Genomic DNA, 461,373 nt, shown 5'->3' with positions numbered 1-461,373 from the left:
TCGCTGCGGCACAGCATCGAACTGGCCCGCCTCGCGGACCGCCTGGGCTACGAACGCTTCTGGGTCGCCGAGCACCACGCCGAGATCTTCACCGCGGTCCCCGCCCCGGAGATCCTCGTCGCCCGGATCGCGGCGGAGACCTCCGGCATCCGCGTCGGCTCCGGCGGGGTGCTGCTGTCCCTGTACAGCCCGCTGAAGGTCGCCGAGGTGTTCCGCACCCTGCACGCCCTGTACCCCGGCCGGATCGACCTGGGCATCGGCCGCGCCAACCGGGTCAGGCCGCCGGTGTTCGCGGCGCTGCGCGACGACGGCGCCTCCCAGGAGCCGTCCTCGGACGACCTGTGGCGGCGCCTCGCCGAGCTGCGCGGCTACCTGGACCCGGCCGGCGAGCGCCCGTTCCCGGTCTCCCCCGCGATGCCGGGCGGCCCGGACCTGTGGCTGCTGGGGGCGAGCGTGTCCAGCGCCGAGGCGGCGGCCCGGCTCGGACTGCCGTACGCGTACGCGCACTTCATCGCACCGGCGTTCACCCGGGAGGCGCTGGACGCCTACCGGACCGCGTTCGTGCCGGGCCCCGACGCCGCCGCGCCCGCGCCGATCCTGTCGGTGGTGGTGTGCTGCGCGGAGACCGACGCCGAGGCGGAGCGGGTGTACGCGACGCACCGGCTGTTCCACCGCCGGATGTCGCAGGGCGACGTACGGCTGCTGCCGCCGGCGGACCTGTCCGTCGCGGAGATGGACCGGCCGGGGCCCGACCCGCTGGCCGAGGAGTCCTTCGAGTGGCCGCGCTACGTGGTCGGCTCCCCCGACCGGGTCCGTGACCAGCTCACCAAGATGGCCGACGCCACCGGCGCGGAGGAGCTGGGCGTCGTGTCGATGATCCACGACCAGCACGACCGGCTGCGCTCGTACCGGCTGCTCGCCGAGGCCTTCGAGCTGACCCCCCGGCACTGAACAGACCGGCACTGACAGACCGGCACTGACAGAGAGGCAACCCCCGTGCGTGTCATCCGCTACCACTCCTACGGCGGCCCCGAGGTCCTGTCCGTCGAGGAGGCCCCGATCCCCGAGCCGGGCCCGGCCGAGGTACTCATCGAGGCCGAGGCGATCGGCGTCAACTTCGTCGAGACCCAGCGCCGGCAGGGCACCGCGCCCTTCCCCACCCCGCTGCCCAACGCCCCGCACGGCGACGTCGTCGGCACGGTCGTCGCCGCCGGGGCCGAGGTGACCACCGTCGAGGTCGGCGACCGCGTGGCAGCCCCGGTCGCGGGCGAGGCGTACGCCGACTACGCCGTCCACGACGCCACGTTCCTCATGCCGATCCCGGCGGACCTCGGCCTCGCCGAGGCGAGCGTGCTGGCCTCCCCCGCGCAGACCGCGCTGTGCACCCTCAAGACCGCGCGCGTCGAACCCGGCGACACGGTCCTCGTGCACGCCGCGTCCGGCTCCATCGGACACCTGGCCCTCCAGATCGCCAGGCTCCTCGGCGCGGGCACGGTCATCGGTACGGCGGGCTCGGCCCACAAGCTCGACTTCGCCCGCGCGTACGGCGCCGACGTCGCCGTCGACTACTCGGCGCCCGACTGGGCCGACCAGGTCCGCGAGGCGACGGGCGGGCGCGGGGTCGACGCGATCGTCGACAGCGTCGGCGGGGACGTCCTGCGCCAGGGCATCGGCCTGCTCGCCCCCTTCGGCCGCCTCGTGTTCTACGGCGCGGCCAGCGGCGAGGTGCCGTCGGTCTCCCCGATGGAGCTGATCGGCCTCCAGTACGTGACCGGGTCGAGCCTGTGGGCGTGGTGGCGGCACCGGCCCGACGAGGTGCGCGCCGGACTCGGCCGGCTCGCCGGGCTGCTCGCCGCCGGCGAGCTGCGGGTGTCGCTCGGCACCACGCTGCCGCTCACCGAGGCGGCGAAGGCGCACCAGCTGATCGAGGAGCGCGGGCACCTCGGTCGCGTCCTGCTCATCCCGTGAAACCTGCCCCGCCGGACGACGGGGGAGCCGACCACTGTCCGAGGAGTCATCGCCGTATGGATCTGAACCTGGCCGGAAAGACGGCCGTCGTCACCGGTGGCAGCCGGGGTATCGGCCTCGCCATCGCGCGCGCCCTGGCCGACGAGGGGGCCCGGGTCGTGTGCGGAGCCCGCAGTCCCCTGCCCGAGCCGACCCGCCCCGGCCTGCTGGCCCTGGCGGTGGACCTGTCGACTCCCGAAGGGCCCCAGCGTCTGGCCGACCACGCGCTGGAGCAGCTCGGTGGCATCGATGTGCTGGTCAACAACCTCGGGGGCGACGGCTCCACCCCGGACCGGCCCTTCCCCGAGATGGACGACACGTTCTGGTACGACGCGCTCAAGGTGAGTTTCCTGAGCACGATGCGGATGACGCGGGCGGCGCTGCCCAGCCTGCTGGAGCGCCGGGGCAGCGTCATCCACATCAGCTCCGTCGCCGCGCGCACGCCCGACCCCGCGCACATGCCGTACAGCGCCGCGAAGAGCGCCGCCCTCAACTTCACCGCCGCGGTGGCACGGCAGTTCGCCGGCCGCGGTCTGCGGGTCAACACCATCGCTCCCGGTGTCGTGAACACCAGCCTCTGGACGTCTCCGGGTGGCGCGGGTGAGCGGCTCGCGAAGGATCTGGGCATTCCGCTGGCCGAGGTCATCAAGGAGGTCCCGAAGCTGGCCGGGATCCCCACCGGGCGGGTCACGGAACAGGGGGAGGTCGCCGCGCTCGCGCTGCTGCTCGCCTCGGATCTGGTGCCCAACGTGACCGGCGCGGAGTTCGTGGTGGACGGCGGTATGACATCGGCGCGCATCTGACGCGCGTCCGGCTTTCCGGAAGACACACACAAGGAGAAGGAGACAGCGGCATGACCAAGAAGGTGTTCAGCATCGACGACCTGAAGCGCATCCTCCTCGACGGAGCCGGTGAGCCGGAGGGCCCCGGGGTGGCGGCGGCGACCGTCGACCTCGGCTTCCAGGAGCTGGGCTACGACTCGCTGGCGGTCCTGGAGACCTGCACCCGCATCGAGCGCGAGTTCGGCGTCGCCCTCGACGAGGAGGTCCTCGGCGAGGCCGGCACTCCGCGCGCTCTCGTCGACATCGTCAACAACCATCTGTCCGTCGCCCATCTGTCCTGAACGGAAGGGGAGCACACCATGTCCGACAGGGACGCACGCACCGCCCTCGTCACCGGCGCGACCAGCGGCATCGGCCTCGCGGTGACCCGGAGCCTGGCCCGCGAGGGCTACCGCGTCTACTTCTGCGCCCGCACCGAGGACTCGGTGGCGGCGACGGTCAAGACCCTGCGCGACGAGGGCCTCGACGTCGACGGGAGGGCGTGCGACGTACGGTCCGGCGACGACGTACGCGCCGTCGTGGCCGCCGCCGTCGAGCGGTACGGCGCGATCGACACGCTCGTGAACAACGCCGGGCGCAGCGGCGGCGGAGTGACCGCGGAAATCCCCGACGAGCTGTGGGCGGATGTCCTGGACACCAACCTGACCAGCGTGTTCCGGATGACCCGCGAGGTGCTGACCACCGGCGGGATGCGGGGACGGGCCCGGGGCCGGGTGGTCAACATCGCGTCCACTGCGGGCAAGCAGGGCGTCGTCCTGGGCGCCCCCTACTCCGCCTCCAAGCACGGCGTCGTGGGCTTCACGAAGGCGCTCGGCAACGAGCTGGCGCCGACCGGGATCACCGTCAACGCGGTGTGCCCGGGGTACGTGGAGACGCCGATGGCGGAGCGGGTGCGGCAGGGGTACGCGCAGGCCTGGGACACCTCGGAGGGCACGGTCCTGGAGAAGTTCCAGGCGAAGATCCCGCTGGGCCGCTACTCGACCCCCGAGGAGGTGGCGGGCCTGGTCACCTACCTGACCTCGGACACGGCCGCCTCGATCACGGCCCAGGCCATCAACGTCTGCGGCGGCCTGGGCAATTTCTGAAACGCCGTACAGAAATACCGAACGGAAAGGCCGTGCGGAAATCCCGCACAGGAAGGGAGAGGGACCGGATGAGCGCGTCGGCACCGCGTGAGGTCGAGCACGAGATCACGGTGAAGGCTCCGGCGGCCACGGTGTACGGGCTGGTCGAGTCCGTCACGAGCTGGCCTCAAGTCTTCCCGCCCACAATCCATGTGGAACGGCTGGAGTACACGCAGAGCAGCGAGCGGATACGGATCTGGGCGACGGCCCGCGGCGAGGTGAAGACCTGGACCTCGCGCAGGGAGCTGGATCCGCAGGGCCTGCGGATCGGTTTCCGCCAGGAGGTGTCCGCGCCTCCGGTCGCGTCGATGGGAGGTGCCTGGGTGATCGAGCCACTGGCGGACGACGCCTGCCGGGTCCGTCTGCTGCACGACTACCGCGCGCTCGACGACTCCCCGCAGGGGCTGGCCTGGATCGACGAGGCGGTCGACCGCAACAGCCGCTCGGAGCTCGCGGCCCTGCGCGACGGCGCCGAACGGGCGAGCGGCGCGGGCGAGTTGCTGCTGACCTTCGACGACACCGTGCACGTCGACGGCTCGGCGCGGGACGTGTACGACTTCCTGAACGCGGCCGACCGCTGGCACGAGCGCCTGCCGCACGTCGACCGGGTGGAGCTGCGCGAGAGCGAGCCCGGCCTTCAGCTGCTGACCATGGACACGCTGACGAAGGACGGCTCCAAGCACACGACGCAGTCGGTGCGGGTGTGCTTCCCGGCCTCCCGGATCGTCTACAAGCAGACCCGGGTGCCCGCGCTGATGACCGTGCACACCGGCCGGTGGAGCCTGGCCGAGGAGTCCGGCGGGGTGGCGGTGACCTCGCGGCACACCGTGGTGCTGAATCCGGGGACCGTCCGTCAGGTACTGGGCGAGAGCGCCGGGATCGAGGACGCGCGGAAGTTCGTCCGCGGCGCCCTGAGCGCGAACAGTCTCGCCACCCTCGGATACGCGAAGGAATATGCCGAACGCAAAGCCTGACCGGAATTGCCCCGCGGCGGCGTGCTCGTCGCGGGGCGCCCGGGAATCAGGCACCCCCTACCCACCCCCCTATCCAGCCCCGGATGCGCGATGACGCAGCGTCCGGAGATTCGTTCACCGTGACCACCATAGGGGTTGGTAGCCCACCGGGCCCCACTTAAGATCATCGTCACATCCTTTCCGTAGTTCGACAGAAAAAGGACGTGGACCATGGTGGAAGTGAAGATACTGGGGTCGCTCGAATTCGCCGTGGGAGGGAATTCAGTGGTTCCCTCCGCACCGAAACTCCGGCAGATCATCGCCCTGCTGGCCATCCGCTCCAACGCCGTGGTGACCGTCTCCGATTTCACCGACGAGATGTGGGGCGACACACCGCCACGCAGTCTTTCCACGACGCTCCAGACCTACATCCTCCAGATCCGGAAGATCCTGAAGAAAGCGGAGCAGGAGGCCGTCGAGCGCAATCAGCCGGTCAGTTCGATCGTCACCCACCCGGGGGGCTATGTGCTCCAGACCCCGGAGTCGACGACCAAGGACTTCGAGGACTTCAACGCGGCCGTCGACAACGGCCACCGGAAGATGCAGGCCGGCCACTACGGCGAGGCCGTCGCCTTACTCACCGAGGCACTGAGTCTGTGGCGCGGTTCCGCCCTGGTCGACGTCCACCGCGGTTCCCTGCTGGACAGCTACGCCATGAAGCTGGAGGAGGCGCGGCTGGCCGCGCAGGTCCTGCGGGTGGACGCGTGTCTGGGCCAGGGCTGCGACCATCAGCTCCTGCCCGACCTGAACTCGCTGGCCGCGCTGCATCCGCTCAACGAGAAGCTCCAGTACCAGCGGATGCTGGCGCTGTACCGGTCGGGCCAGGTCGCCGACTCGCTCCAGAGCTACCGGGGTTTCTACTCCGCGCTGATGGACCAGGTAGGTATCGAGCCCTCGCCGCAACTGCGGGAGCTCCAGGAGGCGATCCTCCTGTCCCAGCCCGCCCTGTCCCAGCCCTTGCCTTCGGAGGAGACCCGGAAAGTGGTCTCCGAGCTGATCCGGCGCAGCCCGTGACGGTGTGACGTACGAGGAGAACCCGATGCCCTTACCGCAGCCGGCCGCAGGCATACGCCGGATCACGCTCGACGCCTCGGGTGTCGGGCTGTCCGCGCTGCTGAGCGAGCCCGCCGGTCCGCCGCGCGCTGTCGTCGTGGCGCTGCACGGCGGCGGAATGAACGCCGACTATTTCGCCGCCCCGGCCGACCCCTCGCTGTCCCTGCTGTCCTACGGCTGCGCCCTGGGGTTCACGGTCCTCGCCCTGGACCGCCCCGGCTACCGGGCCTCCGCCGCCCGGCTGCCGGACGGTCTGGGCCCCCGGGACCAGGCGCCGCTGATCACGGCGGCCCTGGCCGACTTCGCCGCCCGGCACCCGACGGGCGCCGGCTTCTTCCTGCTGGGGCACTCCTACGGCGGCAAGGTCGCGCTGGTCACCGCCGCCGAGCAGCCGCCGCCGGACCTGCTCGGCGTGGACGTCTCGGGCTGCGGGTACGCGTACGCGCTGGACCCCGCCGAGGTGGCGCGGGCGATGGAGCGCGGCCGGTCCTCGAAGAGCTGGGGTCCGCTGCGGTTCTACCCGCCGGGCACGTTCACCGCGATGCGGGACGTGGTCGAGCCCATGCCCCACGCGGAGCGGGAGGGGCTGGCGCGCTGGCCGGAGCTGCTGCGGGCGACGGCGCCCGAGGTGCGGGCGCCGGTGCGGTTCACGTTCGCCGAGCACGAGGCGCTGTGGCTGCACGACCCGGCGGCGCTGGCCGAGCTGACGGCCCTGTTCGGCGCCGACGCGCACATAGCCGTCGACCGGCAGGCCCAGGCCGGTCACAACATCGGCCTGGGCCGCTCGGCCCGCGCGTACCACCTGCGGGCCCTGGCCTTCCTGGAGAACTGCCTCGTCACCGCGCCCGTCCCGGTGCGGCCGTGAGCCCGGGCCGGGGCGTGTTCCGTTCCCTGAAGGTCAGGAACTTCCGGCTCTTCGCGACCGGCCAGATCCTGTCGGTGACCGGCACCTGGATGATGGTCACCGCACAGGACTGGCTGGTGCTGGGCCTGACCGACGACTCGGGGCTCGCCCTCGGCCTGGTCACCGCCGCCCAGTTCGGCCCGATGCTGCTGTTCACGCTGTACGGCGGGACACTCGCCGACCGGCACGACAAACGCATGCTGCTCACCGTGTGCAACACCGCTTCGGCCGCCGGGGCGCTCGGCCTGACGCTGCTGGTGTCCCTCGGCGCGGTACGGCTGTGGCACGTGTTCGCGTTCGCCCTCTTCCTCGGCGTCGTCAACTCGCTGGAGGTGCCGACGCGGATGTCGTTCGTCGGGGAGCTGGTCGGCGGTGACCTGCTGCCGAACGCGTCCGCGCTCAGCGCCGCCTACTTCAACCTCGCCCGCGTCGCGGGTCCCGCGCTGGCGGGGCTGGTGATCTCCGTGTTCGGGGTCGGTCCGGTGATGGCGTTCAACGCGGCGAGCTACACCGCCGTACTGCTGTGTCTGCGGCTGATGCGTACGGCCGAGATGCGGGCCCCCGTGGCGCGGCGGCGCGGGGGGATCCGGGACGGGCTGCGGCATGTGCGGGAGCGGCCGGATCTGGCGGCGCCGCTGCTGCTGGTGCTCGTCGTGAGCGTGTTCGCGCTGAACTTCCAGCTGACGCTGCCGCTGCTGGCGAAGGATGTCTTCAACACAGACGCCCGGTCGTTCGGGCTGCTCACGGCGGCGTTCTCGTTCGGTTCCCTGTGCGCGGCGCTGGCCACCGCGACGCGGACAGGGCGCCCGTCGGGCCGTACGGTCGTCGTGGCGGCGGCGGCCCTCGGGGTGCTGGAGACGGTCACGGGCTTCTCCCCCGGCTTCCTGGCCGGGATGCTGCTGCTGGCGGCGACCGGGTGCGCGTCGGTCTACTTCGGGCAGGCCGCCAACCACCGGGTGCAGCTGGGCGCGGAGCCCGGCTACCGGGGGCGGGTGCTGGCCGTGTACACGCTGATCATGCAGGGGTCCACGCCGGTGGGGGCGCTGCTGACGGGGTGGGTGATCTCGGGGCACGGGGTGCGGGTGAGCCTGTGGCTCGGGGGCGCGGTGGCGCTGCTCGCGGCGGTGGCGGCGGCTGCCCTGGAGCGGGCCCGGACCAGGGGCGTCAAAGAGTCATCCCGTCCGGCGGGATCGGGAACGCCAGCAGCAGATCGGCACGCTGCTTCAGACCCAGCTTCCGGTAGATCTTCGTGAGGTGCTGCTCGACCGTGCTCACCGTGACGCACAGGCGGTCGGCCATCTCCCGGTTGCTGTGGCCGATGCCGGCGAGCCACGCCACCCGCCGCTCGGCGGCGCTGAGGCCGTCGGCGCCGAGGATTCCCTCGGGCTCCTCCCAGAAGTCGTCGGCGAGGTCGGGGCCGCCGAAGGGCGCTCCTGGATCGTCCTGAGCCTGGGCGCTGAGGGCCAGCAAGAGGGGTTCGAACCCACCGTACCTGGCCATGCTCCAGGCCCGGCGCACGAGCACCCGTCCCACCTTCGTGTTGCCGAGGGCGTGCTGGGTGCGGCCGAGTTCGTAGAGGCCCAGCGCGAGGCCCGCCCGGTACGGCGTGTCCTCCAGGAGTCCGACCACGTCCCGCAGGAGGTCGGCCCTGCGGTCGATCGGCCGGGCCAGCGCGAGGACCCGCAGCGCGGTCGCCCTCCCCCAGGGGGCACCGGGCTCGGCGACCACGGCCTCGGCGGTCCGCACCGCCTCGTCCCTGCGGCCCAGCCGGAAGTGGGCCATCGCGGCCCACGCCTGCCAGGGGCAGACCGGCGAGGCGGGGACACCGAGGCGGCGCTCGATCTCGCCGCACCCGAGGAAGTCGCCCAGTGCCGAGGAGAGCATGCCGGTCACCAGCCGGTACACGCCGCGCATGTGCAGGTACAGGCGGCCGAACTCCGACGTGAAGAGGCTGTCGGGCACGGGGATGCGCAGCGTCGCCTTGGCCTCCTCGAACTTGCCTTGGTAGATCTGGGCCATGATCAGGACGCTGAGCGGGAGGCCGACGTAGATGCCCCAGTCGGCGGGGTCGGCGAGCGCGCTGCGTGCCTCCTCCTCGGCCTCGGCGGGGCGGCTGGCGTTCAGCGCGTTGACCGACTGGAGGCAGTGCAGGATCAGGCGCCGGAAGGGGCTCATGGTGTCGCGGCCCTCCTCGGCGAGGCCGTCGCAGGGCGTGGTCGGCATGAAGAGGCAGACGTGGTGCAGGAGCCGGCTCGTGAAGCGGCCGACGTCCATGATCCAGGCGGACTGGTCGGCGTCCAGGAAGTAGGAGCGGATGATCTCCCGGCTCACGCCGGACACGTCGGCCCGCTCCGCCCGTTCGTCGTGGCCGTCGTGGGCATCGTGGCCGTCGTGGGCGTCGCCCCACCACAGGCGGAAGGGCCCGTCGGTGTGCGGTGCCACCGGCCGCCGATCGCAGGCGGGGAACTCCAGCAGGCCGCAGGCCCGGTCGTACTCCTCACGGTCCCGGTCGCTCAGGAGGTCCAGGATCTCGTGGGCGACGGCGCGCTGACCGGCCCAGGCGAGCATCTCGGAGACCACGACGACGCCCTGGGACGGCAGCCGCCCCCGCCGGGCGTGGTCGACCAGGTCCGGCAGGTCGCTGAGGGCCGCCGAGACGTCCACCCGCCATTTCGCGCAGGCCAGTTCCATGAGGGTCTGAGCCTGTTCGTCCGTGCCGGAGGCGAAGTCGTACGCGAGTTCCAGGCAGCGCACCGCCTCGGCCCACTTCCCCTCGGCCTGGGCGTGCCGGGCCGCTTCCCGCAGCACCCCGCGCTCCCAGGCGTGCGCCGCGACGCCGGCCGTCTCCAGGCAGCGCGCCACGGCGCGGACCGGGGCGCCCTGCCGGTGCATCAGGCGCGCCGCCGAGCGGTGGAACTCCACACGGTCCGTGAAGTCGGGGTCCTCCAGGACCGCCGCGCGGATCGCCGGGTGCCGGAAGACGCCCCCGGCCGTCAGCCCCATCGCGTCCATCAGGTCCAGGGCGCTCCTCGTCTCGACGGCCCCCACTCCGCTCACGGCGCTGACCAGGGCCTGCGATCCGTCGGTGTCCACGACGGCGAGGGCGCGGGCGACCCGTTCGAGTCCGTCCACGAGCCCGCCCCCCAGCAGCAGCCGTACGGAGAGGGAGATCCGGAAGGACGACTGCCCGCGCGTCAGCTGGTCCGTGAGGTGCGGAAACGACTTGCTCTCCCTGCCGATGGCCGCCAGCAGCCGGACGTTGCCCCCGGTGAGTTCCATGGCCTTCCTCAGGAAAGCCACGCCGGGCCGTATCCCCGTCAGCTCCCTGAGGAACTGGGCGCTTTCGGGGAACCCGAGGGGCGACAGGCTGATCACCAGCAGCGAGGAGTGCTTGCCGACGGCGAACTGGAAGTCCCGGTACTGCCGGGTCGGGGACAGGCACCCGCCGGACACGACCAGGAGGACGGGCAGCTTGTGGAGCCGGTCCAGCAGGGAGCGCAGCACCCACAGCGAGGCGGAGTCGGCGAGGTGCGGGTCGTCCACGACGAGGACGACCCGGCCCGCGCCGGCGGCGGAGCGCAGGAACCGTTCGGCCATCGGCTGCGCGCGGGTCGCCAGGGACTGGCAGGGCGCGCACAGGCGGGACGCCGAGGAGTCACAGGAGTGTGCCGGTGCGGGGCCGGTGTCGCTCACCGGTACGTCGTCGCCGAAGAGCTGGTCGACCAGCCCCAGCGGGACGTCCTGGCCGGTCTGTGTCCCGGCGGCCTGGCGGACGACGGCTCCCTCGGCGCGCGCCTTGCGCGCGAACCGCTCGACGAGGTACGTCTTCCCGACTCCCGGCGGCCCCTGGACGGCGGCGACCCTGCCGCCCTCCTCGACCGGTGTCCGCATGACCTCCCACAAGGCGGACATCGCCGCTTCCCGGCTGGCCACCGGCATCTCACGCACTCCCTACGACGGACACAGAATCGTTCCTCCCCAGGACTCCAGGTACTTGAAACCCTAAGGTTCCCAGGTATCGGACAAAGGTCACCGCTGTTGCGCACGAACGCCCCCGCGCCGGCCGCTGGTTCAGGGCGGTCGGCGCGGGGGCGTGCGTACGGCGGCTGGTCAGCCGACGGGCCTGTGCCCTACACGGGGCGGCACTCGACGACGAAGACACCGGACGCGGTGGGAGAGACGGAGGTGACAGCGAGGCCCGCCGTCTCCGCCAGCCGCCCGTACTCGGACAGGGAACGCTCCTTGCCGCCGAAGAGCATCAGCATGAGGACGTCGATCTGGGCGAGGAGCCGCTGGTCGTCGAGGACGCCACCGCTCCCGCCGCCGGCCTCGCCGGCCTCCTCCGAGGGGAGCCCTTCGAGGACGAGCACCCGCCCCTGCGGTCCGACCGCCTCCGCGCACCGCCGCAGGATGCGGGCCGCCGCCTCGTCGTCCCAGTTGACGAGGACGTTGTGCAGGACGACCGTGTCGGCGCCCGCCGGGAGCGCGTCGAAGAAGCTGCCGGCCACCACGGAGACGGGGGCACCGCTGTCGGCGAGTTCCCGCACCGCTTCCTCGGCCGTGCCGGGCAGTTCCAGCAGGGTCCCGCGCACGCCGGGCATCCGCTCCAGGAGCGCGGCCAGCAGGGTGCCCCAGCCGCCGCCGACGTCCAGCACATGCCGTACGCCGCTCCAGTCGTAGCCCTCGGCGATCGAGGGGGCCAGCAGCGTCGTCTTGCGGCTCATCCACTCCTGGAAGGACGCCGAGAACGCCGGCTCGGCGGCGAAGTCCTCCCACATCGGCAGCCCGAACAGACGCTCGTACACCGGCTCCCCGGTACGCACCGAGTGCAGGATCCCCCGGGACACCTCGTCGATCCGCGCCTGCGCACTGCCCAGGTCCAGCGACGACGCCAGCCCCGACGCGTGCCCCTCCCGGAGCGCCTCGGACAACTCGGTCCCCCGGAACCTGCCGTCGGCGGTCTCCACGAGAACACCGTGCCGGGCCAGCAGCCTGAGCAACCGGTGCAACGCATCCGCATCGGCCCCCACCCGCTCCGCCGCCTCCACCGCGGACAACGCCGCGCCGGCCAGCAGATCGGGCAGCCGCAACGTCACCGCGGCGCGGATCGCCCACGGGGTGACGGTGTCGGTCCGGGCCAGCACCCGCGACACGAGCGCCTCGGCCGACACCTCCCGGAACTCGACGGCCACGCCGTACGGCCCGACGGCCCGCGCCCCCTCGGTCACCGCCACCCCCGCGGCCTCCGCCTCCGCCACAACCCGCCCCACGTCCCCGACCGGCACGGCCAGCACCCCGACGTCCAGCGGCACGCTCACCGAAACGCCCTCCGCCGACACCACGTACACCCCCGCCTCGGGCCGGAACACCACCTCCCCCGGCACATACCGCTCCCAGAACGAAGAGACGCCCCACGCCGTCTCCTCCGCCCCGAACTCCACGACGCAGTCCCTCGTGATCGACATGCCACTCCTCCCAGATCCCACGCCACGACCGCCCCGCCCACTACGGAGACAGGCCCTCGAACCAACACGTCGATCATGTGGCGGAACCCCTCAGAACCAACTCGGAGAGCACTCGGAACACGCCCTTCCACCACTTCCGGACACCGGGTGTCCCGGACTCGCCGGGCTGCTGGTGGGGTGCCCGCGCGCAGGCGCTCGGCTACGTCGCACTCGCGGTTCCGGCGGGGTTGCTGGATCTGACGCCGTGGCGACCGTGACTTACGGCTCCTGTCCTCCCCTTGCGGGAGGGCGGGGGCCGCTTCGTCATGCCCCGGACTGGACAGCGCGGCGGGCTCGCGCGATCACGGCGTGTGCATCTGCCCCGTAGACCGCCGACTCACGGAGCGTTCGCCAGATTCGCAGATAGGTGGCAAGGGAGTCAGCATCGTTCAGCCACACCTCGGCGTGCCAGTCCTCGGTGATCACCAGCCGCTCGTCGAAGATCCAGAAACCGTTGGCGGCTGGGATCTTCAGGGAGGCGCTGAGTGGAATGATCCCCAGCTCCACCGTGTCCATACCGATCACTCCCACCAGGCGGTCGAGTTGCGCGACCATGACGGAGGGCGAGCAGATCAGCGCGTGGAGGGCCGCTTCCCAGACCAGGACGTGCAGCCGATGCCGACCGTCGTACAGCCACCTTTGACGCAGATCCCGGGCGCGTACGGCTTCCTCGGTGTCACGTGTCGACCCGGAGAGATCGGCGTAGCGAATGAAGATCGCGCGGGCGTAGTCGGGGGTCTGGAGCATGCCGGGGATGACGGCTTCTTCCCAGGCATGGATGACGGCGGACCGGTCGACTTCCAGGTTCCAGGAGTCCTGTACCGGGCGGTGGCCTTCCGCCAGCTGGCGCCGCCAGGACCGGATGTGCAGCTCGAAGCCTCGTAGCTGAGTTTCCAGCTCGTCGTAGGCGTGCGGGGTTTCAACGGCGTCCGCCCAGGCGCGGAGGTCACTGGCGGACGCCGTCTGCTTACCGTTCTCCAGCTTGTAGATCTTCGAGTGCGGCCACCCGAGTCGTTGGGCGAGCTGCGGGCCGGTGAGCCGGCCTCCAGGCGCTGACAGCCGTAGTTCCCTGAGGCGGATGCCGAGGGCTTCCCGGGCCAGCTGGAAGTCGGTGCTCACCGGCGTGGCCTACCCCTTCGTGTGGAGCTGGGACCCGAACTCGTCGTACGGGATGGACGCGTGGACCGCAGCGTCACGGACCTGGCAGTACCGCAGCACCTCGGCAGGTTCGGTGATCACCTCGACGTGGAGGAGGACATCGTCGTCGTCCGGAAGGTGGACCCGGGCAGCGTCGTCGCGCCAGACGTTCCGAACGTCCTCGCCGGTCGCCGCGTTGCATTCCGCGTAGCTGAGCAGGAACAACTGCCCCTTGGTGGGCGGGCTGTCGACGACGCGAACGCGGCCGATGTACTTGCCCTGCGAAGTCTGTTCCCGGATGTTCACGCACCACTCGCTGTCCAGATCCATCGGAGCGGTGCCGGTCTCCAGGAAGACCTCGTAGGAGGAGTCCTCGCGGTCGGACGCGTATCCGCGCCGGGTCTCCAGGTGCCACGCCGAGTGCTCGATGTGGTGGAACAGCCGGCCGAACTCTTCGAGGTCGATGAGCTCGGGCACGCGGTCCATCTCCTTGGGGCCGTGATTGACCAGGAGCTCCCGAGGAACGACCACTGCCATTTCTCCGGGGCTGAAGTGCTGGAGCTGGGCGATGTCGTCGGGGTCCGTGAGGGGCTGGCCTTGTACGACGACCTCCTTCGAGTCGAGGTCCTCATGCACGGCAGGGCATCCGCCGTGCTTGCTGTCGGTCCCGTTGAACCGCAAGCGTCGGGCCATGTGATGCCTCCCTGAGCGTAGTTGGAGTTCCCGCGCCTTCAGCATGACCCCCGTAGCGGGGCAGTCATGCAGAGTTACGTCTCCTGCCTGAGACCATTCGGGAACATCCGGCTGCTCGTCGAGAACATTCGAGAACATCACGTGGTGCCCGTCAACAGGCGCTCCGTACGGTGCCGTTCATGGTCTCTGCTCCTGCGACTACGCCCATCGTCGACCCGGACCCGTTCTTGGCCATGGAGGTACTTCGCACGGCCAAGAACGCGCTGGGATCGTGCTGCCGTCGCTCGGAGTAGACCCCGCCTCGCCGAGTCTCGGGCTCGTGGACCTCGGCCGTGTCCGGTCGGACGTGGCCCTACGACTCGCGCACGCACTCCAGCAAGGGGAGTCCGCAGCATGACCGACACTTCCAACCCGCCACCCGACACACCCGCCACTGGCGTCATGATCTCCGCCGCCCCCGGGCTCCTCCCGGCCTCCGCCATCGGTGCCGACCGGGACCGCGAGCGGGCGATCCGGGGGGGCTCGCGAGCGCTCACGCCGAAACCGATCAGGCACACGCCGACTGGGCGAATCAGGGGGTTTCCCTTCTTCCCCTCGGCCGCCCGTTCTCCGCCGTACGCATCCCCGGAAGCCTCATCCATCTCGTCAGCGGCAGCACGGACCACAAGCCCGTGTCCGCCCTCCTGGCGAAGGAGTTGCGCGGTCCCGTCGTCCACGACCGGCACGAGATCGGGGTGTCGTACTACGCCCTCGTCCCGGCCGAGCCTCTCAAGTGGCCCTACCCCGACGAAGCCCCGTACCTCACGAGCGACACGAGTGACTCCTGGCTGGGGGTGCCGGACATCAGCCGCACCCGGCCTCCGGGGAGCCACTGGACGGTGCCGCCGCGCTTCGTCGGCGACCTCTGCCGGATGGAACGCCTCGCCGGCTTCATCCTCCGGAGCCTTCCCGTCCTCCGCGCCCACGAGGAAACCCTGGAGAAGGCCCGCGAGGAAGAAGGCGGGAAACAGTGAGGACGCCCGAGACGACGTGTTCCCCTGAGCCGTTCGACCTGTCGGTGTGGGGCCCGAAGTCGGACCCTGTGCCCGGCTGCGACCGCTGCGCCGAGCTGGACGGGTTGCGCACTCAGGCCCGCCGGGCAGGTGACGGGTCGCTGGTGTCGGACTACGCCGTGATGATCCGCACCCACGACACCGGCCACAACGGCACCCCCAGTACCCCGTGACCCCCCGCTCCCGGCCTGACACCGACGGCCGCCCGCACGCCCCCACGGCGAGGCGGCCGGGCCCGCCGCGCGTACCCCCACGCCGGCGGCGGGTCACTCGACTCACCCCTCTCCCCAACCCCCACGCGGACCAAGAGCTCCGCCCCACCCAGGCGCGGAACTCCCGCTAGGTTTGCCCCCATGAGCAACCTAGATCGGGCCCCGGCCCCCGCCGCCTGCGGCGGCCTGGGGTTCGTCGTAGCGGAACCGGTACGCGAACTCCTCACCCCCCGCCGGGTCCAGCTCGGAGGGTCCACCGAGGTACGCCGCCTGCTGCCGAACCTGGGCAGGAGGATGGTCGGCGCCTGGTGCTTCGTAGATCATTACGGCCCGGACGACATCGCCGACGAACCCGGCATGCAGGTCCCCCCGCACCCCCACATGGGTCTCCAGACCGTCAGTTGGCTGCACGAGGGCGAGGTCCTGCACCGCGACTCCATCGGCAGCCTCCAGACGATCCGCCCGCGTGAACTGGGCCTGATGACCTCGGGCCGGGCGATCAGCCACTCCGAGGAGAGCCCCCGCGACCACGCCCGCCTCCTGCACGGCGCCCAGCTCTGGGTCGCCCTCCCGGACGCGCACCGCCACACGGAACCGGCGTTCGAGCACCACGCGACGCTCCCCGAGGTGACGGCCCCCGGCCTCACCGCGACCCTGATCCTCGGCACCCTCGACGGCGCCACCTCCCCGGGCACCGCCTACACCCCGATCACCGGCGCGGACCTCACGCTGGCCGAGGGCACGGACGTACGCCTCCCCCTGGACCCCGACTTCGAGTACGCGGTCCTCGCGATGTCCGGCGAGACCCACGTGGACGGCGTCCCCGTCCTCCCCGGCTCGATGCTCTACCTCGGCTGCGGACGTACCGAACTCCCGCTGCGGGCGGGCTCGGACGCGAGCGTGATGCTCCTGGGCGGCGAGCCGTTCGAGGAGGAGCTGGTCATGTTCTGGAACTGGATCGGGCGGTCCCAGGAGGAGATCGCACAGGCGCGCGCCGACTGGGCGACCGGCACCCGCTTCGGCGACGTCAAGGGATACGACGGCGACCGCCTGCCCGCCCCTGAACTCCCCGCGACCCCGCTGAAACCCCGGGGCCGCGTGCGCTAGCCCACAACCCACAGCACAGCCGCCCCTACCTGAACGTCGCAGGTAGGGGCGTCTGTGCTGTGGACCAGTGGTCGACCGTCCGGCAACCCCGCCGAAACAGTAGCCATGGACATAGTAGCCATGTACAGTATCGATCCATGAGCACCGGGAACGAGAAGGCGACGCACGGCTCGCTGGTCTGGCGCCTCGCCAACAAGTGGCGGGTCGCGGTGGACCGCGCGCTGGCCCCGCTGGGTCTTACGCACGCGCAGTACGTCGTCCTCGCCTCGCTGCACGGAATGCGGCGGGCGGGGGTACAGCCGCCCAGTCAGCGCCGGCTCGCCGATCAGACGGGGCTCGAAGCGCTGTACGTCTCCAAGCTGGCGCGGGCGCTGGAGTCCGCGGGGTTCCTCGTACGGGAGAAGGACCCCCGGGATCCGCGCGCCATGCGGCTCACCCTCACGGAGGAGGGGAGTGCGGTGACCCGGCGGGCGATCGGGGTCGTACAGGGGCTGCTGGACCAGATGCTGGCACCGCTCGGGGGGCAGGACAGCGCACGGGCGGCGGCTTTCGCGGACGAGCTGCGGCTGCTGCTGGAGACACCACTCACGCTGCCCGGCGACGCCGGTTCCGTCGAGGCCAGTTCCACCGAGGCCGGGGGCTCACCCCGGCCCGACGACATCACTCGGGAGACGTCATGACCACTGTCGACGGCCGCATCATCGGCCTCGCCCACTACGCCGGACGCGCGGTCGTCGAGCAGGTTCTCGACCGGCACCGGCTCGGCTTCCTCGACCACCTCGCGCTGCGCGCCTCGCTCGCCGTCGGCGGCCCCTTCAGGCCGGACGACGTCGCGGACAAGCTCACCGCGGACCTCAAGAACGACTTCGCCGTGTCGAAGGAGGCGGTGACCAACCTCGCCGCGCGGGGGTACCTGGAGTTCTTCGACGGGCCTCACCTCCTGCGGCCCACCGACGCCGGGCGCGCGCTCTTCGCGGCGGCGAGTGCGGAGATCGCGGAGGTGTCGGCGCGGATCTACGCCGGGCTCACGGAGGAGGAGCTGACGGTCGCGGGGCGGGTGCTGGAGGTGGTGGCGGAGCGCGCCAACGCCGAACTCGTGGAGCAGGACGCGTAGTTGATCAACGCAGGGCCCGGTTCCGCGCGTGGAACCGGGCCCGTATCGTCAGACGGCCGCCTTCTTCTTGCGGTGCGCGATCTCCCCCAGCACCACGTCCACCACGATGAACCCGGCCAGCGGAATCCCCAGCAGCGGGACGAAGTAGCCCAGCGCCGCGACCAGCGCCATCCCGGGTACGAGGAGATACGGCGGGACCTCCGCCCACGCACCCCTCGGGACCGGCCGCCCGAACGCCCTGCCCCGCCCTCGCTGCCACCACATCCGGTAGCCCAGCAGGATCATCGCGACCAGCGCGAGCGCCAGCAGCGCCAGCGCGATCTGGTTGACCAGGCCGAAGAGGATGCCGGTGTGCAGGTCGATGCCCCAGCGGGTCAGCTTCGCCAGCACCGGGTAGTCCGCGAACCTCACCGTGTCCGTGACCTCGCCGCTCCCCGGGTCCACGGCCACCGCGTCCTGCTTCTCCGGCCAGCTCCGCTGGATCTGCCGGACCACGTACGCCGACTCCGCGTCGACCGGCGGCACGATCTCGACGGGGTCGCCGAGGCCCTTCGCCCGCGCCGCCGCGAGGACCTTGTCCAGGCCCACGCCGTGCTCGCCCGTACCGCCGGTCGCCGAGGCGGAACCGTGTCCGGCGTGCTCGCCGCCCGACGCCGCCGACGACACCGACGGGGTCGTCTGGCCGAGGGAGGTGCGCAGTTGCGTGACGCTCTCGCCCGCGTACTTGGACCAGGTGAGGCCCGTCGCGGACAGGAACACGAAGCCCAGCGCCACCCAGACGCCCAGCGCGCCGTGCAGGCCCAGGGTGCGGCGGCGGCCACTCGTGCCGCGTACCTTCCGCAGGGCCCTGCGCCGCGAGAACCACAGCGCGATGCCGCCCAGCGCGATGACCCACAGCCAGCTCGCCCCGAACTCGCTGTACAGGCGGCCGTTGTCGCCCAGTTTCAGGTCCCGGTGGAACTCGCTGAGCCACGTGCGGAGGGGGAGGGCGCCGGTCGAGCCGTACTGCTCCAGGTCGCCCTTCACCTGCGCCGTGTACGGGTCCACGAAGACGGCGAGCGTGTGGGTGGCCTCGACCCCCTTCACTCCGGACAGCAGTACGCGGGTCGTCGCGTCGTCCTCCGGCGAGACCCTGATCGCCGAGACCGTACCTTCCGGGTGCGCTTTCCTCGCCGCTGCGACCTGCTCCGATATCGGGAGCTTCGACTCGCCCACCGGGACGGTGAGTTCATCGGCGTACACGATCTTCTCCACCTGGAACGAGGCGGCGTAGACCAGGCCGGTGAGCGCGGAGACCAGCAGGAACGGGGCGATCAGGATTCCGGCGTAGAAGTGCAGCCGCAGGACGAGCGGACGCAGCGGCGCCCACGGACCCCGCTTCTTCGGCGCCGGGTCCGCCTTCGGGGCGTCGTCCGTGGTGATCGGGGGAGCAGTGGACATCGGCGGGGCTCTCCGGGGGCTGGGGACGGCTGTTGCGGTCCAGTAGTCGGAGGGAGGGGCGCGGAAGTTCCCGCCGATTTCAGTGACCTACGTCACACCCCGTCGCCCGCGTGGCATCCTGACCCGATGACACCCCCGAACACCCACCTCACGGACCGGATCGAACAACTCCTCTCCACGGAGGGCCCGTTGCCGATCGTCGCGGCGGGCGACCCGGTCCTTCGCGCGAGCACTCCCCGGTACGAGGGCCAGCTCGCCCCCACCCTGCTGGCCCGCTTCATCGAGGCCCTCCGCGTCACGATGCACGCGGCTCCCGGCGTGGGCCTCGCCGCCCCCCAGGTCGGCGTCCCCCTGCGCATCGCGGTGATCGAGGACCCGGCGACGGTCCCGGAGGAGATCAAGGCGGCGCGGAGCCGCGCCCCGCAGCCGTTCCGGGTCCTGATCAACCCCTCGTACGAAGGAGTGGGCCCCGGACGGGCCGCGTTCTACGAGGGCTGCCTGAGCGTCCCCGGCTACCAGGCGGTCGTGGCCCGCCACGCCGAGGTCCGTCTCAAGGGCGAGGACGAGACGGGCCGCATCCTCGACGAGGTGTTCTCGGGCTGGGCCGCGCGGATCGTCCAGCACGAGACGGACCACCTGGACGGGGGGCTGTACCTGGACCGGGCGGAGCTGAGGTCGCTGGCGGCGAGCGAGGTGCTGGCGGAGAGGTGGGGGCAGGGGACGCCGAGGGAGGCGGCGGAGGGGTTGGGGTTCGCGCTGCCCTAGGGACTGCCCTAAGGACTGCCCTAAGAGCTGTCCCAAGGGCTGCCCCAGGGGGCCGCCGCGAACCCCAGGGCCCTGCCTACCGATCCCGGTACGCCTCCAGCAGCCGCAACCACACCTCACTGACCGTCGGATAAGCCGGCACCGCATGCCACAGCCGGTCCACCGGCACGCGCCCGGCGACGGCGATCGTCGCCGCGTGGATCAGCTCCCCCACCCCGGGCCCCACGAAGGTCACCCCCCTGACGATCTCCTCCTCCAGGTCCACCACCATGCGCGCCCGCCCCCGGTACCCCTCGGCGTACAGCCCCGCCCCCGCCACCGACGAGAACTCCACGTCCACCGCGCGGACCCGGTGCCCCGCGGACTCCGCCTCCGCCAGGGTCAGCCCCGCCGAGGCCGCCTCCGGGTCCGTGAAGACCACCTGCGGGACCGCGTCATGGTCGGCGGTCGCGTGGTGGGCAGCGCCCAGCGGATCGCCCGACACCCTGGCCGCGATCGCCGCGCCCGCGATACGGGCCTGGTACTTGCCCTGGTGCGTCAGGAGCGCCCGGTGGTTCGCGTCGCCCACCGCGTAGAGCCAGTCCACGCCCGTCACCTGGAGCGTGTCGTCCACCTCCAGCCACGTACCCGGCGTCAGGCCGACCGTCTCCAGGCCCAGGTCGTCCGTACGCGGCGCACGCCCCGTCGCGAAGAGGATCTCGTCCGCCTCGATCACGTCACCGCTGTCCAGACCCACCCGCACCGCGCCGCCCTCGTCCCGCCGGACCGACGCGACGTTCACCCCCGTACGGATCTCCGCCCCCGCCTCCGTCAACGCCTCGGCGACCAGCTCCCCGGCGAACGGCTCCATCCTCGGCAGCAGCCCCCCGCTCCCCCGCACCAGCACCGTCACCCGGGACCCCAGCGCCTGATACGCCGTGGCCATCTCGACCGCGACCACTCCCCCACCGACGACGACCAGCCGCCCCGGCACACTCTGCGAACTCGTCGCCTCCCGGCTGGTCCAGGGCCGGACCTCGGCAAGCCCCTCCAGCCCGGGCAAGGCGGCCCGCGACCCCGTCGCGACGACCACCGCGTGCCGAGCGGTCAGCACCTGCCCGCCGACCGTCACCGTCCGCTCGCCGGAGATGCGCCCGTGCCCCCGGTACAGGTCCGCCCCGATCCCCTCGATCCACCCGACCTGCCCGTCGTCCTTCCAGTGGGACGTGAAGGAGTCCCGGTTGGCGAGAACGGCGGGAACGTCGAGGGGCCCGGCGACGGCGTCCCGCAGCCCCGGCACCCGGCGCGCGTCCGCACGCGCGATGACCGGCCGGAGCAGCGCCTTGCTCGGCATACAGGCCCAGTAGGAACACTCGCCCCCGACGAGCTCGCTCTCGACGATCGCGGTGCTGAGCCCCGCGGCCCGCGTACGGTCGGCGACATTCTCACCAACAGGCCCTGCGCCAATGACGATCACGTCGTAGATATCAGTCATGGGCCCAGTCTGGTGGGTGGCGTACGCGGGGGCCACAGGGGTAAGGGCCCGGAATACCCACGTCCCGGGCCGTGTTTGCCGGGACGGATGCCCACGAGATCCCCACGGAAGAGGTTGGACAGCATGAGCAGCACGGTGGAGCTCACCAAGGAGAACTTCGACACGACGGTCACCGAGAACGAGTTCGTGCTGATCGACTTCTGGGCGGCGTGGTGCGGCCCGTGCCGTTCGTTCGCGCCGGTCTACGAGAAGGCGGCGGAGGCGAACCCGGATCTGGTGTTCGGGAAGATCGACACGGAGGCCCAGCCGGAGCTGGCGGCGGCGTTCGGGATCCAGTCGATCCCGACGCTGATGATCGTCCGTGACCAGGTCGCGGTGTTCTCGCAGCCGGGCGCGCTGCCCGAGGCGGCCCTGGCGGACGTCATCGGACAGGCGCGCAAGCTGGACATGGACGAGGTCCGCAAGTCGATCGCGGAGCAGCAGAAGCAGGAGCAGGACAAGCCCGCCGAGAGCTAGAACGGGTACTGCGCCGCGTCCCCCCGTACGGTCGTCCACCGCAGGTCGGTGAACGCGTCGAGGTTCGCCTCGCCCCCGAACCGCGCCCCGTTCCCGGACGCGGCGAGCCCGCCGAAGGGCGCGACGGCCTCGTCGTTCACGGTCTGGTCGTTGATGTGGACGATGCCGGTGGGGATGCGGGAGGCGAGGTCGAGGCCCCGGCCGACGTCGGGGGTGACGATGCCGAGGGAGAGGCCGTATGTGCTCGCTGAGGCGAGGGCGACGGCCTCTTCGGCGGTGTCGAAGGGGCGTACGGGGGCGACGGGCCCGAAGACCTCCTCGGCGTACGCGGGGGTGTCGTCGGTGACGTCGGCGAGGACGGTGGGCCGGTAGTAGCGCCCTTCGTGGGTGCCGCCGGCGGCGACCTTGGCCCCGGCGGAGACGCTCGCGGTGACGAGCCCGTGGACCTTGGCGAGCTGCCCGTCGTCGATGAGCGGCCCGAGGTGGACCTGTTCGCGGTGGGGGTCGCCGACGGCGAGGGAGTCGGCCTTGGCGGCGAGCCGCGCGACGTACTCCTCGTAGAGCGAGCGGTGGACGAGGTGGCGGCCGGTGGTCATGCAGATCTGGCCCTGGTGGAAGAAGGACCCCCAGGCGGCGGTGGAGATGACGGTGTCGAGGTCGGCGTCGTCGAGGACGATCAGCGCGGAGTTCCCGCCGAGTTCGAGGTGGACCCGCTTGAGGTGGCGCCCGGCGAGTTCGCCGACGGCGCGTCCGGCGCCGGTGGACCCGGTGAACGACAGGACGGGCACCCGGGGGTCGGCGACGAGCGCGGCCCCGGTCTCGGCGCCGCCCGGCAGCACGTGCAGCAGCCCGTCCGGGAGCCCCGCCTCGGCGAATATCGCCGCGAGCGCGTGTCCCCCGCAGACGGCGGTACGCGGATCGGGCTTCAGCACGACGGCGTTCCCGAGCGCGAGCGCGGGGGCGACGGACCGGATGGAGAGGATCAGCGGCGCGTTGAAGGGCGCGATGACGCCGACGACGCCGACGGGCACCCGGCGGGTGTAGGAGAGCCGGGGCTGTTCGCTGGGCAGGAGCTGTCCCGTGGGCCGGGAGGCGAGGGCGGCGGCCTCGTAGCACTCCTGGGCGGCGACGTGGAGTTCGAAGTCGGCCTTGCCGGGGATCGAACCGGCCTCGCGGACGAGCCAGTCGCGGAGTTCGGGGGCGTGCGCGGTGAACAGGTCCCCTGCCTTGCGCAGGACGGCGGCGCGGACGAAGTGGGGTGCGGCGGCCCAGTCGCGCTGGGCGGCGTGGGCGGCCTCGGTGGCGGCGGCGACGTCCTCGGGCGCGGCGAGGGTGACACCGGCGAGCCGTTCACCGGTGGCGGCCTCGACGACGGGGTGTTCGCCGCCCGGGTGGGTCAGCCAGGTCGAGGGGTCGAGCAGCGGCATGTCGGCTCTCCGTTCGGCGGCTCTGTACGGCGGCCCGCGGGGATGGAGAGCGCGAGCCCCAATTGGTTGAGCGCGCAACAGCTTAGTCACGTCGAACAGAATTGCGACGGCCCTCGGCGCACATTCACAGCACCGAATTCACCGCACCGGATTCAGCTGGACTCCCGCGTCACCAGAGCGACTTGGATCGCGTCCGCGTACTCGGCCTCGGTCCCGGGCGCGTGCACCGCGCGGTCGACGAGGTCGGCGAGGTCGGGCCCGCCGGGAATCCGGATCGCGACGGAGGTGAGACGGGGCCGGGACAGCCGCGCGATGAGGAGGTCGTCGGCGCCGACGAGCGAGACGTCCTCGGGAACGCGGACTCCCGTGTCCTGGAGGGCGCGCAGCAGCGGAAGGGCGTACTCGTCGTTGTAGGCGAACACCCCGTCGAGCCCGAAGTCCGGCCAGCGGGCGGCGAGTTCGACGGCGGACTCCTCGGTGTGGGCCATCCGCAGCTCGGTGACCTCGGCGCCGGTCCCGGCCAACTCCGCGCGTACTCCGGCCAGTCGGGGCGTGGAGAACATGTCCATCCCTCGTTCGACGGGGACGACGACACCGATCCGGCGCCGCCCTCGCTCGTACAGGTGCCGGGCGGCGAGGCGGCCGACGTCGCTGTGGTCGAGGATCAACGTGTGGGCGCCCGGGACGTGTTCGGCGGCGAGAGCGACAACGGCCTTGGCCCCGGCGCGTTTCAGGACGGCGACGCCCTCCGCGCTGATGCCGTTGCCCGGCACCAGGACGGCGACCGGCCGCAGTTCGGCCCAGGCACGTACGGCTTCCTGGCCGCTCATGCCGCTGGCGCCGTACTGGACGACGGTGTAGCCGAGGTGGCTGAGCGACTGCTGGAGGTCGTGCACGAACTGGCTGTAGAGGGGGCCGGCGGCGACGGTCGGGGAGGGCATCAGCACCATGCGGCTGTGCCCGGCGCGCAGGCTGCGGGCGGCGGCGTGCGGGACGTACCCCAGTTCGCGGGCGGCCTCGTGGACGCGGTGGCGGGTGGGTTCGCTGATCCGGACGGCACTGGTGTTGTTCAGGACGTAGGAGACGGTCGCCCGGGAGACTCCGGCGAGGCGGGCGACATCGGCGCTGGTGGGCACGGACCGCGGCGCGGGCGGCACGGGCGTTCTGGGTATCTGCACCATGACGTACGGCATCTTGGCAGATGCGGGGCGCAGGACGGCCGGAGGGGGGCAAGGGGAATTCAGGACGACGTCTTTCCGGCTGGTCCAGACCCCTTGTGACCAGGGTCGCGGGAGGGTGACGAGACCTTCGTCACACAGCGTGCTCCCGGCCTCGGACGACACCCGCCTCAGGGGTCACAGGGGGTTCGCGTCACCCGGTCCACTAGGTCGCTCCACCCGGCTTCGAGCCGCTCCATGGGCTCGCCGCACTGGCGGACCATGTGGTTGACGAACGGCGGGCTCAGATAGCCCATGAGGGCGTGGGCCAGCAGGACGTGATCGGCGTCGGGGACGCACTGGCGCAGCAGCATCGCGACGTGGCTGTGCAGGAAGCGGCCCGCGCCGACGGCGTAGCGGCGGTCGGCCGCGGGTTCGGCGGCGAGCTGGAGGTCCATGTGGTCGACGGTGGTGCGCAGCAGTTCGTGCCCGAAGGCGTGCAGCCGCTCGACCGGCGGGGCGCCGGGCCCCAGCGGCGGGGGACCTGACATGAACGCGGTCTGGAACTTGTGCGCGGAGTGGTCGAGGAGTGCGGTGAGGAGGCCGGTGCGGTCGCCGAAGCGGCGGAAGACGGTGCCCTTCCCGACGTTCGCCTCGACGGCGACGGCCTCCATCGTGACACCGGCGGCGCCGTGCTCGGCGACGAGTCTGGCCGCGGCGTCGAGCAGCCGGGCGCGGTTGCGCGCGGCGTCCGCCCGCAGGCACGGCTCGTCGTCCGGCTGTTCGAGCTGGAGGAGTTCGGGGCCGGCGGAGGGGCCGGTGAAGGAGTCGTCCGAAGGGTTCACGAAGGGGGGCAGAAGGGCGGACATGAACTCAGCGTAAAGCACCGGGAATGAAACTGGACCGTGGTCCGGTTGTGGTGGTAGAACCTTAAACGGACCTCGGTCCGGATCCCCATACAGCTTTGTTCCGCACTCCTGGGAGTACCCATGTCTGTCCGTATCCTGGCGCTCGTAGGCAGCCTCCGCGCCGGCTCGACCAACCGTCAGCTCGCCGAGGCCGCTGTCAAGGTCGCTCCCGAGGGCGCCGAGGTCGTGCTGTTCGAGGGCCTCGGCGACGTGCCGTTCTACAACGAGGACATCGACGTCGAGGGCAGCGTCCCGGCCGCCGCCGCGAAGCTGCGCGAGGCCGCCGGCTCCGCCGACGCCTTCCTGCTCTTCTCCCCCGAGTACAACGGCACGATCCCGGCCGTCCTGAAGAACGCCATCGACTGGCTGTCCCGCCCGTACGGCGCCGGCGCCTTCACCGGCAAGCCCGCCGCCGTGGTCGGCACCGCCTTCGGCCAGTTCGGCGGCGTCTGGGCGCAGGACGAGGCCCGCAAGGCCGTCGGCATCGCCGGTGGCAAGGTCCTGGAGGACGCCAAGCTCTCCGTCCCCGGCTCCCTGACCCGCTTCGCCGAGACCCACCCGTCGGACGACGCCGAGGTCGCCGCGCAGCTGGCCGAGGTCGTCAACGCCCTGCACGGCCAGGCGACGGAGCCCGCCGCCGCCTGAGGCGCGCAGCAGCCGTACCAGGGCCGGAGCCTTTGAAGACCCCCGGCCCGTAAGTGGGGCCGGAGCTTTCCGGAAGAAGCTCCGGCCCCTCTCGCGTGCCCGCGCTCAGTCCAGCTCCGCCAGCCTCGGCGCGACCTGCCCCACGAACCCCTCGATCCACCCGGCCGGGTTCCCGACCGTCGGCCCGAGGATCACCGTCTCGATGCCGAGCTTGCCGTACCCGGCGATGTCCGCGAGGAACGCCTCGACGTCGCCTTCCCCGGCCGCGCCGCCCATGTACGTCATCGTCTTGGTGATCGTGTCGTAGTCCCGGCCCTCCGTCTCGCAGTGCCCGCGCAGCACCTCCAGCTTGTGGCGCACGGACTCCGGGGACGAGGCGAAGAGGTTGCAGGCGTCGCCGTACCGGGCCACCAGCCGCAGCGTCTTCTTCTCGCCCTCGCCGCCGATGAGGATCTCGGGGTGCGGGGCGCTGACCGGCGCCGGGACGCAGAGGGTCTCGGCGAGCTGGTAGTGCCGTCCCTCGAAGGGGCCGTTGTTCTCCGGGTCCCACATCTGGAGGGTGATCCGCAGCGTCTCCTCCAGCCGCTCGAAGCGCTCGGCGACCGCCGGGTACGGCACGCCGAGGCCCGCGTGCTCGCGGTCGTACCAGGCCGCGCCGATCCCGAGCCAGGCCCGGCCGCCGGAGAGGACGTCGAGGGTGGTGACGATCTTCGCGAGGAGGCCGGGGTGGCGGTAGGTGACGCCGGTGACGAGCGCGCCCAGCTTGACCGTGGAGGTGTTCGCCGCAAGGAAGCCGAGCGTCGTGTAGGCCTCCAGCATCGGGTCCTCGGCGCCGCCGTTGAACTCCATCTGGAAGTAGTGGTCCATCACCGACAGGCGGCTGACCCCGGCCGCTTCCGCCGCGGCCCCGGCGGCGGCGAGTTCGGCGCCGAGCGCGCCCCCGCCCTCGGGATGGTTGAACCGATTGATGTGCACACCGACGTGCATGGCCCGTCTCCGCTCACCGGACGATCACTGACACGTCCGACGCTATGACTTCGAGCGCTCTCGAAGTCAAGAGAGAAGTGAGGGCAGCAAAAAGGCAAGGAGCCGAACGGCTTTCCTTGCCATGCTCAAGTTATAACGCATGGGGGGCCTTGCGGCAAGGCCCCCTCCGTCCCGCACAATCACCGACCTGACCTGTTCCACCTGCGTAAATGGGGGCTGTGGGAATGCGTGTGCTGTTGATGTCGTACGGATCGCGCGGAGACGTCGAGCCGCTCGCCGCTCTTGCCGCGCGGCTGCGGGCGCGCGGCGCCGAGGTCCGCGTGTGTGTACCGCCGGACGAGGAGTTCGCGCGGCTGCTCGAAGCGGTCGGCGCGGAGGTCGTGCCGTTCGGGATGTCGGTGCGGGCGCTGGTGTCGGGTGCCACCAGGCCGGACCCTTTCGCGACGGCGAAGGCGCTGGTCGCCGAGCACTTCGAGACGGTCGGCGCGGCGGCCGAGGGCTGTGACGTGCTGCTCGCGACGGGGCTGCTGCCCGCCGGGGCGCGGTCGGTGGCCGGTCTGCTCGGGATCCCGTACGTGTTCGCGCTGTTCCAGCCGACCTCGATCCCGTCGCCGGACTACCCGCCGCTGTCGCGTCCGGGCAAGCCGTTCCCGCCGGACGAGAAGGACAACATGGTCCTGTGGGGCCTGGACGGCGAGAAGGTCGACGCCCTGTACGGCGAGGCCCTGAACACCCACCGCGCCAAGCGCGGCCTGCCGCCCCTGACGAACGTCCGCGACCACGTCTTCACCGACCGCCCCTGGCTCGCCGCCGACGAGACGCTCGCGCCGACGGACCGCGACGTCGTCCACACCGGCGCGTGGATCCTCCCCGACAGCCGCCCGCTGCCGGATGACGTGACGGCGTTCCTGGAGGCCGGGGAGCCGCCCGTGTACGTCGGTTTCGGCAGCATGGCCCTGAAGGACGCGTCCGCCGAGGTCGCCCGCGCGGCCATCGACGCGGTACGTTCCCAGGGCCGCCGGGTGCTGCTCGCGCGCGGCTGGGCCGAGCTGGCGCCGGTCGACGACCAGCCGGACTGCCACGTCGTCGGCGAGATCAACCACCAGGCCCTGTTCCGCCGGGTCGCCGCCGTCGTCCACCACGGGGGCGCCGGTACGACCACGACGGCCACGCTCGCCGGGGTGCCGCAGGTCGTCGTCCCGCAGATCGTGGACCAGCCCTACTGGGGGTCCCGGGTCGCGGCGCTGGGGATCGGGGTCGCGCACGACGGTCCCGTACCGACGTACGAGTCGCTGTCCGCGGCGCTCGCGGTGGCGCTCGCGCCGGAGACGGCCGTACGTGCGAAGGCCGTCGCCCCGACCGTGCGGGCGGACGGGGCGGACGTGGCTGCGAAACTGCTGATCGATGTGGCGGGCTGAGCCACGGAACGTACGGAGCTTTTGATGAACCCCCTGACCAGCAGCGCCTTCGCCCTGCCGGAGCGGCTGGCCGCGAAGGCGGACCCGGCGCTGATCGCCGAGGACGAGCGGCATTTCGCCGCCGTCGCCGAGAGCCTGAAGGCGTCGATCGCGGAGACCTCGCGGCTGCTCGACGCCGAGCTGAAGGCGCCCGGCGGGAGCGGGCAGGCCGCCATGGACCGGGACATCGAGGTGCACCGGCTCGGCGGACGGCTGCGCACGCTGCGCCGGTTCGGGCTCGACCTGTGCCTCGGGCGGATGGTCACCGACGAGGGGAACGTGTACGTCGGGCGGCTCGGGCTGACCGGCGAGGACGGGCAGCGGCTGCTGATCGACTGGCGCTCCCCCGCCGCCGAACCGTTCTTCGCGGCGACCCACGCGAACCCGATGGGCCTGGTCTCGCGGCGCCGCTACCGCTGGCACGGCGGGCGGGTCGGCGACTACTGGGACGAGGTGTTCACCAGCGACGGCCTCGAACAGGGCGTCGCGCTCGACGACCAGTCCGCGTTCGTCGCGAGCCTCGGCACCAACCGCTCGGAGCGGATGCGGGACGTCCTCGCGACGATCCAGGCCGACCAGGACGCGATCATCCGCGCCGGTTCGCGCGGCGCGCTCGTCGTGGACGGCGGTCCCGGCACCGGCAAGACCGTCGTCGCCCTGCACCGCACGGCGCACCTGCTGTACGCCGACCCCCGGCTCGGGCACCGGCGCGGCGGCGTCCTGTTCGTCGGCCCGCACCGGCCGTACCTGGACTACGTCTCCGACGTGCTGCCGAGCCTCGGCGAGGAGGGCGTGCAGACGTGCATCGTGCGCGACCTGGTCGCCGAGGGCGCCGCCGCGAAGCCCGAGGGCGACCCGGAGGTGGCCCGCCTCAAGGAGTCGGCGCGGCTGGTGAAGGCCGTCGAGCGGGCGGTGCGGTTCTACGAGGAGCCGCCCGCCGAGGGCATGACCCTCGCCCTCGATCGCGTCCTGCTGCCACTGACCGCCGCCGACTGGGCGGAGGCGTTCGACGCGCCCGAGCCCGGCACCCCGCACAACGAGGGCCGCGAGGAGGTCTGGGCGAAGCTCGTCGAGATCCTCTGGGACAAGTACGAGGGCGACCTCACGCCCCAGCTGTTCCAGCGGCTGCTGCGCCAGATCGAGCCGCTGACCTCGGCGCTCTCGCAGGCGTGGCCGCTGATCGAGGCGGCCGAGCTGGTCGGCGACCTGTGGACGGTCCCGGCGTACCTGCGGCTGGCCGCGCCCTGGCTCGCCCCCGACGACGTACGGCGCCTCCAGCGCGCGGACGCGCACGCGTGGACCGTGTCCGACCTGCCGTACCTCGACGCCGCCCGGCAGCGGCTCGGCGACCCGGGTGCCTCCCGGCGCAGGCGGCGTCAGGAGGCGGAGGCCGCCGCCGAGCGGGAGTACCGGGCGCAGGTCACCGAGAACCTCCAGCGCGGCGACGACGACTGGGAGGGGATGCTGATGTCCATGCTCACCGGCCAGGACCTCCAGAACTCCCTGGCCACCCCGCAGGCGCCGGTCGTCGAACCCGACCTGCTCGCCGGGCCCTTCGCGCACATCGTCGTCGACGAGGCGCAGGAACTCACCGACGCCGAGTGGCAGATGCTGCTCCTGCGGTGCCCGTCGCGCAGCTTCACCATCGTCGGGGACCGGGCGCAGACGCGGCGCGGGTTCACCGAGTCGTGGCAGGAGCGTCTTGAGCGGGTCGGGTTCGACCGGGTCGCGCTGGCCTCCCTCAGCGTCAACTACCGGACGCCGGAGGAGATCATGGCGGAGGCCGAGCCCGTGATCCGCGCGGTGCTGCCGGACGCGAACGTGCCGACGTCCGTGCGGAGTTCGGGGGTGCCGGTCGCGTACGGGCCGGTGTCCGAGCTGGAGTCGGTGGTCGGCGGGTGGCTCGCCGCGTACGACGAGGGGACGGCCTGCGTCATCGGGGCTCCCTCGTACGCCGGGGACGGCGGGCGGGTGCGGTCGCTGTCGCCGGAGCTGGTGAAGGGGCTGGAGTTCGACCTCGTCGTCCTCGTGGACCCCGAGCGGTTCGGGGCGGTCGACCACTACGTGGCGATGACGCGGGCGACCCGTCAGCTCGTCGTCCTCACTGGGTCGTCGTCTGATCCCGGGTCGCTCGCAGGCTCGTGAACGTCGTCACCGCGAGGACCAGGACGATGAACCCGAGGGAGAACGGGATGCTGATCTCGGGGACGTGGACGCCGGACTCGTGCAGCGCGTGCAGGAACAGCTTCACGCCGATGAAGCCGAGGATGATCGACAGGCCGTAGCTGAGGTGCACCAGCTTCTTCAGCAGGCCGCCGATCAGGAAGTACAGCTGGCGCAGGCCCATCAGCGCGAACGCGTTGGCGGTGAACACGATGTACGGGTCGTCGGTCAGGCCGTAGATCGCGGGGATGGAGTCGAGGGCGAACAGGATGTCCGTCGAGCCGATGGCGAGCATCACGACCAGCATCGGGGTCATGACCTTCTTGCCGTTCTGCTCGATCCACAGCTTGGTGCCGTGGTAGCGGTCGGCGACGCCGAAGCGCTCCTCGACCATCTTGAGCATCTTGCTCTCCTCGTACTCCCCCTCCCCGGGCTCCCCGTGCCCGCCCTTGCGGGCGTCCTGCACGAGCTTCCACGCGGTCCAGATCAGGAAGGCGCCGAAGATGTAGAAGACCCACGAGAACGCGGAGATGATCGCCGCGCCGGCCGCGATGAAGCCGGCGCGCAGGACCAGGGCGACCAGGACGCCGACCATCAGGACGCGTTGCTGGTACTGCGGCGGCACCGCGAACTTGGACATGATCAGGACGAAGACGAAGAGGTTGTCGACGCTGAGGGACTTCTCGGTGATGTATCCGGCGAAGAACTCGCCCGCGGACTGGCCGCCGCCGTAGATCCAGACGCCGACGCCGAACAGGATCGCGAGCACCACCCAGACGATCGTCCAGGTCCCGGCCTCCTTGAGGGAGACCTCGTGCGGCTTTCTGCCGATGAAGAAGTCGACGGCGACCAGGACGCACAGGGCGGCCACGGTCACCAGCCAGACGGTCAGGGTGACGTTCACGGGTTCGGTACTCCTGTTTGCCTGTGGGGGGTTGTGGGGGTCATGGGGGTTGTGGGGATTCGCCATGATCCTTCAACGGCTGGATTCTTTCCACTTCGGTTCGGTGAACAGAGGGTCACGGCGCGGCAATAAGGCCAGTTCAGGGTGGTTCCACCCGCCGGTCGGCGGGCAGGATCCGCCGTACGGCGGTGAGCCGGCAGGGTCCCGGTGGCCGGAACATGGCTCCAGCCCATCCACTTCAGGAGTAGCCATGACGACGATGTCACCGCCGCCCTTCGACCCCGAGCTGTCCGCCGCGCTGGAGGTGATCAAGGACGTCATCGGGCCCAGCATCACGATCGAGGACGTCCGGGCGCTGCGGCGGGGGGAACTGCCCGCGGTCCTGGTCCCGACCGACCTCACCCTCGGCGGCGCGTTCACCGTCGAGGACCGGGTGGTGCCCGGGCCCGAGGGCGCCCCGTCGATCTCACTCCTGATCTGTACGCCGACGACTCCCCCGCCGGCCCGGCCCCGCGCGGTGATCTACCACACGCACGGCGGCGGCATGGTCCTCGGCGACAATCGGACGGGGGTGGACGGGGTGCTGGAGTGGGCGCGTGAGCTGGACCTGGTCGTGGTCTCGGTGGAGTACCGCCTGGCTCCCGAGCATCCTCACCCGGCGCCGATCGAGGACGTCTACGCCGGGCTCCTGTGGACGGTGTCCAACGCGGAGGACCTGTACGTGGACCCCGAGCGCGTGGTGATCGCGGGCGCGAGCGCGGGCGGCGGCCTGACGGCGGCGCTGGCCCTCCTCCTCCGCGACCGCGAGGGCCCGCGCCCTCTCGGCCAGCTCCTCCTCTGCCCCATGCTGGACGACCGCAACGACACGCCGTCGGCGTACCAGATGGAGGGCCGGGGAGTCTGGGACCGCACATCGAACGACACGGGCTGGACGGCATTGCTGGGCCCCACCCGAGGCACCCCGTCCGTCTCCCCCTACGCCGCCCCGTCCCGCGCCACCGACCTCTCCGACCTCCCCCCGGCCTTCATCGACGTCGGCTCCGCCGAGACCTTCCGCGACGAGGACGTCACGTATGCGACGCGGATCTGGCAGGCGGGGGGTGTGGCGGAGCTCCACGTCTGGCCGGGAGGTTTCCACGGGTTCGACGGAATGGCACCACAGGCTGCGCTGTCGCAGGCGGCGAAGGGGGCGCAGGTGGGGTGGTTGCGGAGGTTGTTGGCGGAGTAGGGGGTGTGGGTGGGGTGGTTGCGGAGTAGGGGGCGTTGGGGTGGGCGGGGTGGGGGTGGCTGCGCGGGCTGCCGCCGGAGCGGGCGGTCGAGCGCATGGGCGCCCCGTCTTCCCGGGGACCGGTTCGCAGGGTTCCCCGCCGGCCCGGCGGGGCGTTGGGGTGGGCGAGGTGGGACGGCTGCGCGGGCTGCCGCCGGAGCGGGCGGTCGAGCGCGCGGGCTCCCTGTCTTCCCCGGAGCCGGTTCACGGGGTTCCCCGCCGGCCCAGCGGGGCGTTGGGGTGAGCGGGACGGGACGTCCGCGCGAGCTGCCGCCGGACGCGCGGGCTCCCCGTCTTCCCCGGAGCCAGTTCGCGGAGTTCCCCGCCGGCCCGGCAGGGCGTTGGGGTGGGCGAGGTGGGACGGCTGCGCGAGCTGCCGCCGGAGCGGGTAGTCGAACGCGCGGGCTCCCCGTCTTCCCAGAAGCCAGTTCACGGGGTTCCCCGCCGGCCCAGCGGGGCGTTGGGGTAGGCGGGGTGGAACAGCCGCGCGGACCGCCGCCGGAGCGGGTGGTCGAGCACGCGGGCTCCCCGTCTTCCCCTGAGCCGGTTCGCAGGGTTCCCCGCCGGCCCGGCGCCGCTCAGCCACGGCTGGGGGCGCGGTGCGCTCTGTTCCTCCCTTGAGGTGGGTGGGTCGTGAAGGGCGTACGGCTCTGCCGGTCCTCGGAGGGGTGGCGCATCATGGGCGTATGAAAGAGCTGGCCGGGCGGTTGAGTGCGGTGGATCCGGTGGCGGGGGCCGCTGTGGGGGTGATCGCGTACTTCGACCGGTTGGCGGAGGCTCGGGCAGGGGTGGAGGCGTTGGTGCGGGGGGCGGCCGTGTTGGCGGGGGTGCCGGTGCGGTTGGTGGACGAGGAGCGGCGGGTCCGGGTGCGGGTGGAGGCGGACGGGGTCCGCCGGGACGACGACACACCGCCCGACCCGGCCTGGCCCAGCGCTCCGCTTACGCCGGGCGGCCGTCCTGCGTTGTGGCTGGAGCGCGGGGGCGGTCCGCCTGGAGGTGGTACGGGCGGCCTGCCGGACGTCGGCGCAAACGGCTCGCCCGGTGTCGGCAACGCCCCGCCCGGCGCTGGTATGAGCGGCCTCCCCTGCGCCAGCGCAAGCGTCCTGCCGGGCACCGACGCAAACAGCTCACCCGCCGTCGACCACACCCCGTCCAACGCTGACACGAGCAGCCTCCCCGGCACCGGCACAAGCAGCCTGCCGAGCGCCGACGCGAACAGCTCACCCGGCGCCAGCGCAAGCAGCCTGCCGGGCACCGGCACGAACGGCTCGCCCGATATCGGCAACGCCCCGCCTGGCGCTGGCACCAACGGCTCACCCGACGCTGACACGACCAGTTCGCCCCGCGTCGGCGCGAACGACTCGCCCGGTAACCCCACCGCCGCCCCGTCCAGCGTCGTCGACGCCGTCATCCTGGAGCGTGCGGCAGGTGCCGTAAGTCGAGTTCTGGACCGTACCCGTGGCCGTGCCCCCTCCGACGATCCCGCCCTCGTGGAGACCCTTCTCGACGCCGGCGCCCCCGAGCAGGCCCGCCTGCACGCGGCCCGCAGGCTGGGGCTGGCCCCGGGTGTGCGGGCCCGTGTGGTCGTCCCGTTGGACGGTGCGCCGTATGTGGTCCCGGTGCCGGCCAGTCAGGAGAGCCGCCCCGCCCTTGTCTCCCGGGCCGGTGAAGGTCCCGCGCCGGTCCGGGCCGGTGAGAGCACCGCAGGTATCCGCACCGCAGGTGTCCGCGCCGGTGTCGGGCCCGCCCTCCCCCTCCTCTCCCTCCCCAACTCCTGCGCCGCCGCCCGTACCGCCCTGCGGTTCACCGCCGAGGGCACCTCAGCGGACCCTGGCCCGCGGGTCGTGTACACCGACGACCTCGGCGGCGTCGCGCTGCTCGCGGAGACGGTCGTGCCGGGGGGTGAACCGCCGCCGGACGTCAGGGCGTTGGAGCGTGCGGCGGTCGAGGCACCCTGGATGCTGGCGACGTTGCACGCGGTCGCGTTCACGCAGAGCCTGCGCGCCGCAGCGACCGAACTGACCGTTCATCATTCGACGTTGCAGGACAGGCTGGCGCACACGGAACAGTCCCTGGGCTGGCCGGTCCGCACCCCGCAGGGCCGCTTCAGACTCCAACTGGCACTGACGATGCGAAGGTTGGTGAGGCCGTGACCGTACCCGTCCGCTGACAGCCAGAACTCACAGGGCCCCTACAGCTGCCCGCTAGACTCGGCGCCCCTCCTCCACCGGATCAAGGGGTCTCCGTGTCCGACCACCATCCCCCCGCCCCCCGCCGGTCCCTGGACCACCTCTCGCACGGCGCGCTCGCGCTCATCGTCGTCGCGGGGCTGGTCCGAGCCGCCACGTACGGGGGCCCACTGTGCCGCGACATCGTGGTGCTCAGCACGCTGCTGGCGCTGGTGTACGGGGGTGGACTGGCGACCGGCGGCCGATGGGGCACGGCGGCGCGCCGCACCTGGGTGGCCGCGCTGGTCACACTGTGGACGGCGCTCGTGCTGCGCGCCCCGGTGACGCTGACCGACGCGTACGTGTGGGCGGCGATCCCACTGGCCTGCGCGGCGCTGCGGGCGCTGGACCGACGGGCGGCGAGCCTCGCCGTGGGCGTGGTCACCGTCTCGCTCGTCGGCCAACTGGTGCGCGGCAGCGGCGATTTCACGCCGGAGCTGCTGGTGCCCGTGGCGGCGGTGTGGGGGACGGTCGCGCTGTACGGCACGTTGCAGCGCGAGGCACACCGACGGCGGCTGCTGGTCGAGGAGTTGCGCGCCACGCGCGAGGAACTCGCCCAACAACAGCGCCAGGCCGGGGTGTTGACCGAGCGGGAGCGCATCGCGCGGGACCTGCACGACACGCTGGCGCAGGAACTCGCGGGCGGCGTCATGCTGTTGCAGGCGGCCGAGCGGGACTGGGAGGAGCGTCCGGACGTCGCGCTGACACGTGTCCGGGCGGCGGCGGACGGCCTGCACGCCAACCTCGCGGAGACCCGCCGCATCATCAGCGACCTCACGCCGTCGGCGGTCGCGGAGGCCGGACTCGCGGGCGCGCTGCGGCTGTTGTGCGAGCGCGCGGAGACGGAGGGCGCGGCGGCACGGGTCCGGTTCCGGACAACGGGCGCCGAGCGTACGGCACTTGACCAACAGGGCGCGGCGACCCTGTTCCGGGTCGCACAGGGCACCCTGGCGAACATCCGCGAGCACGCCCGCGCGGTGAACGTCCACGTCACGCTCCACCAGCGGCCGGACGGCGCGGAGTTGGAGATCCACGACGACGGCAGGGGGTTCTCACAGCTCCCCGACTGCCCCGGCCCGTCCCGGGGTTTCGGCCTGCCGGCGGCCCGTGCGCGACTGCGGGAGTGCGGGGGTTTCCTGGACGTGCACAGCGCGCCGGGCCACGGGACGCGGGTGTGCGCGTCGATCCCCGCTCCGACCGGGAAGGTTCTCGACGAGGTGGCCGGGTGACCGCACTGCGTCTGCTGCTCGCCGACGACCACACCGTCGTCCGGGCGGGCCTGCGTGCCCTGTTGGAGGGGGAGGCCGATCTCGTCGTCGCCGGGGAGGCGGAGAGCGGCGAGGAAGCGGTGCGGCTGGCCGCCGAGTTGGCGCCGGACGTGGCACTGATGGACCTGCGGTTCGCGGGGGCCGCCGGGATCGACGGGGTGGAGGCCGTACGCCGGTTGCGGGCGGCGGCTCCCGAGGTGGCCGTGGTGATGCTGACGAGTTACTCCGGACGCGCCGACGTCGTACGGGCGTTGGAGGCGGGGGCCCGTGGGTACGTCCTCAAGGCCGGGCCGCCGCAGGACCTGTTCCGGGCGGTGCGCGGCGCTGCCGCCGGGGCGCTGGGGCTCGCGCCGGAGCTGGTGGGGGCGCTCGTCGGGGAAGAGCCGGACAGGGAACGGGAGTTGACGGCGCGTGAGATCGGCGTCGTACGGCTGCTGGCGGAGGGGCGCGGGAACCGGGGGATCGCGGAGGCGCTGTTCCTGAGCGAGGCGACGGTGAAGACGCACCTGGTGCGGATCTACCGGAAGCTGGGCGTCGACAACCGGGCGTCGGCGGTGTCGGAGGCGGTACGGCGGGGTGTGCTGGACCTGACGTGAAGGTCACCCAGCACCAAAGTGGTTGAACACAAAGGTGGTTGAACACACCCCGCCGTCCGTGAATCAGACGCGGGCCTCTTCCGGCTCCTCCGCCGGGTCCGTCTTCTCCGTGTCGTCCGCCAGCGGCTTCGCCGCCGGGATGGCTGCCGCGATGCCGGCCGAGACGAGGGCGAGGGCGCCGCCGACCAGCAGCGCCGTACGGAAGCCGTCCTCGGAGGCGAAGGTGAAGCCGCCCAGCGTCGTCGTCATCTGGGAGAGGATCACGCCGATGACGGCCGAGCCGATCGAGGTGCCGAGAGCGCGCATCAGGGTGTTGAAGCCGTTCGCGGCGGCCGTCTCCGATGCCGGGACGCTGCTCATGATGAGCGCGGGCATCGCGCCGTAGGCGAGGCCGACGCCGCTGCTGGTGATGATCGTGACGACCATCAGGCCCGCCGCCGAACCCATCAGCGCGAGCGAGGCACCGTACCCGGCCGCGAGGACGAGCGCGCCGCAGACCAGCGTGAACTTGGGGCCGCGCGCGTTCGTGAGCTTTCCGCCGAGCGGCGAGACCAGCATCATCATGACGCCGCCGGGCGCCATCCACAGGCCCGCCGCCAGCATCGACTGGCCGAGCCCGTACCCGGTCTCCTTCGGGAACTGGAGGAGCTGCGGCAGGACCAGCATCGATGCGTACATGCCGAAGCCGATGAAGACGGACGCGGCGTTGGTGAGCAGGACGCGGGGGCGGGCCGTCGTCCGGAGGTCGACCAGCGGGTCCTTCGTACGGATCTCCCAGAAACCCCACGCGCCCAGCGCGACGACCGCCGCGGCGAACAGGCCGAGCACCGAACCGGAACTCCAGCCCCAGTCGCCGCCCTTCGAGACCGCGAGCAGCAGCGCGACGAGGCCGACGCCGAGGCCGATCGCGCCGGGCGCGTCGAAGCGCTGGCCCTTCGCGCCCGCCGGGACGTCCGGGATCAGGAACCAGATCAGTACGGCCACGGCCGCCGCCAGCGTCGCCGAGCCCCAGAACAGGACGCGCCAGCTCGCGTACTCCGCGACCGCAGCGGCGATCGGCAGACCGAGCGCGCCGCCGATCCCCATCGACGCGCTGACCAGGGCTATCGAGCCGCTCAGCTTCTCCGTCGGGACGACGTCCCGCAGCAGCGCGATGCCGAGGGGGACCACGCCCATGCCCATGCCCTGGAGGCCCCGGCCGACGATCATCGTGACCACGTCGGAGGCCAGCGCGCACACGATCGAGCCGACGACCAGCGGGATCGAGCAGGCCAGCAGCATCGGGCGTTTGCCGACGAGGTCGCCCAGGCGGCCGACCACCGGGACGCACACCGCCGAGACCAGCAGGGTGACCGTGATCACCCACGCCGCGTTCGACGACGTCGTGTCCAGGATCTTCGGCAGCTCCGCGATCAGCGGGGTGACCAGCGTCTGCATGATCGCCGCGGTCGTGCCGGCGAAGGCGAGTGTGGCGATCACGGCGCCCGAGCGGGCCGTGGGCCGGGCCTTGGGCTGGGCCGTGGGCTGGGGGGCGTCCATTCAGGACTCCGCTTTCTCTCAGGGGTGTCAGGGGTGAAGGATGTGCATCGTACATGTCGTATGTATCAAGCATGTGATCCGTTGTTCGCCGTGTGCCAGGATTGATCCATGGAGACGCCCACTCATCAGGTCGAGTACGAGCAGATGCTGCTCAGCCGCCACTCGTTCATGAGCAAGCGGGGTGGGCGGCGGACCGATGGGGTGATGGAGCGCAGCGCGTACATCATGCTGAGCCGGATCCGGATGCAGGGGCCCATGTCGATCGGGGAGTTGAGCGAGGCGTTCGCCTTGGACGCGTCGACGTTGAACCGGCAGACGGCTGCGGCGTCCCGTGCGGGGCTGTTGGAGCGGATTCCTGATCCGGCCGGGGGGATGGCTCGGAAGTTCCGGCTCACGGAGGAGGGTGAGCGACTGTTGGATCAGGAACGTGGGGGGATTGTCGAGGTGTTGGATCGGGTGATGGGGGATTGGTCGGATGAGGATATTGCTGCGTTCGCGGGGTATTTGAGGCGGTTCAACAACGGGATCGAGGCGATCGGGGGACGACCGTGGCCTCGGGAGGGGTAGTTCTTCGGCTGCGGGTCCGATGTGGCTGGTCGCGCAGTTCCCCGCGCCCCTGGAAAAACGGCGCAAGCGCCAGTTTTTCAGCACAACGCCCCGTGCTCCTGGGCGTGCAATAGATACAGCCCGCCCCCGGAAAAGACCGGCGCTCGCGCCGTCTTTTAGGGGCGCGGGGAACTGCGCGACCAGCCACATCGGACCCGCAGCCGGCCTCCTACATTGCCGCCGCTGCCGCCTTCCCCGCCTGGCGGCCCGAGAACAGGCAGCCTCCTAGGAACGTGCCCTCCAGTGAGCGGTAGCCGTGGACGCCGCCTCCGCCGAAGCCTGCTACCTCACCCGCCGCGTACAGGCCGGGAATTGGGGATCCGGCCGCGTTCAGGACCCGGCCCGAGAGGTCCGTCTGGAGGCCGCCCAGCGTCTTGCGCGTCAGGATGTTCAAGTGGACCGCGATCAGCGGACCCGCCGACGAGTCCAGGATCTTGTGCGCCGACGCCGTACGACTGAGGCTGTCCCCCGGGTAGTTGAGCGCGTTGCGGATGCCCATCACCTGGACGTCCTTCGTGTACGGGTTGTCGATCTCCCGGTCACGTGCCTCGATCTGGCGCTTCAGGTCCGCGAGGTCGATCAGGTTCTCGCCGGTCAACTTGTTCATCCCAGCGACCAGTTCGGGCAACGTCGACGCGACCACGAAGTCCGCCCCCTTCTCCTTGAACCGCTCGATCGGCTCGGGAGACTGCCAGATACGGGAGAGGAGTTTCCACACGTCCTTGTTCGTGAGGTCGGGATTCTGCTCCGAACCCGAGAGCGCGAACTCCTTCGCCAGGATCTTCTGCGTCGTCACGAACCAGGAGTAGTCGTACCCGGAGTCGGTGATGGACTTGAGCGTGTGGAGGGTGTCGTACCCGGGGATATCGGGCGTATCGAAACGCCGCCCCTTCGCGTCGAACCACATCGAGGACGGCCCGGGAAGGATACGGATACCGTGGCCGGGCCAGATGGGCGCGTAGTTGCGGAGCCCTTCCGTGTAGTGCCACATGCGGTCGGGATTGACGATGCGGCCCCCGGCCTTCTGGGTGATCCCGAGCATGCGGCCGTCGACGTGCGCGGGCACCCCCGTGATCATCGACTTCGGCGGATTCCCCATCCGCGTAGGCCAGTTGGCCCGTACGAGGTCATGATTCGCGCCGATCCCACCGGACGTGACGACGACAACAGGCGCACGCAGCTCGAAATCCCCGACGACGGTACGCGAACTGGCCGTCCCCCGGGCCGCGTTGGAGGGTTCCAGGAGAGCCCCTCGCACCCCGGTGACCGTACCGTTCGTGACGACGAGTTCATCGACCCGGTGCCGGAACTTGAACGTGACCTTCCCGGCGGAGACCCCCGCGCGGACCTTCTTCTCGAAGGGTTCGACGACGGCGGGCCCGGTACCCCACGTGACGTGGAAGCGGGGTACGGAGTTCCCGTGGCCGGTCGCGAGACCGCCCCCGCGTTCGGCCCACCCGACGATGGGGAACCACTGGACGCCGAGCCCGGCGAGCCAGGACCGCTTCTCGCCGGACGCGAAGTCCACGTACGCCTCGGCCCACTTGTACGCCCAGTGGTCCTGCCCGGCGGGGTCGGTGATCCCCCGGTCGAACCCGGCCGTACCGAGCCAGTCCTGCCACGCGAGATCGCGGCTGTCCTTGATGCCCATCAGCCGCTGTTCGTCGGAGTCGACGAGGAACAGCCCGCCGAACGACCAGAACGCCTGACCGCCGAGGCTCGCCTCGGGCTCCTGGTCGAGCAGCAGCACCTTCCGCCCGGCGGCGACGAGTTCGGACGTGGCGACGAGACCGGCGAGACCGTGCCCGACGACGATCGCGTCCGCGTCCTGCGCCTCGGCGGCGAACGACGGCGCGGCGAGGGACTGCGCGAGGGCGGCACCGGCGACGACACCGCCGGCCACGGTCATCACGCGACGGCGGGAGGGGTGCTCCACAGGCTCCATGTGCTTCCTTCCGGGTACGGCTCGCGGTGGGGGCGAGACGTGCGGGGACGGGGAGGGGTGCTGCGGGGTACGGCGGGTGCGGCTGGGGTGCCGCAGTGAGGGTGTTGCGGCCCGACCCACCCCTGTTACCTTCAGTAGCCCACAGGAAATCAAGTCGTCACCCTGATCCGGTAGTGGCCGGGCGGCAACAGGAACTCCCCTTCGTTGTGGCCCGGACACAGCGTCCGAACGAGCGAAGGGGGCCCATGAGCGTCCGCCACGGACCCGAACCGGTCGCCGGGATCCTGCGCGGCATGGCCGACGACACGGACGTATGCCGTGAACTCGTCACGGCGGCCCGCAGACGCTCCCCCGAACTGGCGCGCCTCACCGAGGAGGAGACCCGCTCGCACGCGACGGCGATGCTGCGGGCGGCGGGGGCGTGGTTCGCGGCGCTGGAACACCCGGACCCGCTCACGGCATCCGGCGCCCCCAACTCCCCTGGCTCGCCCGGCTCCTCAGGCTCCCCCGCGCCCTTCGACTCCCCCGACCCCTTCAGCTCACCCGGCCCCCTCGGTTCCTTCGATTTCCCCGACTCCCTCGATGAACAGGACTTCACCGCCGCCCTGTTGCTCGGCGCCGACCGTGCCGCCCAGGGTGTCCCGATGACCGTCGTCCTGCGCGGCGTCCAGGCGGCCCTCACGCGCGCGGCCGAGATCACCGTCGACCGCTGCCGCTCGGCCGGCATCCCGGACCGGGCCCAACTCCACGTCGTACTACGCCTGAAGGAGTACGGCGACGCGGTGGAACGCCAGGTCATCAACGGCTACCGCGCAGCCGAACGCGAGACTCCGCGCGGAACCGGCGCCGCCCGTACACGCCTCCTGCGCCAGGTGTTGCTGGGCGGCGCGCTCCCCCCGCTCTCCGAACTGACCCGTGCCGGTATACGACCCGGCGCCGACGGCCTCTACCACTGCCTGGCCGCGGACCACACCGCCCTCCCCGGTGTCCCCGCGGCAACAGCCCTCCTGGACGGCCGACTTGCCGCCCTCTCCCCCCTCCCCCCGACTCCGGACCAGCTCGAACCCGGCGCCTTGGTCGTCGTATCCCCGGCCGCCCCTCTGGCAGACCTCCCCGAGCTGTACCGCTTGTGCGTCAGGGCAGTTGACCTGCTCCGCCAGCAGAGCCGACCCGGCCTCCACGAACTCACCGACCTGGCAGCGGAGTTGGCCCTCTCCGAACAACCCCTGCTGGGCGCCTATGTGACGACCCGCCTCCTGGGCGCCCTCGACCCCACCGACGACTTCCACCGCCAACTCGCCCTGACCGCGCTGACGTTCCTGGATCTGGGCCGCCGCCTCGACCAGACCGCCGCCGCACTCTTCACCCACCCCAACACGATCCGCTACCGCCTGGCCCGCCTCCAGCAGATCACGGGAAGCTCCCTGGGCAGCGGACCGGGCGGCCACACGGAAACGCTGCACTGGTGGTGGGCGTTGACGACGTGGCTGGGCGAGGAGCAGACGGTGGACGCGTCGTACGAGGACGCCGGTTAGCTCAGCGGCGCTCCCACTCCCAATCCCACAGGGCGCTCCGGCGGTGGTCGATGTCGAAATCCTCGCCGAGCGGTCCGACGCGTTCGATCGCCTCGGGGATACGGGGTCGCCGTGCCGCAGGAGTCCGTAGGCGGCCTCCAACCGGACGTTGACGTCGTCGTCGCCGAGCAGGGTCCACAGGGCGGCGATGACGGCAGGGGAGGTGTCCTTCAGAGAGCCGAGCTGTTCAGCCGCCGTGCCGTGCATGGCGATGTCAGGAAGGACCAGCGCCTCCGTAGTCGGCGAGGACGTCGGGGACCGCTCGGCGTACGCGGACGTCGGGGTGGTCGGCGTAACTCAGCGCCATCAGGCCGTGGTTGGGGTCCGTGTACTCGCCGAAGGCCCTCACCACCTCGGCGAGTATCCCGTGATCCGTCTCCTCCGCCGCCCAGGCGGTCAGCAGAGCGAGGGTCTCCGGCACAGGGCCTGAGTCACTGATCCCGCGCGACCACAAGTGGTAGGCCACGAACCGGCGGTGGACCGGGTCCGGGTGGCGGTGGTGAGCCGCGAGAGCGGACCAGGTCTCCAGGTCGGGGCGGTTACGCAGGTGCCAGTTCACCGCCGTCCAGTCCACGTGGTCCTCGTCCGCGACCGCCACGGCGCGTGCGACCAGTTCGTCCACCGGGGTCGGTATCAGGAAGGCCCACTCCAGCAGCGTCAGCACCGCGCCGTGCCCCGCGCGTACGACGTGCTCACCGAGGCGGATCTCCTCGACCCAGTCGTACTCGTCGTCCAGCACCCGCACCGACTCGGCCGCCCCCGACTCCCCTGTCCTGCGCCGGAGTTCCTCCTCCGCGCCGGTCTCGTACCAGTGCCTGGCCAGGGTGAGGAGGCGGGTGCGTTCGGGTTCGGGGAGGTTCTCCTCGCGCAGCAGGGCCAGAACCAGCGCCGGGGAACCACTGTCGACGGCCCCCGACAACGGGCTGGTGCCGTCCGCGAGCACGAGGCGCGGATCGGCCCCCTCGTCCAGCAGTTTCCCGACGGCTTCCGTGTCGTACGCGGCGATGGCCGTACCCAGATCCATGGTGTGCGTCCCCCTACGATCAGGGTCCGACGATAGGACAGGAGACGGGACGGGTGAACGGGATTTCGGCGGAGCCGATCCGCACCGCGCGGCTGGACCTGCTGCCGCTGCGGGTCGAGTACGCCGAGGAGATGGCGGAGGTGCTGGCCGATCCGGCGTTGCACGCGTTCATCGGCGGGGCGCCGCAGACGGTGGACGAACTGCGGGCGCGGTACCGGCGGTTGGTCACGGGCTCTCCCGAGCCGGACGTCTCCTGGCTGAACTGGGTGATCCGGCTCCGGGAGGAAGGGTGTCTGGCGGGAACGGTTCAGGCAACGGTCACGAACTCCGCCGAAGGACTTCTCGCCGAGGTCGCGTGGGTCGTGGGGACGCCGTGGCAGGGACGGGGGATCGCGGGTGAGGCGGCTCGGGGGCTGGTGGGGTGGCTCGGTGGGGTGTCGGTGCGTACGGTCGTCGCGCATGTCCATCCCGAACACGCCGCGTCCGCGGCCGTCGCGGCGGGGGCGGGGCTCGTGGCCACCGGGGAGTGGCACGAGGGGGAGTTGCGGTGGCGGCGGAGGATGCCGGCCTAGGGGGATGCGTGAGCTGGAGTCCGTCGATCTATCGGTTCGCCGAGGGCGGGGACATACCCGTTCCGCCTGATCCGGCTGTCGTACGGGATGTGCTTGGGCCGTACGCGGTGGTGGAGCCCTCGGATGACGAGTACTGGGTGCGCGCGGAGGACGGCAGCGAGGCCGAGTTCTTCGTCGGCGAGTACGGAGTCACGGTGGGAGCGATCATCATCGAGATGACCGGGCCGGAGCTCCAAACCGCCCTCACCGGCGCCTGAGGAAAACCAGAAGCGCCGGTCACTCCCCAGGAGTTACGTTCCTCCGATGACCACCCTCACCACCGACCGCCTCCACCTCCGCCTCTTCACCCCGGACGACCTCGACGACCTGTACGCGTACCAAGGGCTGCCCGAGGTCGCGCGTTATCTGTACCGGCCTCCGCTCAGCCGGGAGCAGTGCGTCGAGAGCCTCGCCCGCCGTGCCAAGGGGTCGTCCTGGAGCGAGGACGGCGACAGTCTGGTCCTGGCGGTGTGCCGGCGGGGCGAACCCGGGGTCGTGGGGGAGATCGTGCTCAAGCTGGCGAGTGCGCGTGCCCGGCAGACCGAGATCGGCTGGGTCTTCAACCCCGTGCACAGCGGCCGGGGTTACGCCACGGAGGCGGCCCGCGCGGGAGCCGGCCTGGCCTTCGACGAGTTGCGCACCCACCGTCTGTACGCCCGCATGGACACCCTCAACACCGGTTCCGCACGCATCGCCGAACGCCTCGGCATGCGCCGCGAGGCCCACTTGATCGAGAACGACCTCAACGGGGAGAGCTGGGGCAGCGAGTACGTGTACGCGATGCTGGCGAGGGAGTGGGACTGAGCCCAGCGTGATAACTTCCCAAGGCCAGTCGAACCCACGTGCGTCCACGTGAACGCACAAGGTCAGGGAATCCGGTGGAACTCCGGAGCTGACGCGCAGCGGTGAGGGTGACGGGCGGGGCAGCAAGGCCACTGGACGGTTCGTCCGGGAAGGCGTCCCGGCTGGACGATCCCGAGTCCGAAGACCTGCTGGCGGCCTCCGGCCGGAGACGCGGTCGGGGGTGCGACCGTACGACCGGGCTTCGCGTACGAGCCCTCGACGCCGAAGGAAGCTCTGTGCGACTCGCACGTCCCGCCGTACTGGCTCTCGTGTCCACTGTTCTCATCGCCGGGTGCGGAACCTCCCCCTCCGACGAGAAAGCCTCGACAGCCGACGCCGTCACCCTCACCAACTGCGGCCGGAAGGTCACCGTCGACAGCCCGCCGAAGCGCGCGGTCTCCCTCAACCAGGGCACCACGGAGATCATGCTCTCCCTCGGCCTCGCGGACCGCATGGCCGGCACGGCGACCTGGACGGACCCGGTGTCCAAGGGCCTGGAGAAGGAGAACGCGAAGGTCGAGCGCCTCGCGGACAACGCCCCTGCACTGGAGACGGTCCTCGACGCGGAACCGGACTTCGTGGCGGCCTCGTTCGCGTCGACGCTCGGCAAGGGTGGCGTGGCCCCGAGGGACCAGTTCGAGAAGCTGGGCGTACCGACGTACCTGTCCCCCTCGGACTGCGTCGGCAAGGACAACGACAGGGACGGCGACGGCGCCCGCACGCAGCCGCTGTCGATCGACACGGTCTACGGCGAAGTCCTGGACCTGGCAAGGATCTTCGGCGTCGAGGAGCGCGGCGAGAAGCTGGTCGCGGACCTCAAGGCACGTGTACGGACGGCGACTTCGGGCCTGAAGGCCCAAGACGTCACCCTGCTCTACTGGTTCGCGAACTCCCAGTCCCCCTACCTCGCGGGCTGCTGCGGAGCCCCCGGCGTCATCACCCGCGCGCTGGGCGCGAAGAACGTCTTCGACGACACCAAGGACGAATGGCCGCAGGTGAGTTGGGAGACGGTGGCGGACCGCGACCCGGCGGTCCTGGTGATCGGCGACCTCACCCGCAAGCAGCAGACGGCGGAGACGGCCGCGAAGAAGATCGAGTTCCTGGAGTCGAACCCGGCGACGAAGAACATGACGGCGGTGAAGGAGAAGCGCTACGTCCTGCTGTCGGGCCAGGCCATGAACCCCACGATCCGTACGGTCGAGGGCATCGAGAAGGCCGCGGCGGCGCTGCGGACGTACGGCCTCGACAAGTGACCCGGGGTCTCCTGCTGGGCGCGGGCGGCCTGGCGCTGCTGGCCGCGTCGGTCGCGCTGGCGATCACGATCGGCCCGGCGGACATCGCGGTCGCGGACGTGTGGGCGTCGGTCGCGTCCCATCTCGGCTGGGGCCACACGGAGTTGAGCCCTCTGCGGGACGGCATCGTGTGGAACCTGCGCCTCCCGCGCACGCTCCTCGCGGCGGTGTGCGGCGCCGGGCTCGCGGTGTGCGGCGCGGTGATGCAGTCGCTGCTGCGCAACCCGCTCGCGGACCCCTTCGTCCTCGGCGTCTCCTCGGGCGCGTCGACGGGCGCGGTCGTCATCGTCGTCCTCGGCGCGGGCGGCGGCCTGATCTCGGTGTCGGGCGGCGCGTTCATCGGCGCGGTGCTGTCGTTCGGCCTGGTCCTGCTGCTGAGCCACACGCTGGGCGGTACGACGGACCGGGTGGTCCTCGCGGGGGTCGCGGCGATGCAGCTCTTCTCGGCGCTGACGTCGTTCATCGTGATGACGGCGGCGGACGCGGAGACCACACGGGGCATCCTGTTCTGGCTGCTGGGCTCGCTGAGCGGCGCGGACTGGACGGACGTCGCCGTCGGTACGGCGATCCTCGCGGCGGCGCTGCTGATCTGCGTCGGCCAGGCCCGCACGCTGGACGCGTTCGCGTTCGGCCAGGACGCGGCGATGTCGCTGGGCGTCTCGGTGGCCCGTACCCGCCTGATCCTGCTCTGTACGACGGCCCTGCTGACGGCGGCGCTGGTCAGCTCGGCGGGTGCGATCGGCTTCGTCGGCCTGGTCCTCCCGCACGCGACCCGCGCGCTCACCGGCCCCGGCCACACCCGCCTCCTCCCGGCGACGGCGCTGGCGGGCGCGGTGTTCCTGGTCTGGGTGGACACGCTGGCCCGCACGGTGCTGGCCCCGCAGGAGGTCCCGGTGGGGGTCGTGACGTCCCTGATCGGGGTCCCGGCGTTCGTGGCGGTGCTGTACCGGACGAAGGGCGCGCGATGAGCAACTCGGCGACGGACAAGGCGACTTACGACGGCCTGCGCGCCGACCGCGTGACCCGTACGGCCTCCGGCACCCTCATCCTCGACGGCGTCACCCTCACCCCCCGCCCCGGCCGGGTCACCGGTCTCCTCGGCCCGAACGGCTCCGGCAAGTCCACGCTCCTGCGCATCCTCGCGGGCGTCCTCACCCCCGACACCGGCACGGTCACCCTGGACGGCCGCGCCCTCGCCGAGGTGGGCCGCCGGCAGGTCGCCCGCCGGGTCGCCGTCGTCGAGCAACAGGCGGACACGCAGGTCGCGTTGACGGTCGTGGACGTCGTACGGCTCGGCCGGATCCCGCACCGCCGCGCGTGGACCCCGGCCGCGCCGGGCGACGAGGACGCGGTCCGTACGGCGCTGGAGCGCACCGGCCTCACCGACAAGGCGGACCGGCCGTGGCACTCCCTGTCGGGAGGCGAGCGCCAGCGGGTGCACATCGCCCGCGCGCTCGCGCAGGAACCTCGCGAACTCCTCCTCGACGAACCCACCAACCACCTGGACATCCAGCACCAGTTGGCCCTGATGTCCCTGATCACGGAGCTGAAGGTCACGACAATCGTCGCCCTGCACGACCTCAACCTCGCGGCGATGTACTGCGACCGCCTCGCCGTCCTCAAACAGGGCCGCGTCATCGCGACCGGCACCCCTCGCGAGGTCCTGACGGAGTCGCTCGTGGCGGACGTGTACGGGGTGCGCGCGGCGGTCACCGACGAGGCGCCGGACGGACGGCCGCACATCCGGTTCCTCGGGCCGGTGTGAACAGGGCCGGTGTGAACGGGTCTGTGTGAGCGGGGCGCACGCGCTGCGACCTTCGTGAAGTCCGGCGTGCGCGCCCTCGTCGCTCCCCTGTGCCGCCGCGCGCTCTGCCACCGCCGGGCGGCGCTGTGCTGAGGTCTCTCAGTGACACAGTCGGCCGAGTTGGGAGTCGCCGTGGTGAGCGATCGGATGGTGGTCCACGCCTTCGCCGGGCAGGGGGATTTCACGCTGGCGCCGCTGCTCAGAGCGCTGGACGCGCAGGACGTCGTGGAGGAGGCGCTGGAGGAGGTCGCCGCCGAAGGCGACCCGGTGGCCGGGGAGTTCGGGGTCGCGCCGGTCGTCTCCCGGCTGCTGAGCGGGGAGTTGAGGAGTTCGCGGGAACTGGCGGACGGCCCGGTGGGGACGCCGCAGTACGCGCTGTTCGCGTGCTCGGTCGCCGTACACAGGGCGCTGTGCCGTTCGGGTCTCGCGCCGGACCGGGTCGTCGGGATGAGCTTCGGCGACATCGCGGCCTGCGTCGCGGCGGGCATCCTGGACATCGCGGACGGCACGCGCGTCGCCTGCCTGGTGGCCCGCGCCCTGACCGGTCACCCCGGCGGCATGCTCCTGGTCGAACCCCCGGTGACGGACGGCGACCTGGAGGCCGAGGCGCACCGCCTCCTGGCCGCCCTCGACCTCCCCGGTCTGACGCTGGCCTGCGTCAACGACGACCGCCGCGTCATCCTCACCGGCCCCTCGGACGCGGTCGGCCTCGCCGAGCAACTCCTCCTCGGCCTCGCCCTGCCGGCCGTCCGGCTCCGGCTGCCGTTCCTGTGCCACCATCCCGAACTGGAGGACGACGCCCGGCAGTTCGTCGACGCCATCCGGGACGTCCGGGTCGAGATGGCTCAACTCCCCGTCTACTCGTCCCTGTTGGGCAGGGCGTACCGCCCGGACGACGACGTGCGCGAGGTCCTGTCGTACGGCCTGACGCGGCCCGCCCGGCTGCCGGGGGTGCTGCGGCAGTCGGTGGACGGCGGTCCGGCGATGCTGCTGGAGGCCGGTACGGGGAGCGCGCTCACCCGCAGCGCGCGGGAGTTGTTCGCGGAGGAGGACGTGGCGACGGTGGACGGGTTCGCGTGGGTCACGGGGGTGCCGCATGGCCGGTGAACATGACGTGGCATCAGCTCTGTTGCGGCGCGCGGCGGTTCTGGGCGATGCCGGGCAACTCCTGGGCGACATCGACCGGTTGGCCGAGGTCCAGGCCGAGGCGGCGGTCCGACAGCCCGCGCTGTACATGGCGTTGGTCAACCACTACGTCCTCTGCCTCAACGCGGTCGTCAGCTTCGGCATGGACGACGCCTGCCTCAAGCCGTACCGGGCTGCGCTGGAGGGGGGCGTGGCCAAGGGCGTGTTCCTGGTGACGGAGGTGGGCCGCGCCGGCAGTCACCTCGGGGCCCGGACGACCGCCGAATTCGACGTCACGACACGGGAGTTCGTGCTGGACACCCCGGACGCGGACGCCCTCAAGTTCTCCAGCGTCACGCCCGACGGGCCACCGACGTACGGGGCCGTCATCGCGCGGGCCCTCGTCGAGGGGGTGGACCGGGGGACGTTCGCGTTCCTCGTCGACCTCACCGACGGCGAGCGGGCGGCGCCGGGCGTGGAGATCTCGGGGCCGCTGACGGCGAGCGCGCTGCCGCTGGCGTACGGGCTGATCCGGTTCCGGAACTGCCGGGTGCCGTACGGGCGTTGGCTGTCCGACGGGGCGTGGATCGACCCGGACGGACGGTTCACCGACCCGGTGGGCTCACCCGGCGCGCGGCTGCGGCGGACCATGTCCGTCGGGCAGGCGCTGTGGGCGACGGTGCCCTCCGCGATGGCCGCGATGTCCCGGCGGGCGGCGGTCACCGCACTCCGGTTCGCGGAGCGCCGTACGACGCCGTCGGGGGCGGCGCTGCTGGACCATCTCACGCATCAGCGGGCCCTGTTGGGGGCGTTGTCGGGGGCGTACGCGCTGTCGTGCGCGGCGGACGCGGCGCTGACGGCGTGGCGGCGGAAGGCGTCGGGCTCCGCCGCGCCGGAGGCCGCGCTCTCGCCGTGGGTCGCCGTGGACGCGTCGCTCGCGCTGCTGAAGGCCGGGGCGACGGAGGAGGCCGTACGGGTCGTCGAGGTGTGCCGGCGGCACTGCGGACTCGCCGGGTTCCTCGACGTCAACCTGTTGGAGGGGTATCTCGGGGCCGCGCAGGCGTTCACCGTGGCGGGCGGGGACAACGCGCTGATCTTCGTGGACACGGGGCGGGCCGGGCTCGGCGGGGGTCGTGAAGAGCCGGTGATTCCAACGGAGTTGACCGACCCGGGGTGGTGGCCGAGTGTGGCCCGCGCGCAGGAACTCCGGCTCGCGGCCGACGCCGCACCCGGCGACCTCCCCCGCCTCAAGGACCTCGGCGAGGCGGCGGCGGCTTCGCTGCTGGCACGCGCGCTCACCGGTCACCCCCTCGCCGTCCTGTACGGCCTCCTCCAGGCCGACCGCACGGCGGGCCGCCTCGTCGCGACCGGCGTTCTCGGCCCGGACGACGTACGCGCGCTCCCGAAGGCGATCGACCGGCTCTGCGAGGAGCTGATGCCTCAACTACCCGCGCTGATCGACGAGTTCGACACCCAGCCCACCGAAGGTCCCCCGCTCGGCGCCCCCGACTACGCCACCGCCCTCTGGGATCACTTCGCGAACTCGTTGGCCCGAGGCTCCCGCACCACCACGTCGCACGGGAACTCCACCCTGAGCAGCACCTCCTTCAGCCGCCGCGTCACCTGATCCCGGATCGTCTGGCTGGCCTCGCGCGCGGTGACGTGCAGCCGGTACCGCTGCCGTCCGATCCCCCCACGGCCGGTGTCGGTCTGCACGATCTCGGTCCGCACGTGCAGCACCCCCGGCAGCGCGCCCACCAACTCCCGTACCCAGCGCAGGGATACGCGGTCCCCGTTGATGACGACGAAGTCGGCGATGCGTCCGCAGAAGAACAGGTGTCCGCTCTCGTCGACCCGGAAGACGTCCCCCGTGGCGACCGTGTCGGCCGCGACCAGCCCCCGCCGCCCGGCGGCCCCGTGGCCCACGCGTCGGACCATCGCGCTCGGCGTCGTGACCAGGAGTTCGCCCCTGACGCCCTCGCCGCGCACGGCGACCTCGACGCCGGGCAGGGGGAGGCCGACGGAGGTGTAGCGCTCGGGGGGTGCGCGGTGCGCGGCGAGAGTGGAGACGCGCGGGCCCGCCTCGGTGAGGCCGTACGTGAGGTACAGCTCGCCGCCCCGGTGCCGGGCCAGGAGTTCCTTGACGTGGGTGGCCTCCAGGGAGTCGCCGCCGACGGTCAACACACGTAAGGAGGAAGGGAGTTCGTAGGTGTCGTCGAGGAACGAGCGGACCAGGGACGGGGACAGCGAGGACACGGTCACGCCGTGCCTGCGCAGGCCCTCGCGGTAGGCGCCGGGCGCGAACGGGGGCCCGCTGAGCACGAGCCGCGCACCGGTCGCGATCCCGGCGAGGGCCTGCGCGACCAGTGCGAAGGAGTAGTGCATCGGCAGGTTGAGCCAGACGGTGTCGGTGCCGCGCAGCCCGATCGCGTCCGCGTGCCGGCGCGCGTTGTCGAACAGCGCGGCGACCCGGTGCAGACAGCCGCCGGCCGTCCCGGAGGTCGCGGAGGTCATGACGATCGCCTGGCCGGGTTCGTAGGCGTGGGGGTGGGCGGTGGCGATGCGGCGTACGACGAGGTCGGGGGTGGTCGTGGCGAGCGCGGCGGCGCCGAGCGCGTCGGCGATGATGCGGCGCCGGTGCTCGGGGCAGGCGCGGGGCAGCAGGACGGGCACGAGGCCCGCGTAGTGGGCGGCGAGGAACGCGGTGAGCTGGGTGTGCGGGTCGGGGACGGCGATGAGGACCGGGCTGCCGGGCGGGAGCGCGGCGGCCACGAACGCCTCCCGCACGTCCGTGAGCCGCCGCCGGCGCACCGGCTGCCCGGCGTCGGTGTCGACCCGGTCGCTGAGATAGTCGGCCACCTGGTCCTCGGGCGGGACGAGCATGAGGGTGCTCAACGTCAACTGCCTTTCGTGGTCGGCATGGTGAGACGCAGCAGTCGTACGCGGGTGACGCGTCCGCCGGGAACGCCTGGGACCGCCCGACGGGCAGGAGAGAGGTGGGGGAAGAAGAGGAGGTGGGGGAAGAAGAGATCGTCCCCAAGTCAAACCACCTGCTCGCCGCATGTAAAGGACGCACGGTCGGCATTGCGGCGCGCGCGGACGCCCCTGCGACCTCGGCCTCTGCGGGCGCCCCCGTCGGTGCGCCCTCGGCGCGTGGAGCAGGTGAAGTGAGCCGTACTGCTTCGCGTGTGCCTCGCCCGCCGTCGGGGTGCTGTGCGAGAACGAGGGGGCGGCGCCGGGCGGGTCGCCCCACCGACTCCCCGGCACCGTTCGCAAGGGGCCTGTCCGCGAGGCCCTGCTCCCGTTCGGCAAGCCCCCTCTTCGGAAGGCTGAATGATGAACGCCCCCATAGGCATCATCGGCACCGGCTCCTACCTCCCCGCCCGGCGCCGCACGAACGCCGAGGTCGCCGAGCTGGCCGGAGTCTCGGCGGAGTGGATCGCCGGCAGAACGGGCGTGCTCGCCCGGCACGCCGCCGCCCCGGACGAGGCCGCGTCGGACCTGGGCGCGGCGGCCCTCAAGTCGGCCCTCGCAGCGGCCGACCTGGAGGCCGAGCAGCTCGATGTGATCGTCGTCGCGACCTCCACGCCGGACGAGCTGGGCCCCGCGACGGCCTGCCGGGTGCAGGCCCTCACCGGCGCCCGGCACGCGGTCGCGCTGGACGTCACGGCGGCCTGTTCGGGCTGGCTGTTCGGAGCCCGGGTGGCCCGCGACTGGCTCACCTGCGACAGCTCGGCCAGGTACGCGGCGGTCGTCGGCGTGGAGGCGTACTCCAAGTTCGTCGACCCCACCGACCGCGCCACCGCCTCCCTGTTCGGGGACGGCGCGGCGGCGACGCTCCTCGGCCCAGTCGCCGAGGGCCAGGGTTTCGGCGCGTTCACGCTCGGCTCGGACGGCCGGTACGCGGACCACGCGATGATCGCGGCGGGCGGCAGCCGGCTTCCCGCGCCCCTGGAATCCCAGTACATCACCATGAACGGCAAGGGAGTTCGCGACTTCATCCTCGACGTGTTCCCCCGCATGCTCGCGCACGCGCTGGGCCAGGGCCGGGTCACCCTGGACGACGTCGCCCTCGTCGTCACCCACCAGCCGAACCCGGTCCTGCTCCAACAGGCGGCCCGCGACATGGGGGTGACGGATCGTCAACTCGTCGTCGTGGGGCACGAGGTGGGCAACATCGGCGCGGCGAACATCCCTTACGCGCTGGCGAAGGCGGCGTCCGAAGGGCGGCTGCACATCGGTGACTTGGTCGTCATCATCGCGTTCGGCGGCGGGGTGACGTGGGGGACGACGCTCCTGCGCTGGACGGGAGCGTCGGCCGTACGGGTCGCGCCGACCGTCAGTCGGGTTGTCCTGTCCCCGCCTGCGGCGTCGGCGCCGGGTGGGCGCGGCTGAGGGCCTCGCCCTCCACGTCGAGGTGCGGGAGGAGGCGGTCGAGCCACTTCGGCAGCCAGGCGACCCTGTCGCCGAGGAGGGCGAGGACGCCGGGGACGAAGGCCATGCGGACCACGAACGCGTCGAAGAGGACGGCGACGGCCAGCCCGAAGCCGATCATCTTGATCATGGACTCGTCGGCGGTGATGAACCCGGCGAACACCGAGATCATGATGAGCGCGGCGGCGGCCACGACCCGGGCGCTGTAGCGGAACCCGGTCGTGATGGACTCGCCGGCGCCCTGGCCGTGGACGTACGCCTCGCGGATGCGGGAGACGAGGAACACCTCGTAGTCCATGGCCAGGCCGAAGACGATGCCGACAAGGAAGATCGGCGTCATGCTCATGATCGGGCCGGTGGACTCGACGCCGAGGAGCGAGGCGCCCCAGCCCCACTGGAAGACGGCGACGACGCAGCCGAGCGCGGCGAGCACCGAGAGCAGGAAGCCCACCGCCGCCTTCAGCGGGATGAAGATCGACCGGAAGACCATCAGCAGCAGGAGGACCGCGAGCCCGACCACGACGACCAGGTACGGGATCAGGGCGCGCTGGACCTTCTGCGCGACGTCGATGTTGAGCGCGGTCGAGCCGGTGACCTCGAAGGTCGCGCCGGTCCCGGCGACCGCCTGCGAGCGGTGGTCGCGGATGGTGTGGACGAGGTCCTCGGTCTTCTTGTCGGTCGGCGACCAGGCGGAGACGGCGGAGAAGACGGCGGTGTCACCGGCCTTGTTGAAGCGCGGCTCGGTGACCGAGACGACACCCTTCGTCGCCTTGACCCGGTTCTCGATCGTCGTGACGGCGGTCTTCGCGTCGCTCGCCTTCTTCGCGTCGACGACGATCGTCAGCGGGCCGTTGAAGCCGGGGCCGAAGCCCCTGGCGAGGTCGTCGTAGGCGCGGCGTTCGCTGGTCGCGGTCGACTTGACCTCGTCGCCGGGCATCCCGAGCTGGAGGCTCAGCACGGGGATCGCCAGCACGATCAGGCTGACCATCGCGGTGAACCGGACCGGGAAGGGGTGGCGCTGCACGAACTCCGCCCACCGGCTGCCCCGGTTGCCGAACACGCCCTGCACGCGCCGCCCGGTGAGCCGGTAGCGCCGCGAGAGCACGGCGCGCGGCCAGAACCCGATCAGCGCCGGGGTCATCGTCAGGCAGACGAGGACGGCGAGGACGACCGCGCCCGCCGCGCACAGGCCCATCTTGGTGAGCATCGGGATGCCGACGACGGACAGGCCGGCCAGGGCGATGACGACGGTGAGGCCCGCGAAGACGACGGCGGAACCGGCGGTGCCGACGGCGAGTCCGGCCGCGTCCTGTTCGGTGTGGCCGTTGGCGCGTTCCTCGCGGTAGCGGGACAGGACGAACAGGGCGTAGTCGATGCCGCAGGCCAGGCCCAGCATCGTGGCGAGCGTGCTGCTCGTCGAGGTGAGGCCGAAGGGGCTGGCCAGGGTGGTGATCGCGGTCGCGCTGATCCCGACGCCGAGCACCGCCGTGAGCAGCGGGAGACCGGCGGCGGCCAGCGAGCCGAAGGTGACGAGCAGGACGACGGCGGCTACGACGATGCCGATGACCTCGCCGACGCCGCCCGGGCTCGGGGAGTCCGCGAGCGCCGTGCCGCCGGTCTCGACGGTCAAGCCCGCGTCCCTCGCGCCCTTCGCGGCGTTCCTGAGGGTGTCCTTCGCGGCGTCCGTGAGGTCCTCGGGGGTGACCGTGTAGGTGACCGTCGCGTACGCCGTCGAGCCGTCCTTGCTGACGGCTCCCGCCTGGAAGGGGCCCACCGCCGAGGCGACCTGCTGTCCGGCCGCCGCCCGGGTGACGGCCTTGTCGATCGCCGCCCTGTTCTCCTGCGACGTGACCTTCTCGCCCTTGGGCGCCACGAAGACGACGCGTGCGGTCGCGCCGTTCGCCTGGGCGCCGGGGAACCTCTTGTCCATCAGGTCGAAGGCGCGCTGCGCCTCGATGCCGGGGGCGGAGAAGGCGGTGTTCGGGGCCTCGGGTGCCTGCGCGGACGCCGCGCCGAGGCCCACCAGCACCAGGATCCAGAGCAGCGCCACGTACCAGCGCCGCCGGAATGCCAGTCTGCCCAGGCGGTAGAGCAACGAGGCCATGCGGAACGCTCCTCACGTGGGGCCCCCGGGCTCACAGTGTCGGGCAGCCCCCCGTGCCCCGCATGTCGTGATCCGGGGGTCGGTGTGCCGGTGCGCCGCACGTGGCGGGCAGGATGGGCGCATGAGCGTAGTCAAGATCAATGTACTGACGGTCCCGGCGGAACAGCGCGAGACCCTGGAGAAGCGCTTCGCGGGCCGCGCGCACGCGGTGGAGAACTCCGACGGCTTTGAGTGGTTCGAACTCCTGCGCCCGCTGGAGGGCACGGAGGAGTACCTCGTCTACACCCGCTGGCGGGACGAGGAGTCCTTCCAGGCGTGGATGGAGGGCCCGATGAAGCAGGCCCACCAGGGCGGGGCGGGCGCCGAACGCCCGAAGCCGGCGTCGTCGGCGTCGACGCTGTGGTCTTTCGAGGTGGTGCAGCAGGCGGGGCCGAAGGGCGAGTGATTCCGGGGGCCGGGGGCGCTTTTCGGGCGCCTCCGGTTCAAGGGTGGGGGCGCGGCGGACTCCGTTCAGGGCCGCGCGTGCGGTGACTCGGCCGTCTCCAGCATGATGTCCCGCATCGACCCCATCCCGTACTTGTCGACGCGGCTCGACATCTCGGCGACCTCCCTGAGCATCGGCTCCATCGCCACCCCGGCCTCGCGCGCCTCCCGGCACAGGGCCCACAGCGTGAGCAACTCGTCGCGGGTGTCCTCGCCGTGGTCCACGAGGGAGAGGTGCAGCAGCCGACGCCGGAACCCCTCGGGCGTACGGTCCCGGGGCAAGGTCGTGGCCCAACGGAACGCTCGATGCCGGTCCAGCAGGGCGCGCAGCGCGGCGCGCGTCCCGGCGTCACCCGTGTCGTACCGGTCGAGAACCTCCACGAGGACCGCGTCCGCGTCGTCCCAAGGCCCCAGGTCCTGACCGAGTTTCGACGCCCAGTCGGGGTCGTCGAAGTCCACCGGCTGCTCGGCGATGGGGCGCAACGCGGCGTCCATCAGGGCGACCCGTTCCTCCAACTCCCTCATGCCTTCCAGGTATTACCGGCAACGGAGGCCGCACACAAGGGGGTTGACCCCCGGGTGGATCGGCGGGATCGCCGGAGTGTTCGGGCTGTTCGCGGCCTCTAGCGTGAGGTCGCGTGACAACTTTTGCCGTACGAACCCGAGTTGCCCTCTGTTCCGCACTTGCCCTCGCCGCGCTTCCCCTGACCGCGTCGGCCGCCACCGACGCTCTGGCCCGCTTCCATGAGCAGCGGCTCGACTGGAAGAGCTGTGTGACGGGCCCGGACGACACCACCGGGAAGGAGTTGGAGCAGGCCGGGGCCAAGTGTGCTGATGTCACTGTGCCGTTGGACTACGCGAACCCCGGCGGGCGGACCATCACCGTCGCGATATCGCGTATCCGGGGCACCGACACCGCCCACCGCATCGGCCCGTTGCTGCTGAACGGCGGCGGTCCGGGCGGGTCCACGATCGGTGACGCGCCGTGGATCCACGGGGAGTTGAAGGAGGTCGCCGGTCGGTACGACGTCGTCGGCGTCGACCCCCGTTTCGTCGGCCGCAGTACGCCGCTGGACTGCAAGTGGCCAACGAGCACGTCCATTTGGAGCGCCCCGGCGACGTTCGACGCCGGCTTCGCGCGCAACCTCGCCGTCCTGTGCCACCAGAACGCCGGCGACGTCCTGCCGTACGCGACGACCCGCAACACCGCCCGCGACATGGACGTGATCCGCGCGGCGCTGGGCGAGCGCAAGGTCTCGTACTTGGGCTACTCGTACGGCAGTTACCTGGGCGAGGTGTACGCGACGATGTTCCCGGCCCGCGTCGACCGCATGGTCCTGGACGGCGTCATCGACCCGGCCCGCTACTCCCCGCGCCTCCTGCGCGTGGCCGAGCCGGAGAACCGGGCCGCGCTGAGGGACTGGGCGAAGTGGACGGCGACCCGGCACGCGACGTACGGACTGGGCGCCACAACCGACGCCGTACTCAGGACAGTTGACCGCATCCAGGCAGCGGCGACCCACAAGCCGCTGACCGTGGGCCCGTACCAGGTCGACGAACGTGTCGTCCCGATGATCCTGCTCACCGGCCTCTCCCAGGACAACGACCAGGCGTACGGCCAACTCGCGCGATCCGTACGGGACTTGACCCCGCAGGGCAACCCGGCCGACCCGTCCCCGGCGCTGCTGGAGACGCTGAAGTTCATCCTGACCGGCGACGAGTCGTCGTACGGAAGCGTCCAGTCGGCGATCCTCTGCGGCGACGTCCCCACGGAACGCGACCCGGAGGCGTACCGGCGCGACATCGAGCGCGGCCGGCTGACGGACCCCCTCTTCGCCCCCATGACCCGCAACATCGGCCCCTGCGCCTTCTGGCCCGCCCCGCGCGAGACCCCGACGGCGGTCCGGGACGACTTCCCGGCGCTCCTGGTGAACGCGACCGGCGACCCGCGCACCACGTACGCGGGCGCGGTGGCCCAGCGCCGCAACTGGCCGTCGTCGCGGCTGATCACGCTGGCCGGCCCGGCGCAGCACGCGGTGTTCGGGGTGTACGGGAACGCCTGCGCGGACGACGGGGTGCGCGCGTACCTGTCAAGCGGACGCCTCCCGGCCGGGGACGCGACCTGCCGCGCCTGACAACGAACAAGGGCCTCACTTCTGTTGAGAAGCGAGGCCCTTTCCAGAGCGCCGTCCAGGACTTTTCCCCCCACGCCCGAATGCCCTCACATCTCCTTCACTCCTACTTGAAGGTACAAGCTCCTTCGGCTGCTACTTTTCGGCCAGATCCATCCACTCCCCCCGCTAGGACCCCCACATGTCGAGCACCCCCCTCTCCGGCGCGCGTGGGCGTCACCGCAAGCCCCGCGAGATAAACCCGGCGGTCCGCCGCGCACTCCTGGTCGCGGCGGTGGCCCCGGTCGCCGGCACGATCCTGGCCGGCCCCTCCGCATTCGCCGCCGAGAAGGCCACCGCGACGAAGGCCGGCGCGACGGAACTCGACCCCGCCGAGCAGCAGATCGCGGACAACCTCAACACCCGCGTCCAGGACGCCCGCCTCGGCACGACGTTCAGCGGTGTCGTCATCGACGCCAAGTCCGACAAACAGGTCTGGGGCCACGACGCGGAGACCGCCCTCATGCCCGCGTCCAACGCGAAGCTCGCGACCTCGACCGCCGCCCTCACGGTCCTCGGCCCCAGCCACCGCTTCACCACGAAGGTCGTGTACGGCGACGGCGCGCTCACCCTCGTCGGCGGCGGCGACCGCACGCTGACCTCGGCCGACCTCCAGGAGCTGGCGAAGACCGCGGCGGCCGGCGTCAAGGCGGCGGGCCTGACCTCCGTCAAGGTCCACGTCGACGACAGCCTCTTCCCCGAGCCGTCCCTCGCGACCGGCTGGAACGACGGCTACTACCCGGACAACATCGCGCCCGTCCGCGCGCTGGTCGTCGACGGCCACGGCGTCATGGACACCTCGCTCGACGCCGGGCAGGTCTTCGCGAAGCTCCTCACCGAGCAGGGCGTCACCGTCGACGGCGACGTCGCGCACGCCACCGCCGCCCCCACGGACGTACCCGTCGCCCGCCACACCTCCGGCAAGCTGTCGGAGATCGTCAAGACGATGCTGAAGACCAGCGACAACAACATCGCCGAGACGCTGCTGCGCATGACCGCGCTCGGCGCCGGGCGCCCGGCGACCTTCGAGGACGGTACGGCCGTCGTCCGCGACGTCCTCGGCTACCGGTACGGCGTCTCCCTGGAGAACTTCGAGATCCACGACGGCAGCGGGCTCTCCCGCGCCGACCGGATCCCGGCGCAGACCCTCGCGGACATCCTCGACCTCACGACGGACCCGCGGTACAGCCACACGCTGAAGTACATCAAGGACGGGCTGCCGGTCGCCGGTGAGGCCGGCGCCACGCTCGGTCCCGAGTGGGGGCGCTTCGACACGCCCGACTCGTCGTGCGCCGTGGGCAAGGTGATGGCCAAGACGGGGACGCTGACCGGGGCCATCGCGCTGAGCGGGTTCACGCAGGCGCAGGACGGACGATGGAAGGTGTTCTCGTTCGTCGAGAACAACTCGACCGCCGCGCCGGGGGACATCAAGGACGCGATGGACGGGCTGGCGGCGACTGTGAACGGGTGCTGGGCGTAAGGGAGTTGCCCCTCCAAGAGGGCCCACCGGCGCCGGGTGATCTTTCGGCTCGGCGCCGGGGTGGGTACGCTCCGACGCGGTGTTTTTCGTACGTCGGAACGGAGACCCCGCATGTCCAGTGTTCCTCGCCGCCGCGTCGCCGTCGTCGGACTCGGCTCCCGCGCCCGGCTGTTCGTGAACGCGCTCGCCGGGCCCTACGCGGACCGGTACGAACTCGCCGGGTTCTGCGACACCAACTCCCGCCGGATGGCCGTCCACAACGAGTGGCTCGGCGGTGGGACACCCGTACCGGCCTACCCCGCCGGGGAGTTCGGCGAGATGCTGCGCCGCGAGCGGATCGACCTCGTCGTGGTGTGCAGCGTCGACCGGACCCACGACGAGTACATCGTGCGGGCGCTGGACGCCGGGTGCGACGTCGTCACCGAGAAGCCGATGACGACCGACGCGGACAAGGCCCGCCGCATCCTCGCGGCCCGCGAACGCACCGGGCGGGACGTCCGCGTCGCCTTCAACTACCGCTACAACCCGGCCCATTCGGCCGTACGGGAGCTGCTCGCGGACGGCGCGATCGGCGAGGTCGGGTCCGTGCACTTCGAGTGGCTGCTCGACCTGCGGCACGGCGCGGACTACTTCCGCCGCTGGCACCGGGAGAAGGCCAACTCCGGTGGCCTGATGGTCCACAAGGCCACGCACCACTTCGACCTGGTGAACTGGTGGCTGGACAGCTCACCCGAACTCGTCTACGCACAGGGCACGTTGTTCTTCTACGGCTCTGAAGCGGGCCAACGCCGAGGGTTGGCCCGGGAGTACGACCGCGCGCACGGCCGGCCCGCCGCCTCGGACGACCCCTTCGCCCTCCACCTCGCCGACGACCCCGACCTCACGTCCCTCTACCTGGACGCCGAGTCGGAGGACGGCTACCACCGCGACCAGAACGTCTTCGCGCCCGGCGTGACCATCGAGGACGACATGGCGGTCCTCGTCCGGTACGCCTCGGGCGCCTCCCTGACGTACCACCTCACCGCGTACTCCCCCTGGGAGGGGTACCGGATCGCCTTCAACGGCAGCGAGGGGCGGCTGGAGCTGCTCGTCGAGGAGACGACCTGGACCCCGCCCCGGGTGAGCGCCGCTTCGACCCACGGCGCCGAGGCGAACACCGGCCGTACGGAACTGCTGCTGCGCCGGTCCTGGGAGCGGCCCCGGGAGATCAAGGTGGCGAGCGGGGAGGGCGGGCACGGGGGTGGGGACGTGCGGATGCTGGAGGACTTGTTCGGGACGCGCGTGCCTGATCCGCTGGGGCGGGCGGCGGATGCGGTGGACGGGGCGCGGTCGTTGGTGACGGGGTTGGCGGCCAACCGGTCGTTCGAGACGGGGGCGGTGGTGCGGACGCGGGATGTGCTGGACCTCTGAGGCACGCGGCCTTCAGATAGGCGTGTCCGGGAGGGGGCGGTACGGCAATCTGCCTGTACGGCGTTGTCACCCCTTGCCCGGCAGCCTCATCGCCAGCCCGTCCAGCACCACGTCCAACCCGTACCGGAACTTGGCCTCCCTCGCCTCCTCCGGCCCCTGCTCCTCCGGCGCCCGGTACCCGTCCGCGAGGTGCGTGTACCCGGCCGCCGCCTCTTCCGCCGCCGGCATCAGGCGGGCCACGAACCCGGCCTCCGTGTCCCCGGACCGCGCGACCGTCCCGAGCCACGCGGCCTCCGTCGCGCTCATGCCGGTGACGTACGACAGGAGCGCGGAGATCGCGTTGCCGGGGTCGGGGAAACCGGCGCGGACGAAGAGCGCGGCCAGACTCTCCGTGCGGGACATGAGGTTGGGACCCAGATAGGCGAGGCCCGCCTGTCCGAGGACGGAGGCCAGCCACGGGTGGCGCAGGATCGTCGCCCGGAACGAGAACGCCGCGTCCGCCACGGCGCCCCGCCAGTCGTCACTGTCCGCCGGGGGTACGGCGATCTCGCCGAAGACCTCGTCGGCGGCCAGCTCCATCAGCTCGTCCTTGGTGGCGACGTGCCGGTACAACGAGGTCGCCCCCGCGTTCAGCCGCGCCCCCAACTTCCGCATGCTGAGCGCCTCGACACCCTCCGCGTCCAGCATCGCGACCGCCTCGCGCACGATCGCGGCCCGGCTGAGCGCGGGTTGGTCCGGTTCGCGCCGGGGGCGGGCCCATACCGAGGGGATCGGGTTCCGCTTGGCCGTCATGACGCTCCTGTTCCTCGCCGGTGCGTGAGTCCTGGCCAGCATACCCTGCGATGCGCACACCGTTCCCCTCGTGCGCACATTGTTCCCCAGACGCCCGGGGTGCTGCTCGCGGGGCGTACGCCGTCGGACGGGAGCGGTGGGTCGACGCACGAGTCCTCGTCGACTCCCGCGACCGTCCGGCGCGGTCGGTCGCGCGGCTCCCCGCACCCCCGGAAGGCGGCCCCTCACCGTCACACCACCGGCGGGTTCAGGCGGGCGAACCCCTCCTGGCGCTGGTACGGGAAGTGCGGGTACGGGCCGGTCCGGGCACTCACCCCGTCCAGGCGCGCCATCTGCTCGGGCGTCAGTTCCCAGCCCAACGCCCCCAGGTTCTCCCGGAGTTGACGTTCGTCCCTGGCGCCGATGATGACCGAGGACACCGTGGGGCGCCGGAGCAGCCAGTTGATGGCCACCTGGGGGATCGTCCGGCCGGTTTCCTGGGCCGTTTCGTCGAGCGCGTCCACCACGCGGTAGAGGTGCTCGTCCTCCACCGGGGGACCGTAGTCGGCCGTCCGGTGCAAGCGGCTCTGCTGCGGCAGGGGGCGGCCCCGGCGGACCTTTCCCGTGAGGCGGCCCCAGCCCAACGGGCTCCAGACCATCGCACCCAGCCCCTGGTCCAGGCCCAGCGGCATCAGGTCCCACTCGTAGTCGCGGCCGATCAGCGAGTAGTACACCTGCTGGGCCACGTACCGGGTCCGCCCGTGCCGGTCCGCCGCCGCCAGCGACTTCATCGTCTGCCAGCCGGAGAAGTTGGAGACGCCGAGGTAACGGATCTTCCCCGCCCGCACGAGGTCGTCGAGCGCCGCCACGACCTCCTCCACCGGCGTCGCGGCATCGAACGCGTGCAGTTGGAACAGGTCGATGTGGTCGGTGCCGAGTCTGCGCAGCGCGTTCTCGCAGGCGGCAATGAGGCGGGCGCGGGAGGTGCCGGCGTCGGCGGGCCCCTCGCCGGTCGGCAGGCCCGCCTTGGTCGAGACGAGCACCCGGTCCCTGCGGCCCTTGATCGCCTCGCCGAGCGTTTCCTCGGAGGCGCCGTCCGAGTAGACGTCCGCCGTGTCGAACATCGTGATCCCCACGTCGAGGCAGATGTCGACCAGCCGCCGCGCCTCCCGTACGTCCGTGCTGCCCCACTCGCCGAACAGCGGTCCCCGCCCGCCGAAGGTTCCGGCGCCGAAGCTCAGCGCGGGGACCTTGAGGCCGGACGCGCCCAGTTGCCTGTACTCCATGACCACTCCCCCTTAACGGGTCCTGCGTTCCCTTAAGATGTCCTCACCCTAACAAGCATCGACCGACTAACGGAACAGGAGTCCCGTTATGGAGACCGAGGGTGCCGACCCCGGAACCCTCCGGCCCGGTGGACGTACGGCCCGGGTCCGAGCCGCCGTCCTGCGAGCCGCCGGAGACGTCCTCGCCGAGGAGGGCTTCACCCACCTCGACCTCGCCGACGTCGCCCGCCGCGCCGAGGTCGGCAAGACCACCGTCTACCGGCGCTGGGGCACGGTCACCGGCCTGGTGGCCGACCTCCTCACCGACATGGCCGACCAGTCCCTCCCCCGCACCGACACCGGCTCCCTCCTCGGCGACCTCAAGGCCAACGCCCGACTCGTCCAACGCACCCTCACCGATCCTCGCCAGGGCGCCCTCTTCAAGGCCGTCATCGCCGCCGCCACCTGCGACCCCCGAACCGCCGAGGCCCTCCACCGCTTCTACGCCGTCCGCGTCGAGGAGTGGGCCCCCTGCGTCCGCCAGGCCGTCACCCGAGGCGAACTCCCGGCCGGCACCGACCCCCACGAGGTGATCCGCGCCGTCTCCGCTCCCCTCTACTACCGCCTCCTCACCACCCCCTCGCCCCTCACGGAATCCGACGCGGACCACGCGGCGGAAGCGGCGGCGACGTCCGCACGGGCGGGGGTGTTCGTGCGGGGCACGATCACACCCCCGTGACGCTCCTTATCCAGCTCCGGTGCGACGCCACACTGCTGTACTCGTTCGGGCCGAACAGCACCCCCACCTGCTTGCCCTTGTAGAACGCCGGGCCTCCCGAGTCGCCCGGCTCGCTGTCTCCCGTCAGTTTCTTCGTCCAGATCGCGCGGCCGATGATGTCGTCGTGCTTGACGGAGGTCACGCGGTTCGTGGCCTTGCGGAGATTCTTCGGGTGGGGGCCGAAGCTGCCGTAACCGTAGATGCCGACGACCGCTCCCTTGGGCGGGTCCGTCTTCGCCAGCTGTATGTGCGGCGCCTTGACCGGCTTCGCGAGGTGGAAGAGGGCCACGTCGTCCAGGCCGTCCGTGTCGGCCAGGTACCGGATGGCGGTGACTTCCGCTTTCGTGCCGTGGCCGATACGGGTGTCTCCGACGCGGACCGTCATCTTTCCCGGCTCGTCGTTGTAGCAGTGGTATGCGGTGAGCACCCAACGGTCCGTCAGCATCGTTCCGGTACAAGCGAACCGTCCGTTGCTGTAGACCTGCACGGCCCACGGCGCGGACGAGGCCTCCCTACCTCCGCTGATCGCGTGAGCGGAACCGGCGGGGATGGCGCAGGCCGCGGCGAGGCCAATGCCGGCGGCGAGGGCGAGCCGTTGGTTGTGTCGCATGAGAGGTGCTCCTCCACTGGTTCCGGCGTGGCCTCTGTCGGCCCTGCCGTCGTGGATCAACCTTCGCGGAAACCGGGCCGCCGCCGCCTCGGCCGTTCGGCCAGTACTCCCACCGCAAAAACCGCCCCGTCACCCGAACGGGGTCGGCCGTTCGGCCGAGGCGGCGGAGCGGAGAGCCGGGCCAGAATGGGGGCAAGCCGCCGACGAGGCCGAGGCCCAGCAACCGCAGAACCACCCCGCCCCATCAACTCGCCCCTCACTCCCCCAACTCACCCGCCGCTCAGCCCCTCACCCCTCGACCTCACCCACCACTCAGCCCCTCTGGCCCCCCAACCTCACCCACCTCAATCCCGCACCGCAACCACCTTCTCCGTACGAGCCGCGACCACCATCACCCCAAGCCCCACCATCACAATCCCCGCCCCCACAAAGAGAGGTGACCGATAGCCCAAGCCGACCGAGATCGCCACACCCCCCAGCCAAGCCCCCAACGCGTTCCCCACATTGGAGGCCGACACATTCGCACTCGCGGCCAGCGCCGCCCCGCCCGCCTGATCCGTGACCCGGGTGATCATCCCCGGCACGCTCGCGAACCCGGTCACCCCCATCAGGAACACCAGCACCACCGAGGCCCCCTCGCTCCCCGCCAGCGCCCCGAACACCGCCAACGTCACCGCGAGTCCCGCCAGCGCCCACACCAACGCCCGGTCCCGATCCCGGTCGGCCGCGCGACCGCCCACCAGATTCCCGACGACCAGACCGACCCCGTACACCATGAGCAGCCAGGCGACGTCCGCCGAGGAGAAGCCGCCGACCTCGGTGAAGGTGTACGCGATATAGCTGAACGCGCCGAACATGCCGCCGTAGCTCAGCGCGGTGGCGGCCAGAGTGAGCCAGACCTGAGAGGAGCGGAACGCGAGGAACTGTTCACGCAGACCCTGTGAAGCGGTCGGCGACGCCGTGGCCGGGACGAGGGCGGCGATGCCGGCCAGCGCGAGGACGCCGATCACGGTGACCGCCCAGAACGCGGCGCGCCAGCCCCACCGTTCACCGACGAGCGCCCCGAACGGCACGCCGAGCACGTTGGCGACGGTGAGACCGGCGAACATCACCGCGACGGCCTGGGACTTCTTCTCCGGTACGACGAGGGCGGTGGCGACGAGCGAACCGATGCCGAAGAAGGAACCGTGGCACAGGGCCGCGACGATGCGGCCCAGCATCATCACCCAGTAGTCGGAAGCTACAGCGGAGAGGAGATTGCCGATGACGAACAGGGCCACCAGGCCGACGAGGACCTGTTTGCGGGGGAGCCGGGCCGTAGCCGCGGTCAACGCGATCGCCCCGACCGCGACGCTCAGCGCGTACCCGGAGATCAGCCGGCCGGCAGCGGCCTCGGACACCGCGAAGTCGGCCGCGACCTGTGGCAGCAGTCCCGCGATGAGGAACTCGGTGAGCCCGATGCCGAACCCGCCGAGGGCCAGCGCGACTAGTCCGATCGGCATCCGTGACTCTCCGCTCGCGCGCCGGGACATCAACACCGGGAGATCACTATGCCATCCCTCGGTCGAGGAGCTTCTCCAATTCCGTTGCCGGCGGCGCCGGTTGCTCCTCGACGGTCACGTGACGAGCTGCCCGCCGAACATCTCGCGGGGCGGCGGGAAGTCGACGAGCTGCCTGTCGGCGTCGGCCGTCAGGTCCACGGCGAGCAGCGGCAGCGCGGACCGCAACCGCCCCACCCGCCACGCGACCCCCGCCCGCCGGGCACCCGGCGCCGGGACGATGAAGTCGAGCACGGGATGCGCGGACGGCACCGCGCCGAGCAGCCACGGATCGGCGGTGGCCCACCCCCGTGCGGTCGTGACGGCGGACAGCCGCCGCAGCCGGCGCCGGGACGCGGCGCCCACGATGCCGAGCGCGAGGGGCAAGCCCGTGGGACATGGGTCCGACCCAGAAGCCCTAACGGTCGTGACGGCGAGCAGCCACCACAGCCGGCGCCGGGACGCAGCGTCCGCGATGTCGAGCGCAAGGGGCAAGCCTGCGGGACATGGGTTCCGCCCAGAGGTCCTACTCCAGCGGCTGGAGGACGCCGGGCAGGGGCTCGGTGACCGGTCCGGGGTCCAGGAGTCGCGCGCCGGGGGCGGGCCGGGCGGCTGTCGCGGTGATCGGTCGGGCCTGGAGCAGCCACAGCTTCCCGTGGGCGTCGAACCCGAACTCCATGTCCTGCGGCCCGCCGAAGACCCGCTCGGCCTTCTTCGCGAGCTGCACGAGCCGGGCCCGCTGCCGGTGGGAGAGGATCCGCTCGCCAGGTGGTTCGGTACGGACGAGGCGGGCCATGCGGGTCAGCCGGTAGCGCACGCGCTGGGTGTTGCCGTCGACAAGTTGGTCGGGGCCGCCGCGTACGGCGCTGACGAGGATGTGGTCGGTACGTCCCTCGACGGGGTCGGCGCCGGACAGCACTCCGCCGACGGACGAGGTCAGCATGGGTTGCACGAGGACGGCTATCCCGTCGCCCTCCGGTGGCTGCGGGGGCCGTACTCCGCGCGCGGAGTCGAGGACGGTGCCGACGGCGGCCTTGAACTGCTCCCAGCCTCGGACGTCGGGCACGGACTCGATGCGGTCGGCCAGGGAGGAGTCCTCGGTGTCCTCGTACGCGGAGGACGACCGGACGACCAGGGGGATCCGGTCACCGCGGAGTTCGTGCCAGAGGGCTCGTACGGAGTACTCGCCGATCGGTGCGTCGGGTGCGCGGTCGACCGGTACGAGGACGAACCCCGGCAGCGTGGGGAGGCCCGCGGCGGCAGCCCGTGCCAGGTCGGCGGCCTTCACGCCCGTGACGGCCGGGTGCCGCGCCTGTTCGGAGTCGAGCGGTACGACGGCCAGTTCCGTGCCTTCGAATCCCATGGGTGTCCCCTCCAGCGAATGCGAATGAACGAATGCGGATGTACGAACATCGGTCTGCGCGCCAAGCCGGGTGGTCGCCCGCCCAACAGCACGCCCAGCAGCCCTCTCATTCGGCCCGCCCAGCAGCACGCTCAGGCGGCCATCTCAGCCAGGTCGCACAGCAACCCGCCGGGCAGCCCGCTGCACAGCCCTGAGCAGGCAGCCCGTTCAGCCGGATCGGCGCAGCGGCACGCTTCCGGTCAGTGCCCAGGCCGCGCCGGGCAGTGCCACGGCGAGGAGGGCGACGAGGAGGTGGTCGTCGGCCGTGAGGACAGCTCCGCCGCCGACGACCGCCGCGCCGAGCAGCGCTCCAGCGCGCGTCAGGGAGTGTTTCGCCCCGCCCGCCAGGGCCAGCGCCATGAGGACGTACCAGCTCGCGGCGGTGCCGGGGAGGTCCAGGTAGTCCTGGACGAGGGAGGTCTCGTGGGCGGGTACGCCGTGCCGGGCGACGAGGACGGCGAAGCCGCCGGCGCCGGTCAGCAGGAGGGCGACGGCGCCGCGTGCGTAGCGGTTCTGGTCGTGGCGGGCCAGCCACAGGAGGGTCAGCGCGGTCGCGGGCCAGCGGACGAAACCATCGGCGTCGGAGGCGAGGCGTACCGCGTCGTCGTGGAGTGCGAGGGCGGCGTACGTGGCGGCGGTGGCGAGGGCCGTACCGCCGGCGACGAGGCGCCAGTCGAGGTGGTGGCCGCGTATGGCCGGTGTGCTCACCGGACCGTTCCCTCGGCCATGGTGCCGGGACAGTCGTCCTTCACGGCAGTCTCCTGTTCCCACCGGCCGTACTGCGGTGTCCGGCCGTCCGGAGCTGTTGACACATCAACCGCCTTCCATCTCGCCCCCTTGAGATGTCAACAAGCCCCGGCGCGGAACATTCCCCGCCGGGCAACGCAGAAAGCGGGGGCGCCCGCAGCACCGCCACGGACACCCCCGCCCCTACGTCCCCTCACCCGCTCACGCGTCCTGCGGGAACTCCCCCGAGAACGCCCCGGCCATTCGCAGCCACGGCGCCGCCTCGGCCTCCCGGCCCTGCCGTTCCAGCGTGCGGCCCAGCATGAGGTGGGCGTAGTGCTCGACCGGGTCGCGCTCCACGACGATCCGCAACTGCTCCTCGGCTCGGCCGAGTTGGGCGGAGTGGTAGTAGGCGCGCGCCAGCAGCAGGCGGGGCGCGGTCTGCTCCGGGAACTCCTCGGTCACGCGGGCCAGGAGCTTCGCGGCGCCGATGTAGTCCTTCGCCTCGAAGAGCAGCCCGGCCCGCTCCCACAGTTCGCCGGGGGTCTCCTCGCGGACGGCGCCGGGGCCGTCGTCGAAGAGGTGCAGGGCGCTGGCCCAGCGGTCGGGGGCGACGCCGGCGTTGAACTCGGCGGTCATGGTGGTCTCCTTATCGGATCTGCGTCAGCGGGTCGCGAGCGGCGAACCGTGGGTGGGCGGCGCGTCCGGCACCCCCGCCGGGCGCCGGGCGGCGAACTCTTCGCGGAGTACGGGTACGACCAGTTCCCCGAGCATCTCGACCTGTTCCAGCGCGGTCTCCAGGGGGATGCCGCCGCCGTCCACGTTGAACAGCTGGCGCTGGTAGTCCCCGGCGTACTCCCGGAAGGTGAGCGTCTTCTCGATCACCTGGTCCGGCGTACCGACGGTCAGCGGTGTCTGCGCCATGTAGTCCTCCAGCGGGAGCCCGCCGCCCATGACCGGCGAGTGGTCGAACACGGGCCGGAACTCCCGGATCGCGTCCTGGGAGTTGGCCCGCATGTAGACCTGTCCGCCGAGTCCGACGATCGCCTGTTCCGGCGTGCCGTGTCCGTAGTGGGCGTACCGCTGCCGGTACAGGTCGACCATCCGTTTGGTGTGGTCGGCCGGCCAGAAGATGTTGTTGTGGAAGAACCCGTCACCGTAGTACGCGGCCTGCTCGGCGATCTCCGGCGACCGGATGGAGCCGTGCCAGACAAACAGGGGTACGCCGTCGAGCGGGCGCGGGGTGGAGGTGAAACCCTGGAGCGGCGTACGGAACCTGCCCTCCCAGTCGACGGTGTCCTCGCGCCACAGGCGGCGCAGCAGGGCGTAGTTCTCGATCGCGAGGTCGATGCCGTCGCGGATGTCCTTGCCGAACCAGGGGTAGACGGGCCCGGTGTTGCCGCGGCCCATCATGAGGTCGACGCGGCCGTCCGCGAGGTGCTGGAGCATCGCGTAGTCCTCGGCGATCTTCACCGGGTCGTTGGTGGTGATCAGCGTGGTGGAGGTGGAGAGGATCAGCCGCTCGGTGCGCGCGGCGATGTAGCCGAGCAGGGTGGTCGGCGAGGACGGGACGAAGGGCCGGTTGTGGTGCTCGCCGGTCGCGAAGACGTCGAGTCCGACCTCCTCGGCCTTGAGCGCCAGGGCGGTCATCGCCTTGATCCGCTCGTGCTCGGTCGGGGTGCGTCCCGTGGCCGGGTCCGTGCTCACGTCGCCGACGGTGAAGATGCCGAACTGCATCGCCCTCGGCCTCCCATCTGGTTGATGTGTCAACTCCGACGGGAAGAACGCACCCCGGCCGCGCCCTATTCCGGCGCCCCGGCAGCGCTCCATTCCGGCACCTTGGCCGCGCCCTATTCCGGCACCCCGGCCGCGCACCCCGCCCCGGCCCTCGCGGCCCTACTCCGCCCCGCTCCCGAGCCGCTCCTTCAGCCACCCCCGCACCTCGGGCGTCACGGGATCGACGAGGTCCGCGAACCCGTCGTGCCGCTCCAGATACCCCGCGACGTACGGGCAGATCGGCACGATCCGCTTCCCCGAGGCGCGTACGTCGGTGAGGGCGTCCAGCACGAGCCGCGCCGCCAGCCCCTGCCCGCCGTACTCCTCGCCCACCTCGGTGTGGAAGAAGACGCGCTGCTCGCCCCGGTCGCGGTAGGCGGTGAGACCGGCGCGCCGGCCGTCCACCACGATCTCGTACAGCTCCTCGGCGTCGACGCGCCTGACCAGCGGGGACTCACTCATCTCGGGGCCTTTCGTGGGGTTGCCGCGCGGGCGGATGACGGCGTTGGGCAGGGCGGGGGCGGGGAGGCGGGCGCCGGGGTAGCCGGTCACGGCACCGAAGCGGTCGCCCTCGGCCTCCCACTCCTCGCGGGCGCGGACGATGTCCTCGTGGGAGCGGCCGACGAAGTTCCACCACATGACGATCTCCTCCCCGAAGGGGGTGCCGCCGAGGAGGATCGTGCGGGCCGGTTCGCCGGACTCGTTGGCCAGCGTCAGGGTCCCGGCACCGCAGGGGACGTACCCGAGTTCCGCGCGCCGCAAGGTGGTCGTGGCGAGGCGGACGGTCCCGGTGTCGACCAGGACGCCGTGCTCGAAGGACGGGTCGACGGCCAAGGTGACCTCGGCGTGCGGGGCGAGGACGAGTTCCGCGCCGAGGAGCGGAGTGAAGGTGCGCACCGGGGAGGCGCTGCCGGCGAGGGTGCCGAGGAAGACGCGGAGTTCGGCGCCGTCGAGGTGGACCGGGTCGGGGACGTGGTGCTGGAAGTCCCGGGCGGCCGAGCGGTGTTCACCGGGCAGCGCGAGCCAGAGCTGGACGCCGTGCACGAGGGTGGTCGCCGGGGTGGTGACCTCCGAGTGGCAGATGCCATGGCCGCCGGTCATGAGGTTCAGCTCGCCGGGGCGGATCAGGGCGTGGGTGCCGAGGCTGTCGCGGTGCTCGATCTCGCCGCTGAACAGCCAGCTCACGGTCTGGAGGCCGGTGTGGGGGTGCGGGGCGACGTCCATGCCGCCGCGCCCGGCGACCTCGGTGGGGCCGTAGTGGTCGGCGAAGCAGAAGGCGCCGATCAGGGTGCGGGCGCGCTGCGGGAGCGTGCGCCGTACGGAGAGGGAGCGGGGGCCGCCCAGGGGGACCTCGCGGGGTGTCAGGACGTCGACGGTGTCCGGTGGGGAGTCGCCGCCGCACTTCAGCGCCTCGGGGTCGGTCTCGACGTTGCTCACCGGGGCCACCTCCCACAAGCTTTAGTTGGCATGTCAACTATCATGCCACGAGGGTGCCGCGCGGGACAGCGCCGCCCGAGCCTCAGTCCGCCTCCGCGGTGGGGCACTCCGGCGCCTCGTCGATCTTCCTCACGACCCGTTCCGACACCTCGGCGATCACCCGCAGCTCGGCCGGTGTCACATGGTCGAGGAACAGCCCGCGCACCGCCTCCACGTGCCGGGGAGCGGCGGCCTCGATCATCCGGCGCCCCTCGTCCGTGATCACCACGAACGCGCCCCGCCCGTCTTCGAGGCACTCGTCGCGCATCACGAGCCCGCGTTTGACCATGCGCGCGATGTGGTGGGACATCCGGCTCTTCTCCCACTCCAGCGCGCGGGCGAGGTCCAGGATGCGCCGACGCCCGTCGGGAAGGTCGGTCAGTTCGACGAGGACCGAGAAGTCGGCGGCCGAGACGTTCGCCTCCGTCTGGAGCTGGCGCGTCAGGTGCCCCCGGAGCCGGTCCTGGAGGCGGATGAAGCCGCGCCACGCCTGCTGCTCTTCCGCCGTCAACCACCGCACCTCTTGTTCCATGGGGGGAAGTGTAGACGTGGTTGATACTTCACCGACTGCTCAGCCCAGCACCCCGGGCACCCCCCTGACCACAGCCCCGTGCCCTGAAACCGCCGTGAAACCCCGCTGAACCCGCCCCGCCGCATCCTCTGCCGCATGACGACAGAACACATGCCGGCAGAACAACGGCTCGCCATCGCGGCGTACGGGCTGCGCAAGGCGTACGGCGACAAGACCGTGCTGGACGGCATCGACTTCGAGGTGCCGACGGGCACGGTGTTCTCCCTGCTGGGACCCAACGGCGCGGGCAAGACCACGGCCGTCGGCATCCTCTCCACCCTGCTGACGGCGGACGCCGGGGACGGGAAGGTCGGCGGGTACGGACTCCGTGCGCAGGCGCACGCCGTACGGACCGCGATCGGGGTCACCGGGCAGTTCTCGGCGGTGGACGGGCTGATCACCGGCGAGGAGAACATGCTCCTGATGGCCGACCTGAACCACCTGGCCAAGGACGAGGGCCGCAGGGTCGCCGCCGAGCTGCTGGAGCGGTTCGAGCTGACGGACGCCGCGAAGAAGCCCGCGTCCACGTACTCCGGCGGCATGAGGCGGCGTCTCGACCTCGCGATGACGCTGGTCGGCGGCCCGCGCATCATCTTCCTCGACGAGCCCACGACCGGCCTGGACCCCCGTTCCCGGCACACGATGTGGGGCATCGTCCGTGAACTGGTCGCCGCCGGGACGACCGTCTTCCTCACCACCCAGTACCTGGACGAGGCCGACGAACTCGCCGACCGCATCGCGGTCCTGGACGGCGGCCGGATCGTCGCGGAGGGCACCCCGGCGGAGCTGAAACGCCTGGTTCCGGGCGGCCACGTACGCCTGCGCTTCACGGACCCGACGGCGTACGAACACGCCGCGGCGACGCTGCGCGAGACGACGCGCGACGACGAGACCCTCACCCTCCAGATCCCGAGCACCGGCAGCCAGCGCGAACTCCGTGCAGTCCTGGACTGGCTGGACTCGGCCGGCATCGAGGCGGACGAACTCTCCGTGCACACACCGGACTTGGACGACGTGTTCTTCGCGCTGACTGCACAGCCAACGGCCACCACACCCGATACCACCATCAAGCCTGCCGTCACCGAGGAGCACGCCCGATGACCACCCCAGCCCCCACCCTCTCCCCCGCCCACGCCCTCCGCGACAACCTCACCATGCTCCGCCGCAACCTCCTCCACGCCCGCCGCTACCCCTCCCTCACCCTCAACATCCTCCTCACCCCCGTCATCCTCCTGCTCCTGTTCGTCTACCTCTTCGGCGACGTCATGAGCGCGGGCATCACCGGCGGCCCCGCAGACCGCTCCGCGTACGTCGCGTACATCGTCCCCGGCATCCTCCTGATGACGATCGGCGGCACGGCGCTCGGTACGGCGGTCGCGGTGTCGATGGACATGACGGAAGGGATCATGGCGAGATTCCGCACGCTGGCGATCTCCAGGGCGTCGGTCCTGACCGGCCACGTCCTCGGCAGCGTCCTGCAAACCCTCTTCGCGCTGGCCGCCCTGCTCCTGATCGGCGTCGCCATCGGCTTCCGCCCGAACGCGACCCCCCTGGAGTGGCTCGCGGCGGCCGGTCTCCTCACCCTGTTCAGCCTCGCCCTGATCTGGTTCGCGGTCGGCATCGGCCTCGCCTCCCCGAACCCGGAGGGCGCGAGCAACCTCGGCCTGCCGCTGATGATGCTGCCGATGGTGTCGAGCGCGTTCGTCCCGGTGGACGACATGCCGGGCTGGTTCCGCTGGTTCGCGGAGTACCAGCCGTTCTCCCCGGCGATCGAGACCCTGCGCGGCCTGCTGCTGGGCACGGCGATCGGTACGGCGAACGCGCTGCTGACGCTCGGCTGGGCGGTGGGCCTGTCGGTGCTGGGCTACGTCTGGTCGAAGGCGCTGTTCGTGAGGGAACCCAGGCACTGAAGCGCGGCGTCGCGCCCCAACTCCCCGTACTCGGCCCGCGCCCTCGCGTACCCCGCCGCGTCGACCCGCTCGGCGGCCTCACGGGCCCGGACGGAGGACAGTGCGGGGAAGTCCCGGGCCACCGGCACGAGTTCGCTCAACGCGACCAGCCGCACAGCCCCGGCATCCCCCTCGGCGAGCCCCGCCAGCGCGACGGCGAGCAGCACCGCCCCGTACGTGGAACCCGGCGGAAGGCCGGGCAGCAGCCCCCGCAACTCCCGCACCAGCCCGGCGACTTGGTCCACCCGCCCGTTCAGGGCGTGCGCCGCCACCGCCCCCGCGCGCACCTCCAGCGACCACTTCGCCATGAACGGGTCGGCGTCGCTCGGCCGCACCTCCTCGGCCGTCCGCCGCCACAGCCGCAGCCCCGCTTCAACTCGCCCGCGCGCCAGCGCGATCTCCGCGCGGGCGCCGAGGTCGGAGCTCAACGCCTCGACGGTCTCCGGGCGTTGGTCGAGGCTGGCGAGTCCGTACCAGTACTCGGCCTCGTCGACGCGGCCCAGTTGGAGGCAGGCGAGGGTCAGCGCCCAGCGCACGCCGACGGGGTCGAACCAGTCGTTGTGGGAGCTGCCGTACTCGCCGAGCGTGTCGTGGGCGGCGCGCAGATGCTCGTACGCCTCCTGGCCCCGCTCGGTGCGCAGACACAGTTCACTGATGCGGCCGTGGGCGAGCATCCGCAGGGCGGGGTTGCCGGAGGGCGCGAGCGAGGCGAGCATCCGGCGGGCGTGTTCGAGGGCGCGCTCGGTGTCCTGCGCGGCGTCCCACACATAGCTCGCGACGGTCGACGCGGTCCCGGCGAGCATCGGCTCGTCCGCCTCGCAGAGTTCCGTCAGCCGCTCGTACCCGGGCGGGTGGATGTCCGGCATGGCGCCCAGGACGACGGCGAGGGCGCGCGGCACGGTGTCCGGCGGGGCGGGCGGCAGCCGGCGCAGGGTCGCCAACTGGCGTACGGCGTGCGGGCCGTGGGCCATGAAGAGGGTGCCGGTGGCGACGACGGAGGCGCTGCGGAGGGTCTCGATGTCGCGGGGGTCGCCCGGGTGGTGGTGGGAGAGGGGGCCGCCGGTCTCCTCGATGAGCGCTGCGAGGCGGGCGTAGTGGGACTCGGTGGCCCACAGGGAGCCGAGGACGGCGGTGACGGCGGCGGTCGTGTCGCCGTCGGAGCGGGCCAGGGCGTGGCGCAGGGCGAGGACGAGGTTGTCCTGTTCGGCGCGGACGAGGTCCCAGGCGGGGACGGGGGCCGTACCGAACAGGACGTCGTGGTGGGTGCGGCCGAAGTCGCGGGCCCAGGTGAGGAACCGGCCGGTGACGGCCTCGTCCTCGGCCGCCTCGGCGCGGCGGGCGGCGCCGAACTCGCGGAGGGTCTCCAGCATCCGGAAGCGGGTGCCGTGGGGGGTGTCGGCGACCTTGAGGAGGGACTGTCCGGTGAGCTGTTCCAGCAGGTCGAGCGGGTCGGCGGGGGTGTCGAGGACGTACCCGGCGGCCTCGGCGTCGAAGCCGCCGGGAAACACCGACAGGGCGCGCAGGGCGGCGCGGCCGTCCGGGCCGAGGAGGTTCCAGCTCCAGTCGACGACGGCCCGCAGGGTGCGGTGGCGCTCAGGCGCGTCGCGGGCGCCGCCGGAGAGCAGGGCGAAGCGGTCGCGCAGGCGGCGGGAGACGTCAGCGACCGACAGGACGCGGACGCGGGCGGCGGCGAGTTCGACGGCGAGGGGGAGGCCGTCGAGGTGGGCGCAGATCTCGGCGACGGTGTCGGGCGGCAGGTCCACGCCGGGGCGGGCGGCGCGGGCGCGCTGGACGAAGAGTTCGGCGGCGGCCCGGTCGCCGAGTTCGGGCAGCGCGTACACGGACTCCGAGGTCAGGCCGAGCGGGGCGCGGCTGGTGGCGAGGATCCGCAGCTCCTTGAAGCGGGCGACGAGGGTCTGTACGAGGTCGGCGACGCCGGTGACGACGTGCTCGCAGTTGTCCAGCACCAGCAGCGTGGGCCGGGTGCCGAGCGCCACGAGAAGGGCGTCCGGCATGCCCGTGCCGACGGCCGCTGCGACCTCGGCCGCGACCTCGTCGTCCGTGGTGACCCCGGCGAGCGGCACGAAGTGCACGACCGGCTGTTCGGCGGCGTGGCTCACGGCGTGCGAGAGGCGCGTCTTGCCGAGCCCGCCGGGGCCTACGACGGTGACGACCCGCGCGGTGCGCAGCAGCCCGGCGACCGCGGCGACGTCGGCGTCCCGGCCGAGCAGGGGGTTGGGTTCGTACGGCACGCCGTGGCGGACGCGCGGCGTGTCGGCGCTCAGCAACTCCTCGTGCACGTCCCGCAGTTCGGGTCCCGGGTCGATGCCGAGGGTGTCGCGCAGGTCGCGCCGGTAGGCGTCGTACCGGGTCAGCGCGGCGGCGGCGCCCTCGCAGCGCAGGAGTTCCGCGAGCGCCTCCTCGTCCCGGGGAGCCTCCCTGACGACCTCGGCGAGCGGGGAGAGCGCCTCCTCACGACGGCCGAGCCTCGCGAGGGCGAGCGCGCGGGCCCGGACCAGCGCACGCCGGGTATGGGCGCGGTCGGCGCGCAGGGCGCCCAGCGGGTCGTACGGCGTCTCCTCGGCGCCGCCCTCCCACAGTGCGAGCCCGGCCTCGGCCCGCGCGAGCGCGCCCGCGTGGTCCCCGGTCCGCGCGCACCGCGTACTCGCCGCCTCGTGCAGGAGCAGCGCGGAGCTGTCCACCTGGGCGGGCTCGAAGGCGAGCCGGTAACCCGTCGGCGTACTGACGACCACCTCGGCGCCGAGTTGCGCCCGCAGCCGGGAGACGAGGATCTGTACGGCCTTCGCGGGGTGCTCCGGCAGCTCCTCCGGCCACAGCCCCTCGACGATCCGGGCCGTCCCGCAGCCGGTGGCCAGCTCCTCGGCGAGCAGGGCGAGGAGGCCGCGCAGCCGGGGCGCGGTGATCTCCCGGCCCCGGCAGGAGACTCGGGGCAGGAGGGTCAACTCGGTCGTCACTCCGGCAGGTTAGGTCACTTGTTGCCGAGCAGGACGTGCAGCTCTCGTTCCTGGTCGCCGGAGGACGTCGTCAGGTCGCGGACCGTGAACAGGGAGTCGAGGGTCGTGCGGAGGCGGTCGATCGCCCAGTAGCCGCCCTGGGCGTCGGCCTCGACCGTGGCGGAGAGGTGGGCCGGGGGCGGGCAGGTGTGGGTCTCGGCGACCTCGAAGGTGCCGAGCCAGACGGCGGGGCGCGTCTCGTGCAGCCGCTGGGGGACGTCGGCGGCCGTACGGTCGGACGCGTAGCAGGCACGCAGCGTGTCGAACACGATCCGGGCGTCGTCCTGGTGGCAGCCGCCGATCTCGACGGAGACGGATTCCTCACGCATCGCGATCACCTCCTGGGGGTGTGGAGTGGCTCGCGTACCACGCCACACCTCCAGGAAACCACCGATCGGATCGCTAGCTGCGGGTGAAGCGGTACGTCTTGCTGTCCGTGAGTACGCAGAAGCCCGGCGAGATCACGATCACCCGCAGGACGCCGCTGCGGCGGTCGTAGTCGATGCCCTCCGTCTCGAAGCTGCCGGTGCAGCCGCTGCGCAGGGGGAGCTGGCGCAGGGCGGTGACGTGTCCGGAGACGTTCGACGTGCCGTTCGGCTTCGCCGCGAGGTCGACTTGGAGGAGGGGCTTCGTGATGCCGAAGAGTGTGCCGGCCGGGTCGTCCGAGGAGCACAGGAGGGTCGTGGGGCCGGAGAAGTCGCAGCCCTGGACGTCCCGGACCGGGTGGTCGAGGGTGATCGTCGTGACCCAGGGGAGGTTGGTGCCCGGGGAGGTGGCCGGGTTGACGCCGGGGGTCGGGAAGACGAGGAAGCGGGTCATCGTGCCCCACTCCCCCGCGAGCATCCACTGACCGTCCGGCGAGATCGCCACCCACGAGTTGTTGAGGGCCTCGCCGGAGCCGAGCGCGTGCACGTACTCGGACCAGGCGCCGTTCGGGGACTGGACGCGGAACATCTTCGAGGTGCCCGCGTCCTGCTGGTACGGCTCGATGTACGTCCCGTCGGACGCGGCGTCCGGGTCCCCGACATGGTTCCAGCCCCGGATGCTGACACCGACCGGAATCGTCCCGATCCCGGTGTACCGGTTCGGACTGTTCGCCGGCACCTCCACGGACGTGAGCCCTTGGCTCTCGGTCAGCGGGTCGGCGCGGTCGGAGCCGACCTCGGTCCAGGTGTCGGCGGCCGAAGCGGGCGGCGCGGCCGAGAACGCGACGGCCGCGGCGGTGGCGAGGGTCACCAGGGCAGCACGGAGCCGACGGGTGGGGCGCAGAGGCATGGGGGCCTACTCCTCGGTAGGGAGGGGATCGGCGGAACAGTCTGTCGGGTGGTGCGGGACGTGTACAGCCCATGTACGGGGGCGAGTTGGGGAACGGGGGGCAACTCTTGGGGGCTCGGTGGGGGCGCCGGAAGAGGGGGCACCGGAGGTCAAGCGCCGAAAGCTGGCCGCCGCAGGCGGAGGGGGCGCCGCAGGCGGAGGGGGCGCCGCAGGCGGAGGGGGCGCCGCAGGCGGAGGGGGCGCCGCAGGCGGAGGGGGCGCCGCAGGCGGAGGGGGCGCCGCAGGCGGAGGGGGCGCCGCAGGCGGAGGGGGCGCCGCAGGCGGAGGGGGCGCCGCAGGCGGAGGGGGCGCCGCAGGCGGAGGGGGCGCCGCAGGCGGAGGGGGCGCCGCAGGCGGAGGGGGCGCGGTGCCCCGCACCGTCAGGCGGCCCGGCCTGACGGCGCGGGGCACCGGCGCCCGTCAGGCCTCCCGGCCCGGTCCTCTTATGCCGAGGACGACATGCGCGTACAGGTCCTCGTCATACTCCAGGCGCGGCGTCAGACCGCCCGCCGCAAAAGCGTCCAGCGCCCTCCGTGCCTGGTGTTCGCTCGTCTCCACGAGGAGGCAGCCGCCCGGGGCGAGCCAGTGGGTGGCCTCGGCGGCGACCCTGCGCAGGACGTCCAGGCCGTCGGTGCCGCCGTCGAGGGCGACGAGGGGTTCGTGGTCGCGGGCCTCGGTGGGGAGGAGGGCGACCTCGCCGGTGGGGACGTAGGGGACGTTCGCGGCGAGGATGTCGACGCGTCCGCGCAGGGTGTCCGGCAGGGCCGCGTACAGGTCGCCCTCGTGGACCCGGCCGCCGTACGGGGTGAGGTTGGTGCGGGCGCAGGCCACGGCGGCGGGGTCGACGTCGGCGGCGTGCAGTTCCGGCGGGGTCAGGGACGCGGCGAGGGCCGCGCCGACCGCGCCGGAGCCGCAGCACAGGTCGACGACGACCTTCGCGTGCGGGGCGGTGGCGAGGGCGCGGTCGACCAGGTACTCGGTGCGGCGGCGAGGGACGAAGACGCCGGGGGCGACGGCTATCCGCAGACCGGCGAACTCGGCCCAGCCGACGACCACTTCGAGGGGTTCACCGGCCGCCCGGCGGGCCACCAGGGCGGCGAGTTCGGCTTCCGTACGGGCCACGGAGAGGATCAGATCCGCCTCGTCCTCGGCGAAGACGCAGCCCGCTGTACGCAGGGCGATGATGACGGCAGGACGGGCGGAAAACAGGGGATTCATGGAGGTTTCGAGCACTTTCGGGGTGACGAAGGGCGCTCGTACGGTCGCCTACGGCCGGCGGTCCGCGCCGATACGGAGGGGGAGCACCCGTGCTGACACAGCGGTGATGGGTCCCACCTCCTCGTCTCCAGATCATCGCGGCTGTCGCGACCGGGCGTCACCCTACCCCACGGGTCCGACGAGACCGCCCCCCGTATCCGGTTGTACTCTGCAACCAGAGGCGCGGAGGGAGGTCCGGCATGGATTCCGAGGCCGTGGAGACCATCCAGCGGGAGATGACCGCGTTCGCCCGGCGGGCCAGGGCGAGCGCCGGACGGCTGCATCCCGAGCTGACGCTCGTGTCGTACACGCTGCTGGGATACCTGGAGGAGGCCGAGGGCGTACGGGCGACCGATCTCGCCGCGCACCACGGGCTCGACAAGTCGACGATCAGCCGCCAGGTGACGGCGCTGGAGCGGGCCGGGCTGATCGAGCGGCGCCCCGACCCCGCGGACCTGCGGGTGCAGGGGCTGTATCTCACCGACGCCGGGCGGCAGATCCTCGCGCAGGTCACCGAGAGCCGGCGCGAGGCGTTCCGGGAGCGGCTCGACGGGTGGGCTGTGGAGGATCTGGAGCGGTTCGCCGGGTATCTGGTGCGGTACAACGCTGCGGGCGAATCCTCCGTACGATGATCTGATTGCACCATCCCCACGCCTCTCGCCTCGCTGGAGTCCCCGTTGGCCCGCACCATCGACCACCCCGATCTGGCCGACGTCCCGCTCCAGCAGTTCCTGGAGGCCCTCGCCGATCCGGTACGGCGTGACATCGTCGCCCAACTCGCCCGCGCCGCAGAGGACTTGAGCTGCGGGACGTTCGTCACGCCGGTGTCGCTGTCCACGCGTACCCATCACTTCAACGTGCTGCGCGAGGCCGGGGTCATCCGGCAGTACTACGTGGGGACGACCAAGCTCAACTCCCTGCGCGCCGACGACGCCGACGGGCGCTTCCCCGGTCTCCTCGCCGCGCTGCTCGGCGCGCAGGAGCGGGAAGCCAACCCGGCGCCCCGGCAGTAGCGCCAACTGCCGTTCGCCGTAAGGGTCGTCGGGGCATGCTCGTGGCAACGCGCACCCGGCCGCCGGCAGCGAAGGGGAACGGAGATGGACCTGTGGACGCAGGAGGAGTTCGGGGAGTCCCACGGAGGGTACGCGGGGGCCGTGCTCGCGGACGGGAGTGAACCCAAGCCCGTCTACCTCGACTTCGGCTCCAGCGCCGCGAGCATCGTCCAGACGCGGGAGTGGTGGGCCTACGACGGGCGCCTGAACCGGCCGCTGACCGCCGGGTTCCGGGCCGCGTGCACGTGCGGGTGGCGGGGCACCACGTATCCCGTCGACCGCGCGTCGATGTCCTACGACGACCTCGCCGACGTCGACATCCTGTCCGCGTACGAGGACTGGGGCGAGCACATCGACGCCGTCGAGCGGCGCGCGATACCCGTGCCGGAGGACCTCGCCGACGCCATCGACCACCTCCATCTACGCCTCGCCCACCTCGCCGACCAGGCGCCGGTCGCCGCGCTGCGTGCGGTGGGGGCGCTGGAGCGGATGACCCGGGGGGTCGCCCGCGACGCGGCGTACTCGGTGAAGGACGAGGAGCCGGAGTGGGAGGTGATCGGGGTGGCGCTGGGGGTGGACGCGGAGCAGGCGCGGAGGCTGACGCTGCACTACCTGCTGCGGTCGTAGCTCAGGAGGGGACCCCTGCTTCTTGAGAGGCGCTCCTCCACTGCCGCAGCAGGCTGTTGACGGCCTGGCGGCCCGCCCGGTTGGACCCGACCGTGGACTGCGACGGCCCGAACCCGACCAGATGCACGCGTGGTTCGCCGGACGGCTGGGTGCCGACCAGGGTGATCCCGCCGGACTCGTTGCGCAGGTGCAGGGGGTCCAGATGCGCCAGCGCGGCCTTGAAGCCGGTGGCCCACAGGATCACGTCCACGGTCGTGAAGGAGCCGTCGGCCTCCCGGACCCCGTGCGGTTCGACGGCCGTGAACATGGGCCGGCGCTCCAGCGCCCCGCGCGCCTTGGCCGCCAGGGCGTACGGGGTCCAGGCGAGGCCCGTGTACGAGACGACGCTCCCGGTCGGCCGCCCCGCCTCGACGTCGGCGGCGACCTTGGAGATGATCTCGCGGCCCTCGACCTCCGGGTTGAACCCGCCGTCCCGGAAGACGGGTTCGCGGCGGGTGTACCAGAGCGTGGTGGCGACCCGGGAGATCTCCTCCAGCTGCTGGAGCGCGGAGATGCCGCCGCCGACGACGGCGACGCGCTGCCCGGTGAACCGCTCGGCGGAGACGTAGTCACGGGTGTGGAGCTGGACGCCGGTGAACGTCTCCTGGCCGGGGTAGTGCGGCAGGACGGGGTTGGTCCAGGTGCCGGTGGCGTTGATGACGGCGCGGGTGGTCCAGGTCCCGGCGCTGGACTCGACGGCCAGCTCGCCGTCGGGCCGGGCGTCCAGGGGGCGTACGGCGGTGACGGTCACCGGCCGCAGGATCGGCAGCGCCGTCGCCGCCTCGAACCCGGCGAAGTAGCGGGGGACCGCCGTACGGCTCGGCTCCTCGGGGTCGACCGGCGGTTGCGGGAAGTCGGGGAGGTCGAAGATGCCGTTGACGGTATTCATCCGCAGGGACTCCCAGCGGTGCCGCCAGGCTCCGCCGGGGGCGGGTTCGGCGTCCAGGACCACGAAGGTGCGTTCGCCGTCGGGGTCGGTGAGGGCGCTGGTGAAGCCGCGTCGCTTGAGGTGGTGCCCGGCGGAGAGGCCGGACTGTCCGCCGCCGATGACGACGACGCTCGCGCGGCGGGTACCGGCGGAGGGGGCCGTCGACGGGGTCGGGGGGCGCGTGTTCATGGGGTGTTCCTGCGGTGGGCGGTGGTGGCATGGCGTCGCATGCAGGTTCAACAGCATGACCGCGCACGCATTCCCCCGGGGCGGCGGGCAGGCCGGTGATCCACATCACCCCCTCCGGGCCGCCCGGGTTCGTCCGCCGTTCCTACTGCGCGTCCAGCGGGTGCACTCCCGTCCACCAGTTGCCCGGGGCCTCGGGGTCCCGGCTCGTCCAGTACTCCACGATCGCCGTGGTGAACTCCTCGCGGGACAGGGTGCCGTTGGAGTCCCGGTCCAGGCGGGCGAAGGCGCTGTCGGCCGTGGCGCGGTCGAGGGTGGGGAAGTGGCCGATCTGGAAGGCGTAGAACTCGTCGGGGTCGACGACGCCGTTGCCGTCCGTGTCGGCGATGGCCAGGAAGGCTTCGGCGAGGCGGCCGAGGGTGGCGGACGCGGCGTCGGGGTCGTCGGCGAGGCTGCGGGTCGAGGCGATGAAGTCGTCCCGGTCGATGGCGTCGGCGCCGCCCGCGAACGGCTGGTGCAGGTCGCGCCAGATCCCGACGTACGCGTCGACGACCGAGTCCTCGGCGGCGGAACCCTCCTCGTGCCCGAGGGCTCGGGCGGAACGCCGGCCCATGAGGACGTGGTCGTGTTCGGTGAGGCGGCCGTCGCCGTCGGCGTCGAGCTGGTCGAAGCCGCGGGCGATCTTGCGGGTGAGGAGGTCGTCGGCCACTGAAGTCCCCTTGTCCGTGCGGGCGTTGTGTGCGGGCTCTGTCAGGATCGCCCTGGCGGTGGGGGTCGCGCGGGGGTCTTGGGGGCGCGTCACCCCCGGGGAACGGGTGTGCGGGTGCGTTGCACAGGGGGGTGCGGGCGCTCGCGCGGCAGGCGTTCGGGAAGCGGCTCGACGCACTCGGCGCGAAGAGGGCGCTGTGCGTCGTGCGGTCACAGGGGCAGGCCGGGGAGTTGACGTACGCCGCCCTTACCCGCGCGGCTTCCCCGTCGTCCCCCGTACCACCAGCTTGGGGTCCACCACGGCCTCCCTGGGCTCCAGTTGCTCGTCCTCCAGCCGTTCCACCGCGAACCGCACCGCGTACTCCGCGAGCAGCAGCGCGTCCTGACGGACCGTCGTCAGCCCGAGCGGCATCAGGTGGGAGAGGTGGCTGTCGTCGTACCCGACGATCGAGACGTCGCGCGGAATGTCCAGCCCGCCCCGCGCGAGGGACATCATCAGCCCCATCGCGCACCGGTCGTTGCCCGCGAGGACGGCCGTGGGAAGCGGACGCCCCTCGCCGCGTTCGGCGAGGAGCAGCCGACCCGCCTCGATGCCGGACTGCTCCGTGTGGTCACCGGCGATGATCCGCGCCTCGGGCTGGAGGGAGTGCCGGCGCATCGCGGCCCGGTACGCGCGACGGCGTTCCGCGGAGCCGGGGCCCTTCCCCCCGTCGATGTGGACGATGTCGCGATGCCCGAGCTCGACGAGGTGGTCCATGGCGAGCCGGACCCCCTTGCCCTCGGCGGTGTGGACGCTGTCGACGCGGGCGTGCGGGACGCGCCGCCCGACGGAGACGGCGACGGTGCGGCGGCCGAGGGCGTCGAGGTCGGCGGGTTCGGCGTCGGAGCCGAAGAGGATGACGGCCTCGCAGCGGTGCGCGAGGAGCGCCTCGACGGCCTTGTCCTCGCCGCGTCCCCGCGCGGTCGCGGAGAGCAGGACGTCGTACCCGAGCCGCTCGGCCTCGGGGTAGATGCCCTCGATGAGGTCGGCGTGGAAGGGCTGGTGCGCGGCGATGAGGACGCCGATCGTGCGGCTGCGCCCGCGCGCGAGCAGGCGCGCGGCGTTGTCGAGCCGGTACCCGATCTCCCCGGCGACGCGCAGGACCCGTTCGCGGGTCTCCTGGCTCGCGCCGGGCTGATTGCGGAAGACGATCGACACGAGCGCCCGGGAGACCCCGGCGCGCTCGGCGACGTCCTCCATCGTCGGCCGCTTTCCCACCGTCACGTCCACCACCCTTCGCGGCCCACTGTACGTGGGGCCGGGAACCCCCAGACATCTCTTCGTAACGACCTATTGACATGACATTTGCACAGGCCCGATCGTACTCACATAGAGCGCTCCAGTAGAGCGCTCCAGGCCATCCGGAAGGACACGTCATGGCAAAGGCGCCTGCCTCCCTCCGCGCTACCGACGAACTGGCGGAGGCGGGCTACCAGTGGCTCGAACTCGGTCCGTACGGCTATCTCCCCACCGATCCACAGAAGTTGAGGGCGGAGCTGGAGGCGCGCGGCGCGTTCACGGAGCCCCCGGGGACACGGAGGCCGGTCGATGGCCGTTGAGACAGAGGGGGTCGGGGCTTCTCCCGGGGTCGCGCGGCGGCTGCGGGTCGTCACCGTCGTCGCCACGTTCGGCGGGCTGCTCTTCGGCTACGACACCGGCGTGATCAACGGCGCCCTGCCGTACATGAAGGACGACCTCGGGCTGACGCCGTTCACCGAGGGCATGGTCACCAGTTCGCTGCTGCTCGGCGCTGCGCTGGGCGCGGTCGTGGGCGGGCGGCTGTCCGACGCGCGCGGCAGGCGCCGGACGATCCTGGCGCTCGCGGTGCTGTTCTTCGTCGGCGCACTCGGGGCGACGCTCGCGCCGGACACGGCGTCGATGGTCGTGGCCCGGTTCGTGCTGGGGCTCGCGGTCGGCGGGGCGTCGGTGACCGTGCCGGTGTACCTCGCGGAGATCTCGCCCGCCGAGCGGCGCGGGGCGCTGGTCACCCGTAACGAACTGATGATCGTCAGCGGGCAGTTGCTGGCGTTCACGTCCAACGCGGTGATCGCCGACGTCGGGGACGAGTCGGGCGGCGTGTGGCGGTGGATGCTGGTCGTCGCGACGCTGCCGGCGGTCGTGCTGTGGTTCGGGATGCTCGTCATGCCGGAGAGCCCCCGGTGGCTCGCCTCGCGGACACGGTTCGCCGAGGCGCTCGACGTGCTGCGCCAAGTCCGGTCCCGGGAACGGGCCGAGAGCGAACTCGCCGAGGTGTCGGCGCTCGCCGTGAAAGACGCCGAGCAGCGGCTCGGGGGGTGGCGGGACGTCAAGTCCACGCCGTGGCTGCGGAAGTTGATGGTCGTCGGGTTCGGGATCGCGATCGTGCAGCAGATCACCGGGGTCAACACGATCATGTACTACGGGACGCAGATCCTCACCGACGCCGGGTTCGCCTCGGACAGCGCGCTCACCGCGAACATCGCCAACGGGGTGATCTCCGTGCTGGCGACGTTCGTCGGGATCTGGCTGCTGGGGCGGGTGCCGCGGCGGCCGATGCTGATGACCGGTCAAGTGGGCACGATCGTCGCGCTGTTCCTCATCGGGGTGTTCTCGCTGACGCTGCCCGCCGGGGACGGGCGCGCGTACGCCGTCCTCGCCATGACCGTCACCTTCCTCGCCTTCCAGCAGGGCGCGATCTCGCCGGTCACCTGGCTGATGCTGTCCGAGATCTTCCCGATGCGGATGCGCGGGTTCGGGATGGGCATCGCGGCCGTCGTGCTGTGGCTGACCAACTTCGTGATCGGGCTGGTCTTCCCGTCCCTCGTCGACGGGATCGGCGTCTCGGCCACCTTCTTCCTGTTCGTCGTCGCGGGCTTCTTCTCGCTCGCGTTCGTGAAGCGGTACGTCCCCGAGACCAAGGGGCGCACGCTCGAAACGCTGGAGGCGGAGCTTCGCGCCCGCTACTCCCGACCCTGATCGGAGCTGTTGGAATGACTGTACGCATCGGTGTCGTCGGCGCCGGGTGGATCGGCAAGGAACACATACGGCGGCTCACGCACACGGTGACGGGGGCGCGGGTCACCGCTGTCACCGACATCGATCCGGCGCGTGCCGCCGAGGCGGCGGGTCTTGTGGGGGCGCGGGTGCTGCCGGACGGCGCGGCTGTGATCGCCTTGGGTGACGTCGACGCCGTCCTCGTCACCTCCTGGGGGCCCACCCACGCCGAGCACGTCCTGAACGCGGTCGCCGCCGGGAAGCCCGTGTTCTGCGAGAAGCCTCTCGCCACCAGCGCCGAGGACTGTCTGCGCATCGTCGAGGCCGAACAGGCTTATGGGCGGCGGCTCGTGCAGGTCGGGTTCATGCGGCGGTACGACGCCGGGTACCGGCAGATGAAGGAGGTCATCGACGCCGGGCGGATCGGTGCGCCGCTCATCGTGCACTGCGCGCACCGCAATCCCGGTGTGCCGGACTCGTACACCTCCGACATGGCCGCGCTCGACACGGCCGTCCACGAAGTCGACGTCCTGCGCTGGCTGTTGGACGACGAGATCGTCTCCGCGCAGGTCGTCACGCCGCGTGCCACGCGGTATCGGGCCGCGCATCTCAAGGACCCGCAGATCATGCTGTTCGAGACGGCGAAGGGGGTGCGGATCGATCTGGAGGTCTTCGTCAACTGCCGGTACGGGTACGACATCCAGTGCGAGGCGGTCGGCGAGGAGGGGGTCGTGCGGCTGCCGGAGCCTTCCTCGGTGGCCCTGCGTGGTGCCGGTCAGCGTACGTCCGCCGTGCTCACGGACTGGGTGGAGCGGTTCCGGGGCGCGTTCGACACGGAGTTCCGGGAGTGGGTTGCGGGGGTCGGCGCCGGTTCCGCCCCTACCGGGCCCTCCGCGTGGGACGGGTACGCCGCGACCGTCATCACCTCGGCGACCGTCCAGGCCCTGGAGTCCGGCCTCGTCGTCCCGACCGACCTGAAGCCTCGTCCGGCTTTTTACGGAGGTGCTGCGTGAAGATCGCCCTCGACCCTTATATGTTCCGTGCGCTGTCGATCGACGCGATGGTCCGGACGGTGGCCGAACTCGGTTATGAGTACATCGAGTTGTCGCCGCGCGATGACTTCATGCCGTTCTTCGTGCACCCGCGTGCGGATGACGAGCGGATCGCGGAACTGAAGAACTCCCTTCGTACGCACGGGGTTCAGTTGTCCTCGGTGTTGCCGCTGTACAAGTGGTCGTCGCCGGACGAGTCCGAGCGGCAGGCCGCTGTGCGGTACTGGAAGCGGATGATCGAGATCACGGCCGAGCTCGAATGCCCGTTGATGAACAGCGAGTTCAACGGGCGTCCCGAGCGGGCCGCCGAGAGTGAGGCCGCGTTCTGGCGTTCGCTGGAGGAGCTGCTCCCCCTGTTCGAGCGGGAAGGCATCGCGCTGAATCTGGAGGCGCACCCGGACGACTTCTGCGAAGAGAACACGCCCGCGGTCGACTTGGTCCGCGCGATCAACAAACCGTGGGTGAACTACCTGTACTGCGCGCCGCACACGTTCCACCTGTCGGGCGCCGCAGAGGTAGGCGCCGACATCGCGCAAATGCTCCGCTACGCCGGCGACAAACTCCAACACGTCCACATAGCAGACTCGTTCAACCACAAAGGCTCGTCGGGCCTCCGCTACATCACAAACCCACCCGGCACCCCGACCCGCATCCACCAACACCTGGACATCGACCAGGGCGAGGTCGACTGGCCCACGTTCTTCACCACTCTCCGCAACCTGAACTTCGACGGCGTGGCAACGGCGTGCGTGTTCGCGTGGGAGGAACGGGCACGGGAGTCGTCGGCGCTCATGCTGGACCGCATCCGCAAGGAGCTGACGGCGTAGGCGTTGCCCGGGGCTGGGTCCTGTGTCGTCCTCCGGGAGGGCGGGCCAGCGGCAATGGGGAGCACCCCCGGCCCGGGGACGTCGGCGACCGCCGGGAACCTCGCTGGGCCCGGCGCCTGAGGGAACGCGTGACAGTCGTCGCCCGGCGGGCAAGAGCGTGACGGTGGGCCCCAGATCCGTGACAGGCCTCGCTCCGACCACGGGCGGGGCTCGTCACGGTTCGCGCAGGTCCGCAGTGCGGGGACAGGCGGTCTCGGGTATCGCCGGTCCTGAACCCGGCAAGCGTGCCCGGCACTTGTCGCCGGCCACGGCGCCGCGAGCCCCGACGCCAGCCCCTGCGGCACGGTAGGCGCTGACGTCCCCCTCGGCTCATCCCCCCGGCTCACAACTCCCCCACAGATCACCCCCGTTCGTGTCAGAACCATTGACCTCCCTTCCCCCACCCCCTACCTTCTGATCGATTTCCCGAACCTCGTTCGGGATTTCGGACGGCCAACTCCCCCCGCACCGGAGATCAGACGATGAGCGAACTGCCCCACCTTTCGCGCCGTGGGCTTCTTGCCATGGGTGCTGCTGTGCCTGCCGCGTTGATGCTGGGAGGTGGTACCGCGTACGCGGCGGATTCGGCGTACGCGATGTGTTACTTCACCGAGTCGACCAATCTCGGGGACGGTACGGATTACGGGCTGCATCTGGCCGTCAGTCCGGACGGGTTGAACTGGACGCCGCTCAACCAGAACAACCCCCTCGTCACGCCGACGGCGGGCGCGCTCGGGCTGCGGGACCCGTTCATCATGCGGAAGCAGAACGGGGCGTTCGTCGTGCTGGCGACGGATCTCAAGGGGACGGACTGGAGTTACAACAGCCAGTACATCCACGTGTGGGACTCGGCGGATCTGCGGAGTTTCACCGGGTACCGGCGGCTCAAGCTGCACGACATGACCACGCACAGCTGGGCCCCGGAGGCGTTCTGGGACGCGGGGCGGCAGCAGTACGCCGTGATCTACTCGGCCGTCAACTCCAGCGGCCACAACGTCATCATGGTCAACTACACGACGGACTTCGTGACGGCGTCGGCGCCACAGGTGTTCTTCGACCCCGGCTACGACGTGATCGACGGCGACATGGCCGTAGGGGTGAACGGCTACAACTACCTGTACTTCAAGAAGAACCAGACGTTGGTGAGCGCCCGCTCGACGACCCTGGACCCGGGCAGCTTCACGGAGTACAGCGCGGGCGTGGCCCACGGCGGCACGGAAGCCCCGACGATCGTCAAGTCCCTGACGAACAGCGGCCTTTGGTGGCTGTGGGGAGACACGTACACCCCCAACGGCGTGTTCTACGCCTGGCAGTCGACCAGCCCCGCGACCGGCACCTGGACCGCCCTCGACCAGAAGACGTACACCCAGCCGGTCAACTCCAAGCACTGCGGCATCGTCCCGATCACGACGGCGGAGTACGACAACCTCCTCGCGAGGTGGGGCGCACCCGCCTGGAACAGGCTCAAGTCGTACAACTTCCCGGCGCGTTACGTCCGCCACGCGAACTACGCGGGCCGGATCGACGAGTACCCGATCGAGCCGTACAAGGACTCGCTGTGGACCCTGGTCCCGGGCCTCGCGGACAGCTCGGGCGTCTCGCTGCGCTCCGTCAACTACCCGGACCGGTACCTGCGCCACTCCGACTACGTCCTCCAACTGGACGTGAACGACGGGACGTCGGCGTTCGCCGGGGACGCGACGTTCTACCGTACGGCGGGCCTCGCGGACGCGAGCTGGGCGTCGTTCCGGTCGTACAACAACCCGACCCGGTACATCCGGCACTACGACTACGCGCTGCGCATCGACCCGGTCTCGACGGCGACGGAGCGGCAGGACGCGACGTTCCGCGTGGGCTACTGAGGGCCGGGGCGGTGAGGGCCACGACAGGCGCGGTCCTCACCGACCGGTCAGGTCACCAGGTGTAGACGCCGTCCAGCGAGGCAGGGGCCGTCCCCGCGAGCGGCGAGAGCACGGTCAGGGGGCGGGACGTGCCGGAGACATGGCCGGAGACGTCGCCGGGCCACCAGCGGGCGGCGCCGGAGGAGTCGACGGCCGCGAAGTCGGTACGGCCGTCGGAGTCCACGTCACCTGTGAAGAAGCGGCTGTACGCGGCGAAGGACGTACCGGGCGCGAGCTCCTGGGCGGCGGACAGGCCCCCCTTGCCGTCGCCCTTCCACCACCAGAGGGTGCCGCCCGCGTCGACGGCGGAGACATCCGTGTTGCCGTTGTTGTCGAAGTCCCCGGTGGGGACGCCGGAGTAGCCGGAGAAGGCGGTGCCGGGGAACAGCTCCTGGCGGGCGCCGAAGGTACGGTCGCCGTTCCCGGGCCACCACCACAGGTGACCGTCGAAGCCCAGCCCGACGACGTCGGTGAGGCCGTCGGCGTTGAAGTCGCCGCCGGAGACCGCCTTGACGGTGCTGAACGAGGTGCCGGACATCAAGACCGTGGGGGCGGACAGGATGCCGTCGCCCTGTCCCAGCCAGAAGTTCAGCTGTCCCTGGCTGTTGATGGCGATGAGGTCGCCGAGGCCGTCGTTGTTGAAGTCGCCCCGGGCGGGGTGGAAGGACGAGCCGAAGGTGCCGCCGATCAGGGTGCGGTTCTCCAGGTGCCGTTCGCCGGTGGTGGCGTCGCCGAAGCCCCCGAAGTACCAGAGGTTGCCGTCATTGGTGCGGTTGAAGACGTCCATCTGCCCGTCGCCGTCGGTGTCGTCCCAGGCACGGGTGTCGGCCTCGCCGGTCTCGAAGGGCAGGCGGAGCAGCAGGGCGGCACCACCGGAGTAGGTGTCGTTGGTGGCCGCGGCGGAGATCTCCTGGGAGCTGAGCGCCCGGTTGTAGAGCACCACGCTGTCGATCGAACCGGCGAAGGGCTGCGCGCCGTCGAGCCGGTTGCCGACCTCGAGCGGCTGGGGGCGGGCCGGGGAGACGGCGCCGGCCGGCGCGGTGCCACTGTCGGCCTTGGCACCGTCGATCCACAGACTCAGTTCCTGGCCGGCGCGCACCAGAGCCACGTGGTGCCAGGCGTTGTCGTTGTAACTGGACGCCGAGACCAGGTTCTTGCTGCCGGAGGCCGTGGTGGCGTTGGCCACGATCCGGTTCTGCTCGGGTTCCGCGCGTATCCACAGCTGCGGCAGGCCCGCGCCGACGCCGAAGCCCCAGAGGATGGCCCGCAGCCCGGTGGTGGAGTTGTACTTGAAGTCGGCGGCGGCCGTGAAGTCACCGCTGAGACCGGCGTACGCGGGACTCGGTGTGACGTCGACGAAGCCCGCCGAGGTGTCCGGGGCGAGGGTCAGCGCACGGCCGAACTTGCCGGCGGTCAGCCGGGCGCTGCCGCGCAGGACGGCCGCGTTGCCTCCGGCGATGTCCGGGGTACGGGCGCCGGTCACCGGTCCGGTGATGACGGTCTGGCCGGCGGAGACGACGGTGAAGCGGACCGAGGTGCGGTCGTACAGGGTGGCGGGGTTCTGCCACGGGTCGGGCCCGGCCTCGTAGATCACTCCGAGACCGCCGGACGCGGTGCGGGTGAGGTCGGAGTAGCCGGCGCCGGCCTTGGCGATGGTCAGGCCCTGGGCGGGCGTCTGCCAGGTGGCGCCGTCGTCGAAGGAGGAGCGGAGTCTGAGGGTGCCCTGGAGCTTCGGACTCGCCGGGTCGTGGTAGACGGGTTCGGTGATCACCAGCTGGTTGAAGCTGTCTCCGCGCAGGACGTTGTTGAGGGACAGCACCGGGGCGAAGACCGTCGCGCCGGGCAGGTTGGCCTTGGTCGCCGGGTGCCAGTTCTCGCCGCCGTCGTCGCTGAAGGCCGTGGAGCGGTTGGTGCCCGCCGTGGCGGCGGCGTCGGTGTCGGCATCGTTGTTGCGGGAGGTCATGTAGAGCCGGCCGGTGGACAGTTGCGCGATGCTGGCCTCACCCACGGACAGGGCTGTGGCTGCGGGGTTGCTGTCGCTGATGATGGTGCTGTTGCTGGTTCTGTCGCCTCGATGCCAGGTGGCTCCGTGGTCGTCGGTGTAGATGGCGGAGGCGTGGTGTCCGTCGTTCACCCACGATCCGTTGTCCGCGATGCTGCCGTTCTGGTACGCGGGCGCCAGCAGCCGGCCGTCGTCGACGGCCGAGATCGGTCTCAACTGGATGCCGTGTCCCGGGCCGGGCTGGAGGAAGCGCATGCCCTGCAACTCGGCGGCGGGCTGGTTGTTCTGCCGGGGGTTCACCTGGTCGGTGATGTCCGTCCGGTTCACCCAGGTCTGGCCGTTGTCACGGCTGTACATGGCGAACGTCTGGATACGGTTCGCCTGGCCGTCCGGACCCGTGACTCCCCCGTTGGTGACCAGCCGCACGCTGTAGAGCAGCACCACCTGGCCTTCGACCTGTCCCGTGGCCGGGTTCTTGTAGGTGGCGTCGACGATCGGGGTGGGTTGAGCGTTGATGGCCGCCACACCCGGGTTCGCGGGGTCGCTGGTCAGACCGCGAGCGATGATCCGGGGTGCGGTCCAGGTGGCGCCGCCGTCCGTCGAGACCCGGCTCACGATGTCCATCTCCTGGGTGTCCAGGCAGGTGGCACCCAGCCGTGCTTCGGCGAAGGCGAGCAGCGTCCCGTTTCCGGTGCGGACCACCGAGGGGACCCGGAAGCAGGTGTAGGTCCGGCCGCCGATGGCCGTGTTGGAGGTGAACAGGGTCGTCTGGCTGGGCAGTTGTGGTGGCTGCGCGGTGATGACGGGTGCCGCGGCGGCGGGTGGCGGGGCCACCAGTGCGGCGGCGGCGATCAGCGGCAGCAGCAGACCCCGGACGACGGACGAGAGATTCATGGGGGGAAGCTAGGCGAGTGCGGGGGCAGGGTCCACCGAAATGTCGACCTGGACGCCGGTTCGCGTCGCGGATCTGTGCGGAACCCCTCTCGGATGTCGGATTTCCGGCGCCTGCCCCGCTGCGACTCGGTCTCTCCCGCTCGCGGGGCGGAAAGTTGCCCCCAGCGACAACAGGGCAAGGAGAGATCCCGTGAACGTCTCGACCACGACGGACACCCCGCGCGAGCGGCGGGCGGCGACGCTCGTGATGGCTTGTGTGGGGGTGTTCGTCGCCTATCTGCCGGTGACCACCGTGTCGGTGAGCCTCCCGGCGATCCAGCGGGCGCTGCACGCGTCGACGGCTGAACTGTCGTGGGTGAGCGACGCGTTCGTGCTGCCGATGGCGGCGCTGATCCTGACGGCGGGGGTGTTCGGCGACGTACACGGCCGTAAGAAAGTGTTCCTCGCCGGGCTCCTGTTCAGCGCGGTCGGCGCGGCGATCGCCCTGTCGGCGGGGTCGATAGAGGTGCTGTGGGCGGGGCAGGCGGTGTCCGGCCTCGGTGCGGCGGCGCTCCTGCCGACGACGCTCGCGCTGATCAGCCACGCGGTGCCGGATCCCCGGGAGCGCGGCAAGTTCGTCGGGCTGTGGGCGACGTCCCTGATGGGCGCGCTCGCGCTGGGGCCGGTGATCGCGGGGCTGATCCTGGAGCACTTCGCGTGGCGCTGGATCTACCTGCTGCCGATCCCGGCGTCGCTGCTCGCCCTGGTCATGGTGGCCCGCCTGGTCTCCGACTCCCGCGCGCCCGGCACCCGCCGCCTGGACTGGCCGGGCCAGATCAGCGCGGCGGTGACGATCACGGCGCTGGTGTACGGCGTCATCGAGGGCGGCGCGGGCTCGTTCGCGGAGGCGGAAGTCGTCGTCGCGCTGGTGCTGGCGGCGATCGGTGCCGTCGTCTTCGTGGTCGCCGAGCGGCGCAGCGAGAGCCCGATGCTGGACCTGAAGCTGTTCCGCTCCCCCGCGTTCACGGCGACGACGCTGGTCGCGATGATCAGCTTCCTCGGCCTGATCGGCTTCTTCTTCGCGCTGAGCCTGTACTTCGGGATGGTCCAGCAGCTGACGACGCTGGAGTCTGCGGGCCGGATGATCCTGGTGACGCTCGCGGCGATCGTCGTATCGCAACCGGCGTCGCGGCTGATGCACCGCTGGTCGCCGCGCGTCCTGATCACGGGCGGCCTGCTGGTGACGTCGGGTGCGCTGCTGTCCCTGACGTCGGTCGGCGTGGACACGTCGTACGGCTCGCTGTCCTGGCGGCTGATCCTGCTGGGCGTCGGCCTCGGCTTCGTCATCACGCCGATGACGGCCACGGCGGTCGCGTCGGTCCCGCATCAGCTCGCCGGCATGGCGGCGGCCGGAAACAACGCGTTCCGGCAGGTAGGCGGCGCACTGGGCCCCGCGGTACTGGGCGCGGTCCTGAGCACAAAGGCGACGAACGCCCTGCCGGGCCACCTCGCGGACGCGGGCATCTCGGCGACGGCCACGCGGCGGATCGGCGAGGCGGTGAACGAGGGCGGCCTAGGCGCGGTGGCCCGCCTCGACCTGGGCCCGGAACAGGGCCGGGCACTGGGCGCGATGTCGGAGGCGTTCCTGGACGGGCTGCACTTGTGCCTGGTGATCGCGGCGGGGTTGGCAGCGGTGGCGGCACTGGTGGCGGCGGTATTGCTGCGCAGGCCGCAGGGGGTGCCGGGGCCGACGAGGATCGCGGGGTCGGAGACGGGGTCCGCAGCGGAGTCCGAGGCGCGATCCGCAGCGGGCTCAAAGGCGGGGTCCGAGGCAGGCTCGGCGACGAGGGCCGCGGGCTCTACGGCCGGGGCTGAAGCGGGCTCTGTGGCCGGGGCCAAGGCGGGCGTCCCGGCGCAGCCCCCCGCGCAAACCTCAACGACCACCTGACCGACCCCCGGCAGACCGGTCGGGCCCAGCTGACCACCACCCGACCGGCCCCGGCGGGGCGCAGACCCCCGTACAGACCTCCGCAACCACCTGACCAACCGCCACCGGCAGACCGATTGGCCCGGCTGACCACCACCCGACCGGCCCCGGCGGGGCGCAGACCCCCGTACAGACCTCCGCGACCACCTGACGACCGACCACCTGACCAACCGGCCACCGGCAGACCGGTTGGCCCGGCTGACCACCGCCCGACGGGCCCCGCCCAGGCGCAGGGGCCCGTCACCGACCGGTCGTCGCCCCGCCGAACCTCGACCCACCATGCCCACCACGGACCAGCCGCCGGGGCAGCCCGTCACCAACCGGCCGCCGCCCCACCGAACCCCAACCCACCAAGCCCACCACCGGCCCACCGCCCCGACCGACCCCCGCCCCGGCACAGCCCGTCACCAACCAGCCGCCCCGACCAGCCCCGGCCCAAGGCAGCCCACCACGGACCAGCCGCCAGGGCAGCCCGTCACCAACCGGCCGCCGCCCCACCGAACCCCAACCCACCAAGCCCACCACCGACCAGCCGCCCCGGCCAGCCCCCACCCCGACACAGCCCACCACCGACCAGCCATCGACCCGCCGAACCCCCACCCGCCGGGCCCGTCCCCAAACGTCCGTCGGCCCACCGCCCCCCAACCCGCCGGCCCCGTCCCCGAACGCCCCTCGGCCGGCCACCCCCGACCAGCAGCCCCCTCCCCCACCCGCCCACAACAACGCACCCCCACACCACCCCCGTACCCTCCCCGCATGAGCCCCCACCCATCCCCCCGAAAAGCCCCCATGCCCCCACCCACATTCGACCCCCTCGACCTCAAACTCCTCCAAGCCCTCCAACTGGACGGCCGCGCCCCCTACACCCGCATCGCAGAAGTCCTCGGCGTCTCCGACCAGACCGTCGCCCGGCGGCTGCGCAAGCTGCGTCGCTCCACCCGGATGCGCGTCCTGGGCATCGTGGACGAGAACCGCCTGGGCCGCAGTGGCTGGATCGTGCGGATGCGGTGTACCCCGGACGCGGCGGAGCGCCTCGCGGAGGCGTTGGCGCGGCGGCCGGACACCGCGTACGTGGCGTTGGAGTCCGGCGGCACGGAGGTCGTCGCCTCGATGCGACCGCGCAGCCGCGAGGACCGTAACGAGCTGCTGCTCAACCAGTTGCAGCGCACCCCGCGCCTGCTGTCGGTGAGCGCGCACTGCATCCTGAACCACTTCTACGGCGGCGCCGCCGGCTGGCTCAGCAAGCTCCAGGCGCTCACCCCGGCGGAGGAAGAGGCCCTGCGCCCACCGCCGGTCACCCCGGAACCCGGCGTCGTACACATCGACGACACCGACGAGAACCTCCTCGCGGTCCTGCGCCAGGACGGCCGCGCCTCGCTCGGTGAACTCCAGTCCGCCACAGGCCAGTCGGAGTCGGTGGTCCGGCGCCGCCTGGAGCGGCTGCGCTCGTCCGGCGTCCTCTACTACGACGTGCAGTACGACCCCGAAGCGCTGGGCGGCACGGTCGACGCGATGCTGTGGCTCACCGTCGCACCGTCCGCACTGGCGTCGATCGGGCGGGCCCTCGCCGCACACCCGGAAGTGGCGTTCGCCGCGGCGATCACCGGCCCCGCGAACATCGTCGCCGCGACCCTGCACCGCAGCAGCGCTGACCTGTACACGTACCTCTCCGACAAGATCGGGGTGCTGGAAGGCGTCCACTCGGTGGAGACGGCGCTGACGCTGCGCCAGGTGAAGCAGCTCAACTACGAGCCGGTGCGCTGAACGTGCTGGTCAGGGACTCATCGGCCGCACATCTCGCGCTGCTAGGGTGCACCGCATGCAACCCCGCTGGCTCTCCGCGCAGGAGCAGCGCACCTGGCGCTCGTTCTCCGATCTCAGCCTCGTCATGGAGGACGCCCTCGACCAGCAGCTACGGCACGACTCGGGGATGAGCCACCTCAACTACTCGGTGCTGGTGATCCTCTCCGAACTGCCCGAACAACGGCTGCGGATGACGGACCTCGCGGAGAAGCTGCGGATCGCGAGGACCCGGCTGTCGTACACCATCGCCCGGATGGAGGAGGAGGGCTGGGTACGGCGCGAGGACTCCCCCGGCGACAAGCGGGCGCAGCTCGCGGTGCTGACGGAGGCGGGGGTGACCGCGCTGGCGGAGGCGGCGCCGGGCCATGTCGCCCTCGTACGGGCGACGGTCTTCGACCGGCTGACGCCGGAGCAGACGCGGGCGTTCGGGGAGGCGTGCGCGATCATCCTCGCGGGGATGACGGGCCCGGAGCGTCCGGCGCTCCCGGTGGACCTGCCCTGGCGACGCTGACCATCAAGCGCTGACCAAACAGGCCCTGACCAGGAACGATTCACTCGACTTCGATCACCGTCGAGCCAAGCCGCAGCCACATCTTGCAGATTTGCAACATCTCCGGCTATGGTCAAGGACAGTTGAAGCCTCAAGCAAGGAGCTGTCATGCGGATCTCCCGTACGGCCTGGGCCGGCGCCATCGCCCTGGGCGTCCTCGCCACAAGCGGCGCGGCAGTCGCGAACGCCGGTACAAAGCCGACGAGCGAGGACGCGCAATTGCAGAAGCTGTACGCACAGGCCGTGGCCGAGGGCGGCCGGCTCGTCGTCTACGCCGGCGGCGACAAGCCCGGCCAGGCCGACTACCTCAAGGACGCGTTCGTCAAGAAGTTCCCCAAGATGAAGGTCGACATCATCGTCGACTTCAGCAAGAACCACGACGCCCGCGTCGACAACCAGATAGACGAGCGGCACGTCGTCGCCGACGTCGTACACCTCCAGACCGTCGACGACTTCCCGCGCTGGAAGAAGGAAGGCGTGCTGGAGAAGTACAAGCCGGTCGGCTGGAACGCCGTGGACAAGCGCGTCAAGGACAAGGACGGCTACTACACGGGCCTGTTCTACTTCGCCTTCGCCAACGTCACCGCGACGAAGCTCGGTTCGAAGGCCCCGGTCGAGGCGAAGGACTTCCTGAAGCCGGAGTTCAAGAACAAGCTCGTCTTCACGTACCCGAACGACGACGACGCGGTCCTCTACTACTTCAAGCAGCTCACGGACGCGTACGGCTTCGACTACCTGAAGAAGCTGATGGCGCAGAACCCGAAGTTCGTGCGCGGCACCCAGGACTCCTCCGACCTCGTCGGCACCGGCGACTACGTCGCGAACTTCGGCAGCGGCGGCAGCGCGAACGGCGTCTCCCAGGTGACGCTCCCGAAGCAGTCGCCGTGGGTGGCGTGGCCGCAGACCGGCGCGATCCTGAAGAACGCCCCGCACAAGGCGGCGGCCAAGCTGTACCTGAGCTGGATCCTGTCGAAGAACGCCCAGACGAACGACATCGGCACGTGGAGCGCCCGTACGGACGTCCCCGCCCCGGCCGGCCGCAAGGGCATCTACGACTACAAGAACATGAACCCGCTGGGCCTCGGCGCGTTCATGAGCGACCGCACGGCGCTGGACCGCTACAAGGCGCGGATCAGCCTGTACGTCGGTGACGTCCAGGGCGTGAACCCGTCGGACCCGCAGGGCGTACTGGGCCTGCACCCGGTGAGCCAGAGCGGCAAGCAGGGCTGAGCGCCCGGTGGGGGTTCGATGTGCGGCGCGCCCGTACCCGTGCTGACCTGGTAACCATGACGCCCGAACCCCCACCCCCGGCCCGCCCGGTCCGTGCGTTCTCGCTGATCCGGCACCCGAAGCTGTGGATCCTGCCGACGCTGCTGAGCACGGTCCTCGCGTTCCTGCTCTCCCTGCTGTACATGGGCGGCATCGTCAGCCCGAACAAGCACCTGCACGACCTGCCGATCGCCCTGGTCAACATGGACCAGGGCAAGCCCCCGGCCGGGCAGCGGGCCAACCTGGGCACGCAGGTGGCCGAGGCGATCAGGAAGGCCCCCGGCGACCAGGCCGAATGGCGCCTACGCACCCGCGCGCAAGCACAGGACGAGCTGGACAGCGGCAAGGTCTATGGCGCCCTCGTGATCCCCGCCGACTTCACGGCCCGCACCCTCGCCCTCACCACCCAGGGCGCGACCACCCGCCCGACCCTGACGGTCCTGACGAACCCCGGCAAGGGCAGCCTCGGCTCCAGCCTCGCGAGCAGGATCTCGACGACGGCGGCGCAACAGGCGTCGAAGACGATCGGCGAGCAGCTGACGAAGGCCGACCCGGCGGCGACGGCAACCACGAAACTCCTGCTGGCGGACCCCGTACAGATCGCGACCGCGGTAGGCCACCCGATCGGCAACAACAGCGGCATCGGCCTGACCGCGTTCTACTACGCCCTCCTCCTGGTCCTGGCCGGTTTCATGGGCGGCAACGTCATCCACTCCGGCGTGGACGGCGCGCTCGGCTACGCGGACATCGAGATGGGCCCCCTGCACACCCGCCGCCCCACGATCGACGTCAACCGCACGCAGACCCTGCTCCTAAAAATGCTGATGACAGCGGGCATCACCCTGATCAGCTCGTCCCTAGTGATGCTGGCCTGCGTAACGATCCTCGGCATCGACGCCACCCACCTCCCCCTCCTATGGCTGTTCTCGTACTGCGCGACACTCGCCGTCGGCCTAGGAGTCCAAGCGATCAACGCGGCATTCGGCGGCATCGGCCAGCTCATCGCGATGTTCGTATTCATCGTGCTGGGCCTCCCATCATCCGGAACAACGGTCCCGTTGCAGGCGGTCCCCGGCTTCTACCGCTTCCTCTCCCACTTCGAGCCGATGCGCCAACTGGGCGACGGCGTCCGCGCGATCCTCTACTTCGACGCACGAGGCGACGCGGGCCTGACCCGAGCCTGGCTGATGATCGCGGTCGGCTTCGCACTCTCGCTGCTGTTCGGCTTCGCGATGACTCGCTACTACGACCGCAAGGGCCACAAACGCTTCACTCCACAACCCCCACTCGGTTCCTGAATTCCGTACGGCGGTAAGGGCACCGCCGACCTCACTGAACGGCATCCGCCTCACGGCGGCGCAGTCGGTCCGGTGCCCGAGAGGAACCGCCACTCCATGACACCGCCGCCTCACGCCAGGGCCTTCGTACCCGCGCGACCGCTGTCAGTGGGCGGTGCGAGACTCTGCGGCATGACTCGTAATGACCCCAAAGATGATCTGCACCGGTACCTCAAGGCGGCCCGTGAAGCTGTCGTATGGAAGCTCGATGGCCTGTCCGAGTACGACATCCGGCGGCCTCTCACGCCGACCGGTACCAATCTTCTCGGGCTCGTGAAGCATCTCGCCGGTGTCGAACTCGGGTACTTCGGGCCGACGTTCGGGCGGGCGCACGGTGAGGACCTCCCCTGGGAGGAGGAGGGGGCCGAGGCCAACGCGGACATGTGGGCGCGCGCCGACGAGTCGCGTGCGGAGGTGCTCGGGCTCTATCACCGCGCGTGGGCGCACACGGACGCGACCATCGGGGCGCTGCCGCTCGACGCGAAGGGCCACGTCGAGTGGTGGGGCGACAACGGTGACGTGACGCTCCAGTTGATCATGCTGCACGTGACGGCCGAGACGCACCGTCACGCCGGGCACGCCGACATCGTCCGCGAACTGATCGACGGCAAGGTCGGCATGCGGGAGACCAACAGCAACATGGACGGCGGCGACGAGTCCTGGTACGAGGAGTACCGGAACAAGCTGGAGGCGTCCGCCAAGGAGGCACAGGCCGACGCGGGCTGAACGGAGTCCGTTCGGGGCGGGCGGAACGTGTCAAGCATGGAAGCGGAATGTCCGCAGGCTGATCCTGACCTGCGGCTAATTGACCAGGAACGACACATCACTGCCATCCATCGAGCGAGACCTCTGGGCCTCCGTTCAGATACCGGGTCAGAGCACTGGCAGTGGTGTCGACAAAAGCTTCAGGGACGGCGTCGGCGTCGACCCAGCGGACCTGTGAGTGCTTGCGGGGTTCGCGGTTCTCGGGGTCGCCGGTCCATTCGTGGGTGGCGAAGACGACCGTGAGGAAGCCGTTGGGGGCTTCGACGCCCCGGGCGCCGTGGATGATGTGGGCGACCTTGAGGGACTCGGGCTTCACCGTGAGGCCCGTCTCCTCATACAGCTCGCGGACGGCTGTCTCCGTGATGGGCTCGCCCGGTTCGCTCTTGCCGACAGGGAGGTCCCACATGCCCTGGGCGAACTTCGCGTTCTCGCTGCGCTGGAGGAGGACGACGCGGTTGGTGGACTTGTCGTGGACGATGACGGCGGCGACCAGCAGAGTCATCGACTCGAGGGCGGGCGGCAGGGCTTTGGGCTGGTCGTCGGTTGTCCGCTGAGCCACGGCGTAAGTCCCTTCGTCGGCCGGATGGTGGCAGCTTAGGCCAGTGCTTCCCGTGCGCGGCGGGCGAGTTCGGCGGCTCCGGGAACACGGCGGCGCCGGTAGACCGCGAGCGTGGAGCGGATGGAGACGATCGCCTTGCGGGTGCGGTCGGAGGTCATGCCTTCCATGAGGACCAGGGCCTGGGTCCAGGCGGCGACGGCTTCGTCAGCGCGGGCCTGGGCGGCGAGGCTGTCGCCGAGGTCGGCGTGGGTGAGGGCGTGGACGCGCTTGTATTTCTCCGGGTCCCAGCGGGTGAGGGCGTCGCGGTGTTGTTGTTCGGTGCCGATGTGGTCGGCGAGGTCGGTCAGGGTGCGGGCGGTGTGGCTGGCCACGGTGCCTGCGGCCGGTCCGCTGACGCGGGAGTAGCTGGGTTGGGGGCTGTCGTCCCGGAGGAGGGCGTCTTCGGCGGCGAGCAGGGCGCGCGCGGCCAAAGGGTGCTCTTTCACGGCTGCGTAGGCGCGGGCGTGAGCGATGTGGAGGAGGGCTTCGGTCTGGCCGTCGACGTGGCCGAGGCCGCATCGCAGGGCGCCTTCGACAAGGTCGACGCAGTGGTGGGGCTGTTTGAGGCTCAACGCTTGGTGGGCGAGGGCGCGCATCATCCAGGCGGCGTGGCCGTGGGGGTCGGATTCGCAGGCGAGTTGGTAGCCGACCTGGTAGTAGCGCTGGGCGGCCCCCTCCTGGCCGAGGTCGTGGTGCTTCCAGCCCGCGAGGTAGGCGAGTTCGGCGACGGCGCCGAAGGCGGCCCGGCGTAAGGCTTCGCTGGGGAAGCGTCCGCGCAGCATGGGGGCGGCTGTGTCGGCGAGGTACGCGGTGACGGTGGTCAGGCCGTGGCCGCCGCCGAGGCGCTCGTCGGCGGCGCTGAAGGCTGCGGTGATCTGCCGTACGACGTCCATGTCCTCCGCGCCGACCAGGGACGTGCCGGTGCGGGCGCGGAGCATGCGGGCGGTGGCCTCGTGGTCGTGGGCGAGTGGCATGGCGACGCCAGCCGTGGTGAAGGCGGCCACAGCGAGGAAGCGGCGGCGCTCAACGTCTGCCCGGCCGAGGTCAGTTGCGGCGAGAACGGGATCCCCTTCGGCTGGCTCCTCGCCGTCAGGCGCGCGTAGGCCGATCTCGGTCTGGGTGATGATGCGGCCCGTTCGGCGTGACAGGGCTTCGGCGAGGTACTGGCCGGTCCGGCCGGTGGGCCGGCGGGTGCCGTTGGCCCAGTGGGAGACGGCCGACTTGTTGGTCTGGAGGATTTCGCCGTTCTCGGCCGCGATACGTCGTACGTCCCTGGCGAGGGCCTCGTAGGTACAGCCGGTCGCGGCAATGACGTCGCGCAGGCGGGAGTTGGGGTCTCTCGGCGCTGCCACGCTCTCCTCCGCTCCGGGGCTGTAAACCTCGTATACCGCTTCAACTCCCTCTCACCGTACCCACTGTGCGTGACGGAGGGTTCACTAATCATCAGCCGCCCGGCCCCGGTCCGACACCGCGACCAGGTTCCCCCTTCGGCCGGGCGGTCCCCGAAGTTCCCTGCGCCTACACCGGGTTCGGGCATTCCTGCGCCTTTGGACCTGGCCGATCAGAGACGGAGACACGGTGACCACCATCGACACCACGGCCATCACGGTCGTACTGCCCGAGGCGTTCGACCCGCGCTGGAGCCGCCTGCCCGGCATCCGCGTCGACGGCCCGCGCATCACCATCGACCCGGCCGAGTACTTCTTCCGCTTCGAGTCGAACACCTGGCTCGTCGCCGACTGGGAGCTGGTCAAGGCTCAGCTCCTGGACGTGGACGAGACCACCGAGAGCGCGGTCGAGCAGCTCGCGCTGGACTTCATCAAGGCCCACGCCGAGTCCACCCCGGACGCCGCCCGCGTCCTGGCCACCGCGTACGAGGTGTACGCGTACCTGTTCCGCGACGAGCACCTCGTCGGCCTCGGTCTGCCGCAGATCACCGGCGAGCACCTGCGGATGCTGCGCGAGGCGGCGACGCTGATGGCGCTCAACAAGGTCGAGCTGGACGGGCACATCTCCAACGTCGGTCCCTGCTGGTTCTTCCCCGCCGCCACCTCCGTCGTCTTCGACCTGGACGACGAGACGGGCGGGATGCTCGACGAGGTCTACCACGGCGGCTGGTTCAACGAGCACCGCCGCATCGAGTCCGTCAAGGCCCACGCCGCGCTCGGCGGACGGCTCGTGCACGGCTGCCAGTCCGTGCCGGACCAGACCGGCGGCGTGGTCGCGCCCTACGGTGCCTCGATGGCCGACTTCCGTGACGACCTCGCCGCGTTCAAGGCGGGCTGGATCGAGCAGGTCCACGCCCACCGCGTGAACCCCGCCGCGTAACCCCCCGCCCGATCAGGCTCCGGGGCAGGCCGGCATCCCCCGCCCGCCCCGGACGCCACCACTTCCCCGGAGACCTCACGTGACCACGAACCCCAGCGCCGAACTCCTGAACAACCTGCTCACCATGGTCGGCCAAGCCACCGGCACCCGGGAGGAGGTACGCGTATGGTCCATGTCCGGCGTCGAGCGCGTCACCTTCCCCGACAACACGACGGCCGTCTTCAAGTACGCCAAGAAGCCCTTCGACACCGAGGACCAGGCCCTGCGCCTGGCCCGCACCCTCGGCGTCCCCGTCCCCCAGGTCCACGCCTCCGCCGTCCTGGACGGCTGGCTCGGCATGCTCATGGAGGACCTCGGACCGTCCACCCGCGAGGCCGACGACCTCGACGGCACCGCTGCGGCCGTGGTCCTGCACAGCACACGTACGGCCGCCTCCCTGCCCGTCCTCGACCAGGAACGGCTGCGCATGCGCCCGGCCAGGGCACTGGAGCACCTCGAACGGCTCCGCAAGGCCGACCGGTGGCAGGACGCCGACGACGTCGAGGACGCGCTCGGCAGGATCGCCCGGGCCGCCGACGCCCGCTCGGCCGGAGCGACCCTGGAACCGTTCGGCTGGGTGCACTCCGAGTTCCACCCCACCAGCATCCACATCGGCCAACACGGCTGGCGGCTGCTCGACTTCGCCCGCGCCTTCACCGGCCCCGGCCTGCTCGACCTCGCCAGCTGGCACGGCACCCTCGACACCCCCGACCCCGTACGCCTGCGGGTCCTCCTGGAGCAGTACGTCACCGGCGGCGGGACCCCCGATGTCCTCACCGCGCGCGGCGGACTCACCGCCGAGAACTGGGCGTTGGGCTGGCAGCGCATGTGGGCCGTCGAGTGGTTCATGGAACAGGCCGTCCGCTGGATCGACGATCCAGCCACCGACCCCGCCTACACCAAGGCCGTACGCCGCCACCTCACCGACGTACTCCGCCTCCTGGAGATCTGACGTGCACGGCCAGGCATCCCCGTGGCACGCCCACGCACTCCAGCGCACCGCCACCGGCCCTCTCGCCGTACCTGCCCGGATGGAATGGACCACGAAGCCCGGCAGCGGACCCGGCGCCGAGATCCTCGGCCCCAGCCTGCACGGCAAGCGGCTGCTGGAACTCGGCTGCGGCCCCGGCCACAACGCCGCCCACCTCGCCTCCCGCCACGGCGCACACGTCACCGGCATCGACCTGGCCTGGCTCCAGATCCACCGCGCCCGCTCCCACTACGGACAGCTGGACAACCTCACCTTCATCACTGGTCACGCCCTGCACCAACTGCACGCCACCCACGTGCAGTTCGACGCGATCTACTCCGTCTTCGGCGCCGTCGGCCTCGTCGCCCCCGAACTCCTGCTCCCGGCCGTCGCCCAACACCTCGCGCCCGGCCGCCTGTTCGTCTTCTCCGTCCCCCACCCGCAACGCGACGGCCGAAACCCCGCCGACGACGACCGTCCCCGCCACGACCACGTCACCCTCCCCGACCACACCCAACTCCCCATCGAACGCTGGGACTTCGATGCCGACCGCTGGGACAGGCACCTCGGTGATGAGGGTCTCCTGCTCACCTCGGCCCAGGAGTTCCACGCCACCCTGCTCATCACCGCGTGCAAGTCCTGACACCAGGGAGAATCCCGTGCGTCTGCCTTACTTGCTCCTCGACATCGACGGTGTCCTCATTCCCTTTCCCCAGGCCAACGGCACCACTCCGGCCACCCACACACGCCACGACGTAGTCCCGACAGGCCGAACCTCCGACACCCCTGTCAGCATCTGGCTCAACCCCGCGCACGGTCCCTTGCTCACGCAAGTGCTCCGATCCGGCCTGATCACCCCTGTCTGGTGCACCAGTTGGCGCCAGGATGCCGCGACCCTCATCGGACCGCTCCCCGGTCTCCCGAACCTGCCACACATCGACCTCCCGCGCCCCCGGATCACCACCAGCCACCCCAACGGCTACCTCTGGAAACGCGACCACGTCGACACCTGGCTCGGCGACGCCCCCGCCGTCTGGATCGACGACGACTTCACCAGCCTTGACCACGACTGGGCCACAGAGCGCACAGCCAAGGGACCATCAACCCTCCTCGTTCAGCCCGACCCCCGTGCCGGGCTCCAAGCGGAACACCTGGCCGCAGCCTTGGAATGGGCGGCGTCATTGTTCTCTGCGGGGACCGCAAAGGCCGTCTGAGCCGGATCGCCACAGGTCAGACGGCTCTTCGCCGCACGTACTACGCGTTGAAGCGGTACTCCCCCGCCCGCACCCGGAAGACCTGGTACTCGGCGCCTCCGGAACTGTCCTTGCGAGCCGGTTTCAGGCCCTTCGGGGCGGTGACCGGCTTGCCTTGGGTCGGTATCCAGATCTCCGCGTCCGTGTTGAACGGGACCGTCGCCGTGAGGGCGATGCGGGCGTCGGGGAGTCGGTGCCATTCCGAAGTGACCTTGCCTCGGACCGTGTTGATGGTCGCGCTGACGTGGTCGAGGGGGGTGGGTGACAGGTCGATGTCGTCAACGTTCTCAGGGACTCGGCTGTTGACCGGAGTTGAGGGGATGTAGGGGCGGATGCGCAGGGTTTCGTACGCAGTTGAGGTCGGGCGGATACCTGCGAGGCTCTGGTAGAACCAGGTCGCCACGTTGGAGCGGTAGTGGTGGTTGACCGAGAGGCGGTCGGTCCACTGCTCCCAGAGGGAGGTGGCGCCCTTGGCGATCTGGTAGACGTAGCCGGGTGCGCCGGTTTGAGTGACGGCCTTGAGGGCGGTGTCCGTGTAGCCGTACTCGCTGAGGATGTTGAACTCGTAGCGGGAACCGTACATGTCGTTCTGGAGGTGGCCGCCGGATGCGGTGATGCGGTCGGCGAGGAGTTTGACCAGGGCTTTCTTGTTCTCCGCCTGGGGCTTCGTGTTCTTCAGGTAGCGGGGGTCGCTCGGCGGCAGGTCGGAGCCGGGGACGAGGTCGAAGGCGACGGCCATCGTGTTCTCGCTGGAGATGCTGCCCTTGGTGAACTGGGCCCCGTCCCAGTAGTTGGCGATGAACGCCTTGCGCAGGGTGCGGACCAACTCGCGGTAGTACGCGGCCCGTTGGCGGCGGCCGAGGAGGTCACCGACCTGGGTCATGTAGTCGCAGAAGTGGATGTAGAAGGCGAGGCTGATGACGGCGTTGCTGCCAGGGGCTTCAGCGCCGGAGTAGGCGCCGAGGGACGCCTCGAAGACGTAGTCGTTCGCCGGGGTGAACAGGGTCTCGTAGTACGCGAGAAGCCGGTCCTGGTGGTCGAACAGCTCCGCGAAGAGGCTGCTGTTGCCGTAGTACGTGTACAGCTCCCACGGCATCACGAAGTACGCGGAGTCCCAGGCGGGCACGGCCTTCCAGGCGGCGTTCCAGCCGGGTGTGCGGTCGTAGCCGTAGCCGCCCTTGGCGACGGGGACGATCATCGGGAGCTGGCCGGTGGAGATCTGGTTGTCGGGGAAGTGGCGCAGGAAGGTCGTGAAGACGCCGTTGACGTCCCAGGTCAGGGACTGGGACTCGGAGCTGGCCATGGCGTCGCCGGTCCAGCCGTTCTTCTCGCGGGAGGGCGTGTCGGTGGGCTTCTGGACGAGATTGTTCTGCTCGGCCCACTCCAGGTTGCGCTGAAGGCGGTTGAGGAGGGCGTTGCCGGTGGTGAAGGTGCCGGTGCGGGCGAAGCCGGTACGGGCGACGGATACGGTGAACAGGCCCTCATCCATAGGGAGTTGAGGAGTACGGCCGAGGACCGCTTCGAGGTTCCGCACCTCCAGGTAGCGGAAGCCGAAGTGGCTGAACTGCTGCTCCCACGTCTGCTCGGGGCGGGCGCCGACCGTGTAGTAGTGGGTCTGGAGGTTGGCGTCGTGCTGGAAGTTCTCCTCCTCGACCGTGCCGTCGGTGACGCGGTTGCCGCCCCGGATGCGCAGGGCGAGGCCCGCCTTGCCGGGGGTGACGCCGGTGAGGTGGACGCGGACGAAGCCGGTGAGGATCTGCCCGTAGTCGACGATCCAGGTTCCCGGGGTGCCCGGCGTGAGGGCGACGGGCTTCAACACCTCGCTGACCAGGACGGGTTCGGACTCGTGGGCGCGCAGGACGGCGGGCTTGAAGCCGGGCGGGGTCTTCGTCGCGGGGAGTCTGCCATGGGACTTGGGGTGAGGGCTGGAGCAACTGCCCGGTGGGATCAGATGAGTTGCGGACCGCCAGTCCGGTCCGGTGCGGTAGCCGCTCGTCCGCCACTCCCCCAGCTTCTCCGCACGCCGGGCGTCGTACTTCTCGCCGGAGTAGACGGAGTCGAAGGTGGTCGGACCGTCGGCGGTGAGCCAACTGCCGTCGGTGACCAGGGTGGTTGAGGTGCCGTCGGTGTAGGTGACGGCGAGTTTCGCGAGGAGGCGGGGCTGGCCGGAGTAGGGGGCGAGCTGCCAGTACCACTCCTGAGGGGTCGTCAACCCGTAGAAACCCCGGCCCAGTTCGGCGGCGAGGACGTTCTCGCGGCCGGGGCGCAGGAGGGCGGTGACGTCGAAGGTGTCGTAGAGGACCGTACGGTCGTAGGTGCTGTGGTCGGTGAGGAGGCGGGGCGTCCGGGTGCCGTCGACGGTGAGGGGGTCGCCGTTGACGGTGAAGGTGACGTTGCCCGCCGCGCCGAGGTGGAGGCGGGCCTTGGCGATACGGCGGTTGCCGCCCAGCTTGAAGGCGCGGCGCAGGAGGGGGGCCGGAGCGGCGATCGGGAGGACGCTGCCCCGGCCCGGGATGTACGGGTTCTTCGGCGGGAAGGTGAGGCCGTCGAGGGTGCCGATGCCGGCCTCGAAGGGGTTCGCGCCGGTGGTGAGGTCGGCGGCGAAGTCCCGGGCGCCGGTGCCCTTTACGGTGACGCTGCGGATGGTCGCCGAGGTGACGCCACCGAAGCCGAAGCTGCCGTGGCGCCGGATCTGGTCGCCGGTGAGGGTACGGGTGTCGACGTGGACGCCGTTCACGGTGGTCACGACGGTGAGGCCACGCACCTCGACGGCCACCGTGTGGTCGCGACTTGCCCAGGTACCCGGCGTGAGGCCGGTGGACACCGGCAGGGCGACCGTGCCGACGGGGACGCGGCGTGTGCCGGAGGTCGTGGGGTTGGTCTCACTCTGCGGGTCGTAGTGGTCGACACCCCAGTCCGGCTCCGAAGTGCCGTCGTCTATCCAGGTGTTGCCCGCATAGTGACTCGTCGCCATCACAAGTTGCATCGCGTCGCCGGAACGCTTCAGCGTCCAGTCCAGGGCCTCGCCCCAGGTCTTGCCGATGGGCTCGGCGCGCAGGAGCAGGGAGAGCCCGCTGTCGGGGTCGGCACCGCCCCGGAAGACGACGGTCGCGGTCAAGTCCCGCCAGTCGTGGTCCTGTTCGGTACGTCCGCCGATCCAGCGCGCGCCGGACCAGTCGCCGTCGAAGGGGCCGGTCTCCCAGGTCGCGGGCTTGCTCCAGGCGCCGGGGCGGCCCCGCTCGTCCCAGGAGCGGACCTGCCAGTGATAGGCGCGGTCGGCCTTCAACGCGCGGCCCTTGTAGGGGACTTCGACGGTGGCGGTGCTCTCGACGCGTCCGCTGGTCCAGATGTCGGCGGCGCCGGGGCGGGTCCCTACGCGGATCTCGTACGCGGACTGGCGGTCGACCGGGGGGATCCAGCTGAAGGAGGGGGTGGTCTGGGTGCCGAGGGGGGCGGTGCGGGAGTTGATCTGGAGGGCGTACGGCTGGCCCGTTTTGTGCGCGGCGGACGAGACGACTGCCGAGGCGGCGGCGTCAGGTGCGGACAGGGCAGTCCCCGCCGCCGTCGCCGTCATGATGCCGAGCAGGTGTCGGCGGCTCAACGTGCTCATGTGCTCAGGTTCCTTCGATCTCGCTGGTCAGCCGGGCCAGGTAGGCCTCGATGTCCGCGCCCTTCTCGCGCAGTTCGTCCGCCACGGCGGGGACGGTCAGGATGAGGAAGCGGTCCTCGGCGATGCCGTCGGCGACGAGTTCGCCGACCTGATCCGCTTCCAGGACAGGGGTGTTGGGGCCGCGCGGCGCGGACACCTCGCCGTAGAAGGCGACTTGTTCGGCGATGTTGGTGACGACCATCCCGGGGCACAGGCAGGAGACGCCGATCCCGCGCGGACGCAGGTAGAGGGCGAGGGACTCGGAGAGCCCGACGACCGCGTGTTTGCTTGCCGTGTACGGGAGTTGCTCGTACCCGTAGGGCATCAGGCCCGCGTTGGAGGCCGTGTTGACGATGTGTCCGCTGCCGCGTTCCAGCAGGTGCGGCAGGAAGACGAGGTTGCTGCGGACGACGCCGAGGAGGTTGACGTCGATGACCTTCTGCCAGGCGTCGAGGGGGATCGCCTCGACGGGGCCGACGGCGAGGACACCGGCGTTGTTCATGACGATGTCGACCCGGCCGTACGTGGTGAGCGCGAGGTCTCGTACCGCTTCCAGGTCGTCGAGGCTGGTGACGTCGCAGCGGGCGGCGACCGCCTGGCCGCCGAGTTCCCCGGCGACCGTGTCGGCGCGGGCGGCGTCGCGGTCGGTGACGACGACGAGGGCGCCCCGGCGGGCGAGGGAGTGGGCGGCGGCCCGGCCGATGCCGCTGCCCGCGCCGGTGACGACGGCTACGGCACCCTTCATTTCCACGGTCATCGCGACGCCGACCCTTCCTCCGTGGACGGCTTCTTGTGTCCCAACTCCAGCCACCGGGACCGGAGTTCGTACACGGCCGCCTTGGGTCGGCGGTCGCGCGTGAAGACGCCCTTGCGGTTGCCGTCGACGCGGTGGATGCCGTGGGAGGTCTGGAAGTCGGCGAAGTTCCAGATGTGTTCGCCGATGACCTCGGGGATGCGGTCGAAGGTGCGGTGGTGCAGGGCGAGAAGGTCGGCCTGGTACTCCTCGGTCCACGGCTGGTCCCACACCGAGTGCAGACCGGGGAGGGTGTCCGCGCCGTACTCGCTCATGAGGAGCGGCTTGCCGAACTTCGCGGCCCAGGCGCGCAGGTCGCCTTCCAAGTAGCGTGCTGCGGTGAGGAGATCGCCGGTCGCGACGTACCAGCCGTAGTAGCGGTTCACGCAGATCACGTCGAAGAGGTCGGCGATCCGGTCGTTCTCGGAGGTCGCGAACATCACGGCCGAGTAGGTGACCGGGCGGGTGGGGTCGAGCTTGCGGGTCAACTCGACCAGGGGCTCGAAGTATTCACGGGCGCCCTCCTCGTTGGAGGCGGGTTCGTTGGCGATGGACCACATGACGACGCTGGGGTGGTTCTTGTCGCGGGCGATCAGTTCGCGGATCGCCTGGGCGTGGGCGGCGCGGGTGGTGTCGTTGACGGTGTCCGGGGAGAAGGTCGGGCGGGGCGGGGTGCCCAACAGGCCCGCTTCCACAGCGAGGTTGAGGCCGACGGCGGCCGTCTCGTCGATGACGACGATGCCGTGCCGGTCGGCGAAGTCGAGCACCTCTTCGGCGTACGGGTAGTGGGACGTGCGGAAGGAGTTGGCGCCGACCCACTCCATGAGCTGGAAGTCGTGGACGAGGTAGGCGTTGTCGTGGCCCTTGCCGCGTACGGGGGTGTCCTCGTGCTTGCCGAAGCCGGTGAAGTAGAACTCCTCGCCGTTGATGAGGAATTGGCCTCCGCCGACCTCGACCGTGCGGACGCCGAAGGGTTGTTGGTAGACGTCCGTGCCGGGGATCTCGGCGACGAGGTCGTACAGGTATGCGGCGCCGGGTCGCCAGAGGGTGACGTCCGGGATCCGCAGCGTGCCGGTCGCGCCGTCGGCGGCGGCGACCTCCGTGCCGTCCGCGTCCAGGACACGGACCCTGACCTCGGCGGATTCGCTGGTGCTCACTTCGTAGGCGACCGTGCCGTCGAGGCCGGTGACGACGGTGACGTCCGTGATGTGGGTGGCGGGGACGCTGTGCAGCCACACCGAGCGGGCAAGGCCGGCGTAGTTGTAGAAGTCGTGCAGGTACGTCTGTCTGCGGGTGCCGTCGTGGTCGACGGTGATGCGGCCGGGCGGGACGGTGGTGTTGGTGAGTTCGTTGTTCACGCCGATCGTGAGGCGGAACTCGGCGCCGGGGGTGGCGTGTTGGGTGATGTCGGCTTCGAACGGGGTGTAGCCGCCGATGTGTTCGGCCACGAGGACGTCGTCGACGTACACGCAGCCCTCGTGCGTGGCCGCGTCGACGCGCACGAGCACCCGCTCGCCGGACCAGCCTCGCGGGACGCGGACCGTGCGCTGGTACCAGACCCAGCCGACGTGGTCGCGGATCGCGGGGTCGGTGAAGAGGTCGTTGTAGCTGGCGGGGACGGCTGCTTCGAGGCCGGTGTCGAGGGGGGCCGACCAGGGGGTGGGGCCCGCCTCGGCGTCGAGGGCGAACTTCCAGACGCCGTCGAGGTTCACCAGCTCTCGGGTGGCGGATGGACGGGGTTTCAGCATGGGGGTCCTCTCAGGTCAGGGAGCAGCTCACGCAAGGGCGCTTCGGGTCAGGTCAGCCGATTCCGGGTCGGCTCAAGAAGTTCGGCTCAGGCACTTCCGGCAGCCTTCTCCCGCCGCCGCGCCTCACGCCGGGCGCGCTGCTTCACCGGGTCGGCAACCGGCGCCGCCAGCAACAGGCGGCGCGTGTAGGGGTGTTCGGGAGTGGAGGTGACGTGTCCTGCGGGGCCCGTCTCGACGATGTCGCCGTGGTGAACGACCGCGACACGGTGGCTGACATGCCGGATGACGGCGAGGTCGTGCGAGACGAAAAGATAGGCGACACCGGTACGGCGCTGGATATCGACGAACAGATCGAGGACGCGGGCCTGCGTGGAGAGGTCCAGCGCGGAGACCGGTTCGTCGCAGACGATCAGCTTGGGGCCGGGCGCCAATGCCCGTGCGATGGCGACGCGTTGACGCTGGCCGCCACTGAACTCGCGGGGCAGCCGGTCGTACGCGTCCGCCGGAAGACCGACCTGGTCGAGAAGATCCAGCACCCGGGTCCGGGCGCCCTTCGGGGTCGCGCCCTGGACGACAAGGGGTTCACTGAGAATGTCGCCGACGGTCAGGGCGGGGTTGAGGGAGGTGTAGGGGTCCTGGAAGACGACCTGGAGATCACGGGCAAGCCCCCGGCGTTCCTTGGGAGTTGCGTGGGTGATGTCCTGGCCCAGGAAACGGATGCCACCACCGGCCGCTTTGACGAGACCGAGGACGGCACGGCCGATGGTGGTCTTGCCGGACCCTGACTCGCCGACGACACCGAGGGTCTCGCCTTTGCCGACGGTCAGGGAGACACCGTGGAGGACTTCCTTGGGGCGGGCCCGGAAGCCACGGCCGGGGTAGGTGACGCGAAGGCCGGAGACGTCGAGAAGAGGGTTCGTCATCGGGTCTCCCGAGAATCAACAGCCTGGCTGTCCTCCGCGCGGACCGTGTCCTCGTCGAGGATCGAGTCCAACAACATGCGCGTGTACGGGTGTTGAGGCGCCGCGAACAGCCCCTCCACCTCCCCCGTCTCGACGATCCGCCCCTCCCGCATGACCGCAACCCGGTCGCAAATGTCGGCTACGACACCGAAGTTGTGCGTCACCAGCAACACCGCCATGTCCAACTCCGCCTGAAGATCCCGGAGCAGATCGAGGATCTCCGCCTGCACCGTCACATCGAGCGCGGTGGTCGGCTCGTCGGCGATGAGCAGCGCGGGGCGAGTAGCAACAGCCCCTGCGATCAGAACGCGTTGGGCCATGCCCCCGGAGATCTGGTGAGGGTAGGAGGCGTAGGTACGGGCAGGGTCGGGGATGCCGACGCGGGTCAGCAGGGCCAGCGCCCGCGCTCGCGCTTCCTTACGGGGCAAGGGAGTTGCCGCGCGGATCGCCTCGACGAGCTGCGCGCCCACGGTCCAGTTGGGGTCCAGGTTGGACATCGGCTCCTGAGGGACGTACGCGATCGCCCGCCCCCGCACCTTCCTCAACTCCCCTTCACCCAGCCCGAGCAGCTCACGCCCGTCGAGCCGCACCGACCCCCGAACGACCACGGCCTCCGCAGGCAGCACCCCCAGCACCGCGAACGCGGTCTGTGTCTTGCCGGACCCCGACTCCCCCACGAGCCCGAGGGTCTCCCCGGCCTCCAGCGTGAGGCTCACCCCGGAGACGACCTCCCTCAACTCCCCGTCGGAGGTGGGGTAGGCGAGGGCGAGATCGTCGACGACGAGCAGTCCCGAAGAAGCGCTGTACGAGGAAGGCACCTGGAGTCGAGGTGTCGAGACAATGCGGGCCGGCTTGGGCCGCCCCCCTTCCAGCGCGTCCCGCAGCGAGTTGCCGAGCAGCACCAGACACGCCGTGATGAGCCCCAACGTCAGGCTGGGCCACACGAATTGGAGAGGTTCCTCGTAGAGGTTCGTGAACCCCTCGGAGATCATCGCCCCGAAGCTCGGCACCGCGCTGGACCCGAGTCCGAGGAACGCCAGCCCGGACTGTACGGAGATGGAGGACCCGGCGAGGAAGGCGGTGGCGATGATCACCGGCCCCCGGACGACGGTGAGGACGTGGCGGCGCAGGATCCGCAGGTCGGGCAGCCCGGAGACGCGCGCGGCGTCGACGTACAGCTCGTTCTTGACCCCGAGGACGAGGTTGCGGACGAGCCGGTAGATGCCCGGCGAGAGGAGGAACCCGAAGATGAGCATGGTCGCCCGGTAGTCGCCGCCGGTGACGGGCAGCAGGACGATGAGGAGCAGGAGTCCGGGGAACGTCATGACGAGGCTGAACACCCATTCGGTGACGCCCCGTACCCGTCGCCCGAAGTACCCGCCGATCAGCCCGAAGGTGACGCCGACGGCGAGGGCGATGCTGGTGCCGATGAGGGCGGAGACCATGCTGGTGTTGATGGACGCGAGGAGCCGGGCGAGGATGTCGCGCCCGCTCTTGTCGCCGCCGAGGAGGTAGCCGTCGGTGCCGGGCGCGGCGTTGACGGCGTCCAACGAGGCGTGGTTCGGGCCGTGTTCGCGGACGAGCGGGGAGATCAGGCCGAGCAGGACGATGGCCAGCAGCAGCCCCGCGCTGATGACGGCCTGCGGGTCGCGCAGCAGTCGGCGTACAGAGGGTGTGGTCAACTCAGCACTCTCGCCTTCGGGTTGAGCCAGCCGCCCACCAGGTCGACGGCGAGGTTGACGCCGATCACGAGGAGTACGCCGAAGAGGCTGATGCCCATGATGATCGGGACGTCTCCCTGGAGGGACGCGTTGAAGGCGTACTGTCCGTAGCCGGGGAGCGCGAAGACCTGCTCGATGACGAGCGCGCCGCCGAGCATCTGGACGAACTCCAGGGAGAGCACGGTGAGTGCGGGCCCGGCGGCGCCGCGCAGGGCGTGCCGCAGGACGACGGAGCGGGTCGGGACGCCTCGGGTGCGCAGCGTACGGACGTAGTCCTTGCGGAGTTCGCCGATCATCGCGCCTCTGATCTGGGCGGTGAGGTTCGCGACGCCGCCCATCATGAGCGCGGCGACGGGGATGGCGATGGTGGAGGCCCAGCCCGCCGGGTCCTCGGCGAGGGGCGTGTAGCCGGTGGCGGGGAACCAGCCGAGTTTCACGGCGAGTACGTAGGTGAGGGCGATCGCGATCAGCAGGTTGGGGACGAGGTGGCCGACCATGGAGACGCCTTGGGCGATGCGGTCGACGGCGCCGCCGCGTGCTGCGGCGAGGACGCCGAGGGTGACGCTGATCAGGGTGGTGAGGAGGAGGGCGGTGACGACGAGGGAGAGGGTGACGCCGAGGCGGGCGGTGACGGCGGCGCGGACGGGTTCGCTGGTGAACCAGGACAGGCCGAGGTCGCCGCGTACGGCGTGGCCGAGCCAGTCGCCGTACTGGACGAACAGGGGGCGGTCGAGGCCGAGTTGGGCTTTCTGCTGGTGGATCTGGTCGGGGGTGGCTCCGGTGCCGACGATGCTGCTGGCGACGTCGTCGAAAGAGGTGCTGAGGAGGAGGAAGGTGAGGAGGGTGACGAGAACGGCGAGGACCAGACCGGTGCCGAGGCGGCGCACCACGTAGAGGATCATGGGATGTTCCTAGGCGGTGGCGCCGAACTGGCGGACGGTGGCGAGAGTTGACGATCCGTCACCGAGGTAGGTGATGCCCTTCTTGGTGACCCAGTCGCTGCCGATCTGGAAGACGGGGCTGTACCAGGCGTTGTCGACGCCGAACTTGTTGATCTGCCGGTAGATTCCGGCGGCCTTGCCGGGGTCGAGTTCGCGGTCGGCCCGGTCGAGGAGTGAAGTGAGCGCCGGGTCGGTGGAGTTGAAGACGTTGCGGTAGCCGGTGGGGCTGTAGAAGTTGCGGGTCTCGGTGGGGGTGGCGGTGAGGCCGTCCACGACGAGGAACAGGGGGTACTTCTTGGACGCGAGCGCGGAGACGGCCTGTTGGGGCGGTACGGGCTGCCAGGTGACCTTGACGCCGATGTCGCCGAGGGCCTGGGTGAGGGTGGGCTCGAAGGTCTTGGTGAAGACGAGGCTCGGCATCGTGACGGAGAACCCGTTCGGGTAACCGGCTTCCGCGAGCAGGCGTTTGGCGCCTTGAGGGTCGTAACCGTAGGTCTGGTTCAGGGAGTTGTCGTACGCCGTGCCCTTGGGGTTGTAGATCTGGGTGGTGGGGCTGCCGGAGCCGCGCAGGAGCTGTTTGACCATCTTGGCGCGGTCGAAGGCCATGTTGATCGCCTTGCGGACCCGCAAGTCGCCCAGCGGCTTGAGGACTTGGCCCTCGCGGTCGGCGAGGACGAGGGTGGCTCCGGCGGTTGCGTCGACGTGCTTGTGCTCGAAGGCGGGGGCGGGGAAGCCGGAGAGCTGGGAGATGTCGACGGTTCCGGCGTTGGTCTGGCCGGCCTTGAGGGCGTTGGCGGCGGCCGTGGGGTCGGAGATGACGCGGACCTTGACCGTGGCGAAGGGGTAGGCGGCTTTGTTCCAGTAGTCGGCGCGGCGCTTGAGGACGTACACCGAGCCGTTGACGGTCTGACCCTTGTCGAGGGTGTAGGGGCCGGAGCCGACCGGTTCGAGGGCGGCGCTCCTGGTGGTCATGGTCTTCGGGTCGCCGATCACTCCGGCGGCCTGCGAGAGCGCGGTGAGCAGGGAGCCGTCCGGGCGCTTGAGGCGGACGACGACGGTGGTCGCGTCGGGGGCCTCGACGGCGGCGAGGGAGGCGAGCATGCCTTGGGAGGGGCCCGAGGTGGTGCGGATGCGGTCGAGGGTGGCGCGGACGGCGGCGGAGTCGACGGGTGAGCCGTCGCTGAACTTCATGCCGGTGCGCAGCTTGAGGGTCAGGGTGCGGGCGTCGGTGGAGTACTGCCAGCTCTGCGCGGCGCCCGGCTGGAGGCGGCCCTCGTTGTCCTGGAGGAGCAGGGTGTCGTAGACGGAGTCCCAGACGTACATCTGCTGGCCCTCCAACAGCTGTGTCGGGTCGAAGGAGTTGGGCGTCCCGAAGATCGAGAGGGCGAGGGTCGACGGGGAGGCGGAGGTGCTCGCCGGCCGGCTGTCGCAGGCCGCCGAGGCGAACAGCACCGCGCCGACGCCCAGGGCGGTGAGGGCTTGTCTGCGGGTGCGCGGATGGGGGTGTCGTATGCGCATGGCTGGATTCCTTCGTCCGGGAACCGTCCCCCTGGTCGGCTCTCCGGGGGAGCGATCACGCCACCACTTACCACGTGGTCTGTTTTCGGTGGGACGTTATGGGTCTGTGGCAAGCTCGTGAAGACGGCGATCACATTTCGTTATGCACTTGTTATCCAATCCAGCGCCCAGCGCTGGACGATTCCCGACCGGGCGGCATAATTTCGAGCTCCCACCGACCCCGTCGAGGAGAGTGAGCGGCACGTGGAGCAGTCGAAGGCGCGGGGCAGCTACGCGAAATCGCTGGCCCGCAGGGCGGAGATCGTGCAGGCCGCGCGCGAGAGCTTCGTCGAACACGGCTTCGCGAAGGCGTCGTTGCGCGATATCGCCGAGCGGGCCGGGATCACCCACACCGGGCTGCTCCACCACTTCCACAACAAGGACGAGATCCTCGCGGCCGTCCTCGCGGAGCGCGACGCCGAGGAGTGGCGCCAGGGCGCGGACTTCATCGAGAGCGCCGACCAACTCGGGCCGTACTTCGAGCAGTTGCTCCGCCACCACCAGCAGGCGCCCGAACTCATGCGCCTGTGGATCGAGTTGGCGGCAGCCGCGTCCCGCCCCGACCACTCCGCGCACGCGTACTTCGTCGAGCGCTACGAACGCTCGCGGGCCACCTTCACCGAGGGCGTCCACGAGGGCAGCACCGGCGTCGCGCTGCGCCTCGGCGTCAGCCCCGAGAGCGCCTCGATGCTCCTCAACGCGGTGCTGCACGGATTGCAGTTGCAGTGGCTGCTGGACCCGAGCCTCGACATCACCCGGCCCGTGCGGGACTTTGTGCGGCTACTGCTGGAAGAGGAGTGAGATATCGGCTTTTGCGGGCGCGGGCCGGGCGTCGGGCGGACAATGGACGCGAGCCGGTCCCGTACACCGTGACCGCCGACCGCTCCGGGAGGCTCCCATGCCCGACCGCCCCTTCGTCATCTGGAAAGGTCACGGCGCCGACCAGGGGATCTACTCCGCGCGCTGCGATCAGGGGACCGAGTTCCACGACGTCCGCAAGGTGAGCTGGTTCGCCAGCAGCCGGGGTCTCGCGGCGGTCGTCGTCCCCGGCGGGAACGGCATCCGGGCCGCCTGGCGCGGCGCCGGCGACGACAGCCGGCTGTGGACCGCCGCCGGGCACTTCACCGGCGACAGCTGGGACGACCAGGCGCTCCCGCCCGACGTACCGCGTACGGAGGACCGCCCGGCGCTCGGCGTCCTCGGCACCCAACCGGTCCTGGCCTGGCGCGGCGCGGGCGCCGACGAGCACATCTGGTACTCGGTCCTCGGCCCGCACGGCTGGACCCCGCAGCAGGTCACCAGCGACGGCACGGCGAGTTCCAGCCACGGCCCGGCGCTCGCTGAGCACAAGGGCCGCCTGTTCATGGCGTGGAAAGGGTCGGGAGGCAACCAGAACCTGTACTGGTGCGTGTACGACGGCTATTCGTGGACCCAGCCGACGGCCTTCCCCGGCGGCTCGACCCACGGACCGGCGCTCGCGTCGAACGGCTTCACCCTGACGATGGCCTGGAAGGGCTCCGGCAACGACGACTCCCTGTGGCGCGCCGCCTACGGCGACAACGGCTGGTCGGCGCAGCGGCTCGCCATCGGCCGCTCCAGCCACGGGCCGGCGCTGAGCCGCGTCGACAACCGGATCACCATGGTGTGGAAGGGCGCGGGCGGCGACGAACGCCTGTGGTGGACGCCGGACAACTTCGCCTCCCAGCGCCCACTCGGCGACGGACTCACCACCAGCGACACACCGGCGGTGATCCCGCTCAACTTCTCCGACCTGTGAGCCTCCACTCCTGAGAACCGTCAGCAACCGTTTTCTGCAACGTCAGCGGCGCACCCGCGCTCGCGCCCGTCAGATACAGCTCCGGGTTCTTGACGGACTGCAAGCGGTAGTAACCGTTTGTGGTGGCGACCAGGTTCCAGCTTCCCTTCGGGCTGTCGTCGACCCACTGCCCGATCCGCTGGCCCTCGGTCGCGTTGCCGGTCCAGACGGCGGCGGCCCGCCCGCCGGACCGGTTCAGGAGGGTTGTCCCGCCCTGCGGCTCGGTCACGACGTGCCAGTACTGCGTGTCCGGATTGCTCGCGGAGCCCACGGCTTCGAGGCGTACGTCGGGGACGTCGCCGTTGCCGAGGTTCGCGTCGTTGGTCCTGCCGCCCGTGCCGATGACCTGGCCCGTCGCGCGGTTCTGCAAACGGTAGTAAGCGCCTGCTGAACGCCCCAGGTCGACCTCCGCGTACGCGAGTGTCGACGTGCCCTGGTTGCGCAGGATCACGACCCGCCCGGTGTCCGCGTCGTACTGGAGATTACGGCTGTACCCGGCGCCCAGCGTCGTCTGGTACTCCTTCCACACTCCGTCGCTGCGCCCGCTCTCGTTGACCCACACGTCCCCGCTCCCGGCCGCGTTGTAGACGAGCCGCCCGTCGGGCAGGCGGATCAGTACGGGGCTCCCGCCCATCGCGAGCGGATGCGAACCGGCGTCCACGGGAAGGGAGTTGACGCCCTCGCCGACCGGCGAGCCCTTGAAGAACTCCAGCGGGCTGTCCGCAACGCGGTACCTCGTGTTGGCGCCGCCGCCCCAGTATTCGTACGTCAGCAGCCACTTGCCGTCGGTCGTGGGGACGACGTTCGTCATGCCGGGGCGTCCGCCGCCGATGCCCTGCGCTCCCGAGAGTCCGGCGATGTCGACGACCGGCTTCTCCCACGCCGCCGAACGGCCGTCCCACGTACGGTGGACAAGAATCTGGCCGTGTGCGTCCGGCGCCGTGTCGTTGGCGGGGTCGAGGGCCGGTACGCCGGTCGCCGGGTCGAAGCCGGTGTAGTCGTTCTCGTCGGAGTAGAAGCACACCAGCTTGCCCTGATGCACCATCAGGTACGGCTCCCAGAGCGGGTCCACCTGGCGGTGCGTGTTCGCGGCGGCGACGTTCTGGCCGACGGCGCCCGCGCTGCCGCCCTGCCAGCCGCCGGTGGCGATGATGTTGATGACCCGCCAGGTCACGCCGTCGTCGTTGCTGGCGTACAGGGCAATCGCCAGGTCGCTGCGGTCACCGTCGTTGGAGGGCGTCCAGTCGGGGTCGGCGGCCTTGTGCTCCTTGTAGTACGCGTCGTCGCCGGAGACGACGGTCGCCATGAGGAGGGTGCCGCGCTTCAGGGCGCCGACGTTCTGCGGGAGGACGTAGAGGTAGGGGTTGGTCCAATTGCTGGTGTACTTCGGGTAGTTGCCGAGGTACGCCGGGGCCTTCACCTCGGACAGGGGCTGCCAGGTCGTGCCGTGGTCGTCGCTCTTGTAGACGGGGATGGTCTGGCCGTCCGCGCTGCCGGACTTCGCGACGACGGTGGACTTCTCGAAGGCGGCGACCAGTCTGCCGCTGGGGAGTTGGGCCGACTTGGGGTAGATGGCGCAGTTGCCCCGGCCCTTGAGGCAGGGTTCCGAGCCGAGTTGGTAGAGGATGCCGCCGGTGGGGTTGTAGGCGTGGGCGGTGGCGGTCGGGATGGCGAGGAGGGCGGTGGCTGCTCCCAGGACGCCGAGTCTCTTCAGCATGGCTTGTCCTCCGCGAACACGCGGACGTCCCAGGCGTTCAAGTGGGCTTCCCGGCCGAGGGGTTCGCCGCTGAGGACGTCCGTCAGACCGGCGGGCGCTCGCAGACTCGCCTGCTCCCAGGACCAGTTGTGGACAACGTACACGCGTCGGCCGTCCGCCGAGGTGCCGCTCGTCACCGTCACCGACTCGGGCAACTCGCCCCAGCCGTGCCGGGGTTCGGGGGCGAGCCATTCGGCGAGGGCGCGGGCCAGCGTCTGGCCGGGGACGGTGCCGACGCAGGTGACGCGGCCTTCGCCGTGACGGCGGGTGGTGATGGCGGGCCAGCGGCCGAAGTGGGGGTGGTCGTAGCGGGCGAGGATCTCCACGGCGTCTGCCGCCGCGCCGCCGCCTTGCTCAACGCACTTTGAGACAGGGCCTGTTGATGTGCCGCCCGTTGCCGCGCCGCCGGCCACGGTCAGCCCGTCCGCCCACCGCGTCGCCGTCGCCCCCTCCGGAACACCGAGCGGCCCCCCGCCCGTGACCGGCACCTCCGCGACGAGGTTGCTGAACTCGTCGTACGAAACCCCCGCCGCCTCCGCCAGCCTCGCGGGCGCGCGGTCGGTGCGGGCGCGGGCCTCCTGGTCGGCGTACCCGGTGCGGGGGCCGAGGACGAGGTGGCCGCCCGCGTGGGCGTACGCGGCGAGCCACTCCAGGGTGGAGTCGGCGGCGAGGTAGAGCGCGGGGACGACCAGGACCGGGTGGGTCCGGGCCGCCGACTCCGGCTCCAGGCCCTCGCGTTCACCGGTCGGGTCGTGCAACTGGCGGGCGTGGACGATGCGTACCTGGCGGCGGGCCTCGAACGCGCCCCGGTAGAAGGGGTCGAGGATGCCGTGGTAGGCGGCCGGGTCGGGTTCGCCGTCCGGGGTCGCGAGGGGCGGGTACTTCTGCATGAGCCACTTGCTGGGCGTCGAGTAGACGATCGTGACGTCCGCGTCGGGTTCGAGTCCGGCGACGAGTTCCCCGGCCGTGTCGAACTCGGCGCCGAGGCGGGCGAGTTCGGCGTACGTGCGGCCGGGTCTGCCGGTGTGCGGGAGGACGCCGCCCCAGTAGGTCTCGGCGCCGAAGTGCAGGGTGTGCCAGTGCCAGTACTCGATCATGCGGGCACCCCGGGACACCAACGCCCAGGCGGCCTGGCGCCATTGGCCGTCGTACGCGGGACGGTTGTCCCAGGGGAAGCCGATCGAGGAGGCATTGGTCTCGGTGACGAGGAACGGGGACTGGCGGGAGGAGAACATCCAGTCGGCGGTCTGGTAGAGGGACCAGACACCGGCGGTCTGCCACTTCTGGGGACGGTCGACGGGGTCCGGGAGGGCCAGACCGTCCTGCATCGCGTAGTACGGGTTCCCGGAGGCGATGTCGAGGCGGTCGGTCAGCTCGTCGTCCTCGACCGCCGGGCGGGTGTAGGAGATACAGGTGGTGACGAACTGGTCGTCGCGCGCGTACTCGCGGACGATGTCGGCCTGCCAGCCGATGAACTCGGTGACCTGGCGGGCCTGGAACTCCCGCCAGGCGACGTCGTACTGAGGCTGGACGTTGCCGTCGGGGGTCCACAGGTCGGCCCACGTCGAGAGGCGGTGCGACCAGTAGACCAGGCCCCACTCGCGGTTGAGGGTCTCGACGTCGCCGTACTTCTGCCGGAGATGGTCGGTGAACCGCTCGAACACGCCCCGGTTGTGCAGGAGTTCGTTGCCGGGTTCGTTGTCGACCTGGAAGCCGATGACGGCCGGGTGGCTCGCGTAGCGGGCGGTGATACGGCGGATCACGCGCTCGGCGTGGAAGCGGAACGCCGGGTGGGTGAAGTCGACTTCCTGGCGGGCGCCCCAGCCGATGCGCTCGCCGGTCCTCCGCTCGCCGGTGATCTCGGGGTACTGGCGGGCGAGCCACGGGGGGACGGCGTAGGTGGGGGTGCCGAGGACGACGGAGATGCCGCGTTCGTGGGCGCCGTCCAGGACCGGCTGGAGCCAGTCGAGGTCGAAGACGTCGTTCTCCGGCTCCCAGGTGGACCAGACGGACTCGCCGACGCGGATGACGGTGAAGTGCGCCTCGGACATGAGGTCGAGGTCGGTCTTGAGGCGGTTCTCGGAGCGGGGGTAGGGCTGGTACTCGTGGTAGTAGGCGGCGCCGAACAGGACGCGGGCGGGGAGTTCCGCCATGAAATAGCCTCCAGACAAAGGGATTTACTGCTTGACGCCGCCGGTGGCCAGTCCGCTCTGCCAGTACCGCTGGAGCAGGAGGAAGGCCACGACGAGGGGCAGGATGGAGAGCAGGGAGCCGGTCACGACCAGCGCGAGCATGTCGCTGCTCGCGCCCGCGCCGCCGTTCTGCGCCTGCGCGGCCCAGGACGAGAGGCCGACGGTGACCGGGTAGAGATCGGGGTCGTTCAGCATGATCAGCGGCAGGAAGTAGTTGTTCCAGGTCGCGACGAGCGTGAACAGCAGGACGGTGACAAGGCCGGGGCCGAGCAGTCTGAGCGCGATGCGGAAGAAGATCCGCACCTCGCCGGCGCCGTCGATGCGGGCGGCCTCCAGGAGGCTGTCCGGGATCGCGTCGGCGGCGTAGATCCGCATCAGGTACAGGCCGAACGGGTTGACCAGCGAGGGCAGGATGATCGCCCACGGCGTGTTCACCAGGCCCGCCTTGGCGAACAGCAGGTACGTCGGGATCGCCAGCGCCGTCGTCGGGACCATCACCGCGCCGAGCACCAGGTTGAAGGCGGCGCGGTCACCCCGGAAGCGGAACTTCGCGAAGCCGTAGCCTCCGGCGGCGGCGAGGACGGCGGCGCCGATGGCGCTGACGCCCGCGTACAGCACGGTGTTGAGGAGCCAGGTGACGAAGACGCCGTCGTCCTGCGTGAACGTGTCCTTGATGTTGGTGAGGAGTTGGGGCGCGTCGGAGAACCAAAGGCCGAAGCTGTCGATCAGGTCGTGCGCGGACTTGGTGGACGCGATGAGGAGCCAGAGCAGCGGCAGCAGGAAGTAGGCGAGGGCCGCGAGCATGGCGATGGTGAGGGGCGTGCTGCGGCGGGGCCGCTTCGCCTTGCTAACTCCGGTGTGCTGTGCGGCCGTCGGCCTGTCGAGAAGGGTCGTCACGGGGTCCTCCTGCGGTTCGCGGTCAGCAGGACGGCGTAGGAGGCGATGACGATCACGAGGCCGAGGAGGAACGACACCGTCGCCGCGTAGTTGACCTGCTGGCCGGTGAACGCGAGGGAGTAGGCGTAGAGGTTGGCGGTGTAGTCGCTGGTGATGACGTCGGGGGCGATCTTCATCAGCAGGTTGGGTTCGTTGAAGAGCTGGAAGCTGCCGATCACCGAGAAGAGCAGGCAGAGCAGCAACGCGGGCCGCAGCGCGGGGAGTTTGACCGACCAGGCGGTCCGCCAGGCGCCCGCGCCGTCCATCGCGGCGGCCTCGTACAGCTCCGTCGGGATGGTACGCAGCGCCGCGTACAGGATGATCATGTTGTAGCCGGTGAACTCCCACGTGACGATGTTGGCGAGGCTGCCGAGCATCCAGGTTCCGCTGAGGAAGTCCGGTACGGGCAGGCTGAGTTCACGCGCGAACTGGGCGAACGGGCCGAAGTCCGGGCCGTACAGGTAGCCCCACATGAGTGCGGCGACGACGCTGGGGACGGCGTACGGCACGAAGACGCCGAGCCGGATGATCCGGGCGAGCCGCAGGAGGCCGCTGTCCAGGGCGAGGGCGAAGAGGAGCGCCAGGGCCAGCATGATCGGCACCTGGATGACGAAGAAGAGCGCCACCCTCCCTACTCCGTGCAGGAGTTGGGAGTCCTTGACGGCCTGGACGTAGTTGTCGAAGCCGACGAAGGCGGTGCCGCCGATCAGGCGTTCCTGGAAGAGGCTGAGGTAGGCGGCGTAGCCGAGAGGGGTGAGGAAGAGGAGGAGGAACAGGATCATGAAGGGGGCGACGAAGAGGGGTCCCGCCGACCTCCGGCGCGGTGCGGCCATCTCAGTTCCCCTCGACCGTGAAGCCCTGACCCTTGGCGTACGACGTGAGCCGTGACTGCCAACTCCCCAGCGCGGACACGGTGTCTGCGTGGTCGGCGAGGGACTTGCCGACGGTCTCGGTCCAGTCGGTGGCGGCCTGGTCGAGGAACGGCGGCCACTGGAAGTCGGCGTCGACGGTCGAACTGACGCCCGCGAACACCTCGTTGACCTTCTGGCCGCCATAGAAGGCGGGCGCGTCGCCGGTGAACGACGGGTCGGCGAGGAGGGCCTTGGTCGCCGGGAAGAAGAACTGCTCGGTGGCGAACATCTTCGCGCTGGCGGGGTCGCTGTTGAGGAACTGTGCGAACACGGCGGCCTGGACGGCGTTCTTGGTGCCCCGGATGACGGCGGTGGTGGAGCCGCCCCAGTTCCCGGAGGACGGCTTCGCGGCGTCCCACTGCGGGAGCGGGGCCGCGCGCCAGTTCCCGGCGGTGTCCTTCGCGGAGCCGGAGAGGAACGCGGGGGCCCAGGCGGCGGTCAGCCAGGTCGCGTACTTGCCCTTGTTGAGGGCCGCGTACCAGCCGTCGGTGAAGTCGGGTTCGACACCGATGACGCCTTCCTTCGCGAGGCCGCCCCAGTACGCGCCGAGCTTCTTCGACACGGCGTCGTCGACGCTGATCGCGATCTCGCCCTTGCTCCGGCTGACGTACGGCTTGCTTCCCGCCTGCCACAACAGGCCGTGCCAGGCGGCGGGTTGGTTCGCGGCGAGGTTGGTGAGGTAGACGTCCGGGTCGGCCTGGTGGAGCTTGCGGGCGGCTGCCGCGAACTCGTCCCACGTCCCCGGTACTTGGATGCCGTGCTTGTCGAAGATGTCCTTGCGGTACAGCATGCCCATCGGGCCGGTGTCCTGCGGGATCGCCCAGACCTCGCCGCCGGTGCCGGTGACCTGGCCCCAAGTCCACTCCACGAACGTCGACTTGAGAGCCTCGGCGCCGTACGGGCGCAGGTCCAGCAGGTTGTTGGTGATGGTGAAGGTGGGGATCGCCTGGTACTCCATCTGCACCAGGTCGGGGGCGCCGCTGCCGGCCTTCAACGCCGTGCGCAGCTTGGTGTACTGGGGGGTGCCCTGGCCGGCGTTGACGATCTTCACCTTGACCGCCGGGTACTTCTTCTCGAAGAGGGCGATCTCCTTGGCGATGTTCGGGACCCAGGTCCAGAAGGTGAGTTCGGTCGGCGTCTTCATCGCCTTGTCGATGTCGGCCTGGCTGACCGGCTGGGTCGCGGACTGGGACTTCCCCGAGTCACCGCCGCCGCAGGCGGTGAGGGCGGCGCCCAGGGAGAGGGCTCCGGTCGTCGTGAGGAAGAGGCGGCGGCTCAGGGAAGCGGACGTGATGATGTTTTTGGGCATGGTGGACTCCCGCCGGAAGCGAAGAGGGGTGCGGGGACGCCGAGGGGGTGAACGTCCGCCGGAGACAAGGGGGTCGAAGACCCGGGGCACGCCTCGGAGCGAGGCGGCATGAGGGGGGGTACGCGGCTCGGTGAAAGGGGCGCGGCGCGGTGGGGAGGCGCGCGGGCGCGATGGTTCGGTCAGTCGCGGGCGGGCCCACCTCCGCCCGGGGAGGCCGGGGAGGCCGGGGAAGCCGGGACGGCCCGCGCCGGACCCGTCGAGTCCCGTACGACCAGGTCCACCGGCGGCTGACCCGACGGCAGCGGGTCCGCGCCGGGGTTCTCGATCACGTGCACGAGCCTCTTGAGCCCCTCCTGGGCCACGGTGTCGAAGGGTTGGCGCACCGTGGTCAGCGGAGGTGTCACGTACGCGGCGACCGGGATGTCGTCGAACCCGACGACGCTGACGTCCTCGGGCACCCGGCGTCCGGCGTCCGCCAGCGCCCGGATCAGCCCGATCGCCATGTCGTCGTTCGCGGCGAACACGGCGGTGACGTCGCCCAGTTGGGCCAGCTCCCGGCCCGCCCGGTACCCCGAGGCCGCCGACCAGTCGCCTTCGACGACGGGCGGCACCCGCCTGCCGTGCTCGGTCAACGCGGCCCGCCAGCCCACGAGTCGGTCCCGGGCGGCGAACCAGCGCTGGGGGCCAGCGAGGTGATGGACCGTCACATGGCCCAGTTCCAGGAGGTGTTCGACCGCCGTACGCGCCATGAGGTCGGCGCCGTCGCCTGCGGACAGCACCGTCGGCGAGGTCACCGGCGAGGGTGCGCCGATCACCAGCACCGGCACGTCCACCCGCAGCGGCACCCCGCTCGGTTCGTCGATCGGCTCCGACACGACGATGCCGTCCACGCCCTGGTCGAGCAGCGAGTCGACGGCTCCGGCGATGCCCGCCGGGTCGCCTTCGACGGTGTTGACGACCCGCAGCGCGTACCCCGTGTCCCGGACGACCTTCTCGACGCCCATCAGCAGCGAGGCCGGCCCGTACAGCGCGGTGCCCAGTGTGACGACGCCGATCGACCTGGTGCGGCCCGAGGCGAGCGCGCGGGCGGCGTTGTTGCGCCGGTACCCGAGCTGCTCGGCGGCGTCGAGGACCCTGCGCCGCACGTCCGCCGAGACGTACGGCTCGTCGTTGAAAACGCGGGAAACCGTTTTCTGCGACACCCCGGCGAGGCGTGCGACGTCCACGCTGCGCGGCGCCGCCGTTCCGGCGTTCCGCCCGGCTGCTCGTGTCACGGCACCTCCCGGTCGACAGTTACGACGTGTCCATGATCCCAGACGCTGACCCGCATGACTGCGTAGTCATGTCTGCGCTGTCATGTCTACGCAGTCAGAAGGATGGCGTCAATACTTCGGACGACAATCGGGACGGGGGCTGGGCCGGAGCCTCAGACGACGCCTTCGCTCCGCAGCGCCCCGATCTCCGCCTCCCCGTACCCCAGCTCCGCGAGCACGGCGTCCGTGTGCTCCCCCACACCGGGCACCGGGTCCATCCGGGGCGCCACGCCGGCCAGGTCGACGGGCGGGATCAGGGCGGGTACGGCGACGCCGCCGGGCAGCGTCACGTCCCGCCACCGGTCCCGTTGCGCGAGGACCGGGTGGGCGACGAACTCCGCGACGTCGTTCACGCCCGCGTTCGCGATGCCCGCCGCGTCCAGTTCGCGCGTCACCTCCGCGCTGTCCAGCTCCGCGAATCTGCGGGCCACGATCGCGTTCAACTCCTCGCGGTGGACGACGCGTTCGGTGCCGGTGGCGAAGCGGGGGTCGGTCGCGGGTGCCGGGTCCTTCAGGAACCGGCCGCACAGGGACGCCCATTCGCGTTCGTTCTGGATCGAGAACAGGACGTCTTTCCCGTCCGCGCACCGGTACGCCCCGTACGGCGCGATCGTCGCGTGCTGCGTGCCCACCCTCGGGGGCTGACTCCCCCCGAACCGCGTGTAGTTGGCGGGCTGGCCCATCCACTCCGCGAGCGCCTCGAACAACGAGACCTCGACGGGGCGTACGACGCCCGAGGTGGCCCGCGCGAACAGCGCCGTCAGGATGCCGGAGTACGCGTACATGCCGGCGGCGATGTCGGCGACCGAGATCCCGACGCGGGCGGGTTCCTCGGGGCCGCCTGTCAGTGAGACCAGGCCGGTCTGGCACTGGACGAGGAGGTCGTACGCCTTGCGGTCCGCCCAGGGGCCCGTGCTGCCGTACCCGGTGATCGCGCACGGGATCAGCGAGGGGTACCGCTCCCTCAGCGCGTCCGCCCCGAACCCCATCCGCGCTGCCGCGCCCGGCGCGAGGTTCTGGACGAACACGTCCGCGCGGCCCGCGAGTTGGCCCAGGATGCGCCGCCCCGCCGCCGTCTTCAGGTCCAACGTCACCGATTCCTTGGACCTGTTGAGCCACACGAAGTAACTCGACTCCCCGTGCACCGTTCCGTCGTAGCGCCGCGCGAAGTCGCCGCCGCCCGGTCGCTCCACCTTGATCACCCTCGCGCCGAGGTCGGCGAGTTGGCGGGTGGCGTAGGGGGCGGCCACGGCTTGTTCGACGCTGACGACGGTGATGCCGGCGAGGGGGAGGTCATGGGGCATGGCGGGTCCCTTTCGGAGGTTTCCTGCTGAGAGCCTGCGTCATGCGCCGAGGCCCAACTCCTCCTCCCCCAGGGGCGTGAAGTACCCGGCCACGTCCGCCTCGGAGACGTCCGGCAGAGTCGCCGGGGACCAGCGGGGGTTGCGGTCCTTGTCGATGATCTGCGCGCGGACGCCCTCCACGAGGTCGTGGGTCGTGAGGGCGTGGCAGGAGACGCGGTACTCCTGGTCGAGGGCCTGTTCCAGGGTGAGCCGGCGTGCGCTGCGCAGGGCGCGGAGGGTGACCTTGAGGGTCGTCGGGGAGCGGGTGAGGAGGGTTTCGGCGGCGCCCTTGGCACGGGGATCGTCGTACGCGGAGAGCCTGTCGACGATCTCCTCGACCGTGTCGGCGGCGTAGCAGGCGTCGATCCAGTGCCGGTCGCCCGGCAACTCCGCGAGGGGAGGCCGCTGTTCGTGGCGGGCGAGGGCCTCGGTCACCGGGAGGGTGGCCAGGTCGGCGAGGAGGGCGGGGAGTTCGGAGGAGGGGACGTAGTGGTCGGCGAGGCCGCACAACAGGGCGTCGGCGGCGCCGATCTGAGTACCCGTCAGGCCGAGGTGGGTGCCGAGTTCGCCGGGTGCGTGGGAGAGCAGATAGGTCCCCCCGACGTCCGGCACGAACCCGATCCCGGTCTCGGGCATGGCGACGCGGGAGCGTTCGGTGACGATCCGGACGTCCCCGTGGGCCGAGATCCCGACGCCCCCGCCCATCGCGATGCCGTCCATGACGGCGACGTACGGCTTCGGGTACCGCGCGATCCGCGCGTTCAGCCGGTACTCGTCCCGCCAGAAGGCGGCCGAGGCGCGCCCGTCGCCGTCCCGCGCGTCGTCGTGCACGGCGCGGATGTCCCCACCGGCGCACAGCCCGCGCTCCCCCGCGCCGGTGACGACGACGGCCGTGACCGAGGGGTCGTGCTCCCACTCGGTGAGGGCCGCGTCGATCCGCAGGACCATGGCGTGGTTGAGGGCATTGAGCGCCTTGGGCCGATCAAGCACGACCCGCCCGACCAGACCGTCCCGCCAGCACTGGACGCCGGTCACAGAACCACCCCGCCCGGGGTCACTTTGGTGCACATGAGCTGCCGCTTCCTTCCGCATCCGCCGTACGCGTCGTGGACGATCTTCCCGCGTCCATGGTCGCAAAGCGCACCGCGTCGGCAAACCAGGCAGGTCAGCGGTCAGACTTCAGGAAGCCCCAGCAGCCTTCAGCGCCGCCGCCCCCACCGCGTCCTCCACCGGTCCGGCGTGGGGATCGGCTCCTTGCGGTCCGTCTGGACCTGGATCTCCACGTGGGATGCGTACGACGTCGCCCGGAACGCCTCCTCGTACGAGGCCAGCGCCGCGCTCAGCGCTCCGCCCGCGAGGCCCCTGCGGCGGATACGGCGGGCGAGGAGCGCGAACAGGCCGAGGACGGCGGCGATGCACAGCAGCGGCAGGATGGCACCCATGCTCCGAGCGTACGTCAGAGGGTGAGGAGCTCCTCGTAGAAGCCGCCGAACTCCCGTTCCTGGTCCACGAGATGGATCTCCAGGATCCAGTGGCAGCGGCGGCCCGCGCGGTCGGTGCGGCGCAACTGCGTCGTGTTCTCGGGGGCGATGTACGACTCGACGTCCGCGCCGTCGATCCGTTCGTGCGGGAACTCGCCGACCAGGTGGCCCGCGTGCCAGCCGCCCAGTCCCCAACCCGCCTTCTCCGCCAGGCGGTTGATCTCCGCGTGGAGTTGTTCGCCGGTGATGCCGGGGGTGTCCTCGAAGAAGCGCCGGCCCGCCCGGAAGACCTCGGGGAGGTCGTCGCACAGGCGGTGCTTCACGGGGTCGTCGCCGAGGACGAACGTGCGGCCGAAGTCCGCCTCGTACTCCTCGAAGATGGGCCCGAAGTCGGCGAACACGATGTCGTCGGCGGCGATCGGCCGGTCCGGCGGGTTCTCGCGGTACGGCTTGAGGGTGTTGGGGCCCGAGCGGACGATCCGCTTGTGCCAGTGCCGGGTGGTGCCGAAGAGTTCGTTGGCGAGGTCGCGGACGCGGTCGCTGACCGCGCGTTCGCCCTCGCCCGGCGCGATCAGCCCGCGCCGGGAGATCTCCGCGAAGAGTTCCTCCGCCTTGGCTTGCGCGCTCAACAGCCGTGCGGCGCGCGTGGATTCATCGTCCGACATGGGGCGAACGTAACGCCGGGAGATCGTTTTCCGCAACGGCGTTCAGTACGTCTCAAGCCCCGCCCCCCTCACACGCTTGACCTGCCCTTGACTCGGGTAGCCCTCATCTGCAACTCATATGCAATAACGACCCACCAGCAACAGAGGGAGCCCGATGACCCCCCGCACACGAGCCACCGCCCTGACGGCGGCGCTGCTCACCGTCACGGCCGCCTGCTCGGCACCCAGCGAGAGCGGGGCGGGGGAGGCCGACTCGGTCGTCATCGGGGTCCCCTCCGAACCGGCCACCCTGAGCCCCCTGTTGGGCTACGGCAAGGACGGCAACTCGAAGATCTTCGACGGCCTCCTCGCCCACGACGCCGACCTCACCCTGAAGCCCGCCCTCGCGAAGTCCCTCCCCGAGGTCAGCGCCGACGGCCTCACCTACACGTACACGCTGCGCGAGGGCGTGAAGTTCAGCGACGGGAAGCAACTCACCGCCGCCGACGTGGTGTTCACGTACAACACCGTCCTGAACCCGAGGACCAACAACACCTCGCGGGTCGAACTCGACGCGGTGAAAGGGGTGAAGGCCGACGGCGACAAGGTCGTCTTCAGCCTCAAGTACCCCTACGCGCCCTTCGCCGCGCGCACCACCCTGCCGATCGTCCCCGAGCACCTCGCGGGCGGCCAGGACCCCAACACCGGTTCCTTCAACACGAATCCGGTCGGTACGGGCCCGTACGTCCTCGCGGACTGGCGCAAGGGCGAGAAGCTCACGTTCAAGGCGAACCCCGAGTACTGGGGCGGCGCCCCGCGCGTCGCCAAGGTGACGATGGCGATCGTCCCCGACGACAACGTCCGCGCCACCCGCCTGCGCGCCGGCGACCTCGACGGCGCGATCCTGCCGCCGAACCTCGCGGCGGCGTTCGCGCGGGACGGCAGCCGCAAGCGGTACGACGCGACGACGTACGACGTCCGGCTCGTGTCGCTGCCCTCGGGGAACCCGGTCGCCGGGGACACCGCGATCCGGCGGGCCCTCGACTTGGCCGTGGACCGGGACGCGATGGTCGCGAAGATCCTGGACGGCGCGGGGAGCCCGGCGTACGGGCCGCTGCCGGTGGGCTCGCCGTGGTTCACGAAGGGCATCGAGCGCAGGCAGGACCTCGCCGAGGCGGGGCGCGTCCTCGACCGGGCCGGGTGGAAGGCCTCCGGCGGCGGGGTCCGTGCCAAGGACGGGCGCCGCGCCTCGTTCACGCTGTACTACCCGGCCGGTGACAAGGTCCGCCAGGACCACGCCCTCGCGTACGCCTCCGACGCGAAGAAGGCCGGCGTCGAGGTCGAGGTGCAGAGCGCGACGTGGGAGGTCATCGAGCCGCGCATGGCCCAGGACGCCGTCCTCGCGGGCTTCGGCTCCACCGGCGACCCCGACTTCGGCCTCTACACGATGCTGTACTCCACCCTCGCCGGCGACGGCTTCAACAACATGGGCCACTACACGAACCCGACGGTCGACAAGGCCCTCGACGCGGGCCGCCGCACCAGCGAACCGGCGGCGCGCAAGGCGGCATACGACACGCTCCAGCGCGCCCTCGTCGCCGACCCCGGGTACACGTTCCTCACGCACATCGACCACGTGTACGTCCTCGCCGACCGCTGGGACGGCCTCACGACCCAGGTCGAGCCGCACGAGCACGGGTTCGCGAGCGGGCCGTGGTGGAACCTGGAGACGTGGAAGCCGAAGCAGGCGACGCAGTGAACCGGCCGCCCGCAGAAGGGACTTCGCCGAAACAGCCGCTGCGGAGACCGGCGTCCCTGCCCCGCCTCCCCTGGGCCGCGATGGCCCGCCTCACCGCCCGCCGTCTCCTCCTCGCCGTCCCCGTCCTCCTCCTCGTCACCTTCGGCGTCTTCGCGATCGCCGCCGCCTCTCCCTTCGACCCCGTGAAGGCGTACGCCGGTACGGCCGCGTTCGGCGCCGACGCCGAGACGCTTGCCCGGCTGCGCGAAAACCTCGGCGTGGAGCGGCCGTTCGCGGTGCGCTGGTGGGAGTGGCTGACGTCCGCGCTCGGCGGGGACCTCGGTCAGTCGAGCGTGCTGCGGCAACCGGTCGCCGAGGTGATCGGTGAACGCCTGCTGTGGTCCAGCCTGTTGTGCGCGGCGGCGTTCGTCATCGCCGTAACCACCGGAACCGTGCTGGGAGTTCTGGCCGCCCGGCGCCCGGGTTCGCCGCTCGACCGTACGGTCACCTCGCTGGCGTACGCGCTGGAGGCGGCGCCCGTCTTCTGGCTCGCGCTGCTCGCCGTCTGGGTGTTCGCGCTCCAGTGGGGCGTGCTGCCCGCCGGGGGACTCACGGACACCGCCAGCGAGGTCGTGACGGTGGACCAGGTCGTCCGGCATCTCGCGCTGCCCGCCGGGGTGCTCGCCGTGTCCCAACTCCCCTGGTTCACCTTGTACGTTCGCCAGGGCGTCGGGGACGCGCTCGTCGAGGACCCCGTACGGGGCGCCCGCGCGCGGGGGTTGAGCGAGCGGACCGTCCTGCTCTGGCACGCCCTGCGCTCGGGGCTGCTGCCGGTGCTGACGCTCGTCGGGTCGCGGGTGCCCGAACTCATCACCGGGGCCCTGCTGGTGGAGACCGTGTTCAGCTGGCCCGGCATCGCGGCGGCGACCGTCGAGGCGGCGACCTCCGTCGACTTCCCGCTCCTCGCGGCGCTGGCCACGCTCGCCACGGCCGCCGTGCTCGCCGGGAACCTCCTGGCCGACCTGCTGTACGGCCTCTTCGACCCGAGGGTGGGATTCAGTGACATGTGAGGCACCCGGCTGGCGGACGTACGGACCAAGTCGCCGCTCCACGCGGACGGTTCGGGTCAGAGTCTCGGCAACGATCATCGCGGCGACCGCACTTGCCGTCCTGCTCGTCCCGCCCCTCGTCCAACTCGACCAGCAGTCGGTCGACTTGGCGTCCAAGCTGCTCCCGCCGAGCTGGTCCCACCCCTTCGGCACCGACGACCTCGGCCGTGACCTCCTGCTGCGCTGCGTGTACGGGCTGCGCGTCTCGCTCCTCGTCGGCCTCGCCGCCGCGCTCACCGCGACCGTGCTCGGCACGGCGGTCGGCGCGCTCGCCGGGACGTTCGGCGGGTGGGTGGACCGGGTCGTGATGCGGGCGGTGGACACCGTGTCGTCCGTACCGCACCTGCTGCTCGGCATCTTCGTCGTCGCGATGTTCCGGCCCGGCGTGTGGCCGGTGATCGTCTCCGTCGGCGTCACGCACTGGCTGTCCACGGCCCGCATCGTCCGCGCCGAGGTGCTGTCGCTGCGGTCCCGGGCGTTCGTCGACGCGGCGATCTCCGGCGGGGCGTCGCGCAGACGCGTCACCGTACGGCACCTGCTCCCCGGCGTCCTCCCCCAAGCCGGCCTCGCCGCCGTCCTGATGGTCCCGCACGCCATGTGGCACGAGTCCGCCCTCTCCTTCCTCGGTCTCGGCCTCCCCTCGCACATGGCCAGCCTGGGCGGCCTCGTCCAGTCGGCCCGCGGCTCACTGCTGGCCGGGCAGTGGTGGCCGACGCTGTTCCCCGGCCTGTTCATCATCGTGCCGACGCTGGCGATCGCCGGGGCGGCGGGGGCCTGGCGGGAGCGGATCAATCCGCGCAGGAGATCGGAGTTGATGCTGTGACCACGGCCGACAAAGAAGAAGCCGACAGAGAAGAAGCCGACGGAGAGGAGCCCGTCCTCTCCGTACGCGGGCTCTCCGTCCGTTTCCTGCTGCCCGGTGGGCGTCAGGTGCCCGCTGTCACCGACGTCGGGTTCGAGGTGGCCGCCGGGGAGTGTCTCGCGCTGATCGGGGAGAGCGGCTGCGGCAAGTCGGTGCTGGCGTCTGCCTTGTTGGGGCTGCTGCCCGCCAACGCGCAGGCGCGCGGGGAGGCTTGGGTGCGGGGGATCGAGCTGGTCGGGGCCGACGAGGGGACGCTGGTGCGGCGGGTGCGGGGGCGGCTCGTGGGGCTGGTGCCGCAGAGTCCGGTGGCGCATCTCACGCCCGTACGTACGGTGCGATCCCAACTCGCGGAGACGATACGGGCGTTGACGTCCTCCAAGGACCCCGGCGCCGTCGAGAAGGCCGCCCGGCGGGCCGCGTTCCCGCTCGACCACCTCGACCGCCACCCGCACGAACTGTCCGGCGGGCTCGCCCAACGCGCCGCCACCGCCCTCGCGTTGGTCGGCGAGGCGCCGTTGCTGCTGGCCGACGAGCCGACGACCGGCCTGGACCGGGACCTGGTGGACCACACGGTCGACGAGCTGCGCCGGCACGTGGACGCCGGGGAGGACAGGGCGCTGCTGATGATCACGCACGATCTCGCGGCGGCGGAGCGCATCGCGGACCGGGTGGCCGTGATGTACGCGGGCCGGATCGTCGAACTCGCCGACGCCAAAAGCTTCTTCGGTGACCCCGGCCCCCGCCACCCGTACAGCCGGGGCCTCCTGGACGCCCTCCCCGACCGCGCGTTCCTCCCCATCCCCGGCATGCCCCCGGAACTCGGCGCGCTCCCCGAGGGCTGCGCGTTCGCGCCCCGCTGCCCGCGCGCGACGCCAACGTGCACGGTGCTCCCGGCGCCGACGGACGGAACCGCCTGCCACCACCCGCACCTCGTGACTCCTCCACCCCGTGAACGGGGCGGCTTCTCCACCGACTCCAGGAAGTCGGCAGACGGCCAAGCCCTGACCGCTGCCGAAGCAGGAGTGGAGCGTACTACGCCGCTTCACGGCTCCGGTACTCCGGATACGTTTCCCTCCCGGCCTGGCCTCCGGGATTCCCGCCCAAGGAGAGAGATAGGGGACCTCCGTGCTTGAACTGCGCGCCATCACCGCCGGGTACGACAGGAAGTCCCCGACGGTGCGCGGTGTGTCGCTGACGATCGCGCCCGGCGAGTCCGTCGGCCTCCTCGGCCCGAGCGGCTGCGGCAAGTCGACGCTGGCGAAGGTGGCGGCCCTGCTGCACCGCCCCGACGCGGGCACGCTCACGCTGGACGGCACGCGCATCCACCGCTGGCGCCACCGCGCCCCCAGGGCCCAACGCACCTCTGTGGGCGTCGTGTTCCAGCAGCCCCGGCTCTCGGCGGACCCCCACCTGTCCCTCGCGGACCTCATCGCCGAGCCCCTCCGCGCGAACGGCCGCGCACCCGACGTCGACGCCCTCGCCGCGTCCGTCGGCCTCACCCCCGACCTACTCACCCGGCGTCCCCACGAGGTCAGCGACGGCCAGCTCCAACGCGCCTGCCTGGCCCGCGCGTTGTCCCTGCGGCCCCGCTGGCTGATCTGCGACGAGATGACGGCGATGCTGGACGCGTCGACAACGGCCGCACTGGTGCGGGCAGTTGAGGAGTACCGGGCGTCATCAGGGGCCGGTCTCCTGGCTGTTGGGCACGACCGGGTGCTGCTGCGGCGGTGGTGCGAGCGGCTCGTCCACTGGGACGAGATCAGCGCATGACCTACCCATGCAGTTCCCGGTACGCCGCCACCGCCCCCGCGTGCAACGGCACCTCCCCCGTGGAGATCAGACTCCGCACGTCCAGGAACTGCGTGCCCAGCGCCGACGCCGGGACCAGCCGGGTCGCGCGGCCGACGAGTACGTGGGTGAGGACGGCGGCGAGCGGCGGGGGCAGGTCGGGGCGGCACAGGAGCAGGTTGGCGACGCCGATCGTGGCGACCTCGGCCGTACCCTCGTACGCGCCGGCCGGGACCGTGACCGCCTCCACCCCCGCGCCGCCGCTCTCCCGCACCCGGGGCAGCAGCCCGGCGAGCGGCAGGAGGCGGATGCCGGGGTCGTGCGCGAGACCGGCGAGGACGGGCATGGGTACGCCCCCGGCGAGGAGGACCGCGTCGACCGCACCCGCCCGCATCGCCCCCGTGACCTGGGACATCAGCAGATGGCGGACCCGGACGTCCGCCCCCGGCCTGAGCCCCGCCGCCCGCAGCAGCCGGTCCCCCAGCACCGCGCCGCCGGACGCGGGAGCACCCACCGACACGGTCCGGCCCGCGAGGTCGGCCACGCTCCGGGCCGTCGACCCGGCCCGTACGGCGAGCTGCGCGTAGTTCTCGTACACCCGGCCCACCGCCCGCAACGGCACCGGCGCGGCGAAGGGTCCGCTCCCGGCGTACGCGGACCACGCGATGTCGGCGAGGGCGAGCGCCACGTCGGCGCGGCGCGCGTGCAGCAGCCGTACGTTGGCCACGCTGCCCTCGCTGCCGACGACTTCGCAGGTCAGGCGGGGGTACACGGCGGTCACCTGCTGGGCGAGGAGCTGTCCGAAGGCGGCGTAGAAGCCGTCGCTCTCGCCGGTGGCGATGCGCAGCGTGCCGGTGGGGCCCCGGTCGGCGAGCCGGGCGTCGCCGCCGAGCGCCGCGACTCCGGTGACTCCGAGGGCGGCGCACAGGATCGTGCGGCGGCTGTTCACGGCGTACGGCTTCCTGGCGTACGGGGCTGCGGCGTACGGCTTTCCTGCTGCGGGAGCACCGCGCGTACCGCCAGCCCCCTGGGCACCCCCGCCTCGAACTCGATGCGTCCACCGTGCCCGGCGACCAGACGTTCCGCGATGGCCAGCCCCAACCCGCTCCCCCGTACGTCCCGATGCCGCTCCGCGCGCCAGAACCGCGTTCCCGCGCAGGCGAGTTCACCGGCGGACAGTCCGGGCCCGTCGTCCCGCACCTCGATCACCACCTCGGTGCCCGTCGCCCTGGAGGACACCTCGACGCGACCGCCCCCGTACTTGATCGCGTTGTCGACGAGGATGTCCACCACCTGGGCCAACTCGTCGGCGGTACACGCCACTACGCCCTCCCCCACCCGGCTCAGCACTAGCGCGCCTTCCGCGACCGGCCGCCACACCTCCACCTGTGCCTCGATCACCGGCCGCACCTCGCAGCCCACCCCCTGGCGGTCCGTCACTGCCATCTCCCCGGCCCGGTGTTCGGCGTCGGCGAGGGTCATGAGGTCGTCCAACAGCCGTTCCATGCGCTCCAGTTCAGCGGTCACCCCGGTGTACGTACGCGTCGCCGCCTGAGGCAGCCGGGGCTGGAGCGAGTCGATGCGCAGTCTCAACGCGGCCAGCGGGTTGCGGAGTTGGTGCGAGGTGTCGGCGACGAGGCGGCGTTGCTGTTCGAGGGCGGTGGTGACGGTGTCGGCCATGCGGTTGAACCCCTCGACGACCTGCCGGAGTTCGGGCGGTCCCCCGGCACGGACGACCCGCTCGGGCGGGAGCCCCGCCGCCAACTCCCCCACCGCGCGGTCGAGTCGGTGCAGCGGCCGTACGACCCACTGGGTGGCCCGGCGCGCGAGCAGCACGCAGGCCGCCGCGAACACTCCGGCTCCGGCGAGGACGAGGGCCCAGCGCAGGGCGACGTCGTCGGCGGCGGCCCGGACGGACGCGCGCAGGACGACCGCGCCGGAGACGCGGGTGCCGGTGCCGACGGGGCGGGCGAGCAGGACGTCGGCTCGGGACCAGGGGCGCAACGTCCCTTCGGGGTAGCGGAGTTGGCTGCGCAGGGCGGCGTCCACGAGGCGGGCCACGGCGGGGTCGGCGGCGTGCAGGCCGCCGGTCTGGACGACGGGCGCGCGGCGGGCGTCGACGACCACGACGGCCTCGCCGTACAGCTCGGTGTAGCGGTCGACCTCGGCGGTCAGGGTGGTCGAGTCGCCGCTCTCCGCTGCCTGTTCGGCGAGGGTGGCGAAGCGGTCGAGGTCGGCGGCGCGGGCGGCGACGAGCTGTTGGGTGCGCTGGACGGCCGTCAGCGTGAGGAGGGGTCCGGCGAACCCGGCGACGGCGAGGAGGGCGAAGGCCAGGACGACCGTGAGGACTCGTGCGCGCATCCCCCTCACCCGCCGAAGCGGTATCCGAACCCCCGGATGGTGGTGAGGAGTTCGGGGCGGCCGAGTTTCGCGCGGAGCTGGGTGATGTGGACGTCGAGGGAGCGGGACACGGCGAGGTAGGCGTCGCCCCACACCTCGTCGAGGAGTTGCTGGCGGCTCACGGCGGCCCCCGCGCGGGAGGCGAGCGCGGCGAGGATCGCGAACTCCTTGGTGGTGAGCCGGACTTCGGCGTCGCCGACCTGTACACGCCGGGCGTCCAGGTCGACTTCGACGTCCCCGGCGCGCACGGTGCGCTGGGCCGGGGCGGCGAGGGCGGCGGCGCGGCGGGCCACCGCCTCGATGCGGGCGAGGAGTTCGGCGAGGCGGACCGGTTTGACGAGGTAGTCGTCGGCGCCGAGTCTGAGGCCCCGGACGACGGAGCGTTCGTCGCCGCGCGCGGTGAGGATCAGTACCGGGAGGGCGCTGACCGCGCGGAGTTTGCGCAGGACGTCGAGGCCGTCGAGGTCGGGCAGGCCGAGGTCGAGGAGGAGCAGGTCGGCCTGCCGGTGCCGGGTGAGGACCTCCTCGCCCCGGCGGGCGCGGGCGGGTTCGTGCCCGGCGTCGTACAGGGCCTCGGTGAGGGCGCCCGCGACCCCGTCGTCGTCCTCGGCCAGCAGCACCCGCACGCGCCTATCCCTTCCGGTCGTCCAGCGGCGAGCCCTCGGACGTCTCGCGCATCCGAATGTAGACGAGCAGCGAGGTCAGGACGCAGGCGGTGACGTAGTAGAAGTACCAGCCCTCGTGGCCGATGTCCTTGAACCACAGGGCGATGTACTCGGCGGTGCCGCCGAAGATCGCGACGGTCAGCGCGTACGGCAGGCCAACTCCCAGCGCGCGGATGGCCGTTGGGAACAGCTCTGCCTTCACGACCGCGCTGATCGACGTGTACAGCGAGCTGATCGCGAGCGGGACGACCATCAGCACGAAGGCGTAGTACGGGTTGTCGGTGTGCGACAGCAGTGTCAGCGAGGGGACGACGACGAGCGCGCCGAGCACCCCGAACCCGATCAGCAGCGGCCGCCGTCCCACCCTGTCGGAGAGGCGGCCCATCACCGGTTGCAGCACCACGAACACCAGCAGGGCGCAGAAGTTGATCCACGCGGCGGTCGGTTTGGCGATGCCGCTGGTGTTGACCATGAACTTCTGGAGGTAGGTCGTGTACGTGTAGAAGAAGAGCGTGCCGCCCATGGTCAGACCGACGACGACCAGGCACTGACGCGGGTACGACAGCAGCATCCTGAGGCTCCCCCGGTCCCCGTCCGCCTGCCCCTGCTCGAAGCTCTCCGACTCGTCCATCCCGCGCCGCAGCCACAGCACGACGACCGCGCCGGCGGCCCCCACGACGAACGCGATCCGCCACCCCCACGACTCCATCTGCCCGTCGCTCAGCACCGACTGGAGGATGATCTGGAGTCCCAGCGCCGTCAACTGCCCGGCGATCAGCGTCACATACTGAAAGCTGGAGTAGTACCCGCGCTTCCCTGGCGTCGCCACCTCGGACATGTACGTCGCCGAGGTCGAGTACTCCCCGCCGACCGAAATCCCTTGCAGCAGCCGGGCGGTGACGAGCAGCACCGGCGCGGCGACGCCGATCGTGTCGTACGACGGGGTCAACGCCACGATCAGCGAACCGGCCGCCATCAACGTCACGGACAGGCTGAGCGCCGAGCGCCTCCCCCGCCGGTCCGCGTACCTCCCCAACACCCACCCCCCGATGGGCCGCATCAGGAACCCGACCGCGAACACGGCGGCGGTGTTGAGGAGTTGAGCGGTCTGATCCCCGGAAGGAAAGAACGCGGCGGCGAAGTACACACTGAACGCGGTGTACGCGTACCAGTCGTACCACTCGATCAGATTCCCGACCGACCCGCGCACGATGTTCTTCGCGACCCTGCGCTCATCGTGCCGCGCGCCCCTCTCGTGGACGGCGGTGTCCTGTGCGGCCATCACAACTCCCTCGTCAGCGGCCTGGAGCAGCCAGAATCCGGGGGCCGAGAGGGCCGGACAAGATCACGCGCGAAGTCCTAACACTCCCTTAGGACTCGGCACGGCCGATCAGAGAGGGCGGGCGGTGGTCGTTCTACGACTGGTGGTACGTGAAGGTGCGGCCGTTCTTGGACTTCGGGACGTACACCTGGTGCCAGTTCCAGCCGGCCGGCGGACGCACGTAGTGGAGCTCGACCGAGCTGTTCGTCTGCCACCAGTAGTTCCAGGCCGTGGTGCAGCCGTTGGCCGGGACGTCCCAGAACCGGGAGTTGACCCAGTCGCCCTGGTCGTTGTAGCCGACGAGGAAGAACTTCAGGGCCGAGCCCTTGTCGTTGCAGATCTGGATCTGCACGTTGGCGGTGGCGGCGCTGGCCGTCGCGGGCGCCGCGAGGACGCCTGCGGCGGAGGCCACGGCGAGCGCGGCGAGGGTGAGCTTTCTGCGGAGTCGACTCATGTCGCTGGTGCCTTTCGGAGGAAGGGGTGGGGGTGCTCAGCCGAGCAGGCCGCCCGACCGCAGCCAGGCCCGCGCCGTGCCGGACGGGGATGCCCCGCCGTCGACGGAGGCGGCCAGTGCGGCCAGCTGCGCTGTGGTCAGCCGAGCGTTGAGGCGGGCCAGGGCCTTGCTTGCGGACAGGCCCGCGTAGGGGGCGCCGATGAGCGGGAAGACATGCTCGGGAGGCAGGGCGTTCTTCGGATCGGTCAGCACGACCAGGCCGTCCCGGGTGATGACGGGGTCGGTGCCGCGCAGGACCAGCACGTCGGCGGTGGCCGTGGTGCCGGTCTCGGTGAGGTGGGTGCCGTAGACCTTCCGCAGTGAGGCGGCCGACGGGGCGTCGGGGTCGCCGGCGGCGGGGCCGCCGAGGGTGAGACGGCCGGTCTTCGCGAGGGCGGTGAGGGTGCGCAGGCCGTGTGTGCGGGCGGTGGCCCGGGTGACCGCGAGGACGACGCCGTTCTGTGCCCGCGCGGGTGGCAGGGCGTCGATGCCCGGGGGCAGAGCCATGCTGAGGGTGGCGGCCATGTTGCCGGGCAGGGTCTGGCCGGCGGGCAGGGCGCGCAGCGTGGTGGTCTCGTAGGCGGGCGCGAGGGAGATCCGGCCCTCCACCACGGCACGGGTGGTGTCGGCGGGCGAGGCGTAACGGGTGCTCGCCATACGCACCTCCACCCCCGCGTCGGTCAGCAGTTCGCCGTACAGGGCCGCCACGACCCGGCTCTCGGCGGAACCGTCGGCGCCGATCACCGTCGGCCCCGCACCGTCCGCGTAGGCGGTCGCGCCGTCCCCCTTCGCCGCACCGCCGCAGCCCGCGAGGAACAGCAGAGAGCAGAGGGCAGCCGCCACAGCGGCACGTGGACGAACACGGCTGTCTGGCATCACGGAACACCACTTCTCGGTGGGAGCGGGCGGCCCGTTGCCCGGCGCCGCCCGCTGTCCTGGGGGACGGTTCAGCCGCAGTGCGCGGCGCGCTCGCCGGACGTCATCTGCGCGTCCTTGAAGTTGACGTAGCCGTTCTGCGGGTGGTCCTGGTCCCAGCCGGCCGCCTGGTAGTTGTTGATGTACCAGATGTAGTGGCCGTAGTAGCGCTTGCCGAAGTGGAGCTCGTACCAGCCCTTGGCCTTCTGCTTGGCGGTGCCGCGCTGGAGCCAGCCCTTGTATCCGGGGCGGACGTTGAGCGTCTTGGTCTCGGAGTCGGTGTGCGAGGTCGTCCAGGAGTGGGAGTACGAGACCTCGACGGAGACCTTGTAGACCTTCCAGAACTCCACGCTCGCCTCGATCGCGACGCCGACCGAGTTCGTGGCGGAGGTCGTGTCGAACCAGGTGACGGTGTGCTGGTTGATCTCGTGGCCGCAGTTGTACGCGGTGGAGCCCACCTGGTGCGCCGGGCCGGTGTACGCGGTGTAGCTCTGCGGGTGGAACTTGCACACGTCGGCCGAGCCGCATTGCTGGAGGAGCTGCGCGACGGAGGGGCTGTCGGCGGCGTAGGACTGCGGGGCCGCCATGAGGGAGGCGCCCAGGGCGAGGGCGGCGACGGCACCGGCGCTGCGGGCGACGCGGCGTGAGGGGGCGGTGGCGCGGAGCGCGAATCGCATCGAATACTCCAGGGGAAGTCGGTTTCCCGCTGCGGGGAAGCGCGGCTGATGAAAATCCGGGGGCTGCACGTGCGCTTGTTGTTCTGCCGGCCCTCGGGGGTGTGAGGGCCGGCACCGGTGACCGCGCCGCCGTCGTACCGGGGGGTCACCGGCGGCGGAGCGGGCCGTTCGACAATCACTCTCGGGGCCTCGGAATTGTTGATCAACCCAGGTCAGAGGGGTAAACAACGCGATCGGCCGGCATACCGCCGGGTACGGCACGCCTGTATGACGGCCGTCTCCGCAGACGGGGTCGGCGCGTTTCGTCTGTGTTTCCGCGTGAGCGGGCTACGGGGACCCGTCGTCCGGCCGCAGCCCGTCGCAGACCCGCCGGTAGGGCACGCCGGGGAGGTAGCGCCGCCACTCGGCGACGGTCAGGGACCGCCCCGCGCGGGCACAGAGCCGGGCGGCGGCCTGTGCGGGGCCGACGGGGTAGGCCTGGACGGAGACGTGCGGGCCGGCGGCGTAGAGGTAGCCGTCGGGGCCGAAGGCCAGTGAGTCGATCACGTCGCCCGAGGTGGCCGGGCTGCCGCCCAGGGGCAGGTTCAGCGCGAGGTCCCACAGCCGCAGGGCGCCCGAGCCGTAGGCGATGGCGAGGGTGGTGCCGTCGGGGCTGAAGGCCAGGGCGGTGACCCGCGTACAGGCGGCGCAGTCGGCGATATCGGGGAGCGCGGGGATCGTGGCCTTCGGATGGATGTCCGCCTCGGTGTCCCACACGGTGACGGAGCCGAAGGCCCCGCCCGTCGCGAGGTGCGTGTCGTCGGCGCTGAGCGCGAGGTGGTACGGCTGTCGTCCCAAGGTCTCCAAGTCGTCCGCCCGCGCCGACGGGATCCCGTGCGCGGTGTCCCACGTCTGTCCGACGAGCGAGCCCGCGGGCGTACTCCAGCCGACCAGCAGCTTCTGGCCGCGCGCGGTGAGGAAGATTCCGCGGGCCGTGGCCTCGGAGGGACCCGTCACGTCGAACGAGGTGCTCTTCCGGCCGGTCGGCGACACGTCCCGTACCGCGAACCGGACGGTGGGCAGGGGCCCGGACGCCACGGTGGTGCCGTAGGCGATGCTGCGGCTGTCCGGGCTGAAGGCCAGCAGCGGGCGGGCGGCCCCGGCGGGGCCGGTGGCCCGGCGGGGGAAGGGCAGTTCGGCGACGACGCGGGCGGAACGGGTCTCCTGGAGACGGAGGAGGTAGCCGGCCGGGGTCCGCTCCGAGACGGCGAGCAGCCGGCCGTCCGGGCTGAGCAGTACGGCGTCCACGGGCCGGTCGCGCCACGGGGAGGCCAGGGCGGCGTCGAGGTCGAGGGAGTGCACGGCGCTGCCCGCCAGATAGCGCAGGGTCCGCTCGACGGGGTCCCAGGCGAGGGCGGTGACGGGGCTGCCCGGCACCGGCCGGCGCAGCACCGGCAGCCGCGGCGACGCGATCCGCCAGACCGTCACGCCGTCGGGACCGGACGCCGCCAGGAACGCTCCGTCCGGCGTGAAGGCGAGGTGCTGGGCAGCCGGCCCGGCGAGGTCCGCGAGTTGTCGCCCGGTGGCCGTGTCCCAGACGAGGACGCCGGTGTCCGTGGCCACGGCGAGCCGTGCGCCGCCCGCGCCGAAGACGACGGTCGCCGACGAGCACCCCGCCGCACGGAATGTCCCCCAGGCGCCCGGCCGGCCGAAGTCGCGGGCGGTGTCCCACACCTCCAGTGGTCCGTCCGGCCGGCAAACGGCCACCAGCCTGTCGTCCGGCGAGGGAACGGGATACGCGTCACCCGCCGCCTCGAACAACGTTCTGTCGCCGTCGACCGCGCGCAGCCGTACCCCGGGCCGCGGTCCAGGATCCCGTACGACATAGCTGTGCCCGTCGGCCCCGAAGCCGAGGACGCGGCCACTCGCCCCGGGCCGACCGGCACCCGAGGCCAGGTGCCACAGGCGCCTGCCGCCGGTCAGCAGCAGGGTCCGGCCCGCCGGGTCGGCCTCGGCCACCTGACCGTCCGGCAGCGGGCCCGATCCGGTGCGGCGGTGCGCCTGCACGTTCCAGGAGGACCAGGTGCCGGCTCCCGCCACCAGCAGGGTGCGGCCGGAGTCGGCGAGGAAGGCGCGACCTCCGGCACCGGGCTCCGGCCCGGTCAGGACGTCTTCCTCGGGCTCGGTGAGCGCGCTGATCAGTGCCGCGCGGCTGACCGGGGAGGGTGCGAGCCGCCAGGCGGCGACGCTGAGCAGTGCGGCGGTACGGGGATCGTCCGGCTGCGTCCGGGCGGCGAGGGCGGCGGCCTTCAGGGCCGCGGCGCGGATGTGCTCCTGGTCGGCCGCGTGGCTGCGCTGCCAGGCGAGTTGCCCGGCGACGAGCGCGCCCACCACGACGACGGTGAACGCGGCGGCCAGTGACCGCATCCGCCGCCGTGTCCGCCCCGCTGTCCAGCGCTCCATGCGGTCGGCGACCCGGGATGCGCTGAGGAAGGCCCGCTCCCGCCCGGTGAGGTCGTCGTCGGTGTCCCGGCCGAACAGCAGGTCGGCGACGGCGAGATGGGTTCCCCGGTAGAGGTTGCCGGGGTCGCGGTCGCGCTCCTGCCAGATCCGCGCGGCCTCGCTGAGGCGCCGGTGCTCGCGCAGTCGTTCCCGGTTCGCCTCGATCCACGCATCGAGCCTCGGCCAGTGGGTGATCAGGGCCTCGTGGGCGAGTTCGATGTGCTCCTCGTCCAGGATGACGAGCCGGGCGCGGGCGAGCCGGTCGAGGACGACGGGCAGTTCGGGGTCGGGCCATTCGCGCAGATCGGCGCGGCTGACCGGACGGCGGGTGACGGCGCTGCCCTCGCCGGGGGTGACGAGTCCCAGCAACAGCCGCCGGGCGGTGGCGGCCTGGGCGGGTGAGAGGCAGCCGTAGACCTCCTCGGCGGCAGCGGCGATCGCGCCGTGGATACCGCCCGCCGCCTCGTACGCGGCCAGGGTGAGCACGCCGCTGCTCCGTCTTCGCCAGGTCTCCCGCAGGGCCTGCGACAGCATCGGCAGTGCGCCGGGCCGGTCCGCGGCCTCCTCGACGATCCGCGCGGTGAGTTCCCGCTCCACCCGCAGCCCCGCCGCCGTGGCCGGCTTGACCACCGCCTCCTGCAGTTCTGCCCGCGTCATGGGCCGGACGGCCAGGGAGTTGTGCCGCAGCGCGACGGCCAGACCGTCGTACTGGGCGCACCGCGCGCGGAAGCCGCCGCCCACCGCGACGACCACGCGCAACCGGCTCGTCGGTTCGCCGGCGGCCAGGAGCCGGTCCACGAACCGCCGGCGGTCGGCCCGGTCCCGGCACAGCGTGAAGATCTCCTCGAACTGGTCCACCACCACGAGCCGTTCCGGCCCGTCCGGCGGCGCGTCGAGCAGCCGCTCGTGGGTGGCGGCGGGCCGGGCCCCCGGCGTGATCAGCCGCAGTTCCATGCCGCGGTCCCGCTCCCGGATCAGGGCGTCGATACGGGGCAGCAGCCCGGCCCGCAGGAGTGAGGACTTCCCGCTGCCCGAGGCGCCGTGCAGCACCGCGAACCGATGAGCCGCCACCAGTTTCAGCGCGTCCTCGACCAACCGGTCCCGGCCGAAGAAGAGGTCCCGGTCGCCCAGCTCGAACCTCGTCAGCCCCTGATAGGGCGAGTTCCCCTCCTCCGCACCCTGCGGCCCGGCCTCCTCGGCGACGGCCTGCCGACGGCGCTCCCACTCGTCGGGGTCCGCTCCACATGCCTGCGCGTACGCCCGCACCACCGCGGCCGACGCCAGCCGCTCGCCGGACGCGGCCCGCGACAGGGCGGTCACGGAGAGGCCGGTGCGCTGGGCCATCGTCCGGTACGACGGCGATCCGCCGTTTCCGCGCAGCGACCGCAGCTCGTACGCGAAGCGCTGCAAGGGCCCGGCGTCGGGGTCCACCGGTCGTTCGGGACGGCCCAAGGTGTCACCTCACCTCGGTGTGTGTACATGCCCTGCATATCAAGTGCTTGCACTTTAAAGTATCCGAGCGGGGAACTCAAGATCGCCCGGAGTCCACGGGAGCGGGACGGCGCAGTGGCCGACGCGCCTCGCGGAGCGGGATACTTGGGACTTCGCTCAACGTGACGACCAGGGAGCTGATCAGTGAACTCTGCGGCAGGGACGGGGCGACGGCACGCGGTGGTCGTGGGTGGGAGTCTTGCGGGGCTGCTCGCCGCGCGGGTGCTCGCCGGGCACGCCGAGCGGGTGACCGTCGTCGAGCGGGACCGGTTCCCGGAGGGGGGCGGGGCGCGGTCGGGTGTGCCGCAGGGACGGCATCCGCACGTGCTGTTGCAGGGCGGGCAGACGGCGATGGAGTCGCTGTTGCCGGGATTCCTGGAGGAGTTGAGGGCGGCGGGGGCGCCCTGGGTGGGCATGCCGTCGGACATGGCGCTGTGGCAACACGGGCGCTGGTTCCGCCGGTTCCCCGCGACGACGCACATCTACACCGGTTCCCGGGGGCAGTTGGAGGAGATCGTACGGCGGCGGGTGCTCGCCGATCCGCTGATCACCGTGCTGGAGGGGACCGACGTCGTCGGGCTGCTCGGGGACGCCGCGCGGGTGCGGGGCGTTCAGGTGCGGGACCGCTCCCAGGACGCCGAACTCCGGGACATCGAGGCCGACTTGGTCGTCGACGCGTCCGGCAGCGGGACCAAGGCGGGGAAGTGGCTCGCGGAGATCGGCGCCGGCGCCGTACCGGAGGAGACCATCGACACCGGGCTCGCGTACGCGTCCCGCGTCTACCGGGGCAAGGGGGGTGCCGTCCTCGACGACGGGGGGACCCTCGGGTACTACGTGTACCCCAACCCCGAACAGGTCCACGCCGGGGGCGCATTGCCGTTGGAGGACGGCACGCATCTGGTGATCGTGTCGGGGCTGCGCGGGGACGAACCGCCCACGGACGAGGCCGCGTTCGAGGCGTACACCAAGCGGCTGGCGCACCCGCTGCTCGACCGGTGGATGGAGGAGGCCGAGCCGCTGACCGCGCCGTTCGGGTTCCGGCGTACGGCGAACATCCGGCGCCGGTACGACCTGCCGGGGACCCCCGCCGGGTTCCTCGCGACCGGGGACGCGCTGTGCACGTTCAACCCGATCTACGGCCAGGGCATGGCCATCGCCGCGATGAGCGCGGTCGCGCTGCGGGACGCGCTCGCCGGCCGGCGCCGTACGCCGACGACCCGGCGCGTGCAGGAAGCGCTGCTCGCCGCGTCGCGGCAGGCGTGGGACATCTCCGCCGGGGCGGACCGGCAGATGCCGGGGGCGACCGGGACGGCCGTCGCCACCAAGCCCGCCGACCGGGTCGCGGGATGGTATCTGCGCCGGGTCACCGAGCGGTCCCCCGGTGACCCCGTCGTCGGGACCGCCTTCCGCGCCGTACTGACCCTGTCCGCGCCGGTCACGGCCCTGTTCGCACCCGCCGTCGCCAAGGCCGTGCTGTTCGGCCCGCCCGCCCCGACCTCGGACGGTCCGCCGCCGGTCCGCGAGGAGACCGACACGGCCGTCTGACTGCCCGCCCGGGTACCCTACTTGCATGGAAGCGCAAGTAGGGTCCTGGGACGAGCACCAGGCCGACCAGGCGGTCGCCGTCCTCAAGGCGGTCGCCGACCCGTCCCGCTACCGCCTGCTGTGGGCGCTCACGGACCGCGAACTCCCGGTCAGTAAGCTCGCGGAGATCATCGGCGCGCACGTCGCGGCGACGTCCCAGCACCTGGCCCGCCTGCGCGGCGCCGGCCTGGTCGACTCGCGCCGCGAGGGAACCCGCATCTTCTACCGCGCCGCCGGCCCCCGGGTACGGGCCCTGCTGGAGGGCGCGGTCCTGGCGGCCGACGAGGCGGGCGCACAGGAGGAGGCTGCCGGGGAGGTCACGCGTACGGCGCCGGAGACGGCGCGGGCCCGCGCCACACGCCCCGCCACCGCGCACTGACGGCTCAGCCCTGCCGGAGGTAGAGGTCGCGCAGCAAGGCGATCTCGGCGCCGTGATGGATCAGCTCCCGGTTGACGTGCAGGACCCTGTTCTCCAGCGGATACCGCTCGGGACCCACCGACGGCGGACTGTCCAGATCGGCGTCCGAGAGCCCGCGAACCCCCGCGTTCCACCGCCCGTATATCTCGTCGAGCTGCTTCAACGCCTCGTCGGCGGTCCCCGCGTACGCGAACGTCTCGGAGTCGACCTCCGGCCCGCCGAAGTACCACCCGGTCCGGTAGCCCAGGCACGAGACGACGATGTGCGCCAGCCGCCAGGCGATCGTGGTCACCGGCGCCGGTACCGGGGCGGGGGACGCGAAGTCCGGCGTCCATCTCCCCGCGCCCGGCCGGACGTTCCAGCAGTCCCCCACCGGCTCCCAGAAGTACTCGTCGTCGGTGAGCCCGTCCAGCCGTGGCCGCAGGTTCGTCCGCCAGTACCAGTCCAACTGCTCCGCGAGCCGCTCGCTTCTCGTCATTTCCGCACAGTACCTACCGCACCCCGGCCTCCTCCGCCCGGTACTCCTGCGGCTCCGCGTCGTACGCGTACAGCTCCGCGTACCTCCCCCAGTCCGTCGCCGTCTCCAGCTGCCGCGTCACCTGCTCGCTCGTGAAGTGGTGGGCCAGCAGGTCCCGGAAGAAGCCCGCGCGCAGCGTGCCCTTGGGGTTCTGGCCGAGGCTGGTCGTGATCAGCCGCACCAGCGGGGCCTGTACGGCGGCCTGGGCGAAGATCCGCTTCGAGTCCTGGACGTCCGCGTCCGCGAAGGCCGTACCCATCGGAGTGAGGAGCAGGTCGTCGCCGGTGACCGTGCCGAAGCCGAGCAGGTCGAGGGCGTCGACCTGGGGCAGCAGGTCGTCGATCTCCAGGCCGAGGTCGTCCGCGAGGTCCGCGAGGTCGCAGGCGCCGCCCCGGCTGAGGACGAGTTCCGCGAGGCCGGAGAGTCCGTCGACGCTGGCCGGGGGCAGGGGCGTGTTCGCGGGGGTGCGCTTGTCGAGTTCGGGGGTCTCGTGGCGGCCGGGGACGCGGCCCTCCTTCTGGCGGCCGGTCATCGTGCGGTACACCCGGTCGATGAGGTCCTCGAACGCGGCCGAGTCCCGGTCGCGGGGCCGGTCCATGCCGACCTCGAAGACCTCGCGGATCGTGCCGTACGGCCGCGCGCCGAGGACGACGATCCGGTCCGCCATCAGCACGGCCTCCTCGATGTTGTGGGTGACGAGGACGATCGCCCGGGTCGGGAAGCGTCCCGACTCCCACAGCTCCATCAGCTCGCCGCGCAGGTTCTCGGCGGTGAGGACGTCCAGCGCGGAGAACGGCTCGTCCATCATGAGTACGTCGGGCTCGACGACCAACGCCCGTGCGAAACCCACGCGTTGGCGCATCCCGCCGGACAACTCCTTGGGGTACGCGGACTCGAAGCCGTCGAGGCCGATCAGCTCGATGGCCTGCCTCGCGGCCTCGGCACGCTCGACGGGACCAACTCCCTTGGCTTCCAGGCCGAGTTCGACGTTCTGCTGGACCGTGAGCCACGGGAGCAGCGCGAACGTCTGGAACACCATGGCGGTACCGGGGTTGGCCCCGGTCAGCGGCGTCCCCTTGTACGTGACGGTGCCGGAGCTGGCCGGGACGAGCCCGGCGAGGCAGCGCAGCAGCGTCGACTTGCCGGACCCCGACTTGCCGAGCAGCGCGACGACTTCACCGGCGCGGACCTGGAGGTCGATGCCGGACAGGACGGGGAGTTCGCCGTCGGCACCGGCGTAGGACTTGGTGAGGCCGACGGTTTCGAGGAGGAGGTCGTTGGTCATGACGTTGCTCCAAAGCACGTGAGAATCAAGCAAGTTGAGGGGGAGGCGGGGCGCTCTCAGAGCGAGTAGCGCGTCTCCGCCAGCCGGTACAGCCGCCGCCACAGCACCCGGTTCAGCAGCACGACGTACAGACTCATCACCGCGACCCCGGCCAGCAGATGCGGGTTGTCGCCCTTCGCCGTGGCCTGCGCGATGTACGCCCCGAGCCCGGTCGCCGTCAGTGTCGTACCGCCGAAGGTCACGACCTCGGAGACGATGGACGCGTTCCAGGCACCCCCGGACGCGGTGATCCCGCCGGTGACGTACGAGGGGAAGATCCCCGGCAGGATCAGCCGCTTCCACCGCTGCCGGCCGACGACGCCCAGGTCGTCCATCGCCTCGCGCAGATCCGTCGGGATGGCCATCGCCCCGGCGATGGTGTTGAAGAGGATGTACCACTGCGCGCCGAGCGCCATGAGCAGCGTGCCGCCGATATTGATGGACAGCCCGGTCTTCAGGAAGAACCAAACAGCCAGCGGGAAGAGGAAGTTGGCCGGGAAGGAGGCCAGCACCTGCACTATCGGCTGGGCGATCCGCGTCAGCCGGGGCGAGAACCCGATCTTCACTCCGACCGGCACCCAGACGACGGTGGCGAGCGCGACCAGCACGATCACGCGGACGAACGTCGCGAGCCCGAGGAGGAGCGGTTCGCCGAAGACGCCGAGCCCGGTGCGGTCGTACAGATAGCGGCCGAGGTCGGCGAGCCCCCAGAGGATCAGCCCGCCCGCGACGACGGTGAAGACGACATCGCCGGTGCGCTGCTTGGCGCGGTCGACGGTCAGCCGCTGGTCGTCGCGGCCGAACACCCGCCCCGCCCTGCTCAGCGCGTGCCCGACGGGCCGCAGCGCCCTGCCGAGGAGCCGGGGCCAGTGGGAGCGGCGCAGCAGGTCGAGGACGACGGACTTCTGGACCTCGCCCGCCTCGGACTGCTCGTTCTTGAAGCGTTCGGCCCAGGCCGTGAGGGGGCGCCAGAAGAGGAAGTTGACGCCGATGACCATGACGGCCATGGCGAGGATGGCCCAGCCGACCTTGCCGAGGTCGCCGGCGGCGATCGCGGCGCCCGCGTAGGAGCCGATGCCGGGAAGCGCGTACTGCTTGTTGTTGACGCTGATCGCCTCGGACGCGACGAGGAAGAACCAGCCGCCGCCGAAGCTCATCATGCCGTTCCAGACGAGGCCGATCATCCCTGAGGGGAGTTCGACCTTCCAGAACCGCATCCAGCGGGTGAACCCGAACGACCGTGACAGCTCGTCGAGTTCGCGTGGGAGGGAGGTCAGGGAGGAGTAGAAGCCGAAGGTCATGTTCCACGCCTGCGAGGTGAAGATCGCGAAGATCGACGCGAACTCCAGGCCGAGCAGCGAGCCGGGGAACAGCGCGATGAACCCGGTCACGGCGACGGTCAGGAACCCGAGCACGGGGACCGACTGGAGGATGTCGAGCGCCGGGATCAGCACCCGTTCCAGCCTGCGGCTCTTGGCCGCCGCGTAGGCGTAGACGAACGTGAACACGACCGACGCGGCGAGCGCCGCGAACATCCGCAGCAGGGAGCGGGCCGCGTCGTACGGGAGGCGCGCGGGGTCGGTGTCGACGTGGAGGGTGGTGTGGGTGTTGAAGGCGACGGTGGTGCCCTGGCCGACGCGCAGGACGGTGTAGAGCAGGACGAGGACGGCGGCGGCGACGGCCGCGTCCACCCAGGAGAAGCGGGAGAGCAGGGGTCGTTTGACAGCACGGATCAGCATCACGGAGCCTCCGCCCACACTCTGCGCACGGCGAGGCGCCCCGGCCGGCGGCGGCGCGCCGACGGCGGGGCGGGGTCACCCGGGGAGCACGGAGAGCGTGGGGAGTGAAGAAGAGAAAGGGGGGTTCAGCGAGCGCCCTGGGGGCGGCTCGGACTGGGAGGTTCTGCGCCCATGGCCGCCTCCGTTCCGCGATGTGACTGCACCCGTGACGGGTCCGACAGGCCGAGTCTGCACCTTCTTGCGTCCAGACGCAAATAACGGCGGAGGCTCTTGCCCGCCTCTCACCTGCGGACATGCGAACGGGCCCGGTGTCTCCCCAGACACCGGGCCCGTTCGCCCGCACCCTCCGCTCAGAGTGCGGTCACCACATGTCGCTCACATGTGGACCGTGGGGGCCGCGTTCTCGTCGGCCTTCGGGACGCCGCTGCGGTAGAGCAGCAGGGTGAGGACGGCGCCGACCGCGAAGAACCCGGCCGACCACCAGTACGCGGTGGAGTACGACTCCAGCGCGGCGTGCGCCTGGACGAGCTTGTCGCCCGCGTTCCTGCCGTCCAGGTAGTTGGTCGCGGCGCTCGCCGCGAGGGTGTTCAGCAGTGCCGTGCCGATGGAGCCGCCGATCTGCTGCATCGTGTTGACGGCGGCCGAGGCGACCCCGGCGTCGTGCGCGGCGACCCCGCTGGTGGCCAGGGACATCGCGGGCGCCATGACCAGGCCGATGCCGAGGCCGGTGAGGATCAGCGGCGGCATGACGTGGGTGACGTACGTGCTGTCCAGGCCGAGGTCCGTCATCCAGACCAGGCCGACCGCGCCGAGGGCCATGCCGAGCGGGACGATGATCTTCGGGCCGATCCGGGGGACGAGGAAGCTGGTCGCCAGGGTGGCCGCGACCATCAGCCCGCCGACCATCGGCAGGAACGCGAGCCCGGTCTTGACGGCGGAGAAACCGAGGCTGAGCTGGAGGTAGTAGGTCAGGAAGAGGAAGACACCGAACATCCCGGCGCTGGAGATCAGCATCACGGCGAAGGAGGCGCCGCGGTCGCGGTCGAGCAGGACGCGCAGCGGGAGCAGCGGGTGGGACGCCTTCGTCTGCCACCAGGTGAACGCGGCGAGCAGGATGCCGCCGACGGTCAGGAAGCCCCAGGAGCGCGGGGAGGACCAGTCGTGGGACTCGGCCATCGAGAAGCCGTAGACGACGGCGAAGAGGCCGGTGGTGACGAGGAGGGTGCCTGGGATGTCGAGCTTCGCGCCGGGTTCGCGGGCCGTGCGCTTGAGCAGGATCCAGCCGCCGACCAGGGGGATCACGGCGAGGGCGAGGTTGACGTAGAGGGTCCAGCGCCAGTCGAGGTACTCGGTGAGGACGCCGCCGAGCAGCAGGCCGACGGCCGCACCGGAGCCGGCGATGGCACCGTAGATGCCGAAGGCGCGGGCGCGCTCCTTGGCGTCGGTGAACGTCGTGGTCAGCAGCGAGAGCGCGGCCGGTGCGAGGAGCGCGCCGAACAGGCCCTGGAGGGTGCGCCCTACGACGAGGACCTCGAAGTTCGTGGCGGCGCCGGCCAGCGCGGAGGCCGCCGCGAAGCCGCCGACGCCGACCAGGAAGGCGACCTTGCGGCCGAAGAGGTCCGCGATCCGGCCGCCGAGGAGCAGGAGGCTGCCGAAGGCGAGGGAGTAGGCGGTGACGATCCAGGTCCGGTCGCCGTCGGAGAACCCGAGGTCGGCCTGGGCGGACGGCATCGCGATGTTCACGATCGTCGCGTCCAGCGTGACCATCAGCTGGGCTATGCCGATCATCGCGAGAACCCACCAGCGGTGACGGGACGCGGGTTCCTCGGCTGTCTTGGTGAGTGACGTCGTGTCCGGCGTCTCGGTGGTCTGTGACATAAGGGGCCTGCTCCGATGAGATGATCGGCGTCTCGCGAACGAAACGGTTTCGTACTCCAATGACGCTACACACCTGGCTAGCGAAACTCAACCGTTTCGATAGTGAGACCGGCGTCACAGGCGGATCCGCGGCTCCCGTGTCCCGAAACGCTTGCCCGTACGGCGACTTCGCCCCGTAAGCTGATCGACGCAGCCGGTTCGCCCCGTCAGCCAGACGGGCCGCGTCGCAAGAGGGAACCCGGTGGGAATCCGGGACTGCCCCGCAGCGGTGAGCGGGAACGACCGCCGTCATACGCACTGGGTCCGCACGGACCTGGGAAGCGACGGCCAGTAGGTGCCTCGTCTACGTACGAGGCGTGCCCGTGAGTCCGAAGACCTGCCGACTGCCCGTGCGTGAGCTGTTCGCGCGCGGAGTTCCGGTGACCTCGCGGGTGGGTCGGCGCACAGAAGGCCGTACGGCGCTGCCGTCCGGCCGGTGGGTCCTTCACGCCCTCGTCCCGTCGCCGGGACCTCAGGGAATCATCTCGTGAAGGAGATCTCCGTGACCACGAAGTCCGCAGCCGCGGCAACCCTGTACGGCTACCCCCGGCAGGGTGAGAACCGGGAACTGAAGAAGGCCGTCGAGGGCTACTGGAAGGGCCGCGTCACCGCAGGCCAACTCCGCTCGACCGCCGCCGACCTGCGCGCCACGACCTGGCGGCGGCTCGCCGACGCCGGGATCGACGAGGTGCCGACCGGTGACTTCTCGCTGTACGACCATGTCCTCGACACCAGCGTGATGGTCGGGGCGATTCCCGTACGCCACGCGGGAATCGAGGACCCCCTGGACCGCTACTTCGCCATGGCGCGCGGCACGCAGGACGCGCCGCCGCTGGAGATGACCAAGTGGTTCGACACCAACTACCACTACCTGGTGCCCGAGTTGGGCCCGGACACCGTCTTCCGCGCCGAACCTTCCCAGCAGGTCGGCGAGTTGACGGAGGCCCTCGCGCTCGGCCTCACGGCACGCCCGGTCCTCGTCGGCCCGGTCACCTACCTGCTGCTGGCCAAGCCCGCCCCCGGTGTCGACGCCGGTTTCGACCCGCTCACCCTCCTCGACCGGCTCCTCCCGGTGTACGCCGAGATCCTCGCCGAGCTGCGCGCGGCCGGCGCCGGGTGGGTGCAGCTCGACGAGCCCGCCCTCGTCCAGGACCGCACCCCGGCCGAGCTGAACGCCGCCGCCCGCGCGTACCGGGACCTCGGCGCACTCGGCGACCGGCCCAGGCTGCTGGTCGCGACCTACTTCGACCGGCCCGGCGAGGCCCTGCCGGTGCTGGCGAAGGCGCCCGTCGAGGGGCTCGCCCTCGACTTCACGCGGCCCGGCACGCTGGAGGACCTCGCGTCCGTCGGCGGGCTGCCCGGCAAGCGGCTGGTCGCGGGGGTGGTGGACGGCCGCAACGTCTGGGTGAACGACCTCGCCGGGTCGCTCACCGTCCTCGGCACCCTCCTCGGACTCGCCGACCGCGTCGACGTCGCCGCCTCCTGCTCCCTCCTGCACGTCCCCCTCGACACCGCCCTCGAACGCGACACCGACCCGCAGATCCTGCGCTGGCTCGCCTTCGCCCGGCAGAAGACCGCCGAGGTCGTCACGCTGGCCCGCGGTCTGACCAGCGGCACCAGCGCGATCGCCGCCGAACTCGCGGCGAACCACGCCGACTTGGCGTCCCGCGCGGGATCGCCGATCACCCGTGACCCCGGGGTGCGCGCCCGCGCCGCCGCGGTCACCCCGGCCGACACGCGCCGCGAACAGCCGTACGCCGAACGAGTCTTGGCGCAGCGCGCGCATCTCGGGCTGCCCACGCTGCCGACGACCACGATCGGTTCGTTCCCCCAGACCGGCGAACTGCGGGCCGCCCGCGCGGACTTGCGGGCCGGACGGATCGGCCTCGACGGCTACGAGGACCGCATCCGCGCCGAGATCCGGGAGGTGATCGCCTTCCAGGAGAAGGCCGGGATCGACGTGCTGGTCCACGGCGAACCCGAACGCAACGACATGGTGCAGTACTTCGCCGAACAGCTCACGGGCTACCTCGCCACGCAGCACGGCTGGGTCCAGTCGTACGGCACCCGGTACGTCCGTCCGCCGATCCTCGCCGGGGACACCTCCCGCCCCGACCCGATGACAGTCCGCTGGACGTCGTACGCCCAGTCCCTCACGTCCCGCCCGGTCAAGGGGATGCTGACGGGGCCGGTGACGATGCTGGCGTGGTCCTTCGTACGGGACGACCAGCCGCTCGCGGAGACCGCCCGCCAAGTCGCCCTTGCCCTGCGGGACGAGGTCAACGACCTTGAGGCGGCGGGGAGTTCGGTGATCCAGGTGGACGAACCCGCGCTGCGGGAAACCCTGCCGCTGCGGCGCGCGGACCACGCGGCGTACCTGGAATGGGCGACGGAGGCGTTCCGCCTGGCGACGTCCGGCGTACGCGCGCGGACCCAGATCCATACGCACATGTGCTACGCCGAGTTCGGGGACGTCGTGCAGGCGATCGACGACCTGGACGCGGACGTGATCAGCCTCGAAGCGGCCCGCTCCCACATGCAGGTGGCCCGCGAACTGGCGGCGCACGGGTACCCGAGGGAGGCGGGCCCGGGGGTGTACGACATCCACTCACCGCGCGTCCCGAGCGCGGAGGAGGCATCGGCGCTGCTCCGGGCGGGCCTTGAGGCGATCCCGCCGGACCGCCTGTGGGTGAACCCGGACTGCGGCCTGAAGACGAGGGGCTGGCCGGAGACGAGGGAGTCACTGGAGAACCTGGTGACGGCGGCGAGGAGGGTACGGGCCGAACTGTACTGAGCCAGGGGGTGAAGTCCCCGGGGACTCCCGGGGACTTCATTCGTACACCGAAACACCTCCTTCATACAGGAAGTATTTAGGGGTAACACCCTCTGCCTACCGTCTCCGTGCTCCCGCAAGCCACGCCGCGGGGCACCCGTCCCCGCCCCCGCCGCAAGGAGACGTAGTGAGCGTCGAGCCGCAGACAGACGTACGCACCGGCCCATCCCCGACCACCGACCAGGCCACGAAGGAGACCCTGGAGGACTACACCCTCCGCTTCGCGCCCCGCAGTTACCGCCGCTGGACCCCGATGGTCGTGGCGACGACCGCGCTGGGCGGCATCGCGTACATGGCGGACTTCTCGATCGGCGCCGGCATCGGCCTCGCGCACGGCACCGGCAACGCGCTCGTGGCGATCGCCGTGGCCGCCGTGGTCATCTTCGTGACGGGGTTCCCGCTGGCGTACTACGGCGCGCGGTACAACATCGACCTGGACCTGATCACGCGGGGCTCGGGGTTCGGGTACTACGGCTCGGTGCTGACGAGCGTCATCTTCGCGAGTTTCACGTTCATCTTCTTCGCGCTCGAAGGGTCGATCATGGCCCAGGGGCTCAAGCTGGGCCTCGGACTCCCCCTGTGGCTCGGCTACTTGGTCTCCACGCTGATGGTCATCCCGCTCGTGATCTACGGCATGAAGGCGCTGAGCAAGCTCCAGGTGTGGACGACGCCGGTCTGGCTGCTGCTGATGGTGGGGCCGCTGGTGTACCTGGTCTCCACGGACCCCGGCACGGTCGACAAGTTCCTCAACTACGCGGGTACGGACGGCGAGGGCGGCATCAACACGGCGTCCGTGCTGCTGGGTGCCGGCGTGTGTCTCTCCCTCATCGCGCAGATCGGTGAGCAGATCGACTACCTGCGGTTCATGCCGCCCAAGACCGAGGAGAACAAGCGGAGTTGGTGGACGGCCGTGATCATGGCCGGTCCCGGGTGGGTGGTCCTCGGCGCGCTGAAGCAGGCGATCGGCGTGTTCCTCGCGGTGTACATCATCGCGAAGGTCGGGGCGGACGCGGCTCCCGAGCCGATCCAGCAGTTCCGGGGCGCGTTCGACGCGATGATGCCGTCCTGGCTGGTCGTTCCGCTCGCCGTCGTCCTCGTCGTGATCAGCCAGATCAAGATCAACGTGACGAACGCGTACTCCGGTTCGCTGGCCTGGACGAACTCGTTCACGCGGGTGACCAAGCGCTACCCGGGCCGCATGGTGTTCGTGCTGGTCAACCTCTCCTTCGCGCTGATCCTGATGGAGGCCGACATGTTCAGCTTCCTCAACACCATCCTCGGCTTCTACTCCAACTGTGCGATCGCGTGGGTCGTGACGGTCGCGACGGACATCGGCGTCAACAAGTACCTGCTGAAGATCTCGCCGCTCCAGCCGGAGTTCCGCCGGGGCATGCTGTACGCGGTGAACCCGGTGGGCGTGGTCTCCTTCGTGGCGGCCTCGGGCCTCTCGATCGCGATGTACTTCCACGCGCTGGGCGACACGCTCCAGCCGTACTCCCCGGTGGCGGCGGCGGTCCTGGCCTTCGTCCTCACCCCGGTGATGGCGATCACGACCAAGGGCAAGTACTACCTCCGCCGCACGGACGACGGCATAGCGGAACCCCTCCTGGACCCGGAGGGCAACCCCAGCGCCACGACGTACGACTGCCACGTCTGCCACCAGCCGTACGAACGCCCCGACCTCACGGCCTGCGCGACCCACGACGCGACGGTGTGCTCCCTGTGCCTGAGCACGGACACGGTGGGCGACCACGTCCTCCCGGCGACGGTGTAACCCCCTTCATCACCCCACGAGAACGGGGATGACGACCTCACGACCGAGGGAGTCATCCCCGTTCTCCGTGTCGCCGTTGTGGCGGAGTGGCCAGTTCCGGTCGGTCTTTCTTGTGAGGCAAAGGGTAAGTAATGTGACTGCATGGTCACATTGGGTGAGTGTTTCGGGGCGGAGTTCTGGGCTGATCCGCATGGTGCGTACGCGGTGTTGCGGCGGGAGCAGCCTGTGCGGGTCGTTGTCACCCCGGACGGGCTGCGGGTGTGGGTGGTCAGTCGGTACGGCGATGTGCGGGAGGTGCTGGCGGACTCCCGGTTCGGCAAGGACGCTGAGGCCGTCGGGGAGCTGTTCCGGCGGAACACCGTGCCGGGGCGGGCGCCCCGGGTCGTGGCGCGGAAGACCGCCGGGCACATGCTGAACAGCGATCCGCCCGCCCACACCCGGCTGCGGAGCCTCGTGTCGAAGGCGTTCACCCCCGGCCGCATCGCCGCCCTCCTCCCCCGCACCGAGGCCCTCTCCGCGTCCCTCCTGGACGGGCTCGCTGACCGGCCCGAGATCGACCTGATCAGCGATTACGCGTTCCCCCTCTCCATCACCGTGATGTGCGAACTCCTGGGCCTCCCCGAGGGCGAGCGGGACGCGTTCGGCCGCTGGACCCAGGACTACAACGCGACCGGCGCGCCGGAGACGGTGAGCGCGGCGGCCGGACACATCACGGCGTACCTCACCGACCTGATCGCCGCGAAGCGGCGGACACTCGGTGACGACCTCCTCTCCGCGCTGATCGACGACGACCGCCTCTCCGGCGAGGAGCTCGTCGCGATGGTGTTCCTCCTGCTCAGCGCGGGCCACGAGACGACGGTCAACCTCGTGGCGAACGGCATGCGGGCCCTGCTCACGCACCCGGCCGAACTGAAGCGCCTCCGCGAAGACCCCGCGCTGATCCCGACGGCCGTGGAGGAGTTCCTCAGGTACGACGGCCCGGTGAACCTCTCGACGTACCGGTACACGAAGGAACCGGTCACCGTCGGGTCCGTCGAGATCCCCGCCGGTGAACTGGTCCTCGCCGCCGTCACCTCCGCCAACCGCGACGCCGCGCACTTCACCGACCCCGACCGCCTGGACGTCACCCGCACCCCCAACCGGCACGTCTCCTTCGGCGTCGGCATCCACTACTGCCTCGGCGCACCGCTGGCCCGCCAGGAGGCCCGGGTAGCCTTCCGCGACCTCCTGGACCGCTACGCCGGCATCGAACCGGCCGTCCCGATCGCCGAGTTGACGTACCGCCAGAGCCTGCTGATGCGCGGCCCGGAGTCACTGCCGCTGCGCGTACGAGGCACCGTGTGACCGACAACCAGAAGTCACCCATGCCCAGTTGGAAAGGAACCACCCGCCGCCAGGCCCTGACAGGAGCCGCCGCCCTCGGCGCGACAAACCTCACCGCACCCCAAGCCCAAGCCGCCCCCGACGACGTGCTGGAGTACGCGGCGCGAGGGCGCTCGGCCTCGGCTCCCTGATCGGCTCGGGCACCGTCGGCAAGCGCGGCGGCTGGCGGCGGAGTCGTTCGGGTATCTGCGGTCGCGGATACCGGACGCGGAATGGGAAGCCGCGATGAAGGTCACGTGAACGAATGCGTGAGCCACGATGAGCGCTCGGCGGCCTCCTGCGCATAACTCGCTGTCGAGTCCGTCAGGTTGTTGCGAAAAGTTCGCGTCAAGAACGACCGCACTTCGGGGCCGTACCCGTCTTCGGGACCGGCCCCGAACTGCGGGAATGCTGGATTCCGCTAACCAATCCCCCGCTCCGGGTGAACTGGATCACACTTGACCCACGGTCGCTCGGCGATCAGCCTCGGTGTCGCACGTCGTACCGATATGCGTTTACGGGGGTTCCATGTACGACCGCCGCATGCCCGACAACCGTCTCAGCGGCCGGATATCAGCAGCACCCAGCGATTTGCTCCACCGGGAAATCCTGGAACCTCAGTTCCGGTACGAGGCAGAGCATCTTCTGCCCTGGTACGTGGCCATCGAGAAAGTCCTGGCCCTCGAATACAGCCGGATGAATCTGATCGAGAAGGACGACGCCCGGCGTATCGGTTCCCTTCTGGACGAGATCAGCACGGAAGGGCTCCAGGCGGACCCCGAGGCGAATTACTCGGACATCGCCTTCGCCGTGGAGCGCCACGTCGAACAGCGCCTCGACCCGGCCGTACCCCGCTGGCACGTGGACCGCAGCCGCAACGACCTCCAGGCGTGCGCCCAGCTCCTGTTCGGCCGGAGCCAGGTGCTGCGGGCCGCCGGGGCGCTCACCGCGTTCGGGCGGGCGGCGCACCGGCTCGCGGCGGCGCACACCGACACCCCGATGCCCGGGTACACGCACCTCCAGTCCGCCCAGATCATCACGCCGGGGTTCTATCTGGCGGCCCTGACGGACCGGGTGATCCACGCGCTGGAACGATTCCTCACGACGTACCGGGGCATCGACCTGTGTCCGCTGGGCGCCGGGGCGATGGCGGGCCAGGAGATCCCCTGGGACCGCGCGGAGATGGCGCGGCTGCTCGGCTTCCGCGCGGCGAACCCGCACGCCCTGACGTCGGTCGCGTCGCGGGACTGGGTCGTCGAGGTCACCGCCGAACTGTCGCTGCTCGCCACCTGGCTGGGGCGGTTCTGCACCGACCTGATGGCCTGGGGCAGCTCCGAGTACGGCCTGATCGAGCTGCCCGACGAGCTGTCCGGGATCTCCTCGGCGATGCCGCAGAAGAAGAACTACCCGGTGCTGGAACGCATCCGGGGCAGGACGGCCCACCTGGTCTCGCTGCACCTGGACGCCGTGCTGGGGCAGCGCAACACCTCGTACTCGAACAGCGTCGAAGTGTCGAAGGAGGCCGGGGCGCACGTCCTGGGCTCGTTCGACACGCTGTGCTCCACGCTGGGCCTGTTCACCACGGTCCTGGAGCACCTGCGGTTCCGGGAGGAGCGGGCGCTGGCCCTGTGCGAGCGGGAGTACCTGGGCGGCTTCTCGCTGGCCAACCTGCTCACCCTCGAAGAGGGCGTGCCGTGGCGCCGGGCGCAGGTCGTCGCGGGCCAGTTCATCACGGCCTGCGTGGAGAAGGGGCTGCCTCCCGCGCAGGCCGACCCCGAGCTGCTGCGGGCCGTCGCCGTGCAGAACGGCTTCGAGCTGAGCCGGCCCGAGCACCTGGTCGCCGAGTCCTTCGACGTCCGGCGGGGGCTGCTGCGCAAGAGCTCGCCGGGGTCCGCGCACCCGGACGCGGTGCGCGCGCTGCTGGCCGAGCAGGCGCAGCGGCTCGACGAGCTGGACAAGGAGTGGGCAGCGTGCGCCGGGACGGTGGACGCCGCCCTCGCGCGCACCGACGGCCTGCTGGGCATCGGCGCGGCGAAGAACGGGGACGACGCCCGGTGACCGCCGACGAGACGACCCTGGAGTACGCGACCGCGACCGGCACCGGCCACGCCCACGGCACCTTCGGCGAGCTGCTCCAAGGCGTCCTCGACGAGAACCGCCTCGACTTCCTCGTCACCTTCCCCGTCTCCCTCACCTCCCGCGCCGACTTCCAACTGGTCGGCGGCGCACGGGAGATCACGGTCAGGCCCGCGCACAAGCACAAGGCCCGCCGCCTCGCCCAGCGCATCCTGCGCGACCACGGCATCGAGGGCGGCGGCCTGCTGACGCTGATCAGCTCGATCCCCGAGGGGAAGGGCCTGGCCAGCTCGTCCGCCGACCTGGTGGCCACCGCGCACGCCGTGGGCGACGCGCTCGGCGTCCGGTTCACGGAGAGCGAGATCGAGACGCTGCTGCGGGACGTCGAGCCCTCGGACGGCGTCATGTACCAGGGCGTCGTGGCCTTCTACCACCGCCAGGTCCGCCTGAAGGAGCGGCTCGGCTTCCTGCCGCCGCTGACGATCGTCGCGCACGACATCGGCGGAACGGTCGACACGGTCCTCTTCAACCGCTCCCCCAAGCCTTTCGACGCGGCCGACCGCAGGGAATACAGCGCGCTCCTCGACGAATTGCGCGAGGCCCTGCGCCACGGCGACCTGGAGACGGTCGGCAGAGTTTCCACCCGCAGCGCCCGGAAGAACACGAAACTCGTCGCCCGGGACTGTTTCGACGACCTCCTGCGCATTTGCCACGAGGTCGAAGGGCTCGGTCTCGTGCTGGCGCACAGCGGGACGAATCTCGGCATTCTGCTGCGCGACGACGTCCCTGATCACACGGACCGGCTGGCCCATGCCCAGAAGTCCTGCGCGGCGCTTCCCGGCTCCGTCTCGCTCTACCGGTCGATGGGACCGGACAGTTACCGCACCGGCGGCGAATGAACCGGCCGACAAGCCGGCCGAACATACCGAACGCGATATTGCTCGGGGGATTTTCCTGTGAAGTTCGACAGCATGGTCGACGCCGTCGGCCGTACTCCTCTGGTGCGCCTGCGCAGCGCCGCGCCCGGAGTCGAGGTCTACGCGAAGCTGGAGCTCCAGAACCTGTTCGCGATGAAGGACCGGGTCGCCCGGAGCATGCTCCTGGAGGCCCGGCGGACCGGCGTGCTGCGTGAGGGCGCGCCGATCGTGGAGAGTTCCTCCGGCACGATGGCGCTCGGTGTGGCGCTGGTGGGGACGGCGCTGGGGCATCCGGTGCACATCGTCACCGATCCCCGGATCGACGCCATCACCCTGGCGAAGCTGCGGGCGCTGGGCTGTGAGGTGCACGTCGTGGCGGCCATGACGAGCCACGGCTGGCAGAGCGCCCGGCTGGAGGAGCTGGAGCGGCTGATGGCCGGTCTGCCCGGCGCGTTCTGGCCCCAGCAGTACAGCAACCCCGACAACCCGGGCGCCTACCGGCTGCTGGCCGAGGAGATCGAGGAGGACCTCGGCGCGGTGGACGTGCTGGTCGGCTCGGTCGGCAGCGGCGGTTCGCTGTGCGGGACGGCTCGTGCGCTGCGGCGCGCGTATCCGCAGCTGCGGGTGGTGGGCGTCGACTCGGTCGGCAGCGTGCTGTTCGGGCAGCCGGACGTGCCGGGGCGCCTCCAGAGCGGGCTCGGCAACAGCCTCCTGCCGAAGAACCTGGACCGCAGGGTCGTCGACGAGGTGCACTGGCTCAACGACCGCGAGGCGTTCGAATCGACGCGCGCCCTCGCCCGCGAGCAGCAGGTCTTCGCCGGAAACACCTCCGGCTCGGTGTACCGGGTACTCATGCACGTGGCGTCGCAGGCCGCGCCGGGCACCCGGATCGTGGGCATCCTGCCCGACCGGGGCGACCGGTACGTGGACACGGTGTACGACGACGAGTTCTGGGCCCGCAAGGAGCTGGCCTCGCTGGAGGCGCGCGAGGCCCCGGAGGCCGTACCGCTCGACCGTGTCGTACGCGGCTGGTCGGTGGCGGCGCTGCGCGAGCACCCCGAACCGCCGGGCGGGCACCTGCTGTTCGTGGAGTCCAACACCACCGGCACGGGCATGCTGGCGCTGTCCGTGGCCCGGCGGCTGGGCTTCGAGCCGGTGCTGCTGACCGGTTCCCCGGCCCGGTACGCGGGGCTCGACGAGACCGGGTGCCGGGTGATCGTCTGCGACACCAACTCCCAGGCGGAGCTGCGCCGGACGGTCCAGGACGCGTTCCGGCGCGACGAGCTGGCCGGGGTGACGACCACCAGCGACTTCTACGTCCCCGCCGTCGCCGAGCTGACGACCTGGCTGGGGATGCCCGGGAACCGGGCCGACGCGGTCGCCGTGTGCCGGAACAAGGCGCTGCTGCGGGAGCGGCTGCGCGAACACGGCGTGCCGCAGCCGGAGTTCGTCGCCGTCACCGACGTCGCCGAGGTGCCTGCCGCGCTGGCGTCGGTGGGGCTGCCGTGCGTCGTCAAGCCCGCCGACGACTCCGGGTCCAACAACGTGCTGCTGTGCCACAGCGAGGAGGAGGCCCTCGCGCAGGCCCGCGCGATCCTCGGTATCCGCTTCAACATGCGGGACCTGCCGACGGCCGGGACCGTGCTGATCGAGGAGTACGTCGACGCGCCCGAGTTCAGCGTCGAGATGTTCACCTGGGACGGGGAGACCCGCTGCGTCGGGATCACCGAGAAGAGCGTCACCGGGCTGCCGCACTTCGTGGAGTACCGGCACGTGTTCCCCGCCCCGCTCTCCCCCGCCCGCGCCGCCGCCGTCGAGGGCTCCGTACGCCGGGCCGTGACGGCGGCCGGGATCACGCTGGGCGCCACCCACACCGAGGTGCGGCTCACCGCGGACGGGCCGGTGATCATCGAGATCAACCCGCGGCTCGCGGGCGGGATGATCCCCGAGCTGATCCAGCTCGCCACCGGCGTACAGCTCCTCGACCAGCAGGTACGGGTCGCGGCGGGCCTGCCCCCCGAGCCGCTGCGCGAGCCGGTCCGGCACGCGGGCATCCACTTCCTGCTGACCGACCGGACCGGGAAGCTCGCCGAACTGTCCGGCACCGGCCAGGCGCGCGCCATCGACGGCGTCGACCGGGTGACCGTCACCGCCCGGCCGGGCGCGGAGGTCCGCCCGCCCCGCAACGCCTACGACCGCCTGGGCCACGTCATCGCCCACGGCGACACCCATGAGCAGGTCACCAAGATCCTGGCCGAGGCAGTCGGCCGCACGGCCGTCGTCCTGGAGGGCGACGAAGCGACAGAGGGGCACGCACAGTGATCGAGCTGCGCAGCGACACATTCACCCTGCCGACCCCGGAGATGCGCCGGGCGATGGGCGAGGCACCCCTCGGGGACGACGTCTACGGCGAGGACCCCACCACCAACCGCCTGGAGGAGCTGGCCGCCGCCACCCTCGGCAAGGAGGCGGCCTGCTTCCTGCCGAGCGGCACCATGGCCAACCTCGCCTCGATCATGGCGCACGCCCCGCGCGGCACGAAGGTGCTGGTCGGCGACGAGAGCGACATCTACATCTACGAGGCCGGCGGCGCCTCCGTCGCCGGTGGCATCGTCTACGAGCCGGTCCCCACCCAGCCGGACGGCCGGCTGCTGCTCACCGACCTCGCGAAGGGGTTCCCCGACGACCCCGACGACCCGCAGTTCGCGCTGCCCGCGCTGATCTGCCTGGAGAACACCCACAACCGCTCCGGCGGCAGCGTCCTGCCGCTGGACTACCTCGCCGACGTACGCCGGTTCGCCGACGAGCGCGGCGTGCCGGTCCACCTCGACGGCGCCCGGCTCTTCAACGCGGCCGTCGGCGCGGGCGTCCCCGTCGCGGACATCGCCCGGTACGCCGACTCCGTCCAGTTCTGCCTCTCCAAGGGGCTGTCCGCGCCCATCGGTTCGCTGGCCGTCGGGACGGCGGACTTCGTCGGGCGGGTACGCCGGATCAGGAAGCTGCTCGGCGGCGGGATGCGGCAGACCGGGGTGATCGCGGCGGCGGGCATCCTCGCCATCGAGAACGCCGGGCGGCTGGCCGAGGACCACCGCAACGCGGAGCGGCTCGCCGCCGGGCTCGCGGGGCTCGAGGGCATCGACGTCCTTCCCGCCGAGCACCGGACCAACATCGTCATGTTCCGGGTCACCGATCCCCGGTTCACGTGGCAGACGTTCGCCGAGGCCGCCTCTCAACACGGGCTGGCCGTCGCGGAGTTGGGGCACGGACGGCTGCGGGCGGTCACGCATCGCGGGGTGGGCGAGAAGGACATCGACGAGGCGATCGAGGTCGTCGCGCGCGTCCTGGCGAGCGTTCCGGTGGAAGCGGGTGCCGGTCACCGTGCCTGAGTTCCCCACCCTCCCCGCCGCCCTCTCCCACTGGGCCGCCGTCCGACCCGACGACACCGCGTACGTCTTCGCCTCCCCGCAGGGCGACGCCGACCGCACCGTCAGCTACCGGGAGCTGGAGCAATCCGCGCTCACCGTCGCCGCGTTCCTGCGCACGACCGCGCGACCCGGTGACCGCGTCCTGCTCCTGCTGCCGCCCGGCCTCGACTACCTGACCGCGTTCCTCGGCTGCCTGTACGCCGGGACGGTGGCCGTGCCGCTGTACCCGCCGCGCCCCGGGGCGAAACTGGACCGGATCGAGGCGGTCGTCCAGGACTGCCGTCCCACCCACGCGCTCACCGTCGATCTGCTGCTCGACCACCTCCGGTCCGCCGCCGACGGGCTGCGCCTGCACAGCGTCGAGGAGATCAGGGCGGCCGGGCACTCCGCGTCGCTCCCCCTGCCGCGCGCCGGCGACCTCGCGTTCCTCCAGTACACCTCCGGCTCGACCGGCACCCCCAAGGGCGTCATGGTCGGGCACGGCAACCTCGCCGAGAACGACCGCGCCATCGCGGCCGGATTCGGGGTCCGCGCGGACGACGTCATCCTCAGCTGGCTGCCGCTCTACCACGACATGGGGCTCATCGGTACGGCGCTGCTGCCGCTGTACCTGGGCGTACGGGCGGTACTGCTCGACACGTTCGCGTTCATCCACGACCCGCTGAGCTGGCCGGAGGCGGTCTCGCGGTACGGGGCGACCTGTTCCGGCGGGCCCAACTTCGCGTACCAGCTCCTCGCCGACCGCCACGATCCCGAGCGCCTCGCGGGCCTCGACCTCTCGTCCTGGCGCATCGCCTTCAACGGGGCCGAGCCGATCATCCCGGCGACGCTGGAGCGTTTCGCGGACCTGTACGGCCGTCACGGCTTCGACCGGGGTGCGCTGTACCCGTGTTACGGGCTGGCGGAGGCCACGCTGTTCGTGTCCGGTGCGGAGCCCATGGCCGGGTACGAGGCGCTGTCGCTGAGCCGGCGCGCGGTGGAGAGCGGCCGACTGGAGGACGCACCCCCGGACGACGCCGACCGTCTGGACGTCGTCTCCTGCGGGCGGGCCGCCGTCGACACGGAGATCGTGATCCGCTCGGCGGACGGGCGCGCCCTGCCGGACGGGGAGATCGGCGAGATCTGCGTACGCGGGCCCGGAGTCGCGGGCGGCTACTGGGAACGCCCCGAGGCGTCCGAGGACACCTTCCGCGCGCGCGTCGAGGGCCGGGACGGGACCTTCCTGCGCACCGGTGACCTGGGCGCGCTGCGCGACGGCCGGCTCTATCCGGTCGGCCGCAGCAAGGACCTGATCATCGTCGCCGGGCGCAACTTCTACCCGTACGACGTCGAGAACCTCGCGTCCGCCGCCTCCGACGACCTGCGGCGGGGCTGCGCGGCGGCGTTCCAGCCGGAGCTGGCGGAGCCGCGCGTGGTGCTCGTCGCGGAGGCCGCGCGGGGTGCGGTGGCGCGGCTGCGGTCGGACACGGCGGCGGTGGCGGAGCTGGGTGCGGCGGTACGGCGCCGGGTGGGGGCCGAGTGCGGTCTCGACCTGGCCGACGTGGTGCTCGTCTACCCCGGGTCGATCCCCAAGACGTCCAGCGGGAAGATACGGCGGGCCGAGACGCGGAAGCGGTTCCTGGAGGGCGGGTTGAGGCTGCTCGGCACGTCGAGCACCGGGAACCCGACGACGCAGGGCGAGACCGGGTCCTCCGCTCTCCCGGCGCGGGGTGGGACCGAATCCTCCGCTCTCCCGGCGCGGGGCCAGGCCGGGGCGCCCGCTCTCCTGGCACCGAGCCCAGCAGGCTCCCCCGCCGCCTCCGCCCCGGGCGCGGGCCCCGAGGCTCTCCGCGCCATGCTCGCCCGCCTCGTCGCGGCCCACGCGGGCGCCGAACCCGGCGCCGAGGACTTCGCGCTGCCGCTGGCGGCCCTGGGGCTGGACTCGCTGAAGCTGGTCGCCCTGCGCGGCGGCATCGAGCGGCAGTCCGGGCGGCGCCTGGACACGGAGTTGTTCTACGGCGACCGCTCGCTCGACGACATCGCCGAGGCACTCGGCCGTACGCCGGAACCGGACGCCGGGGAGCCGGGCGCCGGCCTCACCGACCCCGTCGGCCGCGCCGCCGGAGCCGATCGCACCAACCCCGCCGACCCCGCCAGCCTCTCCGGCGGAGCCGACCTCGGTGTCCACCCCGCGACCGAAGGCCAGGTGCAGTTCCAGTTCCGCCACGAGTTGCTCTCCGAGGACACCGCGCACAACCTCCCCGTCGCCCTGCGCATCGGCCACCGCCTCGACCCGGCCCGCATCCGCGCCGCGCTCACCGCCGTCACCGCCCGGCACGCGGCGCTGCGGACGACGCTGGGTGAGCCGGGGACGGCGACGCAGGTCGTGCACGAACCCGGCGCCCTGCCGCTGGACTTCACGCACTGGGAGGCCGACGGCACCCGCCCCGGCGGCACGCCCCTCGAAAACCCCGTCCCCGGCGACGCCCTCCCCGACCGAGCCCGCCTCAAAAGCATCGCCCACCGCCGCTTCGACCTCACCCGAGGCCCCCTCGTCCGCGCAGCCGCGATCACCTCCCCCGACGCCACCACCCTCCTCCTCACCGCCCACCACACAGTCGTCGACTACTGGTCCCTCCGCATCGTCCTCGCCGACCTCCTCGCCGACCTCCTGGGCATCGACCTCCCCACCCCCACCGAACCCCCCACCGCCGCCGAGTGGCTCCGCCACCGCACCCCCGCCACCGAGGCCCAACTCGCCGAAGTCGCCGAGAAGTGGCGCCCCTTGCGCGACCACCTCCTCTTCCCGGCGGCCTCCGCCACCCCCCGTCGCCGCACCCCCGCCTCCCTCCTCGACTTCGCGACGGACGCGGCCGAGGTCTACGAGGACGCGAAGGCCCACGGCCAGACCCCCTTCGTGCTCCTGGCCACCGCCTGGCTCCGCGCGCTCCACGAAGTGACCGGCGAGGAGCGCATCGTCATCGGCACCCCGTACCACCACCGGGACGACTGGCGTTTCGCGGGAACCGTCGGCTGTCTGGTCGACATGGTCCCGCTGCTGAGCGACTTCCGAGCCGACCCGCAGGACCTGCGCGCCCGCACCGCGCAGGAGGTCCGCGCGGCCCAGCGGAGCGCGGCCGTACCGTTCGCCCGGCTGGTCCGCGAGCTGGAACCCCCGAGGCACGGCCAGAACCCCTTGTTCCAGGCGATATTGACGTTCCAGCAGTCCGCCGACGGCCTGCTCGGCGACGGTTTCGCGATCCCTTGGTCCCAGGCCCACCAGACCCTGGACGGCGTCGAGGTCCGAGCCGTCGACGTCCCGCCGCGCGACACCGCGTTCGCGGTGAGCCTGTACGGCGCGCGGGACGGCGACCGTCTCGTGTTCCGCCTCGAACACCAGGAACACCTCGTCCCGGCCACGACCGCCGCCCGCCTGCGCGACGCGTTCCGGGCGGCCCTGGCCGAGCTGACCGCACCCCTGGCCCGTACCGGAACCACCGGAGGCTGACAATGAAGGAGAAGACTGTGCCGACCTCGCCTCTGGCCGGAGTGGACAGCCTCGCCGAGGGCTTCGCCGCCGCCGTCCGCGCGCACGGCGACCGCACCGCCGTACGCTGCGGCGCCGAGACGCTCACGTACCGCGAACTCGACGCGCGGGCCCGTACGTTGGCCGCCGCGATCACCGCCCACGACGCCGACCCCGAGCGCCCGGTCGGCATCCTCCTGGACCGCTCCGCCGACATGGTGGCAGCGGCCCTAGCCGCCCTGTGGACGGGCGCGTCGTACGTCCCGCTGGACCCGGCGACCCCGACGGCCCGCCTGGAGCTGATCCTCGAAGACGCGGCCCCGTCGGTCGTCGTCACCACCCGGGAACTGGCGGCCCGCCTGCCCGGCGGAGTGACCGCCGTACCCGTGGACGGCCCGCTGCCGGAGCCCCTGACCGGCGGCCCGGCGCCGGCGCACCGCGAGACCCGCGCGTACGTCATCTTCACGTCCGGCACCACCGGCCGCCCCAAGGGCGTGGAGGTCTCGCACGGCAACGTCCTGCGCCTGTTCACCACCACCGAACCCCTCTACGGCTTCGGCCCCGAGGACGTGTGGACGCTGTTCCACTCGTTCGCCTTCGACTTCTCCGTCTGGGAGATGTGGGGCCCGCTCCTGTACGGCGGCACCCTGGTCGTCGTCCCCCGCGAGGCCGCCCAAGACCCGCGCGCGCTACGGCAGTTGCTCGCCGACGAACGGGTCACCGTCCTCAACCAGACCCCGACGGCCTTCCGCCAGCTCATCGCCGAGGACGCCCGGCACGAGGACCGACTCCCGCTGCGGCACGTCGTGTTCGGCGGCGAGGCCCTGCACTTCTCGGACCTCGCACGCTGGACGGACAAGTACGGCGACGAGAGCCCGGCCCTGGTGAACATGTACGGCATCACCGAGACGACCGTGCACGCCTCCCACCGCCGGGTCCGCGCCACCGACCTCAAGGACAGCCGCTCACTGATCGGCCGCCCGCTGCCGGACCTGGACTTCACGCTGGTGGACGACGACCTCGAATCCGTCGCGGCGACAGAGACCGGCGAGATCCTGGTGACCGGCCCCGGCGTCGCGCTCGGCTACCTCGGCCGCCCCGACCTGACCCGGGAGCGGTTCGTGGAGCTGCCCGGCGTCGGCCGCGCCTACCGCTCCGGCGACCTCGCCCGGCTCACCGAGGACGGGGAGTACGCCTACGAGGGCCGCAAGGACGACCAGGTCAAGATCCGGGGCTTCCGCATCGAACTGGGCGAGATCCAGGCGGTGTTGAACGACGTGCCGGGTGTCCGGCAGGCGACGGTGCTGGTGACCGCGCCGAAGGCGAGCGCCGGTCCCGTGGTCAAGGAGGAAGAGCTGTCGCTGCGGATCACCGACGTCCGGGACCTCGTGCGCGGCGGCTCCCGCGAGCGGGTGAGCCGGGACGACGTGGCGCGCATCGTGGCGTACGTCGTACCCGGCGAGGAACTCGACGCCGACGACCTCTTCGCACAGCTCCGGCGGCGCCTCCCCGCGTACATGATCCCGGCGTTCGTGGTGCCGGTCGACGCGATCCCCCTCAACCACAACGGCAAGGTGGACCGGGCGCAGTTGCCCGCGCCGGGAGCGGGCAACCGGCTCCGCGAGTCGGCGCCGGACGACACACCGCAGACCGCCACCGAGCCCGAGTCGGAGGCCATCGCCGCCGTCTACAGCGACGTACTCGGCGTGAGCGGCGTCGGCCCCGACGACTCCTTCTTCAGCGTCGGCGGCGACTCGATCCTCGCCCTGAAGCTGCGCGCGGAAGCGCTCAAGCGCGGGATCTCCCTGGAACTCGGCGACATCTACGCCCTCCAGACGCCCCGCGCCCTCGCGGCCGTCGCCGAGCGGGCCACGGAGAGCGAACAGCAGCCGCCGACCGTGCCGTTCAGCCTGCTCGACCCGGCCGACCGCGAGGCCGTACGCGCGCTGGACGTCGAGGACGCGTACCCGGTGGGCACGCTCCAGGCGGGGTTGCTGTTCCACAGCGCGTACGAGACCGACGTGAACATGTACTGCGACATCTTCATGTTCCGGCTGCGCGGCGTCCCCTACGACGGCGAGGCGATGCGGCGTGCCGTGGCGCGGGTCGTGGAGCGCCACGACATCCTGCGGACCTCGTTCCACTTCTCCGGCTACACCCAGCCCCTCCAGCTCGTGCACCGCACGGCCGCCGCGCCCCTCACCGTGACCGACCTGCGCGATCTGCCGGCACGGGAGCAGGAGGCGCGGCTGGACGCCTGGCAGCAGGGCGAGCGGCTCGTCCCGTACGACTGGTCGCAGCCGCCGCTGATCCGGTTCGCCGTGCATCTGCTGGACGAGGGCGAGTTCCTGTTCGCGATGAGCTTCCACGACGCGCTGCTCGACGGCTGGAGCGAGTCGTCGCTGATCACGGAGGTGCTCTCCGACTACTGGGCGCTGCGCGAGAACCCGGCCCTGCCGCCCGCCCCGCGCACCGCGCGCCGGTACGCCGACTACATCGCGCTGGAGCGGCAGGCGCTCGACGACAGCACGGTCAGTGACTTCTGGACGAAGGAACTCGCCGACCCCGAGCCGACGTTGCTGCCGCGCCTGGCCGACGGTCCCTCGGACACGCACGAGGGGACGATGGGTTTCCTCGCCGTCCCGGTCGACCCGGACCTGTCGGACGCGCTGGACGACCTGGCCCGCGCCCACAGCGTCTCCCTGAAGCACGTCCTGCTGGCCGTGCACGCGCGCGTCCTGTCCGTCCTGACCGCGCGCGACCGGGTGCTCCTCGGCGTCGAGTCCAACGGCCGCTTCGAGGGCGAGGGCGGCGCCGATGTCCTGGGCGTCCATCTCAACGTGGTGCCCTACCTGTTGACCGGCCGTGGCCTCGCGTGGCGGGATCTGATCCGGGCGGCCTTCGACAAGGAGAGCGAACTCCTGCCGGTGCGCCGCTACCCGTACGCGGAACTCCAACGGCTCGCCGGAGCCCGCGAGTTGACGGACATCAGCTTCAACTACACGCACTTCCACAGCTACGAGAAGCTCGCCGAGGCGACCCGCTTCGAGGTGCTGGACGCCAAGGCGTACATCCAGACGCACTTCACGCTGCGCACCGAGTTCAACAAGGACCCGTTCACGAAGCTCCTCTCGCTGGACCTGGAGGCGAACGTCCAGCGGGTCACCGAGGACCAGTTGCGCGCGATCGGCGTGCTGTACCGCAACGCGCTGGCCCATGTCGCCGCGCACCCGCACGCGGTCCCCACGCGGCGGGAGCTGCTGGGCGAGGAGCAGTGGACGCGGCTCGTGGCGGGGGCCGGGCAGCCGGCGGCGCTGTCGGCGCCGGGGGTGCTGACCCGGTTCGCGGAGGCGGCGGAGCGGCACTCCGGTGACGTCGCCGTGCGGTACGGGCAAGAGGCCCTGAGCTACCGGGAGTTGGCGGCGCGGGCGAGCGCCCTCGCCGGGCACCTGCACGGGCTGGGGGTGCGGCCCGGCGAGGTGGTGGCGCTGGGTGCCGTACGCGGTATCGACCATCTGACGGCCGTCCTCGCGGTGCTGCGCGTGGGCGCCGTGTACCTGCCGCTGCCGGAGGGTCCCGTACGCCGGGTGGCGTCCGTGCTGCGCACCAGCGGCGCCAGGACCGTGCTGTGCGACGCCACTTACCGGGCTGTCGTCGAGGGAGAGGTGCTGGATCTCGCGCAGGTTCTCGCCGACGCGGAGGGGGCGGCGCCGTACGACGGTCCCGTGCCCGGTGGCCGGGACGCGGCGTACGTGATCTTCACGTCGGGGTCGACCGGGGAGCCCAAGGGGGCCCTCCTGCGCCACGACGGCATGCTGAACCACATCGAGGCGAAACTCGACGACCTGGGGATCGGCCCCGGCGACCGGGTGTCCCAGGACGCGGCGGCCACCTTCGACATCTCGGTGTGGCAGCTCCTGGCGCCTCTCCTGGTCGGCGCGACGACCGTCATCTACCCGGACTCCGTCAGCCAGGACCCGCCCCGACTCCTGCGCGCGGTCGCCGAGGACGGCATCACCGTCCTGGAGGTGTCGCCGTCCGTGCTGAGTGTCTTCAGCTCCGAACTCGCCTACCACGGCCCGGAGTCGTTCCCCCCGTTCGCGCTGCGCTGGGTCGTCTCCAGCGGCGAGACCCTGACCCCGCGCTGCGCGAACGCCTTCCGCCGCGAACTGCCCGCCGTGCGCCTGCTGAACATGTGGGGCGCGACCGAAGTCTCCGACGACTGCACCCACTTCGAGCTGGTCGGCGAGGCCGACGAGCGGACGGCGTCGGTGCCTGTGGGCCGGCCGATCCGGGGCGCGAAGGTGTACGTCCTCGACGCGGACCGCGAGCCGGTGCCGGTCGGCACACCGGGCGAGCTGTACGTCGGGGGGCTGTGCGTGGGCGGCGGTTACGTGAACGACCCGGAGCGTACGGCGGCGGCGTTCGTCCCCGACCCCTTCGCGGACGACGCCGAGGTACTGGCCTACCGCACCGGCGACTGGGGCCGTCAACTCGCCGACGGGACCTTCGAGTTCATCGGCCGTATCGACAGCCAGCTGAAGATCCGGGGCCACCGGATCGAACTCGGCGAGGTGCGGCGCGCGTTCGCGGGTCTCGGGGAGTTGCAGGAGAGCGCGGTGATCGTCCGGGAGTCGGAGAGCGACGGCAAGCAGCTCGTCGGCTTCTTCGTGCCCAGGGCGGCGGAGAACGCGGGCGGAGAGGGGACGGAGGTCGCTGCGGGCGCCGAAAACTCGCAGGTCCGCCGCATCGACGTCACCCTGTCGGCCCTCCGCGACCGCCTCGCCGAGGTACTCCCCCGCTACGCCGTCCCCGACCACCTCGTCCGCCTCGACGGCCTGCCCCGCACCCCGCACGGCAAGGTCGACACGAAGGCGCTGGCCGCCTGGGACCTGACGGCCGCGTCCGAGAGCGGCGAGGACGCCGGTGAACCCGCGACGCCCACCGAGCGGACGGTCGTCGAGGTCTGGGCGAGCGTACTGAGCCGCACCCCCTCCCCCACGACTCACTTCTTCGAGGCGGGCGGCCACTCCCTGCACGCGACCCAGGTCATGGCACGGCTCCGGGACCGCCTCGGCCAGGACCTGCCCCTGCGGCTCCTGTTCGAGAACCCGACCCCGCGCGCACTCGCCGCCCACCTCGACGGACTGGCCGAACGCAGCCCGTCCGCCCCCGAGGAGACCCTGAGCATCCCGCCCCGCCCGGCAGGCACGCTCGCCTTCCCCCTCACCGCCGGTCAGGCCAGCCTCTGGTTCCTGCACCAGGTCGACCCGGACGACCGGGCCTACGACAACACCTCCCTGCTGCGCCTGTCGGGCCCCCTCGACGTGGACGCGCTGCGCGCAGCCGTGGACGTACTGGCCGGGCGGCACGAGATCCTCTCCGTCCGCTTCGGCTCCCGCGACGGCGTACCCCACCAGACGCCGGACCCGTCGGCGCGCATCCGGCTGGAGGTCGAGGAGGTCGACGGGCTCGACGACCCCGGGGCCCGCGAGGAGCACGTCAAGCGCGAGGCCCTGGCCCAGCGCTTCGACCTGACACGCGGCCCCCTGGTCGTGGCCCGCCTGTACCGCTTCTCCCCCACCGAGCACATCCTGCGCTGGAGCAGCCACCACACCGTCTCCGACGGCTGGTCCACGGACGTCGCGGTCCGGGAGATCACCGAGGCGTACCTCGCCACGACCGAGGGCCGTACCCCGGAGCTGCCCGAACTGCCGGTGCAGTACGGCGACTTCGCGCTGTGGCAGCGGGACTTCCTCGCGAGGCGCGCGGCCGGTGAAGTGGCGTTCTGGCGGGCCTACTTGGACGGCTGCGCGGGTGAACTCGCGCTGACGACCGACGTGGAGCGCGCCGAGGGCCGTTCGCGGGAGGCCGGGCACCTGACGGCGTCCTGGGGTGCGGAAACGGCGGCGCTGGTACGGGAGTTCGCCGCCGCGCACGGCAGTACGCCGTTCATGGTGTTCCACACGGCGGTCGCGGCCGTCATGGCGCGGTTCACGCAGCAGCCGGACCTGGTGCTGGGCGCGGCGGTAGCCGGGCGCGATCTGCCGCGTACGGAGCACCTGATCGGGTTCTTCGCCAACACCCTGCCGTTCCGCTACCGCGTCGAACAGGGCCTGACGACGGGCGAGTTGCTGCGGGAGGTGACCGCGAGCGCGCTGGAGGCGCTGGAGCACCAGCACCTGCCGTTCCAGGAGATCGTGCGGGTCTCCGGCGCCGAGCGGCGGCCCGGCACCTCGCCGCTGGTCCAGGTCCTGGTGACCGTGGACAACTTCCCCCTCGACCTGGACCGGGTCCCTGGCCTGGTCGGCTCGCTGGCCCAAGTGCCGCCCTCGACCGCCCAGTTCGACCTGTCGTTCCGGTTCACCGAGGACGGCGGTCTGACGCTCCAGTACGACGCCTCCCTGTTCACCGGCGCCACGGCGGCCCGGCTGCTGCGGGCCGTGGAGTCGATGCTGGCGGGCCTGCTGGCGGGCCCGGACGGCGACCCGCACCGCATCCCCCTGACCGACCCCGCCGACCGGGAAGAGCTCGCCCGGATCTGGCACCGAGTCAGCGGTGAGCGCCTCGACTTCGCCGACCCGGACGAGGCCGCGCAAGTGGCCGGTTCCCCGCACTGGGAGGAGTTCCTCGGCCGGCTGGACGACGCCGGTCTGCTCCCGGCCCTTCTGCTCGCCTTCTGACGGACCCGGAGACACCGATGAACAAGGACCGTGTGGAACAACTGCGCCGCCGGGTCGCCCTACGTACAACTCCCGTACGGGAGCCGTCCGGTGTGGCGCGCGCCGGGTCGCTGACCGAGGCGTTCGCCGCCGCCGTGCAGGCGTACGGCGACCGGGTGGCCGTCCGCTGCGGGCGCCAGTCGCTGACGTACCGGCAGTTGGACGAGCGGGCGGCTGAACTCGCGGGCGCGCTCCAGGCGTTGGGCGTCGATCCGGCGCGTCCGGTGGGCATCCTGCTGGAGCGGTCGGCGGACATGGTGGCCGCCGCCCTCGCCGTGCTGCGCGTCGGCTGCTGCTACGTGCCGCTGGACCCGGCGACGCCGCGCGCCCGGCTCGACGTGATCCTCCAGGACGCGGACCCGGCCGTGGTGATCACGTCCGGGGAGCTGGCCGCCCTGCCCGGCGAACGGGCCATCCTGCGCGTGGACGTGTCGCTGCCTGCCGGGGAGTTGGGCACCTCACCCGCCGGCCGGGACAGCCGGGCGTACGTCATCTTCACCTCGGGCACCACCGGCCGCCCCAAGGGTGTGCAGGTCACCCACGGGAACGTGCTGCGGCTGTTCAGCAGCAGCGAGGAGCACTACGGGTTCGGGCCCGAGGACGTCTGGTCGCTGTTCCACTCCTTCGCGTTCGACGTGTCGGTGTGGGAGATGTGGGGCGCCCTGCTGTACGGCGGCACGCTCGTCGTCGTCCCCAAGGCGACCGCGCAGGACCCGGTGGCGTTCCGCGCACTGCTGCGCGAGGAGCGGGTGACGGTGCTCAGCCAGACCCCCACCGCCTTCAACCAGCTCGCCGCCGAGGACGTCCGCCACCCCGAGCGACTCCCCCTGCGCTGGGTGGTGTTCGGCGGCGAGGCCCTGCACTTCTCCGACCTGAAACGCTGGGCGGACAAGTACGGCGACGACGCGCCGGCCCTGGTGAACATGTACGGCATCACCGAGACGACCGTCCACGCCTCCTTCCGGCGGGTACGGCGCGCCGACCTGGACCGGGGGCTGTCGCTGATCGGGCGCCCGCTGCCGGACCTGGAGTTCCTGCTCCTGGACGAGGACCTGGCGCCGGTGCCGGCCGGGGAGACCGGCGAGATCGTGGTGACCGGCCCCGGCGTGGCCCTCGGCTACCTCGGGCGGCCCGACCTGACCCGGGAGCGGTTCGTGGAGCTGCCCGGCGGACGGGGGCGTGGCTACCGGTCGGGTGACCTGGCCCGGCTCCTGCCGGACGGGGAGTTCGCCTATCACGGCCGCAGGGACGACCAGGTCAAGATCCGGGGCTTCCGCATCGAACTCGGCGAGGTGGAGGGCGCGTTGCGCGCGCTGGAGGGGGTGACCGAGGCGGCGGTCGTCGCCCGCGAGCTGCCCAGGCTGGGCCGGGCGCTCGTGGCGTACGTCGTCCCGGACGGGCCCGGCGCCGCGCCCGCCGACCTGCGGGGGCGCCTCTCCGAGGTGCTCCCCGAGTACATGCTGCCCAGCGTGTTCGTCCCCCTCGACGCGCTCCCCCTCACCCACAACGGCAAGCTCGACCGCCGCGCCCTGCCGGACCCGACGCCGGACGACCACACGGCCCCGGCCGACGCCACGGACCGCGACCCGGTGGTGGCCCGGATCGTCGCCGCCATGTCCGACCTGCTGCCCGGCGGCCGGATCACCCCCACCGACGGCTTCTTCGACCTCGGCGGCCACTCCCTGCTGGCGACCCGCCTGCTGGCCCGCGTCCGCACCGACTTCGGGGTGAGCGTCGCCCTGCGCGACTTCCTGCGCGAGCCGACCGCGCGGGCGCTGGCCGCCGCCGTACGCGAACGGGAGCCGGACGGCGGGCCGGTCATGCCGCTCCTGCGGGCGCCCGACCAGGAGCGGCGGCCGGCGACGTCGGCTCAGCAGCGGCTGTACTTCCTGTCGCGGATGGAGCCGGACAGCTCCGCGTACAACCTGCACATGTCCCTGCTCCTGGAGGGCGAGTTGGACGTGGCCGCGCTGGAGCGGTCCTTCGTCGCGCTCGCCGAACGGCATGTCCCGCTGCGCAGCCTGCTGCGGCTGGAGGACGGCGAGGTCGTCGCCGTCGCACTGCCCGCCGAACGGGTGCGGGTGTCGGTGGAGGAGGCGCCCGGAGGTGAAGTCCGCCGGGTGATCGAGGAGTTGGCGGAGGAGGAGGTCGCCCGGCCCTTCGACCTGGAGCGGGATCTGCCGCTGCGGGTACGGGTGGTGGCGTTCGGGGAGCGGGTGCACGGGCTGCTGGTGACGCTGCACCACGTGGCCGGGGACGGGTGGTCCAACGCCGTCCTCGGGCGTGAACTCGGCGTGCTGTACGCCCACTTCGCCCAGCGGACCGAGGGCGACCCGCTGCCTGCGCTCGCCGCGACGTACGCCGACTACGCCCACAGCATGCGGGAGTGGCTCGGTACGCCCGCCGCGCGGGACGACGTCGACTACTGGGAGGGGCGGCTCGCGGATCTGCCCGCCGAGCACTCGCTGCCGTTGGACCGGGTCCGGCCGGAGCGGATGACGTACCACGGGGACACCGTGACCCGCCGGGCGGGCGGCGCCCTCAAGGGGGCGGCACGGTCGGCTGACGTGACCGTGTTCATGCTGCTCCAGGCGGCCTTCGCGCTGTTCGTCGCCCGGCGGGGCAAGGACGCGGACGTCGTGGTCGGTACGCCGGTCGCCAACCGGCCGTCCACCGACTTCGACGACGTCATCGGGATGTTCGTCAACACGGTGGTGCTGCGGACGCGGGTCCCCGGGACCGGGAGCGTCGGCGATCTGCTGGCCCAGGTCCGCGACCAGACGCTCCGCGACCTGGAGCGGCAGCACGTCCCCTTCGAGGAGCTGGTCAGGCGGCTCAACCCCGAGCGCACCGCGCGCCACTCCCCCCTGTTCCAGCTGATGCTGGTGGTCCAGAACAACGAGACCGTGCCGCTGAGCCTGGACGGCCTGACGGTGACGGCGGTACGGCTGCCGGTGCAGGAGGCGAAGACGGACCTGGTGCTCGACATCACCGAGGACCAGGACGGCTTCCGGCTCAACTGGCGTTACAACACGGACCTGTTCGACCGGGGGACGGTCGAGGGAATGGCGGCGGAGTTCGCGGAACTGCTGGACCGGATCACGGGCGATCCGCACACGCCGCTCGGCGAACTGCTCACGCCCCCGGCACGGGAGGTACCGCATGTCCTCCTCCCCCTCCGCTCCCGCCCCGACGGCCCGCCCCCCGTCTTCGCCTTCCCCGGCATCCTGGGCCTGGCCCCCTCGTACGCGCAGCTCTCCGCCCACTTCCCGGAGCGCTCCTTCCACGCCCTGTCCACCGGGGAGTTGGTCCGCGCGCACGGCGACGGCCTGACCGTCCCCGTGCTGGCGGAAGCCTGCGCCCAGGCCATCGCGGCCGAGGCGTCGGGCCGCCCGGTCCACCTCGTGGGCCACTCCTTCGGCGGCGCCCTCGCCTACGAGGTCGCCCGGCGTCTGGACGGCGGCCAGGTCCTGTCCCTCGTCCTGCTGGACGCCCTCGCCCCGAAGTCCCTGCGTACCGAGCTGTCCGAGCCCCGCGAGAAACTGCTCGCGTACTTCCTCGGCAGCCTCTCGGCGGCGTTCCCCGCCGTCGGCCAGGAACACGCGGCGGCCGTACGGGAGGAGCTGGCCGCCCTCCCGGAGGCCGAGGTCCTGGACCGGGCCGAGCGGCGGATGGGCGAGGCGGCCGAGCTGCTCGGCGGCCCCCTGCGGGAGGCGTTCGCGGACTACGTACGGCTGGCCGCCCTGGACTGGCCGGCGTCCGGCGACCTCAGCGGCGTACCCGTCCTGCTGGTGGAGGCGACGCGGAACACCGGGCGGGGCGACTTGACGGCCGACTGGGCAGCCGTTTTGAACACAAGTATTAGGTGCGAGAGCATCGCAACTGATCACGAGGGGTTGTTGCGGGGGCCGGCCGCCGAGACGCTGTCCGAGCTGATGCACCGGTTCCACACCCCCCACGACGCCGTGAAGGGACACCGTCCACGATGACGCGCACCACCGCCTCGCCCCCGTTCATCGCGAGGCTGCTGATCGTCGGTTCGGGGATCATGAGCCTGGCGAACTCCTTCACGGTCCCGTTCCTCGCGGTGTTCCTGCGCCGGGAGCTGGGCCTCGACCCCTCGATGGTCGGTCTGATCGTCGGTTCGTCGGTGTTCTTCTCGGTGCTCGCGGGGTTCGTCGGCGGCTCGCTCTCGGACATCCTGGGCCGGCCCCGGCTGCTGCTGCTCTCCCTGCTCGGCGTCGTCGCGTCGTTCCTCGGCTTCTACGTCAGCCACCACATCCTGGCGGTGTTCGCGTGCAACGCGGCGCTGTCGATGAGCGCGGCGTCGTTCGGGCCGGTCGGCAAGGCGATGCTCAGCGACGTGCTGCCGGACGAGAAGCGGGTCAAGTGGTTCTCGTACCAGTACCTCGCGCTGAACGTCGGCTTCGCCGTGGGGCCGCTGGTCGGCGGGTTCGCGGGCCTGTCCGGCGGGCGGACGGCGTTCCTGATCTCGGCCGCCGTGTACACCGGCTACCTCGCGCTGCTCGGGCTGACGCTGCTGTTCAACCCGGGTGCGCGGACGGTGAAGGCCGCCGAGGGTGAGCGGCTCGGCTCCGTCCTGCGCGGGCTGCGCGACAGTGCGCGGGTCGTGGCGACGGACCGGCGGCTGCTGTGGTTCATCGTCGCCGGGCTGCTCCTGGAGTCCGTGCACGGGAAGATCTCGGCGCTGCTCGCCCAGCACCTCGCGATCGGCTTCCACGACGGGACGACGATCCTCGGCTACCTGCTGACGACCAACGCCGTGACCGTCGTCGGCTTCCAGATGATCGCCTCGCGCTTCTCGGGCAAGCGGGACCCGGTGACGTCGATCATCCTCGGGGGGCTGCTGCTGTTCGTGGGAATGGTCGGGTTCGCCGCCTCGCGGGAGACCTGGCAGTTCGTGGTGGCGATGGTGGTCTTCTCGGTCGGCGAGACGTTCATCGTGCCCGCCGAGTTCGCGATCATCGACCGGATCGCGCCCGGCACCAACCGGGGCAGCTACTTCGGCGCCCAGACCTTCGCCCAGTTCGGCGGGTTCGTCGGCCCGTCGGCGGGCGGTCTGCTGCTGACCGGCTTCGGCGGGACGGCGATGTTCCTCGGGGTGGGGTCCCTGGCGCTGGTCAGCGTCGCCATCTACGTACTCGTCGGCCGCCGCATCCCCGGCATCGCGACGCCCGCACACCAGGAGGAGACGCGTGAACCGGCGTGAACGCCTGATCGGCCGTGCGCTGTCGGCGGCGGCCCTGCCCAGCCGCTGGGCCCACCTCGACGAGGGGACGCTGAGCCTGCCCGGGCTGGCGCGGGGCGCGGAGATCCGGCGCGACCTGCGCGGGGTGCCGTGGGTGCGGGCCCGCGACGAGGGCGACCTGTACTTCGCCGCCGGGTTCGCGCAGGCCCAGGACCGGCTCTGGCAGATGGACATCCTGCGCCGCCGGGCGCGGGGGCGGCTGTCCGAGCTGTTCGGCGCGGTGACGGTCCAGGAGGACGTCCGGGCGCGGGGGCTCGCGCTGACCCGGGTCGCCCGGCGCTCCGAACGGCTCCTGGAGCCCCGCCACCGGGCCGCCCTCGACGCCTTCAGCGCCGGGGTGAACGCGGCCGTCCACCGCATGCGGCGGCGCGGCGGCCTCCCCGTCGAGTTCACGCTCCTGCGCTACCGGCCCGAGCCGTGGACGCCGCTGGACTCCGTCCTCATCGTCAAACACCTGGGCTTCGACCTCGCGGTCAACATCAAGAACGAGACGTTCCGGGCCCGGCTGGCCGCCGAACGCCCTGAGTACGTGGGCGCGTTCGGGGAACCCCGGTATCCGGTGGACGGGGCGGTGACTGTGCGGAGCGGCGGGGGCGACATGAGCGCGACAGCCCGCGCGTACGTCCCTCCCCCGGCCTCCGCCGCCCTCCCGGCCGCCTCCCGCCGCTGGCTCGACGGCCTCCTCGACGGCGAGCACCCCATCGGCTCGAACGCCTGGGCCGTCTCCGGCGCCCTCACCGCCTCGGGCCACCCGATCCTCGCCAACGACCCGCACATCCCCTTCACCCAGCCGAGCATGTGGTACCAGACGGGCCTGTCCCTCAGCGGCGGGGACGGGGACGACGAGTACGGCTACGGCGTCACCGTCCCCGGCGTCCCCGGCCTCATCGCCGGTGCCAACCGCCGGCTCGCCTGGGGCATCACCAACGCCACCGTCGACACCCAGGACCTGTGCACCCTGCCCCCCGAGCCGCCCCGCTGGCAGGAGGACAGCACGATCACGGTCCGGGGCGACGCCCCGGTCACCGTCCGGGCGGCGGGCGGAGACGGGTACGTCGAACTGGACCCGCCCGGCACCGACACCCGCTACGGCCTGTACTGGAGCGGCTTCGAACCCTCCGTGGAGATCGCCGCCTGCCAGTCGATGTGGCGCGCGACGGCCCCCGGCGAGTTCCGCGACGCCCTGAGGTCCTTCGGCGTACCCGTCCTCAACGTCGTCTGGGCCTGCCAGGACGGCACGATCTCCGTGAGGACGGCGGGCCGCGTCCCCGCCCGCCTCCCCGGCAGCGGCCGTACCCCCGACGGGCACGACCGGGTCGCCGCGTCCTGGAAGGGCTTCCTGGACTTCGACGACCTCCCCGAGGACACCGACCCCGAACGGGGCCACGTCGTCTCCGCCAACCACAAGATGCTCCCCGACGACGACCCCCGGGACGTCGGCGCCGACTGGGTCGCCCCCTACCGGGCCGAGCGCATCGAGGAGTTGATCACCACGGCGCCCCGGATCACCCCGGAGACCTGCGCCGCCTGGCAGAACGACACCGCCGACGGCCGGGCCCGCCGTATCCTGCCCGTCCTGCTCGCGGCCCTCGCCGACGCACCCCCCGCCGAGCCGCTCCCGGCGGCCTGCCACCGCCTCCTCGCGGACTGGGACGGCCACGCCCGCCCCGGCGAGGCCGCGCCGCTGGTCTTCTTCCGCCTCCTCCAGAAGCTCACCGACCACTGGGTGTACGACCGGCTCGGCGCGGACCTGGCCGCCGCGATGCCCGACGTCACCCTCCAGGTCGACCACCTCCTCACCTCCCCCGGGGCCCGGGCCCGCCTGGGCGACGGCACGCCGCTCCCGGTGAGCGTGGGCCGCGCGCTGGCCGAGGCCGCCGCGTGGATCGCCGAGGAGCAGGGGGCCGATCCCGCGCGGTGGCGCCACGACCGGATCCACCGCATCCGGGACCGGCACGCGCTGGCCAAGGCGGTGCCGGTGCTGTTCGGCGGGGTCACCACGCCGGTCGGGGGGAGCGGGCACTCGGTGGGGCTGATGACGCCCGACCGGCAGGGGACGGTGGTGGAGGGGGCGCCCTGGCGGTTCGTCGCCGAGCTGCGGCCGGACGGGCCCCGGCTGTGGGACGTGCTGCGGCACGGCAGTTCGGGGCATCCGCGCTCACCCCATTACGAGGACCAGACGCCGCTGCACGCGGCGGGGCGGCTGTACCCGGTGCCGCTGAAGGGGCCGCCGGACCGTACGGCCCGTGTCCTGACGCTGCGGAGGCCGTCGTGACCCTGTCCCATCTGGAGTGCGTGCGGTGCGCGGCCCGTTTCCCGGTCGCGGACCATCCCCGGGGCTGCCCGGACTGCGATACGGCCGGGCGGAACCCCAACCTGTTCTGCGTGTACGACGACACGACGGCCCCGACCGAGCGGCTGCCGTACGTCACGGCGCCCGCCCTGGGCGAGGGCGACACGCCGCTGCTGCGACTCCCTTGGCTGGAGGGCGCGTCCGTCAAGAACGAGGCCGCGAATCCCACCGGCTCGCACAAGGACCGGTTCGCGGCGATGGTCGTCGCGCACGCCGCCGCGTCCGGATACGAGCGCGTCGCCATCAGCTCCTCGGGCAACGCCGGTCTCGCGCTCGCCGCGTACGCCGCAGCGGCCGGGCTGCGCTGCACGGTCGCCGGGTACACGCGGCTCCCGGAGCCGGTGCGCGAGCGGCTCGCCGACCTCGGGGCGGACCTCCACCTGTTCGCCACGGACGCCGAACGCGTCGGCCTGATCCGCGAGTTGGCCGCCCGGCCGGACACGCTGGCCGTCTCCAACATCGCCGAGCCCTTCGTCGGCTGCCATCCGATCGGCATCGAGGGCTACAAGCGGATCGCCTGGGAGATCGCCGGGCAGGCGGCCGAGGAGGTCCGGCACGTCGTCGTCCCCACCAGCCGGGGCGACCTCGCGTGGGGCATCCACCGGGGCTTCGCGGAACTGCCGGGCACGACGCCGCCCCGGCTGCACCTCGTGGAGCCCTTCCCCCGCCTCGCCGCCGTCCTCGCCGGGGCGCCCGTCGGCGGCCACTTCCCCGGCGACAGCGGGCGGTTGTCGTCGATCGCCGGCCACACGACGACCGTCCAGGCACACCGGGCCGTGATGCTCTCGGGCGGCTCCGCGATGGTGGTCTCTTCCGACACGGCCGACGAGTGGTACGCCCGGCTGTGCGGCCGGGGTCATGTGTGGGAGCGGAGCAGCGTGACCGTGTTCGCGGCGTACGAGCGACTGCGGGCGGAGGGGACGATCGGGGCGGGCGAGCACGCGGTGCTCGTGGCGACGTCGCACTTCTTCAAGGGGCTGTGAGCCGCTACGGCCTGTGACCCCCGCCCGCCTGCTGGCGGCGGACCTGTTCGACCAGGCCCGTCTCGTAGGCGATCACGACCAGTTGGGCGCGGTCGTGGGCGTCCAGCTTGCTGAACAGGCGGCTGACGTGGGTCTTGACGGTCGCGACGCTGATGTGGAGCCGGCCGCTGATGTCCGCGTTGGAGTGTCCGGCCGCGACGTGGACGAGGACCTCCAGCTCGCGTTCCGTGAGCGGTTCGAGCAGGGCCGGTGAGATGCCGGCGTCGAGGGCGGGCCGGTTGACGAAGTCGCGGATCAGGCGCCGGGTCACGCTCGGCGCGAGGAGGGCCTCGCCCGCGGCGACCGTACGGATCCCGGCGAGGAGCTTCTCCGGCGGCGTGTCCTTGAGGAGGAAGCCACTGGCACCGGCCTTGAGCGCGGCGAACACGTACTCGTCGAGGTCGAAGGTCGTGAGGATGACGACCCGGATGGACTCGGTGGCCGGATCGTCCAGCAGTTGCCGGGTCGCCTCGATGCCGTCCATGTCGGGCATCCGTACGTCCATCAGGACGATGTCGGGAAGGTGCGCGCGGCCGGCCGCCACGGTGTCGCGGCCGGTGCTGGTCTCGGCGACGACCTCCATGTCCGCCGAGGCGTTCACGAGCACGCTGAAACCGGCGCGTACGAGGGTGTGGTCGTCGGCCACGACCACCCGGATCGTCATGGCCGGCCTCCGGATACGGACGTCGGAAAAGGCATCACGGGAACCCACCGTACAAGGCCGTACGCGCGCTGCCCGCCGAACCGGAGGACTGCCACCCGGCCGAGGGTCACGTCCGCTCAGGGTCGTACCCGCGTGTACATCCAGCGCTGTACGCGGACGGCCCGTACCCCCCTGGCGGGACACGGGGATCGGACCGGGACCCGACGACACCGGGGGCTGCCCGGAGGGAGGCTGTGAGCTGCGGGAAGGTCTGCCGGACAGAGACAGGCGGACCGTGCGGCGCGGAGCGCCGAGCCCGACCTACGTCACGAAAGCAGAGTTGTGCTCCCTTTCGACAACCATCGGATCGAGCTCCCGGGCGGTCATCGATGAACGGCATCGCGCGGTGGTGCTTCCGGCACCGTTTCATCGTCATCGGCGGGTGGCTGCTGCTCCTGGCGATCCTGGTGGGCGGCGTGAGCGCCGCGGGCGGGTCCTCCTTCTCGGAGGAGTACACCCTGCCCGGCACCGAATCGACCAAGGCCATCGAGCTGATGGAGAGCCAGTTCCAGCGCACCTCGGGCGACACGAGCACCATCGTGCTGCACTCGAAGAGCGGCCAGGTCACCGATCCGGCCGTCGAGGCCGAGGTGGACCGGATGCTGGCGCAGGTCGCCGAGGTGCCCGAGGTCGGCGCGGTGACGAGCCCGTTCGGCCCGCAGGGCGCGGCGCAGATCAGCGGCGACGGCCGGACCGCCTACGCGACGGTCACCTTCACGAAGCAGAGCCAGAGCCTGGACACGGACAACATCCAGAAGGTCGTGGACCTGGGCTCGAAGCTGCGCAGCGACACGCTGCGGGTGGAGTTCGGCGGGGCGGCGGTCGGTCAGCTGGACAAGCCGTCGACGTCGTTCAGTGAGCTGATCGGCCTGCTGGCGGCGGCGATCGTCATGCTGTTCGCGTTCGGGTCGTTCGTGGCGATGGCGATCCCGCTGCTCGCGGCGGTCCTCGCGCTGGGCAGCGCGATCTTCTCGATCGACCTGCTCACCCGGGTGATGAGCGTGCCCAGCACCGCGCCGATCATCGCCGCGTTCATCGGTCTCGGCGTCGGCATCGACTACGCGCTGTTCATCGTGGCCCGCTACCGCACCGGCATCCGGGCGGGGCTCAGCCCCGAGGACGCGGCGGCGACGTCCCTGAACACCTCGGGGCGGGCGGTCATCTTCGCGGGCGGCACGGTCGCGGTCGCGATGCTCGGCCTGCTCATGCTGGGCTTCAGCATCCTGTCCGGGATCGGGCTGTCGGCGGCGATCATGGTGGTGTTCGCGGTGGCGATCGCGGTGACGCTGCTGCCGGCCCTGTTCGGGCTGTTCGGGATGCGGGTGCTCAGCCGCCGCCAGCGCGAGCGGCTCAGGACCGAGGGGCCGGCCGACGCGCAGGTCTCCAACCGGTGGTCGCGCTGGGCCGGGTTCGTGCAGAAGCGGCCGGTGCCGCTGACGATCGCCGCGACCGTGGCGATGCTGGTGCTGGTGATCCCGTTCTTCTCGATGCGGCTCGGTTCCTCCGACGCGGGCAACAACCCGACGAGCACCACCACACGGCAGGCGTACGACCTGCTCGCCGACGGCTTCGGCCCCGGTCACAACGGCCCGCTGCAACTCGTCGCGAAGGTCCCGACCGCGCAGGCCGGCGACGACTTCGCCCAGCTGGGGCAGAAGATCGAGACCGTCAAGGGCGTCGTGTCCGTCAAGATCCCGCCGGCCGAGCCGGGCGCGACGGTGCGGGTCATGCAGGTCATCCCCACGGACTCCCCGCAGTCCGAACAGACCTCGAAACTCATCGACACGCTGCGTGACCACGTGATTCCCGCGTACGAGAAGAACGGTCTCGGCGTGTACGTCGGCGGGCTGACCGCCGTGCACAAGGACTTCGCGGCGGCGCTGGCCGGGAAGATGCCGCTCTTCGTGACCATCGTCGTCGTCCTGGGCTGTCTGCTGCTGATGCTGGCGTTCCGCAGTGTGGTCATCCCGCTCACGGCGGCGATCATGAACCTGCTCTCGGCGGGCGCCGGGTTCGGCGTCGCGGTCGCGGTCTTCCAGTGGGGCTGGGGTTCGTCCGCCATCGGCGCGGGTCCGGCGGGGCCGGTGGAGTCGTTCCTGCCACCGATGATGCTGGCCGTGCTGTTCGGTCTGTCGATGGACTACGAGGTGTTCCTGGTGAGCCGCATCCACGAGGAGTGGCTCCACACCGGGGACAACAACCTCGCGGTGCGGCGCGGGCAGGCCGCCACCGGGCAGATCATCACGGCCGTCGCGATCATCATGATCTGTGTGTTCACGGCCTTCGTGTTCGCCGGGATGCGCATCATCGCGGAGTTCGGGCTCGGGGTGGCCGCGGCCATCCTGCTGGACGCCCTGGTGGTGCGGACGATCCTGGTCCCGGCGGCCATGCAGCTGTTCGGGAAGTGGAACTGGTACCTGCCCCGGTGGCTGGACCGGATCCTGCCCCACGTCTCCGTCGAGGGACCGTCCGGCGGCCCGGTCACCGGTGGCCAGGACCGCACGCCGGACGACGACCAGGGCCCGGTGCTGACGGTCCTCACCGACAAGAAGCACGGTTCCTGACGCCAATGCCCTCCTTCCCGCTGCGTCTTCAGTTGCGGGCCTGCGCCGCAGGTCTGTGCATCGCGGGCGCGGCGGGTCTGGTCGTGGTCGGCCAGACGACGAGGTGGGCGGAGGACACCCTCCTGTCCACCTCGGGGTTCGTGGCGGCGCTGGCGCCGGTGCCCGACGATCCGGCGGTCGGGAAGCTGATCGGGGAGCAGGCTCAGCGACAGCTGTTCGACGCGGCCGACCTGTCCCTTCCTTTCGGCGAGGCACAGGTCCGGCGCATGGTGGCCGACGCGACCCCGTCCCTCGTGGACAGTGCCGCCTTCCGGTGGTCCTGGAAGGCGGCACTGCGCACCAGCCACGCGCAGCTCGTCAAGGTCTTGCGGGACGACTCCCTGATCGGCCTGTCGCGCGACGGGCTGGACATCACCGTCCACGTCGCCGTCAAGGAGGCGGGGGTGCCCGGCCCGCTGGCGGCGCTCCTGCCTCCCGACCTGGACCTGTCGTTCACACTGATCCGCAAGCCCGCCCTGCACCGTGCCGCCCAGGCCGTGGAGGTGACCGACGCGCTGTCCGGCGTGCTGGTCCCCGCCGCCGTCGGGCTGGGGATCGCGGGCCTGCTCCTCGCCCGCCGCCGCGTCCGGACCCTGGTCGTCGCCCTCGCGGCCATCGCCTTCGTCACCGGCGCGGTCCGGCTGGTCATCGCCGTGGCCCAGTCGGCCGGGCCGTCGCGCCCGGCGGTCGCGGACGCGGCCGTACGCGGGCTCACGGAGCCTCTCGCGGACGGCCTCGTCACGGTCATGGCGGTCAGCGCGTTCCTGTGCGCCGGGCTCGCGGCGGTGCACGTCGCCCTGTCCCGGCGCGGCGGGAAAACTACCGGGTGAGCGTGTCGATGTGGCTCGTGGTGTGCGCCGCCGTACGGAACGCGGGCGAGTCGATCAGCTCGTCGAGGAAGTCGACGGTCGTGTGCATACCGGCGCCGCGTACGACCGTCTCGCCGAGCGCCCGTCGCATGCGGGCGATCGCGGTGTCCCGGTCGGGGGCCCAGGCGATGATCTTCGCGATCATCGAGTCGTACTCCGGCGCGATCAGGCAGCCGGGGTGGACGTGGGTGTCGACGCGCACGAACGGGCCTGCGGGCAGGCTCAGTTCGGTGATGGTGCCGGGCGCGGGGGCGAAGCCTCGGCGCGGGTCCTCGGCGTTGATGCGGCACTCGATCGCGGCGCCGTTCAGGACGACGTCCTGCTGGCGCAGGCTCAGGGGTTCGCCCGCCGCGACCCGGATCTGCTCGGCGACCAGGTCGATGCCGGTGACCATCTCCGTCACCGGATGCTCCACCTGGATCCGGCAGTTGACCTCCATGAAGTAGAAGTCCTCGGTGCCTTCGACCAGGAACTCGAAGGTCCCCGCCCCCTGGTACCCGGCGGCCCGCGCGCCGGTGACCGCCGCCGCGCGGATCCGGGCGACGAAGTCCTCCGGCAGCGCGGGTGCGGGCGACTCCTCGATGAGCTTCTGGTGGCGGCGCTGCATCGAGCAGTCGCGCTCCCCCAGGTGGACGACGTTCCCGTGCCGGTCGGCGAGGATCTGCACCTCGACGTGCCGGGCGCGGTGCAGGTACCGCTCCGCGTAGACCCGGGCGTCGCCGAACAGGGTGGCGGCGGTGGCCTGCGTCGTACGGAAGACCTCCGCCAGCTCGCCGGCGTCCCGGGCCACGCCCATGCCGCGCCCGCCGCCCCCCGCCGCCGCCTTGATCAGCAGCGGGTACCCGATGCGCCCGGCGAGGTCGCGGGCGGCGGCGAGGTCGAGCGGTTCGGTGGCGCCCGGCAGCAGCGGGAGCCCGCTGCGGGACATGAGCCTGCGGGCGCTCACCTTGCTGCCCAGCTCGGCCATCACCTCCGGCGGCGGGCCGATCAGGACGACCCCGGCCGACCGGCAGGCCTCGGCGAAGTCGGCGTCCTCGGAGAGGAAGCCGTAGCCGGGGTGGACGGCCTGCGCGCCGGTGTTCAGGGCGGCCTGGAGGATCACGGCGGCGTTCAGGTAGCTCTGTTTCGCCGGGGGCGGCCCGATGCAGACCGTCTCGTCGGCGAGCCGCGCGGGCAGGCTGTCCGTGTCGCGGGTGGAGTGCGCGAGCACGCTGCGGATGCCGAGCTCCTTGCAGGCCCGGATCTCCCGCAGCGCGATCTCGCCCCGGTTGGCGATGAGGATCGTGTCGAACATGCTCAGCTCACCGGACCGAGCGCGAACAGGGGCTGGCCGTACTCGACGGACTGCCCGTCGTCGACGAGCACCTCGGTGATCACCGCGTCGCGGTCGGCCTCGACCGGGATCATCAGCTTCATCACCTCGATGATCGCCACCTGCTGACCGCCCTTCACCTGGTCCCCGACCTGCACGAAGGGGTCCGCGCCGGGTTCGGGGCTGCGGAAGAAGGTGCCTACGGTGGACGCGGTGATGCTCATGCCGCCCGGCGGGTTCAGGACGGGTACGGGGGCTGGCGCCGGGCCGCCTTGAACGGGTACGGGCACGGGCACGGGCGCCGGGGGCGCGACCGGCCAGTCCAGCTCCAGTTCGACGCCCCCGGCCCGGACCCGCAGCCGTGCCGGGGTGCCGGGCAGTCCGGCGAGCAGCACGGCGACGGCGTCCCGGACCCGCTCCAGCAGGTCGTCGCCCTCTCCCCCGACTACGGCCTCTCCCTCGACAGCGGCGGTACGCAGGGCCGTCACGGCGCTGTCCCTTCCGGTTCGAGGTCCGTGGCCGGTGGCGAGGTGACGTACTCCGCGCCGTACCGGGCGAACCGGGCGTGGCGGTCGGTGCGCAGCTTGTCGCCCTGGAGCCCTTCGAGGTCGTCGAGGCTGGAGCGGATCGCGACCCCGAGCCGGTGGGCCGCCGCCACGGGGTCGGCGTCGACACCCCCGGCCGGTTCCAGCAACACGCCGTCGACCACGCCGAGTTCCAGCAGGTCCCGGGCGCGCAGCCGGAGTGCGGCGGCGGCGCGGCCCGCCTGGGCCGGGTCCTGCCAGAGGATCGCCGAGCAGCCCTCGGGGCTGATGACCGAGTAGATCGCGTCCTGCCACATCAGGACCCGGTTGGCGACGGCCAGGGCGAGGGCGCCGCCGCTGCCGCCCTCCCCGGTGACCACGGCGACCACCGGGACCGGCAGCTCGGCCATGAGCTTGAGGTTCTCGGCGATCGCGATGGCCTGCCCCTGTTCCTCGGCCTGCCGGCCGGGGAACGCGCCGGGCGTGTCGATGAGGGTGATCACCGGGAGGCCCAGCTTGGCGGCGAGCCGCATGAGGCGGGCCGCCTTGCGGTACCCGGCGGGGCTCGGCATACCGAAGTTGCGGCGGGCCAGCTCGGCCGGATCGTGTCCTTTCTGGTGGCCGATCATGACGACGGGGCGTCCGTCGAGCCGTCCCAGGCCGCCGACGATGGCGGGGCACTCCCCGGACAGCCGGTCGCCCGCCAGTTCGCGGAAGTCGTCCAGCAGCAGGGCGGCGTAGTCGAGGGTGGTGGGCCGGCTGATGCGCCGCGCCCGCCGGACCACGCCGTGCGGGTCGTCGTGGCCGAGCCGCGCCGGGTCCCGTACGACGACCTCGTCCGCCGTGTCGCGGTCGCCCGTGGGGGTGCGGCGCCCGGGGAGGGCCGTACGCAGCAGTTTCCCCAGTTCCGTGCGGTGCCGGTCGCGCGGGGAGATGACGTCGATGAAGCCGCGCTCGTACAGGAACTCCGCCGTCTGGAAGTTCGGCGGGAGGGTTTCCTTGATGGTCTGCTCGACGACGCGGCGCCCGGCGAACCCGAGGCGGGCGCGGGGTTCGGCGATCGTGACGTCGCACAGGGTGGCGAACGAGGCGGCCACCCCGCCGAACGTCGGGTCGGTGACCAGCGAGACCGTCAGGATTCCGGCCTCGTCGAGCCGGGCGAGCATCGCGCTGGTCTTGGCCATCTGCATCAGCGACAGCGCGCCCTCCTGCATGCGGGCGCCCCCGGAGGCGGTGACCAGCAGCAGCGGCGTACGGCGGGCGAGGGCGGTGTCGCCGATCCGGGTGATGATCTCGCCGACGACCGAGCCGAGGCTGCCGCCGAGGAACCGGAAGTCCATGCAGGCGACGACCACCGGGGCGCCGTCGATCTCCCCGGCGGCGCCCACCACGGCCTCGTCGAGCCCGGTCCTGGCTCTGGCCTCGGCGAGGCGGCGGGGGTAGGGCTTGCTGTCGGTGAAGCCGAGCGGGTCGGCCGGTGTCACGGTGAAGGGCAGGAGTTCGAGGGAGCCCGGGTCCAGCAGGAGGCGTAGGCGTTCCCACGCCGTGAGCGCGCCGTGGTGGCCGCACTCGGGGCAGCAGTGGAGGCTTCGGCGCCAGCGATTGCCGTAGACCAGGGTCCCGCAGCCGGCGCACCTCACCCAGTCCGGGGCTGTTTCCTCCGGCGGGGTGGCGGGGTGGGCCACGGCCGGGCGCGTTCCGAGGATGCCGCTCATGTCGAGGGTGCCGCCTCCAGGAGATGCAGGTACGAGTTCACGGGCCGCATGTCGACCACGCGCAGGTCCGCCTTGCGGACGACGGCGGTGATGGTGTCGGTCGTGTGCTTCCTGCCGTCGGAGTTGAGCAGGAAGAGGAGGTCCGTCCCGGTCGTGAACTTGATCTCGGGGCTGCCGTCGATCATGTTGGTGATGATGAAGAACCTGCTGTCGGGCCGGCCCGCGCGGGCGGCGTTCCGCAGGGCGGTCACCGATTTCTCGTCGGCCCATTCGAGGATGTTCTTGAAGAGGTAGGCGTCGGATTCCACCGGTATCCCCTCCAGGCAGCTCCCGCCGACGATCCGGGCCCGGGAGGCCAGTGCTCCGCCGGGGCGCAGCCTGCTGTCGGCCTCGGCGACGACGGGCGGCAGGTCGAACAGCACGCCGTTGAGCTCGGTGTTCTTCTCCAGCAGGGTGGCCAGGGTGTATCCGTGGCCGCCGGCGACGTCGACGAGCGTGCCGACTCCGCGCAGGTCGAGCGCTGCGGCCACCGCGTGGGTGGCGAGCCGGCTCAGCTCGGTCTGCGCCTTGTTGAAGACCTCGGCCGACTGTGGCCACGTGCTGTGCAGGTAGGAGAAGAAGTCGGTGCCGTACCGCTCCTCGAACCCGCCGCGCCCGTTGCGCACGGCGTCTTCGAGGTGGGGCCACAGTTCCCAGGTCCAGGGCTCGGTGACCCACAGGACGTAGTACTTGAGGCTGTTGGGGTCGTTCTCCTTGAGCAGCCGGGACGTCGCGGTGTGCGCGTACCCGTTCTCGGTCTCGGTGAAGACGCCGTGCTGGGCGAGCGCCCGCAGCAGCCTGCCGAGCATCTCGGTGTCGACGCCGAGCACGGCGGCCAGCTCCCCCGGTGTCCGGGGCGAGTCGCCGAGTTCCTCGGCGACCCCGACGCGTACGGCGGCGCGCAACGCTGCCGCTCCCGCGGCGTTGAGCGCGAGTTCCCGCACCCCGATGATCGCACCGTGATCGGTGATGTCCTTTTCCTGGATCGTCATCGCCTGCTCCGTTCGCAACCTTTGTTTTTCCGGCCTGCGCGAAATCAAAGATAGTGATCCGGCTCTCAAGAATCGGTTGAGAAATCTTTGAACGAATGGCGGGCACCCGCCCCGGAAGTTCAAGGAGACCTCGACATCGATTCAAGGGATGCGGCGGACGATGGTGCTCTCATCCTGGAGGTAGAGATGGCACAGGAAAACGCCCGGGCAGCTCTTGTCACGGGTGCCACGAGCGGTATCGGACTGGCCACGGCGAACCGCCTGGCCCGTACCGGCCACAAAGTGTTCATCTGTAGCCGTGACGGCGCCGCGGTCAAGGACACGGTGGAAAGGCTGCGGAAAGACGGCCACGAGGCCGACGGCGCGGCGTGCGACGTGACGGACGTCGCGCAGATCGAGCAGTTGGTGGCAGCGGCGGCGAAATGTTTCGGACCGATCTCCGTCCTGGTCAACAACGCCGGCCGCAGTGGCGGCGGTGAGACCGCGGGCATTCCGGACGAGCTGTGGCTCGATGTGGTCAACACCAACCTGAACAGCGTCTTCCTGATGACGAAACGCGTCCTGACGACCGGCGGAATGCTCGGTCTGGCGCGCGGGCGCATCGTCAACATCGCCTCGACCGGAGGCAAGCAGGGCGTCGTCCTGGGCGCCCCCTACACGGCGTCGAAGCACGGTGTCGTCGGCTTCACCAAGGCGCTCGGCCTGGAGCTCGCGAAGACGGGGATCACGGTCAACGCGGTCTGCCCCGGCTATGTGGAGACCCCCATGGCGCAGCGGGTGCGCGAGATCTACGCGGGTATCTGGGACATCTCGGAGGACGAGGTGCTCGCGAAGTTCAACACGAAGATCCCCATGGGGCGTTACGTCGATCCGGAGGAGGTCGCCGCGATGGTCGGCTACCTGGTGAGCGACGAGGCGGCCGTGGTGACGGCCCAGGCGATGAACGTGTGCGGGGGGCTGGGCAACTACTAGCCGCGGGCCGCCCTGGCCCGGTGGGTCCGGACCAGGGCGGCGGGGCACGTCGTCCGCTGCGGCCGGACGGCGCTCAGGCCCCGCGGGCGGTGACTCCGTCGAGGGCGGGGTCCCCGTCCAGGACGGCGTGGTGGAGCCGCTGGAGGCGGGGGGAGGGGTCGAGGCCCAGCTCGTCCCGCATCCACTTGTGGAAGCTCCGGTACTTCTCCAGGGCCTTGCCCCGGTAGCCGGACCGGTACAGGGCCAGCATGTACAGGGCGTGGAGGTTCTCGTTGTCGTCGTAGCGCGCGGTCAGGGAGGCCAGTTCGCCGAGGGACTGGCGATGGCGTCCGCGCCGCAGTTCGATCTCCAGCCGGCACTCCATGACCGTCAGGCGGGACTGTTCGAGGCGGGCGACCTCGGGCTCCAGCATCCGCCCGGCCTCGACGTCGGCGAGCGCGTTGCCCCGCCACAGGGCCAGGGCCTGGTCGAAGGTGCGGACCGCGCTCTCGTCGTCCCCTTCCTCGAAGGCGGTCATTCCGGCCTGTTCCAGCGACCTGAAGCGGTACAGGTCGAAATCCGCGTCGCGCAATATCAGCGTGTAGCCGCCGTTCCGGGTGAGGAGCACATTTCTGGCGACCTTTCCGACGGGAATCTGAAGGGCCTCCGAAAGGAGTTTGCGCACCTGCACCACATAGGTCTGGAGCGTGGTCTGTACACTCCTCGGCGGTCGCGTGTCCCAGATCTCGCTGATGAGCGATTCCGTCGACACGACCCGGTCCTCGTTCAGCAGCAGGAGCGAGATGAGCTGTTTCGGTTTGCGCGCCGACGGTGTCGCGTCGCGACCGTGCTCCGATAACGACAACGACCCGAGTATATGAATGTCCACCCGTGTTCTCCCGATCTTTTTCGGAATTTGAACCATTCAGACAGGAGGGCGGTACGACGATGACCGCAAACACTGAACCCCCGGCACGGGTCTTGGCAACCCCCTGTTTTCGGTCAGCGGTGCGTGACGATCTCATTCCCCTGATCGTCTTTGCCGTGCGGGCGACGACCTGATGCCAACGTATCCCCGTTCCTGGCGGCGGGCGTGACATTGACGTTGCATCGAAACATATTCCCCGGGTCGTGCACAGCCTTGAGCTCGGACAGCCGGTGATAAGCGACCGCTCCGTAGCATTCCCGGGTCTGTTCGGGGGCCCGCTCGTCGCCCTGGACGAAGTTGGGCGAGCGGCCGAGCGTCCAGGGCGCCGTGGTCCGGGTCACGGCCTGGGCCACGTCGTGGGCCGGGTCGTGGCCGGGGCCCTGCGGGAGGGTCACCACGCGCAGCACGTGGGAGGCGCTGCGGTGGCCCACCGCGTTGTCCACCTCGGGCGGCCGGGCCAGCGCCGCGCCCAGGTGGTTGAACTGCACCACCGCGAAGCTGCCGGCGCCGGGGCCGACCAGGTCGAGGACGGCGTCCGGGACCGACGGCGCGAACTCGCTCAGCATCGCGTTGGCGCAGTAGAAGTTCCGTGGCTGCTTCGGTTCGTTGTGGATGGTCCCGGAGGCGGTGAAGGGCATCTCGCCGAGGGTGTCCACGAGCCGCGGTCCCAGCGCCCGCAGGGGCGCGACCAGCTGTTCTCCGCTCTCGACGGTGCCGAGGTGGGCGATGCGGACGTGGGCGAGGTGCCGGCCGCGCAGGGGCGCGGGGACGCCGGGCACGTCCGGCATCGGGATGAGCCCGATGCTGGAGGACATCGCCTCCGGCACGGTTTCGGTCCATTCCCGGTAGGTCTTGAGGACGGCCGGTATGTGCGGTGCGTCGAAGTACAGGCCGCCGCCGAAAAACCGGTCGACCGGGAACAGCGCGAACTCCAGCCCGGTCACGACGCCGAAGTTCCCGCCGCCGCCCCGCACCGCCCAGAACAGGTCCTCGCCGGGGGTCAGGGTCCTCAGGTCGCCGTCGGCGGTGACCAGGTCCACCCGGCGTACGTGGTCGGCGGCGTAGCCGAAGCTGCGGCCCATCAGTCCGAGGCCGCCACTGAGCGTGTAGCCGACGACGCCGACGTCCGGCGAGGAGCCGCTGAGCGGTGCGAGGCCGTGCTCTGCGGCGGCGGTGATGACCTGCTCCCAGCGGGTGCCGGCCGCCGCCCAGGCGGTGCGCGAGACCGGGTCGATACGGACCTCGGCCATCGGTGTCGTGTCGATCAGGACGCCGCCCTCGGTGGGGACGTTGAGGCCGTGGCCGGTGGCCTGGACGGCGACCGGGAGTCCGTGCCGGGCGGCGCGCCGGACCGCGAGCTGTACGTCGGCCGGGCGGCCGGCGCGCACGATCACCGACGGCCGGTGCAGGTAGGTGCGCTGGACGCCGCTGCGGGCCTCGTCGTAGCCGGGGTCCCCGGGGCCCAGCACGGCCCCGCCCAGGCTGCCTCGCAGGGACGTCATGTGCCGCTCCCCCGCTGCGCGACCGCGAGGAGGTCGTCGCGGGTGACGGTGCGGTGGCGGACGAACAGGCCGTTGTCGGAGCTGACCAGTTCGTCGCGCATGACGGTGCTCGTGGTGAGGGTGGTGACGCCGTCGACGGTGTCGAAGACCGGTACGTAGCACGTCGTGCGCAGGATTCCCGCCGGGAGCGGTTCGACGATGACGTTGAACACGAAGTGCCGTCGGATGGCGCCCCTCTTGTCGAGGCGGGCCACGGAGTCGTTGCCCAGCGCCGTGAGACCGTCCCGGCCCTCGACCGGGTCCGGCAGTCCGTTGGAGACGAAGACGCCGTCCGCGGTGAAGGTGTCCACCCACGCGGGGATGTCGCCGTCGTCCAGCGCCTGCATCTGGATCGCGTAGAACTGGTCGATGCGGGAGCACACTTCGGCCGGAGCGGTTCCTTTGCCGGTGGTGACCGTGTTGTCCATGACTCCTTCTCTCAACCTAGGGGAACGCTCTGTTTTCCGGTGTCCAGGCGGCCGAGGTCGTCGCGTTCGATCTCGCGGGAGATGACGCGCCAGGTGTCGCCGTGGCGGCGCAGGACGTCGGAGATCATCGCGGCGGACTGGAGGCAGGCGCCCCGTTCGGCGTCGACGACCAGGAAGAGGCCGTAGAACCGGGAGACGACCAGGCCGTCGCGGTGGGTGAAGGTGAATCCCTGGACGCAGTGGCGGCGCTGGATGCCCTTCTCGTGGAAGGAGGCGTCGAGCTTCCAGACCTCGGGCTCGAACTCCGACTTGGGTACCGTCGAGCCGTCGCCGAGCACTTTCGTCGTGATCGTCGCGTCGTCGTCGAAGACCGCGAGCCATTCCTCGGTCAGGCCCCGGTCGCGGGCGTCGAGCTGGTCCAGGTAGAACCTGCGCAGCTCGTAGAAGGTCTCGGGGGACACCGTTGTCCCCTCGGCCGGCATCGTCATCCGTCCTCCTCTAGGCCAGGCACGTCGGCAGGCGGCCGTCGTTGAACTGGACCATCTCGTCGAACACCGCCGGGACGTCCATCTGCGTCCCGAGCGCCAGGTCGGGCCGCCGGATCTCCAGGAAGGCCCGGTGCAGGTTCCCGACCAGCCGCTCGGGGTCGACCAGCCCGCCGAAGTCGCCGGGGCCGTGCAGGCGGGCGGTCTCCAGGGGCGTGAGCCCCGCGGCGACCCCCTCGGCGGCGAGGCCGAGGATCCACCGCAGGTAGCTCTCCATCTGGTCGAAGACCTCGGGCCCGCTGACCTCGCCGTGCCCGCCGACCACGGTCCGCGCCCCGAAGGCGCGCAGCCGGCCGAGCGCCGCGAGGGAGCCGCGTACGGAGCCCATCAGGCAGAACGGGGTGCAGCCGGGGAGCGCCACGTCGCCGGCGAACAGGACGCGCGCGTCCGGTAGCCAGACGACGACGTCGTTGGTGCTGTGCGCGGGGCCGACGTGGTGCAGTTCGACCGGCCGGTCGCCGACCAGCAGGGTCAGGCTCCGCGCGAAGGTGATGGTGGGCTCGGTGAGGGTCAGCTCGCCCCAGTCGACGTCCGGCCACAGCCCTTGCAGCGCCGTCCCGGTGGCCCGGATCTCCGGCCCGGTCAGCTCGTGGGCGACGACCTCGGCGGGCGGCGCGAAGACGCAGTTGCCGAAGACGTGGTCGCCGTGGCTGTGGGTGTTGACCACGGTCCGTACGGGTCCGTGGCCGAGCCCCTCGGCCGCCGCCCGCAGCGCCTCGGCGCGCGTCCTGGTGGCGGCCGTGTCGATCAGGACCAGACCGTCGGGTCCGGCGATCACGCCGGCGTTGCTGAGGCACCAGCCGCCCGGGGGCTGGAGGAACGCGTGGACGCCGTCCGCCAGTTCGCGCAGGCGGCCGAGCGGTGCGCGTACCTCGGTGCTCACGGGGCACCGACCGACGCGGAGTACCGGTCCGCGTGCTGCATCGTGATCCGGCTGTTGGCCGCCAGCGCGGTGCGGACGCGCTGCGCCGCCTCCGGGGCCGGGACGTCGGGGCCGTACACGTCCGCCGCCCCGGCCGGGTCGAGCAGGAAGGTGTGGGTGGAGGTGATCGTGCTGCTGCCCGAGGGGTCGGTGTCGAAGGACCAGCGTCCGCTGTGTCCGAGGAGGGCGCGGGGTGGCCGGGTCTGCTTGTAGACGATCGATCCGTCGGGCAGCAGCAGGCGCAGCGAGCGGGTGGTGTGGACCGTGCCGTCGGGTGCGCGGGTGCGCATCGTCATGTCCTGGGCGCCGCCCGGCTGTTCGAGGAGGTCGAGGCCGGCGACGTGGGGCAGGCGCTCGGGCCATCGGTCGGCGTCCCAGATGAAGGCGCGGGCGGCGTCCGCCGTACCGGTCAGGCCGATGGTCTCGGTGAACGTCACCAGCCAGGCGCCGAGGCCCCCGGGGAGGGTCGACGCGGTGCGCAGCGCCTCCAGTTCGGCGGCGCCGTTGGCGTCGAGGGTCCGGGCGATCCGCTCGCGGGCGTCGGCCTGGTCCGGGGGTGGGACGAAGCTGTGTTCGAGGACCACCCCGGTCCGGCCGCCGGCCAGCGGGAGGCAGCTCCAGCCGCCTCCCATGAGCCCGAACAGCGGGTTGTCGTGGTCCTGCCGGAAGGTGACCCGGCGGGCGGCGGCGTCGAAGGTGCGGCGCGAGCGCCAGGTGCTCACCTCGCCGCCGGCCACGGTCGCCCAGATCTGGAACCGGTCGCCCTGTGGCGTGCGCTCCAGGACCTCGGTGTGGACGGTGGGGCGAAAGATCACCGGCCACAGCGAGACGTCGGTGATCAGGTCGTACACGGTCGACGGCGGGGAGTCGATCTCGGTCTCGTGGCGCGCGTGGATCTCGGGCGTGTTCATCGTGCCTCCAGTCCGGTTCGCCCTTGTGCTCAGGTCGCCTTTCTCAGGTCGCCTTTCTCAGGTCGCCGCGGAGATCGAGGAGTTCACCCGGTCCAGGATGGTGCGGAAGGTGCGCAGCTCGGTGACCTCCTCGTCGGGGATGTCGACCCCGTACCGCTGCTGGATGCGCGCGCCCACCTCGATCAGCGCGAGCGAGTCGTAGCCGACGTCGTAGAGGTCGCTGTCGATGATGTCCTGGCTCATCAGGTCCACCCCCTCGGCCGAGCCGGCGGCCTCGACGAGGATCAACCGCAGATCGTCGTAGCTCATTGGGGTACTCATGGTTTCCTCTGCTCGTTTCGTCACTGGGCCGGGGCGGCGATGACCACGCTCGACGGCGCGTTCAGGCCGACCGTGCCGGTCAGCCGCAGGTCGGCCTTCTCGAAGACCTCGGCGAACTCGGCCTCCGTGCGGTCCCGGCCCTCGCTGAGCGCCATCATGGTGATGTCCATGAACTTTCCGGTGTGCGGTACGTCGCCCTCGGGGATGACCGGGTCGATGATCAGGACCTGCCCGGCCGGGTCCATGGCGCGGCGGACGTTCGTCAGGACGGTGATCGCCTCGGCGTCGGACAGCTGGTGCAGCACGTGGGAGATGACGTAGGTGTCGCCGCCCGCGGGCACCGACTCCAGGTAGCTGCCGCCGACGAGTTCGGCGCGGTCGAGGACCCCGGCCTCGTCCAGCACGCGTTCCGCGCCGGGCACCACGTGCGGCTGGTCGAAGACCACGCCCCGCATGGCGGGGTACCGGGAGAGGATCGACGCGAGCAGGTGGCCGTGGGCGCCGCCGACGTCGACGAGCTTGCGCACGCCGGTGAGGTCGTACGTCTGGACGGCCGACTTCTGGGTCTGTCCGGCCGCGTTCCCCATGGCACCGCTGAACAGTTCGTTCATCTCCGGGTGCCGGGAGAGGTAGCTGAAGAGTCCCTCGCCGTTGACGTGGTCGAAGGCGGGGCGGCCGGTGCGGATGGAGTAGCCGATCTCCGCGTAGGCGTTGCGCATGAAGTGCTTGCCCTGGAGGCGGAACACGTCGCGCAGGGAGTCCGCGGTGTCGGAGCGCAGGATCTCCGCGAGCGGGGTGAGGCCGAAGACGCGGCGGGAGGTCTCGGTGAAGACTCCCTTGCTCGCCATGGCCCGCAGGACGCGGTAGAGGCCGTCCGGGTCGTTGCCGGTGCGTTTCGCCAGTTCGTCCACGGAGAGCGGACCGTCCACGAGCTGGTCGGCGATGCCGATCTCCGCTATCGCGGAGAGCATGAATCCCATGCGCAGACCGCTGTGGAAGTCCCACATCGTACTCAGCACGGCTTCATCGCGACCGCTGTCGGCCGGGGCACCCGCTGTCTGATCGGTCATGGTCGATCCCTCCACTCCCGCTGGATGTCGTGATTGCTTCTCGGTTCTCGGCTGCGTGCAAAGGAGGTTCAGGCCGGTTCCGCGATGACCACGCTCGACGGGAGCGCCCGCCCGATCGTGTCCACCAGCCGCAGCCCCGCCTGCCGCAGGACGTCGTCGAACTCCGCCTCGGTACGGTCCCGGTTGCGGCCCAGGACGAGCATGGTGCTGTCCAGGATCTTCGTCGGGTGCGGTACGTCGCCCTCGGGGATGACCGCGTTGACGATCAGGACCCGGCTGTCGTCGGCCATCACCTGGCGGATGTTCTTCAGCACCTTGACCGTGTCGTCGTCGCGCAGTTGCTGGAACAGGTGGGAGACGAGGTAGACGTCGCCGCCCGCGGGCACCGACTCCAGGTAGTCCCCGCCGGCGAACTCCACGGAGTCGAGGACCCCGGCCTGGCGCAGCACGGCTTCCGCGGCCGGTGCCATGCGGGGGCCGTCGACGTACACGCCGCGCATCCCGGGGTACCGGGTGAGGATCTCCGCGAGGACGTGCCCTTGGGCGCCGCCGACGGCGACGAGTGTCTTGACGCCGGTCAGGTCGTACGTCTCCACGGCGGCCAGCTGGATCTGCCGGTTGGCCTTGCCCATGGACCTGCCGAACAGCTGCTGGAGTTCGGGCCGCTGTGACACGTACTGGAACAGCGGCATGCCGTTCACGTGCTCGAAGGCGGGTTCGCCGGTGCGGATCGTGTGCCCGATCCCGACGTAGGCGTCGTGCATGAAGGTCTGGCCGTGCATCTGGAAGGCGTCGCGCAGGGAGTTCGGGTGGTCGGAGCGCAGTACCTCGGCCAGCGTGGTGAGGCCGAAGGTGCGGCGGGACACCTCGGTGAAGACGCCCTTGCCGGCCAGTGCCCGCAGCACCCGGTACAGGGCGTCCGCGTCGCTGTCCGTCCTTTCCGCGAGTACGTCGACCCCCAAAGGGCCTTCGGCGAGCTGGTCGGCAATTCCGAGTTCGGCGACCGCTTGCAGCATGTAGGTGATCCGTACGCCGCTGTGCAGCTCGATCATGGTGCTCAACGGTGAATCGCTGTGCAGTTCCTTCATGTAGCTGACGTCTGTTCCCTGGCTCATGCCGGCCCCTTTCCGGGCAGTCGTGCCAATTACTCGGTACGTTTCGCAGCGGTTACCGGCCGATGACGACGGCCGAATTGAATCCGCCCCGCCCGCGAGCCGTCACCAGAGCGACCTCGAGTTTCGCCTCACGCGGCTGTGTCACCATGTCGATGGCGTACTCGTCGGGAATGGCGCGGGAATGCGGCGTCGGCGGAATGACGCCGTCCCGAAGGCTCAGCAGCGCGGTCACCACGTCCAGCGGCCCGGCGCCCGCGAGCAGCCGGCCGACGCCGGCCTTGGGCACCGTGACCGGGACCTTCCGGGGCCCGAAGACCTCCGCGATGCTCGCCGCCTCGCTCCGGTCCCGCTCGGGGACCCCGGCGCCGTCGGCGAAGACCACGTCCACCTGGTCGGGCCTGACCCCGGCGTCGTCGAGCGCGAGCCGTACGGCACGGGCCAGGTTGGAGGGGCGCCCGCTGCCCGGCGGCGGGTCGAACGTCGCGGCGTATCCGGCGACCACGCCGTAGCGGCGCGGGGGCGGACGTTCCGTGTCGGCGTGTTCCAGCACCAGCATGGCGCCGCCCTCGCCGGGCACGTAGCCGCCGGCGGCGGCGTCGAAGGGGAGGTAGGCGCGGGACGCGTCCTCGGCGGTGCTGACCTCGCCGCTCGCGAGGTGCGAGAGCCAGCCCCACGGGTCGAAGGCGGAGTCGAGGCCGCCCGCGACCATGAGTTTGGCCCCCCGGCGCAGGTTGCGCCGGGCCTGCCCGATCGCGTCGAGCCCGCCCGCCTGGTCGGCCACCAGCACCCCGCCGGCGGCGCGCATGCCGTTGCGGATGGAGATCTGGCCGGTGTTGGCGGCGTAGAACCAGGCGAACGACTCGTACACGCTCACCTTGCGCGGTCCCTGCGTCCACAGCTTCTGGAACTCGCGGTGCGTGAACTCCCAGCCCGCGGACGCGTTGGAGGTGACGACGCCCATGTCGAACGGGCCGTAGTCGCGGTCCGCGACCCCCGCGTCGGCGAGGGCCTCGTCACCGGCGACCAGCGCCAGTTGCGTGACCCGGTCCGTCTGCGGGATGAGCCGGCTGGGCAGGTGCCGCGTGACGTCGAAGCCGGCGATCTGCCCGGCCAGCCGGGCGCTGTAGCGGGAGGCGTCGTACCGCTGGATCGGCTGGATCCAGGAGCGCCCTTCGAGCACGGACCTCCAGTGCCCCTCGACGCCCGCCCCGTCGCCCACCATGGTGCCGATCCCGGTCACGACCGGCGGCATGTTCATTCCGCACGCTCCGGGGCGCGCAGCAGCACGGCGCTCTGGAAGCCCCCGAAACCGCTGCCGACCGACAGGACGGTGTCCACCTGGACCTCGCGCGCCTCGTTCGGCACGTAGTCCAGGTCGCACTCGGGGTCCCGCTCGTGCAGGTTGGCCGTCGGCGGAACCACGTTGTTCTCGATGGCCAGGGCGCACGCGGCCAGCTCGATCGAGCCGATGGCGCCGAGCGAGTGGCCGATCATGGACTTGATCGAGCTGACCGGCACCCCGTAGGCGTGCGACCCGAGCGCGTCCTTGAAGGCCGCGGTCTCGTGGCGGTCGTTCTGCCGGGTGCCCGAACCGTGCGCGTTGACGTAGTCGACGGACTCGGGCGCGCACCGGGCGTCCGCCAGGGCGTGGCGGATCGCCTCCGCCATCTCGCGGCCGTCCGGCCTGAGGCCCGTCATGTGGTACGCGTTGCAGCGGGTGGCGTGGCTCGCGACCTCGGCGTAGATGTGCGCGCCGCGCGCCCGGGCGTGCTCCCGCTCCTCCAGCACCATGACCGCCGCGCCCTCCGCGAGGACGAACCCGTTGCGCGTCGCGTCGAAGGGGCGCGAGGCGTGGGCCGGGTCGTCGTTGCGCGGGGTGGTCGCCTTGATCGCGTCGAAGCAGGCGACCACGATCGGGGAGACCGGCGCGTCGGTGGCACCGGCGAACATCACGTCGGCGGTGCCGTCCATGATCGCCTCATGGGCCCGCCCCACCGCGTCCAGACCTGCGGTGCAGCCCGTCGCGACCATCGCGACCGGCCCCTCGGCGCCGGTGCGCCAGGCCACCTCGGCGGCGGCGGCGCTCGGCACCATGTAGTCGTACATATGAGGGGAGAGGTGCCCCTCGTCCATGAGCCACTCGCGCCCGCTGTCCGACAGCACGAGGTACTCGCGCTCGATGCTCGTCGTCGCGCCGACCGCGCTGCCCAGGCTCACTCCGACCCGGGACGGGTCGAGGGTCTCGACGTCGAGACCGCTGTCGACGAGGGCCTCCCGGGCACAGGTCACGGCGAGCTGGGTCGCGCGGTCCATACGGCGGATCTCGCGCGGCAGCAGGCCCATTGCCGCCGGATTGAAATCACATTCTCCGGCCACCCTCGATCGGAAAGGGCCGGGATCGAAGAAGGTTATTCCTCTGGTCGCCGTGCGACCCGCGGTGAGGAGATTCCAGAACTCTTTCCTTCCCAGCCCTCCTGGCGCAATCACATCGATACCGGTGATTACCACGGCCCGGTCCACAAGCACTCCTTTGGAGTCCGCCAGCCACCGCCTTTTCTGACGGCCATACTTCAACGGCGGGCTTGAGTGAACCTCAAACAAATCTCGACCGGTCCAGACTAAAGCTGATCTTCGTTAATGTCGGCGCAGGTCACGGGCCCGGGTACCACAACGCCGGTCAGGAAGAACCGGATTCTCCGGTGCGCAGCAGTGCCTGTACCCGGAAACCACTGCCGTGCGGGCCCGCGCGCAGATAGCCGTCGAACAGGGCCGCCCGCTCGCGCATGCCGATCAGCCCGTGCCCGGCCGAGGAGGAGTGCGGGACGGGGTCCTTGCGGCGCTGCGGCGGGGCGGGCCCGCTGTCGGTGACCTCGATGACCACGTCCTCGGGGCGGTACTCGATCCGCAGGGTCGCCCGGGTCGGCCCGGCGTGGCGGACGACGTTGGTGAGGGCCTCCTGGGCGATGCGGTACGCCGACAGGTCCACGGCGGCGGGCAGCGGACGGGCCGTACCGCCGACGTCGAGGCGTACGTCGACGCCGGCACTCCTTATCTGGTGGGCCAGCGCGGCCGTGTCGGCCAGCCCCGGGGTGGGGGTCAGCGCGGGGTCGACGGCGTGCTCGTGGCGCAGCACCTCGACGAGCAGCCGCATCTCGTGCAGGGCCTGGCGGGTGGTGGTCTCGACGATGCCGAGGGTCTCCGCCACCTGGGCCGGATCGCTGTCCATGACCACGCGCGCGACACCGGCACGCAGCGCGATGAGGCTCATCGAGTGCGCGACGATGTCGTGCAGTTCACGGGCGATGACGAGGCGTTCGTCGATGGCGGCCTGGCGGATGAGGGCGGCGTGCCGGCGTTCGCGCTCGGCCTCCTGCTCGGCCGTGGCGATCAGCCTGTTGCGGTGCTCCCGGGTGGCGAGGCCCGCGAACCAGCCGACGCAGATGATCGCGACGTTCGCGGCGAGGATGGCCAGCCAGCCCGAGGCGACCTGCCCAATGCCGACGCCGACGGCCATCAGCAGGCCGGAGACCCCGGGGCGGACCCACCAGAACGCGTACTCCGCCGTCACCGCCGAGGTGTACGCGGTGAGGGCGACGCAGACCGAGACCTGCGGCGCGCCGCTGAGCGCGGCGACCACGAAGGCGCACAGCGACGCCGCCGCGAACGACGCCCGGGGCCAGCGCCTGCGGGCGGCGACGGCGAGCGCGGCGACGACGATGCCGACGGTCCGCAGCACATGCTCGATGTCGGCGACGCTGTGGACGCCGCTGCGCGCGTCCGCCCACAGCAGGCCGACGCACAGCAGGGCGGCGAGCGCGATGTCGAGGAGGACCAGGGGGTGCGGTCTCCTGGTGAGGAACCGCTGGATCTGCCGTACGGGAACGATGCCGGACACAAGGTCAGGCTACTCAGGGAAGCCGGGGCGGGGCGTCAGGCCGGAGTCGGGTCCGGCGTGTGCATCGCCGGGTGTACGCGGGCGGGGCGTACACCCCTGGTCGTACCCGAGGGGTGTACGTCGTGCCCTCGGCGTCACTTCTTCCCGTTGCCCGGCGCCGACGTCACCCCGTCCTCGCTGCCCGCGATCCGGTCGATGTCGACCGGGCTGGCGCTCGGGTTCGGGGGCGGGGTGAGGACGGCCAGCTGCTGGCCCGCGATACCGGGGGGCGGGGTCAGGTCGGAGTCGGGCAGGTCGGGTGCGGTGGTCTGCTGGGCGAGGACCTGGTCGATGTCGACGAGGCCGGTCTGTTCGAGGGCCGCGATGTGGTTCATGAAGATGTGGTCGGCCTGCTCGGCGAGCGCGCGCACCAGCGTGTTCTTCGTGGTGGAGCGGATCTGGGCGACCGTGGTGAAGAACGAGCCGTCCGTCTGCCGCAGGATGTTCGCGAAGTCCCGGTCGAACTGCTCGCCCTTGCTGTCCGTGGTCAACCGGCTGACGAAGCCGGTCTGTTGGGGGCTCGCCAGGTTCGGCAGCGTGATGTCCAGCAGCGGGGCGATCTTGCGGACGGTGGTGTCGAGGGCGGCATGGCCGTCGACCAGGGTCCGCCCGGCGGTGACGACCCGTCTGTCGGTGCCCTTCTCCACGCCCATCCGTGCGACCGGGTGCTCCCACAGGCCGGCCGCCCGCACCTTGACCACGAAGTCCCGGTCGCCCTCGGTCAGGGGACCCCACTGGGTGTCGGCGATGACCCTGGACGCCGCCGCCGAGACCGTTCTGACCCCCAGTAACGACGGGTAGACGAGAGCGGCGAGCGTCAGGCTCAGCGCACCGCCCACGAACAGCGTCCCCATCGCGTTGCGAGAAACCCGCACCCTGCCTCCTGCCTCGTCGGGACGTCACACGCCCAGGAGTACGCACACGATCGTCACTCCATTCACTGAAGCGACCGAGAAAATTTCCGCCGGGGCGCGGGAAAGTGCCGCCCAGGGGGCACTTCGGCGTTCACCGGGCCCTCTTTTGGCGTCCGGGCCGTGCACGCGAGAGGGCGACTGGCCGTAAATGTCCCTGATTAAGCAACCCTTGGCATCGAGTGCAGCATCTAACCAATTGCAAAATTCAGCAATTGCCATGCCGAGCCCTACCCCAGGTAAGCAGCCTGGAAGCCACATCAGAGCCAATCAAATATGTTCACCTATGCAAATGTCGGCATGGAGGTGACGGAACCAGAGGAGTCGAGTCTTGTTCTTCGGTGTTGGTGGGGAGGGCTACCGAGACCGAAGGGAGCGGCATGTCGAACAACGTGCTGATCGGGGCGGCGCTGCACGGCACCGACCGGTTACGGGCCGGACAGGTGCCGACCGATCTGGAGCGCCTGCTGCTGGACGTCCTGCGGACCGTCCTGTCGGAGGAGGAGATACGCGACTGGGTGCGGGCCCACCGCGAGACCGTCGCGGAACGTCCGGTGACGGCCGGATACGGCTTCGCGGATCTGCGCGCCTGCGCGCGGGAGCTGGCCGAGGAGGCGGTCGCCCGCCCGAACGTGTCGTTCCTCAGCACCGAGGCGCTGGCGGAGGGCGCGCCGCTGTGGTCGGCGGAGTTCGCCGCCGGGGTACGGGAGTCGGGCTTCGGCGTCATCGGCTTCGCCGGTGTCTCCCACGGCAGCGGAACCGGCGACGGGGCGGAACCGGGAGCGTTCCGGGCGACATGGCACCTCGATCACGGCCCCTCGTCCAGGGTGCTCTTCGACGGCCCCGTCACCGACCGCGTCTCGTTCGGAACCGGAACGGAACCTCACGACGACCTCACCCGCGCCTGTAACGCAGCGGTCGCCGACCTGGACACCGGACCCCCTGGACAGATCTTCGTCGGCATCGCCTGGGAGATCCTGAAACTGTCCGTCTCCCTCAGGCCGCACCGGGACAAGACCCCCCTGCGCTTCGTCCTCGGCCGCGCCGACACCACCGTCCTCTTCCACCGCCGCACCCTGGAACTGACCCGCGAGAGCGACGGCACCGCGCTGCGCCTCAGGTACGGCGGAGAGCGGCCCCCCTTCCCCTCCGGCGCCCTGGAGTACGCCACCTACCGCGCCACCGAGCGGCCGTCCCCCTGGAGCGCCCCCGTCCCCCTGGCCCTGCGGAGCGTCACCGCGCCGTCCCTGGTCTCCTACCGGGGCGACCTCCACGCCGTCTTCGCCCGCCCCGGCGACCAACGGCTGATGTGGAGCAGGCTGCGCGACGGCACCTGGAGCGCCCCCGTGCCGATCGGCGGCTCGGGAAGCCGTCAGCGCGCGGCGCTCACCGTGCACGGGGACCGGCTGTACTCCTTCCACACCACGCCGGACGGCCGGGTCCTGTGGAACCGCTTCGACGGCTCCGCGTGGACCCGGGAAGCGCGGATGGACGGCTGGGACAGCCCCGTGTCGCCCGACGTCGCCTCGCACGGCGGACACCTCTGGGTCGCCCGCCGCGACCACGACAAGCGGATGCACCTCGACCGGCTCGACACGGACCTCGGGAGCGACTACACCCACTGTTTCGCCGACTCGGCGAGCGACAGCGCCCCCGCGCTCGTCTCCACGGGCGACGCCCTGTGGCTCGCCCACCGGGGCCTCGACGACAAGGTCCACGTCCGCTACAGCGACGCCCCGTCGGACCCGGCCGGCTGGCGGACCCACGCCCCCGCGCACGACCTGCTGACCGAGCGCAGCCCGACCCTCGTCGACCACCCCGGCCTCGGCCTGCACCTCTTGGCGCGCGACACCGACGGCCGGTTGCGCCTGGGCGCCCGCGCCGACGGCGGCGGCTGGGCCGAGCCCGCCGCTCCGGCCCACGACGGGGGCTTCCCCGCGCTGGACGCCGGGGGCGCGGCCTTCCACGACGGCAGGCTGTACGTGATGTACCGCCGGTGAACGTCTCCCGCCCCTCCCCCGATCACCCCGCAGAAGGGCACGATGTGTTCATGCCGATCTCCCATGTGAACAGCCGCTTGGCACAGGCCGGTACGTCGATCTTCGCCGAGATGTCCGGACTCGCCGCCGAGACCGGTTCGATCAACCTGGGCCAGGGCTTCCCCGACACCGACGGCCCCGCCGAGATCGCCCGCGCCGCCGCCGACGCCGTCCTTGCCGGCCGCGGGAACCAGTACCCGCCAGGCCGGGGCGTCCCCGAGCTGCGCGAGGCCGTCGCCCACCACCAGAAGCGGTTCCACGGCATCACCCTGGACCCCGGCTCCGAGGTGCTCGTCACCGCCGGCGCGACGGAGGCGATCGCCGCGTCCCTGCTCTCCCTGCTCGAACCCGGCGACGAGGTGATCACCTTCGAGCCCACCTACGACACCTACGCGGCGTGCATCGCGATGGCGGGCGGCACCCACGTCCCGGTCCCCCTGCGCCCGCCGTCCTTCCGCCCCGACCTGGACGCGCTGCGGGCCGCCGTCACCCCGCGCACCCGCATCCTGCTGCTCAACTCCCCCCACAACCCGACCGGAACGGTCCTCACCCGCGAGGAGCTGGCGTCCGTCGCCGAACTCGCCGTGGAGCGGGACCTGCTGGTGATCTCCGACGAGGTGTACGAACACCTCGTGTACGACGTCGAGCACATCCCGGTGTCCACGTTCCCGGGCATGCGGGAGCGCACCCTCACGATCAGCTCGGGCGGCAAGACCTTCTCCTTCACCGGCTGGAAGGTCGGCTGGGTCAGCGGGCCCGCCGCCCTGGTCTCGGCGGTCCTCACCGCGAAGCAGTACCTCACGTACGTGTCCAGCGGGCCGTTCCAGTACGCGATCGCCGAGGCGCTCCGGCTCCCCGACGACTACTTCGACGAGCTGCGGCAGGAGCTACGGGCCAAGCGCGACCTGCTGGCCGACGGTCTTCGGTCCGCCGGGTTCACGGTCCACCCGCCGGACGGCACGTACTTCATCACCACGAGCATCAGGGGGCTCAGCGACAAGGACGGCCTGGAGTTCTGCCGGGCGCTGCCCAGGCTGTGCGGGGTGGCGGCCATCCCCAACCAGGTGTTCTACCGGAACCCGGGGGCGGAGGCCCTGGGCCTGGTCCGGTTCGCCTTCTGCAAGAAGACCGGCCTGCTGACGGAGGCGGTGGAGCGGCTCGGCTCCCTGGCCGACGGCGCGGCGCGGCCACGCCCTTGAGGACATGGCCGCGCCGGTGTCAGTGGGTGTGGCCCTCGGTGAGCCACGCCGGTGCGTCGCCCCGGACGAACTTCAGGTAGTGGTCGGTCGATTCCTTCAGGACCCGCTGGGCGTCCCGGCGGATCGCCGGGGCCCACCAGTGGGCGTACATGCGGTCGAAGGAATACGGCTGGACGGCCTCGACGACGCCGTGCACGCCGCGTTCGGGCAGCGGGAGGCGGTTGGGGGCGCTGTAGAGGAACGCCACCCGGTCCTCGCCGGGGGAGATGTTGATGGTGTCCCCGGTCAGCAGCACCCCGAGGCCGTCGGCGCCCTGGGCCCAGTGCAGGACGGCGCTGCCGGGGAAGTGCCCGCCGCACTGGACCAGGGTCACGCCGTCGGCCAGCGTGACCTTGTCCGACCAGGTCTGGACGAGGGGTTCGGCCGAGGCGGGGCGCGCGAGCCAGTGGAGGTCCACCTCGGGCAGCAGGATCCGCGCGCCGAAGATCCGGGCCCACTCGACGATCGCGCCGTAGAAGTGCGGGTGGCTCGCGGTGACGACGCTGAGGCCGCCGGCCTGCCGGACGGCGTCGACGGCGGCTTCGTCGAGGTACGGCGAGGGGTCCCACATGACGTTGCCCGCGCTGGTGCGCAGGACCAGCCCGCGCTGGCCGATGCCGATCATCGGCTCGGCGCCGACCCCTAAGAGGCCGGGCTCCACCTCGCGCACCACGGAGTAGTAACCGCCGGCGGCCATCGCGTCGAGGGTGGTCCAGCGCTGGCCGCCGGCGGGCACCCACTGGCGGTCGTCCTCGCAGATCACGCACGCGTCGGGAGGCGTGGCCCCCTCGGGGTAGTCGTGGTTCCCGCACGTCTCACATACCCACGGCTTGGTGGTCATCTTCGTCTCCTCAGCCGGTCTCAGACGAGTTCGAGCAGCAGTTCCGCCAGCTCTTCGGGCCTGTTGCTGGGGATCATGTGGTTGGTGGCGATCTCCCGGTAGCGCCAGGCCGGGGACTTCGAGACCCGGTCGGCGGCGGTCCAGAAGGGGCCGGGGGGCTCGGGGCGGGGGTCCCCGGTGGCCTTGATGAAGGTCCGGGTGAAGGGGTGGTCCTCCAGCGGGCGCGTCAGCCGTACGGGTTCGGTGAACGTGCCGATGGGCTGCGGGGTGCGCCGTGCGGTGATCCAGGCGCCGGTCTCGGGGTCGTCGAACTCCCGGACGGGGGCGGGCAGTTGCCAGGAGTCGCCGAGGTCCGTGACGCGAGGGGCGCTGGCCCCGCCGGGCAGGCCCGCGGCCTCGCCGTCGTCGGGCACGAAGGCGTCGAGGTAGACGAGGTGGCGTACGCGGTCCGCGATGTATTCGAGCGCGCCGGTGATGACGCAGCCGCCGTAGGAGAAGCCGAGGAGGACGATCTCGTCGAGGTCCTCGTAGCGGACGCAGTTGACCACGTCGGCGATGTGCGTGGTCAGGCCGACCTGGGGACTCGCGAGGTGCACCCGCTCACCGACGCCGGTCAGGCTCGGGGTGAAGACCTCGTGGCCCGCGGCGCGCAGCGGGCCACGGACCTTGCGGAAGTCGTGGGCGCCGCTCCAGGCGCCGTGGACCAGGACGAAGGTTGCCATCTGGTTCTCGATCCGTTCTTCCCGTGGGATGGGGCGTTGGCGAAGCGGCCGTCAGGTCCCCGGTGGGGTGACCACCAGGTAGTCGGGGGCCGGCTGGACCCGTGTCAGGTCCGCTTCCAGCAGGGTCGCGTCCCCGTTCTTGCCGACCTCCTGGAAGCCCGCGAAGCGGTAGGTCACGAACATCATGCGGTTGCGTCCGGTCTCGACGAACTCCGCCTGGAGCGCCGCGCCGTGGTCGCGGGCGAGGGTCATGACGTGGTTGAGCAGGACCGCGCCGACCCCGCGCGACATCACCCGGCAGGACATCAGCAGCAGTTTCAGCTTCCAGACCGGTCCGCTGGTCTCGACCAGGGCGAGGCCGATCTTGCCGTACTGCCCGAAGCGGTCCTCCAGGTCGGCGACGAGGAGGCGGTGGTCGGGGGACGCGCCCAGCTCCTTGAGTTCGTCGTAGGAATAGGTCTGGCCGGTGGAGTTCAGCTGGTTGGTGCGTACGGTCAGTTCCTCGGCCCGGCGCAGGTCCTCCTCGGCGGCGTCGCTGATGGTGAAGACCATGCCGAGGGTGGCGAGGAAGTCCTCCCCGGTGGTCTTCGCCTCCTCCTCCGCCTGGTCCCGTTCGATGGCGCTGCGGTACATCGAGCGGCGGTTGCGGGACTCGTCGGTGATGAACCGGGGCCGGAACTCCTCCCAGCCGTAGACCGCCTGGCCCATCTCGGCCGCCGCGACGCACAGCACCTGCGGGTGCCGGAAGGCGACCTCCTCCAGTTCGAACTCCTGGTCGTCGACGAACGCGAGGGAGTCGACGCCGATGTTGAGGGCCGTGGCGATGGCGGCCACGGAGTCGGACTTGGGCCCCCAGCCGATGCGGGGGTGGAGGAAGTAGTCGGCGAGCCCGAAGGCCGCCAGCCGCTCCATGGCCGCGTCGTGGTCGTTCTTGCTGGCCACCGACTGGAGGATGCCGCGCGCGTCGAGTTCCTCGATCAGCTCCACGACCGCCGGCCGCAGGGCGACCTCGCCGTCCTCCAGGAGGACGCCGTCCCAGAGCGTCTCGTCCAAGTCCCACACCACGCACTTGATCCGGCCCCGGCGCGGCTTGTCCCTGGGGGTCTCGCGCCGTCCTCCGGGGACGGCCGGTGCGCTTACCTGGCTGTCCACCTGTACGCCTCCTCAGCGATCTTGATCTGCTGGATCTGGGTGCTGCCCTCGATGATCTCCATGACCTTGGCGTCGCGGTAGTACCGCTGCACGGGATGGTCCGGGGAGCAGCCGACGGCCCCGTGGATCTGTACGGCGTCGCTCGCGGCGCAGGCGGCGGCGGTCGAGGCGAAGTACTTGGCGATCCAGGTGGCCATGATGGTCTGCGGGTCCTGCCGGTCCTTCAGCTCCCCGGCCTGCCGGCACAGCAGCCGGGCCGCGCTGACGTCGGTGACCATCTGCGTCAGCATCTGCCGGATGAGCTGGTGCTCGCTGAGCGCCTGCGTGCGTCCGCCCCGCTCGGCGGTGAACCGCGCCCCGGCCTCCAGGCAGGCCTGGAGGATGCCGACGCAGCCGCAGGCGACGCTGTAGCGGCCGATGTCGAGGACGCCGGTGACGACGGTGGCGAGCGCGAAGCCGTCGGGGCCGAGGAGGGCTTCGGGTCCGAGCCGGCAGTCCCGGAAGTCGATCTCGGCGAGCATGCTGCCCCGGGTGCCGAGCATGTCGTGGACGGGCCGGACCTCGACGCCCGGGGTGTCGCGTTCGACGAGGAACGCCGAGATGCCGCGCCCGGTGCGGGCGAACACCAGGAGGAGACCCGCGATCTGGCCGCCGGTCGTCCAGCGTTTGGCGCCGTCGAGGACGAAGCCGCCGTCGTCCTGGCGGACGGCGGTGGCCGCGATGGTGGCGACGTCGCTGCCCGCCTCCCGCTCGGTCAGGCAGAAGGCGCCGATGGTCTCGCCGCGCGCCAGCCGGGGCAGCCAGCGGGTCCGCTGTTCCTCGCTGCCCCAGCGGGAGACCGCGTACGCCACCATCGAGTGGACGGTGAGCAGGCTGCGGACCGAGGAGCAGCCCCGGCCGACCTCCTCGTGCAGCTCCCCCAGGGTCACCATGTCCAGGCCCGAGCCGCCCACCTCGGCCGGCAGGATCGCCCCCCACCAGCCCAGCTCGCCCATGTGGTCCAGGACGTCCCGGGGGATGGCCTGGTCGCGGTCGAACCGGGCCGCTCGGGGCGCTATCCCGGCGTCGACGGCGGCCCGGAACTCCTCCCTGCCGTGGGGGCGGTCAGACATCCGACCGCGCCTGTGTCAGCCGCTCGACCAGCTTGGTCATGGCCGTGACGGTCCGGAAGTTGTCCAGTTCGAGGTCCTCGTTGGGGATCTGCACCCCGAAGCGCTTCTCGACGAACATGATGAGCTGGATGGTGAACAGCGAGTTGGCGATGCCCCCTTCGAAGAGGTCCTCGTCGTCGCCGATCTCCAGGTTCGGGAAACTGCCGGCCAGGAACTTCGCTATCTCCGGTCCCACCGCTGCCGTCATGTCAGACCTCCAAGGCGTAGGAGAAGAACCCCTGCCCGGTCTTACGGCCGTGGAGACCGGCGTCGACCATCTTCTTGAGCAGGGGGCACGGTCGGTACTTGCTGTCGCCGAAGCTCTCGTGGAGTACTTCGATGCTGTAGAGGATCGTGTCGAGCCCGATCAGGTCCGCCGTCGCCAGCGGCCCCATGGGGTGGCCGAAGCAGGACGTGAAGACCTTGTCGACGTCCTGAGGTGTGGCCACGTTCTCGTGCACGAGGAACGCGGCCTCGTTGACGGTGAGCATCAGGACCCGGTTCGACACGAAGCCCGGTGAGTCGTTCACCACGATGCCCGTCTTGCCCATGCTCGCCAGGAGTGCCTGGGCCGTGCCGACCGACTCCTTCGAGGTGTGGTGGCCGGGGATCAGCTCGACGACGGGCTTGCGGGGCACCGGGTTCATGAAGTGGATGCCCAGGACGTTCGCGGGGCGCCCGGTCAGCGAGGCGATCCTGGTGATGGGGATGGCGGAGGTGTTGGCCGCGAACACCGCACGCTCCGGGCACACCTCGTCGAGCACCGGATACACCCGCGCCTTGATGTCCCAGCGCTCGGTGACGTTCTCGACCACGAAGTCGACGTCGCCGAGGGCCCCGTAGTCGGTGGTGAAGGTGATCGCCTCCTGTGCGCGGGCGGCGTCCACGACCGTCCCGGCCGCCGTGCCGAGCAGCCTGCTGAAGCGCAGGTCGTCGCGGATCCGCTCGGCGCAGCGGTCCAGTACCTCCTTGCTGACGTCGATCAGAACCACTTCGTGCCCGGCGGTCGCCAGGTTCTGGGCCACCCCGCCGCCCATGACTCCCGCGCCCACCACACCGACCCGGCTCACGCCTGTCTCCCGTTCTGTTGGTCCTGCTGCTGAGTTGGCCCGTCCGGAAGCTGCGCCGCGACGACCGCGGCGAGTTCGGCGACGGTGAGGTTGTCGAAGAGGGACTGCAGGGCGACCTGGACGTGCAGGGTGTCCCGCAGGCGGGCCAGGAGTTTGATGCCGAGCAGTGAATGGCCCCCGAGTTCGTAGAAGTTGTCGTGGACGCCGACCCCGGCGACGCCGATCTGGTCCTGCCACAGCTCGGCGAGCGCCTGCTCCAGTGCGTCGCGCGGGGCGACGTACGCCGTGGCGAGCGCGGGCCTGGGGTGGGCCGGGACGGGGGTGCGCGCCTCGTCCGGCTCGTCGGGGCCGGAGCCGAGGGCGCCGACGTTCTCGACGATCGCCGCGAGGTCCTTGGTCGCGACGGCCACCTGGGGCGACAGTTCCCGGGCCAGCAGGCGTTCGAAGGCGGTCGCGCCCTCGGCCGGCAGGATGCCGGTCTCCAGGTGGGCGAGGAAGGCGTTCTCGTCGTCCCTGCGGATCTCCGGGTAGGTGTAGGTGCCGACCTCGTCGGAGCGGCCGTCGCGCAGGGCCGGCAGTTTCGTGTCCAGGGCGCGGGCCGTCTTCATGACGAACTCCTCGGCCCGCAGCAGGACGTGGCCGTCCTCGTCGAACAGGGTCACGTCGAAGGAGAGGGTCTCCCGGGAGGTGCGTCCGGGCTCGCCCCGGTAGGTGAGGAGGCTGTGGATGCGCGCGGGGAGCGGGCCGAGGACGTCGATGGCCCGGTAGCGCAGCGGCATGAGGTAGTCGCGTTCGAGGTAGAGGCTGGCGAACCCGGTGGCGATGTCCAGGAGGAAGGGGTGCAGGCCGAGCGCGGCCACCTCCTCGCCGTAGCGTGCCGGGACCGACAGCCGGGCCAGGGCCACGCCCTCGCCCGTCCAGACGGCCTCCACGCACTGCGAGCGCGGCCCGAAGGTCATCGGCCCGTCGTGGCTCACCTCTCCCGCGTCCCGCAGGCCGTACCGCTCCACCAACTCGGAGGCCACGTGGGGTGGTTGGGTGTCCGGGTCCGGCAGGGGCAGGACGCGGCCGGTCACGTGCTCGCTCCAGCGCTCGCCGTCCGCGCTGACGACCGAGAACCGGTGGTCGTCCGCCGCCTTCTCCAGGACCACGCGGACTTCGCGCTCCTGGTCCTCGCCCAGCACGACCGGCGCCAGGAACAGGACGTCCTCGAACCGGACCGCGCCGCCGAGGCCCCGGTCGGCCGCTGCCGCCCGCACCATCTCCAGGTACGCGGTGCCGGGGATGACGGAGATGCCGAGCATCCGGTGCTCGTCCACGAGCCAGTCCCGGGGCGTGCTGAACCGCGCCGCGTAGACCGCGAGGGCCGGGGTGTCCACCAGGCAGGTGTGGAGCAGGGGGTTGCCGAGGGCGCGCGGGTCCGGGGTGCGGCCGACGACCTTCGCGGCCATGCCGACCTCCTGCCAGGCGTCCCAGTTCACCGACACGGTGTACGGGCCGCCCGCGGCGGACCGGTGCTGGGCGTAGGCGTCGAGGTAGGCGTTCGCGGCGCAGTAGTCGACCTGGCCGAGGCCCCCGCTGAAGGCGATGGTGGAGGAGCACAGCAGCAGGAAGTCGAGCGGTGCGTCGCCGAGGACCGCGTCCAGGACGAGGGCTCCGCGCACCTTCGGTGCCAGGACGGCGGCGACCGCGTCCGGGGTCTTGAGCTGCATCACGCCGCCGCCGGGGACCCCGGCGGCGTGGATCACGCCGTGCAGGGGGCCGAACCGGGCGGTGGCCGTTTCGACGGCGGCCCGCATCCGGTCCTCGTCGGTGACCTCCGCCGCGAGGACCAGCACCTCGGCGCCCAGTTCCTCCAGGGCCATGACCTTGCGTATCCGCGCGGCGGTCTCGTCGTCCCCGGCGCGCAGGTCCGCCCACTCCTCGCGCGCGGGCAGGGGTGAGCGCCCGACCAGGACCAGGCGGGCCCGTGCGGTGCGCGCGAGGTGGTCGGCCAGGGTCAGCCCGATGCCGCCGAGCCCGCCGGTGATCAGGTAGACGCCGCGCTCGCGGATGCGGGCGGGGGGCCGCTCGGGCTGCTCCAGCCGTACGGGTTCCCAGCGCGGCGTCCAGCGGCCCCGGCCCCGATGGGCGACGACGGGGTCGGCGGGCCGCCGTACGAGTTCGGTGAGGAGGCGGTCGGCGTCCGGGGCGGTGCGCGCGATGTCGATGCTCTGCGCGGTGAGGCCGGGGTGTTCCTGCGGTGCCACGGTGACGGGTCCGGTGACCGTCGCCTTGGCGGGGGTGACCACCTCGCCGTCGGTGACCTGGCGCAGGCCGTCCGAGACGACGGCCAGGTGCAGGGGGGCGTCGTCGCCCCGGGCGCCCCGGGCCTGGACGAGGAACAGCAGGCTGTCGAAACCGCGCTGCTGGAGTCCGTCGAACGTCTCCGGGTCCTCGCCGGTCACGGTCCACAGGTGGACGACCGTCTGCGGCGGGGTGGCGAGCGCGCCCAGCAGCGCGTCGTAGTCCTCCCGGCGGCCGGGCGCCAGGGCGAAACGCCCTTCGGCGAGCCGCTGGAAGCGTTCGCCCCGGACCACCGTGGTGACGTCGTGCCCGGCCCGGACCAGCCGGTCGGCGATCCGCTGCCCGGTGCCGTGGTCGTCGAGGAACAGCAGCCAGCGCCGGGGTTCGGCCGCCAACTCCTCGTCCCGCACGGGGTCGAGGGGCGCGGTGGAGGCCCAGGAGGGGACGGAGAACCAGGTCGCCAGGTCCTCCCGCCTGGCCATCGACGGGGCCTCGGCCCGGGGCGGTCGCGGGGTGGTGACGTCGTCGATCCAGTACCGGCGGCGTTCGAAGGGGTACGTGGGCAGGGGGACGCGCCCCGGTGTCTCGCCCGCGTGGACGCGGTCCCAGTCGGGCTCCACGCCGGCCAGCCAGAGACGGCCCAGCGAGGTGAGCAGGAACCGGGCGGCGGGGGTGCTGTCGTGGGCGGCGGGCAGCGAGGACAGGGACATGCGGTCGCCGGCCGTGTTCTCCGGGGTCTCGGGGTTCTCGGGCAGCAGTTGCAGCGCGAGGCTGCTGTACGCCTGCCCGGGGCCGACCTCCAGGAGGACGCGGCCGGGGGTGCGCCACAGCTCCTCGACGGCGCCCGCGAAACGGACGGTCTCGCACATGTGGCGCGCCCAGTACGCGGGGTCGGTGGCCTGGTCGTCGGTGATCCAGGTGCCGGTGACGTTGGACAGGTAGGGGATCGTGGGCGGGTTCAGGGTCACGGTGCGGGTCAGTTCCGCGAGCGGGGCCCGGCCCGGTTCCATCAGGTGCGAGTGGAAGGCGTGCGTGGTCTGGAGGCGGCGGGCGGCGACGCCGTCGCGGGTGAGGCGGTCCTCCAGGTCGGCGACCGCGTCCACGGCTCCGGCGAGCACGGTCAGCGCGGGGCCGTTGACGGCGGCGACGGAGAGCCGGTCGTCGAGCGGGGCCGCCTCGTGCTCGGGCAGGGCGACGGCGAGCATCGCGCCGCCCGGCATCTCCTCGATCAGGCGCGCGCGGGCGGCGACCAGGAGGCAGGCGTCCTCCAGGCTCAGGACCCCGGCGACGCAGGCCGCCACGTACTCGCCGATGCTGTAGCCGAGCATGGCCTGCGGGCGGATGCCCCAGTCCGTCCACAGCCGGGCCAGCGCCCACTCCACCAGGAAGGTGGCGGGCTGCGCGTACAGGGTGCGGTCGAGTTCGGCGGCGGGGGCCGCGCCCCGGCCGAGCATGGCGCGCAGGTCGATGCCGCCGGTGGCCGGGGCGGCTCCTGGCGCGGGGTCGGGGTAGAGGAGGGTGCGCAGGTCGATGCCGAGGTGCGGGCGGAACAGCTCCGCGCACCGGTCGGCCTCGGCGCGGAAGACCGGCTCGGACTCGTAGAGTTCCCGCCCCATGCCCGGGTACTGGTCGCCGAGGCCGGAGAACATGAACGCGACGGGGCGCTCGCCGGTCTGACGGACGGTCTGCCGCAGGAGCCGGCGCGGTGCCCGGCTCTCCAGGGCCTCGGCGGCGTCGGCTGCGTCCGCGCACACCAGCGCCTGGCGGTGGGCGAACCGCGCCCGCCCGACCTGGAGGGTGTACGCGACGTCGGCCAGCGGGCGGCCGTCGGCGTCGCGCAGGTGCGCGGCGAGGCGGTCGGTGGCCGTCTCCAGGGCGGACTCCGTGTGGGCCGACAGCGGCAGCAGCCGCCAGGGCCGGCGGGAGGGCGCCTCGGGGCGGGCGGGGGCCTCCTCCAGGACGGCGTGGGCGTTGGTGCCGCCGGTGCCGAAGGAGCTGACCCCGGCGAGCCGGGGGGCGCCGTCCGTCTTCCACTCGGTGAGTTCGGTGACGACGTGGAAGGGGGAGCGCGCGAAGTCGATGTCCGGGTTGGGCTGCCGGTGGTCGAGGCTCGGCGGGATCTGCTGGTGGCGCAGGGCCAGGGCCGTCTTGATGAGACCGGCGACGCCCGAGGCGGCGTGGGTGTGCCCGATGTTCGTCTTGACGGAGCCGATGGGACGCGAACCCGAGACAGCGCGGAACGCCCGGGTGAGCCCCTCGACCTCGATCGGGTCGCCCAGCGAGGTGCCGCTCCCGTGGGCCTCGACGTAGCCGATCGCGGCGGGGTCGACCTCGGCCATCAGGTGGGCCGCACGGATCGCGCGGGCCTGTCCGGTGACGCTGGGGGCGCTGAACCCGACCTTGGCGGCCCCGTCGTTGTTGACGGCGGTGCCCCTGATGACGGCGTACACGGTGTCCCGGTCGCGCAGCGCGTCCTCCAGCCGCTTCAGGACGACGACCCCGACGCCGCTGGAGGAGACGGTGCCCCGGGCGTCCGCGTCGAAGGCGCGGGTGTGGCCGTCGGGCGAGAGGATGCCCTCCGGTTCGAACAGGTAGCCCTCGGTCTGCCGGGCCCGGACCGTGCTGCCGCCGGCGAGCGCGAGGTCGCAGTCGCCGCTCAGCAGCGCCTGTCCGGCGAGGTGGACGGCGACCAGGGAGGTCGAGCAGGCGGTCTGGACGGTCAGCGCGGGGCCGCGCAGGTCCAGCTTGTAGGAGGTCCGGGTGGCCAGGTAGTCCCGCTCGCCGCTGAGGTGGGTCAGCAGCCAGCCGGCGGATTCGACCGTCTCGGGGTCGGCGAGGACGTGGCGGCGGTAGGTGTTCTCGTAGGCGCCCGCGTAGACGCCGGTGGCGGTGGGGCGGCGGGTGCCCGCGTATCCGCTGTCCTCCAGGGCCTCCCAGGCGCATTCGAGGAAGAGCCGGTGCTGCGGGTCCATCAGCTCGGCCTCGCGCGGCGGGATGGTGAAGAACTCCGCGTCGAAGAGGTCGTGGCCCTCGACGACCCCTCTCGCCCGTACGTAGTCCGGGTCGCGCAGGAGGTGTCGGGGGACGCCCGCCGCGAGGAGTTCGTCCTCGTCGAAGCGGGTGATGCAGTCGACGCCGTCGCGCAGGTTCGTCCAGAACTCCCTCGGGTTCGCGGCTCCGGGATAGCGGCAGGCCATCCCGACGACGGCTATCTCCAGGCCCGTTGTCATATCTCGTCTTCCGTCTGCTGTCGGCGCCGGCCGCGCTGTTGCGCCAGCCGTCGGTTTCCTTCCGCCCGTCCCCGGCCCTCGTCCGGCTCGTCCGCCGCGTCGGTGGTGGCGAGGTGGGCGGCGAGCGCTTCGACGGTGGGGTGGGCGAACAGCTCCACGACGGGTACGTCCCGGCCGGTGGTCTCCCGGATGCGGACCTGTACCTGCCGGATGAGCAGGGAGTTGCCGCCCAGGTCGAAGAAGTGGTCGCGGGTGCCGACCTGTTCGAGCCCCAGCAGTTCGCCCCAGATGCCGGCGACGGCGCTCTCCAGGGCGGTGCCGGGCGCGGCCCGGCGTGCCGTGTCGGGCCGGTCGAGGCGGGCGGCCAGTCCGGAGCGCTGGATCTTGCCGGTCGAGGTGCGGGGGATCCGCTCGACGCGGAAGAGCCGCCGGGGGATCTTCGGCTCCGCGAGGCGGGCGGCGAGGAAGTCGTGCAGGGCCTCGTCGGTGGGGTCCGCTCCGGGTGCGAGGACGATCGCCGCCGCGACCTCCTCGCCGAGGGTGGCGTGCGGGAGGGGGAAGGCGGCGGCCTCCGCGATGCCGGGGTGGGCGAGGAGGACCTCGTCGACCTCGACGGGCGAGACCTTGGTGCCGCCCCGGTTGATGATCTCCTTGAGCCGGCCGGTGAGGAACAGGTAGCCGTCCTCGTCCAGGTAGCCGCTGTCGCCGGTCCCGAACCAGCCGTCGGTGAAGGCCTTCGCGTCGGCGTCGGGGTTGTCGTCGTAGCGGCTGATGACGGTCTCGCCGCGCAGCACGATCTCGCCCTCCTCGCCGGGGGCGAGGAACTTGCCGCCCTCTCCCCGTACGGCGAGTTCGTTGCCGATGGAGACGCCGACGGACCCGGGCCTGCGTTCGCGGGGCGGCAGCGGGTTGCTGGTGATGATCGAGCAGGCCTCGGTCATGCCGTAGGAGTCGATGACCACGGCTCCGGTGGCCTCCTCCAGGGACTCCCGCAGGCGTTGCGGGAGCGGGGCGGACGCCGAGCGCACGAAGCGCAGGGTGGTGGGTTCGCCGGTGAGGACGCCCGCGACGGCCTGGTGGATGGCCGGTACGGCGGTGTACCAGGTCGGTTCGTAGGTCCTGAGCCAGCCCGGGAAGGCGCCGGCGTCGAAGGCGGGCGGGCAGACGACGCTCGCGCCGGCCCACAGGGTGGCGAGCAGGGGGCTCATGAGTCCGTGCCCGTGGAAGAGCGGCAGGACGTTGAGGCACCGGTCCCGTTCGCCGAGGCCGAGGCTGGCCGCGATGTTGCGGGCCGAGGCGCAGACCAGGTCGTGGCTCTGGGGGACGAGTTTGGGGCGGCCGGTCGTGCCGGAGGTGTGCATGAGGAACGCGGTGTCGGCCGGTTCGCCGTCCGTGTCCCCCGCCGCCGCGCGGGAGGCGGTGTCGGGGACGAGGTCGAACTCGCCAGCGGCTCCCCTCGGCACCAGCTCGATGACCAGGCGGCCCTGGGCCCGCGCGACGGCCGCCGCGTGGGTGTCGGTGCCGCGCTGGACGACGACCGCCGTCACGCCCATGTCGGTGAACAGGGCGTCGAACTCCCGGGCCCGGCCCCCGGGGTCGAGGGGGGCGGCGGTGGCCGCGCAGGCCACGGCGACGAGGGCGCTCGCCGTGGTGGGGCCGCCCGGCAGCGCGATCGCGACGCGGTCGGTGCGGGCGACACCCGCCTCGGACAGGGCCTGCGCCGTGCGGTCGGCCTGCCGGCGCAGCGCGCGGTAGGTCAGGGCGGGCAGGCCGGGGGAGAGTATCGCCGGGGCCTCGGGGCGGCGTTCGTCCTGCTCGCGCAGGAGCTGCCCGAGGTGGCGGATCGTGGTGGTGCCGGGCTCGTGTGGCGTCGCAGATGTCATCACTGTTCCTCTCCCGCGAGCGGGGTACCGGGGTGTCAGCGGACGGCCCGTGGCCGTACGGGTTCGTGCCGGTACGCGGGGTCGCGCAGCCGTGTGGTGATGCGGGCCAGCCGGTCGCCCTGGAAGGTCGCCGCGGCCACGGTCTCGGGGCCCGGCAGCGGGCCGTGGGCCGTGGTGTGGGAGATCCCGTACGGGTTTCCGCCCGCGCTGGTGATCGACGGGTCCGTGTAGCCGGGTGGCACGATGACCGCTCCCCAGTGGTGCAGGGCGTTGTAGAGGGCGAGCAGCGCGGATTCGCTGCCGCTGTGCGGATGCGGGGCCGTGACGAACCCGGTCGCCGCTTTGCCGTCGAGCCGCCCCGCCGTGCGCAGCGGCTCGCAGTCGGCGAGGAACCGCAGGAGGGTCGGGGAGACGCCGCCGAGGAACGCGGGGGCGCCGAGGGCGACCGCGTCCGCCCACTCCACGTCGGCCGGTACGGCGTCACCGACGTCGAGGAGCCGTACCTCGGCGCCCGCTTTCCCGGCGCCCGTCGCCATCGCGGACGCCAGCGCGCGGATGCCGGGTTCGGCGGGGTCGCAGACGACGGCGACCCTGCTGCTCTCCCGGCACGCCGGTCCGGTCATGCGGGCGCAGGTCCGGCTGAGCCGGACCCCGAGGGCGTGCGCCGCCCGCTGGTGCGCGGCGCCGACCAGGCCGTCCGGGTCGGAGGGGGCGGCGACGCCGTAGGGGTTGCCGCCCGCCGCTGTGAACGCCCCTTCCGTGGTGCCGGCCGGCAGGATCAGCGCGCCCCAGTGGTACATGCTCTGGTAGAGGGCGAGCAGGGTCGTCTCGCGTCCGCCGTGCGGGCTGTTGGAGCTGGTGAGGCCGGTGACCACCAGGTCGGCGAGCACGCCTTCGCTCCACAGTCCCGAGGCCGACTCGATGAACCGCTTGAGCGGGGAGGCGATGTTCCCGAAGTAGGTCGGGGTGGCGAGCACGACGCCGTCCGCCCAGCGCAGGTCCCCGTGACCGGCCACCGGTCCCCCGCCGTGTTCTCCTTCCCCTGCCACGCGGAGCAGGCGTACGTGTGCGCCGTCCGCCTCCGCTCCTGCGGCTGCCGCCCGCGCGAGTGCGTGGACGGTGCCGTTCCTGCTGTAGTGGATGACCGCGACCCGGGGCGTCCTGTGCATGCGTCCGCCCTAGGGAGATTCCGCGAGCCGGAACCCGACGGCGTAGTGGGACCGGTCGTACAGGCCGTGCCGGCGCCGGGAGCGCGCCAGGTCGCCGCCCCGGGTGAAGCTGCCGCCCCGGACGATCCGGTACGTGCTGAAGGAGCGCAGCCTCGCGTCGCCGGACCTCATGCCGCCCGGGTAGGGGACGAGGTCGTCGGCGATCAACTCGCCGCCCGGGTAGGGGCCGTAGTCGTCCGCCGTGTACTCCTCCACGTTCCCGGCCAGGTCGAGGACGCCGAAGGGGGAGGCGCCCGCCGGGTAGATCCCGACCGGGGTGGTGGACAGGGGACCCGCCTCGGAGGTGTTCGCGGCGTGCTCGTCGAAGGTGTCGCCCCAGGGGTACTCGCGGCTGTCGCCGCCGGTCGCCGCGTACTCCCACTCGGCCTCGGTCGGCAGCCGGAACGCGCGGCCGGTGCGGTCGGCGAGCCACTCCGCGTAGGCGTCGGCGGCCTGCGCCGGGACCGTCCACACGGGGTGGTTGCCCAGTTGGTCGGGGTAGCAGCCGAACTGCCAGGAGGTGGGCAGCCAGCGGGCTCCCGTGTCCTCCAGGAAACGCCGGTACTCCAGGTTGGTGACCGGGTAGCGCATGATGCGGAACGCGGCGGTCTCCACGTCGTGGGCCGGGCACTCCTTGCGGAGGTAGGCCTCCTTGAGCCCGGCGTCCGGCCAGCGTTCGAGGATCGCGGGGATGCGCGCCTCGTCGAGGCCGACGCGCACCCGGGCGGCGGGGATGTCCGCCATGGCCGGGTCGTCGGGCCGTACCCGGGGGTCGCCGACGAGGCCGCAGAGGGTGGCCGCCATGTACCGCCGCTCGAAGGGCGCCGCGGGGTCCTCCGCGATCCGGGCGAGGGCGCCGGGGTACTCCCCCAGCAGCCGGGCCGTGTGCTCGCCGAGGAGGTCGGGGTCGCAGCGTCCCGTGAACTGCGGGGGCAGCCGCATGGCCTGCCGGTCGCCGATCACGTCCAGGTTGACGGCCATGGTGTGGCCGCTCGCGAGGGTCACAGCGCCCCCTCCTCGACCAGCCGGAACCCGATCGCGTAGATCCTGCGGTCGAACCAGCCGTGGCGCCGCGCGCAGCGGGCCAGGTCGCCGAAGCGGGTGAAGCTGCCGCCCCGCGCGACCCGGTAGCTGCCGCCGGTCGTGAGGTCGTCGGCGACCTCGTCGCCGCCCGGGTAGGCGGTGTAGTCGTCCGCGACGAACTCCTCCACGTTCCCGGCCATGTCGTCGGCGCCGAACACGCTGCGGCCCGCCGGGTAGATGCCGACCGGGGTGGTGGTCAGCGGTCCTTCCTCGACGGTGTTGGCGTGGTCGCCGCGGAAGTCGGGTCCCCAGGGGAACTCCCGCTCGGTGTCGCCCCCGCCGGCCGCGTACTCCCACTCGGCCTCGGTCGGCAGCCGGAACGCGCGGCCGGTGCGGTCGGCGAGCCAGGCCGCGTAGGCGTCGGCGTGTTCCGGGCGCACCGTCCAGACCGGGTGGTTCGCGCGGTGGACGGGGTAGCTGCCGAGTTCCCAGGAGGTGGGCAGGGCGTCGAGGCCGGTGTCGTCGAGGAACAGCCGGTACTCCAGGTTCGTGACCGGGTACCGCATGATCCGGAACGCCTCGATGTCGACGTGGTGGCGGGGGGCCTCCTTGCGGATCCAGGAGTCCAGGACGCCGACGTCGGCCCACTGGCGCACCACCTCGCCGACGCGCTCGGGCGGGATGCCGATCGCGCACCGCGCCGCCGGGACGGGGACGGTCTCCGGGTCGTCGGGCCTGATCCGGGGGTCGCCCGTCAGTGCCAGCAGCGACCCCGCGGCGTACCGGCGGGCGAACGGCTGGTGCTCGTCGGAGCAGATGCCGGCGAGGTCGCGGGGCTTCATCCCGAACAGGTCAGGGTGGCCCGCGAACACGTCGTGCGGGAGCCGCTCCACGAGCGATCCGGGCAGTCCCATCGCGCCCCGGTCGTCGAGCCGGTTGGGGTCCTTCACGATCGGCAGGGGCCTCCCGGGCCGAGCGGTCACGCGGACTCCCCCGGTATCTCGTAGACCGCGCTGTCGTAGGAACCGGCCAGGAACACCCTGCGGTCCTCGTCGTAGGCGAGCGAGGAGATCCCGGACGTCGTCGGCCTGTCCTCGACGACCCACGTCGCGCGTTCCCGGTCGTAGATCATGACGTGGCCGTGGTACGAGCCCGTCGCGATCAGGCGTCCGGTGGGGTCGGCGGCGATGCACTTGATGGAGTTGGGGTGCGCCGTGGGGACCACCTCGGAGCTGAAGTCCGGTGCCCACAGCCGTAGTTTGAGGTCGCGTCCGACGCTGGCGAAGTGTCCTTCGCTGAGGCCCACGCAGCCGTTGGCGATCCGGTCGTGCGCGCTCTCGATGCGGTGCACGAGCTTCAGCGTCCGGGCGTCGTGCCAGGCCACGCCGGTGTCGGCGCACACGGAGAAGAGCAGGTCGCCCGAGGCGGCGACGCCTTTCACGGCGTTCTCGTGCAGCGGCAGGTCGGTCACGTGGCGCAGTTCGCCGTCGGGGTCGAGCCGGAACACCAGGCCCTCTCCCGTGTACGCGCCGATCAGCACATGGGCGACGCCGTCCACCTCGAAGCGGGCCCCGCAGTTGAGGGGCGAGCGGTGCTGGCGCAGGACCCGGCCGGTGGCGGCGTCCATCACCTTGCCGAGCTGGCCGCCCGTCACCGTCAGCTCGCGGCTCACCGGCGTCAGGAAGTTGCAGAGGCTTCCCGTCCGGGCCTGTTCGGCGCCGTCGCGCACGACGATGCCGGCGTCGCCGACGGTGTAGACGCTGCCCGCGTGGGCGACGACCGCGTTGACGCCCGGGGTGGGGGCGACCTCGCCGGTGCTCCACGCGCCGGTGGCGTAGTCGAAGGAGCGGTAGGAGGCCCCGAAGGTGCCGAAGACCAGGGTGGTGCCGGCCGCGAAGGCGCAGGACCGGGGCCAGACGTCGTCGGGGATGCCGGACTCGCCGACCTGCCGCAGCTCGCCGCCGGAGGTCTGCCACAGCAGCAGTTTGCGGTCGTAGCTGAGGCTCACCAGCAGGTTCCGGTCCGCGCCGAGGACGAGGCGCTTGATCCCGGCGTCGTGGCCCTGGACCGTCGAGCGCCGCTCGCCGCGGATGACGATGATCTGGCCCTCGTCGTTGCCCGCGTAGATGGTGCCGTCGCGGTCGATGACGATCGTGTCGGTCTCGACGCCGCCGAGGTCGATGTCCTCCAGCAGCTCCCCGGTGGCGGAGGACCAGCGCTTGACGGTGCCGTCGTCGCTGGAGGTGACCAGCTCCGATCCGTCCGCCGACCAGTCGACGGAGATGACGTCGGCGGTGTGGCCGGCGCAGGAGTGGACGAGGTTCCCGTTGAAGTCGTAGACGCGCAGGCGGTGGTCGCGGGAGGCGGTGGCCACCAGTTCCCTGGACGGGTGGAACGCCGACATCTCGACGTCGTCGGCCTGGTCGTTCAGGACCGCGAGCAGCCGCAGTTCGGGGACGGACCACAGGCGGGCGGTGTAGTCGCTGGACGACGTCACCAGCAGGGTTCCGTCGGGGCTGAAGGCGCACTGGTTCGCGAGGTGGTCGTGCAGGACGCGGTTCACCGGGCGGTCCGTGCTCTGGTCCCAGAGGATGACCTGGTTGTCGTAGCCGGCGCTGGCGATGTACTTGTCCGCGTAGGCGGCGATTCCGCTGATCGGACTCCTGTGCTCGATCACGATCCAGACTCCTCGTCAGTCGATGTCGATGGAATGGCCGGCGTGCACGACTTTCGCTTTCAGGTACTCGCGATTCGAATCGGTGACATGGACACCCGTGAGTCGCTGACCTTGGACCAGAACACCGTTCTCGCGCAGCTGACGGATCTTTTCCGGATTGTTCGAGAGGATCTCCACCTCTTTGAGACCCAGGGTCACCAGCATCTGCGCCGCAGAGGTATAGGTCCGCTGGTCGTCCAGGAAATTCAGCGCCCGGTTGGCTTCGAACGTGTCCATTCCGGTGTCTTGCAGCGCATAGGCGTCGAGCTTGTTGTAGAGCCCGATATCGCGGCCCTCCTGACGGAGGTAGAGCAGGATGCCGCCGCGTCTGTGCATCAGCGTCATCGCCTCCCGCAGCTGCGGGCCGCAGTCGCAGCGGGTGGATCCGAGCACATCGCCGGTCAGACACTCGGAGTGCAGCCGGACGATCGGAACGGGCTGCTCCAGGGCGTCGCCGAACACCACGACGAGGTGTTCGCGGCCGTCGTCGAGGCCCTCGAAGGTGATGACTTCGGTCGCCGCGAACTCTCCGCCGGCGACTTCGAGCGGAACACTCACTCTCGTACGTATTCGGGGAGTCCCCGACTTGCTTTGCATTTCATTGAGCGAGTAGGCAGAACGGTTCTCTAATGACATTCCCCGTCACCCTCAAGTCGGCTCTACACGTCCAGCCGGGACCGTCTCGCCACTGTTGCCGCATTCTGAATGCAGCAGGCCCCGACTTGATCCTCCGTCACGGTCCCGCACCGATTTGCTCCTGTCAAGGGAGTGCCCCATAGTCTCTGAGGTTGCGGTCGCGGCACCGGAAATAATCTTGGTGACCGAAGCGATCGTTCCTGTTTATTCGGCACGCCGAACAGGGATGTTCCGACAACAGCTGTGAGGAAGCAAAGGATCCGGAAAACAAACTCTGTACGGACACACGAAAAACCGCTCCGGCACGCCACACTGGGTGGCGTGCGAGCGGGAACAAGGGGGAACTGGCGAGCTAGTCGCTCCGGCCCGTCGCGGCGACGGTGACGCCGAGGGCGATCATGGAGAGGCCGCCGAGCCCTCCGACGAGGGAGAGTCGTTTCGGCGAGCGGGCGAACCACTGGCGCGCGGTGGCGGCGGCGAGGCCCCATACGGAGTCGGACGCCACGGCGATGATGTTGAAGACGAGACCGAGCAGCAGCATCTGGAGGGCCACGTGTCCCTGGTCCCGGTCGACGAACTGCGGCAGGACGGCGGCGAAGAACACGATCGTCTTGGGGTTGGCCACCCCGACCGCGAACCCCTCCCACAGCGTGCGCATACCGCCGTAGACGGGCCCGTCGCCCGTGAAGGAGTTCTGCAGCGCGCCCCGCTGGCGGTACGCCTTGACGCCGAGGTACACGAGGTACCCCGCCCCGAGGAGCTTCAGCGCGGTGAAGACGACGACCGAGCGCTCGACCAGGGAACCGACCCCGAGCGCGACGGCGATGACGAGCAGATAGGCGCCGATCGTATTACCCGCGACCGTGGTCAGCGCGGCCCGGCGACCCTGCGCCAGCGCCCGCCCGATCACGAACAGCACGCTCGGCCCGGGTATCACGATCAACAGGAAGGACATGGCCGAGAACGCCAGTAACCGGTCTGTGGACAGCATGATTCCCATGTAACCATGGTCGTCTCCGGGGCCACAAGGCACGCGTCACCTGGGCGGAAAGCCCTCACAGCCGCGTCACCTCCGCACCCCCTCCCCTGTTGAGCCTGCGCAGGACAAGCGTCGGCCCCGCCCCGAGCGGGGAGCGTTATGGACATCGGCCACCGATGGGGAGTGAGGACCAGCGATGCGCGTTCCGATGACGATCGCGGACTTCCTGGACCGCGCGGAGCAGGGCTTCGCCGCGAGTCCGGGGGTGATCGACGAGCCGGACCAGCCGGCGGCGCCGGTCACGGAGAACACGTACGGCGGACTCGCGGAGCGCGTGCGCGCGTGGCAGGCGGGGTTCGACCGGCTCGGCGTGGGTGAGGGCGAGCGCGTGGCGGTGGTGAGCCACAACTCCGCGCGGCTGCTGGAGCTTCTGTTCGCCGTGCCGATGAGCGGACGGATCTGCGTACCCGTCAACTTCCGCCTGAAGCACGAGGAGATCGCGTACGTCGTCGAGCAGAGCGGCGCCTCGGTGCTGCTGTTCGACGCCGAGCTGGCGGACGCCGTCGCCGGCATCCCCGTACCGCACCGCTTCGTCCTCGGCGAGGAGACGGACACGGCGCTGATGCGGTTCGGGGTGGAGCCGCGGCCGTGGGCCGAGCCGGACGAGGACGCCACCGCGACGATCAACTACACGTCGGGAACGACCGCGCGCCCCAAGGGAGTTCAGCTCACGCACCGCAACATCTGGGTCAACGGCCTGACGTTCGGCCTGCACACGCGCGCCTGGGAGCGGGACGTCTACCTGCACACCCTGCCGATGTTCCACTGCAACGGCTGGGGGATGCCGTTCGTGATGGCCGGACTCGGCGCGAAGCAGGTCGTGCTGCGCAAGGTCGACGGGGCGGAGATCCTGCGCCGCGTGGACGAGCACGGCGTGACGCTGATGTGCGGGGCGCCGGCGGTGTGGGGCGCCGTGCTGAACGCGGCGGCGATCTGGGAGGGCGAGATCCCGGGCCGGGACCGCGTACGGCTGGTGTGCGCGGGGGCGCCGCCGCCGAGCCGGCTGATCCAGCGGGTGGAGGAGGAGCTGGGCTGGGAGTTCACGCAGATCTACGGCCTGACCGAGACCTCGCCCCTGCTGACGTTCAACCGCACCCGCCCCGAGGACACGGCCCTGCCCGCACGCGAACGCGCCCGCAAACTCTCCCGCGCCGGGGTTCCCGCCCTCGGTGTCAGGCTCCAGGTCTCCGACGCGGGCGAGGTGCTGGCCCGTTCCAACGTCGTGCTGGACGGCTACTGGGAGAAACCGGAGGAGACGGCCGACGCGCTCGCGGGCGGCTGGTTCCACACCGGCGACGGCGGCTCCCTCGACTCGGCCGACGGCCATCTGACGATCTCCGACCGCAAGAAGGACGTCATCATCACCGGCGGTGAGAACGTCTCGTCGATCGAGGTCGAGGACACCCTCTTCGGTCACCCGGCGGTCGCCGAGGTCGCCGTCATCGGTGTGCCGGACGACTCGAAGTGGGGTGAGACCGTCAAGGCGCTGGTGGTCCTCGCGGAGGGCGCCGAGGTGGGCGAGGCGGAGCTGATCGCGTACTGCAAGGAACACCTCGCGGGGTTCAAGGCGCCCACGAGTGTCGAGTTCCGCGCGTCGATCCCGCGCACGGCGACGGGGAAGATCCAGAAGTTCCGGCTGCGGGCGCCGTACTGGGAGGGGCGGGAGCACCGGGTCAACTAGGGGGAGCATCGGTCGATCAGGGGGGATCATCCGGAAAAGTTCGCCCACGGTCCACTTTGACCGTGGGCTGACAACGTTATGATCCCGTGCGCACGTTTCCGGCCGACCGGGGGTCGGCTTTCAGCCACCGGAGGCGTGCATCCTCTTGACCAAGGAATTGAAGATGACCCGACATGTCGCACGGGCTCCGGGACGCCCGCACTCTATGTGGCAGCGCGCCCTGACCGTCGCCGCCGGTCTGATCCTGACGATCGGCACCCTGCTGTTCACCGGCACCACCGCCGCCCGCGCGGACGACGCGCACGAGCTGACGTACACCCTGGCCTCCGTCGACAAGGGCTCCGCCGAACCCGCGGCCTGGCAGGTCGCCGCGATGGCCGAGTGGCGGTTCGCCCAGTACTTCGCGTTCGACACCGACTGCACGGGTCCGCTCAAGCCCGGCGCCAAGTGCATGCTCTCGTACCTCGGCACCTCGAACCCGGTCCAGGCGACCGACGTGTACACCACGGGGTTCCGGCTGGTGTCGCTCCCGGGCCACTCCGAGGGCGCGGGCCGCACCATCGTGTTCTCCATCGAGCGCACGGACAGCGCGCTCCTGCTGCACGTCCGGGCCGACGGGCCGTGGAGCCTGAGCGAGTGGCTCACCTACACCTCCCCCGTCGGCGACATCATCTGGGACCAGTACGCCAAGAACCTGTCGTACGGAATCGTCCACGGCGAATGGCACCAGTGGGCCTACCCCGACGGCTTCCTCGACCACCTCGACACGCAGTGCCGCTACCCCGTCGACCTGTCGCGGAACGCCTACATCCCCTGCGAGATGGGGCACATCTACTGGCCGTGGCAGTACGGCGCGCCGGACGGGCAGAACACCTGGGGGTGTGCGGCGCACGGTACGGCGGTCTCGCCGGCCGCGAACCGGGCGATCGACGCCGCCTGTTCGCAGGTCGCGGCGGGCACCTGGTACAGCTGGGGCGGCGGGCACGGCGGCTCGCCCGGTGCCTCGTACGGCTTCGTCGACCAGACGGACCCCGTGCGCAGCAAGAACGACCCGTACCGCAAGGGCTTCGACTGCTCCGGGCTGGTGCGGTGGGCCTGGTCGCAGGCGACCGGGTACGACGTCATGGGCAACACCACGGCCGCCGGCATCTTCAGCCTGCCGGGACAGCGGCTGGGCACCGACACCTCGGCACTCAGCCCCGGTGACCTGGTGTTCTTCGGCAAGCGGTCGGTGCACCACGTGGCCATCTACCTGGGCGCGGGGAAGATCGTCGAGGCGCGCGAGTCCGACACCCATGTGATGGTCTCCGACCTCAACAGCCATGACATGACCGACTACGCGGGCGGGCTGCGGTTCATGGGCGGCATGGGCTCGGGCAACCACATGACGTGGGGCACCGGGATCAACGTACGCTCCGCAGCGGCGCGTTCGGCCTCGGTGGTCACCACCTTCCCCGGGCCGACGGCCGTCAATATCGACTGCCAGAAGCACGCCGAGTCGGTCACCGCCGAGGGCATCACCAACGACGCGTGGTCGCACCTGCCCGACCTGGGCGGCTGGATCAGCAACATCTACGTCAAGGGCGGCTACTGGCTGGACGGCGTCCCCGACTGCGGCGGCTCCACGGGCTCCGGGGAGCACTCGACCTGGGGCACCAGCGTCAACGTACGCTCCACGCCGTCCCGTTCCGGCTCGCTGGTCACCACGTTCTCCGCGCCCACCGCGATCCACATCGACTGCCAGAAGCACGCGGAGCCGGTGACGGCGGAGGGCATCACCAACGACGCCTGGTCGCACCTGCCCGACGTGGGCGGCTGGGTGAGCAACATCTTCGTCAAGGGCGCGGCCTGGCTGGACGGCGTACCGGACTGCGGGGGCGGCACCTCGACGGGCTCCAACAGCACCTGGGGCACCGACGTGAACACTCACGCGCACCCCAACACCACCTCGGACGTGAAGAACACCTTCAGCGGCCCCACCCAGGTGAAGATCGGCTGCCAGAAGCACGCCCAGTCCGTCACCGCCGAGGGCGTCACCAACGACGCGTGGTCCTACCTGCCCGACTACGGCGCCTGGATCAGCAACATCTACCTCAAGGGCCCGGCCTGGCTGGACGGCGTGATGGACTGCACCAGGCCGCCGGCCCTGGACCCCGACACCGGTACGGGCGGGGGCACCAGCGCGGGCGCCGACGGCATGTTCAGCACGTGGGGCACCGGGGTGAACACGCACTCGCACCCCAACACCACGTCAGACGTGAAGAGCACCTTCAGCGGCCCCACCCAGGTCAGGATCGGCTGCCAGAAGCACGCCCAGTCGATCACCGCCGAGGGCGTCACCAACGACGTCTGGTCCTACCTGCCGGACTACAAGGCATGGATCAGCAACATCTACCTGAAGGGCCCGGCCTGGCTGGACCGGGTCATCGACTGCACCAGGCCCCCGGCCCTGGACCCGGAGACCCGGGCCTGACGACGCCCGGGCGCCCGCCTCTTCCGGGGAGCGGACGCCCGGGCTTCTCCGTGGCACCGGAGTTCAGAACGCGAGGGGGGCTCTCCCCGCGGTGTCGTCATCGATGGCGACGTCGTCGGCCTGCTCGGTCGGCTTGTCCCTCGGCTGGGCCGGGAGGATGCCGGGCCGGAGCCGTCGCCCATCGGAGCCGTGGCGTCGGTGATCCCATTGCCTGCGGTGGCAAGCGCTGACATGCCGCCGGTCCCGACCCCCCACGGCCCCCCCTCGACGACGCGGCCTGTACCAACGGCTTCGCCAGGGACGACACCTGGTACCCGTCCTTCGACGACCGTGATCCAGAGCTGCCTTCTCCAGCCCGTGGCCCTCGGCGATTAGTTCCAGGCGTAGGCGACGGCGCCTTCCTTGGACGGACAGCGGCTCCTGGGGCGGATGACGCGAGGAGCACGGGTGTAACCGGCCCTCCTGAAGTCTCTCCTCGCGTTCTTGCCTCTTCGATACCGGGATAGCCCGTCGCTTGAACCAGATGCTCTTCGTCTGCTTGTGCGGGTGGCGTCCTCGCCTACTAGGGTTCTCGACCGCAACGCTTGAACGAGATCCGAACAAGCGAACGCAGGGCGGCAAGAAGGGCTCACGGGGATGGGTTACACGATTCCGGGTTGGCTGGATGAGGTTCTGGACTTCATCGGGATCAAGTTCCCGAACGTGGATGAGGACGATTACCGCGAGATGGCCACGGCGATGCGGGAGTTCGCGGAGAACTTCGAGGGGCATGGCGCGGACGCGCATCTGGCGTTCGCGCGGATCCTGTCGTCGTCCGAGGGCTGGGCCGTGGACGCGATGGAGCGGCACTGGGGCCAGGTGAAGGCCGGTCATCTGGAGAAACTCCCCGAGCTGGCGCGGCTGTTCGCGGACGCGTGCGATGTCCTGGCGGACATTGTCTTCGGGATGAAGACGAAGGCGGAGGCCGAACTCGCGATCATGGCGGGGTCGGTGGGCCTGTCCATCGGGCTGGCGTGGGTGACGGGGGGTCTGTCGGCGGTGCTGGGCGCGGCGGAGATCGCGGCGATGCGGCAGGTGGTCAAGCGGATCGTCGACGAGGCGGTGGACCGGATCGTCGACGAGGTGATCGCGAAGGTGACGGAGCCGGTCAACGCGAAGCTGGAGGCGATGGTCGAGGACATGGTGCTCGATCTGGCGGAGGGCGCGTTCTCGATGCCGGACAGCGCCGGCGGGCACGGCGGTATGCAGATCGCCTCGGCCGGAGGCGGCAGTGGCGGAGGCGGTGCGGAGAAGGTCACCCGGATCGATCACACCGAGTTCGAGGGCGGTGCGGGGAAAGTCGCGTGGCACGGTGGGGAGTTGCGGGTGGCGGCGTCCTCGCCGCTGGGGCGGGCCAGGGGTGCGTTCGGGCGGAGCAAGGGCCGGGACCCGTTCACGCAGGCGTTCGACAGTGTGCTGCACGGCGGGTTGAAGGGTACGGAGAAGGCCCTCGACAAGGTCGCCAAGCACATCACGGAGACGATCCCGGAGCGCACGCGTGCGGCTTCGCGGCTGCACAAGAACACCGACCTCGGCGTCGCCGACCGGGCGAGGAGCGTCGATGTCGGCAAGCACAACGGCAAGGGGGATGGCTCGGAGGGGCACGGGGGCATTCCCGCCTCCGGCCGCAAGAGTGACGACGGTCTGAAGATCGACCAGGTGAAGCTCTCCCGCCAGTCCCACGCTCTCGACAACAGGGAATGGTGCGGCGATCCGATCGACATGGCCAGCGGCCAGATGATGCTCACGCAGACCGATGCGGACCTGCCGGGTGTCCTTCCGCTGACCCTGCGCCGCACCCACCTCAGCGACTACCGGGCGGGACGCTTCTTCGGCCCCTCGTGGGCGTCCACCCTGGACGAACGGCTGGTCGACAACAAGACGTCGGGCAGGATCTGGTGGTACCGGGAGGACGGCTCGGTCCTGGTCTATCCCCGCCGCCCGGATCTCCCCGGCGACCGGGTCCTCCCCGTCGTCGGCACACCCCTGCCCCTGACCTACGTCACGCACGGCACCTCGTACATCCTGTCCGTGGAGAATCCTTTCACCGGTCTGACCCGTCACTTCGAACCCGCCACCACGGACTCGGACATCTGGTGGCTGGCAGCGATCGAGGACCGCAACCACAACGTCATCGCCGTCGAGCGAGGCGAGAACGACGCCCCGCTCGCCGTCACCCACACCGGCGGCTACCGCCTCCGGATCACCACCGCCACCACGGCCGATCAGATCCGAATAACCGCCCTGCACGCCCTCACCGAGGACTCTCCCACCGCTCTGCGCACGTTCGCCTACGACGAGACCAGCGCCGACCTCACCGAGGTCCGCAACGCCGTCGACGCCCCGCTGCACCTGACCTACGACGGCGAACACCGGATCACCGGCTGGTGCGACTCCAACGGCACGACGTTCGCCTACGAGTACGACGTACAGGGCCGGGTGACCGCCACCCGGGGCACCGACGGCATCCTCAACTCGACCATCGCGTACACAGGTCCGGACAACAGCGGCGTCACCACCGCCACCTACACCGACTCCCTCGGCCGCACCACCCGCTACCTCGCCAACCCGCACGGCCAGATCATCGCGATCACCGACCCCCTCGGCAACACCACCACCCAGACCTGGGACAACCGCGACCACCTCCTCACCCGTACCGATCCCCTGGGCCGCACCACTCGCTGGGAATGGACCGGCGGGGATCTGACCCACGTCACCGAGCCCGGCGGGGCAGGAACCCGCATCGCGTACAACGATCTGCACCTGCCGGTGGAACTGACCGGCCCCGACGGCGCACGTGTCCTCCAGCGCTTCGACTCCCGCGGAAACCGCACCGCCCTCATCAACGCGGACGGGGCGACCCACACGTTCACCCACGACGCGGCAGGCGCCGTGACGCAGGTGACCGACCCACTCGGCGCGACGACGACCGTACAAAGGAATCCAGCAGGTCTGCCCACCGAGATCCGCGATCCCCGGCAGTCGACGACCACCGCCCGGTACGACGCCTTGGGACGCGCCGTCGAACTCACCGACCCACTCGGCCACGCCACCACGCTGGTCTGGGACGACGAAGGGCGCCTGGTCCAGCGCACCACCGCCGACGGGAGCACCGAGCAATGGGCCTGGGACGGCGAAGGCAACCGCACCAGCCACCGCGACCCCCTCGGCGCCTGCACCCTCTTCTCCTACGGTCCCTTCGACCTGCCGCTGTCACGGACTGCTCCGGACGGCACCGGGCACCGCTTTCACCACGACACAGAACAGCGCCTCACTCAGGTCACCAACTCCCTCGGACAGACGTGGAGTTACGTCTACGACGCGGTCGGCCACCTGATCGCCGAGACCGACTTCGACGGCCGCACCAGCCGCTGCGCCTACGACGCGGCAGGTCGGCCCACGACCCGTACGAACGCGGCGGGCGAGACCCTCACGTACACCTTCGACGAGGCCGGTCGCCTGACCGGCAAGACTGCACCCGGCATCCGTACCTCCTACGCGTACGACGCCGCCTCACGTCTCACCCGCGCCACCACCCAGGACACCGTCCTGGAGTTCGCCTACGACACCGTCGGCCGCCCGACCACCCAGACCGTGGACGGCGCCGAACTGCACCTGACCTACGACAGCACCGGCCGACGCCGGACACGAACCACCCCGTCAGGAGCGGTCACCGCCTGGGAGCATGACACCGTCAACCCGGTCCGCATGACGGTGTCCGGACGGACTGTCGGCTTCACCCACGACCCGGCGGGACGCGAACTCGTCCGCGACATCGGCCAGTTCACGACCGTGACGAGCAGCTACGGCGTCTCGGGCCTGCTCACCGGCCAGACCGTCACCGCCGGCAGCGACCGACGACTGGTCCAGCGCAGGACGTACACACATCGCGCGGACGGCCACCTCACCAGTGCCGAGGACCTGCACACCGGTCTCCGGCAGTTCGACCTGGACCCGGCCGGACGCGTCACCGCCGTCCACGGCACACACTGGAACGAGAGCTACAACTACGACGCGACGGGCAACCAGACCACCGCAGCCTGGCCGACCCGACACCCCGGGCAGGACGCGACCGGCCCACGTGCCTACGACGGAACCCGCATCACCCGCGCCGGCCACGTCCGCTACGAGCACGACGCACTGGGACGGATCGTCCTGCGCCAGAAGACCCGCCTGTCCCGGAAACCCGACACCTGGCGCTACGAGTGGAACGCCGAGGACCAGCTCGTCGCCGTCACCACCCCCGACGGCACCCTCTGGCACTACACCTACGACGCACTCGGCCGACGGACCGCGAAACTCCGCATGGCCGACGACGGCACGACCGTCCTCGAACGCACCTCCTTCACCTGGGACGGCGCCACCCTCTGCGAACAGACCACCAGCACACCCGACGCCCCCGAACAGCTCACCCTCACCTGGGACCACGACGGTCGCACCCCGATCACCCAGACCGAGACCAAAGCGCTCGTCCACGCACCCCAAGACGTCATCGACCAGCGGTTCTTCGCGATCGTCACCGATCAGATCGGAACGCTGACCGAACTGGTCGACGAGACCGGCACCGTCGCCTGGCGCACCCGGGCCACGCTCTGGGGCACCACCACCTGGAACAAGGACGCCAGCGCCTACACCCCCCTGCGATTCCCGGGCCAGTACTACGACCCCGAAACCGGACTGCACTACAACTACCACCGCCACTACGACCCGGAATCCGCCCGCTACCTCACGCCGGACCCCCTGGGCCTGCTCCCCTCCCCCAACCCCCTGGCCTACGTCGACAACCCCCACTCCCTCAGCGACCCCCTGGGCCTCACCCCGTGCGACGAGAACGACGTCACCTGGGGCGACCGGGTCCAGTACGGCGCGCTCGGCCCCCACAACCGGGCCACGTCCATGCACGCCACCATCACCGGCGACATGCTCGGCGGGAAGACCAACCCCAGCGTGGACCCCGCCGGATGGGCCTCAGGGCAGGGATACAACCGCGCGCACCTGCTCGCCGCGATGATCGGTGGCTCCAACAAGGACCCGCGGAACTTCGTCACCATGCACAGCTACGCCAACTCACCCGTCATGCGGCAGGTCGAACTCCAGATCCGCAACGCCGTGAAGAACGACAACGAGATCATCCAGTACAGCGTGACTCCGATCTACGCCGACCACCATGCGAAGATCCCCCTCGGCGTGACCATCGAGGCCCACGGCAGCAACGGCTTCCAGATGCACCCGCACGGCAGCAACGCCGACGGAACCAACATCTTCACGATCTGGAACCGGAAACGGTGAAGAAAGGACCCCTCCCCCGATGACCCCCGACCTGACCCGCCTCACCGAACTACTCCCCCTCCCCTCCACCGACGGCCGGACCCTCGCCTGGGACACCGCCGAAACCACCCTGCGCACCACGCTGCCCGCGGACTACAAAGAACTCATCGCCGCCTACGGCGGAGGAGCCATCGACAACTACCTGCTGCTCCTCGAACCCGGCTGCCCCAACGACGTCTACGACCAGCTCAAGATCTCCGCGGAGCGGGAGGAGGCCAACGCCTCCCTGTGGCAGTACGACGACAAGCCCGCCGAGATGGAACCCGACGGCAACCGCCTCGTCTGCTGGGCGACCACCGACAACGGGGAGTACCTCTACTGGCTCGTCCAGCCCGGCGACGACCCCGACAGCCGCCCCATCCTCATCAACGGCGACTCCGACTGGGAGCGCTACGACATGACCGTCACCCGCTTCCTCGCCTCCGCCCTGGACGGAGACATCACCTCCGAGGTCCTCTGGAGCCAGTTCCCCCAGCCCCAGCACGAGTTCCGCCCGGCCCGAGAGATGTAGGCGCCCGGCGCAATGGCGCCATGACGTCGGTGAACGACTCTGAAGCTTCTACAGATCGTCAAGCCGTAGAAGCTTAGAGCCCAGCTAACGGGACGTTCCTTCATTCGTCAGGGCCGTGTTGGTCGTGCAGGCCCGCGTCAGCCAGGGGTGCGGCGGCGCAGGCCGATGAGGAGTCGACGGAGGCGATGCCGGAGAGGATCACGCGGCCGGGCCGGCACCGGACCAGGTCACCGTCGCGGACACCGCGTACGCCTCACCCGGCCGACGTACGGTACGTGTAACCGCAGTCTGGGGGCGGACTCTTCGGGTCCACGCTCGCGTCGTACGGCGTCCAAGGGCCGCCGCACGTCACCGTGTCGCCGTCGCCCAGATTCCACACGACCGAGATCGGCCTCGCCACTGCCGTCACCGACACCCCTGAACCGACAGCGTCGCCAACACCTGCCGGTCCAGCCACAACCAGGTCGGCAGCTGCACCAACTGCTCAACCACCGGACTCGCCTCGATCCGCGGCGACGGCAACCGGAGCTGCTCACGCGCGACTTGAGCGAGCTGCGCCGGGGACGGCTGCGAGGCCCCGCCGTCCTGCTGCTGCCCATCCCGCCGTCGTACGACGTCCGCACCACGTCCGTCGGCCGTTCCGTCCGGACCGGTAGCCTCTCGCCTCTTCTTGGGCGGTTCGCTCTGGCCGCACTGGACCGACCCCCACCAGTCGCCGCCCACGGCAGGAGTCGCGGTCACCGCCACGGCGGCAAGGGACACGCCCACGACTGCGGCTGTCCGCCTCACACGTCCCCACCGCCTCAACTGCGAACCGCGCCACCTTCCAGCCGCCCGCCCCCTTCGTCACCAGGCCATTGCGATGATCCGCGTACATGCCGCCCCCCTACCCCGCTCCCACTGCAAGGTGCGAACAGCGCCCGCCATGCTCCAACTTCAAAGAGGGAACAGGGATTTGAGCACATATTCACTCAATTCGGCCGACTATTCGTTTTCGCCACAACGTCAACATGGGCACACTGATACAACGCGTAGCCGACCCGGCTGCCGGTGTCGGCGACGTACCGCACTCGCGGCCGGCGCCGCCCACAGGTCCGACACAGGACGTCACGCCCCTTGACGAGGTCCCCCAGCGCCCGCAACTACGCCTCCCGGCTGACCCTCACTCGGCGGTGAGGACGGTCTCCCCGTGCAGCCCCTTGCCGTCCACCCCCGTGAACAGGCTGAGCCGCCCATCACTCCAGCGGACGAGGACGTCGTCCGGGGGCTCCCGGTGAAGGAACCGGTGTGGTGAGCTGGCCGGCGTGGGGCCAGACGGCGTTCGTGGGGGTGATCTGCGTCTGCTTCCCCAGCCCGTTCGCGGCCAGGTCGGTGAAGAGAGAGACGTGACCGTCCTTGAAGGTGACGAGGAGGTCGTCGCGGTTGCCGCCCGGCATGAAGCGTCCGCCGGTCATCAGGCGAGCGTCGTCACACCTCAGCGCGCTGCCGGGCGTGGCGAGTTGCTGCTCCCGCCCTGGTAGAGGGTGACCTCACCGTCGCCCCACCGCACGATCAGATCCATGTGACGGGAGCCTCCGGGAGAACCCCCGTGTAGTAGCCGGCGGCCATACCCACCGCGTGTTTCCAGGTGGTGGGGGTGAGGTCGAGCGTCGGCGGCCGGTACGGCGGCCTCGGGCTCACCGTGCGGTGCGCGGCAGCGTCGTCGAAGAGGGCCTTGGCGTCCTTGCCGAAGAGCGGCGCGTAGCTCACCCAGTGGTCATTGGTGTCGTTGCCGCCGCCGTTGTAGCCACCGGTGACGCCTATGACCCTGCCGGTCCCGCGGACGGGGTCGTAGCCCTCGATCCAGGGTCCGCCGGAGACGCCGCCGTAGAAGCCGGTGCAGGCCATGCTCAGCTGCCCGTACCCCGCCAGCCGCGTGGTGACGACGGGGCAACGGATCGGCGCGTGCTGTGGGTTGACGCTGTCGGCGCCGGGATAGCCGAGGACAGCGACCTTGCGCGCGTATCCGGTGGACGGGGTGAACGTCAACGCCCCCGTGACGTCCTCCACCTTCCGGCCCCGGCCGTCGGAACCCGCCTGCACGAACGCCAGATCGAGGTCGGAGACGGGCTTCTTGGTGTTCGCCTCGTACCGGGGGTCGATGTACAGCCGCGTCACCGGGAAAACCCCGTAAGGCTGCGCGGCTGCCGGCTTACCGCTGACGTACTTCGGCACGAAGATCCGGTGCGTGGCCTTCACCATGCCCAGCGCACAGTGCCCTGCGGTCAGCACGATGTCCTTGGCCGCCGTGTGGACGACACTCCCCGTGCAGAAGGTGCTCCTGCCGCCAAGTGGCTTGCTGTCGAAGAAGAACGTCCCGACCGTCGAATGCCCCGCGAAGTGCTCGGGGTTGGGGGTACCGGCCGGGGCCGTCCGACCGGCGGTCCTGCCGTCGAGGGTGTGCGGCACGGCGTGAGCTGCGGGCGGTGCGGCCTCGGCGGGGACGGCGTCGACCATGCGGTCCGCCGTCCAGTACCGCTCCTCCTCACGCAGGTTCGGTCCGGGGGCGGCGGATGCCTACCAGCACCCAGCGCGCCCACGCTCAACCCGAGCACCAGAGCCGACAGCCATCCATGTCTGAAACGCAAGGGGGACCGTCTTCTCACCTCAAGCAGGACACCGAACGGCAAACGCCGCGACGTTATCCGCCCAACCTTCGATTCCGGTCAGCCTTCGCCATGAAAACGGTAAATCACCGTGAGTTGAGACGGCATCAGCAGTAAGGGCCCCTCAAATCGGGCCATGCGCCACAACGCCTCGGCTCAAGTATGAGATTTATCTGTGCTTTCCATGAACTTACCGTGATTGTCGTCATGTTTCTTCACCTCGCAAGGATGTTCTAGCGTCTCCTTCGACCACTTTTTGCTTTACATCTGTGTATGGGGGGGCCGTAGATGTGCCGTCACCCATGCCCGAAAGGAACTCGGGTGACTCCTGGACTACGCAGGACGCTTCCGCTCGCGGGGATCGCCGCAGGGCCCCGGCGTTTGCCCGGGTCGTCCGGTTTGATCATGTGATGCCGTAGAGGCTGAGGACGAGGGTGCGTTCGGTGTGGGCTCGGCGGCCGGCGGCGGTGTTGACGTACCCGGCAAGCTTGAGCGCACCGCGGATCAGGTCGCGGACGGCGGCGAGGACTGAGGGCGTGTTGTGGGTCCTGACCTGGGACTTGTCCTCGTTGAAGGTCACATCCCGACACCAGTGGACGGTGTTCTCCACGGTCCAGTGCCCGCGAGCCCATGAAGCGATCTCGGCGGCACTCGCTTCCTCGGCGGGCAGGTCGGTGATGGCGTAGACGGTCTCGCTGGACCACTTCTTCGCTCCGTAGAGACGGCGTCTGCGCTGGATGCGCAGGACCTGGGCCGCGTGGGGAAAGAGCAGGCCGTTGACGGTGACGACCTGGACGAGACGCTGTTCGTGGCGGCCGTGGCCGCGGGCGTCGTCACGGTGGATGACGGGGATCTCCTTCCAGGGCAGGGCGTGGAGCTGACGGGCTTGGCCGCGCTGGTTGTTCTTGATGGTCAGCAGGTAGTGGGCGCCGCGTTCGTGCAGGTAGGTGGCGTGGTCGCGTTGGGCGTGGAGGGCGTCGGCGGTGACGACGGCCCCCTTGAGATCGGCGTCGTCGAGCTGGTCGAGCAGGGGTTGGAACTCGGGGATTTCGTTGGTCTTCGCGCCGATCTCGCGGGAGGCGAGGGTGATGCCGTCGCCGTGCCGGACGGCGGAGAGCACGAAGACGCGGCTGCCGTCCGGGCGCTTCGCACTGCGCAGGCACTTGCCGTCCACCGCGATGGCCCGGCGCCGGGAGCGCACCGGTTCGGCGCGGGCGGCCGCCCGGTGGGCGCGGCGCTGTTCGCGTTCGATGCCGCCGTCGGGCATGAGCGGCTCGGGAGAGTGGGACACCGTGGACAGCAGGGGCCGCAGGTGGTCGTAGCCGGCCGCGCTGACCTCACCGGGATCGAGCCGCCCCAGAACGGTGCGCAAGGTCTTCTCGCTCGGGATCCGGTAGCGGCCGCGCAACGGATGGTAGGGCAGACCGAAAGCGGCCAGTTCCTCAGGCGTCGCACGTCGGCACCACTCCGCCGCCGCGGTGATGGAGTCATGGCCCGCCGGGGTCATCGCACAGACCACCAGGGCCAGCAGCGAGGAGACCCGGTAGCGCACCCCGCACGCCCCGCGAGGATCGGTGACCGACTCGAACTCGGCAACCAGGCCGCGGACTTGGTCTCGCGCGGCATCCGAGCCGAGGGCCTCCAGGCGGGGCGCCGGAGAGACGGGAACGACGGCAGGGGATGATGGAGGAACGAACACGGCACCTTCGTGGATCTTGCAGCGTAGAGAACTCCATGATCCACAGGTGCCGTGTTCATCTGCTTCCGAGGCCCGCCAGCATGATCAACCGGCCCAGGCCGGGGCGATCCGGGCAAACGCCGGGGCCCTGGGGATCGCCGCCCTCGTGGCACTCGTCGGTGTTCCGGTACTTGCGAGTGCCGACCCGCAACCGACAGGGGGAACCACTGAGGCCACCCCGCCATCCGCGGTGGAGGACTTCTCCTACCCGAACGCGGACCAGATCCAGCGGGAGAAGGGCATCAAGCTGATCAGGGGCGACGGGCACATCACCCTCGCCGCTTGTGACAGCGCAAGCTCACAGATCAGGGTCCAGACCGTGCAGGGCTCCGATGGAAGCTCCCAGGGCACGTACTGCTTCAAGGTCACCGCGAAGAGCGGCTACCTCGATCTCGAACTCCCGCGCATCTTCGCGCTGGAGACCGCCGATCACCCCATCAGCGCCGACCTCAAGCCCCAGGACGATCCCTCGGCGCCGACCAAGACCGTGGCCGTGGCCAAGAACAGCTTCCAGAGCGTGGGTGAGGGGGTGGCCGGCGGTACACCCGCCGTGCTGCTGAAACTGCGGGTCACCGGCTGATCCGCCGTCACCTGCCCGGATCCCCTTCACTTCCGCACCTTTTCCGAGGAACCTCATGCCCGGCTCTCGTCCCCGCGCCGCGTGGACCGGCGGCCTTCTCGCCGTCACCTCCCTGGCTACCGTCCTGGCCTGCACTCCCGCAGGAGCCGTTTCAGGCCCTGCGGCCCCTGACACCGTGTCGGTCGCGACCGCACGACTTGACATCGGCGACGGGCGCGGCTGCTCCGCCACCCTTGTCTCCCCCCAGTGGCTACTGACCGCCGCAAGCTGTTTCACCGACGCCTCCGGCTCCGCGCTCACCGCCGGCGCCCCGAAGGCGAAGACCACCGCCACCATCGGCGGCAGCACCCAGCAAGTGGTGAACCTGGTGCCCCGCGCCGACCGTGACGTGGTGATGGCTCAACTCGCCGCACCGGTCACCGGCGTCACTCCCCTCCCGGTGACCGGCACCGCGCCGGTTGCCGGAGACGAGGTCCAGGCCGCGGGATTCGGCCGCACACACGACGAGTGGGTGCCCGGCCAGGTGCACGCCGCCGCGTTCAGCCTGGAGAACATCACGGCCACCACGGTGGGCTTGGCGGGCAAACCGGACAGCGGCGCGATCTGCAAGGGCGACACCGGTGGCCCGATCGTGAGCAGCGCGGGCGGCCACACGGCAGTCAGTGCGGTCAGCAGCCTCTCCTGGCAAGGAGGTTGCCTGGGTACCGATCCGGCCGAGACCCGTACCGGAGCCGTGGCGGCCCGGGTGGACGACCTTGCCGGCTGGGTACAGCAGATCGTCTACCACCCCGCTTTCGCCGGTGCGCCGTGGAAGCATGCGGTAGGGATGACGGCGGGTTACTTCACCGGCGGTTCTCCCGGCGGCTCCCGTCACATGGATCTGATCGTGCGGTGGGACGACGGCGAGGTCACCCTCTACCAGGGCGGGAGCAGTAACGATCCCGCGCATCCTTTCGCCGCGGAGTACCGGCTCGCGGCGAGCAAGAGCATCTGGGCCAAGGCCGTCTCGATGACCGCGGTCGACACCGGCGGGACGGCCGAAGGGCTGGTTGTGCGCTGGATCGACGGCGAGATGACCCTCTACACGAACGTCGACGCCAAGGGTTTCCACGGAGAGAAGCAGCTCGCCGCGCCGGGTACCGCTCTGTGGCGCGACCAGGCCCGGCTGATGGCCGGGGGGCACTTCACTGCCGGTACCGACCGGGACGATCTCCTCGTCACCTTCGACGACGGTCATGTCTCCCTCTTCACCCACCTCACCGCGAACGGCCTGCGCAAGCAGACCCAGATCACTCCCAAGAACACGGTCTGGCCCCATGCCGGCCAGCTCACCGCGGGCTCCTTCACCAGCAGTGCCACCGACGACGTGATCGTGCGCTGGAGCGACGGCGAGACCACCCTCTACCCCGGCCTCACCGCCGGTGGCCTTCCTCACGAGACCCGGCTGCGTCCCGCGAACTCCCCTTGGAAGGACGCCGTTCTCGTCACCGCGGGCGCGTTCACCGCCAACACCAGCGCCGACGACGTTCTCGTCCGCTGGAGCGACGGCCGTCTCAGCCTCTTCCCCGGTGTCGATGCCAACGGCCTCCACGCCGAAACACCCCTCACCACCGGCTGACGTCACCCGTACAGCTTTCGAGGAGACGGCCCTGCCTACGGCCTCTCCCCTCGCACATCCCACCGCGCCGGGTCCACGAGCGCTGACCACGCTCGCGGACCCGGCGCGGTGCGCATCTCCAAGCATTCCCCCATCTCATGAAGAGAGTTGGCAGTGATACATCCACGACGCTCACGGGGAGCCATGGCGAAAGGCCATCGGCGTGCGTTGCGCGCGCTGTGTCTGGGCCTGCTGCCCGGCGCACTCGTGCTGGGTCTGCTGGGCCCCGCCCCCAGCCCCGCCAGCGCCGACAGCCCCACACCGGGCAGCGGTGACAGCAGCCCTCTTCCGGACACCGACCGGGCCAAGGTCGTACGCCTGTGGGAGTCGGGCGGTCCGGGCGTGAAGGCTGCTGCGGAGGTGGCCCTCATCGGAGGCGACGCCGACGTCAGGACATTCCTGGCCCAGGCTTCCGATCTCCAGTTCCAGGACGACCGCGTCGCGACCGCCCAGGTCGCGAGCATCGGTGGCCTCAGCCTCCAGGACGCCGCAGCCAAGGCCCTCGACAGCAACTCGCCGGACACCCTGAAGGCGTTCCTCACGGACGGCTGGAAGGCTCCGCTGCTCCAGGACCAGCGGGTGCGTATCGCGCAGATCATCGACGCGGGCGGCCCCGAGGTCCAGAAGGCGGGCCAGGCCGCGCTCGACAGCGACTCCCCCGCAAAAATCAGCGCCTTCCTCTCCGACGGGCAGTTCGACCGGCGCGAGCAGGACGAGCGCGTCCAGGTCGCGCAGATCCTCAGCGGGGCCGGCTCGAACGTGGTGGCGGCGGGCAGGATCGCGCTGGACGGCTCGCCGGACGACATCCACGAGTTCCTCCAGGTCGGCCAGTACGTGGCCCGCGCCCATGACCAGGAACACGCCACGATCGCCCAGCTCGCCGACCAGGCGGCGAAGGCCGGCAAGCTGGCCGGGCAGCAGACCCGGGCCGCCAAGGACGCCTCCGCCCGCGCGGTGAAGGCGGCCAAGCTCGCCAAGGCAGCCGCGCAGACGGCCGCCGCGCAGACCCAGGCGGCGCAGAAGGACACCCAGCACGCGGCGGCTGCCGCGGCCCGAGCCGCATCAGCGGCCCAGCAGGCCGCCGACGCGGCACAGACAGCCATCACCGCCGCTCAGGCCGCCACCGACGCCGCCCACGTCGCCGCGAACGCCGCCTCGGCAGCAGCCTCAGCGGCGTCCGGCGCCGCCGAGGCGGCCTCCCGCGCCCGGGACGCCGCCGCGAACGCGGCCATCAACGCCGGCCAGGCAGCCACCGCCCGCAAGGCGGCCCAGGACGCGCGGGACGCCGCCGCAGGTGCCCGTGCCGCCGCCACGGCCGCCGACTCGGCTCACACCGCCGCGGCTTCGGCCGCCGACGCCGCGAAGGACGCAAGCGGCGCCGGCAGTGACGCCGACGCCGCCGCGGACGCGGCCGACCAGGCGAACACCCTTGCCGACCAGGCCGGTGTCCACTCCGCCCAGGCACAGAACGCCGCCGCTGCCGCGCACCGGCACGCCCGCGAGGCGACCCGTGCGGCGGACGCAGCCGTCTCCTTGGCCAACGAAGCGGCGTCCGACGCCGCGGACGCCCGCGACGCCGCGAACGGCGCGGCCACCCACGCGGAGAACGCTGCCAAGGCGGCCGACGACGCCGCGGCCCACGCCGGACAGGCGGCGACCGCGGCCCAGCAGTCCGCAGCTCATGCCAAGGAAGCGAAGAAGGCCGCCGACGCCGCGAGCGCGGCCGTCTCCCAGGCCCAGAAGATCCACGGCCTTGCCGTCCGGATCGACGCCGCGCAGCTGACCGCGCGGACCAACGAGTCCATCGCCCGGGCCGAGGACCTCAAGACCCAGGAGGACCAGCGCGTCGCAGCGCAGCAAGCCGCCGTCCAGCAGGCCAAGGACCTCCAGGCCCAGGCGGACAAGCTCGCCGACCAGGCCGCTCAACCGGGCGCGGACCCGGCAAAAATCGCACCCGAGGCCCGGAAGGTGGCCCTGGCGACCGCCAAGACCGGCCGCCCGTGGAGCCAGTCCGCAGCCCTCGTGGCCCTGGCCGACTCCGACGACGACATCACCGCGTACATCCGCACCGACCGCACCGACGCCGCCGGCCAGGACGACCGCGAGGACGTCGAGAACCTCGCTCTGCTCGCCGGTTCCGTGGACGTACGCGCTGCCGCCGCCAAGGCTCTGGACGGCGACGACGCGACAGTGAGCGCGTTCCTGGCAGCGGGTCAGTACGAGGCCATGAAGCAGGGCATGCGCGTCGCCGTCGCGCAGACTGTCGCGAACGCCGGTCCGATCGAGCAGCAGGCCGGCCGTACCGTCCTGGACGCCGACACCCCCGATGCGTTGCGCCAGTTCCTCACCTCAGGTGACACACAGGCCCGTACCCAGGACGAACGTGTCCGCGCCGCCCAGCTCGTGGACCCCGGCAACCAGAGCACCGGCCCGGAGCTGAAGGCCGCAGCGCACATCGCCCTCGAAGGCCCCTCCGGCCTGCTCCATGCCTTCATCACCGTCGGCCAGTACAAGGCGCGGCGCCAGGACCAGCTCACCGCCGTCCACGAGGCCCAGATCCAGCGGTTGATCGCCCAGGCGGCAGGCACAGCCTCGACCGCGCAGAAGAACGCGGCCGAGGCGGGCAAAGCCGCCGCCACCGCAGCCAAGGCCTCGACCGAAGCCGCCGGATACGCGAAGCAAGCCGACCAGTCCGCCAAAGACGCCCAGAAGTACGCCACCCAGGCCGAGACCTACGCCACCCAGGCCGACCAGTCCGCCAAGGACGCCGCCACCTCGGCCAACACCGCCCGCAACGCCCAACTGAACGCCGAGAACGCGGCAGCGTCGGCCGTCACCTCCGCCACGTCCGCGCAGTACTCGGCCAGTTCGGCACGTGACTCCGCCGACGCCGCCTGGACGGCGTCCCAGAACGCCCGGATCTCGGCCACGGCAGCAGGCAAGGACTCAGTCACCGCACGCAAAGCGGCCACCGAGGCGTACCACAGCGCGGTCCTCAAGCAGCAGGAGGCGGCGAAGCAGTGGCAGCAGTGGTACGAGGAGCAGAAGAAGCAGCAGGGCCAGCAGAACGACGACAGCGGCTGGATACCGGGCTGGCTCAAGGACACCGCCAACACTGTCGGCGACTACACCGCCGCGATCCTCGGCAACCCGGATGTCTGGGCGGGCATGGGGGAGACCGGACTCAGCCTCCTGAGCATCGGTGTCGGTGCCGGTGGTGACCTCGGCGGCGGCGCACTGTGCATCACCGGGATCGGCTGCCTGGCCGGCGCCCCGGCCATCGCCGCCAGCACAACACTGGTGGTTGGAGGAGCCTACGGTGTCGCCGACGGCATCGACCGCTTCAGCGACGGCCTCGGACAGGCCCTCCGTGAGGCCGACGACGCGTCACGCGGTACAGGCGCCTCCAGGGGCGCAGAGGCGGGAGCCCTGGGGAAGCAGAGAGAAGAGTACGTGGCAGACCTGATCGGCGGCAGGGTCGCCAAGGACGCCAAGGGCCAGGACATCAAGATCGTCATGCCCAATGTAGGCTCCAGCGGCCTGGATGTCATAGGTCCGAACGGCGAATACGTCTACGTGGGCGGAGGGGCCAAAGCAGCCAACCCCTCGAAATTCGGACAGGCACTGAAAATCAACAAGTACGCCGCCGACGAGGCCGGAGTGCAGGCCGTCTACTACTTGGACGCGTCCAACACGCCCGAGACAGCGATCAACCAGGCCCGCAAGATCTTCGGTAACGACAATGTCCATCTGTTCAACATGCCGAAGGGGTAAAAGTGGGAGACGGATTCATTCGCTGGTACCGGGAGAGGGGCGCCGAGTCGGTCCTTTCCGACCAGGTGGCCGTTTTCGGTCGACACAGCGTCACCCTGGCGCACCCCGCCACCAAGGCCCCGAGCGTGATCAACGTCGACGGCGATAACGTTCCCCTCGACTTCGAGGTACTCGACCTGATCATCGGACTCAGACTTCCGTCCGTCAGCATCAACTGGTGGCTCTCGGCTGACGTCAATGTCGTCGACTCGTACGCGTACGAACCGCTCGGCTGCGAAGTCCAGACATTCTGGCTGGACGGCTTGAACGCCGAAGAAGCCCAGACGTTCACCTCTGCCGTCATTTCGACCGTGCTTGAGGTGTCGACACCCACCCTCGCACTCGTGTGCGACTACCGGGGCATCACCGACGCCGACGACTGGGATTCGCTCGCGCTGTACGGCGGTACGGAAATTCCAGGGAATGTCGACCCACTGCTTCTGAACGAAGAGCTGTCAAGAAAGGTCATGTCGAATTCGACACGCCTTCAGGGGGAAACGGCAGGAAAGAATCTGACACGAGTGACCGCGACCTGAAGCACCACACCCTCGACAGCGCCTCCCACCAGCCTCGTCGGCGGGAGGCGCTGGCACTACAGCCTCAGAAGCCGTATCTGAACCGAACCTGATCGCTTGATTTCCGCTGGTCAGGCATGCTCTAACAACGGCTGACACGATGAGGTGGATCGGCGCTGATGGCCGTGTCCGGGGCGGGGGTTGAGCGTTCGGCCTGGCGTGGGGACATCGCCGTGGATCGTGTCGGATGACCTGTGGGACCGTCTGGAGCCGCTGCTGCCGCAGCGCGAACGGCGCTTCGGGTACCCGGGCCGCAAGGCGTTACCGGACCGGGAGGTGCTGTGCGGGATCCTCTACGTGCTGCACACCGGCATCCAGTGGGAGTACCTCCCGAAAGAACTGGGCTTCGGTTCGGGCACGACCTGCTGGCGTCGCCTGCGGGACTGGAACGAGGCCGGCGTGTGGCAGCGGCTCCACGAGATTCCGCTCGCCGAACTGAACGCAGCCTCACGCCTGGACCGGTCCCGCTGCGTGGTCGACTCCTCCCACGTCAGAGCCCTGAAAGGGGGCACCACACGGGCCCCTCGCCGGTCGACCGCAGCCGGGCCGGCTCGAAACACCACCTCATCACCGACGGACACGGCACCCCGCTCGCCGTCCTGCCGACCGGCGGCAACGACCACGACATCGACCGCGACCAGGTCCGCGAACGCGGCATCGTGCGGGCCATCGCCCGCCGCGGAACACGACACGGCACCGGACTGGGCACCTACCGGTGGGTGGTCGAGAAACACCGAGCCGACATCCACGAAGCAGTCCTCAAACTCGCCTGCTGCCTGATCACCCACCGACAACTCAGCTCATTGTGTTAGCCGTTGTAACTGCGAGGTAGACCTCAACTCAACCCTGTTGATACACCCTCTGGGGACTTCTGAACAGATCACGTATCTCTGATGAGAGCGACCAGTTGCCGGGCGCGTCCTGCCCCGATATGCAGCTCCGTGCGCAAGGTCTCAGCGGAAATCGGACGTCGGTGAACTTCTCGATGGCGGACGTCAAGTATCCGTGCCCGACCCAACAGCGAACCATGGACGAGAAGTTCCACCGAGAACAGCAGCGCAGTCGGCGGCCACGAGGGCACACAGCGGCCGGACCCACGCATCAACCCGAAATCCACGCCTCCCGAAGGCCCTCCGCTCGGTCCCTTCAGCCAGTGCCCTCACTGACACCACCGCCCTGCAACCGGCCGTGCCGGTACCCACCGCGCGCGTCCTTCCCCGCCAGCTCCTGAGAGTCGGCAAGTCGATGGGGAAAGCGCCGTGACTGGCCTATGCGCCCAGGCCAAGGCTCCGATGCCGGACCGACCAAGCCGTACACCCCACCGAGCGGCCTCAACGACCGCCCCCGCCCGGCCTGGTGCACATTTATTGCACACCAGGCCGGGAACTCCCGGGAAAACGAGGGAAGTAGCGGGCAGTCCTCCACACCCTCCGACGCCGCTTCCCAGGTCAGGGGAGGTACAGGTCAGCCCCAGGCCGTCACCGGGACGAACGAGCTGTCCTGTCTGAAGACGTCCGTGCCGTCCGTCGGGTCCACGCGGAGTTGGTAGTCCCAGTGGCGCAGGTAGTAGCCGGGGTAGTTGTACGACTCGAAGCGCACCGCGCCCGACGTACTGCCCGTGCGCGCGACGAACGTCGCGTCGCGGGCGAACGTCGACGTTCCGTCGTTCGTGTCGAACCGGCCCCGGAAGTCCCAGTGCCGCAGGTACTTGCCGGACGCGTCGCGCAGCGAGTAGCCGTTAGAGTCGGCCAGTCCGGCGACGACCGTGAAGGTCGCGGCCTGTTTGTCGGCGGTGGCGCTGGAGCCGGTGATCACCGGGAGGTTGAGCAGAGCGGACTGCTGCTCCCAGTACCGGGTGGGGTAGTTGACGGACTGGAAGGACCGCGTCGCGTTCCGCGTGATCGCCGGGCCGCCGGAGACGGTCTCCTTGATGACCGTGAAGTGGCGTGCCGTACCGGAGATCCCGGGCAGGGCCTTCGGCGCGGACCAGGTCGCGAAGGTGTCGTAGCTGTCGCTGTAGTAGTACTTGCCGTCGCCGTAGCCGTCGAAGTAGATCCGCCAGGCGCCGTTGTCGAGCTGGATCACCGAGGGGCCCTCGCGGTAGCTGCCCCAGCCGGCCCAGTCGCCCGTCTTCGAGATCGTGTAGGGGCCGTTGAGGGAGGACGCGGTGGCGTACTCGATGTACTTGGTCGTCTCGTTCTTCGTGAACGCGTGATAGGTCGAACCGGTCTTCACGATGTACGTGTCGATGTGGTTGGCGCCGATGCCGGACAGGGCGACCGGTGAACTCCACGCGGTCAGCGCCGAGTTCGTGGCCCTGAGGCGGTACGGCGTGAAGATCCACTCGTCGCTGGTGAGCGAGCAGGAGACGATGACGTTGACGCTGCCGTCGCTGTCGACGAACCACTCCGGCGCCCAGGCACGGGACAGGTTCGCGATCGGCACCGTGTAGTCGTACAGGAACGTCCAGTTGACCCGGTCGGAGCTGCGCGCGAACCCGATCGTCGTGCTGACGTCCTGCCAGGTGTGCGTGGTGTACGTCAGGTAGTAGTTGCCGTCCGTGTGCTTGAAGACACTCGCGTCCCGGATGCGGTTGCTCGGCGGCGTGTACGCGGAGGACTTCGCGAGCCGGAAGTCGGTGCCGTCGTCGGACGTGTAGACGTTCACCGTCCCGTCGTCGCTGTTGAGGAACGGGACGATGGTGTACCGGGTCGCGGAACCGCTGGCGGGCGCGGCGGCCAGCGCGCTCCCCAGCAGTCCGGGGGCCTCGCCGAGGACGAGGGCGGCGGCGGGAACGATCGCGAGCGCGCGCAGCAGGCTGCGGCGGGACGGCGTGGGGGGATGGGGGTGTGTGGTCATGGCGGCTCTCCCTGACACTCTGTGGGGTTCGACCCGCCGAACAAGGTTCGGAAAGTCGATCAGAAGGTAGGGGTGTGAATGAGACACGTCAATGGGTTGGGCACTGGCCTAACCTGTGAAGATGGACGATGTGTCGATGGTCGGGCTCATGGGGCGGGTCACGGGGGCGATCGGGCCCGGGCTCGTCGGGGAGGTCATCGTCCGGGTGCGGGGCGGGGCGGAGCACTTCCTCGCGTATCCGGCGAACAACGGGGAACGGTTCGCGACGGGGACGGTGGTGATGGTGGTGGAGCACCTGCCGCCGAGGACCGTGTACGTGACGGCCGCGTACGACAGTTGAGCGTACGAAGTCCCAGGTGAGAGAGATGTTCGTCAAGGTTGTGACAAAGATCGGGCGGTCTCTTCTCCTGGGGCGCGCGCGGGCGCACACTCCCTTTCGTTCGGTGCCGAAAGGGCACCATCACAAGGGGGCGTATGCCGATGGTCATCGGCGTCGTTGCGGGTGTGACGGTTGTCGCCGTGCTCGCCGTGATCGGTTTGTTCAAGATGATGTGGCGGGTGGCGGAGCCCAACGAGGCGCTGGTCATCTCGGGTTCGAACCATCGGACCGAGGGTCTCGAAGCGGGGATGGGGTTCCGGATCGTCACGGGGCGCGGCACGCTGGTGATGCCGGGCGTGCAGGCGGTGCGCAAGCTGTCGCTCGACCTCAACGAGACCGAGTTGCAGGTGGATTGCGTCACGCACCAGGGGATTCCGCTGAAGGTGCGCGGAGTTGTCATCTTCAAGGTGGGTGACGACTTCGTGTCGATCGCCAACGCGGCCCGCCGGTTCCTGGACCAGCAGCGGCTGATGTCGGAGCGCGTGCACAACGTGTTCGCCGGTCATCTGCGGTCCATCGTGGGCGGGTTGACGGTCGAGGACATGATCCGCGACCGGGAGAAACTGACCGGGCAGACCCGGGCGGCGTGCGGGACCGAGATGGAGAAACTCGGGCTGATCGTCGACTCGTTGCAGATCCACGAGATCGAGGACCCGACCGGGTACATCCAGAACCTGGCGATGCCGCACGCTGCGGCCGTCCAGCGGGACGCGCGCATCGCGCAGGCCGAGGCCAACCGGCTCGCCACCGAGGCGGAGCAGCAGGCGGCGGCGCGGATGTCGGAGGCGACGCGCGACAGCGAGATCCTCCAGGCCGGTTACCAGGCCGAGCGCGACCACGCTGCGGCAAAGGCCCGGCAGGCGGGGCCACTTGCCGAGGCGGGGGCGCGGCAAGAAGTCGTCGTGCAGGAGACCCGCGTCGCCGAACTGGAGGCGCAGCGGCGCGAGCAGCAGCTCCAGGCGGACGTCCGTAAACCGGCCGACGCTCAAGCGTACGAGAAGCGCACCCTCGCGGAGGCCGAGCGCGACGCGCGGATCTCGGCGGCGCAGGCCAAGGCGAAGGAGACCGAACTCGCCGCCGCGGCCGAGGCGTCCAGGGTCAAGCAGGCGGCCGGTGCGGAGGCCGAGGCGACGAAGGCGCGGGGTACGGCGTCGGCCGCGTCGACCCGCGCGACCGGTGAGGCGGAGGCTGCCGCCGCTCAGGCCAAGGGGCTCGCCGCCGCCGAGTCGACCCGGGCGAAGGGGCTCGCCGAGGCCGAGGCGATCAAGGCGCGGGCCGCTGCCCTCGCCGAGAACCAGGAGGCCGTCGTCGCGCAGCAACTCGCCGAGAAGTGGCCGGAGATCGTCCAGGCGGGGGCGTCCGCGTTCGGCAACGTCGACAACATGGTGTTGCTCAACGGGGCCGAGGGGATGGGGGAGTTGTTCGCGAAGGCGCTGACGATGGGCGGTACGGGCCTTGGCCTGGCACGCCAGTTGCTGGCGTCGATGAGCCCTGATGGGCAGGCGGCGGTCGCTCCGGCCGTGTCGCCGGTGGCGTCTCCCGTGGCTCAGAAGGTCGCGGTCGACAAGGAGTAACTCGCTTAATACGTACGCGAGTCGAGGCGAGCCCCACGCGGGGCTCGCCTCACACTCGTACTCGTCTCACTCACCGACCTCTAGGCTGCATGTCGTGAGTACGTTCACCGATGACGACGTCCCGGGCCGCTTCGGCGCCACCGCGACCACCGAGGCCGACCCCCGTGAGGTCGGCCGTGTCCGCACCGAGTACGCGCCCGAGCACGACGGCGACCCCGATCCCGGCGAGATCGTCTGGACCTGGGTCCCCTTCGAGGAGAACGACGGCCGGGGCAAGGACCGCCCCGTCCTGGTCGTGGCCCGCGAACCCCGGGGCACCCTGCTCGCGGTCCAGCTCTCCAGCAAACGCCACGACGCCGACCGCGAGTGGGTCCCCATCGGCAACGGCCCGTGGGACAAGTCGGGCCGCGACTCGTGGGTGGACGTGGACAGGGTGCTGCGCCTGCACGAGGACGGCATGCGCCGCGAGGCGTGCGCGCTGGACCGGGGCCGCTTCAATCTCGTACGGCAGCGGCTGCACGAGCGGTACGGCTGGACATAGACGATGAGTGAGGGCCGCGGAAAGCGGCCCTTACGCGAACGCCTCGGAGAAAGCCCCCCGGACCACCGCACCCGGCGTCCGGTCCAGCACCCCGAAAACCACCCTCTCGAACGCCCCGGAAAACCTCCCGTCCAGCAATTCCCGAAACACCCCGGCCACCTGGACCGGATCGTTCTGGAACACCCCGCACCCCCAGGCGCCGAGCACCACGCGCCGGTACCCGAACGCGACGGCGGTCTCCAACACCCGCTCGGCACGCACCGCCAGGGCCCCCGGCACCTCGTCGACACGCTCCGGCAAGGTCCGCCGGATCACCCCGGCGTTGGGCGCGGCAGCGGTCAGGAAACCGGCGTGAAAAGGTTCGTCGAGGAGGCGACCTCGGTCGTCCCGGAAAACAGGAACCCCGGGTGAATGAATGACCCGGTCGCTGTAAAAGGGGTCCCGATGGGACCGGTGATATGCGAAGAATTCGGGCGCCTCAAGCAGACACGCATATAGCGCGGAAGCCCGGCACAAAGCCTCTTCCTGAGCCTGCGCGCCGTTCAGAAAACCCCCGCCGGGATTCCGCGCGGAGGCGAAATTGAGGACGGCGACAGGCTGGTCGGCGAGGCGGCGGGCCGCTTCGAGACTGCTCTCGCCGGTGACGTCGATGACGGTGCCGGTCACGGGGACCGGCGTGCAGGGAACGGCCTCCGGTCCCACCATCCGCGTACCCGCCCGCGCCGCTTCGACGGCCGCGCCGAAGGACACCCCCCGGTAGCCCCCCGCCGAGACGATCTGGACCGTCTCCTTGGCGATCCCCCTGAGCCGCGCGCTCATGGCGTCACCCCCGTGGACGCCATGAACGCGACGCCCTCCCCTGTCGTGCTCATGCAACCATCGTCCGCGACCCGGGACGCACCCCGCAACGGATTTTCCCGCCCCGAATACGTCCCGGATACGCCCCGGATACGCCCGCGGGACGCCGGCACGACGACAGCGTGACGTGCGGAGGAACCCCGAGAAGAAAGCCGTTACACCCCGTTTCGCCCCCTTGTGGGATCCGCCCCGAGGGCTTTGGGTGGGACGAGTGATCCCGGCCGGGCGCCCGTCCGAGCCGGACCGATGGCATGGTGGAACCCCAGGAGGATCCCGAATGTCCGACTCTGTGAGTGACGGCGGCGACTGTACGGACGTCCGTACAGCCGTGACGGAGGCTGAGGTGGAAGCCCTGGTCAGGGGCATCTGCTTCAAGACCGGCCCGCCCCGGACGGTCGGCGTGGAGGTCGAGTGGCTCGTCCACGAGCTGACCGAACCCCGCCGCCCGGTGACCCGTACCCGACTGGAAACGGCCTACGAGGCCCTCAGAAACATCCCGCTGGACTCCGCGCTCACCGTGGAACCCGGCGGACAGCTGGAGCTCAGCTCCCGCCCGGCCGCCTCCCTGACGGAGTGCGTGAACACGGTCTCGGCGGACCTCACCGCCGTACGCGCCGCACTGGCCCCGCTGGGCCTCGCGCTCGCCGGTATCGGCACCGACCCCTGGCACGGCCCCCGCCGCTACCTGCGCGAGCCCCGGTACGACGCGATGGAGGCGTATCTCGACCGGACGGGCCCGGCGGGCAGGGCGATGATGTGCACCTCGGCGTCGGTGCAGGTGTGCCTGGACGCCGGGTTCGAGGAGCCGGGGCCGCTGGGGCTCGGCCGGCGCTGGTGGCTGGCGCACCACCTGGGCGCCGTCCTGGTCGCGGCGTTCGCGAACTCCCCGCTGCTCGGCGCGGAACCCACCGGCTGGCGTTCGACGCGGCAGCTCCTGTGGCTGGAGATCGGCACAGGCCGCGCGGGCGGCCCCGACCTCGCGCACGCCCCGCGCGACGCGTGGTCGCGGCTGGTCCTGGACGCGCCGGTGATGTGCGTACGGCGCGACAGCGGGCCGTGGGACGTGCCGGAGGACCTGACCTTCCGGGAGTGGATCCGCACCGGCACCCCGACCCGCGCGGACCTCGACTACCACATCTCGACCCTGTTCCCGCCGGTGCGCCCGCGCGGTCACCTGGAGCTGCGGATGATCGACGCGCAGCCCGGCGAGGACGGCTGGATCGTCCCGCTCGCGGTGACGACGGCCCTGTTCGACGACCCGGAGGCCGCCGAGCGCGCCTACCGCGCGGTGAAACCGCTGGTGGAACGCACGCGGTCGCAACCGGCCCCGCACAACCCGCTGTGGATCACGGCCGCCCGCGAGGGCCTCGGCGATCCGGAGCTGCACGAGATCGCGCAGGCGTGCTTCGCGGCGGCCCTGGAGGCCCTGCCCCGCCTGGGCGCGTCCCCGGCGGTGATCGACGCGGTAACCGATTACTACGACCGTTACGTCGTCCCGGGCCGCTGTCCGGCGGACGACCTGCTCGACAGCCTGTACGGCGAGGAGATCCACCGATGACCACCGACCCCGAGTCCATACGGCAGCGGGCGCTGGACACCCTGACCACGGCCCGCGCCCGCACCGACCTCCTCACCTCCTGCGTCGAGGACCCCGACCTCACCGCCCAGCACTCCCCGCTGATGTCGCCGCTCGTGTGGGACCTCGCGCACATCGGCAACCAGGAGGAGCTGTGGCTCCTGCGCACGGTCGGCGGCGGTGATCCGATGCGGCCGGAGATCGACAGCCTCTACGACGCGTTCGAGCACCCCCGCTCCGCGCGCCCGACGCTGCCGCTGCTGCCGCCCGCCGAGGCGCGCGCGTACGCGGCCGAAGTCCGGGGCAGAGTCATGGACTTGCTGGAGAAGTCCGACTTCCAGGGCACCCGGCTCACCGAGGCGGGGTTCGCCTTCGGGATGATCGCGCAGCACGAACAGCAGCACGACGAGACGATGCTGATCACCCATCAGCTCCGCAAGGGCCCGCAGGTTCTGACCGCGCCGGACCCCGGCCCGGTGGGCCCGTTCACCGGACCGGCCGAAGTCCTCGTCCCCGGCGGGGAGTTCACGATGGGCACGGACTCCGAACCGTGGGCGCTGGACAACGAACGCCCCGCGCACCGCCGTGAGGTGGCCGCCTTTTACCTCGACACGACGCCGGTCACGAACGGCGCGTATCTGCGCTTCATCGAGGACGGCGGCTACGACGAGCCCCGCTGGTGGCACCCGGCCGGCTGGGCGCACATCCGCCAACACGCCATCCGTGCGCCCCAGTTCTGGCACAGCGACGGCGGCCAGTGGCTGCGCCGCCGGTTCGGGGTGACGGAGGTGGTTCCGCCGGACGAGCCCGTCGTGCACGTCTGCTGGTACGAGGCCGACGCGTACGCCCGCTGGGCCGGACGCCGGCTGCCGACGGAGGCGGAGTGGGAGAAGGCCGCCCGCCACGACCCGGCGACGGAGACGTCCCGCCGCTACCCGTGGGGCGACGCGACGCCCTCGCCCGAGCACGCCAACCTCGGCCAGCGCCATCTGCGCCCGGCCCCTGCGGGGAGCTACCCGGCCGGTGAATCCCCGCACGGTGTACGGCAGTTGATCGGCGACGTGTGGGAGTGGACGGCGAGCGACTTCCTGCCCTATCCGGGGTTCAGGGCGTTCCCGTACAAGGAGTACTCCGAGGTGTTCTACGGGCCCGAGTACAAAGTCCTGCGCGGCGGTTCGTTCGCCGTGGACGAGGTCGCCTGCCGGGGCACGTTCCGCAACTGGGACTATCCGATCCGCCGCCAGATCTTCTCCGGGTTCCGTACGGCCCGCTCGGAGGCTGTCTGATGTGCCGTCACCTCGCCTATGTGGGCGACCCGTTGCCGCTGGGACGGCTCCTGTCGGACCCCGCGCACAGCCTGGTACGCCAGTCCTGGGAGCCGCTGCACCAGCGTTCGGGGACGGTCAACGCGGATGGTTTCGGGGTGGGTTGGTACGCGGACGGCGACCCGGCCCCGGCCCGCTACCGCCGAACGGGCCCGATCTGGGCCGACCTCACATTCCCCGACCTGGCCCGAGTGGTCCGAACCCACGCCCTCCTGGCCGCCGTACGCGACGCGACGCTCCCAGGCGCGGACGGAGAAGCGGCGGCGGCCCCGTTCGCCTCGGGCGGGTGGCTGTTCAGCCACAACGGGGCGGTGAAGGGCTGGCCGGGTTCCATGGCCCCCCTGACCGGAACGCTCCCGGCGGCGGACCTGCTGTCGTTGGAGGCGCGCACGGACTCGGCGTTCGTGTGGGCGCTGGTGCTGGCGCGGCTCCAAAAGATGTCACTGAGTGACGCGCTGGCCCTCACCGTCGTCGAGGTCGCCGAAGCCGCCCCCGGCTCCCGGCTCAATCTCCTTGCCACGGACGGTACTTCGATCGCGGCGACCGCCTGGGGCGACAGTCTCTGGTACCTCCTCGATCCCGGGCGCGGGGTGGTCGTCGCCTCCGAGCCGTACGACGGCGACTCCGCCTGGCGGGAGGTCCCCGACGCCACTCTCCTGACCGCTACCCGCACGGAGGTCCTACTGAGCCCCCTCAAGGACCTCGACGCACCGAAGGAGCCCCGTCCGTGAGCCCGTTCCGTCTCACCCGCACCCTGCCCGAGGGCGCCACCGACGCGGCCCTGCGTGCTGACGTTCTGCGTGGGCTTACCTCGAACCCCAAGTGGCTTCCGCCGAAGTGGTTCTACGACGCTCGTGGCAGCGAACTCTTCGACCAGATCACCGAGTTGCCCGAGTACTACCCGACCCGCGCCGAACGGGAGATCCTCCTGACCCGCGCCCCCGAGATCGCCGGGGCCTCCAACGCCCGTACGCTGGTGGAGCTGGGCTCGGGCTCCTCCGACAAGACGCGTCATCTCCTCGCGGAACTAAGGGACTTGGACACGTACGTCCCCGTGGACGTGAGCGAGAGCGCCCTCACCCAGGCCGGGGAGGCGCTCCTCGTGGAGCACCCCGGCCTGACCATCCACGCCCTGATCGCGGACTTCACGAACGGCCTGCGTCTCCCCGAGACCCCGGGCCCGAGGCTGCTCGCCTTCCTCGGCGGCACGATCGGCAACCTCGTACCCGCCGAACGCACCGCGTTCCTCGCCGCCGTCCGTACGCTCCTCTCCCCCGGCGACACGTTTCTCCTGGGGACGGACCTGGTGAAGGACGAGGAGACGCTGGTCCGGGCGTACGACGACTCCGCCGGGGTGACCGCCGCGTTCAACAAGAACGTCCTCAGCGTCGTCGACCGCGAACTCGGCGCCGACTTCCACCCGGACGCCTTCGACCACGTCGCCCTGTGGGACGCGGACCACGAGTGGATCGAGATGCGGCTGCGGTCCAAGGCCGCGCAGACGGTCAAGGTGCCCGCGCTCGACCTGGCCGTGGACTTCGCGGCGGGCGAGGAGCTGCGTACGGAGGTCTCCGCGAAGTTCCGGGAGGAGGGGATCAGGACGGAGCTGGCCGCGGCCGGTCTGGACCTCACCCACTGGTGGACCGACGCGGCGGGCCGCTTCGCCCTGTCCCTGTCCACCGCCCGCTGACCGCCCACGCCTCGCGCCATCCCCTGGCGTGAGGCACGGTGGACGTATGTCGAACCACACATACCGGGTCACCGAGATCGTCGGCACGTCCCCCGAGAGCGTGGACCAGGCCGTCCGCAACGGCGTCGCCCGCGCGTCCCGGACCCTGCGCAACCTCGACTGGTTCGAGGTGACGCAGGTCAGGGGGCAGATCGAGAACGGGGAGGTCGCGCACTGGCAGGTGGGGCTGAAGGTCGGGTTCAGGCTGGACGAGGAGAGCTGAGGCGTCTCTCGCGTTCAGCTGCGCGGCGTACGCGTCGGGGTGGTCCTGCCGCGCCTTGTCGAGCCGTGCGCGACTCCGCCCGTTCACGTACGCCCCTCCCCCTCCTGTGCCTCCCGCAGCGCCTCCGACGGTGTCGTCCACCTCGCCACCACCACCTTGAACCCGGCCTTCTCCGCGTCCGCGCACACGAGTTCGTCGTCGTCCACCAGGACCCGGACCTCTCTGCCCCGCGCGAACTTCCGCAGGAGTTCCAGCTTGGTCTGCCGTGCCGGGCGGCGGTCGTCGTTGCGGCGCATGTGGACGCGGCCCTCGGGGAGGCCGTGGCGTTCGAGCCACTCCAGGGTGTCGCGGCGGCAGCGCTCGGGGCGTCCGGTGAGGTAGACGACCTCGCACTCCTCGGCGCTGGAGACGGCGAGGGCGATACCCTCGGCGAGCGGTGGGTCTTCGGGGGCGGCGGCGAAGAAGGCGGCCCAGTCACGCTGGGCACCCTGGAGGAACCGCTGACGGTGGGCCGTATCGGCAAGGGTGTTGTCGAGGTCGAAGACGGCGAGGGGTCGGCTGTCGGTCACGGGATCAACAGTAGGCGGCACCACTGACAACGCCCCTTGATGCCGGCCCCCGGCCCGACTCCCACCCCAATTGTTAATGGGAACCATTTTCAGCTAACCTCCTCCACGCGGAGCCCGACCCCACGGGCCCACCCCCGCGCACCCACCCCACCCCGAGGAGCCCCCATGGCCGTCCCCAAACGCAAGATGTCCCGCAGCAACACCCGCCACCGCCGCGCCCAGTGGAAAGCGACCGTCCCCGCCCTGGTCCCCGTAACCATCGACGGCGTCCAGCACCTCGTCCCCCAGAACCTGGTCAAGGCGTACGAACGCGGCCTCCTCCACCCCGAAGGCTGACCGTGACACACGACCGCCTCCCGGTGACCGTCCTCTCCGGATTCCTCGGCGCGGGCAAGACGACCCTCCTCAACCACGTCCTGAACAACCGCGAGGGCCTCAAAGTCGCGGTGATCGTGAACGACATGAGCGAGGTGAACATCGACGCGGCCCTGGTGAGGGGCGGCGAGGCGGCGCTCTCGCGGACCGAGGAACGCCTCGTCGAGATGACGAACGGCTGCATCTGCTGCACGCTCAGGGACGACCTGCTGGAAGAAGTGGACCGCCTCGCGCGGGAGGGCCGTTTCGATCACCTTCTGATCGAATCAAGCGGAATTTCGGAACCGCTTCCTGTCGCCGCGACGTTCGCGTTCGCGCGCGACGACGGCGCCACCCTCGGCGACGTGGCCCGCCTCGACACGATGGTCACCGTCGTCGACGCGGCGAACTTCCTCACGGAGCTGGACACCGGGGACGAACTCGCCGAGCGCGGCCTGGCCCCCTTCGAGGACGACGAGCGCACGGTGAGCGACCTCCTGATCGACCAGGTCGAGTTCGCGGACGTCATCGTCCTCAACAAGCTGGACCTGGTCGACACCCCCACCGCCGACCACCTCCACGCGACGCTCACCCGCCTCAACCCGACGGCGAGGATCGTCACGGCGACCCAGAGCCACGTCCCTCTCCACGAGGTCCTGGACACGAACCGCTTCGACCTGGAGCGGGCCCAGCAAGCCCCGGGCTGGGTGAAGGAGTTGAACGGCGACCACGTCCCGGAGACGGAGGAGTACGGCATCTCGTCGACCGTGTTCCGCTCCGAACTCCCCTTCCACCCCGGCAGGTTGTGGACGTTCGTCACGGAGCGCCTGGACAGCGGGAGTTACGGCAAGATCCTGCGCTCGAAGGGCTTCTTCACCCTCTCGACCCGCCCCCACGTCACCGGCCTGTGGTCGCAGGCGGGCACGGTCGCCCGCTTCGAACCTTCGGCGGCCCGCGACGACGAGGCGCCGTACGCGCAGGAACTGGTGTTCATCGGCACGCACTTGAAAGCAGCAGACCTCCAACTCGCCCTGTCGGACTGCCTCCTGACACCGGGCGAGCAAGTCGACGACGACCCGTTCCCCCTGTGGGAGACCCACGGAATCGACGACACCTGCGAGCACGAACAAGCAGCCTGAAAAGGTGACGTCAGGGCCCACCACCCCGTCTAGTAACGTCGACCCCCGTGACCAGGGAAAAGCAACGGCCCAGCACGATCAGGGACGTCGCCGCGCGCGCGGGCGTATCGGTGGCCACCGTCTCCCGGACCCTCGCGGGCGACTACCCGGTGTCGGAGGACACCCGCAGACGCGTGCTGAACGCCGTCGAGGCGCTGCACTACGTCGTGAACGTGCACGCCAAGGCCCTGTCCGGCCAGGTCGCGGGCCCGATCGCGCTGGTCGTGAAGGACATCACCGGCCCGTCGCTGGCGCATGTCGCCGCCGGGGTCGAGCAGGAGGCCGCCGACCGGGGCCGGCTCAGCCTGGTGTGCGCGACGCGCGACGACCCGGCCCGCGAGGACGCGCTGGTCCAGCTCGCCCGCCAGCAGCACGCGGCGGCGGTCCTGCTGGTCGGGGGCGCGTTCCTGGACGAGGCGTACCGGCGCCGTACGGCCGGGTACGCGCGGGCGCTGGACGCGGCCGGTTCGCGGCTCGTGCTGGTCGGCCGTCCCCCGCTGGCGGCCGGGATCCCGGCGTCGGTCGTCGAGTACGACAACCGCGCGGGCGCCTTCCAGGCAGCGTCGCACCTGCTGATCGCCGGGCACCGCCGCATCCTGTTCCTCGGCGGGGAGCGGCGTTTCAGTACGGCCGAGCAGCGCCGGGCGGGTTTCGAGGAGGCGTTGCGCGGGCACAGTGTCGCGCCGGACGCCGACCTCGACGTACCGGGCCCCTTCACCCGCTCCTCCGGCTACCTCCGCACCCGGGACGCGCTGCGCGCGGGCGTACGCTTCACGGCCGTCTTCGCGGGCACGGACACGGTCGCCGTCGGCGCGCTGGCCGCCCTGAAGGAGGCGGAACTGAGGGTCCCGGAGGACGTCTCGGTGATCGGTTTCGACGACGTCCCCTTCGCCGCCGACCTCACGCCGGGTCTGACGACCGTGCGGGTGCCGTACGAGGAACTGGGGCGTACGGCGGTGCGGCTGGCGTTGCGCCCGGCGGAGGAACGGGGGCTGGACGACCATGTCGTACTCGGCACACAGCTGGTCGTACGCCGCTCAGTGGCACCCCTAATCTAAACAGGCCAGGAATCTCCCGCGCCCCACAGCGTTGAACCCTGTGTGACCTCACTGCTCGCAGCAACGCGTTTCTCCGTCCTCGACCGCTCCCGCACCCGCGAGGGCCACTCCCCCGCCGAGGCCCTGCGGGACACGGTCCGGTTCGCGCGGGACGCCGAAGCGCTGGGCTACCACCGCTTCTGGGTGTCGGAGCACCACGGCGTACCCGGCGTAGCCGGTTCCGCACCGACCGTGCTCGCGGCGGCCGTCGCCGGGGCGACGCGCACGATCCGGGTCGGCACGGGCGGCGTGATGCTCCCGAACCACCGCCCGCTGATCGTCGCCGAGCAGTTCGGGGTGCTGGAGTCGCTGTACCCGGGGCGCATCGACATGGGCCTCGGCCGCTCGGTGGGCTTCACGGACGGCGTCCGCAAGGCGCTGGGGCACGACAAGGACGCCGCCGAGGACTTCGCCGCGCAGATCGAGGAGCTGCTCGGCTGGTTCGCGGGCACCTCCCCGACCGGCGTCCGCGCCCGCCCCTCGGAGGGCCTCACCGTGCCGCCGTTCGTGCTGGCGATGGGCGAGGGCGCCGACATCGCCGCGCGCCTCGGCCTCCCGATGGTCATCGGCGACCTGCGCAGCCGCGACAAGATGCTGTCGGGCATCGACCGCTACCGGACGGCGTTCCGCCCCTCCCCCTGGGCGGCCGAGCCGTACGTCGTGATCTCGGGCACGATCGCCGTAGCCGCCACCCCCGAGGCCGCTCACCGCATCCTGGTCCCGGAGGCCTGGTCGTCGGCGTACTCCCGCACGCACGGCGCCTTCCCGCCCCTGCCGCCCGCCGAGGAGATCGAGCGCCGCGAGATGACCGCCAAGCAGCGGGGTTTCTACGCCGACGCCCTGACCGGCCACCTCGCCGGCACCGAGGAGCAGGTCGCCGAGGGCCTGGAGCGGCTGGTCAAGGAGACGGGGGCGCAGGAGGTGCTGGTGACGACGAGTACGTACGACCGTGCGGCCCTGCTCGACTCCTACCGTCGGCTGGCGGACGTCATCCACGACCGGTAGTGGTCGACCAGCGTCTCCTCGACCGGCCGGTACCTGATCCCCAACTCCTCGGTGCTGCGCCGGTTGTCGACGGTGAACCGGATGCCGAGGTGCTTACGGATGTAGTCCTGGGTCAGCCCGAACGCGGGCCCGAGGATGCGAACGGGCCAGTGCGGCAAGGCGGTTCGGGGCAGCCGCCAGTTCTTGTGGTGCCGTCGGATCGCCGTCGCCATCTGGTGGAACGACGTCATCTCCTTCTCGGCGAGGATGTACCGCCCGTGCGCGTCGGGGTTCTCGGCGGCGGCGATGTGCGCGAGGGCGACGTCGCGGACGTCGACCGTGGTGAAGCTGAAGTCCGGTGCGCCGTACCAGAAGTAGCCCTTGAACAGCTCATCGAGCAGGAAGAGGCTGCCGGAGTCGGAGGCCGGGGTGAGGGAGGGCCCGAGGATCAGCCCGGGGTTGACGGCGACCATGGACCACCGGCCCTGAGCGCCGTGCGCGTCCCAAGCGGCCTGTTCCGCAACGGTCTTGGCGTAGTGGTACGGGTTGTTGGCCACGGTGCTGCTGGAGTTGACGTACTTCTCGGTCAACTCGCCGCCCATGTCGGTGAGTACGTCGGAGTAGTCGCCGAAGATCGCGCCGACCGTGGACGTGAAGACGAGCCTGCGGACACTCTCCGCACGCTCAACCGCCCCCAGGACATTGCGTGTTCCGGTGAGCGCGGGGTCGACGACGTCCCGCTGACCGTCCTTGATCTTCTCCGGCATGAGGAAGGGCGAGGCGACGTGGAAGACGACGGAGCAGCCCCGCGCCACCTCGTCGAAGGAGCCGTCCTCCATCAGGTCGGCCTCGAACAGCCTTAGCGCGCCGGGGTGTTGCTCGCCGAGTGCCGTGAGCGGGGCGACCTTCGCGGTGGCCGTGAGGCTGCGGACCGTGGCGTGCACCCGGTAGCCCCGCTCCAGCAACTCCCGTACCAGATGGGCCGCGACGAATCCGCTGCCGCCCGTGACCAGGACCGTATCCACCCGCTCATGATCCCACTTCGGCGGCGCGGGCGAGAGACCTGCGGTCGGGATATTTCGCGGGGTCGACGACCGGGAGCACCTCGACCTCGGCGACGAGCCGCCGCGCGGTGACGACCCGCCACACGGACGCGAGGAGGGAGTCGTCGCCGATGAAGGCGGGCGCGGTGCTCTCGCGGCCGTCGGCGGTCCGGTACCGGATGCGTACCGGCTGCACGGGCGTCCCGGCGTCCAGCGCGGCCTGGAACACCGCGCGCCGGAACCGGCCGTGCTCGCGTCCGCACCAGGTGGAGCCCTCGGGGAACACGGCGACCGCCCGGCCCCCGCGCAGCGCGCCGGCGATCGTCGCGACCGTGCCGGGCAGGGCCCGCAGCCGGTCCCGGTCGATGAACAGCGCGGCGCGCGCGGCGATCGGGCCCGCGACCGGCCACTGCCGGATCTCCCGCTTGGCCAGCATCCTCGCGGGCCGCACGGCCGCGAGCAGCGGCACGTCCAGCCACGAGATGTGGTTCGCGACGACCAGCAGCCCGCCGTCCGGGGGTGCGGCCCCGGTGATCCGGACCCGTACGCCGCAGGCGCGTACGACGCTCCGCGCCCAGGTCCGCACCAGCGCGCCCGGCAGCCACCGGACGACGAAGGAACCCGCGACCCCGGCGAGGATCAGCGCCACCACGGCCAGCAGCCTCGGCGCACCCCATACGCGCGCGCAGCGACCCGGCTCGATGCACGCCCTGGGGGTGCAGGGCGCGGTCGGCAGCCAGACGCTCATCAGGCCGGGGCGAGGGAGAGGAAGTGGCGCAGGTAGCGGGAGTTGACCTTGCGCATCGACAGCAGCACGTACAGGTCGGCGACCCCGAAGTCCGGGTCGTGCGCGGGCTCCCCGCACACCCAGGCGCCGAGCCGCAGGTAGCCGCGCAGCAGGGCGGGCAGTTCGGTGCGCTCCGCCGGGGCGGGCTCCTTCGGCACCCACGGCAGCAGCGGGCGTACCCGGAACTCCTCCGGCGCGAGGTTCTTCGCCTGGACGCGGTCCCAGGTCGCGGCGGCGAGCTTCCCGCCGTCGGCGAGCGGTATCGAGCAGCAGCCGGCCAGCCACTCGTGGCCCCGGTCGACCATGTAGCGGGCGATGCCGGCCCAGATCAGCGAGATGACGGCGCCGTCGCGGTGCTCGGGGTGCACGCAGGAGCGGCCGACCTCGACGAGGTTCGGGCGGATCGCGTCGAGGGGCGTGAGGTCGAACTCGCCCTCGGAGTACAGGCGTCCGGCGACGGCGGCGCGCTCCGGGGGCAGCAGCCGGTACGTTCCGACGACCTCGCCGGTCTCCGTGTCGCGGACGAGCAGGTGGTCGCAGTAGGCGTCGAAGGAGTCGACGTCGAGGCCCGGTTGCGGGCCGCCGAGCAGGGCCCCCATCTCCCCCGCGAACACCTCGTACCGCAGCCGCTGCGCGGCCCGTACATCCTCCTCACTACGCGCCAGGCTCACTGCGTAGCGCATCGGCGCCACGTTCTGCTGAGGACGGTCGAGCGTGGAAACGCCGGTCATGACTCTCTCCCGAGTAACAGGCGAACGGCGGCGAGCGGTGCCGCACGTCCCTGTTCTCCCGACGCCGGTTGGCGTGTACGTGACCAGTTCCGAGAACTTTGATGTGGAGAGGCTGAACGGCTCGGGGCGGGTGTCCGGGGGGTCCGGTTCCGGGGGCGGGGCGGTGGACGGGAGGCGACCCCGAGGGGTATTGGCCGGTTACCGCCTTGGCGGGACCGGAATGAGCACCACTCCGGCCCCGCCCGTCCGCACCTTGTCGGCGAACGTCTTGTGGCGGGTTACCGCTTCCCCGCCTTGCGCGTGGCCCGGAGCCACTCCTTGTTCATGCCGGTGATGGAGACCAGGGGGATGCCCTTGGGGCAGGCCGTCGCGCACTCGCCCGTCAGCGTGCAGCCGCCGAAGCCCTCCTCGTCCATCTGCGCCACCATGTCCAGGACCCGCGTCTCGCGTTCCGGCGCCCCCTGCGGCAGGACGTTCAAGTGGTTGACCTTGGCCGAAGTGAACAGCATCGCCGCCCCGTTGGGACACGCGGCGACACAGGCCCCGCAGCCGATGCACTCCGCGTGCTCGAAGGCGAAGTCGGCGTCGGGCTTCGGTACCGGTGTCGCGTGGGCCTCGGGAGCCGCGCCCGTGGGGGCGGTGATGTAGCCGCCCGCCTGGATGATCCGGTCGAAGGCGGACCGGTCGACGACCAGGTCCTTGATCACCGGGAACGCGGACGCCCGCCACGGCTCCACGTCGATCGTGTCGCCGTCCTTGAAGGACCGCATGTGGAGCTGGCAGGTCGTCGTCCGCTCCGGCCCGTGCGCGTCGCCGTTGATGACCAACGAGCAGACCCCGCAGATCCCTTCACGGCAGTCGTGGTCGAAGGCGACCGGCTCCTCGCCCTTCAGGATCAGTTCCTCGTTGAGCGTGTCAAGCATCTCCAGGAACGACATGTCGGGCGAGATCCCGTCGACCTCGTACGTCGACATGGCCCCGTCGGCCTCGGTGTCGCGCTGGCGCCAGACGCGCAGGGTGAGCCTCATGCGTAGCTCCGCTGGGTGGGGTGGACGTACTCGAAGACGAGGTCTTCCTTGTGGAGCGTGGGCGCCTCGCCGGTGCCGGTGAACTCCCAGGCCGCCGCATAGGCGAACTCCTCGTCGTGGCGGGCGGCTTCGCCGTCCGGCGTCTGGGACTCCTCGCGGAAGTGCCCGCCGCAGGACTCGGCGCGGTGCAGCGCGTCGAGGCACATCAGCTCGGCGAGTTCGAGGTAGTCGACGATCCGATTCGCCTTCTCCAGCGACTGGTTGAACTCCTCGCCGGTGCCGGGGACCTTGATGCGGCGCCAGAACTCCTCGCGGATCTGCGGGATACGCTCCAACGCCTTGCGCAACCCGGCGTCCGTACGGGCCATCCCGCAGAACTCCCACATCAGTTCCCCGAGTTCACGGTGGAAGGAGTCGGGCGTCCGGTCCCCGTCGACCGACAGCAGCAGGTGGAGCCGGTCCTCGGTCTCCGCCAACACCTCCTGGACGACGGGGTGTTCAGCCGTCACCTCGCTCTGGCGCGGGTTGCGCGCGAGGTAGTCGTTGATGGTGGCCGGCAGCACGAAGTACCCGTCCGCGAGCCCCTGCATCAACGCGGACGCGCCGAGCCGATTCGCGCCGTGGTCGGAGAAGTTGGCCTCGCCGATCGCGAACAGCCCGGGGACGGTGGTCTGGAGGTCGTAGTCGACCCACAGCCCGCCCATCGTGTAGTGCACGGCCGGATAGATCCGCATCGGCACCTCGTACGGATCCTCGTCGGTGATCCGCTGGTACATGTCGAAGAGGTTCCCGTACTTGGCCTCAACCGCCTTGCGCCCCATGCGTTTTACGGCGTCCGCGAAGTCCAGGTACACCCCCTGTCCGCCGGGCCCGACGCCCCGTCCCTCGTCGCACACGTTCTTCGCGGCGCGGGAGGCGATGTCGCGCGGGACGAGGTTGCCGAAGGAGGGGTAGATCCGCTCCAGGTAGTAGTCCCGCTCGTCCTCGGGGATCTGGTGCGCGGGCCGCGTGTCCCCCTTCGCCTTCGGCACCCAGATCCGCCCGTCGTTGCGCAACGACTCGCTCATCAGCGTGAGTTTCGACTGATGCTCGCCGGTGCGCGGGATGCACGTGGGATGGATCTGCGTGAAGCAGGGGTTCGCGAAGTACGCGCCCCGCCGGTGCGCCCGCCACACGGCCGTCGCGTTGGAGTTCATCGCGTTCGTCGACAGGTAGAAAACGTTGCCGTAACCGCCGCTGGCGAGGACGACAGCGTCCGCGAAGTATGCCTCGACGCGCCCGGTGATGAGATCCCGCGCGACGATCCCCCGCGCCTTCCCGTCGACGACGATCAGGTCGAGCATCTCGGTGCGCGGGTGCATCTCGACGTTCCCGGCGGCGATCTGCCGCGACAGCGCCTGGTAGGCGCCCAGCAGGAGTTGCTGACCGGTCTGCCCGCGTGCGTAGAACGTACGGGAGACCTGGACGCCGCCGAAGGACCGCGTGTCGAGGAGCCCGCCGTACTCCCGCGCGAACGGCACGCCCTGCGCCACGCACTGGTCGATGATCTCGACCGAGATCTGCGCCAGGCGATGGACGTTGGACTCGCGCGCCCTGAAGTCGCCGCCCTTGACGGTGTCGTAGAACAGCCGGTGGATCGAGTCGCCGTCGTTGCGGTAGTTCTTCGCCGCGTTGATGCCGCCCTGCGCGGCGATGGAGTGGGCGCGGCGCGGGGAGTCCTGGAAGCAGAACTGGACGACGTGGTAGCCCTGTTCGGCAAGCGTCGCCCCGGCCGAACCCCCGGCGAGCCCGGTCCCGACGACGATCACCGTGTGCCTGCGCCGGTTGGCCGGGTTGACGAGCTTCGCCTCGAAGCGTCGGGTGTCCCAGCGCTCGGCGATCGCGCCCGAGGGCGCTTTGGTGTCGGCGACCGGCGCACCGGTCGCGTACTCGGCGTAAGAGGTCATGTCAGCTCACCACTCCGGTCATGACGCCCACGGGTACGGCGATGAAACCGGCCGTGAGCAGCAGCGCGAGAACGTTTGCCGTGGTCCTGAGGGCCCGGTCGCGGGTCCGGCTCCCGGCGCCGAGGGTCTGCGCGGCGGCCCAGAACCCGTGCCTCACGTGCAGGCCGAGCGCGAGCATCGCCGTGATGTAGATGACGTTGCCGTACCAGGTGGAGAAGGTGTCCACGACGTTCTGGTACGGCCTGCCCTCCTGGAAGCCGCCGCTGTGGACGGTGCCGGTGGTCAGGTCGAGGATGTGCCAGACGATGAACAGGGCGAGGATGATCCCGCCCCAGCGCATGGTGCGCGTCGCGTAGCTCGCACGCCGTTTGACGTGCACGTACTTGCTGGGCCGCGCCTTGAGGTCGCGGCGGCTGAGCTGGTACGCGGAGACCGCGTGGGCGACCACGGCGATCACCAGCACCACGCGGATCACCCAGAGCGTCCACTCGTAGTGCATGAACGGCTCGCCGATCGTGCGCAGCCAGTGGGCGTAGTGGTTGAACTCGCCGGCCCCGAAGAAGATCTTCAGGTTGCCGAGCATGTGGACGACGAGGTAGCCGAGCATGATCAGGCCGCTGACGGCCATCACGGTCTTCTTGCCGACGGAGGAGTCCCACACGGTGCGCGCCATCGACGGCCGTCGGTCCGTCCGCGTTGCCAGAGCCATGGATCGGAACGCTAGACGCGTTCCGGCCCATCGGTCCAAGACATGGTCCGGCTTGATTCGATAGCTGGAGCCTATGGTGGGACCATGCAGTTCCAGCAGCTTCAGTACTTCGTCGCCGTCGCGGAGACCCGCCACTTCACCCGGGCCGCCGAGGTCGTGCACGTCGCACAGCCTTCGCTGTCGCAACAGATCAAGGCGCTGGAGCGGGAGCTGGGGGCGGATCTGTTCCTGCGGGCCCGGGGCAACATCACGCTCACGGACGCCGGCGAGGCGCTCCTCCCGCTGGCCCGGCGCATCCTCGCGGACGCGGAGACCGCGCGGTACGAGGTGCGGGAACTGGTCCAGTTGAGGGGCGGGCGGGTACGGCTGGGGGCGACGCCGAGTCTGTGCACGGGGCTGCTGCCCGACGTGCTGCGGGCGTTCCACGACCGGTATCCCGGCGTGCAGCTCCTCATCGAGGAGGGCGGTTCGCACGATCTCATCCGCGAACTCGCCCGGGGTGCGCTGGACCTCGCGCTGGTCGTCCTGCCCCTGCCCGCGCCGGCCCCCGCGCTCACGACCGTCGAGCTGCTGCGGGAGGACCTCGTCGTGGTCTCGTCCCCCGACGTGCCCCGCCCCGGCGGCGGGCGGCGCACCGTCCGGGTCGCCGACCTCGCCGGGGAGCGGCTCGTGATGTTCCGCCACGGCTACGACCTGCGGGAACTCACCGTCGCCGCGTGCCGGTCCGCCGGGTTCGAGCCGGAGTTCGCCGTCGAGGGCGGGGAGATGGACGCGGTGCTCGGGTTCGTGCGGGCGGGGCTCGGTGTCGCCGTCGTACCGCGCATGGTCGCCGCGCGGTCCGGGCACGGGCTGCGGGTGACGCCGCTGGCCCGGCCGGGGTTGCATCGGACGATTGCGCTCGCCCATCGGAGTGATGTGGCTCCGCCGAGGGCCGCTCGGGAGCTTCAGCGGATGCTGCTCGAAAGGTGAGCCCTGGACCACTCGCGGAGGCTGGTGGGGGCGGTCGTCGGGGTGCTCGGCGCTGAACTGCCGTAGAAACCCTGTTCGTTCTGGGCTCGGGTCATTTCCGTCATGCCCTGGATCCAGCCTTCGGGGACGCCGCCTCGGCGCATGGCCTCGGACTGTTGGGCCGACGTTGTCCGTTCGAAGGTGACTTCACGGCCGAGCACCTCCCCCAGGACGGCTGCCATCTCGTCCGGGGTCAGGGCGTCGGGGCCGACGACCGGGACGTCCTCCTGTCCCGACCATGCCTCGTCGAGCAGGAGGCGTGCGGAGGTCGTGGCGACGTCGGCGACCGCGCAGGTTCGCAACACCTGGTCCCTCTCCAGGGCCAGCCGTAGTACGCCGGTGTCGCGGATCGCGTCCGCCTGGCGCAGGAGGTTCTCCATCAGGAACGGGGGGCATACGGCGCGGTGCGCGACGCCGGTCGCGCGGATCGCGTCGTCCAGGTCGAGGGTGGCGGAGATGAGACCGGCGTCGCGTGCGATGCCCCGGCCCAGGGTGGAGACGGTGACGACCCGGCGTATGCGGTGGGCGGTGAGGGCCTTCACCAACGGGGTGGTGAAGGCGTCGAAGTGCGCGCGGTACGTGGCGGCGGACGGGGTCGGGGGGACCAGCCAGAACACCTGGTCGGCTCCCGTGAACGCCTTGTCGAGGACGTCCGGGTCGGCGTGCGAGCCGGGGACGACGTCCACGGCGCTGCGGACGGCCGGGGTGAGGCGGTCGGGGTCGCGGGCGATGACGCGGAGGTCGGCGCGGGCTGCCATCAGGGCGGCGAGCAGGAGGTGGCCGATCTGGCCGGTCGGGGTGGTGAGGACGATCACGGGAGGCTCCTGGGGAAGGTCTCGGCTGGGCTGCCCCGAGCCTCTCCCGGCCGTCCCGGCAACTGAAGTTCCGCTCAGGACAGGGTTGTTACCCTCGGAGCAACACCACGAGGGGGGCCGCATGGATTCCCGTGCCCTGCGCTATTTCGTCGCCGTAGCCGAGGAACTCAACTTCACCCGCGCCGCAGCCCGGCTGGGCATCTCCGCGCCCCCGTTGTCCCGGGCGATCGCGAAACTGGAACGCGACATGGGCGTACCCCTCTTCGAACGCACCACCCACCACGTCACCCTCACCCCGGCGGGCACGGTCCTCCTGCCCGAGGCCCGCTTCACCCTGGACGCGCTCGAAGCGGCGATACGACGCACCCGCCGCGCCGGAGACTCCGCCCCGAACCTGGTCCTCGCGGTGAAGGCGGACGGCGACGCGGGCCTCCTGGCACCCCTCCTGACCCGGTACGCCACCACCCCGGCGGCCCTCCCGGTCACGGTCCGCCTCTGCGCCTGGCACGAACAACCCCGCCTCCTGCGCCGGGGCGAGGCGGACGTGGCCCTGATCCACGAGCCGTACGACCGCACGGGCCTGGACACGGAGACCCTCCTCCTGGAGCCCCGCGTGGCCGCACTCGCCGCGACCCACCCGTTGGCGGCCCACGACCACGTGACCCTCGCGGACCTGAACCTGAACGCCGGTGACCTGAACCACTTCCTGGACCGGGTCCGGGCCCCCGGCCGCGACCTGGCCCAACTCCTCGCCCTGATCGCCCTCGGCGACCTGTTCACCCTGTTCCCGGCGTCGGTGGCGACCCGCTATCCCCGTCCCGGGGTGGTGTACCGCCCGGTCACCGACGCGCCGCCGTCGGCACTGGCGGTCGCCTGGCCCCAGCGGTCCCGGTCCACGGCGGTGGCGGCGCTGGTGCGGGTGGCGGAGGAGGTCGCGGCGTCGGTGGTCGCACAGGAATCCCGTACGACCACCCCCATCAGCTGAGGCTCACCTCGTCGCGTCCGCCAGCACCAGCTCGTTCAGCTTCTCCGGCGGCCCCGGCCTCGCGTAGTACCAGCCCTGGGCCGTATCGCAGCCCAGGAGCCGGAGTTGATCCGCCTGCGCCCCCGTCTCGACCCCCTCGACCGTCACCGCGAGGTCCAGGCTGTGGGCCATCGTGACGATGCCCTCGACGAGCTTCAAGTCGACCGGGTCCGCCGGGAATTGCTGCATCCCCTGCGTGAACGAGCGGTCCAGTTTGAGGACGTTGACCGGGAGGCGGCGGAGGTTGGCGAGGTTGGAGTAGCCGGTGCCGAAGTCGTCCAGGGCGATGTCCACGCCCATTTCCGCCAGTTGACGCAACGGCTTCAGGAGGTCGTCGTCCGCGCCGATCAGCGCCGACTCCGTCACCTCCAGGCAGAGCGCCTCGGGGCCGACGCCCTCGCGTTCCAGGATGTCCACCGTGTCCTGGACCAGGCCCGGGTGGCTGAGCTGGACCGGGGAGAGGTTGACGTTGATGCGGAGGGACCAGGTCTCGGAGCAGCGGTCCCGCCAGGCCCGTACCTGACGTACCGACTGTTCGAGGACCCAGCGGCCCAACGGGACGATGAGGCCGGTGTGTTCGGCGAGAGGGATGAAGCGGTCGGGGCCCAGGACCCCGTGCTGGGGGTGGTGCCAGCGGACGAGGGCCTCGGCGCCGCGCACGCTGCCGTCCTCCAGGCGGACGATCGGCTGGTACTCCATGAAGAACTCGTCGCGCTCCAGGGCGGCGGGCAGCGCGGTCGTGAGACTGTGCCGGGTGATGGCGCGGGCGTCGGCCTCCGCGTCGGCGAGTTCGAAGCGGTTGCCGCCCGCCGACTTGGCCCGGTACATCGTGATGTCGGCGCTGCGCAGCACTTCGGCGGCGCTGCGCTCCCCCGCCTGCCCCTCGACGATGCCGATGGAGCCGCGCACGGTGAGTTCACGTCCCTCGATGCGGACGGGTGCGACGAGCGCGTTCATGATGCGGGAGGCGAGTTCGTCGACCTCGTGCGGGGAGTCGGGCCCGGTGGTGAGCGCCACGAACTCGTCGCCGCCGAGCCGCGCGACCATCTCGCCGGGCGCGGTCGCGCAGGACTGGAGGCGGTCGGCGATCTCGACGAGGAGCCGGTCGCCGGCGGCGTGCCCGAGGCTGTCGTTGATGGTCTTGAAGCCGTCGAGGTCGAGGTAGCACAGCCCGTAGCGGCGCCCGTCCCCGGCGGCGACGATCTTCTCCAGGCGTTCGAAGAACAGCGTCCGGTTGGGCAGCCCGGTGAGCGCGTCGTGGGTGGCCTCGTAGCGCAGCCGCAGGTTGAGGAGGCGGCGCTCGGTGGTGTCCTCCATGAGGGCGAGCTGATAGCGGGGCGCGCCGTCGGCGTCGCGCAGCAGGGAGACGGTCAGGTTGGTCCACAGGACCGTTCCGTCGGGCCGGTAGAACGCCTTCTCGGTGTGGTAGTGCTCCCGGTCGCCGCGCACCAGCTCCTCGTGCAGCTTCCACACCTGGGGCGCGTCCTCGGCGTGCGTCCACTCCTTGACGTTACGGCTGCGTACGGCCTGCTCGGAGCCGCCGAACATGCGGGTGAGGGCGTCGTTGACCTCCAGAACCTGGCCGTCGAGGTCGGCGATCCAGATGCCTATGGCGGCGCCCTCGAAGACCGCCCGGAAGCGGGCCTCGCTGGCGTGCAGGGCCTGCGCGACGACGCCCTGGGCCTGGAGCGCGGCCTGCGCGATGGCCTCCTGCTCGGCGAGGGTGCGCTCGCGCAGGGCGTGCGCGTACCCGGCGGCGATGGCGTGCTGGAGGCGGGAGGAGCGGTTGCGGAGCTTCTCCGGGGGCGAGTCGTCGCCGCAGTAGAGCACCAGGTAGGCGTCCACGCACTCCAGGGCCTGCGCGAGCGCCTCGGGGTCGGTGCAGTGCGCGGCGACCAGGGCCGCGCCGACCGCCTTGGGTTCGGCGGCGTCGAAGGAGCGGGCGAGGAGCGCCGTACGCAGGCGTCGTGCGAGCGGGCGGAGGAGTTCCTCGAACTCGGTGCGGGCGAGGGGGGTGGAGGTGGCCGGGTAGACGGCTCTGCTCCAGATCGTCGCGAACCGGCGCAGTCGGTCCTCCGGTCCGTCCTGCACGGCCGTCACGCCGTGGTCCCCACGCCGGCGAAACCGCAGAACGCATAGGGATCCTCGTCCTCCGGGGCCGTCTCCGGCCGCCACAGCGGCATCGGCACCAGTCCAGGTTCCACCATGTCGTACCCCTCGAAGAACCGCGCGATCTCGCTTTGTGGGCGCATGATCAGCGGGTTGCGGATGTCCTTGTACACGTCGACCGCACCCCCGGCTCGTTCCGGCGGGAGCGGGATTCCCTCGAACGAGGCATGGGTGAGGACGAGCAGGCTGCCGGGCGCGAGCGCGTCGCGCAGCCGGGCCACCGCCCCGTACGGGTCGTCCTCGTCGTCCACGAAGTGCAGTATCGCAATCAGCAGGACGGCCACCGGCCGCCCGAGGTCCAGCAGCTGCCGTACCTGAGGGCTGCTCAGGATGGTCTCCGGGTCGCGGAGATCGGCGGCGACGGCGTCGGCGTGGGGGTCGCTCGCGAGTGCGGTCCGGGTGTGCTCGACGGCCACGGCGTCGTGGTCGACGTGCACGACGCGGGCCTCGGGAACCGCCCTGCGGGCCACGTCGTGGACGTTGCCGGAGGTCGGCAGGCCCGAGCCGATGTCGAGGAACTGGGTGATCCCCTCGGCCGCCGCGTAGTGGACCGCGCGGCGCATGAACGCCCGGGTGGCCTGCATGATCTTCGGCAGCCCCGGCACGAACTCCATCGCCCTGCGGGCCGCCTCCCGGTCCGCCTCGAAGTTGTGCGAACCGCCCAGGAAGTAGTCGTTGATGCGCGCCACGCTGGGCATCGAGATGTCGATGCTCCTCGGGGCCCAGGCGGGACGCTGCATCAGTACTCCAAGGCTTCCGACGTTCCAGTGTTCGAGCTGAGGCTACTGATCGCCCGCCAAAAGAACGAGCGGAAACGGAAATTGACCGTCCGTTCCCGGTCAGGACGTGTGGGTTTCCGGTAGGTTCTGTCGACTCCCGGAGCGCCTGCCGGGTGCGTGAAACAGCAACAGGCCCGCCCCCTCCGTACGGCGTGGAGGGGGCGGACCGGCGGGAACGGCTCGGCTACTTGTTGGGAGCGCCGACCAGCTTGCCGTCGGGGCGCACCGCGAACCAGGTGCCGCCGACGCCCTGCCCGTTGATGTCACCGGGCTTCTTGTCGTTGATGAAGGTGTAGATGGGCGAGCAGTTGAGGGTCTGCTGCTCCTCGTTGTTGTCGGGGCGCGTGAACTTCATGTACCCCTTCTCGGGGATGTTCTTGGTGTCCTTGAAGTCGACCGGCGCGACGACCGGCCACTTCTCCAGGCACGCGCCCTTGCAGTTCGAGACGGGCTTGGGCCACGCCTTGTCCTTGAGGAAGCGGTAGACCGTCATGCCGTTCTTGTCGACGACGATCTCGCCGAGGTTCGGGTCGTTGCGCGTCGACAGGCCCGCTTCGTCGGAGACCTGGGCGCTGCCGCCGCCCTCACTGCCGCCGCCCGCCTTGGCCTTCTTGCCGTCGGGGGCCAGCGCGAACCACTTGTTGCCGACGTTCTGGCCCTTGGTGTCGCCCGGGTTGGCGTCCTTCTGGTAGTAGTACGCCGGCCAGCCGTCGATCGTGAGCTGCTTCTTGCCGTCCGCGCGGGTGACCTCACCGAGCAGCGACTTGTCGATGCCGTCGCCGGCCGAGACGTCGTCCGGGGCGACCGGGGGCCACGCCGTCGCACAGGCGTCGTTGCAGTTCGACTTCGGGGGCTCGGCGGTGTCCGAGTCGAAGCGGTAGAGGGTACGGCCGGTGCTGTCGGTGACGATCTTGCCGAGGTCGGCGTTGGTGGCGACCTCCAGCTGACCGGCGCCGTTCGTCTGCGTGCCGGTGTCCGAACCGCCGGCGCTGGGGCTGGCGCCCGCGCCCACTCCGGTGCCGACACCGCCGTAGCCGCCACTGCCGACGCTGCCCAGGCCGCCGGTGCCCGCCGGCGCCGTGGCGCCCACGTTCTGGCTGCCCGTCGAGCCACCGCTTTCCTGACCGCACGCCGTCGTCAGCGCCAGCACGGCCACAGCGCTCGCCACGAGAGAGGCGCTCCGCCAGGAGGTGTTCATTGTCAACTCCCCGATCTTCACAAGCGTGTTGCAGCGCCCTGCTGCGCCGCCGCTCGGGATTGGTTACGCATGGGGGCGGTCGTTGTGTTCAACGGCGTCAGAAAAATCTTTTGGCCGGCTGTGTTTGGGGGGTCGGGGAAGGGGGTGGGTGGTGCTGTTCAGGCCGGGTGCGGTTCGCTGTGGCTGGTCGCGCCCGCGCCCCTGGGGCGTTTGGGCTGGCGGAGTGGAAATGGGCCGCCGTTTCGGTGTTGTGGGGGTGAGTCCAGGTGTCCGGGGGTGACTGATGCTTCATGAAGAAAGATCAGGTGTTTACTCGGCGTCGGGTTCTGTGGGGTGCGGGCGTTGCCACCCTCGGGGGTGCCGGGGCCGTTGCTTTGGGGGTGAGCGGGGAAGAGGAAGCCGTTCCCGTTCGCGCCGCCGGGGCTCCCGCCCAGCGCGTTCCCCTCAAGCCCTCCGCCTACCGCCTTCAGCCCATTACCGGGTTCGGTCCCCCCGCCTCTGGCGCCCGGCTCTCCGTGCGGCGTAAGCCCATCCTCGAAGTCTCCGGGCGTGGGAACACCATGGTGCTCACCTTCGACGACGGGCCCGATCCCCGGTACACGCCCGCCATCCTCGACACCCTCGGCGAGTACGGCGTGCACGCGATGTTCTTCGTGTGCGGGGAAATGGCCGTCGACAACCAGGAGTTGCTGGCGCGGATGGCCGACGAGGGGCATGTCGTCGGGAACCACACCTGGTCGCATCCGCTGCTGACGAAGCTCAGGAGGAGCCGGATCCGGTCCGAGATGGAGCGGACGTCCGAGGTGATCGAGGACGCGTACGGGGAGAAGCCGCGCTGGTTCCGGGCACCGTACGGCGCATGGAACCGGGCCGCGTTCCAGATCGGCGCCGACCTCGGGATGGAGCCCCTCGCGTGGACCGTGGACACGCTGGACTGGACGACGCCGGGGACGGGGACCATCGTCAGCCGGGTCGCGGGAGGCGCGGCGCCGGGTGTGGTCGTGCTGTCGCACGACGCCGGGGGTGACCGGACGCAGAGTGTGCGGGCCCTCAGGCGGTACCTGCCCCGCCTGCTGGACTCCGGCTACCACATCACCGTCCCCCGCAGGCGCCCCGCCTGAGGGGGCGCCCGCCCGCCCGGCCGGGGCCGCTCAGCGGACCTCGGTCAGGCGGGCGAAGACGACGACGTTCCCGGCGTACCCGTGGGCCTTGGAGAAGCCGCCGCCGCAGGTGATGACCCGGAGTTCGGGGGTGCCCTTGGAGGCGTACACCCGGTCGCCGGGGAAGTTCTTCTTCTCGAAGACCTCGATGCCGTAGATCTCGAACACCGCGGTCTTCCCGTCCTTGCGGGACACCTCGACCTTGTTGCCCTTCTTGAGGGCGCCGAGCCCGTAGAAGACGGCGGGACCGAGCTTGTTGTCGACGTGGCCGACGACCACGGCCGTGCCCTTCTCCCCGGGCGAGACCCCGCCGGTGAACCACCCCGCGAGGTTCGGGTCCTCCGGTGGCGGCGCGTCGACCCACCCCGCCGCGTCGAGCCCGACCGGCATCACCGGCGCGTTGACACGGATCGCCGGGACACTGACCCGCTCCGGCACCGAGTACGCCAGCGGACCAGGCGTCTTGTCGAAGACGCTCCCGGTCAGCCCGCCCGTGCGGCCGTCCGCGGCGGCTGCGGCAGCCGGCTGCGGCGGACCGGCGTCGAACTCGCCCGAACCGTTGCGGATGAGCGCGAGGCCGGTCAGCAGGACCAGCGCTATCACGCCCCACGGCGCGCGCTTCTTCGGCCGCTCCTCTTCCTCGGCCTCGGACAGCTCGTAACCCGACATTCGCCAGCCCCTTCCGACACAGCCGTCGCCGCGTCCCTTAAGGGCCCTTCTGATGGATCTCCGCGGCGTCGCGACGCCCGGCACGCACTCTCGCCGCACCGCGCGAAAGCCCCCGTAGCTCCGCTACGAAGACTTCCACGCGGCACGCCGAGAGCACGCACCGAACGCCGCTCCTTCTCCCGCGGATATCCATCAGAAGGGCCCTAGCGCCTGCCGGAAACGCTAGGACGGTCCCCGCCGACCGGCGACAAGAGCGCGGCGAACGGGTGGCCGCCGGACGGGCAGTGCGCCATCCGAGTCGACGGCCGCAGGAAATTTCTGACGGTCCGTGACCTGCGGCTATGGGCGATTGTGCGGAGGTCGAACGGCGTGTCGGCTCACCAGGACGGACCATTCCCGAAATGCGGGCGCCCGCACGGCATCTGAGGGTCGGTCCGGGAGGCGTTCTCTCGCCGACAGACCGGGGACGTGCCCCGGGGCGCCTTCCGCGGAGGAACCATGCGTACCACTCGTGCCCTGGCGGCTTCGGCCGCCGCGTGCGCCGTCCTGGGCCTCGCCGCCCCGACGGCATCGGCCTGGACCGACCCCACGTCGGTCATCTCGGCGCCCAGCGTGATCGCCCGCGGGGGGCAGCTCGTGCTCACCGTCAACGGCGGCGGGAACAACGCCTGCACCACGCCGGGCAGCACCGTCAGCTCCAGCGCCTTCCCGACCACCACCCTGACGTCGATGGGCGGCAACACGGCCAGCGCCACCGTCCGCGTCAACTCCTTCGCCAGCGCGGGGGCGTACACCGTCACGACCACCTGTGAGGGCCGCACCCGCACCTTCCCCGGCGTCTTCACCGTCCTCGGCGGGGTCCGGGGCGGGCTCGGGGGCAGCTCCACCACCGGGGCCACACCGACCGACATGGCGATCGGCGGCGGGCTCGTCGCGGCGGCGGTCGTCGGCGGCGGGGTGTTCTGGATGCGGCGGCGCGCGGAGCGCCGTATCTGAGAACCCTCATCGGAAACACGCTTTCGGCCCGGCCCTCTCAGGAGGGACCGGGCCGAAAGCGTGGCGCCTGGAGCGTGCTCAGCCGCCGTCCTCGCCCGTGCGGCGACGGGAGAAGTGGTACGCCGCGCCGACCGACCCGACGATGAGCAGCGTGCCGAGCCCCAGCTCCTTGAGGTCGAAGCCGCCGACCGTGCCGCCCTCACCGGCGTGCACACCCCGGTTCGGGGGATAGAGCGGGTACGGCTGCTGCGTGGGCGTCCGGCCGCCCGCGATCGTGAGCTGGGCGGTGCCGCTGTCGCCGCCGTTGCAGGTGAACGTCACCCGGTAGGCGGCGCCGGGACGGGCGTCCCAGTCGACGGTCGCCGAGGACTGCGAGCGGTCCGGTGGGATGCGGACCGTGTCGAAGACGCCGGACGACACGATCACCGTCCCGCCGCAGTTGCCGTTGCCCCGGTCCACCGAGAGCGTGACCTGGCCGCCCGCCGCGATCGTCGACGGCATCACGCTGAAGCCGAACGCGTTGTTGTCACCCGCCGCCGCTGTCGGTGCGGTGAAGGCCAGGGCACCCGCGCCCAGCAGTGCGGCCGAGGCGACGCGTATCGCGCGCATGGTCAATCCTCCGGTCCCCGAGGAGCAGCTCGCGGACCTCTTCCGCTCGCGCCTGGAATGCACCTCGATGACCGAAACGCTAGGAACAGGTGTGCGTACGCGCGATCGGTGTCGTGCGAATGGGGCATCTGTGTGGGCCGGTCAGGGGACCCCGGCGGCGTGTCGGGTGAGACATCGTCAGCCCTGCACGTCAGCCCTTGGCGTCCGGGAAGAAGTGCAGGAAGGGTTCCACCGACGCCGTGATGCCCCGGCTGTAGGGAGCGTCGAAGTCCCAGATCAGGAACAGCAGGAAGGCGATCAGCGCGGAGAACAGGCCCGCCAGGACCAGCTCCCTCGGGGTGCGGCGGATCTGGAGCGCGAAGACCATGCCGATCGTGACGATCCCGCCGCCCAGCAGACCGCCCCACACCACGCCCGGCATCGTCGGGTCGATCGAGTCGGCGCGGGCCGTGCGCGACTGGTCGGCCGCCGCGATCTGGTCCAGCAGCGGCTGGTACTGCTGCGCCTGGAAGTCCGTCGTCGGCTGGTAGTCCGTCACGTCCGCGCGCAGCTTGCCGAGGAGTTCGTCACCCTTGCCGCTGATCTCGCCCTCGTCCTTCATCGTCTTCCACTCGACGTCGACGATGTGCTTGACGTACGCGTTCACGTCCGCGCGGATCTTGTCCCGGACGTCCGGCGGGTACACCCGCACCCGCTCCGAGATCTCGTGCAGCGACTGTGCCTCCGCCTGGACGTGGTCCTGGGCGGCGCTCCTCGCCTCCCACACGCCCGCGATGGCCAGGCCCAGCACGATGGCGTACACCACGCCGATCCACATCGTCATGTACTCGATGACGTCGGGCGTCTCCGAGGGGTCCTCGTCCTCCGGGGCGGTGCGCTGGCGCAGGAACGCGACGACGATGACCACGGCGACGGCGGCGACCATCGCGAGGGTGAGAACAAGCCATTCGGGCAAGGGGGCCTCCTTGGTGGCGGGCAGGTGGGGCGGGCGGGGTGACGCGTGCGGCGTGAAGTGACCGTCAGCGCGGGCGCAGCGCGGCGACGGCGATCACCGCGGGGGCCGTGATCAGGAGGACGTACGTGACCGGGGACGTGGTGCCGTGGGCGGGGCGCTTGCGGGTCGTCGTCTGGTGGTACGCCGGATACGTCACAGGGGCCGCGCTCGCCGTGGGGCCGGGGGCGGGCGTCGGTTTCGGGGACGGGGTGGGTGTGGGGGTCGGTGTGGGAGTGGGGGGTGGTGGTGCGGGCCTCGGGATCGGGGCTGCCCGGGGTGGGGCGGGCCGGGGTGCGGGCGCCGGTTTCGGGGGTGGCTCGGGGGAAGGTTTCGGCGTCGGCTTCGGCGTGGGTTTGGGCGTGGGCGTCGGCTTGGGGGTCGGCGTCGGTTTCGGGGTGGGTGTGGGGGTCGGCGTCGGAGTGGGGGTGGGCGTCGGGGTCGGGGTGGGCGTCGGCTCCGGGCAGGGCGGCGGCGGGGGCTTCGGGCGGCAGGGCGGCGGAGTGAGCCAGCCGGGCCACGGCGAGTGCCCCGCCACGGCCACGACCTCCAGGCCGCCCGGCCCCACGGACGCGTACGCGCAGGCGTCGGCGGACGCGACCCCGGCCGGCGCGCCCACCAGAATCCACGCAGCGGTCATCACGCCCAACACCCGTACGGTGAGGGCGGTTCGGGTCGGTTCGGGTCCATGCACGACGCAGATCATCAGCCCTCACGCCCCGGCGTACGCCCCTGATCGGCACAGATTGCCCCGAACGGGCGAACTTCACCCCCGAAGGGTTTAACGGGGAGTCGACCGAATGTCTGGACGTACGTACACGTATCCGGTGAATGTCCAACGCCGGTCGCCTGGTGGTCCGACCGAACGCGAAAGCCCCGTCCGTGGGCCATGGGGATCAACTCACGGGCGGGGCGGTCTGGTGCTCAGTGCGAGGCGTGCGCCGAGGCGTCCTCTTCTCTCAGCGCGGCCAGCCGTCGTTGGTAGAGAGGTCCGGCGGCATGGGCGCCTCGTGCCTCACTCGGTGTGTACTGCTCGATCAGGTGATGCGCCACGGCCTTGAGGTGCGCCGACCATGCCAGTACGTGTTGCTGAGCGGTACGGCCGCATTCCTTCGGTTCCCCGGGGAGACACACCGGAAGACTCGGGCCGACCTTGTTCGCCGCTTGCCTGATGTAGCGGGCGATCGTGGCCCATTCCTCTTCGGTCCGCCGTACGGCGGTGCTTGCGCTTTCCCAACCCCACGGCCCGAAGTCGTCCCCGTGATCATCCATTCTTCGCACTCCTGATCATCGCGACGGATTAAACCGGCGCGTCGATGCTAGCGGGGCTGTCCGACTCGCGGGGGTCACAGTGCCCCACGGACGGAACGCAGGGGCCGCAGGGTTCGCACATGGGCAGGAATTGAGGGGGCGTACAAGACTGAGCCCCGTCCCCCAGAACGGCGCGGATATCGGCCAGCACCTCGCCCATACGGACTCCGCTCCAGACCTCGGCCAGCGGGGTTTCCCGCACGTTCCCGATGTTCAGGAACCGTCCGAGAACGCAAGGCCACACGTTGCCGTCCGGGCCGATCGCGCACTTCTCGTCGGCGCAGTGCCCGCAGAGATCAGCGATGGTCGGTTCCGCTCCATCGCTTCCTCGGCCGAAAGCACGGATACGGTCTCCGCCGACGTGTCCGACGCCGAGGCTCAACAGATCCTGTGCCGCTTCGAACGCGCGTTGCCCGGACCGTACGGCGACGACTCCACCCCGGATCGGGACACCGAGAGTGAGGGCCTTTTCGATGTTGGCCCGCGTGCGCTTGTGGGAGCCGCGGAGGTTGGTCACGGCGTCGTGCTTCTCGGCGCTGTCGGAGTAGTAGGAGGTGGCGAGTTTCACGCCGCATTCGCTGATCACGTCCCACAGTTCAGGGCGAATGTGGGTCATGTTCGAGAAAATCTCGATGGACAGGCCGGACGTGTGCGCGTGCCGGATCAGCGCGGGCAGGTAGGGGTACAGCGTTGGTTCCCCACCGATGAACTGGACGTCTCGCGCACCCATTTCGGCGAGTTCCGAGATGACTCGCACCCAGTCGCGGACCGACATGGTGCCGTGCGTTCCCTTGGGTGAAGAGTCCGCGTAACAATGGCCGCAGAACTCGTTGCAGAGTCCTGTCACCTCTAACCATGCGAAATTGAGCGGGCTTTGGGCGGTGTTCACCTGTGTTCTCCTTTCGACTTGGCTGCGATTGGAGTTCCTACTCGGGGTTGCGGATCTCCCACGAGTGCTTGGCGGGATGGGTGATGATCAGGTAGCACGCTTGGGGGTCGGCGTCCTGCGATGCCGCTTCGCATGCGAGCGCGGATTCAAACCGCCCGGCACCGTTCGTCAGCCAGCGCCACCACAAGTTGCCCGACGCGTCGTCCCACTCCTTCACCTGCACGCAATGCGTCCCGTCAAGCTCATGGCCTGTGGCGAGTTCGCAGCACACAGGAGCACAGTGCGTGTCTCGGTCTTTGTCTGACAGAGTCTCGCCGTGGGCTTCCAGAACTTCCCGGAGTTCCGGCAGAGGAACGAAGGTAATCGCCCCACACATCGGCACCGTCACCGCATGATCCTTTCTATTGAACAAAGACCCCGCCCGCCGGTCATCGGGGGAACGGACACAGCGGGCGGGGCCGATCGAGGGTGGTTCAGGCGGCGAAGCGGGCCAGAGTCGACGCTGCAACCCAAATCCATACGGCCACAGCGAGAACAACCACGACGGTGCACACGGCCCTCATGCGGATTGCTCCGCCTCTTCTACAGCGACCAGCGCGGACGGCTGCACGTCCCACTCGACACCCCCGCCGTCCGGCCGCACCCATGCCCGCCCCATCCAGACGGATTGGAGAACTCCCTTGCGCCTTCCGTCCGTCACTTCCTGGCCGAGGTGCTTGGTGGTGATCATCATCGTGCGCTCTCACAGTCGGGGCAGTCCTCGAAGGGGCAGACGGGGTAGGGCGGTACCGGGAGTTCGATCTCACCGGTTTGAACGTTGAGGACGCCGCCGTATGCCGTGCGCCAGTCCGTCAGCGGCGCCTCTGCGGCCTCTTCCGTGCCGTCCAGGAGCCGGACGAGCTGAGGCTCACCAAGGGCGCTCACCCGGGCGTTGGGCCACTTCACGGGGCTACCTCGCTGTGCACCTCAGTCACGTGCCGCTTCCACAACACGGCCGCGTCGCTCGCCGCCGACGGGTCGCAGTCCTTGTTCAGCTCGCCGTTCTTCGTGGTCTTGGCCATGCGCTTGATCCACTCGCCCACGTACGTCTTGCAGTCGGCACAGTTACCGATGATCTTGGGCATGATGAACGGCTCGGAGGGGTACTGCTGTTCGGGCTTTTCGCTTGTACCGTTGGGCACTGTCGTCAACCTCCTACCGGTTGGTGACCACGCCCCCGGACGCTCGAACGTCGCGGGGGTCCCCCGTTCCCTACGACGGGTGGTCAGTTCTCGCTCTAGGCAACCGACTTGCTACGCAGAGCGGTACCGTTGTGACAGCAGGCGTTTTTAAGAGCTTTAAGTGCCCGGCCGGCGGGAGGAGTTGAGCGCAGGTGAAGACACCGGAACCGAACACGAGGCTGGAACGGCTCTACCGCGAAACCGGCTGGACGTTGCGTCAGTTCGCCCAAGAGGTCAACCGCATCGGGACCGAACGGCGAACACCCATGAAGTATCGGGAACCGTCCGTACACCAGTGGCTCAAGGGTCACCTGCCGAGAGAAGTCACCCGTCCCCTGATTCTGGAAGCTCTGACACGGAAGCTTCGCCGCCCGATCACACACAGCGAGGCAAGTTTCCCATCTCCTTCAGGCCAATCAAATATCCATCCAAGCACCGTGGATGGGCTGGTTGATCTAGGAACAGCAGACATGGACCCATCCCGCCGTAGCGTTATAGGAGCAGGCCTGTTTTCCGTCGCACTCGCTGTCCCTAATTGGAGGGACGTCGTAGGTCGCATGGAGGCAATTCGGTCCGGAAAAATACAACGCATTGGCATGCCTGAAGTAGATTCCGTAACCGCCATGACGGGTCGCCTTTCGGAACTCGATGATGAATTTGGAGGCCGTTACGCGCGGCCCATGGCTGCCGCCTTCCTGGTCAATATTGTCGCTCCATATTTGAAAGCAGACGCACCGACTGAAGTACGCAGAGAAATGATGTCCTCTGCATCCTTCTTGTGCTACCTCACCGGTTGGATGGCAGTCGATGAGGGGTTGCATGGAAGCGCCCAGCAGTACTACGTGAAGGGCCTGGAACTCGCCGGCGCCAGCGACGACCACTTGACTTACTGCCACATTCTCCGGGGAATGTCCGTCCAGTCTGTCGACTTGGGCCACGGTTCGACAGCGGTGACTTGGGCCAACGCGGCAAGTGAAGCCTCCCCCACGGCCGGGCCAAGGATGAAAGCTTTCATGGCAGGGCAACAGGCTCATTCCTATGCCGTCGCAGGAGACCGGTACAACGCGCTCCAAAGCATCCGGGAAACCGAAGCCGCCATGAGCAAAGCAGAAAGCAGGCATCAAACCTTCGGCGGATACAGTCCTGCCACATTGACATATCACACTGCACAGGTCAGGTATGCGATGGGGGATGTAGCTGGAAGCGTTGACCATCTTCAGCTTCACTTCCGCTTGCGGGAGCCAGCGAACGAATCCACTCGCAGCGGAATGCGGTTCAGCGGGATGCTGGCCGAACATCAGCTGGAGATGGGGTACTTGGATGAAGCCTGCGCCACGTGGAGCAAAGTGCTGGACGGCTATCCCGCGATTCAATCCGGACAGGTCGACAAACACGTCAAGGAGATGTCTCGACTAATTCGACCACACCTCAAAAATAGCACCGCTCGGGACCTTTACGAACGAGCTCGACTAAGGGCTGTCCCGTAACTGCTGGTCACGGGTGAGATGATCTTGATGTGTCTGGTGTGATCACGGCGTCGGAGCCGTCCTGGATAGCCCCGTTCACCGGGCTGAGCCCCCGCCTGTTCGGCAAGCTGGTGACCGTACTGCGGCGCGAAGGTGCGGATGCGGTCCGCAAGGGCCGGCCGTGGAGCCTCCCGCTGGAGGACCGGGCTCTGCTGGTCGCGGCGTACTGGCGCACGAACTTGACGATGCGCCAGCTCGCCCCGCTCTTCGGGGTGTCCAAGTCGGCAGCCGACCGCATCATCGACCACCTCGGGCCGATGCTCGCGCTCCAGCCCCGCAAGCGGTTCGCCAAGGACACCGTGCTCATCGTGGACGGCACCCTGGTCCCCACCCGGGACCACACGGTCGCGGAGCAGTCCAAGAACTACCGGTACTCGACCAACCATCAGGTCGTCATCGACGCCGACACCCGCCTGGTCGTCGTGGTGGGCCGGCCTCTCGCCGGAAACCGCAACGACTGCAAGGCGTGGGAGGAATCCGGCGCCAAAGCCGCTGTCGGCAAGACCATGACGATCGCCGACGGCGGCTATCCCGGGACCGGGCTCGTCATGCCCCACCGCCGGCGCAAGGGCGAAGACCTTCCGGACTGGAAGGAAGCACACAACAAGTCCCACAAGCAGGTCCGCGCCCGCGTCGAGCACGTCTTCGCCCGCATGAAGACCTGGAAGATCCTCCGCGACTGCCGCCTCAAAGGCGATGGCGTCCACCACGCCATGCTCGGCATCGCCCGGATACACAACCTCGCCCTCGCCGGATAGACGAGCGGCCCGCACGACGGCCAACCACGCCCGAGACAGCTCGAAGATCATTTACGGGACAGTCCTTAGTCGCACCTAACGCACTGGCAGCCTAAGAGGTCGTTTTATCCCTCCGTTTCATCCCTGAATGAGGTGTTGATCCTGCTTTAGTGGGTCACGCCAGGAGATGGTCGCTTCGCCGGTGAGGCGGCGGGCCATGAGGTCGGTCATGGCGAGATGGATCATGGCCTCGGAGCGGGCGGGGAGGGTTCGTAGTCGCGGGTCAGGCGGCGGTGGAGCATGAGCCAGCCGTAGGTCCGCTCCACCGCCCAGCGTTTCGGGATGGGGGTGAATCCCCTGGCCCCGGGGGCGCGTTGGACGATTTCGAGGTCGATGCCGAGGGTGGCCGCGTGCTCGACGAAGTGTTTGCGGTAGCCGCCGTCGACCCAGACCTTGCGCAGGCCGGGATGGTCGGCGGCGGCCTGTTCCAGGAGGGCGCGGCCGGCTGTGGAGTCCTGGACGCTGGCTGCGGTGACCAGCACGGCCAGCAGCAGGCCGAGGGTATCGGTGATGATGCTTCGCTTGCGGCCTGCGATCTTTTTGCCCGCGTCGATGCCCTGACTTCGCGCGGGGACGCTGGTGGAGGTCTTGACGCTCTGCGCGTCGATCACGCCGGCGGACGGGGTGGCTCCGTGGCCTTCCTGTCGGCGGACCAGCTCCCGCAGGAGGCCGTTGAGGTGGGCGAAGACGCCGTCCTTCTGCCACATGGCGAAGTAGCCGTAGACGCTCTGATGCGGCGGGAAGTCGTGCGGGAGGTAGGCCCACTGCACGCCGGTGCGGTCCACGTACAGGATCGCGTTCATGATCTCGCGCAGGTCGTGCCGTGGTGGTCGGCCGAAGTCCAGGGCCCGGCCCCGGCGTTCGAAGCGCCAGGCGGACAGCACCGGCTCGATCAACTCCCAGCGGGCGTCGGACAGGTCACTCGGGTACGCGCGGCGTTCCGTCATGATCCGGGCATACCGCTGCCCGGAGGCGTGCGCCCAGGCGTGCGTCCTGCCGCGCCGAAGCACGGAACAGAACCAGGCATCCTGGAATGAGACAGGCGCACGTGTGCCCTCACCCCGTCCGTCACACCATCCGCCCCACCAAGAAGAGCCGTCTCCACCGACTCACCAGCAGCACACCAAGCGGCTGGATAAACCGCCACGGAGTGCCGCAGTTAAGAGAAAAACGACCTCTGAGAGGTCATCTCGTTTGGAACTATCCCCTGCCGGTGACTACCAGCGCCTCACATGCCGCGGTCTGGGCCGTACCAAGGCTCGGGACGTTCGCTGGCAGACATGGGGAGATGCTGAAGTTTCACAGGGCCTGGATAGAAAGCTGAGCTGTTGGGGCCGGTCATGTCTTCGCCGACCAGGTAGCGATAGAGCCATTCGGTGAAGCCCATGCGGTGCTCTGCCCAGGTTTCGTCATAGTTGACCACGAGCATGGTGGCATCGGCGACCGTACCAAGGAAGATCGTCTCTCCTCGGTCGGTGCTCGCGATCGGCCACAGACCGTTACGAGTGCCGAAGCTCAACTCCTCGAGTCCGAAGAGCTGGCGGGGATCCTCGTCCGCATCGAGGTCGAGTTCGTCCCAGGGCACTTCTGACCAAGCCCGAATGGTGTCCCGGATCCACTGGACCAGGTTCCAGCGGTCGGTCGCGGGGTGGGACAAGTACAGGTGGCCGTTGAGTTGGATCGGGGCGTATGCGTCGACGATCACCTGGTAGTCGGGCGGCAGCCGTATGCCGAGGTCGGCGTGGAGGCGGTCCCATGCCGACGGGTCTGCATAGCGGTTCTGTACCGGTCCGAGCATCGCCATGGTGGCGGCCAGGTAATCGGTCATGGGATACCTCGTTGGTATGGATCGACGCTGAGCAACGGGCCAGCGGCAGGGCGGGATCGTCCGAATGCGTTACGGATCATGCCAGCCTGCCGTCCTCGCCGGTCAGGCCACCATCCTGCGGTAGCAGATCAGGGCGGCGGCGATCCCGGCGAAGGCCAGGAAATGGTCGGTTCGTAGCGCCGGTGCAGGCGGCGACACCCGGTCAGCCACGCCACCGTCCACTCCGCAGTCCAACGATGGCGGCCCAGCCGTTGGGAGGACTCGACGCCCTTGCGAGCGATACGAGGGACGACGCGTCGGGTGCGGAGCCATCGGCGCAGGTGGTCGTAGTCATAGCCCTTGTCGGCGTGGAGCGGACAGTGGCGTGGCTGGTATCACGGCCGTCAGCCTAGTGATCGAGCCAGTTGAGACGATCTACAAAAAGAAATCCCCGCAGTCCACTGCCAGGGGAACCGCCCCTCACCTCCTCCGAACCAACGGAAACGGCAAGGTCTCCCGAATACTCAGTCCCGTGACGAACATGACCAGTCGGTCCACCCCGATACCCAATCCCCCGGTGGGTGGCATCGCATAAGCCAGTGCCTCCAGGAACTCTTCATCCAGTTCCATCGCCTCAGGATCACCCCCCGCCGCTTTCAACGACTGCTCCGTCAACCGTCTCCGCTGCTCCACCGGATCAGTCAATTCGGAATACGCCGTACCCAGTTCCGTCCCGAACGCAACGAGGTCCCAGCGCTCGGCGAGCCGGGGATCCGCACGGTGTTGCCGGGTCAGCGGGGAGACGTCCGTGGGGAAGTCCTTGTAGAACGTCGGCAACAGCGTCCGCTCCTCGACCAGCCGCTCGTACATCTCCAGCACCACATCCCCCCGCCCGTCCCCATCCCCGTACGGCACCCCGGCCCGATCGCACAGCCGCCGCAGCACGGACAACTCCATATCCGCCCCCACCTCTTCCCCGAGCGCCTCGGAAATGGCCCCGTACACGGTCTTGACGGGCCACTCCCCGGAAATGTCGAACTCCTCGCCCCCCTTACGGACGACGGGAGTACCGAAGGCGGCCCGAGCGGCACCCTGGATCAGCTCGCGGGTCAGGTCGAGCATGACGTCGTAGTCGGCGTAGGCCTGATACGCCTCCAGCATCGTGAACTCGGGATTGTGTTTCGGCGAGACCCCCTCATTACGGAAGGTCCGCCCCATCTCGAACACCTTCTCCAGACCGCCCACGCAGAGCCGTTTGAGATACAGCTCGGGGGCGATCCGGAGATACAGGTCGAGGTCGTACGCGTTGATGTGTGTCGTGAACGGACGTGCGTTCGCGCCGCCATGGATCTGCTGGAGCATGGGCGTCTCGACTTCGAGGTACCCCCGTTCGAGGAGCCCGCCCCGCAGCGCCTGGACGACGGCGGCCCGCGCGCGGATCGTGTCGCGGGCGGCGGGGCTGGTGACGAGGTCGAGGGCACGGAGCCGGACCTTCGCCTCGGGGTCGGTGAGGCCGCGCCGCTTGTCGGGGAGGGGCCGCAGGCACTTGCCGGTGAGCTGCCAGCCGTGGACGAAGACGGTCGGCTCGCCCTTGTCGCTGCGCCCGGCGGACCCCGTACAGCTCACGAGGTCACCGAGGTCGACGTCGGCGCGGAAACGGTGCGCGTCGGTCAGCGCGAGCTGGTGGTCGCCGGACCAGTCCCGCAGGGTGACGAAGACGATCCCCCCGAAGTCGCGGACGCGCAGGACCCGCCCGGCGACGGTGACCTCGTCCCCGTCACGGACGTCCGCGAGGGCGTGGGTGGGCGCGGGGACACCCACCGGGTAGGGGTCCGTGCCGTCGTCGTACAGCCGCTGGAGCCGTTCCTGACGGACGCGGACCTGGTCGGAGGGGCCCTTCTCCCGGGGTGACAGGGGCTCTGCCAGCTCTTCCAGGGGCGGCAGGTCGCCGGAGGAGGACGCGGGGCGTACCTCGTGCTTCAGGCGGTGCCTGCGCAGGGACGGTACGGCGACGAAGCCCTCGGCGATCCCGGAGGCGAGGCCGACGCGGGCCAGGGCGCCGGTGTCGCCGTAGCAGAGGAAGCGGGGGTACCACAGGGGCCGGTACTTGGCGTTGGAGCGGTAGAGGGCCTCCAGCTGCCACCACTTGGAGAAGAACAGGAGCAGCCGGCGCCACAGCCGCAGGACCGGTCCGGCGCCGATGCGGGCGCCCTCCTCGAACACCGAGCGGAACACGGCGAAGTTGAGGGAGATCCGGCGGATGCCCACCTTCGGCGCGGCGGCGCAGACTTCCGCGACCATGAACTCCATGACGCCGTTGGGGGCGCCCCGGTCGCGGCGCATGAGGTCGAGGGAGATGCCGTCGGGGCCCCAGGGGACGAAGGAGAGCAGCGCGAGGAGGCGGCCGTCGTCGGCGACGGTCTCGACGAGGAGGCAGTCGCCGTCGGCGGGGTCGCCGAGGCGGTCGAGGGCCATGGAGAAGCCGCGTTCGGTCTCGGTGTCGCGCCAGGCGTCGGCGCGGTCGACGACCTCCTCCATCTCCTCGGGGGTGAGAGCGGAGTGGCGGCGTACCCGGCAGGTCGCGCCGGTGCGGCGGACGCGGTTGACGGCCTGGCGGGTGACGCGCATGTCGCGTCCGCCGAGGTCGAAGGAGGGGATGTCGAGGATCGCCTCGTCGCCGAGCTGGAGCGCGTTGAGACCGGCGCGGGCGAAGGCTTTGGCGCCGTCCTCGGAGGCGCCCATGACGGCGGGGGTCCAGCCGTGGCGGCGTGCGGTGTCCTGCCAGGCGGCGATGGCGTGCGGCCAGGCCTCGCGGTCGCCGACGGGGTCGCCGCTGGCGAGGCAGACGGCGGCTTCGACGCGGTAGGTGACGGCCGCCTTGCCGCTGGGCGAGAAGACGACGGCCTTGTCGCGGCGGGTGGCGAAGTAGCCGAGGGAGTCGTGGGCGCCGTACCGCTTGAGGAGGGCGCGGATGCGGGCCTCCTCGTCGCCGTGCAGGGCGGCTTCCATGCGCTGGCTGCGGAACAGGGTGGCGGCGGCGTTCAGGAGCGCGAGGGCGCCGAAGAGGCCGAGGAGGAAGAAGAGGGCGCGCGGCGGGCGGCCGTCGAAGCTGCGGGCGGAGACGAGGCCGCCGAGCACCCGGTCGGCGGCCCACGCGAACCGCTCCCCGCGCGGGAGGTCGCCGTGGAACAGCTCGACGAGCCCCCAGCCGGCGAGGATCGCGAGCCCGAGGCCGACCAGCAGCACGAGGACGGCCCGGCGGACGGCGCCGTGCCGGGACGCGGCGTAGAACTCGCGGCGCGCGAAGAGCAGGACGACGAGGGCGAGGCCGCAGACGACCAGCGACGGCAGCGACTCGGTGTAGTCGCCGAACGCGACGCCGAGGCTGTCGCCGAGCACGAGCAGGCCCAGGTAGACGACGACCAGCCACCAGGCGACCTTCTTGCGCGCGGCCGTCGCCCCGGCCAGCAGGAACAGGAAGACGGCGTAGGCGAGGTTCGCGCTGACCGGGATGATCAGCAGGTCGAGCAGGTCGACGGCCGGGCGCAGCAGGCGGCGCAGCGGCGGCACGAAGGCGAGGACGACACACAGCACGCCGATGGCCCCGAAGAACCCGCCGAACGCCTCGGGCACACGGCTGAGGAAGCGGGGACGCCCGCCCTCCTTCTCCGGCTGCTTCTCCGGCCGCTCGGCGGCGGTGGTCGCGGTTCCGGCTGCGCTCATGGCTTCGACTGTAGGAAGTAGGCGGGCCGGGCGCCCGTCGAGAAGGGGGAAGCGGGGATTCCGATAGCCTCGGCGCGTGACGGAACAGCATGAACGCAAGCCTTCGCAGGGGTTCGAGCGGGGGACCGACGGTCCTAAGGTCATCGTGGTCGGGGTGGACGGCTCCGACTCGTCCATGCGGGCCGCCGCGTACGCCGCGGGGCTCGCGCGGCGGCAGCGGGCGCTGCTGGCGATCGTGTACATCCAGCCGGTGATGGCGGCGGGGGCCGCGATGGGGGTGCCGGTCGCGGAGACCACGGATCAGATCGCCGAGGATCTCGTCGCGCAGATCCGCAGCGAGACCGAGCGGCTCAAGGGGATATTCGACGTCCGCTGGGAGTTCCACACGTTCCGCGGGGACCCCTACGCCGGGCTCGTCACCGCCGCCGACGACCTGAAGGCGGACGCGGTGGTCGTCGGCGCGTCGGAGCAGGCGGGGCACCGGATCGTGGGGTCGGTGGCGGTGCGGCTGGTGAAGGCGGGGCGGTGGCCGGTGACGGTCGTGCCGTAAGCGTTTCTACGGCCGTCCCGCAGCCGTTCTTGAAAAGGTCAGTCCGCCATGACCAGCCCGTCCTTCGCCGCGCCCCGGCTGAGGACGACCTCGCGGATGCGGTCGCGGACACCGCGTACGTCGGCCCCTTGGGCGAGGGCCTGGTTCAGGTCGAGGACGCGTCCCGCGTCGATGTCGAACATCTGCGGGACGAACTCGGCCTTGCTGACGTTCCACCGGGCGCCCGGGTGCTCCGGCGGGGTGAAGGTGAAGCGGGCGATGGTGGACTGGTTGCCGCGCGGGTCCTGCTGTCCCTGGTGGTTGAACATCTCCCCGGCGATCTGGTCGCCCATGCCGTAGACGACCCACGTCCCGTTGACCTTCTCGTACGCCTGCGGGATGTGGGCGTGCGTCCCGAGGATCAGGTCGATGTCGGGGCGTCCGGCGTTGCCCGACGACGTGAGGGTGCGGGCCAGCGTGAGCTGCTGCTCGTCGGGGGCGTCCTGCCACTCCGTGCCCCAGTGCAGGGAGACGACCACGACATCGGCGCCGGCCTGCCGTGCGGCGCGGGCGTCGGCGAGGATCTTCGCCGGGTCGATGACGTTGACGGCCCAGGGCTGCTCCGGCGGAAGGGGGTAGCCGTTGGTGCCGTAGGTGTAGGCGAGGTGGGCGACGGTGGCGCGGCCGGCGCGCAGGAGGGTCGGGGTGGTGGCCTCCTGCGGGGTGCGGGCGGTGCCCGCGTGGCGTACGCCCGCGCCGTCGAGGGCGTCGAGCGTGCGCCGTACGCCTGCCGGGCCGTCGTCGAGGCTGTGGTTGGAGGCGGTGGAGCAGCCGTCGTACCCGGTCGTCGCGAGGGCCTCGGCGATCTCCGGCGGGGATTTGAACGCGGGGTAGCCGGTGTAGTCGCCGTTCGCGCCGTAGACCGTCTCCATGTGGCACAGGGCGAGGTCGGCGCGGGAGACGAGGGGGCGGACGCCGTCGAGCATGGGGCGGAAGTCGTAGCCCTGGCCGCCGGCGTCGAAGCGGGCGCGTTCGATGATGGAGGTGTGGGGGAGGACGTCGCCGGTGGCGACGAGGGTGAAGCCGGTGGCGGGGGCGGCTGAGGCCGAGGGGGCGGGTCTGCCGGGGGTGGGCGGTTTCTCCTCGCGCGCCTCCTGGGCCTGGCAGGCGGCCACCGCGAGGAGGACGGTCGCGGCGAGGGCCACCGGTCGTCTGCGTACCATCACCGCAACCACTCCATTCCGATCTGATTGTCGTACTTACGGCGCACGTCCACACTCCTAGCGCACACCCCGGCCCGCCCGGTGGAGCCGCTCCGGAGGATGCGCGCGATCGGCGTAGCGGGGCCGATTCGAACCCGTATCCCGGCTCCGAACCGGAACTCTCCGCACCGCCGTTCACCGACCGTTCGTCGAACCGTTCGTCGACGCGATCGACCGTCCGTCGCAGATGTTTGTACGCGCCCTGTCGCTGAGTGACGACGCCGGTGTGCCATAACGGCCATGACCGCCACACTCACGCAGCCGAAGACGACCGCTGAGCATGAACTCGCCGCGCTCCAGCGGGAACACGGGCGGCCCCTCTTCGCGCTGCTGCTGCGGCTGAGCGACGGTGACCGGCAGCGCGCCGAGGACCTCGTCCAGGAGACGCTGGTGCGGGCGTGGCAGCACCCCGAGGCGCTGCGCGCGGACGACTTCGACTCGGTGCGGCCCTGGCTGATGACGGTCGGGCGGCGGCTCGCGATCGACGCTCGGCGCGCGCGGCAGGCGCGGCCTGCGGAGGTCGGGGACGCGATACTCGAACACGCGCCCGTCTGCGCGGACCACGCGGAGCGCGCGGCGGCGGCGCTGGACGTCCGCGAGGCTGTGAAGACTCTCACTCCCGAACACCGTGAAGTCCTGGTGCTGGTGTACTTCCAGGGTGCGAGTGTGGCGGAGGCCGCCGGAGTACTCGGGATCCCGCCCGGTACGGTGAAGTCCCGCGCGTTCTACGCGCTGCGTGCCCTGCGCCGGGTCCTTCCGGGTTATGCGGCCGACCTGCGCTGAAACCGATCGCAGAGTCAAACCTCCGTAAAGCGCCTTGCCTGAGACCCCGGTTGAGTAATCGGCTGTTCCCATCCGTGTTCCGGACTGGGGGCCCGGCGACGGGCGACGGCACACCGGAGGGAAGGCTGCGAGGGATGCTGGACAGAGATCATCACGGCACGGACGGGTCCGACGACGGTGAACTGACCGTCCCCATGGCCTGGTTGTACGCCGAGTACATCGCCGACGAACTGCTGCGCACCGGCGACCTGATGCCGCCGACGTCGTTCGAGTTCCGCGCCGGGCGCGACGCGCTGGCGCTCACCATCTTCCTGTCGGACACCGACGGGGAACTCCCCGGCATCCGGGTCGTGACGCAGCTGGAGACGTGGCTCTCGCTGACCGCGTACGACCAGCCGTGGCAGGACTGGGTGGGCGAACGGATGTCCCAACTCACCGCGCGCGTCGTGCAGTCGGGGCTGGACTCGCCTGACCTGCGGCTCGCCGAGGACGCGTGGCGGTGGCTGGAGGAGACGGAGCTCCTCGCGCCGGACCTCAACGCGGTGCCGGGCGGCGGTGCGGTGGCCGGGATCGGGGAGGACGAAGGGCCGAAGGTGTGGACTCCGGCGTGGCAACTCGGCTTGCCGCTGGGTCACTTGGCGATCCACCTTTTCTAGCCGGGCCGGGCCCCTCGCAAAAAACTTTCCGATCCGACCAATCCGCCCGCGCGACGGCTCCGAACATCTGGGTCACGATTCTGTACACCCCTTGAGTGATTCCGGAGCCGGGTGCGTACCGGTGGGAGCAAGGAGTAACCCCAACCGCACCCAACGGCACGAGGATTCGGCGATGAGGTCCCTGGAACAGCATGTGGACGTCGGCGCGTACGCGCTCGGTGTCCTGGACGAAGCGGAAGCCTTCCGCTTCGAGGACCACCTCATGGAGTGTCCTCGGTGCGCGGCTCAGGTCACGGAATTCGGTCCGGCGACACGGCAGTTGATGCTGTACCGGCGCGCTACCCCGCGCTCGGTGCACCCCTTCGCCGGTCCCGGGCCCCGGCTCCTGGACAAGCTCCTCGACCAGGTCATCACCCGGCGCCGGGCGATGCGCCGCCGGTTCCTGTACGGGCTGGCCGCGTCCGTCGTCGTCGCGCTGACCGGGCCCGCGCTGATGATGGCGGTCGGCGGCAGGGGCAGCGAGGAGGCCGTGGCGAGCAGCGAGGTGCGGATCGCCGCGACCGACCAGAAGTCCGGGGTGTGGGCGCAGGTGACGGCCGCCGACAAGACGTGGGGCGCGGACATCGAGCTCCAGGTGAAGGACGGGTCGGGGCCGCGCCACTGCCGGCTCGTCATCGTCGGGCGGGACGGCAGCGAGGAGACGGCGACCGGGTGGATGGTCCCCGATCACGACGCGCGGCCCAACACGATGCACGGGGGTACGGCGATGCACACGCAGGACGTCGCGTTCTACGACGTGCGCAGCGACGACAACAAGACGCTGCTGCGGATCCCGGCCGGGAAGTGAGCCGCGGCTACTTGAGGAGCCGGGACATCCTGCGGTCGGCCAGGGGCTTGCCGCCCGTCTGGCAGGTCGGGCAGTACTGGAGCGAGGAGTCGCTGAAGGAGACCTCGCGGATCGTGTCCCCGCACACCGGGCACGGCTCGCCGGTCCTGCCGTGCACGCGTAGGCCGCTCTTCTTCTCCGCCTTGAGCCGCCCGGCGGCCACACCGTGTGAGCGCTCCACGGCGTCGGTCAGGGTGGTGCGCAGCGCCTCGTACAGCACGTGCGTCTCCCCCGGCGTGAGCGAGGCCGCCAGTTTGAACGGGGACATGCGGGCCACGTGCAGGATCTCGTCGCTGTAGGCGTTGCCGACGCCCGCGATGAGGCTCTGGTCGCGCAACGCGCCCTTGAGCTGCCGCCGCTCCCCCGCCAGCAGCGCCGCGAGACGCGCCTCGTCGAAGTCGTCCGCGAGCGGGTCGGGGCCGAGGCGTGCGATACCGGGTACGTCCTGGGGGTCGCGTACGACGTACACCGCGAGTTTCTTCTGGGTGCCGGCCTCGGTGAGGTCGAACCCGGCGCCCGTCTCCAGGGCGACCCTGAGCGCGAGCGGGCCCTTTCCGGGGCGGGGCATGCCGTCGGGGAGCCGGTCCTTCCAGTGCAGCCAGCCGGCGCGGGCGAGGTGGGTGACGAGATGCGGGCCGCCCGCCGTCTCGACGTCCAGGAACTTCCCGTACCGCCGTACCGCGACGACCTCGTGGCCCTCGACGTCGGTCAGGGGTGGGGCGTACGTCTTCAGCACGCTGATCGCGACGGGGAGCACCCGGACGATCTCGTGACCGACCAGGTGCTCGGTGAGGAAGTCCTTGAGGGCTTCGACCTCGGGCAGCTCGGGCATGGGTCCAGGGTGCCACCGGGGGGTGCGGGTGGCACGGCGAGGGGCGTCCGGTCACCCCGGCTCCGGCAGTGCGAACTCGCACCACACGCACTTGCCGCCGCCCCGCGCCTCCACCCCCCACGCGTCCGCGAGCAGGTCGACCAGCAGCAGGCCCCTGCCCGTCACGCCCGCCTCCCCCGCCTCCCTGCGGCGCGGGAGTGCGCTGGACGTGTCCTCCACCTCGACCCGCAGCCGGCGTGACGGGTCGGCCAGCACCACCCGCAGCGTGACGACCGCCGCGCCTTCCGTGTGCATCAGGGCGTTGGTGATCAGTTCGTCGGCCGTGAGTTCCACGTCGTCGGCGCGGGTGTGGGCGCCCCAGGCGTGGACGGCGGCGCGAATCATGTGGCGGGCCTGCACGAGGGCGTCGGGGTCGCCGGGCGCGACGTGCTGCTGGAGGCGGCCCCCCGCGCGGGGCGTGTCGAGGCAGCGGCGGCGCAGGAGCAGGAGCGCCACGTCGTCGTCCCCTTCCCGGTCCTCGGCGACCTCGATGAGGCGGTCGGCGAGGGCGCGGACGTCGTCGGGGCCGTCGGCGACCAGGGCCGTCAGGATGCGCATGCCGTCGTCGAGGTCGATGCCGGGCTGTTCGACGAGGCCGTCCGTGCACAGGAGGAGCAGGTCGCCGGGGTCGAGTTCCAGCGTGCTGACGGGGTACGCGAGGCCGCCGAACTCCGCCGAGAGGCCGAGCGGCAGGCCACCCGGGACGGAGAGGCGGCGGCACGTGCCGTCGGCGGCGCGCAGCAGGGGGTCGATGTGGCCCGCGCGGACGACCTGGACGACGCCGGTGACGAGGTCGGTCTCGGCGTACAGGCAGGTCGCGAAGCGGTCGGTGTCGAGGTCGTGGAGGAACAGCGAGGCGCGGGCCATGACGGTGGCCGGGGGGTGGCCCTCGGAGGCGTACGCCTTGAGGACGATGCGGAGCTGGCCCATCACCGCCGCCGCGTGCGTGTCGTGGCCCTGGACGTCGCCGATGACCGCGCCGACCTTGCCCCCGGGCAGCGGGATCAGGTCGTACCAGTCGCCGCCGATGTCGCGGCCGAGGGAGCCGCCGATGGTCGCGGCGCGGTAGCGGACGGCGATCTCGGCGCCGGGGACGCTGGGGATCGTACGCGGCAGCATGGCCTGCTGGAGGCCCTGCGCGATGTCCTTCTCCTGCTCGTAGAACATGGCGCGCTGGAGGCTCTGCGCGATGCTGGAGCCGAGTGCGACGAGGATGTTGCGCTCCTCGGGGGTGAAGCCGTGCCGGTCGCTGTAGAGCAGGCCCATCGCGCCGATCGGGCGGGCCTGGACGATCAGCGGGAGGTAGGCGGCGGAGGTGATCCGCAGGTCGCGCAGGTGCGGCCACAGGACGGGGTAGCTGGTCGCGAACTCCTCCGGGGACTCGATGAAACGCGGGGTGAGCGTGCGGACGACCTCGCTCATCGGGTACGGCTCGTCGATGCGGGTGACGAGCGTGCCGGGGACGAAGCTGCCCTCGGGGCCCTCCGCGACCAGCCGGATGCGGCCCGCCTCGACGAGGCCCATGACGAGGCTGGTGGCGCCCAGATGGGTGAGGCCCTGGGTGTCCTTGAGGACGTCGATGACGTCCTGCACGGTCCGCGCGTGCGCGAGCGCGGCCGTGGTGAGCTGGACGACGTTGGTCTGCTCCCGGCGCGCGTCGTCCCGCGCGGTCTCCTCCCAGCGGCGCGCGAGGTCGTCCAGCTCCTGGGTGGCGTCGCGGACGATGCCGACGATGCGGCGGGGGCGGCCCGTGTCGTCGCGGCTGATGTGGCCCTGCGTGTGGGTCCAGCACAGGGTGCCGTCGCGGCGCTGCAACCGGAAGTAGCAGCCGTAGTTCTCGCTGCCGTCCTTGATGGCCTGCGCGACCAGCGCGTCCAGCCGCTCGCCCTCCGCCCTCGGCACCCGCACGACCAGCGACGCCGGGTTCCCGTCGTATTCGTCGGGCCGCAGGTCGAAAATCTCGTGGGCCCGCGCGTCCATGAGGAACCGCCCGGAGTCCAGGTCCCACTCGAAGCTGCCCATACGGTTGAGCGCCAGGACCCGGTCCGGGCGCGCGGGCCAGTCGTCCGGCATGCGCCCACTGTGACAGGATTTAGGGGGTTTCACGACTGGGAGAGCGACAAGAGTCGCACAAGCGGATAAATCCACCACCGAGAGTCACGGTCATGGACTGGTTCACCTCGGACGCCGCCTGGCTGAGCCGTCTCCTCTTCCAGCGCGCCCTCGCCTGCGTCTACCTGTTCGCGTTCCTCACCGCCGCCCTCCAGTTCCGCGCCCTGCTGGGGACACGCGGCCTGCTCCCCATCCCCCGCTTCACCGCCCGCGTCCCGTTCCGCAGGGCCCCGAGCCTCTTCCAACTCCACTACTCGGACCGGTACTTCGGGGCCTGCGCCTGGGCGGGCTGCGCGCTGTCGGCCGCCCTACTGACCGGCGTGGACTCGCTGCTCCCCCTGTGGGCGGCGATGCTGCTGTGGCTGCTCCCCTGGGCCCTGTACCTCTCGATCGTGAACGTCGGCCAGACCTGGTACGGCTTCGGCTGGGAGTCCTTGCTCCTGGAGACCGGGTTCCTCGCGGTGTTCCTCGGCAACGACGACGTCGCCCCGCCCGTACCGGTGCTGCTCCTGCTGCGCTGGCTGCTGCTGCGCGTCGAGTTCGGGGCGGGCCTGATCAAGCTGCGCGGCGACGCGTGCTGGCGGAAGCTGACGTGCCTGGACTTCCACCACGAGACCCAGCCGATGCCGGGCCCGTTGAGCTGGTTCTTCCACCACCTCCCGCGCCCGGTCCACCGCGTGGAGGCGGCGGCGAACCACCTCACCCAACTCGCCGTCCCGTTCCTCCTGTTCACACCGCAGCCGGTGGCGACGGCGGCGGCCTCGCTGATGATCCTGACGCAGCTCTGGCTGGTCCTGTCGGGCAACTTCGCCTGGCTGAACTGGCTGACGATCACCCTGGCCCTGTCGGTGATCGAACCCCCCTCGGATCACCGGGAGTTCCCCGCGCCACCCCTCTGGTACGAGGCCCTGGTACTCACCGTCGCCGCCCTGCTCCTGTTCCTGAGCCGCCACCCCGTCCGCAACATGCTCTCCCGCCGCCAGGTCATGAACCGCTCCTTCGACCCCCTGCACCTGGTCAACTCCTACGGCGCCTTCGGCAGCGTCAGCCGCACCCGGTACGAGGTGGTGATCGAGGGCACGCTCGACGAGGTCCCCCACGAGCAACAGGGCTGGCGGGAGTACGAGTTCAAGGGCAAGCCGGGCCATCCGACACGCTGGCCCCGCCAGTTCGCGCCCTACCACCTGCGCCTGGACTGGATGCTGTGGTTCGTCGGCCTGTCCCCGGCGTACGCGGGCACCTGGTTCACGGTCCTGGTCGAACGCCTCCTGGAGGGCGACCCGGCGACGCTGAAGCTCCTGCGCCGGGCCCCCTTCGACCGGCCGCCGCGCTATGTCCGCGCCCGTATCTTCCGCTACCGCTACACGGACTGGCGGGAGTTGAGACGGACGCGGGCCTGCTGGCACCGCACCTACGTCCGCGAGTTCCTCCCGCCGACCCGCCTGGATCAGAGGCCGTAGACCCGGAAGGCGTTCTCCTCGAAGATCGCGTCCCGGTCCCCCGGGTCGGTCAACTCCTCGGCCACCGCGAGGACTTGCGCATAGCTCGCGACCTCCGTGCACACCGGCCAGTCCGACCCGAACATCAGCCGGTCGACGCCGAAGGACTCCAGCGCGACATCGACGTACGGCCGCAGATCGGCCGCCTGCCACCCCGCACCGGCCTCGGTGACCAGCCCGGAGAGCTTGCCGACCGTGTTGGGGTGGTAGCCGAAGGCGCGGATGTCGCACTCCCAGGTGCCCCGGACGCCGGAGGCTACGGCGGGCTTGCCGAGGTGGTCGAGGACGAAGACCAGGTCCTCGTGCTCGCCGACGGCCCTGACGCAGGAGGGGAGTTGGTGCGGGACGACCACCAGGTCGTACACGAGCCCGGCCTCGGCGACCGCGCGCAGGCCGCGCCGGACGTCGGGGCGCTGGAGCCAGCCCGGGTCGGACTCGCTCTGGACCTGGTGCCGGATGCCCTTCAGGTAGGCCCCGCCCGGCAGTTCGCGCAGCCGCGCCAGCTCCTCGGCGATGCCGGGGTGGGTGAGGTCGGTCCAGCCGACGACGCCCGCGACGAGGTCGTGCGCGTCGGCCAGGGCGAGGAACTCGGGGGTCTCCTCGGCGACGGTGACCGTCTGGACGAGCACCGTCCGGTCGACCTCCGCCGCCCGCGCCTCGGGGGCGAGGTCGGCGAGGGTGAAGTCCCGTCTCAGGGGGCTGTGTTCGGGGATCCAGTCCTGGTCGCGCACCGAGAGGTCCCACACGTGGTGGTGGGCGTCGACAATCACAGAGCCTCCAGGTCAATGCCGATGCTCACGGCAGCTCCCAGACGACCGGCAGCCCCGCGTCCGCCCCCTCGTCCGAGTAGTCGTGGACGACGTCGAGCAGCTCCGCCATCCGCGCCTGCCACGCCACATTGACCGGCAGCTTCTCCAGCTCGGCGAGCAGGCGCCCGTAGTCCTCGCACTCCAGGACGTGGAAGAGGTCGGTGCCGCTGCGCCAGATCGTCCAGGAACTGGCCCCGGCGGCACGGATGGCGTCCGTGAGTTCGACGGGAACCTCCCGGTGCGCGGCGTCGTACTCCGCGACCCGGTCGGCACGGACCGTGGTGTGCAGGGCGATCCTCACAGCCCGGCCTCCTTCCAGAAGGCGTCCGGCACCGGAGCCGCGAACTGGTCGGCCCCGTCGACGACTTCGGCCGCCGACCGCGCGCCGACGAGCACGCTCGCGACCGCCGGATGCGCGGCGCAGAACGCGAGCGCGGCGGCCCGCAGCGTGATCCCGTGCCGGTCGGCGACCGCCTTGAGGCGCAGTGCCTCGTCCAGCAACTCCTGGGGCGCGGCGGTGTAGTTGTAGGTGGCGCCGGGCTTCGGGTCCGCCAGCAGACCGGAGTTGAAGGCACCGCCGATCACCACGGACACGCCTCGCTCCTCGGCGGCCGGAAGGAGGTCGGTGAGGGCGCTGCGGTCGAGGAGCGTGTAACGCCCCGCGCACAGCACGACGTCGACGTCCGTCTCCCGCACGAACCGGGTGAGCATCGCCGTCTGGTTCATACCGGCGCCGATCGCTCCCACGACCCCTTCGGAGCGGAGCTTCTCCAGCGCCGGGTACCCCTCGTGGAACGCCTGGTCGGCGTGGTCGTCCGGGTCATGGAGGTAGACGACGTCCACGTGGTCGAGGCTGAGGCGTTCGAGGCTGGACTCCAGGGAGCGGCGTACGCCGTCGGCGCTGAAGTCCCAGACGCGGCGGTGGGAGCCCGGGACCGCGAAGCCGTCGGCGAGGTCGTCGCCGGTTGCCTCGGCGGGCTCCAGGAGGCGGCCGACCTTCGTCGAGATCGTGAACTCGGCGCGCGGGCGGTCGCGCAGGGCCAGGCCGAGGCGGCGTTCCGAGAGCCCGAGGCCGTAGTGGGGGGCCGTGTCGAAGTAGCGGATTCCCTTGTCCCAGGCGGCGGTTACCGCCTCGGTGGCCTGCTCGTCGGTGAGTGGCGCGAAGAGGTTGCCGATGCCTGCGGCGCCGAAGCCGAGGCCGGTGACCTCGGTGTCGGTGCGGCCCAGGCGGTTCGTCCCGGGCCGGTCGGCGCCCGACGGCCGAGGGACTCCCCCGCTCACTGCTGCACCGGCCGTAGCCGCAGCCCCTGCATCCCGCCGTCCACCGCGAGGGACGTGCCGGTCGTCGCGCCCGCGAGCGGGCTCGCCAAGTAGGCGATGGCGGCGGCGACTTCGGCCGCGCTGACCAGTCGCCCGGACGGCTGGCGGGCCTCCAGGGCGGCGCGTTCGGCGGCCGGGTCGTCGGCGGCGTCGAGGAGGCGGCCGACCCAAGGGGTGTCCGCCGTACCGGGGTTGACGCAGTTGACGCGGATACCCTCGCGGAGGTGGTCGGCGGCCATCGCGAGGGTGAGCGACAGCACCGCGCCCTTCGTCGCGCTGTACAGGGCCCGTTGGGGCAGTCCGGCGGTCGCGGCGACCGAGCAGGTGTTGACGATCGCCGCGTGGGCGGAGGCGCGCAGGTGTGGGAGGGCGGCGCGGGTCACGCGGACCATGCCGACGACGTTGACGTCCCAGACGCGGTGCCACTCGGTGTCGTCGTTGTCCTCGACGGTGCCCTGGGCGCCGATGCCCGCGTTGTTGACGAGGATGTCGAGGCCGCCGAGGTCGGTGACGGCGGCCTCTATCGCCGCGCGCACGGAGGCGTCGTCGGAGACGTCGGCCTGGTGGCCGAGCAGGGGTTTGTCGACGCCGGACGGGTCGAGGTCGAGCACGGCGACGCGTGCGCCGCGCTCCGCCAGCAGGTCGGCGGTGGCCCGGCCGATGCCGGAGGCGCCGCCCGTGACCAGTGCCGTGAGCCCCTCGAAGTCGTTCATGCCGCCTCGTTCTCCTTCAGGTCCGCGAGCCAGAAGGCACCGTCCGGGAACCGGTAGCGCGCGAGGGACTCCGGCCGCATGGCGGCGGAGAAGCCCGGCGTGGTCGGTGCCATGTAGTGACCTTCCCTGATGACCACCGGATCAAGGAAGTGGGCATGCAAATGATCCACATACTCGATGACCCGGTCGTCGGTCGTCCCCGACAGCGCGACGAAGTCGAACATCGAGAGGTGCTGGACGAGTTCGCACAGTCCGACGCCGCCCGCGTGCGGGCAGACGGGGACGCCGAACTTGGCCGCGAGCAGCAGGATCGCGAGGTTCTCGTTGACCCCGCCGACGCGGGCCGCGTCGAGCTGGAGGACGTCGAGGGAGCCGGCCTGGAGGAGCTGCTTGAAGACGATCCGGTTCTGGACGTGCTCGCCGGTGGCGACCTTCACGGGCGCGACGCCGCGCCGTACGGCCGCGTGGCCGAGGATGTCGTCGGGGCTGGTCGGCTCCTCGATCCAGTACGGGTCGAAGGGGGCGAGCGCGTTGGTCCAGCGGATCGCCTCCTCGACGTCCCAGCGCTGGTTGGCGTCGACGGCGATCCGGATGCCGGGGCCGACCACGTCGCGGGCGACCCGGCAGCGGCGTACGTCGTCGTCGAGGTCGGCGCCGACCTTCAGCTTGATCTGCGTGAACCCGTCCGCGACGGCCTCGGCGGCGAGCCGCGCGAGCTTCTCGTCGCCGTACCCGAGCCACCCGGCGGACGTCGTGTACGCGGGATAGCCGCGCTCCAGCAGCCGCGTACGGCGCTCCTCGGCGCCCTCCTTGCCCCGGCGCAGCAGGTCGAGGGCCTCGGCGGGGGTGAGGGCGTCGGTGAGGTAGCGGAAGTCGATCTGGGCGACGAGCCACTCGGGTTCGGCGTCGGCGAGGAGCTGCCACAGGGGCTTGGCGGCGCGTTTGGCGGCGAGGTCCCAGACGGCGTTGACGACCGCGCCGATCGCCATGTGCATCACGCCCTTCTCCGGTCCCAGCCAGCGGAGCTGGCTGTCGCCGATCAGGGCGCGGCTGACGCTTCCGGGGTCCGCGCAGACCTCGGCGACGTCCCGGCCGACGACGTGCGCGCGCAGGGCGTCGATCGCGGCGACCTGGACCTCGTTGCCCCGGCCGATGGTGAACGTGAAGCCGTGTCCCTCGTGGCCGTCCCCGGCGTCCGTGCGCAGGACGACGTATGCGGCGGAGTAGTCCGGGTCCGGGTTCATCGCGTCGGAGCCGTCCAGCTCCCGCGAGGTGGGGAAGCGGATGTCATGGGTGTCGACGGCGGTGATGCGTGGGCTCACGGGACCCCTTTCGGGCGGGCGCGCGCGATGCGCCGGGTGCAGTGACCCTGCATATTTATCAGACCAATTTCGGTTCCGAACACCCCTTGAAGCGGTTCAGTCCGGATTTTCTCGCAGAGTGGTCCGACCACTTCGGTCGCTAGACTCCCCGCACGGCTTCGGGAGGACGACGGTGGACGAGAGTACGGGGACCGCCCCGCGGCAGGGCACGGTGACGCAGCGCGCCATCGAGCGGATCAAGGCGATGATCGCGGAGGGGCTCCTGGAGCCGGGCCAGCGGCTGCCGACCGAACGGGACCTCGCCGCGCAGCTCGGGATGTCCCGCAGCTCGATGCGGGAGGCGATCCGGGCGCTCACCGTCCTCGGGGTGCTGGAGGCGCGGCACGGGTCCGGGATCTATGTCACCGCACTGGACGCCGGGGACCTGCTGGAGACGTTCGGTGTCGTCGCCGACCTCTCGCGGGGGGCGCGTCTCGTGGAACTCCTCGAAGTGCGGCGGGTGTTGGAGTCGACGGCGACGGCCCTTGCGGCGGCGCGCATCAGCGACGCCCAACTCGCCGAGGTCGAGGAGCACTTGGCGGCGATGAACGCGACCGACGACCCCGAGGTGATCCTCGCGCACGACCTCGCCTTCCACCGGGCGATCGCGGTCGCCGCCGGGAACGAGACGATGGCCGCGATCCTGGAGGGCCTGTCCTCGCGCACGTTCCGCGCCCGCGTCTGGCGCGGCTACGAGGAAGAGGGCGCCTTCGACCGCACCCGGCGTGAACACGCCGCGATCCACCGGGCGTTGAAGGCGCGGGACCCGGAGGCGGCGCGGGCGGCTGCCGCCGCGCACGTGGGTGAGGTGGAGCAGTGGCTGCGGGCACAGTTGGGGGCCTGAGGGAACGACCTCGGGGGAACATTCGGCAGGCCGGTTTCCGAAAGCGGTTGCCGTAAGGGAGAGGTGCCGCTCCGCAACGCGGGGCCCGTCCACCCCGTTTCCGGCTCCGCATTCCGGCGTATTCCCGGACCCCCCGTTCTCTGCTTAGCTGCGTCTTGACAGCCGACGGCCGCCCGAGGGGCGCCGTACAGACTTCAGGGGCTGTCATCGCATTCGGGGGTTCGGCTGTGCAAGCCAACACGAGAACGCACAGACACTGACGCGGAATCGAGCCGCGAGTCATCGATCTGTCGAGGCGCACGTGCCCGCCTCTCTCCTTCCGGCACGACATCCTGACGAACCGTCACCGAGGCGCGTCCATATGCCGCTTCGTGCTTCCCGGTTCGTGTTCCACAGCAGCAAGGAGGCTCCACCATGCCTGTCAACGACCCGCTCGACCTCGGCCACCTCAGGTCGGTGCTCGACGACGCGGGCAACCCGTGGCGCATGGCCGTCACCAGCATGACCTCCCTCACCGAGGGCCAGCGGGTGATCCGCCTCGGTGTCCCCGTCCAGGAGCACGAGGCCGCCGCCGCCGAGAGTGCCCGGCAGAGCGACCGCGCCGCCGCCCTCGCCGCGACCGCCGACTCGGTCGGCGCGCCCAGCGCCTTCGACCTGCGCAATGTCGGCGGCGCGAACTACACGACGCCGGTGAAGGACCAGGGCGGATGCGGTTCCTGCGTGGCCTTCGGGTCCGTCGGGACGCTGGAGCACGTCACCCGGTACACGAACCGCACGCCGAACCTCGCCGTCGACCTCTCCGAGGCGCAGGCGTACTACTGCTACGGCCGTGCGGCGGGCGCCACCTGCGCCTCCGGCTGGCTGCCGGAGCCCCTCGCCGACAAGGCGCGCGACTCGGGCGTCACGATCGACGCGTACTTCCCGTACACGGCCGCCGACCAGGACTGCTCGAAGCTCAACGCGGACTGGCCGAACCGGCTGGTCAAGGCGCGTTCCTGGCAGCAGGCGAACAACCCGGCGACGATGAAGGAGCTGATCTCGACCTACGGTTCCGTGGTCGCCTGCTTCTACGTCTACCAGGACTTCTTCTCCTACGCGGGCGGCGTCTACCGCCACAAGACGGGCACCCTGGCCGGCGGCCACTGCGTCACCCTCGTCGGCTACGACGACGCCCAGCAGTGCTGGATCGCCAAGAACAGCTGGGGCCCCGGCTGGGGCGAGCAGGGCTTCTTCCGCATCGGGTACGGCGAGTGCTCGATCGAGTCCTGGCACACCCTCGGCTTCCTCGGCACCGTCATCCGCGACTGGCTGCCCGACCAGCGCATCCTCGCGCTGTGGAGCAACGAGGCCGACGCAAACGTGTGGGCGTACGGCGAACTGCGCGGCTGGCTCAGCCTCAACGGCGCGGTGGGCGCGACCGACGCCGCGATGCTCGCGGAACTCGCCGCGTCCAAGGCGAACGGCGCGAAGGTCGGCCTCTACGAGGACAGCGGCACCGTCCAGCAGATCTACGCCTGGTGAGCCAGGCGCGACAGGAAACGGAGGGACGACGATGAGCCCGCAACGACAGGACACGCAGGCCGCGCCGAAGCAGCAGCCCGCGACGCAGAAGGTCCGCTCCTCGGCCGCCCAGGACGAGGCCGGGCGGCCCGCCCTGCTCCCGCCCGGCGTCGACGTCGGCCAGGCCGGCGGCGCGTCCGCCGGGTCCGGCAAGCCCGCCGGGGACGCCATGATCCAGCGGTTCGAGCAGACCGCCGCCGGTGAGGCACGGCCCACGGTCACACCCGAACTCCACGGCGACCTGCGGGCGTTCACGGCGGCGCAGGCCGCGACCGCGGTCACCGGGACCTGGACGCAGAACGTCGTCGTCGACGGCCTGTGGTCCATCAACCAGACCCGCAACGTCTACTTCCACGTCAAGGGCGGTGGCTGGAAGAAGATCTTCAACGCCACGGACTGGGCGTTCACGGCGCTGACGACCCTGGCGTCCCAGGCTCGCCAGACCAACCACGCGATCTCGTTCCGCGAGGAGGCGGACGGGATGGTGCACGAGATCTATCTCTGGTAGCGGGACGGGTCGAGCGCGGGTGGTACGCCCGGGTCGCCCGTCACACCACGGTGACCCGTAGCGCGTACTGCCCCGCGTTCTCCCCCTCCGCCTCCCACGACCGCCGGTACACCAGCTCCAGCCGCCCCTCCCCCGCCTTCTCGGCGCGCAGCCTGAGGACGCGGCTCCCCCCGGCCCCGACCAGCCCGGTCGGGGCCGACGCATGGTCGTCCCCGGTCACCTCAAGACCCTCGATGCCGGTGATCTCCCAGAGGTAGCCGGTCGACGGGTTCTCGGGCAGTTCCACGACGATGTCGTCACCGGCCCGCACCTGTACGAGGGAGTCCCGCGCCGACACCCGCACCTCACCCATGGGACCTCCCCAGCTCAGACCGCCGACCGGTACAGCCGGAACTCCGCGACCCGCACCGCCGCGACTCGCGCCCCCGTCACGCGGACCCGCCACTGCCGGGCCCGCACCGGCGCGGACAGCCGCAGGATACGGCTCGCCCCCATCGTCCCCGCCCGCGCGACCTGCGTCCACACGCCCCCGCGCAACGCCTCCACGACGAACGCCTCGACCTGCTGCCCCTCGCGGATGTCCTCGGCGAGCCTGATGCGGTCGACGTCGGTATCGGCGGGGAGTTCGACGGTGACCTGGTTCGGTGCGGATGTCGTACGGCCGTCCAGGGCCAGGTCGTACGGGAGTTCGCGGTCGGTCCGCTCGCGGAACTCGCGCAGCCGGGTGACGTCGGACGCGTGGAGCAGCCCCTCCGTGTCCGGCGGGACGTTGAGGAGCAGGACCGCTCCCCGGCCCACCGAGCCGAACCAGATCTCCGTCAGGTCGGCGACGGACTTGGGCTGTTGGTCCGCGTGGTAGAACCAGCCGTCACGGATCGACACGTCGCACTCGGCGGGCCACCACTGGAGGAAGCCGGTGTTCGGGCGGGCCCGCACCAGCGCGGTCCGGCTGCCCTGGTCGGCGGTGTCGTAGGAGAGGGCCCAGTCGGTGCGGCCGTACTGGTTCTCCTTGACCGGGATGACGTTCCACTCGTTCTCGCGGGCGAGCCCGGACTCGTTGCCGACCCAGCGGACGTCGGGGCCGGTGACGGCGATCGTCGCGTCCGGGGCCAGGTCGCGGACCAGGGTGTACCAGCTGTCCCAGTCGTAGCTCTCGACCTTGTCGGACGGGATGCGGCCCTGCGCGCCGTCGAACCAGACCTCGTCGACGGGGCCGTACTCGGTGAGCACTTCGTACAGGGTGTTGAGCATGTGGGCGCCGTAGTCGGTGGCGGGGAGCGTCCAGAAACGGGCGGGGGTGCGGTCGTCGTCGGCCGTGAGGGTCGGGATCGTGCGCGCGGTGCGGACACTGCCGTTGGCGTAGACGCCGTGGAGGTACTGGTTCTCGTCGGCGGGCGAGAGGTAGACGCCGACCTTGAGGCCGTACCGGCGCATGGAGTCGGCGAAGGAGCGCAGGACGTCGCCCCGGCCGCCCTGCCAACTGCTCGATGCCACCGAGTGGTTGGTGTAGCGGGACGGGTAGAGGACGAAGCCGTCGTGGTGCTTGACGGTGAGGATGGCGAGCTTGAAGCCGCCGTCTCTGAGCGCTCTGGCCCACTGGTCGGTGTCGAGGCGGGTGGGCTGGAAGACGTTCGGGTCCTCGTCGCCCGTCCCCCACTCCAGGCCGGTGAAGGTGTTCACGCCGAAGTGCAGGAACGCGGTCCGCTCCAGGCTCTGCCAGGCGATCTGCCGTGCGGTGGGGCGGAGTTGGGAGGCTTTGCGGACGAGGTCGGCTTCGGTGTCGGTGGGGAGGACGGGGATGCGGGAGAGGTCGGCGCGGAGGGGAGGGGCGGGGGAAGCGGGGGTCGCCGCGTTGGCTCCTGACGGCACCCCCGCCGCCACGACCGCGACGGCCGACGCGACGAACACACGGCGTGAGACAGGCATCGGCTCTCCTCAGCTCAACTGCCATACGGTGGGCGGCTGTTGGTCCGGCGGGTACTGCGCGAGGCGTCCGTCGGACGTCGCGCTGATCGTCATCCGGGTGATCGCGTTGACCAGCAGATAGCCGCCGGGGACGGGCTGGAGTTCCCAGCGCTGCACGGTGCTGCTCGCGTCGCAGGCCGCGCGGGTCGCGACAACTCCGGGCTGGAGCGGGGTGTTGAGGGTGAGCCTGCCGCCCCGGATGTCGAGGCAGCCGTCGGAGGCGCGGAGGGTGACGTATCCGTCGGCGGTGCGTGCGATGTCGTACGTCCCGTACGAGCGTCCGCCCGCGCCCAGCGTGTAGCGGCCGTTCGCGACCGGTACGCGCGTCAGGTCCCGCCGGCCGGGCGCGTGCCCAACTGCCGTGCCGCGTGCGGTGAATTGGTCGTACGTGGCGTCGGGGTGGGGGTCGCCCCACGTGGCCTGCGCGAGGTGGCGCAGGGCGGGCCAGAGGCCGGTGGCGACCTCGTTCTCCGTCTCGCCGCGTCCGTTGTCGGGCCAGAGGCTGATCTTCGCGCCGACGATGCCGTTGCTCGACGCGACCTTCTCGCCCTCGAAGCTGCGCGGGTCCCAACTCTGGTCGTAGAGACCGGCGGTGTCGGAGTGGAAGCCGCCGCGGATCAGGTAGAGGGCGTAGGCGGCGTTCAGCAACGGGTAGCCCTGGGCGATGAGTTGGCTCGGTTTCACGGCGACGTTCAGCCAGTGCTCGACCGTTGTGCCGGGGGCGACCGGGACGGTGTTCGCGCCGGTGAGGCCGTCGTTCCAGATGCGGAGCTGCTTGCCCTTGGTGGCGGCGTACGCCTGGACGCGGTTCACGAAGTCGACGAAGGCGTCCTGGGGCGTGGCGTTCGCGCCGTACTTCTGGCGGGCGTAGGCCAGGATCTGCGGGTACTTGGCGAAGTCGGAGCCGAGCATGTACTCGTCGGCGCCCATGTGCCAGGCGTGGGCGGGGAAGACCTCGGCGTACTCGTCGATCAGGCTCGTGTAGTAGGTGAACGCCGCCTGCTGGGTGACGTCGAGGCGGGCGGGCTGCTTCACGCCGCTGGAGTCGGTGAGCTGGAGGTCGGGGCGGTTCTCGATCCAAGGGTCCATGTGGCCCGGGGAGTTGATCTCCGGGATGATCTCGACGTGGTAGCGCTCACCAAGGGCGACCAGGCGCCGGATCTCGTCCTTGGAGTAGTAGCCCCAGGTGTTGGCCTCGGGGTGCGCGTCGCTCTTCACCTTGATTTCCAGGAGGAGTTGGTTGAGCTTGTGGTAGCTCATCTCCCGGATGAGGTTCTCCAGCCAGGGCAGGGAGATGTGGATGTAGCAGGCGCAGACGCCGACCCCGCGCTCCGGGTAGCGGGGTGTGTCGACGGTCCGGCCGCCGGGCAACTGGTCGCCCTGCGCGAGGAGTTGGAGGATTGTTCGGGTGCCGTGGAAGGCGCCGGTCTCGGTGGCGCCGGTCACCGCGAGGGTGTCGCCGGAGCGCAGCTCGTAGCCCTCGGCGCCGAGAGCCGTACGGGCCGGGTCGACGTCGATGACGACATCCCCGGCGTGCGCCGCACCGTCGACGACCGGGACGGTGCCGTGTCCGGCGTCGCGCAGGTCGTCGGCGAGGACGGTGGCGACGCGGTGTTCGGCCGGGGTGTCGGCGATCAGGCGGGTGGCGGTGCCGTAGGTGTAACTCCCGGGCTCCGGCGTCCAGTTGGTGAGCGCCGGCACGGTGGCCGGTGGCTGTGCGGCGGTCGACGCCGTTGCCGGGAGCGGCGCCGCGAAGAGGAGGAGGGCCGCGGTCGCGGCACCAAGGATCTGACGACAAGCCCGCATGCAAGGCCCCCAGGTCATCGGATGTATCGAATGGTCGGGCCGCGAGAGTTGGCTGTCAATGGGGCAGGAGGTGCCCGATTGATCGGATGGGACGTGAGCTGCTCCGGAGGCGGTTCCGAGCCGGTTCCGGGAAGATCTCGACGTGCACGCATCACGGGAGGCAGAGTTCTCCCACACCCCGCACCCCGAGGAGCGCCCGTGACCAGTTGGGTCGGCCGGACCGCCGCAGAGATCGCCGCCGCCGTCCGTGAGAAGCGGGCCACCCCGCGTGAGGTCGTCGCCGAGCATCTGGACCGGATCGAGCGGCTCGACGGGGCTGTGGGGGCGTTCCGGGTCGTCCGCAAGGAGGCCGCGCTCACCGAGGCGCATGAGCTTGCGGCGCGCGGGGATCTGGCCGAACTGCCGCTCGCCGGTGTGCCGTTGGCCGTCAAGGACAACCTTGCTGTGCGGGGTGAGTCCATGCGGGTCGGGTCTGCCGCCACGCCCGATACGCCGTCCGCCGAGGACCATGTCACCGTCGCTCGGCTGCGGGCCGCCGGGGCGATCGTGGTGGGGCTCACCAATGTGCCCGAGCTGTGTGTCTTCGGTACTACCGAGGGGGTGCACGGGGTCTCCCGCAACCCCTGGGATCTCTCCCGTACCGCCGGTGGGTCCTCCGGGGGGAGTGCCGCCGCTGTTGCCGCCGGGATGGTGCCGATCGCCCTTGGCAATGACGGCATGGGGTCTCTGCGGATTCCGGCCGCGAACTGTGGGCTCGTCACCATCAAGCCTGGGCACGGGCTCGTTCCCGCCGGTATCGGGGACGGGGACTGGTTCGGGCTTTCCGAGAACGGGCCCCTTGCGACCACGGTCGGCGATGCTCGGCTCATGTTGTCCGTCCTCGCCGATGAGGAGGTTGCTCGGCCCGAGTCTCCTGGGTTTCTGCGGGTTGCCGTGTCTGTGCGGAGTCCTGTTGCCGGTACGCCTGTCAGTGAGCCGTACGTTGTCGCTGCGCGGGAGGCTGCTCGGGCGTTGAGCGGGGCGGGGCATCGGGTGCGGCGTGCTGATCCGCCGTATCCGGTGTCGTTGGCTACGACCTCTTTGGCTTACTGGACCGCCGGGACCGCTGTTGATGCGCAGCCGCTTGATCCTCGGTTGTTGGTTCGGCGGACTCGGGTTCATGCGGCTGTGGGGCGGCGGTTTCTGGGTTCCGTTCGTAAGGGGGTGGCTCGGGAGGCGTTGCGGGGGCGGTTCGAGCCGTTCTTTGCCGAGTACGACGTGTTGGTGACCCCCGCGCTTGCTCGGCGCGCGCCCAAGTCTGTGGCCTGGCATGAGCGGGGGTGGGTGCGGAATCTCCTCGTCAACTCCAGTTACTCGCCGTTTACGCCGGCCTGGAATTTGGCGGGGTGGCCTGCGATGGCTGTGCCGTTGGGAACGCATCCCTCCGGGGTGCCGACCGGGGTTCAACTGGTCGGCAAGCCGGGGAGTGAGGGGCAGTTGTTGCGGCTGGCGGAGCAGTTGGAGGAGTTGAGGCCTTGGCCTCGGACTGCGCCTATGGAATAGGGGGGTGCTGTGGTGGGGCGGGTGCGGGCTCGTTGGAGCTGGTCGCGCCCACGCGGCGGCAGCCGCAAATCAAACACAGCCCCGCGCCCCTAAAAGACGAGCGTCTCGCCGTTTAGATCGACAGGAACTCGTCCTTTCCCAGAGCTAGAGATCTTTAATGGCTGAGGTTACGGCGGTTGGGGGTCGAGGCCGGTCTTGGCGATGAGGCCGTCGATGAGACCGGGTCGGTACTGCATCTGTTTGAGTCGGCTCTTCACCAGCGTGGTGAGCTGTTCGAGGCTGTGTCTGGTGAGGTTGGCCAGGGACCTCTTCAGGTGCGACCACACGCCTTCGACCGGGTTGAACTCCGGGGCATAGGGCGGCAGCTGGTAGACGGTCAGCCATGACCGTGCGGCGATGAGTCGTCGCATGGTGTGGCTGACGTGCGTGTTCAAATTGTCCCAGACCAAGACGATGGGGCCGCCGAGCTGCTGGTGCGCGGCATCCAGCAGCCGGGCGTAGTCGGTCTCGGTGAAGCCCTTGCGCCGGCCTTTGGCAGGGCCGTGGTCCAGGTGGATGCGGTAGATCAGCCGTGGCCGACGGCCGTCTTTGGTGCAGATCAGCGCCGCGATCGAGACCCGTTTGGTGCCCGCGGCGGTGACCTTCACGACCGGGGTGCGGCCTCGACGGCCCCATGTGCGGCCTTTGGGCGGCCTCAGGCCCTGTCCTGCCTCGTCCTCGAAACAGAGCCAGGCGCCCAGGTCCGCCGCCTTCTTTTTATGACGGGCCACTGCTCGTCCTTCCAGGCGGCGATCCTCGGTTCGTCCCGCTCGGCGGCTCTGCGGGCCGGGATCTGCACGCTCCAGCCGATCCGGTGCAGCAGCAGGTCGAGCCCGGCCAGGGTGTACTCGGCACCGAACCGGCGGCGCACGATCTCGGCGATCCTCGCCAGCGTCCAGCACTGGTCACTCCAGCCGTACGCGGCCGGACCGGCTTCCAGCACCGTCTCCAGGGCCCGTAACTGACCGGTATCCAGCTTGCAGCGGGCACCACCCGGCCCCTTGGAGACCAGGGCCTGGCGACCGCCCGCGGCCAGTGCCCGCCGCCAGCGGTTCGCCGACATCCGCGTCACCCTGAACCGTCGGGCCACCTCCCCGTCACCAGCTCCCGCCTCGATCAGATCGGCTGCCGCGAGCCGGACTTGCTCGCGTCGAGCCCGCTCCTCGGCCGTCAGCCCACCGCCATCGGAATACCTCATCCCTCCGGCATAGCGCAGCCCACGGCAGACGTCACGACCCGACGTAACCCCCACCATTAAAGATCTCTAGTTCGGCGAAGCGTTCGCCCATCCTCCTGTGCGTCTCCGTGTCCGGGTGCAGGTCGTCCGGTAGGGGCAAGTCCTTGTCCTGTGGGCCGTATAGCTCTCGGCCGTCCAGGTACGCCAACTTGTCGTCCTCCTGCGCCCGTTCGCCTACTATCCGCTCCAGTGCCTCCCTCATCGTCACCAGTGTCAAGCGGCCCCTTGCCGCCTCCTCCGGGTCTCCCGTTGCCAGGAACTTCAGTTTGCCCTCCGCGAACGCCTTCGTGTCCAGGGCTCCTGGGCCCGGGGTTGTTTCGTGGATGGGGCAGTGGATCGGGGAGATCACCAGGAGCGGCGTGTTGGGGTGGCCGTCTCTGATTGTGTCCAGGAAGCCGTGGACCGCTGGGCCGAAGGCTCGCATGCGCATCGCGTCCACGTTTGCGATGTTGATGCCGATCTTCAGGGTGATCAGGTCGGCGGGGGTGTCTCGGATTGCTCGGGCCGTGAATTGGTCCAGCATCGCGCTGCCGCCGAAGCCGAGGTTGAGGAGGTCGATGTTGCCGAGGCGGGCTGCTACTGCGGGCCAGATCGCCGTGGGGCTCGCCGCGTCTGTGCCGTGGCTGATCGAGCTGCCGTGGTGGAGCCAGAGTTTGCGGGTGGAGGGGGTCGCCGGTTCGATGGGGGCGTTCGTGCGGAGGGTGCGGAGTTCGGTTTTCTGGGCGTACGGGAGCCAGATCTCGATGTTCTTGGGGCGGTCGGGGAGGTCCGTGAAGCGGACGGTTCCTGGTGGGCCCTCGGTGAATTCCGTGGCGCCGGTGACCATGTCGATCGTTAGTGTGTGGCCGCCGGTCGCGGCTGCCTGAGCCGTCAACTCGCCGTCCACGACGAGGTCGTAGCGCGCGGGCGGGCGGGGCGGGGCGGCGGCGTACACCCGGTTCGTGGGGACGACCTCCAGCTCGATCTCGGTCGCGCTCGTGCGGAACACGACGCGTACGCCGGAGGGTTGGACCTCTACGGCCGCGAGCTGGGGGTCGGTGTTCTGGGCGCGGGCCCGGGGCGGCAGGCGGTGCGGGATCAGGCCGCCGTCCGGGGTGGGTTCGAGGTCGAGGGCGCCGCGTATCAGGTCGGCGGTGACGGGGGTTTCGTACTGCGGCACGGTCAACCTTCTTCGCGGGTGGGTCGGTTGGGGCGGCGTGGTCTATCGCCGCTGCCGGTCGGCCAGTTGAGGCGGTACGGCGGCATGGCCGGTCTCCGTCGCCGGTCTGTCGGCTGTGTCAGCACAGCGGTGCGGTCGATCGCCGCTGCCGGTCGGCCAGTTGAGGCGGTACGGCGGCATGGGCGATCCTCGCTGCCAGGCGGCCAGCCGTATCGGCACAGCAGCGTGGTCGATCGCCGCTGCCAGGCGGCCAGTTGGGGCGGCGCAGCGGCATGGTCGGGCAACTTCGCCGGTCAGGCGGGCGTGTTGGTGCAGTCATCCGCTCAACCGCCCTCGCCGCTCGGCCAGTTGCGCAGCAGCGCGTCCAGGCCGTCGAGGATGCGGAGCCAGCTCGTCTCGCCGTCGGGCTGGCTGTGGGCGAATCCGCCGGCCTCCTCCAGGCTGACGTATCCGTGCATGACGCTGCCGATGAGGCGTACGGCGTGGGTCTCGTCGGGTTCCGTGAGGGCGTAGCCGCGCAGGATCGCTCGGGTCATCCGGGAGTGCCGTACGCCGGCGCTCGCGGCGGCCGTCTCGGGGTCCAGGCGGAAGCGCGCGGCGGTGTAGCGGCCGGGGTGGGCGCGGGCGTAGTCGCGGTACACGTTCGCGAACGCGACGAGCGCGTCCTTGCCGGAGCGGCCCGCTAGGGCGTCGGCGGCTCGGTCGGCGAGTTCCTCCAGGGCGAGCAGGGCGATGCCTGTCTTCAGGTCCTGGGAGTTCTTGACGTGCGCGTACAGGCTCGCGACCCGTACGTCGAAGTGGCGGGCGAGCGCGGAGAGGGTGACGTTCTCGAAGCCGGCCTCGTCGGCGAGGTCCGCGCCCGCGAGGATCAGCCGGTCGGGGGTGAGTCCCACGCGCGCCATCGTCGTACCCCTTCTGCACCTGGCATGCCTGGAGCAGCACGCCTGAAGGGATTATGGGCTTGCCTAAAGCCTTTAGGCAAGTGACGAAGGGGACCCTCGTACTACAGGGGGAGCATGGGCGTGAAGGGGGGCACGCCCATGCGGTCGTATCAGTCGACGCTGGGGAGGATGTGCGGCTCGGCCAGGTCGTCCTCGTAGCCCGCGAGACGGATGGGGGCCGAGTGCGCCCACACGTCCAGGCTGCCGAGTTCTCCGGGCCTGCGGCCCGAGCTCTCCGTACGTTCCTTCGGGGGCTGTTCGAGGTTCGTCTTCTCCGGTGTCACCGCGCACTCCTTATGTGTCGGGTCACCCTCGGGGCGTGCCGACCACTGTACGGTCCGGCGTCTGACGCACCCTCGGGTCTTGCTCGAATGCAGCTCGGACGCGGTGGCGCCGGCAACTCCTGGGAGAGCGGGCCGTGATGACCGGCCAGCCCCACGGCGGACGATGGGATCCCGGTACTGCTGTCCGCCGAGCCCTAGAGTAACCAAATGAGCGGGGGTCCGCTCGATAGCGCTGAAAATTTGACGTAACGATGGGACGTCACCCCGATGTCATCCCTCGTCGGTTGACGCCGGGAAGCTCTTCGCAGTTCACCCGTTCGGCGTACCCCGCAGGTCTCGCCGCGCAGTTCAGGTGCCGTTGGCTCGGGCGCAAGGTCGCCATGCTGTGCTGGCTCGCGCACCGGCTGTCTCGCGGGAGGACCGACGGATGGAGCTGCGCAGCGTGGAGGAGCTGATGGATCTGCTGTACGCCTGCAAAGGGGTGCGGGAGACCGGGAGTACGCGCATCAGGGACGCCGGTGTCGATCTCCACGACCACGCCCTGCGGACCGCCGCGCTGCTGCGCCGCACCCGCCCCGCCGACAAGGAACTCCAGCTCGCGGGCCTGGTCCAGCCGGTCGGCCGCCTCCTGCGCCCCACCGACCCCGCACACCGCGCCGCCGACGCCGTACGCCCCCTGCTCGGCCCGCGCGTCGCCGCGCTCCTGCGCCACCACCCCTGGACCGGCCACCACACGGACGACGACCTCGCACGCCTCTCGCATGCCGCGGAGGAGGCGCGGTCCGCCGGGTTCGACGCGGGGGTGTTGGAGGACTGGCGGACGGTTCTGCACCTTGTCGCCGGGCGCAACTCGCCGTTGGGGGCGGTGGATTGAGGGGTGGCGCTGACGCGGGAGCGGGGCGACGCGGGAGCGGGGCGACGCGGGAGCGGGGCGACGCGGGAGCGGGGCGACGCGGGAGCGGGGCGACGCGGGAGCGGGGCGACGCGGGAGCGGGGCGACGCGGGAGCGGGGCGACGCGGGAGCGGGGCGACGCGGGAGCGGGGCGACGCGGGAGCGGGGCGACGCGGGTTGTCGGCCGGTCGTGTGGCGCCGACTTGTTCCGGCGTCGGACGTAACTTCCCTCCGGAGGACGCCGGTTGGCCGGACAGGGGCGGCCCGGGTCCGGCATCGCCTGGTGCCGGTGGCCTGTGTCGCGGCTCCCGCTTAGTCCCGTGTCCAGCTCAACTCCCCGTCAAGCACTGTTAACTGATGGTCCATCATGAGACTGTGCGGCGATGCCCTCCTCTCCCTCCCCCGGCCGCGTCGCCCTCGTCACCGGTGCCACCCGCGGCATCGGGCTCGCCGTCGCCCGTGCGCTCGCTGCGTCCGGTGCGCGGGTCTGTGTCACCGCCCGCGACCCCGCCGAGGTCCGCCTTACCGCCGACTCCCTCGACGCGGTCGGTCTCCCCGGCGATCTCGCCGACCCCGGTCTCCCCGCGCGGCTGGTCTCCCTCGCCCTGCGCGAGTACGGGCGCCTCGACGTCCTCGTCAACAACGCCGCCACCAACCAGCCCCTCGGCCCCCTCATGAACGCCGACCCCGCGCAGTGGGCCCGTGCCTTCGCCGTCAACGTCGAAGCGCCCTTGCGGCTCACGCAGTGCGCCTGGCGGGAGTGGATGCGCGAGCACGGCGGCACCGTCGTCAACATCTGCACGGAGGGCGCGACCCACGTGGGGGCCGGCGTCGGGGCGTACAGCGTCAGCAAGGCTGCGCTCCTGCGGCTGACCCAGCAACTCGCGGGCGAACTGGGGCCGGGGGTACGGGTGAACTCCGTCTCCCCCGGCCTGACCCGCACCGAGATGGCACGGTTCGCCTGGGAGAAGGGGACGGCGGAGGGGCTCCCGCTGGGCCGCTTCGGGGAGCCCGAGGACGTCGCGAAGGCGGTGATGTGGCTGGTGTCGGAGGAGGCGGGGTGGGTCACGGGGGCGGATCTGGTGGTGGACGGGGGGACACGGGTACGGAGGGCGCGGACGTCCTGATGGGGCCGGGCGCGGGGGCATGGGGTTCCTCGCGGGCTCGGACACGAAAGCACGGGGCTCCCTGACGGGCTGGAGGACGGAGACCTCTTGACGGGAGCACGGGGCTCCTGACGGGCTCGGGCATGAAAGCACGGGGCTCCTGACCGGCCGGAGGGCGGAGACCTCTTGACCGGCGCGAGGCCCTCGCGGACTCGGGGCAGGCGGCCAGGAATCCCCTGACGGCGCGTGGGCAACTCCGGCAGCGGCGAGGCGAGTTCGCGTCGGGCGTCGGGCGTCGGGCGTCGGGCGTCGGGCGTCGGGCGTCGGGCGTCGGGCGTCGGGGCAGCCATACCCCGTCCGGCGCCGCCGTGCTCTTCGGCCGAAGCCCCTCTACCCACCCCCACCCCCGGCCCGGCACACTGAGGACGCCGCGCCACGCACGTCCTCAGGGAGCCTCCCGTGATCCGAGCACAGCGCTTCGCCGTCCGACGTACGTGGTTACTCGCCTCCGTGCTGAGCCTGTTCGCGGTGACCGGCCTCGGGGTGACGAACGCGGGCGCGGCCACCAGCTCCGTACCCGGCACGGCCACCGCTCCCCCGGCCCACGCCACCAGCTCCGCACCCAGCACAGCCACCGCTTCCCCCGTCCGCGCCGCCTCCGCCATATCCGGCACAGCCGCCGCTTCCCCCGCCCGCGCCACCACCGCCATACCCGGCACAGCCGCCACTACCCCGGCCCACGCCACCACCACCGTCCAGGCCCTCGACGTAGCCGGTACCGCCTGGGTCCCCGATCCCCGTACCGGACAGCTCCACGTCCTCGCCGACCCCACCGTCACCGCCCCGGACCTGGCCCGCATCCAGCGCGCCACCGGCCGTTCCGCGAGCGTCGAGCGGCTCGGCGGGCCGCTGCGGACGCTCCTGTCCGGCGGCGACGGCATCTACACGTCCGCCTGGCGCTGCTCGGTGGGTGTCAACGTGCAGGCAGGGACCGCGTACTACTTCATCACCGCAGGTCACTGCACCGACGGCACATCCACCTGGTACACCGACGCCGCCGGAAGCACCGTGGCCGGCACCACCGTCAGCACCCGCTTCCCCGTCGACGACTTCGGCATCGTCCGCTACACGAACACGTCCGTCCCCCACCCCGGCACCATCGGCACCGTCGACATCACCGGCGCCGCGACCGCGTACGTCGGCGAGAGCGTCTGCCACCGGGGAGGCGTCAGCGGCGTGCACTGCGGCCGGGTCACCGGGCTGAACGCGACCGTCAACTACGGCAGCGGCGACGTCGTGTCCGGCCTGATCCAGACCAACATCTGCGCCGAGCCCGGCGACAGCGGCGGCCCGCTCTACGCCGGCGACAAGGTCCTCGGGATCATCTCCGGCGGCTCGGGGAACTGCACCTCGGGAGGAACGACGTACTACCAGCCGATCCAGGAGGCGTTGAACGCGTACGGGGTGTCGGTCTACTGAGGGGACACCGCACCGGAAAGCCGTAACCGCGCCCGGCGACCCAGGCGTTCCCGCCCCCTCTTGTCGCCGCCCTCTTGCCGCCACCCCCTTGCCTCCCCCCTGTCGCCGTCCCTGGCCGCCGCCTCCTTACCGCCGCGCCTTGCCGTTCCCCCCCTCGCCGCCACCCCCTCGCCGCCACCCCCTTGCCACCGCGCCTCCTTGTCGCCGCCCTTGCCGCCACCCCCTTGTCGCCGCCCCCTGTCGCCACCCCTTGTCTCCACCCCCTTGCCGCTACCCCTTGTCTCCATCCCCTTGCCGCCACCCCGCCGCCAGGTGCCCCGGCATACAGCCGATCAGCAGCCCGGCCGCCCCTCAGCCCCTGCGAACCGCCCCCAGCTGAGCCCTGTCCAGATCCGGCGCCGTAAACCTCTGCGCCACCGCCCGCAGCACCCGAGCCATCGCCTGAGCCGGCGGCGTCGCCGGACGGGCCCTCGCGCGGGCCAGGAGGATACGGCGGGTCGGCGCCGGGGCATCCGCCGCGAGCGGCAGGAGCCGTACGTCGCTGCGGCGGCTCGTCAGCGCCAGGCGCGGCGCGAGCGCGATGCCGAGACCGGCCGCGACCATCGCCTGGGCCTCCTGATAGTCGTGCGAGGAGTAGGCGATACGCGGCTCGAACCCCGCCCGGCGGCAACTGCGGCGCAGGACGTCCGCGACGGGATGGTTGTCGGCGCGGATGATCCACTCCTGGTCGGCGAGGTCGGCGAGGCGTACCGAGGGGTGGGTGCGCAAGGGGGAATCCGCGGGGACGACCAGCACCGTCGGATCGTCCAGCAGGTGCGTGAGGGCCAGCGCCGGATCGTCGAGGCGGTTCCACTCGTAGTCCCACAGCAGCCCCTGCTCGACCTCGCCGGTGTGCAGCATCTCCCGCAGCTCCGCGAGGACACCCGCACGCACCTCGATGCGGATACCGGCGTGGCGGCGGCGGAAGCGGGTGAGCGCCAGCGGCAGCAGGGACGCGCTCGCCGTGGGGAACGAACCGAGCCGCAGGGTGCCTTGGTCGAGGGCCGTGAAGGAGTCCAAGTCGGCCTGCGCGGCGCGGAGTTCGCGGCGGATGGCCCGGCCCCGCTCGGCGAGGGCGGCACCCGCCGGAGTGGGCCGGATCCCGCGCGGCAGCCGCTCGACGAGGGGCTGGCCCGCCTCCTGCTCCAGCAAGGACATCTGCTGGGAGGCGGCGGAGGTCGTCATCCCGAGGGCCTCCGCCGCAGCGGTGAGCGAACCGCGCTCGGCGGCCTCGGCGAGGAGCAGCAGGCGGCGCACGTTGAGCATGCCGACGACTTTAGCTGAGCTAAACCCTGGTGAAGCGAACTGCGATTGTTCCGAAGTCGTCCCTCTGCGAAGGTCTCCGCAATCGCCGAGCGGTTCACCGGCACGCAACACCGCCGTAACCGCCGCCGCGATCCCCTTCCCTCCCTCCACCGCTTCAGGAAGAGTCTCCGACGTGCACATTCCCGCGACCCTGGTGCGTGGCGGCACGAGCAAGTGCTGGCTGTTCAACCAGGTCGACGTCCCCGCCGACCGCGCCGACCTCGAACGGCTGCTGGTCTCCGCGTACGGCGCCACCGACCCCGTCGAGCTGGACGGGGTGGGCGGGGCGACCCCCACCACGTCGAAGGCCGCCGTGGTCGGCGTCTCGCCCGAGCCCGGCGTCGACGTCGACTACCTGTTCGCCCAGGTCGGGATCGGGACGGGCACGGTGGAGTGGACGAGCAACTGCGGCAACTGCGCCACCGGCGTCGCCCTGTACGCGGTGAGCAAGGGACTGGTTCCGGTCACCGGCGATCAGACGCGCGTGGTGATGCGCAACACCAACACGGGCGCGGTCCTCGAAGGGCTCGTCGACACCCTCGGGGGCGTCGTGCACCACTTCGGCCGCCAGACGGTGCCCGGCACCCGGGCCGGCGGGGTCGCGGTCGGCCTCACCTTCCGCGATCCGGCAGGCGCGCTGCTGCCCACCGGGCACGCCGTCCAGGATCTGCCGGTCGGCGAGGAGCCGGTGCGCGTGAGCATGGTGACGGCGGGCGCGCCGGTCGTCCTCGTCGACGCCGTACGGGCCGGGCGCACCGGCGCCGAGTCGCTGGAGCGGGTGGGCGCGGACGTGCCCTGGCTGCGGGCCGTCCGTCATGCCGCCGCGCCGCTGATGGGGCTGCTCGCGCCGGGTGCGGAACCCGGGGACGCGGTGCCCAAGGTGGGGCTGGTCGGGCCGCCGGTGCCGTACACGACGACCCTCGGGGACGCGGTCGGTGCCGGGAAGTACGACGTGTCGGTGCGGATGCTCAGCATGAACGCGCCGCACCCCGCGATCGGGCTGACCTCCGCCGTCGCCGTCGCGGCGGCCGGGCTGCTCGACGGGTCCGTGGTCTCGGGGGTCACCGGCGGACCTACCTCCGAGTGGCTGCGGCTCGGCACGCCCGCCGGTGTCGTCGCGGTGCGCTGCACCGACGTACAGCAGGACGGCGTGCCGCGCCGGATCACCGTGCAGCGGGCGGCGCGGCTGCTCGCCGACGCGCGCATCTACGTACCGGACACCGGCCGCTCCCGAGCTGCCTGAGCCGCCACGAACGTCACCTCGGTCGGGCCGGTCCCCAGCGGCCCGTACCTCGACACCCGCATGTCCCGTTCCCCACCGCACCAAGGACAAAGATGTCTGCTGAAGTGATCTCCGTAGGAGCCCTGCTGGTGATGTTCGTGGTCGGCACCGTGCTGCCGATCAACCTGGGCATCCTCGCCTTCGTCGCCACCTTCACGGTCGGGACGGCCTCGCTCGGCCTCACCGAGGACGAGATCTTCGACGGGTTCCCGGCGAAGCTCTTCGTCACCATCGTCGGTGTCACCTATCTGTTCTCCGTCGCCCGCCGCAACGGCACCATCGACTGGCTCGTCGCGGCCGGGGTACGGCTGGTGCGGGGCAAGGTGCAGCTCATCCCCTGGGTGCTGTTCCTGGTGGCCGCGCTGCTGACGGCGTTCGGCACGTTCACGCCGGCCGCGGTCGCGATCCTCGCGCCGATCGGCATGAACTTCGCCCACCGCTACCGGCTCAACCCGCTGGTCGTCGGGATGATGGTGATCAGCGGCGGGCACGCGGGCGCGTTCTCCCCGCTGGCCGTCTCCGGGGCGCTGGTCCTCGGCCTCGTCGACAAGACCGAACTGCACGTCTCCGCCGTGACGTTGTTCGGCGCGAGCTTCGCCATCAACCTGGTGCTGGCGATCCTCACCTATGTGCTGCTCGCCAAGCGTCCGGCGCCGCTGCTCGAAGAGGACGCGGAGCACGCCGGTGACGAGGATCTCGACATATCCGCCAGACCGGACTGGCGGCAGTGGCTCACCCTCGCCTCGCTGGCCGGACTCGTCATCGGCGCGCTCGGCTTCCACCTGGAGATCGGCTTCCTCGCGCTGGCCGCCGGCACGCTGCTCGCCCTCGTGGACATGAAGCGGCAGGAGAAGGCCGTGGACGGGATCAGCTGGTCCACGCTGCTGCTGGTCGCGGGCATGATGACGTACATCGCGATGCTGGAGAAGGCCGGCGTCATCGACAACATCTCCGAGCACGCCGCGAATCTGGGGGCGCCGCTCCTCGTCGCGCTGCTGCTGTGCTTCACCGTCGCCATCACCTCCGCGTTCGCCTCCTCGACGGCGATCCTGACCGCGATCATCCCCATCGCCGTCCCGCTGCTGCTCTCCAGCCACCTCAGCGCCGCCGGGCTGATCGCCGCGCTCGCCGTCTCCACGACGATCGTCGACACGTCCCCCTTCTCCACCAACGGGGCGCTCGTCCTCAGCAACGCGCGCGGCGTGGACCCCCGGCGCTTCTACCGGCAGGTCATCAGCTACACCGGGGCGATCGTCGCCTTCGGGCCCATCGTGGCCTGGGGTGCGCTGGTGCTGCCCTGGTCGTAGTCCTCAGGCGCTCAGACCAGGAGTCCGGCGAGCCGGGCCATCTCTGCGGGCGGGTCGATCACCGGCTGGATCAACAGGTCGGTGACGCCCGCCCGTTCGAGCGCGGTGATACGGGTACGGAGGTCGTCGCGGGTGCCGACCAGGGCCAGCGTGTTCATCAGTTCCGGGAGGATCAGGTCCCGGTCCTGCGGGGCGATGCGGCCGAGGTAGCCCGGGTACAGCTTGGTGTACCGGTCCGGCGCGGTGGCTGTGGTGCCGCGCCGGTCGAGGAGTTTCCGTACCGCTTCGCGTACTTCGGGGCCGAGTCGGTCCGCCATCGCCGGGGTGTCGGCGGCGAAGTCCAGCAGGGACAGGACGAGGTGCCCGGTCGCGTCCCGGGCGGCGTCGCTGTCGGGGGCCTCGCCGTCGGTCAGCAGGTGGAGGGCAGTGACGGCGTACGCGTGGGGGGTGTCCGGCGTGGGGTGGGCCGCTCGGCTGCGGGCCTCGTGCAGGGCGTGCCAGCCGGCGGGGTCGAGCAGGCCGAAGGAGATGAGCCCCGCGCCACGGCGTCCGGCGACGGCGGCGGCTTTCGGGCCGTGCAGGGCGGCGACGGCGAACTCGATGGCGTCGGCGGTGTTCACCTGCTGCCCGGCGTGCAGGAACCGGATCTCGCGGACCCGGTCGCCCTCGCGGTACGTGGTCGGGCGTCCGGCGCACAGCTCTTGCAGAGCGGCGGTGAAGTCCTCCAGTACGGCCGCCGTCGTGGGCGGCATCCCCAGCGTCCGCCGGGCCGTGTTCCCCGTGCCGACCCCGCAGATGATCCGGCCCGGGGCGAGGGCGTTGAGACTGGCGAAGGCGCTGGCCGAGGCGGGCGCCGACCGCAGGGCCGGGGAGGTCACGCCGACACCGAGCCGGATCCGCCGGGTGGCCTTCGCACACAGGGCCAGGGCGACGAAGGGGTCCCCGTGCACCATCGGCGTATCGTTCACCCAGAAACTGCGCAGCCCCAACTCCTCGGCCCGCACGGCAAGTTCCTCCACACCGGCCTGAGCGGCAACCACGACACCTGCACGCACAGAACCTCCAGAACACGGGAACCGAGCCGGACGCACCCATCCTGTCAGGCCGACGAATGCCCCGCCTCGACTCCCTCCCGTAGGGGACGGGGGCGGCCCACCGGAGAACACCGGTGAGCCGCCCTGACGGCCTTCCCCTTACTTCTTACTTCCCGAACCCCGCCGTCATCCCCCCGATGAGCTGCCGGCGCCCCACCACATACAGGGCGAGGATCGGCAGTGTGGAGAGGACCACCGCCGCCAGGACCGCCGGGACGTTGATCGTGAATTCGCCCTGGAAGCTCCAGACGAAGAGCGGGAGGACTCGTTTGTCGGGGCTCTGGGTGAGGATCAGGGGGAAGAGGAAGCCGTTCCAGACGTTGAGCGCGTCGTAGATGGTGACGGTGATGAGAGCCGGGCGGGACAGCGGCAGGGCCAGGCTCCACAGCATGCGCCAGTGCCCGGCCCCGTCGGCGCGCATCGACTCGTACAGCTCGTCGGGTATGTCCCGCAGGAAGTTGACGAGGATGACCACCGTGAGGGGGATCGCGAAGGCCGCCGAGGGGAGGGCGATCGCGGGCAGGGTGTCGTACATGTTCGCCTTGGCGATCAGGTAGTACACGGGGATGATCGTCGCCTGGAGGGGGATCGCGAGGCCGAGCAGGAAGACGCTGAACGCCCAGCGCAGGGCGCGTCCGGTGCCGCGCACGATGGCGTAGGCGGCGAGGAAGGACACCGACAGTGTGAGCGCGGTGGCGCCGGTCGTGACGAGGACGCTGTTGAGGAGGTAGTGGGTGAAGCCGTTGTCGAGGACCTGGCGGTAGTTGTCCAGGGTCGGGTCCGTCGGGACGGCGAGGGGGTTGGCCTCGAAGAAGCCTTCGCGGGTGCGCAGGCTGGTGACGACGACCCAGTACACGGGGACGAGGACGACGACCAGCCAGAGCAGACCGCCCAGCGCGCCCAGCGGGTTGGTGCGGCGCAGCCGGGAGAAGCGGCCCGGCGGCGGCCCGGCGGAGATCTTCACAGAAGACGGAGCATCGGTGAGGAGAGTCATCACGCACCTGCCTGCTGGCTGCGCATCCGGCTGAAGCCGGAGAACCGGACGAGGGCGAGGGAGAGCAGGAGGCCGGCCGCGACGAGGACCACGGAGACGGCGCTGGCGAGGCCCATGTCGTTGCTCTGGAAGCCGGTGATGTACATGTCGAGCGGGAGGAGCCGGGTCGCGTAGCCGGGGCCGCCGCCGGTGAGCACGAACACGAGGTCGAAGTAGGTGAGCGAGCCGACGGTCATGAGCGTCGAGGACGTGACGACGGTGTAGCGCAGCTGGGGCAGGGTGATGTGCCAAAACTGCTTGACGCGCCCGGCGCCGTCGATCGAGGCGGCCTCGTACAGCGAGGCGGGGATCTGGCGGGCCCCGGCCTGGTAGAGCAGCGTGTGGAACGGCACGAACTGCCAGCTGATGGCGAACACCACGGCGTAGAAGGCGAGTTCGGGGTCGCCCAGCCAGTTCTGGTCGAGCAGGGACAGGCCGAGGGAGGCGCCGAGGCCGAAGTTGGGGTCGAGGAGGTTCTTGAAGATGACGGCGATGGCGGCCGTGGAGATGAGCATCGGGACGAAGTAGAAGACGGCGAGCAGGGCCCGGTAGCGCTGTTTCCCGGCGACGAAGACGCCGAGCAGGAGGCTGATCGGGGTCTGTACGGCCCAGCTGATCACCATCATCTTGAGGGTGAGCCACAGCGCGTGGCGGGTGACGTCGCTGGTGAGGGCCGTGTGCCAGTTGTCGAGGCCGGTCCAGGCGGGGGTGCCGAGGCCGTCCCAGCGGGTGAAGCTGAGGTAGACGACGATCGCCATCGGCGCGAGGGCGAACAGCGTGAACAGGAGCAGCGCGGGCAGCGCCATCGCGAACGGCGGTCCGCCGTCCCGCCGGGTGGCCGTGGTGCTCACTTCGCCGCCGCCTCGTCCATGGCGGCGCAGAACTTCCGCGCGTCGAGCTGGCCCAGGAAGAGCTGGTCGAGGCGGGTGAGGAGTTCGTTGCCGAGTTCCGGGGACAGCGCCTGGTCCCAGGAGAGCTGGAAGTTCTTCGCGTCGCGGGTGAGGCCGTAGACGTACGACACCCAGTCCGCGTTGTCGGCGGTCTTGAGCTTGGCGTCGAGGTCCTTGACGGGCGGGACGTCGCCGTTCTTGAGGAGGCTGTCTATGTAGGTGTCGTTGTAGACGCCGTCCTTGAGGTACGCCACGGCGGTCTTCTTCTCCTTGGCGTCGGCCTGCGCGGACACGGAGAAGAAGTTGGCCGGGTTGCCGACGATGTTCGTGGCGTCGCCCTTGCCGCCGGTGACGGCGGGGAAGGCCGTCCAGCCGAGGTGGCCCTCGGAGACGAACTTCGGCGAGCCGGTGTTCATGGTGCCGAAGGCCCAGCTGCCCTGGAGGATCATCGCGGCCTTGCCGGTGTAGAGCTGGGCCTCGGCCTGTCCGGTGTCGGCGGTGACGGAGGTGAAGCCCTTGGCGAAGCCGCCCGCGTCCACCAGGTCCCTGATCAGCTGCGCGGCTTTGAGGACCGCCGGCTGGGACCAGGCGCCCTTCTTCCCGGCGGCGATGTCCGCGAAGGCCTCGGGGCCGCCGACGCGGTCGACGAGGTACTCCAGCCACATCAGGTCGGGCCATTTGGAGGCGCCGCCCATGGCGAGGGGGGCGATGCCCTGCGCCTTGAGCTTCGCGACGGCGGTCAGCAGGTCGTCCCAGGTCTTCGGGGGCTGTACGCCGGCCTTCGCGAACAGCTGCTTGTTGTAGTAGAGGACCACGGGCTGGACGCCGTTGACGGGGACGCCGTAGGTCTTGCCGTCGAAGGTGGTGGACTTCAGGACGGTGGGGAAGAGGCGGTCCTTCCACGCCGGGTTCTGGTCCAGGTCGGGGGTGAGGTCGGCGACCTTGCCCGCGTCCACGTAGTTCTTGAGGACGCCGCCGCCCCAGTTCTCAAACAGGACAGGGCCGTTGCCGGCGCCGACGGCCGTACGCAGTTTCTGCTTGTAGGGGTCGTTCTGGAAGAACTGGTAGTCGACCTTGCTGTCGGGGTGGGTCTTGTTCCACTCGGTGGCGGAGGCCCGGAAGGTCGTCTCGGAGCCCTGGGTCAGCGCCCAGGCGAGGGCGCCGCCGCCGGAGCCGCCGGCTGTGGTCCGGCCGCCGCTGCCGCAGGCGGAGACGGTCAGGGCCAGGGCCGCCGTGGTCACGGCCAGGGTGGTGCGGAGAGTTCGGACGGTCATCGTTGAGCTCCTTCGGCTCTCCAGGGGGCCCGAGCGAAACTTTTCGAAACCCCTGCGCTGCATCGCCGATAAATTAGGGGGGCGTTTTCGCCGGGTCAAGGTGTCGGCGTCGTAAATATTCATGCGGAGGACACCTCTGGACCGGGCCGAAAGCTTGCGCTAACGTCCCCGTAAGTCTTCGAAAGGACCAGCATGGCGAAGAGAGCCGTCGAGCGGAGCCGGACCACGCTGACCGGCGTCGCCGAAGCGGCCGGGGTGTCGGTGGCCACCGTGTCGAAGGTGGTCAACGGCCGTAGCGACGTGTCGCCGGAGACCCGCGCGCGCGTCGAGCGGCTCCTCGTCGAGCACGACTACGTCGCCCGGGGGCCCGGCGGGGCGCAGTCCCCCGTCCGGATCGTCGACCTCACCTTCGACCGGCTGGTCAACCCCAACAACCTGGTGATCACCCAGGGGGTCACCGAGGCGGCTGCTGAGGCGGGTGTCGACGTCGTGATCGGTACGGCGCCCGACGACCCGCTCGGCGCCGCCTGGGCCCGGCGGATCACGGGCGCGGGCCGGGAGGGCGTCATCCTCGTGACGTCCGAACTGACCGCGCGGCAGCGGGCCCAGTTCGCGCAGGCGGAGATCCCGCTGGTGCTGATCGACCCGATGAACGTCCCCGACGACAGCGTGCCGAGCATCGGCGCCAGTAACTTCAGCGGCGGCATGGCCGCCACCGAGCACCTGCTGAAGCTCGGCCACCGACGTATCGCGATGATCGAGGGCACGCACGACGCCCTGTGCAACACCGCACGCCTGCACGGCTACCAGGCCGCCCTCACCGGCGCCGGCCTCACCCCGGACCCCGCCCTCATCAAGCGGGGCGACTTCCGCTTCGCCCCCGCCCACCAGGCGGCGCTGGAGCTGTTCGCGCTGCCCGACCCGCCGACGGCCGTGTTCGCCGCCAACGACCTCGCGGCGTTCGGCGTCATCGAGGCCGCCCGTGTCCACGGCCTGCGCGTGCCGCAGGACGTCAGCGTCGTCGGCTTCGACGACACCGCCGCCGCCTCGACCTCGGCGCCGCCCCTCACCACCGTCCGCCAGCCCTTCGCCGAGATCGGGCGGGCCGCCCTGCGCACCCTGCTGCGGCTGGCGGCCGGTGAACCTCTCGACAGCCACCGCGTGGAGCTGGCCACCCAGCTCGTCGTGCGGTCCTCCACAGCGCCGCCGCCCGTCCGCTCCTGAACTCCCACCTCAAGGACGCACCCATGACCACTCCTTGGGCCGATCCGGCCTGCCCGCGTGACGACAGGGTCGAGGCCCTCCTCGCGGAGATGACCCTGGAGGAGAAGCTCGCCCAGCTCGGCAGTGCCTGGCCCGGCGTCGAGCACGTCAGCGGCAATGTCGCCCCGATGCAGGACGTCTTCGCCCGCCACACCGACTTCGCCGACGCCCGCAAGAACGGCCTCGGCCACCTCACCCGCCCGTTCGGCACCAAGCCGGTGGAACCGGCCGAGGGCGCCCGCCTGCTCGCCGCCACGCAGCGGGAGCTGATGGCGGGCACCCGGCTCGGCATCCCCGCCCTCGCGCACGAGGAGTGCCTGACCGGGTTCACCACCTACCGCGCCACCGTCTTCCCGGCCGCCCTCGCCTGGGCCGCCGCCTTCGACCCCGCCCTCGTCGAGCGCATGGCCCGCGCCATCGGCACGAGCATGCGGCGCGTCGGCGTCCACCAGGGCCTCTCCCCCGTCCTGGACGTCGTGCGCGACTACCGCTGGGGCCGCGTGGAGGAGACCCTCGGTGAGGACCCGTACCTCGTCGCGACGACCGGCACCGCCTACGTACGCGGTCTGGAGTCCGCCGGGATCATCGCCACCCTCAAGCACTTCGCCGGGTACTCGGCGTCCAAGGCCGCCCGCAACCACGCCCCCGTCTCGATGGGCCCGCGCGAGTTCGCCGACGTGATCCTGCCGCCGTTCGAGACCGCGCTCCGCGAGGGCGGCGCCCGCTCGGTGATGAACTCCTACGCCGACGTCGACGGCATGCCCGCCGGCGCCGACGCCGGGCTGCTCACCGGACTCCTGCGCGAGGAGTGGGGGTTCGAGGGAACGGTCGTCTCCGACTACTGGTCGGTGGCGTTCCTCCGGACGACGCACCACATCGCGGCCACCGACGGCGAGGCAGGCGCCCGCGCCCTGGCCGCCGGCATCGACGTCGAACTCCCGGACACCCTCTGCTACGGCGATCCCCTCGCCGACCTCGTCCGCTCCGGCGCCGTCCCCGAGGACCTCGTCGACCGCGCCGTACGCCGCGTCCTGCGGCAGAAGGCCGACCTCGGGCTCCTCGACGCCGGGTACACGCCGGACGTCGGCCTCGACGAACCCATCGACCTCGACCCGCCCGCGCACCGCGCGCTCGCCCGCCAACTCGCCGAGCGGAGCGTCGTCCTGCTCGACAACCATGACGGCCTGCTGCCCCTGGCCCCCGGCACCGCGTCCGTCGCCCTGGTCGGGCCGAGCGCCGACGACCCCAACGCGTTCTTCGGCTGCTACTCCTTCCCCAACCACGTCCTGCCCCACCACCCCGGCCACGGCAACGGCATCGAGACGCCGACCCTGCTGGACGCCCTCGCCCGCGAACTGCCCACCGTCCGCATCGCGTACGAACAGGGCTGCCCGGTCAAGGACATCGACCGCACGGGCATAGCGGCGGCCGTCGAGCAGGCCGAGCGGGCGGACGTCTGCATTGCCGTCGTCGGCGACCTCGCCGGGCTCTTCGGCCGGGGGACGTCCGGCGAGGGCTGCGACGTGGAGGATCTCGCGCTCCCCGGCGTCCAGGGCGAACTCGTCGAGGCGCTCCTGGCCACCGGCACGCCCGTCGTCCTCCTCGTCGTCTCCGGGCGGCCCTACGCGCTCGGCGCGTACACCGGCCGCGCGGCGGCGATCGTGCAGGCGTTCTTCCCCGGCGAGGAGGGCGGGCCCGCCCTCGCGGGCGTCCTCTCCGGCCGCGTCACCCCGTCGGGCAAGCTTCCCGTGCAGGTGCCGCGTACGGCGGGCGGCCAGCCCGGCACCTATCTGCACGCGCCCCTCGGCGGCAACAGCCGGGGCGTCAGCAACCTCGATCCCACGCCCGCCTACCCCTTCGGGCACGGGCTGTCGTACACGGAGTTCGCCTACGCGGGACTCACCCTCGGCGCCGCCGAGATACCGACCGACGGCGAGGTCGAGATCAGCTGCCTCGTCCGCAACACCGGCGACCTTGAGGGGACCGAAGTGGTCCAGCTCTACACCGCCGACCCGGTCGCCCAACTCCCCCGGCCCGTCACCCAGTTGACCGGCTTCGCCCGCGTCGCCCTCGCGCCCGGCCAGGAACGCCGGGTCACCTTCCGCCTGCACACCGACCGCCTCGCCTACACCGGCCCCGCCATGCACCGCATCGTGGAACCCGGCGAGATCACCGTCATGCTGGGCGCCTCCAGCGCCGACATCCGCCTCACCGGAACCCTCCGGCTCACCGGGCCCGTACGCCGCGCCGGTCACGACCGGGTGCTCAGCACACCAGCCACGATCGGCTGAGCGAGGCGTCCGGCCCCGCCGCACGGGCGGCGGGGCCGGACCCCGTTCACGAGGTGACGGTCAGCAGGGTCCTGCCGACGGGAGCGGTGCCGTTCCCGTAGCCGACCAGGCCGAGGTAGGTACGGCCGGGCGGGAGGTCCTGCCAGGAGACGGCGACCTCGGCGGAGGTCCCCAGGGTCACGGGCTGTTGGGCCGGAGTGACCGTGGCGGCGTGGTCGGGCTCGGTGCCCTTGCCGATCAGCCAGGTGCGCAGGGTGTACGGCTGGCCGGTCGCGCCCGCCGGGAGGGCGTACTGGTTGAGGTACACCACGTAGGTGCCCGGCGTGGTGAGGTCGACGTGCTCGTCGTTGCCGGCGACGAGGTCGACGAGGTTGTTCCCGTTCTTGTCGAGGACCCACAGGTCCAGGTCGCTGCCGTCGAGGTGGTCGGCGGACTGGATCGCGATACGGGCCAGTTCGGTGCCCTCGGGGACGGTGATCTCGGTCTTGACCGTGGCGGCCGGCAGCGGCGACTGGCCGGGGGCGAAGTCCGGGTTGGTGCCGGTGAGCGTGCCCGTCTTGGTGGTGCTCCCGTAGAGGCCGTTCACCGTGGTGGTGAGGGTGCCGTCCCAGCCGGGCTTCGGGGTGAGGGTGACCGATCCGGTGGCGCCCGCGCCGGTCGCGGTGTCCGCCGCGGCAAGGGGTGTGGCGCGCAGGGCGACGGCGCTGCGGACCTGGTGGTAGTGCTGGTCGCTCCAGGTGACCGAGCCGAACGCCCAGTCCCCGTACGCGGCGTCGGTGCGGGTGAAGGTGACCCGGTACGTCGCCGACGCGCCGGGCTCGACGACCAGTTCCCTCGGCGACACCTCGGCCCGGTAGCCCTGCGGCGCGCGCAGCTCGGCGGTGTAGACGCCGGTCGTGCCGCTGACGTTGGTGACGGTACGGGTGACGGTCTGCTTCCCGGCGAGGGAACCGACCGAGATCGTCGGGTAGTTGAGGTCGCTGGGCTCGATCTTTCGAGCGGTGGCGCAGGAGTCGCCCGGGGTCACCGGGCTGCCCACCACGGCGCAGTTGTACGCCGTCCAGTCGGCCGAGGTGGAGTCGTAGACCAGGCCGGGGTCGTCGGCGAGGTTCGGTACGACCTGTCCGGCGCCGTAGTCGAGGGGCGTGGCCGGGGTGTCGGCGCCGGTGCGCCGGATCGGGTCGCCCGCGCGGTCCGTGGTGGTCGCCGTGGTCATCAGGGCCGACCTGACCTCCATGGGGGACCAGTCGGGGTGCCGTGAGCGCAGCAGCAGGGCGAGGCCGGCGATGTGCGGGGTGGACATCGAGGTGCCCGACTCGAAACCCTGCTCGCCCTTGAAACCGCCGTTGTCCCCGCCCGGGGTGGTACCGGCGACGATGTCCAGGCCGGGGGCCGCGATGTCAGGCTTGAGCAGGTCGTCAGTGACAGGGTTCGGGCCGCCGGACGAGAACGCGGTGATCTGCGGGGCCCGCTGCTCGACGGCCCGCGCCGCGCTCAGCCGGACGGTGGCGCCGGGCCCGTCGGCGTACGCCTTCACGGCGGCACCGGCGACGTTGTCGAGGTGCACGCGCGGGAGGGGGTAGCTGTACGTCAGCCGGTCCTGGACCGGCCTCGGGTTGTACAGCACGATGCCGACGCCGCCCGCCGACTCGACCTCGATGCTGGTGTCCGTGCTGACGGACTGACCGCGCTCGCACAGCACGACGGCGCCCTTGGCCTTGGCCGGGTCGAGGGTGCCCGGCTGGCACAGTTCGGCCTGGGCGGGGTCGGCACCGGCCTTGGCGGCGTCGACCGCGTCGACCAGCGGCGCGGACGGTACGGCGCGGTCGCTGATGCCGGACCCTTCGTACTCCTTGCCGTTGCCGAGGGTGACGGTGATGCGGTACCCGGTGTCGTGGGTGGACGCGGCCACCGTGGTCACCCAGGGCACGTTGTTGCGGACGGTGCCGGGGCCGGAGTTGGACGCGGAGGCGGCGACGAAGACGCCCGCCTTGGCGGCGTTGTACATCGCCGTGTACTCCGGGGTGGCGGCCAGGGCGTTGCTGCCGATGGAGTAGTTGATGACGTCCACCCCGTCGGACACGGCCTTGTCGAAGGCTGCGACGGTGTCGACGGTCGTGCAGCCGACGCTCCAGCAGACCTTGTACACCGCGATCCGCGCGGCCGGGGCGATCCCGGAGATACGGCCCGAGATGGCGGTGTCGGGCACGTGCGCGAGCACGTCCATGTCGCCGGCGGCGGTGGTCGCGGTGTGCGTGCCGTGCGAGTCGGAGTCCCTCGGGGACGCCCAGTCGGCCGACGTCGGGTTCGGGACGCCCTCCCTGAAGTACCGGGCGCCGATCACCTTGTTGTTGCAGGTGACCTGGTGCGCGGTGTCGGCGCCCCGGTCGCAGGCGCCCTTCCACTTCTTGGCGATGATCCCGGCGTCGGGGCGGGGCTCGGAGAGGGCGCGCAGCGACGGGTTCTCGGTGTCGATCCCGGAGTCGAGGACACCGATGATCGTGCCCTCGCCCGCGTTGCGCTGCCCGCCGGGGGTCTTCGCGTACAGGCCGGCGGGGTCCTTCAGGCCCAGGAAACGCGCGGTGTCGGGGACGGGGAGGGTGGTGCCACGAGGTTTGGCGGCACGGGCTTCGGTTCGAGCGCGCTCCCCGGCCACAGCCTTCGACACGGCCGCCGTGTCGCCGTCGGCCACCTGCCGTATCTCGTTGCGCGTCAGCGACAACACGCCCGGCGTGCGGGCCAGTTCGGTCGCCTGGCGGGCCGTCAGCTCGGCGGCGAACCCGTTCAGCACGTACTGGTACGTGTACAGCGGCTCGACGCCGCGCACCTCGTCCAGCACCTTGTCGCGTTCCTGGTTGAGGTGGCCGACGTAGTCGCGTGCCGCCTGCGACCGCGTGTCCAGCCGCTCGCCCTGGGCGGGCGCGGTCCTGGAGTACGTGGCCACGGGCCGGTCGGTGAGCTGGACGAGGTACGCGCCGGCGGGATACGCCTGCGGGTCGGCGTCCGTCGGTGCGGCCTGGACTGCCGGGCCAAAGGCGAGGATCAGGGCCCCGGCGAGCGCCGGGGCGAGCAGGGAAGCCGCTCTGCCGCCGGGGCGGCGGCGGGTGGGGGGATGCTGGGACAAGTCGGTGCCTTCCCACTGCGCACACGTGGTCAGGCGCGTGCGCATGATGATCATTCTGTTGCTCAAGATCCTGTTCCTCCCACAGCCGCCCGAGAAGAGCAAAGAGCTTGAAGCCTGGAGAGTTTCACCGCTTCTTCACGAAGTTTCCCTGGGGGACGGCTACTTCCCGGTAGGGGAACGTGAACTCTCAACAACCACCGGGGAGTTGTGCCACACTGCCGATCATCCGGACGCTCGTACCGGACCGTGGAAGCCCCACGTTCTCTTCCGCACCAGGGATCACGCATGCCCACCCCCCACCTGGCCCCGATACCGGGCGCGCGCCGCGCTGCCCGTATCGCCGTGGCCGCGAGCCTGGTCACCGCTTTCGCCGCGACCGGCCCCCTGCCCGCAGCCTTCGCCACACCCGCACCCAACTCCCCCCACAGCAAGTTCAGTTCGCACGACGCCCACCTGCTCGCGCAGGCCGAGGCGCACCGCGAGAAGAACGTCACGATGATGATCGCCACCGCCCCGGGGCAGACCGAACAGGTCGCCGAACAGCTGGACGCGGTCCAGGGCGGCTCCGTCGGCCGCACCTACGACAAGCTCGGGTACGTCCGCGCGACCGTCCCGACGAGCCGCGCGCGGGCGGCCGTCACCGCCGCCGCGCAGCTCGGCTCCGTCCAGGCCATCGACCTCCGGGACACGATCCCCCAGGAGGAACCGGCCCCCGAGCACGGCGGCAACTCCCGTGCCTCCTCGACCACTTACCCCGGTCCGGGCAAGGACACCCCGGCGCAGAACCCGTACCTGCCGACCTTCGAGACGGGCGCCGTCGACTTCGTGCGCCAGCACCCGAAGGCGGACGGCCGGGGGGTGACCATCGGCCTCCTCGACACGGGCGTCGACCTCGACACCCCCGCGCTCCAGAGGACGACGACCGGTGAGCGCAAGATCGTCGACTGGGTGACCGCCACGGACCCGATCATCGACGGCGACGGCACCTGGCTGCCGATGACCGCCCCGGTCACCGGGCCGTCGTTCACCTACGGCGGGAAGACCTGGAAGGCCCCCGCGGGCTCCTACCGGATCGGCGTCTTCCACGAGTCCGCCACCGCACAGGGCAGCGCCGCCGAGGGCGAGTCCGACGGCGACGTGAACCGCGACGGCGACACGACCGACGAGTTCGGCGTCCTGTACGACCCGGCCGCGGGCACGGTCACCGTCGACGTGGACGAGAACGGCGACTTCACCGACGACACGCCGATGAAGCCGTACAAGGACGGCTACCGGATCGGCCACTTCGGCACCGACGACCCGGCCACGCCCATCGCGGAACGCCAGGCGTTCGTCGTGCAGATCCGCAAGGACGTGCCGATGGACCCGATGGGCGGCGACTGGGCCGGCAAGAAGGCCGACTTCGTCGACATCGGCCTCGTCGCCGGTTCGCACGGCACCCACGTGGCCGGGATCATGGCCGGCGACGCCCTGTTCGGCGGCAGGATGAACGGCGCCGCCCCCGGCGCGAAGATCGTCTCGTCGCGGGGCTGCGCCTTCCTGACCGCCTGCACCAACACGGCCATCACCGAGGGCATGATCGACCTCGTCGTCGACCGTGGCGTCGACATGGTCGAGATGACCATCAACGGCGCGGCGGCGCTCAACGACGGCAACGACGTCTTCTCCACGCTGTACGACCGCCTGGTCGCCCAGTACCACATCCCGATCGTCGTCCCCTCCGACAACGCCGGCCCCGGCGCCAACAGCACCGGGGACCTCAGCACCGGCGACGGGGTCATCTCCGTGGGCGCGAGCGTCTCCCGCGCGACCTACGCCGCCAACCACGGCGCCGCCGTGGCCCGTCCCGCCCAGGTGTTCAACTTCTCCGGACGCGGCCCCGCCGAGGACGGCGGCGACTCGCCTGCCCTCGTGGCTCCCGGCTCGGCGGTCAGCACGATCCCGGCCTGGATGCCCGGCTCGTCCGTCGCCGAGTCGGGGTGGAAGCTGCCGCCCGGCTATGCGATGTACAACGGCACCTCGATGTCGTCCCCGCAGGCGGCGGGCGCGAGCGCGCTGCTGCTGAGCGCCGCGAAGGAGAAGGGCATCGCGATGACGGCCGGGAAGCTGCGCACGGCGCTGACCTCGACCGCCCGGCACATCGCGGGCGCCCAGGCGTACGAGGAGGGCGCCGGCCTCATCGATGCGGTCGGCGCGTGGAAGGTCGTCGCGGCGGGTGCCGACGCCCACGACTACACGGTGAAGGCCCCGGTCTCCACCGTGCTCGCCGGGAAGCTGAGGACGCCGGGCTTCGGCCGGGGCGTCTACGACCGCGAGGGCGGCCTGAAGGCGGGACAGAAGAAGACGTACGCCATCACCCTCACCCGCACGTCCGGGCCGTCCGGCTCACTCCCCCACGTCCTGCGCCTGGTCAACGACAAGGACCGCACCTTCTCGGTCGTCGGCCCGCAGCGGGTGAACCTGCCGCTCGGCAAGCCGGTCACCGTGAAACTCCGGGCCACCCCGAAGAGCGCGGGCATCAAGAGCGTGCTCCTGGACGTCGACGACCCCCGCACACCGGGCGTCGACAAGCAGATCCTCGACACGGTCGTGGTCTCCACGCCGCTGCACTACACCTTCAGTGCCCCGGGCTCGGTGCAGCGCGCCTCGTACACCTCCTCCTTCGTGACCGTCCCGCCGGGCACGAAGTCGCTGGAGATCGCGCTCAGCGGGCTGAAGGAGGGCAGCCAGACGTTCTTCACCGCCGTCGACCCGACCGGCATCGCGGTCGCGGACGACCAACCGCTCACGGACCTCCCCGCCGCCGCCGATCCGGTGCCCGGCGTCTGGGAGATCACGGTCGCCTCGCTGCGCACGTCGGCCTCGCTGGACAACCCCTACCGGCTGACCGTGTCCGCGCTGGCCGCCTCCTTCGCCCCCTCTCCGCTGACCGTGCCGGAGGCCGGAATCGGCAAGCCGGTCGGCACCTCCTGGACACTGACCAACCGGATGGCGGCGGTCGACGGCCGGCTGGAGAGCGGCCCGCTCGGCTCGTCGAGGACCGCGCGGCCGGTCATCGCGGACGGCGCCACCCAGCGCAGCACGGTCGAGGTACCCGAGGGGACCACGTCGCTGGACGTCTCCATCGGGGGCGCCGCCGACCAGGCGGCCGACCTCGACCTGACGGTCCTCGACGCGCAGGGCAAGGTCGTCGGCCAGTCCGGGAGCCCCACCGCCGACGAGTCCGTCTCCCTGGCGAACCCGGCGGCCGGCACGTACACCGTCGAGGTCCACGCCTACCGCGTCCCGTCCGGCTCGACCGCGTACGACTACCACGACGTGTTCGTCTCCTCCGTGCTCGGCAAGGTCACCGTCGACTCCGCGACGCCGGTGAAGCTCGGCACGGGCGGCTCGACGAAGGTACCGGCGACCGTCACGGTGGCGGCCCCGGCGGCCGAGGGCCGCGAACTCGTCGGCACGGTACGGCTGGTGAACACCCGGGGCACGACCGTGGGCACGGGCGAGGTGACCGTGGAGAAGGTCACGCCGTAAGCCTTACGGCACGACAGGGGCGGGTGTCCGGTACCTCGGGCACCCGCCTCAGCCGCACAGCCGGCGGTAGGGGGCGTCGGGGATGTACGTCTGCCAGCGCTCCGGTGTCAGGTCCGCTCCGCCCGCTCGTGCGCAGACCGTGCGGACGGCCGTGCGCGGGTCGACGGTGTAGTGCTGGAGGGGGACGTGTGCGCTGCCCGCGTACAGGGTGGTGCCGTCGGCGCTGAAGGACAGGGTCCGCACCGCCTCGCCCGGGGTGGTGAGGGGGGCGCCGAGCGGCTGTTGGGTGCGGGCGTCCCAGAGCTGGAGGGTGCCCGCGCTGCCGCCGACGGCGAGGGTGTCGCCGTCGGGGCTGAGGGCGAGCGCGCTGACGGATTCCGGGGTGCTGCCGAGCGAGGGCGGGAAGACGTTGCGCAGGATGCCCGCGCGCTGCCACAGCCGCCCGTCCCACAGGGCGACGCGACCGGTCCCGGCGCCCGCGGCGAGCCGGGTGCCGTCGGTGCCGAAGGCGAGGGCGGTGACCTCCTCGCCGAGGACGAGGTCGCGTTCGGTCGGGGGGTCGGCCGGCAGGACGGTCACCTGGTTGTCGCCGACGAGGAGCCCGCCGTCGGGGCTGACGGCCAGGGCGGGGCCGGGGAGGCCAGGGAGGACGCGGGTGCGGCGGCCGGTCGCCGTGTCCCAGGTCTCGGCCTGGAGGGTGCCGGACGGCTCGATGCGCACGGCGTGGACGGTGCGCCCTGCGGGGCCCAGGGCGAGGGTGACGACGGGTTCGGCGGGGGTGGGCGCGAGGTCGAGCGCGCGGCGGACGCGGCCCTGCCGGGTGTCCCACACCGTCAGGCGCTGGCCGGTGGTGTCCGCGCCGTGGGCGGCGACCCCGTAGGCGAAGGCCGTGCCGTGCGCGTCGAACGCCATCAGGGGAACGTCATCGGTGGAGCCGGTGGAGTCGGCGGGGACCGGGAGCGGCGGGGAGGGGAGGGTGCGGGCGCTGCCGCCCCGGGTGGAGGCGAGGCGGAAGGTGTAGTGGGCGCCGGTGTGTTCGGCGGTGGCGACGGTGGTGCCGTCGGGGCTCAGCAGGACCTGGTCGAGCGGGTGGGCGCGCCAGTCGGGGGTGACGGCTCCCGTGACGTCCAGGGTGTGGACGGTGCCGCCCTCCAGGTAGCGCAGGGCGGGGCGGGCGGGGTCCCAGACCGGGCCGTCGTAGGGGTTCTGGTTGTCGAGGCCGTGCCGCAGCACCGGGGCGTCGGGGTCGGACAGCCGCCATACGCGCAGTTCGCCGGAGTCGGTGGTGGCGAGGAAGGCGCCGTCGGCGCTGAGGGAGGCGTACGAGACGCCGTTGTCGGCGACGGTGGCGAGGACGCGGCCGGTACGGACGTCCCAGACGTGGACGGCGTCGGCGGTCAGGGCGAGGAGGCGGCCGTGGTCCAGGCTCAGGGTGGTGGGTATGTGCCCGTCGGAGTCGGGGTCGCACAGGCCGGTGGCGTGGTCCCAGGCGCCGGGGAGTCTGCGGCGGGCGGTGGTGTCCCAGACCTGAGGGGTGCCGTGCTCCGGGCAGACCGCCGCCGTGCGGTCGTCGGCGCCGAGGACCGGGTCGGCGACGCCGGGTGAGGGGATCTGGAGCAGGATGCGCCCGTCGGTGGCGGAGCGCAGCCGGACCCGGCCGTCCTCGGTGTCCCTGACCAGCGCGTTGTCGTGGCCGAGCTGTATGTCCGTCCAGTCCGGCATGGGGTTCGGGGCGCCGGTCCAGCGGCTCGCGCGGGTGTCCCACAGTCGGATGCCCTCGGGGCGGTCGAGGGCGATGACGCGGCCGTCGCCGCCTGCGTCGCGTGCCTCGCCGGTGGGCAGCGCGCCGTTCCGTCTCCTGGTGTGGGTGGCGACGTCCCAGGCGGTCCAGTGGCCGTCGGCGACGCTGAGCAGGGTGCGGCCGGAGTCGAGGAGGAAGCGGCGGGGGGTGGTGCCGGGGGTGGGGTCGGTGAAGGCGTCGTCCTCGGGCTGGGTGAGCGAGCCGAGCAGGGCGCGGCGGCTCTCGGGCAGATGGGAGACGCGCCAGGCGGCGACGCCCAGCAGGAGCGCGGTGCGCGGGTCGGTGGTGCGTAGCGCGTCGGCGACGTCGGCCACACGGCGGGCGGCGATGGCGGTGCGCTGCCGCTCGTCGTAGCGGTGCTGGGACCAGGCGACGGCCGTGACGGCGAGGGCGGTGGCGAGGACGGCGGACAGGGTGGTGAGGAGCCTGCGGTGGCGGCGGGTGGCGCGGGTGGCGGCCCGCTGTTCGGCGTCGCGGGCGTCGAGGGCCGCCGTGAGGAAGTCGTGTTCGGTGCGGGTCAGCAGGTCGTGGTCGGGGAAGAGTTCCTCGGCGCGGGCGAGGGCGGCGCCCCGGTAGAGGGCGCCGGGGTCGCGGCCGTGGTCGTGCCAGGCGCGGGCGACCTCGGCGAGCCGGGAGCGGTGGCGCAGCCGTTCGCGGTCCTCCTCGACCCAGCCGGACAGGCGGGGCCAGCGGGAGATGAGGGCCTCGTGGGCGAGCTGGACGCCGTCCTGGTCGGCGGTGAGCAGGCGGGCGCGGGTGAGCCGGTCCAGGACGAGCGGGAGGTCCGGGTTGGTGTGCTCGGCGAGTTCGGCGCACGGCAGCGGGCGGCGGGTGTCGGGGGTGCCGAGGCCGGGCTCCACCATGCGCAGCAGCAGGTGCCGGGCGATGCGGGCCTGGGCCGGGGTGAGCTGCCGGTACAGGTCCTCGGCGGTCGCGGCGACGGCGCCGCGCACTCCCCCGGCCGCCTCGTAGGCGGCGAGGGTCAGGGCCCGGCCCCGGCAGCGCCGCCAGGTCTCCAGGAGGGCGTGGGAGAGCATGGGCAGCACTTCGGGCCGGCCGCTGGCCTCCTCGACGAGGCGTGCGGTGAGTTCGCGTTCCACGAGCAGTCCGGCCTGCTGCGCGGGGCGGACGATCACCTCGCGCAGTTCGTCGGCGGTCAGCGGCCCGAGCATCAGCCCGGCGCCGCACAGCTCGTCGGCCAGGCGCCGGTGTTCGCCGCAGCGGGCGTAGAAGTCGGCGCGTACGGCGAGCAGGACGCGCAGCCGGCTGTCCGGGTCCCGGGCGGTCAGCAGCAGGTCGATGAACCGGGTGCGTTCGGCGGTGTCCCGGCAGAGGGTGAAGACCTCTTCGAACTGGTCGACGACGACCCAGCTGTCCGGTTCGCCGTCTGCGGGGGTGAGGAGGTGGGCGTAGGTGGTGGCCGGCCGGGGTCCCGGTGTGAGGACCCTGAGGACGGCGGGCCGGCCGTGCCTGGCGGCCTCGTCGCGCAGGTGGGGGATGAGGCCGGCGCGCAGCAGGGAGGACTTGCCGCTGCCGGAGGCGCCGAACAGGACGGCGAGGCGCTGTTCGCAGACGAGCCGTTTGAGTTCGGCGGTGGCGCGCTCCCGGCCGAAGAAGAGGTGCCGGTCGTCGGTCTCGTAGCGGGTCAGTCCCCGGTAGGGGGCGGGCGCGTCTCCGTCGGGTTCGCGTGCGGCGTGGCTCTGTTCCTGCGCGGCCTTCCACAGGGGTTCCAGGAGTGCGGGGTCGCCGCCGCAGGCGCGGGCGTAGCCCTCGACGACCGGCCAGGAGGGGAGGCGTTCGCCGGAGGCCGCCTGGGAGAGGGTGCTCGCGGCGCAGCCCGCCCGCTCGGCCATGGCCCGGTAGGCCGGTCCGCCGGCGGACCGCCGCAGTTCACGCAGGGCGTGGGCGAGCCGCTGGACGGGACCGGCCTCGGGGTCCACGGGGAGTTCGGGGCGGCCTGCCACATGTCCTGCCTACGTCAGAGCTGTACGGGAAAGAGGCTCTTGCCCGGGTAGTGGCCCTGATGCGTATGACCTCCCCGCAGACGGTGCGGGGCGGACATGTCGGGTGTGTGACGCGATGGCAAACCTGGAGCAAAGGTGCCCCGGCCGTCAGTTGGTCGAGTAGGTCCAGGTGTTGCCGTCGGACTGGCTGGGGATGTACACGAACTTGGTGTGCCAGCCGATGTCGGAGCGCTCGTAGTGCAGTTCCACCGAGCGGTTGTTCTGCCACCAGTAGTTCCAGGCGGTGGTGCAGTTGTTCGCCGGGACGTCCCAGAAGCGAGAGCCGGTCCAGTCGTGGAACTGGTTGTAGCCGACGAAGAAGAACCGCATCGGGCGCGGGTTGTTGTTGCAGACCTGGATCTGGACGCTGTCGACCTCGCCGGCGCTGGCGGTGGTGGGCAGGGCCAGCCCGACGCACAGGGCGCCGAGCGCGAGCGCCGGAACGGTGACCTTGTTGAGGAGAGTACGCATGGAGGGGGTCCCTTTCTGCTGTTCGGGTTCGGGCGGGCGGTCCTCAGCGGAGGAGCCCGGTGGAGCGCAGCCACGCCCCGGCGGCCTCGGCGGGTGCCTGGCCTGCCTCGACGCGGGCCGTGAGCGCGGCCAGTTCGGGGGTGGTCAGCCGGGTGCCGAGCCGGGCGAGCGTGTCCCGGGCGGTCCGGTCCGCGCTCGCGGCGTCGGCGAGCGGGACGACGTGCTCGGGCGGGACGACGGCTGCGGGGTCGGCCAGCACCACGAGGTCGCGGCGGGCGATCACGGGGTCCGTGCCGCGCAGGACCAGGACGTCGGGGGTGGTGCCCTTCGGCGCCGTCGTGAAGGTGACGCCGTACGCCTTGGTCAGTGCCGCCGGCGTGGGGGCGTCCGGGTCGCCGGCGGCGGGGCCGCCCAGGGTGAGGCGGGTGCCCGCGCGGCGCAGGTCGGGCAGGGTGTGCAGGGTGTGGTGGCCGGCCAGGGCCTTGGTGACGGCCAGGACCACGCCGCGTTCGGCGCGGGCCGGGGACAGGGCGACGACGCCGGGCGGCAGAGCCATGCTGAGCGCCAACGTCATGTTGTCGGTCCGGGGGCCGCTGCGGGGCATGGCCCGCAGGAGGGTGGTCTCGTAGGCGGGGGTGAGCCCGATCTCGCCCCGTACGACGGCCCGTGCGCTGTCGGCGGGGCCGGCGAAGGGGGTGAGTGCCGTGGTCACATGCTCCCCGGCGGCGGTCAGGAGCTGTTCGTAGAGCGCGGCCACGATCCGGCTCTCCGTCGAGTTGTCGCTGCCGATCACCAGCGGGCCCTGCTGGTCGCCCGACGACACCGTCGCGCCGTTCGTCGCCGTGCCGCCACAGCCGGTGAGGAGCAGGAGCGAGCCGAGGGCGAGGGCGGCGGTGCGCAGGGGGCGTCGGGTCATCGGTCGGGCCACTTCTGTTCGGTCGGATTCAGCTCTGCCGGAGAGCCGGGGAGCCGGAGAGGTCGGGGGGCAGGGGGTGGGAGGCACGCGGCTCCGCGCGCCTCCCACCGCGCGCGAAGCCGTGTGCCGGAACAGGGGCCGGGTCAGCGGCAGTGCTGGTTGCGCTCCCACGACGCCATCGGGGCGTCCTTCTGGTTGACGTAGCCCAGGCGCCAGTTGTCCCCGTAGAAGCCGGACGACTGGTAGTCGTGGACGTACCAGATGTAGTGGCCGTAGTAGCGGGAGCCGAAGTGGATCTCGTACCAGCCGGTGGCCTGCTGCTTGGGGGTGCCGCGCTCGATCCAGCCCTTGTGGCCCGGCGGGACGTTGACCGTGTCGGTCTCGCCGTCGGTGTGCGACGCCTGCCAGGAGTGGCCGTAGTTGGCGGAGATCTCGGCCTCGAAGACCTCGAAGAACTTCACGCCGCTGCTGACCGAGACACCGACCGAGTTGGTGGTGCCGGTCGTGTCGGACCAGTTGATGCTGTGCTGGTTGGTCTGGCTGCCGCAGTTGTAGGCCGTGCTGCCGACCTGGTGGGCGGGGCCGGTGTACGTCCAGTAGCTCTGCGGGTGGAACTCGCAGAGGTCGGCCCAGCTGCACGCGTCCAGCAGCTGCCGGGTGCTGGGCGTGTCCTCGGCCATGGCCTGCGGGGCGGCGAGCAGGGAGGCGCCGAAGGCGAGCGCCGCGACCGCGCTCGCGGCCTTGCCGAAGCGCTTGAGGGGCTTGGTTGCGCTCTGTGCGCGCATGGATACATCTCCTGGGGAAGAGGTGTGACTGGCATGAGGAGCCCCCGACGGCACTGGGGGAGGCACCGCCGGGGGGTCCACCCGTCCGCTTCTTGTGGAGCGGGCCGGGCGATCACCACTGTCACGGGCGCCGGATTGATCAGCACCCCCCTCTGATCAGCCGAATCAATGGACTGCGGGGGCGTGGCCGAAAGAAGGACCTTGATCCCCCACCCCCAGCCGCAAACAATGCGCATGACAACACCAGGGGCGGCCGGAAGGTTTCCCGCCGCCTTGCCCGAAGGGGACCCCACACGTGAGAAAGCCTCTCGCCGCCGCGCTCTTCGTCCTGGCCACCGCCGGGACGGGCATATCGCCCGCGCACGCGGCACCCGACGCCGTCGGCCTCGCCGGCACCGTCGTGCTCAGCAACTGTTCCGGCTCGCTCGTCCGCTTCCCGGCCTCCGCGGACACCGACCCGGCGCTGGTGCTCTCCAACGGTCATTGCAGCAGCCTGTTCGACCCGGGGGTGGTCGTCACCGACCGGCCGAACAGCCGCACCTTCGGCCTGCTCGACGCCTCGGGCACCCAGGTCGCCACCCTGACGGCCGGGAAGCTCGCGTACGCGACGATGACCGACACGGACGTCGCGATCTACCAGCTCACCACCACCTACGCGGCGATCAAGGACGCGTACGGGGTGTCCCCGCTGACCGTCCGGGACACGCACCCGGCCGCCGGCACCGCCGTCACCGTGGCGTCCGGCGCCTGGAAGCAGCTCTTCGACTGCGACATCGACGGGTTCGTGTACCGCCTCAAGGAGGACAAGTGGACCTGGAAGGACTCGGTCCGCTACACCCCCGCCTGCCAGACCGCCGGCGGCACCTCCGGCTCACCGGTGCTCGACCGGGCAACCGGTGAGATCGTCGCCGTCCACAACACCGGCAACGAGAACGGCGCCTCCTGCACCCGGGACAACCCCTGCGAGGTCGACCCGGGCGGGAACATCACCGTCCGCGCGGGGATCAACTACGGCCAGCAGACCTACCAGATCCCGGCCTGCTTCACGACCGGCAACCAGTTGGACCTGAACGCACCGGGCTGCGCGCTGCCCAAGCCGTAGCGGGCAGCCCGGGAACGGTGGCGGCGCTCAGTTCACATTGACGGCGCTCCAGGCCGCCGCCACCGTGGCGTACTCCGTGCCGCCCGCGCCGTAGAGGTCCCGGGCCGCGTTCAGGGTGGCCGCCCTGGCTCCGGCGTAGTTCGTCGTGGACGTCATGTAGACGGTCAGGGCGCGGTACCAGATCGCGCCGAGCCTGTCGCGGCCGATGCCGGTGATCGTGGAGCCGTCGGACGTCGGGGAGTCGTACGCGACCCCGTTGACCGTCCGGGCTCCGCTGCCCTCGGCGAGGAGGTAGGCAAAGTGGTTGGCGACGCCGGAGGAGTAGTGGACGCTGAGCTTGGCGAGCGAACCGCTCCAGTAGTCGGCGGAGCCGCCGTCCCTGCTCGGCCGGTCCATGTAGCGCAGGGCGTCCTGCTTCAGACCGGGGCGGACGATCTTCTCGCCGATCAGGTAGTCGCCGGGGTCCTGCGGGTTCGCCGCGTAGAACTCGACCAGTGTTCCCAGGATGTCGGAGGTCGCCTCGTTGAGGCCGCCGGACTCTCCCGTGTAGACCAGTCCGGCCGTCCTCGACGTGACGCCGTGCGTCATTTCGTGCGCTGTCACGTCCAGTCCGGTCATCGGACCGAAGTTGGTGCCGTCGCCGTCGCCGTACGTCATGCAGAAGCAGGCGTCGTTCCAGTAGGCGTTGGCGAGCTTGTTGCCGTAGTGGACGCGGTTGTAGGAGCCCTTGCCGTCGTCGGCGATGCCGTTGCGGCCGTGGACGTCCTTGAAGTAGTCCCAGGTCGTGGCGCTGCCGTACTGGGCGTCGACGGCGGCGGTGGAGGGGTCGTCGGTGGTGCCGGTGCCCCAGTGGTTGTCGTCGTCCGTGAGCGGGGACGTGCCGGACGCGTCGCGGGTGTAGGTGTCGCCGCGCGTGGGGTCCTTGAGCTGGTACGCCGACCCGGAGGGGGTCGTCTCCAGCGCGACCGTGCCGCTGTACAGGGACCGGCCGTCCCCGGTGACCGCCTCCAGGGTGTCCCACGCGTCGATCCGGGCGCCGGTGCGGGCGTCGGTCAGCACCGTGCGGGCGACCGGGTTGCCGAGCGGGTCCAGGGCGGCGGCCTCGGTGCGCCAGGCCAGGCGCGGGGCACCGTGCAGGGCGTCGACGACGAGTTGGGGCTCGGCCGTGACCTGCGTCAGCGTGTCGCCGGGGTGGGCCGCGCGCAGCGCGTCGGCGGCGACGCCGGCCGCCTCGGGGGCCGGGACCTCCGGAGTGATGCCGGGCAGCGAGATCGCCGACTTCGTCGCCCGGTCCGCGCCCCGGTAGGTGCCGTCCGGGGTCAGGTGGACGACGAAGTCGCCGCCGAGGACGGGGAGTTCGCGATAGGTGCGGTCGTACCGGACGTGCCGGGAGCCGTCCTTGTCGACGATCACGTCACGCACGTACGTATCCTGCTCGGCCGCGTCGGCGGCCGGGGAGAGCCCTGCGGCCAGCAGCAGGGCGGTGATGCCGGCGGTGGCGAGGCGGGCATGTCGGGCGTACTGCCCTGTCCGGTTCATGAGTGGCTTCGGTCTCCTGTGAGAAGGGATCATCAGGCTGTCATGTTCACACCCGAATAACGGCCGGAATCAGCCAAGTCCCTTACGGACAGGGGATGTTGCGTGCGCCGGGGTGGAGCCGGAACGGTCCCGGCTCCACCCCGGACTTCGGACGAGGTGCGCCCTCAGAACTGCGAGAAGAACCTCCAGATCTCCGCCTTGCTCCAGGTCGTGGCGCCGTTGTCGCCGCCGGTGCCGTCGACGGGGGCGGGTGCGTGGCCGCCGTCGAACGCGGCCCACTGGACCGGGTATCCGGCACGGCAGCCGGAGTAGGTGGTCGTGACGTGGGTACGGCTGCCCGGCGCGGGCTCGCGCGGGTTCTGGGCGGCGCAGCCGTTGTTGCGGACGAACCGGTCGCGCAGGGAGCGTCCTTGCGAGATGTTCAGGACGGAGTCGCTGACGCCGTGGAGGCCGAAGTAGGCGACGGGCTGGGTGCCGCCGCTGCACCCGCTGATCTCGGCGCCGGAGATGACCGCGACGGCCCGGAAGGAGTTGGCCCGCCCGCAGGCGAGCGCGTAGCTCATGCCGCCGCCCCAGCTGAACCCGGTGGCGAACCGCTGGGCCGTGTTCACGCAGAGGCCGCCCTCGATGCGCCGGATCATGTCGTCGACGAAGACGCTGTCCTCACCGTTCGAGTTGCCCCAGCCGTTGCCGAGCCCCTGGGGGGCGACGAGGATCGCGGAGTTGTTCGACAGTTGCTGCTGGCCGTAGTAGGCCCAGGTGCTCCCGCTCGAACCGCCCGAGGCGACGTCGTTCGCGGTGCCGCCGCGCCAGTGGAAGGCGAAGATCAGCCGGTAGCGGTGGTTGTTGTCGTAGTTGGCGGGGACCTTCAGGATGAAGCTGCGGTTCTTGCCGCCGCTCTGGATCGTGTAGGTGCCGCTGGTCAGCGTCGGTGCGCTGCCGCATCCCGCCAGAGCCGGCGCCGCGTCGGAGGGCGCGGGGGCCACCCCGGTGAGCAGGCCGGCCGCGAGGGTCGCCGTCGCCAGGGCGGCGATCCGGGACCACCAGCGCCGCCGTAAGGGAAGGGTTTCGTACGTGGTCATCGGTTCGCCCTTCAGGTCCGGGTCCAGCGTTGGCTGGAGGCGCAGGAGTTGAGCTGGATCAGGGTGCCGTTGGCGGTGCCGCCCGCGACGGTGTCGAGGCAGAGGCCGGACTGGACGCCGGTGATGGTGCCGTCGGAGTTGAGGCGCCACTTCTGGTTGTCGGCGCCCCAGCAGCTGTAGATCTGGACCCTGGTGCCGACTCCGGTGCCTCCGGCGTCCAGGCACTTGTTGCCGTACACCGTCAGCTCACCGGCGGCGGTGGATGCCCACTGCTGGTTGGCGTTGGTGTGGCAGTCATAGATCTGAAGCTGGGTGCCGTCGGTGGTGCTGGAGCCCGGCACGTCCAGACAGCGGCCCGAACTGACGCCCTTGATCGTCCCGCCTCCGGTGGGGGGCGGCGTGGTGGTGCCGCCGTTGAGCGCGCCCAGGACCGAGGTGTAGGCGGCCTTCTTGCTGCCGTCGTTGTTGAACAGCAGCGGTGTCTGCTGCGCTCGCCAGGAGTCGCTGTCGCGTACGCCCCAGACGGTCATGCCGAGGCAGCGCGGGACGGCCAGGCAGTCGTTGGTCACGTTGGCGTAGGTCGTGGCCGAGGCGCCCTGGATGTCGAGTTCGGTGATGGCCACGTCGACGCCGAGGGCGGCGAAGCTCGACAGGGTGGTGCGGAAGTTGCTGTTGTACGGGCTCTCGTTGTTGAAGTGGGACTGGAAGCCGACGCAGTCGATCGGCACGCCGCGCTGCTTGAAGTCCTTGACCATGTTGTAGACGCCCTGCGTCTTGGCCCAGGTCCAGTTGTCGGTGTTGTAGTCGTTGTAGCAGAGCTTGGCGGCGGGGTCGGCGGCACGCGCGGTGCGGAAGGCGACCTCGATCCAGTCGTTGCCGGTGCGCTGGAGGTTGGAGTCGCGCCGGCCTCCTGAATTGCCGTCGGCGTACGCCTCGTTGACGACGTCCCACTGGGCGATCTTGCCCTTGTAGTGGGCCATGACGCCGTTGATGTGGTTGATCATCGCCTGGCGCAGGCTGCTGCCGCTGAGGTTCTGCATCCAGCCGGGCTGCTGGGAGTACCAGGCCAGGGTGTGGCCGCGCACCTGTTTGCCGTTCTGCACCGCCCAGTTGTAGACGCGGTCGCCGGCGGTGAAGTCGAACCGGCCCTGCTGCGGCTCGGTGGCGTCGATCTTCATCTCGTTCTCGGGCGTCACCATGTTGAACTCGCGGCTCGCGATCGAGGTGTACGCCGAGTCGCCCAGCCGGCCCGAGGCGATGGCGGTGCCGAAGTAACGGCCGCTCTGCTTCGCCGCGGCGCCGAGCGTGCTCTCGGCTGCGTGCGCGGCCGGCGCCGCCGTCAGTGCGGGCAGCGCGCCGAGGGCGCCGACGAGCAGCGCCAGCAGCGGGCCCCGGACTCTCCGGCGGACTGCGGGTTCAGGTCGGGCGTACGAGCCCATGGCTGTGCCTCCTCAGGGGACATCACGGGATGTCTGGGGGTACGGAGGGGCCCGGCGTCGTACACCTCTGGGGGGTGTGCGAAGCATCAGGACGCGCAGGGGCGGACCTCTCCGGAACGGGGTGGCGCTGGAGTTCGGTGCGCGGATCTGCTGTGCGGCTCGGTGCTCAGGGCCGACGCCGTTCGGCATCTCGAACTGGAGTCGGCCGCTCCGAGAAGGATGATTGAAGGATTGACCGCGACTCGTCAACACTCCTGACGAAGAAACTTTCAGTTTCCGCTTCGAAACATTCGATCCGCCGAACAGCGCAGTGCACAAGGTTTCACCGTGCCGCGCACAAGGTTTTATGGACAGATCGGTTCGAGACCTTGACCGAAGGGTTCTGCGTTCCTACCTTGTGGCGTCAAGGTTCGGGAAACTCTTCGAATGTTTCGAAGTGTCTCTGCTCTTGGTACGGCCGCTCCGCAGTTCACCGGTGTCACCTCCCCCACGGCCAAGGAGGCCCTCTGATGCGGTTCCGACCCCTGTCCTCGATCCGCTCGAAACGCCTGACCGCAGTCCTCGCGCCGCTGGCGCTCGTGGCCGCCGCTCTCGGCGCCAACACCGCGGCGAGCGCCGCCCCCGCAGCGTGCGATCTCCCGTCGTCCTACAGCTGGTCGTCGACGGGCGCGCTGGCCCAGCCCAAGTCGGGCTGGGTCTCCCTCAAGGACTTCACGGTCGCCCCGTACAACGGGCAGCAGCTCGTCTACGCGACGACGCACGACAACGGCAACCGCTGGGGTTCGATGAACTTCAACCTGTTCGGCAGCTGGTCGCAGATGGCCTCGGCGGGCCAGAACGCGATGACGAACGCGGCCGTCGCGCCCTCGCTCTTCTACTTCGCGCCGAAGAACATCTGGGTGCTGACCTACCAGTGGGGCGGGACCGCCTTCACCTACCGGACGTCGAGCAACCCCACCAACCCGAACGGCTGGTCGGCTCCGCAGACGCTGTTCACCGGAAGCATCTCCGGCTCCGGCACAGGACCCATCGACCAGACGCTCATCGGCGACAGCCAGAACATGTACCTGTTCTTCGCCGGTGACAACGGCAAGATCTACCGGGCGAGCATGCCGATCGGGAACTTCCCGGGCAACTTCGGCTCGTCGTACACGACGGTCATGAGCGACACGGTGAAGAACCTGTTCGAGGCGCCGCAGGTCTACAAGCTGAAGGACCAGAACCGCTACCTCATGATCGTCGAGGCCCGGGGCGCCAGTGAGCGGCGCTTCTTCCGCTCGTTCACGGCCACCAGCCTGAACGGCTCGTGGACACCCCAGGCCGCGACCGAGAACAACCCCTTCGCCGGCAAGGCCAACAGCGGCGCCGGCTGGACCAACGACATCAGCCACGGAGAGCTGCTGCGCACCAACGCCGACCAGACCATGACCGTCGACCCCTGCAACCTCCAGTTGCTCTACCAGGGGCGCAGCCCCAGCTCGGACGGCGTCGACTACGGCCTGTTGCCCTACCGTCCGGGGCTGCTGACCCGGCGCTGACGGCACACCGCTGAAAGAAATCGCTGAAAGAAGCTGAAAGAAAGTTTCTGGATCATGGCAACCCTTCACGGGGGCCGTGACCACAAGGAGGCGGATCCGCCGGTTCGGCCGGCGGATCCGAGATTCTCTGCCGCACGGTATGCAAGGAGAGCACCTCCCCCATGAACAACCCCACGAACGGCGGGCGCCGCGGGCGTCACCGCCGTCGCTGGACCGCCACCGCCATCCTGCTCGGCACGCCGCTGGCCGTCGTGCCCTACCTGCTGTTCACGCAGGACGACTCGCAGGCCGCGACGATCGACACCAACGCCTACTACCGGCTGGCCTCCGTGAGCAGCGGCAAGGTGCTGGACGTCAACGGCTTCTCCACCGCCGACGGCACCCGCATCCAGCAGTGGACCGACCAGAACAGCGCGAACCAGCAGTGGAAGCTGAAGCCCGTCGGGGGCGGCTACTACGAGCTGGTGAACCGTAACAGCGGCAAGGTCCTGGGCATCGCGAGCCGGTCGGCCGCCGCGGAGCAGCAGACCGACAGCTCGTCCGCCGCCCAGGAGTGGAAGATCAAGGAGGTGGGCGGTTCCGACGCCGTCACCTTCGTCTCCCGCGCCGGCGGCCAGGTCCTGGACGTCACCGGGAGCTCGAAGGCCGACGGCGCGGCGGTCATCCAGTACGCCGACCGGGGCAGCGCCAACCAGCAGTGGAAGCTGGTGAAGGTGGCCGAGACCCAGACGGCCAGGACCGGACCGTACGTGTGGAAGAACGCCCAGGTGGTGGGCGGCGGTTACGTCACCGGGCTGGTGTTCAACCCGCGGCAGAAGGGGCTGCTGTACGCGCGCACCGACATGGGCGGCGCCTACCGCTGGGACGCGGGCGCCGAGCAGTGGATCCCGCTCACCGACTGGCTCGGCGAGAAGGACTGGAACCTGCTCGGCATCGACTCGCTGGCCACCGACCCCGTCGACCCGAACCGGCTCTACCTCGGGACGGGGACCTACACCAACGGCTGGGCCGGCAACGGCGCGATCCTGCGCTCCACGGACCAGGGACGCACCTTCAAGCGCACCGACCTCCCGTTCAAGCTCGGCGGCAACGAGGACGGCCGCGGAGCGGGCGAACGCCTGGTGGTCGACCCCCAGAACCACGGCACGCTGCTGCTGGGCACCCGCAAGAACGGCCTGTGGCGGAGCACCGACTACGGCGTCACCTGGAGCCAGGTCTCCTCCTTCCCGGTCAAGGACGGGGCGAGCAGCGGCGGCGGCATCTCCTTCGTGACGTACGGCCCGGCCGGGACGGTGTACGCCGGGGTCGCCGACAAGTCGACGTCCCTGTACCGCTCGACCGACAGCGGCGCGACCTGGCAGGCGGTCCCCGGGCAGCCGAGCGGCCTGCTTCCGCAGCACGGCGTGATCGCGGGCGACGGCTCGCTGTACCTGACGTACACCGACGCCCTGGGGCCCAACGGCGTGACGGGCGGCGCGGTGTGGAAGTACACGCCGGCCGGCGGGGCGTGGCGGAACATCTCGCCGTCCAAGGGCGGGTACGGGTTCTCCGGGCTGGCCGTCGACCCGCGCAAGCCGTCGACGGTGATGGTCACCACCCTCGACCGCTGGTGGCCCGAGGACGAGGTCTACCGCACCACCGACGGGGGAAGCACCTGGAAGGCGCTGGCCGACAAGTCCGTGCGGGACGCCTCCGCCGCGCCGTACGTCGGGACCGGGATCGGGCACTGGATGACCGCCCTGGCCATCGACCCGTTCGACTCCGGGCACGTGCTGTACGGCACCGGCAACGGCATCTGGCGCAGCAAGGACGGCGACGCCTCCGACAGCGGCCGGACCAGCCACTGGACGCCGGGGGCCCGGGGACTGGAGGAGACCGCGCTGGCGGACGCGATCGCCCCGCCCGGTGGCGCCACCCTCATCACCTCCATGGGCGACCAGGGCGGTTTCCGCTACGGCGCCTCCCTGACCAGCGTGCCTGCGGGGCGGCTGAAGAACCCGCTGATGAGCAGCAGCACCAGCATCGACTTCGCCGAGTCCAAGCCTTCGGCGATGGTCCGCGTGGGCCGGGGCGGGGCGCAGGACGGCGCCTATTCCACTGACGGCGGGGCCAGTTGGAAGGGCTTCGGGGCCGAGCCGGTGGGCGGCGCCGAGAGCGGGCATGTCGCGCTCTCGTCGGACGGGTCGACCGTCGTGTGGACCCCGGCCGGTCAGGCCCCCTACCGCTCGTCCGACATGGGGGCGAGCTGGACGCGGGCCGGCGGCCTGGGCGCCGATGCCGTGGTCGTCGCCGACCGCGCCTCGGCCGGGACGTTCTACTCCCTGTCCGGCGGCACGCTGTACGCCAGCACCGACGGCGGCCGTACCTTCGGCGCCCGCGCCACGGGTCTGCCGTCCGGCCGGCTCGCCGCCGTTCCCGGTGCTGCCGGGGACCTGTGGATCTCCGGCAACGACCGGGGGCTGCTGCACTCCACCGACGGCGGCCGTACCTTCGCCGCCCTCGGCACGGTGAAGGCCGCCTCCGCCCTCGGCTTCGGCAAGGCCGCGCCCGGCGCCTCGTACCAGGCGCTGTACCTGATCGGCACGGTGAAGGACGTCACCGGGGTGTTCCGCTCCACCGACAAGGGCGCCACCTGGCTCCGTGTCAACGACGACGCCCACCAGTGGGGCGCCATCGGCTCCATCGGCATCATCACCGGCGACCCCGACACCTTCGGCCGGGTCTACGTCGGTACCAACGGCCGCGGCCTCCAGTACGGCGACCCGTCCTGATCCAGGGTCCGGGCGGGGCCCGGCGCACCTGATCAGGTGTGCCGGGCCCCGCGCTCGGTCCTCGCCCGGACCATGTCGATGACCGCCTGGACGGCCGTCACGAAGTTCTGCGGGTCGTCGAGTTCCACGAACTGCGGCGCGGTCCGGGCGATGTTGGGGTACGTGTCGGCCGGCAGCCTGAGGTAGTCCGACTTCCAGGCGTGCAGGTCGGCGTCCCGCAGGTCCGGGGCGAGGATGGCGAGGCTCGCGTCCATGGCGCTGTAGGCCAGCACCAGGTCGGCGAAGACCCGGTAGTACCGGGCGGCTTCGGCGCCGTCGAGCCCGGCCCGGCGCATGCAGTCGAGTTTGCGCTCCACGGACCGGAACTCGTTCTCCCGGCGTGCGGTGCGCGCGGCGGCCAGGGCCCCCACCCGGGGGTGGCGCAGGAACGCCGCGTGGGTGTGGACCGCGATCTGCATGAGGTCGTGGGCCCAGTCGTCGGTGGGCGGCGGGGTGGCGGCGAGCGCCTCCTCGTGCAGGGCGTCGATGAGGGCGAGGAGCAGTTCGTCCTTGCTGCGGAAGTGCCGGTAGATCGCCGTCGGGTGGGCGGACAGCTCCCGGCCGAGGGCCTGGAACGTCAGTTTCTCCACCCCGGTGGAGTCCGCGACCCGCAGTGCCGCCCGGACGATCAGCTCCTGGCTCAGGGTGCCGCGCGGCAGCCGGCTCCGGCTCGCTCTGCCGGTTCGCCCGGTGCCTTTGCCCGTCATGGGTCCTTCCCCCTCACGTCGGTGGTGCCTCCCATGGTCGCGCACCCTGGCGCGGTGTCAGCCCGCGACCGCGGAACCGTCCGCGCGCGGGTCGGCCGCGGCCGTCAGGTGCGGCCCGCCGGATGTGGGCACCAGCCGGACCAGTTGCCCGTGGCCCACCTCGTCGTCGTGGGCGCCGAGCGGCCGGGTGGTGAATCCGGCCTCCTCGATCGCGCGGCCGGCCTCGGCGGGGACGCCGTGTTCGACGGCCACGACGCCCGCGCCGGTCGTCACCCCCGCCTCCATGGCGCCGAGGGCCCAGCGCGGCGCCGCCACCGCGTGCCCGGGGGAGGAACCGGCGGCGAGCTGAAGGGCCAGGTGGGTGTGGACCTGGGGCTGCGCGCGTCCGCCCATGGCGCCGTGCGCGCCGACGAGTTCGCCGCCCGCGCGGACCAGGACCGGCATGAGCGTGTGCAGCGGGCGCTTCCCGCCGGCCGCCCGGTTGGGCGAGGCGGGGTCGAGGGAGAACGAGGCGCCCCGGTTGTGCAGGACGATCCCGGTCGCGGGGTCGAGCAAGGCGGCGCCGAAGCCGTGGAAGACGCTCTGGATCAGGGAGACCCAGGTGCCGTCGGCGTCGGCCACCACCACCGCGACGGTGTCGCCGGACGCCTTGCGCGCGGGAAGCACGCCGGTCGCCGTGCCCGCCATCGCGTGTTCGGCGATGCGCAGCGCGTACGCGTCGGACAGCAGGTGTTCGGCCGGTGTGCCGCTGTGCTCCGGGTCGGCGCAGTACCGGTCGCGGTCGCCGGCGGCCCACGCGAGGACGGCGGCCACCAGGCCGGCGTCCCGGCCGAGGGGGTCGAGCGGTCCCCGGGCGGCGCGGACCGCGTCGAGCGCCTTGAGGCCCTGGAGGAAGTAGCGGCCCTGGGAGTTGGCGCCGGACGAGAGGTACTCGACGCCGTCGTACTCGGCGGCGAGCGCCGGGGAGAGCTCCACGGTGTGCGCGGCGAAGTCCTCGTCGGTCATCGCGGAGCCCTGCGCGGCGAGCAGCTTCACCAGGCTCGCGCCCACCTCTCCGCCGTACATCGCGGCGGGGCCCTCGGCGCCGAGCAGGGCGAGGGAGCGGGCGAGGTGGGGCTGGCGCAGGGTCTGTCCGGCCGTCAGGACCTCGCCGTCGGCGAAGAACACGCCCCGCATGCCGGGGTCCCGCGCCAGCTGGGCGCTCTCCCGGGCGAGGTCGCGGGCCAGGCCGGGGGCCACGGGCACCCCGTCGCGGGCGGCGGCCTCGGCGGGGGCGAGCGCGGCGGCGAGCGGCCGGGTGCCCCAGGTCTCGGCGAGCGCCCCCCAGCCCGCGACCGCGCCGGGCACGGTGACCGGCAGGGCGCCGAGGACGGGCATCGTGTCGTACGCCGCCGTCAGCGCCGGTACGTCGAGGGCGCGCGGGGCGCGGCCACTGGCGTTGACGACGCGGATGTCGCCGTCGCGGGTGCCCACCAGGGCCAGCAGGTCGCCGCCGACGGAGCACTGGTTGGGGTAGACCACGGTGAGCATGGCGGCGGCGGCGAGTGCCGCGTCGACCGCGTTGCCGCCGCCGCGCAGGACGTCGGCCGCCGTGTCACCGGCGGTGGCGTGCGGGGTGGCGACGGCCCAGTTCCCGCCGTCTGCGACCAGTGGACGTTCGGTGAGTGCGGACATCGTTCCCTTTCCGGGTGCACCGGAGGCCGCCTGTGACGCGGCCTCTTTAACCGCTGCGTTACACGGAACTTCTTGACAGTCCGAGAGTGGCGAACCTAGCTTCCCTGTCATAGTCAACGTCATCGACTATGACACTGACTTTTGGCGTCGCGCAACAGCGCGATCTCGCAAAGGGGTTCGGAAATGGCCTGGTCGCTCTCCTTCTCCCGTCGATCGCTGCCCCTACTGACCGCCGTGGCCGCCCTGGCCCTCACCGGCTGCGGCGCGGACTCGGGCGGCGCCGCCACCGCCGCGAAGCCCGCGTCCGTCAAGCTCCCGGCGGGCGCGCTCATGAAGGACGGTCAGATCACCTACTGCTCGGACATCAGCGCGCCGCCGCTGGCCTACTACGACGTCGCGCAGAAGCCGACGGGCGCCGAGGTCGAACTCGGGGACGCGCTGGCCGCCGCGTTCGGGGTCCGGGCGAACTGGGCCAACACCAGCTTCAACGGGATCATCCCGGCGCTGCGGGCCAAGCAGTGCGACGTGATCATCAGTCAGCTCTACATCAAGCCCGAGCGGGAGAAGGTCGTCGACTTCGTCCCCTACATGTACGCCTCCAACACCCTCGTCGTGGCCGAGAAGGACGCGGGCGCTGTCAAGGGGGCCGACGACCTGTGCGGCAAGAAGGCGGCCGGGCAGACGGGCACGACCGTCGTCCAGTACCTCACCGACCGGTCCGCGCAGTGCGCGGCGGCGGGAAAGCCGAAGATCGACATCCGGCAGTTCACCAAGGACAGCGACGCCCTCCAGCAACTGCGCATCGGACTCGTCGACGCCTACGGCACGACGCTGGAGACCGCCGCGTACGTCCTCAAGCAGCAGCCGGACACCTTCGCGCTCGTCGGGCAGCCGTTCAACCGCATCAAGGTGGGAGCCGCGACCCGCAAGGGCGACACGGCCCTGCACGACGGGCTCACCAAGGCGCTGGCCACGGTGCGGGGGGACGGCACCTACGGGTCGATCCTCACCAAGTGGAACCTGACCGGCGACGACATCTCCCGCTGACGACGGGCCGGCACGCAGAGGGAGACCCCCGTGACCCACGCAACCCCGCTCGCCGACGCCGGGCAGTCGGCCGGCTTCGACTGGCCGTTCTTCTGGCACTACCTGCTCTCACCGTCCGACGCGTTCCTCGACGGCCTGTGGCGCACCGTCTACATCTCCGTGGTGGCCCAACTCCTCGGTGTGGTCCTCGGGTTCGCCGTCGCCCTGGCCCGGCGCAGCCGGTTCGCCCCGGTGCGCTGGTGCGCCCGCACCTACGTCTGGCTGATCCGCGGCACGCCCCTGCTCGTCCAGCTCGTCCTCGTCTACAACGGCCTCGCCGCGGCGGGCGTCTACCGGTTCGGCGACCTCCAGGTCGGCGGGCTCGTGCTGCTCGGCGTGGTGCAGGCGGCCACGCTGACGCTCGCCCTGAACGAGGCCGCGTACATGGCGGAGATCTTCCGCTCGGCGTTCGACGCCATCGACCCGGGGCAGTCGGAGGCCGCTCAGGCGCTGGGCATGACCCCGGCGACGACCATGCGGGTCGTGCTGCTGCCCCAGGCGCTGCGGATCATCGTTCCGCCGCTGGGCAACGAGTTCAACCTGATGATGAAGTCGACGTCCCTCCTGTCGGTCATCGGTCTCCAGGAGATGTTCCTGACCGCGCAGTCCATCAACTCGGCGACGTTCAAGACCTTCGAGATCTTCCTCGTCGCCGCCTGCTACTACCTCGCGCTGACCACGGTGTGGTCGGTCGTCCAGCGGTTCATCGAGCGCGCACTCGCCGATCCCGGCCGGGTGATCGCCACCCCCTCGCTGCGGGAGCGGCTCATGGGCGGCGGGCTCGCGAGCAAGGAGGCCCACTGACATGGAGCCCGTCACGCGGCAGGCGGTGATGTCCGCCCGGGGAGTGGTCAAGCGCTTCGGCGACGCCCGGGTGCTGAACGGTGTCTGTCTGGACGTCCAAGAGCGCGAGGTCGTGGTCGTGGTGGGGCCGTCCGGCTCCGGCAAGACCACCTTCCTGCGCTGCCTCAACCACCTGGAGCGCATCGACGAGGGCGAGATCCTCGTGCACGGCCGCCCGGTGGGCTACCGGTCCTCTCGCGGGCGGCCCGTGGAGGAACGGCCGACGGTGATCGCCGAACGCCGCCGCAACATCGGCTTCGTCTTCCAGCGCTTCAACCTCTTCCCCCACCTGAGCGCCCTCGACAACGTGGCCGTCGCTCCGGCGAAGGTCCTCGGCGTGCCGAAGGCCGAGGCCAGGGAGCGGGCGCGGGCACTCCTGGAGCGGGTGGGGCTCGGCGACAAGGCATCGGTACGGCCGTCGGCGCTCTCCGGCGGCCAGCAGCAGCGGGTCGCCATCGCCCGCGCGCTCGCGATGCAGCCGGAGCTGATGCTCTTCGACGAGCCGACGAGCGCCCTGGACCCGGAGATGGTCGGCGAGGTGATCGCCGTGATGAAGGAACTTGTCGACGACGGCATGACGATGATCGTCGTCACGCACGAGATGGGTTTCGCGCGCTCGGCGGCGGACCGGCTGGTCATGTTCGACCAGGGAACCGTCCTGGAGGACGGCCCGCCCGAGCAGCTCATGACCGACCCCGCCCACGAACGCACCCGCCTCTTCCTGCGCCGCATCCACAACTCCGGCTGACCGCCCCCGGCTTCGACTCTAAAAGCCAGGACACGATCCGTGTCGGGGATCTTGTCAAAGGTTGAACGGAGTCCTACATTCCGGTCATGACGAGGAGCGAGGAATCGTTCCCCCTCTCCCCCCATGTCATCCGAGCAATGGAGCCGTGATGTCGTCGGTACTTGTCAGACCGGGACGCCTGATAGCCGTCGCCCTGGCGACGCTTTCCCTGTTTCTCCTGGGCCAGCCCCACGCCGACGCGGCGTCCTGGGGTTCCCCTCAGACGGTCAACTCCTGGAACACCATCAACGCCCGGTGGACCGCCAACAACGAGTTGGAGACCTACACGCCGAACAACGTCTGGTACGAGGGCAACACCCTCGTCATCAAGACCAACCGGTCGGGCGGCACGTACTACTCGGGCCGGGTGGAGTCGAAGGCGCTCTACGGCTACGGCACCTACAGCTTCACCGCGAACATGCCCAGCGGCCGGGGCCTGTTGCCCGCGGTCTGGGCGGCCTACCTGAACCCGTGGCTGCCGGAGTTCGACGCCGCCGAGATCGTCGGCCAGAACCCGGGCACCGTCTACCAGACGTCCCACGACGTCAACAACGCCCAGACCCAGTTCTCGAAGACGAACTCCTCGGGCTGGACCAACGCGTACCACACGTACTCGTTCACCTGGTGGCCCGACCACATCGACTTCGCGGTGGACGGCACCATCACCGGCACCAAGTGGTACACCACGCCCCAGGGTGTGGGGATGCGCTTCATCGTCAACACCGCGGTGGGCGGCGACTGGCCGGGCAACCCCGACGAATCGACCTGGGCCACGGCGGACGGCGCGAGGTACCTGAGGGTCTCCTCGATCACGTACACCCCCTACACCCCCTGACCTGCCGTCGGAAAGGCTAGGTCGCGAGGACCTTGGCCTTGCCCGTCACCGTGGCCGCAGCGGGGAGCCGCAGGCTCTTGAGCACCACGGTGACGAGGGCGGTGATCACGACCCCGCCGGCGACCGCGAGCAGGAAGAGGAGGGGCCGGCCGGTCTCGCCGAGGCCGAAGGCACCGCCGTACGGGCTCTTGCTGGTCGGGCCGAGGATCATGACGAGGGCGCCGGTCACCGCGCCGCCCGCCATGGACGCCGGGATCACCCGCAGCGGATCGGCGAGGGCGAACGGCACCGCGCCCTCGGGCAGGAAGGCCGCCCCGAGCAGCCAGCCCGCCTTGGCGTAGCCGCGCTCCCCGTCGCTGAACAGGCCGCGCCGCACCAGCGTGGCCAGCGGCAGGGCGAGGGCGGGGACCATGCCGGCCGCGATGACGGCGGCCATCATCGTCATGTTGAGGGTGCTGAACCGCGTCGGGTCGCCGCCGCTCAGCTCCACCGCGCCGTAGCCGATGGCCGTCCGGGTGACCAGCCCGCCGAGGTCGGCGCAGGCCATGGCGCCGAGGACGAGGCCGGTGGCGACGGCGTTCTCGAACTGGAGGTAGGCCAGTTCGTCGTGCAGCCGGCCGCTCAGGGAGTTGAGCAGTTCCCCGACGACCCCGAGGACCAGGAACGCGGTGACCACGGTCGTCACCAGGGGGAACAGCCATGCCGAGGCGGCGCCGCGCCACCGGGCGGGAACCGGCGCACGTCCGAGCGCGAGGGTGACGAAACCGGCGCACACCCCCGCGGCCAGCCCGGCGAGGACCCCGGCCTGCACACCGGCGGCGGTCAGACCGCCCACGGCCGCCGGCACCACTGCGGGCCGCCCGGCCAGGCTGTGGGCGACAAGTCCGGCGACCGCCACGGGGAGGAAGACCAGCGCGGTGAGGCCGGTCTTGAGCAGCAGCGCCGCCCAGGTGCGCAACTGGCTCCAGTCGCCGGTGAACAGGAGCTGGGAGGCGCTGTCCGAGAGGTGCGGGCCGCCGATGGCGAGCGCGAGGACGACCATGACGCCGGGTATCGCGACGAGCGGTCCGAGCTGGGGGGCGTAGCCGGTCAGCAGGGTGGCGAGCCGGTGGACGGACGGGATGCGACGGGGCATGGGAGGCTCCTGGGGAAAGGGCGGGGAGGTGCGGGGCGGCGGGCCCCGGAGGGTGCCGGACACCCGCGGGCCACGGGGTGTCCGGCACTTGCGGGCCACGAGTACGGCCCGGGCCGACGGGCTGTCAACTCGTCGTGATCAGGTCGGAGCCGAACTTCGCGAGGATGTCGTCCAGCTTCACCCCGACCATGTGGATCGTGCGCCGGCCGCAGCAGTTGTCCCAGACGGCGCCCGCGTTCAGGCCCACGATGTAGGCCGCGATGCCGCTGCGGTCGGTGATGTAGATGGGGGCTCCGGAGTCTCCGGGCTTGGTCTCAAGACCGTTGTTGTAGTTCGGGAAGTTGGTGCCGCCCTTCTCGAAGACGAAGCCGGTGTTGTTCTTGATGCAGACGTCCGTGCCCGACCAGCAGATGTTGAACTGGCCGTTGGAGATCGGGTGTCCGCAGTGGTTGAAGCTGACCGCGCCGCTCACGCACACCTGAAGGCCGAAGTAGACCGGTTGCTTGCCGAAGACCCTGACGTGGCTGCCGCTGATCGCGCTGCCCCCGGTGTAGATGATCGGGGCGTAGTCGGTGCCGCTGAGCTCCTCGGCGTCGACGTCCGTGTCCCGCTTGTACACCTTGCCCACATAGCTGTTGCTGTTGGCGCCCCCGCTGTAGTTGCGGTTGTAGACGTTGACCCACCAGCCGTAGCAGTGCGCGGAGGTCAGCAGCTTGTCGCCGCCGGGCCAGTCCTTGACCGCGACCCCGCCGGTGCACTGGCCTCCGCCGGTCGCGCCGATCAGCGCGTTCCCGCCCCAGAAGGGCGACCAGTCGGCGAAGCGGGTGTTCTGGGGCTCCATTCGGGACTGGGACGTCTCCAGCTGCCCCGGGTGGGCGTCGCTCAGCTGTTGCAGTGCCGAGTCCGGGGCGTCGCTGCGGACCCGGAGCTTGTCGCTCTGGGCGTCGTACTCCGTGGAGACGGCGTAGGTGCCCGCCTCGGGCGCCCACTGGCGGTCCGTGACCGTCTTGCCGAGGCTGTCCAGGTCGGCCTGGGTGAACTGGCTGGCCTTGACGGTGGCGTGCGCGTCGGCCGGGACCTGCGCGGTGACCTGGGCCTGCTCGTCGGCGGAGGTGCCGGCCGGCAGGACCAGGACCGGGGCGGAGGCGTCACCGAAGACGCCCAGGGCCGCGTGGTCCTGGGCGATCGTGTCGAGCTGCTGCGTGGGCTGCTCCTCGGAGGTCGGCGCGGGCGGGGCGTGGTCGGTCGTGGACTCGGGGACGGATTCCTTGGGCGCGTCGCTCGCGCCGTCCGAAGGCTGCGCGGAGGGGTCCGCGGGCGCGTCGGAGGGGGCGTCGGAGGGGGCCGCCGACGGCTGTGCGGAGGCAGCCGGTGCGGCGGGCGGATCGCCCCCGTCGGCGTGGGCCGCCGTCGCGGGCCCCGCGAACAGGGCCGCGGCGACGGCGGCCACCGCGACGGCCTTCCGCACGCGCGCCGCTTCCGTTCTGATTCTCACGTGTTGCTCTCATTCTCGAAGCGGGCGGCCGGTGCCCGCGCGAGGCACGGAGCCACCGCGGTCCGCCCGGGGAGCCGAAGCTGTTCGAGCCGGTGCCGGGCGGGCCGGCCCGGTCGGCGCGGGGACGGACCCTTCGCGCAGAGCACGATCATGGGTGCGGGGTTCGGCGCGGGCATGCGCGGTTCTACCCATTTCCGCTGTCCGCTGTCCGCACGGCGCGGGAAGGCTCACGTAGCGGGTCGCTGTGCCCACCAGACGGCGATCTGGGAGCGGCGGCGCAGGCCCAGCTTGGTCAGGATGTTCTCGACGTGCCGGTCGGCGGTCCTCGGGGAGAGGCTGAGTTCCGCCGCGATCAGCCGGTTGGTGAGGCCCTGGGCAACCAGCGCGGCCACTTCCCGCTCACGCCTGGTCAGGGACGGCGCAGTGTCCTCCCGCAGCGCGAGAGCGAGGGCCTGGGCCGGAGTGTCGTACCGGCTGCCCTCCGCGAGAGCCGCCCCGTACGCCTCCGGGCCCAGCGCCGCAGCGACCGCTTCCGCGCAGCGCGCGTGGTGGGCGCCGAACTCGGCGCCTGCGGGGAGGCTGACGCTGCGGGCCAGCGCGCTCGCGGCGCCGAGCAGCAGCGCGGAGCGCTCGTGGGCGCCGGCCGACGGCTCGGCGGCGGCGATCCAGGCGAGCAGGTCCAGTGCCCGCGCGCTCGCCACGAAATCGTCGAAGTCGCGCAGGATCTCCAGGGCCGCCCGGATGTGCGCCAGGGCCTGCTCGTGGTCGCCGCGTGCCCGCAGCTCGTAGCCCAGCGCGAGCAGGGCGTAGGAGCGGCAGTGCCGTTCGCCGTGCGCCTCGGCGAGGGCCACCGCGCGTCGGCCGGTGTCGAGGGCGCGCGGGTCGGCCAGCCGGCTCTGGGCGATGGTCAGCTGGAAGAGCCAGAACAGCGGCTGCGCGCTCTCACCGGCCCCGTGGTGGGTGGCGAGCGCCTCCTCGAAGTGGGCGAGGGCCTGTGCGGGCCGGTCCAGCAGGAGCGCCGAGGTGCCGTGCAGCCCCTGGACGGAGGCCAGGACGGACGGGCTGTGCAGCAGGTGGCCCAGTCGCTCGGCCTCCGCCAGCCGCTGCCGGGCCGCTTCGTGGTCGCCCTGGAGGAGGGCCAGGTAGGCGGTGGCGGACAGGGCACGCGCGCGGGGCAGGGTGGGTTCGGGTGCGGCGTCGAGCGCCCGGTCGAGGCGGCGGCGCCCTTCGCCGAGCAGGCCGCCCGCGCTCCAGTGGAAGCGGAGCGCGGCGGCCAGGGCGAGTCCGGCCCGGGGGTCGCCGTCACGGTGGTCCAGGGCCGTACGCAGGTTGGCGTGTTCGGCGCGCAGCCGGGCCAGGGCCTCCGGCTGGCCGGGGCCGTACCAGCGCAGCGCGAGGCCTTCGGCGAGGGTGAGGAAGAAGTCGCGGTGCCGCCGCGACAGGTCCCGCCGCTCCGGTTCGGTGAGCCGCGCGTACGCGTACGCGCGCAGGATCTCCGGGAGGTGGTGGCGGCCGTCGCGGGCGACCACGACGGACTGGGCGACCAGCCGGGCGAGGAGGCCGGGCACCTCGGCGGCGGTGATGCCGTCGCCCGAGCAGACGTCCTCGGCGGCGTCCGGGCCGAAGCCGTCGCGGAAGACGGCCAGCCGCTTCCACAGCAACTGCTCGGCGGGGGTGCACAGTTCGTAGCCCCACTCGACCATGCCGCGCAGGCTGTGCTGGCGCGGCGGCGCGGTGCGGCAGCCGCCGGTCAGCAGCGCGAACCGGTCCGTCAGCCGTTCCACGGCCACGTCGAGGGTGAGGCTGCGCAGCCGGGCCGCCGCCAGTTCGATGGCCAGCGGGAGCCCGTCCAGCTCCGTGCACAGCCGGACGGCCTGGGCCCGGTTGGCGTCGGTGATCCGGAAGCCGGGCCGGACGGCGGCGGCCCGGTCCTGGAGCAGTTCGACGGCCTCGCCGTCGGCGGGCAGCGGCGCGAGGGTGTGGACGTGTTCGCCGGGGACGGCCAGGGCCCGGCGGCCGGTGGCCAGGAGGCCGAGTCCGGGGCAGGCCCCGAGCAGCGCCGTGGCCAGGGCCGCGCTCCCGTCGGGGAGGTGCTCGCAGTTGTCGAGTACGACGAGGGCCCGGTGGCGGGCCAGCTGGTAGGTGAGCGTCTCCAGGGCGGGCCGGGTGCCGAGGTCGGGGAGGCGGAAGGCCGCCAGTGCCGTCGCGGCCACCGTCGCGGGGTCGCGCACCGGGGCCAGGTCGACCAGCCAGACACCGTCCGGGTAGGCGGCGCGGGAGAGGGCGGCCACGTGCAGCGCCAGCCGGGTCTTGCCCACTCCGCCCGGTCCGGTCAGCGTCACCAGCCGTACGGTGCGCAGCAGTCGGCGGACCTCGGCCACGTCGCGCCGCCTGCCCACGAAGCTGGTCAGGGGGGCCGGCAGGTTGCCTGCGATGGGAGTCGGACCGGTCAACGCTTCACCTCGTGCGTCACGGACGTCCCACGAGCGTATCGCCCGGTGGAGAACCGAACGCGCGTGACCTGCGTGATAGCGGAGAACGCAGACACGAGCGGGGGGACGCGAGTGGGAACTTCAGCACGCGCGAGAACGGCGGCACTGGCCGCCGTGGTGGCCGGGATCCTGGTCACGGGAGCGGCGCCGGCCACCGGCTCCGGCACACACCACACGGCGGACCCGGCCTCGGCCGTCACCCTGATCACCGGGGACCGCGTGACCGTAGGCGCCGACGGCCGGGTCGCCTCGCTCGTCCGCGCGGAAGGCCGCGAGCGGATCGGCTTCTCGGTACGGCGCGAGCGCGGCCACACCTACGTGATCCCGCAGGACGCCCTGCGCCTGGTCGCCGACGGGGTGCTCGACCGGCGCCTCTTCGACGTCGCGCGCCTGACGGCGGACGGCTACGGCGACACGCTGCCGCTGATCGTCGGCTACCGGAAGAACAGCGCCCCGACGGCGGCCCGCGTCCGCGACCCGTTCGCCGGGGTGGCCGTCCGGGAGCGGCGTGCGCTGCCCGCCGTCGACGGCGAGGCGTTCGCGGTGCCCGAGGCCGGGGTCCGGGACCTGTGGGCGGCCGTCACCGGCCGTACCTCGGCCCGTGCGGCGGACGCGCGGCCCGTCGCCCACGTCTGGCTGGACGCCAAGGTCCGGGCCTCCCTCGCCGAGAGCGTCCCGCAGATCGGCGCCCCGGCCATGTGGAAGTCCGGCTACACCGGCAAGGGCGTCACGGTGGCGGTCCTGGACTCGGGCGTGGACGAGACCCACCCGGACCTCAAGGGGGTGGAGATCGCGCAGAAGAACTTCAGCGGCGCCCCGGACGTCGAGGACCACTACGGGCACGGCACCCACGTGGCGTCCATCCTCGCCGGGAGCGGCGCGCGGTCCGGCGGGCGCTACCGGGGCGTGGCGCCCGGCGTGCGGCTGCTGGACGGCAAGGTCCTGGCCGACGACGGTTTCGGCGACACCTCGGGCATCGTGGCCGGGATGCAGTGGGCCGTCGACCAGGGCGCGCGGGTGGTCAACATGAGCCTGGGCTCCCCCGACTCCCCCGGCGTCGACCCGCTGGAGGCGGCCGTCGCCCGGCTGTCCGGCAAGGCCCTGTTCGTGGTGGCCGCCGGCAACGACGGCGACCGGCCCGGCACGATCGCGACGCCCGGCAGCTCCCCCGCCGCGCTCACCGTGGGTTCCGTGGACAAGCGGGACCGGATCGCCGACGACTCCAGCCGTGGCCCGAACCTCGACGGCACGCCCAAGCCCGACCTCACCGGCCCCGGCGTCGACATCACCGCCGCCCAGACCACGCAGGGCGACGCGCCCGCCGGTGACGGTTACGCCGTGCACAGCGGGACGTCGATGGCCGCCCCGCACGTCGCGGGCGCCGCAGCGCTGGTGCTCCAGCAGCACCCGGACCTCACCGGGGCCCGGCTGAAGGCGCTGCTGACCGGCTCGGCGAAGCCGAACCCGCAGCTGAACGCCCATCAGCAGGGCGCGGGCCGGGTGGATCTGGAGCGCGCGGCCACCGCGCAGGTCGTCTCCGAGCCGGGTTCGCTCGGTTTCGGCACGCAGGCGTGGCCGCACGCCGACGACAAGCCGCTCGCCAAGGCCCTCACCTACCGCAACCTCGGCACCCGCCCGGTCACCCTCCGGCTGAGCACCGCGGGTGCCGCCCCGGCCGGGATGTTCACCGTGAAGGACGCCCAGCTCACCGTCCCGGCCGGCGGCACCGCGAAGACCTCCGTCGTCGCCGACACCAGCAAGGGCACCCGGGACGGCGTCTTCGGCGGCACCGTCCTCGCGTCGGGCGACGGGCAGCAGGTGCGTACGGGGCTCGTGGTCGAGCGCGAGGCGGAGTCCTACGACGTCACGGTGCGGCACATCGACGCCGACGGGGCGAAGCCGGCCGCGTACACGACGACGATCGCCTCCCGGAGTGTGGGCGGCGGGTCCGTGGAGCTGCCGTCCCGGGCGGACGGCACGGTGGTGCAGCGGCTGCGCAAGGGGACCTACCAGCTGGACAGCATCGTCTTCGCGGCGGACAACGAGCCGGGCTTCTTCGTCCAGCCGGTGCTGGAGGTGAACAAGAACGTCACGGTCACTCTCGACTCCCGCAAGGCGAAGCCGTTCACGGTGAAGGCCCCGGATCCGGCCGCGAAGCCCGTCACCTCCGTCGTCGGCTACTTCGACCCGGGCATCGGCACGGGCAACTCCTGGTCGTCCGGCGGGGCGCCGCCGGTCCGCACCCTGGCGCTCGGCCCGGCCTCCCCCACGATGAAGGCACAGTTCAACGGCGTGTGGCAGAAGCCGGGGGCGAACGTCGACTACCGGTTCGCGTTCCACCGCAAGGGCAGCTTCTTCACCGGCCTGACCCGCACCCTCACCCGGGCCGAGGTCGCCGAGGTGAAGCTCGGCTTCGGCGCCTCCGCCGCCGGCGCGAAGGGGCAGGTCCACATCAGGCCGCTGGACGAGCAGGGCGACAGCGTCGGCATCGCCGAACCGCCGGAGCGGAAGCTGCCGCTGTCCACCACGCACTTCCTCAACACGGACGGGGTGCGCTGGTCCTGGACGGCCGCACAGGTCGACGGCCGGGGCGAGGTGCGCACGCTGTACACGCAGGACGCGGTGGCGTACAAGGCGGGCTCCCGTCAGACGCTGCTGTTCAACACCGGTGTCATCGGCCCCGACCTCGCGGCGAAGGGTTCACCGGGTGCCGAGCGGACCGGTGACCGGATCAGCGCGCGGGTCGCGCTGTTCGTCGACGGTGGCGGGCATGCCGGGTCACCGGTCGTCGCCAAGGGGTTCGCCCGGCTGGAGTCCGGCGGGCGGGTCCTCGCCGAAGGGGCCGCGACGGACTGGCTGAGCACCGAGGTGCCGGGTGGCTCCGCCGCGTACCGCCTGACCGTCGAGGCGGGGCGCGCGGCCGTGGACACCGCCACCAGCACGAAGGTGACGGGGGTGTGGACGTTCACCTCGGCCCGGCCGGCCTCGGGCGGTACGGCGCGGTTGCCGCTGTCGACGGTGCGGCTCGCCCCGCAGCTCAGTCTGCGCGGTACGGCTCCGGCGGGCGGCACCCTCGCGGTCCCGCTCCGGCTCGCCGGCCCGGCCGCCGGGTCCGGGCAGGTCGCCGCTCTCACGGTGGCCGTGTCCTTCGACGCCGGGCGCACCTGGAAGCCGCTCGCCGTCGCCACCGATGCCAAGGGCGCCCGCTCGGTGACCGTCAAGCATCCGGCCGGCGCCAAGGCCGCGTCCTTCCGGGTCGACCTGAGGGACAAGGGCGGCAACACGGTCCGCGAGACGATCACCAGCGCGTACCTGCTCGCGCCCTGAAGGTCTGAGGGTCTGAGGGTCGTACCACTTTCGGATGGCCGGGATCAGCCTGTCGGCGGGGGCGACCCCGCCGGTCGGCGGAGTGAATGCCTCAGGGGAGCGCGATGGAATAACGGTGCAGATCACACCGTCCACGCGCACCCAGGAGACCCCCGTGAACTACCGCAAGACCTTGCCCTGGCTCGCTGCCGTGGCCTGCTTCGCGACCGCCTGCGGCACCGGGTCCTCGACCGGCCCGCGCACCCTGCCGGCGGCGCCCTCCTCCAGCGCCGCCCGCGCGTCCTCGGCCTCCGCCTCGGAGGAAGCCGACAAGGCGCTCGTGCTGCGGCTGTACACGGAGGCGTTCGCCAAGAACGACATGGACGTGGTGAAGAAGCTCGCCGGCTCCGGCGACGTGGCCGAGGGCCAGATCAAGGAGTTCGAGAACGTCAAGGCGAAGATCCCCGGCGCGGTGGCGACCGTCAAGCACGTGGCGGCCGACGGCGACCTGGTGGCCGTGCACTGGCACGCGTCGGCCACTCCGGCGAACGAGGCGACCGGCCAGGCGAAGGTCGACCTCTACCGGGTCCGCGACGGCAAGCTGACCGAGCACTGGGGCATCACGCAGACCGTCCCGGCGAAGACGGCCAGCGGGAACTCCCTGTTCAACGACGTGTACCGGTATCCGAAGGGGGCACCGGCCCTCTCGGAGTCGCAGGAGGAGGCGAACCAGAATCTCGCGGTCACCGCGTACCGCAAGCTCTCCGACGGCGACGCGACGGTGATCGACAAGAGCTGGGATCCGCGCTACTACCAGCACAATCCGATGATCGCGAACGGCACGGGCCCGCTGAAGCAGCTGATGCAGGGCGCCACCGTCCCCACCCCGACCGGGGGCACCACCCGCTTCGGCAACACCCTCGCCGACGGGGACCTGGTGTGGGTCTTCAGCTCCGACTACGCGGTCGCGGACCTCTTCCGCGTGGTCGACGGAAAGATCATCGAGCACTGGGACGTGGTCCAGGACGGCCAGTAGCCCCGACCGAACGGCCACGCCGGGACTGTCGCCCTAAGCCGCAGTCCCCGGCCCGGCCTCCCCCGGATCACACGTCGTGGTGGAGCCTGGCGCCCCGACGGCTCAGCGTCTGCCGGCCTTGACCGTGGTCGTCGCCTGCATGGGTTCGGTGCGTGCGTCGCCGCTGAACACCGCGGTGAACGTCGTGTTCTTGGTGATTCTGTACGCGACGACGAGCTTGCCGTCACGGTTCACCACGGCAGACCGCACCAACTTCTTCGCGCCGCCCGCCGGTTGCGCGTAGACCGAGACCTTGCGCTCCTTCCACGTCCTGCCGAGCTTGGCGGTCAGCGTGGCGTTCTTCCCCGCCGTGACGGTCTTGGCGTTCCCGGTCAGGGCCAGCGTCGTCCTGTTGCGCGGGACGACGACCGTGGCGGTGGCGGTCGCGGGAGCGTGGGCGGCGTCGCCGGGGTAGCGAAGGGTGTAGGTGACCTTGCCGCCCGCCGCCGGGGTGTCCTCGATCCCGAACACACGGTCGCGCGACAGCCACACCGTACGGGTCCCGAGCGGCTTGCCCTTGGGCGAGGCGAGGTCGGTCCGCGTCACCTCGACCGGCAGGGAGCCGGGAAGGTCGGGCAGGGCGAAGCCGAACGTACCGGTCAGGGTCAGTTTCCTGTCCAGCGGGGCCTTCGCGGGCGCGCTGACGCTCAGCCTGGTCACCGCCTTGGAGGCGTCGTCGACCGACCGCAGGACGAGGTTCTTCCCGCTCGCACCGTCGCTGGTGAGGAGGAACAACTTGCTGCCGTCGGGCGCCCAGGCAAGGCCGTGCGGCTGCACGGTGTTGTAGTCGCCGGTGTCGACGACCCGGACCGGCAGATTGTCCCCCGGCCGGTAGACGTAGGTGTCCCCGCTCCTGCCGTACCAGACCCCCACGGCCAGCGCGCCGTTCGACGCGTACTGGACGGAGTTCGGCTGGCCCTGGATCTGCAGGCGCCTGCTGCTCTTGTCGCCGAAGAGGTCGGGGTGGAGGTTCGTCACGAAGTCCTCGACGCCGTCCGCGCTGACGATCTCGTTCCCGTCCGGCGAGACGGCCAGGTCCTCCTGGCCCCCGAGGCTCTCGGGCATGATCTCCTTGCGGTAGGCGCGCCTCTGCGCCGTGCCGGAGGAGACGTCGTAGACGGCGAGTTCCTCCGGGGAGCGGTCCTTGCTCCCCGCGACGAGGACTCCCCGGTCGCCCCCGGGGGTGGTGGTCAGCTGGGGCGCCGACTCCCAGGGCACCCCGCCCGACTGGTCCAGCGTGACGACGGGGACGGCGCCGGAGAGGTCGAGGGAGCCGATGTTGCCGCCCTCCCGGGCGTACTCGCCGTAGCCGAACCAGAGCTTGCCGCCGGCGAGGGCCAGGTCCAGCGGGGCGGTGTGCGCGCCGGTGGCGTAGCGGGCGGTCACCTTGAACGTGACCGTGTCGACGGCGGAGATCGCGTCGGCGCCGGGCAGGGCGACGTAGAGCGTGCCGGAGTCCTGACTCAACACCATCCCGTCACCACCGGTCTCACCGACGATCCGCCCCACGGCCTTGCCCGTGTAGTCGGCGACGACCACGGAATCGGTCTTCGGATCGCTGATGAAGACATGCCGATGAACACCGTCCACGACCATCTCCCCCCGCGGCCAGTCCGCCGAGATGGGCAGCGTCCCCTGGCTGTCCGCAGCGGCAGACCCGCTGAGACAGACACACCCCAACAGAACGACGACCGCCGAGGTCGCCGTAACAGCGGTCCGAGAAGTGGCATGACGAACACGCATGGTGTTGCCCCCCGTTCACAAATATGCCCGGCCGGTTCTGCAATGGCCGGGCTCAGTCTTCGCCAAGGGTATGCCACGCCTCGCACATGAGTACGACCGCATCCCGGGACGGCGAAGAGCACGACCCCCGCCGCCCGCACGTGCTGCGACGAGCGCCTTCTCCACGAACTCCCCGCAGGGGTGGTGCGGAAGCGCAGGTAGAGGTCTTGCCCGCTGTCCGCGCTGCCGTCACCGGGGACCACCAGGTAGGAGGCGTCCCGTACATCAGCCGGCATCGCGAGCCGAAAGGTCTTCTGGAGCCCGGCACCGGGGATACCTCGCTTCTCGGCCGAGACCCCAGGCGGGGACGCGGGGGCTGCGGAGTGATGGACGCCATCGGCCAGACCACCGCCGCAACGGCGGCCAGCAGCAGCGGGACGGCGGGTCCCCGCGAGGTGCGCTTCTGGCGCGCGGTGTCCGGTGTCACGGCTTCTCCCTCACCTTGGACGTGCCCCGGACGTCATAGTCCCGGGCGGGCCCGGACCCCTCGCGCCCTCCCGCCGACTACTCCCCAGGGACTAATCCGCACCCCCTGTCGCCCCCGGGAGTACCCGTCACCTCGCCCTCCCGCCCGACGAAAGCCGTGGTTCCCACCGGAAGTCTGGGGACCGAAGCAGACGTCACCGGAGGGAGATCGGTCAATGAGGGCCGGAGAGACAACCACGTCGAGAACGGGGCGAGCCGTTCCCTGGGCGGTGCTCGGGCTGTGGATCGCCGCGCTCGTGCTCGTCGGGCCGCTCGCGGCGAAGCTCGCCGACGTGCAGCACGACAAGGTCACCGACTACCTGCCGGCGAGCGCGGACTCGACGCAAGTGGCGAAGATCGAGGACAAGCTCCCCGGGGGCGAGACCACCGAGATGGTGCTCGTCTACCACCGGGACGGCGGCCTCAGCGCCGCCGACCGCAAGACCGCCGCCGGGCAGGTCGCGCAGATCGCCCGGCAGCACAAGCTGATCGACGGTGTTCCCGAGGGGATCCCGTCCAAGGACGGCACGACCCTGATCTACCCGGTCGCCAGCAACGATCCCGGGGCGGACGAGGAGAAGCAGGACAAGCTCGTCACCGACGTCCGCGAAGTCGCCCGGGGCGGAGGCGGGTTGAGCGTCGACGTGGGCGGCACCGGTGCGCTGGGCACCGACTCCGGCGCGGTCTACGACTCGCTCGGCGGACCGCTGCTCTACACCACCGTCGCCGTCGTCGCGATCCTGCTGATCCTGATCTACCGCAGCCCCGTGCTGTGGCTCGTGCCCCTCGTCGTCGCCGGGATCGCCGACTACCTGTCGATGGGTGCCGCCTACGGCCTCAACCAGGTCTTCGGCACGACCGTCACGGGACAGAGCTCGGGCGTGATGACGATCCTCGTGTTCGGGGCGGGCACGGACTACGCGCTGTTGCTCGTCTCGCGCTACCGGGAGGAACTGCGCCGCATCGAGCGGCCGTACGAGGCCATGATCGCCGCCCTGCGCGGCTGCGGACCCGCCGTGCTCGCCTCCTCCGGCACCGTCGCCGCCGGACTGCTGTGCCTGCTCGCCGCCGACCTCAACAGCAGCAAGGGCATGGGCCCGCTCGGCGCCCTCGGCGTGCTGTGCGCGCTGATCGCGATGATGACGCTGCTCCCCGCCGTCCTCGTACTGGTCGGACGGCGCGTGTTCTGGCCGCTCGTGCCCGCCTTCGGGAGCACGCCCAAGCAGCGGCGGAGCCTGTTCTCGGCGATGGGCGCCTCCGCCGGACGCAGGCCGCTGACCGTACTCGCGGGCGGTGCCGTCCTGCTCGGCGCTCTCGCCCTCGGCTCGTTCAACCTGCCGGGGTCACTCAAGCAGGAGGACTCCTTCGTCAAGAAGCCGGAGTCCGTCGTCGCGATGGAGACCGCCGCCAGGGCCTATCCCGGGCAGGGCAGCCAGCCCATCGACGTGATCACCCCGCAGGACCGCGCCGACGAGACCCTCGCGTCCGTCCGCGGCACCCCGGGGGTCGGCGGCGCGGAGAAGGGGCGTACGGGAGACGGCTGGACCGAGATCTCCGTCTTCGCGAAGAGCGCACCCCAGTCGGCGGGCGAGACCGCCACCATCAAGGCCCTGCGGGACAGGCTGAAGGGCTCCTACGTCGGCGGGGACAGCGCCCAGCAGATCGACCTGGAGGACACCAACGCCCGGGACACGAAGATCGTCGTGCCGCTCGTCCTCGTCTCCGTACTGCTCATCCTGATCGTGCTGCTGCGGAGTCTGGTCGCACCGCTGCTCCTGGTGGTCGCGGTCGTCGCGGTGTGGGGCGCCTCCCTCGGGATCGGCGGACTGGTCTTCGAACCGCTCCTCGGTCTGAAGGGCACCGATCCGGGGCTCGGACTGCTGTCCTTCGTGTTCCTCGTCGCTCTCGGCGTCGATTACGGCATCTTCCTCATGCACCGGATGAGGGAGGAGTCCCTGGCGGGAGCGGAACCGGCCGAGGCGGCGCTCACCGCGCTGCGCACCACCGGCGGCGTCATCGCCTCCGCCGGACTGGTCCTCGCCGCGACCTTCGCCGTGCTGACGAACATGGGCCTGGTGCAGCTGGTCCAGCTCGGCTTCGTGATCGCCGTCGGCGTCCTGCTCGACACCTTCCTCGTCCGGACGTACCTGGTGACCAGCGCCAGCGTCGCCCTGGGCCGGAAGGTGTGGTGGCCGGGCGCGCTCTCGCGGGAGCCCGAACCGGCCGGGCCGCCGCGGCGGCCGGAAACCGTCGGCGCACCCTGACCGAGCACCTTGAGCCGGCGGGCCCGCCCGGGCGCCTCTCCTTCCGGAGGGGCGCCCGGGTTCCCGCACGAGTACCGGAAGATGGAGCCGTGGAAGAACGGGGAACGACCACAGAGGTACGCGACCGGCCGGCGGCAAAGACGGCGGCCGGTGGCGGCGGATGGTCCCGTCGCGTCGAGCGCGTCATGTCCGCCGTCCACCGCGAACCGCTGACCGCGCCGCACCGCGCCCGGGGCGACGCGGTCCTCGCGCTGGGCGTCGCCGTGCTCACCCTGGCCGTCGCCCTGATGGGCGGCGAAGGGAACCCGCCCGGCCACCTCAGCTGGAAGCTGCTGATCGCCGGTCAGGTGCCCCTCGTGTGGCGGCGGCGCAGTCCGATGACGGCCCTGCTCGGGGTGGTGGTCTGCATGGCTCCGTACTACGCCTTCGACTACAACCCCGCCCCGCCCGCCCCCGCGATCGCCCTGGCGCTCTACACCGTCGCGGCGACCGGCACCGTACGCCGCACGCTGCTCACCGGCGTCGCCGTCCTCGTCCCGACGCTGATCAGCAACGGCCTCACCAACCAGGAGGGGGCGCTGGAGTCCCTGGAGATCTCCGGCTGGATCATCGCGATCCTGGTCATCGGTATCGCCGTCCGCTACTACCGCCTGTACGTCGCCTCCATCGTCGAGCGGGCCGAACGCGCCGAACGCACCCGGGAGGAGGAGGCCAGGCTCCGCGTCGCCGAGGAACGCCTGCGGATCGCCCGTGACCTGCACGACCTGCTCGCCCACAGCATCACGCTCATCGGCGTGCGGACGTCCGTGGCGGCCCACGTCCTCACCGCCGACCCCGAACGCCTCGACCGCGAGGCCGTCGCCCAGGCGCTGGACGACATCGCGGAGACCTGCCGGACCGCGCGGGGGGAACTGCGGACGACGCTGGAGGTGCTGCGGGCGGACGACACGGCCGTGGGGGCGGACTCGGAGGTCGAGAACATGCGGGGGCCGCTGCCCGGGATCGACGGGCTGGCCGCTCTCGCGGAGACCGGCCAGGTGGCCGGGGCCAAGGTCGAACTGTCCGTCCGCGCGGACGGCGTCCCGCCCTCCGTGGGCGCCGCCGCGTACCGGATCGTGCAGGAGGCACTCACCAACGCCGTACGGCACGGTGGCCGCGAGGACCTCACCGTGCGGGTGGGGCTGTGGACCGCGGACGGCGCGCTGCGGGTGAGTGTCAGGGACGACGGGACGGGCGGGGACGACGGCTCGCCCGGGTTCGGGCTCGTCGGAATGCGGGAGCGGGCCCGTAGCGTGGGCGGCACACTGGACGCCGGTCCGGGGCCCGCCGAGGGCTTCGAGGTGACCGCCACACTGCCGCTGTCCCGGGAAGGCGAGGTCCGATGACCATCCGCGTACTGCTGGCCGACGACCAGCACCTCGTACGGTCCTCCTTCGCGATGCTCGTCTCGTCGGCCGGGGACATGGAGGTCGTCGCCGAGGCGGGCACCGGGCGGGAGGCCGTGGCGCTGGCCCGGTCGGCGCGGGCCGATCTCGTCGTGATGGACATCCGCATGCCCGACCTCGACGGGATCGAGGCGACCCGGCTCATCGCCGCCGACGAGGATCTCGCGGGGGTGAAGGTGCTCGTCCTGACGACGTACGAGACCGACGAGCACGTCGTCGAGGCGCTGCGGGCCGGGGCGTCCGGCTTCCTCGTGAAGGACATCAGGCCGGCCGAACTCCTCGACGCCATCCGGACGGTGGCCGCCGGGGAGTCCCTCCTCTCGCCCGGTCCCACCTCGCGGCTGATCGCCCGCTTCCTGCGCGCGCCGAACACCGCGCCGGCCTCCGCGGTGGGCGGGCCGAGCGAGCTGTCCGAACGGGAACGGCAGGTGCTCGCGCTGGTCGCGCGCGGTCTCAACAACGCCGAGATCGCCGAGGTGCTGGGGCTCAGCCCGTTGACCGCGAAGGCCCATGTCAGCCGGATCATGGGCAAGTTGGGGGCGCGGGACCGGGTGCAGCTGGTGGTCGTGGCGTACGAGTCGGGGCTTGTGACACCGGGGACCGCCTGAGTCCGGGCCGGCACTCTTCCGGGGGATTGACCCACTGATCCGCCGACGCCCGGACAAGTGGCGCGGTACATCTGACGGCGCGAGAGATCATCACGCCGATCCGGAGGTCCACGTGCACTTTCAGCGATCCGCTGTACGGCGAACCATCGCCGTGGCCGTCACGTCAGGGCTGGCGTTCCTGGCGCCCGCGCCCGCCACGGCCGCCGCCCCGCACGCGCCGAAGCCGCAGCAGGTCTACGCCTACGTCGCCAGCTTCGACGGCCACGTGTACCCGATCGACACGAGGACCAACCAGGTCCAGGGGCTCGGGACCACCGCCGTCGGCGGCGTACCCGACCAGGTGGCGATCACCCCCGACGACGCCGGCCTCTACGTGACCAACGCCTTCAAGTACGTGTCGGCGGTCGACATCGCCAAGAAGAGCGTCACGGACATCCCCTTCGACAAGGACGAGCTCTCTCCCGACCTCCTCTACGGCGAAGCGATCGCCCCCGACGGCAAGCACGTCTACGTGGCCGTCCAGAACCCCGTCGACGGGGACAAGGTGTCGGTGATCGACACCGCCACCAACCGGGTCTCCGCCACCATCAAGGTCAGCAGGCCCGGCCAGGTGGCGATCAACCCCGGCGGCAAGCGCCTCTACGTGGCCGACAGCAAGGGCCGCCTGCTCGTGATCGACACCGCTGCCAACCAGGTCATCGCCACCATCCGCCTCGACGAAACGGCCAACGGCATGGCGGTCACCCCTGACGGCAAGCGTCTCTACGTGACCGGGGACAGCGGCACCGTCTCGGTGGTCAACCTCGTGAAGCAGAAGGTCGTCCGCACCATCCCCGACGCCGGCACGGGCGGGCTGACGATCAGCCCCAACGGCAAGCGGGCCTACGTGACGGGCGTCAACAACAAGATCCGTCAGGGAAAGGTGTCCGTGCTCAACCTGACCACCGACAAGGTCACCAAGACCGTCCCCATCGGCGACATCCCCCCGACCACCGGGTCAGGCAGGTACTTCCTCCCCTCGGAAGTGGCCCTCACCCCTGACGGAAAGAGCGCCTACGTGGTCGGCTCCTACGGCAAGGGCACACCCCAGGGAACGGTGTTCGCAATCAACACCGCAACCAACGCGGTGACCTCCATCAGCGTCGGCGCGGGCGACACCATGGGGGTAGCCGTGGGCCGACTGTGACGACGCCCCGGAAGGTTCCGTCGAAGCCGAGTGCTCCCAGGGCGGCTTCGACGGCCGGGCAGGTGCTGGGGCCTCCGGGGATGCTGACGGCGTGGTAGCCGGCGCGGGTCATCTCGGGTTCGTGCCAGGTGTGGCCGCAGCGGACCCCGACGTTGCGGCCCTGGTCGGTGCACCACACAGGCATGCCGCGCGGGGCGCAGGGGCCGGGGTGTTCGACCAGCCGGACCCGGTAAGGGCCGGCGGGCTGCGCCGGGTGCGGCTGGCGCTGGGTCGGCGGGATCATCGGCGCTCTCCAACTGCTTCCCGTGTGGGCGGTGTTGACGGCCGTCACGCTGGCCCGGCATCGCGGCCGTTCGCTGGCCGACTGGACTCCGGTCGTCGTCCGCTACACCCTGCGCCGTGTCCGTCACCAGCTCCTGTGGCTGACGCGTCCCGCGCGACGGCCCGTGCGGGAGGGGGTGTTGAACCTGCCGGGGAGGGCGGCGAGCCTGCGCGTGGCCACCTCCCCCGATCGGCGGCTCGGCGCGGTCCACGACCCGCACGCCGCGACCCTGACCGCCGTGGTCCGCGTCGCCTCCCGCGCCTACGCGCTCCTGGACCCCGGCACCCAGCACGCCAACGTCACCGGCTGGGGTCGCGCGCTCGCCGCGCTCGCCCGGACGGGACAGGTCGCGCGGATCCAGGTGCTGGAGCGCACCGTCCCGGACTCCGGTGACGCGCTGCGCCGTTACTGGCAGCAGCACGGCCACCCCCGGGCGACGCTGGCCGGGCCGCTGTACGAGGAGCTGATCGCGGGTGCGGGTCCGGCGGCGGCACCGCACGAGTCGTACGTCGCGATCTCCCTGGACATGAAGGCCACCCGACGTCTCATCGCGCAGGCCGGAGGGGGTCTGACCGGCGGGTTCGCGGTGCTGGGACAGCTGGCGGCGACGTTCGACCAAGCCGCCCGCACCGCCGGACTGACCCCGCTGGGCTGGCTGAACGCGCGGCAGATCGCGTCGGTCGTCCGTACCGCCTACGACCCCGCCGCGCTGCCGTCCCTGGATGCGTGGACTCCCGAAGGCGTCCCCGGCGCGGATCCGGCTGCGGCCGGTCCGGTGGTCGTGGCCGAGGAACCCGGACGGATCACCACGGACACCGCCTGCCACACCACCTACTGGGTGGAGAACTGGCCGCGCACCGAAGTCGGCGCCGGGTTCCTGCACCAGGTGCTGTTCTCCGCCGGGGTCCGCCGCACCCTCTCCCTCTCCTACACGCCGAAGAACATCGAGTCCGCGATGCGTGACGTCCAGCGCCGCAAAGCCTCGGTGATCGCGGACGCGAGCGAACGCGCGCGGCGCGGACAGGTCGAGTCGGAGGCGGACGGCATCGAGTACGCCGACATCCGTGAACGGGAGCGGCAGCTCATCGCCGGTCACGCCGATGTCGCTCTGACCGGCCTGCTGACCGTGTCGGCGGACACGCCGGAGAAGCTGCGCGCGGCGTGCGCGACCGTCGAGACCGCCGCTGTGGCCGCGCAGTTGGACCTGCGTGTGCTGACCTGGCAGCAGGCCGACGCGTTCACCTGCGCGGCTCTTCCTCTCGTGCTCGCCGTGTGAGAGACGGATGCGTCCCCGTGAACCGGGCGGCGGTGGCGGGGAGTTCCTGCCGTTCGCCACCGCCGCCCTGGACCTGCACCGGACCCTGGCCGTCCCCGACGGACCGCTCGTCGCCGACCCCGGCGAGCTGGACACCCTCCACGCGCACGCCGTCGCGCTCCTGCGGCTGATCGACGTCCACTCCGAACGAGCCCGCCCGATCAGCGAGTTGGCCGTACCGCTGCGGACGGCGCGGATACGGGCCTGGCAGGTCGCCGACCTCCTCCACCACGCATCCCACACCACCCCCGCTCCCGTACCCCGGCCGGCGGACCGCGCCGTGTGCCGCCGTCACCAGGACGCGCTGCGCCTCATCCGCCGCCGCACCACCCCCGCCGACCTCCGCACCCAGAGGGACCCCCGATGAACCGCACCACCGCGACCTCCCTGTTCACCCCGCGCAGGAGCGGCCGGACCGACCGCAAGGCCGCACGCACCGCCTACACGGCCGCTCGCCACCGCGCCCGCAAGGCCCAGGACACCGGCCGTCCCCGTAAAACCGCAGGTCCGGACCCGGAACTGGAGCCGGTGTTCCCCGCATCGGGCCGTCCCGGTCCGGCATCGGCGCGCGGCGGGAAGGTGCGGCTGCCGTCGCACCGGCTGACCACCGCGACCGCGTCCGGCGCCTACCCCTTCCTCGCCGAAGGCGGTCTCGGCGCCGAGGGGATCTTCATCGGCCGTGACGTGCACGCGGAGGCCGCGTTCTGCTACGACCCGTTCGCGCTGTACGCCGGCGGCCGGATCGAGGGGTTCACCAACCCCAACGCGGTGCTGGCCGGCATCATCGGGATGGGCAAGAGCGCGCTCGCGAAGTCGATCGCCACGCGGGCGATCGCGCACGGATACCGCGTCTACGTCCCCTGCGACCCGAAGGGTGAGTGGACGGCGGTCGCGCAGGCGCTGGGCGGTCAGAGCATCGCGCTCGGACCCGGCCTTCCCGGACGGCTCAATCCCCTCGACGCTCCCGCGCGTCCCGCGACGGTCGCACCCGAGGACTGGTCGGCCGAGGTCCGCAAGCGCCGTCTGCTGCTGGTCGCCGGCCTCGCCCGCACCGTGCTGAAGCGGGAGCTGCGTCCGGCCGAGCACACCGCGCTCGACGTCGCGCTCGACCTGACCGTCGCCGACGCCGACCGGGTGGGGACGGTGCCGCTGCTGGGGGACATCGCCGCCGTCCTCGGCACCCCGCACCGCCTGGAACAGGCACTCGGCGGACGCATCGCCTCGGACGATCTCGCACACGCACTGCGCCGGCTCATCCACGGGGACCTGTCCGGCATGTTCGACGCACCCTCCACCGTCGCCTTCGACCCGGCGACACCGATGCTGTCGATCGACCTCTCCCGCCTCGGCGGCACCGGCGACGACACCGCACTCGTCCTCGCGATGACCTGCGCCTCGGCATGGATGGAGGCCGCGCTCGCCGACCCGGCGGGCGGACGCCGGTGGGTGATCTACGACGAGGCGTGGCGGGTCATGCGCCACGTCGGACTGCTGGAGCGGATGCAGGCCCAGTGGAAGCTCTCGCGCGGACTCGGCATCGCCAACCTCATGATCATCCACCGGCTGTCCGACCTCCTGTCCGCCGGTGACGCCGGATCACGCGGCCGGGTCCTCGCCGAAGGACTCCTCGCGGACTACTCCACCCGCATCATCTACCGCCAAGAACCCGACCAACTCGCCGCCACAGCCTCCCTGTTGGGACTGACCGGCGTCGAGACCCAGGGCGTCTCCTCCCTCACCAAGGGACGCGGCCTATGGAAGGTCGCCGGACGCTCCTTCATCACCCAGCACCTCCTGCACCCTGCTGAACGCCGACTGTTCGACACCGACGCCCGCATGGGAACAAACAGTGCCGCGTCCACGCTGGAGAACGTCATGCTTCGTGATCGGGGTCGAGCACCACCATGAACCTGTTGCCTTCCGGATCCGTCATCAGCGCGTGCATACGATCGTGAGGTTCCACGAGAGAGGCGCCCCTGGCGATCAGTGTCTGGACCTGCTCGGCGATCGTTCCGACAAGGACGGTGACGACCGGTAGCACAGCCGGAGACTTCGCTGCGCCGACGCTGTACCCACCCCAACCCGGAATGCCGCCCCAGAACCTGATCATTTTCTCTGGGTCTACTGCTTCGAAATGAACGTGCATGCTATTACCTCGCTTTCATTTGTGCGACCGAAGCCGAAAACGGCCTACCGAATCAGTCCGGCAGGCCGTTACGGGTGAACAGACTTCAGCAGTCGATCACCGTGTTGTTCGAGTCCGCGATTCCGGGTTCACTGAAGCGTCCGTTGTATTCGACCTGCAAGATTACCTGAGTGTTGTACGTCTCCCTTTCTCTATCATGCACGCACGTGAGCCCTGGAGTGGTGTAGCGCCCGCTGCACCTCGTCCACCCACTGTCCTTGTGTTTCACCGCGCGCCAGTACCCGTCGCGCACGTACACCTGAAGATCGACCTGGACCCGGCACTGGTCGGGCGCCGGAGTCGAGCAACCCGTGTAATGGCCCTGGCCGTACAGCGGGCCACCTTGGGTGACCTGGAACGGTTTCTCGCCCTGGAACGTGCACCACACGGGAAAGGCGGCAGTCTTCGCGACGGCCCTCCCCGTGCTGCCGCCCGGAGCAGCCGACGCCGCAGCAGCCGGGACCAACAGAGCCCCCGCCGCGAGAAGCGGGACGATAAAACGCGCCTTCATTTCCCCCCAAGAAGAATCGAATGCGTGTCGTACCGCCGACCACCCTCGTAGGTTCGCAGGCGCCACACAAGAACCATGGCGCGAACCTTCCACTGTTTGTCCGATTCCCGGCCGTGGAATTAATCATTCCCTCAAATCTGCCGGCAGCGGTCCAGTAGAAAACGGCCATGCCAGCCAGACTTACTCACTCCCGTTCCTGGAGCGTCAGTCAGCCGTCATCGGGATACCTCGACTCTCCGGCATAGCGCGAACCCCGGCGACTTTCAGCGTTCGTATAAACCCCGCAGTCACCAGCTCAGTGATGAGTGCGCCGAAACGAGCCCACGAGATCCGTAATTCCGAAGGCCAGCGCTTAGCTGACGAACTCGGCTACAGCGGCGCAGCGTTGGCGAGGGCCGCTGATCACCTGGCCAACTGGACCGGCGTCGACCAGTCTGCGTGCCCGGGACGTGTCCAGGCGGCCCTGGCCCGATCCGCCGGCGATCAGCACGGTGACCCTGCCGATTCCCCGTCAGCCTCGGCAGCGTCCATCCCTCCTGCCGCACCCCGCTCGCGTGGACGCCTCTAGCACCGATCTCCGGCGCGGCCAAACCGCCCGATCTCCGCATTCTCGCTCTGCCGAAAGGACGACTTATGGCCTCTGACCTCACCCGTTTCGCCACCGCCCTCGCCGCCGAGCTGGGCTGGACCGCCACACCGGCACGACCGGAGGGACACACGCTCTGGGGCTTCGGCACCCGCCTACACGAGGCCCTGGACAAGGCGTCGGAAGCAGCTCTGCTGACCACCCCCGGCGGCACCGAGTTCGTCATCGTCCCGCGCACCGACCCCGATGCCCACCGCTACCTCGTCGGACCGCTGCGCCCCACCGACCTGCCCGACAACACGGCCGCGGCGATACGGGAACCGACCGTCGTCCTCCTCAACACGGCGTCCACCCCGGAGCACGCCGCAGGCCGTTTCAGCATGTTCCTCTCCGGCTGGGAGGACCATCTCGTCCGTGCGCGGGCGGCGCTGGAACCCTCCGAGGCAGCACGCCTCGACCACGCCTTCACCGCCTACGCCGGGACCGTCACCGCCACGCTCCCCGGCGCCTGGACCACCACGTCCCTGAACCTCGACTCCTTCGCCCACTGGCGGCTCTTCCACACCCTGTGGAGCACCGGGTCCGACACCGGCCGCAAAGTCTCCGCCTCGGCAGCCCGCGCCGCGCTCCTGACCGGCCCGCGCCACCGTGTCCTGCTCGTCCAGGACGCCGGCCCCTACCGGGACACGACCGCCTTCACCTTCCTCCCGGCCCGCCTGCATCTCACCCCCGACAGCCCCGTCCCCGGCCCGGCACCGCTTCCTGTGACCGCCGACGCCAACGCCTCAGCGCAGAGCATCCGCTCCCTCCTGCTGCCCGCTGCCCGCCTGGGACCGCGCGGTCTTCTCCGCCCGGACCGGTGTCCTCGCCCACGCCACCGCCGAGCTGCGGCAGGCCCTCACACCCAGCGACTACGCCCTGCGTGCCCTCGGCTGGGAGTACCAGCCGTCCCTCGACGTCTACACACTCCCCGCCCACCTCGACGCCCTGACAACTGTCGCCGGCACCGTCCGGACCCTCCACGAGACCGGTCACACCGTCGCCGTGGAGCCCGCCCTCGCCGAAGCCGTCGCGCACCGCTCCCCGCAGGTCCCTCCCGCCGCCCACCGACCGGGGCGCCCCCCCGATGAGTGCGATAGCCATGGCCAACAGCCCTGCTCGCTCGGCCACTTCACGGCCATCGGCCAGGAGCACACCGGCTGCCTCTCCCCCACCGGCTCCGCTCCCTTCGCTCCCCTCCCGCACCCGCTGACCCACTGCCCGTCTGGAATCACCCGTGACCGTACCCACCACCTGGACCATCACCCACTCCTGCGGACACACCGCAGACCGCGACCTCTCCGACCGCCCAGCCGACCGCCGCGCCGGCTTCGCCGACTGGCTCACCCGCAGCCCCTGCACCGACTGCTGGCGCGCCTCCCGCACCACCGATACCGCCTCGAAGGACACCTGGCTCACCGAACAACGAGCCACCGAACAGGCCGAAGCCAACACCTGGGCCGAACACCACCACATGCCCCCACTCGACGGCACCGAACGCGCCGTCCCCTGGGCCGTCCGCTGCCGCCACCAACTCCTCACCGCCGCCTACACCACCCTCGTCGCCGAAGGCGAACACACCGAAGAGGAATGGGAGTCGCTGGAGAACGAAGCCCGTCTGATCACCCGTGCGGGATGGTGGCTCGACCAGCGCAACGCCGACCCCGGAGACCTTCCCGAACTCCTGCAAGCCGCCACCTCCGACGACCGGCTTACAGAGAACCCGTTCGCCTGACATGAGGAAGAGCCGTTGCTCGGTCCCGACGGCGGCCAGGAATTCAAAGGGGAGGATAGGTCGGGCAGATCAATCCTGGTTCTCGTAGCGGTAGTTGTAGTAGTCCTTGCCCGCGACAAGGACCGAGGTGACGTATGTCGGCAAGCCGTCGGCGTCCCGTTCGACCTCCTGGGAGGTCTGGCGGGTGAAGCCCAGTGACACGCCGGGGATCACGGGGTACTCGGGCTGGGACGTGTCGAGCGTCCAGCCCCGTTCGGCGGCGCGGTGGAAGAGGTCCGCAGCGGGGGTGGTGAACACCTCGTCCCCGTCGAGCAGGACACGGGTGGTGGAGGTACGGCCTTCGCCGGGCCACCACAGTTCGATCGCGGTGATGCGGGTTCCGCCTTCGGCCAGCGCCTGTACGCCGACGTGGTCGAGGGTCCAGGACGCTTTCGCCGAGTTGCGGCTCGGGCGCCGCAGCACACGGGGTTCGCCCCAGCCGGGTACCGCGGCGAGTGCCTCGTCGAACGTCATGCCCAGCAGGATCGGCGCGACTCCGTGCGGCGGGTCGAGAACCAGGTCCACGGCCGACTCCTCGTTCCTTCACGACGTCATTTCAGGATGTCGTAGTTTATCGTCCACCCCTTCGCGGTCAGCATGGCCTGGAATTTCCTGTTGCTCGCCAGGCTGTCGACCATGTCCTTGATGTGGGTGTCGTACTTGTCGCCGTAGAGCTCGCGTATCTCGTCGATGTCCATTTTCATGGCCTCGTCCCAGCGTCCCGCGTCGATCAACTGCCGTTGGTTCGCCCGCCATTGTTCGCTCTCCTTGCTGGAGCCGGTGCTCGTCAGCTCCCGGTGGTCCTCGGCGTCCATGCGGATCGCGGGGCCCATGCCGGCGCCGCCACCGTTCTTGTCCGTCCGGAAGCCGGCCACGTCCAAGTGGGAGTAGGAGGCTTTGGCGGGGATGTGGTTGATCTCCTGGTCGACGGGGTTGCGCCGTTCCTTTTTGTCGTTGAGGAGGTTCGCGGGTTTCAGGCCGCTGTACCAACCGCCGTTCTCCGTGCATCCCTTGGCGATCAGGCCCTCGGGGTCCATGCGGGTGTGCGGGTTGGTGACGTAGGCGACCGGGTTGGGGGCGGGTCCCAGGCCGAGCGGGTCGGGGCTGGTGTAGCGCGCGGTGTCGGGGTCGTAGTGACGCTGGTAGTTGTAGTGGAAGCCGGTCTCGGCGTCGTCGTACTGGCCGGGAAGGCGCAGTGGTGTGTACGCCTCCGCACCCCGGTTCCAGCTCGTGGCTCCCCAGACCGTGGACCGGCCGTGCCAGGCGACCGTGCCGTGCTCGTCGACGAGTTCGCTGGGGGCACCGACCAGGTCCGTGACGATCGCGAAGAAGCGGGCGTCGACGTCGTCCGGTGAGCCGGGGTCGAGGCGGCGTTCGTACTGGGTCAGCGGGCGGTGGCCGTCGTAGTCCCAGGTCGTGGCGACCTGGTGGGCGGTGTCGGTCTGTTCGGCCAGCCGGGTGCCGTCCCAGGTGAAGTACACGGAGTGCGCGACAGCGTGTCCGTCCTCGGCCATGCGGTGTTTGGCGGTGCGGCGTCCCAGCGGGTCGTAGGTGTAGGTCCAGCGGGCGCCGTCGGGGGTGGTGCAGGCGACAAGCCGGTTCTCGTCGTCCCAGGTGTAGTGCCAGGTGTCCGGTTTCTTCGACAGGCGGGTCTTCCGGCGCAGGACGGTGCGTCCGGCGGCGTCGTACGCGTAGCGGATGCGTCCGGCGGCCAGGACCCGGGTGCCCTCGTAGACGCGTGTACCGCGGCCTTCGGGGCGCGCAGCCCGGTCCGGCCATGCCGCGTGGGTCTCGTTGCCGGCGCTGTCGTAGGCGTACGTCTCCGTCCAGTTCTCCGCCGTGACGCTCAGCGGGCGGCCGACCGGGTCGAGGCGGAAGCTGCGGGTCGTGCCGTGGGGTCCGTCGGAGACGCGTTCCAGACAGCCGTCGGCCCGGTAGCCGTAGGTACGGGCGTGCAGGGTCCGGGTGCCGGCGGTCAGGTGCTGTGCGGTGAGGCGGCCCATGTCGTTCCACCCCGAGGCGAGGGTGACCGGGGCGTCCGCGGGGCCGAGGCTGCGGGTGAGTTCCTTGCCCCACGCGTCGTGGGTGAAGGCCAGGGCGTGGCCGTTGCTGAGCAGTTCGGTGCGGTTGCCGGCCGCGTCGTGGGTGGAGTGGGTCACGGCGCCGGTGGGGGTGATGCGGGTGGTACGGCGTCCGGCGGCGTCGTAGGCGAACCGGACCGTGCGTCCGTCGACGGTCTCGGCGACGACCCTGCCGAGCGTGTCGCGTTCCAGGGTGAGCGTCGAGGTGGGCGAGGCCAGTGAGCGGATGCGGCCGGCCGCGTCGTACGTGTAGTGGGTACGGCGGCCCTCGACGTCCTTGGCGGTGACGCGGCCCATCGCGTCGTACTCGCTGGTGATCCGGGCGCCGGACGGGGTCGTGCGAGCGACGGGGCGGCCGGCCGGGTCGTACGTGTAGGTGACCGTGCGGCTGTCGAAGTCGGACTCGGAGGTCAGGTTGCCGGCCGCGTCGTGGGTGTAACTCCACTTCAGTCCCTGCGGGTTGAGGACTTCGGTGAGGCGTAGTTCGGTGTCGTAGACGAACGTGTAGCGGGCGCCGTCCGCGCCGGTCCGGGCTGCGAGCCGGTCGAAGTGTGTGTACTCGAAACGGGTGACGGCTCCGCAGGCGTCGGTATGCGAGGTGCAGTTGCCCTCCGCGTCCCAGGTCCAGCGCTCGACGGAGCCGTCCGGTGCGGTGCGCCGGGCGAGCCAGCCCTGGGGAAGCCATTCCAGGTGGGTGGTCGCGCCGCCGGGAGCGGTGAACCGGACGGGGCGGCCGAAGGCGTCACGCCCCGACGACGCGGTGTGGCCGAGGGCGTCCGTGCGGGAGAGCACCAGACCCGCCGCGTCGTGCGTGAAGCGCTCGCTCGCGCCGACGGGGTCGGTCACCGTCAGGAGCGCGCCGCGTGCGTCGTAGGTGAAGTGGGTCTCGGTGCCGTCCGGTGCGGTGATGCGGGTGCGGTTGCCGCGCTCGTCGAAGGTCTGGCGCCAGGTCGTGCCATCAGTGCCGGTGATCTCCTCCGGCAGGTCGAGCGCGTTGTAGCGGGTGGTCGACGTGCTGCCGTCCGGGAACCGGATCTCCGCCAGGTTGCCGCGCTCGTCCCAGGTGAAGCGGGCGGTGTCGCCGACCTGGTCGGTGCGCTCCAGCAGGTTGTCGTGGCGGTCCCACACGGAGTGGACGGTGTGGCCGAGCGGGTCGGTCTCGGAGACGGTCTGGCCGAGCGCGTTGAACCGGGTGACGGTGACCGCGCCCGTCGAGTCGGTGAACCGGGTGACGCGTTCGGAACTGTCGTACTCGAAACGCGAGGAGAGCGCTCCGTCGGGGCCGACGGTCTCCACGACCCGGCCGGCCGCGTCGTACACGTACGTATAGGTGTGGCCGTTGCGGTCGGTCCACGACGTCACCCGGTGCTCGTCGTCGTAGGTGAAGCACAGCGCTGCGGTGTCGGCGAAGGACGTGATCTCGGTCAGGTCGTCGCCGGTGTAGTCGAACGAGGAGACCGTGATGGGGCCGGTCTCCGTACGCAGTTCCAGGGCGGTCACGTGACCGCTCGTCCGGTCGCAGGAAACTCGTACGTCGTAGCCGCCGTGGTGAGCGACGGCCACGGGCAGCCCCTCGTCGTCGCGGACGATCTCCAGGGTGTTGCCGTTGCGGTCCTCGATCCCGGTGAGCCAGTACAGGCCGCCAGAGGTGTACGGGCTGCCGGTGAACCGGCGTATTCGCCCGGAGTGCGGGTCGCGGGTGGTGTAGGTGACTTCGCCGAGCACGCTGCGTCCCTCATGGGTGAGCGGGATCCGCTCGCCCTCGACCGGCTGGACCGGCTCGTCCGGGGCGGTCGGCAGCCGGGGGTAGACGAGGAGCGAGCCGTCCTCGCGCGCCCAGACCGCGCCCTGTCCTGTCAGCTCCAGGCGTTCGTCGAGCGTCGAGGCCCAGCTCGGACCGAAACAACGGCCGTAGCGGTAACCGGAGATGTGCGTGCGCCGCAGCACCAGCGGCAGGATGCCCGGCAGGCCGAGGTCCGTCTGGGAGAGCACCATCTCGCCGCTCGCGACGTCGACCGGGTCGGTCTTGCAGTGACGCCGGTCCAGGGAGACGGCCTTCCCACGGGCGTCGGCCAGGACGTCCTTCGTAGACCCGGGCAGGGGCTTGCCGGTGCCGGCCGGGCGCGTGTGGTCCGAGCCGCCGGCGTCGTGCTTGCCGACATCGACGCTCCTGGCCCGGTCGGCGACGCCGAGGTCGGTGTTCTTGTGCAGCCGCGAAGCCGCACGCGTGCGCTCCGGGATCGTCTCCGTGATGTGCTTGGCGACCTTGTCGAGGGCCTTCTCCGTACCCTTCAGTCCGCCGTGCAGCACGCTGTCGAACGCCTGCGTGAACGGGTCGCGGCCCTTGCTCCGCCCGAACGCACCCCTGGCCCGCCCCAGCGGCGAGGACGCCGCCACCCGCAACTCCCCGCCGTGCCAGGCGACTTTGCCAGCGCCGCCCTCGAACTCGGTGTGGTCGATCCGGGTGACCTTCTCCGCACCGCCTCCGCCGGTCCCGCCACCCCCGCCTCCGGCCGAGGCGATCTGCATACCGCCGTGCCCACCCTTGCCACCGGACCCGCCGGCGCTGTCCGGCATCGAGAACGCGCCCTCCGCCAGGTCGAGCACCATGTCCTCGACCATCGCCTCCAGCTTCGCGTTGACCGGCTCCGTCACCTTCGCGATCACCTCGTCGACGATCCGGTCCACCGCCTCGTCGACGATCCGCTTGACCACCTGCCGCATCGCCGCGATCTCCGCCGCGCCCAGCACCGCCGACAGACCCCCCGTCACCCACGCCAGCCCGATGGACAGGCCCACCGACCCCGCCATGATCGCGAGTTCGGCCTCCGCCTTCGTCTTCATCCCGAAGACAATGTCCGCCAGGACATCGCACGCGTCCGCGAACAGCCGCGCCAGCTCGGGGAGTTTCTCCAGATGACCGGCCTTCACCTGGCCCCAGTGCCGCTCCATCGCGTCCACGGCCCAGCCCTCGGACGACGACAGGATCCGCGCGAACGCCAGATGCGCGTCCGCGCCATGCCCCTCGAAGTTCTCCGCGAACTCCCGCATCGCCGTGGCCATCTCGCGGTAATCGTCCTCGTCCACGTTCGGGAACTTGATCCCGATGAAGTCCAGAACCTCATCCAGCCAACCCGGAATCGTGTAACCCATCCCCGTGCCCCTCCCCGCAGCCCTACGTCCACTTGTTCGGACCTCGTTCAAGCGTTGCGATGGGGAACCTTAGTAGGAGGCAGCGACACCTGCACAAGCAGACGAACAGCGGAACCTGCCCCTCGCCTCTATCACGCGGTTCCCGCCCGTCCAAGCTCCGGTTCATGTGGACCCTCTCCCTCAGCGCAGTCCCGGGTGTCGTGTCCGGTCCGTCGTCGGCTGCGCGGCTGGAGAGTCTGCTGTGCCTGTCACTGTCACGATCACCGAGCAGCCGTCGGGAGCGGTCGTCGCCACCGGCGGTGACCAGCTCGCGCACGAGCTGCTGAAAAAGGCGGGGTTCACCCGGCATGCGGACTGGTACGGCGTCCGGTTCCGGCTGGCGACCACCATGTTCCGTGAGGAGCAGAAGGAGGCCGTGGGCGACGCGATGCGGATGCTCGTAGCGGCCCGGTACGAGGTCGTCGCGTCCCCGTCGCTGAGTCCGGCGGTCGAGGAACTGTCCGTCGGGGAGCGGGTTCTGGGTCTCGCGGACCGGGTTCGTGCTGCCGGGCGGGGGACGGAACTCGCGCAGGTGCTGGCGGAGTTGGTGGACCCCGAGCAATGGCTTCGTTCACTTCACATGGCAGCGTTTGTCCACCGGTTCGGGAGGCAGCTATCGATCGACGGCACCGTGAATGTTCGCGAGAAATGACGTCACCGAGTGAGGCGGCCCGGCATCCATGAGGGCGGCAGATCGACGAATCGGGGGCGTCCCTCACGGTGTCATACCGTGCTGGGCGGGTGTCGATAGGTATCGGACAGGGCGGCGATCGTCTGCGCCATCCGTGCCCTCAATTCAGTGGGCGCCACGACTTCGGCCTCGGCGCCGAGCCGTAGCAGCATGCGGACGGCGTGGTCGACAGACTCGGTGGGGATGACGACCTGGACGCGGCCGTCGGGGCCCGGTGGCCCGGCGCTGTCCTGGGCGGCGCGTGCCACCGCCGGTTCCATGAGGTCCGGGAGCTCTTCCAGGATCCGTGGCGAGAGCCGTACCACCGCCTCGCCCTGCTGACGGCGGGCGTCGAAGTCGGCCAGATAGGACTGCCAGTGTGCGGCCAGGTCAAAGCCTGAGGGCCGCTCGAAGCGGTCGTGCAGTACCTGGATCCGGAGGATCTGGGAGATGCGGTAGGTGCGGATCTGTTCCGATCGGCCCGCCACCAGGTACCAGCGGCCTGACTTGAGCACCAGCCCGTAGGGCTCCAGCGTCCGGGTCACTTCCTGGGGAGCCTTCCACCGTCGGTAGCGGACGCAGATGCGGTGCTGGCGCCATACTGCGTCGGTCACGGCGGCCAGGTGTGGGGTGGTGTCTGCATCGGCGTACCAACCGGAGGTGTCCAGGTGGAACCTCTGCCGTATCACGCCGGTCCGGTCGCGCAGCCCATCGGGCAGCGCGGCCGTCAGCTTGAGCTGAGCGGTAGCGAGCACGGTGCCGAACCCGAGGTCCGCAGCCGGGCCGGGGAGCCCGGACAGGGAGAGTGCCTCCGCCTCCTCGGGGGTCAGTCCGGTCAGCCGGGTGCGATACCCGTCGACCAGCCGGTAACCGCCATCGTGACCGGGGGCGCCGTAGAGCGGAACACCGGCTGCCGCGAGCGACTCCATGTCCCGGTACACCGTACGGACCGACACCTCCAGTTCGTCGGCCAACTGCCAGGCAGTCATCCGGCCGCGGGTCTGCAGCAGCAACAGGACGGACAGCAGTCGGCTCGCACGCACGAGGAAAGTCTGCCGCAGTCCACTGACATGGGCTGTCAGGGAAGCCGGATTAGCTTTCCGGCCGGGCGCATACCCCAGCGCACCGGATACGGCAAAGGACACGCACAGATGAGTACTCCATCCACCCGCAAGCCCGGCATCGGCGACTTCGACTTCCTCGTGGGCGTCTGGGAGGTGACGAACCGGCGGCTTGTCGCGCCGCTGACCGGCAGCGCCGAGTGGGACGAGTTTCCGGGCACCGCGGTGTGTCATGGCACCCTGTTCGGCGGTGCCGCCAACCTCGACGAGATCAGCTTCCCGACCAAGGGCTTCAGCGGCCTGACGCTCCGCCTGTTCGACCCCGTTCGCTCACAGTGGTCGCTGAACTGGGTGAACAGCCGGACCGGGCTGCTGCAGCCGCCCGTCGTCGGCCGGTTCCACGACGACGGGCACGGCGAATTCCACGGCGCCGACACCCACGACGGCACCTCGGTCCTGTGCCGCTTCATCTGGTCGCAGATCACGCCGGTATCGGCCCACTGGGAGCAGGCGTTCTCGATCGACGGCGGGCAGAGCTGGGAAACCAACTGGACCATGGCCTTCCGTCGGACCGAGGAGGGTTCCGCATGACCGGTGCGCAGGCCACACAGGAACTCCCGGTTCGGCCGGTCGGGAGACTGACCCTCTGGCAGGGAGCCGCCCTGTACATAGGCGCGGTACTCGGCACCGGCGTGATCGCCCTGCCCTCACTGGCGGCGCGGGCGGCCGGGCCGGCCTCGCTGCTGGCCTGGCTCGGGCTGGTCCTGCTGTCGATCCCCCTGGCGACCACGTTCGCCGCACTGGGCGCCCGCTACCCGGACGGCGGCGGCGTCTCCACCTACGTCCGGCATGCCTTCGGCGCACGGGCGGCGGCAGTGGTCGGCTGGTGCTTCTACTTCGCCGTACCCGCCGGTGCTCCAGCAGCGGGCATGTTCGCCGGCGCGTACGTCGCGACTGCGGTGGGCGGTGGCAGGCGCACGGTGGTGATCACGGCGGCGGTGCTGCTGATCCTTGTCGCCGTAGCCAACGGCTTCGGTCTGACCGTCACCGGCCGTATGCAACTCACACTCGCCGTACTGCTTGTCGCGCTCCTGTTGGTCGCCGTGGCCACTGCGCTGCCACACGCCCACGTGCGCAACCTGTATCCGTTCGCACCGCACGGCTGGCCCGCAATCGGCTCGGCTGCGGCCCTGCTGGTGTGGAGCTTCGCCGGCTGGGAGGCCATCACCCACCTGGCAGCCGACTTCCGCCGTCCGGCACGCGACCTGCCCCGGGCCACCGCCCTGGCGGTCGCCGTCGTCGGCGTGCTCTACCTCGCCGTCGCCACCACGAGCGTCCTCGTACTCGGCCCGGCCGCCGGCACCTCCGAGGCCCCACTGTCCGAACTGCTCGCCCTCGGCATCGGCGGAACAGTCCACACACTGTCCGCAGCTGCTGCCCTGCTCCTCACCCTCGGCACGATGAACGCCTACTTCGCCGGCGCGGCGAAACTGGGCGCGGCGCTCGGCCGGGACGGCGCGCTGCCCGCCTGGCTCAGTCAGGGCAGCAGCGTCGGCGAGGTGCCACGCCGCAGTCTGGCAGTCGTATCCGGGCTGTCGGGCCTCGCCCTCACCATCACCACGGTCGCCTCAGTCGGCCCACAGCCGCTCGTCCTGCTCACCACCGGATCGTTCGTGACCGTGTACGCCCTGGGCACCGCCGCCGCCCTGCGCCTCCTTCCCCGTGGCTCCCTGCCCCACCGCTCCGCGCTTCTCACGCTTATCGCGGTCGTGGCACTCCTCGTCATGACGGGCTGGTACCTCCTCTGGCCGCTGATCGTCACAGCGAGCGCGCTGTGCTACCTGCGATGGCGCCGTGCAACAGGCTCTGCCGCGTCCTGACCCGGTGGACGACTTGCCGCAGCAGACCGTCTCCCTCTCGCAACAGCATGATCAGGCTCTCGCGGCAAGGATCGACGCGCCGTCAAAACTCGTGAACAGCACCCATCCGTTTCACTGGGTGCCTCCCATCCCCATGAACAACCGCCGTCGTAACCCAGGCTCTGGTCCACTTCTTAGGACCAGAGCCGTAACCCATGAACAAAGCCAACCCCTGCTGGCGCGGGGACGACACCATGATCCCCGGCGTGAAGAGGAGGTGGCCCGTCGTCCCCGCGCCAGCGGGGGTTGGATGGTGTCCCTTGTCGTGGTGTAAGGGATCACTAGTCGGGAGTGCGCGGGCGTCTGCCCGGGGCGCACTTCCACGAGTGAGCTCCGCTCCCTGAACAGGAGGCGGGCCACCGCGTAGCCCTCCTTGGTGAACGCCCAGTTCAACTACGAGGAGTGCACGATGGCCCTGTCCCAGTCTGAGCTGATACGGCTGCTTGAGTCACTACGCTCGACCGACGGAATCGAGCTCATCCGCGCCATCGCCCAGCCGATGGTGCAGGAGCTGATCGAGGCCGAGGCGACCGCGCATGTCGGCGCGGAGTGGAACGAGCACCCGCCGACACGGACCAACGTCCTCAACGGACACCGGGAGAAGGTGCTGACCACGCTGGCCGGCGACCTGGACCTGGAGATTCCCAAGGTCCGCACCGGCAGCTTCTTCCCCAGCCTGTTGGAGCGGCGGCGCCACATTGACCAGGCCCTCTACGCGGTCATCATGGAGGCGTACGTGCACGGCGTGTCCACCCGCAGTGTCGATGACCTGGTCAAAGCCCTCGGCGGGGACAGCGGCATCTCGGAGTCGGAGGTGTCGCGGATCTGCGCGGCCCTGGACGCGACCTCTGCAAGGCACGGGTGAACCACCAGATCGTCTCGCGGGCCGTCGTGGTCGCCACTGGGGGTACCCCCGGCCCGAGGCTGAGGGGAGCATCACCGAGGACGGAGGCCGCGAGGTCCTGGGCCTGATGGTCGGCGACAGCGAGAGCGAGGCGTTCTGGAAAGAGTTCCTGCGCTCGCTGCGTGAGCGCGGCCTGTCCGGAGTCCGTCTGGTCGCCGCGGTCCGCAAGGTCACGCTCGGCACCGCCTGGCAGCGGTGCAGGGTTCATTTCCTGCGAAATGTCTTCAGCGTGATCGACCGGGATTCCGGTGGTGGGGTCTCCCCTGCTCGAACGAAGGCGAGAGCTTGGGGAAGGCCGCCGCAACGATCCGCACGATCTTCACCCAGCCCACCGCCGGCCTCGTGCGCACCCAGCTGGACACCGTCGCCGACATGCTCGGCACCCAGTTCCCCAAGGTCAAAGCCATGCTGCTGGCAGCGAAGGAGGATCTGACCGCGTTCGCGGACTTCCCACCCAGGCACTGGAAGAAGATCCAGTAGACGAACCCGCTGGAACGGGTGAACCGGAGATCAAGCGCAGGATCGACGTCGTCCAGGTCTTCCCCAACGACGACGCGCTCATCCGGCTGGTCACCGCCGTGCTCTTCGAGATGCACGACGAATGGATCGCCTTCCCCCGCCGCTACCTCCCAGAAGGCAGCATGGGCGAGATCTACCGCGAAAGCGCCCCGGCGCTGCCCAACGCCCCGAACACGCCCGCCAGTTGATCCCTAACACCATGACGAGGGACACGACCTGCTGGAACCCGTAGGACGGTTTCCCCTTGGGGCGGCCCGTCGCACGCGTCTTCTCCGTCGCGCTGCGGTTCCGGCGCTGGATCGCGCGCAGCTCCATCTGCGCACCCCACGCCTCCATCGTGAAGCGGTTCTCGTCGACGGAGTCGTCCAGGTTCCACGGGCCGTCATGGCCGAAGATGACGAGCAGTTTCCCCTCGTCGCGCATCTTGTAGCCGGTGTTCAGGCAGTCGACGGCTGCCGCCGCCAAGCCGTCGCACGGTCCCTTCTCGCCCCAGAGCCAGTGGCCGAGCTTCAGCCAGGTCATCGGGTCGGTGGCACCCGAGATCTCCCGGTCGTCGGCGCAGCCGATGACATGACCGCCGACCGCGGCAACGGCCGTCAGGATGCCTCCCGCTGGCGTTCCAGGGAGGGCGTGGCCGGCTTCATCCTCGACAGTCGATGTACGCCGAGCAGTCGCTATCCACATCCGCCGCAGAGGCGTTCCGGAGGCTCAGCCCAGGAAACTGAGCCGGACCTGGCGGTTGGCGTTGTCTTTATTCGTGTCCACCAGGCACACCGATTGCCAGGTGCCCAGTTCCAGGTGGCCCGCGATGACCGGGAGGGTCGCGTGGGGTGGGACGAAGGCCGGGAGGACGTGGTCCCGGCCGTGGCCCGGGGAGCCGTGGCGGTGGGTCCAGCGGTTGTCGGCGGGGAGGAGGGTGTGGAGGGCGGCGAGGAGGTCGTCGTCGCTGCCGGCGCCGGTCTCGATGACGGCGATGCCCGCGGTGGCGTGGGGGACGAAGATGTTGAGGAGGCCGTCGCGGTTGCCGGCGGCCTCGCGGAGGAAGGATTCGCAGTCGCGGGTGAGGTCGATCACGCGTTCGCTGGAGCCGGAGGTGATGTGCAGGACGCGGGTGGTGAAGGCATCGGACATGGGGTCATTGTCGCCGTCCGGGTCGTGGGGTGCTGGTCGGCGGGTCCTCCCCTTGCGGGTGCTGGCCGGTAGGCACCTCGTCGCGAGCGCTGGCCGGTGGGTTCCCTTGTCGCGAGCGCTCATCGGTGGGTTCCCTTGTCACGAGCGCTCATCGGCAGGTTCCCTCGTCGTGATCGCCCGTCGGCGGATTCCCTCGTCGCGAGGCTCGCCAGTAGGTTCCCTCGACGCGGACACGGAACGGCTGCCGGCCGCGTACAAGTCGCCGCCGCAGCCAACGCGGCTGAGGCGATCCGCCCAAAAACGCAGCCCCACCGACCAGCCCAGTCCCCAACACAGCCCCCACCGACCACCCCGCTCCCCCACGCAGCCCCACCCCCGAAGTCCACCTCTCAAGACACCCGTTGACCACCCCCTCCCCCACTGGCTACGTTCAGCCGCATGTTGCGTTCAGCCCTGCTCACCACGCGCGGTCACATCGACCTGCTGCGGGTGGCCTCCGCCGCGTGTCGTCGCGGCTGCTGACGCCCTTCACCTCTCGGTAGGCCCTTCCTGGGCAGAGCTCTAGGTTCTGCCGGGTCCGGCGTTGCCGGGGCGTGTTCCCCCACCGCTTTGTGGAGCCCCCCATGAGCATCAGCCATGCCCTGCCACCCCCACCCGACACGGCCGAGTCCGATATTCCGGACAGCCGCGATCTCGAACTCCGGCCGATCCTCCCCCGCACCTCCCGCCGAGCCCGCGTCCCGCGCTGGCTACGCCGGACGACCGGCCCCGTACTCCTCCTCGCCCTGTGGCAACTCCTGTCCAGTACCGGTGTGTTGACGTCGGACACCCTCGCCTCCCCCGGCCGGATCACGGAGGTCGGCAAGGAGCTGATCGCCGACGGTTCGCTCACGTCGGCGATGGGTACGTCGCTCCAACGCGTGGCCCTCGGACTGCTGTTCGGCACCCTCATCGGCACCGGACTCGCCCTGTTCTCAGGGCTGTTCAGGGTCGGCGAGGATCTCGTGGACGCGCCGGTGCAGATGCTGCGGACCGTGCCGTTCGTCGGTCTGATCCCGCTGTTCATCATCTGGTTCGGGATCGGCGAGACCCCGAAGATCGCGATCATCACGCTCGGGGTGACGTTCCCGCTGTACCTGAACGTGTACGCCGGGATCCGCGGCGTGGACGCCCAACTCGTCGAGGCGGGCGAGTCGTTGGGACTGTCCCGGTGGGGACTGGTCCGGCACGTCGTACTGCCGGGCGCGCTCCCCGGCGCGCTGACCGGGCTGCGGTACTCCCTCGGCATCGCCTGGCTCGCGCTGGTCTTCGCCGAACAGGTCAACGCGGACTCGGGGATCGGGTTCCTGATGGTGCAGGCGCGGGACTTCCTGCGCACGGACGTGATCGTGGTCTGCCTGATCGTGTACGCGTTCCTCGGCCTGTTCGCCGACTTCGTGGTCCGTTCTCTGGAGAGGGTGCTGCTGCAATGGCGACCGACGTTCACCGGCCGGTGACCGGACAGGCGGTACGGGTCGAGGGGCTGACGCGGTCCTTCGACGGGCGTGCCGTCATCGACAACCTCCAACTCGACATCAGGCCGGGCGAGTTCGTCGCGCTGCTCGGGCGCAGCGGGTGCGGGAAGTCGACGCTGCTGCGGATCCTCGCGGGGCTCGACCGGGAGATCGAGGGGACGGTGCTGGTGCCGCGCCGCAAGGCGGTCGCGTTCCAGGCGCCGCGGCTGATGCCGTGGAAGAGAGTGTGGCGCAACGTGCTGCTCGGGCTGCCGGGCAACCCCTCAAGGGACGTCGCCGACAAGGCACTTGAGGAGGTCGGGCTCGGTCACCGGGCGGATGCGTGGCCCAAGACCCTCTCCGGCGGTGAGGCTCAACGCGCCTCGCTGGCACGGGCGTTGGTGCGTGAGCCCGATCTCCTGTTGCTGGACGAGCCGTTCGGGGCCCTGGACGCGCTGACGCGGATCAACGCCCAGCGTCTGGTGGGTGAGTTGTGGCGGCAGCGCGGGTGCGCGGTGCTGCTCGTCACGCACGACGTCGAGGAGGCCGTCCTGCTCGCGGACCGGGTCCTGGTGATGGACGGCGGGGTCATCGCGCACGAGCAACAGATCGACCTGGAGAGACCACGCAAGCTGTCCGACCCGCGATTCGCGGAGCTGCGTACGGAGTTGCTGGGGCGGCTGGGGGTGGACGCGGCGGCCTGAACACAACAACGCAACGCCGATCGCCGCGAACCCCCGCCGAAATCCCCCCACTTCAACCTGGACGGACCCCCATGCGACGCCGCCTCCTCCCCGCCGCACTCCTCCCCCTCGCCCTCCTCCTCACCGCCTGCGGCGGCACCTCCTCCGCCACCGACGGCACCGGCCCCCTCACCCTCAACGTCGGTGACCAGAAAGGCGGTTCGGAAGCGGTCCTGCGTGCCGCGGGCGAACTCAAGGGCCTCGACTACCGGATCAAGTGGTCCACGTTCACCTCCGGCCCGCCGCTCCTGGAGGCCGTCAACGCCGGGGCCGTCGACATCGGCGCCGTCGGCAACACGCCGCCCGTCTTCGCGGCGGGCGCGGGCTCGAAGATCACGGTGGTGGCCGCGTGGCACGGGTCCGCCGAGGGCGAGGCGATCCTCGTACCGAACAGCTCGAAACTGACCAGGACCGCTGATTTGAAGGGCCGTTCGGTCGCCGTAGCTCAAGGCTCCTCCGCGCACTACCAGTTGATTGCGTCCCTCAAGGCCGCCGGGCTCACCCTCTCCGACGTACGGGTCACCTATCTCCAACCCGCCGACGCGCTCGCCGCGTTCACCTCCGGGAAGGTCGACGCGTGGGCCGTCTGGGACCCGTACACCTCGCAGATCCTCGAAGCGAAGAAGGGGCGCGCGCTGACCACCGGGCAGGGGGTCGTCAACGGGCTCAGCTTCCAGGTCGCCGCGCCCGCCGCGCTCAAGGACCCCAAGAAGGCCGCCGCCATCGCCGACTACCTCGCGCGGCTGCGGCGCGCACAGGACTGGGTGTCCGGCCACCAGGCCAAATGGGCGAAGGTATGGGCGAAGGACACGGGCCTGCCGTACGCCGTCGCGCTCGCGTCGGTGAAACGTACGCACTCGACCCGCGTATCGGTCGCGGTCGACCGGTCGGCGATCGACTCCGAGCAGCAGATCGCCGACACGTTCACCGAACTGAAGCTGATCCCGGGGAAGGTCGACTTCTCGGCCTTCGCGGACGGCCGCTTCAACGGAAACCTGCCGGCCTCCACGACACCGTCACGCTGAGGACCAGGTACGACGCCGGCACCCCGAGCCGGCGTCGTACCGGTCGCAGCCCCCCTTAAGCAGCCGTCAGCCGGCCTTCGGCTTCTGGGCCTTGTTGAACTCCGCCACGTTTCGCTGGTGTTCGGCGTAGTTCGCGGTGAAGCGCGTGTCGCCGGGCTTGACGGTGACGAAGTAGAGCCAGTCGCCGGGGGTGGGGGTGAGCGCGGCCCGCATCGCTTCTTCGCCGGGGTTGTCGATGGGGGTCGGGGGAAGGCCCATGCGCTGGTACGAGTTGTAGGGGCTGTCGATCTTCGTGTCGGCGTCCGCCGTGTTCAGGGTCGAGCGGTTGAGGGCGTAGTTGATCGTGGAGTCCATCTGGAGGGGCATGCCGCGCTCCAGGCGGTTGAAGACGACGCGGGCGACCTTCCCCATGTCGGCCTTCGTGGCGGCCTCGGCCTGGATGATGCTGGCGATGGTGACGGCCTGGTAGACGTTCATCGCGTTGCGCTGGGCGCCGGCGGCCATGGGGGCGCCGTTGAACTTCTTGTTCGCGGTGTCGACCATGTACGCGAGGAGGGACTGGGGGGTCGGCTTCCCGGTGAGGGGGTACGTCGCGGGGAAGAGGTACCCCTCGGGGTTGCCCTCCGCGTCGGCCGGGAGTCTGAGGCCGGTCTTCGGCAGGGCCTTGCGGGTCGTGCCGACCGGCAGGGCGAGCGCCTTGTCGACCGCCTCGTAGACCTGGCCGGAGCGCCAGCCCTCGGGGATGGTCAGGACCTTGGGCTTGGCGGCCTGGGGAGCCGGCCGCTCCACGTTCAGCAGCGGCACCGCCACCGCGGCAGCGGCCAGGACGGCCCCGGTGACGACGAGGACGGTTCGGCCGCGGCGCGTCAGACGGATCGCGCTCCGGGGCGGAGTGTTCATCTGCATGCGGGCACGTTAACTCGCACACCGTCAAAAACCGGGCATATCGTCGCTTTGTCGGATGATCAGCCTCCGGAACGCCTACGCCTCCCGTATTCCTACGCCGCCGTCACCCGCTCGTCCTTCCTCACCAGCCCCGCGTACCTCCCCTCCCGCGCCACCAGCTCCTCGTGCGTCCCCCGCTCCACGACCCGCCCGCCTTCGAGGACGACGATCTGGTCCGCGTCCCGGATCGTCGACAGCCGGTGGGCGATCGTCAGGGTCGTCCGGTTCGCCGACAGCGCGTCGATCGCCCGCTGTACGGCGTACTCCGTCCGCGTGTCCAGCGCGCTGGTCGCCTCGTCGAGGATCAGGACCGGGGGGTCGCGCAGGATGGTCCGCGCGATGGCGAGGCGCTGTTTCTCTCCGCCGGAGAAGCGGTGTCCCCGCTCGCCGACGACCGTGTCGTACCCGTCGGGCAGCGACGCGATGTGGTCGTGGATCTGCGCGGCGCGCGCCGCCTCGTACAGTTCCTCGTCGCTCGCGTCGGGCTTCGCGAAGCGCAGGTTCTCCGCGACCGTCGCGTGGAAGAGGTACGTCTCCTGGGAGACGACGCCGATCGCGCGCGCGAGGGTGTCGAAGTCGAGGTCGCGCACGTCGACGCCGTCGAGGGTGACCCGGCCGCCCGTCACGTCGTACAGGCGCGGCACGAGGTGGCCCAGCGTGGACTTGCCCGCGCCGGTCGGGCCGACGATCGCGAGGCTGTGGCCGGCCGGGACGGTGACGTCGACGCCGTCGAGGATGGCGCGGCCCTCGCCCTCGCCCTCGCCTCCGTACCGGAACGAGACGTCCTCGAAGCGGACCTCCCCCTTGACGCGGTCCAGGTGGACGGCGTTGTCGCGTTCGGTGATGTCGATCGGCAGGTCGAGGTACTCGAAGATGCGCTGGAAGAGCGCGAGGGAGGTCTGGATCTGGACGCCGGTCGCCAGGAGGCTGACGGCGGGGCGGAACAGGCCCTGCTGGAGGGAGACGAAGGCGACGATCGTGCCCAGCGAGATGCCCGGGCCGCCGACCTGGAGGGCGACGCCCGCCGCCCAGTAGATGAACGCCGGCATCGCGGACATGACGATCCCGATGACGGACATCCGCCAGCGGCCCGCCATGCTGGAGCGGACCTCCAGGTCGACGAGGCGCTCGGACTCGTCCGCGAAGGACTTGGTCAGGGAGTCGGCGCGGCCCATCGTGCGGCCGAGCAGGATGCCGCTGACGGAGAGCGACTCGGTTACCGTCGCGGACATCGCGGCCATCTGTTTCTGCCGCTCGGTGGTGATCTTCTTGCGCTCCGAACCGACCCGGCGGCTGATCCAGACGAAGACCGGCAGGAGCAGCAGCGAGACGGCGGTCAGCCGCCAGTCGAGGGCGAGCATCGCGACGATCGTGGCGACGACGCTGGTGAAGTTGGAGACCAGGGAGGTCGCGGTGGAGGTGACCGTCGCCTGCATGCCGCCGATGTCGTTGGCTATGCGGGACTGGACCTCGCCGGTGCGCGTACGCGTGAAGAACGCGAGCGACATCCGCTGGAGGCGGCCGTAGACGGCCGTCCGCAGGTCGTGCATGACGCGCTGGCCGACCGTCGTCGAGATCAGCGTCTGCAGCACGCCGAAGACGCCGGAGAGGAGGGCGCTGAGGATCATGCCGAGGGCGAGCAGGCTCAGCAGGCCCGTACGCCCCTGCGGGATCGCGACGTCCAGCGTCTCCTTCAGCAGGAACGGCGTCGCGACGCCGACCAGCGAGGAGGCGGCGACCAGCAGGCCCACGAGGGTGAGGCGGGCGCGGTAGGGGCGGAACAGCTTCAGGATGCGGCGGACCTGGCGGGGCTGTGGCTGCTCGGGGTCGGCCGGTGGGTTCCAGGCGGGTTGTTTCTCTCGGTCGGGGTGCATGGGCTCCTTCGGGAAGCACTCAGGATCAGGACTACGCTCATTGTTACCTATACTCACAATGAACGGCATCCTGTTATTGTTCCCGTATGGCCACACCAGATTCCGACAGCCTGCTCGCCGAGCAGTTGCTGCGGTTCACCCGCCGCGTGCACCGCATCCAGAAGCGGCACATCGAGGAGTGCGGCCTGGGGGTCACCCCGGCCCAGTCCCGCCTGCTGCGCACGCTCGCGCAGTACTCCTCCCCACCGCGCATGGCCGACCTCGCCGAGCGCCTCGAAGTGGTCCCGCGCGCGGTGACGACGCTGGTGGACGGCCTGGAGGCGAACGGGAAGGTGCGCCGGGTCCCCGATCCGACGAACCGGCGGGTGATCCGTATCGAGCTGACGGAGGACGGGCGTACGGCGCTGAGCGAGCTGCGGGGGGCGCGGCGGACGGCGGCGTCCGAGATCCTCGCGCCGCTGTCGCAGGACGAGCGGGAAGAGCTGGGGGAGCTGCTGGGGACGCTGCTGAGCGGGATGCCGGTGCACGGCTGAGGCAGCAGGCGCAGCGAGAACAGCGACCGCCGCACCCGGGAGTCCGGGGCGGCGGTCGCTTGTGCGTTCTCGATCAGCTCGCTTCGAGTGCGGGCTCCTTCTCGGTCAGCTCGCTTCGGGTGCGGGCTCCTTCTTGGTGAGCTGCGCGGGCACGACCGCTTCCTCCGCCGCGACCTCGGGCTCCGTCACGTCGATCTCGCCGTCCAGCACCTTCTTCGCGCGCTCGATGTCCAGCGCCCCCTCCCACCGCGCCACCGCGAACACCGCGACGCAGTTGCCGAGCAGGTTCGTGACGACGCGCATCGAGTCCATGATCCGGTCGACGCCGAGGAGCAGGGCGACCGCCCCGGCGGGGATCGCACCGAGGGACGACGCCGTCGCGGAGAGCGCGAGGAACGCGGAGCCGGGGATGCCGGCCATGCCCTTGCTGGTCAGCATCAGCACCAGGACGACGGTGATCTGCTGGCTGAGGCTGAGGTCGACGCCGACGGCCTGCGCGATGAACAGGGTGCCGATGGAGAGGTAGAGAGAGGCGCCGTCGAGGTTGAAGGAGTAGCCGGTCGGCAGGACGAGGCCGACCGCGTCGTCCCGGGCGCCCGCCTTGCGCAGCTTCTGCATGACGCGCGGCATGACCGACTCGGTGGACGCGGTGCCGAGCGCGAGCAGCATCTCCTCACGGATGTAGCGCAGGAACTTCCAGAGGCTGAGCCCGGTCACGACCCGCAGAGCGACGGCGAGCAGCGCGATGAACACGGCGGCAGCCGCGTAGCACAGGGCGATCAGCTTGCCGTACGTCTCGATCACGCCGAGGCCGTAGTTGCCGATCAGGACGGCCATCGCGCCGAACACGGCGATCGGCGCGAGGCGCATCACGAAGCCGACGATCGCGAAGATGATCTCCTGCGCCTGCTCGATCGCGGGCAGCACCTGCGGGACCTTCGTGTGCCCGAGGTGCAGCAGCGCCGCGCCGACGAGGCAGGCCAGGATCAGCACCTGGAGCAGGGAGTTCTCGGCGAAGGCGCCGATGAACGAGGTCGGCAGGGCGTTGAGGACGAACTCGGTGGTCGACGGCAGCGAGCCGCCGTTCGTCTTCGCTTCGACCGCCGCCGTGTTCAGCGTGGAGGGGTCGACGTGCATCCCGGAGCCCGGCTGGACGAGGTTCGCGGCGAGCAGCCCGACGATCAGCGCGAACGTGCTCGCGACCTCGAACCAGATCAGCGCCTTGAGGCCGATCCGGCCGAACGCCTTGAGGTCACCGGCCTTGGCGATCCCGACGACGACCACACAGAACACGAGCGGCGAGATGATCGTCTTGATCAGCCGGACGAACCCGTCGCCGAGCGGCTGTAGGTCGGAGGCGAAGCCGGGCCACAGCTTGCCGACGGCGATTCCGAGCACGAGCGCGATGGCGACCTGGATGAACAGCGAGGTACGCAGCGTTCGTGCGACGCGTCGCGGCAGGGACGGTACAGACTGCGGCACGGGCACTCCTGGGAGGGACGGCGGACTCGCAGAAACCCGGCGGGACTTCTGCGATACGGAAAGCGTCTTCCGTGCCGATCACTTTGGAGTGCCCATCGCTCGTAGGGAAGACCTCCGTGTTGCCGATATGTAAATCACGTCATGAGTGATGGATCACACATCGGGATGTTTCAGCAGGCGTTACGGTCCTCGGTCAGCATGCCCTGAACCGCTGTGACCGTGCGGTCGTAGCAGCCCCGGGAGCCCGTCAGCCGGTAGCGCTCGGTCGTCGTGGCGACGCCGTGCCGCTGGTCGCGCGGCACGCCGACCGTGTACGTCGCGTCGCCCGCATACGTGTCGTCGAGCCGCGACCAGCGCCCGCGCGTGTCGCTGACGGTGGCCCGGTCGGCGAGCGTCATGACCGTCCGCAGCCGGTCGTCCGCGCCGATCGTCGTCGTGCCGTCCATCGTGTACGTCCGGTGCGCGCGCGTCGCGTGCCGGTTCACGGTGACCGTCTCGTCGTCCGTCCACACCCCGGCGAGGGCGTCCAGCTTCTCGCCCTCGGTCCAGCGGTGCGTGGAGGTGTGGGCCAGGGATCGGGTGACCGTGGTGGTGACGCGGCCGTGCGAGGTGTCGGCGTATCCCGTGACCGTGAGGCTGTGCGCGGCCTTCGTGCCGACGCGGTGCTCCGTACCAGGCGTGTACGTCGAGGAGTTGGCCGGGGCGCCCTCCCTGTGGGCGGTCACTCTGCCGGTGACCTGCTTCTTCCCCGCGTCCTGCCAGACCAGGACGTTGACCGGGGCGCTCCAGCCGGTCTGGCCCTCGGGGACGCCGACGACCGAGACCTCGACGCGGTGCGGGCGGCCGTCGTTGAGGACGCCGGCGAACGGGGTCAGGTCGTATGCGATCGGCTTGATGTCGAAGGCGCGGGGGCCCGGGACGACGTACCAGAGGAAGGGGTTGGACCAGCCGCCGGTCCACACGGTCGGGAACGGGGTGGCTATCCCTGCGAGTTGGCCGTCCACCGTGATCTGGACCTCGCGGTACGGGCCGCCCGGGGTCTGGCAGGAGTACGGCGCCGGGGTCGGGACGGAGAGGTACCAGTACTCCTCGCAGCCGCCGCCGGAGCCGGTGGCGTAGACCTCGGCGAGGATGCGTTCGCTGTTGCGGGGGGTGGTGAGGGTGTGGTCGGGGGTGAGGGTGAGGACCTTGTCGGGGACGGTGTTCTCAGCGTTCTCAGTGTTTTCAAGGGAGCCCGCGGGGTACGGCTTCGTTCCGGCCGGCTTCGGCTCGGGTGCCTCGTAGAACGTCAGCGTCACCTTGACGTCCAGCACGCCCGTGTACATGTCGTCGACCACGTTCCCGATCAGCATCTCCACGTCCTGTGCGCGGCGGAGCGTGTCGGTGTAGCGGGTGACGTCCTTCTCGACCGACCACTCGATGCCGTCCGGGGAGGGCTGCGGGGTCGAGGTGCGGAAGATCTCGACGCCGCCGATGTGGAGGTAGCCGAGGCGGTCGTACTGGCGACCCTTGACCTTGCCGTCCATGCGCAGGACGACCTTGCTCCAGGTGTCCCCGCAGGCCGGGGGCGGGGTGTAGGTCCCCCGGTACGGGGTGAAGTCGCGGAACTGGGCCTGGGCGACGGTGACTTCGCAGGACTCGGCGTTGGGCCTGGGGACGGGTGGGGCGGCGGTCAGGGGGTCGTGCCAGTCGGAGCCGAACTCGGGTGGGGCGGCGGCGAGTCGGGGCGCCGTGCCCGAGGTCGCCGGAGCCGATGGGGTCGCCGTAGCTGTCGTGGTCGCCGTCAGCGGGAGTACCGCAGCCGTGACTGCGGCGAGCATGGACATGATGAGCCGTCTGGTCATGGCCGGTGTTCTAAGGGGAGTCCCCCGCGTCCCGCAACCGTGCGGTTCAGGCCTTCAGTCCGGCCCGGTCCCCCATCACCACGACCGGGTGCGCGGCCGGGTCCAGGGTCCGCAGCAGGTGTTCCATGCCCGCCTTCGACAGGCTGACGCAGGCCGAGGTACCGCTGCCGTGGTCCATGTGGAGCCAGATGCTCCCTCCCTTCTTCTCCCCCTCCGGGCGGGTCGGGTCGCTCGGGGAGGTGCCCTTGATCCGGTTGTAGTCGATGGCGATGACGTAGTCGAAGTCGTGCCGGTACGGCTTCTGCCACCAACTCGGCGTCTCGAAGGCGCCGGAGCGGGTGTACGGCAGTTTCGTGCCGGGGTTCTTCAGGACGCCGCCCGCGTCGGTGAGCGTGAACACTCCCACCGGGCTGCGGCCGTCGTTCTCGTGGTGATCGGTCGTCCAGCCCTTGCGCGCGTTGTGGGCCGGCCAACTGCTCTCCTTCTGCCAGGTTCTGCCCTGCTTGATGTAGAGAACGGCCGTCGCGTCCGGAGAGTTCCTGCCGTCGCCATAAACCGCGACGACTTGTCGTGAGGCGGCCGGAATGCGCTTCAGGAAGCCCGGGCCGACGTCCGGAACGGTGGTCAGGGCCCGTGCGGCGGCCGGCTTCTTCGTCCCCGCGTCCGCGCTGTCGGGCGCCTGCGTGCTCGCGCAGCCGGTCAGGGCGACAAGCAGCGCTCCGGCCGCGGCCAGGGATCGCGTCACAGTTCCTCGCATGCGTTCCATAGTCGCAATCCCGGCGGCCCGAGGGAAAACCGGTTGAGATCGGCGGTCCGGCGCGGCGAGGCTGGCACGGTTTGCGCCTCCTTCTGACACGAGCTCCTGGGACGTCATGCAGATCCAAGATCTTCCGTACCGAGACCCGGGTGTGCCGGACGCGCGCTCCGGGCCCCGCTTCCTGTGGTGGCTCGGCCGCAGCCAGGCGGGCGGTCAGCTCAAGTCGCTGGGCTGGGGCCTGACCCACTTCCCGGCCGTGTCCGCGCAGCCGTTCGTCGTGGGGTACGCCGTCCAGGCCGTCGTCGACCGGTCGGGCACCCGGCTCGCGCTGGCGGGCGCGCTGATGCTGCTGTTCGGGATCGCCATCGCCGTCGGGGACACGTTCCTGCACCGCGCCGCCGTCACCAACTGGATCACCGCGGCGGCCCGCGTCCAGCAGTTGCTGGCCCGCAAGGCGTCGGTGCTCGGGGCGGGGCTCACGCGGCGGGTCGCGGCCGGTGAAGTGGTCGCCGTTTCGACAGGCGACGTGGAGAAGATCGGATGGTTCGTCGAGGCGGTGTCCCGGTTCACGGCCGCCGCCGTCACCGTCGTCCTCGTCTGCGTCGGACTGCTCTTCTACCAGCCCGCGCTCGGTGTCGTCGTCGCCGTCGGGCTGCCCGTCGTGGCGGTCGCGGCGCTGCCGCTGCTGCCCCGGGCGACCCGGCGGGCCGACGTCCAGCGCGAGAAGGCGGGGCGCGCGACCGAGTTGGCGTCCGACACCGTCGCGGGGCTGCGGGTGCTGCGCGGGATCGGCGGGGAGGAACTGTTCCTCGACCGCTACCGCGCCGCCTCCCAGGACGTCCGGCACGCCGCTGTCCGCAGCGCCAGCATGTGGGCGCTGATCAGCGCGCTCCAGGGGTTGCTGCCGGGGCTGCTGCTGGTGGGGGTGGTCTGGTACGGGGTTCATCTGGCGCAGGAGGGGCGGGTTTCGGTGGGGGAACTCGTCACGGTCTACAGCTCTGTCGCGGTGTTGTCGTATCCCCTGCGGCACTTCGAGGAGATCGCGATGGCCTACTCGTTCTCGCGGCCGTCGGCTCAACGGGCGGCTCGGGTGCTGTCGTTGGAGCGCGGGGCGGGTTCCGGGGTGTCGGGCGAGGATGGGGCGTCGTCCGTTTCCGGCCGTTCCCCGGCAGGTGCCGCGAGTGAGCCCCGTACCGGCCCGGAGAACTTCGCCGCCGGGGACCTGTACGACCCCGGCTCCGGGCTGCTCGCCCCCGCCGGGGTCCTCACCGCCGTGGTCTGCGGTGATCCCGACGCGGCCGGGCGGCTCGCCGAGCGGCTCGGGGGGCACTCCGTCGAGGAGGGGCCGTCCGCGGAGCTGGGCGGGGTGGCGCTGGACGCGCTCCCGCTGGACGTCGCGCGGACCGCCGTACTCGTCCAGGACAAGGACCCCGTGCTGCTGTCCGGCACCCTGCGCGAGCTGCTCGACGTGCCGTCGTCCGGCGCGGTCGAGGCGGACGCCGCGCTCGCCGCCGCGCGCTGCGAGGACGTCCTCGACGCGCTCGCCCAGGGCACGCCGGGCGACCCCATGGACGCCCACATCACCGAACGCGGGCGCTCCCTCTCCGGCGGCCAGCGCCAGCGCCTCGCGCTCGCCCGCTCCCTGGTCACCGACCCGGAGGTGCTGATCCTCGACGAGCCGACGTCCGCCGTCGACTCCCACACGGAGGCACGGATCTCGGAGGGCGTACGGGGGTTGCGCAAGGGGCGTACGACGGTGGTGTTCACGTCGTCGCCGCTGCTGCTGGACGTCGCGGACCGGGTGGTCCTGGTGGACGACGGTGAGGTGACCGCCGTGGGCACGCACCGCGAGCTGCTGCGGGACGAGCCCCGGTACCGGGCGGTGGTGACGCGGGAGGTGTCGGACGAGGGTGCGCCGGACGGCGCCGTACCCACGAGCGGCGTGCCGGACACCTCCGTACCGGCCCCTGTCGAACCCAGCACCGTCAGGCCCGAGACCGTCAGGCCCGAGTCGGAGAAGATCGAGGAGTCGGCATGATCGGCGTGAAGCCACCGCAGTACGACCCGGCCGCGCCGACGACGGCGAGCACCCTGCCCGTCGGCGCGCCCGCCACCGTCCGCGCGTACGTCGGTGAACTGGTGCGCCGGCACCGGCGCGCCTTCCTGGTCCTGGTGGTCGTCAACATCGTCGCGACGGTCGCCTCGATGGTGGGACCGTGGCTGCTGGGCGACCTCGTCGAGCGGGTGTCGGCGGGTGAGCGGGAGCTGCGGCTCGGGCTGACCGTCACCCTGTTCACGCTCTCGCTCGGCGTGCAGGCCGTCTTCGTGCACCAGATGCGGCTGCGCGGGGCGATGCTCGGGGAGCGGATGCTGGCCGACCTGCGCGAGGACTTCCTCGTCAGGTCGGTGCGGCTGCCGCCGGGCGTGCTGGAGCGGGCCGGGACCGGGGATCTGCTCTCGCGCATCACCACCGACATCGACCGGCTCGCGAACGCCATGCGCGAGGCCGTGCCGCAGCTGATCATCGGCGTGCTGTGGTCGGCGCTGCTGCTCGGCGGCCTCGTCGTGACGGCGCCGCCGCTCGCCGCCGCCGCCGTCCTGCTCGCCGTGCCACTGCTGGTCGTCGGCTGGCGCTGGTACTTCAAGCGGGCGCCCGCCGGGTACCGGTCGGAGGCCGCCGGGTACGCGGCTGTCGCCGCCGCGCTCGCGGAGACCGTGGACGCCGGCCGGACCGTCGAGGCGCACCGGCTCGGGGAGCGCCGGGTCGCCCTGTCCGAGCTGCGGATCCGGCAATGGACGAGTTGGGAGCGGTACACGCTCTGGCTGCGGTCGGTGCTGTTCCCCATCATCAACGGCGTACACATCACGGTCCTCGCGTCCGTGCTGATGCTCGGCGGCGTGTTCGCCCTCCAGGGGTGGATCGGGGTCGGGCAGCTCACCACCGGGGCGCTGCTCGCGCAGATGCTGGTCGATCCGGTGAACCTGATCCTGCGCTGGTACGACGAGTTGCAGGTCGCGCAGGTGTCGCTGGCCCGGCTGGTGGGGGTGCGGGAGATCGAGCCGGACGCCGGTCAGGAGGATCTCGCGCCCGAGGGGCGGGAGCTGGCCGCGGACTCGGTGCGCTTCGGGTACCGGGAAGGCGTCGACGTCCTGCGCGAGGTGTCGCTGGCGGTCGCGCCGGGTACGCGGCTGGCGCTGGTCGGTCCCTCGGGGGCCGGGAAGTCGACGCTGGGGCGGCTGCTCGCCGGGATCTACGCGCCCCGTACCGGCCACGTCGCCCTCGGCGGGGCCGAGCTGTCGCGGATGACCGCCGAGCAGGTCCGCTCGCACGTCGCCCTCGTCAACCAGGAGCACCACGTCTTCGTCGGCTCCCTGCGCGACAACCTCCTGCTCGCGCGCACCGACGCGGACGACGCCGAGCTGTGGGCGGCGCTGGGCGCGGTCGACGCGTCCGCGTGGGCGCGTGCTCTGGACGGCGGTCTCGACACCGAGGTCGGCTCCGGCGGGCTCGCCCTCACCCCGGCGCAGGCGCAGCAGATCGCGCTGGCCCGCCTCGTGCTGGCCGACCCGCACACCCTCGTCCTCGACGAGGCGACCTCGCTCCTCGACCCGCGCGCGGCCCGCCACCTGGAGCGGTCCCTGTCCCGCGTCCTCGACGGCCGTACGGTCATCGCCATCGCCCACCGGCTGCACACCGCGCACGACGCGGACGTCATCGCCGTCGTGGAGGAGGGGCGGATCAGCGAGCTGGGGAGCCACACGGAGCTGGTCGCGGCGGGCGGGGCGTACGCGGCGCTGTGGAGGTCGTGGCACGGGTGAGGCGGGGGTGCGGGGGCCTGCCGGGGCGGTTTCGCCAGGGGGCGCCGGTGCGGGAGGCGGGCCCGTGCCGGACGGGTCGGGCGGCGTCCCGCCGTACACGTCCCCGCCCCCGTACCCGCTGCCGTCGTCCCGCGTCACAGCCGTTGCCGTTGCGCGGGCGCGGGGGCGGGTGGAACGTTGGAGGGCAGTACCCGCGCGCGGTGTGTGCCGGTTCGTGCCGGGCGACGGTGGACGAGCCCTCTGGAGGTGTGCGTGACCAGCGGTGACGGATGGGGAGACGACGTCTACCAGCCCGACGGGTCCGAGGTGCAGGACGACGCGGGGCTGCTGGACGCCGAGGACACCCTCGACCAGGACGGCGTCGGCGACCCCCTCGACCGCGGCTGGTCCCCGCCGGAGCGGCCGTGGGCCGTGGAGCACACCGGCGTGACGGCGGCGGAGGCCCGGCGCGGGGAGACCCTCGACGAGCGGCTCGCCGAGGAGGTCCCGGACGTCTCCGCGTACGACGGCGACGGCCTCGGCGACTACGACGGCGGTGACGGCGAGCTCCTCGACAACGAGGTCGGCACCGTCCGCTCGGGCCGTCTCGTCGCCCCCGACGAGGGCGCGCACGAGGACGAGGAGAGCGGCCTGATCGCCACCGACGTCGGGATCGACGGTGCTGCCTCCTCGGCGGAGGAGGCAGCGATGCACATCGTCGACGAGGACGCGCTGTCGGGCTGACGGCCCCCGATCCCCCTTCCAGAAGGAGACCTCATGCAGCAGGACCAGCACCCCGACTACCACGAGGTCGTCTTCCGCGACCGCGCCGCCGGCTACGCCTTCCTGACCCGCTCCACCGCGACGAGCGCGGAGACAATCGAGTGGGACGACGGTGAGACGTACCCGGTCGTGGACGTGGAGATCTCCTCGCAGAGCCACCCCTTCTACACCGGCAAGGCCCGCACGCTCGACACGGAGGGCCGTGTCGCCCGCTTCGAGCGGCGTTACGGCGAGGGCTGAACCGGGCGTCAGATGAAGTTGAGGGCCGCCGCCCCGCCGACGCCGCCCAGCAGCATGAACACCGGCATGAGGACCTTCAGTTCGACCCAGCTCCCGGCGCGGAACCGCATCGCCTTCGGCGGGCCGATCGGGTACCAGCGCTTGCGGCCGATCGGGATGGGCCACAGGACCGGGCAGCCGGAGACGGTCAGCGCGTCCCCGAGGTCGTGCACCAGCGCGCCCAGCAGGATCGGCAGCCCCAGCCACAGGTACTGCTGGCCCGGGTCGGTGAACAGCCAGTCGGAGCCGTTGCCTGGCTTGTCCAGCACCCCGGCGATGATCCACGCGCTGCTCGCCGCCAGCAGCCACACCAGGATGTCGCTGCTGGAGCCTCGGGCGGCCCGCCACAGCAGGCCCTCGATCGCCAGCACCATGTGCACGAAGAGGAGCGCGAGCACCGCCCAGCGGCCCCCCATGACCGCCAGCGCCGAGGCGCCCGCGCCGATCATCACCGCCCACAGCCAGGTGTGCGTCAGCGTGCGGTGCCCTCCCGAGCGGCGCGGGTCGCCGGGTTTGCGGGTCGCCTTGTAGGCGGCGTACGACAGCTTGTCGACGATCTCGCAGAGCCAGCGCGAGACGGGCCCGAAGGCGCGCGAGATCGTGGCGGCCTTGTGGTCGAGGTCGGGGGCGAGGGCGGCGCCCGCGCAGATCAGCGCGCCGGCCAGGACGACCGGCCACGGCATCGGCTCCCCCGCCGCCGCGGCGGCGGCTCCGACGCCGAGCCAGGCCGCGGCGCCCGACAGTGAGTGTGCTGGTCCCATCATGGCGCTCGCCCGCCCCGCTTCTCTTGTGCCGCTGCCTAGTTGACCGGGTGCCCTGACACTCCGTCGGCGACACAGCGTAGCGGTCGTGATCATCGCACCGGCAGCCGATTCCCCTCAGAGGGGTACGGACAGGCAAGATGGGTGTGTGACCCTCATCGATCTGCTGCCGCCGACCGCCGACCCCGACGCCCTGTACGAGGCTTTCGAGTCCTGGGCGCAGGAGCGCGGTCTCACCCTCTATCCGCACCAGGAGGAGGCGCTGATCGAGGTGGTCTCCGGGGCGAACGTGATCGTGTCGACGCCGACCGGATCCGGCAAGAGCATGATCGCGGCGGCTGCGCACTTCGCGGCGCTGGCGCGCGACGAGGTCACGTTCTACACGGCTCCCATCAAGGCGCTGGTGTCGGAGAAGTTCTTCGAGTTGTGCAAGATCTTCGGCACGGAGAACGTCGGCATGCTGACCGGCGACGCCTCCGTCAACTCCGACGCCCCGGTGATCTGCTGCACCGCCGAGGTCCTCGCGTCGATCGCGCTGCGCGACGGCAAGAACGCGGACGTCGGCCAGGTCGTCATGGACGAGTTCCACTTCTACGCGGAGGGCGACCGGGGCTGGGCCTGGCAGATCCCGATCCTGGAGCTTCCGCAGGCGCAGTTCGTGCTGATGTCGGCGACGCTGGGGGACGTCTCCTTCTTCGAGAAGGACCTCGCCCGCCGCACCGGCCGGCCGACCTCGGTGGTCCGCTCGGCGACCCGTCCTGTGCCGCTGTCCTACGAGTACCGCTACACGCCGCTCACGGAGACCCTCACCGACCTGCTGGACACCCGGCAGGCGCCGGTGTACATCGTGCACTTCACGCAGGCGCAGGCGGTGGAGCGGGCGCAGGCCCTGATGAGCATCAACATGTGCTCGAAGGAGGAGAAGGAGCGGATCGCGGCGCTGATCGGCAACTTCCGCTTCACCACCAAGTTCGGCAGCAACCTGTCCCGTTACGTCCGGCACGGCATCGGCGTGCACCACGCGGGCATGCTGCCCAAGTACCGCCGCCTGGTGGAGAAGCTCGCGCAGGCGGGCCTGCTGAAGGTGATCTGCGGGACGGACACGCTGGGCGTCGGGGTCAACGTCCCGATCCGTACGGTGCTGTTCACGGCCCTCACCAAGTACGACGGCAACCGGGTGCGGACGCTGCGCGCGCGGGAGTTCCACCAGATCGCGGGCCGCGCGGGGCGGGCCGGGTTCGACACGGCCGGGTTCGTCGTCGCACAGGCGCCGGAGCACGTCATCGAGAACGAGAAGGCGCTCACGAAGGCCGGTGACGATCCGAAGAAGCGGCGCAAGGTGGTCCGCAAGAAGGCGCCGGAAGGCTTCGTGGCCTGGACGGAGAACACCTTCGACAAGCTGATCGAGTCGGAGCCGGAGCCGCTGGCGTCGCGTTTCCGGGTGACGCACACGATGCTGCTGTCGGTGATCGCCCGCCCCGGCAACGCGTTCGCCGCGATGCGCCACCTCCTGGAGGACAACCACGAGCCGCGCAAGCAGCAGTTGCGGCACATCCGCCGGGCGATCGCGATCTACCGCTCGCTGCTGGACGGCGGCATCGTCGAGAAGCTCGACGAGCCGGACGCCACCGGCCGCATCGTGCGCCTGACGGTCGACCTCCAGCAGGACTTCGCGCTCAACCAGCCGCTGTCCACGTTCGCACTCGCCGCGTTCGAGCTCCTCGACCCCGAGTCGCCGTCGTACGCGCTGGACATGGTCTCCGTCGTGGAGTCCACGCTCGACGACCCGCGCCAGATCCTCGCCGCCCAGCAGAACAAGGCGCGCGGTGAGGCGGTCGCCCTGATGAAGGCGGACGGCGTCGAGTACGAGGAGCGCATGGAGCGCCTCCAGGACATCACGTACCCGAAGCCGATGGAGGAGCTGCTCTTCCACGCGTACGACACGTACCGCAAGAGCCACCCGTGGGTCGGCGACCACCCGCTGTCGCCGAAGTCGGTGATCCGGGACATGTTCGAACGGGCCATGTCGTTCACTGAGTTGGTGTCGCACTACGAGCTGGCGCGCACCGAGGGCATCGTCCTGCGCTACCTGGCGAGCGCCTACAAGGCCCTGGACCACACCGTCCCCGACGACCTGAAGTCCGAGGACCTCCAGGACCTCATCGAGTGGCTGGGCGAGATGGTCCGCCAGGTCGACTCCAGCCTCCTGGACGAGTGGGAGCAGCTCGCCAACCCGGAGGAGATGACCGCCGAGCAGGCGCAGGAGAAGGCCGACGAGGTCAAGCCGGTCACCCTGAACACGCGCGCCTTCCGGGTCCTGGTGCGCAACGCGATGTTCCGCCGCGTGGAGCTGGCCGCGCTCGACCACGTCGCCGAACTCGGCGACCTGGACGGCGAGTCCGGCTGGGACGCGGACGCGTGGGGCGAGGCGATGGACAAGTACTGGGACGAGTACGAGGACCTGAGCACCGGTCCGAACGCGCGCGGGCCGAAGCTGCTCGTCATCCAGGAGGAGCCGGCGAACCGGCTGTGGCGGGTGCGGCAGATCTTCGACGACCCGAACGGGGACCACGACTGGGGGATCAGCGCGGAGGTCGACCTCGAAGCGTCCGACGCCGAGGGCCGCGCGATCGTCCGGGTCACCTCCGTCGGACAGCTCTGAGCAGCGCCACCAGCACAGGAGAAGCACACTCATGACGAACCCCGCCGAGAGACTCGTCGACCTGCTCGACCTGGAGCAGATCGAGGTCAACATCTTCCGCGGCCGTAGCCCCCAGGAGTCCCTCCAGCGGGTCTTCGGCGGGCAGGTGGCCGGGCAGGCGCTGGTCGCCGCGGGCCGGACCACGGAGGGGGACCGGCCGGTGCACTCGCTGCACGCGTACTTCCTGCGTCCCGGCCGGCCCGGTGTGCCGATCGTGTACCAGGTCGAACGGGTGCGGGACGGCCGGTCGTTCACGACCCGGCGGGTCACCGCCGTGCAGCAGGGCCGCACGATCTTCAATCTCACCGCCTCCTTTCACAAGCCTGAGGAAGGTCCCTTCGAGCAGCAGCTGCCGCCGGCCCGGGTGGTCCCGGACCCGGATTCGCTGCCGACCGTCGCGGACGAGGTCCGGGAGCATCTCGGGGCGCTGCCCGAGCAGTTCGAGCGGATGGCCCGGCGTCAGCCGTTCGACATCCGGTACGTCGACCGGCTGCGCTGGACCCCCGAGGAGCTGAAGGAGGCCGAGCCCCGCAGCGCCGTCTGGATGCGCGCGGTGGGGCCGTTGGGGGACGACCCCCTCGTCCACACCTGCGCACTCACCTACGCCAGCGACATGACCCTCCTGGACGCCGTCCGTATCCCCATCGAGCCTTTGTGGGGTCCGCGGAACTTCGACATGGCCTCCCTGGACCACGCGATGTGGTTCCACCGGCCGTTCCGGGCGGACGAGTGGTTCCTGTACGACCAGGAGTCGCCGATCACCACGGGTGGGCGGGGGCTGGCGCGGGGCCGTATCTACGACCTGCACGGGCGGCTGCTGGTGTCGGTCGTCCAGGAGGGGTTGTTCCGGGCGCTGTAGCGGTGTGCGGGGTGCCGCGCCGGGGCGTTCGCCGGGCGCGGCACTGTCGCACGGCCCGTCAGACGCGCTGCCGGGTCCTGCCCTTGCGTCGCAGCCACTTCGCGAGGTGGCGGCGTGTGCGTACGGTGCGGGGGCGAGGTGCGGGGGTGGGTTCGGTCCGAGGTGCGGGTTCAGGGGCGGGTTCGGGCGCCGGCCGGAGTGCCGTCAGGCTCTCGCGGGCTTCCGTCAGTGCCTCGTACAGCTCCGTGCGGAGCCAGCCGATCTCGTCCAGGAAGTTCGCGGTCATGATTTCCGCGGCGAGCTGGGCGGAGGGGGAGCCGGGCGCCCCGTGGGCCGGGAGGGCGGGTCGGGAGCGGTTGAGGTAGGCCCGCTCGTAGGGGTCGGGGACGAGGTCGGCGACCTGGTCGGAGTCGAGGAAGGCGGCCACGGCGCCGGCCCGCTGCCAGGGGGTGTCGGCCTGGCGGAGCAGGAAGCCGAGGTGGCGGCCCCGCCAGTTGCGGGGCCTGCAGTCGAGGCCCTCGGCGAGCCGGGCGCGCAGTTCTTCGGGCGCCGGGCCGGAGAGCAGGGACGCGTTGGCCGGGTTCTCGGCGAACCTGCGGAGTTCGTCGGCGAGGTAGAGCCAGACGACGGCCCGGTAGCGGTTGAGGTAGAACCGCACCGGTGAGACGAGTCCGAGCCGCGCGAGGCGGGAGAAGCGGGCGGGTGAGATCTTCAGGAGGTCCGCCGCCTCGGCGGTGCCGACGGTGCGCACCTCTTCGAGGAAGGACTCCGGGAAGTCCGGCCGGGCGCGCAGCCGTTCGATCTCCGTGTACGGGATCCGACGGCCGCCGCCTCCCTCGTCCGGTACGGTCCGGACCCGGCCGAGGTGGACGGCGAAGTCGAACTCGCCGCGTTTGACGCCCAGTTCTTTCGCCGCGCGGCTCGGTGTGCAGGTGAGCGGGCGTGGTCGGGCTGTCGTGTGCTGAGACATGGTCGGTCTCCCCCGTGGTCTGTCGGGCTCCGCGCCGTTCGCGGTGCCCTCGGGAAAAACCGTAGCCGTTTTGCCGGATCTGCCGGCAAGCCTGTGGATAACTTCGTATACGCCCTTAAATACGCAGGTCAGTGCTCTGTGAGCGGGGTTCGTTCGGGTTGGCGCACGTCCATCGTGAGGTGTTCGCCGACGCGGCTGACGAGAAGGGTCATCTCGTAGGCGACCTGGCCCATGTCGGCCTCGGCGCCGGTGAGGACGCACAGGCAGCTGCCGGTTCCGGCGGCGGTGACGAAGAGGAGGGCGTCGTCGAACTCGATCATGGTCTGCCGGACCCGGCCGGCGCCGAAGTGGCGGCCGGAGCCCTTGGCGAGGCTGTGCAGGCCGGAGGAGACGGCGGCGAGGTGTTCGGCGTCCTCGCGGCGCAGTCCGGTGCTGGCGCCGGCCACCAGCCCGTCGGTCGTGAGGACGAGTGCGTGCCGTACGTGTTCGACGCGTTCGGTCAGGTCGTCCAGCAGCCAGTCGAGTCCCTGGTTCTGCCCCATGCTTCGCTCTCCCCGCGTACATCTCCCCGTTGGGTCCCGCCCGTGCGATGACTTGCCCGCCACCCTTCCGCAGTTTCGGGGGCCCGAGCAAGGAGGATGGCGGCATGGCGAAGAAGATGACCGACGAGGAATGGCGGGCGTTCGTCTCGGACGGCACCCGTACCGCGAAACTGTCCACGGTCCGGGCCGACGGGAGTCCGCACGTGGCCCCGATCTGGTTCGTGCTGGACGGGGACGACCTGGTGTTCAACACCGGCAAGGAGACCGTGAAGGGCCGCAACCTGGCGCGGGACGGCCGTGTCGCGCTGTGCGTCGACGACGACCGTCCCCCCTTCGACTACGTGATCATCCATGGCCGCGCCACGATCTCGGAGGATCTCCCCGAGGTCCGGCACTGGGCGGCCAGGATCGGCGCCCGCTACATGGGCGAGGACCGCGCCGAGGAGTTCGGCGACCGCAACGGCGTACCGGGCGAACTGCTGGTGCGGGTCGCCGTGGAGAAGGTGCTGGCGCTCAAGGCGCTGGCGGACTAGCTCACGGAGTCGAGGAGGCGGGCCGTGTGCATGCGGCCCGCGTACTCGACGAGGCGGATGAGGACCTCCTTGCCGGAGTCGCGGTCGCGCGCGTCGCACAGGACGACGGGGGTGCCCTGGTCGAGGTCGAGGGCGCGGGACACGTCGGGGGCGGCGTACGCGCGTGCGCCGGTGAAGCAGTTGACGGCGACGACGAACGGGATGTGCCGGTGCTCGAAGTAGTCGACGGCCGGAAAGCAGTCCTCCAGACGCCGGGTGTCGGCGAGGACCACGGCACCGAGGGCACCTTGGGAGAGCTCGTCCCACAGGAACCAGAAGCGGTCCTGGCCGGGGGTGCCGAACAGGTAAAGGGACAGTCCGGAGCGGATGGTGATCCGGCCGAAGTCCATGGCGACGGTCGTGGTGACCTTCTGGTCGACGCCGTCGGTGTCGTCGACGGCCTGTCCGGCTTCGCTGAGCAGTTCCTCGGTGCGCAGCGGCTTGATCTCGCTGACCGCGCCCACCAGGGTCGTCTTGCCCACGCCGAACCCGCCGGCGACCAGAATCTTCAGCGCCAGCGGTGCCGTCTCGCCGGTGGCGTCGGGGTGCTCGGAGGCCATGGATCACTTCTCTCGGGGGTTCCGGCGTGCGGAGGTGTCGTTTGACCGTTCTTGTTCGTTTCGAGGTCCTGAGAGGCGCGAGATGCGTACGTATACGCGCGCCCGGTGACAGGTGTTCATCTACAGGGCCCGCAGCCCTTCGATGACCTCCCGCAGGATCCGTTCGTCGGGCAGGTGCGCGGGCGGCACCGGGCGGCTGACGGTGACGCGGCCCGTCTCCAGGAGGTCCCCGAGGAGTACCCGGACCACCCCGACGGGCAGGTCGGTCCCGGCGGACAGCTCCGCGACGGACTGCGTCTCGATGCGGCACAGGTCGATCAGGGCGCGGTGTTCGGGACCGAGCGCGTGGTCGTCGTCGGCGCCGGGCGCGCCCGGGTCGAGGGTGACGAGGGCGATGAGGTCGAAGCGGACCCCGGTGGGCCCCGGCTTGGTGCGTCCGCCGGTCATGGCGTACGGCCGTACGAGGGGTCCGGCGTCGTTGTCGTACCACTGGGCGCTGGGTGGCTGGTCGTTCATCGGTGCCTCATCCGGCGGCGGGCGGGCGCGCGGTGACGCGGGGCGGGGTGTGGAGGTGTTCGCCGACGCGTTTGACCAGGCGGGCCATCTCGTAGGCGACGAGGCCTATGTCGGCGGTGGCGGCGGTCAGGACGGCGAGGCAGGAGCCGTCCCCTGCGGCGGCGACGAACAGGAAGCCGTCGTCCATCTCGACCATGGTCTGGCGCACCCCTCCGGCGCCGAAGTGCCGTCCCGCGCCCTTGGCGAGGCTGTGGAAGCCGGAGGAGACGGCGGCGAGGTGTTCGGCGTCCTCGCGGCCGAGGTCCGTGGAGGCGCCCACGGCGAGGCCGTCGTTGGACAGTACGACCGCGTGCCGTACCTCGCCGACGCGCATCACCAGGTCGTCCAGCAGCCAGTCGAGTTCCCCCGACAGCTGGGACGGCCTCGTGCCGGGGTCCTGGATCATGCGGGGTCTCCTTCACTGCCGGTTCGCGGCCCGGCCGCGCGGCCGGGCTGTCTGCCGCCGCCACGGGTCCAGCCCGCGCGGTAGGCGGCCATGCGGTCGCGGACGACCTCGGGGGTGCGTCCGTCGTCGCGGGTGCCGTGCGGTCGCTGCGGTTCCTCCGCGCGCGGGCCGCGCAGTTGGGGGACGAGGCTCGCCTGGCGCACGCGGCGCGGGAGGTCGTCGTCGGGTACCGCCGGGGGTTCGTCGTCGTCCGGGGGGCGGTGCAGGCGCAGGGGGGTGACGCCGGGGGGCGGCGGCTCGGAGGCGTGCGCCTGGGCCGGCGCGGGTGCGGGCGCTGGGGCGACGAGTGCGGGGCGGTTGGCCGGCGCGGGGACGGCTTCGTGTTCCCGGTCGTCCGGTACGCGCGCGTACGCGGGTTGCACGCTGTGCTGCGGTGCGACGGCTCGTGCGGCGTCCTGGGCGGAACGTTCCGGCTTGCCGGTGTCCAGGAGGGCGGTGGGCAGCAGGACGACGGCTGTGGTGCCGCCGTAGGGGGAGGTGCACAGGTGGACCTTGATGCCGTGGCGGGCGGCGAGCCTGCTGACGACGAACAGGCCGAGGCGGTCGCTGTCGAACAGGTCGAGCGCCTCCGACTGGGTGATGCGCCGGTTGGCCCGCGTGAGGGCCTCGTCGCCCATGCCGAGGCCCCGGTCCTCGACCTCGACGGCGTACCCGTTGCCGACGGGTTCCCCGGTGACCCGCACGCGCGTGTGCGGGGGCGAGAACTGGGCGGCGTTCTCGACGAGTTCGGCGAGGAGGTGGGTGAGGTCGGCGACGGCGGCACCCGCGACGGACGCCGCGGGGAGCTGGCGCACCTCCACGCGCGCGTAGTCCTCGACCTCGGAGACGGCGGCGCGCACCACGTCGGTGAGCGGGACGGGCATCCGCCAGGCCCGGCCGGGGGCGGCCCCGGAGAGGATGATCAGGCTCTCCGCGTGACGCCGCATACGGGTCGTGAGGTGGTCGAGTCGGAAGAGGTCGCTGAGTTCGTTCGGGTCGTCGGAGCGGCGCTCCATGCTGTCGAGGAGGCTCAGCTGGCGGTGCACCAGGACCTGGCTGCGGCGCGCGAGGTTGACGAACACGCCGGAGATGCCGCTGGCGAGTTCGGCGCGCTCCACGGCGGCTCTGAGGGCGGCGCGGTGGACGGTGGTGAGGGCCTCGGCGACCTGTCCGGTCTCGTCCTCGGCGCGGGGTCCGGACGGGGCCTCCGCTCGGACGTCGATCTCCTCGCCCGCGCGCAGTTTCCGCATGGCCTCGGGGAGTTTGCGGCGGGCGATCTCCAGGGCGTCGTTGCGCAGGCTGACGAGTTCGACGACGAGGCCGCGGCCGATGCGTACGGAGATGACGAGCGAGGCGACGACGGCGGCGAGGCCGAGCAGGACGGCGGCGCCGGCCGGGGTGAGCAGCCCGCGCGTGAAGGGGTCGGCGCGGCGGACGACCTCGTGTCCGGCGTCCGTCTCGATGGTGCGCATCCCGCTCTGCACGCGCGCGTGGGCGGCGTTCCAGGCGGCCTCCGGCGCGGCGGCGAGGGCCCGTTCGCCGGGGGCGTTCGCGCGGACGCGGTTCTCGGCGGCGGTCAGGGCGGCGTAGGCGTCGTCGTCGGCCAGCGCGCGCCAGGCGGCCCGTTCGGGGCCGCGCAGGTCGGTGACGGCGGCCTCGGTGAGGGTGCGGCGGTTGTCGGCGGCGCCGGTGAACAGGCTGAGGCGCCGGGTGTCGAGGCGGCCCGCCGGGCGCGCGCCCGCGAGGACGGCGTCCTCCTGGGCGAGGGCCTCGGCGGCTCGGGAGAATTCGAGCAGCACGCGCGCGTCGGAGCCGAGTTCGGCGTCCTGGATGCCGGAGAGGGCGCCGCCCACGGCGAACGCGGCGGAGATCGTCCGGGTGTAGCGGTCGTACGCCTGTGACCAGTCGGCGGTCCCGCCGAGCACCGCGCCGCGCAGGGGCCGCAGTCGTTCGGCGCCGGTGACGAAGGCGTCGAGCCGCTGGGCGACCCCGGCGGGCAGTTCCTGGGCGTCGGCGACGGTGCTGCTGTCGCCGAGCCGCAGTCGGGCGACCGCGCTGTCGGTGGCCGACGCGAGGCGGCGCAGGGTGTCGCCTTGGCCCGCGCGGGGCTCGGTCGCGTACCGGACGGCGGCGAGGCGTTCGGCCTGGAGGGCGGCGACGGCGTCGGCGACGGGTGCGCGGACCTGGGAGTCGACGCGCTGGATCTGGCGCAGCCGGGAGACGTCCTGGGCGGTGGTGACAGTGGCGTACGCCCAGAGGGCGAGCAGGGAGACGACGGGCACCATCAGCAGGCAGACGATCTTGGCGCGGACGGTACGGGGGCGTATTCGCCAGCGTTCCGCGCGCGGGGGCGTGTCGTCCGTCGTGGCCTCGGGGTCGCGTCGGTCCTCGTGGGCGGGCGGCCCGGCGTGGGCGCGGCGGCCTCGCATCGGGGGCGGCGGCTCGGTGCCGGCCGCAGTGGCCTTCCTGGGGGTGCGCATGGACTCCTCGCTGGGCGGTGGGTCGGAGGGGCTCGGTCCGGGTCAGGCGCGGTTGCCGACGGGTTCCACGGCCCGTTGGGCGGAGGCGGACTCCTCGCGTTCCCCGGTGGTGGGCGACAGGGCGACGAAGGCCGAGGTCAGGAAGAGGTAGGACCCGAGGCCGACGGCGAGGGGGAAGATGAACTGCATCGCCGTGGCCCCGGACAGGGGCGCCCCGGAGGGCTCGACGTGCACGCTCACCGCGAACATCCCCGTGTAGTGCATGCTGCTGACGGCCGCGCCCATGACGAGGGAGGCGACGGTGACCGCGACGGGCGACTCGATGTTGAGCGCGGCCCACAGCGCGGCGGTGGCCGCGACGACGGCGATGACCACGGAGAGGGCGACCGTCATCGGGTCGTAGTGCACGTCGCCGTGCAGCCGGACGGCGGCCATGCCCAGGTAGTGCATGCTCGCGACGCCGATCCCGGTGGTGAGTCCGCCGGTCAGCAGCGCGCGCGTACGGTCGCGTCCGTAGCCGACGGCGAACACGCCCGCGCAGACGACGACCATGGCGACGACGAGGCTGAGGACGGTCAGCGGTACGTCGTAGCGGATGTCGGTGCCGCTGACGGCGAAGCCGAGCATCGCGACGAAGTGCATGGTCCAGATGCCGGTGCCGATGGCGGAGGCGGCGGTGATCAGCCAGTTGCGGCGCGAGCGTCCGGTGGCGGCGAGCGCGCGCACGGTGCAGCGCAGCCCGAGGGCGGCGCCGGTGCAGGCCATCACGTACGACAGCACGGGGGTCAGCCATCCGAAGGCTGCGTGGTCCAGGTGTCCCATGGCTCAGGGACGCTAGTGCGGGCAGGGGGAGGCAAAGGGGGCAGGTTTCGGAAAGTGCCGCAATCTGGCGCAGATACGGGCGTGATTGATCACGTGGCGTCCGATTGTGCGCACTGTGGGTGTCTCCGTGTCGGTGCGGGATCATGCGCCCGTGAGCGACGACCGCACACACGTCCAGGAGTTCTTCACGTCCCGCGCGGCGACATAGGACAGCAGGTTCCCGCACGACGGACCCGCGTACGCCGCTGCGGTGGCCGCTCTGGAGCTGCGGCCGGGCGACGGGTGCTGGACGCCGCGTTCGCGGCGGGCGGAGGCCGGCCTGTCGAGTCCCCGCAGACCGTCGCCCGCGCACCCCTCGGGCTTCCGGCCGCCTGACACGGGACGATTCGTCCCCGTCTTCGCGGTCTTCACGAAAACAGCAGCTCCGGGTCCGTCTGGGAGTCGTGACAAGCATGTCGCGGGCGCACTAGGGTGCGCGCCGTTGGACGAACCCGTGGGGAGGCTGGGATGGCCGGGACGGACGAGGACACCGTCGCCGCCGACGATGCGCTGTATGTGCTCACGGCGGTGCTGCTGACACCCGCACAGTTCCCGAGCGCGCTGGGCGACGACTACCCGGAGGCGTGCGCCGCGCTCGGTCTCGCGCCGCTCGCGGACGGGTACGGGCTGGTGCTCGGCCAGGACGGCGTGGGCGCGCGGTGGACCGTGGTCGTCGACGACGTGTCGCTGGTGGCGGTCGCGATCGCCTCCTGGGACTGCGGGATGGAGTACGACCTGTCGCCGGACGACCGGACGGTCGTCGCCGGGCTGCCCGGCTGGCCGCTCGCGGTGGCCGTCGCGGCGCCCGGCGTGCCCGCGCCGCACGACCCCGCCCCCGAGGTCGCCGACGGGCCCGCGCTGGTCCCGCCGGACACGAGCGGGTGGGGCTCGGCGCAGCGGCGGCTGGGGGCCGACGAGATAGCGCTCCAGTGGACGACGTGGCGCGAGCAGATCGACGACTCGAAGTTCGAGCCCCGCCGCGAACCGGGCGCCGCCGAGCGCCCCAGCGACATCCGGCGGGTCCTCGCGGAGGCCCGCGCCTATGTCGACACGCCGCCTCCGCTGGGCCGGGTGCGGTCCTCCTTCGCGCCGGGCGAGGCGCGCATGCTCCGCGCGGACGGGCCCGGCTGGTCGCTGGTGGCCCGCACGGACGACATCGCCTTCGTGCTCCTCGACGACAAGCCCGGCGAGGTGCTGCCCGTCGGCCGGGGGCCGGAGCTTCCCGGGCTGCTGAAGGCGCTGGACCGGATGGCCGTGCGGCCGAGCTGAGCCGGGCGCCCTGCGCGGGAGGGCGCCCGGCCCCGTGCTCAGCGGCCGATCTCCTTGCGGCTGATGCGGCGCAGCCTGCGCCGCTGGGACGGGTCCAGCGTGAGGTACGCGGCCGTCGGGACCCCTATCACGATCAACAGCGCCGCCCACCAGGGCAGCCAGATCAGCAGGAGGATCCCGGCCGCCACCCCTCCTGCGGCGATCTTCGCGTTCTTCGACATGTACGTCGCCTCCTTCGCGGCCACTGCCGCTCTCTGCTCTGAGAACGGTTCCACGCGGCCCGCGGTTCCGACCGCCGACCCTGAGACGCCCCTGAGACCGGACCCCGACACGTCCCTGAGGGACCGTTGCCGCCGGCCCCTTCCCATGCTGTACCCTCGGCGACCCCGGCTTAGCTAGTCAAACTTGAGGAGTAGGGTCATCTCCGCGCAGAGGGTTCCCGCCGAAGCACCGCCCGACATCCCCGGACCGTCCCGCTGCCACACCGTGTTCGTGCCCGGAGACCCGGCCCGCACCGGCCGGATCGCCTTCTGGCACCCCGACGGCAGCGCACCGCCCCCGGTCGGCCCCGCCGCGCCCCTGCGCATCGTGCGTCCCGCGGGCGCGGGCGTCGAGACCGTCGAGGTCCCCGCCGTCTTCGTGCCCGTGCGCGAGGCGCTGCCGCTGCTCACCCGCGCGCGGGTCGCGCCGGACGCGCATCCGTCGGCCGCCTTCTGGGGCGCCGCCGCGCTCCTGGCCCTCCAGTTCGTGGCGCGCGGGCTCCTGCTGCCCGGCCTGTCCCCCGGCGACCACGACGCGTGGCGGGTGGGGCCGCTGGGCCAGGACGACGTCGAGCGGATCCGGCGGCTCGCCGACGCGATGCCGCCCGAGGCGCACGCGGTGCCCGTAGACGACGGCCCCGAACCGCGCCTGCCCGTCCCTGAGCGGCTGCTGCGGGCCTTCCTGGACGCGGTCGCCGACGCCCTGCCGCGCTCCCCCGCCGCGCCGCTCGTGACGGGCAATCCCGCCTACGCGTCGCCGCTTCCCCGGCGTCTGCCGCACGCACGCGCGTGGGCCGCCGACGTCGCGGCGGGGCAGGACGCCGGGGTGCGGATCTCGCTACGCGTCGAGGTGTCGGGGCTCGACGGGCCCGAGGAGGCGCCGAGGTTCCGTGTGGTGCCGCAGGTCCGTTCCGTCGCCGATCCCGGGGTGATCGCGGACGCGGCGGAGGTGTGGGCCGTGACGGGCGACGGCACGGAACCCGGCGCGGGGGCGGGCGAGCTGGGCCCAGGGCAGGCGCGCGGGGACGCGATCGAGGCCAGCTGGCGACACAGCGGCCAACCGCTCCTGGGGCACGCACGAGAGAGCGCGGTGCGGTCCTTCGGCCCCGGCGCGCGCATGGATGTCCTGCTGGCGCTGCGCCGCGCGGCGCGTGCCTGGCCCGTGCTCACGCCCCTGCTGTCGGCCGCCGTCCCGGACGCCGTGGACCTCCTGGACGACGACGTCGAGGACCTCCTCGGGAACGGCGCGCGGGCGCTGGCCGCCGCCGGGGTCGAGGTGCACTGGCCGAGGGAACTGTCCCGGACGCTCACCACGCGCGCGGTCGTGGGCCCGCCGGACGGGCCGGGCGAAGCGCCGTCCTTCCTGTCGGCCGACGCGATGGTGGGCGTCGGCTGGTGGTTCGCGCTGGGCGGTCAGCAGCTCACCCGCGAGGAACTGGACCGGCTCGCGGAGGCGAACCGTCCGCTCGTACGGCTGCGCGGGCAGTGGGTTCTGATCGACCCTCAGGAGGTCCGTCTCGCCCGTTCCCTGCCGGACCGCAAGCTCGACCCCATGGAAGCCCTGGGCGCCGCTCTGACAGGCTCGGCGGAGATCGACGGCCGGTTTGTCGACGTGCACTCCACGCGCTGGCTGGAGGGCCTGCGGGAGCGCCTCGCGCCCTCCGGCGAGCAGGGGCCGGTGGAGCAGCCCGCCGCGCTCGCCGCGACCCTGCGGGACTACCAACGGCGCGGCCTCGACTGGCTGGCCCGGATGACGTCGCTGGGCCTCGGCTGCTGCCTGGCCGACGACATGGGGCTCGGCAAGACGGTCACGCTGATCGCGCTGCACCTGCACCGCCAGGCCGACCCGGCGTCGGCGGGGCCCACGCTGGTGGTCTGCCCGACGTCCCTGATGGGCAACTGGCAGCGGGAGATCGAACGGTTCGCGCCCGGCACGCGCGTACGCCGCTTCCACGGGCCGCGCCGGGACGTGGAGTCCCTCGCGGACGGCGAGGTCGTCCTCACCACGTACGGCACGCTGCGGCTGGACGCGGCCCGGCTCGCCGAGGTGCCCTGGGGGCTGCTCGTCGCCGACGAGGCGCAGCACGTGAAGAACCCGTACGCGGCGACCGCCCGCGCGCTGCGGACCGTCGGCGCCCGCGCGCGGGTGGCGCTCACCGGCACTCCGGTGGAGAACAACCTCTCCGAGCTGTGGGCGATCCTGGACTGGACGACGCCCGGTCTGCTGGGCCGGCTCACCGCGTTCCGCGCACGGTACGCACGCGCCGTCGAGACGGGAGCCGACCCGGCCGCCGCCGAGCGGCTCGCCCGGCTGGTGGGACCGTTCCTGCTGCGCCGCCGCAAGTCCGACCCGGGCATCGCCCCGGAGCTGCCGCCCAAGACCGAGAGCGACCGCCCGGTGTCGCTCACGCCGGAACAGGCGGGCCTGTACGAGGCGTTGGTGCGCGAGACGCTCGCGGAGATCGCGGGCGCGGACGACATGGCGCGGCGCGGCCTCGTCGTGAAGCTGCTGACCGGCCTCAAGCAGATCTGCAACCACCCGGCCCAGTACCTCAAGGAGGAGCGGCCACGGATCGCCGGGCGGTCCGGGAAGCTGGAGCTGCTCGACGAACTGCTCGACGGCGCCCTGGCCGAGGGGGCGGCTGTCCTGGTGTTCACGCAGTACGTGGCGATGGCCCGGATCGTCGAGAGGCACCTGCGCGCGCGGGGCGTGCCTTCGCAGTTCCTGCACGGCGGGACGCCGGTCGGGGAACGCGAGGCGATGGTCGGCCGTTTCCAGGACGGGGAGGTGCCGGTGTTCCTGCTGTCGCTGAAGGCGGCCGGGACGGGGCTCAACCTCACCCGGGCCGAGCACGTCGTCCACTACGACCGCTGGTGGAACCCCGCCGTCGAGGCGCAGGCCACCGACCGCGCGTACCGGATCGGGCAGACCCGGCCGGTGCAGGTGCACCGGCTGATCGCCGAGGGGACGGTCGAGGACCGCATCGCGCGGATGCTGGACCGCAAGCGGGAACTGGCCGACGCGGTGCTCGGCTCCGGCGAGAGGGCGTTCACGGAGCTGACGGACGCGGAGCTGGCCGAACTGGTGGAACTGCGAGGGGGGACGCGATGAGCGGGCGTGACGGGTACGGGGAGTCGGCGTTCGAGGTGGCGGCTCCCGCGCGCGGGCAGGCGTTCGCGCGCACCTGGTGGGGGCGGGGCTGGGTCGCCGCCCTGGAGGACGGGGTCCTGGACAGCGCCCAGATCCGCGCCGGGCGCCGCCTCGCGCGCGGGGGCGCGGTCGGCGCCGTGTCGGTGCGGCCGGGTCGCGCGACGGCGGTCGTCCGGGACCGGGACGGTACGGCGCACCGCGCGGACGTGCTGCTCCCGGAGCTGTCCGGGGCCCAGTGGGACCGGCTGCTGGCGCTGGCCGGGGAGCGGGCCGGGTACGTGGCCGCGCTGCTCGACCGCGAGATGCCGCCGCACCTGGTGGAGGACGCGGCGACCGCGGGCGTGGACCTCCTGCCCGGGCTGGGCGAACTGGAGGCGTCCTGCGACTGCGGCGCCTGGGACCACTGCGGGCACACGACGGCCCTGTGCTACCTGGTGGCCCGCCTGCTGGACGAGGACCCCTTCGTCCTCCTGCTGCTGCGCGGGCGCCCCGAACGGTCCCTGCTGGACGACCTCCAGGCCCGCACCGCCGCGCCGGCGCACCGGGAGGGCGTGGACGCCGCCGAGGCGTACGCGTCCGTCCCCGTGGCGCTTCCCGTCCCGCCGGATCTTCCCGACGCCCCGGGCGTGCCGCCCTCCCTGGACACCGGGACCGCACCGCCGGACGGCGTCGTCCCGGCCGCCCTGGAGTTCCTGGCCGCGCAGACGGCCCGGGAGGCGCACCGGCTCCTGCGGGAGGCCCTGCACGGGGCGTCCCCGGCAGCCGGGTTGACGCCCGCTCAGGACGCGGTCCGCCTCGCCGCTGCGGACCCCTCGGACCCCGGCGTCCGCGCGCGGCTCGCCGAGGGGCGCGTGGACCTCGGCCTCGCCGTACGCGCGTGGCGCGAGGGCGGTGCGAGTGCGCTGGCCGTTCTCGACGAGGAGTGGACCCCCGACAGTGTGACGTCGGCCCGCGCGCGTGCGGTGCTGGAGGCGGCCTGGGACGCGGACGAGCGTCCCGCCCTGCGCGCGCACGCCAACCGCTGGACCGCCGTCGGGGAGCCCGCGCAGATACGTCTGGACCGCGAGGGCCGCTGGTGGCCCTACCGCAGGCTGGACGGCCGTTGGACGCCTGTGGGAGGCCCGGCCCTCGATCCGGCGACAGCCTTGGCGGCGGCCACCGGGAGCGAGGAGGACCCCTGGTGAGTCACGGCAGCAGGGACGCCAGGTCGCTGGGGATCAGGCCGCTGGGAATCAGGTCGCTCGGGATCGGCAGGGCCGTGGGCAACCGGGTCGGCAGGAGGCTGGCGAGCCCGCTCGGCAGCGTGTGGGCCGGGGACGAGGAAGACCCGGCGGACGCGGCGGTCGAAGGCGTGTCGCCCTGCTTGTCGTCGTCCCCTGAGCCCCCTGAGGCCGTCAGGACGACGATCACGACGACCGCCACGCCCACCAGCGCGGCCAGGGCGGCGAACAGGGACGTACGACGCCTGCGGGGCCGCGAGGGGCGCCGGCCGTCGTCGTACGGCGGAGGCGCGCCGAAACCGCCGCCGGAGGGCGGGTACGGAGGTACGGGCGGAGTGGCCATGGTGTCCACCTTGGGCCCGTCCGGGCCCGGGCGGTGTCCCCCGCGCGTGAGTTGGTACCGGCTCATGTCAAGGAGGACATGATTCCGGCGTATTCCCCTCGCGGGCAGCCGCAAGGGGCTCGTGCCGAAGGAGGCCCGACGGCCCGCGCGCAGGGTCGCTCGACCGCCCACGCGCGCGTACCCGTTCGGCCGGGACGGTCACCCGTCCCGGCCGCCCTGGACGCCAACCGGCACGCGCGCGTGGAGTCGTGATCAGCCGCGGGCACCCAGGAGGTGGTCCATGGCGAGCTGGTCGAGGCGCTCGAAGGCCATCCCGCGCGCGGCGGCGGCCTCGGCGTCGAAGTCCTCGAAGGCGGCGCGGTCGGCGAGGAGCGCGTCGAGGCCGTCGGCGGCGGTCGGCTGGGCCAGCTCGTCGAGACGGGACGCGCGCAGCGCCTCCTGGACCTCCGGGTCGGCGCGGAAGGCGAGCGCGCGCTCCTTGAGGATCAGGTAGTTGCGCATGCAGCCGGCCGCCGACGCCCAGACGCCGTCGAAGTCCTCGGTGCGCGGGGGCTTGAAGTCGAAGTGCTTCGGACCGGCGTACCCGGCGCTCTCCAGCAGGTCGACCAGCCAGAACGCGGAGCGCAGGTCACCGGCGCCGAAGCGCAGGTCCTGGTCGTACTTGATGCCGGACTGGCCGTTGAGGTCGATGTGGAAGAGCTTGCCCGCCCACAGCGCCTGCGCGATGCCGTGCGGGAAGTTCAGGCCGGCCATCTGCTCGTGGCCCACCTCGGGGTTCACGCCGTACAGCTCGGGCCGCTCCAGGCGCTCGATGAACGCCAGCGCGTGGCCGACGGTCGGCAGGAGGATGTCGCCGCGCGGCTCGTTCGGCTTGGGCTCGATCGCGAACTTCAGGTCGTAGCCCTGCGCGGTGACGTACTCGCCGAGGAGGTCGAACGCCTCCTTCATCCGGTCGAGGGCCACCCGTACGTCCTTGGCGGCGCCGGACTCGGCGCCCTCACGGCCGCCCCAGGCGACGTACGTCTCGGCGCCCAGCTCGACGGCCAGGTCGATGTTGCGGATCGTCTTGCGCAGCGCGTAGCGGCGCACGTCGCGGTCGTTCGCGGTGAACGCGCCGTCCTTGAAGACGGGGTGGGTGAAGAGGTTGGTGGTGGCCATCGGCACCTTCATGCCGGTCGTGTCGAGGGCCTCGCGGAAGCGCTTGATGTGGCCCTCCCGCTCGCTGTCCGAGGACCCGAAGGGGATCAGGTCGTCGTCGTGGAAGGTGACTCCGTGGGCGCCGAGTTCCGACAGACGCTGCACGGTCTCGACCGGGTCGAGGGCCCCGCGCGTGGCGTCGCCGAAGGGGTCCCGCCCCTGCCAGCCGACGGTCCACAGGCCGAAGGTGAACCTGTCCTCGGGGGTGGGCTGGTAGCTCATAGAGCGGCTCCTTGCTGCGTACGACTATTTCGTCATGGCCGTTTACAAATTAGTATGCGGGAGCAGCCGTGGGAAGACCGATCTCGCCGAGCCGTGAAATTCGAGGGAGAGCCCGATGTCAGCAGCCGAAGGTCCGCTCGTCGTCGGCGTGGACTCGTCCACGCAGTCGACCAAGGCACTCGTCGTCGACGTGGCGACCGGCGAGGTCGTCGCGAGCGGCCAGGCCCCGCACACGGTCTCCACGGGGGCCGGGCGGGAGAGCGACCCGCGCCAGTGGTGGGAGGCCCTCGGTGAGGCGCTCAGGCAGTGCGGTGAGCCCGCGCGCGAGGCCGCGGCGGTGTCGATCGGCGGGCAGCAGCACGGCCTGGTGACGCTGGACGGCGACGGCGAACCGGTCCGGCCCGCCCTGCTGTGGAACGACGTCCGCTCCGCCCCGCAGGCGCGCCGGCTGACGGAGGAGCTGGGCGGCGCGAAGTTCTGGGCCGAGCGCACCGGTTCCGTCCCGGCGGCCTCCTTCACCGTCACCAAGTGGGCGTGGCTCGCGGAGAACGAACCGGAGGCCCTGCGCGCCGTCAAGGCCGTACGGCTGCCGCACGACTACCTGACCGGGCGGCTGACCGGCGAGGGCACCACGGACCGCGGGGACGCCTCCGGGACGGGCTGGTGGGCCTCGGGGACGGAAGGCTACGACGAGGAGATCCTCGCGCATGTCGGCCTCGACCCGGCGCTCCTCCCGCGCGTGGTGCGCCCCGGCGAGGTCGCGGGCACCGTCCGGGACGGTCACGGCCTGCCGTTCGCCAAGGGCACCCTGGTCGCGGCCGGCACCGGCGACAACGCGGCGGCGGCGCTGGGCCTCGGCCTGCGCCCCGGGGCGCCCGTCCTGAGCCTGGGCACCTCCGGGACGGTCTACGCGGTGTCGAAGCGGCGCCCCACCGACCCGACCGGGACGGTGGCCGGTTTCGCCGCCGCGCACGGCGACTGGCTCCCCCTCGCCTGCACCCTCAACTGCACGCTGGCCGTCGACAAGGTCGCCGCGCTGCTGAACCTCGACCGCGAGGCCGTCGAGCCGTCCACGGGCGTCACCCTCCTGCCCTTCCTGGACGGCGAGCGCACCCCGAACCTCCCGAACGCCTCCGGCCTCCTGCACGGTCTGCGCCACGACACGACCGCGGGACAGCTCCTCCAGGGCGCCTACGACGGCGCTGTGCACTCCCTGCTGGGCGCGCTGGACCTCGTCCTCGACGAGGACGCGGACCGTTCGGCGCCGCTGCTGCTCATCGGCGGCGGCGCGCGCGGGCGCGCCTGGCAGGAGACCGTACGGCGCCTGTCCGGGCGCCCCGTCCAGGTCCCCGAGGCCAAGGAACTCGTCGCCCTCGGCGCCGCCGCGCAGGCCGCCGGTCTACTGACCGGGGAGGACCCGTCGGCCGTCGCGCGCCGGTGGGGCACCGCGCGCGGGCCGGTGCTGGAGGCGGTGACGCGGGACGAGGCGGCGCTGGAGCGGATCTCGGGGGTGCTGGCGGATGCCGGGGGGCTGTTGGGCGGCTGACCATGGTTGGGGCCATGCCAGAACGCCGTCCCGCGCGCAGGAATGTCACCGCAGTGGACTTTTAATCCATTGGCCGTGAGTTCTCGCCGCCCACCCCGACCAGAGCCGAAGGACACCCCCGCATGACCGCCCCCCTGCACGACCCCCGCCCCACCGCCACCGGCCGGGTGTCCTCCGACACCCAGCAGGGCATGCGGCGGCGCAACCTCGCGCGGGTCATGCATGCCGTCAGCGCGGAGGGGTCGCTCTCGCGCGCGGCGGTGGCCTCGCGGATCGGGTTGACGCGGACGGCCGTGTCGACGCTGGTGGACGAGCTGATACGGGCGGGGCTGCTGGAGGAGCTGGGGCCCGAGCGGCCGGGGCGGGTGGGTCGGCCGGGGTCCGCGCTCGCCGTCTCCCGGCGCGGCCCCGCCGGGATCGGTGCGGAGATCGGCGTCGATCATCTCGCCGTCTGCGCGGTCGACCTGCGGGGTGAGGTACGCGCGCGTGCCGAGCGGCAGGGCAGCAACCGGGGCCGCTCCCCCGTACCCGTCGTCGCGGAACTCAGCGACCTGGTCCGGGACGTCGTCGCCGAGGCACGCGCGCAGGGGCTGTGGGCGGCGGGGCTCGCCGTCGCCGTGCCGGGGCTCGTGGCGCGGGACGGGCGTACGGTCGTGCGCGCGCCAAACCTCGACTGGCACGGTGTCGACCTCGGTGAACTCCTGCCCGATCAGCCCGCGTTCGTCGCCGACAACGAGGCCAACCTCGGTGCGCTCGCCGAACTCTGGCTCGGTGAGGACACACCCCGGGACTTCCTGCACGTCTCCGCCGAGATCGGAATCGGCGCGGCGGTCGTCGTGGACGGCGGACTGCTGCGCGGGACCCGGGGGTTCGCGGGCGAGCTGGGGCATGTGCCGGTCCATCCCGACGGGCCGGAGTGCGTGTGCGGGGGGCACGGGTGCCTGGAGCAGTACGCCGGGGAGGAAGCCGTGCTGCGGGCCGCCGGCCTCGCGCCCGGCAACGACCGGGTCGGACTGCTCGCGGGGCGCGCGGCGGACGGTGACGAGGCGGTGCGGCGGGCCCTGCGGGAGGCAGGGACGGCGTTCGGGATCGCCCTCACGGGGGCGGTCAACCTGCTGGACCCGGAAGGGGTCGTCCTCGGCGGGGCGCTCGCCGGGCTCGCGCCGTGGCTGCTGCCGTCGCTGGAGGCGGAGCTGGCTCGGCGGACGGCGGGGCCGGTGTGTCCGGTGTCCGTGTCTCGGCTGGGGTCGGAGGGGCCGTTGCTGGGGGCGGCGCATTCTGTGGTGCGGGGGGTGTTGGACGATCCGGTGGGGGTTGGGGTCGGGGCGGGGTGAGGTGGGGCAAGTCGAGTTGGGCCGGGTGACGAGGCGAGGCGGCTCGATCCGGTGCGATTGTCGGACTTAACGCCGGGCCGGCACCCGCCTCGCGTCGAGGCGAAACGATCCTCCCTGTGGACAACTCCCGTCCCCAGCCCCGCAATTACCCCGTTCGAGTGACCGACTTATCCACAGGCCCCGGTCTGTCCACAGATTCCCGAAGTGCCCTCTTGCGGACTCCCCGCTCCCCGTACCGTGTGATCACACGCACCGCAGCGGCGAAGCGGCGAACTCCCCACCGGCAGAAGGGCCTTGTATGAACCGAGCCAGTCCCCTCCCCAACCGGCGGCACCTCCTCAAAGGAGCCGCGCTCGCGGCGGCGGCCTCCGTGGTGCTGCCCGAGCCGAGGGCCGGGGCGCAGACCCAGGCGGCCGACTACCCCTCCGCGCTGTGGGCCCCCGCGGACGCGGCCAACTACACCGCCTCCGACCGCCCTTCGCAGCGGCACCCCGTCGACCTCGTCGTCATCCATGTGACGCAGACGTCGTTCGACAAGGCGCTGACGATCTTCCAGAACCCGAAGAAGAACGTGTCCGCGCACTACGTGGTCCGCTCCTCCGACGGCCGGGTCGCGCAGTGCGTGCGGGAGGCCGACGTCGCGTGGCACGCGGGGAACTGGGAGTACAACACTCGCAGCGTCGGTATCGAGCACGAGGGCTGGGTGGACCGGCCCGCCTACTTCACGGACGCGATGTACGAGCGGTCCGCGCGGCTCACGGCGACGGTCTGCGACCGGTACGGCATCCCCAGGGACCGGGCGCACATCATCGGCCACTACGAAGTGCCGGGCACCGATCACACGGACCCGGGCCGGAACTGGGACTGGGCGCGGTACATGAGACTCGTCGCCCAGGTCTGACCCGGCCGATCTGGGCGGGTGGTGCCGCGACGGTTGTCGGGGCCCGCACCCGGAGTGACGATGGCCGACAGCACGCACGGCGCCCTGTGCCGTCCGATTCACCCTCCAGGAGGCCGAGTTGACCGATCCCTGGGTGGCCCTCGAACCGGGGGCCGACCCCGCCGAGCGAGTCCGTACGCTGCGGCGGGCGCACGAGACGTTCACGGCCGCCGGGACGGTCGCCCAGCCGGTCCGCCGGGTCGTCGCGGACTCGTGGCGACGCTCCGCGCGAGCCAGCGTGGGGCCGGACCGTACGGCGGACGTGGAGCTGACGGACGGCGCGCTCGGCACCTACCGCGCGGAGCACCCGCTCGCCCTGGTGATGCCGCTGCTGCGGGAGTTGATGGCGCCGTTCGCGGCGGACGGCTCGCATCTGCTCGCGGTGTGCGACGCGCACGGCCGCCTCCTGTGGGTCGAGGGGCACGCGGCGACTCGGCGGCGCGCGGGTCGGATGAACTTCGTGCCCGGCGCGCGGTGGGCGGAGAGCGCGGTGGGGACGAACGCGCCGGGGACGGCGGTCGCGGTGGACCGTCCGGTGCAGGTGTTCGCGGCGGAGCACTTCACGCGGCAGGCGCAGCCGTGGACCTGCGCGGCGGCTCCGGTGCACGACCCGCGTACCGGGCGGGTGCTGGGCGCCGTCGACGTGACGGGCGGGGACGCGCTGGCGCATCCGCACAGCCTGGGGTTCGTGCAGGCGGTGGCGCGGGCGGCGGAGGGACAGCTGGCGCTGCTCGCGCGGGAGCGGCCCGCCGTCGAGGCGCCCGAGCTGGCCGCGCTGGGGCGGGACGAGGCGCGGCTGACGGTGGGCGGCAGGCGGGTGCGGCTGAGCCGGCGGCACAGCGAGATCGTGGTGCTGCTGGCCCGCCATCCGGAGGGGCTGACCGGGGACGAGCTGCTGTGCGCGCTGTACGAGGACGAGTCGGTGCCGCCGGTGACGCTGCGCGCCGAACTGGCCCGGCTGCGCGGGGTGCTGGGCCCGGAGCTGCTCGCGTCGCGGCCGTACCGGCTGACCGTACCGGTGGAGTCGGACGTGGCGGTCGTGGAGCGCAGGATCGCCGCCGGGGCGGTGACGGGGGCGCTCTCGGCGTACGGCGGCCCACTGCTGCCGGGGTCGCGGGCGCCCGCGGTGATGCGGCTCAGGCGGCAGCTCGCGGACGAGCTGAGGGCGGCGCTGATCGCGGGCCAGGACCCCGACCTGCTGTCCGACTGGGCGCACGCGCCGTGGGGCGAGGACGACCTGGAGGTGTGGCGGGCACTGGCGGCGGTACGCCCAACGGCACCGGTGCGGGCGCGACTGGCGTCGCTGGAGGCGGAGTTGGCGGCGGCCTCGTACGGGCGCGGTCGTGCAACGTGGGTGCAACGTCCAGGTGCGTACCGTCCGTCGGAGCTGTCCAATGGCGGGCAGCGCCGGTGAAGGAGGCATGGGATGACTCGTTACGTCGCGCCCGGGTCGGAGGGGGCGCTCGTCTCCTACCAGGGGCGTTACGACCACTTCATCGGCGGGGAGTACGTGCCGCCGGTGCGGGGGCAGTACTTCGAGAACCCGAGTCCGGTGAACGGGCAGCCGTTCACGGAGGTTGCGCGGGGCACGGCGGAGGACGTGGAGAAGGCGCTGGACGCGGCGCACGCCGCGGCGCCCGCGTGGGGGCGCCGGTCGGCGACGGAGCGTTCGGACGTCCTGCTGAGGATCGCCGACCGGATGGAGGCGAACCTGGAGGCGCTGGCGGTCGCGGAGAGCTGGGAGAACGGCAAGCCGGTGCGCGAGACGCTGGCGGCGGACATCCCGCTGGCGATCGACCACTTCCGGTACTTCGCGGGGGCGGTGCGCGCGCAGGAGGGTTCGCTCAGCGAGGTCGACGAGGACACCGTGGCGTACCACTTCCACGAGCCGCTCGGCGTGGTCGCGCAGATCATCCCGTGGAACTTCCCGATCCTGATGGCGACGTGGAAGCTCGCGCCGGCGCTGGCGGCGGGCAACACGGTCGTGATCAAGCCGGCCGAGCAGACGCCCGTGTCGATCCACTACTGGATGTCGCTGATAGCGGACCTGCTGCCGCCGGGTGTCGTGAACATCGTCAACGGCTTCGGCCTGGAGGCGGGCAAGCCGCTCGCGTCGAGCCCGCGCGTGGCGAAGGTCGCGTTCACCGGGGAGACCGCGACCGGGCGGCTGATCATGCAGTACGCGGCGGAGAACCTGAAGCCGGTGACGCTGGAGCTGGGCGGGAAGTCGCCGAACATCTTCTTCGACGACGTCTGGGACAAGGACGACGACCTGCGCGACAAGGCCCTCGAAGGGTTCACGATGTTCGCGCTGAACCAGGGCGAGGTGTGCACGTGCCCCTCCCGGGGGCTCATCCAGCGCGGCAACTACCCCGACTTCCTCGCCGCGGCCGTCGCCCGCACCGAGCTGATCAAGCCGGGGCACCCGCTCGACACCGAGACGATGATCGGCGCGCAGGCGTCCAGCGAGCAGCTCGCGAAGATCCTCTCGTACATCGAGATCGGCCAGAAGGAGGGCGCGAAGATCCTCACGGGTGGTGAACGTGCCGAGTACGACGGCGAGTTGAAGGGCGGTTACTACGTCCGCCCGACCATCTTCGAGGGCGACAACCGGATGCGGGTCTTCCAGGAGGAGATCTTCGGGCCGGTCGTCTCCGTCGCCGGGTTCGACGACTTCGACGACGCCATCAAGATCGCCAACGACACGCCGTACGGCCTCGGCGCGGGCGTCTGGACCCGCGACGTCAACACGGCGTACCGCGCGGGCCGCGCGATCCAGGCGGGCCGGGTGTGGACCAACTGCTACCACGCGTACCCCGCGCACGCGGCGTTCGGCGGGTACAAGCAGTCGGGGATCGGCCGGGAGACACACAAGATGATGCTGGAGCACTATCAACAGACCAAAAACCTCCTGGTCAGCTACTCGCCGAAGAAGCTGGGGTATTTCTGACCGGCCTCAAGGAAGGCGCCCGGGGACGCCGGATCCGCCATCCGGGACCGTGCGCCTTACCTGACGGAGTGTGAAGGACCCGCTTCCGCCCTCGCCCGCCGCCCGCACAGGGTGGAGGGTGAGGGCCGCCCGGCCCGGAAGGGACGGTGGGTATGCGGAAGGTGCGTTGGGGGCTGCTGGTCACCGGGGGGTATGCCGATGTGGCCATGAAGGCGAAGGGGTTCTCGCGGACGGCGGAGTTCGTGGCCGTGGCCGCGGATGACGCCGAGGAGTATGCGCGGACCTGGGGGATCGCCAGGGCTCATCGCAGCCGCGAGGAGCTGCTCGCGGACGACGACGTGGAGGCCGTGTTCGTCGCGCTCGACCCCGTCGATCATGCCGAGTGGGCGGTCAGGGCGTTGCGGGCCGGGAAGCATGTGGTCGTCGAGAAGCCGCTCGCGTTGTCGGTGGCCGATACGCAGCGGGTGTTCGACGCGGCCGAGGAGGCCGGGCGGGTGTGTGTGGAGGGGGTGTTCTCGCGGCACCATCCGCAGCATGTGCTGGCCAAGAGGCTCGTCGACGACGGGGTGATCGGGGAGCTGCGGTACATCTACGCCGCCTGCACCGCGAACCTGCCCGACGACTACTTCCGGCGGTTCCCGGAGCGTGGGGGCGGGGGGATGCTGGATCTGGGGTCGTTCACGCTGGCCGCTGTCAGGATGTTCGCCGGGGAACCGGAGCGGGTGTACGCGGAGGAGGTGCGGCGCGGCGGGCGGCTCGACCACAACTTCGCGGCGACCCTGCGGCTGCCCGGCGATGTGCTGGCCCAGTTCGAGGTGGGGCAGGAGGTGTGCCGGGGCGACGCGCTGGAGCTGGTCGGGACGACCGGGCGGCTGGTCCTGGAAGACCCGTGGTTCTGCCGGGACGTCAGACAGGTCGAGTTGCAACGCCAGGGCCCGCCGCCGCACGCCGACCCGGTGAGCGAGTACCTGCCGGTGGACCCGGAGGGGGTGTACCGCTGCGGTGAGGCGTACGCCGTCTCCCGGATCCTCTTCGACGACGTGTCCCGCGCGATCGCGGAGGGGCGGCCCGCTCCGTACGGCCGTGCGGACGCGGTGGGGCAGGCGCGGGCCGTGGAGGCGCTGTTCGAGTCGGGGGCCAAGGCCGTACCCGTGCAGCTCTAGAACAAACCGGCCCGGCCGCCTCCGGGAGGAGGTCGGCCGGGCCGTCACGCTGGCGGAACCCTCACACCCCGCCCTCACACCCTCGCCGTCACACCCCTTCGATCACCCTCTTGATCCCCGCCACCGTCCGCTCCACATCCACCGCCAGCTTCGCGTTCCACTCCTTCACGAACCGCTCCCGGCCGGCCTCGTCGAGGGACGCGAAGATCTTCGAGAGGCCCTCGGTGAGCCGCCCCAGCCGGTAGTGATGGACGAGGACGACACCCCCGTCGGCGGGTGAGATCTCGAAGGACCAGGTGCTCTCCTGCCGTTCCCCGGCACTCGTGAGGATGATCCAGCGGAACACCGAGCCGGGGACCGCCTCGACGACCTCGGAGAGCGTCGACCACTCGCCCCGGATGACCGGCGCCCACGGCACCGCCTCGGCCCCGCGCAGGTTCTTGCCCTCGAAGACCGCGCCCACGGTGGAGGGTTCGCCCTGGATCCAGGTGCCGCCCTGGCACTCGGGGCTCCACTCCCCGCTGCGCCCGAGGTCGCTGACGACCTCGTACACCTTGTCCGCAGGAGCGGCGACGAAAATCTCGGCGCGCACCTGGAATGTGGTCACTCCCGGGCGCTCGTAATCAGTTGCCATTTCTTTTCCCGTCTTGTGCGAAGCGATATTCACGCGGTCCGCTGGAATTCCCGGTCCCCGTGCAGCCATTCGACTTTTCCGTGGAGTTCGTCGGCGCTCAATGCGGACAACTCCGAGTTCCGCGCCTTCGCCGCGACCCCGGCGGGGTGATAGACCTGCCGCCCCATCTCGCGCGCGATCAACTGCGCACGCGCGGCGCGGCTCCGGCGCAGTGCGGCGTACGCGCCGAGCCGGGCCGGCAGCGCGGCGGCAGCGATCTGCGGGCCGAGCAACTCGCCGAGCAGCACGGCGTCTTCGAGGGTCTGGCAGGCGCCCTGCGCGGCGTACTGGAGCATGGGGTGCGCGGCGTCGCCGAGGAGCGCGACCCGCCCGTCGACCCACGTGTCGACGGGGTCCCGGTCGCACAGCACCCAGCGCCGCCACCCGTCCCCGAGCCGCAGCAACCGCCCCGCGATCTCCCCGAGTTCGGAGAACTCCCCGAGCACGACGCCGCGTTCGACGGCCTCCCCGGCGACGGCCGTGACGGCGCCGTCGTCGCGGGTCGCCGCGAGGTTCAACTCCCGCCCCTCGCTGATGGGATAGTGCACGAAGTGCCACTGCGGCCCCGCCCACAGGCACACGGCGTTGGCGCGCAGCTCCTCGGGCACGCCCGCCATGGGAATGACGGACCGGTAGATGGTGTGCCCGGACACGCGCGGCTCCCCGTCGCCGAGGAGCTGCCCGCGTACGGCGGACCGGATGCCGTCGGCGCCGATCACGGCGTCCCCGGCGACGCGGGAGCCGTCGCCGAGCACCGCCCACGCGCCGTCGGCGTCCTGCCCGTACCCGGTCACCGGCGCGCCCGTGACGAGCTGCACGCCGGGCCGCTCCCGGCACGCTTCGAGCAGCGGCCGGTACAGGTCGGTCCGGTGCACGACGGCGTACGGGTTCCCGAAGCGGCGCCGGTAACCCCCGGTCAGCGGCATGGAGTTGATGAGTTCGTCGGTCGTGCCGTCGTAGAGCCGCAGCTCGTCGACGAACACGGACCGCGCCCGCACCTCGGCGCCGACGCCGATGCGGTCGAGGGCGTGGTAGGCGTTGGGGGCGAGCTGGATGCCGGCGCCGAGTTCGGTGAACTCCTCGCGCCGCTCCAGGACGGTGACTCGATGGCCGTGCCGGGCGAAGGCCAGCGCGGAGGCGAGCCCGCCGATCCCGCCGCCGACCACGACAAGGTGTACCACTGCGTGTCTCCTCACGATGGACGACTTACACGGAAAGGTCGGGCCGGACGACGAGCCGCCTGCCGTGCAACTCGCCCTTCTCCATGCGCAGATGGGCGTCGGCCATCGCGCTCAGAGGCACCCGCTCGGTACGCCGGGACCGCAGACGGCCCGACGCCGTGAGCCTGTTGACGGTGACCGCCGCCTCGGCGAGCTGGTCGGTCGTCGCGTGCGAGATGACGAACCCTAGGATCGAGGCGTCCTTCTGGTAGAACGGCCCGACCGGCAGCACGGGCCGCGCGGCCACCCCGGCGAGCAGCACGATCCGCCCACGGGGCGCGATCAACTCCACCGCCTGGCCGAGGTCGTTGGTGCCGAAGGTGTCGATGTGGACATCGACCGTGCCCCGCAAGGGCTCCAACTCCGGTTCCCGGTAGTCGAGTACGACGTCGGCGCCCAACTCCCGTACGTAGTCGGCGTCTTGGCCGGACGCGGTGGCCACCACCCGCGCGCCCGCCTCAACGGCCAGGGTCACGACGGCACTTCCGACGTTCCCGGCGGCCCCCGCCACGAACACCGTCTCGCCCGGCCGCACCCGCGCATGGGTGAACAGCGCCAGGTACGCCGTACCGCCGGGGTGGAACACGGTGACCGCCTGCTCGGGGTCGACGCCGGGCGGCAGGCGGTAGAGGCGGTCGGCGGGGACGACGGCGCGTTCGGCGGCGGCACCCTGACGGCCGCCGTGGCCAAGGCTGTTGGTCCACACCCGATCACCGGCCGCGAAGCCGGAACCGGAGCGCACGACCGTACCGACAAGGTCGCGGCTGACGATCAGGGGCAGCGGGACAGGGGTGCGGAAGCGGCCGGAGCGGACGAGGGTGTCGACCGGGTTGACGGTGGTGCACTCGACCTCGACCAGCACGTCGGTCGGTCCGGGGGTCGGCTCGGGCAGTTCGCCGTGGCGGATCTCGTGGGACGGCCCGAGTTCGGTGATGTAGGCGGCACGCATGGAGTCCAGACTGTCGCCGGGGCCCGGAAAGGGACACGGGACACTCCCGAATTCGTCAGGTCCTGGTGAGCACCTGATTTATCGTCGAATTCCTCGTTGACGCGTCCTGGGCACGCCTCGAAGCTGCCGGGTGAATTCACATTCCCACCCTAACCCGCATTTCTTGCACCCTGCACCATTCAGCGAGAGAAAGCGCACCGAGGAGATTCCGGATGAGCAGAAAGAGTAAAGAAATCTGTGTCGTCGGCGCGGGCCCGAGGGGCCTGTCGGTGCTGGAGCGGCTGTGCGCCAATGAACGGCTCGCCCCCTCGGACGCCTCCGTGGTCGTCCACCTCGTCGACCCGAACACCCCGGGCGCGGGCCGCGTCTGGCGCCCGGAGCAGTCCCGGCACCTGCTGATGAACACCGTCGCCTCGCAGGTGACCGTGTTCACCGACGACAGCGTCCGCATCGACGGCCCGATCGAGCCGGGCCCGTCCCTGTACGACTGGGCGCGCCAGCTCGCGCTGCTCGGCGTGGAGGGCCATCTGTACGACGAGGAGACCCTCGCGGAGGCGCGCCGCCTGGAGCCGGACTCGTACCCGAGCCGCGCGTTCTACGGCCACTACCTGAACGACTGCTTCCGGCAGATCCTGGCCCGCGCCCCCGAGCACGTCGAGGTGCGGGTGCACCGCTCGCAGGCGGTCGCGATGTCCGACGTGCACGGCGCGCGCGGCGGCCGGCAGGGCGTACGGCTCGCCGACGGCACCCGCCTCAACGACCTCGACTCGGTCGTCCTCGCACAGGGCCACATCCCCGCCCGGCTGACGCCCCGCCAGGAGCGCACCGCCGCGCTGGCCCGCATCCACTACCTCGCCTACCTCACACCCACCAACCCGGCCGACGCCGACCTCAGCGGGATCCGTCCCGGTGAGCCGGTGCTGCTGCGCGGGCTCGGGCTGAACTTCTTCGACTACATGGCGCTGCTCACGCTCGGCCGGGGCGGCGTCTTCGAACGGGCCCCCGAGGGCGGGCTCGTGTACCGGCCCAGCGGGCAGGAGCCGGTGATGTACGCGAGTTCGCGGCGCGGTGTGCCGTACCACGCGCGCGGCGCCAACCAGAAGGGTGCGCACGGGCGTTACTTCCCCCGGCTGCTGACCGCCGAGTACGTCGAGCGGTTGCGCGCCGACGAGACGCGGCCCTACTTCGGCGACGACCTCTGGCCGGTGATCCGGTGGGAGGTGGAGAACGTGTACTACACGACGCTGCTCGCCGCCCGGGGCGGCCAAGTCGCCGCGTTCGCCGGGGAGTTCCTCGCGCTGGGGCCCGGGGCGGACGCGGCGGACCTGCTGGAGCGGTACGGGATCGAGGCCGTCTGGGACTGGGAGCGGCTCATCTCCCCTCTCGCGGGGCGGGAGTTCGCGAGCCGCGAGGAGTTCCAGGCGTGGCTGCGGGGCTACTTGGAGCGCGACGTCCGCGAGGCGGAAGCCGGGAACGTCGACGGGCCCCTCAAGGCCGCGCTCGACGTGCTGCGCGACCTGCGCAACGAGATCCGGCTCGCCGTCGACCACGGCGGCATCGACGGGAACTCCTACCGCGACGACGTCGAGGGCTGGTACACGCCGCTCAACGCGTTCCTGTCCATCGGGCCGCCCGCCTCCCGCATCGAGGAGATGATCGCGCTCCTCGACGCCGGGCTCCTGGTCCTCACCGGCCCCGGCACGCAGATCCGCTTCGACACCGCCGACCCGTCGTTCGTCGCGCACTCGACTGTCGTACCCGGAGCGCCGGTCCGGGCCCGCGCGTTGATCGAGGCGCGGCTCCCCGAACCCGACGTCCGCCGCGCCGAAGACCCGCTGCTGCGGCACCTGTTGGCGACCGAGCAGGCGGGTCCGTACCGGATCGACGGCAGTTGCGGGACGATGTACGAGACCGGCGGCCTCGCCGTCGGCGAACGCCCCTACCACCTCCTCGACAGCCAGGGCCGCCCCCACCCGCGCCGCTTCGCCTTCGGCGTCCCCACGGAGGCCGTTCACTGGGTCACGGCCGCCGGCATCCGCCCGGGCGTCGACTCGGTCACCCTGGGCGACTCCGACGCGATAGCCCGCGCCGTCCTCGCCCTCCCGCCCCTGTCCCGGGTCCCGCAGGAGGTCCGCCCGGCGCAGGACGACAGCGAGTGGACGGGGGTGGTGGTGTGACCGGCCTCGACTCCGGGCTCTTCTCCCCCGTCCGCGCCGGAACCCCCGTCGAAGCGGTCGTCGGCGACGAGTCGTGGGTGCGGGCGATGCTCGACACCGAGGCGGCGCTCGTGCGGGCGCAGGCCGGGCTGGGTACGGTGCCGGAGGCGGCGGCCCGCGTCATCACCACCGTCGCCGCCGACGTCACCCTGGACGTACGGGAGTTGGCGCTGGCCTCCCGGGAGACCGCGAACCCTGTCGTGGGGCTCGTCCAGGCGTTCACCCGGCGGGTGGCCCAAGTCGACCCGGGCGCCGCCGAGTTCGTGCACCGGGGGTCGACCAGTCAGGACGTCTTCGACACGGCGGCGATGCTGGTCTCCCGGCGTGCGCTGCGCCTGATCGTCGCGGACCTCGACAAGTCGGCGGAGGCGCTGGCGAGTTCGGCGCGGCTCCACCGGGACACCCCGATGCCGGGCCGGACGCTGGCGCTGCACGCCGTACCGACGACGTTCGGCCTGAAGGCGGCGGGCTGGCGGGAGCTGCTGCTCGACGCGCGGCGCCGCACGGCTCACGTGGCCGACGAGGGCTTGCCGGTGTCGCTCGGGGGTGCGGCGGGGACGTTGGCGGGGTATCTGGAGTACGCGGCGGTGGACGGGGCGACCTCCGACGCGGGCGCCCCGACCGGGCCCGGCAGCCACGGCACCGCGCCCCGGTCCGCAGGACGCGGCGCCCAGACCCCGTCCGCAGGCCACGGCATACCGCGCCTCGCCGACCCCGCCGCCTACACCACCCGCCTGCTCGAAGCCTTCGCCGCCGAGACCGGGCTCGCCGTCCCCGTCCTCCCCTGGCACTCCCTGCGCACCCCCTTCGCCGACCTCGCCGCCGTACTCGCCTTCACCGCGGGCGCGTTGGGGCGGATCGCGGTCGATGTGCAGGCGCTGGCCCGCACGGAGGTCGGGGAGGTGGCCGAGCCCGCCGTGTCCGGGCGGGGCGCGTCGTCGGCGATGCCGCACAAGCGCAACCCCGTGCTCAGCACGATGATCCGCTCGGCGGCGCTGCAAGTCCCCGCGCTGAGCGGGGCGTTGACGCAGTGCATGGTGACCGAGGACGAGCGGTCCGCCGGGGCCTGGCACGCGGAGTGGCTGTTGCTGCGGGAGTGTCTGCGCCTGGTGGGCGGCGCCGCGCACACGGCCGTGGAGCTGACGTCGGGACTCCAGGTGCACCCCGAACGGATGCGCGCCAACCTGGACTTGACGGACAGCCAGATCGTGTCGGAGCGGATCGCGGCCCGCCTCACGCCCCGCCTGGGCCGGGCCCGCGCCAAGGAACTCCTCACCCGGGCGTCCGTAGAGGCCGACGCGACCGGCCGCCCGCTGGCGACGGTGCTGGCAGACCTGGCACCCGAGGTCCCCGCCGAGGAGATCGCCGAACTGTGTGATCCCACCGGGTACTTGGGGGCGGCCCCGGTGCTGGTGGACCGCGCACTGAACGACTAGGACGCCAAAACCGAAGGGGGCCGGGCATGAAATCGCCCGGCCCTCACGGCACCCGCCCACTCCTCAAGCCCCCGGCAACCACTCCACCTCGTCCCAGAACTCCAACTGCCGCAACTTCGAGGGATGTTCCACCCGCGCCCCCTCAACTCCGCCCAACACCAACGCACTAGGCACCCCCGGTTCGTACACAGGCCACCCCTCCGCCCTCTCCCCCCGGACAAACGACGCCACCAGATCCACGAACGTGTCCGACACCCTCCGCTCCCCCGCCCCGTCCCCGAACTGCCCCACGAACAACGGGTGCGCATGTGACCCGAACAGGAACTTCGACGTGGCGTCGTGCGGCGTCCCGAAGTGCGGCGCCCGCACCGGATGCGCGAACTCCATGACGTACTGCGGCGAAGCCCCCCGCAGCGCATGCCGCTGGGCGAGCCGGACGATCTGGTAGCGGAAGACCGCGTCCCCCCACACCTCGGTCCACAGCGAGAGCGGATCGGCGGACCGCCCCTCGTCGAGCGCGGCCTCCCGGTACGCCGCGACGCACGCCTCGGCGAGCCCGTCCTCCACGGTGTCCGTGCACTTGAGCATCACCTCCCGTACGGCGTCCCGCAGTTCACGCGAGTCCGTGGGCGCGGGCGGCGCCGGGGGGAACGACACACTGTGCGGGTCGGTGAAGAAGGACCCCTCGGTGCGGTTGTGGATGGACATCACCGGTATCGCGGGCACGACCGGTTCGGAACCCACCCCGGTCAACGCGTCGAGCACAGGCCCCCGATACTCCCGCCCACTCCCCAACACCCGCTCGGCGGGCGCCCCTTGGAACAACGCGTTCCAGGCGGCGAACAGCGCCTCCGCCGGCACCGTACGCAACCCCGATACGGACACCCCGAGTTCGACAGCGAGCCGCTCGTACGCCTCGGCCGCGTCCCCCGGCGTGAGCCCCAGCGTGGGCGCCCACGGCCGGCTCGCACTGATCGCGATGAGCCGCCGCGCGATCCCCCGAGTGTCGTCGGCGTCGGTCAACAACCGCGCGGTGACCGCCCCGGCGGAGGTCCCGCACAACGTGATGTCCCCCGGGTCACCGCCGAACGCCTCGGCGTTGTCCCGCACCCACCGCAACAACGCGGCCTGATCCTGCAACCCCCAGTTCGCGAACCTCCCGGTACCGGGATCGGTGAACGCCTCGTGCAGCCCCCAACCGAAGGCCCCGAGCCGGTAGTTGAAGTTGACGACGACCATGTTCCCGAGCGCGGCGGGCTTGGCCCCGTCGAAGGTGGGCGCGCTCCCGGACCCGACCTGCCACCCGCCGCCGTGGACGTAGACCAGCACAGGCAGCCGGCCGCCTGGATCGGGGGTCCAGACGTTGGCGTACAGGGCGTCCTCGCGACTGTCGGGGACGCCGGGCTGGAGGAAGGCCGGGGAGAAGGCGGTCGCGTCGCGAACTCCCGTCCAGGGCAAGGCGGTTCGCGGCGAGGCGAACCGCTCGGCGACGGCGTACGGGATGCCCCGGAACACGTGCAGCGGACGCTGCCGGTACGTCTCCAGGGTGCCGCGCAGGTCACCGCCGTGGGTGCGGACGACGGAGGTGGTCGTGAGGCCGGAGGTCATGGTCGTACAGCTCCCGGAAGAGATCAGGGGCCCCGGCGTCGTCACCGGGGCCCTGCCACGCCCCGGCTCGCAAGCGCCGAGGCCCTGCCAAACCCCGGCCCAACCACCGAGGTGCTCCACGCAGACTTCAGCCGCGCGCCAGCAACTCCCGTACCTGCGCAAACAGTTCGTACTGCCGGAACGGATCGTCCCCGTCCTCCCCGAACGGCACGAGCACGAACCGCTCAGCCCCCGCGTCCCCGTACTCCCGCAACCGCTCCGCGATCTGAGTCGGCGTACCGGCGACCCCGACATCCCCCGACAGCGCACGCGGCATGCCGTACTGAGCGGTGAGGCGGTCGGCAACTCGGGACGAGCCGGCGGGGTCGGCGCGCGACAGCAGCCGGACGTGGAGATGCATGCTGACCCGGGGCGCCGACACCCCTTGTTCCGCGGCGAATTCACCGAGCCGCCCGACGCAACGGGCCACCTCCTTGGGCGGCTTCATCGCCGCGAGCCACCCCTGCCCGTGCGAGACGACCCGCCGCAGCGCCTGTTCGGAGCCTCCGCCGATCCAGATCTCCGGCACGGGCACCGCCGGGTTCAGGGCGACGGACGGGCTGCCGGGCAGGTCGGTCAGGGCGGTGCGCTCACCGGCGAGCAGGCCGGGCAGCAGCTCCAGGAGCCGTTCGGTGCGCCGCCCCCGGCCCCGGGGCGAGACCCCGGCGGCGCCCCACTCCTGGGGGTCGCCGGTCCCGACGCCCACCCCGAGGGCCGTACGCCCCCCGGACAGCCGCTGAAGCGTGCCGACCTGCTTGGCGGCCCACGCGGCGGACCGCAGCGCGAGCAGCATCACCCCGTACCCGACCTGGATACGGCTCGTCACGGCGGCGGCCGTCGCGAGGACGAGGGACGGATCGAGGGTCGGGTAGGGAGCGGCGAGACGGTCGCCCGCCCAGACGGAGTCGAGACCGAGATCCTCGGCGTGCCGGGCGACGGCGGCGAGGTCGAGGTCGTCGCGGTAGCCGGGGATGGAGTTGACGGGCAGTTGTGCACCCACGTGGACGGTCATCGTCAGGCCTTCTTCCCGCGCACAAGCACAGCGCCGAGTTCCTTCTCCAACCGGTTCAAGTCCCCCTCATGCCCATGCGCGGCAACATGCCCATCAGGCCGTACGAGGTGGTACCCGAGCCGCCGACAGCCGGTCGCATCGGCAAGGGTCCGCGCCGGAACGGTCACCACCCTCAACTCCGGCCAGCCGGCGGCGATATGGCCGACCTCCTTGTGCCAGTCCCCAGCACCGAGCACCGTCCCGGTGACCGCAAGCGTCCACCCCTTCATCCCGTACGCAAGGATCTGCTCACGCGGAAACAGCCCGCCCACACCGGTCCCGCCGGGAAGTTTCGCGCGCGCTTGGCAGGGCGAGACCCCGGAAGGAAGCTGAGTGTCGCGCGCGACGGGATAGGTCTGCCGCCGCCCGGCGAGAACAGGCGCGTACAGACGGGACGCCGCCCCCGTACGCTCCGCGAGCTTGAACCCCGCGTCCCGCATCAGAACCCGGGCCCGCCCCTTCGCCATCCACGCCTTGGTGTGCAGGTCCGTATCCCGGACACTGCGCCGCGTCGCCTCGAACCGCTCCGGTCCGTACGTATCGAGGAGTGAGACCGGCGAGGCACCGCGCAGCACGGCGGCCAGCTTCCAGCCCAGGTTGTGCGCGTCCTGGAGGCCGTTGTTCATGCCCTGCCCGCCGGCCGGACTGTGGACGTGCGCCGCATCGCCGATCAGGAAGACCCTGCCCAGCTGGAAGTCGGTGGCGAGGCGGGCGTGGACGCGGAAGACGGTCGTCCAGACAGGTTCGGTGATCCGTACGCCGCGCGGCCCGCGCTCGGTGACGATCTCCTGCATCATCTCGACGCCGGCCGAGCCCGCCCCCTGCGGCAGGACGGACAGGAACCGGTAGACGCCGCCCGGGTGCGGGACGACGGCGAGGGTGCCGGACGGGTCCTGGTAGTAGAGGATCTCCTCCGGGTCGAGGTCCCCGTCGACCTTGGCGTCGACGAGCGCGAACTCCAGTCCGTACGTGGACCCTTGGAACCCGATCCCGAGCTGTCCGCGCACCGCGCTGCCCGCGCCGTCCGCGCCGACGACGTACGAGGCCGTGGCCCGCTCGACGATGCCGTCGGGGCCTTCGAGGACGGCGGTGATGCGGGCCGTGCCCTCGATCCGGCCGCTGAAGTCGACGCCCTCCAGGCACAGCAGGCGCACCCCGCGCTCGACCTTGCCGCCGAGGGCCTCCAGGCGTTCGGTGAGGATGCGTTCCGTCTCGTACTGGGGCAGGACGCGGGCCGCGTGCTGTTCCGGAATGTGGAACGAGGCGAGATGCCCCCGGTCGGAGAAATAGCTCAGCGTGCGGATCGTGCCCGACACGTCGTACACCGCGTCACGCAGGCCCTGATCAGCGAGGATGTCCATCGCCCTGGGGTAGATGGACAGCGCCCGGGGGACGTGCATCGGCTCGGGGGCGGCGTTCACGATGCGGACGCGGACGCCCCGGCTCAGCAGTTCGCAGGCCAGGAGCAGGCCGGAGGGTCCGGCACCCGCCACCAGGACGTCGAAGGTCTTCTCTGTAGGCACGGTGCGCACACTTCCTATCAAGAGGGGTCCGGCATCGGGGGGAGTTCGGGCAGGCGGTCCAGCTCGATGCCGAACCAGCGGCGGCAGGCCGCCAAGAACGCCTCGTCGTCGAGGACTTCGCGGACCTGTTCGCCGTCCTCGGTCCGGCTGAGCGTGCGGTCCAGGAGGGAGACGCGGCCCGCGTCGGTGACGATCGACGCCCACACCGAGCCGCCGGTGACGGGCGATTCGGGCGCGCTGGAGAACCACCACAGGGTGGGCTCGAAGTCGTACGTGTCGCGGGGCCGGGTCTCCAGGCGGACGCGGGGCACGCCGTCGTGGACGATGACGACATCGCCGTACTCGCCGTCCACGATGTGATACTCGCCGTTCTCGTCCTTCTGCGGGCCGCGCTCGGCCAGGCGCAGGGGGCGGCGGCTCGCCCAGCGGAAGCCGACGTCGACGAGCCAGGGCTCGCCGTCGATCGTGACCTTGAGCATCATGTGGCCGCCGTGCGCGCCGAGCAGGGCCTCTTTGCCGTTGTGCAGGGTGCGGCCGGGGAGCAGGTCGACCTGGTAGCCGAGGCCGCGCAGCAGGACGGCGAAGGCGGTGTTCAGCTCGTAGCAGCCGCCGCCCCGGCGCCGGTCGACGATCTTCTCGACGACGTCCTCGCCCATCCTGATGGGGATGCCGAGGTTGAAGTCGATCGTCTCGAACGGCACGGTCCTCAGGTGGCGGTCCTGGAGCCGGGCGAGGTTCTCCAGGTCGGCCCGCTCGGGCCGGTCGGCACCGATGCGCCGCAGGTAGGCGTCCACTGCTGTCCTCCTCATCTCGACGTTCACCACTCGACCAGCGCGTGCCCGAAGGAGAAGCCGCCGCCGAACGCGGTCAGCAACACCTTGTCCCCGGGCCGCAGTTGCCCCGCGCGGGCCGCCGCGTCGAGCGTCACGGGGATGGAGGCGGCGCCGGTGTTTCCGTACTCGCCGACCGTCGTGTGCAACCGGGCCTGCGGGAAGGCGAGTTCGCGCTCCAGGTCGCCGAGCATCACGCCGTTGCCCTGGTGGGGGACGATGTGCGCGATGTCCTCCTTGGCGACCCCGGCCTCGTCGAGGAACGCGAAGAGGGTGCCGGGCAGCTTGTCGTACACGATCTCCTTGACGCCGCGTCCGTTCATGACGAAGTGGTGACGTCCCTCGTCCACGGTCCCGGCGTTCACCCCGAGCCGGGTGCCGCCCGCCGGCACCCCCACCAGCTCGCGCCCCTCGGCGTAGGTGAGCAGCCGGCTCGCGAGGATCCGCCGCCGGTCGGCGCCGCCGAGGACGACGGCCCCGGCGCCGTCGCCGAACAGGACGCGGGTGCGACGGTCGGCGGGGTCGGTGATCCGGCTGTACATGTCGGCGCCGATCACCAGCGCGGTGCCGCCGGTGGCGGCCAGCATCCGCTGGGCGGCGGCGAGCGCGTAGACGAAGCCGCTGCACACGGCGTTCAGGTCGAAGGCGGCGGCCGTGCTGGGGGCGTCCAGGAGGTGCGCGACCAGGGCCGCGGTGGGGGGCTGCGGGGAGTCCGGGGTGGAGGTCGCGACGATGATCAGAGTCAGGTCGGCGACTCTGCTGCCGGAGTCCTCCAGGGCGGCGCGGGCGGCGGCTGCGGCGAGGTCCGAGGTGGCCTCGTCGTGCTTGCCGAAGCGGCGGGCCCTGATGCCGGTCTTGCGGACGATCCACTCGTCGGTGACGCCGGTCGGGGCTTCGAGGTCCTCGTTGGTCACCACGCGGGACGGCAGGTACGAGCCCGTCCCGAGGATTCCCACAGGGGCGAGGTTCATCTGTGACTCCTTTCCTGCCCCGTCAGCATCGGCCGGTCACGGAAGGGCGGAAAGGGGGTCGGGGAGAGTCCGTCAAGTCACCGTTCCACGAAAGGGGAACGCCGAAAAGGCCACCCGAAAGTGGCCTCTGAGCTGGGAAAACAGCAGGGGGAACAGCAGGGGGAAAACCGACTCGGCGCTTTTTCGGAAAACGCCGTGAATTACGCGGCGAATACCGGTGTCAGTCGGTCCCGTACAGCTTCAGGAACGTGTCCACACCCTCCACCACGATCGAGTTGACCTCCGCGTCGGGCAGCGGCAGGGCGCCGTAGAACGTGCGCTGGTTGACGTCCGTGATGGTCAGCAGGTTGAAGTGGTTGGCGGCGCGCTCGGGGTCGTCGAGGAGGAGCAGCCCGCGTTCGGCGATCCGACGCAGGTAGGGGGCGAGGCGCTTGTGCGCGGACAGGGGGCCGACGTCCCGCCAGGCCTCCAGGACGTCGGTGGGGATGCGGGACGCCTCCGCCTCGATCGTGCGGACCAGGGCGAAGTGGTCGGGGAACTCCGTGACGGCCGCGACGCGCTCCAGGCCGAAGGCGATCAGGTCCTCGCGGATGTCGACGATCTTGCGGAGGTGGCGTTCGAGGATCTCCGAGATGGCGGCGGTGACCTGCTCGGCGCCCTCCAGGGCGACCGTCTGGAAGAGCTGTTCCTTGTCGGTGAAGTGGTTGTAGATGGTGCGGTTGGAGACGCCGGCCTCCAGGGCGATGGTGTCCACGCCCGCGCGGGTGTAGCCCTCGCGGCCGAACACGGCGCGGGCCGCGCGCATGATCGCCCGCCGCTTCTCCGGCATGCCGCGACGGGTGTCCGTCGTCGCCGTCCCCACCGTCATGGCGGTCCCTCCGATCGTCAGCAGGTCCGCAGCGTACCCGGCACCGGGGCGGCTCCGGTCTACGCCGTTGGGCCTACATCCATCGTCGCATTGTTTACAGTCATCGGTGTAATCCATACTCTAGCCGCAGTGGTTCACCCTCTGCCAGCGGGCCATCGCTGCTGCGTCACGTCCCCACAGAGAGGCCACCGAACCATGACCCGTTCCTCACCGAGCACCTCCGTGCAGGCGCCCGCGCCGGCACCCGAACGGCACCCGGTCGCGGCCCTCGCCCTCGGCCTGATGGCCACGCCGACCGCGCTCAGCGCCAACGCGGCGACGACGACGCTGCCCGACATCGCCGACGGCATCGGGATATCCGTGTCCACGGCGACCTGGATCGCCACCGTCTTCGGGCTCGCGATGGCCCTCGGTACGCCGATGGTCGCGGCGCTCCTGCGGCACCGGGGCATACGGACCGCCGTCCTCGTCAGCTCCGTACTGATCGTCGCCGGGACGCTGACCGTCTTACTCTCCGCCTCCCTCCCCGGCCTCCTCGTCGGCCGGGCCGCGCAGGCGTTCGGCGGGGGCGGGTTCATCACCACGGCGATCACTCTCGCCGGTACGCCCGCCCGGATGGGCGTCATCACGGCGGGCAGCGGGATGCTCGGCGCGCTCGGGCCGCTCTCCGGTTCCCTCCTCAGCGACCACGTCTCGTGGCACGCGGCGCTGTCCCTGTCGGCCGTCGCCCTGCTGGCAGCGCCGTACGTCTATCTCCGCGCCCCACAGTTCCGCCCCGCCGAGGGCCACACGCCCTTCGACGTCACCGGCGCGCTCCTGACCGGCGGACTGATCTGCGCCCTCGTCCTCCTCGGCCGCTTCCCGCTCCCGGCGGTCCTCTGCGCGCTCGCCCTCATCGCCGCGCTGTCCGCCTGGATACGCCGCCGCCCGGAGGGCTTCATCCCCGCGGCCCTGCTCCGCTCGCCGGTCTACCTCACGGCCTGCGCGGTGGTCTGCGCCCTCTCCACCACGTACTTCGCCCTCCTCTACTCGGTCCCCCGCCTCCTGGAGGACAACGAGGGCTGGACGACGTCGTCGGTGGGCGTGGGCGTCCTGGTCGCGCTCCTGACGGGCTCGATCCTGTCGTGGGGCATGGCAGCCTCGGCCAACCGCCTCGACCGCCGCACGGTCCTGACGGTCCTGCTGACCCTAGGAGTGGCGGCACCGCTCACGGTGGCGACGGGAGCACCGGCCCTGCTGATGCTGGCGGCGGGCGGAGTCGCGGTCTTCGTAGCGGCATCGGGCCAGGCGACGCTGTCGGTGGTGGCGGTAGGAGGAGCCCCGAACAGCCTCCGCACAACGGCCCTGGGCTTGTTCACCCTGTGCTACCAGCTGGGAGCGGGCTTCGGCCCGGCGATCGTGGCGTTGCTGCTGGCGTGAGAGGGGCATTCGGGGCGCCCGGCGCGAGGTGGACCGCGGCGCGAGCGCGACCGCCCGCCCTCACTGAACCACGCAGCCCAGCCCGGTCTTTTCAGGGGCGCGGGGCTGTATCTAACAGCAGCTCCGCTGCGGGGCGCGACCAGCCACATACGACCCGCACCCGCCCGACCAACCCACCCCCCACCCCCTTAGGCGCCCCCGGGAGACACCATGCGCACCCTCGTTCAAGAAGACGCCGCAAGGGACATGTACGCCACCGTCTTCGCCTCCCTCCCTCGCCGCGACCAGCGACAACGCGCCGAGGAATACGTACAGGGCCTCCTCAAGACCCCCGGCAGGAAATCGTTCCGCAGCATCGCCCAGCACACCGGCGGCGACTCGGCGGCAGAGCAGCGCCTGCACCACCTGGTCACCGGCTCCACCTGGGACTGGCACCCCGTACGAGCCGCCCTCATCGAGTGGCTCGCGGCGACGAACCCCCTCTCCGCCTGGGTCGTCCAGCCGATGCCCTTGCCGAGAACCGGCGGAGCCCCCAACTCCCGACAGTCGTTCGGCGTCTGGTTCGTGGCCCCGAAGGTGGTCACCCCGGTGGCCTGGCGCCTGCACCTCCCGGACGACGACACCGTGCCCGACGAGACGTACGAGGACGCGATAACGGCAGCGGTCCTGGAAGCGACCAGATCCACCCCGACCCCTCAACGCCCGGTGGTACTGGACGTAAGAGACGTGGACACCCCCACAGCCCTCACCCACCTCCCCCTGGCGGAACTCCCGACGATCGCCCGCACCCAACCCGCGACCCCCCTGCGGATGGCGGACCCGGCGCTACCGGGCTACGGCGCCGGCACACGCTCCGCGAGGGAGACGCTCGCGGCGGTGACAGCCCTGCGCCGCCCGGTGGAATGGCACGACGGCACCCCCGCCCCGTCCGTCTCCCTCGCCGCAGCGGTCCCCGTGACAACTCCGGCCCGCAGACCGGCACTTCTGCTGGGCGAATGGACGGACCCCCGCAAGCCCCCCGCCCACTTCTGGGTGACGAACATGCGCCTCCCCGCCCCGGTCCTGCTGCGCCTGACGAAGCACACGGACCGGGTGACCCGCACGGCGGTGACCAGGGCGAGACAGACGGGTCTACGGGACTTCGCGGGCCGTTCCCTGACCGGCTGGCACCGTCACCTGACCCTCGCCTCGGTGGCCTGCGCGGTCGCCGCGCTCCCCCCGTCCGGGACCTGACGAACTGCTTTCGGCCGCGTTGCCCGGCGCCGGACCCCCCTCCAGGATCCGGCGCATGGCCACGGACCGCACCGTACTCACCCCGTCACCGCCGAGGGACCCGCAATGGGGCGGGCACCTGCTGGATCTCGACGCCTACCTACGCCGCGTGGGCCACCCGGCGACCCCCACGACACCGGAGTCGTTGCACCGCGCGCACAGAGCGGCGATCGCGTTCGAGAACGTGGACGTCGCCCTGGAGCGCGGCATCTCCCTCGAACTCCCGGACGTCCAGCGGAAGTTGGTGACGGAAGGCCGGGGCGGCTACTGCTTCGAGCACAACCTCCTCTTCGCCGCCGTCCTGGAAGCGACCGGCGTCCCGGTGACCCGCCTCCTGGCCCGGGTCCGCCAGGGCAAGAATCTGATCCGCTACCGCGCCCACACCACGCTCCTCGTGGACATCGACGGCGAAACACACCTCGCGGACGTCGGCTTCGGCGCCGAGGGCCTCCTCACCCCGCTCCCCTTCACGGACGGCGCGACACACGCCGAGGGCGGCTTCGCCTGGCGCCTGGTGCGCGAGGGCGACGAGGACTGGGTGCTCCAATCCCTGCACGCCGACGGCTGGTTCGACCTGTACGCGTTCCGCCTGGAGCACCACCACGCGGTCGACTTCGACGTCTCCAACCACTACACGGCCACCCACCCGCGCTCCACGTTCACGGGGAAGCTCGTCGCGATGCGCGGCGACGCGCACAGCCGACAGACCCTGATGAACAGCCGGTTGACGACCCGGTACGCCGACGGCCGCACCGAAGAACGCGAGTTGACCGGCGCCGAGGTGATCCGCGCCCTGCGCGAGACCTTCGCGATCCGGCTGACCGACCTCGACGCACGGCTGCTGACGCAGCGGCTGTCCACCACCTTCACAAGCAGCCCCCAGGAGGGATGATGGCGCTCCACCTGCCCGCCAGCAAGAAGCCGCTGAGGCTCGGCCTGATCCCGGAGGAGGCCGCGGCCCGCAACCCGGGCGTGCCGGTCACCCTGGACCACGACATCGACTCCGTCCCGGAGGCGGGCCGCGAGCTGACGTTCGCCTCGCTCGCCGACCTCGTCGACGACCTGGCCGCGCGGCTGTGGGCGGCGGGCGTCCGGGCGGGCGAGCACCTCGCCCTGTACAAGACGCACAACTTCGACATCTACCTGCTGGCCTGCGCGGCGTCCCGGCTCGGCGCGGTGCCGGTCCTGCTGTCCCCGGCGCTGGACGGCACGACGGTCCGGGCCCTGCTCGACCGCCTGGAGCGCCCCAACCTCCTCACGGACGAGGCCAAGTTGGGCGACGAACTGGCGGACCTCCCGCTCGCCGAGTCCGCGTGCCGGGTGATCGTCCCGCGCGGCGACCGCCCCGGCACGGTCTCCCTGGACGCGCTGGCCGGCTCCCCGCGCCGTACGCCGGTCCGGCTCGACGGGGACCAGCCCGCACTGATGACGCACACGTCCGGCACGACCGGCGTACCGAAACTGGTCGTGCACACAGCACTCTCGCTGCGTGGCCGCTACCGCCCGCAGGAGCAGTTGGTCGCGCTGATCCGCCGCCGGGAGACGTACGCCGTGCACGTGTCGTTCGTGCACTCGCGCATGTACATGGCGCTGGCGGTGATGCTGGAGCACGGCATGCCGATCGTCGTCATCGACGACAGCGAGCCGGAGCGGGTCGCGCCGCTGCTCGCCCGCACGCGGCCGGGGATCGTCGAGACGCACCCCAACACCTTCGTGGAGTGGGAGGAGTTGGTCGAACACCCGCTGCGCCCGCTGTCCAACGTCAAGTACTACAGCGGGACGTTCGACGCGATCCACCCGCCCACGATCCACAAGCTGCTCTCCGCGTCCCTGCGCCGCAGCCCGATCTTCTTCCAGTTCTACGGGCAGAGCGAGTGCGGCCCGCTCGTCGCGCGCTGGTACACCCGCAAGAACGCCCTGACGGCGAACGGGCGTTGCCTCGGCTATCCGCTGCCCGGCATGACCCACGTCCGGGTCGTGCCGCGCGACGGGCAGCGGCCGTCGAAGAAGACGCCGGGGTTCATCGAGGTGATGAGCGACGGCCGGGCGATCACGTACTACGCCGAGGACGAGCGCTATCGGCAGGAGTGCGACGGGCGTTGGTGGCGTACCGGTGACGTCGGGTACCGGGACCGGTGGGGGCGGGTGCACGTCCTGGACCGGGCCGTCGACGTCATCGAGAACGTCGACTCGACGCTTGAGGTCGAGGACGCGGTGCTGGGCCGGCTCGACGAGCTGATCGAGCTGGTGCTGGTCGCCGGGCCCGCGGGCGACCCCGTACCGGTGGTGTGCACGAAGAACAACGTCCCGCTGGACCACGCCCGTTGGCAGCGGGCGGTGCGGGACTTCCCGCAGCTCTCCACGCCGGTGCAGATCCCGCTCGCCGAACTGCCCCGGACGGCGACGATGAAGGTGCAGCGGCTGGAGCTGGCGCGGCGGCTGCGGGAGCGCCTCGAACCGGCGTGACCTCTCAACGCGCGAAGCCCGCCCCACAGTTGTGGGACGGGCTTCGTCTCTGAGCGCCGGGCAGGCCTTGCACCTGCATCTCCCCGCAGGAAGCGGGACGTCTTTCCTTGGACCACCAACGCATCGGCCGTTTCCCCGAGTTGGGGCGCTGGCCGCAAGATCAATCATAGGGCAGGGGACGGGGTGGTCGCGACCGGCCCGTGATTGGATCTCACCGTGACGCGACGGATCTACATCGACAAACAGAGCCCGAAGGCCTACCACGCCCTCGTCCAGACCTCGGAGGCCGTACGGGCGACGGCCGCCGAAGCCGGTCTGCCCCGCACGCTCCTCGAACTGGTCAACCTCCGGGTCTCCCAGCTCAACGGCTGCGCCTTCTGCCTGGACGTCCACACGAAGGCGGCCCTGCGCGAGGGCGACACCCCGCGCCGCCTCGGCGTCCTCGCGGCCTGGCGGGACACCGCGCTCTTCACCCCCGAGGAGCGCGCGGCCCTGGCCCTCGCCGAGGTGACGACCCACACGACGGACGCGGACGCGCAGGAAGCCGCGTACGCCGAGGCCCGCGAGGTGTTCACCGACGACCAGATCTCGGCGGTGATCTGGGCGGCGCTGACGATCAACGCCTTCAACCGGGTGTCGATCATGAGCAAGCACCCGGTCCGTTGACCGCCATCGACTGGACCTGGCTCGGCGACCTCACCGGCCGCCGCATCCTGGACCTCGGCTGCGGCACGGCCCGCGACGCCGCGCACCTGGTCGAGACGTACGGCGCGAAGGTCGACGCGGTCGACCCCTCGGCCGACCGGATCGAACAGGCCCGCGCGCGGTACGGGCACCTGCCGGGCCTGCGGCTGATCGAGGCGGACCCCGTCGAGCACCTACGGCGCGAACTGGCGGCGTACGACGTGGTGTACGCGGCGGACCCGCTGCCGTACGTCGATCCCCAGCGGCTGTTGCCCGCACTCGCGACCGCGCTCGCCCCCGGCGCGATCCTGTGCTTCTCGGTGCCCGAACCAGCTTCGTGGGAACGACTGTTGAGTGATCACGGGCTGGTCGTGGACCACAGCTCGCCCCATGTCATCCGCGCCCACCGCCCCCTGCGGACCGGCTCGCGCCCTCGTACGAACCTCCCTCCCGTCCCGCACGCGGCGATCGGCGTCGGCGCGATCCTGTACGGCCCCCAGGGCCTCCTCCTGGGCCGGCATCAGCGCGGGACCTGGGAGCTGCCCGGCGGTACGGCGGAGCCCGGCGAGTCGCTGGAGGCCACGGTCGTACGGGAGTTGAGGGAGGAGACCGGCGTCGAGGCGGACGCGGGGGACGTGCGGCTGCTCGGGACGCT

General features: G+C 71.3%; 372 protein-coding genes, 1 tRNA gene, 7 pseudogenes and 2 riboswitches (2 of these 382 running past the window's edge). Of the genes and pseudogenes, 183 read left to right on the top strand and 197 right to left on the bottom strand.

What is annotated here, in order from left to right:
- The 9 genes from J8M50_RS20600 to J8M50_RS20560 all read left to right on the top strand — a co-directional run.
- Window positions 1-951: the 3' portion of an MsnO8 family LLM class oxidoreductase gene (locus J8M50_RS20600; protein ID WP_010353759.1), read on the top strand. 57 nt of this gene lie to the left of the window's left edge; only the last 951 of its 1,008 coding nucleotides appear in the window; the start codon falls outside the window, past its left edge; its stop codon occupies window positions 949-951.
- Between the two features lie 45 nt (window positions 952-996).
- Window positions 997-1,968, top strand: coding sequence for a quinone oxidoreductase family protein (locus J8M50_RS20595; protein ID WP_010353760.1), 972 nt, complete (start codon window positions 997-999; stop codon window positions 1,966-1,968).
- Between the two features lie 56 nt (window positions 1,969-2,024).
- Window positions 2,025-2,810: an SDR family NAD(P)-dependent oxidoreductase gene (locus J8M50_RS20590; RefSeq protein WP_010353761.1), complete on the top strand. Its 786-nt coding sequence runs from the start codon at window positions 2,025-2,027 to the stop codon at window positions 2,808-2,810.
- 50 nt (window positions 2,811-2,860) lie between these two features.
- A complete protein-coding gene (locus J8M50_RS20585; RefSeq protein ID WP_010353762.1) occupies window positions 2,861-3,130 on the top strand; it encodes an acyl carrier protein in 270 nt (89 codons plus the stop codon).
- 18 nt (window positions 3,131-3,148) lie between these two features.
- Window positions 3,149-3,934, top strand: a complete 786-nt coding sequence (locus tag J8M50_RS20580) for an SDR family NAD(P)-dependent oxidoreductase (protein WP_010353763.1) — start codon at window positions 3,149-3,151, stop codon at window positions 3,932-3,934.
- A gap of 68 nt (window positions 3,935-4,002) precedes the next feature.
- Window positions 4,003-4,947 carry an aromatase/cyclase gene (locus J8M50_RS20575; protein ID WP_010353765.1) on the top strand — a complete coding sequence of 315 codons (945 nt, stop codon included), beginning with the start codon at window positions 4,003-4,005 and terminating at the stop codon, window positions 4,945-4,947.
- Window positions 4,948-5,157: 210 nt separating this feature from the next.
- A complete protein-coding gene (locus J8M50_RS20570) occupies window positions 5,158-6,000 on the top strand; it encodes an AfsR/SARP family transcriptional regulator (RefSeq protein WP_010353766.1) in 843 nt (280 codons plus the stop codon).
- 25 nt (window positions 6,001-6,025) lie between these two features.
- The gene (locus J8M50_RS20565) at window positions 6,026-6,904 is read left to right on the top strand and encodes an alpha/beta hydrolase (protein WP_010353767.1); all 879 of its coding nucleotides are present in this window, start codon (window positions 6,026-6,028) and stop codon (window positions 6,902-6,904) included.
- A gap of 14 nt (window positions 6,905-6,918) precedes the next feature.
- A complete protein-coding gene (locus J8M50_RS20560; RefSeq protein ID WP_010353768.1) occupies window positions 6,919-8,196 on the top strand; it encodes an MFS transporter in 1,278 nt (425 codons plus the stop codon).
- Here J8M50_RS20560 and J8M50_RS20555 read toward each other — a convergent pair.
- From J8M50_RS20555 to J8M50_RS20540, 4 genes are all read right to left on the bottom strand, one after another.
- Window positions 8,108-10,882, bottom strand: coding sequence for a helix-turn-helix transcriptional regulator (locus J8M50_RS20555; RefSeq protein ID WP_010353769.1), 2,775 nt, complete (start codon window positions 10,880-10,882; stop codon window positions 8,108-8,110). The genes J8M50_RS20560 and J8M50_RS20555 overlap by 89 nt on opposite strands.
- Before the next feature lie 191 nt (window positions 10,883-11,073).
- Window positions 11,074-12,408 (bottom strand): methyltransferase, encoded by a 1,335-nt coding sequence (locus J8M50_RS20550; RefSeq protein ID WP_010353770.1) that lies wholly within the window; start codon window positions 12,406-12,408, stop codon window positions 11,074-11,076.
- A gap of 303 nt (window positions 12,409-12,711) precedes the next feature.
- Window positions 12,712-13,566, bottom strand: a complete 855-nt coding sequence (locus J8M50_RS20545) for a helix-turn-helix domain-containing protein (protein WP_010353771.1) — start codon at window positions 13,564-13,566, stop codon at window positions 12,712-12,714.
- A 9-nt stretch (window positions 13,567-13,575) separates the two neighbouring features.
- A complete protein-coding gene (locus J8M50_RS20540; RefSeq protein ID WP_010353772.1) occupies window positions 13,576-14,277 on the bottom strand; it encodes a DUF6879 family protein in 702 nt (233 codons plus the stop codon).
- Window positions 14,278-14,948: 671 nt separating this feature from the next.
- Here J8M50_RS20540 and J8M50_RS20530 point away from each other — a divergent pair.
- The 5 genes from J8M50_RS20530 to J8M50_RS20510 all read left to right on the top strand — a co-directional run bounded on the left by J8M50_RS20530 (window position 14,949) and on the right by J8M50_RS20510 (window position 17,762).
- Window positions 14,949-15,290, top strand: coding sequence for a hypothetical protein (locus J8M50_RS20530; RefSeq protein ID WP_010353773.1), 342 nt, complete (start codon window positions 14,949-14,951; stop codon window positions 15,288-15,290).
- Complete coding sequence (locus J8M50_RS20525) at window positions 15,287-15,502, top strand: hypothetical protein (protein ID WP_010353774.1); 216 nt, start codon at window positions 15,287-15,289, stop codon at window positions 15,500-15,502. The genes J8M50_RS20530 and J8M50_RS20525 overlap by 4 nt, the downstream gene beginning before the upstream one ends.
- Before the next feature lie 180 nt (window positions 15,503-15,682).
- Complete coding sequence (locus J8M50_RS20520) at window positions 15,683-16,648, top strand: pirin family protein (RefSeq protein ID WP_010353775.1); 966 nt, start codon at window positions 15,683-15,685, stop codon at window positions 16,646-16,648.
- Window positions 16,649-16,785: 137 nt separating this feature from the next.
- Window positions 16,786-17,328: a MarR family winged helix-turn-helix transcriptional regulator gene (locus tag J8M50_RS20515; RefSeq protein WP_010353776.1), complete on the top strand. Its 543-nt coding sequence runs from the start codon at window positions 16,786-16,788 to the stop codon at window positions 17,326-17,328.
- Window positions 17,325-17,762, top strand: coding sequence for a MarR family winged helix-turn-helix transcriptional regulator (locus tag J8M50_RS20510; protein WP_010353777.1), 438 nt, complete (start codon window positions 17,325-17,327; stop codon window positions 17,760-17,762). Before J8M50_RS20515 ends, J8M50_RS20510 begins: the two co-directional genes overlap by 4 nt.
- Window positions 17,763-17,810: 48 nt before the next feature.
- Here the strand turns inward: J8M50_RS20510 and J8M50_RS20505 are convergent, their stop codons facing one another.
- Window positions 17,811-19,202: a PepSY-associated TM helix domain-containing protein gene (locus J8M50_RS20505; protein WP_010353778.1), complete on the bottom strand. Its 1,392-nt coding sequence runs from the start codon at window positions 19,200-19,202 to the stop codon at window positions 17,811-17,813.
- Window positions 19,203-19,328: 126 nt separating this feature from the next.
- On the opposite strand from J8M50_RS20505, the gene J8M50_RS20500 reads away from it, so the two are divergent.
- Window positions 19,329-19,967: a peptide deformylase gene (locus J8M50_RS20500; RefSeq protein ID WP_010353779.1), complete on the top strand. Its 639-nt coding sequence runs from the start codon at window positions 19,329-19,331 to the stop codon at window positions 19,965-19,967.
- A gap of 76 nt (window positions 19,968-20,043) precedes the next feature.
- Here J8M50_RS20500 and J8M50_RS20495 read toward each other — a convergent pair whose 3' ends face one another.
- The gene (locus J8M50_RS20495) at window positions 20,044-21,441 is read right to left on the bottom strand and encodes a dihydrolipoyl dehydrogenase family protein (RefSeq protein WP_178855061.1); all 1,398 of its coding nucleotides are present in this window, start codon (window positions 21,439-21,441) and stop codon (window positions 20,044-20,046) included.
- 123 nt (window positions 21,442-21,564) lie between these two features.
- Between J8M50_RS20495 and trxA the strand changes: the two genes are divergently transcribed.
- Window positions 21,565-21,957, top strand: a complete 393-nt coding sequence (gene trxA, locus J8M50_RS20490) for a thioredoxin (RefSeq protein WP_010353782.1) — start codon at window positions 21,565-21,567, stop codon at window positions 21,955-21,957.
- On the opposite strand, the gene J8M50_RS20485 is transcribed toward trxA, so the two are convergent.
- The 3 genes from J8M50_RS20485 to J8M50_RS20475 all read right to left on the bottom strand — a co-directional run bounded on the left by J8M50_RS20485 (window position 21,954) and on the right by J8M50_RS20475 (window position 25,410).
- On the bottom strand, window positions 21,954-23,384 hold the full coding sequence (locus tag J8M50_RS20485) for a benzaldehyde dehydrogenase (protein ID WP_010353783.1): 1,431 nt from the start codon (window positions 23,382-23,384) through the stop codon (window positions 21,954-21,956). The genes trxA and J8M50_RS20485 overlap by 4 nt on opposite strands.
- Window positions 23,385-23,536: 152 nt before the next feature.
- Complete coding sequence (locus J8M50_RS20480) at window positions 23,537-24,577, bottom strand: LacI family DNA-binding transcriptional regulator (RefSeq protein WP_029183864.1); 1,041 nt, start codon at window positions 24,575-24,577, stop codon at window positions 23,537-23,539.
- A gap of 155 nt (window positions 24,578-24,732) precedes the next feature.
- Window positions 24,733-25,410: a TetR/AcrR family transcriptional regulator gene (locus tag J8M50_RS20475; protein WP_010353785.1), complete on the bottom strand. Its 678-nt coding sequence runs from the start codon at window positions 25,408-25,410 to the stop codon at window positions 24,733-24,735.
- Between the two features lie 120 nt (window positions 25,411-25,530).
- On the opposite strand from J8M50_RS20475, the gene J8M50_RS20470 reads away from it, so the two are divergent.
- Entirely contained in the window at window positions 25,531-26,094 is a 564-nt protein-coding gene (locus tag J8M50_RS20470) for an NAD(P)H-dependent oxidoreductase (RefSeq protein WP_010353787.1), read from the top strand.
- A gap of 105 nt (window positions 26,095-26,199) precedes the next feature.
- On the opposite strand, the gene J8M50_RS20465 is transcribed toward J8M50_RS20470, so the two are convergent.
- A complete protein-coding gene (locus J8M50_RS20465) occupies window positions 26,200-27,081 on the bottom strand; it encodes an LLM class F420-dependent oxidoreductase (protein WP_010353788.1) in 882 nt (293 codons plus the stop codon).
- A gap of 224 nt (window positions 27,082-27,305) precedes the next feature.
- Between J8M50_RS20465 and J8M50_RS20460 the strand changes: the two genes are divergently transcribed.
- Entirely contained in the window at window positions 27,306-28,499 is a 1,194-nt protein-coding gene (locus tag J8M50_RS20460; RefSeq protein ID WP_029183865.1) for a glycosyltransferase, read from the top strand.
- A 24-nt stretch (window positions 28,500-28,523) separates the two neighbouring features.
- The gene (gene helR / locus J8M50_RS20455; RefSeq protein ID WP_010353790.1) at window positions 28,524-30,683 is read left to right on the top strand and encodes an RNA polymerase recycling motor ATPase HelR; all 2,160 of its coding nucleotides are present in this window, start codon (window positions 28,524-28,526) and stop codon (window positions 30,681-30,683) included.
- Here helR and J8M50_RS20450 read toward each other — a convergent pair.
- Window positions 30,640-31,605 (bottom strand): TerC family protein, encoded by a 966-nt coding sequence (locus tag J8M50_RS20450; protein ID WP_010353791.1) that lies wholly within the window; start codon window positions 31,603-31,605, stop codon window positions 30,640-30,642. The genes helR and J8M50_RS20450 overlap by 44 nt on opposite strands.
- A gap of 250 nt (window positions 31,606-31,855) precedes the next feature.
- Here J8M50_RS20450 and J8M50_RS20445 point away from each other — a divergent pair, with 250 nt between their 5' ends.
- The 4 genes from J8M50_RS20445 to J8M50_RS20425 all read left to right on the top strand — a co-directional run bounded on the left by J8M50_RS20445 (window position 31,856) and on the right by J8M50_RS20425 (window position 36,964).
- Window positions 31,856-32,833, top strand: coding sequence for an alpha/beta hydrolase (locus tag J8M50_RS20445; RefSeq protein ID WP_010353792.1), 978 nt, complete (start codon window positions 31,856-31,858; stop codon window positions 32,831-32,833).
- 725 nt (window positions 32,834-33,558) lie between these two features.
- Window positions 33,559-35,025, top strand: coding sequence for a helix-turn-helix domain-containing protein (locus tag J8M50_RS50105; RefSeq protein ID WP_010358457.1), 1,467 nt, complete (start codon window positions 33,559-33,561; stop codon window positions 35,023-35,025).
- Window positions 35,026-35,117: 92 nt separating this feature from the next.
- Window positions 35,118-36,329 (top strand): sensor histidine kinase, encoded by a 1,212-nt coding sequence (locus J8M50_RS20430; protein ID WP_010358458.1) that lies wholly within the window; start codon window positions 35,118-35,120, stop codon window positions 36,327-36,329.
- Window positions 36,326-36,964, top strand: a complete 639-nt coding sequence (locus J8M50_RS20425; protein ID WP_010358459.1) for a response regulator — start codon at window positions 36,326-36,328, stop codon at window positions 36,962-36,964. The genes J8M50_RS20430 and J8M50_RS20425 overlap by 4 nt, the downstream gene beginning before the upstream one ends.
- Before the next feature lie 63 nt (window positions 36,965-37,027).
- Here J8M50_RS20425 and J8M50_RS20420 read toward each other — a convergent pair whose 3' ends face one another.
- The gene (locus J8M50_RS20420) at window positions 37,028-38,503 is read right to left on the bottom strand and encodes an MFS transporter (RefSeq protein WP_010358460.1); all 1,476 of its coding nucleotides are present in this window, start codon (window positions 38,501-38,503) and stop codon (window positions 37,028-37,030) included.
- 108 nt (window positions 38,504-38,611) lie between these two features.
- Here J8M50_RS20420 and J8M50_RS20415 point away from each other — a divergent pair, with 108 nt between their 5' ends.
- On the top strand, window positions 38,612-39,070 hold the full coding sequence (locus J8M50_RS20415; protein WP_010358461.1) for a MarR family winged helix-turn-helix transcriptional regulator: 459 nt from the start codon (window positions 38,612-38,614) through the stop codon (window positions 39,068-39,070).
- Between the two features lie 208 nt (window positions 39,071-39,278).
- Here the strand turns inward: J8M50_RS20415 and J8M50_RS20410 are convergent, their stop codons facing one another.
- A complete protein-coding gene (locus tag J8M50_RS20410) occupies window positions 39,279-41,054 on the bottom strand; it encodes an FAD-binding dehydrogenase (RefSeq protein WP_010358463.1) in 1,776 nt (591 codons plus the stop codon).
- Between the two features lie 245 nt (window positions 41,055-41,299).
- On the opposite strand from J8M50_RS20410, the gene J8M50_RS20405 reads away from it, so the two are divergent.
- On the top strand, window positions 41,300-42,589 hold the full coding sequence (locus J8M50_RS20405) for a helix-turn-helix domain-containing protein (protein ID WP_075661883.1): 1,290 nt from the start codon (window positions 41,300-41,302) through the stop codon (window positions 42,587-42,589).
- Between the two features lie 253 nt (window positions 42,590-42,842).
- Here the strand turns inward: J8M50_RS20405 and J8M50_RS20400 are convergent, their stop codons facing one another.
- Window positions 42,843-43,652 (bottom strand): hypothetical protein, encoded by an 810-nt coding sequence (locus J8M50_RS20400; RefSeq protein ID WP_010358464.1) that lies wholly within the window; start codon window positions 43,650-43,652, stop codon window positions 42,843-42,845.
- A 53-nt stretch (window positions 43,653-43,705) separates the two neighbouring features.
- Between J8M50_RS20400 and J8M50_RS20395 the strand changes: the two genes are divergently transcribed.
- The 8 genes from J8M50_RS20395 (at window position 43,706) to J8M50_RS20360 (ending at window position 50,954) form a co-directional block, all read left to right on the top strand.
- A complete protein-coding gene (locus J8M50_RS20395; RefSeq protein WP_010358465.1) occupies window positions 43,706-44,224 on the top strand; it encodes a GNAT family N-acetyltransferase in 519 nt (172 codons plus the stop codon).
- Window positions 44,225-44,232: 8 nt separating this feature from the next.
- Window positions 44,233-44,481 carry a hypothetical protein gene (locus J8M50_RS20390; RefSeq protein WP_141655641.1) on the top strand — a complete coding sequence of 83 codons (249 nt, stop codon included), beginning with the start codon at window positions 44,233-44,235 and terminating at the stop codon, window positions 44,479-44,481.
- A 46-nt stretch (window positions 44,482-44,527) separates the two neighbouring features.
- Window positions 44,528-45,067: a GNAT family N-acetyltransferase gene (locus J8M50_RS20385; protein WP_010358466.1), complete on the top strand. Its 540-nt coding sequence runs from the start codon at window positions 44,528-44,530 to the stop codon at window positions 45,065-45,067.
- Between the two features lie 8 nt (window positions 45,068-45,075).
- Window positions 45,076-45,274: riboswitch (cobalamin riboswitch) on the top strand.
- 68 nt (window positions 45,275-45,342) lie between these two features.
- A complete protein-coding gene (locus tag J8M50_RS20380) occupies window positions 45,343-46,359 on the top strand; it encodes an ABC transporter substrate-binding protein (protein WP_010358468.1) in 1,017 nt (338 codons plus the stop codon).
- Entirely contained in the window at window positions 46,356-47,366 is a 1,011-nt protein-coding gene (locus tag J8M50_RS20375) for a FecCD family ABC transporter permease (RefSeq protein WP_010358471.1), read from the top strand. Before J8M50_RS20380 ends, J8M50_RS20375 begins: the two co-directional genes overlap by 4 nt.
- Window positions 47,363-48,163 carry an ABC transporter ATP-binding protein gene (locus J8M50_RS20370; protein WP_010358472.1) on the top strand — a complete coding sequence of 267 codons (801 nt, stop codon included), beginning with the start codon at window positions 47,363-47,365 and terminating at the stop codon, window positions 48,161-48,163. The genes J8M50_RS20375 and J8M50_RS20370 overlap by 4 nt, the downstream gene beginning before the upstream one ends.
- A gap of 141 nt (window positions 48,164-48,304) precedes the next feature.
- Complete coding sequence (locus J8M50_RS20365; RefSeq protein ID WP_141655642.1) at window positions 48,305-49,309, top strand: ACP S-malonyltransferase; 1,005 nt, start codon at window positions 48,305-48,307, stop codon at window positions 49,307-49,309.
- Window positions 49,299-50,954, top strand: a complete 1,656-nt coding sequence (locus tag J8M50_RS20360; RefSeq protein ID WP_029184433.1) for an acyl-CoA dehydrogenase family protein — start codon at window positions 49,299-49,301, stop codon at window positions 50,952-50,954. Before J8M50_RS20365 ends, J8M50_RS20360 begins: the two co-directional genes overlap by 11 nt.
- Here J8M50_RS20360 and amcH read toward each other — a convergent pair.
- Window positions 50,858-52,228, bottom strand: a complete 1,371-nt coding sequence (gene amcH / locus J8M50_RS20355; RefSeq protein ID WP_010358476.1) for an adenylate-forming 2-oxoglutaryl-ACP ligase AmcH — start codon at window positions 52,226-52,228, stop codon at window positions 50,858-50,860. The genes J8M50_RS20360 and amcH overlap by 97 nt on opposite strands.
- A gap of 432 nt (window positions 52,229-52,660) precedes the next feature.
- Here amcH and J8M50_RS20350 point away from each other — a divergent pair, with 432 nt between their 5' ends.
- Window positions 52,661-53,722 (top strand): 3-oxoacyl-ACP synthase III family protein, encoded by a 1,062-nt coding sequence (locus J8M50_RS20350; RefSeq protein ID WP_010358477.1) that lies wholly within the window; start codon window positions 52,661-52,663, stop codon window positions 53,720-53,722.
- Here J8M50_RS20350 and J8M50_RS20345 read toward each other — a convergent pair.
- Window positions 53,667-55,865 (bottom strand): MMPL family transporter, encoded by a 2,199-nt coding sequence (locus J8M50_RS20345; protein WP_010358478.1) that lies wholly within the window; start codon window positions 55,863-55,865, stop codon window positions 53,667-53,669. The two genes, J8M50_RS20350 and J8M50_RS20345, sit on opposite strands and share 56 nt — an antisense overlap.
- Window positions 55,866-55,986: 121 nt before the next feature.
- Between J8M50_RS20345 and J8M50_RS20340 the strand changes: the two genes are divergently transcribed.
- Entirely contained in the window at window positions 55,987-56,310 is a 324-nt protein-coding gene (locus J8M50_RS20340) for an antibiotic biosynthesis monooxygenase family protein (RefSeq protein WP_010358479.1), read from the top strand.
- A 65-nt stretch (window positions 56,311-56,375) separates the two neighbouring features.
- On the opposite strand, the gene J8M50_RS20335 is transcribed toward J8M50_RS20340, so the two are convergent.
- Window positions 56,376-56,873, bottom strand: coding sequence for a hypothetical protein (locus tag J8M50_RS20335; protein ID WP_010358480.1), 498 nt, complete (start codon window positions 56,871-56,873; stop codon window positions 56,376-56,378).
- A 113-nt stretch (window positions 56,874-56,986) separates the two neighbouring features.
- Between J8M50_RS20335 and J8M50_RS20330 the strand changes: the two genes are divergently transcribed.
- The 3 genes from J8M50_RS20330 to J8M50_RS20320 all read left to right on the top strand — a co-directional run bounded on the left by J8M50_RS20330 (window position 56,987) and on the right by J8M50_RS20320 (window position 61,409).
- Entirely contained in the window at window positions 56,987-58,483 is a 1,497-nt protein-coding gene (locus tag J8M50_RS20330) for an alpha/beta fold hydrolase (RefSeq protein ID WP_029184434.1), read from the top strand.
- Window positions 58,484-58,661: 178 nt separating this feature from the next.
- Window positions 58,662-59,999, top strand: a complete 1,338-nt coding sequence (dacB, locus tag J8M50_RS20325) for a D-alanyl-D-alanine carboxypeptidase/D-alanyl-D-alanine endopeptidase (protein WP_010358482.1) — start codon at window positions 58,662-58,664, stop codon at window positions 59,997-59,999.
- Window positions 60,000-60,110: 111 nt separating this feature from the next.
- A complete protein-coding gene (locus tag J8M50_RS20320) occupies window positions 60,111-61,409 on the top strand; it encodes a Gfo/Idh/MocA family protein (RefSeq protein ID WP_010358483.1) in 1,299 nt (432 codons plus the stop codon).
- A gap of 66 nt (window positions 61,410-61,475) precedes the next feature.
- Here the strand turns inward: J8M50_RS20320 and J8M50_RS20315 are convergent, their stop codons facing one another.
- Both J8M50_RS20315 and J8M50_RS20310 read right to left on the bottom strand, forming a co-directional pair.
- Window positions 61,476-62,201, bottom strand: a complete 726-nt coding sequence (locus J8M50_RS20315; protein WP_010358484.1) for a TetR/AcrR family transcriptional regulator C-terminal domain-containing protein — start codon at window positions 62,199-62,201, stop codon at window positions 61,476-61,478.
- A gap of 230 nt (window positions 62,202-62,431) precedes the next feature.
- Window positions 62,432-63,466: an aldo/keto reductase gene (locus J8M50_RS20310; protein ID WP_010358486.1), complete on the bottom strand. Its 1,035-nt coding sequence runs from the start codon at window positions 63,464-63,466 to the stop codon at window positions 62,432-62,434.
- An 88-nt stretch (window positions 63,467-63,554) separates the two neighbouring features.
- On the opposite strand from J8M50_RS20310, the gene J8M50_RS20305 reads away from it, so the two are divergent.
- Window positions 63,555-64,184: a TetR/AcrR family transcriptional regulator gene (locus tag J8M50_RS20305; RefSeq protein ID WP_010358487.1), complete on the top strand. Its 630-nt coding sequence runs from the start codon at window positions 63,555-63,557 to the stop codon at window positions 64,182-64,184.
- Here J8M50_RS20305 and J8M50_RS20300 read toward each other — a convergent pair.
- From J8M50_RS20300 to J8M50_RS20255, 10 genes and pseudogenes are all read right to left on the bottom strand, one after another.
- Window positions 64,171-64,833: a S1 family peptidase gene (locus J8M50_RS20300; RefSeq protein ID WP_010358488.1), complete on the bottom strand. Its 663-nt coding sequence runs from the start codon at window positions 64,831-64,833 to the stop codon at window positions 64,171-64,173. The genes J8M50_RS20305 and J8M50_RS20300 overlap by 14 nt on opposite strands.
- Window positions 64,834-65,177: 344 nt before the next feature.
- Complete coding sequence (locus J8M50_RS20295; protein ID WP_010358489.1) at window positions 65,178-66,335, bottom strand: MFS transporter; 1,158 nt, start codon at window positions 66,333-66,335, stop codon at window positions 65,178-65,180.
- Window positions 66,336-66,449: 114 nt separating this feature from the next.
- The gene (locus J8M50_RS20290) at window positions 66,450-66,758 is read right to left on the bottom strand and encodes a hypothetical protein (RefSeq protein WP_010358490.1); all 309 of its coding nucleotides are present in this window, start codon (window positions 66,756-66,758) and stop codon (window positions 66,450-66,452) included.
- A 139-nt stretch (window positions 66,759-66,897) separates the two neighbouring features.
- The gene (locus J8M50_RS20285) at window positions 66,898-67,734 is read right to left on the bottom strand and encodes a PEP/pyruvate-binding domain-containing protein (RefSeq protein ID WP_010358491.1); all 837 of its coding nucleotides are present in this window, start codon (window positions 67,732-67,734) and stop codon (window positions 66,898-66,900) included.
- Window positions 67,735-67,941: 207 nt separating this feature from the next.
- A complete protein-coding gene (locus J8M50_RS20280; protein ID WP_010358492.1) occupies window positions 67,942-68,481 on the bottom strand; it encodes a hypothetical protein in 540 nt (179 codons plus the stop codon).
- A gap of 240 nt (window positions 68,482-68,721) precedes the next feature.
- A complete protein-coding gene (locus J8M50_RS20275; RefSeq protein ID WP_010358493.1) occupies window positions 68,722-69,138 on the bottom strand; it encodes a tetratricopeptide repeat protein in 417 nt (138 codons plus the stop codon).
- 24 nt (window positions 69,139-69,162) lie between these two features.
- Window positions 69,163-70,236, bottom strand: a complete 1,074-nt coding sequence (locus tag J8M50_RS20270; protein ID WP_010358494.1) for an LLM class flavin-dependent oxidoreductase — start codon at window positions 70,234-70,236, stop codon at window positions 69,163-69,165.
- Between the two features lie 159 nt (window positions 70,237-70,395).
- A complete protein-coding gene (locus tag J8M50_RS20265; RefSeq protein WP_223786315.1) occupies window positions 70,396-70,737 on the bottom strand; it encodes a GNAT family N-acetyltransferase in 342 nt (113 codons plus the stop codon).
- Between the two features lie 9 nt (window positions 70,738-70,746).
- Window positions 70,747-71,712, bottom strand: a pseudogene (locus J8M50_RS20260) (pirin family protein); the annotation flags it as partial.
- An 82-nt stretch (window positions 71,713-71,794) separates the two neighbouring features.
- A complete protein-coding gene (locus J8M50_RS20255) occupies window positions 71,795-72,283 on the bottom strand; it encodes a MarR family winged helix-turn-helix transcriptional regulator (protein WP_040838013.1) in 489 nt (162 codons plus the stop codon).
- Between the two features lie 135 nt (window positions 72,284-72,418).
- On the opposite strand from J8M50_RS20255, the gene J8M50_RS20250 reads away from it, so the two are divergent.
- Both J8M50_RS20250 and J8M50_RS20245 read left to right on the top strand, forming a co-directional pair.
- Window positions 72,419-73,423 (top strand): ATP-binding cassette domain-containing protein, encoded by a 1,005-nt coding sequence (locus tag J8M50_RS20250; protein ID WP_029184435.1) that lies wholly within the window; start codon window positions 72,419-72,421, stop codon window positions 73,421-73,423.
- Window positions 73,420-74,232 carry an ABC transporter permease gene (locus J8M50_RS20245; RefSeq protein ID WP_010358498.1) on the top strand — a complete coding sequence of 271 codons (813 nt, stop codon included), beginning with the start codon at window positions 73,420-73,422 and terminating at the stop codon, window positions 74,230-74,232. Before J8M50_RS20250 ends, J8M50_RS20245 begins: the two co-directional genes overlap by 4 nt.
- Here J8M50_RS20245 and J8M50_RS20240 read toward each other — a convergent pair.
- The 3 genes from J8M50_RS20240 to J8M50_RS20230 form a co-directional block, all read right to left on the bottom strand.
- Complete coding sequence (locus J8M50_RS20240) at window positions 74,187-77,246, bottom strand: ATP-binding protein (protein WP_010358499.1); 3,060 nt, start codon at window positions 77,244-77,246, stop codon at window positions 74,187-74,189. The two genes, J8M50_RS20245 and J8M50_RS20240, sit on opposite strands and share 46 nt — an antisense overlap.
- Before the next feature lie 14 nt (window positions 77,247-77,260).
- Window positions 77,261-77,614: a hypothetical protein gene (locus J8M50_RS20235; protein ID WP_010358501.1), complete on the bottom strand. Its 354-nt coding sequence runs from the start codon at window positions 77,612-77,614 to the stop codon at window positions 77,261-77,263.
- Window positions 77,615-77,687: 73 nt separating this feature from the next.
- On the bottom strand, window positions 77,688-78,560 hold the full coding sequence (locus J8M50_RS20230; RefSeq protein WP_010358503.1) for a hypothetical protein: 873 nt from the start codon (window positions 78,558-78,560) through the stop codon (window positions 77,688-77,690).
- Window positions 78,561-78,667: 107 nt separating this feature from the next.
- Between J8M50_RS20230 and J8M50_RS20225 the strand changes: the two genes are divergently transcribed.
- Window positions 78,668-78,997: a hypothetical protein gene (locus J8M50_RS20225; protein ID WP_223786339.1), complete on the top strand. Its 330-nt coding sequence runs from the start codon at window positions 78,668-78,670 to the stop codon at window positions 78,995-78,997.
- A gap of 22 nt (window positions 78,998-79,019) precedes the next feature.
- On the opposite strand, the gene J8M50_RS20220 is transcribed toward J8M50_RS20225, so the two are convergent.
- A complete protein-coding gene (locus J8M50_RS20220; protein WP_010358504.1) occupies window positions 79,020-79,817 on the bottom strand; it encodes a putative protein N(5)-glutamine methyltransferase in 798 nt (265 codons plus the stop codon).
- A 239-nt stretch (window positions 79,818-80,056) separates the two neighbouring features.
- Between J8M50_RS20220 and J8M50_RS20215 the strand changes: the two genes are divergently transcribed.
- The 3 genes from J8M50_RS20215 (at window position 80,057) to J8M50_RS20205 (ending at window position 81,535) form a co-directional block, all read left to right on the top strand.
- The gene (locus tag J8M50_RS20215) at window positions 80,057-80,488 is read left to right on the top strand and encodes a MarR family winged helix-turn-helix transcriptional regulator (protein WP_010358505.1); all 432 of its coding nucleotides are present in this window, start codon (window positions 80,057-80,059) and stop codon (window positions 80,486-80,488) included.
- 45 nt (window positions 80,489-80,533) lie between these two features.
- Window positions 80,534-80,869: an ArsR/SmtB family transcription factor gene (locus J8M50_RS20210; RefSeq protein WP_010358506.1), complete on the top strand. Its 336-nt coding sequence runs from the start codon at window positions 80,534-80,536 to the stop codon at window positions 80,867-80,869.
- A gap of 84 nt (window positions 80,870-80,953) precedes the next feature.
- A complete protein-coding gene (locus tag J8M50_RS20205; protein WP_010358507.1) occupies window positions 80,954-81,535 on the top strand; it encodes a hypothetical protein in 582 nt (193 codons plus the stop codon).
- A 1-nt stretch (window position 81,536) separates the two neighbouring features.
- Here J8M50_RS20205 and J8M50_RS20200 read toward each other — a convergent pair whose 3' ends face one another.
- The 3 genes from J8M50_RS20200 to J8M50_RS20190 all read right to left on the bottom strand — a co-directional run bounded on the left by J8M50_RS20200 (window position 81,537) and on the right by J8M50_RS20190 (window position 84,636).
- Window positions 81,537-82,691 (bottom strand): NAD(P)-binding domain-containing protein, encoded by a 1,155-nt coding sequence (locus J8M50_RS20200; protein ID WP_010358508.1) that lies wholly within the window; start codon window positions 82,689-82,691, stop codon window positions 81,537-81,539.
- A gap of 142 nt (window positions 82,692-82,833) precedes the next feature.
- Window positions 82,834-83,397 carry an EF-hand domain-containing protein gene (locus tag J8M50_RS20195; protein WP_010358509.1) on the bottom strand — a complete coding sequence of 188 codons (564 nt, stop codon included), beginning with the start codon at window positions 83,395-83,397 and terminating at the stop codon, window positions 82,834-82,836.
- A gap of 246 nt (window positions 83,398-83,643) precedes the next feature.
- A complete protein-coding gene (locus tag J8M50_RS20190) occupies window positions 83,644-84,636 on the bottom strand; it encodes a LacI family DNA-binding transcriptional regulator (protein ID WP_010358511.1) in 993 nt (330 codons plus the stop codon).
- A gap of 176 nt (window positions 84,637-84,812) precedes the next feature.
- On the opposite strand from J8M50_RS20190, the gene J8M50_RS20185 reads away from it, so the two are divergent.
- The 5 genes from J8M50_RS20185 to J8M50_RS20165 all read left to right on the top strand — a co-directional run bounded on the left by J8M50_RS20185 (window position 84,813) and on the right by J8M50_RS20165 (window position 90,189).
- The gene (locus J8M50_RS20185; RefSeq protein WP_010358513.1) at window positions 84,813-84,995 is read left to right on the top strand and encodes a hypothetical protein; all 183 of its coding nucleotides are present in this window, start codon (window positions 84,813-84,815) and stop codon (window positions 84,993-84,995) included.
- A complete protein-coding gene (locus J8M50_RS20180; protein WP_010358515.1) occupies window positions 84,985-86,391 on the top strand; it encodes a sugar porter family MFS transporter in 1,407 nt (468 codons plus the stop codon). The genes J8M50_RS20185 and J8M50_RS20180 overlap by 11 nt, the downstream gene beginning before the upstream one ends.
- A gap of 14 nt (window positions 86,392-86,405) precedes the next feature.
- A complete protein-coding gene (locus J8M50_RS20175) occupies window positions 86,406-87,422 on the top strand; it encodes a Gfo/Idh/MocA family oxidoreductase (RefSeq protein WP_010358516.1) in 1,017 nt (338 codons plus the stop codon).
- Complete coding sequence (locus tag J8M50_RS20170) at window positions 87,419-88,288, top strand: sugar phosphate isomerase/epimerase family protein (RefSeq protein ID WP_010358517.1); 870 nt, start codon at window positions 87,419-87,421, stop codon at window positions 88,286-88,288. Before J8M50_RS20175 ends, J8M50_RS20170 begins: the two co-directional genes overlap by 4 nt.
- A 521-nt stretch (window positions 88,289-88,809) precedes the next feature.
- On the top strand, window positions 88,810-90,189 hold the full coding sequence (locus J8M50_RS20165) for a glycoside hydrolase family 43 protein (protein ID WP_029184436.1): 1,380 nt from the start codon (window positions 88,810-88,812) through the stop codon (window positions 90,187-90,189).
- Window positions 90,190-90,241: 52 nt separating this feature from the next.
- Here J8M50_RS20165 and J8M50_RS20160 read toward each other — a convergent pair whose 3' ends face one another.
- Entirely contained in the window at window positions 90,242-93,124 is a 2,883-nt protein-coding gene (locus tag J8M50_RS20160; RefSeq protein WP_010358519.1) for an FG-GAP-like repeat-containing protein, read from the bottom strand.
- Between the two features lie 190 nt (window positions 93,125-93,314).
- On the opposite strand from J8M50_RS20160, the gene J8M50_RS20155 reads away from it, so the two are divergent.
- From J8M50_RS20155 to J8M50_RS20130, 6 genes are all read left to right on the top strand, one after another.
- A complete protein-coding gene (locus J8M50_RS20155; RefSeq protein WP_010358520.1) occupies window positions 93,315-95,051 on the top strand; it encodes an MFS transporter in 1,737 nt (578 codons plus the stop codon).
- Between the two features lie 828 nt (window positions 95,052-95,879).
- Entirely contained in the window at window positions 95,880-96,854 is a 975-nt protein-coding gene (locus J8M50_RS20150) for an Lrp/AsnC family transcriptional regulator (RefSeq protein WP_010355162.1), read from the top strand.
- Window positions 96,855-96,909: 55 nt separating this feature from the next.
- Window positions 96,910-97,404 (top strand): MarR family winged helix-turn-helix transcriptional regulator, encoded by a 495-nt coding sequence (locus tag J8M50_RS20145; RefSeq protein ID WP_010355163.1) that lies wholly within the window; start codon window positions 96,910-96,912, stop codon window positions 97,402-97,404.
- Window positions 97,405-97,551: 147 nt separating this feature from the next.
- A complete protein-coding gene (locus J8M50_RS20140) occupies window positions 97,552-98,673 on the top strand; it encodes an ABC transporter substrate-binding protein (protein ID WP_010355164.1) in 1,122 nt (373 codons plus the stop codon).
- Between the two features lie 56 nt (window positions 98,674-98,729).
- The gene (locus tag J8M50_RS20135; RefSeq protein ID WP_010355165.1) at window positions 98,730-100,010 is read left to right on the top strand and encodes a YhgE/Pip domain-containing protein; all 1,281 of its coding nucleotides are present in this window, start codon (window positions 98,730-98,732) and stop codon (window positions 100,008-100,010) included.
- Between the two features lie 171 nt (window positions 100,011-100,181).
- Window positions 100,182-100,775, top strand: a complete 594-nt coding sequence (locus J8M50_RS20130; protein WP_010355166.1) for a DinB family protein — start codon at window positions 100,182-100,184, stop codon at window positions 100,773-100,775.
- 97 nt (window positions 100,776-100,872) lie between these two features.
- Here the strand turns inward: J8M50_RS20130 and J8M50_RS20125 are convergent, their stop codons facing one another.
- Together J8M50_RS20125 and J8M50_RS20120 are read right to left on the bottom strand one after the other, a co-directional pair.
- Window positions 100,873-101,373 carry an NUDIX domain-containing protein gene (locus tag J8M50_RS20125; RefSeq protein ID WP_010355167.1) on the bottom strand — a complete coding sequence of 167 codons (501 nt, stop codon included), beginning with the start codon at window positions 101,371-101,373 and terminating at the stop codon, window positions 100,873-100,875.
- 35 nt (window positions 101,374-101,408) lie between these two features.
- Entirely contained in the window at window positions 101,409-102,764 is a 1,356-nt protein-coding gene (locus J8M50_RS20120; RefSeq protein WP_010355168.1) for an NsdA family TPR-like regulatory protein, read from the bottom strand.
- A 226-nt stretch (window positions 102,765-102,990) separates the two neighbouring features.
- Between J8M50_RS20120 and J8M50_RS20115 the strand changes: the two genes are divergently transcribed.
- From J8M50_RS20115 to J8M50_RS20100, 4 genes are all read left to right on the top strand, one after another.
- Complete coding sequence (locus J8M50_RS20115) at window positions 102,991-103,740, top strand: hypothetical protein (protein WP_010355169.1); 750 nt, start codon at window positions 102,991-102,993, stop codon at window positions 103,738-103,740.
- 79 nt (window positions 103,741-103,819) lie between these two features.
- Entirely contained in the window at window positions 103,820-104,731 is a 912-nt protein-coding gene (locus tag J8M50_RS20110; RefSeq protein WP_010355170.1) for an aminoglycoside phosphotransferase family protein, read from the top strand.
- Window position 104,732: 1 nt separating this feature from the next.
- Window positions 104,733-105,392, top strand: a complete 660-nt coding sequence (locus tag J8M50_RS20105) for a class I SAM-dependent methyltransferase (protein WP_010355171.1) — start codon at window positions 104,733-104,735, stop codon at window positions 105,390-105,392.
- Window positions 105,393-105,408: 16 nt separating this feature from the next.
- Window positions 105,409-105,963 carry an HAD domain-containing protein gene (locus tag J8M50_RS20100; protein ID WP_010355172.1) on the top strand — a complete coding sequence of 185 codons (555 nt, stop codon included), beginning with the start codon at window positions 105,409-105,411 and terminating at the stop codon, window positions 105,961-105,963.
- Between the two features lie 40 nt (window positions 105,964-106,003).
- Here the strand turns inward: J8M50_RS20100 and J8M50_RS20095 are convergent, their stop codons facing one another.
- From J8M50_RS20095 to J8M50_RS20060, 7 genes are all read right to left on the bottom strand, one after another.
- Window positions 106,004-109,612: a family 78 glycoside hydrolase catalytic domain gene (locus tag J8M50_RS20095; protein WP_010355173.1), complete on the bottom strand. Its 3,609-nt coding sequence runs from the start codon at window positions 109,610-109,612 to the stop codon at window positions 106,004-106,006.
- A gap of 4 nt (window positions 109,613-109,616) precedes the next feature.
- Window positions 109,617-110,408 carry an SDR family oxidoreductase gene (locus J8M50_RS20090; RefSeq protein WP_010355174.1) on the bottom strand — a complete coding sequence of 264 codons (792 nt, stop codon included), beginning with the start codon at window positions 110,406-110,408 and terminating at the stop codon, window positions 109,617-109,619.
- The gene (uidA, locus tag J8M50_RS20085) at window positions 110,405-112,192 is read right to left on the bottom strand and encodes a beta-glucuronidase (protein ID WP_010355175.1); all 1,788 of its coding nucleotides are present in this window, start codon (window positions 112,190-112,192) and stop codon (window positions 110,405-110,407) included. The genes J8M50_RS20090 and uidA overlap by 4 nt, the downstream gene beginning before the upstream one ends.
- An 86-nt stretch (window positions 112,193-112,278) precedes the next feature.
- The gene (locus tag J8M50_RS20080) at window positions 112,279-113,115 is read right to left on the bottom strand and encodes an ATP-binding cassette domain-containing protein (protein ID WP_010355176.1); all 837 of its coding nucleotides are present in this window, start codon (window positions 113,113-113,115) and stop codon (window positions 112,279-112,281) included.
- Window positions 113,112-114,836 (bottom strand): dipeptide/oligopeptide/nickel ABC transporter permease/ATP-binding protein, encoded by a 1,725-nt coding sequence (locus tag J8M50_RS20075; protein WP_010355177.1) that lies wholly within the window; start codon window positions 114,834-114,836, stop codon window positions 113,112-113,114. The genes J8M50_RS20080 and J8M50_RS20075 overlap by 4 nt, the downstream gene beginning before the upstream one ends.
- Window positions 114,833-115,777, bottom strand: coding sequence for an ABC transporter permease (locus J8M50_RS49165; protein WP_010355178.1), 945 nt, complete (start codon window positions 115,775-115,777; stop codon window positions 114,833-114,835). The genes J8M50_RS20075 and J8M50_RS49165 overlap by 4 nt, the downstream gene beginning before the upstream one ends.
- 9 nt (window positions 115,778-115,786) lie before the next feature.
- Window positions 115,787-117,334, bottom strand: a complete 1,548-nt coding sequence (locus tag J8M50_RS20060) for an ABC transporter substrate-binding protein (RefSeq protein ID WP_010355179.1) — start codon at window positions 117,332-117,334, stop codon at window positions 115,787-115,789.
- A 243-nt stretch (window positions 117,335-117,577) separates the two neighbouring features.
- On the opposite strand from J8M50_RS20060, the gene J8M50_RS20055 reads away from it, so the two are divergent.
- Together J8M50_RS20055 and J8M50_RS20050 are read left to right on the top strand one after the other, a co-directional pair.
- Window positions 117,578-118,174 (top strand): TetR/AcrR family transcriptional regulator, encoded by a 597-nt coding sequence (locus J8M50_RS20055; RefSeq protein ID WP_010355180.1) that lies wholly within the window; start codon window positions 117,578-117,580, stop codon window positions 118,172-118,174.
- Window positions 118,175-118,271: 97 nt separating this feature from the next.
- The gene (locus J8M50_RS20050) at window positions 118,272-119,150 is read left to right on the top strand and encodes a hypothetical protein (RefSeq protein WP_010355181.1); all 879 of its coding nucleotides are present in this window, start codon (window positions 118,272-118,274) and stop codon (window positions 119,148-119,150) included.
- Here the strand turns inward: J8M50_RS20050 and J8M50_RS20045 are convergent.
- The 10 genes from J8M50_RS20045 to J8M50_RS20000 form a co-directional block, all read right to left on the bottom strand.
- Window positions 119,131-120,906, bottom strand: a complete 1,776-nt coding sequence (locus J8M50_RS20045; RefSeq protein WP_010355182.1) for an RICIN domain-containing protein — start codon at window positions 120,904-120,906, stop codon at window positions 119,131-119,133. The genes J8M50_RS20050 and J8M50_RS20045 overlap by 20 nt on opposite strands.
- Entirely contained in the window at window positions 120,900-123,098 is a 2,199-nt protein-coding gene (locus J8M50_RS20040; protein WP_010355183.1) for a beta-galactosidase, read from the bottom strand. Before J8M50_RS20040 ends, J8M50_RS20045 begins: the two co-directional genes overlap by 7 nt.
- Window positions 123,099-123,122: 24 nt before the next feature.
- On the bottom strand, window positions 123,123-124,034 hold the full coding sequence (locus J8M50_RS20035; protein WP_010355184.1) for a carbohydrate ABC transporter permease: 912 nt from the start codon (window positions 124,032-124,034) through the stop codon (window positions 123,123-123,125).
- Window positions 124,031-124,906, bottom strand: a complete 876-nt coding sequence (locus J8M50_RS20030; RefSeq protein WP_010355185.1) for a carbohydrate ABC transporter permease — start codon at window positions 124,904-124,906, stop codon at window positions 124,031-124,033. The genes J8M50_RS20035 and J8M50_RS20030 overlap by 4 nt, the downstream gene beginning before the upstream one ends.
- A gap of 1 nt (window position 124,907) precedes the next feature.
- On the bottom strand, window positions 124,908-126,293 hold the full coding sequence (locus tag J8M50_RS20025) for an ABC transporter substrate-binding protein (protein WP_010355186.1): 1,386 nt from the start codon (window positions 126,291-126,293) through the stop codon (window positions 124,908-124,910).
- Between the two features lie 179 nt (window positions 126,294-126,472).
- Window positions 126,473-127,567, bottom strand: coding sequence for a LacI family DNA-binding transcriptional regulator (locus J8M50_RS20020; protein WP_370516636.1), 1,095 nt, complete (start codon window positions 127,565-127,567; stop codon window positions 126,473-126,475).
- Between the two features lie 152 nt (window positions 127,568-127,719).
- On the bottom strand, window positions 127,720-128,910 hold the full coding sequence (locus tag J8M50_RS20015; protein WP_010355188.1) for a CaiB/BaiF CoA transferase family protein: 1,191 nt from the start codon (window positions 128,908-128,910) through the stop codon (window positions 127,720-127,722).
- Window positions 128,911-128,949: 39 nt separating this feature from the next.
- Complete coding sequence (locus J8M50_RS20010) at window positions 128,950-129,984, bottom strand: enoyl-CoA hydratase/isomerase family protein (RefSeq protein ID WP_010355189.1); 1,035 nt, start codon at window positions 129,982-129,984, stop codon at window positions 128,950-128,952.
- 164 nt (window positions 129,985-130,148) lie between these two features.
- Complete coding sequence (locus J8M50_RS20005; RefSeq protein ID WP_010355190.1) at window positions 130,149-130,391, bottom strand: hypothetical protein; 243 nt, start codon at window positions 130,389-130,391, stop codon at window positions 130,149-130,151.
- Window positions 130,392-130,405: 14 nt separating this feature from the next.
- Entirely contained in the window at window positions 130,406-131,095 is a 690-nt protein-coding gene (locus J8M50_RS20000) for a M24 family metallopeptidase (RefSeq protein WP_010355191.1), read from the bottom strand.
- A 154-nt stretch (window positions 131,096-131,249) separates the two neighbouring features.
- Here J8M50_RS20000 and J8M50_RS19995 point away from each other — a divergent pair, with 154 nt between their 5' ends.
- From J8M50_RS19995 to J8M50_RS19975, 5 genes are all read left to right on the top strand, one after another.
- A complete protein-coding gene (locus tag J8M50_RS19995) occupies window positions 131,250-132,833 on the top strand; it encodes an ABC transporter substrate-binding protein (RefSeq protein ID WP_010355192.1) in 1,584 nt (527 codons plus the stop codon).
- An 80-nt stretch (window positions 132,834-132,913) separates the two neighbouring features.
- The gene (locus J8M50_RS19990; RefSeq protein ID WP_010355193.1) at window positions 132,914-133,882 is read left to right on the top strand and encodes an ABC transporter permease; all 969 of its coding nucleotides are present in this window, start codon (window positions 132,914-132,916) and stop codon (window positions 133,880-133,882) included.
- Window positions 133,872-134,744, top strand: a complete 873-nt coding sequence (locus tag J8M50_RS19985) for an ABC transporter permease (RefSeq protein ID WP_010355194.1) — start codon at window positions 133,872-133,874, stop codon at window positions 134,742-134,744. The genes J8M50_RS19990 and J8M50_RS19985 overlap by 11 nt, the downstream gene beginning before the upstream one ends.
- A complete protein-coding gene (locus J8M50_RS19980) occupies window positions 134,741-135,916 on the top strand; it encodes an ABC transporter ATP-binding protein (protein ID WP_010355195.1) in 1,176 nt (391 codons plus the stop codon). Before J8M50_RS19985 ends, J8M50_RS19980 begins: the two co-directional genes overlap by 4 nt.
- Complete coding sequence (locus J8M50_RS19975; RefSeq protein WP_010355196.1) at window positions 135,909-136,553, top strand: ABC transporter ATP-binding protein; 645 nt, start codon at window positions 135,909-135,911, stop codon at window positions 136,551-136,553. Before J8M50_RS19980 ends, J8M50_RS19975 begins: the two co-directional genes overlap by 8 nt.
- Before the next feature lies 1 nt (window position 136,554).
- On the opposite strand, the gene J8M50_RS19970 is transcribed toward J8M50_RS19975, so the two are convergent.
- The 8 genes from J8M50_RS19970 to J8M50_RS19935 form a co-directional block, all read right to left on the bottom strand.
- Window positions 136,555-137,520 (bottom strand): TAXI family TRAP transporter solute-binding subunit, encoded by a 966-nt coding sequence (locus J8M50_RS19970; protein WP_010355197.1) that lies wholly within the window; start codon window positions 137,518-137,520, stop codon window positions 136,555-136,557.
- Window positions 137,517-138,932: a sensor histidine kinase gene (locus J8M50_RS49160; RefSeq protein WP_010355198.1), complete on the bottom strand. Its 1,416-nt coding sequence runs from the start codon at window positions 138,930-138,932 to the stop codon at window positions 137,517-137,519. Before J8M50_RS49160 ends, J8M50_RS19970 begins: the two co-directional genes overlap by 4 nt.
- Window positions 138,933-138,937: 5 nt before the next feature.
- Entirely contained in the window at window positions 138,938-139,597 is a 660-nt protein-coding gene (locus tag J8M50_RS19960; protein ID WP_010355199.1) for a response regulator transcription factor, read from the bottom strand.
- 4 nt (window positions 139,598-139,601) lie between these two features.
- Window positions 139,602-140,918 carry an MFS transporter gene (locus J8M50_RS19955; RefSeq protein WP_010355200.1) on the bottom strand — a complete coding sequence of 439 codons (1,317 nt, stop codon included), beginning with the start codon at window positions 140,916-140,918 and terminating at the stop codon, window positions 139,602-139,604.
- A 133-nt stretch (window positions 140,919-141,051) separates the two neighbouring features.
- Window positions 141,052-141,411, bottom strand: coding sequence for a hypothetical protein (locus tag J8M50_RS19950; protein ID WP_010355201.1), 360 nt, complete (start codon window positions 141,409-141,411; stop codon window positions 141,052-141,054).
- A 36-nt stretch (window positions 141,412-141,447) separates the two neighbouring features.
- Window positions 141,448-142,326: a glycine betaine ABC transporter substrate-binding protein gene (locus tag J8M50_RS19945; RefSeq protein ID WP_040836952.1), complete on the bottom strand. Its 879-nt coding sequence runs from the start codon at window positions 142,324-142,326 to the stop codon at window positions 141,448-141,450.
- 71 nt (window positions 142,327-142,397) lie between these two features.
- Window positions 142,398-143,042, bottom strand: a complete 645-nt coding sequence (locus J8M50_RS19940; RefSeq protein ID WP_010355203.1) for a hypothetical protein — start codon at window positions 143,040-143,042, stop codon at window positions 142,398-142,400.
- A gap of 327 nt (window positions 143,043-143,369) precedes the next feature.
- A complete protein-coding gene (locus J8M50_RS19935) occupies window positions 143,370-146,975 on the bottom strand; it encodes an nSTAND1 domain-containing NTPase (RefSeq protein WP_029184061.1) in 3,606 nt (1,201 codons plus the stop codon).
- Window positions 146,976-147,200: 225 nt separating this feature from the next.
- On the opposite strand from J8M50_RS19935, the gene J8M50_RS19930 reads away from it, so the two are divergent.
- Window positions 147,201-148,559, top strand: coding sequence for an FAD-dependent oxidoreductase (locus J8M50_RS19930; protein ID WP_029184062.1), 1,359 nt, complete (start codon window positions 147,201-147,203; stop codon window positions 148,557-148,559).
- Window positions 148,560-148,584: 25 nt separating this feature from the next.
- On the top strand, window positions 148,585-148,977 hold the full coding sequence (locus J8M50_RS19925; RefSeq protein WP_010355206.1) for an ArsR/SmtB family transcription factor: 393 nt from the start codon (window positions 148,585-148,587) through the stop codon (window positions 148,975-148,977).
- A gap of 4 nt (window positions 148,978-148,981) precedes the next feature.
- On the opposite strand, the gene J8M50_RS19920 is transcribed toward J8M50_RS19925, so the two are convergent.
- The 4 genes from J8M50_RS19920 to J8M50_RS19905 form a co-directional block, all read right to left on the bottom strand.
- Window positions 148,982-149,494, bottom strand: a complete 513-nt coding sequence (locus J8M50_RS19920) for a DinB family protein (protein WP_010355207.1) — start codon at window positions 149,492-149,494, stop codon at window positions 148,982-148,984.
- A 13-nt stretch (window positions 149,495-149,507) separates the two neighbouring features.
- Complete coding sequence (locus J8M50_RS19915) at window positions 149,508-150,818, bottom strand: ABC transporter ATP-binding protein (RefSeq protein ID WP_010355208.1); 1,311 nt, start codon at window positions 150,816-150,818, stop codon at window positions 149,508-149,510.
- A gap of 56 nt (window positions 150,819-150,874) precedes the next feature.
- Window positions 150,875-152,596, bottom strand: a complete 1,722-nt coding sequence (locus J8M50_RS19910) for an ABC transporter permease (protein ID WP_010355209.1) — start codon at window positions 152,594-152,596, stop codon at window positions 150,875-150,877.
- A gap of 375 nt (window positions 152,597-152,971) precedes the next feature.
- Window positions 152,972-154,474 (bottom strand): MFS transporter, encoded by a 1,503-nt coding sequence (locus tag J8M50_RS19905; protein WP_010355210.1) that lies wholly within the window; start codon window positions 154,472-154,474, stop codon window positions 152,972-152,974.
- 177 nt (window positions 154,475-154,651) lie between these two features.
- Window positions 154,652-154,872: riboswitch (cobalamin riboswitch) on the top strand.
- 143 nt (window positions 154,873-155,015) lie between these two features.
- Between J8M50_RS19905 and metE the strand changes: the two genes are divergently transcribed.
- From metE to J8M50_RS19835, 14 genes are all read left to right on the top strand, one after another.
- Window positions 155,016-157,307: a 5-methyltetrahydropteroyltriglutamate--homocysteine S-methyltransferase gene (metE, locus tag J8M50_RS19900; protein WP_029184065.1), complete on the top strand. Its 2,292-nt coding sequence runs from the start codon at window positions 155,016-155,018 to the stop codon at window positions 157,305-157,307.
- 166 nt (window positions 157,308-157,473) lie between these two features.
- Window positions 157,474-159,120 (top strand): allantoin permease, encoded by a 1,647-nt coding sequence (locus J8M50_RS19895; RefSeq protein WP_010355213.1) that lies wholly within the window; start codon window positions 157,474-157,476, stop codon window positions 159,118-159,120.
- 141 nt (window positions 159,121-159,261) lie between these two features.
- Window positions 159,262-160,464: a cytochrome P450 family protein gene (locus J8M50_RS19890; protein ID WP_029184066.1), complete on the top strand. Its 1,203-nt coding sequence runs from the start codon at window positions 159,262-159,264 to the stop codon at window positions 160,462-160,464.
- Window positions 160,465-160,484: 20 nt separating this feature from the next.
- On the top strand, window positions 160,485-160,634 hold the full coding sequence (locus J8M50_RS19885) for a hypothetical protein (RefSeq protein ID WP_158002807.1): 150 nt from the start codon (window positions 160,485-160,487) through the stop codon (window positions 160,632-160,634).
- Between the two features lie 391 nt (window positions 160,635-161,025).
- Window positions 161,026-162,540, top strand: coding sequence for an argininosuccinate lyase (locus tag J8M50_RS19880; RefSeq protein ID WP_029184067.1), 1,515 nt, complete (start codon window positions 161,026-161,028; stop codon window positions 162,538-162,540).
- On the top strand, window positions 162,537-163,457 hold the full coding sequence (locus tag J8M50_RS19875) for a GHMP family kinase ATP-binding protein (RefSeq protein ID WP_010355217.1): 921 nt from the start codon (window positions 162,537-162,539) through the stop codon (window positions 163,455-163,457). Before J8M50_RS19880 ends, J8M50_RS19875 begins: the two co-directional genes overlap by 4 nt.
- Window positions 163,458-163,514: 57 nt before the next feature.
- Window positions 163,515-165,797 carry a pyridoxal-phosphate dependent enzyme gene (locus tag J8M50_RS19870; RefSeq protein ID WP_010355218.1) on the top strand — a complete coding sequence of 761 codons (2,283 nt, stop codon included), beginning with the start codon at window positions 163,515-163,517 and terminating at the stop codon, window positions 165,795-165,797.
- Complete coding sequence (locus tag J8M50_RS19865) at window positions 165,794-166,861, top strand: GntG family PLP-dependent aldolase (protein WP_010355219.1); 1,068 nt, start codon at window positions 165,794-165,796, stop codon at window positions 166,859-166,861. The genes J8M50_RS19870 and J8M50_RS19865 overlap by 4 nt, the downstream gene beginning before the upstream one ends.
- Window positions 166,854-170,387: a fatty acyl-AMP ligase gene (locus J8M50_RS49710; RefSeq protein ID WP_141655594.1), complete on the top strand. Its 3,534-nt coding sequence runs from the start codon at window positions 166,854-166,856 to the stop codon at window positions 170,385-170,387. Before J8M50_RS19865 ends, J8M50_RS49710 begins: the two co-directional genes overlap by 8 nt.
- Before the next feature lie 17 nt (window positions 170,388-170,404).
- Complete coding sequence (locus J8M50_RS19855) at window positions 170,405-177,088, top strand: non-ribosomal peptide synthetase (RefSeq protein ID WP_158002808.1); 6,684 nt, start codon at window positions 170,405-170,407, stop codon at window positions 177,086-177,088.
- 17 nt (window positions 177,089-177,105) lie between these two features.
- Window positions 177,106-181,116: a non-ribosomal peptide synthetase gene (locus tag J8M50_RS19850; protein ID WP_010355222.1), complete on the top strand. Its 4,011-nt coding sequence runs from the start codon at window positions 177,106-177,108 to the stop codon at window positions 181,114-181,116.
- Window positions 181,113-182,357 carry an MFS transporter gene (locus J8M50_RS19845; protein WP_010355223.1) on the top strand — a complete coding sequence of 415 codons (1,245 nt, stop codon included), beginning with the start codon at window positions 181,113-181,115 and terminating at the stop codon, window positions 182,355-182,357. Before J8M50_RS19850 ends, J8M50_RS19845 begins: the two co-directional genes overlap by 4 nt.
- Window positions 182,344-184,671: a penicillin acylase family protein gene (locus tag J8M50_RS19840; protein WP_010355225.1), complete on the top strand. Its 2,328-nt coding sequence runs from the start codon at window positions 182,344-182,346 to the stop codon at window positions 184,669-184,671. Before J8M50_RS19845 ends, J8M50_RS19840 begins: the two co-directional genes overlap by 14 nt.
- Window positions 184,668-185,732 (top strand): threonine synthase, encoded by a 1,065-nt coding sequence (locus J8M50_RS19835; protein ID WP_010355226.1) that lies wholly within the window; start codon window positions 184,668-184,670, stop codon window positions 185,730-185,732. The genes J8M50_RS19840 and J8M50_RS19835 overlap by 4 nt, the downstream gene beginning before the upstream one ends.
- Before the next feature lie 4 nt (window positions 185,733-185,736).
- Here the strand turns inward: J8M50_RS19835 and J8M50_RS19830 are convergent, their stop codons facing one another.
- Entirely contained in the window at window positions 185,737-186,435 is a 699-nt protein-coding gene (locus J8M50_RS19830) for a response regulator transcription factor (protein ID WP_010355227.1), read from the bottom strand.
- A 368-nt stretch (window positions 186,436-186,803) separates the two neighbouring features.
- Here J8M50_RS19830 and J8M50_RS19825 point away from each other — a divergent pair, with 368 nt between their 5' ends.
- Window positions 186,804-189,038: an MMPL family transporter gene (locus J8M50_RS19825; RefSeq protein WP_010355228.1), complete on the top strand. Its 2,235-nt coding sequence runs from the start codon at window positions 186,804-186,806 to the stop codon at window positions 189,036-189,038.
- A 5-nt stretch (window positions 189,039-189,043) separates the two neighbouring features.
- Window positions 189,044-189,907, top strand: coding sequence for a hypothetical protein (locus tag J8M50_RS19820; protein ID WP_010355229.1), 864 nt, complete (start codon window positions 189,044-189,046; stop codon window positions 189,905-189,907).
- Here the strand turns inward: J8M50_RS19820 and J8M50_RS19815 are convergent.
- The 4 genes from J8M50_RS19815 to J8M50_RS19800 are packed head-to-tail and all read right to left on the bottom strand — an operon-like array spanning window position 189,897 to window position 194,528.
- Window positions 189,897-191,240 (bottom strand): acetyl-CoA carboxylase biotin carboxylase subunit, encoded by a 1,344-nt coding sequence (locus tag J8M50_RS19815; RefSeq protein WP_010355230.1) that lies wholly within the window; start codon window positions 191,238-191,240, stop codon window positions 189,897-189,899. The two genes, J8M50_RS19820 and J8M50_RS19815, sit on opposite strands and share 11 nt — an antisense overlap.
- Window positions 191,241-191,242: 2 nt before the next feature.
- A complete protein-coding gene (locus tag J8M50_RS19810; RefSeq protein ID WP_010355231.1) occupies window positions 191,243-191,746 on the bottom strand; it encodes an acetyl-CoA carboxylase biotin carboxyl carrier protein in 504 nt (167 codons plus the stop codon).
- Entirely contained in the window at window positions 191,743-193,497 is a 1,755-nt protein-coding gene (accA, locus tag J8M50_RS19805) for an acetyl-CoA carboxylase carboxyl transferase subunit alpha (protein ID WP_010355232.1), read from the bottom strand. Before accA ends, J8M50_RS19810 begins: the two co-directional genes overlap by 4 nt.
- Window positions 193,494-194,528: a methyltransferase gene (locus J8M50_RS19800; protein WP_010355233.1), complete on the bottom strand. Its 1,035-nt coding sequence runs from the start codon at window positions 194,526-194,528 to the stop codon at window positions 193,494-193,496. The genes accA and J8M50_RS19800 overlap by 4 nt, the downstream gene beginning before the upstream one ends.
- A 186-nt stretch (window positions 194,529-194,714) precedes the next feature.
- On the opposite strand from J8M50_RS19800, the gene fabG reads away from it, so the two are divergent.
- On the top strand, window positions 194,715-195,500 hold the full coding sequence (gene fabG / locus J8M50_RS19795) for a 3-oxoacyl-ACP reductase FabG (protein WP_010355234.1): 786 nt from the start codon (window positions 194,715-194,717) through the stop codon (window positions 195,498-195,500).
- A 73-nt stretch (window positions 195,501-195,573) separates the two neighbouring features.
- Here fabG and J8M50_RS19790 read toward each other — a convergent pair whose 3' ends face one another.
- From J8M50_RS19790 to J8M50_RS19730, 13 genes are all read right to left on the bottom strand, one after another.
- Window positions 195,574-196,344 (bottom strand): AfsR/SARP family transcriptional regulator, encoded by a 771-nt coding sequence (locus J8M50_RS19790; RefSeq protein ID WP_029184070.1) that lies wholly within the window; start codon window positions 196,342-196,344, stop codon window positions 195,574-195,576.
- A gap of 137 nt (window positions 196,345-196,481) precedes the next feature.
- Window positions 196,482-197,909, bottom strand: a complete 1,428-nt coding sequence (locus tag J8M50_RS19785) for an FAD-binding oxidoreductase (RefSeq protein ID WP_010355236.1) — start codon at window positions 197,907-197,909, stop codon at window positions 196,482-196,484.
- On the bottom strand, window positions 197,906-198,376 hold the full coding sequence (locus J8M50_RS19780; RefSeq protein ID WP_010355237.1) for a nuclear transport factor 2 family protein: 471 nt from the start codon (window positions 198,374-198,376) through the stop codon (window positions 197,906-197,908). Before J8M50_RS19780 ends, J8M50_RS19785 begins: the two co-directional genes overlap by 4 nt.
- A gap of 11 nt (window positions 198,377-198,387) precedes the next feature.
- A complete protein-coding gene (locus J8M50_RS19775; protein WP_010355238.1) occupies window positions 198,388-198,864 on the bottom strand; it encodes a nuclear transport factor 2 family protein in 477 nt (158 codons plus the stop codon).
- Window positions 198,865-198,874: 10 nt separating this feature from the next.
- Window positions 198,875-199,804, bottom strand: coding sequence for an MBL fold metallo-hydrolase (locus tag J8M50_RS19770; protein ID WP_010355239.1), 930 nt, complete (start codon window positions 199,802-199,804; stop codon window positions 198,875-198,877).
- Entirely contained in the window at window positions 199,801-200,754 is a 954-nt protein-coding gene (locus J8M50_RS19765; RefSeq protein WP_010355240.1) for an aromatase/cyclase, read from the bottom strand. Before J8M50_RS19765 ends, J8M50_RS19770 begins: the two co-directional genes overlap by 4 nt.
- Window positions 200,755-200,811: 57 nt before the next feature.
- Complete coding sequence (locus J8M50_RS19760) at window positions 200,812-201,075, bottom strand: acyl carrier protein (protein WP_029184072.1); 264 nt, start codon at window positions 201,073-201,075, stop codon at window positions 200,812-200,814.
- 20 nt (window positions 201,076-201,095) lie between these two features.
- On the bottom strand, window positions 201,096-202,145 hold the full coding sequence (locus J8M50_RS19755) for a methyltransferase (protein ID WP_010355242.1): 1,050 nt from the start codon (window positions 202,143-202,145) through the stop codon (window positions 201,096-201,098).
- A gap of 68 nt (window positions 202,146-202,213) precedes the next feature.
- Complete coding sequence (locus J8M50_RS19750) at window positions 202,214-203,260, bottom strand: methyltransferase (protein ID WP_010355243.1); 1,047 nt, start codon at window positions 203,258-203,260, stop codon at window positions 202,214-202,216.
- A 52-nt stretch (window positions 203,261-203,312) separates the two neighbouring features.
- Window positions 203,313-204,518, bottom strand: coding sequence for a ketosynthase chain-length factor (locus J8M50_RS19745; RefSeq protein WP_010355244.1), 1,206 nt, complete (start codon window positions 204,516-204,518; stop codon window positions 203,313-203,315).
- Window positions 204,515-205,780: a beta-ketoacyl-[acyl-carrier-protein] synthase family protein gene (locus J8M50_RS19740; protein WP_029184074.1), complete on the bottom strand. Its 1,266-nt coding sequence runs from the start codon at window positions 205,778-205,780 to the stop codon at window positions 204,515-204,517. The genes J8M50_RS19745 and J8M50_RS19740 overlap by 4 nt, the downstream gene beginning before the upstream one ends.
- A gap of 157 nt (window positions 205,781-205,937) precedes the next feature.
- Complete coding sequence (locus J8M50_RS19735; protein WP_010355246.1) at window positions 205,938-207,155, bottom strand: sensor histidine kinase; 1,218 nt, start codon at window positions 207,153-207,155, stop codon at window positions 205,938-205,940.
- A 134-nt stretch (window positions 207,156-207,289) separates the two neighbouring features.
- Window positions 207,290-208,048, bottom strand: a complete 759-nt coding sequence (locus tag J8M50_RS19730) for a DUF4142 domain-containing protein (RefSeq protein ID WP_010355247.1) — start codon at window positions 208,046-208,048, stop codon at window positions 207,290-207,292.
- Between the two features lie 437 nt (window positions 208,049-208,485).
- On the opposite strand from J8M50_RS19730, the gene J8M50_RS19725 reads away from it, so the two are divergent.
- Entirely contained in the window at window positions 208,486-210,105 is a 1,620-nt protein-coding gene (locus J8M50_RS19725) for a hypothetical protein (protein ID WP_010355248.1), read from the top strand.
- Between the two features lie 50 nt (window positions 210,106-210,155).
- Entirely contained in the window at window positions 210,156-211,343 is a 1,188-nt protein-coding gene (locus J8M50_RS19720) for a pyridoxal phosphate-dependent aminotransferase (protein WP_040836988.1), read from the top strand.
- Between the two features lie 19 nt (window positions 211,344-211,362).
- On the opposite strand, the gene J8M50_RS19715 is transcribed toward J8M50_RS19720, so the two are convergent.
- The 14 genes from J8M50_RS19715 to J8M50_RS19650 all read right to left on the bottom strand — a co-directional run bounded on the left by J8M50_RS19715 (window position 211,363) and on the right by J8M50_RS19650 (window position 230,291).
- Entirely contained in the window at window positions 211,363-212,223 is an 861-nt protein-coding gene (locus J8M50_RS19715) for an MBL fold metallo-hydrolase (protein ID WP_010355250.1), read from the bottom strand.
- 20 nt (window positions 212,224-212,243) lie between these two features.
- Window positions 212,244-212,945 carry an alpha/beta fold hydrolase gene (locus J8M50_RS19710; protein ID WP_010355252.1) on the bottom strand — a complete coding sequence of 234 codons (702 nt, stop codon included), beginning with the start codon at window positions 212,943-212,945 and terminating at the stop codon, window positions 212,244-212,246.
- 51 nt (window positions 212,946-212,996) lie between these two features.
- Entirely contained in the window at window positions 212,997-214,097 is a 1,101-nt protein-coding gene (locus tag J8M50_RS19705; protein WP_010355253.1) for an HAD-IIIC family phosphatase, read from the bottom strand.
- Window positions 214,082-215,209, bottom strand: a complete 1,128-nt coding sequence (locus J8M50_RS19700) for an acyl-CoA dehydrogenase family protein (protein ID WP_010355254.1) — start codon at window positions 215,207-215,209, stop codon at window positions 214,082-214,084. The genes J8M50_RS19705 and J8M50_RS19700 overlap by 16 nt, the downstream gene beginning before the upstream one ends.
- On the bottom strand, window positions 215,202-215,456 hold the full coding sequence (locus J8M50_RS19695) for an acyl carrier protein (RefSeq protein WP_010355255.1): 255 nt from the start codon (window positions 215,454-215,456) through the stop codon (window positions 215,202-215,204). The genes J8M50_RS19700 and J8M50_RS19695 overlap by 8 nt, the downstream gene beginning before the upstream one ends.
- 1 nt (window position 215,457) lies before the next feature.
- Window positions 215,458-216,318 (bottom strand): 3-hydroxyacyl-CoA dehydrogenase family protein, encoded by an 861-nt coding sequence (locus J8M50_RS19690; RefSeq protein ID WP_010355256.1) that lies wholly within the window; start codon window positions 216,316-216,318, stop codon window positions 215,458-215,460.
- Window positions 216,315-221,834, bottom strand: a complete 5,520-nt coding sequence (locus tag J8M50_RS19685; RefSeq protein WP_010355257.1) for a type I polyketide synthase — start codon at window positions 221,832-221,834, stop codon at window positions 216,315-216,317. Before J8M50_RS19685 ends, J8M50_RS19690 begins: the two co-directional genes overlap by 4 nt.
- Entirely contained in the window at window positions 221,831-223,717 is a 1,887-nt protein-coding gene (locus J8M50_RS19680) for a non-ribosomal peptide synthetase (protein WP_010355258.1), read from the bottom strand. Before J8M50_RS19680 ends, J8M50_RS19685 begins: the two co-directional genes overlap by 4 nt.
- A gap of 35 nt (window positions 223,718-223,752) precedes the next feature.
- Complete coding sequence (locus J8M50_RS19675; protein WP_010355259.1) at window positions 223,753-224,886, bottom strand: flavodoxin family protein; 1,134 nt, start codon at window positions 224,884-224,886, stop codon at window positions 223,753-223,755.
- A 9-nt stretch (window positions 224,887-224,895) separates the two neighbouring features.
- The gene (locus J8M50_RS19670; RefSeq protein WP_010355260.1) at window positions 224,896-225,930 is read right to left on the bottom strand and encodes a formylglycine-generating enzyme family protein; all 1,035 of its coding nucleotides are present in this window, start codon (window positions 225,928-225,930) and stop codon (window positions 224,896-224,898) included.
- Window positions 225,927-226,931, bottom strand: coding sequence for a formylglycine-generating enzyme family protein (locus tag J8M50_RS19665; protein WP_223786233.1), 1,005 nt, complete (start codon window positions 226,929-226,931; stop codon window positions 225,927-225,929). The genes J8M50_RS19670 and J8M50_RS19665 overlap by 4 nt, the downstream gene beginning before the upstream one ends.
- A complete protein-coding gene (locus J8M50_RS19660; protein ID WP_010355262.1) occupies window positions 226,928-228,625 on the bottom strand; it encodes a WD40 repeat domain-containing protein in 1,698 nt (565 codons plus the stop codon). The genes J8M50_RS19665 and J8M50_RS19660 overlap by 4 nt, the downstream gene beginning before the upstream one ends.
- A gap of 15 nt (window positions 228,626-228,640) precedes the next feature.
- The gene (locus J8M50_RS19655) at window positions 228,641-229,222 is read right to left on the bottom strand and encodes a GTP cyclohydrolase II (protein ID WP_010355263.1); all 582 of its coding nucleotides are present in this window, start codon (window positions 229,220-229,222) and stop codon (window positions 228,641-228,643) included.
- A gap of 430 nt (window positions 229,223-229,652) precedes the next feature.
- Window positions 229,653-230,291 (bottom strand): LysE family translocator, encoded by a 639-nt coding sequence (locus tag J8M50_RS19650; protein WP_040836997.1) that lies wholly within the window; start codon window positions 230,289-230,291, stop codon window positions 229,653-229,655.
- A gap of 184 nt (window positions 230,292-230,475) precedes the next feature.
- Here J8M50_RS19650 and J8M50_RS19645 point away from each other — a divergent pair, with 184 nt between their 5' ends.
- The 4 genes from J8M50_RS19645 to J8M50_RS19630 all read left to right on the top strand — a co-directional run bounded on the left by J8M50_RS19645 (window position 230,476) and on the right by J8M50_RS19630 (window position 240,371).
- The gene (locus J8M50_RS19645; RefSeq protein ID WP_010355265.1) at window positions 230,476-232,020 is read left to right on the top strand and encodes an AMP-binding protein; all 1,545 of its coding nucleotides are present in this window, start codon (window positions 230,476-230,478) and stop codon (window positions 232,018-232,020) included.
- A gap of 163 nt (window positions 232,021-232,183) precedes the next feature.
- Window positions 232,184-234,493: a C40 family peptidase gene (locus tag J8M50_RS19640; protein WP_178855056.1), complete on the top strand. Its 2,310-nt coding sequence runs from the start codon at window positions 232,184-232,186 to the stop codon at window positions 234,491-234,493.
- Between the two features lie 636 nt (window positions 234,494-235,129).
- A complete protein-coding gene (locus J8M50_RS19635) occupies window positions 235,130-239,821 on the top strand; it encodes a DUF6531 domain-containing protein (RefSeq protein ID WP_010355267.1) in 4,692 nt (1,563 codons plus the stop codon).
- Window positions 239,822-239,840: 19 nt separating this feature from the next.
- Window positions 239,841-240,371, top strand: coding sequence for an SMI1/KNR4 family protein (locus J8M50_RS19630; RefSeq protein ID WP_010355268.1), 531 nt, complete (start codon window positions 239,841-239,843; stop codon window positions 240,369-240,371).
- 405 nt (window positions 240,372-240,776) lie between these two features.
- Here the strand turns inward: J8M50_RS19630 and J8M50_RS19625 are convergent, their stop codons facing one another.
- From J8M50_RS19625 to J8M50_RS19610, 4 genes are all read right to left on the bottom strand, one after another.
- Complete coding sequence (locus J8M50_RS19625) at window positions 240,777-241,139, bottom strand: hypothetical protein (protein ID WP_010355269.1); 363 nt, start codon at window positions 241,137-241,139, stop codon at window positions 240,777-240,779.
- 467 nt (window positions 241,140-241,606) lie between these two features.
- On the bottom strand, window positions 241,607-241,825 hold the full coding sequence (locus J8M50_RS19620; protein WP_040836955.1) for a hypothetical protein: 219 nt from the start codon (window positions 241,823-241,825) through the stop codon (window positions 241,607-241,609).
- A 97-nt stretch (window positions 241,826-241,922) separates the two neighbouring features.
- Window positions 241,923-242,867, bottom strand: coding sequence for a trypsin-like serine peptidase (locus J8M50_RS19615; RefSeq protein WP_050987270.1), 945 nt, complete (start codon window positions 242,865-242,867; stop codon window positions 241,923-241,925).
- A gap of 552 nt (window positions 242,868-243,419) precedes the next feature.
- Window positions 243,420-244,715, bottom strand: coding sequence for an ISAs1-like element IS1629 family transposase (locus tag J8M50_RS19610; RefSeq protein WP_006378747.1), 1,296 nt, complete (start codon window positions 244,713-244,715; stop codon window positions 243,420-243,422).
- Between the two features lie 229 nt (window positions 244,716-244,944).
- Between J8M50_RS19610 and J8M50_RS19605 the strand changes: the two genes are divergently transcribed.
- The 5 genes and pseudogenes from J8M50_RS19605 to J8M50_RS19585 all read left to right on the top strand — a co-directional run bounded on the left by J8M50_RS19605 (window position 244,945) and on the right by J8M50_RS19585 (window position 252,191).
- Entirely contained in the window at window positions 244,945-245,334 is a 390-nt protein-coding gene (locus tag J8M50_RS19605) for an LBP/BPI/CETP family protein (protein ID WP_010355270.1), read from the top strand.
- Window positions 245,335-245,389: 55 nt separating this feature from the next.
- Entirely contained in the window at window positions 245,390-246,952 is a 1,563-nt protein-coding gene (locus tag J8M50_RS19600; protein ID WP_029184076.1) for a S1 family peptidase, read from the top strand.
- A gap of 183 nt (window positions 246,953-247,135) precedes the next feature.
- Complete coding sequence (locus J8M50_RS19595) at window positions 247,136-250,765, top strand: ALF repeat-containing protein (RefSeq protein ID WP_059042884.1); 3,630 nt, start codon at window positions 247,136-247,138, stop codon at window positions 250,763-250,765.
- Between the two features lie 2 nt (window positions 250,766-250,767).
- Window positions 250,768-251,340: a hypothetical protein gene (locus J8M50_RS19590; RefSeq protein WP_010359343.1), complete on the top strand. Its 573-nt coding sequence runs from the start codon at window positions 250,768-250,770 to the stop codon at window positions 251,338-251,340.
- Window positions 251,341-251,538: 198 nt separating this feature from the next.
- A pseudogene (locus tag J8M50_RS19585) lies at window positions 251,539-252,191 on the top strand (IS5 family transposase).
- Between the two features lie 652 nt (window positions 252,192-252,843).
- Here the strand turns inward: J8M50_RS19585 and J8M50_RS19580 are convergent.
- A complete protein-coding gene (locus J8M50_RS19580) occupies window positions 252,844-254,238 on the bottom strand; it encodes a glycoside hydrolase family 43 protein (protein ID WP_010359346.1) in 1,395 nt (464 codons plus the stop codon).
- Window positions 254,239-254,359: 121 nt separating this feature from the next.
- On the opposite strand from J8M50_RS19580, the gene J8M50_RS19575 reads away from it, so the two are divergent.
- The 3 genes from J8M50_RS19575 (at window position 254,360) to J8M50_RS19565 (ending at window position 256,732) form a co-directional block, all read left to right on the top strand.
- Entirely contained in the window at window positions 254,360-254,578 is a 219-nt protein-coding gene (locus J8M50_RS19575) for an NfeD C-terminal domain-containing protein (RefSeq protein ID WP_178855053.1), read from the top strand.
- 134 nt (window positions 254,579-254,712) lie between these two features.
- Entirely contained in the window at window positions 254,713-256,191 is a 1,479-nt protein-coding gene (locus J8M50_RS19570; protein ID WP_010359349.1) for an SPFH domain-containing protein, read from the top strand.
- A 94-nt stretch (window positions 256,192-256,285) separates the two neighbouring features.
- Window positions 256,286-256,732, top strand: a complete 447-nt coding sequence (locus tag J8M50_RS19565; RefSeq protein WP_010359351.1) for a type II toxin-antitoxin system PemK/MazF family toxin — start codon at window positions 256,286-256,288, stop codon at window positions 256,730-256,732.
- Window positions 256,733-256,762: 30 nt separating this feature from the next.
- Here J8M50_RS19565 and J8M50_RS19560 read toward each other — a convergent pair whose 3' ends face one another.
- Complete coding sequence (locus tag J8M50_RS19560; protein WP_010359352.1) at window positions 256,763-257,551, bottom strand: TIGR02452 family protein; 789 nt, start codon at window positions 257,549-257,551, stop codon at window positions 256,763-256,765.
- 316 nt (window positions 257,552-257,867) lie between these two features.
- Here J8M50_RS19560 and egtA point away from each other — a divergent pair, with 316 nt between their 5' ends.
- The 5 genes from egtA to J8M50_RS19535 are packed head-to-tail and all read left to right on the top strand — an operon-like array spanning window position 257,868 to window position 262,443.
- Window positions 257,868-259,148, top strand: coding sequence for an ergothioneine biosynthesis glutamate--cysteine ligase EgtA (gene egtA / locus J8M50_RS19555; RefSeq protein WP_010359354.1), 1,281 nt, complete (start codon window positions 257,868-257,870; stop codon window positions 259,146-259,148).
- Complete coding sequence (gene egtB / locus J8M50_RS19550) at window positions 259,145-260,452, top strand: ergothioneine biosynthesis protein EgtB (protein WP_010359356.1); 1,308 nt, start codon at window positions 259,145-259,147, stop codon at window positions 260,450-260,452. The genes egtA and egtB overlap by 4 nt, the downstream gene beginning before the upstream one ends.
- Entirely contained in the window at window positions 260,452-261,222 is a 771-nt protein-coding gene (gene egtC, locus J8M50_RS19545) for an ergothioneine biosynthesis protein EgtC (RefSeq protein WP_010359357.1), read from the top strand. The genes egtB and egtC overlap by 1 nt, the downstream gene beginning before the upstream one ends.
- Entirely contained in the window at window positions 261,219-262,181 is a 963-nt protein-coding gene (gene egtD, locus J8M50_RS19540; protein WP_010359358.1) for an L-histidine N(alpha)-methyltransferase, read from the top strand. The genes egtC and egtD overlap by 4 nt, the downstream gene beginning before the upstream one ends.
- A 46-nt stretch (window positions 262,182-262,227) precedes the next feature.
- Window positions 262,228-262,443, top strand: coding sequence for a dodecin (locus J8M50_RS19535; protein WP_010359360.1), 216 nt, complete (start codon window positions 262,228-262,230; stop codon window positions 262,441-262,443).
- Between the two features lie 83 nt (window positions 262,444-262,526).
- On the opposite strand, the gene J8M50_RS19530 is transcribed toward J8M50_RS19535, so the two are convergent.
- On the bottom strand, window positions 262,527-263,012 hold the full coding sequence (locus tag J8M50_RS19530) for a phosphatase domain-containing protein (RefSeq protein WP_010359361.1): 486 nt from the start codon (window positions 263,010-263,012) through the stop codon (window positions 262,527-262,529).
- Window positions 263,013-263,177: 165 nt separating this feature from the next.
- On the opposite strand from J8M50_RS19530, the gene rpmF reads away from it, so the two are divergent.
- From rpmF to J8M50_RS19510, 4 genes are read left to right on the top strand one after another with little or no spacing between them, the layout of a single operon-like run.
- Window positions 263,178-263,348, top strand: coding sequence for a 50S ribosomal protein L32 (rpmF, locus tag J8M50_RS19525; RefSeq protein WP_010359363.1), 171 nt, complete (start codon window positions 263,178-263,180; stop codon window positions 263,346-263,348).
- Between the two features lie 2 nt (window positions 263,349-263,350).
- The gene (locus tag J8M50_RS19520; RefSeq protein WP_010359365.1) at window positions 263,351-264,505 is read left to right on the top strand and encodes a GTP-binding protein; all 1,155 of its coding nucleotides are present in this window, start codon (window positions 263,351-263,353) and stop codon (window positions 264,503-264,505) included.
- A gap of 47 nt (window positions 264,506-264,552) precedes the next feature.
- Window positions 264,553-265,602 carry a LacI family DNA-binding transcriptional regulator gene (locus J8M50_RS19515; protein ID WP_010359366.1) on the top strand — a complete coding sequence of 350 codons (1,050 nt, stop codon included), beginning with the start codon at window positions 264,553-264,555 and terminating at the stop codon, window positions 265,600-265,602.
- Window positions 265,603-265,644: 42 nt separating this feature from the next.
- Entirely contained in the window at window positions 265,645-266,646 is a 1,002-nt protein-coding gene (locus J8M50_RS19510) for an LLM class flavin-dependent oxidoreductase (protein ID WP_010359367.1), read from the top strand.
- On the opposite strand, the gene J8M50_RS19505 is transcribed toward J8M50_RS19510, so the two are convergent.
- The 6 genes from J8M50_RS19505 to J8M50_RS19480 form a co-directional block, all read right to left on the bottom strand.
- Complete coding sequence (locus J8M50_RS19505) at window positions 266,610-267,650, bottom strand: NAD-dependent epimerase/dehydratase family protein (protein ID WP_010359368.1); 1,041 nt, start codon at window positions 267,648-267,650, stop codon at window positions 266,610-266,612. The genes J8M50_RS19510 and J8M50_RS19505 overlap by 37 nt on opposite strands.
- A gap of 4 nt (window positions 267,651-267,654) precedes the next feature.
- A complete protein-coding gene (locus J8M50_RS19500; RefSeq protein WP_075779881.1) occupies window positions 267,655-268,416 on the bottom strand; it encodes a lysophospholipid acyltransferase family protein in 762 nt (253 codons plus the stop codon).
- Window positions 268,416-269,186 carry a GNAT family N-acetyltransferase gene (locus tag J8M50_RS19495; RefSeq protein ID WP_010359370.1) on the bottom strand — a complete coding sequence of 257 codons (771 nt, stop codon included), beginning with the start codon at window positions 269,184-269,186 and terminating at the stop codon, window positions 268,416-268,418. Before J8M50_RS19495 ends, J8M50_RS19500 begins: the two co-directional genes overlap by 1 nt.
- A gap of 278 nt (window positions 269,187-269,464) precedes the next feature.
- Entirely contained in the window at window positions 269,465-270,214 is a 750-nt protein-coding gene (locus tag J8M50_RS19490; RefSeq protein ID WP_010359371.1) for a succinate dehydrogenase/fumarate reductase iron-sulfur subunit, read from the bottom strand.
- A complete protein-coding gene (locus tag J8M50_RS19485) occupies window positions 270,211-272,160 on the bottom strand; it encodes a fumarate reductase/succinate dehydrogenase flavoprotein subunit (RefSeq protein WP_010359372.1) in 1,950 nt (649 codons plus the stop codon). The genes J8M50_RS19490 and J8M50_RS19485 overlap by 4 nt, the downstream gene beginning before the upstream one ends.
- A 1-nt stretch (window position 272,161) precedes the next feature.
- The gene (locus J8M50_RS19480) at window positions 272,162-272,833 is read right to left on the bottom strand and encodes a succinate dehydrogenase (protein ID WP_010359373.1); all 672 of its coding nucleotides are present in this window, start codon (window positions 272,831-272,833) and stop codon (window positions 272,162-272,164) included.
- A gap of 120 nt (window positions 272,834-272,953) precedes the next feature.
- On the opposite strand from J8M50_RS19480, the gene J8M50_RS19475 reads away from it, so the two are divergent.
- A complete protein-coding gene (locus tag J8M50_RS19475; RefSeq protein WP_010359375.1) occupies window positions 272,954-273,838 on the top strand; it encodes a LysR family transcriptional regulator in 885 nt (294 codons plus the stop codon).
- Here the strand turns inward: J8M50_RS19475 and J8M50_RS19470 are convergent.
- Window positions 273,814-274,692 (bottom strand): NAD(P)H-binding protein, encoded by an 879-nt coding sequence (locus tag J8M50_RS19470; RefSeq protein ID WP_010359376.1) that lies wholly within the window; start codon window positions 274,690-274,692, stop codon window positions 273,814-273,816. The two genes, J8M50_RS19475 and J8M50_RS19470, sit on opposite strands and share 25 nt — an antisense overlap.
- A 121-nt stretch (window positions 274,693-274,813) precedes the next feature.
- Here J8M50_RS19470 and J8M50_RS19465 point away from each other — a divergent pair, with 121 nt between their 5' ends.
- Window positions 274,814-275,677 carry a LysR family transcriptional regulator gene (locus tag J8M50_RS19465; protein WP_010359377.1) on the top strand — a complete coding sequence of 288 codons (864 nt, stop codon included), beginning with the start codon at window positions 274,814-274,816 and terminating at the stop codon, window positions 275,675-275,677.
- Between the two features lie 3 nt (window positions 275,678-275,680).
- Here the strand turns inward: J8M50_RS19465 and J8M50_RS19460 are convergent, their stop codons facing one another.
- The 3 genes from J8M50_RS19460 to J8M50_RS19450 all read right to left on the bottom strand — a co-directional run bounded on the left by J8M50_RS19460 (window position 275,681) and on the right by J8M50_RS19450 (window position 279,862).
- Window positions 275,681-277,816 carry a putative bifunctional diguanylate cyclase/phosphodiesterase gene (locus J8M50_RS19460; RefSeq protein WP_010359379.1) on the bottom strand — a complete coding sequence of 712 codons (2,136 nt, stop codon included), beginning with the start codon at window positions 277,814-277,816 and terminating at the stop codon, window positions 275,681-275,683.
- Complete coding sequence (locus J8M50_RS19455) at window positions 277,813-278,625, bottom strand: SAM-dependent methyltransferase (RefSeq protein ID WP_010359381.1); 813 nt, start codon at window positions 278,623-278,625, stop codon at window positions 277,813-277,815. Before J8M50_RS19455 ends, J8M50_RS19460 begins: the two co-directional genes overlap by 4 nt.
- Window positions 278,626-278,848: 223 nt before the next feature.
- Window positions 278,849-279,862, bottom strand: a complete 1,014-nt coding sequence (locus J8M50_RS19450) for an SCO0930 family lipoprotein (RefSeq protein WP_010359382.1) — start codon at window positions 279,860-279,862, stop codon at window positions 278,849-278,851.
- Between the two features lie 290 nt (window positions 279,863-280,152).
- Here J8M50_RS19450 and J8M50_RS19445 point away from each other — a divergent pair, with 290 nt between their 5' ends.
- The gene (locus J8M50_RS19445; protein WP_029184543.1) at window positions 280,153-280,983 is read left to right on the top strand and encodes a polysaccharide deacetylase family protein; all 831 of its coding nucleotides are present in this window, start codon (window positions 280,153-280,155) and stop codon (window positions 280,981-280,983) included.
- A 30-nt stretch (window positions 280,984-281,013) separates the two neighbouring features.
- On the opposite strand, the gene J8M50_RS19440 is transcribed toward J8M50_RS19445, so the two are convergent.
- Window positions 281,014-281,691, bottom strand: coding sequence for a class F sortase (locus J8M50_RS19440; RefSeq protein ID WP_010359384.1), 678 nt, complete (start codon window positions 281,689-281,691; stop codon window positions 281,014-281,016).
- Between the two features lie 498 nt (window positions 281,692-282,189).
- Here J8M50_RS19440 and J8M50_RS19435 point away from each other — a divergent pair, with 498 nt between their 5' ends.
- Window positions 282,190-282,687 carry a hypothetical protein gene (locus J8M50_RS19435; protein ID WP_010359385.1) on the top strand — a complete coding sequence of 166 codons (498 nt, stop codon included), beginning with the start codon at window positions 282,190-282,192 and terminating at the stop codon, window positions 282,685-282,687.
- Between the two features lie 78 nt (window positions 282,688-282,765).
- Here J8M50_RS19435 and J8M50_RS19430 read toward each other — a convergent pair whose 3' ends face one another.
- From J8M50_RS19430 to J8M50_RS19390, 9 genes are all read right to left on the bottom strand, one after another.
- Window positions 282,766-283,296, bottom strand: coding sequence for a hypothetical protein (locus J8M50_RS19430; RefSeq protein WP_010359386.1), 531 nt, complete (start codon window positions 283,294-283,296; stop codon window positions 282,766-282,768).
- Window positions 283,297-283,486: 190 nt separating this feature from the next.
- Complete coding sequence (locus tag J8M50_RS19425; RefSeq protein WP_010359387.1) at window positions 283,487-284,251, bottom strand: bestrophin-like domain; 765 nt, start codon at window positions 284,249-284,251, stop codon at window positions 283,487-283,489.
- A 64-nt stretch (window positions 284,252-284,315) separates the two neighbouring features.
- Window positions 284,316-284,981 carry a hypothetical protein gene (locus tag J8M50_RS19420; RefSeq protein WP_193383838.1) on the bottom strand — a complete coding sequence of 222 codons (666 nt, stop codon included), beginning with the start codon at window positions 284,979-284,981 and terminating at the stop codon, window positions 284,316-284,318.
- A gap of 230 nt (window positions 284,982-285,211) precedes the next feature.
- Window positions 285,212-285,559, bottom strand: a complete 348-nt coding sequence (locus J8M50_RS19415) for a hypothetical protein (RefSeq protein ID WP_010359391.1) — start codon at window positions 285,557-285,559, stop codon at window positions 285,212-285,214.
- Window positions 285,560-285,587: 28 nt separating this feature from the next.
- Complete coding sequence (locus tag J8M50_RS49705) at window positions 285,588-286,487, bottom strand: radical SAM/SPASM domain-containing protein (RefSeq protein ID WP_075660798.1); 900 nt, start codon at window positions 286,485-286,487, stop codon at window positions 285,588-285,590.
- A gap of 37 nt (window positions 286,488-286,524) precedes the next feature.
- On the bottom strand, window positions 286,525-286,875 hold the full coding sequence (locus J8M50_RS19405) for a hypothetical protein (RefSeq protein WP_141655654.1): 351 nt from the start codon (window positions 286,873-286,875) through the stop codon (window positions 286,525-286,527).
- 171 nt (window positions 286,876-287,046) lie between these two features.
- Window positions 287,047-287,220 (bottom strand): hypothetical protein, encoded by a 174-nt coding sequence (locus tag J8M50_RS19400; protein WP_158002833.1) that lies wholly within the window; start codon window positions 287,218-287,220, stop codon window positions 287,047-287,049.
- Window positions 287,217-287,432, bottom strand: coding sequence for a hypothetical protein (locus J8M50_RS19395; protein ID WP_010359395.1), 216 nt, complete (start codon window positions 287,430-287,432; stop codon window positions 287,217-287,219). The genes J8M50_RS19400 and J8M50_RS19395 overlap by 4 nt, the downstream gene beginning before the upstream one ends.
- Window positions 287,429-287,668, bottom strand: a complete 240-nt coding sequence (locus tag J8M50_RS19390) for a hypothetical protein (RefSeq protein WP_010359397.1) — start codon at window positions 287,666-287,668, stop codon at window positions 287,429-287,431. Before J8M50_RS19390 ends, J8M50_RS19395 begins: the two co-directional genes overlap by 4 nt.
- A gap of 191 nt (window positions 287,669-287,859) precedes the next feature.
- Here J8M50_RS19390 and J8M50_RS19385 point away from each other — a divergent pair, with 191 nt between their 5' ends.
- Both J8M50_RS19385 and J8M50_RS19380 read left to right on the top strand, forming a co-directional pair.
- On the top strand, window positions 287,860-289,194 hold the full coding sequence (locus tag J8M50_RS19385; protein ID WP_075693553.1) for an NsdA family TPR-like regulatory protein: 1,335 nt from the start codon (window positions 287,860-287,862) through the stop codon (window positions 289,192-289,194).
- Between the two features lie 29 nt (window positions 289,195-289,223).
- Complete coding sequence (locus tag J8M50_RS19380) at window positions 289,224-289,991, top strand: IS5/IS1182 family transposase (protein WP_029183378.1); 768 nt, start codon at window positions 289,224-289,226, stop codon at window positions 289,989-289,991.
- Between the two features lie 117 nt (window positions 289,992-290,108).
- Here the strand turns inward: J8M50_RS19380 and J8M50_RS19375 are convergent.
- The 4 genes and pseudogenes from J8M50_RS19375 to lysX all read right to left on the bottom strand — a co-directional run bounded on the left by J8M50_RS19375 (window position 290,109) and on the right by lysX (window position 295,560).
- Window positions 290,109-290,977 (bottom strand): annotated as a pseudogene (locus J8M50_RS19375) (IS5 family transposase).
- A 281-nt stretch (window positions 290,978-291,258) separates the two neighbouring features.
- Window positions 291,259-291,858, bottom strand: coding sequence for a hypothetical protein (locus tag J8M50_RS19370; RefSeq protein WP_010357196.1), 600 nt, complete (start codon window positions 291,856-291,858; stop codon window positions 291,259-291,261).
- A gap of 102 nt (window positions 291,859-291,960) precedes the next feature.
- Window positions 291,961-292,229: pseudogene (locus tag J8M50_RS19365) on the bottom strand (IS5/IS1182 family transposase); the annotation flags it as partial.
- 88 nt (window positions 292,230-292,317) lie between these two features.
- The gene (lysX, locus tag J8M50_RS19360; protein ID WP_010357197.1) at window positions 292,318-295,560 is read right to left on the bottom strand and encodes a bifunctional lysylphosphatidylglycerol synthetase/lysine--tRNA ligase LysX; all 3,243 of its coding nucleotides are present in this window, start codon (window positions 295,558-295,560) and stop codon (window positions 292,318-292,320) included.
- A gap of 76 nt (window positions 295,561-295,636) precedes the next feature.
- Between lysX and J8M50_RS19355 the strand changes: the two genes are divergently transcribed.
- Window positions 295,637-296,110, top strand: coding sequence for a universal stress protein (locus tag J8M50_RS19355; RefSeq protein ID WP_010357198.1), 474 nt, complete (start codon window positions 295,637-295,639; stop codon window positions 296,108-296,110).
- 38 nt (window positions 296,111-296,148) lie between these two features.
- Here J8M50_RS19355 and J8M50_RS19350 read toward each other — a convergent pair whose 3' ends face one another.
- Window positions 296,149-297,312, bottom strand: a complete 1,164-nt coding sequence (locus tag J8M50_RS19350) for a CapA family protein (RefSeq protein WP_263303534.1) — start codon at window positions 297,310-297,312, stop codon at window positions 296,149-296,151.
- A 279-nt stretch (window positions 297,313-297,591) separates the two neighbouring features.
- Here J8M50_RS19350 and J8M50_RS19345 point away from each other — a divergent pair, with 279 nt between their 5' ends.
- From J8M50_RS19345 to J8M50_RS19335, 3 genes are all read left to right on the top strand, one after another.
- Window positions 297,592-298,134 (top strand): sigma-70 family RNA polymerase sigma factor, encoded by a 543-nt coding sequence (locus J8M50_RS19345; RefSeq protein WP_010357200.1) that lies wholly within the window; start codon window positions 297,592-297,594, stop codon window positions 298,132-298,134.
- A 134-nt stretch (window positions 298,135-298,268) separates the two neighbouring features.
- The gene (locus J8M50_RS19340) at window positions 298,269-298,790 is read left to right on the top strand and encodes a hypothetical protein (RefSeq protein WP_010357201.1); all 522 of its coding nucleotides are present in this window, start codon (window positions 298,269-298,271) and stop codon (window positions 298,788-298,790) included.
- A 172-nt stretch (window positions 298,791-298,962) separates the two neighbouring features.
- Window positions 298,963-299,637: a zf-HC2 domain-containing protein gene (locus J8M50_RS19335; RefSeq protein ID WP_010357202.1), complete on the top strand. Its 675-nt coding sequence runs from the start codon at window positions 298,963-298,965 to the stop codon at window positions 299,635-299,637.
- 7 nt (window positions 299,638-299,644) lie between these two features.
- Here J8M50_RS19335 and J8M50_RS19330 read toward each other — a convergent pair whose 3' ends face one another.
- Both J8M50_RS19330 and J8M50_RS19325 read right to left on the bottom strand, forming a co-directional pair.
- Entirely contained in the window at window positions 299,645-300,508 is an 864-nt protein-coding gene (locus J8M50_RS19330) for an Fpg/Nei family DNA glycosylase (protein ID WP_010357203.1), read from the bottom strand.
- A 51-nt stretch (window positions 300,509-300,559) separates the two neighbouring features.
- On the bottom strand, window positions 300,560-302,620 hold the full coding sequence (locus tag J8M50_RS19325; protein ID WP_010357204.1) for a SpoIIE family protein phosphatase: 2,061 nt from the start codon (window positions 302,618-302,620) through the stop codon (window positions 300,560-300,562).
- Between the two features lie 92 nt (window positions 302,621-302,712).
- On the opposite strand from J8M50_RS19325, the gene J8M50_RS19320 reads away from it, so the two are divergent.
- Window positions 302,713-304,119, top strand: coding sequence for a lipase maturation factor family protein (locus J8M50_RS19320; protein WP_010357205.1), 1,407 nt, complete (start codon window positions 302,713-302,715; stop codon window positions 304,117-304,119).
- Here the strand turns inward: J8M50_RS19320 and J8M50_RS19315 are convergent.
- The 5 genes from J8M50_RS19315 to J8M50_RS19295 are packed head-to-tail and all read right to left on the bottom strand — an operon-like array spanning window position 304,107 to window position 308,322.
- Window positions 304,107-304,928, bottom strand: a complete 822-nt coding sequence (locus tag J8M50_RS19315; RefSeq protein WP_010357206.1) for an amidohydrolase family protein — start codon at window positions 304,926-304,928, stop codon at window positions 304,107-304,109. The two genes, J8M50_RS19320 and J8M50_RS19315, sit on opposite strands and share 13 nt — an antisense overlap.
- A 25-nt stretch (window positions 304,929-304,953) precedes the next feature.
- Window positions 304,954-305,268, bottom strand: a complete 315-nt coding sequence (locus J8M50_RS19310) for an L-rhamnose mutarotase (protein ID WP_010357207.1) — start codon at window positions 305,266-305,268, stop codon at window positions 304,954-304,956.
- Entirely contained in the window at window positions 305,265-306,248 is a 984-nt protein-coding gene (locus J8M50_RS19305) for an aldo/keto reductase (protein ID WP_010357208.1), read from the bottom strand. Before J8M50_RS19305 ends, J8M50_RS19310 begins: the two co-directional genes overlap by 4 nt.
- Window positions 306,245-307,000, bottom strand: a complete 756-nt coding sequence (locus J8M50_RS19300; protein ID WP_010357209.1) for an SDR family NAD(P)-dependent oxidoreductase — start codon at window positions 306,998-307,000, stop codon at window positions 306,245-306,247. Before J8M50_RS19300 ends, J8M50_RS19305 begins: the two co-directional genes overlap by 4 nt.
- Complete coding sequence (locus J8M50_RS19295) at window positions 306,997-308,322, bottom strand: L-fuconate dehydratase (RefSeq protein ID WP_010357210.1); 1,326 nt, start codon at window positions 308,320-308,322, stop codon at window positions 306,997-306,999. The genes J8M50_RS19300 and J8M50_RS19295 overlap by 4 nt, the downstream gene beginning before the upstream one ends.
- Window positions 308,323-308,494: 172 nt before the next feature.
- Here J8M50_RS19295 and J8M50_RS19290 point away from each other — a divergent pair, with 172 nt between their 5' ends.
- The 3 genes from J8M50_RS19290 to J8M50_RS19280 all read left to right on the top strand — a co-directional run bounded on the left by J8M50_RS19290 (window position 308,495) and on the right by J8M50_RS19280 (window position 311,273).
- Window positions 308,495-309,205 (top strand): FadR/GntR family transcriptional regulator, encoded by a 711-nt coding sequence (locus J8M50_RS19290; protein ID WP_010357211.1) that lies wholly within the window; start codon window positions 308,495-308,497, stop codon window positions 309,203-309,205.
- A gap of 414 nt (window positions 309,206-309,619) precedes the next feature.
- Window positions 309,620-310,726 carry a C1 family peptidase gene (locus J8M50_RS19285; RefSeq protein ID WP_010357212.1) on the top strand — a complete coding sequence of 369 codons (1,107 nt, stop codon included), beginning with the start codon at window positions 309,620-309,622 and terminating at the stop codon, window positions 310,724-310,726.
- A 31-nt stretch (window positions 310,727-310,757) separates the two neighbouring features.
- Window positions 310,758-311,273 (top strand): hypothetical protein, encoded by a 516-nt coding sequence (locus J8M50_RS19280; protein WP_010357213.1) that lies wholly within the window; start codon window positions 310,758-310,760, stop codon window positions 311,271-311,273.
- Window positions 311,274-311,313: 40 nt separating this feature from the next.
- Here J8M50_RS19280 and J8M50_RS19275 read toward each other — a convergent pair whose 3' ends face one another.
- The 3 genes from J8M50_RS19275 to J8M50_RS19265 are packed head-to-tail and all read right to left on the bottom strand — an operon-like array spanning window position 311,314 to window position 315,062.
- A complete protein-coding gene (locus tag J8M50_RS19275; RefSeq protein ID WP_010357214.1) occupies window positions 311,314-311,625 on the bottom strand; it encodes a protease inhibitor I42 family protein in 312 nt (103 codons plus the stop codon).
- Window positions 311,626-311,639: 14 nt separating this feature from the next.
- Entirely contained in the window at window positions 311,640-313,199 is a 1,560-nt protein-coding gene (locus tag J8M50_RS19270) for an alpha-L-fucosidase (protein WP_010357215.1), read from the bottom strand.
- A gap of 9 nt (window positions 313,200-313,208) precedes the next feature.
- Window positions 313,209-315,062 (bottom strand): glycoside hydrolase family 20 protein, encoded by a 1,854-nt coding sequence (locus J8M50_RS19265; protein ID WP_029184303.1) that lies wholly within the window; start codon window positions 315,060-315,062, stop codon window positions 313,209-313,211.
- 180 nt (window positions 315,063-315,242) lie between these two features.
- On the opposite strand from J8M50_RS19265, the gene J8M50_RS19260 reads away from it, so the two are divergent.
- Window positions 315,243-316,586: an amidase gene (locus tag J8M50_RS19260; protein ID WP_010357217.1), complete on the top strand. Its 1,344-nt coding sequence runs from the start codon at window positions 315,243-315,245 to the stop codon at window positions 316,584-316,586.
- Between the two features lie 167 nt (window positions 316,587-316,753).
- On the opposite strand, the gene J8M50_RS50400 is transcribed toward J8M50_RS19260, so the two are convergent.
- The 4 genes from J8M50_RS50400 to J8M50_RS19235 all read right to left on the bottom strand — a co-directional run bounded on the left by J8M50_RS50400 (window position 316,754) and on the right by J8M50_RS19235 (window position 320,246).
- A protein-coding gene (locus tag J8M50_RS50400) for an IS630 family transposase (RefSeq protein WP_422397533.1) occupies window positions 316,754-317,823 on the bottom strand; the annotation gives its coding sequence in 2 pieces (ribosomal slippage) (window positions 316,754-317,337 and window positions 317,337-317,823; 1,071 coding nt in all).
- Between the two features lie 31 nt (window positions 317,824-317,854).
- Window positions 317,855-319,021, bottom strand: coding sequence for a GDSL-type esterase/lipase family protein (locus J8M50_RS19245; protein ID WP_010358274.1), 1,167 nt, complete (start codon window positions 319,019-319,021; stop codon window positions 317,855-317,857).
- Window positions 319,022-319,344: 323 nt separating this feature from the next.
- Window positions 319,345-319,923 carry a TetR/AcrR family transcriptional regulator gene (locus tag J8M50_RS19240; protein WP_010358276.1) on the bottom strand — a complete coding sequence of 193 codons (579 nt, stop codon included), beginning with the start codon at window positions 319,921-319,923 and terminating at the stop codon, window positions 319,345-319,347.
- Window positions 319,924-320,072: 149 nt separating this feature from the next.
- Entirely contained in the window at window positions 320,073-320,246 is a 174-nt protein-coding gene (locus J8M50_RS19235) for a hypothetical protein (protein ID WP_010358278.1), read from the bottom strand.
- 427 nt (window positions 320,247-320,673) lie between these two features.
- On the opposite strand from J8M50_RS19235, the gene J8M50_RS19230 reads away from it, so the two are divergent.
- The 3 genes from J8M50_RS19230 to J8M50_RS19220 all read left to right on the top strand — a co-directional run bounded on the left by J8M50_RS19230 (window position 320,674) and on the right by J8M50_RS19220 (window position 323,723).
- Complete coding sequence (locus tag J8M50_RS19230) at window positions 320,674-321,120, top strand: hypothetical protein (RefSeq protein WP_010358280.1); 447 nt, start codon at window positions 320,674-320,676, stop codon at window positions 321,118-321,120.
- A 401-nt stretch (window positions 321,121-321,521) separates the two neighbouring features.
- Window positions 321,522-322,265, top strand: a complete 744-nt coding sequence (locus tag J8M50_RS19225) for an SDR family oxidoreductase (RefSeq protein WP_010358283.1) — start codon at window positions 321,522-321,524, stop codon at window positions 322,263-322,265.
- A 438-nt stretch (window positions 322,266-322,703) separates the two neighbouring features.
- Window positions 322,704-323,723: a trypsin-like serine protease gene (locus tag J8M50_RS19220; protein WP_010358284.1), complete on the top strand. Its 1,020-nt coding sequence runs from the start codon at window positions 322,704-322,706 to the stop codon at window positions 323,721-323,723.
- Between the two features lie 351 nt (window positions 323,724-324,074).
- Here J8M50_RS19220 and J8M50_RS19215 read toward each other — a convergent pair whose 3' ends face one another.
- Entirely contained in the window at window positions 324,075-325,028 is a 954-nt protein-coding gene (locus tag J8M50_RS19215) for a LysR family transcriptional regulator (RefSeq protein WP_010358288.1), read from the bottom strand.
- A gap of 172 nt (window positions 325,029-325,200) precedes the next feature.
- Between J8M50_RS19215 and J8M50_RS19210 the strand changes: the two genes are divergently transcribed.
- The gene (locus J8M50_RS19210; protein ID WP_010358290.1) at window positions 325,201-326,310 is read left to right on the top strand and encodes a PrpF domain-containing protein; all 1,110 of its coding nucleotides are present in this window, start codon (window positions 325,201-325,203) and stop codon (window positions 326,308-326,310) included.
- A gap of 104 nt (window positions 326,311-326,414) precedes the next feature.
- Window positions 326,415-327,656, top strand: a complete 1,242-nt coding sequence (locus tag J8M50_RS19205; RefSeq protein ID WP_010358291.1) for an SLC13 family permease — start codon at window positions 326,415-326,417, stop codon at window positions 327,654-327,656.
- 11 nt (window positions 327,657-327,667) lie between these two features.
- On the opposite strand, the gene J8M50_RS19200 is transcribed toward J8M50_RS19205, so the two are convergent.
- From J8M50_RS19200 to J8M50_RS19185, 4 genes are all read right to left on the bottom strand, one after another.
- The gene (locus J8M50_RS19200; protein WP_029184417.1) at window positions 327,668-328,711 is read right to left on the bottom strand and encodes an LLM class flavin-dependent oxidoreductase; all 1,044 of its coding nucleotides are present in this window, start codon (window positions 328,709-328,711) and stop codon (window positions 327,668-327,670) included.
- Window positions 328,712-328,856: 145 nt separating this feature from the next.
- Window positions 328,857-329,744, bottom strand: a complete 888-nt coding sequence (locus J8M50_RS19195; protein ID WP_010358293.1) for a carbohydrate ABC transporter permease — start codon at window positions 329,742-329,744, stop codon at window positions 328,857-328,859.
- Window positions 329,744-330,589 (bottom strand): carbohydrate ABC transporter permease, encoded by an 846-nt coding sequence (locus J8M50_RS19190; RefSeq protein ID WP_078481258.1) that lies wholly within the window; start codon window positions 330,587-330,589, stop codon window positions 329,744-329,746. The genes J8M50_RS19195 and J8M50_RS19190 overlap by 1 nt, the downstream gene beginning before the upstream one ends.
- Before the next feature lie 41 nt (window positions 330,590-330,630).
- Window positions 330,631-331,947, bottom strand: coding sequence for an extracellular solute-binding protein (locus J8M50_RS19185; protein WP_010358296.1), 1,317 nt, complete (start codon window positions 331,945-331,947; stop codon window positions 330,631-330,633).
- 192 nt (window positions 331,948-332,139) lie between these two features.
- On the opposite strand from J8M50_RS19185, the gene J8M50_RS19180 reads away from it, so the two are divergent.
- Both J8M50_RS19180 and J8M50_RS19175 read left to right on the top strand, forming a co-directional pair.
- A complete protein-coding gene (locus tag J8M50_RS19180; RefSeq protein WP_010358298.1) occupies window positions 332,140-333,171 on the top strand; it encodes a LacI family DNA-binding transcriptional regulator in 1,032 nt (343 codons plus the stop codon).
- Between the two features lie 23 nt (window positions 333,172-333,194).
- Window positions 333,195-335,501: a beta-xylosidase/alpha-l-arabinosidase gene (locus J8M50_RS19175; RefSeq protein ID WP_010358299.1), complete on the top strand. Its 2,307-nt coding sequence runs from the start codon at window positions 333,195-333,197 to the stop codon at window positions 335,499-335,501.
- Window positions 335,502-335,547: 46 nt separating this feature from the next.
- Here the strand turns inward: J8M50_RS19175 and J8M50_RS49700 are convergent, their stop codons facing one another.
- Window positions 335,548-338,670 carry a S8 family serine peptidase gene (locus tag J8M50_RS49700; RefSeq protein ID WP_100216887.1) on the bottom strand — a complete coding sequence of 1,041 codons (3,123 nt, stop codon included), beginning with the start codon at window positions 338,668-338,670 and terminating at the stop codon, window positions 335,548-335,550.
- 240 nt (window positions 338,671-338,910) lie between these two features.
- Between J8M50_RS49700 and J8M50_RS19155 the strand changes: the two genes are divergently transcribed.
- Window positions 338,911-342,156: a S8 family serine peptidase gene (locus J8M50_RS19155; RefSeq protein ID WP_010358303.1), complete on the top strand. Its 3,246-nt coding sequence runs from the start codon at window positions 338,911-338,913 to the stop codon at window positions 342,154-342,156.
- 48 nt (window positions 342,157-342,204) lie between these two features.
- On the opposite strand, the gene J8M50_RS19150 is transcribed toward J8M50_RS19155, so the two are convergent.
- The 4 genes from J8M50_RS19150 to J8M50_RS19135 form a co-directional block, all read right to left on the bottom strand.
- Window positions 342,205-345,921 carry an nSTAND1 domain-containing NTPase gene (locus J8M50_RS19150; RefSeq protein WP_010358304.1) on the bottom strand — a complete coding sequence of 1,239 codons (3,717 nt, stop codon included), beginning with the start codon at window positions 345,919-345,921 and terminating at the stop codon, window positions 342,205-342,207.
- Window positions 345,922-346,068: 147 nt separating this feature from the next.
- Window positions 346,069-346,431: a hypothetical protein gene (locus J8M50_RS19145; RefSeq protein WP_010358305.1), complete on the bottom strand. Its 363-nt coding sequence runs from the start codon at window positions 346,429-346,431 to the stop codon at window positions 346,069-346,071.
- Between the two features lie 43 nt (window positions 346,432-346,474).
- Complete coding sequence (locus J8M50_RS19140; RefSeq protein ID WP_010358306.1) at window positions 346,475-347,347, bottom strand: glycine betaine ABC transporter substrate-binding protein; 873 nt, start codon at window positions 347,345-347,347, stop codon at window positions 346,475-346,477.
- A gap of 143 nt (window positions 347,348-347,490) precedes the next feature.
- Entirely contained in the window at window positions 347,491-348,132 is a 642-nt protein-coding gene (locus J8M50_RS19135; RefSeq protein WP_010358308.1) for a hypothetical protein, read from the bottom strand.
- 295 nt (window positions 348,133-348,427) lie between these two features.
- On the opposite strand from J8M50_RS19135, the gene J8M50_RS19130 reads away from it, so the two are divergent.
- Window positions 348,428-349,234 (top strand): trypsin-like serine peptidase, encoded by an 807-nt coding sequence (locus tag J8M50_RS19130; protein ID WP_010358310.1) that lies wholly within the window; start codon window positions 348,428-348,430, stop codon window positions 349,232-349,234.
- 27 nt (window positions 349,235-349,261) lie between these two features.
- Here J8M50_RS19130 and J8M50_RS19125 read toward each other — a convergent pair whose 3' ends face one another.
- From J8M50_RS19125 to J8M50_RS19115, 3 genes are all read right to left on the bottom strand, one after another.
- Window positions 349,262-350,773, bottom strand: coding sequence for a M4 family metallopeptidase (locus tag J8M50_RS19125; RefSeq protein WP_010358311.1), 1,512 nt, complete (start codon window positions 350,771-350,773; stop codon window positions 349,262-349,264).
- Between the two features lie 164 nt (window positions 350,774-350,937).
- Complete coding sequence (locus J8M50_RS19120) at window positions 350,938-351,855, bottom strand: CE1 family esterase (RefSeq protein WP_010358312.1); 918 nt, start codon at window positions 351,853-351,855, stop codon at window positions 350,938-350,940.
- A gap of 11 nt (window positions 351,856-351,866) precedes the next feature.
- On the bottom strand, window positions 351,867-353,294 hold the full coding sequence (locus J8M50_RS19115; RefSeq protein WP_010358313.1) for an endo-1,4-beta-xylanase: 1,428 nt from the start codon (window positions 353,292-353,294) through the stop codon (window positions 351,867-351,869).
- Window positions 353,295-353,689: 395 nt separating this feature from the next.
- Between J8M50_RS19115 and J8M50_RS19110 the strand changes: the two genes are divergently transcribed.
- On the top strand, window positions 353,690-354,832 hold the full coding sequence (locus J8M50_RS19110) for a non-reducing end alpha-L-arabinofuranosidase family hydrolase (protein WP_370516656.1): 1,143 nt from the start codon (window positions 353,690-353,692) through the stop codon (window positions 354,830-354,832).
- 161 nt (window positions 354,833-354,993) lie between these two features.
- Window positions 354,994-357,603 carry an RICIN domain-containing protein gene (locus tag J8M50_RS19105; protein ID WP_010358317.1) on the top strand — a complete coding sequence of 870 codons (2,610 nt, stop codon included), beginning with the start codon at window positions 354,994-354,996 and terminating at the stop codon, window positions 357,601-357,603.
- Window positions 357,604-357,635: 32 nt separating this feature from the next.
- Here the strand turns inward: J8M50_RS19105 and J8M50_RS19100 are convergent, their stop codons facing one another.
- Together J8M50_RS19100 and J8M50_RS19095 are read right to left on the bottom strand one after the other, a co-directional pair.
- Window positions 357,636-358,349: a TetR/AcrR family transcriptional regulator gene (locus J8M50_RS19100; protein ID WP_010358318.1), complete on the bottom strand. Its 714-nt coding sequence runs from the start codon at window positions 358,347-358,349 to the stop codon at window positions 357,636-357,638.
- 57 nt (window positions 358,350-358,406) lie between these two features.
- Window positions 358,407-360,023 carry a gamma-glutamyltransferase family protein gene (locus J8M50_RS19095; protein WP_059047076.1) on the bottom strand — a complete coding sequence of 539 codons (1,617 nt, stop codon included), beginning with the start codon at window positions 360,021-360,023 and terminating at the stop codon, window positions 358,407-358,409.
- Between the two features lie 183 nt (window positions 360,024-360,206).
- Here J8M50_RS19095 and J8M50_RS19090 point away from each other — a divergent pair, with 183 nt between their 5' ends.
- From J8M50_RS19090 to J8M50_RS19075, 4 genes are all read left to right on the top strand, one after another.
- Window positions 360,207-361,070 carry an ABC transporter substrate-binding protein gene (locus tag J8M50_RS19090; RefSeq protein WP_010357865.1) on the top strand — a complete coding sequence of 288 codons (864 nt, stop codon included), beginning with the start codon at window positions 360,207-360,209 and terminating at the stop codon, window positions 361,068-361,070.
- A gap of 30 nt (window positions 361,071-361,100) precedes the next feature.
- Window positions 361,101-361,913 (top strand): amino acid ABC transporter permease, encoded by an 813-nt coding sequence (locus J8M50_RS19085; protein WP_010357866.1) that lies wholly within the window; start codon window positions 361,101-361,103, stop codon window positions 361,911-361,913.
- A gap of 1 nt (window position 361,914) precedes the next feature.
- Window positions 361,915-362,700 carry an amino acid ABC transporter ATP-binding protein gene (locus tag J8M50_RS19080; RefSeq protein ID WP_010357867.1) on the top strand — a complete coding sequence of 262 codons (786 nt, stop codon included), beginning with the start codon at window positions 361,915-361,917 and terminating at the stop codon, window positions 362,698-362,700.
- A 148-nt stretch (window positions 362,701-362,848) separates the two neighbouring features.
- The gene (locus J8M50_RS19075) at window positions 362,849-363,574 is read left to right on the top strand and encodes a glycoside hydrolase family 16 protein (protein ID WP_010357868.1); all 726 of its coding nucleotides are present in this window, start codon (window positions 362,849-362,851) and stop codon (window positions 363,572-363,574) included.
- A 16-nt stretch (window positions 363,575-363,590) separates the two neighbouring features.
- On the opposite strand, the gene J8M50_RS19070 is transcribed toward J8M50_RS19075, so the two are convergent.
- The 3 genes from J8M50_RS19070 to J8M50_RS19060 all read right to left on the bottom strand — a co-directional run bounded on the left by J8M50_RS19070 (window position 363,591) and on the right by J8M50_RS19060 (window position 368,657).
- Window positions 363,591-364,709, bottom strand: a complete 1,119-nt coding sequence (locus J8M50_RS19070; protein ID WP_010357869.1) for a PTS fructose transporter subunit IIC — start codon at window positions 364,707-364,709, stop codon at window positions 363,591-363,593.
- Between the two features lie 124 nt (window positions 364,710-364,833).
- Window positions 364,834-366,204, bottom strand: a complete 1,371-nt coding sequence (locus J8M50_RS19065) for a chymotrypsin family serine protease (protein ID WP_141655631.1) — start codon at window positions 366,202-366,204, stop codon at window positions 364,834-364,836.
- A 227-nt stretch (window positions 366,205-366,431) separates the two neighbouring features.
- On the bottom strand, window positions 366,432-368,657 hold the full coding sequence (locus tag J8M50_RS19060) for an ATP-binding protein (protein ID WP_010357871.1): 2,226 nt from the start codon (window positions 368,655-368,657) through the stop codon (window positions 366,432-366,434).
- Between the two features lie 111 nt (window positions 368,658-368,768).
- On the opposite strand from J8M50_RS19060, the gene J8M50_RS19055 reads away from it, so the two are divergent.
- Both J8M50_RS19055 and J8M50_RS19050 read left to right on the top strand, forming a co-directional pair.
- Window positions 368,769-372,023 (top strand): S8 family serine peptidase, encoded by a 3,255-nt coding sequence (locus J8M50_RS19055; RefSeq protein ID WP_029184387.1) that lies wholly within the window; start codon window positions 368,769-368,771, stop codon window positions 372,021-372,023.
- 115 nt (window positions 372,024-372,138) lie between these two features.
- A complete protein-coding gene (locus J8M50_RS19050; RefSeq protein WP_010357873.1) occupies window positions 372,139-373,038 on the top strand; it encodes a nuclear transport factor 2 family protein in 900 nt (299 codons plus the stop codon).
- 102 nt (window positions 373,039-373,140) lie between these two features.
- Here J8M50_RS19050 and J8M50_RS19045 read toward each other — a convergent pair whose 3' ends face one another.
- Window positions 373,141-374,667 (bottom strand): Ig-like domain repeat protein, encoded by a 1,527-nt coding sequence (locus J8M50_RS19045; protein ID WP_223786231.1) that lies wholly within the window; start codon window positions 374,665-374,667, stop codon window positions 373,141-373,143.
- A gap of 833 nt (window positions 374,668-375,500) precedes the next feature.
- Here J8M50_RS19045 and J8M50_RS19040 point away from each other — a divergent pair.
- The 7 genes and pseudogenes from J8M50_RS19040 to J8M50_RS19010 all read left to right on the top strand — a co-directional run bounded on the left by J8M50_RS19040 (window position 375,501) and on the right by J8M50_RS19010 (window position 384,372).
- Window positions 375,501-377,588 carry an MMPL family transporter gene (locus J8M50_RS19040; RefSeq protein ID WP_029184388.1) on the top strand — a complete coding sequence of 696 codons (2,088 nt, stop codon included), beginning with the start codon at window positions 375,501-375,503 and terminating at the stop codon, window positions 377,586-377,588.
- A gap of 89 nt (window positions 377,589-377,677) precedes the next feature.
- On the top strand, window positions 377,678-378,973 hold the full coding sequence (locus tag J8M50_RS19035; protein WP_100216878.1) for a sensor histidine kinase: 1,296 nt from the start codon (window positions 377,678-377,680) through the stop codon (window positions 378,971-378,973).
- Window positions 378,970-379,641, top strand: a complete 672-nt coding sequence (locus tag J8M50_RS19030) for a response regulator (protein WP_010357877.1) — start codon at window positions 378,970-378,972, stop codon at window positions 379,639-379,641. Before J8M50_RS19035 ends, J8M50_RS19030 begins: the two co-directional genes overlap by 4 nt.
- 151 nt (window positions 379,642-379,792) lie before the next feature.
- Entirely contained in the window at window positions 379,793-380,827 is a 1,035-nt protein-coding gene (locus J8M50_RS19025; protein ID WP_010357878.1) for a YncE family protein, read from the top strand.
- Window positions 380,828-381,102: 275 nt separating this feature from the next.
- Window positions 381,103-382,425 (top strand): annotated as a pseudogene (locus tag J8M50_RS19020) (SCO6880 family protein); the annotation flags it as partial.
- Between the two features lie 7 nt (window positions 382,426-382,432).
- Window positions 382,433-382,831, top strand: coding sequence for a DUF6238 family protein (locus J8M50_RS19015; protein ID WP_010355391.1), 399 nt, complete (start codon window positions 382,433-382,435; stop codon window positions 382,829-382,831).
- On the top strand, window positions 382,828-384,372 hold the full coding sequence (locus J8M50_RS19010) for a putative type IV secretion/conjugal transfer ATPase (RefSeq protein WP_010355392.1): 1,545 nt from the start codon (window positions 382,828-382,830) through the stop codon (window positions 384,370-384,372). The genes J8M50_RS19015 and J8M50_RS19010 overlap by 4 nt, the downstream gene beginning before the upstream one ends.
- On the opposite strand, the gene J8M50_RS19005 is transcribed toward J8M50_RS19010, so the two are convergent.
- The gene (locus J8M50_RS19005; protein ID WP_141655597.1) at window positions 384,338-384,610 is read right to left on the bottom strand and encodes a VOC family protein; all 273 of its coding nucleotides are present in this window, start codon (window positions 384,608-384,610) and stop codon (window positions 384,338-384,340) included. The genes J8M50_RS19010 and J8M50_RS19005 overlap by 35 nt on opposite strands.
- Before the next feature lie 1,183 nt (window positions 384,611-385,793).
- Here J8M50_RS19005 and J8M50_RS19000 point away from each other — a divergent pair.
- Window positions 385,794-386,876: a hypothetical protein gene (locus tag J8M50_RS19000; protein WP_010355394.1), complete on the top strand. Its 1,083-nt coding sequence runs from the start codon at window positions 385,794-385,796 to the stop codon at window positions 386,874-386,876.
- Between the two features lie 146 nt (window positions 386,877-387,022).
- Entirely contained in the window at window positions 387,023-387,520 is a 498-nt protein-coding gene (locus J8M50_RS18995) for a hypothetical protein (protein WP_010355395.1), read from the top strand.
- 69 nt (window positions 387,521-387,589) lie between these two features.
- On the opposite strand, the gene J8M50_RS18990 is transcribed toward J8M50_RS18995, so the two are convergent.
- Both J8M50_RS18990 and J8M50_RS18985 read right to left on the bottom strand, forming a co-directional pair.
- Entirely contained in the window at window positions 387,590-388,084 is a 495-nt protein-coding gene (locus J8M50_RS18990; protein WP_010355396.1) for a hypothetical protein, read from the bottom strand.
- Window positions 388,085-388,110: 26 nt separating this feature from the next.
- Entirely contained in the window at window positions 388,111-392,793 is a 4,683-nt protein-coding gene (locus J8M50_RS18985) for a DUF6531 domain-containing protein (RefSeq protein WP_010355397.1), read from the bottom strand.
- A gap of 241 nt (window positions 392,794-393,034) precedes the next feature.
- Here J8M50_RS18985 and J8M50_RS18980 point away from each other — a divergent pair, with 241 nt between their 5' ends.
- Window positions 393,035-393,484: a hypothetical protein gene (locus J8M50_RS18980; RefSeq protein ID WP_010355398.1), complete on the top strand. Its 450-nt coding sequence runs from the start codon at window positions 393,035-393,037 to the stop codon at window positions 393,482-393,484.
- Window positions 393,485-393,555: 71 nt separating this feature from the next.
- Here the strand turns inward: J8M50_RS18980 and J8M50_RS18975 are convergent, their stop codons facing one another.
- Window positions 393,556-394,545, bottom strand: coding sequence for a helix-turn-helix transcriptional regulator (locus tag J8M50_RS18975; RefSeq protein ID WP_010355399.1), 990 nt, complete (start codon window positions 394,543-394,545; stop codon window positions 393,556-393,558).
- A gap of 108 nt (window positions 394,546-394,653) precedes the next feature.
- Between J8M50_RS18975 and J8M50_RS18970 the strand changes: the two genes are divergently transcribed.
- From J8M50_RS18970 to J8M50_RS18960, 3 genes and pseudogenes are all read left to right on the top strand, one after another.
- Complete coding sequence (locus J8M50_RS18970) at window positions 394,654-395,154, top strand: hypothetical protein (protein WP_010355400.1); 501 nt, start codon at window positions 394,654-394,656, stop codon at window positions 395,152-395,154.
- Window positions 395,151-396,443, top strand: coding sequence for an APC family permease (locus J8M50_RS18965; protein WP_010355401.1), 1,293 nt, complete (start codon window positions 395,151-395,153; stop codon window positions 396,441-396,443). Before J8M50_RS18970 ends, J8M50_RS18965 begins: the two co-directional genes overlap by 4 nt.
- A gap of 448 nt (window positions 396,444-396,891) precedes the next feature.
- Window positions 396,892-398,093, top strand: a pseudogene (locus J8M50_RS18960) (IS256 family transposase).
- A 520-nt stretch (window positions 398,094-398,613) separates the two neighbouring features.
- Here the strand turns inward: J8M50_RS18960 and J8M50_RS18955 are convergent.
- Window positions 398,614-399,036: a secondary thiamine-phosphate synthase enzyme YjbQ gene (locus tag J8M50_RS18955; protein WP_010355405.1), complete on the bottom strand. Its 423-nt coding sequence runs from the start codon at window positions 399,034-399,036 to the stop codon at window positions 398,614-398,616.
- Between the two features lie 438 nt (window positions 399,037-399,474).
- Here J8M50_RS18955 and J8M50_RS50100 point away from each other — a divergent pair, with 438 nt between their 5' ends.
- The 4 genes from J8M50_RS50100 to J8M50_RS18940 all read left to right on the top strand — a co-directional run bounded on the left by J8M50_RS50100 (window position 399,475) and on the right by J8M50_RS18940 (window position 402,297).
- A complete protein-coding gene (locus J8M50_RS50100) occupies window positions 399,475-399,558 on the top strand; it encodes a putative leader peptide (RefSeq protein WP_349817350.1) in 84 nt (27 codons plus the stop codon).
- Window positions 399,559-399,659: 101 nt separating this feature from the next.
- Complete coding sequence (locus J8M50_RS18950) at window positions 399,660-400,532, top strand: ABC transporter permease (RefSeq protein WP_010355406.1); 873 nt, start codon at window positions 399,660-399,662, stop codon at window positions 400,530-400,532.
- Entirely contained in the window at window positions 400,505-401,233 is a 729-nt protein-coding gene (locus tag J8M50_RS18945) for an ABC transporter ATP-binding protein (protein WP_010355407.1), read from the top strand. Before J8M50_RS18950 ends, J8M50_RS18945 begins: the two co-directional genes overlap by 28 nt.
- Window positions 401,234-401,304: 71 nt before the next feature.
- Window positions 401,305-402,297, top strand: a complete 993-nt coding sequence (locus tag J8M50_RS18940; protein WP_010355408.1) for an ABC transporter substrate-binding protein — start codon at window positions 401,305-401,307, stop codon at window positions 402,295-402,297.
- A gap of 66 nt (window positions 402,298-402,363) precedes the next feature.
- Here J8M50_RS18940 and mltG read toward each other — a convergent pair whose 3' ends face one another.
- Both mltG and J8M50_RS18930 read right to left on the bottom strand, forming a co-directional pair.
- On the bottom strand, window positions 402,364-403,203 hold the full coding sequence (mltG, locus tag J8M50_RS18935; RefSeq protein WP_010355409.1) for an endolytic transglycosylase MltG: 840 nt from the start codon (window positions 403,201-403,203) through the stop codon (window positions 402,364-402,366).
- Window positions 403,204-403,295: 92 nt separating this feature from the next.
- On the bottom strand, window positions 403,296-405,116 hold the full coding sequence (locus J8M50_RS18930; RefSeq protein ID WP_010355410.1) for an ABC transporter ATP-binding protein: 1,821 nt from the start codon (window positions 405,114-405,116) through the stop codon (window positions 403,296-403,298).
- A gap of 86 nt (window positions 405,117-405,202) precedes the next feature.
- Here J8M50_RS18930 and J8M50_RS18925 point away from each other — a divergent pair, with 86 nt between their 5' ends.
- A complete protein-coding gene (locus tag J8M50_RS18925; RefSeq protein ID WP_010355411.1) occupies window positions 405,203-405,649 on the top strand; it encodes a MarR family winged helix-turn-helix transcriptional regulator in 447 nt (148 codons plus the stop codon).
- Window positions 405,650-405,754: 105 nt separating this feature from the next.
- Here the strand turns inward: J8M50_RS18925 and J8M50_RS18920 are convergent, their stop codons facing one another.
- The 3 genes from J8M50_RS18920 to J8M50_RS18910 form a co-directional block, all read right to left on the bottom strand.
- Window positions 405,755-407,131 carry a C4-dicarboxylate transporter DctA gene (locus J8M50_RS18920; RefSeq protein ID WP_010355413.1) on the bottom strand — a complete coding sequence of 459 codons (1,377 nt, stop codon included), beginning with the start codon at window positions 407,129-407,131 and terminating at the stop codon, window positions 405,755-405,757.
- Window positions 407,132-407,301: 170 nt separating this feature from the next.
- Window positions 407,302-408,975, bottom strand: a complete 1,674-nt coding sequence (locus tag J8M50_RS18915; RefSeq protein WP_010355414.1) for a peptide-N4-asparagine amidase — start codon at window positions 408,973-408,975, stop codon at window positions 407,302-407,304.
- A 46-nt stretch (window positions 408,976-409,021) separates the two neighbouring features.
- The gene (locus tag J8M50_RS18910; protein WP_050987282.1) at window positions 409,022-409,732 is read right to left on the bottom strand and encodes a L,D-transpeptidase family protein; all 711 of its coding nucleotides are present in this window, start codon (window positions 409,730-409,732) and stop codon (window positions 409,022-409,024) included.
- 115 nt (window positions 409,733-409,847) lie between these two features.
- Here J8M50_RS18910 and J8M50_RS18905 point away from each other — a divergent pair, with 115 nt between their 5' ends.
- The 4 genes from J8M50_RS18905 (at window position 409,848) to J8M50_RS18890 (ending at window position 414,553) form a co-directional block, all read left to right on the top strand.
- The gene (locus J8M50_RS18905; protein ID WP_010355416.1) at window positions 409,848-411,770 is read left to right on the top strand and encodes an ABC transporter transmembrane domain-containing protein; all 1,923 of its coding nucleotides are present in this window, start codon (window positions 409,848-409,850) and stop codon (window positions 411,768-411,770) included.
- Window positions 411,767-413,551, top strand: a complete 1,785-nt coding sequence (locus J8M50_RS18900) for an ABC transporter ATP-binding protein (RefSeq protein ID WP_010355417.1) — start codon at window positions 411,767-411,769, stop codon at window positions 413,549-413,551. The genes J8M50_RS18905 and J8M50_RS18900 overlap by 4 nt, the downstream gene beginning before the upstream one ends.
- A 252-nt stretch (window positions 413,552-413,803) precedes the next feature.
- On the top strand, window positions 413,804-414,274 hold the full coding sequence (locus tag J8M50_RS18895; RefSeq protein WP_010355418.1) for a DUF5709 domain-containing protein: 471 nt from the start codon (window positions 413,804-413,806) through the stop codon (window positions 414,272-414,274).
- Between the two features lie 33 nt (window positions 414,275-414,307).
- Window positions 414,308-414,553 carry a type B 50S ribosomal protein L31 gene (locus J8M50_RS18890; protein WP_010355419.1) on the top strand — a complete coding sequence of 82 codons (246 nt, stop codon included), beginning with the start codon at window positions 414,308-414,310 and terminating at the stop codon, window positions 414,551-414,553.
- A gap of 8 nt (window positions 414,554-414,561) precedes the next feature.
- On the opposite strand, the gene J8M50_RS18885 is transcribed toward J8M50_RS18890, so the two are convergent.
- On the bottom strand, window positions 414,562-415,356 hold the full coding sequence (locus tag J8M50_RS18885) for a metal-dependent hydrolase (RefSeq protein WP_010355420.1): 795 nt from the start codon (window positions 415,354-415,356) through the stop codon (window positions 414,562-414,564).
- Between the two features lie 145 nt (window positions 415,357-415,501).
- On the opposite strand from J8M50_RS18885, the gene J8M50_RS18880 reads away from it, so the two are divergent.
- Window positions 415,502-418,015 carry a DEAD/DEAH box helicase gene (locus tag J8M50_RS18880; RefSeq protein WP_010355421.1) on the top strand — a complete coding sequence of 838 codons (2,514 nt, stop codon included), beginning with the start codon at window positions 415,502-415,504 and terminating at the stop codon, window positions 418,013-418,015.
- A 31-nt stretch (window positions 418,016-418,046) separates the two neighbouring features.
- A complete protein-coding gene (locus J8M50_RS18875; RefSeq protein WP_010355422.1) occupies window positions 418,047-418,913 on the top strand; it encodes an acyl-CoA thioesterase in 867 nt (288 codons plus the stop codon).
- 58 nt (window positions 418,914-418,971) lie between these two features.
- Here J8M50_RS18875 and J8M50_RS18870 read toward each other — a convergent pair whose 3' ends face one another.
- Window positions 418,972-419,883: a DUF6397 family protein gene (locus J8M50_RS18870; RefSeq protein ID WP_010355423.1), complete on the bottom strand. Its 912-nt coding sequence runs from the start codon at window positions 419,881-419,883 to the stop codon at window positions 418,972-418,974.
- 128 nt (window positions 419,884-420,011) lie between these two features.
- Window positions 420,012-420,425 carry a roadblock/LC7 domain-containing protein gene (locus J8M50_RS18865; protein WP_010355424.1) on the bottom strand — a complete coding sequence of 138 codons (414 nt, stop codon included), beginning with the start codon at window positions 420,423-420,425 and terminating at the stop codon, window positions 420,012-420,014.
- A gap of 104 nt (window positions 420,426-420,529) precedes the next feature.
- On the opposite strand from J8M50_RS18865, the gene J8M50_RS18860 reads away from it, so the two are divergent.
- Window positions 420,530-420,958, top strand: a complete 429-nt coding sequence (locus tag J8M50_RS18860; protein WP_010355425.1) for a PPOX class F420-dependent oxidoreductase — start codon at window positions 420,530-420,532, stop codon at window positions 420,956-420,958.
- Here J8M50_RS18860 and J8M50_RS18855 read toward each other — a convergent pair.
- The 6 genes from J8M50_RS18855 to J8M50_RS50095 form a co-directional block, all read right to left on the bottom strand.
- On the bottom strand, window positions 420,955-421,557 hold the full coding sequence (locus J8M50_RS18855; RefSeq protein ID WP_010355426.1) for a GTP-binding protein: 603 nt from the start codon (window positions 421,555-421,557) through the stop codon (window positions 420,955-420,957). The genes J8M50_RS18860 and J8M50_RS18855 overlap by 4 nt on opposite strands.
- 120 nt (window positions 421,558-421,677) lie before the next feature.
- A complete protein-coding gene (locus tag J8M50_RS18850) occupies window positions 421,678-422,073 on the bottom strand; it encodes a DUF742 domain-containing protein (protein WP_010355427.1) in 396 nt (131 codons plus the stop codon).
- 7 nt (window positions 422,074-422,080) lie between these two features.
- Window positions 422,081-422,518 carry a roadblock/LC7 domain-containing protein gene (locus J8M50_RS18845; RefSeq protein WP_010355428.1) on the bottom strand — a complete coding sequence of 146 codons (438 nt, stop codon included), beginning with the start codon at window positions 422,516-422,518 and terminating at the stop codon, window positions 422,081-422,083.
- Window positions 422,515-425,037, bottom strand: coding sequence for a sensor histidine kinase (locus J8M50_RS18840; RefSeq protein ID WP_010355429.1), 2,523 nt, complete (start codon window positions 425,035-425,037; stop codon window positions 422,515-422,517). The genes J8M50_RS18845 and J8M50_RS18840 overlap by 4 nt, the downstream gene beginning before the upstream one ends.
- 42 nt (window positions 425,038-425,079) lie before the next feature.
- Complete coding sequence (locus tag J8M50_RS18835; protein WP_010355430.1) at window positions 425,080-425,859, bottom strand: MHYT domain-containing protein; 780 nt, start codon at window positions 425,857-425,859, stop codon at window positions 425,080-425,082.
- A 141-nt stretch (window positions 425,860-426,000) separates the two neighbouring features.
- A complete protein-coding gene (locus J8M50_RS50095) occupies window positions 426,001-426,237 on the bottom strand; it encodes a hypothetical protein (protein ID WP_178855051.1) in 237 nt (78 codons plus the stop codon).
- A 129-nt stretch (window positions 426,238-426,366) separates the two neighbouring features.
- On the opposite strand from J8M50_RS50095, the gene J8M50_RS18825 reads away from it, so the two are divergent.
- Entirely contained in the window at window positions 426,367-427,167 is an 801-nt protein-coding gene (locus J8M50_RS18825; RefSeq protein ID WP_010355432.1) for a hypothetical protein, read from the top strand.
- A 38-nt stretch (window positions 427,168-427,205) separates the two neighbouring features.
- On the opposite strand, the gene J8M50_RS18820 is transcribed toward J8M50_RS18825, so the two are convergent.
- The gene (locus tag J8M50_RS18820) at window positions 427,206-427,388 is read right to left on the bottom strand and encodes a tail-anchor membrane protein (RefSeq protein WP_029184100.1); all 183 of its coding nucleotides are present in this window, start codon (window positions 427,386-427,388) and stop codon (window positions 427,206-427,208) included.
- A 265-nt stretch (window positions 427,389-427,653) separates the two neighbouring features.
- Between J8M50_RS18820 and J8M50_RS18815 the strand changes: the two genes are divergently transcribed.
- The gene (locus J8M50_RS18815) at window positions 427,654-430,539 is read left to right on the top strand and encodes an SCO1167/SCO6262 family helicase (protein ID WP_010355434.1); all 2,886 of its coding nucleotides are present in this window, start codon (window positions 427,654-427,656) and stop codon (window positions 430,537-430,539) included.
- Window positions 430,536-431,762 (top strand): hypothetical protein, encoded by a 1,227-nt coding sequence (locus tag J8M50_RS18810; RefSeq protein ID WP_010355435.1) that lies wholly within the window; start codon window positions 430,536-430,538, stop codon window positions 431,760-431,762. Before J8M50_RS18815 ends, J8M50_RS18810 begins: the two co-directional genes overlap by 4 nt.
- A gap of 1 nt (window position 431,763) precedes the next feature.
- On the opposite strand, the gene J8M50_RS18805 is transcribed toward J8M50_RS18810, so the two are convergent.
- Window positions 431,764-432,141: a hypothetical protein gene (locus J8M50_RS18805; protein ID WP_075661857.1), complete on the bottom strand. Its 378-nt coding sequence runs from the start codon at window positions 432,139-432,141 to the stop codon at window positions 431,764-431,766.
- 252 nt (window positions 432,142-432,393) lie between these two features.
- On the bottom strand, window positions 432,394-433,560 hold the full coding sequence (gene xylA / locus J8M50_RS18800; RefSeq protein ID WP_010355439.1) for a xylose isomerase: 1,167 nt from the start codon (window positions 433,558-433,560) through the stop codon (window positions 432,394-432,396).
- 115 nt (window positions 433,561-433,675) lie between these two features.
- Here xylA and xylB point away from each other — a divergent pair, with 115 nt between their 5' ends.
- From xylB to J8M50_RS18770, 6 genes are all read left to right on the top strand, one after another.
- A complete protein-coding gene (xylB, locus tag J8M50_RS18795) occupies window positions 433,676-435,106 on the top strand; it encodes a xylulokinase (RefSeq protein WP_010355440.1) in 1,431 nt (476 codons plus the stop codon).
- 122 nt (window positions 435,107-435,228) lie between these two features.
- Complete coding sequence (locus tag J8M50_RS18790; RefSeq protein ID WP_010355441.1) at window positions 435,229-436,440, top strand: ROK family transcriptional regulator; 1,212 nt, start codon at window positions 435,229-435,231, stop codon at window positions 436,438-436,440.
- Between the two features lie 298 nt (window positions 436,441-436,738).
- A complete protein-coding gene (locus J8M50_RS18785; RefSeq protein ID WP_010355442.1) occupies window positions 436,739-437,341 on the top strand; it encodes an N-acetylmuramoyl-L-alanine amidase in 603 nt (200 codons plus the stop codon).
- Window positions 437,342-437,459: 118 nt separating this feature from the next.
- Window positions 437,460-438,794, top strand: coding sequence for a GAF domain-containing protein (locus J8M50_RS18780; RefSeq protein WP_010355443.1), 1,335 nt, complete (start codon window positions 437,460-437,462; stop codon window positions 438,792-438,794).
- A gap of 12 nt (window positions 438,795-438,806) precedes the next feature.
- On the top strand, window positions 438,807-440,330 hold the full coding sequence (exaC, locus tag J8M50_RS18775) for an acetaldehyde dehydrogenase ExaC (RefSeq protein ID WP_010355444.1): 1,524 nt from the start codon (window positions 438,807-438,809) through the stop codon (window positions 440,328-440,330).
- Between the two features lie 152 nt (window positions 440,331-440,482).
- Window positions 440,483-441,493 carry a Gfo/Idh/MocA family protein gene (locus J8M50_RS18770; RefSeq protein ID WP_010355445.1) on the top strand — a complete coding sequence of 337 codons (1,011 nt, stop codon included), beginning with the start codon at window positions 440,483-440,485 and terminating at the stop codon, window positions 441,491-441,493.
- Window positions 441,494-441,581: 88 nt separating this feature from the next.
- On the opposite strand, the gene J8M50_RS18765 is transcribed toward J8M50_RS18770, so the two are convergent.
- The 3 genes from J8M50_RS18765 to J8M50_RS18755 are packed head-to-tail and all read right to left on the bottom strand — an operon-like array spanning window position 441,582 to window position 444,335.
- The gene (locus J8M50_RS18765; protein WP_010355446.1) at window positions 441,582-442,100 is read right to left on the bottom strand and encodes an SRPBCC family protein; all 519 of its coding nucleotides are present in this window, start codon (window positions 442,098-442,100) and stop codon (window positions 441,582-441,584) included.
- Between the two features lie 56 nt (window positions 442,101-442,156).
- Complete coding sequence (locus J8M50_RS18760; RefSeq protein ID WP_010355447.1) at window positions 442,157-443,347, bottom strand: FAD-dependent oxidoreductase; 1,191 nt, start codon at window positions 443,345-443,347, stop codon at window positions 442,157-442,159.
- 25 nt (window positions 443,348-443,372) lie between these two features.
- Window positions 443,373-444,335 (bottom strand): NADPH:quinone reductase, encoded by a 963-nt coding sequence (locus J8M50_RS18755; RefSeq protein WP_010355448.1) that lies wholly within the window; start codon window positions 444,333-444,335, stop codon window positions 443,373-443,375.
- 212 nt (window positions 444,336-444,547) lie between these two features.
- Here J8M50_RS18755 and J8M50_RS18750 point away from each other — a divergent pair, with 212 nt between their 5' ends.
- Together J8M50_RS18750 and J8M50_RS18745 are read left to right on the top strand one after the other, a co-directional pair.
- On the top strand, window positions 444,548-446,512 hold the full coding sequence (locus J8M50_RS18750; protein ID WP_010355449.1) for an FAD/NAD(P)-binding protein: 1,965 nt from the start codon (window positions 444,548-444,550) through the stop codon (window positions 446,510-446,512).
- Complete coding sequence (locus J8M50_RS18745; RefSeq protein WP_010355450.1) at window positions 446,491-447,987, top strand: class-II fumarase/aspartase family protein; 1,497 nt, start codon at window positions 446,491-446,493, stop codon at window positions 447,985-447,987. Before J8M50_RS18750 ends, J8M50_RS18745 begins: the two co-directional genes overlap by 22 nt.
- Window positions 447,988-448,050: 63 nt before the next feature.
- Here the strand turns inward: J8M50_RS18745 and J8M50_RS18740 are convergent, their stop codons facing one another.
- From J8M50_RS18740 to J8M50_RS18715, 6 genes are all read right to left on the bottom strand, one after another.
- Window positions 448,051-449,595, bottom strand: a complete 1,545-nt coding sequence (locus J8M50_RS18740; protein ID WP_010355451.1) for a carboxylesterase family protein — start codon at window positions 449,593-449,595, stop codon at window positions 448,051-448,053.
- A gap of 127 nt (window positions 449,596-449,722) precedes the next feature.
- Window positions 449,723-450,646 carry an LLM class flavin-dependent oxidoreductase gene (locus J8M50_RS18735; protein WP_010355452.1) on the bottom strand — a complete coding sequence of 308 codons (924 nt, stop codon included), beginning with the start codon at window positions 450,644-450,646 and terminating at the stop codon, window positions 449,723-449,725.
- 2 nt (window positions 450,647-450,648) lie between these two features.
- Window positions 450,649-452,208, bottom strand: coding sequence for an FAD-dependent monooxygenase (locus J8M50_RS18730; RefSeq protein ID WP_100216800.1), 1,560 nt, complete (start codon window positions 452,206-452,208; stop codon window positions 450,649-450,651).
- A gap of 17 nt (window positions 452,209-452,225) precedes the next feature.
- On the bottom strand, window positions 452,226-453,017 hold the full coding sequence (locus J8M50_RS18725) for an arylamine N-acetyltransferase family protein (RefSeq protein ID WP_029184105.1): 792 nt from the start codon (window positions 453,015-453,017) through the stop codon (window positions 452,226-452,228).
- A gap of 8 nt (window positions 453,018-453,025) precedes the next feature.
- Window positions 453,026-454,009, bottom strand: a complete 984-nt coding sequence (locus J8M50_RS18720; RefSeq protein ID WP_010355456.1) for a 3-oxoacyl-ACP synthase III family protein — start codon at window positions 454,007-454,009, stop codon at window positions 453,026-453,028.
- Window positions 454,010-454,229: 220 nt separating this feature from the next.
- Complete coding sequence (locus J8M50_RS18715) at window positions 454,230-454,877, bottom strand: TetR/AcrR family transcriptional regulator (RefSeq protein ID WP_010355457.1); 648 nt, start codon at window positions 454,875-454,877, stop codon at window positions 454,230-454,232.
- A gap of 195 nt (window positions 454,878-455,072) precedes the next feature.
- Here J8M50_RS18715 and J8M50_RS18710 point away from each other — a divergent pair, with 195 nt between their 5' ends.
- The 4 genes and pseudogenes from J8M50_RS18710 to J8M50_RS18695 all read left to right on the top strand — a co-directional run bounded on the left by J8M50_RS18710 (window position 455,073) and on the right by J8M50_RS18695 (window position 460,034).
- Window positions 455,073-456,296, top strand: coding sequence for an MFS transporter (locus tag J8M50_RS18710; RefSeq protein ID WP_010355459.1), 1,224 nt, complete (start codon window positions 455,073-455,075; stop codon window positions 456,294-456,296).
- A gap of 249 nt (window positions 456,297-456,545) precedes the next feature.
- Window positions 456,546-457,529, top strand: a pseudogene (locus tag J8M50_RS18705) (transposase); the annotation flags it as partial.
- A 55-nt stretch (window positions 457,530-457,584) separates the two neighbouring features.
- Complete coding sequence (locus J8M50_RS18700; protein ID WP_010355461.1) at window positions 457,585-458,460, top strand: arylamine N-acetyltransferase family protein; 876 nt, start codon at window positions 457,585-457,587, stop codon at window positions 458,458-458,460.
- Window positions 458,460-460,034: a class I adenylate-forming enzyme family protein gene (locus J8M50_RS18695; protein ID WP_010355462.1), complete on the top strand. Its 1,575-nt coding sequence runs from the start codon at window positions 458,460-458,462 to the stop codon at window positions 460,032-460,034. Before J8M50_RS18700 ends, J8M50_RS18695 begins: the two co-directional genes overlap by 1 nt.
- 52 nt (window positions 460,035-460,086) lie before the next feature.
- Here J8M50_RS18695 and J8M50_RS18690 read toward each other — a convergent pair.
- A tRNA-Arg gene (locus tag J8M50_RS18690) sits at window positions 460,087-460,156 on the bottom strand.
- Window positions 460,157-460,250: 94 nt separating this feature from the next.
- Here J8M50_RS18690 and J8M50_RS18685 point away from each other — a divergent pair.
- Window positions 460,251-460,700 carry a carboxymuconolactone decarboxylase family protein gene (locus J8M50_RS18685; RefSeq protein WP_178855050.1) on the top strand — a complete coding sequence of 150 codons (450 nt, stop codon included), beginning with the start codon at window positions 460,251-460,253 and terminating at the stop codon, window positions 460,698-460,700.
- Window positions 460,697-461,373, top strand: partial view of an NUDIX domain-containing protein gene (locus J8M50_RS18680; protein WP_010355465.1) — the 5' portion only. Its footprint extends 229 nt past the window's final position; only the first 677 of its 906 coding nucleotides appear in the window; the start codon lies at window positions 460,697-460,699; its stop codon lies beyond the right edge, outside the window. Before J8M50_RS18685 ends, J8M50_RS18680 begins: the two co-directional genes overlap by 4 nt.

Origin of the sequence: Streptomyces acidiscabies, assembly GCF_020010905.1 — a bacterium.
GTDB lineage: Bacteria > Actinomycetota > Actinomycetes > Streptomycetales > Streptomycetaceae > Streptomyces > Streptomyces acidiscabies.
The sequence above is the reverse complement of the archived record's forward strand: the minus strand, read 5'-3'. Positions and strand labels throughout refer to the sequence as shown.

Bases quoted from the DNA above. Each gene is read 5' to 3' on its own strand.
- J8M50_RS20590 (WP_010353761.1), top strand. From the start codon at position 2,025: ATGGATCTGAACCTGGCCGGAAAGACGGCCGTCGTCACCGGTGGCAGC.
- J8M50_RS20585 (WP_010353762.1), top strand. From the start codon at position 2,861: ATGACCAAGAAGGTGTTCAGCATCGACGACCTGAAGCGCATCCTCCTC.
- J8M50_RS20580 (WP_010353763.1), top strand. From the start codon at position 3,149: ATGTCCGACAGGGACGCACGCACCGCCCTCGTCACCGGCGCGACCAGC.
- J8M50_RS20575 (WP_010353765.1), top strand. From the start codon at position 4,003: ATGAGCGCGTCGGCACCGCGTGAGGTCGAGCACGAGATCACGGTGAAG.
- J8M50_RS20570 (WP_010353766.1), top strand. From the start codon at position 5,158: ATGGTGGAAGTGAAGATACTGGGGTCGCTCGAATTCGCCGTGGGAGGG.
- J8M50_RS20565 (WP_010353767.1), top strand. From the start codon at position 6,026: ATGCCCTTACCGCAGCCGGCCGCAGGCATACGCCGGATCACGCTCGAC.
- J8M50_RS20555 (WP_010353769.1), bottom strand. From the start codon at position 10,882: ATGCCGGTGGCCAGCCGGGAAGCGGCGATGTCCGCCTTGTGGGAGGTC.
- J8M50_RS20550 (WP_010353770.1), bottom strand. From the start codon at position 12,408: ATGTCGATCACGAGGGACTGCGTCGTGGAGTTCGGGGCGGAGGAGACG.
- J8M50_RS20540 (WP_010353772.1), bottom strand. From the start codon at position 14,277: ATGGCCCGACGCTTGCGGTTCAACGGGACCGACAGCAAGCACGGCGGA.
- J8M50_RS20520 (WP_010353775.1), top strand. From the start codon at position 15,683: ATGAGCAACCTAGATCGGGCCCCGGCCCCCGCCGCCTGCGGCGGCCTG.
- J8M50_RS20515 (WP_010353776.1), top strand. From the start codon at position 16,786: ATGAGCACCGGGAACGAGAAGGCGACGCACGGCTCGCTGGTCTGGCGC.
- J8M50_RS20510 (WP_010353777.1), top strand. From the start codon at position 17,325: ATGACCACTGTCGACGGCCGCATCATCGGCCTCGCCCACTACGCCGGA.
- J8M50_RS20505 (WP_010353778.1), bottom strand. From the start codon at position 19,202: ATGTCCACTGCTCCCCCGATCACCACGGACGACGCCCCGAAGGCGGAC.
- J8M50_RS20500 (WP_010353779.1), top strand. From the start codon at position 19,329: ATGACACCCCCGAACACCCACCTCACGGACCGGATCGAACAACTCCTC.
- J8M50_RS20495 (WP_178855061.1), bottom strand. From the start codon at position 21,441: ATGACTGATATCTACGACGTGATCGTCATTGGCGCAGGGCCTGTTGGT.
- trxA (WP_010353782.1), top strand. From the start codon at position 21,565: ATGAGCAGCACGGTGGAGCTCACCAAGGAGAACTTCGACACGACGGTC.
- J8M50_RS20485 (WP_010353783.1), bottom strand. From the start codon at position 23,384: ATGCCGCTGCTCGACCCCTCGACCTGGCTGACCCACCCGGGCGGCGAA.
- J8M50_RS20480 (WP_029183864.1), bottom strand. From the start codon at position 24,577: ATGCCGTACGTCATGGTGCAGATACCCAGAACGCCCGTGCCGCCCGCG.
- J8M50_RS20475 (WP_010353785.1), bottom strand. From the start codon at position 25,410: ATGTCCGCCCTTCTGCCCCCCTTCGTGAACCCTTCGGACGACTCCTTC.
- J8M50_RS20470 (WP_010353787.1), top strand. From the start codon at position 25,531: ATGTCTGTCCGTATCCTGGCGCTCGTAGGCAGCCTCCGCGCCGGCTCG.
- J8M50_RS20465 (WP_010353788.1), bottom strand. From the start codon at position 27,081: ATGCACGTCGGTGTGCACATCAATCGGTTCAACCATCCCGAGGGCGGG.
- J8M50_RS20460 (WP_029183865.1), top strand. From the start codon at position 27,306: ATGCGTGTGCTGTTGATGTCGTACGGATCGCGCGGAGACGTCGAGCCG.
- helR (WP_010353790.1), top strand. From the start codon at position 28,524: ATGAACCCCCTGACCAGCAGCGCCTTCGCCCTGCCGGAGCGGCTGGCC.
- J8M50_RS20445 (WP_010353792.1), top strand. From the start codon at position 31,856: ATGACGACGATGTCACCGCCGCCCTTCGACCCCGAGCTGTCCGCCGCG.
- J8M50_RS50105 (WP_010358457.1), top strand. From the start codon at position 33,559: ATGAAAGAGCTGGCCGGGCGGTTGAGTGCGGTGGATCCGGTGGCGGGG.
- J8M50_RS20420 (WP_010358460.1), bottom strand. From the start codon at position 38,503: ATGGACGCCCCCCAGCCCACGGCCCAGCCCAAGGCCCGGCCCACGGCC.
- J8M50_RS20415 (WP_010358461.1), top strand. From the start codon at position 38,612: ATGGAGACGCCCACTCATCAGGTCGAGTACGAGCAGATGCTGCTCAGC.
- J8M50_RS20410 (WP_010358463.1), bottom strand. From the start codon at position 41,054: ATGGAGCCTGTGGAGCACCCCTCCCGCCGTCGCGTGATGACCGTGGCC.
- J8M50_RS20405 (WP_075661883.1), top strand. From the start codon at position 41,300: ATGAGCGTCCGCCACGGACCCGAACCGGTCGCCGGGATCCTGCGCGGC.
- J8M50_RS20400 (WP_010358464.1), bottom strand. From the start codon at position 43,652: ATGGATCTGGGTACGGCCATCGCCGCGTACGACACGGAAGCCGTCGGG.
- J8M50_RS20385 (WP_010358466.1), top strand. From the start codon at position 44,528: ATGACCACCCTCACCACCGACCGCCTCCACCTCCGCCTCTTCACCCCG.
- J8M50_RS20370 (WP_010358472.1), top strand. From the start codon at position 47,363: ATGAGCAACTCGGCGACGGACAAGGCGACTTACGACGGCCTGCGCGCC.
- J8M50_RS20360 (WP_029184433.1), top strand. From the start codon at position 49,299: ATGGCCGGTGAACATGACGTGGCATCAGCTCTGTTGCGGCGCGCGGCG.
- J8M50_RS20350 (WP_010358477.1), top strand. From the start codon at position 52,661: ATGATGAACGCCCCCATAGGCATCATCGGCACCGGCTCCTACCTCCCC.
- J8M50_RS20345 (WP_010358478.1), bottom strand. From the start codon at position 55,865: ATGGCCTCGTTGCTCTACCGCCTGGGCAGACTGGCATTCCGGCGGCGC.
- J8M50_RS20340 (WP_010358479.1), top strand. From the start codon at position 55,987: ATGAGCGTAGTCAAGATCAATGTACTGACGGTCCCGGCGGAACAGCGC.
- J8M50_RS20335 (WP_010358480.1), bottom strand. From the start codon at position 56,873: ATGAGGGAGTTGGAGGAACGGGTCGCCCTGATGGACGCCGCGTTGCGC.
- dacB (WP_010358482.1), top strand. From the start codon at position 58,662: ATGTCGAGCACCCCCCTCTCCGGCGCGCGTGGGCGTCACCGCAAGCCC.
- J8M50_RS20320 (WP_010358483.1), top strand. From the start codon at position 60,111: ATGTCCAGTGTTCCTCGCCGCCGCGTCGCCGTCGTCGGACTCGGCTCC.
- J8M50_RS20315 (WP_010358484.1), bottom strand. From the start codon at position 62,201: ATGACGGCCAAGCGGAACCCGATCCCCTCGGTATGGGCCCGCCCCCGG.
- J8M50_RS20310 (WP_010358486.1), bottom strand. From the start codon at position 63,466: ATGGAGTACAGGCAACTGGGCGCGTCCGGCCTCAAGGTCCCCGCGCTG.
- J8M50_RS20305 (WP_010358487.1), top strand. From the start codon at position 63,555: ATGGAGACCGAGGGTGCCGACCCCGGAACCCTCCGGCCCGGTGGACGT.
- J8M50_RS20300 (WP_010358488.1), bottom strand. From the start codon at position 64,833: ATGCGACACAACCAACGGCTCGCCCTCGCCGCCGGCATTGGCCTCGCC.
- J8M50_RS20295 (WP_010358489.1), bottom strand. From the start codon at position 66,335: ATGCCGATCGGACTAGTCGCGCTGGCCCTCGGCGGGTTCGGCATCGGG.
- J8M50_RS20285 (WP_010358491.1), bottom strand. From the start codon at position 67,734: ATGGGATTCGAAGGCACGGAACTGGCCGTCGTACCGCTCGACTCCGAA.
- J8M50_RS20275 (WP_010358493.1), bottom strand. From the start codon at position 69,138: ATGACCGCCGAGTTCAACGCCGGCGTCGCCCCCGACCGCTGGGCCAGC.
- J8M50_RS20270 (WP_010358494.1), bottom strand. From the start codon at position 70,236: ATGCAGTTCGGCATCTTCACCGTCGGCGACGTGAGCACGGACCCGGCC.
- J8M50_RS20265 (WP_223786315.1), bottom strand. From the start codon at position 70,737: ATGAGTGAGTCCCCGCTGGTCAGGCGCGTCGACGCCGAGGAGCTGTAC.
- J8M50_RS20255 (WP_040838013.1), bottom strand. From the start codon at position 72,283: ATGGAACAAGAGGTGCGGTGGTTGACGGCGGAAGAGCAGCAGGCGTGG.
- J8M50_RS20250 (WP_029184435.1), top strand. From the start codon at position 72,419: ATGACGACAGAACACATGCCGGCAGAACAACGGCTCGCCATCGCGGCG.
- J8M50_RS20245 (WP_010358498.1), top strand. From the start codon at position 73,420: ATGACCACCCCAGCCCCCACCCTCTCCCCCGCCCACGCCCTCCGCGAC.
- J8M50_RS20235 (WP_010358501.1), bottom strand. From the start codon at position 77,614: ATGCGTGAGGAATCCGTCTCCGTCGAGATCGGCGGCTGCCACCAGGAC.
- J8M50_RS20230 (WP_010358503.1), bottom strand. From the start codon at position 78,560: ATGCCTCTGCGCCCCACCCGTCGGCTCCGTGCTGCCCTGGTGACCCTC.
- J8M50_RS20220 (WP_010358504.1), bottom strand. From the start codon at position 79,817: ATGAATCCCCTGTTTTCCGCCCGTCCTGCCGTCATCATCGCCCTGCGT.
- J8M50_RS20215 (WP_010358505.1), top strand. From the start codon at position 80,057: ATGGATTCCGAGGCCGTGGAGACCATCCAGCGGGAGATGACCGCGTTC.
- J8M50_RS20205 (WP_010358507.1), top strand. From the start codon at position 80,954: ATGGACCTGTGGACGCAGGAGGAGTTCGGGGAGTCCCACGGAGGGTAC.
- J8M50_RS20200 (WP_010358508.1), bottom strand. From the start codon at position 82,691: ATGAACACGCGCCCCCCGACCCCGTCGACGGCCCCCTCCGCCGGTACC.
- J8M50_RS20190 (WP_010358511.1), bottom strand. From the start codon at position 84,636: ATGGAGGACGTCGCCGAGCGCGCCGGGGTCTCCCGGGCGCTCGTGTCG.
- J8M50_RS20185 (WP_010358513.1), top strand. From the start codon at position 84,813: ATGGCAAAGGCGCCTGCCTCCCTCCGCGCTACCGACGAACTGGCGGAG.
- J8M50_RS20180 (WP_010358515.1), top strand. From the start codon at position 84,985: ATGGCCGTTGAGACAGAGGGGGTCGGGGCTTCTCCCGGGGTCGCGCGG.
- J8M50_RS20175 (WP_010358516.1), top strand. From the start codon at position 86,406: ATGACTGTACGCATCGGTGTCGTCGGCGCCGGGTGGATCGGCAAGGAA.
- J8M50_RS20165 (WP_029184436.1), top strand. From the start codon at position 88,810: ATGAGCGAACTGCCCCACCTTTCGCGCCGTGGGCTTCTTGCCATGGGT.
- J8M50_RS20160 (WP_010358519.1), bottom strand. From the start codon at position 93,124: ATGAATCTCTCGTCCGTCGTCCGGGGTCTGCTGCTGCCGCTGATCGCC.
- J8M50_RS20150 (WP_010355162.1), top strand. From the start codon at position 95,880: ATGCCCCCACCCACATTCGACCCCCTCGACCTCAAACTCCTCCAAGCC.
- J8M50_RS20145 (WP_010355163.1), top strand. From the start codon at position 96,910: ATGCAACCCCGCTGGCTCTCCGCGCAGGAGCAGCGCACCTGGCGCTCG.
- J8M50_RS20140 (WP_010355164.1), top strand. From the start codon at position 97,552: ATGCGGATCTCCCGTACGGCCTGGGCCGGCGCCATCGCCCTGGGCGTC.
- J8M50_RS20135 (WP_010355165.1), top strand. From the start codon at position 98,730: ATGACGCCCGAACCCCCACCCCCGGCCCGCCCGGTCCGTGCGTTCTCG.
- J8M50_RS20130 (WP_010355166.1), top strand. From the start codon at position 100,182: ATGACTCGTAATGACCCCAAAGATGATCTGCACCGGTACCTCAAGGCG.
- J8M50_RS20095 (WP_010355173.1), bottom strand. From the start codon at position 109,612: ATGAGCACGTTGAGCCGCCGACACCTGCTCGGCATCATGACGGCGACG.
- J8M50_RS20090 (WP_010355174.1), bottom strand. From the start codon at position 110,408: ATGACCGTGGAAATGAAGGGTGCCGTAGCCGTCGTCACCGGCGCGGGC.
- uidA (WP_010355175.1), bottom strand. From the start codon at position 112,192: ATGCTGAAACCCCGTCCATCCGCCACCCGAGAGCTGGTGAACCTCGAC.
- J8M50_RS20080 (WP_010355176.1), bottom strand. From the start codon at position 113,115: ATGACGAACCCTCTTCTCGACGTCTCCGGCCTTCGCGTCACCTACCCC.
- J8M50_RS49165 (WP_010355178.1), bottom strand. From the start codon at position 115,777: ATGATCCTCTACGTGGTGCGCCGCCTCGGCACCGGTCTGGTCCTCGCC.
- J8M50_RS20060 (WP_010355179.1), bottom strand. From the start codon at position 117,334: ATGCGCATACGACACCCCCATCCGCGCACCCGCAGACAAGCCCTCACC.
- J8M50_RS20050 (WP_010355181.1), top strand. From the start codon at position 118,272: ATGCCCGACCGCCCCTTCGTCATCTGGAAAGGTCACGGCGCCGACCAG.
- J8M50_RS20045 (WP_010355182.1), bottom strand. From the start codon at position 120,906: ATGCTGAAGAGACTCGGCGTCCTGGGAGCAGCCACCGCCCTCCTCGCC.
- J8M50_RS20040 (WP_010355183.1), bottom strand. From the start codon at position 123,098: ATGGCGGAACTCCCCGCCCGCGTCCTGTTCGGCGCCGCCTACTACCAC.
- J8M50_RS20030 (WP_010355185.1), bottom strand. From the start codon at position 124,906: ATGGCCGCACCGCGCCGGAGGTCGGCGGGACCCCTCTTCGTCGCCCCC.
- J8M50_RS20025 (WP_010355186.1), bottom strand. From the start codon at position 126,293: ATGCCCAAAAACATCATCACGTCCGCTTCCCTGAGCCGCCGCCTCTTC.
- J8M50_RS20015 (WP_010355188.1), bottom strand. From the start codon at position 128,910: ATGCCCCATGACCTCCCCCTCGCCGGCATCACCGTCGTCAGCGTCGAA.
- J8M50_RS20005 (WP_010355190.1), bottom strand. From the start codon at position 130,391: ATGGGTGCCATCCTGCCGCTGCTGTGCATCGCCGCCGTCCTCGGCCTG.
- J8M50_RS20000 (WP_010355191.1), bottom strand. From the start codon at position 131,095: ATGTCGGACGATGAATCCACGCGCGCCGCACGGCTGTTGAGCGCGCAA.
- J8M50_RS19995 (WP_010355192.1), top strand. From the start codon at position 131,250: ATGACCCCCCGCACACGAGCCACCGCCCTGACGGCGGCGCTGCTCACC.
- J8M50_RS19990 (WP_010355193.1), top strand. From the start codon at position 132,914: ATGGCCCGCCTCACCGCCCGCCGTCTCCTCCTCGCCGTCCCCGTCCTC.
- J8M50_RS49160 (WP_010355198.1), bottom strand. From the start codon at position 138,932: ATGCGCGCACGAGTCCTCACGGTCGTCCTGGCCTTCGCCCTCCTCGCC.
- J8M50_RS19955 (WP_010355200.1), bottom strand. From the start codon at position 140,918: ATGGCCGCACAGGACACCGCCGTCCACGAGAGGGGCGCGCGGCACGAT.
- J8M50_RS19950 (WP_010355201.1), bottom strand. From the start codon at position 141,411: ATGAGTCGACTCCGCAGAAAGCTCACCCTCGCCGCGCTCGCCGTGGCC.
- J8M50_RS19945 (WP_040836952.1), bottom strand. From the start codon at position 142,326: ATGCCAGACAGCCGTGTTCGTCCACGTGCCGCTGTGGCGGCTGCCCTC.
- J8M50_RS19940 (WP_010355203.1), bottom strand. From the start codon at position 143,042: ATGCGATTCGCGCTCCGCGCCACCGCCCCCTCACGCCGCGTCGCCCGC.
- J8M50_RS19925 (WP_010355206.1), top strand. From the start codon at position 148,585: ATGGAAGCGCAAGTAGGGTCCTGGGACGAGCACCAGGCCGACCAGGCG.
- J8M50_RS19920 (WP_010355207.1), bottom strand. From the start codon at position 149,494: ATGACGAGAAGCGAGCGGCTCGCGGAGCAGTTGGACTGGTACTGGCGG.
- J8M50_RS19915 (WP_010355208.1), bottom strand. From the start codon at position 150,818: ATGACCAACGACCTCCTCCTCGAAACCGTCGGCCTCACCAAGTCCTAC.
- J8M50_RS19910 (WP_010355209.1), bottom strand. From the start codon at position 152,596: ATGCTGATCCGTGCTGTCAAACGACCCCTGCTCTCCCGCTTCTCCTGG.
- J8M50_RS19905 (WP_010355210.1), bottom strand. From the start codon at position 154,474: ATGTCACAGACCACCGAGACGCCGGACACGACGTCACTCACCAAGACA.
- J8M50_RS19890 (WP_029184066.1), top strand. From the start codon at position 159,262: ATGGTCACATTGGGTGAGTGTTTCGGGGCGGAGTTCTGGGCTGATCCG.
- J8M50_RS19885 (WP_158002807.1), top strand. From the start codon at position 160,485: ATGCCCAGTTGGAAAGGAACCACCCGCCGCCAGGCCCTGACAGGAGCC.
- J8M50_RS19880 (WP_029184067.1), top strand. From the start codon at position 161,026: ATGCCCGACAACCGTCTCAGCGGCCGGATATCAGCAGCACCCAGCGAT.
- J8M50_RS19850 (WP_010355222.1), top strand. From the start codon at position 177,106: ATGAACAAGGACCGTGTGGAACAACTGCGCCGCCGGGTCGCCCTACGT.
- J8M50_RS19845 (WP_010355223.1), top strand. From the start codon at position 181,113: ATGACGCGCACCACCGCCTCGCCCCCGTTCATCGCGAGGCTGCTGATC.
- J8M50_RS19830 (WP_010355227.1), bottom strand. From the start codon at position 186,435: ATGACGATCCGGGTGGTCGTGGCCGACGACCACACCCTCGTACGCGCC.
- J8M50_RS19825 (WP_010355228.1), top strand. From the start codon at position 186,804: ATGAACGGCATCGCGCGGTGGTGCTTCCGGCACCGTTTCATCGTCATC.
- J8M50_RS19820 (WP_010355229.1), top strand. From the start codon at position 189,044: ATGCCCTCCTTCCCGCTGCGTCTTCAGTTGCGGGCCTGCGCCGCAGGT.
- J8M50_RS19815 (WP_010355230.1), bottom strand. From the start codon at position 191,240: ATGTTCGACACGATCCTCATCGCCAACCGGGGCGAGATCGCGCTGCGG.
- accA (WP_010355232.1), bottom strand. From the start codon at position 193,497: ATGAGCGGCATCCTCGGAACGCGCCCGGCCGTGGCCCACCCCGCCACC.
- J8M50_RS19800 (WP_010355233.1), bottom strand. From the start codon at position 194,528: ATGACGATCCAGGAAAAGGACATCACCGATCACGGTGCGATCATCGGG.
- fabG (WP_010355234.1), top strand. From the start codon at position 194,715: ATGGCACAGGAAAACGCCCGGGCAGCTCTTGTCACGGGTGCCACGAGC.
- J8M50_RS19785 (WP_010355236.1), bottom strand. From the start codon at position 197,909: ATGACGTCCCTGCGAGGCAGCCTGGGCGGGGCCGTGCTGGGCCCCGGG.
- J8M50_RS19780 (WP_010355237.1), bottom strand. From the start codon at position 198,376: ATGGACAACACGGTCACCACCGGCAAAGGAACCGCTCCGGCCGAAGTG.
- J8M50_RS19775 (WP_010355238.1), bottom strand. From the start codon at position 198,864: ATGACGATGCCGGCCGAGGGGACAACGGTGTCCCCCGAGACCTTCTAC.
- J8M50_RS19765 (WP_010355240.1), bottom strand. From the start codon at position 200,754: ATGAACACGCCCGAGATCCACGCGCGCCACGAGACCGAGATCGACTCC.
- J8M50_RS19760 (WP_029184072.1), bottom strand. From the start codon at position 201,075: ATGAGTACCCCAATGAGCTACGACGATCTGCGGTTGATCCTCGTCGAG.
- J8M50_RS19755 (WP_010355242.1), bottom strand. From the start codon at position 202,145: ATGACCGATCAGACAGCGGGTGCCCCGGCCGACAGCGGTCGCGATGAA.
- J8M50_RS19750 (WP_010355243.1), bottom strand. From the start codon at position 203,260: ATGAGCCAGGGAACAGACGTCAGCTACATGAAGGAACTGCACAGCGAT.
- J8M50_RS19745 (WP_010355244.1), bottom strand. From the start codon at position 204,518: ATGAACATGCCGCCGGTCGTGACCGGGATCGGCACCATGGTGGGCGAC.
- J8M50_RS19730 (WP_010355247.1), bottom strand. From the start codon at position 208,048: ATGGGGACGCTGTTCGTGGGCGGTGCGCTGAGCCTGACGCTCGCCGCT.
- J8M50_RS19725 (WP_010355248.1), top strand. From the start codon at position 208,486: ATGTCGAACAACGTGCTGATCGGGGCGGCGCTGCACGGCACCGACCGG.
- J8M50_RS19720 (WP_040836988.1), top strand. From the start codon at position 210,156: ATGCCGATCTCCCATGTGAACAGCCGCTTGGCACAGGCCGGTACGTCG.
- J8M50_RS19715 (WP_010355250.1), bottom strand. From the start codon at position 212,223: ATGACCACCAAGCCGTGGGTATGTGAGACGTGCGGGAACCACGACTAC.
- J8M50_RS19710 (WP_010355252.1), bottom strand. From the start codon at position 212,945: ATGGCAACCTTCGTCCTGGTCCACGGCGCCTGGAGCGGCGCCCACGAC.
- J8M50_RS19700 (WP_010355254.1), bottom strand. From the start codon at position 215,209: ATGTCTGACCGCCCCCACGGCAGGGAGGAGTTCCGGGCCGCCGTCGAC.
- J8M50_RS19695 (WP_010355255.1), bottom strand. From the start codon at position 215,456: ATGACGGCAGCGGTGGGACCGGAGATAGCGAAGTTCCTGGCCGGCAGT.
- J8M50_RS19685 (WP_010355257.1), bottom strand. From the start codon at position 221,834: ATGACAACGGGCCTGGAGATAGCCGTCGTCGGGATGGCCTGCCGCTAT.
- J8M50_RS19680 (WP_010355258.1), bottom strand. From the start codon at position 223,717: ATGACATCTGCGACGCCACACGAGCCCGGCACCACCACGATCCGCCAC.
- J8M50_RS19675 (WP_010355259.1), bottom strand. From the start codon at position 224,886: ATGCACAGGACGCCCCGGGTCGCGGTCATCCACTACAGCAGGAACGGC.
- J8M50_RS19650 (WP_040836997.1), bottom strand. From the start codon at position 230,291: ATGCTGTCCACAGACCGGTTACTGGCGTTCTCGGCCATGTCCTTCCTG.
- J8M50_RS19645 (WP_010355265.1), top strand. From the start codon at position 230,476: ATGCGCGTTCCGATGACGATCGCGGACTTCCTGGACCGCGCGGAGCAG.
- J8M50_RS19640 (WP_178855056.1), top strand. From the start codon at position 232,184: ATGACCCGACATGTCGCACGGGCTCCGGGACGCCCGCACTCTATGTGG.
- J8M50_RS19635 (WP_010355267.1), top strand. From the start codon at position 235,130: ATGGGTTACACGATTCCGGGTTGGCTGGATGAGGTTCTGGACTTCATC.
- J8M50_RS19630 (WP_010355268.1), top strand. From the start codon at position 239,841: ATGACCCCCGACCTGACCCGCCTCACCGAACTACTCCCCCTCCCCTCC.
- J8M50_RS19620 (WP_040836955.1), bottom strand. From the start codon at position 241,825: ATGACCGGCGGACGCTTCATGCCGGGCGGCAACCGCGACGACCTCCTC.
- J8M50_RS19615 (WP_050987270.1), bottom strand. From the start codon at position 242,867: ATGGTCGACGCCGTCCCCGCCGAGGCCGCACCGCCCGCAGCTCACGCC.
- J8M50_RS19600 (WP_029184076.1), top strand. From the start codon at position 245,390: ATGCCCGGCTCTCGTCCCCGCGCCGCGTGGACCGGCGGCCTTCTCGCC.
- J8M50_RS19595 (WP_059042884.1), top strand. From the start codon at position 247,136: ATGGCGAAAGGCCATCGGCGTGCGTTGCGCGCGCTGTGTCTGGGCCTG.
- J8M50_RS19580 (WP_010359346.1), bottom strand. From the start codon at position 254,238: ATGACCACACACCCCCATCCCCCCACGCCGTCCCGCCGCAGCCTGCTG.
- J8M50_RS19575 (WP_178855053.1), top strand. From the start codon at position 254,360: ATGGACGATGTGTCGATGGTCGGGCTCATGGGGCGGGTCACGGGGGCG.
- J8M50_RS19570 (WP_010359349.1), top strand. From the start codon at position 254,713: ATGCCGATGGTCATCGGCGTCGTTGCGGGTGTGACGGTTGTCGCCGTG.
- J8M50_RS19560 (WP_010359352.1), bottom strand. From the start codon at position 257,551: ATGAGCGCGCGGCTCAGGGGGATCGCCAAGGAGACGGTCCAGATCGTC.
- egtA (WP_010359354.1), top strand. From the start codon at position 257,868: ATGTCCGACTCTGTGAGTGACGGCGGCGACTGTACGGACGTCCGTACA.
- egtB (WP_010359356.1), top strand. From the start codon at position 259,145: ATGACCACCGACCCCGAGTCCATACGGCAGCGGGCGCTGGACACCCTG.
- egtC (WP_010359357.1), top strand. From the start codon at position 260,452: ATGTGCCGTCACCTCGCCTATGTGGGCGACCCGTTGCCGCTGGGACGG.
- J8M50_RS19535 (WP_010359360.1), top strand. From the start codon at position 262,228: ATGTCGAACCACACATACCGGGTCACCGAGATCGTCGGCACGTCCCCC.
- rpmF (WP_010359363.1), top strand. From the start codon at position 263,178: ATGGCCGTCCCCAAACGCAAGATGTCCCGCAGCAACACCCGCCACCGC.
- J8M50_RS19500 (WP_075779881.1), bottom strand. From the start codon at position 268,416: ATGAGCGTCTGGCTGCCGACCGCGCCCTGCACCCCCAGGGCGTGCATC.
- J8M50_RS19495 (WP_010359370.1), bottom strand. From the start codon at position 269,186: ATGACCGGCGTTTCCACGCTCGACCGTCCTCAGCAGAACGTGGCGCCG.
- J8M50_RS19490 (WP_010359371.1), bottom strand. From the start codon at position 270,214: ATGAGGCTCACCCTGCGCGTCTGGCGCCAGCGCGACACCGAGGCCGAC.
- J8M50_RS19485 (WP_010359372.1), bottom strand. From the start codon at position 272,160: ATGACCTCTTACGCCGAGTACGCGACCGGTGCGCCGGTCGCCGACACC.
- J8M50_RS19480 (WP_010359373.1), bottom strand. From the start codon at position 272,833: ATGGCGCGCACCGTGTGGGACTCCTCCGTCGGCAAGAAGACCGTGATG.
- J8M50_RS19475 (WP_010359375.1), top strand. From the start codon at position 272,954: ATGCAGTTCCAGCAGCTTCAGTACTTCGTCGCCGTCGCGGAGACCCGC.
- J8M50_RS19465 (WP_010359377.1), top strand. From the start codon at position 274,814: ATGGATTCCCGTGCCCTGCGCTATTTCGTCGCCGTAGCCGAGGAACTC.
- J8M50_RS19455 (WP_010359381.1), bottom strand. From the start codon at position 278,625: ATGCAGCGTCCCGCCTGGGCCCCGAGGAGCATCGACATCTCGATGCCC.
- J8M50_RS19450 (WP_010359382.1), bottom strand. From the start codon at position 279,862: ATGAACACCTCCTGGCGGAGCGCCTCTCTCGTGGCGAGCGCTGTGGCC.
- J8M50_RS19445 (WP_029184543.1), top strand. From the start codon at position 280,153: ATGAAGAAAGATCAGGTGTTTACTCGGCGTCGGGTTCTGTGGGGTGCG.
- J8M50_RS19440 (WP_010359384.1), bottom strand. From the start codon at position 281,691: ATGTCGGGTTACGAGCTGTCCGAGGCCGAGGAAGAGGAGCGGCCGAAG.
- J8M50_RS19435 (WP_010359385.1), top strand. From the start codon at position 282,190: ATGCGTACCACTCGTGCCCTGGCGGCTTCGGCCGCCGCGTGCGCCGTC.
- J8M50_RS19430 (WP_010359386.1), bottom strand. From the start codon at position 283,296: ATGCGCGCGATACGCGTCGCCTCGGCCGCACTGCTGGGCGCGGGTGCC.
- J8M50_RS19415 (WP_010359391.1), bottom strand. From the start codon at position 285,559: ATGGATGATCACGGGGACGACTTCGGGCCGTGGGGTTGGGAAAGCGCA.
- J8M50_RS19400 (WP_158002833.1), bottom strand. From the start codon at position 287,220: ATGATGATCACCACCAAGCACCTCGGCCAGGAAGTGACGGACGGAAGG.
- J8M50_RS19370 (WP_010357196.1), bottom strand. From the start codon at position 291,858: ATGACCGATTACCTGGCCGCCACCATGGCGATGCTCGGACCGGTACAG.
- lysX (WP_010357197.1), bottom strand. From the start codon at position 295,560: ATGAGCGCAGCCGGAACCGCGACCACCGCCGCCGAGCGGCCGGAGAAG.
- J8M50_RS19350 (WP_263303534.1), bottom strand. From the start codon at position 297,312: ATGGTACGCAGACGACCGGTGGCCCTCGCCGCGACCGTCCTCCTCGCG.
- J8M50_RS19345 (WP_010357200.1), top strand. From the start codon at position 297,592: ATGACCGCCACACTCACGCAGCCGAAGACGACCGCTGAGCATGAACTC.
- J8M50_RS19340 (WP_010357201.1), top strand. From the start codon at position 298,269: ATGCTGGACAGAGATCATCACGGCACGGACGGGTCCGACGACGGTGAA.
- J8M50_RS19335 (WP_010357202.1), top strand. From the start codon at position 298,963: ATGAGGTCCCTGGAACAGCATGTGGACGTCGGCGCGTACGCGCTCGGT.
- J8M50_RS19330 (WP_010357203.1), bottom strand. From the start codon at position 300,508: ATGCCCGAGCTGCCCGAGGTCGAAGCCCTCAAGGACTTCCTCACCGAG.
- J8M50_RS19325 (WP_010357204.1), bottom strand. From the start codon at position 302,620: ATGCCGGACGACTGGCCCGCGCGCCCGGACCGGGTCCTGGCGCTCAAC.
- J8M50_RS19320 (WP_010357205.1), top strand. From the start codon at position 302,713: ATGGACTGGTTCACCTCGGACGCCGCCTGGCTGAGCCGTCTCCTCTTC.
- J8M50_RS19300 (WP_010357209.1), bottom strand. From the start codon at position 307,000: ATGAACGACTTCGAGGGGCTCACGGCACTGGTCACGGGCGGCGCCTCC.
- J8M50_RS19285 (WP_010357212.1), top strand. From the start codon at position 309,620: ATGCCTGTCAACGACCCGCTCGACCTCGGCCACCTCAGGTCGGTGCTC.
- J8M50_RS19280 (WP_010357213.1), top strand. From the start codon at position 310,758: ATGAGCCCGCAACGACAGGACACGCAGGCCGCGCCGAAGCAGCAGCCC.
- J8M50_RS19275 (WP_010357214.1), bottom strand. From the start codon at position 311,625: ATGGGTGAGGTGCGGGTGTCGGCGCGGGACTCCCTCGTACAGGTGCGG.
- J8M50_RS19270 (WP_010357215.1), bottom strand. From the start codon at position 313,199: ATGCCTGTCTCACGCCGTGTGTTCGTCGCGTCGGCCGTCGCGGTCGTG.
- J8M50_RS19265 (WP_029184303.1), bottom strand. From the start codon at position 315,062: ATGACCTGGGGGCCTTGCATGCGGGCTTGTCGTCAGATCCTTGGTGCC.
- J8M50_RS19240 (WP_010358276.1), bottom strand. From the start codon at position 319,923: ATGGCGCGCGTGGGACTCACCCCCGACCGGCTGATCCTCGCGGGCGCG.
- J8M50_RS19230 (WP_010358280.1), top strand. From the start codon at position 320,674: ATGGAGCTGCGCAGCGTGGAGGAGCTGATGGATCTGCTGTACGCCTGC.
- J8M50_RS19225 (WP_010358283.1), top strand. From the start codon at position 321,522: ATGCCCTCCTCTCCCTCCCCCGGCCGCGTCGCCCTCGTCACCGGTGCC.
- J8M50_RS19215 (WP_010358288.1), bottom strand. From the start codon at position 325,028: ATGCTCAACGTGCGCCGCCTGCTGCTCCTCGCCGAGGCCGCCGAGCGC.
- J8M50_RS19195 (WP_010358293.1), bottom strand. From the start codon at position 329,744: ATGACTCTCCTCACCGATGCTCCGTCTTCTGTGAAGATCTCCGCCGGG.
- J8M50_RS19190 (WP_078481258.1), bottom strand. From the start codon at position 330,589: ATGGCGCTGCCCGCGCTGCTCCTGTTCACGCTGTTCGCCCTCGCGCCG.
- J8M50_RS19185 (WP_010358296.1), bottom strand. From the start codon at position 331,947: ATGACCGTCCGAACTCTCCGCACCACCCTGGCCGTGACCACGGCGGCC.
- J8M50_RS19180 (WP_010358298.1), top strand. From the start codon at position 332,140: ATGGCGAAGAGAGCCGTCGAGCGGAGCCGGACCACGCTGACCGGCGTC.
- J8M50_RS19175 (WP_010358299.1), top strand. From the start codon at position 333,195: ATGACCACTCCTTGGGCCGATCCGGCCTGCCCGCGTGACGACAGGGTC.
- J8M50_RS49700 (WP_100216887.1), bottom strand. From the start codon at position 338,670: ATGCGCACGCGCCTGACCACGTGTGCGCAGTGGGAAGGCACCGACTTG.
- J8M50_RS19155 (WP_010358303.1), top strand. From the start codon at position 338,911: ATGCCCACCCCCCACCTGGCCCCGATACCGGGCGCGCGCCGCGCTGCC.
- J8M50_RS19145 (WP_010358305.1), bottom strand. From the start codon at position 346,431: ATGCGTACTCTCCTCAACAAGGTCACCGTTCCGGCGCTCGCGCTCGGC.
- J8M50_RS19140 (WP_010358306.1), bottom strand. From the start codon at position 347,347: ATGACCCGACGCCCCCTGCGCACCGCCGCCCTCGCCCTCGGCTCGCTC.
- J8M50_RS19135 (WP_010358308.1), bottom strand. From the start codon at position 348,132: ATGCGCGCACAGAGCGCAACCAAGCCCCTCAAGCGCTTCGGCAAGGCC.
- J8M50_RS19125 (WP_010358311.1), bottom strand. From the start codon at position 350,773: ATGAACCGGACAGGGCAGTACGCCCGACATGCCCGCCTCGCCACCGCC.
- J8M50_RS19120 (WP_010358312.1), bottom strand. From the start codon at position 351,855: ATGACCACGTACGAAACCCTTCCCTTACGGCGGCGCTGGTGGTCCCGG.
- J8M50_RS19115 (WP_010358313.1), bottom strand. From the start codon at position 353,294: ATGGGCTCGTACGCCCGACCTGAACCCGCAGTCCGCCGGAGAGTCCGG.
- J8M50_RS19105 (WP_010358317.1), top strand. From the start codon at position 354,994: ATGAACAACCCCACGAACGGCGGGCGCCGCGGGCGTCACCGCCGTCGC.
- J8M50_RS19100 (WP_010358318.1), bottom strand. From the start codon at position 358,349: ATGACGGGCAAAGGCACCGGGCGAACCGGCAGAGCGAGCCGGAGCCGG.
- J8M50_RS19095 (WP_059047076.1), bottom strand. From the start codon at position 360,023: ATGTCCGCACTCACCGAACGTCCACTGGTCGCAGACGGCGGGAACTGG.
- J8M50_RS19090 (WP_010357865.1), top strand. From the start codon at position 360,207: ATGGCCTGGTCGCTCTCCTTCTCCCGTCGATCGCTGCCCCTACTGACC.
- J8M50_RS19080 (WP_010357867.1), top strand. From the start codon at position 361,915: ATGGAGCCCGTCACGCGGCAGGCGGTGATGTCCGCCCGGGGAGTGGTC.
- J8M50_RS19075 (WP_010357868.1), top strand. From the start codon at position 362,849: ATGTCGTCGGTACTTGTCAGACCGGGACGCCTGATAGCCGTCGCCCTG.
- J8M50_RS19070 (WP_010357869.1), bottom strand. From the start codon at position 364,709: ATGCCCCGTCGCATCCCGTCCGTCCACCGGCTCGCCACCCTGCTGACC.
- J8M50_RS19040 (WP_029184388.1), top strand. From the start codon at position 375,501: ATGAGGGCCGGAGAGACAACCACGTCGAGAACGGGGCGAGCCGTTCCC.
- J8M50_RS19030 (WP_010357877.1), top strand. From the start codon at position 378,970: ATGACCATCCGCGTACTGCTGGCCGACGACCAGCACCTCGTACGGTCC.
- J8M50_RS19015 (WP_010355391.1), top strand. From the start codon at position 382,433: ATGCGTCCCCGTGAACCGGGCGGCGGTGGCGGGGAGTTCCTGCCGTTC.
- J8M50_RS19010 (WP_010355392.1), top strand. From the start codon at position 382,828: ATGAACCGCACCACCGCGACCTCCCTGTTCACCCCGCGCAGGAGCGGC.
- J8M50_RS19005 (WP_141655597.1), bottom strand. From the start codon at position 384,610: ATGCACGTTCATTTCGAAGCAGTAGACCCAGAGAAAATGATCAGGTTC.
- J8M50_RS19000 (WP_010355394.1), top strand. From the start codon at position 385,794: ATGGCCTCTGACCTCACCCGTTTCGCCACCGCCCTCGCCGCCGAGCTG.
- J8M50_RS18985 (WP_010355397.1), bottom strand. From the start codon at position 392,793: ATGGGTTACACGATTCCGGGTTGGCTGGATGAGGTTCTGGACTTCATC.
- J8M50_RS18970 (WP_010355400.1), top strand. From the start codon at position 394,654: ATGAGTACTCCATCCACCCGCAAGCCCGGCATCGGCGACTTCGACTTC.
- J8M50_RS18965 (WP_010355401.1), top strand. From the start codon at position 395,151: ATGACCGGTGCGCAGGCCACACAGGAACTCCCGGTTCGGCCGGTCGGG.
- J8M50_RS18955 (WP_010355405.1), bottom strand. From the start codon at position 399,036: ATGTCCGATGCCTTCACCACCCGCGTCCTGCACATCACCTCCGGCTCC.
- J8M50_RS50100 (WP_349817350.1), top strand. From the start codon at position 399,475: ATGTTGCGTTCAGCCCTGCTCACCACGCGCGGTCACATCGACCTGCTG.
- J8M50_RS18950 (WP_010355406.1), top strand. From the start codon at position 399,660: ATGAGCATCAGCCATGCCCTGCCACCCCCACCCGACACGGCCGAGTCC.
- J8M50_RS18945 (WP_010355407.1), top strand. From the start codon at position 400,505: ATGGCGACCGACGTTCACCGGCCGGTGACCGGACAGGCGGTACGGGTC.
- J8M50_RS18940 (WP_010355408.1), top strand. From the start codon at position 401,305: ATGCGACGCCGCCTCCTCCCCGCCGCACTCCTCCCCCTCGCCCTCCTC.
- mltG (WP_010355409.1), bottom strand. From the start codon at position 403,203: ATGCAGATGAACACTCCGCCCCGGAGCGCGATCCGTCTGACGCGCCGC.
- J8M50_RS18930 (WP_010355410.1), bottom strand. From the start codon at position 405,116: ATGCACCCCGACCGAGAGAAACAACCCGCCTGGAACCCACCGGCCGAC.
- J8M50_RS18925 (WP_010355411.1), top strand. From the start codon at position 405,203: ATGGCCACACCAGATTCCGACAGCCTGCTCGCCGAGCAGTTGCTGCGG.
- J8M50_RS18915 (WP_010355414.1), bottom strand. From the start codon at position 408,975: ATGACCAGACGGCTCATCATGTCCATGCTCGCCGCAGTCACGGCTGCG.
- J8M50_RS18910 (WP_050987282.1), bottom strand. From the start codon at position 409,732: ATGCGAGGAACTGTGACGCGATCCCTGGCCGCGGCCGGAGCGCTGCTT.
- J8M50_RS18905 (WP_010355416.1), top strand. From the start codon at position 409,848: ATGCAGATCCAAGATCTTCCGTACCGAGACCCGGGTGTGCCGGACGCG.
- J8M50_RS18900 (WP_010355417.1), top strand. From the start codon at position 411,767: ATGATCGGCGTGAAGCCACCGCAGTACGACCCGGCCGCGCCGACGACG.
- J8M50_RS18890 (WP_010355419.1), top strand. From the start codon at position 414,308: ATGCAGCAGGACCAGCACCCCGACTACCACGAGGTCGTCTTCCGCGAC.
- J8M50_RS18885 (WP_010355420.1), bottom strand. From the start codon at position 415,356: ATGATGGGACCAGCACACTCACTGTCGGGCGCCGCGGCCTGGCTCGGC.
- J8M50_RS18875 (WP_010355422.1), top strand. From the start codon at position 418,047: ATGACGAACCCCGCCGAGAGACTCGTCGACCTGCTCGACCTGGAGCAG.
- J8M50_RS18870 (WP_010355423.1), bottom strand. From the start codon at position 419,883: ATGTCTCAGCACACGACAGCCCGACCACGCCCGCTCACCTGCACACCG.
- J8M50_RS18865 (WP_010355424.1), bottom strand. From the start codon at position 420,425: ATGGGGCAGAACCAGGGACTCGACTGGCTGCTGGACGACCTGACCGAA.
- J8M50_RS18860 (WP_010355425.1), top strand. From the start codon at position 420,530: ATGGCGAAGAAGATGACCGACGAGGAATGGCGGGCGTTCGTCTCGGAC.
- J8M50_RS18855 (WP_010355426.1), bottom strand. From the start codon at position 421,557: ATGGCCTCCGAGCACCCCGACGCCACCGGCGAGACGGCACCGCTGGCG.
- J8M50_RS18850 (WP_010355427.1), bottom strand. From the start codon at position 422,073: ATGAACGACCAGCCACCCAGCGCCCAGTGGTACGACAACGACGCCGGA.
- J8M50_RS18845 (WP_010355428.1), bottom strand. From the start codon at position 422,518: ATGATCCAGGACCCCGGCACGAGGCCGTCCCAGCTGTCGGGGGAACTC.
- J8M50_RS18840 (WP_010355429.1), bottom strand. From the start codon at position 425,037: ATGCGCACCCCCAGGAAGGCCACTGCGGCCGGCACCGAGCCGCCGCCC.
- J8M50_RS18835 (WP_010355430.1), bottom strand. From the start codon at position 425,859: ATGGGACACCTGGACCACGCAGCCTTCGGATGGCTGACCCCCGTGCTG.
- J8M50_RS18825 (WP_010355432.1), top strand. From the start codon at position 426,367: ATGGCCGGGACGGACGAGGACACCGTCGCCGCCGACGATGCGCTGTAT.
- J8M50_RS18820 (WP_029184100.1), bottom strand. From the start codon at position 427,388: ATGTCGAAGAACGCGAAGATCGCCGCAGGAGGGGTGGCGGCCGGGATC.
- J8M50_RS18810 (WP_010355435.1), top strand. From the start codon at position 430,536: ATGAGCGGGCGTGACGGGTACGGGGAGTCGGCGTTCGAGGTGGCGGCT.
- J8M50_RS18805 (WP_075661857.1), bottom strand. From the start codon at position 432,141: ATGGCCACTCCGCCCGTACCTCCGTACCCGCCCTCCGGCGGCGGTTTC.
- xylA (WP_010355439.1), bottom strand. From the start codon at position 433,560: ATGAGCTACCAGCCCACCCCCGAGGACAGGTTCACCTTCGGCCTGTGG.
- xylB (WP_010355440.1), top strand. From the start codon at position 433,676: ATGTCAGCAGCCGAAGGTCCGCTCGTCGTCGGCGTGGACTCGTCCACG.
- J8M50_RS18790 (WP_010355441.1), top strand. From the start codon at position 435,229: ATGACCGCCCCCCTGCACGACCCCCGCCCCACCGCCACCGGCCGGGTG.
- J8M50_RS18785 (WP_010355442.1), top strand. From the start codon at position 436,739: ATGAACCGAGCCAGTCCCCTCCCCAACCGGCGGCACCTCCTCAAAGGA.
- exaC (WP_010355444.1), top strand. From the start codon at position 438,807: ATGACTCGTTACGTCGCGCCCGGGTCGGAGGGGGCGCTCGTCTCCTAC.
- J8M50_RS18770 (WP_010355445.1), top strand. From the start codon at position 440,483: ATGCGGAAGGTGCGTTGGGGGCTGCTGGTCACCGGGGGGTATGCCGAT.
- J8M50_RS18755 (WP_010355448.1), bottom strand. From the start codon at position 444,335: ATGCGTGCCGCCTACATCACCGAACTCGGGCCGTCCCACGAGATCCGC.
- J8M50_RS18750 (WP_010355449.1), top strand. From the start codon at position 444,548: ATGAGCAGAAAGAGTAAAGAAATCTGTGTCGTCGGCGCGGGCCCGAGG.
- J8M50_RS18740 (WP_010355451.1), bottom strand. From the start codon at position 449,595: ATGACCTCCGGCCTCACGACCACCTCCGTCGTCCGCACCCACGGCGGT.
- J8M50_RS18735 (WP_010355452.1), bottom strand. From the start codon at position 450,646: ATGACCGTCCACGTGGGTGCACAACTGCCCGTCAACTCCATCCCCGGC.
- J8M50_RS18725 (WP_029184105.1), bottom strand. From the start codon at position 453,017: ATGAGGAGGACAGCAGTGGACGCCTACCTGCGGCGCATCGGTGCCGAC.
- J8M50_RS18720 (WP_010355456.1), bottom strand. From the start codon at position 454,009: ATGAACCTCGCCCCTGTGGGAATCCTCGGGACGGGCTCGTACCTGCCG.
- J8M50_RS18715 (WP_010355457.1), bottom strand. From the start codon at position 454,877: ATGACGGTGGGGACGGCGACGACGGACACCCGTCGCGGCATGCCGGAG.
- J8M50_RS18710 (WP_010355459.1), top strand. From the start codon at position 455,073: ATGACCCGTTCCTCACCGAGCACCTCCGTGCAGGCGCCCGCGCCGGCA.
- J8M50_RS18700 (WP_010355461.1), top strand. From the start codon at position 457,585: ATGGCCACGGACCGCACCGTACTCACCCCGTCACCGCCGAGGGACCCG.
- J8M50_RS18695 (WP_010355462.1), top strand. From the start codon at position 458,460: ATGGCGCTCCACCTGCCCGCCAGCAAGAAGCCGCTGAGGCTCGGCCTG.